The organism is Flavobacterium psychrophilum (assembly GCA_001708385.1).
Lineage (GTDB): Bacteria > Bacteroidota > Bacteroidia > Flavobacteriales > Flavobacteriaceae > Flavobacterium > Flavobacterium psychrophilum_A.
Genome location: CP012388.1, coordinates 3,402,621 through 3,863,993 on the forward strand (window position 1 = coordinate 3,402,621; position 461,373 = coordinate 3,863,993).

At 39.9% G+C, this 461,373-nt stretch carries 396 protein-coding genes, 8 tRNA genes, 6 rRNA genes and 15 pseudogenes (2 of these 425 running past the window's edge); 213 read left to right on the plus strand and 212 right to left on the minus strand.

The genetic code is table 11. From position 1 onward, the window contains the following. A protein-coding gene (locus ALW18_15025) for an alpha-mannosidase (protein ID AOE53713.1) crosses the window boundary here: on the plus strand, positions 1 to 1,372 show its 3' portion. The gene continues 794 nt to the left of window position 1, outside the view; only the last 1,372 of its 2,166 coding nucleotides appear in the window; the start codon falls outside the window, past its left edge; the stop codon is at positions 1,370 to 1,372. A gap of 89 nt (positions 1,373 to 1,461) precedes the next feature. Then, positions 1,462 to 3,426 carry an alpha-glucosidase gene (locus ALW18_15030; protein ID AOE53714.1) on the plus strand — a complete coding sequence of 655 codons (1,965 nt, stop codon included), beginning with the start codon at positions 1,462 to 1,464 and terminating at the stop codon, positions 3,424 to 3,426. 77 nt (positions 3,427 to 3,503) lie between these two features. Here ALW18_15030 and ALW18_15035 read toward each other — a convergent pair whose 3' ends face one another. From ALW18_15035 to ALW18_15055, 5 genes are all read right to left on the minus strand, one after another. Further along, positions 3,504 to 4,058: an ACP phosphodiesterase gene (locus ALW18_15035; protein AOE53715.1), complete on the minus strand. Its 555-nt coding sequence runs from the start codon at positions 4,056 to 4,058 to the stop codon at positions 3,504 to 3,506. A gap of 87 nt (positions 4,059 to 4,145) precedes the next feature. After that, entirely contained in the window at positions 4,146 to 5,051 is a 906-nt protein-coding gene (locus tag ALW18_15040) for a phytanoyl-CoA dioxygenase (protein AOE53716.1), read from the minus strand. Positions 5,052 to 5,131: 80 nt separating this feature from the next. Beyond that, positions 5,132 to 5,563 carry an acetyltransferase gene (locus ALW18_15045; GenBank protein AOE53717.1) on the minus strand — a complete coding sequence of 144 codons (432 nt, stop codon included), beginning with the start codon at positions 5,561 to 5,563 and terminating at the stop codon, positions 5,132 to 5,134. A 399-nt stretch (positions 5,564 to 5,962) separates the two neighbouring features. Further along, positions 5,963 to 6,580: a hypothetical protein gene (locus ALW18_15050; GenBank protein AOE53718.1), complete on the minus strand. Its 618-nt coding sequence runs from the start codon at positions 6,578 to 6,580 to the stop codon at positions 5,963 to 5,965. A gap of 97 nt (positions 6,581 to 6,677) precedes the next feature. Continuing rightward, positions 6,678 to 7,781: a hypothetical protein gene (locus ALW18_15055; GenBank protein AOE53719.1), complete on the minus strand. Its 1,104-nt coding sequence runs from the start codon at positions 7,779 to 7,781 to the stop codon at positions 6,678 to 6,680. Positions 7,782 to 8,143: 362 nt separating this feature from the next. On the opposite strand from ALW18_15055, the gene ALW18_15060 reads away from it, so the two are divergent. After that, positions 8,144 to 8,692 carry a hypothetical protein gene (locus tag ALW18_15060; GenBank protein AOE53720.1) on the plus strand — a complete coding sequence of 183 codons (549 nt, stop codon included), beginning with the start codon at positions 8,144 to 8,146 and terminating at the stop codon, positions 8,690 to 8,692. Positions 8,693 to 8,774: 82 nt separating this feature from the next. Here ALW18_15060 and ALW18_15065 read toward each other — a convergent pair whose 3' ends face one another. Further along, positions 8,775 to 9,338 (minus strand): hypothetical protein, encoded by a 564-nt coding sequence (locus tag ALW18_15065; protein ID AOE53721.1) that lies wholly within the window; start codon positions 9,336 to 9,338, stop codon positions 8,775 to 8,777. Between the two features lie 169 nt (positions 9,339 to 9,507). Here ALW18_15065 and ALW18_15070 point away from each other — a divergent pair, with 169 nt between their 5' ends. Together ALW18_15070 and ALW18_15075 are read left to right on the plus strand one after the other, a co-directional pair. Next, positions 9,508 to 10,368, plus strand: a complete 861-nt coding sequence (locus ALW18_15070; protein ID AOE53722.1) for a short-chain dehydrogenase — start codon at positions 9,508 to 9,510, stop codon at positions 10,366 to 10,368. 64 nt (positions 10,369 to 10,432) lie between these two features. Beyond that, the gene (locus ALW18_15075) at positions 10,433 to 11,350 is read left to right on the plus strand and encodes an AraC family transcriptional regulator (GenBank protein ID AOE53723.1); all 918 of its coding nucleotides are present in this window, start codon (positions 10,433 to 10,435) and stop codon (positions 11,348 to 11,350) included. A gap of 2 nt (positions 11,351 to 11,352) precedes the next feature. Here the strand turns inward: ALW18_15075 and ALW18_15080 are convergent, their stop codons facing one another. Further along, positions 11,353 to 12,663, minus strand: coding sequence for a hypothetical protein (locus tag ALW18_15080; GenBank protein AOE53724.1), 1,311 nt, complete (start codon positions 12,661 to 12,663; stop codon positions 11,353 to 11,355). Between the two features lie 92 nt (positions 12,664 to 12,755). Then, on the minus strand, positions 12,756 to 13,478 hold the full coding sequence (locus tag ALW18_15085; protein ID AOE53725.1) for a hypothetical protein: 723 nt from the start codon (positions 13,476 to 13,478) through the stop codon (positions 12,756 to 12,758). Between the two features lie 187 nt (positions 13,479 to 13,665). On the opposite strand from ALW18_15085, the gene ALW18_15090 reads away from it, so the two are divergent. The 3 genes from ALW18_15090 to ALW18_15100 all read left to right on the plus strand — a co-directional run bounded on the left by ALW18_15090 (position 13,666) and on the right by ALW18_15100 (position 16,184). Further along, complete coding sequence (locus ALW18_15090; protein ID AOE53726.1) at positions 13,666 to 15,060, plus strand: DNA polymerase III subunit epsilon; 1,395 nt, start codon at positions 13,666 to 13,668, stop codon at positions 15,058 to 15,060. After that, positions 15,057 to 15,782: a hypothetical protein gene (locus tag ALW18_15095; protein AOE53727.1), complete on the plus strand. Its 726-nt coding sequence runs from the start codon at positions 15,057 to 15,059 to the stop codon at positions 15,780 to 15,782. The genes ALW18_15090 and ALW18_15095 overlap by 4 nt, the downstream gene beginning before the upstream one ends. Before the next feature lie 108 nt (positions 15,783 to 15,890). After that, entirely contained in the window at positions 15,891 to 16,184 is a 294-nt protein-coding gene (locus ALW18_15100) for a ketosteroid isomerase (GenBank protein AOE53728.1), read from the plus strand. A gap of 90 nt (positions 16,185 to 16,274) precedes the next feature. Here the strand turns inward: ALW18_15100 and ALW18_15105 are convergent, their stop codons facing one another. After that, entirely contained in the window at positions 16,275 to 16,628 is a 354-nt protein-coding gene (locus ALW18_15105; GenBank protein AOE53729.1) for an HxlR family transcriptional regulator, read from the minus strand. 103 nt (positions 16,629 to 16,731) lie between these two features. Here ALW18_15105 and ALW18_15110 point away from each other — a divergent pair, with 103 nt between their 5' ends. After that, entirely contained in the window at positions 16,732 to 17,475 is a 744-nt protein-coding gene (locus ALW18_15110) for a short-chain dehydrogenase (protein AOE53730.1), read from the plus strand. Between the two features lie 561 nt (positions 17,476 to 18,036). Here the strand turns inward: ALW18_15110 and ALW18_15115 are convergent. The 14 genes and pseudogenes from ALW18_15115 to ALW18_15180 all read right to left on the minus strand — a co-directional run bounded on the left by ALW18_15115 (position 18,037) and on the right by ALW18_15180 (position 44,017). Then, positions 18,037 to 18,498 carry a hypothetical protein gene (locus ALW18_15115; protein AOE53731.1) on the minus strand — a complete coding sequence of 154 codons (462 nt, stop codon included), beginning with the start codon at positions 18,496 to 18,498 and terminating at the stop codon, positions 18,037 to 18,039. A 55-nt stretch (positions 18,499 to 18,553) separates the two neighbouring features. Then, positions 18,554 to 25,336 (minus strand): hypothetical protein, encoded by a 6,783-nt coding sequence (locus ALW18_15120; GenBank protein ID AOE53732.1) that lies wholly within the window; start codon positions 25,334 to 25,336, stop codon positions 18,554 to 18,556. A 155-nt stretch (positions 25,337 to 25,491) separates the two neighbouring features. Beyond that, positions 25,492 to 31,407, minus strand: a complete 5,916-nt coding sequence (locus ALW18_15125) for a hypothetical protein (protein AOE53733.1) — start codon at positions 31,405 to 31,407, stop codon at positions 25,492 to 25,494. Positions 31,408 to 31,582: 175 nt separating this feature from the next. Continuing rightward, complete coding sequence (locus ALW18_15130) at positions 31,583 to 32,287, minus strand: hypothetical protein (GenBank protein AOE53734.1); 705 nt, start codon at positions 32,285 to 32,287, stop codon at positions 31,583 to 31,585. Next, positions 32,280 to 34,370 carry a hypothetical protein gene (locus tag ALW18_15135; protein ID AOE53735.1) on the minus strand — a complete coding sequence of 697 codons (2,091 nt, stop codon included), beginning with the start codon at positions 34,368 to 34,370 and terminating at the stop codon, positions 32,280 to 32,282. Before ALW18_15135 ends, ALW18_15130 begins: the two co-directional genes overlap by 8 nt. A 231-nt stretch (positions 34,371 to 34,601) precedes the next feature. Then, positions 34,602 to 35,177 carry a hypothetical protein gene (locus tag ALW18_15140; GenBank protein ID AOE53736.1) on the minus strand — a complete coding sequence of 192 codons (576 nt, stop codon included), beginning with the start codon at positions 35,175 to 35,177 and terminating at the stop codon, positions 34,602 to 34,604. Then, positions 35,174 to 36,277: pseudogene (locus ALW18_15145) on the minus strand (hypothetical protein). The gene ALW18_15140 and the pseudogene ALW18_15145 overlap by 4 nt, the downstream one beginning before the upstream one ends. 2,197 nt (positions 36,278 to 38,474) lie before the next feature. Further along, positions 38,475 to 39,128: a hypothetical protein gene (locus ALW18_15150; protein ID AOE53737.1), complete on the minus strand. Its 654-nt coding sequence runs from the start codon at positions 39,126 to 39,128 to the stop codon at positions 38,475 to 38,477. Positions 39,129 to 39,731: 603 nt separating this feature from the next. Next, positions 39,732 to 40,736 carry a hypothetical protein gene (locus ALW18_15155; GenBank protein AOE53738.1) on the minus strand — a complete coding sequence of 335 codons (1,005 nt, stop codon included), beginning with the start codon at positions 40,734 to 40,736 and terminating at the stop codon, positions 39,732 to 39,734. A 5-nt stretch (positions 40,737 to 40,741) separates the two neighbouring features. Then, entirely contained in the window at positions 40,742 to 41,353 is a 612-nt protein-coding gene (locus ALW18_15160; GenBank protein AOE53739.1) for a hypothetical protein, read from the minus strand. Between the two features lie 258 nt (positions 41,354 to 41,611). Further along, positions 41,612 to 41,986 (minus strand): hypothetical protein, encoded by a 375-nt coding sequence (locus ALW18_15165; GenBank protein ID AOE53740.1) that lies wholly within the window; start codon positions 41,984 to 41,986, stop codon positions 41,612 to 41,614. 16 nt (positions 41,987 to 42,002) lie between these two features. Continuing rightward, entirely contained in the window at positions 42,003 to 42,485 is a 483-nt protein-coding gene (locus ALW18_15170; GenBank protein ID AOE54438.1) for a hypothetical protein, read from the minus strand. Positions 42,486 to 42,540: 55 nt separating this feature from the next. Next, the gene (locus ALW18_15175) at positions 42,541 to 43,584 is read right to left on the minus strand and encodes an alpha/beta hydrolase (GenBank protein AOE53741.1); all 1,044 of its coding nucleotides are present in this window, start codon (positions 43,582 to 43,584) and stop codon (positions 42,541 to 42,543) included. Positions 43,585 to 43,615: 31 nt separating this feature from the next. Further along, on the minus strand, positions 43,616 to 44,017 hold the full coding sequence (locus tag ALW18_15180) for a hypothetical protein (GenBank protein AOE53742.1): 402 nt from the start codon (positions 44,015 to 44,017) through the stop codon (positions 43,616 to 43,618). A 790-nt stretch (positions 44,018 to 44,807) separates the two neighbouring features. Between ALW18_15180 and ALW18_15185 the strand changes: the two are divergent. The 4 genes and pseudogenes from ALW18_15185 (at position 44,808) to ALW18_15200 (ending at position 50,291) form a co-directional block, all read left to right on the plus strand. Next, a pseudogene (locus ALW18_15185) lies at positions 44,808 to 45,113 on the plus strand (hypothetical protein). 391 nt (positions 45,114 to 45,504) lie between these two features. Then, complete coding sequence (locus ALW18_15190; protein AOE53743.1) at positions 45,505 to 48,168, plus strand: hypothetical protein; 2,664 nt, start codon at positions 45,505 to 45,507, stop codon at positions 48,166 to 48,168. 205 nt (positions 48,169 to 48,373) lie between these two features. Beyond that, on the plus strand, positions 48,374 to 49,228 hold the full coding sequence (locus tag ALW18_15195; GenBank protein AOE53744.1) for a metallo-beta-lactamase: 855 nt from the start codon (positions 48,374 to 48,376) through the stop codon (positions 49,226 to 49,228). A 7-nt stretch (positions 49,229 to 49,235) separates the two neighbouring features. Then, positions 49,236 to 50,291: pseudogene (locus ALW18_15200) on the plus strand (hypothetical protein). A 246-nt stretch (positions 50,292 to 50,537) separates the two neighbouring features. On the opposite strand, the gene ALW18_15205 reads toward ALW18_15200, so the two are convergent. The 3 genes from ALW18_15205 to ALW18_15215 are packed head-to-tail and all read right to left on the minus strand — an operon-like array spanning position 50,538 to position 54,201. Beyond that, positions 50,538 to 52,520, minus strand: coding sequence for a conjugal transfer protein TraG (locus ALW18_15205; protein ID AOE53745.1), 1,983 nt, complete (start codon positions 52,518 to 52,520; stop codon positions 50,538 to 50,540). A gap of 26 nt (positions 52,521 to 52,546) precedes the next feature. Then, complete coding sequence (locus ALW18_15210; protein ID AOE53746.1) at positions 52,547 to 53,815, minus strand: hypothetical protein; 1,269 nt, start codon at positions 53,813 to 53,815, stop codon at positions 52,547 to 52,549. Continuing rightward, positions 53,800 to 54,201: a hypothetical protein gene (locus ALW18_15215; GenBank protein AOE54439.1), complete on the minus strand. Its 402-nt coding sequence runs from the start codon at positions 54,199 to 54,201 to the stop codon at positions 53,800 to 53,802. Before ALW18_15215 ends, ALW18_15210 begins: the two co-directional genes overlap by 16 nt. Before the next feature lie 454 nt (positions 54,202 to 54,655). On the opposite strand from ALW18_15215, the gene ALW18_15220 reads away from it, so the two are divergent. The 3 genes from ALW18_15220 to ALW18_15230 all read left to right on the plus strand — a co-directional run bounded on the left by ALW18_15220 (position 54,656) and on the right by ALW18_15230 (position 57,617). After that, complete coding sequence (locus tag ALW18_15220) at positions 54,656 to 54,940, plus strand: hypothetical protein (GenBank protein AOE53747.1); 285 nt, start codon at positions 54,656 to 54,658, stop codon at positions 54,938 to 54,940. A gap of 81 nt (positions 54,941 to 55,021) precedes the next feature. Further along, positions 55,022 to 56,023 (plus strand): hypothetical protein, encoded by a 1,002-nt coding sequence (locus tag ALW18_15225; protein ID AOE53748.1) that lies wholly within the window; start codon positions 55,022 to 55,024, stop codon positions 56,021 to 56,023. Positions 56,024 to 56,114: 91 nt separating this feature from the next. Then, entirely contained in the window at positions 56,115 to 57,617 is a 1,503-nt protein-coding gene (locus ALW18_15230; protein ID AOE53749.1) for a hypothetical protein, read from the plus strand. Positions 57,618 to 57,986: 369 nt separating this feature from the next. Here ALW18_15230 and ALW18_15235 read toward each other — a convergent pair whose 3' ends face one another. From ALW18_15235 to ALW18_15245, 3 genes are read right to left on the minus strand one after another with little or no spacing between them, the layout of a single operon-like run. After that, positions 57,987 to 60,509, minus strand: coding sequence for a hypothetical protein (locus tag ALW18_15235; protein AOE53750.1), 2,523 nt, complete (start codon positions 60,507 to 60,509; stop codon positions 57,987 to 57,989). Position 60,510: 1 nt separating this feature from the next. Beyond that, positions 60,511 to 61,890, minus strand: coding sequence for a hypothetical protein (locus tag ALW18_15240; GenBank protein AOE53751.1), 1,380 nt, complete (start codon positions 61,888 to 61,890; stop codon positions 60,511 to 60,513). A gap of 11 nt (positions 61,891 to 61,901) precedes the next feature. Next, positions 61,902 to 64,922, minus strand: coding sequence for a TonB-dependent receptor (locus ALW18_15245; GenBank protein AOE53752.1), 3,021 nt, complete (start codon positions 64,920 to 64,922; stop codon positions 61,902 to 61,904). Positions 64,923 to 65,520: 598 nt separating this feature from the next. On the opposite strand from ALW18_15245, the gene ALW18_15250 reads away from it, so the two are divergent. Further along, the gene (locus tag ALW18_15250; GenBank protein ID AOE54440.1) at positions 65,521 to 65,745 is read left to right on the plus strand and encodes a hypothetical protein; all 225 of its coding nucleotides are present in this window, start codon (positions 65,521 to 65,523) and stop codon (positions 65,743 to 65,745) included. 92 nt (positions 65,746 to 65,837) lie between these two features. Here ALW18_15250 and ALW18_15255 read toward each other — a convergent pair whose 3' ends face one another. From ALW18_15255 to ALW18_15280, 6 genes and pseudogenes are all read right to left on the minus strand, one after another. Then, positions 65,838 to 67,121 (minus strand): hypothetical protein, encoded by a 1,284-nt coding sequence (locus tag ALW18_15255; GenBank protein ID AOE53753.1) that lies wholly within the window; start codon positions 67,119 to 67,121, stop codon positions 65,838 to 65,840. After that, positions 67,118 to 68,566 carry a DNA methyltransferase gene (locus ALW18_15260; GenBank protein ID AOE53754.1) on the minus strand — a complete coding sequence of 483 codons (1,449 nt, stop codon included), beginning with the start codon at positions 68,564 to 68,566 and terminating at the stop codon, positions 67,118 to 67,120. Before ALW18_15260 ends, ALW18_15255 begins: the two co-directional genes overlap by 4 nt. Before the next feature lie 4 nt (positions 68,567 to 68,570). Beyond that, entirely contained in the window at positions 68,571 to 69,470 is a 900-nt protein-coding gene (locus ALW18_15265; GenBank protein ID AOE53755.1) for a hypothetical protein, read from the minus strand. A gap of 487 nt (positions 69,471 to 69,957) precedes the next feature. Beyond that, positions 69,958 to 71,097: pseudogene (locus tag ALW18_15270) on the minus strand (hypothetical protein). A gap of 920 nt (positions 71,098 to 72,017) precedes the next feature. Then, positions 72,018 to 72,650 (minus strand): annotated as a pseudogene (locus tag ALW18_15275) (hypothetical protein). A gap of 370 nt (positions 72,651 to 73,020) precedes the next feature. Further along, positions 73,021 to 74,082, minus strand: a complete 1,062-nt coding sequence (locus ALW18_15280; protein AOE53756.1) for a hypothetical protein — start codon at positions 74,080 to 74,082, stop codon at positions 73,021 to 73,023. Between the two features lie 299 nt (positions 74,083 to 74,381). Between ALW18_15280 and ALW18_15285 the strand changes: the two genes are divergently transcribed. The 3 genes from ALW18_15285 (at position 74,382) to ALW18_15295 (ending at position 81,893) form a co-directional block, all read left to right on the plus strand. Further along, positions 74,382 to 76,922, plus strand: a complete 2,541-nt coding sequence (locus tag ALW18_15285) for a hypothetical protein (protein AOE53757.1) — start codon at positions 74,382 to 74,384, stop codon at positions 76,920 to 76,922. 94 nt (positions 76,923 to 77,016) lie between these two features. Continuing rightward, positions 77,017 to 80,871: a hypothetical protein gene (locus ALW18_15290; protein ID AOE53758.1), complete on the plus strand. Its 3,855-nt coding sequence runs from the start codon at positions 77,017 to 77,019 to the stop codon at positions 80,869 to 80,871. 5 nt (positions 80,872 to 80,876) lie between these two features. Then, positions 80,877 to 81,893, plus strand: a complete 1,017-nt coding sequence (locus ALW18_15295; protein AOE53759.1) for a hypothetical protein — start codon at positions 80,877 to 80,879, stop codon at positions 81,891 to 81,893. Between the two features lie 116 nt (positions 81,894 to 82,009). Here the strand turns inward: ALW18_15295 and ALW18_15300 are convergent, their stop codons facing one another. Then, positions 82,010 to 82,228 carry a hypothetical protein gene (locus ALW18_15300; GenBank protein ID AOE53760.1) on the minus strand — a complete coding sequence of 73 codons (219 nt, stop codon included), beginning with the start codon at positions 82,226 to 82,228 and terminating at the stop codon, positions 82,010 to 82,012. A gap of 137 nt (positions 82,229 to 82,365) precedes the next feature. Between ALW18_15300 and ALW18_15305 the strand changes: the two genes are divergently transcribed. Continuing rightward, the gene (locus tag ALW18_15305) at positions 82,366 to 86,142 is read left to right on the plus strand and encodes a hypothetical protein (GenBank protein AOE53761.1); all 3,777 of its coding nucleotides are present in this window, start codon (positions 82,366 to 82,368) and stop codon (positions 86,140 to 86,142) included. 29 nt (positions 86,143 to 86,171) lie between these two features. Here ALW18_15305 and ALW18_15310 read toward each other — a convergent pair whose 3' ends face one another. Further along, positions 86,172 to 86,396 carry a hypothetical protein gene (locus ALW18_15310; GenBank protein ID AOE53762.1) on the minus strand — a complete coding sequence of 75 codons (225 nt, stop codon included), beginning with the start codon at positions 86,394 to 86,396 and terminating at the stop codon, positions 86,172 to 86,174. A gap of 62 nt (positions 86,397 to 86,458) precedes the next feature. Then, the gene (locus tag ALW18_15315) at positions 86,459 to 86,632 is read right to left on the minus strand and encodes a histone H1 (protein AOE53763.1); all 174 of its coding nucleotides are present in this window, start codon (positions 86,630 to 86,632) and stop codon (positions 86,459 to 86,461) included. A gap of 116 nt (positions 86,633 to 86,748) precedes the next feature. Here ALW18_15315 and ALW18_15320 point away from each other — a divergent pair, with 116 nt between their 5' ends. Together ALW18_15320 and ALW18_15325 are read left to right on the plus strand one after the other, a co-directional pair. Next, positions 86,749 to 86,931, plus strand: coding sequence for a hypothetical protein (locus ALW18_15320; GenBank protein AOE53764.1), 183 nt, complete (start codon positions 86,749 to 86,751; stop codon positions 86,929 to 86,931). Positions 86,932 to 87,017: 86 nt separating this feature from the next. Continuing rightward, on the plus strand, positions 87,018 to 87,371 hold the full coding sequence (locus ALW18_15325; GenBank protein AOE53765.1) for a hypothetical protein: 354 nt from the start codon (positions 87,018 to 87,020) through the stop codon (positions 87,369 to 87,371). A 2-nt stretch (positions 87,372 to 87,373) separates the two neighbouring features. Here ALW18_15325 and ALW18_15330 read toward each other — a convergent pair whose 3' ends face one another. Both ALW18_15330 and ALW18_15335 read right to left on the minus strand, forming a co-directional pair. Further along, positions 87,374 to 87,802 carry a calpastatin gene (locus ALW18_15330; GenBank protein AOE53766.1) on the minus strand — a complete coding sequence of 143 codons (429 nt, stop codon included), beginning with the start codon at positions 87,800 to 87,802 and terminating at the stop codon, positions 87,374 to 87,376. A 3-nt stretch (positions 87,803 to 87,805) separates the two neighbouring features. Next, positions 87,806 to 90,481: a DNA ligase gene (locus ALW18_15335; protein AOE53767.1), complete on the minus strand. Its 2,676-nt coding sequence runs from the start codon at positions 90,479 to 90,481 to the stop codon at positions 87,806 to 87,808. A 90-nt stretch (positions 90,482 to 90,571) separates the two neighbouring features. Between ALW18_15335 and ALW18_15340 the strand changes: the two genes are divergently transcribed. Beyond that, complete coding sequence (locus ALW18_15340; GenBank protein AOE53768.1) at positions 90,572 to 91,051, plus strand: cytoplasmic protein; 480 nt, start codon at positions 90,572 to 90,574, stop codon at positions 91,049 to 91,051. Positions 91,052 to 91,080: 29 nt separating this feature from the next. On the opposite strand, the gene ALW18_15345 is transcribed toward ALW18_15340, so the two are convergent. The 5 genes from ALW18_15345 to ALW18_15365 all read right to left on the minus strand — a co-directional run bounded on the left by ALW18_15345 (position 91,081) and on the right by ALW18_15365 (position 97,840). Beyond that, positions 91,081 to 91,500, minus strand: a complete 420-nt coding sequence (locus ALW18_15345) for a hypothetical protein (protein ID AOE53769.1) — start codon at positions 91,498 to 91,500, stop codon at positions 91,081 to 91,083. A 100-nt stretch (positions 91,501 to 91,600) separates the two neighbouring features. Further along, on the minus strand, positions 91,601 to 92,218 hold the full coding sequence (locus ALW18_15350; protein ID AOE53770.1) for a 2OG-Fe(II) oxygenase: 618 nt from the start codon (positions 92,216 to 92,218) through the stop codon (positions 91,601 to 91,603). Continuing rightward, positions 92,205 to 93,611, minus strand: a complete 1,407-nt coding sequence (locus ALW18_15355; GenBank protein ID AOE53771.1) for a DNA polymerase III subunit epsilon — start codon at positions 93,609 to 93,611, stop codon at positions 92,205 to 92,207. The genes ALW18_15350 and ALW18_15355 overlap by 14 nt, the downstream gene beginning before the upstream one ends. Then, the gene (locus ALW18_15360; protein AOE53772.1) at positions 93,608 to 96,685 is read right to left on the minus strand and encodes a DNA polymerase III subunit alpha; all 3,078 of its coding nucleotides are present in this window, start codon (positions 96,683 to 96,685) and stop codon (positions 93,608 to 93,610) included. Before ALW18_15360 ends, ALW18_15355 begins: the two co-directional genes overlap by 4 nt. Beyond that, the gene (locus tag ALW18_15365) at positions 96,686 to 97,840 is read right to left on the minus strand and encodes a DNA polymerase IV (GenBank protein AOE54441.1); all 1,155 of its coding nucleotides are present in this window, start codon (positions 97,838 to 97,840) and stop codon (positions 96,686 to 96,688) included. An 87-nt stretch (positions 97,841 to 97,927) separates the two neighbouring features. Here ALW18_15365 and ALW18_15370 point away from each other — a divergent pair, with 87 nt between their 5' ends. Next, a complete protein-coding gene (locus tag ALW18_15370; GenBank protein ID AOE53773.1) occupies positions 97,928 to 98,689 on the plus strand; it encodes an XRE family transcriptional regulator in 762 nt (253 codons plus the stop codon). 195 nt (positions 98,690 to 98,884) lie between these two features. Here ALW18_15370 and ALW18_15375 read toward each other — a convergent pair whose 3' ends face one another. Then, on the minus strand, positions 98,885 to 100,567 hold the full coding sequence (locus ALW18_15375; protein ID AOE53774.1) for a hypothetical protein: 1,683 nt from the start codon (positions 100,565 to 100,567) through the stop codon (positions 98,885 to 98,887). Positions 100,568 to 100,855: 288 nt separating this feature from the next. Between ALW18_15375 and ALW18_15380 the strand changes: the two genes are divergently transcribed. The 20 genes from ALW18_15380 (at position 100,856) to ALW18_15475 (ending at position 121,103) form a co-directional block, all read left to right on the plus strand. Then, complete coding sequence (locus ALW18_15380) at positions 100,856 to 101,551, plus strand: hypothetical protein (GenBank protein ID AOE53775.1); 696 nt, start codon at positions 100,856 to 100,858, stop codon at positions 101,549 to 101,551. 78 nt (positions 101,552 to 101,629) lie between these two features. Then, complete coding sequence (locus ALW18_15385) at positions 101,630 to 102,808, plus strand: hypothetical protein (protein AOE53776.1); 1,179 nt, start codon at positions 101,630 to 101,632, stop codon at positions 102,806 to 102,808. A gap of 151 nt (positions 102,809 to 102,959) precedes the next feature. Further along, on the plus strand, positions 102,960 to 103,424 hold the full coding sequence (locus ALW18_15390; GenBank protein AOE53777.1) for a hypothetical protein: 465 nt from the start codon (positions 102,960 to 102,962) through the stop codon (positions 103,422 to 103,424). Between the two features lie 131 nt (positions 103,425 to 103,555). Continuing rightward, complete coding sequence (locus tag ALW18_15395) at positions 103,556 to 103,882, plus strand: carbamoyl phosphate synthetase (protein AOE53778.1); 327 nt, start codon at positions 103,556 to 103,558, stop codon at positions 103,880 to 103,882. A gap of 139 nt (positions 103,883 to 104,021) precedes the next feature. Continuing rightward, the gene (locus tag ALW18_15400; GenBank protein AOE53779.1) at positions 104,022 to 104,336 is read left to right on the plus strand and encodes a hypothetical protein; all 315 of its coding nucleotides are present in this window, start codon (positions 104,022 to 104,024) and stop codon (positions 104,334 to 104,336) included. 11 nt (positions 104,337 to 104,347) lie between these two features. Then, complete coding sequence (locus tag ALW18_15405) at positions 104,348 to 109,867, plus strand: DNA methylase (protein ID AOE53780.1); 5,520 nt, start codon at positions 104,348 to 104,350, stop codon at positions 109,865 to 109,867. 3 nt (positions 109,868 to 109,870) lie between these two features. Beyond that, positions 109,871 to 110,194, plus strand: a complete 324-nt coding sequence (locus ALW18_15410; protein ID AOE53781.1) for a hypothetical protein — start codon at positions 109,871 to 109,873, stop codon at positions 110,192 to 110,194. A 1-nt stretch (position 110,195) separates the two neighbouring features. Then, positions 110,196 to 112,661 carry a conjugal transfer protein TraG gene (locus ALW18_15415; GenBank protein AOE53782.1) on the plus strand — a complete coding sequence of 822 codons (2,466 nt, stop codon included), beginning with the start codon at positions 110,196 to 110,198 and terminating at the stop codon, positions 112,659 to 112,661. 67 nt (positions 112,662 to 112,728) lie between these two features. Then, positions 112,729 to 113,388: a conjugal transfer protein TraI gene (locus ALW18_15420; GenBank protein AOE54442.1), complete on the plus strand. Its 660-nt coding sequence runs from the start codon at positions 112,729 to 112,731 to the stop codon at positions 113,386 to 113,388. A gap of 12 nt (positions 113,389 to 113,400) precedes the next feature. Beyond that, positions 113,401 to 114,015 carry a hypothetical protein gene (locus ALW18_15425; protein ID AOE53783.1) on the plus strand — a complete coding sequence of 205 codons (615 nt, stop codon included), beginning with the start codon at positions 113,401 to 113,403 and terminating at the stop codon, positions 114,013 to 114,015. A gap of 11 nt (positions 114,016 to 114,026) precedes the next feature. Continuing rightward, on the plus strand, positions 114,027 to 114,656 hold the full coding sequence (locus ALW18_15430; GenBank protein ID AOE54443.1) for a hypothetical protein: 630 nt from the start codon (positions 114,027 to 114,029) through the stop codon (positions 114,654 to 114,656). Positions 114,657 to 114,666: 10 nt separating this feature from the next. After that, the gene (locus tag ALW18_15435; protein ID AOE53784.1) at positions 114,667 to 115,851 is read left to right on the plus strand and encodes a conjugal transfer protein TraJ; all 1,185 of its coding nucleotides are present in this window, start codon (positions 114,667 to 114,669) and stop codon (positions 115,849 to 115,851) included. 11 nt (positions 115,852 to 115,862) lie between these two features. Further along, positions 115,863 to 116,483, plus strand: coding sequence for a conjugal transfer protein (locus ALW18_15440; protein ID AOE53785.1), 621 nt, complete (start codon positions 115,863 to 115,865; stop codon positions 116,481 to 116,483). A gap of 6 nt (positions 116,484 to 116,489) precedes the next feature. Beyond that, positions 116,490 to 116,945: a hypothetical protein gene (locus ALW18_15445; GenBank protein ID AOE53786.1), complete on the plus strand. Its 456-nt coding sequence runs from the start codon at positions 116,490 to 116,492 to the stop codon at positions 116,943 to 116,945. A gap of 10 nt (positions 116,946 to 116,955) precedes the next feature. Beyond that, positions 116,956 to 118,233 (plus strand): hypothetical protein, encoded by a 1,278-nt coding sequence (locus tag ALW18_15450; GenBank protein AOE53787.1) that lies wholly within the window; start codon positions 116,956 to 116,958, stop codon positions 118,231 to 118,233. Between the two features lie 6 nt (positions 118,234 to 118,239). Further along, positions 118,240 to 119,055 carry a hypothetical protein gene (locus tag ALW18_15455; protein AOE53788.1) on the plus strand — a complete coding sequence of 272 codons (816 nt, stop codon included), beginning with the start codon at positions 118,240 to 118,242 and terminating at the stop codon, positions 119,053 to 119,055. 364 nt (positions 119,056 to 119,419) lie between these two features. Then, positions 119,420 to 120,199 carry a hypothetical protein gene (locus ALW18_15460; protein AOE54444.1) on the plus strand — a complete coding sequence of 260 codons (780 nt, stop codon included), beginning with the start codon at positions 119,420 to 119,422 and terminating at the stop codon, positions 120,197 to 120,199. A 6-nt stretch (positions 120,200 to 120,205) separates the two neighbouring features. Further along, positions 120,206 to 120,523 carry a hypothetical protein gene (locus ALW18_15465; GenBank protein AOE53789.1) on the plus strand — a complete coding sequence of 106 codons (318 nt, stop codon included), beginning with the start codon at positions 120,206 to 120,208 and terminating at the stop codon, positions 120,521 to 120,523. 12 nt (positions 120,524 to 120,535) lie between these two features. Then, complete coding sequence (locus ALW18_15470) at positions 120,536 to 120,823, plus strand: hypothetical protein (protein AOE53790.1); 288 nt, start codon at positions 120,536 to 120,538, stop codon at positions 120,821 to 120,823. Then, positions 120,810 to 121,103, plus strand: coding sequence for a hypothetical protein (locus ALW18_15475; protein AOE53791.1), 294 nt, complete (start codon positions 120,810 to 120,812; stop codon positions 121,101 to 121,103). Before ALW18_15470 ends, ALW18_15475 begins: the two co-directional genes overlap by 14 nt. A 417-nt stretch (positions 121,104 to 121,520) precedes the next feature. Here the strand turns inward: ALW18_15475 and ALW18_15480 are convergent, their stop codons facing one another. The 4 genes from ALW18_15480 to ALW18_15495 form a co-directional block, all read right to left on the minus strand. Next, positions 121,521 to 122,828 carry a recombinase gene (locus tag ALW18_15480; GenBank protein ID AOE53792.1) on the minus strand — a complete coding sequence of 436 codons (1,308 nt, stop codon included), beginning with the start codon at positions 122,826 to 122,828 and terminating at the stop codon, positions 121,521 to 121,523. 272 nt (positions 122,829 to 123,100) lie between these two features. After that, positions 123,101 to 123,182: transfer RNA gene (locus tag ALW18_15485), tRNA-Leu, on the minus strand. Positions 123,183 to 123,226: 44 nt separating this feature from the next. Then, positions 123,227 to 123,302 (minus strand) — tRNA-Lys (locus ALW18_15490). A 31-nt stretch (positions 123,303 to 123,333) separates the two neighbouring features. After that, positions 123,334 to 123,409: transfer RNA gene (locus ALW18_15495), tRNA-Lys, on the minus strand. A gap of 229 nt (positions 123,410 to 123,638) precedes the next feature. On the opposite strand from ALW18_15495, the gene ALW18_15500 reads away from it, so the two are divergent. Next, positions 123,639 to 124,154, plus strand: coding sequence for a shikimate kinase (locus tag ALW18_15500; protein ID AOE53793.1), 516 nt, complete (start codon positions 123,639 to 123,641; stop codon positions 124,152 to 124,154). Here the strand turns inward: ALW18_15500 and ALW18_15505 are convergent. Then, a complete protein-coding gene (locus ALW18_15505; GenBank protein ID AOE53794.1) occupies positions 124,151 to 124,651 on the minus strand; it encodes a phosphoribosyltransferase in 501 nt (166 codons plus the stop codon). The two genes, ALW18_15500 and ALW18_15505, sit on opposite strands and share 4 nt — an antisense overlap. Before the next feature lie 55 nt (positions 124,652 to 124,706). Continuing rightward, positions 124,707 to 125,090 (minus strand): RNA-binding protein, encoded by a 384-nt coding sequence (locus ALW18_15510; GenBank protein ID AOE53795.1) that lies wholly within the window; start codon positions 125,088 to 125,090, stop codon positions 124,707 to 124,709. 78 nt (positions 125,091 to 125,168) lie between these two features. On the opposite strand from ALW18_15510, the pseudogene ALW18_15515 reads away from it, so the two are divergent. Beyond that, positions 125,169 to 125,987, plus strand: a pseudogene (locus ALW18_15515) (hypothetical protein). Positions 125,988 to 126,155: 168 nt separating this feature from the next. Here ALW18_15515 and ALW18_15520 read toward each other — a convergent pair. From ALW18_15520 to ALW18_15540, 5 genes are all read right to left on the minus strand, one after another. Then, positions 126,156 to 126,611, minus strand: a complete 456-nt coding sequence (locus tag ALW18_15520; GenBank protein AOE53796.1) for a hypothetical protein — start codon at positions 126,609 to 126,611, stop codon at positions 126,156 to 126,158. A 429-nt stretch (positions 126,612 to 127,040) separates the two neighbouring features. Next, the gene (locus ALW18_15525; GenBank protein AOE53797.1) at positions 127,041 to 127,661 is read right to left on the minus strand and encodes a hypothetical protein; all 621 of its coding nucleotides are present in this window, start codon (positions 127,659 to 127,661) and stop codon (positions 127,041 to 127,043) included. 84 nt (positions 127,662 to 127,745) lie between these two features. After that, a complete protein-coding gene (locus tag ALW18_15530) occupies positions 127,746 to 128,705 on the minus strand; it encodes a transketolase (protein AOE53798.1) in 960 nt (319 codons plus the stop codon). An 85-nt stretch (positions 128,706 to 128,790) separates the two neighbouring features. Continuing rightward, on the minus strand, positions 128,791 to 129,639 hold the full coding sequence (locus ALW18_15535; GenBank protein AOE53799.1) for a transketolase: 849 nt from the start codon (positions 129,637 to 129,639) through the stop codon (positions 128,791 to 128,793). A 116-nt stretch (positions 129,640 to 129,755) separates the two neighbouring features. Then, positions 129,756 to 131,081, minus strand: coding sequence for a peptidase (locus ALW18_15540; GenBank protein AOE53800.1), 1,326 nt, complete (start codon positions 131,079 to 131,081; stop codon positions 129,756 to 129,758). A gap of 455 nt (positions 131,082 to 131,536) precedes the next feature. Here ALW18_15540 and tgt point away from each other — a divergent pair, with 455 nt between their 5' ends. From tgt to ALW18_15565, 5 genes are all read left to right on the plus strand, one after another. After that, positions 131,537 to 132,667, plus strand: a complete 1,131-nt coding sequence (tgt, locus tag ALW18_15545) for a queuine tRNA-ribosyltransferase (GenBank protein ID AOE53801.1) — start codon at positions 131,537 to 131,539, stop codon at positions 132,665 to 132,667. 27 nt (positions 132,668 to 132,694) lie between these two features. After that, on the plus strand, positions 132,695 to 133,771 hold the full coding sequence (locus ALW18_15550; protein AOE53802.1) for a hypothetical protein: 1,077 nt from the start codon (positions 132,695 to 132,697) through the stop codon (positions 133,769 to 133,771). Continuing rightward, a complete protein-coding gene (locus ALW18_15555) occupies positions 133,758 to 134,732 on the plus strand; it encodes a permease (GenBank protein AOE53803.1) in 975 nt (324 codons plus the stop codon). Before ALW18_15550 ends, ALW18_15555 begins: the two co-directional genes overlap by 14 nt. Positions 134,733 to 134,809: 77 nt before the next feature. After that, positions 134,810 to 135,763 carry an acetyl-CoA carboxyl transferase gene (locus ALW18_15560; protein ID AOE53804.1) on the plus strand — a complete coding sequence of 318 codons (954 nt, stop codon included), beginning with the start codon at positions 134,810 to 134,812 and terminating at the stop codon, positions 135,761 to 135,763. 153 nt (positions 135,764 to 135,916) lie between these two features. Next, positions 135,917 to 137,458, plus strand: coding sequence for a DNA helicase (locus ALW18_15565; protein AOE53805.1), 1,542 nt, complete (start codon positions 135,917 to 135,919; stop codon positions 137,456 to 137,458). A gap of 381 nt (positions 137,459 to 137,839) precedes the next feature. Here ALW18_15565 and ALW18_15570 read toward each other — a convergent pair whose 3' ends face one another. After that, the gene (locus ALW18_15570) at positions 137,840 to 138,016 is read right to left on the minus strand and encodes a histone H1 (protein ID AOE53806.1); all 177 of its coding nucleotides are present in this window, start codon (positions 138,014 to 138,016) and stop codon (positions 137,840 to 137,842) included. 202 nt (positions 138,017 to 138,218) lie between these two features. On the opposite strand from ALW18_15570, the gene ALW18_15575 reads away from it, so the two are divergent. Further along, positions 138,219 to 139,481 carry an asparagine synthetase B gene (locus ALW18_15575; protein ID AOE53807.1) on the plus strand — a complete coding sequence of 421 codons (1,263 nt, stop codon included), beginning with the start codon at positions 138,219 to 138,221 and terminating at the stop codon, positions 139,479 to 139,481. Positions 139,482 to 139,566: 85 nt separating this feature from the next. Here ALW18_15575 and ALW18_15580 read toward each other — a convergent pair whose 3' ends face one another. Then, positions 139,567 to 142,194, minus strand: coding sequence for a cyanophycin synthetase (locus tag ALW18_15580; protein ID AOE53808.1), 2,628 nt, complete (start codon positions 142,192 to 142,194; stop codon positions 139,567 to 139,569). 212 nt (positions 142,195 to 142,406) lie between these two features. Between ALW18_15580 and ALW18_15585 the strand changes: the two genes are divergently transcribed. The 3 genes from ALW18_15585 to ALW18_15595 all read left to right on the plus strand — a co-directional run bounded on the left by ALW18_15585 (position 142,407) and on the right by ALW18_15595 (position 144,738). After that, positions 142,407 to 143,345: a cyanophycinase gene (locus ALW18_15585; protein AOE53809.1), complete on the plus strand. Its 939-nt coding sequence runs from the start codon at positions 142,407 to 142,409 to the stop codon at positions 143,343 to 143,345. 69 nt (positions 143,346 to 143,414) lie between these two features. Then, entirely contained in the window at positions 143,415 to 144,257 is an 843-nt protein-coding gene (locus tag ALW18_15590; GenBank protein ID AOE54445.1) for an asparaginase, read from the plus strand. A gap of 235 nt (positions 144,258 to 144,492) precedes the next feature. Next, positions 144,493 to 144,738: a hypothetical protein gene (locus ALW18_15595; GenBank protein ID AOE53810.1), complete on the plus strand. Its 246-nt coding sequence runs from the start codon at positions 144,493 to 144,495 to the stop codon at positions 144,736 to 144,738. 133 nt (positions 144,739 to 144,871) lie between these two features. On the opposite strand, the gene ALW18_15600 is transcribed toward ALW18_15595, so the two are convergent. The 5 genes from ALW18_15600 to ALW18_15620 all read right to left on the minus strand — a co-directional run bounded on the left by ALW18_15600 (position 144,872) and on the right by ALW18_15620 (position 149,026). Then, positions 144,872 to 145,630, minus strand: coding sequence for a hypothetical protein (locus ALW18_15600; GenBank protein ID AOE53811.1), 759 nt, complete (start codon positions 145,628 to 145,630; stop codon positions 144,872 to 144,874). 104 nt (positions 145,631 to 145,734) lie between these two features. Then, positions 145,735 to 146,079: a 50S ribosomal protein L20 gene (locus ALW18_15605; GenBank protein AOE53812.1), complete on the minus strand. Its 345-nt coding sequence runs from the start codon at positions 146,077 to 146,079 to the stop codon at positions 145,735 to 145,737. 97 nt (positions 146,080 to 146,176) lie between these two features. Continuing rightward, positions 146,177 to 146,374: a 50S ribosomal protein L35 gene (locus tag ALW18_15610; protein ID AOE53813.1), complete on the minus strand. Its 198-nt coding sequence runs from the start codon at positions 146,372 to 146,374 to the stop codon at positions 146,177 to 146,179. A gap of 128 nt (positions 146,375 to 146,502) precedes the next feature. Beyond that, complete coding sequence (locus tag ALW18_15615) at positions 146,503 to 146,910, minus strand: translation initiation factor IF-3 (GenBank protein ID AOE53814.1); 408 nt, start codon at positions 146,908 to 146,910, stop codon at positions 146,503 to 146,505. A 169-nt stretch (positions 146,911 to 147,079) separates the two neighbouring features. Beyond that, on the minus strand, positions 147,080 to 149,026 hold the full coding sequence (locus tag ALW18_15620; GenBank protein ID AOE53815.1) for a threonyl-tRNA synthetase: 1,947 nt from the start codon (positions 149,024 to 149,026) through the stop codon (positions 147,080 to 147,082). Positions 149,027 to 149,281: 255 nt separating this feature from the next. Here ALW18_15620 and ALW18_15625 point away from each other — a divergent pair, with 255 nt between their 5' ends. The 9 genes and pseudogenes from ALW18_15625 (at position 149,282) to ALW18_15665 (ending at position 162,047) form a co-directional block, all read left to right on the plus strand. Continuing rightward, positions 149,282 to 150,061: a hypothetical protein gene (locus tag ALW18_15625; GenBank protein ID AOE53816.1), complete on the plus strand. Its 780-nt coding sequence runs from the start codon at positions 149,282 to 149,284 to the stop codon at positions 150,059 to 150,061. A gap of 281 nt (positions 150,062 to 150,342) precedes the next feature. Then, positions 150,343 to 150,654, plus strand: a complete 312-nt coding sequence (locus ALW18_15630; GenBank protein AOE53817.1) for a hypothetical protein — start codon at positions 150,343 to 150,345, stop codon at positions 150,652 to 150,654. 286 nt (positions 150,655 to 150,940) lie between these two features. Beyond that, a pseudogene (locus ALW18_15635) lies at positions 150,941 to 151,255 on the plus strand (hypothetical protein). 1,560 nt (positions 151,256 to 152,815) lie between these two features. Further along, a 16S ribosomal RNA gene (locus ALW18_15640) occupies positions 152,816 to 154,341 on the plus strand. An 89-nt stretch (positions 154,342 to 154,430) separates the two neighbouring features. Continuing rightward, positions 154,431 to 154,507: transfer RNA gene (locus ALW18_15645), tRNA-Ile, on the plus strand. Positions 154,508 to 154,616: 109 nt separating this feature from the next. Then, positions 154,617 to 154,693: transfer RNA gene (locus ALW18_15650), tRNA-Ala, on the plus strand. Positions 154,694 to 154,819: 126 nt separating this feature from the next. After that, a 23S ribosomal RNA gene (locus ALW18_15655) occupies positions 154,820 to 157,708 on the plus strand. Positions 157,709 to 157,875: 167 nt separating this feature from the next. After that, positions 157,876 to 157,984 (plus strand): 5S ribosomal RNA (locus ALW18_15660). Together the 16S, 23S and 5S rRNA genes with 2 tRNA genes alongside form the textbook arrangement of a ribosomal RNA operon. Before the next feature lie 781 nt (positions 157,985 to 158,765). Next, positions 158,766 to 162,047, plus strand: a complete 3,282-nt coding sequence (locus ALW18_15665; protein ID AOE53818.1) for a hypothetical protein — start codon at positions 158,766 to 158,768, stop codon at positions 162,045 to 162,047. A gap of 55 nt (positions 162,048 to 162,102) precedes the next feature. On the opposite strand, the gene ALW18_15670 is transcribed toward ALW18_15665, so the two are convergent. Then, a complete protein-coding gene (locus ALW18_15670) occupies positions 162,103 to 162,549 on the minus strand; it encodes a hypothetical protein (protein AOE53819.1) in 447 nt (148 codons plus the stop codon). A 64-nt stretch (positions 162,550 to 162,613) separates the two neighbouring features. On the opposite strand from ALW18_15670, the gene ALW18_15675 reads away from it, so the two are divergent. Further along, positions 162,614 to 163,252 (plus strand): NUDIX hydrolase, encoded by a 639-nt coding sequence (locus ALW18_15675; protein AOE53820.1) that lies wholly within the window; start codon positions 162,614 to 162,616, stop codon positions 163,250 to 163,252. A gap of 42 nt (positions 163,253 to 163,294) precedes the next feature. Beyond that, on the plus strand, positions 163,295 to 164,098 hold the full coding sequence (locus ALW18_15680) for a glycerol acyltransferase (GenBank protein AOE53821.1): 804 nt from the start codon (positions 163,295 to 163,297) through the stop codon (positions 164,096 to 164,098). 59 nt (positions 164,099 to 164,157) lie between these two features. Here ALW18_15680 and ALW18_15685 read toward each other — a convergent pair whose 3' ends face one another. The 5 genes from ALW18_15685 to ALW18_15705 form a co-directional block, all read right to left on the minus strand. Beyond that, positions 164,158 to 166,230: a TonB-dependent receptor gene (locus ALW18_15685; GenBank protein ID AOE54446.1), complete on the minus strand. Its 2,073-nt coding sequence runs from the start codon at positions 166,228 to 166,230 to the stop codon at positions 164,158 to 164,160. A 157-nt stretch (positions 166,231 to 166,387) separates the two neighbouring features. Then, positions 166,388 to 167,242: a hypothetical protein gene (locus ALW18_15690; protein ID AOE53822.1), complete on the minus strand. Its 855-nt coding sequence runs from the start codon at positions 167,240 to 167,242 to the stop codon at positions 166,388 to 166,390. 2 nt (positions 167,243 to 167,244) lie between these two features. Further along, entirely contained in the window at positions 167,245 to 167,886 is a 642-nt protein-coding gene (locus tag ALW18_15695) for a hypothetical protein (GenBank protein AOE53823.1), read from the minus strand. 7 nt (positions 167,887 to 167,893) lie between these two features. Then, positions 167,894 to 168,388 (minus strand): RNA polymerase subunit sigma-70, encoded by a 495-nt coding sequence (locus ALW18_15700; protein AOE53824.1) that lies wholly within the window; start codon positions 168,386 to 168,388, stop codon positions 167,894 to 167,896. A 43-nt stretch (positions 168,389 to 168,431) separates the two neighbouring features. Beyond that, on the minus strand, positions 168,432 to 169,493 hold the full coding sequence (locus ALW18_15705) for an amino acid permease (GenBank protein AOE53825.1): 1,062 nt from the start codon (positions 169,491 to 169,493) through the stop codon (positions 168,432 to 168,434). Positions 169,494 to 169,565: 72 nt separating this feature from the next. On the opposite strand from ALW18_15705, the gene ALW18_15710 reads away from it, so the two are divergent. The 5 genes from ALW18_15710 to ALW18_15730 all read left to right on the plus strand — a co-directional run bounded on the left by ALW18_15710 (position 169,566) and on the right by ALW18_15730 (position 173,608). Then, a complete protein-coding gene (locus ALW18_15710) occupies positions 169,566 to 169,823 on the plus strand; it encodes a hypothetical protein (GenBank protein AOE53826.1) in 258 nt (85 codons plus the stop codon). Continuing rightward, complete coding sequence (locus ALW18_15715) at positions 169,824 to 170,717, plus strand: transcriptional regulator (protein ID AOE53827.1); 894 nt, start codon at positions 169,824 to 169,826, stop codon at positions 170,715 to 170,717. It begins immediately after the preceding gene. Between the two features lie 69 nt (positions 170,718 to 170,786). Beyond that, positions 170,787 to 171,734: a hypothetical protein gene (locus tag ALW18_15720; GenBank protein AOE53828.1), complete on the plus strand. Its 948-nt coding sequence runs from the start codon at positions 170,787 to 170,789 to the stop codon at positions 171,732 to 171,734. 70 nt (positions 171,735 to 171,804) lie between these two features. Then, positions 171,805 to 173,268 carry an aminoacyl-histidine dipeptidase gene (locus ALW18_15725; protein AOE53829.1) on the plus strand — a complete coding sequence of 488 codons (1,464 nt, stop codon included), beginning with the start codon at positions 171,805 to 171,807 and terminating at the stop codon, positions 173,266 to 173,268. Positions 173,269 to 173,311: 43 nt separating this feature from the next. Beyond that, positions 173,312 to 173,608, plus strand: a complete 297-nt coding sequence (locus ALW18_15730) for a hypothetical protein (GenBank protein AOE53830.1) — start codon at positions 173,312 to 173,314, stop codon at positions 173,606 to 173,608. Between the two features lie 86 nt (positions 173,609 to 173,694). Here ALW18_15730 and ALW18_15735 read toward each other — a convergent pair whose 3' ends face one another. The 5 genes from ALW18_15735 to ALW18_15755 all read right to left on the minus strand — a co-directional run bounded on the left by ALW18_15735 (position 173,695) and on the right by ALW18_15755 (position 176,876). Further along, entirely contained in the window at positions 173,695 to 174,261 is a 567-nt protein-coding gene (locus ALW18_15735; GenBank protein AOE53831.1) for a hypothetical protein, read from the minus strand. Positions 174,262 to 174,266: 5 nt separating this feature from the next. After that, on the minus strand, positions 174,267 to 174,803 hold the full coding sequence (locus ALW18_15740) for a hypothetical protein (GenBank protein AOE53832.1): 537 nt from the start codon (positions 174,801 to 174,803) through the stop codon (positions 174,267 to 174,269). Between the two features lie 65 nt (positions 174,804 to 174,868). After that, on the minus strand, positions 174,869 to 175,381 hold the full coding sequence (locus ALW18_15745) for a hypothetical protein (protein AOE53833.1): 513 nt from the start codon (positions 175,379 to 175,381) through the stop codon (positions 174,869 to 174,871). A gap of 64 nt (positions 175,382 to 175,445) precedes the next feature. Then, positions 175,446 to 175,871, minus strand: coding sequence for a hypothetical protein (locus ALW18_15750; protein ID AOE53834.1), 426 nt, complete (start codon positions 175,869 to 175,871; stop codon positions 175,446 to 175,448). 102 nt (positions 175,872 to 175,973) lie between these two features. Further along, positions 175,974 to 176,876, minus strand: a complete 903-nt coding sequence (locus ALW18_15755) for a pyridine nucleotide-disulfide oxidoreductase (GenBank protein ID AOE54447.1) — start codon at positions 176,874 to 176,876, stop codon at positions 175,974 to 175,976. Between the two features lie 175 nt (positions 176,877 to 177,051). Between ALW18_15755 and ALW18_15760 the strand changes: the two genes are divergently transcribed. From ALW18_15760 to ALW18_15775, 4 genes are all read left to right on the plus strand, one after another. Next, entirely contained in the window at positions 177,052 to 177,426 is a 375-nt protein-coding gene (locus tag ALW18_15760) for a transcriptional regulator (GenBank protein ID AOE53835.1), read from the plus strand. An 88-nt stretch (positions 177,427 to 177,514) separates the two neighbouring features. Then, positions 177,515 to 178,585, plus strand: coding sequence for a peptide chain release factor 1 (locus ALW18_15765; protein ID AOE53836.1), 1,071 nt, complete (start codon positions 177,515 to 177,517; stop codon positions 178,583 to 178,585). A 221-nt stretch (positions 178,586 to 178,806) separates the two neighbouring features. Further along, complete coding sequence (locus ALW18_15770) at positions 178,807 to 179,619, plus strand: orotidine 5'-phosphate decarboxylase (GenBank protein AOE53837.1); 813 nt, start codon at positions 178,807 to 178,809, stop codon at positions 179,617 to 179,619. A 104-nt stretch (positions 179,620 to 179,723) separates the two neighbouring features. Then, complete coding sequence (locus ALW18_15775) at positions 179,724 to 180,557, plus strand: iron ABC transporter (protein ID AOE53838.1); 834 nt, start codon at positions 179,724 to 179,726, stop codon at positions 180,555 to 180,557. 4 nt (positions 180,558 to 180,561) lie between these two features. Here the strand turns inward: ALW18_15775 and ALW18_15780 are convergent, their stop codons facing one another. From ALW18_15780 to ALW18_15795, 4 genes and pseudogenes are all read right to left on the minus strand, one after another. Continuing rightward, positions 180,562 to 180,972 (minus strand): thiol-disulfide isomerase, encoded by a 411-nt coding sequence (locus ALW18_15780; GenBank protein AOE54448.1) that lies wholly within the window; start codon positions 180,970 to 180,972, stop codon positions 180,562 to 180,564. Positions 180,973 to 181,144: 172 nt separating this feature from the next. Then, a pseudogene (locus ALW18_15785) lies at positions 181,145 to 181,387 on the minus strand (hypothetical protein). A gap of 428 nt (positions 181,388 to 181,815) precedes the next feature. After that, on the minus strand, positions 181,816 to 182,532 hold the full coding sequence (locus tag ALW18_15790) for a hypothetical protein (protein AOE53839.1): 717 nt from the start codon (positions 182,530 to 182,532) through the stop codon (positions 181,816 to 181,818). 16 nt (positions 182,533 to 182,548) lie between these two features. Then, entirely contained in the window at positions 182,549 to 183,286 is a 738-nt protein-coding gene (locus ALW18_15795) for a hypothetical protein (protein AOE53840.1), read from the minus strand. A 256-nt stretch (positions 183,287 to 183,542) separates the two neighbouring features. On the opposite strand from ALW18_15795, the gene ALW18_15800 reads away from it, so the two are divergent. Further along, the gene (locus ALW18_15800; GenBank protein AOE53841.1) at positions 183,543 to 185,027 is read left to right on the plus strand and encodes a catalase; all 1,485 of its coding nucleotides are present in this window, start codon (positions 183,543 to 183,545) and stop codon (positions 185,025 to 185,027) included. A gap of 246 nt (positions 185,028 to 185,273) precedes the next feature. Here the strand turns inward: ALW18_15800 and ALW18_15805 are convergent, their stop codons facing one another. Further along, a complete protein-coding gene (locus tag ALW18_15805; protein ID AOE53842.1) occupies positions 185,274 to 186,167 on the minus strand; it encodes a permease in 894 nt (297 codons plus the stop codon). 239 nt (positions 186,168 to 186,406) lie between these two features. Between ALW18_15805 and ALW18_15810 the strand changes: the two genes are divergently transcribed. The 6 genes and pseudogenes from ALW18_15810 (at position 186,407) to ALW18_15835 (ending at position 195,546) form a co-directional block, all read left to right on the plus strand. After that, positions 186,407 to 187,054 (plus strand): hypothetical protein, encoded by a 648-nt coding sequence (locus ALW18_15810; GenBank protein AOE53843.1) that lies wholly within the window; start codon positions 186,407 to 186,409, stop codon positions 187,052 to 187,054. 99 nt (positions 187,055 to 187,153) lie between these two features. Beyond that, positions 187,154 to 190,585: a methylmalonyl-CoA mutase gene (locus ALW18_15815; protein AOE53844.1), complete on the plus strand. Its 3,432-nt coding sequence runs from the start codon at positions 187,154 to 187,156 to the stop codon at positions 190,583 to 190,585. A gap of 145 nt (positions 190,586 to 190,730) precedes the next feature. Then, positions 190,731 to 190,937 (plus strand): annotated as a pseudogene (locus ALW18_15820) (hypothetical protein). A 554-nt stretch (positions 190,938 to 191,491) separates the two neighbouring features. Then, on the plus strand, positions 191,492 to 192,418 hold the full coding sequence (locus tag ALW18_15825) for a hypothetical protein (protein ID AOE53845.1): 927 nt from the start codon (positions 191,492 to 191,494) through the stop codon (positions 192,416 to 192,418). Positions 192,419 to 192,503: 85 nt separating this feature from the next. Further along, on the plus strand, positions 192,504 to 193,505 hold the full coding sequence (locus ALW18_15830; protein ID AOE53846.1) for a hypothetical protein: 1,002 nt from the start codon (positions 192,504 to 192,506) through the stop codon (positions 193,503 to 193,505). 268 nt (positions 193,506 to 193,773) lie between these two features. Beyond that, complete coding sequence (locus tag ALW18_15835) at positions 193,774 to 195,546, plus strand: hypothetical protein (GenBank protein ID AOE53847.1); 1,773 nt, start codon at positions 193,774 to 193,776, stop codon at positions 195,544 to 195,546. Here ALW18_15835 and ALW18_15840 read toward each other — a convergent pair. Further along, positions 195,526 to 196,086, minus strand: coding sequence for a hypothetical protein (locus tag ALW18_15840; GenBank protein ID AOE53848.1), 561 nt, complete (start codon positions 196,084 to 196,086; stop codon positions 195,526 to 195,528). The genes ALW18_15835 and ALW18_15840 overlap by 21 nt on opposite strands. Positions 196,087 to 196,204: 118 nt before the next feature. On the opposite strand from ALW18_15840, the gene ALW18_15845 reads away from it, so the two are divergent. Continuing rightward, entirely contained in the window at positions 196,205 to 196,720 is a 516-nt protein-coding gene (locus tag ALW18_15845) for a hypothetical protein (GenBank protein AOE53849.1), read from the plus strand. A 184-nt stretch (positions 196,721 to 196,904) separates the two neighbouring features. On the opposite strand, the gene ALW18_15850 is transcribed toward ALW18_15845, so the two are convergent. Together ALW18_15850 and ALW18_15855 are read right to left on the minus strand one after the other, a co-directional pair. Continuing rightward, positions 196,905 to 199,271, minus strand: coding sequence for a mannosyltransferase (locus ALW18_15850; protein ID AOE53850.1), 2,367 nt, complete (start codon positions 199,269 to 199,271; stop codon positions 196,905 to 196,907). A 135-nt stretch (positions 199,272 to 199,406) separates the two neighbouring features. Then, a complete protein-coding gene (locus ALW18_15855; GenBank protein AOE53851.1) occupies positions 199,407 to 199,604 on the minus strand; it encodes a hypothetical protein in 198 nt (65 codons plus the stop codon). Positions 199,605 to 199,952: 348 nt separating this feature from the next. Here ALW18_15855 and ALW18_15860 point away from each other — a divergent pair, with 348 nt between their 5' ends. The 7 genes and pseudogenes from ALW18_15860 to ALW18_15890 all read left to right on the plus strand — a co-directional run bounded on the left by ALW18_15860 (position 199,953) and on the right by ALW18_15890 (position 206,102). Continuing rightward, positions 199,953 to 202,142 carry a glutamine synthetase gene (locus ALW18_15860; protein AOE53852.1) on the plus strand — a complete coding sequence of 730 codons (2,190 nt, stop codon included), beginning with the start codon at positions 199,953 to 199,955 and terminating at the stop codon, positions 202,140 to 202,142. 239 nt (positions 202,143 to 202,381) lie between these two features. After that, positions 202,382 to 202,780 (plus strand): hypothetical protein, encoded by a 399-nt coding sequence (locus ALW18_15865; protein AOE53853.1) that lies wholly within the window; start codon positions 202,382 to 202,384, stop codon positions 202,778 to 202,780. Then, positions 202,777 to 203,139 carry a hypothetical protein gene (locus ALW18_15870; protein ID AOE53854.1) on the plus strand — a complete coding sequence of 121 codons (363 nt, stop codon included), beginning with the start codon at positions 202,777 to 202,779 and terminating at the stop codon, positions 203,137 to 203,139. The genes ALW18_15865 and ALW18_15870 overlap by 4 nt, the downstream gene beginning before the upstream one ends. 455 nt (positions 203,140 to 203,594) lie before the next feature. Beyond that, positions 203,595 to 203,981: pseudogene (locus tag ALW18_15875) on the plus strand (hypothetical protein). A gap of 62 nt (positions 203,982 to 204,043) precedes the next feature. After that, entirely contained in the window at positions 204,044 to 204,244 is a 201-nt protein-coding gene (locus ALW18_15880) for a hypothetical protein (GenBank protein AOE53855.1), read from the plus strand. A gap of 370 nt (positions 204,245 to 204,614) precedes the next feature. Next, positions 204,615 to 204,977, plus strand: a pseudogene (locus tag ALW18_15885) (hypothetical protein). A gap of 231 nt (positions 204,978 to 205,208) precedes the next feature. Beyond that, positions 205,209 to 206,102 carry a cell envelope biogenesis protein OmpA gene (locus tag ALW18_15890; protein AOE53856.1) on the plus strand — a complete coding sequence of 298 codons (894 nt, stop codon included), beginning with the start codon at positions 205,209 to 205,211 and terminating at the stop codon, positions 206,100 to 206,102. Between the two features lie 73 nt (positions 206,103 to 206,175). Here ALW18_15890 and ALW18_15895 read toward each other — a convergent pair whose 3' ends face one another. Further along, positions 206,176 to 206,856, minus strand: a complete 681-nt coding sequence (locus tag ALW18_15895) for a hypothetical protein (GenBank protein ID AOE53857.1) — start codon at positions 206,854 to 206,856, stop codon at positions 206,176 to 206,178. A 167-nt stretch (positions 206,857 to 207,023) separates the two neighbouring features. Between ALW18_15895 and ALW18_15900 the strand changes: the two genes are divergently transcribed. After that, positions 207,024 to 208,172, plus strand: coding sequence for an L-fucose dehydrogenase (locus tag ALW18_15900; GenBank protein ID AOE54449.1), 1,149 nt, complete (start codon positions 207,024 to 207,026; stop codon positions 208,170 to 208,172). Positions 208,173 to 208,374: 202 nt separating this feature from the next. Here ALW18_15900 and ALW18_15905 read toward each other — a convergent pair whose 3' ends face one another. Further along, entirely contained in the window at positions 208,375 to 209,463 is a 1,089-nt protein-coding gene (locus tag ALW18_15905) for a hypothetical protein (GenBank protein ID AOE53858.1), read from the minus strand. A 328-nt stretch (positions 209,464 to 209,791) separates the two neighbouring features. Between ALW18_15905 and ALW18_15910 the strand changes: the two genes are divergently transcribed. Together ALW18_15910 and ALW18_15915 are read left to right on the plus strand one after the other, a co-directional pair. Further along, positions 209,792 to 210,970 (plus strand): phosphoribosylformylglycinamidine cyclo-ligase, encoded by a 1,179-nt coding sequence (locus ALW18_15910; GenBank protein ID AOE53859.1) that lies wholly within the window; start codon positions 209,792 to 209,794, stop codon positions 210,968 to 210,970. Between the two features lie 263 nt (positions 210,971 to 211,233). Continuing rightward, entirely contained in the window at positions 211,234 to 211,980 is a 747-nt protein-coding gene (locus ALW18_15915; protein AOE53860.1) for a hypothetical protein, read from the plus strand. 141 nt (positions 211,981 to 212,121) lie between these two features. Here ALW18_15915 and ALW18_15920 read toward each other — a convergent pair. Further along, positions 212,122 to 214,872 (minus strand): annotated as a pseudogene (locus tag ALW18_15920) (hypothetical protein). A 524-nt stretch (positions 214,873 to 215,396) separates the two neighbouring features. Between ALW18_15920 and ALW18_15925 the strand changes: the two are divergent. After that, positions 215,397 to 215,828, plus strand: a complete 432-nt coding sequence (locus tag ALW18_15925; GenBank protein ID AOE53861.1) for a hypothetical protein — start codon at positions 215,397 to 215,399, stop codon at positions 215,826 to 215,828. A gap of 52 nt (positions 215,829 to 215,880) precedes the next feature. On the opposite strand, the gene ALW18_15930 is transcribed toward ALW18_15925, so the two are convergent. After that, on the minus strand, positions 215,881 to 216,516 hold the full coding sequence (locus ALW18_15930) for a transcriptional regulator (protein ID AOE53862.1): 636 nt from the start codon (positions 216,514 to 216,516) through the stop codon (positions 215,881 to 215,883). A 71-nt stretch (positions 216,517 to 216,587) separates the two neighbouring features. Between ALW18_15930 and ALW18_15935 the strand changes: the two genes are divergently transcribed. Together ALW18_15935 and ALW18_15940 are read left to right on the plus strand one after the other, a co-directional pair. After that, positions 216,588 to 217,199 carry a superoxide dismutase gene (locus ALW18_15935; GenBank protein ID AOE53863.1) on the plus strand — a complete coding sequence of 204 codons (612 nt, stop codon included), beginning with the start codon at positions 216,588 to 216,590 and terminating at the stop codon, positions 217,197 to 217,199. 11 nt (positions 217,200 to 217,210) lie between these two features. After that, positions 217,211 to 217,735 carry an NADPH-dependent FMN reductase gene (locus ALW18_15940; GenBank protein ID AOE53864.1) on the plus strand — a complete coding sequence of 175 codons (525 nt, stop codon included), beginning with the start codon at positions 217,211 to 217,213 and terminating at the stop codon, positions 217,733 to 217,735. Between the two features lie 70 nt (positions 217,736 to 217,805). On the opposite strand, the gene ALW18_15945 is transcribed toward ALW18_15940, so the two are convergent. The 6 genes from ALW18_15945 to ALW18_15970 form a co-directional block, all read right to left on the minus strand. Next, positions 217,806 to 218,912 carry a peptidylprolyl isomerase gene (locus ALW18_15945; protein AOE53865.1) on the minus strand — a complete coding sequence of 369 codons (1,107 nt, stop codon included), beginning with the start codon at positions 218,910 to 218,912 and terminating at the stop codon, positions 217,806 to 217,808. A gap of 19 nt (positions 218,913 to 218,931) precedes the next feature. Then, complete coding sequence (locus ALW18_15950; GenBank protein AOE53866.1) at positions 218,932 to 219,492, minus strand: gliding motility protein GldI; 561 nt, start codon at positions 219,490 to 219,492, stop codon at positions 218,932 to 218,934. Between the two features lie 4 nt (positions 219,493 to 219,496). Then, a complete protein-coding gene (locus tag ALW18_15955; protein ID AOE53867.1) occupies positions 219,497 to 220,510 on the minus strand; it encodes an exopolyphosphatase in 1,014 nt (337 codons plus the stop codon). A 43-nt stretch (positions 220,511 to 220,553) separates the two neighbouring features. Continuing rightward, the gene (locus tag ALW18_15960) at positions 220,554 to 221,228 is read right to left on the minus strand and encodes a hypothetical protein (GenBank protein AOE53868.1); all 675 of its coding nucleotides are present in this window, start codon (positions 221,226 to 221,228) and stop codon (positions 220,554 to 220,556) included. Between the two features lie 66 nt (positions 221,229 to 221,294). After that, complete coding sequence (locus ALW18_15965) at positions 221,295 to 222,074, minus strand: hypothetical protein (protein ID AOE53869.1); 780 nt, start codon at positions 222,072 to 222,074, stop codon at positions 221,295 to 221,297. Further along, positions 222,071 to 222,256, minus strand: coding sequence for a hypothetical protein (locus tag ALW18_15970; protein AOE53870.1), 186 nt, complete (start codon positions 222,254 to 222,256; stop codon positions 222,071 to 222,073). The genes ALW18_15965 and ALW18_15970 overlap by 4 nt, the downstream gene beginning before the upstream one ends. 88 nt (positions 222,257 to 222,344) lie before the next feature. Here ALW18_15970 and guaA point away from each other — a divergent pair, with 88 nt between their 5' ends. The 12 genes from guaA to ALW18_16030 all read left to right on the plus strand — a co-directional run bounded on the left by guaA (position 222,345) and on the right by ALW18_16030 (position 235,811). Next, positions 222,345 to 223,874, plus strand: a complete 1,530-nt coding sequence (gene guaA, locus ALW18_15975) for a GMP synthase (protein AOE53871.1) — start codon at positions 222,345 to 222,347, stop codon at positions 223,872 to 223,874. Between the two features lie 286 nt (positions 223,875 to 224,160). Further along, the gene (locus tag ALW18_15980) at positions 224,161 to 224,553 is read left to right on the plus strand and encodes a hypothetical protein (GenBank protein ID AOE53872.1); all 393 of its coding nucleotides are present in this window, start codon (positions 224,161 to 224,163) and stop codon (positions 224,551 to 224,553) included. Between the two features lie 143 nt (positions 224,554 to 224,696). Further along, on the plus strand, positions 224,697 to 226,643 hold the full coding sequence (locus ALW18_15985; protein AOE53873.1) for a hypothetical protein: 1,947 nt from the start codon (positions 224,697 to 224,699) through the stop codon (positions 226,641 to 226,643). 69 nt (positions 226,644 to 226,712) lie between these two features. Beyond that, positions 226,713 to 226,943 (plus strand): hypothetical protein, encoded by a 231-nt coding sequence (locus tag ALW18_15990; protein AOE53874.1) that lies wholly within the window; start codon positions 226,713 to 226,715, stop codon positions 226,941 to 226,943. Between the two features lie 282 nt (positions 226,944 to 227,225). Further along, positions 227,226 to 228,842, plus strand: a complete 1,617-nt coding sequence (locus ALW18_15995; GenBank protein ID AOE53875.1) for a CTP synthetase — start codon at positions 227,226 to 227,228, stop codon at positions 228,840 to 228,842. A 49-nt stretch (positions 228,843 to 228,891) separates the two neighbouring features. Further along, on the plus strand, positions 228,892 to 230,790 hold the full coding sequence (locus ALW18_16000; protein AOE53876.1) for a hypothetical protein: 1,899 nt from the start codon (positions 228,892 to 228,894) through the stop codon (positions 230,788 to 230,790). A 100-nt stretch (positions 230,791 to 230,890) separates the two neighbouring features. Then, positions 230,891 to 231,598, plus strand: a complete 708-nt coding sequence (locus tag ALW18_16005) for a hypothetical protein (GenBank protein ID AOE53877.1) — start codon at positions 230,891 to 230,893, stop codon at positions 231,596 to 231,598. A 44-nt stretch (positions 231,599 to 231,642) separates the two neighbouring features. Continuing rightward, positions 231,643 to 232,830, plus strand: a complete 1,188-nt coding sequence (locus ALW18_16010; protein ID AOE53878.1) for a thiouridylase — start codon at positions 231,643 to 231,645, stop codon at positions 232,828 to 232,830. A gap of 107 nt (positions 232,831 to 232,937) precedes the next feature. After that, a complete protein-coding gene (locus tag ALW18_16015) occupies positions 232,938 to 233,723 on the plus strand; it encodes a hypothetical protein (GenBank protein ID AOE53879.1) in 786 nt (261 codons plus the stop codon). A 129-nt stretch (positions 233,724 to 233,852) separates the two neighbouring features. Further along, positions 233,853 to 234,458 (plus strand): hypothetical protein, encoded by a 606-nt coding sequence (locus tag ALW18_16020; GenBank protein ID AOE53880.1) that lies wholly within the window; start codon positions 233,853 to 233,855, stop codon positions 234,456 to 234,458. Beyond that, positions 234,458 to 235,102, plus strand: a complete 645-nt coding sequence (locus ALW18_16025) for a hydrolase TatD (protein AOE53881.1) — start codon at positions 234,458 to 234,460, stop codon at positions 235,100 to 235,102. The genes ALW18_16020 and ALW18_16025 overlap by 1 nt, the downstream gene beginning before the upstream one ends. Beyond that, the gene (locus ALW18_16030; GenBank protein ID AOE53882.1) at positions 235,095 to 235,811 is read left to right on the plus strand and encodes a thiamine biosynthesis protein ThiF; all 717 of its coding nucleotides are present in this window, start codon (positions 235,095 to 235,097) and stop codon (positions 235,809 to 235,811) included. Before ALW18_16025 ends, ALW18_16030 begins: the two co-directional genes overlap by 8 nt. A gap of 316 nt (positions 235,812 to 236,127) precedes the next feature. Here ALW18_16030 and ALW18_16035 read toward each other — a convergent pair. From ALW18_16035 to ALW18_16070, 8 genes and pseudogenes are all read right to left on the minus strand, one after another. After that, positions 236,128 to 237,156: pseudogene (locus ALW18_16035) on the minus strand (hypothetical protein). A 115-nt stretch (positions 237,157 to 237,271) separates the two neighbouring features. Continuing rightward, a complete protein-coding gene (locus tag ALW18_16040; GenBank protein ID AOE53883.1) occupies positions 237,272 to 237,604 on the minus strand; it encodes a hypothetical protein in 333 nt (110 codons plus the stop codon). A 251-nt stretch (positions 237,605 to 237,855) separates the two neighbouring features. Further along, positions 237,856 to 239,190, minus strand: a pseudogene (locus ALW18_16045) (hypothetical protein). 15 nt (positions 239,191 to 239,205) lie between these two features. Then, positions 239,206 to 239,796, minus strand: a complete 591-nt coding sequence (locus ALW18_16050) for a hypothetical protein (protein ID AOE53884.1) — start codon at positions 239,794 to 239,796, stop codon at positions 239,206 to 239,208. A gap of 449 nt (positions 239,797 to 240,245) precedes the next feature. Next, positions 240,246 to 240,860, minus strand: coding sequence for a chemotaxis protein CheY (locus ALW18_16055; protein ID AOE53885.1), 615 nt, complete (start codon positions 240,858 to 240,860; stop codon positions 240,246 to 240,248). Next, positions 240,853 to 242,646, minus strand: a complete 1,794-nt coding sequence (locus ALW18_16060) for a hypothetical protein (protein AOE53886.1) — start codon at positions 242,644 to 242,646, stop codon at positions 240,853 to 240,855. Before ALW18_16060 ends, ALW18_16055 begins: the two co-directional genes overlap by 8 nt. 1 nt (position 242,647) lies before the next feature. Continuing rightward, positions 242,648 to 243,175, minus strand: a complete 528-nt coding sequence (locus ALW18_16065) for a hypothetical protein (GenBank protein AOE53887.1) — start codon at positions 243,173 to 243,175, stop codon at positions 242,648 to 242,650. Between the two features lie 99 nt (positions 243,176 to 243,274). After that, a complete protein-coding gene (locus tag ALW18_16070; protein ID AOE53888.1) occupies positions 243,275 to 243,463 on the minus strand; it encodes a hypothetical protein in 189 nt (62 codons plus the stop codon). A 74-nt stretch (positions 243,464 to 243,537) separates the two neighbouring features. On the opposite strand from ALW18_16070, the gene ALW18_16075 reads away from it, so the two are divergent. Continuing rightward, entirely contained in the window at positions 243,538 to 243,921 is a 384-nt protein-coding gene (locus ALW18_16075; protein AOE53889.1) for a hypothetical protein, read from the plus strand. A gap of 108 nt (positions 243,922 to 244,029) precedes the next feature. Here the strand turns inward: ALW18_16075 and ALW18_16080 are convergent, their stop codons facing one another. Continuing rightward, positions 244,030 to 245,097: a branched-chain amino acid aminotransferase gene (locus ALW18_16080; GenBank protein AOE53890.1), complete on the minus strand. Its 1,068-nt coding sequence runs from the start codon at positions 245,095 to 245,097 to the stop codon at positions 244,030 to 244,032. Positions 245,098 to 245,495: 398 nt separating this feature from the next. Between ALW18_16080 and ALW18_16085 the strand changes: the two genes are divergently transcribed. From ALW18_16085 to ALW18_16100, 4 genes are all read left to right on the plus strand, one after another. Next, positions 245,496 to 245,963 carry a branched-chain amino acid aminotransferase gene (locus ALW18_16085; protein ID AOE54450.1) on the plus strand — a complete coding sequence of 156 codons (468 nt, stop codon included), beginning with the start codon at positions 245,496 to 245,498 and terminating at the stop codon, positions 245,961 to 245,963. Between the two features lie 14 nt (positions 245,964 to 245,977). Beyond that, a complete protein-coding gene (locus ALW18_16090; protein AOE54451.1) occupies positions 245,978 to 246,412 on the plus strand; it encodes a hypothetical protein in 435 nt (144 codons plus the stop codon). After that, the gene (locus ALW18_16095) at positions 246,413 to 247,075 is read left to right on the plus strand and encodes an SAM-dependent methyltransferase (protein ID AOE53891.1); all 663 of its coding nucleotides are present in this window, start codon (positions 246,413 to 246,415) and stop codon (positions 247,073 to 247,075) included. Between the two features lie 138 nt (positions 247,076 to 247,213). Then, positions 247,214 to 247,411, plus strand: coding sequence for a hypothetical protein (locus tag ALW18_16100; GenBank protein ID AOE53892.1), 198 nt, complete (start codon positions 247,214 to 247,216; stop codon positions 247,409 to 247,411). A gap of 51 nt (positions 247,412 to 247,462) precedes the next feature. On the opposite strand, the gene ALW18_16105 is transcribed toward ALW18_16100, so the two are convergent. Next, on the minus strand, positions 247,463 to 248,410 hold the full coding sequence (locus ALW18_16105) for a transcriptional regulator (protein AOE53893.1): 948 nt from the start codon (positions 248,408 to 248,410) through the stop codon (positions 247,463 to 247,465). 119 nt (positions 248,411 to 248,529) lie between these two features. Here ALW18_16105 and ALW18_16110 point away from each other — a divergent pair, with 119 nt between their 5' ends. The 4 genes from ALW18_16110 to ALW18_16125 all read left to right on the plus strand — a co-directional run bounded on the left by ALW18_16110 (position 248,530) and on the right by ALW18_16125 (position 251,785). After that, positions 248,530 to 249,030: a DNA-binding protein gene (locus ALW18_16110; GenBank protein AOE53894.1), complete on the plus strand. Its 501-nt coding sequence runs from the start codon at positions 248,530 to 248,532 to the stop codon at positions 249,028 to 249,030. A 58-nt stretch (positions 249,031 to 249,088) separates the two neighbouring features. After that, complete coding sequence (locus ALW18_16115) at positions 249,089 to 249,373, plus strand: hypothetical protein (GenBank protein AOE53895.1); 285 nt, start codon at positions 249,089 to 249,091, stop codon at positions 249,371 to 249,373. Between the two features lie 80 nt (positions 249,374 to 249,453). Continuing rightward, complete coding sequence (locus ALW18_16120) at positions 249,454 to 251,103, plus strand: hypothetical protein (GenBank protein ID AOE53896.1); 1,650 nt, start codon at positions 249,454 to 249,456, stop codon at positions 251,101 to 251,103. A gap of 7 nt (positions 251,104 to 251,110) precedes the next feature. Further along, the gene (locus tag ALW18_16125) at positions 251,111 to 251,785 is read left to right on the plus strand and encodes a carbonate dehydratase (protein AOE54452.1); all 675 of its coding nucleotides are present in this window, start codon (positions 251,111 to 251,113) and stop codon (positions 251,783 to 251,785) included. A gap of 120 nt (positions 251,786 to 251,905) precedes the next feature. Here the strand turns inward: ALW18_16125 and ALW18_16130 are convergent, their stop codons facing one another. Further along, positions 251,906 to 253,102, minus strand: a complete 1,197-nt coding sequence (locus ALW18_16130; GenBank protein AOE53897.1) for a hypothetical protein — start codon at positions 253,100 to 253,102, stop codon at positions 251,906 to 251,908. A 442-nt stretch (positions 253,103 to 253,544) separates the two neighbouring features. On the opposite strand from ALW18_16130, the gene ALW18_16135 reads away from it, so the two are divergent. Further along, the gene (locus tag ALW18_16135; protein ID AOE53898.1) at positions 253,545 to 254,147 is read left to right on the plus strand and encodes a hypothetical protein; all 603 of its coding nucleotides are present in this window, start codon (positions 253,545 to 253,547) and stop codon (positions 254,145 to 254,147) included. A 442-nt stretch (positions 254,148 to 254,589) separates the two neighbouring features. Here ALW18_16135 and ALW18_16140 read toward each other — a convergent pair whose 3' ends face one another. From ALW18_16140 to ALW18_16205, 14 genes are all read right to left on the minus strand, one after another. Beyond that, positions 254,590 to 256,389 (minus strand): acyl-CoA dehydrogenase, encoded by a 1,800-nt coding sequence (locus ALW18_16140; protein ID AOE53899.1) that lies wholly within the window; start codon positions 256,387 to 256,389, stop codon positions 254,590 to 254,592. Between the two features lie 38 nt (positions 256,390 to 256,427). Continuing rightward, on the minus strand, positions 256,428 to 257,615 hold the full coding sequence (locus ALW18_16145) for an acetyl-CoA acetyltransferase (protein AOE53900.1): 1,188 nt from the start codon (positions 257,613 to 257,615) through the stop codon (positions 256,428 to 256,430). 23 nt (positions 257,616 to 257,638) lie between these two features. Beyond that, positions 257,639 to 258,499, minus strand: a complete 861-nt coding sequence (locus ALW18_16150) for a hypothetical protein (GenBank protein ID AOE53901.1) — start codon at positions 258,497 to 258,499, stop codon at positions 257,639 to 257,641. A 5-nt stretch (positions 258,500 to 258,504) separates the two neighbouring features. After that, positions 258,505 to 260,895 (minus strand): 3-hydroxyacyl-CoA dehydrogenase, encoded by a 2,391-nt coding sequence (locus ALW18_16155; protein ID AOE53902.1) that lies wholly within the window; start codon positions 260,893 to 260,895, stop codon positions 258,505 to 258,507. A gap of 64 nt (positions 260,896 to 260,959) precedes the next feature. Further along, a complete protein-coding gene (locus tag ALW18_16160; protein AOE53903.1) occupies positions 260,960 to 261,418 on the minus strand; it encodes a MarR family transcriptional regulator in 459 nt (152 codons plus the stop codon). Between the two features lie 205 nt (positions 261,419 to 261,623). Continuing rightward, on the minus strand, positions 261,624 to 262,586 hold the full coding sequence (locus ALW18_16165) for a hypothetical protein (GenBank protein ID AOE53904.1): 963 nt from the start codon (positions 262,584 to 262,586) through the stop codon (positions 261,624 to 261,626). A gap of 81 nt (positions 262,587 to 262,667) precedes the next feature. Continuing rightward, positions 262,668 to 263,219, minus strand: coding sequence for an RNA 2'-phosphotransferase (locus ALW18_16170; protein AOE54453.1), 552 nt, complete (start codon positions 263,217 to 263,219; stop codon positions 262,668 to 262,670). A 4-nt stretch (positions 263,220 to 263,223) separates the two neighbouring features. After that, positions 263,224 to 263,607, minus strand: coding sequence for a hypothetical protein (locus ALW18_16175; GenBank protein AOE53905.1), 384 nt, complete (start codon positions 263,605 to 263,607; stop codon positions 263,224 to 263,226). Between the two features lies 1 nt (position 263,608). Then, positions 263,609 to 264,778: a hypothetical protein gene (locus ALW18_16180; protein ID AOE53906.1), complete on the minus strand. Its 1,170-nt coding sequence runs from the start codon at positions 264,776 to 264,778 to the stop codon at positions 263,609 to 263,611. A gap of 59 nt (positions 264,779 to 264,837) precedes the next feature. Then, complete coding sequence (locus ALW18_16185; GenBank protein ID AOE53907.1) at positions 264,838 to 266,631, minus strand: AMP-dependent synthetase; 1,794 nt, start codon at positions 266,629 to 266,631, stop codon at positions 264,838 to 264,840. Between the two features lie 216 nt (positions 266,632 to 266,847). Next, a complete protein-coding gene (locus tag ALW18_16190) occupies positions 266,848 to 267,936 on the minus strand; it encodes a hypothetical protein (GenBank protein ID AOE53908.1) in 1,089 nt (362 codons plus the stop codon). 359 nt (positions 267,937 to 268,295) lie between these two features. Next, positions 268,296 to 271,955 carry a phosphoribosylformylglycinamidine synthase gene (locus ALW18_16195; protein AOE53909.1) on the minus strand — a complete coding sequence of 1,220 codons (3,660 nt, stop codon included), beginning with the start codon at positions 271,953 to 271,955 and terminating at the stop codon, positions 268,296 to 268,298. A 447-nt stretch (positions 271,956 to 272,402) separates the two neighbouring features. Beyond that, positions 272,403 to 273,044 carry a hypothetical protein gene (locus ALW18_16200; GenBank protein ID AOE53910.1) on the minus strand — a complete coding sequence of 214 codons (642 nt, stop codon included), beginning with the start codon at positions 273,042 to 273,044 and terminating at the stop codon, positions 272,403 to 272,405. A 59-nt stretch (positions 273,045 to 273,103) separates the two neighbouring features. Beyond that, positions 273,104 to 274,666, minus strand: a complete 1,563-nt coding sequence (locus tag ALW18_16205) for a hypothetical protein (GenBank protein AOE53911.1) — start codon at positions 274,664 to 274,666, stop codon at positions 273,104 to 273,106. A 236-nt stretch (positions 274,667 to 274,902) separates the two neighbouring features. On the opposite strand from ALW18_16205, the gene ALW18_16210 reads away from it, so the two are divergent. From ALW18_16210 to ALW18_16240, 7 genes are all read left to right on the plus strand, one after another. Then, the gene (locus ALW18_16210) at positions 274,903 to 275,328 is read left to right on the plus strand and encodes a thioesterase (GenBank protein ID AOE53912.1); all 426 of its coding nucleotides are present in this window, start codon (positions 274,903 to 274,905) and stop codon (positions 275,326 to 275,328) included. A 77-nt stretch (positions 275,329 to 275,405) separates the two neighbouring features. Next, on the plus strand, positions 275,406 to 276,464 hold the full coding sequence (locus ALW18_16215; protein AOE53913.1) for an isochorismate synthase: 1,059 nt from the start codon (positions 275,406 to 275,408) through the stop codon (positions 276,462 to 276,464). 100 nt (positions 276,465 to 276,564) lie between these two features. Beyond that, complete coding sequence (locus ALW18_16220) at positions 276,565 to 277,281, plus strand: GlcNAc-PI de-N-acetylase (protein ID AOE53914.1); 717 nt, start codon at positions 276,565 to 276,567, stop codon at positions 277,279 to 277,281. A gap of 75 nt (positions 277,282 to 277,356) precedes the next feature. Further along, a tRNA-His gene (locus ALW18_16225) sits at positions 277,357 to 277,432 on the plus strand. 216 nt (positions 277,433 to 277,648) lie between these two features. After that, on the plus strand, positions 277,649 to 278,707 hold the full coding sequence (locus ALW18_16230; GenBank protein AOE54454.1) for a hypothetical protein: 1,059 nt from the start codon (positions 277,649 to 277,651) through the stop codon (positions 278,705 to 278,707). Between the two features lie 174 nt (positions 278,708 to 278,881). Beyond that, positions 278,882 to 279,346, plus strand: a complete 465-nt coding sequence (locus tag ALW18_16235) for a hypothetical protein (GenBank protein ID AOE53915.1) — start codon at positions 278,882 to 278,884, stop codon at positions 279,344 to 279,346. Further along, complete coding sequence (locus ALW18_16240) at positions 279,346 to 279,798, plus strand: hypothetical protein (protein ID AOE53916.1); 453 nt, start codon at positions 279,346 to 279,348, stop codon at positions 279,796 to 279,798. Before ALW18_16235 ends, ALW18_16240 begins: the two co-directional genes overlap by 1 nt. Before the next feature lie 216 nt (positions 279,799 to 280,014). Here ALW18_16240 and ALW18_16245 read toward each other — a convergent pair whose 3' ends face one another. The 22 genes from ALW18_16245 to ALW18_16350 all read right to left on the minus strand — a co-directional run bounded on the left by ALW18_16245 (position 280,015) and on the right by ALW18_16350 (position 297,173). Further along, entirely contained in the window at positions 280,015 to 280,272 is a 258-nt protein-coding gene (locus ALW18_16245; GenBank protein ID AOE53917.1) for a hypothetical protein, read from the minus strand. Between the two features lie 2 nt (positions 280,273 to 280,274). After that, on the minus strand, positions 280,275 to 280,631 hold the full coding sequence (locus tag ALW18_16250; GenBank protein AOE53918.1) for a hypothetical protein: 357 nt from the start codon (positions 280,629 to 280,631) through the stop codon (positions 280,275 to 280,277). Further along, entirely contained in the window at positions 280,628 to 283,249 is a 2,622-nt protein-coding gene (locus tag ALW18_16255; protein ID AOE53919.1) for a hypothetical protein, read from the minus strand. Before ALW18_16255 ends, ALW18_16250 begins: the two co-directional genes overlap by 4 nt. 1 nt (position 283,250) lies before the next feature. Next, complete coding sequence (locus tag ALW18_16260) at positions 283,251 to 283,727, minus strand: hypothetical protein (protein AOE53920.1); 477 nt, start codon at positions 283,725 to 283,727, stop codon at positions 283,251 to 283,253. A gap of 3 nt (positions 283,728 to 283,730) precedes the next feature. After that, complete coding sequence (locus ALW18_16265; GenBank protein ID AOE53921.1) at positions 283,731 to 284,315, minus strand: hypothetical protein; 585 nt, start codon at positions 284,313 to 284,315, stop codon at positions 283,731 to 283,733. A gap of 1 nt (position 284,316) precedes the next feature. Further along, positions 284,317 to 284,967, minus strand: coding sequence for a hypothetical protein (locus ALW18_16270; GenBank protein ID AOE53922.1), 651 nt, complete (start codon positions 284,965 to 284,967; stop codon positions 284,317 to 284,319). Continuing rightward, complete coding sequence (locus ALW18_16275) at positions 284,940 to 285,518, minus strand: hypothetical protein (GenBank protein ID AOE53923.1); 579 nt, start codon at positions 285,516 to 285,518, stop codon at positions 284,940 to 284,942. The genes ALW18_16270 and ALW18_16275 overlap by 28 nt, the downstream gene beginning before the upstream one ends. Before the next feature lie 5 nt (positions 285,519 to 285,523). Next, the gene (locus tag ALW18_16280) at positions 285,524 to 285,871 is read right to left on the minus strand and encodes a hypothetical protein (protein ID AOE53924.1); all 348 of its coding nucleotides are present in this window, start codon (positions 285,869 to 285,871) and stop codon (positions 285,524 to 285,526) included. After that, positions 285,871 to 286,722, minus strand: coding sequence for a hypothetical protein (locus ALW18_16285; GenBank protein ID AOE53925.1), 852 nt, complete (start codon positions 286,720 to 286,722; stop codon positions 285,871 to 285,873). The genes ALW18_16280 and ALW18_16285 overlap by 1 nt, the downstream gene beginning before the upstream one ends. After that, positions 286,715 to 289,696 (minus strand): hypothetical protein, encoded by a 2,982-nt coding sequence (locus tag ALW18_16290; protein ID AOE53926.1) that lies wholly within the window; start codon positions 289,694 to 289,696, stop codon positions 286,715 to 286,717. Before ALW18_16290 ends, ALW18_16285 begins: the two co-directional genes overlap by 8 nt. Before the next feature lie 73 nt (positions 289,697 to 289,769). Then, positions 289,770 to 290,234, minus strand: a complete 465-nt coding sequence (locus tag ALW18_16295) for a hypothetical protein (protein ID AOE53927.1) — start codon at positions 290,232 to 290,234, stop codon at positions 289,770 to 289,772. Further along, on the minus strand, positions 290,234 to 290,662 hold the full coding sequence (locus tag ALW18_16300) for a hypothetical protein (GenBank protein ID AOE53928.1): 429 nt from the start codon (positions 290,660 to 290,662) through the stop codon (positions 290,234 to 290,236). Before ALW18_16300 ends, ALW18_16295 begins: the two co-directional genes overlap by 1 nt. A gap of 11 nt (positions 290,663 to 290,673) precedes the next feature. Beyond that, on the minus strand, positions 290,674 to 291,111 hold the full coding sequence (locus tag ALW18_16305) for a hypothetical protein (GenBank protein ID AOE53929.1): 438 nt from the start codon (positions 291,109 to 291,111) through the stop codon (positions 290,674 to 290,676). 11 nt (positions 291,112 to 291,122) lie between these two features. Further along, positions 291,123 to 291,629 (minus strand): hypothetical protein, encoded by a 507-nt coding sequence (locus ALW18_16310; protein AOE53930.1) that lies wholly within the window; start codon positions 291,627 to 291,629, stop codon positions 291,123 to 291,125. Positions 291,630 to 291,633: 4 nt separating this feature from the next. After that, entirely contained in the window at positions 291,634 to 291,825 is a 192-nt protein-coding gene (locus ALW18_16315) for a hypothetical protein (protein ID AOE53931.1), read from the minus strand. Then, positions 291,825 to 292,625 (minus strand): hypothetical protein, encoded by an 801-nt coding sequence (locus ALW18_16320; GenBank protein AOE53932.1) that lies wholly within the window; start codon positions 292,623 to 292,625, stop codon positions 291,825 to 291,827. The genes ALW18_16315 and ALW18_16320 overlap by 1 nt, the downstream gene beginning before the upstream one ends. Before the next feature lie 4 nt (positions 292,626 to 292,629). Continuing rightward, on the minus strand, positions 292,630 to 292,917 hold the full coding sequence (locus ALW18_16325) for a hypothetical protein (protein AOE53933.1): 288 nt from the start codon (positions 292,915 to 292,917) through the stop codon (positions 292,630 to 292,632). Position 292,918: 1 nt separating this feature from the next. Then, on the minus strand, positions 292,919 to 293,287 hold the full coding sequence (locus ALW18_16330) for a hypothetical protein (protein AOE53934.1): 369 nt from the start codon (positions 293,285 to 293,287) through the stop codon (positions 292,919 to 292,921). Between the two features lie 86 nt (positions 293,288 to 293,373). After that, positions 293,374 to 293,940: a hypothetical protein gene (locus ALW18_16335; GenBank protein ID AOE53935.1), complete on the minus strand. Its 567-nt coding sequence runs from the start codon at positions 293,938 to 293,940 to the stop codon at positions 293,374 to 293,376. A gap of 72 nt (positions 293,941 to 294,012) precedes the next feature. Further along, a complete protein-coding gene (locus ALW18_16340; protein AOE53936.1) occupies positions 294,013 to 294,570 on the minus strand; it encodes a hypothetical protein in 558 nt (185 codons plus the stop codon). A gap of 22 nt (positions 294,571 to 294,592) precedes the next feature. Further along, positions 294,593 to 295,702, minus strand: coding sequence for a hypothetical protein (locus ALW18_16345; GenBank protein AOE53937.1), 1,110 nt, complete (start codon positions 295,700 to 295,702; stop codon positions 294,593 to 294,595). A 1-nt stretch (position 295,703) separates the two neighbouring features. Further along, on the minus strand, positions 295,704 to 297,173 hold the full coding sequence (locus ALW18_16350) for a hypothetical protein (protein ID AOE53938.1): 1,470 nt from the start codon (positions 297,171 to 297,173) through the stop codon (positions 295,704 to 295,706). Positions 297,174 to 297,503: 330 nt separating this feature from the next. Between ALW18_16350 and ALW18_16355 the strand changes: the two genes are divergently transcribed. The 3 genes from ALW18_16355 to ALW18_16365 all read left to right on the plus strand — a co-directional run bounded on the left by ALW18_16355 (position 297,504) and on the right by ALW18_16365 (position 299,963). After that, entirely contained in the window at positions 297,504 to 297,950 is a 447-nt protein-coding gene (locus ALW18_16355) for a hypothetical protein (protein AOE53939.1), read from the plus strand. Positions 297,951 to 297,961: 11 nt separating this feature from the next. Further along, positions 297,962 to 299,227, plus strand: coding sequence for a hypothetical protein (locus ALW18_16360; GenBank protein ID AOE54455.1), 1,266 nt, complete (start codon positions 297,962 to 297,964; stop codon positions 299,225 to 299,227). Positions 299,228 to 299,297: 70 nt separating this feature from the next. Next, on the plus strand, positions 299,298 to 299,963 hold the full coding sequence (locus tag ALW18_16365) for a hypothetical protein (protein AOE53940.1): 666 nt from the start codon (positions 299,298 to 299,300) through the stop codon (positions 299,961 to 299,963). On the opposite strand, the gene ALW18_16370 is transcribed toward ALW18_16365, so the two are convergent. Next, positions 299,960 to 300,379 (minus strand): hypothetical protein, encoded by a 420-nt coding sequence (locus ALW18_16370; GenBank protein ID AOE53941.1) that lies wholly within the window; start codon positions 300,377 to 300,379, stop codon positions 299,960 to 299,962. The two genes, ALW18_16365 and ALW18_16370, sit on opposite strands and share 4 nt — an antisense overlap. A 4-nt stretch (positions 300,380 to 300,383) precedes the next feature. Next, entirely contained in the window at positions 300,384 to 301,268 is an 885-nt protein-coding gene (locus ALW18_16375; GenBank protein AOE53942.1) for a hypothetical protein, read from the minus strand. A 173-nt stretch (positions 301,269 to 301,441) separates the two neighbouring features. Here ALW18_16375 and ALW18_16380 point away from each other — a divergent pair, with 173 nt between their 5' ends. The 3 genes from ALW18_16380 (at position 301,442) to ALW18_16390 (ending at position 303,161) form a co-directional block, all read left to right on the plus strand. Further along, entirely contained in the window at positions 301,442 to 301,675 is a 234-nt protein-coding gene (locus ALW18_16380) for a hypothetical protein (GenBank protein ID AOE53943.1), read from the plus strand. 255 nt (positions 301,676 to 301,930) lie between these two features. Next, positions 301,931 to 302,188, plus strand: coding sequence for a hypothetical protein (locus tag ALW18_16385; GenBank protein ID AOE53944.1), 258 nt, complete (start codon positions 301,931 to 301,933; stop codon positions 302,186 to 302,188). A 148-nt stretch (positions 302,189 to 302,336) separates the two neighbouring features. Continuing rightward, complete coding sequence (locus ALW18_16390; GenBank protein AOE53945.1) at positions 302,337 to 303,161, plus strand: hypothetical protein; 825 nt, start codon at positions 302,337 to 302,339, stop codon at positions 303,159 to 303,161. A gap of 520 nt (positions 303,162 to 303,681) precedes the next feature. Here the strand turns inward: ALW18_16390 and ALW18_16395 are convergent. The 10 genes from ALW18_16395 to ALW18_16440 form a co-directional block, all read right to left on the minus strand. Beyond that, complete coding sequence (locus ALW18_16395) at positions 303,682 to 304,068, minus strand: hypothetical protein (protein AOE53946.1); 387 nt, start codon at positions 304,066 to 304,068, stop codon at positions 303,682 to 303,684. A 21-nt stretch (positions 304,069 to 304,089) separates the two neighbouring features. After that, positions 304,090 to 304,362: a hypothetical protein gene (locus ALW18_16400; protein AOE53947.1), complete on the minus strand. Its 273-nt coding sequence runs from the start codon at positions 304,360 to 304,362 to the stop codon at positions 304,090 to 304,092. Positions 304,363 to 304,627: 265 nt separating this feature from the next. Continuing rightward, a complete protein-coding gene (locus ALW18_16405; protein AOE53948.1) occupies positions 304,628 to 304,864 on the minus strand; it encodes a hypothetical protein in 237 nt (78 codons plus the stop codon). 32 nt (positions 304,865 to 304,896) lie between these two features. Continuing rightward, complete coding sequence (locus tag ALW18_16410) at positions 304,897 to 305,241, minus strand: hypothetical protein (GenBank protein ID AOE53949.1); 345 nt, start codon at positions 305,239 to 305,241, stop codon at positions 304,897 to 304,899. Next, entirely contained in the window at positions 305,238 to 305,480 is a 243-nt protein-coding gene (locus tag ALW18_16415; GenBank protein ID AOE53950.1) for a hypothetical protein, read from the minus strand. Before ALW18_16415 ends, ALW18_16410 begins: the two co-directional genes overlap by 4 nt. Before the next feature lie 2 nt (positions 305,481 to 305,482). Then, positions 305,483 to 307,186, minus strand: a complete 1,704-nt coding sequence (locus ALW18_16420) for a hypothetical protein (protein AOE53951.1) — start codon at positions 307,184 to 307,186, stop codon at positions 305,483 to 305,485. Next, entirely contained in the window at positions 307,183 to 307,464 is a 282-nt protein-coding gene (locus ALW18_16425) for a hypothetical protein (GenBank protein ID AOE53952.1), read from the minus strand. The genes ALW18_16420 and ALW18_16425 overlap by 4 nt, the downstream gene beginning before the upstream one ends. Positions 307,465 to 307,544: 80 nt before the next feature. Further along, positions 307,545 to 307,814: a hypothetical protein gene (locus tag ALW18_16430; protein ID AOE53953.1), complete on the minus strand. Its 270-nt coding sequence runs from the start codon at positions 307,812 to 307,814 to the stop codon at positions 307,545 to 307,547. A 216-nt stretch (positions 307,815 to 308,030) separates the two neighbouring features. Beyond that, positions 308,031 to 308,255 (minus strand): hypothetical protein, encoded by a 225-nt coding sequence (locus tag ALW18_16435; GenBank protein ID AOE53954.1) that lies wholly within the window; start codon positions 308,253 to 308,255, stop codon positions 308,031 to 308,033. 23 nt (positions 308,256 to 308,278) lie between these two features. Then, complete coding sequence (locus ALW18_16440) at positions 308,279 to 308,530, minus strand: hypothetical protein (GenBank protein AOE53955.1); 252 nt, start codon at positions 308,528 to 308,530, stop codon at positions 308,279 to 308,281. A 146-nt stretch (positions 308,531 to 308,676) separates the two neighbouring features. Between ALW18_16440 and ALW18_16445 the strand changes: the two genes are divergently transcribed. The 11 genes from ALW18_16445 to ALW18_16495 all read left to right on the plus strand — a co-directional run bounded on the left by ALW18_16445 (position 308,677) and on the right by ALW18_16495 (position 317,504). Beyond that, the gene (locus ALW18_16445; protein ID AOE53956.1) at positions 308,677 to 309,090 is read left to right on the plus strand and encodes a hypothetical protein; all 414 of its coding nucleotides are present in this window, start codon (positions 308,677 to 308,679) and stop codon (positions 309,088 to 309,090) included. Between the two features lie 59 nt (positions 309,091 to 309,149). Beyond that, positions 309,150 to 309,476, plus strand: coding sequence for a hypothetical protein (locus ALW18_16450; GenBank protein ID AOE53957.1), 327 nt, complete (start codon positions 309,150 to 309,152; stop codon positions 309,474 to 309,476). A gap of 189 nt (positions 309,477 to 309,665) precedes the next feature. Next, positions 309,666 to 310,163, plus strand: a complete 498-nt coding sequence (locus tag ALW18_16455) for a hypothetical protein (protein ID AOE54456.1) — start codon at positions 309,666 to 309,668, stop codon at positions 310,161 to 310,163. A gap of 265 nt (positions 310,164 to 310,428) precedes the next feature. Then, complete coding sequence (locus tag ALW18_16460; GenBank protein AOE53958.1) at positions 310,429 to 310,713, plus strand: hypothetical protein; 285 nt, start codon at positions 310,429 to 310,431, stop codon at positions 310,711 to 310,713. Between the two features lie 168 nt (positions 310,714 to 310,881). After that, on the plus strand, positions 310,882 to 311,160 hold the full coding sequence (locus tag ALW18_16465) for a hypothetical protein (GenBank protein ID AOE53959.1): 279 nt from the start codon (positions 310,882 to 310,884) through the stop codon (positions 311,158 to 311,160). A gap of 748 nt (positions 311,161 to 311,908) precedes the next feature. Further along, positions 311,909 to 313,434 (plus strand): 16S ribosomal RNA (locus tag ALW18_16470). An 89-nt stretch (positions 313,435 to 313,523) separates the two neighbouring features. Beyond that, positions 313,524 to 313,600 (plus strand) — tRNA-Ile (locus ALW18_16475). A 109-nt stretch (positions 313,601 to 313,709) separates the two neighbouring features. Further along, positions 313,710 to 313,786, plus strand: a tRNA-Ala gene (locus ALW18_16480). A 126-nt stretch (positions 313,787 to 313,912) separates the two neighbouring features. Next, positions 313,913 to 316,801: ribosomal RNA gene (locus tag ALW18_16485) — 23S ribosomal RNA — on the plus strand. Positions 316,802 to 316,968: 167 nt separating this feature from the next. After that, positions 316,969 to 317,077, plus strand: a 5S ribosomal RNA gene (locus tag ALW18_16490). Between the two features lie 133 nt (positions 317,078 to 317,210). Next, positions 317,211 to 317,504, plus strand: a complete 294-nt coding sequence (locus ALW18_16495) for a hypothetical protein (protein AOE53960.1) — start codon at positions 317,211 to 317,213, stop codon at positions 317,502 to 317,504. 107 nt (positions 317,505 to 317,611) lie between these two features. Here ALW18_16495 and ALW18_16500 read toward each other — a convergent pair whose 3' ends face one another. From ALW18_16500 to ALW18_16515, 4 genes are all read right to left on the minus strand, one after another. Then, entirely contained in the window at positions 317,612 to 318,256 is a 645-nt protein-coding gene (locus ALW18_16500) for a DNA lyase (GenBank protein ID AOE53961.1), read from the minus strand. Next, a complete protein-coding gene (locus tag ALW18_16505) occupies positions 318,256 to 318,651 on the minus strand; it encodes a methionine sulfoxide reductase B (protein AOE53962.1) in 396 nt (131 codons plus the stop codon). The genes ALW18_16500 and ALW18_16505 overlap by 1 nt, the downstream gene beginning before the upstream one ends. Positions 318,652 to 318,752: 101 nt before the next feature. Beyond that, positions 318,753 to 319,148 carry a hypothetical protein gene (locus tag ALW18_16510; protein ID AOE54457.1) on the minus strand — a complete coding sequence of 132 codons (396 nt, stop codon included), beginning with the start codon at positions 319,146 to 319,148 and terminating at the stop codon, positions 318,753 to 318,755. Positions 319,149 to 319,258: 110 nt separating this feature from the next. After that, on the minus strand, positions 319,259 to 320,122 hold the full coding sequence (locus ALW18_16515) for an alpha/beta hydrolase (protein ID AOE53963.1): 864 nt from the start codon (positions 320,120 to 320,122) through the stop codon (positions 319,259 to 319,261). A 198-nt stretch (positions 320,123 to 320,320) separates the two neighbouring features. On the opposite strand from ALW18_16515, the gene ALW18_16520 reads away from it, so the two are divergent. The 5 genes from ALW18_16520 (at position 320,321) to ALW18_16540 (ending at position 327,247) form a co-directional block, all read left to right on the plus strand. Next, positions 320,321 to 321,136: a peptidase M48 gene (locus ALW18_16520; GenBank protein ID AOE53964.1), complete on the plus strand. Its 816-nt coding sequence runs from the start codon at positions 320,321 to 320,323 to the stop codon at positions 321,134 to 321,136. Positions 321,137 to 321,293: 157 nt separating this feature from the next. Next, the gene (locus tag ALW18_16525) at positions 321,294 to 322,586 is read left to right on the plus strand and encodes an MFS transporter permease (GenBank protein ID AOE53965.1); all 1,293 of its coding nucleotides are present in this window, start codon (positions 321,294 to 321,296) and stop codon (positions 322,584 to 322,586) included. A gap of 48 nt (positions 322,587 to 322,634) precedes the next feature. After that, entirely contained in the window at positions 322,635 to 323,567 is a 933-nt protein-coding gene (locus tag ALW18_16530) for a hypothetical protein (protein AOE53966.1), read from the plus strand. A gap of 142 nt (positions 323,568 to 323,709) precedes the next feature. After that, the gene (locus ALW18_16535; protein ID AOE53967.1) at positions 323,710 to 324,609 is read left to right on the plus strand and encodes a hypothetical protein; all 900 of its coding nucleotides are present in this window, start codon (positions 323,710 to 323,712) and stop codon (positions 324,607 to 324,609) included. Positions 324,610 to 324,796: 187 nt separating this feature from the next. Beyond that, entirely contained in the window at positions 324,797 to 327,247 is a 2,451-nt protein-coding gene (locus ALW18_16540) for a Lon protease (GenBank protein ID AOE53968.1), read from the plus strand. Positions 327,248 to 327,360: 113 nt separating this feature from the next. Here ALW18_16540 and ALW18_16545 read toward each other — a convergent pair whose 3' ends face one another. Continuing rightward, entirely contained in the window at positions 327,361 to 329,619 is a 2,259-nt protein-coding gene (locus ALW18_16545) for a hypothetical protein (GenBank protein AOE53969.1), read from the minus strand. A 219-nt stretch (positions 329,620 to 329,838) separates the two neighbouring features. Further along, positions 329,839 to 332,172: a hypothetical protein gene (locus ALW18_16550; protein ID AOE53970.1), complete on the minus strand. Its 2,334-nt coding sequence runs from the start codon at positions 332,170 to 332,172 to the stop codon at positions 329,839 to 329,841. A gap of 283 nt (positions 332,173 to 332,455) precedes the next feature. Here ALW18_16550 and ALW18_16555 point away from each other — a divergent pair, with 283 nt between their 5' ends. The 11 genes and pseudogenes from ALW18_16555 (at position 332,456) to ALW18_16605 (ending at position 342,796) form a co-directional block, all read left to right on the plus strand. Next, positions 332,456 to 333,475, plus strand: a complete 1,020-nt coding sequence (locus ALW18_16555; GenBank protein AOE53971.1) for a penicillin-binding protein — start codon at positions 332,456 to 332,458, stop codon at positions 333,473 to 333,475. A gap of 2 nt (positions 333,476 to 333,477) precedes the next feature. Beyond that, positions 333,478 to 334,167, plus strand: coding sequence for a cytidylate kinase (locus ALW18_16560; protein ID AOE53972.1), 690 nt, complete (start codon positions 333,478 to 333,480; stop codon positions 334,165 to 334,167). Positions 334,168 to 334,196: 29 nt separating this feature from the next. Then, the gene (locus ALW18_16565; GenBank protein ID AOE53973.1) at positions 334,197 to 334,379 is read left to right on the plus strand and encodes a hypothetical protein; all 183 of its coding nucleotides are present in this window, start codon (positions 334,197 to 334,199) and stop codon (positions 334,377 to 334,379) included. Between the two features lie 61 nt (positions 334,380 to 334,440). Continuing rightward, positions 334,441 to 335,676 carry a nucleoside permease gene (locus ALW18_16570; GenBank protein AOE53974.1) on the plus strand — a complete coding sequence of 412 codons (1,236 nt, stop codon included), beginning with the start codon at positions 334,441 to 334,443 and terminating at the stop codon, positions 335,674 to 335,676. Between the two features lie 240 nt (positions 335,677 to 335,916). Beyond that, positions 335,917 to 337,698: a 30S ribosomal protein S1 gene (locus ALW18_16575; GenBank protein ID AOE53975.1), complete on the plus strand. Its 1,782-nt coding sequence runs from the start codon at positions 335,917 to 335,919 to the stop codon at positions 337,696 to 337,698. 607 nt (positions 337,699 to 338,305) lie between these two features. Continuing rightward, positions 338,306 to 338,626, plus strand: a complete 321-nt coding sequence (locus ALW18_16580; protein ID AOE53976.1) for a hypothetical protein — start codon at positions 338,306 to 338,308, stop codon at positions 338,624 to 338,626. Between the two features lie 2 nt (positions 338,627 to 338,628). Then, positions 338,629 to 338,988 carry a hypothetical protein gene (locus ALW18_16585; GenBank protein AOE53977.1) on the plus strand — a complete coding sequence of 120 codons (360 nt, stop codon included), beginning with the start codon at positions 338,629 to 338,631 and terminating at the stop codon, positions 338,986 to 338,988. A 783-nt stretch (positions 338,989 to 339,771) separates the two neighbouring features. Continuing rightward, positions 339,772 to 339,999, plus strand: a pseudogene (locus ALW18_16590) (hypothetical protein). A gap of 605 nt (positions 340,000 to 340,604) precedes the next feature. Next, positions 340,605 to 340,940 carry a hypothetical protein gene (locus ALW18_16595; protein ID AOE53978.1) on the plus strand — a complete coding sequence of 112 codons (336 nt, stop codon included), beginning with the start codon at positions 340,605 to 340,607 and terminating at the stop codon, positions 340,938 to 340,940. A 579-nt stretch (positions 340,941 to 341,519) separates the two neighbouring features. After that, a complete protein-coding gene (locus ALW18_16600) occupies positions 341,520 to 341,819 on the plus strand; it encodes a hypothetical protein (protein ID AOE53979.1) in 300 nt (99 codons plus the stop codon). A 413-nt stretch (positions 341,820 to 342,232) separates the two neighbouring features. Then, positions 342,233 to 342,796 (plus strand): hypothetical protein, encoded by a 564-nt coding sequence (locus tag ALW18_16605; protein ID AOE53980.1) that lies wholly within the window; start codon positions 342,233 to 342,235, stop codon positions 342,794 to 342,796. A gap of 107 nt (positions 342,797 to 342,903) precedes the next feature. Here the strand turns inward: ALW18_16605 and ALW18_16610 are convergent, their stop codons facing one another. Together ALW18_16610 and ALW18_16615 are read right to left on the minus strand one after the other, a co-directional pair. Then, positions 342,904 to 343,677, minus strand: a complete 774-nt coding sequence (locus ALW18_16610; protein ID AOE53981.1) for a hypothetical protein — start codon at positions 343,675 to 343,677, stop codon at positions 342,904 to 342,906. Between the two features lie 9 nt (positions 343,678 to 343,686). Continuing rightward, positions 343,687 to 344,439 (minus strand): hypothetical protein, encoded by a 753-nt coding sequence (locus ALW18_16615; GenBank protein AOE53982.1) that lies wholly within the window; start codon positions 344,437 to 344,439, stop codon positions 343,687 to 343,689. Positions 344,440 to 344,620: 181 nt separating this feature from the next. On the opposite strand from ALW18_16615, the gene ALW18_16620 reads away from it, so the two are divergent. Next, positions 344,621 to 345,178, plus strand: coding sequence for a fasciclin (locus ALW18_16620; protein AOE53983.1), 558 nt, complete (start codon positions 344,621 to 344,623; stop codon positions 345,176 to 345,178). A gap of 149 nt (positions 345,179 to 345,327) precedes the next feature. Here ALW18_16620 and ALW18_16625 read toward each other — a convergent pair whose 3' ends face one another. The 3 genes from ALW18_16625 to ALW18_16635 all read right to left on the minus strand — a co-directional run bounded on the left by ALW18_16625 (position 345,328) and on the right by ALW18_16635 (position 349,501). Then, positions 345,328 to 346,401 carry a glutamine cyclotransferase gene (locus ALW18_16625; GenBank protein ID AOE53984.1) on the minus strand — a complete coding sequence of 358 codons (1,074 nt, stop codon included), beginning with the start codon at positions 346,399 to 346,401 and terminating at the stop codon, positions 345,328 to 345,330. 445 nt (positions 346,402 to 346,846) lie between these two features. After that, positions 346,847 to 347,749 carry a 1,4-beta-xylanase gene (locus tag ALW18_16630; GenBank protein AOE53985.1) on the minus strand — a complete coding sequence of 301 codons (903 nt, stop codon included), beginning with the start codon at positions 347,747 to 347,749 and terminating at the stop codon, positions 346,847 to 346,849. A 27-nt stretch (positions 347,750 to 347,776) separates the two neighbouring features. Beyond that, positions 347,777 to 349,501: a carbohydrate-binding protein gene (locus ALW18_16635; GenBank protein AOE53986.1), complete on the minus strand. Its 1,725-nt coding sequence runs from the start codon at positions 349,499 to 349,501 to the stop codon at positions 347,777 to 347,779. 246 nt (positions 349,502 to 349,747) lie between these two features. Between ALW18_16635 and ALW18_16640 the strand changes: the two genes are divergently transcribed. The 3 genes from ALW18_16640 to ALW18_16650 all read left to right on the plus strand — a co-directional run bounded on the left by ALW18_16640 (position 349,748) and on the right by ALW18_16650 (position 352,079). Beyond that, the gene (locus tag ALW18_16640; protein AOE53987.1) at positions 349,748 to 350,551 is read left to right on the plus strand and encodes a short-chain dehydrogenase; all 804 of its coding nucleotides are present in this window, start codon (positions 349,748 to 349,750) and stop codon (positions 350,549 to 350,551) included. A 139-nt stretch (positions 350,552 to 350,690) separates the two neighbouring features. Further along, the gene (locus tag ALW18_16645; GenBank protein AOE53988.1) at positions 350,691 to 351,392 is read left to right on the plus strand and encodes a hypothetical protein; all 702 of its coding nucleotides are present in this window, start codon (positions 350,691 to 350,693) and stop codon (positions 351,390 to 351,392) included. A 30-nt stretch (positions 351,393 to 351,422) separates the two neighbouring features. Next, positions 351,423 to 352,079: a transaldolase gene (locus ALW18_16650; GenBank protein AOE53989.1), complete on the plus strand. Its 657-nt coding sequence runs from the start codon at positions 351,423 to 351,425 to the stop codon at positions 352,077 to 352,079. Between the two features lie 228 nt (positions 352,080 to 352,307). On the opposite strand, the gene ALW18_16655 is transcribed toward ALW18_16650, so the two are convergent. The 4 genes from ALW18_16655 to ALW18_16670 all read right to left on the minus strand — a co-directional run bounded on the left by ALW18_16655 (position 352,308) and on the right by ALW18_16670 (position 356,085). Then, positions 352,308 to 353,216: a pyridine nucleotide-disulfide oxidoreductase gene (locus ALW18_16655; protein ID AOE53990.1), complete on the minus strand. Its 909-nt coding sequence runs from the start codon at positions 353,214 to 353,216 to the stop codon at positions 352,308 to 352,310. 71 nt (positions 353,217 to 353,287) lie between these two features. Continuing rightward, on the minus strand, positions 353,288 to 355,105 hold the full coding sequence (locus tag ALW18_16660) for a transporter (GenBank protein AOE53991.1): 1,818 nt from the start codon (positions 355,103 to 355,105) through the stop codon (positions 353,288 to 353,290). A 192-nt stretch (positions 355,106 to 355,297) separates the two neighbouring features. Continuing rightward, complete coding sequence (locus ALW18_16665; protein AOE53992.1) at positions 355,298 to 355,489, minus strand: hypothetical protein; 192 nt, start codon at positions 355,487 to 355,489, stop codon at positions 355,298 to 355,300. Beyond that, a complete protein-coding gene (locus ALW18_16670; GenBank protein ID AOE53993.1) occupies positions 355,489 to 356,085 on the minus strand; it encodes an ACP phosphodiesterase in 597 nt (198 codons plus the stop codon). Before ALW18_16670 ends, ALW18_16665 begins: the two co-directional genes overlap by 1 nt. Before the next feature lie 150 nt (positions 356,086 to 356,235). Here ALW18_16670 and ALW18_16675 point away from each other — a divergent pair, with 150 nt between their 5' ends. The 3 genes from ALW18_16675 to ALW18_16685 all read left to right on the plus strand — a co-directional run bounded on the left by ALW18_16675 (position 356,236) and on the right by ALW18_16685 (position 359,123). Continuing rightward, entirely contained in the window at positions 356,236 to 357,624 is a 1,389-nt protein-coding gene (locus ALW18_16675) for a phosphoglucosamine mutase (protein AOE53994.1), read from the plus strand. A gap of 35 nt (positions 357,625 to 357,659) precedes the next feature. Continuing rightward, positions 357,660 to 358,277, plus strand: a complete 618-nt coding sequence (locus ALW18_16680) for a peptide deformylase (GenBank protein ID AOE54458.1) — start codon at positions 357,660 to 357,662, stop codon at positions 358,275 to 358,277. Between the two features lie 240 nt (positions 358,278 to 358,517). Further along, entirely contained in the window at positions 358,518 to 359,123 is a 606-nt protein-coding gene (locus tag ALW18_16685) for a hypothetical protein (protein AOE53995.1), read from the plus strand. Between the two features lie 84 nt (positions 359,124 to 359,207). Here ALW18_16685 and ALW18_16690 read toward each other — a convergent pair whose 3' ends face one another. Beyond that, on the minus strand, positions 359,208 to 361,010 hold the full coding sequence (locus ALW18_16690; GenBank protein AOE54459.1) for a hypothetical protein: 1,803 nt from the start codon (positions 361,008 to 361,010) through the stop codon (positions 359,208 to 359,210). A 2,393-nt stretch (positions 361,011 to 363,403) separates the two neighbouring features. On the opposite strand from ALW18_16690, the gene ALW18_16695 reads away from it, so the two are divergent. Next, on the plus strand, positions 363,404 to 363,988 hold the full coding sequence (locus ALW18_16695; protein AOE53996.1) for a hypothetical protein: 585 nt from the start codon (positions 363,404 to 363,406) through the stop codon (positions 363,986 to 363,988). 38 nt (positions 363,989 to 364,026) lie between these two features. On the opposite strand, the gene ALW18_16700 is transcribed toward ALW18_16695, so the two are convergent. Continuing rightward, on the minus strand, positions 364,027 to 364,362 hold the full coding sequence (locus tag ALW18_16700; protein AOE53997.1) for an HxlR family transcriptional regulator: 336 nt from the start codon (positions 364,360 to 364,362) through the stop codon (positions 364,027 to 364,029). Positions 364,363 to 364,495: 133 nt separating this feature from the next. Here ALW18_16700 and ALW18_16705 point away from each other — a divergent pair, with 133 nt between their 5' ends. Beyond that, positions 364,496 to 364,873 carry a hypothetical protein gene (locus ALW18_16705; GenBank protein AOE54460.1) on the plus strand — a complete coding sequence of 126 codons (378 nt, stop codon included), beginning with the start codon at positions 364,496 to 364,498 and terminating at the stop codon, positions 364,871 to 364,873. A gap of 186 nt (positions 364,874 to 365,059) precedes the next feature. Then, a complete protein-coding gene (locus ALW18_16710; protein AOE53998.1) occupies positions 365,060 to 365,650 on the plus strand; it encodes a scramblase in 591 nt (196 codons plus the stop codon). 82 nt (positions 365,651 to 365,732) lie between these two features. Here the strand turns inward: ALW18_16710 and ALW18_16715 are convergent, their stop codons facing one another. The 5 genes from ALW18_16715 to ALW18_16735 form a co-directional block, all read right to left on the minus strand. After that, complete coding sequence (locus ALW18_16715) at positions 365,733 to 366,485, minus strand: triosephosphate isomerase (protein AOE53999.1); 753 nt, start codon at positions 366,483 to 366,485, stop codon at positions 365,733 to 365,735. Beyond that, a complete protein-coding gene (locus ALW18_16720; GenBank protein ID AOE54000.1) occupies positions 366,485 to 366,985 on the minus strand; it encodes a hypothetical protein in 501 nt (166 codons plus the stop codon). The genes ALW18_16715 and ALW18_16720 overlap by 1 nt, the downstream gene beginning before the upstream one ends. A 110-nt stretch (positions 366,986 to 367,095) precedes the next feature. Further along, positions 367,096 to 368,172 carry an ABC transporter permease gene (locus ALW18_16725; protein ID AOE54001.1) on the minus strand — a complete coding sequence of 359 codons (1,077 nt, stop codon included), beginning with the start codon at positions 368,170 to 368,172 and terminating at the stop codon, positions 367,096 to 367,098. 76 nt (positions 368,173 to 368,248) lie between these two features. Beyond that, the gene (locus ALW18_16730; protein AOE54002.1) at positions 368,249 to 369,358 is read right to left on the minus strand and encodes a protein tlpB; all 1,110 of its coding nucleotides are present in this window, start codon (positions 369,356 to 369,358) and stop codon (positions 368,249 to 368,251) included. Between the two features lie 58 nt (positions 369,359 to 369,416). Further along, on the minus strand, positions 369,417 to 369,959 hold the full coding sequence (locus ALW18_16735) for a hypothetical protein (GenBank protein AOE54003.1): 543 nt from the start codon (positions 369,957 to 369,959) through the stop codon (positions 369,417 to 369,419). Positions 369,960 to 370,043: 84 nt separating this feature from the next. On the opposite strand from ALW18_16735, the gene ALW18_16740 reads away from it, so the two are divergent. Together ALW18_16740 and ALW18_16745 are read left to right on the plus strand one after the other, a co-directional pair. Next, positions 370,044 to 370,874 (plus strand): dihydropteroate synthase, encoded by an 831-nt coding sequence (locus tag ALW18_16740; GenBank protein AOE54004.1) that lies wholly within the window; start codon positions 370,044 to 370,046, stop codon positions 370,872 to 370,874. Between the two features lie 5 nt (positions 370,875 to 370,879). Continuing rightward, the gene (locus ALW18_16745) at positions 370,880 to 371,182 is read left to right on the plus strand and encodes a hypothetical protein (protein ID AOE54005.1); all 303 of its coding nucleotides are present in this window, start codon (positions 370,880 to 370,882) and stop codon (positions 371,180 to 371,182) included. A 53-nt stretch (positions 371,183 to 371,235) separates the two neighbouring features. Here the strand turns inward: ALW18_16745 and ALW18_16750 are convergent, their stop codons facing one another. The 6 genes from ALW18_16750 to ALW18_16775 all read right to left on the minus strand — a co-directional run bounded on the left by ALW18_16750 (position 371,236) and on the right by ALW18_16775 (position 377,503). Further along, the gene (locus ALW18_16750) at positions 371,236 to 371,709 is read right to left on the minus strand and encodes a 50S rRNA methyltransferase (GenBank protein ID AOE54006.1); all 474 of its coding nucleotides are present in this window, start codon (positions 371,707 to 371,709) and stop codon (positions 371,236 to 371,238) included. A 38-nt stretch (positions 371,710 to 371,747) separates the two neighbouring features. Next, positions 371,748 to 372,755: a hypothetical protein gene (locus ALW18_16755; GenBank protein AOE54007.1), complete on the minus strand. Its 1,008-nt coding sequence runs from the start codon at positions 372,753 to 372,755 to the stop codon at positions 371,748 to 371,750. A gap of 2 nt (positions 372,756 to 372,757) precedes the next feature. Further along, positions 372,758 to 374,206 (minus strand): acyltransferase, encoded by a 1,449-nt coding sequence (locus ALW18_16760; GenBank protein ID AOE54008.1) that lies wholly within the window; start codon positions 374,204 to 374,206, stop codon positions 372,758 to 372,760. Positions 374,207 to 374,225: 19 nt separating this feature from the next. Next, entirely contained in the window at positions 374,226 to 374,705 is a 480-nt protein-coding gene (locus ALW18_16765) for a hypothetical protein (GenBank protein ID AOE54461.1), read from the minus strand. Positions 374,706 to 374,734: 29 nt separating this feature from the next. Continuing rightward, positions 374,735 to 376,735 carry a DNA ligase gene (locus tag ALW18_16770; GenBank protein ID AOE54009.1) on the minus strand — a complete coding sequence of 667 codons (2,001 nt, stop codon included), beginning with the start codon at positions 376,733 to 376,735 and terminating at the stop codon, positions 374,735 to 374,737. Between the two features lie 300 nt (positions 376,736 to 377,035). Beyond that, positions 377,036 to 377,503: a histidyl-tRNA synthetase gene (locus ALW18_16775; GenBank protein ID AOE54010.1), complete on the minus strand. Its 468-nt coding sequence runs from the start codon at positions 377,501 to 377,503 to the stop codon at positions 377,036 to 377,038. Between the two features lie 132 nt (positions 377,504 to 377,635). On the opposite strand from ALW18_16775, the gene ALW18_16780 reads away from it, so the two are divergent. Further along, entirely contained in the window at positions 377,636 to 378,244 is a 609-nt protein-coding gene (locus ALW18_16780; protein AOE54011.1) for a hypothetical protein, read from the plus strand. Between the two features lie 54 nt (positions 378,245 to 378,298). Here ALW18_16780 and ALW18_16785 read toward each other — a convergent pair whose 3' ends face one another. The 3 genes from ALW18_16785 to ALW18_16795 are packed head-to-tail and all read right to left on the minus strand — an operon-like array spanning position 378,299 to position 379,404. Then, positions 378,299 to 378,745 (minus strand): 50S ribosomal protein L9, encoded by a 447-nt coding sequence (locus tag ALW18_16785; protein AOE54012.1) that lies wholly within the window; start codon positions 378,743 to 378,745, stop codon positions 378,299 to 378,301. A 15-nt stretch (positions 378,746 to 378,760) separates the two neighbouring features. Next, entirely contained in the window at positions 378,761 to 379,057 is a 297-nt protein-coding gene (locus tag ALW18_16790; protein ID AOE54013.1) for a 30S ribosomal protein S18, read from the minus strand. Positions 379,058 to 379,059: 2 nt separating this feature from the next. Next, on the minus strand, positions 379,060 to 379,404 hold the full coding sequence (locus ALW18_16795; protein ID AOE54014.1) for a 30S ribosomal protein S6: 345 nt from the start codon (positions 379,402 to 379,404) through the stop codon (positions 379,060 to 379,062). A 176-nt stretch (positions 379,405 to 379,580) separates the two neighbouring features. On the opposite strand from ALW18_16795, the gene ALW18_16800 reads away from it, so the two are divergent. Next, the gene (locus ALW18_16800; protein ID AOE54015.1) at positions 379,581 to 380,273 is read left to right on the plus strand and encodes a transcriptional regulator; all 693 of its coding nucleotides are present in this window, start codon (positions 379,581 to 379,583) and stop codon (positions 380,271 to 380,273) included. Between the two features lie 7 nt (positions 380,274 to 380,280). Here the strand turns inward: ALW18_16800 and ALW18_16805 are convergent, their stop codons facing one another. From ALW18_16805 to ALW18_16820, 4 genes are all read right to left on the minus strand, one after another. Beyond that, positions 380,281 to 382,728, minus strand: coding sequence for a primosomal protein N' (locus tag ALW18_16805; protein ID AOE54016.1), 2,448 nt, complete (start codon positions 382,726 to 382,728; stop codon positions 380,281 to 380,283). 281 nt (positions 382,729 to 383,009) lie between these two features. Further along, a complete protein-coding gene (locus tag ALW18_16810; GenBank protein AOE54017.1) occupies positions 383,010 to 383,441 on the minus strand; it encodes a hypothetical protein in 432 nt (143 codons plus the stop codon). A gap of 21 nt (positions 383,442 to 383,462) precedes the next feature. Continuing rightward, positions 383,463 to 384,389 (minus strand): ribonuclease BN, encoded by a 927-nt coding sequence (locus ALW18_16815; GenBank protein ID AOE54018.1) that lies wholly within the window; start codon positions 384,387 to 384,389, stop codon positions 383,463 to 383,465. Continuing rightward, positions 384,389 to 385,246, minus strand: coding sequence for a nicotinate-nucleotide pyrophosphorylase (locus ALW18_16820; protein AOE54019.1), 858 nt, complete (start codon positions 385,244 to 385,246; stop codon positions 384,389 to 384,391). Before ALW18_16820 ends, ALW18_16815 begins: the two co-directional genes overlap by 1 nt. A gap of 471 nt (positions 385,247 to 385,717) precedes the next feature. On the opposite strand from ALW18_16820, the gene ALW18_16825 reads away from it, so the two are divergent. The 4 genes from ALW18_16825 (at position 385,718) to ALW18_16840 (ending at position 388,593) form a co-directional block, all read left to right on the plus strand. Further along, the gene (locus ALW18_16825) at positions 385,718 to 386,011 is read left to right on the plus strand and encodes a hypothetical protein (GenBank protein AOE54020.1); all 294 of its coding nucleotides are present in this window, start codon (positions 385,718 to 385,720) and stop codon (positions 386,009 to 386,011) included. Positions 386,012 to 386,142: 131 nt separating this feature from the next. Continuing rightward, positions 386,143 to 387,636, plus strand: coding sequence for a hypothetical protein (locus tag ALW18_16830; protein AOE54021.1), 1,494 nt, complete (start codon positions 386,143 to 386,145; stop codon positions 387,634 to 387,636). A 292-nt stretch (positions 387,637 to 387,928) separates the two neighbouring features. Then, the gene (locus ALW18_16835; protein AOE54022.1) at positions 387,929 to 388,381 is read left to right on the plus strand and encodes a hypothetical protein; all 453 of its coding nucleotides are present in this window, start codon (positions 387,929 to 387,931) and stop codon (positions 388,379 to 388,381) included. A gap of 23 nt (positions 388,382 to 388,404) precedes the next feature. Next, positions 388,405 to 388,593 carry a hypothetical protein gene (locus ALW18_16840; protein AOE54023.1) on the plus strand — a complete coding sequence of 63 codons (189 nt, stop codon included), beginning with the start codon at positions 388,405 to 388,407 and terminating at the stop codon, positions 388,591 to 388,593. 281 nt (positions 388,594 to 388,874) lie between these two features. On the opposite strand, the gene ALW18_16845 is transcribed toward ALW18_16840, so the two are convergent. Then, positions 388,875 to 389,783, minus strand: coding sequence for a 5'-nucleotidase (locus ALW18_16845; GenBank protein ID AOE54024.1), 909 nt, complete (start codon positions 389,781 to 389,783; stop codon positions 388,875 to 388,877). Between the two features lies 1 nt (position 389,784). Then, positions 389,785 to 390,564, minus strand: a complete 780-nt coding sequence (locus tag ALW18_16850) for a 5'-nucleotidase (GenBank protein ID AOE54025.1) — start codon at positions 390,562 to 390,564, stop codon at positions 389,785 to 389,787. A gap of 50 nt (positions 390,565 to 390,614) precedes the next feature. On the opposite strand from ALW18_16850, the gene ALW18_16855 reads away from it, so the two are divergent. From ALW18_16855 to ALW18_16920, 14 genes are all read left to right on the plus strand, one after another. Further along, positions 390,615 to 391,133 (plus strand): hypothetical protein, encoded by a 519-nt coding sequence (locus ALW18_16855; GenBank protein AOE54026.1) that lies wholly within the window; start codon positions 390,615 to 390,617, stop codon positions 391,131 to 391,133. Position 391,134: 1 nt separating this feature from the next. Further along, the gene (locus ALW18_16860; GenBank protein ID AOE54027.1) at positions 391,135 to 392,013 is read left to right on the plus strand and encodes a dihydrodipicolinate synthase; all 879 of its coding nucleotides are present in this window, start codon (positions 391,135 to 391,137) and stop codon (positions 392,011 to 392,013) included. A gap of 31 nt (positions 392,014 to 392,044) precedes the next feature. Then, complete coding sequence (locus ALW18_16865) at positions 392,045 to 392,557, plus strand: ferritin (protein ID AOE54028.1); 513 nt, start codon at positions 392,045 to 392,047, stop codon at positions 392,555 to 392,557. 152 nt (positions 392,558 to 392,709) lie between these two features. After that, the gene (locus tag ALW18_16870) at positions 392,710 to 393,516 is read left to right on the plus strand and encodes a hypothetical protein (protein ID AOE54029.1); all 807 of its coding nucleotides are present in this window, start codon (positions 392,710 to 392,712) and stop codon (positions 393,514 to 393,516) included. Between the two features lie 7 nt (positions 393,517 to 393,523). Beyond that, positions 393,524 to 393,841: a hypothetical protein gene (locus ALW18_16875; GenBank protein ID AOE54030.1), complete on the plus strand. Its 318-nt coding sequence runs from the start codon at positions 393,524 to 393,526 to the stop codon at positions 393,839 to 393,841. Positions 393,842 to 393,850: 9 nt separating this feature from the next. Further along, on the plus strand, positions 393,851 to 395,062 hold the full coding sequence (locus tag ALW18_16880; GenBank protein ID AOE54031.1) for a phosphopantothenoylcysteine decarboxylase: 1,212 nt from the start codon (positions 393,851 to 393,853) through the stop codon (positions 395,060 to 395,062). Then, positions 395,055 to 395,939 carry a hypothetical protein gene (locus tag ALW18_16885; protein AOE54032.1) on the plus strand — a complete coding sequence of 295 codons (885 nt, stop codon included), beginning with the start codon at positions 395,055 to 395,057 and terminating at the stop codon, positions 395,937 to 395,939. Before ALW18_16880 ends, ALW18_16885 begins: the two co-directional genes overlap by 8 nt. A gap of 161 nt (positions 395,940 to 396,100) precedes the next feature. Then, complete coding sequence (locus ALW18_16890; GenBank protein ID AOE54033.1) at positions 396,101 to 397,753, plus strand: DNA recombination protein RecN; 1,653 nt, start codon at positions 396,101 to 396,103, stop codon at positions 397,751 to 397,753. Between the two features lie 63 nt (positions 397,754 to 397,816). After that, positions 397,817 to 399,010: a trans-2-enoyl-CoA reductase gene (locus ALW18_16895; protein ID AOE54034.1), complete on the plus strand. Its 1,194-nt coding sequence runs from the start codon at positions 397,817 to 397,819 to the stop codon at positions 399,008 to 399,010. A 272-nt stretch (positions 399,011 to 399,282) separates the two neighbouring features. Further along, positions 399,283 to 405,003, plus strand: a complete 5,721-nt coding sequence (locus ALW18_16900; protein ID AOE54035.1) for a hypothetical protein — start codon at positions 399,283 to 399,285, stop codon at positions 405,001 to 405,003. A gap of 101 nt (positions 405,004 to 405,104) precedes the next feature. Next, the gene (locus ALW18_16905; GenBank protein AOE54036.1) at positions 405,105 to 406,100 is read left to right on the plus strand and encodes a glycosyl transferase family 2; all 996 of its coding nucleotides are present in this window, start codon (positions 405,105 to 405,107) and stop codon (positions 406,098 to 406,100) included. Then, entirely contained in the window at positions 406,100 to 406,690 is a 591-nt protein-coding gene (locus ALW18_16910; GenBank protein AOE54037.1) for a dephospho-CoA kinase, read from the plus strand. Before ALW18_16905 ends, ALW18_16910 begins: the two co-directional genes overlap by 1 nt. Positions 406,691 to 406,755: 65 nt before the next feature. Further along, a complete protein-coding gene (locus ALW18_16915; protein AOE54038.1) occupies positions 406,756 to 408,258 on the plus strand; it encodes a histidine kinase in 1,503 nt (500 codons plus the stop codon). Between the two features lie 7 nt (positions 408,259 to 408,265). Continuing rightward, positions 408,266 to 408,988, plus strand: a complete 723-nt coding sequence (locus tag ALW18_16920; protein AOE54039.1) for a transcriptional regulator — start codon at positions 408,266 to 408,268, stop codon at positions 408,986 to 408,988. Between the two features lie 33 nt (positions 408,989 to 409,021). On the opposite strand, the gene ALW18_16925 is transcribed toward ALW18_16920, so the two are convergent. The 8 genes from ALW18_16925 to ALW18_16960 all read right to left on the minus strand — a co-directional run bounded on the left by ALW18_16925 (position 409,022) and on the right by ALW18_16960 (position 416,993). Beyond that, a complete protein-coding gene (locus tag ALW18_16925) occupies positions 409,022 to 409,762 on the minus strand; it encodes an acyl-ACP thioesterase (GenBank protein ID AOE54040.1) in 741 nt (246 codons plus the stop codon). Next, positions 409,749 to 410,678, minus strand: coding sequence for a tRNA delta(2)-isopentenylpyrophosphate transferase (locus ALW18_16930; GenBank protein ID AOE54041.1), 930 nt, complete (start codon positions 410,676 to 410,678; stop codon positions 409,749 to 409,751). Before ALW18_16930 ends, ALW18_16925 begins: the two co-directional genes overlap by 14 nt. Further along, positions 410,675 to 411,502: an ion transporter gene (locus ALW18_16935; protein ID AOE54042.1), complete on the minus strand. Its 828-nt coding sequence runs from the start codon at positions 411,500 to 411,502 to the stop codon at positions 410,675 to 410,677. Before ALW18_16935 ends, ALW18_16930 begins: the two co-directional genes overlap by 4 nt. A gap of 38 nt (positions 411,503 to 411,540) precedes the next feature. Continuing rightward, positions 411,541 to 412,905: an exonuclease gene (locus ALW18_16940; protein ID AOE54043.1), complete on the minus strand. Its 1,365-nt coding sequence runs from the start codon at positions 412,903 to 412,905 to the stop codon at positions 411,541 to 411,543. Between the two features lie 94 nt (positions 412,906 to 412,999). Then, positions 413,000 to 413,659, minus strand: a complete 660-nt coding sequence (locus ALW18_16945) for an alanine racemase (protein ID AOE54044.1) — start codon at positions 413,657 to 413,659, stop codon at positions 413,000 to 413,002. Positions 413,660 to 413,762: 103 nt separating this feature from the next. Next, on the minus strand, positions 413,763 to 414,977 hold the full coding sequence (locus ALW18_16950; GenBank protein ID AOE54045.1) for a hypothetical protein: 1,215 nt from the start codon (positions 414,975 to 414,977) through the stop codon (positions 413,763 to 413,765). A gap of 116 nt (positions 414,978 to 415,093) precedes the next feature. After that, on the minus strand, positions 415,094 to 415,984 hold the full coding sequence (locus tag ALW18_16955) for a 3-hydroxybutyryl-CoA dehydrogenase (GenBank protein ID AOE54046.1): 891 nt from the start codon (positions 415,982 to 415,984) through the stop codon (positions 415,094 to 415,096). Between the two features lie 43 nt (positions 415,985 to 416,027). Further along, positions 416,028 to 416,993, minus strand: coding sequence for an oxidoreductase (locus ALW18_16960; GenBank protein ID AOE54047.1), 966 nt, complete (start codon positions 416,991 to 416,993; stop codon positions 416,028 to 416,030). Between the two features lie 172 nt (positions 416,994 to 417,165). Here ALW18_16960 and ALW18_16965 point away from each other — a divergent pair, with 172 nt between their 5' ends. Then, on the plus strand, positions 417,166 to 417,807 hold the full coding sequence (locus ALW18_16965; GenBank protein AOE54048.1) for a protein-L-isoaspartate O-methyltransferase: 642 nt from the start codon (positions 417,166 to 417,168) through the stop codon (positions 417,805 to 417,807). A 28-nt stretch (positions 417,808 to 417,835) separates the two neighbouring features. On the opposite strand, the gene ALW18_16970 is transcribed toward ALW18_16965, so the two are convergent. Together ALW18_16970 and ALW18_16975 are read right to left on the minus strand one after the other, a co-directional pair. Next, entirely contained in the window at positions 417,836 to 418,291 is a 456-nt protein-coding gene (locus ALW18_16970) for a single-stranded DNA-binding protein (GenBank protein ID AOE54049.1), read from the minus strand. 60 nt (positions 418,292 to 418,351) lie between these two features. After that, positions 418,352 to 418,831, minus strand: coding sequence for a hypothetical protein (locus ALW18_16975; protein ID AOE54462.1), 480 nt, complete (start codon positions 418,829 to 418,831; stop codon positions 418,352 to 418,354). A 59-nt stretch (positions 418,832 to 418,890) separates the two neighbouring features. Between ALW18_16975 and ALW18_16980 the strand changes: the two genes are divergently transcribed. Then, positions 418,891 to 419,127 carry a transporter gene (locus ALW18_16980; protein ID AOE54050.1) on the plus strand — a complete coding sequence of 79 codons (237 nt, stop codon included), beginning with the start codon at positions 418,891 to 418,893 and terminating at the stop codon, positions 419,125 to 419,127. 12 nt (positions 419,128 to 419,139) lie between these two features. Here the strand turns inward: ALW18_16980 and ALW18_16985 are convergent, their stop codons facing one another. The 5 genes from ALW18_16985 to ALW18_17005 form a co-directional block, all read right to left on the minus strand. Beyond that, entirely contained in the window at positions 419,140 to 419,652 is a 513-nt protein-coding gene (locus ALW18_16985) for a hypothetical protein (GenBank protein ID AOE54051.1), read from the minus strand. Continuing rightward, positions 419,621 to 420,472: an aldose epimerase gene (locus ALW18_16990; GenBank protein ID AOE54052.1), complete on the minus strand. Its 852-nt coding sequence runs from the start codon at positions 420,470 to 420,472 to the stop codon at positions 419,621 to 419,623. Before ALW18_16990 ends, ALW18_16985 begins: the two co-directional genes overlap by 32 nt. Positions 420,473 to 420,483: 11 nt before the next feature. Further along, positions 420,484 to 420,921, minus strand: a complete 438-nt coding sequence (locus ALW18_16995; protein ID AOE54053.1) for a hypothetical protein — start codon at positions 420,919 to 420,921, stop codon at positions 420,484 to 420,486. A gap of 91 nt (positions 420,922 to 421,012) precedes the next feature. Beyond that, positions 421,013 to 421,207: a hypothetical protein gene (locus tag ALW18_17000; GenBank protein AOE54054.1), complete on the minus strand. Its 195-nt coding sequence runs from the start codon at positions 421,205 to 421,207 to the stop codon at positions 421,013 to 421,015. A gap of 620 nt (positions 421,208 to 421,827) precedes the next feature. Continuing rightward, entirely contained in the window at positions 421,828 to 424,434 is a 2,607-nt protein-coding gene (locus tag ALW18_17005) for a Clp protease ClpB (GenBank protein ID AOE54055.1), read from the minus strand. A gap of 127 nt (positions 424,435 to 424,561) precedes the next feature. Between ALW18_17005 and ALW18_17010 the strand changes: the two genes are divergently transcribed. Then, positions 424,562 to 424,954 carry a general stress protein gene (locus ALW18_17010; protein AOE54056.1) on the plus strand — a complete coding sequence of 131 codons (393 nt, stop codon included), beginning with the start codon at positions 424,562 to 424,564 and terminating at the stop codon, positions 424,952 to 424,954. Here ALW18_17010 and ALW18_17015 read toward each other — a convergent pair. Beyond that, on the minus strand, positions 424,944 to 426,182 hold the full coding sequence (locus tag ALW18_17015; protein ID AOE54057.1) for a hypothetical protein: 1,239 nt from the start codon (positions 426,180 to 426,182) through the stop codon (positions 424,944 to 424,946). The genes ALW18_17010 and ALW18_17015 overlap by 11 nt on opposite strands. A gap of 233 nt (positions 426,183 to 426,415) precedes the next feature. On the opposite strand from ALW18_17015, the gene ALW18_17020 reads away from it, so the two are divergent. Next, positions 426,416 to 426,796, plus strand: a complete 381-nt coding sequence (locus ALW18_17020; GenBank protein AOE54058.1) for a hypothetical protein — start codon at positions 426,416 to 426,418, stop codon at positions 426,794 to 426,796. Positions 426,797 to 426,887: 91 nt separating this feature from the next. Here ALW18_17020 and ALW18_17025 read toward each other — a convergent pair whose 3' ends face one another. Next, positions 426,888 to 428,174, minus strand: coding sequence for a fumarylacetoacetase (locus ALW18_17025; GenBank protein ID AOE54059.1), 1,287 nt, complete (start codon positions 428,172 to 428,174; stop codon positions 426,888 to 426,890). Positions 428,175 to 428,282: 108 nt separating this feature from the next. Between ALW18_17025 and glyA the strand changes: the two genes are divergently transcribed. Both glyA and ALW18_17035 read left to right on the plus strand, forming a co-directional pair. Next, on the plus strand, positions 428,283 to 429,557 hold the full coding sequence (gene glyA, locus ALW18_17030) for a serine hydroxymethyltransferase (GenBank protein ID AOE54060.1): 1,275 nt from the start codon (positions 428,283 to 428,285) through the stop codon (positions 429,555 to 429,557). Between the two features lie 121 nt (positions 429,558 to 429,678). After that, positions 429,679 to 430,122: a hypothetical protein gene (locus tag ALW18_17035; GenBank protein AOE54061.1), complete on the plus strand. Its 444-nt coding sequence runs from the start codon at positions 429,679 to 429,681 to the stop codon at positions 430,120 to 430,122. A 156-nt stretch (positions 430,123 to 430,278) separates the two neighbouring features. On the opposite strand, the gene ALW18_17040 is transcribed toward ALW18_17035, so the two are convergent. After that, complete coding sequence (locus ALW18_17040) at positions 430,279 to 430,851, minus strand: hypothetical protein (protein AOE54062.1); 573 nt, start codon at positions 430,849 to 430,851, stop codon at positions 430,279 to 430,281. 436 nt (positions 430,852 to 431,287) lie between these two features. Between ALW18_17040 and ALW18_17045 the strand changes: the two genes are divergently transcribed. From ALW18_17045 to ALW18_17055, 3 genes are all read left to right on the plus strand, one after another. Further along, the gene (locus ALW18_17045) at positions 431,288 to 435,961 is read left to right on the plus strand and encodes a hypothetical protein (GenBank protein AOE54063.1); all 4,674 of its coding nucleotides are present in this window, start codon (positions 431,288 to 431,290) and stop codon (positions 435,959 to 435,961) included. A gap of 61 nt (positions 435,962 to 436,022) precedes the next feature. Next, entirely contained in the window at positions 436,023 to 438,092 is a 2,070-nt protein-coding gene (locus ALW18_17050) for a hypothetical protein (protein AOE54064.1), read from the plus strand. A gap of 549 nt (positions 438,093 to 438,641) precedes the next feature. Then, positions 438,642 to 440,066, plus strand: a complete 1,425-nt coding sequence (locus ALW18_17055) for an epimerase (GenBank protein ID AOE54065.1) — start codon at positions 438,642 to 438,644, stop codon at positions 440,064 to 440,066. 327 nt (positions 440,067 to 440,393) lie between these two features. Here ALW18_17055 and ALW18_17060 read toward each other — a convergent pair whose 3' ends face one another. After that, positions 440,394 to 442,517, minus strand: coding sequence for a sodium:proton antiporter (locus ALW18_17060; protein AOE54066.1), 2,124 nt, complete (start codon positions 442,515 to 442,517; stop codon positions 440,394 to 440,396). Next, positions 442,518 to 443,102: a hypothetical protein gene (locus ALW18_17065; protein AOE54067.1), complete on the minus strand. Its 585-nt coding sequence runs from the start codon at positions 443,100 to 443,102 to the stop codon at positions 442,518 to 442,520. A gap of 224 nt (positions 443,103 to 443,326) precedes the next feature. Here ALW18_17065 and ALW18_17070 point away from each other — a divergent pair, with 224 nt between their 5' ends. From ALW18_17070 to ALW18_17080, 3 genes are all read left to right on the plus strand, one after another. After that, positions 443,327 to 443,698 (plus strand): hypothetical protein, encoded by a 372-nt coding sequence (locus tag ALW18_17070; GenBank protein ID AOE54068.1) that lies wholly within the window; start codon positions 443,327 to 443,329, stop codon positions 443,696 to 443,698. 225 nt (positions 443,699 to 443,923) lie between these two features. Beyond that, entirely contained in the window at positions 443,924 to 444,676 is a 753-nt protein-coding gene (locus ALW18_17075; protein ID AOE54069.1) for a transcriptional regulator, read from the plus strand. Between the two features lie 28 nt (positions 444,677 to 444,704). Beyond that, positions 444,705 to 445,865 (plus strand): 2-polyprenyl-6-methoxyphenol hydroxylase, encoded by a 1,161-nt coding sequence (locus ALW18_17080; GenBank protein AOE54070.1) that lies wholly within the window; start codon positions 444,705 to 444,707, stop codon positions 445,863 to 445,865. 164 nt (positions 445,866 to 446,029) lie between these two features. Here ALW18_17080 and ALW18_17085 read toward each other — a convergent pair whose 3' ends face one another. Next, positions 446,030 to 448,726, minus strand: coding sequence for a hypothetical protein (locus tag ALW18_17085; protein AOE54071.1), 2,697 nt, complete (start codon positions 448,724 to 448,726; stop codon positions 446,030 to 446,032). 835 nt (positions 448,727 to 449,561) lie between these two features. After that, on the minus strand, positions 449,562 to 449,918 hold the full coding sequence (locus ALW18_17090; GenBank protein ID AOE54072.1) for an HxlR family transcriptional regulator: 357 nt from the start codon (positions 449,916 to 449,918) through the stop codon (positions 449,562 to 449,564). Positions 449,919 to 450,054: 136 nt separating this feature from the next. Between ALW18_17090 and ALW18_17095 the strand changes: the two genes are divergently transcribed. The 7 genes from ALW18_17095 to ALW18_17125 all read left to right on the plus strand — a co-directional run bounded on the left by ALW18_17095 (position 450,055) and on the right by ALW18_17125 (position 455,753). Then, complete coding sequence (locus ALW18_17095; GenBank protein ID AOE54073.1) at positions 450,055 to 450,837, plus strand: short-chain dehydrogenase; 783 nt, start codon at positions 450,055 to 450,057, stop codon at positions 450,835 to 450,837. A gap of 21 nt (positions 450,838 to 450,858) precedes the next feature. Continuing rightward, positions 450,859 to 451,182 carry a hypothetical protein gene (locus tag ALW18_17100; GenBank protein ID AOE54074.1) on the plus strand — a complete coding sequence of 108 codons (324 nt, stop codon included), beginning with the start codon at positions 450,859 to 450,861 and terminating at the stop codon, positions 451,180 to 451,182. Between the two features lie 344 nt (positions 451,183 to 451,526). Beyond that, positions 451,527 to 451,892 (plus strand): CoA-binding protein, encoded by a 366-nt coding sequence (locus ALW18_17105; protein ID AOE54075.1) that lies wholly within the window; start codon positions 451,527 to 451,529, stop codon positions 451,890 to 451,892. Between the two features lie 394 nt (positions 451,893 to 452,286). Further along, positions 452,287 to 453,522 (plus strand): condensation protein, encoded by a 1,236-nt coding sequence (locus tag ALW18_17110; GenBank protein AOE54076.1) that lies wholly within the window; start codon positions 452,287 to 452,289, stop codon positions 453,520 to 453,522. A 236-nt stretch (positions 453,523 to 453,758) separates the two neighbouring features. After that, complete coding sequence (locus ALW18_17115; GenBank protein ID AOE54077.1) at positions 453,759 to 454,322, plus strand: TetR family transcriptional regulator; 564 nt, start codon at positions 453,759 to 453,761, stop codon at positions 454,320 to 454,322. Between the two features lie 40 nt (positions 454,323 to 454,362). Continuing rightward, positions 454,363 to 454,773 carry a histidine kinase gene (locus tag ALW18_17120; GenBank protein AOE54078.1) on the plus strand — a complete coding sequence of 137 codons (411 nt, stop codon included), beginning with the start codon at positions 454,363 to 454,365 and terminating at the stop codon, positions 454,771 to 454,773. 107 nt (positions 454,774 to 454,880) lie between these two features. After that, positions 454,881 to 455,753, plus strand: coding sequence for a hydrolase (locus ALW18_17125; GenBank protein ID AOE54463.1), 873 nt, complete (start codon positions 454,881 to 454,883; stop codon positions 455,751 to 455,753). Between the two features lie 334 nt (positions 455,754 to 456,087). Here ALW18_17125 and ALW18_17130 read toward each other — a convergent pair whose 3' ends face one another. After that, positions 456,088 to 458,025, minus strand: a complete 1,938-nt coding sequence (locus ALW18_17130; GenBank protein AOE54079.1) for a Fis family transcriptional regulator — start codon at positions 458,023 to 458,025, stop codon at positions 456,088 to 456,090. Positions 458,026 to 458,561: 536 nt separating this feature from the next. Here ALW18_17130 and ALW18_17135 point away from each other — a divergent pair. From ALW18_17135 to ALW18_17145, 3 genes are all read left to right on the plus strand, one after another. After that, on the plus strand, positions 458,562 to 459,476 hold the full coding sequence (locus ALW18_17135; protein ID AOE54080.1) for a hypothetical protein: 915 nt from the start codon (positions 458,562 to 458,564) through the stop codon (positions 459,474 to 459,476). A 184-nt stretch (positions 459,477 to 459,660) separates the two neighbouring features. Continuing rightward, the gene (locus ALW18_17140) at positions 459,661 to 460,569 is read left to right on the plus strand and encodes an alpha/beta hydrolase (GenBank protein AOE54081.1); all 909 of its coding nucleotides are present in this window, start codon (positions 459,661 to 459,663) and stop codon (positions 460,567 to 460,569) included. 90 nt (positions 460,570 to 460,659) lie between these two features. Further along, positions 460,660 to 461,373, plus strand: the 5' portion of a protein-coding gene (locus ALW18_17145) for an AraC family transcriptional regulator (protein AOE54082.1). Its footprint extends 168 nt past the window's final position; only the first 714 of its 882 coding nucleotides appear in the window; the start codon lies at positions 460,660 to 460,662; the stop codon falls past the right edge of the window.

The following is a 461,373-nucleotide window of genomic DNA, read 5'->3' on the forward strand; positions in this document are numbered from 1 at the left end:
TAAGGCAGAAGCTGCTGATAAAACTTTTGCAAAGATTCAGGAAGAAGGTAACACTACATGGGAAACTTTACTTTCTAAAATTCAGGTGAAAGGCGGTACAGACAAACAGGACAAAATGTTTTACAGTATGCTGTACAGGTCATTCCTTTGGCCTGCGCTAAGAAGTGATGCAAACGGACAGTTTACAGATGAAGCAGGTAAAGTAAGAAAAGAGAATTATCATTATTACACACTGCCTTCTTTTTGGGACGATTACCGCAACAAGCTGGTATTGTTAAGCATTGTTTCACCAGATGTTACCAGAGATGTAATAAACTCTGTTATTAACGAAGGGGAGATAAAAGGCTTTATGCCAACCTTCTTCCACGGAGATCATGCGGCATCTTTTATCGCGGGATCTTACATGAGAGGTATCAGGGATTATGATGTGAAAAAAGCATATCAGTTATTACTGAACAATGCCTACAAAGAAGGCGGAACAAGGCCATATATTTCTGAATATATAGCTAAAGGTTTTATCTCTGAACCGGATATTAAAGATCCGCAGGTAGAAACAAAAGCACATGCAGGTGTTACAAAAACACTTGAGTACGCTTACGATGATCACGCACTGTCATTACTGGCAAAAGAACTCAACGATACCGAACATTATAACGACCTTGTAAAGCGTTCTAAAAATTATGCTAATGTGTTTGACAAGCAGACTACCTTTATGAGGGGTCGACTTGAAAACGGCGATTGGATTACTCCATTTAACCCTGAGTTTCCGTATTACGAGTACATGTACCGTGAAGCAAATGCATGGCAGTTATCTTTTTATGCACCGCATGATATGCCGGGTCTTGTTAAGCTGTACGGAGGTGCAAAACCTTTTGAAGCAAAACTTGATGAACTGTTTACAAAACCGTGGAATCCTAATTACATTGCTTGGAACATATCAGGATTTATCGGTCAGTATTGTCACGGTAACCAGCCCGATCATGAGGCACCGTTCTCCTATTACTTTGTAAATAAGCCTGAGAAGTCGCAGCAGCGTATCGACGAAATTCTGGATACAATGTACGGCATCGGTCCTGAAGGACTTGCTATGTGCGGTATGGACGATGCAGGCGAAATGTCATCATGGTATGTGTTTGGTGCATTAGGATTATACCCGCTTTCACCGGCAGATCCTGAGTACATTGTTACGGTTCCTGTATTTAAAGAAGTACAGTGGAATTTAACTTCAGGTAAAAAACTAACCATTACTAACCCTAACGGTGGGCGTAACCTTAAAGATATTAAGGTAGACGGTAAAAAAATAAACGGTTATTATATCCCTCACAACCTTTTTGTTAAAGGTGGTAAGGTTGAGGTTGATACCAAAAAATAATACTTCCTAAAGCATTAATCTTTCAGAAGATATAAGAGTATGTTCGTCCCGCCCAGCGGGACGTTCTGCGATATAAAAACCAGAAACCAATGAAAACAACCAATACATTATTAACCTGTCTTATCCTGTTTTTGGGGCTATCAATTGTGGTATCTGCCCAAAAAAATAAGTTCGACCTGCTTTCGCCGAATGGCGGTATTAAAGTATCGGTCAGCTTAGAAGATAAAATCTATTATACCCTTTCGGCAGACGGGAAGGAACTGGCTGCTAAAAATCATCTGGCAATTAGCCTGAGAAATGAAGTGCTGGGAGATAAACCTAAACTTTCAGGATCAAAAACCGGAAAGATAAGGGAGGTTATTAAACCTGCTATCGCTTTAAAATATGCTGAGGTTAAAAACGAATACAATTATCTGTTACTGAATTTTAAAGACGGTTATTCGGTTGAGTTCCGTGCTTTTAATGATGGAATAGCCTACCGTTTTATCACCGCTAAAAATGGCACTGTTGAGGTTTTGAGTGAAGATTTTGCGCTGAATTTTCCCAACGATTACCTGCTGCATTTACAGCAACCTGGTGGATTTAAAACTGCTTATGAAGAAGCGTATACACATGTTGAATCGCAAAAATTGTCTGCTACCGATAAGATGGCTACACTACCATTATTGGTAGATACCAAAAAGCAGTACAAAATATTAGTAAGCGAATCGGATCTGTCGGATTATCCATGTATGTTTCTTAAAGGTACCGGCAACGGTGTGCAGGCAACGTTTCCTAAAGTGCCTATGCAATTTGGACCCGATGGCGACCGTAGCCTGAAAATTGAAAAAGAAGCCGACTATATTGCGAAGACCAGTGGTACAAGAAATTTTCCGTGGCGTTATTTTGTCATTACTAAAGATGACAAAGAGCTTATAGAAAATACTATGACGCTTAAATTAGCGCACAAAAGCGAACTTGCAGACACCTCATGGATAAAACCCGGACAGGCAAGCTGGGAGTGGTGGAACGATGCATCGCCGTATGGCGAAGATGTAAATTTTGTTTCGGGATATAATCTTGAAACCTATAAATACTACATTGACTTTGCTTCTAAATATGGTATTAAATACATTATTATGGATGAAGGCTGGGCAATGAGTACAACCGATCCCTATACGCCAAACCCAAAGGTAGATGTGCATGAGCTTATCCGTTATGGTAAAGAGAAAAATGTTGATATAGTACTTTGGCTTACATGGCTTACGGTAGATAAGAACATGGATTTATTTAAAACCTTTAAGCAATGGGGCATAAAAGGAGTCAAGATCGACTTTATGGATCGTAGCGACCAGGTTATGGTAAACTACTACGAGAGGGTTGCAAAAGAGGCTGCCAAACATCAGCTGTTTGTTGATTTTCATGGCTCGTTTAAGCCGGCAGGATTAGAGTATAAATATCCAAACCTTATTTCTTACGAAGGTGTTAGGGGTATGGAACAAATGGGTGGATGCACGCCCGATAACAGCCTGTATTTTCCGTTTATGAGAAATGCGGTTGGCCCTATGGATTACACTCCGGGGGCGATGATAAGCATGCAGCCCGAAGTATACAGATCGGAGAGACCTAACTCTGCAAGCATAGGCACAAGGGCGTATCAAATGGCACTGTTCGTAGTTTTTGAAAGTGGTATACAAATGCTTGCCGACAATCCAACGATGTACTATAGAAATGCCGAATGCACCGAATTTATTACCGGCATACCTACAACCTGGGATGATACCAAAGCACTAGTCGCTAAAGCCGGTGAAGTTGCTGTTGTTGCCAAGCGTAAAGGCGATAAGTGGTTTGTAGGGTGCATTACTAATAATAGCGAAAGGGAAATAGCAGTAAAGTTTGATTTTCTTGAAAAAGGCAAAACATACATTATGACCTATTTTGAAGATGGTATTAATGCCAACCGCCAGGCGATGGATTACAGAAAGAAGACTGCAAGCATAAAAGCGGGTGATACCATAACTATTAAAATGGCACGCAACGGCGGATGGGCAGCAATGCTGACAAAGATCAATTAGATAATAATTTAGTTTGTAATAGGTGAAAAGGGCTGCCAGAATTTCTGACAGCCCTTTTCTATTATAACAGGTATTTTTTATTTTGTATTGGCATCTACCCAGTTGGCAAAGGCATCGGCGAACTTTTTAAGAAAATCTGCGGTTGATGATTTTACAAGCTTGCCTTTTTCGTCAAACAATTCATTAGCCATGCCAATATAGGCTTCCGGCTGCTGCATTGCAGGAACATTTAAAAACACTAGTGACTGCCTTAAGTGGTGATTGGCTCCAAAAGCGCCTATAGCACTGGGGCTAACACTCACAATAGCACCTGGTTTTCCGTCCCATACGCTACTGCCATAAGGGCGTGAGCCTACATCAATAGCATTTTTAAGCACAGAAGGGACAGATCGGTTATATTCCGGGGTAAAGAATAATGCTCCATCAAAGGTTTTCATTTCATCCCTAAAGCGTTTCCATTCTGCCGGAGCATCTTTGTCAAGGTCTTCATTGTACATTGGAAGGTCGCTAATATCAACAATGTCCAGTTGTAAGGTATCTGGGGCAAGTTCAATTAGAGCTTCCGCCATTTTTTTGTTAAGCGATTCTTTTCGTAAGCTTCCAACCAAAACAGCAATTTTATATGTCTTCATATCGTTAAATAGTTATATAAACATAAAGTTAGGGGTTCATTATCTGTAGCCCGAATAAATTAACAGAACTTTAGTCTGAGATAAAACTTATATAAATTCAGAAGCGGCTTTATAACCTTCGGGGAGGTAACTAAGGTATTGCACCATTCTAGGCGCTTTTCCACGGTTTGGTGTGGCACAATGTGGTAGTGTGTTATTCCAGATAATAAAATCACCTGCGTTGGCAGCTATAGGTATTGGTGTTAATGTTTGAAGTGCCTTATCTCTGGGACTTTCATGTGGTCGTACATTAGCAAGCCAATTCTCAATTGTTTTATGAAATCCCGGTACGCAATGAAATGCACCATCATCAGGACCGCAATCTGTTAGGTATAATAATCCCTGAAGCGCAAAGGGTATGGGCGTTTTTAAGCTTACATCCCAATGCAGCGCACTACCTAAATATGTAAAGTGATTGTTTTCGGGTGGGTTAAAGCTAACCTTATCTATTGTCCTATAAACTTTTTGGGTTTTGTAAAGCTGTTGGTATGCTTTTTTTATCCGTGCAGAAAACCTGTTCTTGTTGAGCGTTTCATGGTCAAAGAAACTAACCATTAATCCTCGTTGCTCTTCATGCCTTACATACCATGAAGTCTTATCATCGGGACTCATCCGTAAAAAGTCCCATATTGCTTTTTGGGTAGCTTCGCAATCGGGTTTACAAATAGCTTTGCGTACAATTACATAGCCGTTGGTGTTATAGAAGTCGAGGTCTTCGGGAGTAAGTACATCTTCACGCAGGTCGTCCGGTTCTACAGTATCTTTCCTGTTAGCATCTACCCAGTTTTTAAAGTTTTCGTGGGTTGGTTTTTCACTGTATAAATAACGCATTGTATCTTCCATGCTTATCCCCAAACGATAGAGGGTTTCCATCTCGACCTCCCATGAATCTGCATTTTCTGACTCAGGTGATACTGAACGCTGCCATAAAGTTTCAAGGATAGTATGCGGCATAATTTCGTTTAATGATAATTTGAGTATCAAAAATAAGAAAGTGAACCGCTTTTATTACAGGTGTTTTTACCTGATTGTGGTTACGGATTTAATGTTTTTGAGAGATAAATACGCCTGTGTCCGTTTGGAAAGTTGTTTAACTCGCCAAAAGGGGTATAGCCATTCTTAAGGTAAAAGCCTTCTGCCTGAAAATCGAAAGTATCTAAAATCGAAATTGTTGCGCCTTTTGCTGTCGCAAAGTCTTCGGCATGCTGTAAAAGCTGTTTGCCTATGCCTTTACTGCGGTAATCATCGGCTACCCATAGGATTTGTATTTCAAGCCCGTTCCAATATCCAATACCGCCCAATATGCCGCCAATAACCTCTCCCACTTCATTTTTTGCGACAAATTCAACTGGTGTCCATACATCTGCCAACGCAGCAGCTTTACTTAAATTATAGCTGTTTATACCGTTTATTACTGTTTTTCTTTCTTCGTTCTGTAGTATTTCAATAGTTAGATTATGCGGCATAGTAATAGCATTGCTTGGTTATTTTTTGGTTTTTAAAACTCTGTACAAAGTAAACGATTGTTGCTTATTTCCGTCCTGATAAATAGCTTTAATCTTTTTTGGAAGCGTTTTCACGTTGGTAGTCAGATCGGTTAAGACAAAATGAGATGCATTGAGGGCCGATTCAAAAAGTAAGGTGCCATTCTTTTCTCCGGGCAGGAATACAGAAACCTTTCCCGTTGCCGTGTCTGTTGTTTTAATTTCACTTCCTAAATATAGCCGTCGGCTAAGGTGAGTACAACCTTCACTTTTGGCAGTTTACCATTGTATACAATAGTTTCATATGCTTTTTGTGCACTAGCCGAAGATGAAAATAGCACAAGTAAAAATAGAATACAGAACTGTTTCATAAAGGTTTAATTACGTAGCTATCCTTCTCCTGATGAGTTGTAGCACTTCTTCTGTATGATGTTTATTATCGCCAAGATAGGGCAGGTAAAATCCTCCGGTATTGGTATAAATGTAAATAGAGTCGCCATACATAGCATTGGGTATTACTACAATATCTGTAATATTGGTAAATGGAAGATATTTTACAGGCTTCTTAAAGAACAAGCCAAACACATTGCGACTTTTAGAAGGTGTCCAGTCTACGTCAACATAATAAAGTCCTTGTGCATCCATCTTTAGCTGAACTATAGTATTCCTGCGCAGGAAAACATATAGCCCAAAAATTGCCATACCAATGCCGATTAGTCCAAAAATAATTGAAATATAGGTATATGATTCGGAAAAATCGGGAGGGATCTGAAAACCCGAAAATAAGAGGTAACAAAACATTAGACCAATAAACATGAAAGCAATGCCAACTAATGTTGGCCGGATTGGCGAAATTTGTATGTTCTGAACTTTTGAGGAAAATCCGTCGGTACCAATAGCCGTTTTATTTTTATTAAATAGCATTACGGCATAAACGCTTACAATAGTAAGACTAAATACTGCAAGAAAAATGAAGATAATAATGTAGCTGCTAAACATAACGGGCTTTTGTTTAAAGATACAAAAGCCCGTTATTAATTTATGCTATTTTGGCAATCTGTTAATAATCATATTAGTGCCTGTCAAAAAGGCGATACTATTGTATGGTCTTTTCGTCCAGGTACTGTTTCCATTTATGGCTTTCAAATTTGTCAACCAGCTTGTTGTTTTTGTCTATAATGTAGCATGTTCGTGAACAGTATTCACCTCTGTAACTATCATATAGTTCCTTATTTTCTTTGACGGAAACATTAATCTGAAGCCCATCAAGATCTTTCCTTATGTCTGAATCTAAACGAAGCAGGTTGATTTTATCGCCGTATTTTTCTCTAATTTCATAATAGGCTTCGGTCGATTCTTTGTCGCCGCCACATTCGCAGGAATTCAGGATAATAGTGATTTTGTTATGCAGGTCGGCAGAATTTACAATAGCACCGGCAATAGTTACACCTTTAAATCCGGGAGCATTCATACCAATTTGCAATCCTGTTTTTTTGTCGAAATCCTTGTCTTTTATTAAGGTGATATACTCTCCGTTATTGCTAATGTTTTCAAAGCGGTAAAATGTATTGTTAAGCCGAATATATTCGCCCATCTTTAAATTATCTTTTAAGACTACTACATCTTTTAGTTTGCCGTTATCATTTAAAAGGGCAATTTCAGTTATATTCGAATAGGAAAAGACTGCAGGGCTACGCGGATCTGCAATTCCAATTTTGTATTGTTTTTTACCGAGAGTGATATCTGCAGTAAGATGCTCATTTTTTCTAAAAAATAATGTGTTGTCATAAACACCCAGTTCTACCCAGGCAGAATCGCGTACTATTTTATGTCCGTTAGATATTAAGAAAGTAGTCTTGGCAAGATGATCAGAGCGGTCCCATATCAGTTCTTTTATAGGATGTATAGCATCGTCTGTAAAATCATGATTATTATTCTTATCTACAATAAACACTTCTTCATTATCCTTTGTTCCTTTTAGAATGTCAATATAATTTTTGTTTTCGTGTACGAATTCTGTTAATAATTGAAGGCGTGTGATATTTTCTATCTGAGTTGAAAAGGTAACCGGATATGTAAATGATTTGTCTGCCGGATCTTTAAAATCCGGATTCACAGCTCCTATCATAAACAAGCCCTGACCCTTTTGCTTTTGTGTGCGTATAACGAGTGTGTCATTAGTAGCTGAAAAACTATTCATCTCTTTGGTAAGACTACTGCATCCGGACAGCATACAAATAAGAACTAGGGCTATTAGTAAATATTTCAAGATATATAGGTTTGGTTGATTAAGAATTGCCTCACAATAAAATAACGAAACTATTTTTAATTGATTATTCGTTAGGAGAAAAATAATAGTTTTTATTTAGGAAGGAAAGTATTTTTTAAAGCTCTATTACTACTTATTTGTCAATGGTTTTGATTTGACGTATTTTCAACTTCAACAGTAATTACAGGCCTTTTACGGATAGGTTATTTTTTATTTTACAATAGTCTTCAACGTTATTTACTGTTTTTGTTTGAAATATCTTTGCGTTTATCAGCAATAAGAAAGTAAATACTATGTCATTTCATACCATTATAGAAAAACAGCATTTTGACGTAATGCACCAAAAAGAATTTTTTAATACAGAATTTAAGAACTGTACGTTTTCATCTATTTCGCTTACCGATTTTTCCGACTGTAAATTTACAGCGTGCGACCTTAGTAATTGCCAGGTGATGGGCACCGGACTGCAGGATGTTACGTTTACCGATTGTAAGCTTATGGGGATTACTTTCTATGAAGCAAATGATTTTGGTTTTGCAGTGCACTGCATTAACTGCGTGCTGGATTATTGCAGCTTCGACAATAAAAAAATGAACAATAGCAGTTTTAACGATTGCAGGATTCACGGAGCAAGCTTCAGAGAGGCCGATCTTAGCAGGGTTAAGCTTAAAAATTGCGATTTTCTGCACGCTATCTTTGTCGGTACAAATCTTTTTGGGGTCAACTTTACTACAAGTACAAACATAAGTATGGATCTTTCGCTTAATAAAGTAAAGAAGACAAAATTTAGTGCAGCAAGCCTTGGCGGGCTGTTAGGGCATTTTGATATTATTATAGAATAATATTACTAAACTTACCTAGTGTTAATAAATGCCGGATACTATTCCGGCATTTATTATTTATTAAGTTGACTTAAATGCTCTATCAAACTCTCAATACCCCACGGAATCCCCTCGCAGCATAATAAGAATCTGCACCGTTATGGTATAAAAACACTTTGTTGTAGCGTCGGTCGCAGAAAACAGCACCGCCAAGTTTTCGAATTTCGTCAGGCGTTTTAATCCACGTTGAGGTTTTGATATCAAAAGTACCAAGCTGTTGTAGCTCGCTGTATTGTACTTCGTCTAAAATATCAATACCCATTTCGTGAGCCATATTTACAGCACTGTTTTTGGGTTTATTTTCTTTTCTGGCTTCAAGCGCTTTATGATCATAGCAAATACTCCTGCGACCCTTAGGGCTTTCGGCTGCGCAATCATAGAAAACATATTCGCCTGTCTTTTCATCAAAGCCAACAACATCGGGTTCGCCCTCGGTTTCTTCCATGAGGTCAAGCGACCAGAGCTTTTCAGGATTGGCTTCAAGTTTTACCTGTACTTTATTCCATTCGATGCCTTTGTGGCGGTCGGGGTTTTTCTCGAAACGGGTTTTTAAAATATCAAGAAGTGCTTCACGCTGTTCTGCTGACAATTCTTTTTTAGTACTCATATCTTGGTTGATTGGATTGGAATACTAAGATAACATAATCGCTTAAAAATTAATATACGTAATAAAAATATCTGTTTTTTGGTTTGGCTACACAAAACCGCAATTACACTACATCCCAAAAGTACTATCGAACGAACTTTGATCTATCATTAAATCAAAATAAAAAATTATGGCACATCAAAATGAAACATTAGCCAATAAGTCTGAGAAAGTATGGTTTATTACGGGGTCTTCACGTGGTTTTGGGCGTGTATGGACAGAAGCAGCATTAGAACGTGGCGATAAGGTAGCTGCTACAGCGCGTAATCTGGACAGCATTGCAGAACTAAAAGAGAAATACGGCAGCAATGTACTGACGTTGGAACTTGATGTCACTAATACGGAACAGGTAAAGAAAACTGTAGAAGAGGCGTATAACTACTTCGGCAGGCTGGATATTGTTCTTAATAATGCGGGTTATTCTCTTGTAGCTACAATTGAAGAAGCCAATGCAGATGATGTTAAAGTACTATACGAAACCAATATTTTTGGGCCGCTTTCTGTTATTAAAGCTGCTATGCCATTACTAAGGAAACAGGGCTTCGGACACATTATTGGTACTTCTAGCAACCTTGGGCATGTGACACTCCCTGTTATTGGGTATTACTGCTCTTCGAAATGGGCTTTTGAAGCCATACATGAAAGCCTTGCAACAGAAGTGAAGCCATTCGGAATTAAAGTTACTATAGTTGAGCCGGGTGCTTATGCTACCGAATTCGGAAGCCAGGAGTCGATACGATTTTCGGGTGGGCTTGACGTATACAACGATTTTAAAACTGAATTTGTAAATAGCCTGAGAGATTTTGAAAGAGGCGACCCTGAAGCCACACCGCAGGCTCTTTTTCAAGTAGTTGATTCAGAAAATCCGCCGTTGCGATTTTTCCTTGGCAACCAGAATTTACCCTGGGTTAAAAAGGCGTACGAAGAAAGACTTGCTACGTGGGAAGAATGGGAATCTGTTTCTAACTCGGCGCAGGGCAATTCAAAATAACAGGTTTTTAAATTACAACCGGTATAGGCACATTGCCGGTTGTAATTTGATTAGATTTACAACTATGAAAAAGGAAGAAAACAAGTACCACAGATTCGAATCTTTATCCGATGCACATCGTGCGCTTGGACTGCCTAAGCCCTTGCATCCGTTAATGAGTATTATTGATAACAGAAATAATACTGTTGACCTGAGTAAGATGCCGGAATCTCATGTTCTTTCGTTTTATAAAATATCGTACGAAGGGAAAATGGACGGGAAACTAAAGTACGGACAGGGTTACTATGATTTTGATGAAGGAGGATTATTGTTTGCAGCCCCTAATCAACTCATAAGCAGTAGTGGGCAGGATAGAAAGCACTCCGGTTACGGTATATTCATACATCCCGATTTTTTTCTGGGTTATCCTCTTGCTAAAAAGATAAAACAATATGGTTTCTTTTCGTATTCTGCCAACGAAGCACTACACCTTTCTGAAAAAGAAAAAGAAACCGTCTTGGCCATTTTTAAATTTATTGAGGATGAACTTAGCAGCAGGATAGACGATTTGAGTCAGGATGTTATTATCTCCCAGATAGAATTACTTCTCACGTATTCTGAACGTTTTTACAAGCGTCAGTTTATAACCCGGAAAGCAGTCAATAATGATCTGCTGGGAAAACTGGAAAATCTTTTAGACGATTATTTTGCTAACGAAAAAACGGTAGAGCAGGGGTTGCCATCTGTACAGTATCTATCGGAACAGTTAAATATTTCACCGAGTTATTTAAGTGATATGCTACGTTCTTTAACCGGGCAAAATGCACAACAGCACATACACAATAAGCTTATTGAAAAAGCAAAAGAGCAGCTCTCATCTACAAATTTAACGGTGAGCGAAGTTGCTTATACGTTGGGGTTTGAACATTCGCAGTCGTTCAGCAAATTTTTTAAAACCAAGACCAATCTTACGCCGGTACAATTCAGGCAGTCGTTCAACTAGTTTTAACCTTTCAAGATCATTTCTGCTGCATCTTTACCGCTAGTTAATGCGGCCTCAACAGTGCCCATTGCCGGACCATCGTACAGGTATTCGCCTGCAAAGTAAATGGTATTGCTTACAGGTTGTTGTAAAAGTTTGCGGGCTTCATGGCTTTCTACAGTATCATAAGCGTAAGATCCACGCGTAAAAGGTTCTGCTGTCCAGTTGGCAACATGCCAGGCAATAAGTTTACCTTTAAGTTTTTCAGATTCAATTTTAAATATGTTGCTAAGCGAGGCAAGGGTAAGCTGTAGAATTTCCTCATCAGGCATATCTTTTTTCTCGTAGGCAGGAATACCTCCGAGCCAGCCTGTTAGCAATGGGCTGTGCGCAGGAGCCTGTGTCCAGAAAGTAGGCACTGCTTCCTCTTCACAGAATAAAAATCCCATGGTAGAGAGGTCTGCTTTTGTTAGTTGAGTGATAGCATCGTTCTCCCAAAATATTTCATCAAATTCAAGTAATATCTTTATTACAGATCCGAATCCCATATTTTTTATTGCTTCGGTCTGCTTTTGGATGGCGGGGTAAAACTGTATCGCTCCTTCTGAAGTATCAGATGCCTGAAGTACACCTAAGGGCAAAGCAACAATTATCTTTTCGGCGCTGTAAATGCTACCAGTAGAAGTAATTACTTTTACAATATTTTCGTCCCATCTTATTTCTTTTGCAATAGTGTTTAGCAGAATTTCATTTCCACCGTCGCGGCATACACTAGAAAGGTAATCTGCAAGCGCACCATACCCGCCGTTTACGCGGTGCTGTGCATCTTCGTCTTCATGGTTCCATTCGTTGCGAAGGGCAAAGGTACTGGCATCCTTAGTATCGGCAGTATCATACCCGCCTACATAGTTTTCAACCTGACTGCGCATTTTTGCAAAGCTACTGTCTGTAAAATTTTGTTCGAGAAAATCATCCAATGGCGTGTCGTGTTTTAACTCGTTAACTTTTTCAAGAAAGTTGTCCCAGCCTTCTACAAATTCTTCACTCTGCGTAAATGTATCGTCATGGTATTGCCACATCTCAAAGCGAACATCAGAATTTTCAATTCCGGCCTCTTCAAGCAGGTGAAGTGTAATGGGCAGATCGCCATGAATAAATTCAGCCCCTAATTCGGTAGGGTAGGAGAAAGCATCATTATTTATTGTATGTATACGCCCACCGATACGGTTACGCGCTTCGAAAACGGTTACAGATTTACCTGCCTTTGTTAAGGTATATGCTGCCATTAGTCCGGCGGCTCCGGCACCAATTATTATAACATCAGTACTTTTCATTTTTTTACGATAGATACAGTTAAGATACTAATTTTTACCTATCGGTGATAATAAGCCAAATGGGTTAGATATAGTGTGGTAAGTTTTACTGTCTAATGCTTTATAGCGTCAATCAAAAAGCCCAGGAGTACTGTAGCGATCAAAAATGTAATTATTCCTAACAGATAGGCCGCTAACCCCTTTAAATAACTTGATACTTTTCTTTTATCAAAGAAATTTCCAATTGCCCAAATGCAATATACTATACTTGAAATACCTGAAACGGAGAACAGATCTATTTTTGTTACTCCCTGTATAAGTGCGAAGATTGCTAAAATCAGCATCCCGGTTCCCATTACAAAACACAGTAGAATTAATATTTCGAAAAAGTTATAATCGTGTTTCCTAAAAAATAGCTTTAACCAAAGAGAGATGAATACGCCCATTATCATATTAGCGTAACCATAATGGCCTTGTATCCATTTAAAAATAGAGGTTGTTGCAGAACTTTCGTTACCCTGATAACTGATATATTGCTCTTCAAGATGAAAGAAATGATTTATTACCGTATAGATCAGGGAGGTAACTATTATAAATATAACAGGCTTTACCAGTCTGCTTCTGTTGTCGGTAATAAACTCTTTAATATTTTTACCGGGCCTTATAAGTAACTCTTTTACAGTATACAAAATGCCTTTTTCAAAATGTAAAACATGTTCAATTTCATGTATTACATAATGACGGTCAACTCTTTTAAGCTGTACTGCCTGTCCGCAGTGGCCACAAAATTTAGTATCTACTGTAGTATTGCAGTTTCTGCAATTTAATGCCTCCATTTTTTTTGAATTACGGAATAGTAGTACATAATTACATTTTTTATCTGATAAAAATATTTTTCAGCATAAATATTTTCAATTAAGAGTTGAAATAAATATTTTTATAGCACGTATTATGCTGTTTACCAAAGTAACTAATACAATAACTAAGCGCAAGAATAAGTGCTGATTTACGTTTATATCTAAGATGATGAAGAAGGAGTATGCTATAGTAGATATTGAGACCACAGGCGGTAATGCAGGTGGTAGCCGGATTACAGAGATTGCAATTATTATTCATGACGGTATAAGTATTGTAGACCGTTGGGAAACACTCGTAAACCCGCAAAAGGAAATCCCTATTCCCATTTTTGCGTTGACGGGTATCAATAATGAAATGGTGCGTGATGCTCCCATATTCGACGATATCGCGCAGAAAGTTTTCGAGATGCTTACCGACCGTGTTTTTGTGGCCCACAACGTAAATTTTGATTACTCGTTTGTACGCCATCAGCTGGAAGAGTCCGGCTTTAAGTGGACGGCAAGAAAGCTGTGCACAGTGCGCGCTTCAAGAAAAATAAAACCAGGGTTAGGTTCCTATAGCCTGGGGAATCTTTGCAGGTCTTTAGAGATACCTGTAGAGTACAGGCATCGCGCAGGCGGTGATGCGGATGCAACCGTAATTCTGTTTTCAAGATTATTGGAATGGGATAGCGAAGGGGAAATCGACAAGATGGTTAAGAAGACAGCACAAGACCAACGCCTTCCACCCAACCTTCCGCCGGAAGACTTTGAACAATTGCCTGAAAAACCAGGTGTATACTATTTTTATAACCAGGCCAAAAAAGTAGTGTATGTAGGTAAGGCTGTCAACTTGAAAAAGCGTGTGGCTTCGCACTTTAGCGGACATAAAATTACGCCGCAGCGACAACATTTCTTACGGGATATACATGCTATATCTTTTGAAGTCTGCGCTACAGAGTTAATGGCATTTCTGCTGGAGTGTACCGAAATTAAAAAGCTATGGCCTATTCACAATAAAGCATTAAAACGCTTTGAAACAAAATACGGACTCTATGAGTACGAAGCTCGAAGCGGGTACAGGTATCTTGCGGTTGGTAAAGTCAATAAATTTCAGGCGTGTATACAGGTTTTTAATAATTTACAGGGCGGAATTAATTTGCTTCGCAATCTTGCAGAACAGTTTGACATAGATTATAGGTTTTGCAAGTACTGTACGGAAAGTGAAAAAGAAGTCTTTCAACAACCGGATCTTTCCCATTTACCTAATGTTATAGATCATAACGAGCAAATAGAAAATGCTATTGATTTCGTTTTACAGAACAGGCCAAGCTTTGGTATTATAGACAAAGGCAGGTCTAAAGATGAGCGCAGTTGTATTTGGGTAGAAAACGGTCACTTTTATGGGATGGGATATATCACTACCGATGTTGCCATTACTGAACCATCTGAGATAAAAGAGTATGTTACACCTTACAAAAGCAATAATTATATTATGCAGTTAATTTATACCTACGCGCAAAAATATCCCGGTAGGGTGATTGTGAAAAATAAAACTTCTACCGATTATATACCGATATGAAAGCAGTAGGAATTGACGGGTGTAAACATGGTTGGGTTGCTGCGTGTTATGATGAAGAAAAGGTTTTGTTATTTAAAAATATCGATGATGTTGTTGCCTATTATGGCAATGATACCAAATATCTGATAGACATCCCCATTGGGCTCGCGAGTAAAAAAATGCCTGTGCGCACTTGCGAAAAACAGGCAAGGACAGTGCTTCCGGTAAAAAGAAAATCGAGCGTATTTGCGGTTCCTTCCAGAGAGACTTTATCTGCTGTTGATTATCCCAAGGCAAACGAGATTAACAGAGCTATATTAGGGTGTGGTATATCGAAGCAATCATGGTTTATACTCCCTAAAATTGAAGAGGTTGACGACTTACTAATCGATAAGCCCGAAATTCGGTCGATAATAAAGGAATCACATCCTGAAATAGCTTTTCAGTTTTTAAATGGAGGATATTATCTGATGCATACAAAAAAAACGCAAGAAGGTAGAGCCGAAAGGTTGGCGATATTAAATAAGCACAATGCCAAATCAGGACAACTTTTTGAAGAGGCACTTAGAAGCTATAAAAGAAAGGAAGTAGCAGAGGATGATATACTTGATGCGCTGTGTTTATCTTTAACGCAAAGTTTGATAATCTCACAGCCGGCAAGTCGTAGAACTATTCCGATGCATCCTGAATTCGATGATCGAGGAATTGGAATGGGTATTTATTATGCTGTTATCGCACCCTGACTATTTCTAATTGAAAGTTTTGTATATTCGAATCTATCTAATCAACACAATTCAACATTATATGGCGACACAATTTGAAGATGTAATACAGAAAGCGTATACGGAGACATTGACAAGGCATTATCTACAATGCAGCCAGACGTGCAATGGTCAAAAGCCTGGGAGGGCGGTTACATAAGCGGTCACGATGAAATAAAGCAATATTGGACAAGGCAGTGGAGCGAGATAAATCCGAATGTCGAACCGGTTGGTTTTACCGAAAGGGAGAATGGAAGTTTAGAAGTTGAGGTTCTTCAAAAAGTAGAGGACTTACAGGGAAAATCAATATTTAACGGCACAGTGAAGCATGTTTATGTGTTTGAAGAGGGTTTAATCAAAACAATGGATATAGAATTGGTATAGAAATCATCTTACCCATTTTGAGATAAGAAGCCCAACCCCTGCAATTGAGGTTTGGGCTTCTTTATGTTTAGGGAAAATCTAATTCCTAAATTATTTTCCAGTAATTTTTTTGCGGTGTTCAATGCCCCAATCCGTAAGGTTATTAATTATGGTTTTTAGTGTTAGACCGTGCGCTGTAAGTTCATATTTTACAGTTATTGGCTGGGTATCTAAAACCGTTCGTTTTACCAATTGATTTACTTCCAGCTCTTTTAACTCCTTACTTAGCATTTTGTTAGAAATACCAACTACATCATTCAGGATGTCAGAAAATCTCCTTTGGTTGTAATAGCAAATAGAAGAAATAATAGCAATTTTCCATTTTCCGCTCAGCACATCCATTGAGTCCTGAACAGCCATCATTTCTTTTTTATGTTCTTTTTTGAAATCTTTAATGCACTCCATATGTTACTTTGTTACCTCGAGGTTACTGTTACTTTTCGTTACAAAGTTACAAAAGTATATTTAAGTGTTATAGCTTTGTGTCATAATAATTAAAAATTTCAAAATGAATTTCACAAATAAAAATGTTGTTATAACCGGCGGAAGCACAGGTATCGGACTGGCGACTGCAAAAGCATTTATCAACGCAGGAGCAAACGTTTGGATTACCGGTAGAAATGCCGAAAATCTGCAAAAAGCAAGCGAAGGGATAAACAATCCAAAATTGAAAACCATCGTTTCTGATACTTCAAATCTGGCAGATATTACGATTTTAGAAAAAGCAATCGCAGACAGCGGAAGCAAACTGGATGTTCTTTTTCTTAATGCAGGGATAGCAGTATTTGCAGCGATAGATCAGGTTACAGAAGCAGATTTTGATGCACAGTTTAATGTGAATGTAAAAGGGCATTTCTTTACATTACAAAAATTGCTTCCGCATCTGGCAGACGGAGCTTCAATATTATTTACTTCCTCAACGGTTGCTACGGCAACAAATTCAGGAACAAGTGTTTATTCAGCAACTAAAGGAGCATTAAATAAAATCGCTCAGATTGCAGCAAACGAACTTGCAGAAAGAAAGATTCGTGTGAATATTGTTAGTCCGGGGCCTGTACAAACTCCTGGATTAGAAAATGCCATACCTGAAGAAGCAAAAGGACATTTGGCTGCCGCAACAGCTTTGCAGCGACTTGGCCATCCTGATGAGATTGCTAAAACGGTTTTATTCCTCGCTTCCGAATCAGCGAGTTTCATCACCGGAACTGAGATAGTAGCTGATGGAGGTTACCTTAACTATGCTTTAAGATAAATTTTAAAAAGCCTTTAGAATTGTTAATCCTAAAGGCTTTTTTTATTCGGAATAATTGTCCTCAGTCCTATTAAATGCTTAAACAAGTTAATAATACTAACGCTTCAATATAAAATGATTTGTATTGAATGCCTTTGATATTTGTTTTCTTTATGATGAAGTGGACTTTATAGTAAAGGCATAAAAAAACCTATTTCCTCATGAAATAGGTTTTTTTATTTGTGACCACAATGGGATTCGAACTTATTTCTGAAAGCGCAGTAAAACCTGGCTATTCCAACTTCAATTTTAAAAGTGCCACGAAAGGCGAACAATTGGCAATTAACTTATTTCCAAACCACTAAAACTCATCAGTAACGTTTAGAAATAACAGTCTTAACAATTTGCCTGCGTAATACTCAATACTATAATCACTTGACAAATATAGCGATTCTAATTCGACTACATGCTTTTTTGTCAATTTTAAACTCTAACAAAATTAGAAGATAGATGAAGGGAAAATAAAGGAACAGAGAGCTTCAACTATTTAGAATCTCTCTGTCCATGCTTATATTCAAACATTTATCGATAAGCTCTGAAAGACCCATTAGTAATATTAAATGAGTTGCCATCGCTATCGTTTCCAGTAAAATTGAAAGTACCTTCAATATAATCCTCATTTAAAGCAGTAATGGTGAGGGTGCCATTGGTGCCATCGATAGTTACATCTCCTTGCGAATAGCTCGCTTCATACGCTTCCAAATTAGACGGTGCATCCGTGATGGTGTGCGCACCAATTGAATATTCCACTGGCATTACCAGTGTTATATCACGATATGTACTATCAAGTCCCTGATCTGCAGAAACCCTAAACTTAAGAGAGGTTGACGATGCAGGCTCCATGGTGTAGGTGGTGCCGTTAGCCTTAAACGTAATAAAAATTTCGTCGCTACCATTACCTCCATTGTTCGCATTCGAATTATCGTCGTCGCTACAGGCGAACACTACAGCTGCAGCGATAAAGATCAATAGTAATTTTTTCATAATATGGATTTTAATTGATTTTCTATATATCAAAAACATTGCCGAAATCGTTGTCTTAGATCTCGATCCAAGAATTCGGATCAAATATGGTTAAAATGTTCTCTTCTAAACTTTGCATAGCAGCGGTATTTTCGCTAACTACTTTAAAGTGATGATACATTGGGTTGCCATTGCCATCAACCAGCTGCAAACTATCATCCTGCAAATCGGTGTCTTCCAGCGGCAGGACAATATTTTCATCATTAGTTTGGAATAAGTAAATCTCATCCCAATTGCCCTGACCGTTCATCTTGTAAACATGATATTTTGCATTATACGTGGTTTTTGTCCAAAGCAGGCTGACAGAGGAGATAATTCCATTTATTGGAGCTAAAGACTGGAATTGAAGTTGCGGCGCAGTAGGTGGCTCAATTTCTACTATTAAACTTGCCACTACTTTGGAAGGCTGCGAAGGCGCATATTCAGTTGTAGTTTCTCCAGTGCTGTTAGCATATCGGACTTCCCTAGCCACCGTTATTCGGTAAAATAGTCCATCTCCATATGGTACTTCCGTCAGATCTGGAAAGTCGTCAAATACAGTCCACACACGATCATATAGGATTCCACTTTCCTCAAGGTCAATAATCTTAACCATCTGCATACTTAGAACCGATTGTGCCTGAAGCCAAGAAGTGCTTCTGTAGATAGCAACCCTTCTTATGTTTTGGGCCGGTGAGAATGCATTTATTTCCAACTGAATTTTAGGTGTTGTATCTAAGTTATTACCTAGAATTGGTGTAACTCGGGTAATTTCGGGTGTTTCCGGTGCGTTGGTATTAACGAGCTTTATCGGCCCAAGGAACGGGCTGAAATCACTCATTTTCATCTGAGTGCTTAACTCTTTGACACCGTAGAAGTATAAGTTATTTGAGGTGCCGTCCAATTTAAAGTCAGTGAACAAGGTTTGATGTGGAGATGTTCCTGAAACTTTCATCATCGGAGCCATTGAGAAGCCATCACTCCCCGGAGATAGTATACTTCCGTTACGATCCTTGATAACCTGCGGTAAATCGAGTGGCTGGTATGTTCCTCCGTTAATATATTGATAAATAACAGGCATTTCTGTCAGTGCGACAAAAGCATTATAAATCGCCCCTTTGACAAAATTTATAATTTTTGGGCTACCTACTTTCAATGTTCCCGGTTGTTCAGTAATCAGGGGCTGGCCAAGATCTTCCAGGATTTTATTGGCCCAGTCGAAGAACGCCTGCTTATCTGGATTTGGGAATTTGTAACCGTCAGGCGACACATCTGCCGGCGGATATAATTTAAAGTCACCCTCTGAAGCTAATTGTGAAAAGTTTAAAAAATTATCCCATCTATTGGTGAGGTATTCTTCATTATTTCCACCCAGGCCTGCTAGCTGTTCCCTGATCTCTTTAATGGTTTGACGTTCATACAGCGCATCCAATAACGCTTGGTCGTTCGAGCGGTAAAACAATACACCATGAGGCTTATGCTGGTACTTTGTCGTTAATGTGTATGTTGACCTGCCGAAGAAATCGGGACGTGTTGCATACAATGCACCCTCTGGCTTTTCAGGTGTTAATGCTTCCACAAGCTCTTGTGCATACATCATACATGGCGTGCTGATTTTAGAAAGGCATGCTCCTGTACTAGGATCACAACCACCATTTAAATCACGGCTCCTAAATCCAAATATGCTGTAACGCAACCCTTCTCCCGCACTGGGAAGAATACTTGGTTCATCAATATGGTAGGTACTATTTTTATATAAATATATCTTATATCCCGGATAGAAATTCACAAGGATATTACTGCCGGTCTGTATATAATCGTAGCCACTTTGCGCTGGGTCATATTCAGGATCCTGTACATAAAGGATCACATTACTTGATGTGCCTATATTTTCAATTTTAATGACCGGAAGAATTTTTCGGGTTTGGTTATGAACCGTCCCGGTACCGGCACTTTGCGTATAAATCCGAACAATTCCCTGATACCACTCAACAGAGTTTGCCGCGCCGCTGTTGTATTGCGCGTGTTGGGGCAGCGTCAGATTATTAAAGCTTATTTTATAAGTTCCTTGCTGGATACCTGCCGGATCCGCTGTAACCTGTGCCGCTCCCCAGAAACCTCTGGTTTTCTCAACCATCCTTTGCACCTGCCCATCATCAACACGCTCAATGATCTCCCGCTTAATCGTCCAGGCTGGATTACCTACCTTAACTTTGAAGGCTAAGGGATTGGGCGTTCCCCAACTTCCGGAATTCTGCATGTTTTCAATTGCCATAAATATTCCATCCGGGGCAAGCACCGGTGCCAGTAATTCGGCTGCCGGATCGCCTGACGGAAGTTCGTCTGAAACGATAGAATCACTGACCTGTTTTTTATAGACTTTAAAAGTAGGTCCGCTAGCCCCCTGTGCGACAGAATAAATGATATACTGCTGATCTGCACAAATGAATATACCACCAATGTAATTTGCCTCTGTACCGGCTGTAATTGTCGGGATCAGTGTTTCTCCTGTACTTACCACTGTATAGCTTCCTGTGGTAATAACGGACAAGGTAACATCAGCACTGTCGTTGGTAACACTGAGTGCCTTGCCCTGAATACTGTTCGGAATATGGTTCCTAAAGAAAATATCGACCTCATCAGCAAAAATTTCCTGGTTGTCGGGAAATAAAACAAGTGGGTCATTCGCATAAGCAGGATTAATAAGATCGGCATTGGAATAAGGGGAATCCAGCGGGATATTATAATTCTTTAGTTCCTGGAAAGAATGGTAATCATAGGTTAGCCTGATCAACGTCTTGTCACCGGTAATGCCGTTCAACCTGTTTTGCTCGTATTGAGAGGTCAGCAAGAGCGGGCTTTCCTGCCTGATCAGCAGTGCGTTTGTATTTGATGGTGGAAGTAACGGATTCTTTTGACGAATCGCAGTTACGATGCTCATCTCCGTATCACTGACCTTTGCGCGCGAAAACCAGTTTATTCCATAAGGCTTGTACGTATGCTGCCCTGAAGTAGTTTGCCTGTGGACGAAGTAAGCATCCTGTGGCTCCGGTATAAGTATATAACGCGTCTCAAAAAATTCAGGGCCTGAAGGGACTAGATTGTAGTACCTGTTGTCATTTGACAATTCAGGTTTTCGCCATCCGCCATTATCAAGTTTATACTTTAATCCTCCATATACAGGGATTGTCCTGATACTCGAATTGAGTTCTTCATTGCTGATGAAGAACGGTATATCATAAGATTCCTCCTGCAATTCTTTCGTGTAAATGCTAAGATAGCGGGACATTCCGTCATAAGAATATCCATCCGCATCCGATAACGCAGCGGCTTCACCATTTTCACCATCTATAAAAACACCTGGGGTGATGTGGTCCAAATCCACTGGCTGTGGAAGCCTGAAATCGGCGTTGGATGTAGGAAGGCTCATATATAAATGCTGTACCTCCCTGGTCCCTTCTCCGTCGTGCAAATCCGCTCTGGTAAAGTATTCGGCAACATAAAGCCACCTGATGGCCCCATCACCTTCTAAATCAAGAGTGCCAAGTCCCAGCATACGTGCTATGTGGTAATCATTCCCCGAAAAATTCAACATATCCAGGTTCGATATCTGCAGATAGTCAGAGGGATCAGAAGGATTGTTCTCCAAAGGAATTTCCTCCTCGGCAAAAGGATTGTTTATATCATCGCTAAGGCTGATGTATTTATCAACTACTGCGGCAATATTGCGATCACCTGGCTCTGGGACGGCATCCCATTTCTCCTGATAATTGCGAACCTTAACATATGCCTCCGCATCAAAGCGGTGCCACACACCGTTGACATCCCCGTCGGACGGCTCAAGCCTCTTGTAGGCAATCTGCTGGTCCTTGGTTAAAGCATATTCACCAAGGTCTTCCCAACCGGTGGTATCATTTACTTTTCTGATGGTTTCGGTATAGAACTCAAAATCAAGCGCTGCGACCTGGGCGTTGGAAATTCTCCAACGCGTTGCGCGGCCATTTTCCATCAGAAATGCTACCGGATTATTGAGTTGCGTACCTGAAACAGTTTTTCTGTTGGTTACATATTTGTTTGTCAACAATATATTTGCGTCAACCGAAAGCGTTTCGCTTCGTAGTTGCGAGCTGCCTGAGACCCCAGTAAGCTGATATTCAACATTGAAAAATAAATCCTTTATATTTTCTACCTCAATTAGTTCAGCACCGTAGCTGGCCATGAACTGACTGGGATCGGAAAATGGGTCTATGGATTGTTTTACCTGGTCGTATTTTGACGCGTTTCCAAAACGCACGTAAAATTCCTTGTCGCTAAACCTATAAATCCAGAGCCTGTTCGCATTATCAACAACTTCCGGCGTCTCGGCAAAGAAATCCAGCCTGAAAACATTTCTGGTATACGGTGCCTTGTATACGCGAACGTAGTCATGCTCTTTATTAAAGTTCACGTAATTGCTTGCATAGTCCCCTTTCGGTAAGTGCCTTTCGCCTAAATAACCTTTAAGTGCCCAGCGCAGGTGGCGGCCTTTGGTGCTGTCATACCCATCTGACCCTGCTGCCTGCAAATAAAGATAGGGTGATTGAAAAGATGTAATATCAGACAATTTTATAACCAAGCCCGGCCTGGTAAATTCTACATTTGCGGTATTAGGGCTCGTGCCTATACCCGTGACTAAAAAAGAAACAGTAGCGTTGGCAGGTGTAGTCGATGATTTTAGTGTCCTGTTATAAATTCCATTACCACTGGTGCTTACCCCTGTTGCCCAGGATCCTGCAGTAGTATTAATCTGAACACCATAATTACTTGGATTGATGATGTTGCCCTGCGCATCTTTCAGGGTAACAGTAATGAGCGAAGTGGAACTTCCATCAGCCTGTATTGACACCGGGGTAGCAATGATGGTACTAAGGCTGAGGTTGGGCACGCCGATAAACTGTACTGAAGCGGTATTAGGACTTGTTCCTATACCGGTAACCGTAAAGGTAAGGGTTGCCGTTTGTTGGGCGGTTGAGGATTTTAGCGTCCTCGTATATACGCCGTTTCCATTGCTAATAACATTACCCGTCCACGTACCGGCATTTGTGTTGATAGTAACCGTATAAGTATTACTAGGGTTAATCACATTTCCCTGTGCATCTTTAAGGGTTACGGTGATAACCGATGTAGCAGTCCCATTTGCTTGTATTGATACGGGATTCGCTATAATGGTACTAAGGCTGAGGTTGGGCACTCCGATAAACTGCACCGATGCAGTATTGGGACTTGTTCCTATCCCTGTCACTGAAAAAGAAAGGGTTGCTGTTTGCTGGGAGGTTGAAGATTTCAGCGTCCGCGTATATACGCCGTTCCCACTGCTAACGACATTCCCCGACCACGTACCGGCATTAGTGTTGATAGTAACCGTATATGTACTGGGGTTAATAACGTTTCCCTGTGCGTCCTTGAGGGTTACGGTGATGACCGATGTAGAAGTCCCGTTGGCCTGTATTGATACCGGACTGGCTACAATAGTACTTTTGCTCAGGTCAGGCTGTGGCTGCGGTGCCGAACATAATTTGGTGTCGGCGGTCTGCGTCATTGAAACCAACGTAAAGGTTGGGTCGGTATATTGCTTGGGTGTATAGGCGATAAGTGCTATAGTAATTGCATTTATCGTAAATTGTGTATTGGCCAAGGTTAAGGAAGCAGCAACATTTTCAGTACGGCAGGTTGCATAATCCAAAACTGCTGAAGCCGTTGCAAATTTACCGGAGGTTGTTTGGTCAGAATAGGCGTCAAAAGTATTACCTAAGCTCTTATTAACGAGAAGCGCCCTGTTTAATTCCTGCACCCACACCCTCTTGGTCCAGGAAGAGGCGGTTAGACCACTGTTTAATTTGTAGAGTTCCGTACTGATGCTAAGAGCAAGGCCGTCGCTGTTTCTATGCATTGTCTGGTAAGTAGCCGTGAAATTTCTGTCGGTGATTTTCGCAGAAATGACGTTTTTGTTATCAGCGCTAACCTCACTTAGAAAGAATCGGGTATATTGATCTGCGGCTGCAGCGGCGGAGATACTTTTACTGGTTTCTTTAGCTCCGGGATCAATCATCGTTTCAACCGTTGTCCAGGGATTGCTGTCATCCCTGTCGTTCACTATAAAGTCAAGTCCATCGTCTTTAGCCAGCGCTGATATTTCAGTTCTGGCAGCCGAGGCATTGGGATTGTAATGGTAAAATGAACCCAACACTGCATAATTCCCATTGTATAGCGGACTGGCTGCATAGATGTGAACATAGTTGTATCCTGCTAACGAACCGCTGTATGTAAGGCCTACCGATTGGGTTATGGTTAGGGAAGTATTTATCTTAATAATGGCTGCCTTTCCGTCATAGTAGCCAAACATAAACAATTCCTGGGAGCGGACCTCGTAATCGCGAATGATCAATATCGGGTTTTCCGATTGTATCTGCTTGGTTGCGATAACCGCCCCATTCGAGGGATTAATAGTATAGAATACATGATTGATTCTTTTAACTCCCCCGTTTTGCGACTGTACCTCCTCAATTTTTAACAGTAACGTTGTGCTATTTAGTGTAAATAGACGTGCAGTGGTACTAAGCCCCGTCCATACAATAGGAGTATTAGTCTTATCGTAATATTTTTTTTTCCAAATGACATTCCCCTGGCTATCGAGCCTGACAATCAAAAAATTGCCAAAGTCGGATACCAGGCCGATAAGATCGCCATTTGAAGCTTCCCATAAATCAGTAAAGTGAGCTTTATACCAGACCCATCCCCCCGATGAGGTACCGGTAAAATTGTATTTCCTTTGCCATATCATAGTGCCATTGGCATCCAGCTTGATTAAATATGGACTGCCACCTGTTCCGGAAACGAAGCCCAGGACATATGTATAAGATCCGAGTCGGACCGATTTAAGCAAGTACAGATTGGAGGCGGGATTATATAGATTAACGTAAGCCATTTGTGTCGTTGTTATTGGTTAATGTTTATGCTTTCAACCAGAATGTTATCTGTTTCCTGATAGCTGCTGCCGTTCCATGTGTAGTATATGAACCTGAAATTAAGGCTAGGCGCTGTAATTTTTTTTGCTGTATTCATAATTAACGCCTGCGAATAATCTTTACTGAATAAAGCCTTGTAAGCAGGGTCTGTACTACCAGAGCCTGTTGCGACCCCTATCATTGCCCCAAGGTTGCCTAAAGGAATCTTAGGATTGTTAAACGGTTCAGGATTCTTAATCAGTACTGCAACAATGTCTCCGGTAGCTTTGCTTACAAGCTTATGGAATTCTGTCCTGGCAGGAGGGTCACCAGGGAGCATTTCAAATACTCCTTCAATGACCCTGTCAAACAAATGCTGGTACTGCACCCCTAAAGGATCTGATGACTGCGCAGCAGGGTCTGAGATTATGCTCCAGGCTTTGTTAACTGCAGCGGCATTCAGGTCAATATCGATTTGGTAGACTGCTTGTGTTTCTGCTTCAGCTTGCTCATCCGTTATAATATAGCTGTTGACCTGCGCATTAAAATTCTCGTAGCGTGAGGTTTGGAACACAAATTCATGTACCGGTTCACTAACAATGTTGTTATTAGTAACTTCAAAAGCATTGTACAGCAATGCCGTATACAGTTTTAAAGGCCGCAGATTGGTCAAAGTTACGCTGTAGAACGAACTGGCAGGTATAAGTGGATCGCCAAGGTCGATCTGGCACGGCAGTTGGGCGTGCTCGATTATGTTGTTAAGCATTTGTATATGTGGCGGCAATAATGGATCGTTGTCGTCGTGCCATACATCCGAGCCGTCAGGTATCGGAACCGTAGCTTCATGATATCCGACGGGCAATGGATAAGGCACAATTACATCTGTCACAGGATCTTTTACTGCGATATGAAGATTCCCGTCAAGTTCTGGCATATTATTATAGCTGTGCCATAGCTGGAACATGTGGTAGGTCGAAGGTTTATCAAAATAAATACTGATCTTACATTGTTGATGTCCATAAAACAGCGGCTTAGCTTTCAGAAGGTTGCCATCTGCATTGGGATAGGAACGCTCATAGTCAATATATGACCTTAGGGATGTTAATGGATATTCGTCAGCCTTGGCGCCGGGTGGAAGGTACCCCGAGGCAGGGTTTTTGTGGTAATGTCCAACAGGTCCAACCGTTTTGAAACCGTAATAATAATCAAATATCCCAGGGTTACTTTCTCCGTTGTCAACCTCATCCTTAAGCCTGAAGCGAATATAATACGATGTGTTGGGCCTCCAAACGGGCTGTGCTACCTGCTCAACAGCGGCTGTCATATCCTGGAAATCTTCAGCGATGGCATTGGCTCCGGGTATTGAAAGGTTGTACTGGTGATTTTCCAGCGTCAGCCAGCATATTTGCTGTAGCGAGGTGGTGCATCTTGTTTTAGGATTATCGTCACAATCGCAGTTGCCAAGTTTTTTAATATGTTCCAGAACCGCAATCGTATAGTCACGGAACTGGTAGTAAAGAGTGATAATCTCCCTATCACTACCACTTTCGGGATAACGGTCAAGGTACTGGTTTAGTTTCTCTAGAGACTTCACCCATGTCTCATACAGCTCCTGCATCGACAGAATGAGTCTGTATTGCGGATTTTCCTTATCGAAGACTTGAAGCTGTTTTAGGAAATCATTAAAACATTGCTGCTCCCGCAAGAGTTCATCAACTTTATTGACAGGGTAAATGAAGCAGTCATTAAATATACCTACCATGTGCTCATAGAACGCGCAGAGCTTATCATCTTTTTTACAGTCTCCCTTAACTTTTGCGCACCCCTTGTTTTCCAGTTCCTGCTTTTTGCGAATTAGCTCCTGATATTTCTTAATATCACTAGGTTCAGTGATATTTACTTCACCTCTTGCCTTATCGTACGTATATTCAAATAATACCGCTATTTGCTCGTCTATCTGCTGTATTGCCAGTAAATCGGAGCCGTCGGGTTTTATAATGATTTTTGTAATTGCCTTATCATCGTTAAAATATTCGATAACACTGCCGAGCTCTGCGGTGGTTTTATATTCCTCATACACAATTTCGTACTGGACGATACTCGTAGTATCCTCAATAATAGACCTATAGTAGGTGATAGTGACACCCTGCGCATCTGTGCTAAGGCGAAGTTTGACAGTAACGGATGCTGCAGGAAGTATGATAACCAGCCCGTTGTCGTTTTTAAAAGTCAGTGACTTCGCAAAGCCGTGCGCATTTGTTGCATTAGTGACTTCGGAATATTGGCTTTGATCAAGTGATACCTCCGCGCCGGTTACTTCGTAAACAGGAACATACAGTAAGGTGAAGTATGCGCCATTGATGTAATTTCCAATATATTGAACAGGTGGGTAGTATATTGTACCTAGCGCTTTATTGAGCACATTAGCGCAGTCTTCAGTACGTAACGGTTCCTGGCAATATAGTGTTGAGGGTGTAATGCCATACATTTCAGGGATATGCCACCCGGGCTCGCCCGCCTCCAGATATGTAAATGGGGTGGTAGCAAGGATACGGATTGTGTCGTATTGTTTTTCCTTTATCTGCCAATATCCTACTCGTAACCCTGCAACACTTGGCCGCTCGTTTGCCGCAACCACTGCCTCAAACGGGTGGTACGGCTGCCATGAGCTGCCATTATGCGCTTTAATTTCGATATCTTCAATGGAATACCGATGTTTAACCTGCCTCAACTCGCGACCACCACGAACCACTTTCTGTGGCGGGATAAGGTCAACATTGTTTCCCGGAGCAAATGTATAACCACCTATTTTTCCTGAAATAGGGCCAGGTAATAATCCTTTTACAGTTTTGAATTCGATAAATGTGTCAAGAGGAATAACCTTAGTGATCTGGCTTACCGCCGGAGGTCCGCCCATTCCCAGATAATTTAGATCAAACGCTTCGTTAGTCAGCATGTGTATGCCCTTCACAAGTTCATTTGTCCTGTTAACCGAACCTTGCGAAGTAGAAAATGGCAGTGGAGCGACAGGCTGGCGATCCACTGTGGTATCTTTTTCCCACTTGAGTTTAACAGTAAACGACTTGCAAACCCGTACAAATCCTAGTTTGACGCAGGCTCTGAAGCTAACTTCTGCATATAATAGGAACGGCTTAGCAGCTTCTGCGGAAAACAGTGCTGAAAGTTTGATGCTGATACCGATAATCCAAATATCGATATCTATTCCTCCACCGGCGGCTATGTAACCGCCAAGCTGAGGCCGCTCAAAACTTACAAAGCCTCCTATTTCAAGATAAGCATAAAGGTGTACTTTGGCAGGGCCAAAACGCTTATTAATGTCAAATTGCACCCTTGCACCGGCCTGTATGCCCTGAGCGGATAGCATCAGATAGGTCTGGGCAGTGACAATAGTCAGGACATCCGCACTGATGGGATTTTGCTTCGTGCCAAAATTGACATACCACGCGGATGGAGAATTGAAGAAGAAACCTGCCTGAACCTCAGCATATATCTTCAATATCCAGCCGTTGCTCGAAGGTAGTTTGAAATTGGCGCCCATACCCATTTCGATGGAATTGTCGCCCCAAGCTACAAACGCAAAGAATGGAGGTTCCCTGTTATCGTCGAGTCCCAGGCGGGCACTAAGGATACTGGCCTTTCCTTCAACCATAAATAGTGTAGGCAGCGATAGTAACAGCATAGCCCGCACCGATATAACCGTACCACTGTCAAAGCTGGTACCGAGAACTGCTCCTGCTCCCAGAGAAAACGGTGCGGTATAATTAGAAGTTCGTTCTGGTCCGCTAAATTTAGAGACATGGATTCCTTTTGGCGGATAAACATAATAATCGTACCAGGTATTAACGCCCGACACAAGGCCTACAGCCTCCTTTTCGGCTACGTAGCGGAATCCAAGCAGCCCCCTAAAACCATATATTCCCAGAGGTCCGATTGGTATTGGTGCTGGAAGGTCTATAAATGCATCAACCACAAAGGCAGGATATCTAGGTGCCAGTTTCATGGCGGCACCTCCGGCAATTTTTGCCTTTGGAAGTTTTAATGAAATCTCTCCAATATATTCCGGAGATTCCCCAGGGTCAGGGAGTGCGAGCATGCCGTGAATTATTGCAATCGCGGTTGAAGGGCTCGCAGTACCAGGAATAACAAGGTCTATCTCTAGGGTCTTTATATGTATAAAACTATCACCGGAACCTCCATACTCATCATTATCAACGGTAAAATAGTATTTAATGCCATTACCTCGGACATCCACGCCCAGAGGGTCTATACTGATAGCCCCGTCGAATCCCCAGTAATTATATTTACGCATTTGTCCATTATAGTTAAGCTGGGTAGAGCCGAAATGCACGCCGGTGACAGCCATATCGATTGGACCTAGGCTTAGGGAGATATTTAGTGGAATAAAACCATTTCCACCAATAATTTCCATCGTGCCGTTATCATATATACGAAGTTGCGGGATCTCAATAATCTGGTCACCAATTAGTTTTGCCATGATCTGGTTGTCAAACCATATTTGACAAGATGTACCGATATAAAAGTGGTCATCTTCCCGGCCCAGCTCAAGGGTTAAGAAGTTGATCGTAACGAAATTAAAGAGGTTTAGTGGAATCCCTTCTGGCTCTGAGGCCGTCAAATTGAAGTCACCAGCTTCATTAAAATGGCCGCTTAGGTACACAAGTGCATCATTGCCCTGCGAATCTTTAAGTTTTGGTATTTTTAGGCGACCGGTTACAGTTGATTGCGTAATGACATTTTGCTTGAAGGTCAGGTCGAAATAATTAAAACCAACTTCCCAATTCCCAATTTTCAGATTCAGATAAGCATTGCCATCGTTGGGCTGACCGGACAATGTTTCAAGTGAAATTGTCCCCGAGACACCACCGCTGCCAATTAATAAATTCCTTCCTGCAATCCGAAGGGTGGACACCTCTACATTATTAAACCATTTTTTCGGTAGCGTAATTGCAACAAGATCCGCGTAAATGCCCTGAAAATTAACAGGACGACCGTCGGCAGTAGCTTCGGGAATATTTTTATCGGTGCGGAGGTCGAACTTCAGATTGTTGATCTGCAGTAATAATCCGGTATTACCAATTTGAGAAGGGGTCAAGTCAAAGCTGTCCGCGGCAGCAAATTCAAACCCATATTCCGAGTGATATGTTAAACTGCCAACATGGTAGGTCAACATTGATTTAACGCTCTCGTCCTCAATAACATTCCCTTGAGCATCAACCGGTTTCAACCACGTTCTGGGAAATGTTAAAGCAAGGTTCAAAGCCTGTATTGACACAGAAACTTTTGGAATAAAAAGGTTAATAAAATTTGCTTGGCTAAAATTGCCCAACCACCTATCAAATAAAACCGGCATGTTGTCAAATGCGTTAGACAAGTTATCCTGCTGAACGTAATTTTCGAGAATGTATATACTGGAGTCAATGCTCCTATCCTTTAACTGTGCAAGCAAATTAAGCACATCGGTGTAGTATTCACCTGTGCTAGGAATAACTAAAGGAGGATAGGTGCTATAGTTAGGGTTCTGATTAAAGCCATCGACAAACGTTTGGACAGGGTTCTCATCATCTCCTAGAAATACCTTTATTGCTTCAAAGAACAGCTCTTCTGGAGAAATGCCGAACATTTCGGTTGTTGCAAAGAAATAATCCTGCACGGTTCCCAGATTTCCCGCCTGTATATTACGGACATATTTTAGGATAGGCAGGTTGTAGTAAATTGTTAACGGAATCTCCGTGGTTTGGGGCACTGTACCAGGATTGAATAACAGCTGGAAGCCATCCTCCCCGTCAAATAGGTCCAATCCCACCTGACCGTTTAGAACAATAATTATGTGGTGGTAGGCAGCTGATCCGTCAACGCTGTTCTCCACATAATAAGATTTGTAAAATACTTTGTTCAAAACATTCCCTAGGGCACCCTTAATGGCTTGGGGCAGACGTTCTAAACTAATTAGATTTGTTAAGGCGGGATAAAATTGAGGTGTTGGCATCTTATTTATTCTTTAAGGCTTGCTCCGAAGGGTCAGAGAATAAACCTGTTAATCTTTACTTCAAATCCGATATAGCTAATTTTTTAGAAGGCAATAGTAAAATTTCCTGAGTCCACTTGTTGTTCATCCATTCGTAAGCTGTTTCAATATATATAATCGAACCATTTTCAGCTGTGTGCGCTGTAGCGACACACTGGACTGCATAATCGGTCTGCTCATTAGGGATTCGGAAGTGGTCATAGAGAACCCACTTGTTGTTACTTTTTTTTAGAAATGATATACGAAGTCCGTACGTGAGAGAATCATTGTCCTTTTCGACCAGAACCTTTAAATTTTGCTTGTTATCCAAGTAGGTATAATCCTCGCCTTGGCAGGAAATCTTTTTTTTAGTGCTTTCAAATTGGCTGGAGTCACCAAGTGAACGAATACTATTTCTGACTTTATGAACCCTTATAATTGATTCTAAATCTTTTGATTGAAAATATGCACTTTGATCTTCGGAAGAGAAGTCGGTGTAATGAGTATAACTAATACTGCCAGTGATGCTATCGTAATAAAATCCCGGAGGCTCCTTAGCTGTGACAGTCCATAGTTTTTCCTGCAATTTGGCCGATACTTCTTCAGGAAATTGATCGAGCGATCGGTATAAGGATGTTTCTGAGTACTGAAGAAGTTTAACTTCCCGATATAATGGTGCTTCCTGTTGGGTACAGGACAACAGGCTTAATATAAGCAATATTGATGTAAAGGAATTATACATTTTTATATAGATATGGAGTTGCTAAATCAATAAATGATCTTATAAGGCTTGCTCTGTTTGCACCTCCCCAGCTTATTTTGTTCACTACCTCTTTAAGAAGTTTAGGATTATGGGAATTAATTGCAAGTCTTATCTCTTTCTTACGTTCAGATGGTATGCTTCCCGTATTATAGACAATACTGGCAATTACGTATTTTTCCGCCTCATTAAGTTTAACTTCAATACCATTCTTTATAGCATTGTACGCAACATCATAATAATGAGTTTTGTAAAAATAATTGTAAAGAGCTCTTAGATGATAAACGTAAAATTCATGCGTTCCAAACTTGAATTTCCTAAGGAGGCCGAAATTGTTTCTAAAATGTACCCAGGACATTGGTCCACGCACCCCAACTAAAGATTTAATTAGGTTCTGTAAGGTTTGCTGTTCAGTGGTGTTCGTTATTCCGGCCTGGACGTAACACTGCATGTTGCTATCGATTTGCTGGTAGGTAAAGTTGGTAACAGAGATATTAAAAGACCTTAGAAAAATTGTTTTAAGTGTTTGCCAATTCTCTTGAAAACTGGCTCTTTCCGGATTTGAAGACGTTATGTTGGTAAAAGTCACGCCTGAGGTTGGAGAATAAAACAGATTTGGTAAAATATAGCGTATTGAACAATTGATGTTGATGGTATATTTATGATCATTAACCTTTGCGACTGTTACCAAGCTTGCGGCATTGTCTGCGCTTTCACACATTCGTTTAAAAGTATACTCCTCAAGAAAAGACTGTAAAACTTGACGTATGGCACCTTGCAGTGCAGACGTCATATTAGTAGAGTAAGCTATTTCATTAGATCTTTTGTCACCCAGCCCTATTCTAAAGTTGGAGACAGTATTTGCGAGATTAAATTCAAAACTTGTTTTTCTTTGGTATGCTTTCGTGAAGGCTGCCCCGCTGTCAATACCAGCGCCAAAGGTTAAGCCGGATCCCTCTCTAAGAATATAATTCTGTATCAGGTATCGTCGTTCATCAACATCGCGGTTCATAGTCATAGCAATTCCGTTATCCCCATTTGGATCGGGCTTACGCGCGATAATTTTAAAAGTGCCGGTGTATGTTGTACCAGGTATAATTTCAGATGCGGTAGCGCCTTTATAAAATAAAACCTCACAACCCACAAGATTAAAGAATTTATCACTGGTGTCTTTTAATGCAAAGCGATAGTGAAAATTACCATCAGTGACTGCATAGACGTTAGGATTAGAAGATTCGAGGTAAATATATTCGCGATACAATCTGGTAAAGTCGTCTTTTGTAATTGGTGTACCATTGCCGTTAATAATACGCTGGCCGGTAATTTCCCTTTCGTAATATCTTCTGGGTGCATCTTTGTCTTTTAGCTGATCGTTAGCCATAGCACTGGTGGGCCAATGCGGGCGATAATATTGCCTTGTTTTCCAATACACTTTATAGTTGTTCTCATCCTGTGCGATTTTGAAAAAACTAACAGGAAGCTTATTATAACTAGTTGTTCCGTCGAAAAGCGTTGTCTCGTACTCTTCATGACCATCGGTATTTGTAAGGGCACCTACTGCTTCATAACCCGGCTTAGTGGTAAAGAAATCTGCAGCCAGGTCAAAATTAACTCCTTCTGATCTCAGCTTTTTAAGTCCAGCCCCAGAAAGTGTCCTGATGTAATTTGCGTATTTACCCCATGTTGTTGGGTTGCTTGCTATGCTACTGCTTGTTTCTCCCTCAGCAATATCTTCGTATGTCAAACCCGTTCCGGTATGGGGTAGACGGAATATTACATAAAACGTAAGCTTATCGATGGACACATTGCTTGAGCTAAAGGATATTACACCTGCCGCATTAACTGAAAAGCCACTGTAAGTAGCTATGGCAGTTTTAGCCGTACTATTCACATTCGAGTTACTTAGGATGCTATTTAGCAGTGCCTTGACATTTGTCGTGATTGTGGCATTTATGATGGCACTTGTGGGAATGTTGTTAACATGCGTTGTGGTAAGTCCAATATTTGTTCCAGGCGCAATATATTCTACATCCGGATATGCCGAGGTATCGGTTAATGCAATCATATACTTATTTATTAAATCTTGGTCAATAGTTTAAATTTATTTTTACAGTCTCTGCTGTATACAGATCTTCTAAAACTGTTGCCTGCTTCAGATTTAGAAACAGGCTAAATATTCCAGCTTAAAAGAGAATATTAAATTATTAGTTTCTGCGGTTCCCAAATCTGCTTGTTATCCCAACGTTTAACTATTGTTTATTTAGAAGCAATTTTAAATCAATTATGTTTTGCTATGTTAATGGATATTTTTTTCTTCAATAATTTCTCCCTTCTGATTGTATTTCAGTATTTTATATACTTTTCGATTTCTAAATAATTCTTTCATTTGGAGAACCTTTTCGGGAGAATAGCTTTCCCGCCATGTGATGTTTCCTTTGTCCATATACGTTATACGTCTTACGTTTCCATCTTTGGAGTAGTCGATTATATTACCATTTATCGTATCGCGGACGTAGGGGATTACTCGTTTGCCCCCCTTTTCATCATGCTCAGCCCAGATACTGTCTTTCAACCCGTTTCGAAAGAAAGCCTCTTTTACAAGAATTTCATTGACATAGATATCATATTTTCCATCAGGTAAATGGTCCTTCAGTTTAAAATTTACATGAAGGATAAGGCCGAAATCGCCCGAATAGTCAAAGTCAATGTATATCGAATCTTTTGGATTCTTCAATAGATAATCTAACTCCAGGGTTTTATCCATTACATTCCTCTTTTCCAGAAATATTTTAGTATCTTGAGAGAAAGCCTTGTTATGACCTACGATTGTAGTGATCAGTATAAGATACATGTATACGGTATTCATCTTCATAATCCTGTTACTGCATTATTAATACCTGTTTTTACTTTATTAATTAGTGTTTGTGTTTGTGTACCGCTGAAATCCTGACCAGCTGCTTGAATCTTAGCGATATGGAAGTGGCCTGTAGGCAATTGTGGTCTAAGGGTTACCCGAAGTTTTGCTACACGGAAGAAAATCTCATTGGATAAATAATTGCCTCCTGGTCCTTCGTTCATTCGTTCACCTACTGTTGGAGGATCATCACCGTTGGTGTTGGGATGTGATATGCCCTCACTATCAAGATATTCCCAGTTGTATACGATGCCATTGCCAATAAATGTTTGAGGCAGGCTGGTTTCAATCCATTCGAGATCCGGATTATCAATTTCAATGGATCGGCTTAATGCTTCTCTGGACTCATTAAGATTATCCGTTATATCGCCGCGGGACACCGTTGCGTACCTATCAATATTATACTGATTGGGAAGCGCCTGACTAATTGTAATAATCATGTCAACCTGATTCAGCCAAGGCTGTATGTACTCTTCGATTATACCCTGACCCGGCCCCCCTTCGGGAGTTACGCTGCTATCAAAATCCCTGAACCTGACAGGGGCAATCATTGTTTGTATATAGCCTATATTGTTAGATGTAAGCGTATCGTAAATTGATAATGCAACACAGCCGGAAGGATTACTTTGAAATATATTAGTGGAAAGTTGAAACGGATCAAAACCGGTGACAAGTATTTTTTTTGCAGTTGAAGGAGCGCCTGAAAAGTCAATTCCTGTATAATTTCGGCTTTTCTCTTCAAAGAGTTTGATGGTGTCTTCCAGCTGTGTATCTTGAATTATAGCAAATTCTGAGCTAATGTCACCAATGAAATATGGATGCTGTTTCAAAGCGACGCTCATTTTTATCCTAGCCCAATAAAAGGGCCTGTCGTCAGCGTCGGAAGGGTTAGCCTGCACTGTTTGCGTGGCCGTTTGCCATAGCTGTGCTCCACTTGTACTGACTAAAGACCTGATCGCGGAGTATATTTCAGCGCTTGATGAGTCGAGATTATTTAATTTAGAGATAAAATCGTTGACAATCTCGCCCAGTTCAGGCTGCAGGCTAATGAAGTAATCTTCATTTGGTCGGTCTTCGATATCATATTCGGCTCCAATATTCTCCTCAAAATTTCTTGCGTAGGCAGCCCCTATTATTTTTTTGTCTGTATATAAGGTTATGGGTGTTTCCGGGGAGGCTAGATGTGATATAATATTGCCATCCCCGTCATCTTTAAGTCCAACGAGGGCACAGTCAAAACTCGTATATGGGTCCTCATTGTCATCTGTATTGCTGACAACATACTCGAGTTTCATATAGATGCGGTAATCGTCCGTAAATTCTTGCTGACGCAAAGTTTCTAACTGTTGCATTTGGGCGTGAGAAAGAGATATAATTGCAACATCATCAAAAGTATAATTTTCGATCTTCAGCTCACTGGGTAACTCATCCTGAATAAACTTTAGGTAATCGCGCTGTTGGCCTGCAATGACCAAAGAACTTTGGACGAGCTTCACCGACGGTATTTTCTTATCAAGTTCAGTAAGGAAAAGGCTGTCAACCTGGCCTTCCATTCCGCTCAGCGGTATTTTGTCGTCAATGTTATTCCTGAAATTTAAATTATACTTTGCAGGGAATGCCAGAAATGTGACTGCGGCATTGTCTTTCGCAATAGCAATATTTGCCGTAAAATTTGAGCCGTTAATAAGAGTTTTATCCGCGAAGTTTTCATCGTAATAAACTTTTAGGTAACTTTTATTTGTACTATCCTCAAAAGGTATCTGCATGTCAAAAATCGGAAAAAGCATATCTAAATAGTTTTCCCGGACAGGTGCTATACTTTCAGCAGGTGCAGTGAGGTCCGATTTTAGTAGTTTGATAATTCTAAGCTGGTAATAAGTAGAAACCAAGCGGTCTGTAGTTTTAGGAACTATTAAGTCCTCAAAGGAAATAAGATCCTCCGCTATAACAGGTTGAAGATATAGGTCGTTCCCTTTGGGCAATTCAAGGCCAAGGATTTTTTTATAGGCTCGTTTATAATATAAGAGGGGACTTTGGTTGTCTCCGGATGGAATTGCGAATTTGATAACCTTATCTGTATTTCCGGGGTCAAATTCACTAGTACCCGCACTATCGTCAATAACAAGCAAGGGCCAACCATAATCCCTGTAATAGTCTACCTCTGTAAGGGTATCTGTATTGGCAAGGTTCCACCGAATAGTATTACTATAATTTTGATAATAGTTAATAGAATTGCAATATTCGTCAGCGATGTTGATGTACAACTTGTTTTTATTAAGATATTTACTGATGACCTGTGTATACAAGTCATCTCCTTGGCGCATTTCAAAGCTGGTGCCGGTAAAAACCTCAATGCCAATTGTGTAGAAGGAGCCAAATAGAGCGGCGGCATCTATGAAGCACTGTATTTTTTCCTTCTGGTTTTTATACTTAAATCTTTCAGCGGAAGTAGGATCTGCTGGCAGGGGATCAACCGTTAAAACCGAGTCTAATTCCCTTGCTAATTTGAATGTAGCTTGAAAGCCACTTCTTTCAAAAACTATCAAAATCCCGAAATCATCCGACATATCGAAATCCCCAATATGGTTTCCCTTGAATACAAATGGGAGCGTAACGGGATTATTCGAGTAAAAAGCTTCATCCAAACTATCTGTGTTTAGTAATTTATAGCTTTGGTCTGTCGCGGCTGCGCTGTAAGCTAGTCCCAGCGATGTTTCTGCAAGCGGTTCTGTGCTGGGCATTGGGATACCTTCATTTTCATACCACAGCTGGGCACTTTTATGGATACTCTTGGTTAAATCATTTTTGTTTTCGTTTGCTACCTTATTACCCTCGATTAAACTGTCCTTCTTAATACCCTTATAAATTATATAATCAATTTTGGGCATATTTAAGTCAGGCTGAACGGATGGCTTGAAAACGACATTATACTTATCAGCACCATCTATTTTCTGTACTAGGACTAAGCCGTCTGTAACAGCAAAAGCTTTGGGCGCTTCACTGGCGCTTGAGGTAAACAGACTATTTAGCCGGAAAGAATTTTCGTCAATAGCTCCAAATTCCTGTCCAGGAGATTGAACGTTTAGTTTGAGTGGCTCAGTAAAGAAATACATATTTGATGGATTTAGAGGAAGTGATGCTATTTAATAGTTTTCTAAAATAACAAAACTTTACTGATAAAAATTGTATTTAAGTTATTATATTTTAGATATTTAACACACTTGGAAGTAAAACTTCCAAATGTGTTAAAATCGCTTATATAAAGCCGCGTCTCGTTAGTTCGAGGACAAGTCCACTTTCGGCAGATATCCCTAAATTTTTTTTTATATTAATAATCCGTTTCTGGATGGTGCTTTGCGAAAGGTCTACTACTGATTCAAGATCCTTGACCTTGTAACCTTTTGCAAGATGAAAAATGATTTTCCGGTTGTCATCATCAATCATTATTTCATCACGCCATATTTTTGAAGAGCAAGCCTTTACCATTTTACTTTGATAACAATTCCCTTGCATTACAGTTTCAATGATTGTGTGAAAAATTTCGCTATCAATCTCGTTCTTGATTGCTAGAGCTTCAGGATGTACCTTCTTTATAATATCGTAGATAATAAGTACTTCGGTTTGCGCAGTAATAAAAACAATTTTACAATTTGGATTTATTTTCCGAACAAGATTCGCTATATCACAACCATTTAAAATTTTTATTTCAGTGTAAGCGGGCAGCCGGTAGTCAAGGATCGCAAGTTCAAACTTACGTTCATCAGTATCTGAGGTAATAGTCTTATAGGCTTGTTCACAGTTGAAAGCTTTTACTGTATGCACATCAGCACGTTGCAAGAAAGACTCCTGCAACATGCTTTCGTAAAATCTTGCAACCATAGGGTGGTCGTCAACAATTAGGATATTCATTGGTGTGGTTTATTAAAGGCATAATGTATGAAGATTTGAAATTATAAATCCACGTAGAAATACTTGTTTTTAAAAATCGAGTAAAAACCCTAGTTGTCGATACATAAGATTAGTACTTGACGAAAAAGAATTATTAATTATGAGATAGGCAAAAATTGTTCCGCTTTATTAGGTATAAAGCTGGCGGCACTTTATACTTGATGAAAACCAGGTCATCTATGTGTTGGAAGTATCATTAGTTAATTTTATATATCGCCTTTGTTTTAGAAGAGTTTAAAGGTGAAACCAAATCGGCTTTCAGGTAAGACGGCCTCTTTATATACCGTTAAAGGTGATAAGCTCATTGAAGATGCAATCCCATTTTAAGCCATGAATTGATCCAAATATTTACAAATTTTCACCAGGCGGGAGTGTTCAATACCTCTTTTTTTTAATTGATTTCAAAAAATATTTAGAATTGTTTAAAAGAGGTGCGGGTGATAGGTTCAGGTCAGCAGGTCCAGCCTTACAGCGTAAAGCTATTTGCATTGGAGGTATAAATGCTCGTCTGAAATTTTATATGCAATAGTATTATGGTAGATATTTAAATATTGCGTACTAAATTTATGCTTCCAGGTCCCAGTCCAGGGCATTTATCTGAGCCCTAAAATTAATTATGTTTTGTACCAAGTCCTCAAAGGAATGGCTTTTGCCGAATATCATTTCCTGCTGCATTACGGTATAATCTTTTTTCCATTCGGCGATGATGGCCTCTGGAGGTATGCAGTTAATGAATTCCGGTTTATGCCTGTCGTAATCTATTCCCCGTATTGCGGTAATTGAGCGCCTGTGGGCCACAATCTCCTGATACAAAGCCTTATTTTCAAGTATGTGAGATCCATATGCAACAATTAGCCTGTCAACATCATAGAGATGCCTGCTAAGGCGTTCTACACGGATGTTCTGTGTTGGTTTTTGAAATTCCTCATGCAGCAGGAAGATTTTCTCCAGAAGTGTCCTTTCCGGGTTTACGGTGGCGATCTGAAAAGGGGTGTCAGCAAATGGTAGTTCCGGGAAATGTTTACCCACAAGGCTTACTATGCTGCGGTGGCTGAAAGGCTCACGCAGGGAACGGCTGCCGATTTCGACGAGCACCCGGGGCTCAATATATTCGTTATATTCAAAGATGTGGGGATAATATATTTCTATAATTAGCGGATCCTGGTCGCTGTCTTTGCTTTCCCTTAGTTTTATATCAACAGGGATACCGTTTTGCTCAAAAATTGTTGCCAATTCAGGAAAGAATACTTCAGATATATATTTATAGGAAGCCTTACGCAGTTTTTTCACCTGTGTTGGGGTCATAGCTCCTTCAAAGCCGAGGTATTTGCGATCAAGAGCCAGGTCAATATCTTCTGAAAAGCGTTCGATCAGATTCCAGGCCTTACTCAGGGAAGTTCCGCCCTTGAAGACAAGATGCTCAGCAGGGGTACTTGAGAACACAAGGTTAAGGGTGATGGTAACCCACCAGTCTTTTTCCACGGCTTGCGGCCTCATACCGGTGCGTGCTGCAATTTCGTTGTATACTTCTGCTTTTTCTTTGTTTGAGAGCTGTAGCCAGTGCTGCATAATGGTTAAGGTTTTGTGGGAAGTGCTTTTCTCATGATCTGTCGTATCCATTCCGGTGCTAATGCGATGTCACGCTCCAGGACTTCAGGTTTTTCTTTTTTAAGGAATTCGATAATTTTTGCCTCCTGTTCAGGTGTTACCTTATCTTTCTCCAGTACGCGCAGTGCCTGTATGGCAAGCCCGGTGAGTTCCCCTTCCACAGCGAGGTTTTTCGGGGTGGTTTTTTTAAAGAGGATACTGCGTTTACCCAGTTGTATTTTTCGGGCCGCACCATCGGTCAGGTAGACCACGTTCATCGGAACCTGGGTTGATAGCCCGAGCATATTTAGGGCATAGGTACCTGTAGGCAGGATGCGTGCCCTGTCCCTTTTAGCAATGGCCTTAGCGATAACCTCCGTTGAGGGGGTCAATGGCTGGCCCAGAAGTTTGCTCATTTCCGGACGGGTATAGATGCCCCTTGCAATCCGGGTAAGCTCTCCTTTGGCTGCCAGTCGTTCCAGTGTCTTGTTAACGGTCTTGGCTACGGCTACGGCAATGAAGTCTTCGACAAAAAAAATTCGGCCTCTTCGGTTTTTTTTTATCTTTGCTAATATCTTATTTTCAATACTTTCAGTCATATTATTAGCGTTAGTCTTGTCGCAAATTTAGTAAATATTTGCGACAAAAAAATACAATTACGTTCTTCTTTTTACTACTTGCTTTTTTAATTAAAAAACCATACCTTGGTGCTCAAGCGAGGCGGCGCTTGAGGGGTTATGATACTATGCCGTCGGGCATCCCTTTAAAAAGGGATGCCCGACGGCTTAAGATGTAAGTAAGGGGCATACCGAAAACTTAGTTTTCGGTATGCCCCTTACTGTAATGTATGGTGTTTATTAATTAAACAGCAATTCTATTACCAAAAATAATTCGCGGTTTTCAAGCCTTTTTGTTTTGGCATATCCGGTAATGCAGTGCACGGTAAAAATGGCTTGGTAGCCATCAAAGAGCTGGTCGGCAAAAAGCCTTTTGTTAGTAGCCAACTTTTTTTGGTATTTGATAATTATGGTGTCTGCATTTCGGGCAAGCTGCAGCCAGAAGTCGAAATTCAGCAAGCCTAATGTCCATGTTTCTCGTTCCTGTTGCTCATTTTTTATGATGCTCTCACTCATGCCTTGTATGGCATCTACTATCGGTGCTATTTCTTCGGGAAACCAGCTGTGTAGGATGCCCGCTTTTTCCACGTTTGTCAATTGCCTTAGCGTTTTCATACTACATCATTTTGGGTTAAACTTTGTCCTTTTGCTGTATCCTGCGCTCGAGCAGGGTTTCCAGTATATCACAATCGTACTCATATTCCTGCCCCTCGAAATGGTAAATACCGGTATCAAAGTCCAGTTCATACGTATCAAAATCTTCAGGCTCTAAGTAAATATCAACCAATTCCCCCTGGCTGTATGTTGTCCTGCCGAATACCAGGTTACCCAGTTCCTCATAGTCCAGTACAAAACCTATGTTGTGGTGGTCTGCGATTATTTTGAGTATTTCGGTATTGGGTGCCCATCGGGTTTCATACTGGATTATACCTATATCCCCTTCTTCACAATACAGGTCAAGAAAATACCCGTCTTCACGCTCTATAAAATCCGGCAGTTGCCCTTTTCCTGTCTGTTCTTCCTTTTGTCGCATCCCCTCAAAGAGTGCCTGTATGTGTTGGATTGCCGTTTTACTTCCTTCAAAGGCAACCCTGTTACTGCAAAAATTTGCCATAGTACCAGTATTTTTTAAAGCGGTTGCCTTTGTGTAAGGCAACCGCCTGTAATGATTAATTAAATTTGAAGATGTCTGCACCCGCATCAGCGAACCCCCTGCACAGGTCAAAGGCTGCCTGTGCTTTACTTCGTGCTGTCCCGCCCATAACAAGCGATTGCAGTTTTGCCTCTTCGTCCTTATAGTTGCGCACGTTTTGGTAATAGCCTGTTACGGCGTTGTATGCCCCGAACAATGTACCTTTTGTGGTTTCCATTTGCTGGGTGTCGCTTATCATCGCATAAGCAAAGGCATCCTGCACCGTATTTTTAAATACGGTAGAGAGTTCATCCTGCGCCCCTTTTTTTAGCAGGTCAAAGGTTTCTTTGTTTGGGCAAAGGGCAAGCTCGATGAGCTTTTTCATTTCGTTATCTGCTACCTTCACCGAAGCCCAGTTGTTGAATATACCTTCGAGTTCGACGCTCAGCCTGTCGGCTAAGCCCATCACTTTATGGGCATCCTCGAGACGTTGTTTAGCCCCTGAGGTATGCTTGATGCGTACTACATTTGACATCCCTTTCAGGGCAGCATTGAGTGTGTTTTGGCATACGATGCGAATAGGTGTAAAAGCTGCGGTAATACTGCCGGAGCCATCGTGCGCCGTGGTCAGGAAAATGTATTTTTCGGTAACGTCCTCGCCATTGCCCACCCTGATATAACCCGGCAGTTTGGCGGTTATGAAAATGCGTTCCCCTTGCCCCAATGCCCCGGCTGTCTCGTATAGGATACCCTCGCTACCGCCTACAATAGCATCAAAAAAAGCGAAGGCTTCACGGTTCTGTACGATATGATAGTCTTTGCCAACACTTGCCCCAAGTACCGTGTCGTTGTCGGTGCGGTAGGTAAAGAAGCTGCTTTTTGATTGTATGCTCTTACCGCTGGGTAATATGTGTGTGTTGGGTTCTTTAGCGATTTGGTAATCCAGCCCTGCGTATTGAATTGCCTCCGCGCTTGTGGGATAGTCGCTTACGATTTGCCCAAGGTTGTGCCATGCTTTTTCCTGTACGCTAAAAAATGAGTATTTCCCTGTGTGCTCATTGAAATTAAGATTGTGTCCCATGATTTCTTGATTTAAAAATTCTACATTGATTTTAAAATGGCAGGTCGTCGTGTTCCTGTTCTGCGTATTGCCCGCCCGCCTGCACTATTTCCGCCTTGTATACTACCGTATCTTTCACAGGGTCTTTTGCTGCGCCTCCGTGAAATTTGATGCGGTTTACATTTATATTGAGTGAGGCTTTGGGCTTTCCTTCATTGTCGGTATATGCCCGTGCGCTTACCCATCCTGTCACTTCCACAACACCCCCTCTAACCATATATGGGGCAACCTTTGTTGTAAGGTTGTACCAACAGTTAAAGAATTCTGTTTTTACTGTGCGTTTGCCTTCTTTGTTTTTGTAGCTTTCGTTTACAGCCAGTGCAAACTGGACTACATCCCTTCCATTGTAATTACGCACCTGCGCATCCCTTGTAAGCCTTCCTGTAATTTCCATAATGAAGATTTTAAATTATACATCAGTGTCTTTCCTAAATCCCACATAAGTTTTTTCCAAAAGAAAAAAGGGAAAAAAAGAAAGCAAGTGTAATGCGGGAGACCAGCGCGGGCGGAGTGCTATAAGTCCCAAGGGGTGGCACCTACAGGTGCCATTATGCGCATGCAGCCAAGTGGCCCCGCTAGCTTAGCTGCCCTTTTTAGCCCTTTTCTGGAGGAAATATTTTTTACTTAAAATAGTTAATCGGTTAAATTTTCAACGTTCCCGTAATATCCTACATGCTACCAAGTGAAAGCGTGGGATTAATGGGAGCAAGACATAATAGAAATTTGAAATAATTTTATGGTATTACCCATCTGAAGTGAAATATAACAGCTTTAACTTTTGGCTTGAAAATTGTTAGGAAATTCATAATATTATTATATTTAACATAATTAACAACCAATACAATAATGGCATCTCTAATTCACAGTTGCCATTACTCTCTTCAATAATTTAACTTATGGCAACGCAAATCTCATGGGAGCATAAAATCCAGATCGACCCTTTGTGGGTAGACCGCCAACTGGATCATCATTTCCACGAACAGCAATTAAAAATTACGGTCAGGGGATACACGCCAAAAATATCTGGAACTAGTTTTTCATGCGACGACCTAGTTACAGAACTGGGATTTATGGTTACAGATTACGTATTAAGCGAGGATAAAAAAACGCAGGTAAAGCAGGATCTTGAGCATAAATACGGCTCAGCGTTTGCGCAAAAGAACGCGGAGCGCCATTTTCAGAAAATCGCGCAACGTTTCTTCGGCAGGAAAGATCCCGAGAAGGACGGTAAATTTGGGGAACTTTTACTTTTTGCTATTGTAGAGAGTATTTTAGGTAGTAAAATGGTAGCCCATAAAATTGTTAACCTGACCAATTATAAAGATCAGAGTAAAGGTGGGGACGGTGTATTTCTTGGAGATTACAATGTTAACGCAACACAGGCAGTACCAGCAATATTTATTGGTGAATCCAAGATCATGCAGGATTTCAGTACAGCTTTGGAAGATGCTTTAGATTCACTGAACAGATTCCATGCGCCAGATGTACGTGCAGAATTCAATGCTACGGAGTTTATAGTGGCCCGAGATACTATGATGAACGACGAAGACTATCAGGAGATGTATGAGAGGCTTTCACCGGGGAGTGATCGTTATAGATCGCAGGTGATGGTACATCCCGTGCTCCTTATGTTTAATACTGCCCGCATCAACACTTTTGAAACAAAAAGCCTTACGCCTAAAGATCTTGAGGAAGCACTTAAGGCTTATATGCAAAAATACAAAAAACATTTTCTCGATGCTGTAGCGAAGAAGGTTGCGTCATATCCTGAAGTAGGTAAAGTATTTGTCGATTTCTTTATTTTTCCGTTTAATGATATTAGCAAATTCCGTAATGCTATGTATTATAATATACATGGGGTCTCATATCAAAAAGTAACAGATGAGGAATAATTTTGAAGCGGTTTATAGTGATGTCGTCCTTAATTCAGTGATCAATAATTTGTTGATTAATCTCTTTACACAAAATGTTGACAATGTAAAGCGCATAGCTATTGAAGATACTTCCCTGCGCAAAGCGGTATGGACGGCATCAATACTGGGTAACAGTACTAGTTTTATTCACAAGCAAAAAGTGCAGCAGCTTGCTTCTCTTTTACACCTTAACTATCCTGAGCGTTTAGAAATAGCGAAAATATGCTATATCCTTTTTTCACGAGTAGGGAACCTTACGGCAACTCGGTTTTTGAATGCACTTTTTGCTGAACATTCCTTAAATCCTGAGGAGCAGGTTTCGCATTTCTCTGAAGATGTGCTTTTGGAGCAGGAACTGACTAGGAAAAGGCAACAAAATATGCTGTACATTGAAGGAAAATCTTATTTAACGACAGATTTTCAACGAGAGTTATGGGAAAGCTTGGTTCATGAGGATAGCATCTCTGTTTCTGCTCCCACATCATCAGGAAAATCGTTTATCCTCAAGAAGTATATTGAACACCAATTTAGCGTCTATGATAAATATACCGTACTTTATATTGTACCTTCCCGTGCCCTTATAAACCAGGTTAGTGAAGAGTTCCGTGTTGATCTTAATGATGTTGAAATTAGGACCGCATTCATTTCAGACATCGAAAGGTTAAATAATAAGATTATCTATGTACTCACTCCGGAGAGGGCTATAAAGATTGTGAACCTTAATGAACGGATTATAGAGCCTAATATTATTTTTATTGATGAAATTCAAGGTGTGGAGGACGAGCAAGGGAGAGGAAACTTATTCGAATATGTATACAGTGAACTTGCTAAGCAATTTCCAGCAAGTAAAATCATCACAGCAGGCCCTAACATCCGTAATCCGGATAACCTTTTCAAAGAACTTTTTAATAAACATGGAGAAGTGTCACAGAGTGAGCTCTCCCCGGTGTTTCAGTTAAAAACAGTTGTAAACCTTACTGACAGCAACATTGATTTTAGAATTTACGGAAGTAATCATACGTATAATACTATCACAAAACAGCCTGAGTACGCTAAAAATCTGAAAAAGTTGTACGAAGATAACAGGGGCGTCGGACTTTCAGTATTAATTAAAGAGGTCATCAACAACCCGGAAGAGAACAATATTGTTTATTCTTCCCGCAGTGACTATGCAGAAGGCTGGGCTCTCAAATATGCCCAATCATTGCCTATTATTGAGCTACCGCAGGAAATTAAAGATTTGATAGAATATTTGAAGGAAGATGTGCATCCACGTTACCTTTTGATTCAGTGTCTTGAAAAAAGGGTTGCTTTTCACCATGGTAAACTTTCTGAACTCGCCCGAAAAGAAATTGAAGTCCTATTCCAAAACGGACATATAAAAACGATTTTTTGTACTTCAACCTTACTGGAGGGAGTGAATATGCCAGCAAATAACCTTTTTATATTAAAGCCAGAGAAAAACAGGCTAAGTCTTTCAAGTTTTGAATTTGGGAACTTAATTGGACGTGCGGGACGAATAAAAGATTCGCTCTATGGAACTATTTTCTGTATCACTGTAGATAATGAAAGGTGGGCCGAAGAATATTACCTTAGTGATTATTCAAAGGAAGTAGAAACCAGTAGTACGAAAACCTTACGTGAGGTTAGTGTTAGCGATTTTAGCAAACCATTACATGAGATTGAAGATAGTCGTACCCGTAACCTATTAATAAGCCTTCGACATAAATATCTGAAAGGTGAGCTAAGCCTGGAAGAATTTCTTAAGAAAAAAGGTTTCAGTGAAGATGCTATACTGGGTATAGAGCAGGAAGTCATTGCAGGACTCAATACAATATCTATACCTTATGAAGTGGTAAAACTTAACCCTACGATAGACCCAGTCCTTCAAAATGAACTCTATGAGCGAATTAAAAATGATGGCACATCAGCGTGGGTTATACATAACAGCAGTCGTTTTTTTGATGGCTACAGGCGGGATGTTGCGGCCAATTTACCTTACGAGCAGAATAGCTTTTACTGGCAGCTGGACTCACTTATACATAGACTTAATGAAATCTTTAAAATCACCGATGAACTTTATGCAAGAGATAGATTCCGGATAAGCGAATCAACAATGTGCCAAAATAGCGTAAACTGGATCAATGGAAGAAGTATGGGTGAGCTTATTAATAACAGGATTAATTTTCTTGCTTATGATGATCGGGTTAAAGAAGAATACCGCATTGATCCAAATAAGGATAGCGCAATCAATAAAGTAATCCGTGAAGTCATTAATATAAATTCAAAAGCTATTACATATTCGCTATTGAAATATATCAAATTACTAGTAGACATCCTAGATTCAATGATGACTGAGGAACAGAAGAATAACTATAAGTCAACTTTTGCGTTACCCACCCATCTTGAAATGGGAACTAAAGACCCTGTAGTTATACAATTAATTACCAGTGGTATGCCTCGGAGTATAGCGCTGAAAGTTTTTGATAGTTTCAGTAAGACGGATGCATTCAAAGTGCACAAAATGGACGTTATCCTATGGCTTTCGACAAAAGACTCTATTGAAGGATTACGGCCTATCTACAACAAATATTTATGGCGGCAAAAGTATTTAAGAGTTAATAAACAGTGAATTAAGACCAACTCATAGTATTTTAGTGTTATAGATTTTATTTTAATTGAACTGAACAAGTAGTTAAATACCTATAGTTAGGTATTTTAGGTTAAATGTAGAAATAATAGATTTGTTAAATTTTTTAAAAAAATCGTTTACAGTTGCAGTCTTCTATAGCATGACTATCAACAAGAATTATTTTATAATCACCTAATTATACTATATAATGACAAATGTAAAAATGCGCGTTTGGGACGTTAAACACGGTAACGCTATTTATCTTCGAACCCCGAACAACAAACATCTTGTATATGACCTCGGCCGTGGCGACTATTCTGAGAACAGTGATGATAGAAGTCCCCTAGAGACATTGTATGACCATTATGGAGTAAGGACGATTAATTACCTAATGATTACGCATCCCCATCGTGATCATATCGATGATATTTTAAACCTAGACAAGTTTAAGGTGATCAGTATGCATAAACCTTCACTTACTAAAGATGAAGTAGTGCTTAATTATCGAAAGGGAGACAATCCAAAATATGATAAGTATTTTGAGTTAGATGATCTTTTCTCGGTTCCATCTGGACCAAGTACAACTATTTCCAATCCTGAAAACTTTGGGGGTTTAAATGTTAAGGTGTTTTCTACCCCCAGCCTGATAGGTAATCTCAATAATAAAAGTTTGTTGAGTGTAATCGAATATGAAAGTATTAAAGTGATCATCCCTGGAGATAATGAGTTTGATTCACTGGATTTACTGATGAAGAGGAATGAATTTAAAGCAGCAATAGAAGATTGTGATATCCTCATAGCACCGCATCATGGTCGTGAATCAGCCTATCACAAAGATTTTGTAAAGCTTGCAAATCCATTATTAACAATTGTCTCCGACGGATCCCTATGTGATACCAGCGCTAATCACAGGTATTCTTCGGTATCGAGAGGCTGGACCGTTCATAAAAATGGTGTTAAAACCGAGCGTAAGATGTTAACAACAAATTCAGATGGGGAGGTTTACATTGACTTCGGTCGCAATGAGGAAGGCTTATTTTTACAGGTAGTAATTAAATAAATTTAAAGTGGTCAGAGATAAACGATTTGGGGTAGCTCTGTCCGGTGGGGGCTACCGGGCTGCGGGTTTTCACATTGGAACCTTAAAAAAGTTAAATGACTTGGGGCTATTAAACAAGATTGATGTTTTATCCACTATTTCGGGAGGGTCAATTACAGGCGCGGCTTATTGTTTACACAACGGAACCTTTGAAGAATTTGAAAAGAAGATGTTAGATAGTCTAAGCCAAAAAAGTGTTGTTGGCTACGTATTGAAATCAAGGCGGTTTTTAGCAGGTGCGATACCATTAGCTCTTTTATTAATTGCACCTTTTATACTGGCTTTTACATCGTGGTCCGCTTATGCGTTACTTCCTTTAATACTGCTCATATTTATGATTGTACGATACCAATTTAAGTTCCTGCCGCTGAGTAAGATTATCGAAAAAGCGTATGATGCTTTTTTTTTCAAAAATGCGACTCTCACGCAATTATGTAATACCCCTGAAATTGCTATAAACGCTACCAACACAGAAACAGTGAGACACTTTACTTTTTCAGCGCGAAAAATGGAAGATACTGCATATGCATATTATAATCCGCCTGTTCTATTTTTTCATAATGATTTTCCAGTAAGCCGCGCAGTAATGGCATCCACTTGTGTACCATTTGCTTTTACACCAATATCTATTGAGAAAAAGTACTATAAAGATAAAAGTTTATATGGAACTGTAGATCCTAAGTTGATTGATGGAGGTGTTTACGATAATCAAGGTATACATAAGTTAACGCAAGGCAACAGCTCCTATGCCTGCCAGATTGTGTTGGTTAGTGATGCGGGAAACAAATTACCTTTCCAAAAAGCGTATAATAACACATTTACTTTACTGTTACGGACTGTAGAGGCTTTTATGCATCGGATTAAAAACTTCCAGATGATGCAGAGTATTTTCAGCACGAACCATGGCAGGGAGATAGCCTATTTATCTTTAGGGTGGGATATCGACCAGTGCGTTAATAGCTTTTTTAGTAATTTGGTTGCTGGTAATGTACAAAAGGAAACTATCGCTGCCCATGACTTAAATAGTGAATGGATTGACAACCCTAAAAATTATAAAAGTAAGATAATAGAGCACCTCAATGAGCGCGTTAGGGCTAAATTTATTGAAGAAGGCTGCGTTAATGGTAAAAGACTAGAGGACATACGTAAAATTGGTACAAATCTTACGCCGATCAAGTTGTCTTTATTGGAAGATATGATATTGCATTCCTCTGCTATGACTGAATTACAATTGCGTCTTTATTGCCCTTCATTATTCAAGTAAATAATATTATTTCCTTACAATAAGATAATTAAGTGATGGATCATCCAAAAGCCGTTGCATTTCACTGTTTATAATCTCGCGTATATCTTGCTTGATCTGCAGGTAATTCTGTTGTATTTGCTCTTGCGATATCTTGCGTACCGCTTCAATCTGTTTATAATTTTCTTCTTCAGCTTTTAGCGCTTCATGGTCATTTTGTATCCTGCAATGAAAAGCCTTTAGTTCAATTGGCGAGGCAGGTTCATCGGCTACGATACCAACAAATTCTCCTGAACTTAAGGTGGCAATTCGCGAAGGTGGCAGCGCCGAGTCCAACTGCCTGGAGTGACTGACTGATGTATCGTTACTATTGATGGAAAGACTTCGTCGTTTTTGCATTATTTTACCAAAGCGTTCCGATAACTGTTTTGCGGAATCGCCGTTTACCTGTCCCGATATTATATTACCGGTAATGTTTACAATAACATCTGCCTGCTCACGGCCATAATCTTTACGGAGCTGGCTAAAGTCTTGTATCCCCAGACAGGTAGCTACTTTATTGGAGCGTGCTGTGGCAATTAAGCTATCCATATTGTTAAGGTAAAGTGTTGGGAATTCATCAAAGACCAGGCTGCTTTTCAGGCGGTCTTTTTTGTTGACTAGTTTTACCAGACGGGTCACATATAGGGACAATACAGCGCCATATATTTGTATTTTCTGAGGGTTGTTTCCCATACACACTACTTTGGGCTCTTCAGGGTTGTTTATATCAAGGGTAAAGTCATTGCCTGAAAGCACATAATACAATTGTGGTGAGGACAGCCGCGCCATGGCGACTTTTGCAGAGGCAATTTGTCCCTCTAATTGCTCCATAACATCGTTCAAGTAGGCGTTAACGAAGGGGTTGATAAGTACCTCGATTTCCTTTTCGGTGCGCAGCAGCGTAAAGAGGTCATTATAATCCGCCTGCATGAGTTCGATAACATGCGGCAGGGTGCAAAATTCACCATCCCTGTATTTCTTTAAATACCAAATGATAGCCGTTACAAAGTTGATGGGCGATTCCACAAAGAAATCCCCCTGTTTTTTAATCCATTCGCGATTGAGCCCCATGAGAATGGTGCGGGCTGATTCCGAGGCATCGGTAATGTCAGTCATTGCGGAAGGTTCCAACGGATTGCAACGGTGTGTACTGGTGAGGTCGTCAAAGTTTATAAGGTAAAATTTGCATTCCGCCTTATAGCGATGGCGGTTTTTTAGCCAGGCATTATAGGCGATGCGTGAGAGGTCGTCAAACTTAAAGTCGTATACGAACATAGTGAATCCTTTAGCAAGGTGCTGTGTGATGACATGGCGGATCACAAAATAGCTTTTACCGGCACCAGGGGTTCCGGGTACCAATATGCCACGAAAGGGATTGATAATATTTATGTAGGATTGCTTTGTTTTCTTTCCCAGTTGGTACTCTGCCGGAAGGTTGACGGAATATTCGTTTTCGAGCAGCCGTTCCTCCTGTGGAAATGTTTCATTTTCACGATTGAACACATCACGGTCATCCAAGCCGTCTTTTATTATTCTGCTAAGCCATACCCCCCCGGTAACCATGAGAAGATATCCGGTGCTTGTGATCCCGATATAAAAGATAGCCAGAACGTTCAAGCTGTTAATAATGCCAAATAAAAAGTAACCTGAAAAGAATAACAGTAGCCCCGCAAATATATACTTAAGCGCACGGGGGTAGCGCATCTTTTGATTCTTTCGCCCCTTTACACCCAATAGGGAAATCGCAAGGAAAACTAGGCTGGCTATTTTGGCATATATAAAATGCCTGAAGAGACCAGTTTCCGCTATGTGTCCCAAAATTCGGTCCGAAAAGCTGCTATAGATGTTTAGTTTGTAAAAAAACAAGTAACAGCTGTGGTAATAGTGCAGCGCCAGCAGTGTGATGCTTATTAGCCTTGAGAGGTCTGCTATTTTTCGCAGTGCCTGCTCGTTTTCTCCTGTTCCCATATCAAAAAATTTAAGTTCGTAATTTATTATTGGCCTCCTTTTCTTTTCTTCTTTTTCTTTTTTTTCCCCACTGGTTTTCCTTGGTGATCGGTGGTGTATTCAGTAGTCAAAAGTGCCTCCAATGGGCTGGTCTGATCTGTTAAGCCATTTGTAGTATTTGCCGGTGCATCTGCGCTAGTGTGATGCTTCGGTATAATAGATGCCGAGGGTTGCTGACCCGGGGCAGTTTCCCGCAGGCTTTTCGTAAGGCGTTCTGATAAACCTTTTGCACTGTATGGCTTTCCTAAGGTGCTACCATTAATACTGCAACGCTCCCGGTGATCTACGAAGGTCAGCCCATATACCTGTCCGGTGGTGGCCTTCCGCATCACAAGGTCAATGCCGGATTGTTTCAGTATAGCTTGCAAGGCAGTAAGCGACTGTGGTTTATGCATTACGATCGCTTTGTCAACAGCCAGGCGTATAACGGCACTGGACTTAGCCTGGGAAATTTTATTGGCGGTAAAGTGTTTTTCGAGTGCTTTTAATGTCGCAGGAAAGGAAAAATCACTGGCCTTAATCGGTATCCCTACTGGCATTGCCTGAGCGTTTATTGCCCGATATAAAAGTCCTTCGCCAATAAAGGTGCGTGAGGTCACCTTGCCCCGGTCAGCGGTAATGTTGTACAATTCCAGGATTGCATTGAGCTCACCAAGTGTAGTATAGCTGTATTTAGATATCGCAAATTGCAATACATTCGACATTGCTTTCTTGGCCGGTGCTTTGCCGTAGCTTACTCTACCAATTGCAACGGCCTCTGGTTCGTACTGCTTAACCTGGCTTTGCTTTTCAGCCGGGGTAAGTCCAAAGGTTTTCTCTATATTTTTTCGTGCCGCTTCTGATTGGTTTTTACCCATATTATGCATGTCAATGCGGCTACCATCAGTACGTATCTTAAGGCTTACGATATGTATGTGTGGATGCCCGGCATCCATATGACGGTATGCCATCCACGGCTGGCTCCCAAAACCTATCTCCTGCATATAGGCTGCGGCAATGTCCAGAAGGCGTGCGTCGGATAGCTTGTCCTCAGTCGGTGGGAAATTTAGTGAGATATGTACGCCGGGGTGTGCTACACGGGGATTAAGGCTTGCCATGCGTTGAAGGTAATTTAGCTTGGACATAAGCCCAACTTTATTGGCAGGGAAGGGACAATTTTTTTCGCCAATTACACGCGCTGCGCCCAGCGTTATTTTTTGCTCATTATAGCGTAAAATACGGCTTATCGAATGTGAAGCTTTTATGACTGCAACCATGAGACAGAGAGTTGTGTTATAAGGGTATGGATATCTTCCAGCTTGACAGCAAGCTCGCTACGTACCGACAGGAAGCTGGCCTGCCAATGCCTGCTATCCGCATCCGGTGGATTTGCATTAATTTGGCGGGTAAGCTGGTTGAGGTTATTGCCAATTGCCTTAAGCTCTTCGCGTACTGAGGCTAGGGCTTCCAGGCCCATGTCAAGGGTTGTGTTTCGCTGAATAATAGCAACAGGCTTATCAAACAATTTCTGGCGGGCATATTCGCTTAGTTTGCGATAGGTAGAGGCTTTCCATTTTCTTACAAGTTTTTCGTGCTCCTCGGCATGCAGTCTAAGGTGAAGCCAGTGGCTGCGGGAGGGTTTGGAATCTGGTTCTTTCATCATCTTCATTTTTTAATCATTACAACATCATTGAAAACATCTTAAGCGGCCCCTGCCCACGAGTTCCGAGTAAGGGCAGCCAGATCCGGTTGTATCACAACCGTACATCTGGCCGATTGCGAAAAGACACTGCAATCCCAAGAAGCAGCAGAGGCAGCAGGCATCTTTTAAGTCATAATAATAGCCTGTGATTAATAAGCTCTTATTACTAAATAAGACTGGCACCAAATTGATGTTCTCTTAACCACTTTCGCTTTTTTAAAACCTGTTGACAGCTTACAACTGTCAGTGGTATTTCGTGCTTTGCATTCCTACATACAGTACCTGTGAAAACAAGAGCGTATCGCAAAGTTACTACCTAGGGAAAGGGATTTGCAATCCCCGCTGAATTTCGATGAGGATCGTTTATCTGGTGCTTCGTACCTTTGTGAGAGAATATTAACTTAAATTAATCGTTATGAATGCAGAAGAAGTAAGCCGCGTATACGACACGCTTTTAAGTGCACCGGGAATGGAAGACGAAGTAAGGGTTGACATAAGGATTGCCAGGAAGCACCTGTTGCTATTGAACCACATTCTGGGGCTGCCGGGACTGACCACGGCCTCAGAGCTTTTAAAGCACATTGATGCTACATTTTTTGAAAACATGAAAGAACTCGGCGAACGTTTCTTAGATAAGGCTTCCCTTACGGCTTTCAATGCAAAATTCATCAGTGTAAACAACCCTGGCCCTAAATCCTGATTTTCCCTCTTTTTCTCCGTAATCGCCTGCTATGTCAATCACCTTATCTATACCCTTGCGGATTGTTTAATCCCTTGCTGTTTGGGTCGAGGGCGCAACATCGGTGGTGCTATTTACTATAATACACTATCCGGCCGCGCTGCCCTTATACCCGGGCTGCAACTTAATGCTAACGGTATGAAAGCGGAAAGAAGAGACGAGAACGAATTGTTATTCAAATTCCTTTTGGAATTGGTGTTGGGTCAATGGAATGCTGTTGTACCTGAACAGAAAAGTTCCAATACAAACGTGATGGAAAACACTTCCGCCCCCATCCGTGAACTTACCCAATTGCTTTCGGAAGAGCTACGTACCTTGTTACTGCATAAGGCGCTGGTACACCCTCGGAAAAGATTTGGAATTATCCAGCATGGAATAGTTGTATTGGATGCTGACTTTATAATCCAGGCAATGGGAAGTACGACGGCTTCATATTTCGGGTACTCTGAGGTATCCATGTACCGAAGCGATTTCAATTCCTATCTGGTGCCCTCCTCGCAGGTTGATTTTATAAAGGCTGTGAATGCCATGCAACAAGACAAAAAAAGCCATCCAAAATTACTGAAGTTGACCTTTGAGACACCTGACAAAACGCAACTTAGCGCAGAATGCTTCATTGATCTGCTTCGCTATGGCAAATATGATTATATAGTCAGTCTCTTCAGCCTAAAGCCTGTAGTGCCAGGGCAAATGCTGGATAAGGGGGAACCTGTTGTAAAAAGCATAACAGCCGCACAGCAGGTATATGATTTTATTTTGGCACACCAAGAGGGATTGCTGCCAACGGCGCATGAATTCGCCAGGCGATTTGGCACCAATGAATTCGAATTAAAAAAGGAATTCAAAAAGCGCTTCGGCACCAGCATTTACCAACACTATTCGCAGGTACGCCTTGAAAGGGCGATCTTGCTTCTGAAGCAGACAGCAATACCGCTATCAGAGATAGTACACCTATGCGGATTCGAAGATTATTCCGGTTTTGCCAAGGCTTTTAGAAAGCGGTATGGTATCAGCCCTGCCAAGGCTCGGGAGACAAACGATTAGAATAATTCCTGATTGACCCTTTTTTATTCCTGAATGTCAGTTCGATAGGTCGTAATATTTGCCAATTTCACAATACTAAAACTGACATGCCATGAGCCGTATACCCGCGCTACGGGAAGCTGCCTTAAAAACAGTATCCTTTCTATACATCCTCCTTTTTGTTTACGCTGCCGTATCGAAGCTACTGGATTTTGAGAATTTTAGGACACAGCTAGGACAATCGCCGCTACTAAGCGCTTTCGCGGATTGGCTGGCGGTACTGGTGCCGGGAACGGAATTACTTGTTGCGCTGCTCCTTAGTTTTAGGCGGACCCGGATAACAGCACTTAGTGTAGGCTTTGGAATTATGGTCATGTTTAGTACTTACATTTATTTCATACTGACCTATAGCCCTTATGTCCCTTGTTCGTGTGGTGGCGTCCTGGAAGGAATGGGATGGAACGAGCATCTTATATTTAATTTAGCCTTCGTAGCAGTTGGCGCAGTAGCATTGCTACTGGAAGCCAGTGTAAAAAATATCATGCTTCGCATTTGCGCACCGGCCATTACCGGAACATTTATAGTTATTGGCGGCTACATATTGTCCGGTGAACTTATTGCCAAGGAAAATCCCTTTGTCAGGCGTTTTATACCCTTGTCGATAGCAGAAGGCCGTGAAGCATTGTTACCAAATCCCAACTTTTATTTTTCGGGCTTTGGCAATGGTGAGGTGTATTTGGGTAATCTTGATTCTCCCCTTTATTTTCTCTCTTACAATAATGCATTACAACGGCAGGATTTTAAAGTTTCCATTGAAGATGCCAGACATACGTTTAAGTCCCTGAGCTTAAATGTTGCCCCACCATATTTCTATCTTTTTGATGGCAGTGTCCCAACAATCTACAAAGGCGATCTGAAAGATGGCCTTACCACGGAGGTATATAAAGGACCACGAAGGTTTACTAAAGCTGCTGCATTAAGGGACAATACCTTCGCAATTCGGGGGCAGCTGCCAGGTTCAGGAGAGCACCAATTACTTTTGTTAAACAACAAAAGTGGCGAGGAAATTATCCCGAAGGATGCTTTTTTAGAAAAGCAAATTGATGGAGTCTTTGATACCGAAGGGATGCTGCTTTACAGCCGACCATTGGACCGGTTTGTCTACACCTACTATTACCGCAACCAATTCCTGGTGGCTGATGGCGATTTGAACCTGCTCTACAGAGGCAAAACCATAGATACAGTCAGCAAAGCCCAACTTAAGATTGTAAAGATTAAAAGTACGGGCGATGTAAAACTGGCGCGCCCCCCTCTTACGGTAAATAAAACTACAGCTGTCTACGGTAACCTGCTTTTTGTACGGTCGGGTCTAAGGGGCCGTTATGAGCCCCCTGAGGTATGGCAGCAAGCATCTGTGATAGACCTCTATGATATTGTTAAAAATGAATATGTTTCCAGTTTCTATGTATATAACAAAGATGGTAAACCTTTCCAGTATTTTATAGCAGACCAGAATGGCCTGTATACGATAACCGGGAACAAGTTGCATTTTTACCCCTGGGGTAAGCCCATCAAGAAAGTGATCAATATTAAACCAAAAACTATCGGCCGATAGCAGGGGAATGATCGAAAACCTGTAAAAGAGTAGATCTCAACTAAATTTTTATTATTATGAAAACTTTTTTAAAACCAGCGCTGCTTTCAGCAGCAGCATTTGTCCTGGCCAGTGCCGGGGCAGTAGCGACAAATAACAATAAGAGTGATGCTGAAGAAGTGCAAACTACTTATTATATACACAAACCATTGGCCTCAAGCTGCCAGGCGGTGAATGTGAATTGCACCACCACGCCGGGGCAACCGTGCATGTTTAATGATGGAACGACCAACTGGCAGGTCTACAACAGGCCTGCATCGGCGACAGATTGTAGTATACTCCTATATCGTCCATAAAAAAGACAGGCAGCTCAATGCTGCCTGTTTTATTTTACATTTTCTTATCTGTAATCCAATCCGCCGGTTCATTTTTCAGATGGTAGCCAAACCATGAAAGGACGCGATCTGATAGGTCGGTTTGGTTTTTATCATCGACCAAAGCGTGCGATTCCCCGGCATAGGCTAACATCACTGCCTGCCGTTTTAACCTTCGTAGTGCCAAATAGAGCGATAAGCTTTGTGTCCAAGGCACTACGGGATCATCTTTTCCACACCATAGCAGTAACGGGGTAGTAATTTTATCGGCATGGTGCAACGGCGAGTTCAACAGATAGTTATCCCTGTCATTGAAGTAGGATTTTCCCATGCGGAATATTTGTGTTTCGTAGCGCCAAAGCTCCGGCAGTAAAATCTGCTGGCCAACTGAAAAATAGGATGCTGTCAGGTCGCTTATCATAGACCCGCTAACAGCGGCTGCAAACATGTTTGTCCCAGAGATTATGTATGCTGTCTCATACCCTCCAAAGGAAGTTCCTATTAGGCCGAGTCGTCCAGGATCAGCAACACCCATATCAATTACTTTTTGGGCTGCGGCAGTGACGCATTCAAGAGCTGAAATTCCGGGAGCACCCGTCCGGTAATAAATGTCGGGTAGCAATACTATGTATCCGTTTAAGGTAAAGCGTGCTATATTTATCCCTATCCCATTTTCATCCCACGGGACTTCATAGTGATGTAAGCGGTCGGACATATTTTGATATACAAATGTGACCATTGGATACTTGCTTCCGGGTGTATACCCGGCAGGATAAAATAGCGCCGCTTTCATGATCTGCCCGCTTGTATTTTCGTATGTGATTAGTTCTGATTTTCCCCATAGGAATTGATCCTGTACCTTGTTGGACTTAAAAATAGTTTGGGCAGTACTATGCCCATTTCCCATTTTGATGCACGGTGGCGTATCGAACCGCTCATAGATATACACAATACCTGAGCGGGAACATATGGGTTGCCGCACATGTCCTTTCTGCGAATCAATAATTTTCAGTTTACCGGATGGCAAAAGCATATAGTACGATTCGCTGTTATCCTTTTCTGAGGTACCCACAACATATAACACCTTTTTAGGGTCAAAACTATTTACTGATCCCTGAGAAATCAATCTGTATACAATCCCTTTGCTATGCCCCTGGGTTAGCCTCTTGCATTTTCCCTGAGCGGTTGCCAGGTAAATATCGTATTCATCGTAAAGGTAGACACCCTTGCCATCGGCTGTCCATCCTGCAAGCCCAAAGGGGTGTGCCGGTGGCAGTGCGTTGGTTCCGTTGGTATCCCACTTGGTTGTCATCTGGCCGGTCAGGTTAAGGAGCGCGCCGGATTCAGGGTTGTACAACTGCCAGTTGCCCATAGTATAGAATGCTATGTTATTATTTAATGGGCATACTGAGAGAAAACCAGGATCAGTAGAAAGGCTTTTCACCAGTACCTTTTTCTTCGCTGACAGGACATCAGCAATATAGAAGTCGGTAATGGGATACAGCAGCGAATCCGCAGCATTAAAACCGGTGTTTCGCAACAGCACATAATCCTGCTTACCGGTATATTGGTAGATGGGCAAGACCTCAGAATTTATCCTCATTATGCCACTACCCGGGATCCAGGATAACAGTTCTTTTTTAGAATAGTCTCCCATACTGTTTTGTAACGTAACAAGCATGCTGTCACCTGCGTGCCATACTTCAGGCTGCGACCGTTTACTGGTATTGCCTTGCGGTGTAGTTGTAAACAGTAGCGTGCCCTGCGGATTGACAGTTACACTTTCCACGGAACTTAATTGTGTACCGTACTGTGCGGGGTTTATTGAATAAAGTCTTTGCTGTCCCAGGTTATAAAGATGAACTTCTCCTGTACCGTCTGTCGCCTTTGATGCAAACCCAAGGTGTCTGCCGTCCTGCTGCCAGGAAAGTAATGAGACTTTTCCGCTGGTACTATACACGGTTTGTTCCGCATTCCCATTAAGGTTTAGTAGCTTCAGCGACTGGGCATTGCCCATGGAGCATACGTAAGCCAGTTTTCCAGTCCTTTCGTTGTACTTAAAGTCCAACACACCTTTGAGCGTTGTCTGGATATGACCATTTTTTGTATTAATAAGATGCAGGCAGTTACTGTTATCTGCTTCGCTTTCAAGGGCAATAATCACGGTGCGACCCGGTATAAGGTGATAAGAGATAATGTGCTCCCGTGTGAACGTTTTCCCTGATTTAAGATTAATAATCCGTAAATTGTTTTCAGGTAACTGTACTACGAATGTTTCTGCATCGAGAAAGGACGGCTGTCTGCCACCGGGCAAGGCATACAGGGTTTTGCCTGGGGATGACTTTAAAAATAATGTGTCGGCATCTTTATACGCCAGGTGGTAGCTTACCCAGTCGCCTTCGGGAGCGACCGCTGAGAGGGAAAGACGGCTAAATCGCCCGTAATCCTCCGGTGTTGCATGGGATTTTACCTGCTGCGCTTGCCCAGTAAAGGGGAAGCTGCATAAAACAGGTAATAGGATGTTTCTAAGGGTAAGCATTTTAATATCCGGGATTTTGGGGACTTAGGTTTGGATTTAATGAGAGTTCATCTGCCGGTATTGGGAAGAGCGCATCTGTGGTGTTCCAACCGGGTTTAAGCCCCTGAAGGGCACTATCCAGCTGTCCGGTTCTTTTCAAATCAAAAAATCGGTGCCCGAATTCGGTGAAGAGTTCCACGCGCCGTTCCCTAATTATCTTGGCTACGAGTTCTTGTTGATCCTGCGTGATTGTTGCGGGCAGACCTGCTGTTGTACGAATTTTATTTAGGTCTTCAAGTCCGCCGGCCACATCCCCAAGCTTTGTCCGAGCTTCGGCCCGGATAAGGAATTGTTCGGAGAGCCTAAGGACAATGGAATATTCTAATTGGGAGCCGGACCCGCTACGCAGCTTGTATTTGTAGGGATGGTACCAAAGCGATGTTCCGTCGGTTATTTCACGGATCCACACCTCCCTGCGCTGGTCGCCACTTTCAAAAGCGGCAATCAGTGATGGTGTGAGTGCCATGGTTGGCGGCGGACCGGATTCGAAGATGAACAGGTCGGCCTCAAGGGTGTTGAAAGCTGATGTTGCGGGGCTAAACTGCCATATTGTTGCAGGACTATCCTTTAGGAATAAAAGGCTTAAGTCGTCAACCCACTGCATGGCCGGATCATCAATAACTGCGGTAGCATATAAGGAAGCTTCCTCCCACAATCCTGCATACAAGCTGGCGCGTGCTAGTAGGGCCATTGCCGCCGTTTTTCCGGGCCTTGTACGCTCTGAGGGCATCCCATTGCCTTCCAGTAGCGCAATCGCATTAATAAGGTCTTCACGGACCTTTGCCAATGCCTCTTCATAACTAAGCCTGCTGAGGGAGCGGTTGACAGTATAATCAGTTGTTTTCACATACGGTACGCCTCCATACATTTCATTGAGGTAAAAATGTACAAATGCCCTTATAAATAAAGCTTCACCCAACATCCTGTTGCGCTCGGCAGTGGTAAGTGCCTGAGCATTTGTAACGCCCTGGATGACCGCATTGGCTGAGAATATAAAGCTATATCCCTGATTCCAATAGAATTTGGCATCGCTTTGTGAGGAAAACAATGCATTTTGATACAGGTAGTTAATATCCTGCCTGTAAAAATCTAGTTCGTCTGCATAGAGGCCCATATTGTTGCTCAAACCACCGAGGTTACCGCTGAAAAGGCCCGCATCACGCATTCCCGCATATATGGAGCTAATCGCTGCATTTGCTGTGGTGGGGTCTTCAAAGACCGTTTGGCTGGTTAGTTGTGACGGGGGAAGATCTACCTCGACAAAATCGCTGCATGAAACAAGCAACATCACACAGAAAGATGCATATGTAATTACTACTGTTCTAAAATTTATTTTTTTCATAAGTATTTTTTTTAAAATGAGATATCTATACCTGCGCTATATACTTTCAGTGGGGGTAGAAAACCCGCGGTCCTGAATTCGGGATCCGCCCCTTTGTATGGCGTAAAGGTCAACACGTTCTGCCCTTGGGCGTAAAGCCTGCAGGAAATTCCGGGAATAAATTCTGATGGAAGCCTGTAGCTCAGGGAGATATTCTTAAGCCGTATATATGAGGCGTCTACTATCATCGCATTACTTGAGCTGTAATTATAGTACGACTGTATAGCGTCACCGTTGGCCCCCGAAGTAAGGACCTGGTGCTGGCCTACACCTGTGGATGGGTTGTAGGCATTGTCGGCATCATTACGCTGGTTGTACATCTGTCCTGCCGGAACACCGGCGTCGAAATCAAAGTTTTTCTGTTTGGTAAATTGCAGCAGAAAATCAAGGCTCCATGATTTATAGCGTAGCTGGTTCTGAAATCCCCCAAAGAATTCCGGTGTAAGGTCGGCAGCAACTGAGCGGTCTTTGTCGTAACTGATCACCCCGTCACCGTTAACGTCTGAAAAGGTGTACAGCCCGGTGGAAGGATTCACCCCGGTATAGTTGTAAAGCCTTGATATGGTTATAGGCTTGCCTATTATGTAGGTATTGGCATAAGATGATCCGGCAAGGCCGGGAAAGGAAAGCAACTTATTCCGTGCCAGTGATACATTAAAGCTTGATGTCCACTCTAAGGACGGCGATTTTATGTTTTCTGTACGCAGGGTGAACTCAAAACCTTTATTCAGTACGGTAGCATCCAGGTTGGCATTAATGGATGTGAAGCCTGTCGTCCCGGGCAAAGGTATGCCCACCAATTGATTGGAGGAACGGTTGCGGTAGTAGGCGGCCGTTAGGAAAATGCGGTCGTTAAGAAAACCAGCCTCCAGGGCAAACTCAAGTTTTTTATTGATTTCCCATCCAAAATCAGGATTGTAGAGCCTTGTCGGTGTAAGACCGATTGTCCCCTGATAAGGGACACCAGTGGAAGCATAAGTATCGACGAATTGATAGTCGCCAATCTGATCGTTGCCCGTGGTGCCATAACTGGCCCTGAGCTTGCCGAAACTTACAACCTTATTATCCGGTCCAATGAAATTCTCACGGGAAAATATCCATGCAGCTCCAACAGCACCAAAGTTTGCAAACTGACTGCCGGGGCCAAAACGGCTGGAGCCGTCACGCCTTCCGGTTACATTCAGAATGTATTTATCAGCCCAGCTATAATTGAGCCTGCCAAATACTGCGGCATATTTATAGATACTCTGGTTGCTTCCCAATACCAAGGTCTGGTTGGCAGAGGCCAGGTCTTTAATAAGACTGTTACTGGTAAAGCCATAACCACGTTGGTAGAGGGCATTACTGTTTAGCTGTTGGAACGTTGCCCCGGCAAGGGCGGTTAACTCACCTCCTAAAATTTCCATATGATAATTCAATTGCGGTTCCACAATCCACGAGCGGCGATTGGTCAGGTTTGACATCAGCATTGAATCACCGCTACCTACGCCGTAGGCGGGGTCATACATTGTAGAGGGCAGCGTACGGAGTTCGGTAGTCTGCAGGTTGGTGAGCCCCATACTGACCTTCGCCTCAAGCCCTTTTAGAAGGTTATAGGAGATCAGCCCGTTGGTTACTACGTCATAAGTCCTTGTAAAGACCTGGCTGCGCAATGCGGCTAAAGGATTGTTGAAGGTTCCGCCCTCCCAGTTCAGCTCACCGTCAGCATCGTATAACGCAGGAGCGTTTGGTGCAATACTGCGCGATATACTGGTGAGATCGGTTGAGGGCAGGTGATTATTCTGCGCGATATAACTCCCGGTTAGGCTGGCTTTGAGCTTACCGTTTTGTGAAGTATGGTTCAGGTTATAGTGCAGGCTTCCTTTTTGGTAGCCAAAACTGCCCGGAAAAACTGTGGACTCTTTGTAATAGGTACCGCTGATTAGAAACTGGGTCGATTCCGAGCCGCCGGAAAGCGCCACCTGAGTGCTGTTTATTCGCGCTGTCCCGCCTATGAGCTCCTCCTGCCAGTCGGTGTAGCGGTTGGGATCCCATGTACCGTTGACATCGTATGCGGTGGCGGGATAGCTGCTTATGCCGTCATTGGCATAGGCCTGCCTTCTCATCGCCAGGTATTGCCCGGTTTTCATAAGGTCAACGAAGTTAACTACTGAACCAGCGCCTGTATAGGAGTTCACACTTACCGTTGTCTTGCCTGCTTTGCCTTTTTTAGTTGTAATCAATACTACGCCATTAGCACCCCTGGAACCGTAAATGGCCGTTGCATCTGCATCCTTAAGCACTTCTATGCTTTGTATATCGGATGGGTTTATACTGTTGAGGGGGCTGGTAACACTTGGAGTGGCGGATGAAGTTTGACTGTATCCGATAGGGTCTGAAGCATAGGGAATCCCGTCAATGATATATAGAGGGTTATTACCATCGGGGCGTAAGCTGTTCTGGCCCCTGATCCTTATTTGAAATGCCCCACCGGGCATCCCGCTTTCCTGGGTAACCTGTACACCGGGCATCCGGCCCTGTAGTGTGGCCAGCATGTTAGTAACGGGCTGCTTTTCGATATCTTTTGCCGTTATTTTGGCAATGCTGCCGGTACTTTTCTGCTGTGATACCGAATAGTACCCTGCATTTATTGTTACCTCTTCAAGGCTGGTTGCCTCTTCAGTTAGCAATATAGCACCAAGATTGTTGCCGGTTACAGCTACTTCAAGGCTTTTATATCCCAGGTATTCAAAAACCAGCGTGTTACCCGTTTGTGCCTGTATCGAAAAATGACCTTGCAGGTCGGTCACTGTTGCGGTGTGGGTGCCTTTCAGTATGACACTTACCCCGGGCATTGGCCCGGTAATATCTGATACCGTCCCTGTGACGGCCTGTTGCTGGAAAACCGCAATAGATACGGGTTTTAAAGTTGCTGTGGCTTTAAGGGGGAGGCAAATCACTATCAAAAAAAAGAAAATGAAAGTCCCGCCTTTGCCCAATACGGAAATTTTCATAATATTGGTAAAGGTTAATAAAACATAATTTGTTAATCGCTCAGGCCTTCTGTGATTCGACCGCCAAGTGGAAATCAGAAGGCTTTTCTTGTTAAATAGTCTAGTAAGTCGGTAGGTTATCCTTCCCCATATTTTCTCAGGTATTTATTATACAATCATCTAAAACATCCTGCACCTTTCCCTCCAAGGTTACTAAACCAATTGTGAATTCGAACGGGTCGGGCGCAGGACTATGCCAATCAACACAGTGACTAATCTTATAAATGGATTGCGAAACTTTAAAAGCGGTTGCTTAGAATCAAAGATGAAGTTATTTCCCTTAAAAAAAGAGGCGTGGGTTTAAACTCACCTACTGCCTTCAAGGTACTGGTATACCGGCGCGCAATAAGTGAGCCCACGCCATATTTGGCGTGAGCATTTACACTTATCTTTCCGCGCGCTAAAAAGTACCAGTTTTTGAAGGCGGATATCAAAGCGAATGCTTCATATGTCGAAATTGAAGTATCGCAAATATATTATAAACGCAAACATAATGAAAATTTTTATAACGCGGATTTCTATCCGCAAATATTTCTTATTAAGGCTGTTAATTTGTTATATGGTCAATATCCACCAGCAAATAAATAAATTTATCGCCTCCAAATGGATCGAGGGCGCTAAATCAATACGTAGCTTTGCAGTGGATCATGGTATTGACGAAAAAACTGCACGTCGAATAGCCGACTCAAAAGACAATTATAAAATTGGGATAGAAACATTGAACAAAATTTGTGAAGCAAGGGAAATAAAGCTTTCAGATTTTTTTAAAGAAATAGGTCTTTAAAGGAACATATTACACTAAGTAATTTTCTAAATGTTTTTGATTTCTTTTATCAAGGAAACTTATGTGGGACAGAGTGTATCACCTATATGATTTTAGAAAGGTTTGTGGCGCATCATTTTATATAAGGGCATAAGTAATTTAAAAACTGTTAAAACCTCAGTTGGCAAATTACTATCAGACATCTCCAAGTTTGTAATTTCATAATCCCTCCCTATAATGAAATACTTTTCAATGTTATCTTGCTTACAAAAAGCATGTAGGTCTTCTTGAGATACAAATGATTTACAAAGACGTTTATTATCATTTACTAAAATCCAGTATTCAGGAGGAAGACAAGTCAATTTGTTGAAGAAAGAGTTTCTATAAGTTAGATCATTCATATTATTCTTAAAGTAATCCCTGTCAAAAAGGCTTCCCTTATTTTCTTTTCCAAATAATAGCCAAATTCCTATAGTTGTAAGTTCTATTCGAATTTGTAATCTTGAATGATGAATAAATGTTTGAAGATCACGCTGCTCTTTGTCGCTAAAATAATTTTGATATTTCTTTATTTCAGGTTGAGATTTACCGTAACTTAACCACATTGCATTCAATCTCCTCGGAGATAATTCATTTATCTGATGATGTCTGGAAACAATATTTCCATCAGTGTTTGAGTGTAAAATTTCCAATCCATTCTTTTTAAAAGCATGATAAATCATGTTATGTAGTTCCAATAAACGCCCCTCTACACCCTTCCTTTCTTTATTGGCAGAAAGTGAATTGTCTAACCATATTTCCTTTCTAAATGCCCAGTGATGTTCAAATTTGAAAAATCTATTTGAAAAATCTATATTTTCTAAGGGATTTGACTTCTTCTTTTTAAATTTAAACTTGATATTATGAGTCAGCGGATAGGAATTTCTATTATCTTTTTTATATTCATTTATGTTATATTCATCAATTGGAAAAGACTCATTAAAAATATTGTTAAACCATGTAATCAAATCTTTACAATGGTCAACGTCATTAACTAAATAGTTCAATTCGATGTTATTACTAAAGCCACCATCAGTTAGATTTGAGGATCCAATAAATGCAGACCAACTATTTCTATTTTTTGCTAAATATAGCTTAGGATGAAATGTTCTAACTTCATTATGGTAGAGTACTGCCTGTAATTTTTTATTTACAAGCATATTAGCTTTCAATAGTTCTAATACTTCTGCGGTAGTAGGTAAATCTATACCGACAATAATTTTAATTTTAGAATTCTCAGGGATTTCATTTAATAGTTTATTGAGTGTGGATTCTTTTAGAAGAGCTACAGCAATATATATTTCTTGGGCTTCATTAAGAAGATTCTTTAGGGGAGCCTCCAGTTTATCAACGATCATTTAGCGTTAAGTGATAGAATTATAGATTTAAAACTGTCCAAACTTGCCTCTAAATTTTCTATGATATCTAAGGCAAGTAATTCTGGAGACGGTGCGTCTTCGAGATCATCAAAACTATTATCTTGTAACCAAACAATATCTAAGGAAGTTTTATCTAAAGATATTATTTCATCATATTCATATTTTCTCCATCGTCCATTAAGGTTATCTTCATTCCATGTTTCCTTACGGTTAGTAATGTCCGTTGGGTTAAAGCATTTTCTAAATTCTTCTAAATCCTTTAATTTTAATGGGTTTTGTTTTAATGTATGATGAATATTAGTTCTGTAATCATAGAACCATATCCTTTCAGTCGCTGGAGTTTTCGATAATTCTTTTTTAGTAAAAAATAAGACATTAGCTTTTACTCCATGGGCATAAAAGATGCCGGTTGGTAAACGCAATATAGTATGTAAATTAGCTTGAGATAGCAGTTTTTTGCGGATTTTTTCTCCAGCCCCACCTTCAAATAATACGTTGTCAGGTAAGACTACAGCAGCCCTACCATTTTCTTCAAGCATACTATAGATATGTTGTAAAAAAGAAAGTTGTTTATTGCTTGTGGTAGTCCAGAAATCACTTCTATATATGTAACCCTCTTTTTTTGATAATTCTTTATCATTGGTTGGAACGTCGCTACTGCTTTTTCCAAAAGGAGGATTTGCTAAAACAATTTTAACTTTTTTTGCATCCGTTTCTTTTAGGCTGTCTGTTACTTGTATATCAGGAGTGTTCTTTAAATCCCCGATACCATGCAGATATAGATTCATTAAGCATAATCGAGCAGTTGATCGCTCAATTTCCCAACCATGAAATGTATCAAATTTAAGAAAATCATCTTCAGCAGAACTTGGCGTAGTATTATTTATGTACTGTAATGCGCCAAGAAAGAATCCCCCAGTCCCGCAAGATGGATCGGCGATTGTCTCCCCCAGCTGAGGATCGATGCATTCTATTATTGTTTGAATTACGGCACGAGGAGTAAAGTATTGTCCCGCACCACTATTTTCAGCATTTTTTTGAAGTAAGCCTTCGTATATTTCGCCTTTAACGTCCACTTCAGTTGAAGACCAATTGTCTTCATTTATGAGAAGTATTAATTTTCGAAGTTTTGAGGAATCGCTAATCTTATTTTGAGCACCGATAAAAATTTTTTCAAGCATGCCGCCAGATGCTGATAATGTTTTTAATATCTGTTCGTATTGAAATAACAAGTCACCTTCGTCGTTTTTAACAAGAAGTTGCCAATTGCAAATTTCAGGTAAATCATATTTAGATTTATTTTCATCTGCCATTTTTAAAAAGAGCAGATATGTCAGTTGTTCCAAATAATCATTATAACCTAAACCATCATCACGAAGCGTGTTGCAAAAATTCCATATTTTTTGTACAATTGTGTTTGTCATAATTCTATCTTGATATTACTTCTAATAAGTCTTCAAGCCAAGTATATTCTTTTTTTTTGTGTCGAACGTAAGAATGTACAACTGAAGAATATGGTTTATCGCCTCTTGACATTAAAAAAATTCGTTCATAACATTGATCTATATATATCTCTCTCTGCTTTTGCGGAATGTGGGTGTTTTTCCAGTAATTGTGTGCTAATTCGATTTCGTTTTTACAAGTTTCCCATATTTGTCTTCTTGCAATTACCACTGGCTTGTGGTTAAGCCCGTAAAAATATATAGAAAGTTTCGCTCTTTTGAAATTAAACGAATCTTCTAATTCATTAGCATTTTCAATAGCGTCACCATTTGAGTCAAAACCTATATATTTTGTGTCGCGAGGATTGATAGGATCGAGCAAATATGTTGTTTCGCATCCACAATGATCATCATACGGGGATGCAACAACGCAACCGTCAGCGGTTAGATCTATTGGGAAAAAATTACCCTTTCCATATGGCTTTCCATCAATTTGAAATCTATCACGTCTTATTTTATTAACTAACGTTCCTGCTAATCGGAAATTTTTCCAATGATATGATAACCACCAATATCCGTCAGTTCTAAGTATGTCTCCATTTTCTGCTTTTGATTTTAATTTTGGGCGGTAATGTTCTATTTCCCATTCACTCGAATTTGCTGGAGATTCAGAATACCAACATTTTCCGTGAGATAATTTTGAAAGTGCAGGATAAAGTTTTGACCAGTGATTATTTCTGTTTAAGTAAGTTTTTCGTGCAGAATGACTCATTGCTTTTAGCTTTGCCAAATGCTTTTCTGCTTCCTTTTCCCAGTTTTCAAAAGCTCCTTTACCTTTAATTTCATCAAAAGATATGGCTAAATCTTTAATATTAATTGGTCTCATCAGAAAAATGTTGCTTGGTTAATTTTTCAATTATAGCCTTACTCAAAATCTTTAATTCTTCCTCTTCTTGATCTGTAAATTCAACTTTTTGAAATAAAGGATTTTCGGATATTGCTTCTAAGTATTTATCATACCATGGATCAAAAGTTGTATCGTTAAAGCCTGATTCTTCTATTTCACTTTCAATCTTTTTATACTCCTGATATTCTACATCCGAATTTTCATTATTGTCAATTTTAAATTGTAAATACCTTTTCCGGTTAAGTTTTAACTGCATGTATTTACTTAAGACTGATGGTAATCCGAAAAGTTCACTTCTCAGGATTCCTGTTACATCTAATGCTCTTGGATCAATATGTGGAATTTCTACTTCTAATTTTCCAGCATGATTGGTTCGGAAAATCCTAACTTCTTCCTTGCGCAAACTTCCAATTACTAATGGATCGTGGGTGTTAATAATTATTTGAGTTGATTGATGTTTATCAACGACCTTATCTAAAAATTCTAAATATCTCCATTTCCAAATTGGATTTAGATGGGTGTCAGGTTCATCTAATAGGATAAGGGAGTTCTCGGCTTTCGTAAATTTCAAAAGTCCTAAAACCGTCAGTAATTGTTGCTCTCCTTCACTTAGTTCTTTGAAGACAATTTTACCAGCATTTCTTTTCCTAACTTTAACACGAACTTCTTCTATAAGATCTGAAATATAAAGGCTTTCTAAAGCTTTGAAGAAATCAGTATTGTCCTTATAATGTTTAGCAAGTGCTTTTAAAGATGATTTATCCTTTATAAAAAGATATAATCTTTGCTGAGTTTTACCATCTGTTCTAAAATTATCTTTAATTCGTGGTGAATCATATATTGGGGCTATAGCTAAATCCCATACTTTATCTAAAAAATTTTTAACCAATCCATCGGAACCAAAGAATCGATTATCTCCTTTGCCTTTCCACAAAGGCTTCTTGAGGACAAATAAGACGGATTCCAAATCTTCAATACCCAAAATTTCATTTAGAAACTCAACCGAAGATTTTTCTTCATCTTCAAAGGAAAAATAAGCAAGAAGCACAAAATATGAGTGAACTAATTGGACATAAAATAGTTTGCGTAAATCATCTAATTCATTTTCGCGAAAATTTTTCTTAATGATTTTTTCATAAAATGCTTTTTGATGATCCCAGAATATCTGTTCAAGTTTGTTGCTTAATCCTGAGTAATAAGCAAATACATACTTTGGCTGATATAAATGTTTTGTGTTTTGAGCAAAGAATGCCGAAAAAGGCTTCGTTTCGCCATTAACTGAGATAGAATAGTCTCTCTTTTTAATATTACTATCTATTTGTTTAAAATCTTCGCTTTCTTCGCTTTCTTCGACTTCGCCTACTGTAATGTTAATTTTATGTTCATCAATCGTATAATCAATTATATAATTGAAATCGGTTAGCTTTCTATCATTAGATTTACTAAGGTCGAGGTGTTTAAATATAAGAATGAGTGCTTCCATAAAGTTGGACTTTCCTGTAGCATTTTGTCCCATTAGAACTGTTTTCATTTCCCTGCAATCAAGGTCGATATGAAAGTCCCTTAAGTTCTTATAATTCTCTATATAGACTTTATTTATTCTCATTCTTTATCTACCAACTTTAAAAATGACTCCTTTCCATCCCTTTTTGTTTCAATGACCACTCCTGATTCAATGTTTGTTTTGAGTGCGTCATAAAATTTATCAATACTGTCTTTGTAGATGGATGACTGCCAGACAAGGTTAGATGCTACCGGCTCTTTACTGTCTTTAAGAATCTCAATTATGTCTTTTAAATTTTCTTCCATATCCAAGGTATTAGGTGTAGATATTCTAGTAACTATTTCAAATTTATTACGGATAGACGGGAAAAGGAAGCGCTGGGTCTTAACCTTTTCAAGGAGTATCGTTGCGGGCTCGTCATTGCTTGTTTGGGGGACTAATTTTCCCTTCAAAGCATCTTGTAAAAGATGTTGCTTTAGAACATCAGATTGCAATAGCCCGAAATTAACTGACTTTTCAATCGCAGATATATTTGAGAACTGTCTATCTAATTCTTCTGCAATTGAAACTTGTTCATCATATGACGAAGGGATAGGAATGGGTATTTTATTTAGGTTTAATTGAGATAGTTTAGGCTGTGCACTTCCGGTAACATATTTAGAAATGTCTAATGAATTAAAATAATAGTATAGATAGTCTAAATGATAACCGCTTTTTGCCTGTACAATATGAGCATGATTGTTAACCCAAAATTTTCCATCAACTATAAATGCTAATTCTTTAGATTTAGTTAAAAGGTTAGCTCCATCTTCACCTATCAAAAGATATCGACCCTCAAAAATGTAATCATCAATATGATCAATTACACCCGTTGCTCCATAATATCTAAACTTACCTTTTCTCTTAGATCGCACAGATTTGCTGAGTGGTACCCTCTTTGAATCGTAGTTTAATATACATTCTTCAAATCTAATAATTTTCCATCCTTTTGGTAATTCCCCGAATTTTACTTCGGGGTCAATGAGTTTACCACTAAATGCATAATGTAAAATTGTAGTCTTGTACTTTTTTAGTTGAGCCAAAGCTATTTCTAATTGCTTATTACCTTTTTCTAATTCACTGAACAACTCGTCCAGTTTCGAAGCTATCCTGTCTTGCTCAGATCGAGGAGGAAGTGGGATAAAAATATCTCTAACAATTGTTAAGTTAACCCTTGATCGGGTAGTACCCTTTGTAATCCTTTTAAATTGATCCTGAATATATTTACTGTTTATTGCATAGACTAAATAATCAGTATTTACGATTTGATTATCAGGTCTTATTCTCATAAGGTCAGCGACAATTATTCCTTCAGGGTATTTCGCCGGAACTTTGCAGCAAAGACCTAAAGGCTCTCCTAATTTAGTAATAATTATATCTCCTAATTGAAACGAATGGCGTTTCAACTCCTCTGCCTTTCGTTCAGTAATATATTGAATATTTTTATCCAGAAAATAGCCAGCTTTAATGTTTTGGATCCTAAAAACGGGTATGCCTGCTGACTTATATTCATTTGCTTTTAGATTTGAACCAAAAGGTCCGTCAACAAAGTCGCTTTTTGGATTGCTGACCATATCACTTAATTTAGCATTTATCCAATTCTCTGGTAAGCTCATATTGTTGTCAGTGTTATCTATATTCTTGGTACACATGTTATTTAGTAACCGCTATAAAAGCCATTTCTATTTATAATACAGTGAATCAAGTGTGTAGTATTTGTACTCTTGAGTATGTAAGGAATATTTTCTAACCGACCTGAGATTATCTTTGTTTTTAATGTATGGGTAGTCTTCCTAATCAAATATAGGGTTTTCTAATAAATTAGCAAGTATGTAACTTGAAATTGACCACTTTTCGGCACAAAAACAAAAAACCCTTGAGAATCTATTGATTTTTAAGGGTTTTAATTTGTTTCTTGTGGTACCCCCAGTACTACAATGAAAAATATATAATAGTCCAATATCTATTTTTTTTGAGGTCCAGACGCTAGTCCATTGTTTTAAACCCATTATTACCTGCTATTGTATGCAGGGGCAAAATCACGCTCTGATAGGTTTCAGTAGTAATCCCTGTATTTTCAAGAAGGGGGAAAACAGTCCAATATTCTTCCAAGAACTTATTTTTAGGAAAGGTAGAAGTTACGATCTCATACGCGTGTTTGTGCAAACGGACAAACGGTTCTAAATATTTCTCTATAGATGGCAACCGATTTGATTTAGTGCTATTGAATTGTTTATCAATTGGCGCGAGGTTCCAAATCAGGTCATGCGATACGAAGGCATGGGGTATAAAATGGTCTACCGCATAATTGGTTATGTCCATTTTGGTATTGGTATATATGCAATCAATTGTTCCTATTTCCTTAAAGACAATATCCCAGTATTGTTTGCGTTGCATCGATAGCGAACCCCTAAATGGTGGCTTTACAAGCTTACCTGCAATATCTGGTACGCTTGGATTGCGCAACTGAAGAAATTCCGCAAGGTTCCATAAGCAAAAATCTTTTAGTATGCGCGAATGTATTTTCAGGTAATCCACCCACTTCGGATTAACAATAACCTGTCGACCATTGAGCGCGTATAAACATTCCTGCTCAAAAGTTGTTGATGCATCATAAATGTATCGTTTGTAACTACTATCACTGGTAGTGCCGGATTTGTTAAACCAAGGTGTCAAAAACCAATGTGGTACATTTTTATCGAAATGCCACAATGTTTTTATTGTAAGGAGATTTTTTGAAGCAGTCAACCGGGTTACAATTTCCTCCTGACGCAGGTTTACCGGTATGCCTTCTGTTTGTTTAATCATTTGTACTGCCTGCTGTAAAAGATCCTGTTTGCCAAACGATACATGAAAGTAGTTTACGGTGTACCATGCCCCCGCAACCATACGGGCAAACAGTTCCTGTTTATTTATAATTGTATTTCCCTTTTCGACGGCTTCAATTAATGCTAAAAACCAGTAGAATTTGTACGTTGCCGAGGTGCTTGAGAAAAGCCCGGAAAGCTTCTGGATGGGCAGGTTATTATCGTGAGGAAATTGGGGCATACGTTGGTTTTGCTATGTTTGTTTATTTCATTGATCGAGTAATGAATAGACCAAATATAGACTCTTCTCATTAAAAAACAAAGTATGGCTCAAGCCCTGCCTGCGCCGTGATTGCAGCGGCATCCTTTTCAGAGAAAAAGATACAGCGGAAAGCGCGACGAGGCGCCTTCTTACAAATGCGTTGTGGTATATTCTATAAAGAAGTTTCAAATTTAATGCCTGTAAACAAAAAATATTATCTATTTGTTTAGAATCCAATTTTTTACGTAATTGGCATCAAATAAACCTTACAACCTCATATGCCCCGCCGACAGCAAACATCTGCTATATCTATACTAAGTATTGTAATGCTTTGCATTTCAATTATTGGCATTTATTATTTGTATAAGAAATACGTAATTGAGAAAAAGCAACGACAGCAGCTACTCTCTTTAAAAGAGCAAATAAATGAAGCCAATAGTTACGGTGCCCGTTTAGTTGATTTTAGCAGCTATTTTGCGTATTACGACGAGCAGCAGTACCGCAAGAACTTTCAAGCCTTGCGAAAATCAATAGTTCCCAACTACGGGCGTTTGGGACTGGATCTGCCCCTTGAGGACGCAATCCGGACTTTTATAGCAACGTATGATTCCATAACTACAATCAGGAAAGACTACAATGATGCCTTTGTCAAAAAAGAATCAGAGGCCTACCGCTACCTTTTTGATTCCCTTGAAGAATACCCTTTATCTGATGACCAGATTGAGGCAGTTATCCGGGATGAGGACAACAACCTGATCATTGCCGGGGCGGGTACGGGAAAGACTACCACAATATCTGCCAAGACGGCCTATATCCTGGAAAAAGGACTGGCAAAGCCCGAGGAGCTGTTGATCATTTCCTTTACCAAAAATGCGGTTAAAGAGATGAAGGAGCGTTGTGTAAAGTTCTGTAAAGACATCCCTGGCGTGGAAAACCTGGATGTAAGGACATTTAACAGCTATGGCTACCTGGTCAAGCGCCACTGCTCAAAAGACGAGCTGCACCTGGCCTTTGGTGGGGATGAAGAGGCTGCCAAGTCCTGCCTACAGGAAATATTTGATGAATTGTTTTTGAACGATAGCACCTTCCAGCGTAAGGCGGTGAATTTCCTCGCTTTTTTCAACAGGCCGGAGCGCGACGAGTTCAAGTTTAAAACCAAGGATGAATATTTAAAGTATGAGCAGAGCTTTAAAAACGTAACGCTTGATGGCAAAACAGTGAGCAGCAAGGAAGAAATGCAGATCGGCAATTTCTTCTGTTTGTTTGGTATCAACTACGAGTACGAAAAGCACTTCCCGCTGGCACCTGAGGACCGTAATGCAGACTTTGGCAGCTACCACCCTGATTTTTTCCTGACCGATTATGAGATCTGGCATGAGCATTTTGGGATTGACCGCGAGGGTAATGTCCCAGACTGGTTTACCAATAAACATCCCTATCCGAATGCCACAGCATATTATACGGCAGGAATGCAATGGAAGCGCTACATACACTATAAAACAGGTTCGAAGCTGATTGAGACCTATTCGTATGAAAATAAGGAAGGGAGCCTTATCAACAACCTTAAAAAACGATTATTGGAACTTGGCGTGGCACTAAACCCCCAAAAGCCCGAAGATATCCTTCCGATGGTAAAGCAATCGGCCTATTACGAAGATTTCATCAACCTTATGCACACATTTTTAGGCCTTATGAAATCCAATGCCAAGTCGCCGGAGGCCATAATAGCAAAAATGGGCGACCGCCGCCTTTCTGTCTTCCTTGATGTTTTCAAACCAGTGTACCGACGTTATCAGGAACGTTTAAAAAGCGCTTCAGAGGTTGACTTTAATGATATGGTCAACCAGGCAGCCCAGCATATAGGCCGGGGCGATTTTACAAGGCCTTATAAATATATACTTGTCGACGAGTTCCAGGATATGTCCCTTGGCCGTTATGAACTTCTGAAGAGCCTGAAAAAACAAAATCCAGGTGTCAAGTTGTATGCTGTAGGTGATGACTGGCAATCGATTTTCAGATTTACGGGTAGCGACATCTCAATTATCACCGAATTTGAGAAACACTTCGGTTTTACATGTATGACTCCAATTTTGCGCACCTACCGCTTCAACGACGAGATACTTCAGGTCTCAAGCAACTACATCCAGAAAAACCCTGCCCAAATCCGTAAAACCCTGTTTTCAGACCGAGTGGCGGATGCTAAAAGCTTTGCCTTTATCGGATCAGAAGTTGCCGGTGGCCGTGAAGCCCACCAAGAGGCGAAGGAGCTGGGGATCCGTTTGGTTTTGGAGGAGGTGAAAAGCCTCAATGCAAAAGCCAAAGTATTTTTAATCGGCCGCTACCACCATAATATACCACATTCCTTCAAGACCTTGCAAAAGGAGTATCCTGGCCTGACGGTAGAATACTACACGGCTCACCGGTGTAAGGGTATGACCTGCGATTACGCTATCCTTTTGGATGTTAATTCCGGTACGCTGGGTTTCCCCTCAGAGATGGCTGACGATCCACTACTGAACTATTTATTACATGAGGGTGACGGTTATGAGAATGCAGAGGAGCGCCGTGTATTCTATGTGGCAATCACTAGGGCCAGGCATAAGAATTTCCTGTTGTATAATAAACTAAACCCCAGTAAATTCCTAAGTGAGATTATGGATGAGCCGGACGCAGCTGAATCACTGGCATCAAAATGCCCGGAATGTAGCGGGCGGCTTGTCGAGCGCAAAGGCCCTTACAGCACTTTTATCGGATGTTCCAACTATCCGCATTGTGATTACAAAAAAAGTAAGAGCCTTACCGCTACCACAACCGTTTAAACTTACAGTGATACCCGGCAGAAAAGTAGTTGCCTCTTTTTCCGATTATAAAACTTATTTTCCTTATCACCAACCTTTAGAATATCCTTGCTTTATGAGCGTTACCAAAAATGCCCCTGATGGTTATGACTATCAGTATCTTGCTAGTCTCTACGCCTTTCTTTTACTGGGAAAGTCAAGAAAAATTGCAGAAGCCTATATTGACAGGGAAGGCTTTGGCGACTTAACTTTAATCTTTACGGATCACAGAGATGAACCTTACGAGTTTGAATTTAAAAATCGCAAGCCGGGTTTTGATGAAAAATATTTTGTGGAATGTATTTCGAAGTTTAGTGCCCATAGTGATTCCGAGTACATACTGTCCAAGTTGTCTACGGGAAAAATCAAGCGTTTTTACCTGATAACATCAACACGGGTGGAACAGTTTGCAGCCGATTTCTTTGTAATAACTACTAAATCAGACTGGAGCAAACCTTTACCGCAGTACAAAAAAAAGATTTTTGAAGCGTTTCGCGCAGCAGTGCTAAAGTATAACCAGAAAGACGAGCCCCGTGATAAATATGTAGCATCGCATATAGGTTCTGCAACAGATCTTGATTTGAAAAATCTGCTTGAGGGCATCTACCTTGTGGATCAGTTGGATGAAGACCAGATTCGTGCCAGAATCCACGATCTTTTGTCGGACTTAACGATAGCATTGTCGCATCAGGGTAGCTTGATTAACAAACTTATTGATGTCATTAAAAATAGTAAGACTTCGGGCTTAAATATCGCGGATACTATATATAACGAGCTACATTCATTACAATCATGGTCGCTTCCGGTGGATGAACATTATCTCTTAATGGGAGACGAAGCCAGCCTTTTGGATGAACTCAGCTCGCGAAAAATAGTTTTGCTCACCGGGAGTACCCTATGCGGCAAGACCCAACGGGCTTACTACATTGCTCAGCAGCTCCTCAAAAATTATCCTTCGGCTAAGTTTCTTCCGGTAGGTGAGGTTCATATGGCAGAACAATTCTTACTGAATTATGACGCTGAGACAAAGATTTGCTATCTTGAAGATCCTTTGGGGCAATACCGTGACGATGTAGGTATGGTCGCATACAAACAATTGGAGGGGCTATTGAGGCGTATGCCAAAATACATGGAGCGTTATCTTATTGTAACGGCAACCACCGAAATTACTACAGCCATTAGTAAAAGCGGCTATATGAGCGAATTTACCTGGCATGACCTTACTGTGCGTGAGGCCCCGATAGCATGCAAGATATGGAATGCATTATCTTCCGGATCGGGTTTTGACCACCTTATTCAAAAAATGGTAGTCGAAACGATAGAGACCGCAGATCAGGATGCTATTCTCCAGCCCGGACAATTAAAGCAGCTCGTCGGCTCATTACAGGCCAATCGTCCAGGGAGCCTTGAACAAGTAAGGCATTTAGCCAGCGCCAAAGCGCAGGACATTACAAATGTAATTACCTCAAGGGGGGAATCAGTTACTAATGCAATGATTATACTGGGGCTTGGTGCTACGATTCAAAAAGGTCTCTATGACATTGACCTGTCCTATCTTGAGCATTCAGAGCCGGACTATCTCCCCGGTATTAATGATGATGAAACCGGGGTCACAGGAACATCGATTAGCGCCTTGGAAACAGTATACATGATCCCTGAATACAAAAGTTTTACTGCGAGCGTGTCACTGCGTGGTGTCATTTCACAGCTGATCGATTATGGGTACATTCGTGCGTTTGGGGATGGCAGTTATGTTTTTGCCCACCCTGTATATCAGGAGGCAGCCAGACGGCTTTTAGACGGCAATAACCCAATGCGATTTGAGGCCGCCCTAAGACACTGTCGCAAATTGTTGGGTTGCCTGAATCCATCTTTGGCATTGCAAAGTGCAAAGAATCTTTACTTGCTTTATACCAATGCGTTAAACCAGACACAGCGGCAAATTGTTTTTGACCTTGCAACATTGGCGATACGATCAACATTTGTAGTGGTACGGGAAGAAGCCCTTCTATTTTTAGTTGCCCATCGTAATGCTTTAAATGAAATGATTACAGGAAATGTAAAAGATGCTTTTCAACATAGGAATGATTTTGGTACAGGAAATTACTGTTGGCAGGGGCAAATCCTTTTTATACCCGATGCCAAGCATCTGGAGACATGCAGAAGCCGGAATTATAGAAGCAAAAGGCAGTGCCTTGATAACTGGGAAGCCTACCTGTCAAGGCCCGTATCCTTGGAGCCAGCTCAGGCTTTCGAATTAATGGATGGGCTTTTGCTGGTAACTAAGTCAGAAAAAAGACAGCTAAGTTTTGATTATATTGTGCTAAAGGCATTCCTTCGTTATAGAGAGGGTGTTATCAGGGAGCGTGCTGCCTATCTTATCGCCGCAAGTATCACCGAGGAAACTTTTGCTGACCTTACTACGCTGTATTATGAAAATGATCCTTTTGTAAAATTCCAGCTTATTCGTGGGCTTTTTCGTTCCTGGCCTTACATGACGGACAAGAATAAGAAAAGTGAAGTCTTGGCGTTCATGCAGGCTACCTTTGATGAACCTTTCGTTATTCTCGGTGCCATCGGCTTATTTACAGAATTTGCGGCGGGGTATGCACGGAGTAGCTTTGACTGGATGTATGAAATACAAGCTTCTATCAAGAAGCACATGTGGTTCCTTTGGGGAGAACTGATGGTAGTTCTTTTTCGCCACCTTCCGACGGATGTACATGTTAATCATGGCCGGTTCAGTGCGACCTTAGCAGAGGCTCAAATCAGTAAGGAGGCAAGAGTAAAAATTATTTTTGCTTATCTTGACTGGCTTCCGGCATATTTTAAAGACTCTGGCCGTTACTGGGATATGTCTGAAATCTTTATTTTTTTCCTGAGAGAAAACTTTCTAATGATTCCTAAAGTGAGGCGTATTGGCTTGATAAAAAAAATGTTACTTCTGGAAGATACGGAGTTTGTTGCATCAATGGCTAATTTGCTCATTTCAAATTGGGGAAATTTAAATGATAAGGAAAAGAAAGTTATCCTCTCTGCCTTGCCAAGCTTAGGCAGAAAGGGGCAGTTGGCTGCATTTAGTTGTCCAGAAGCCACAGTGGACGTACAGCTTGCTGCCACTGGAGTTAGCATCCTGGGCTTAAGCACCACCACGATTGCCAATACCCTCACGGAGGACTTTATCAAGGAATTATTATCGGCAGTATATCTTGATTATTCACGATGGGGTGTTGCCAATTTAAATAAGGTTGTCTTTGACCCTTTGCTCTATTATTATATTGATAAAACTGATAAAAAACCATTTGCAGTAGCAGTGCGTGTTTTCCTTGATGATTTTCTTTTCAACAGTAGTAGAAATGGACTTTGGAAAAAACCTAAATCACTGATAGATGGTATAGTATCCGGCGGCAACGCTCATGCATTTTTGCTTACAACAACCATACTGCTTCATGACCTTATCGTCAATCGCGGCAGCCGAGCCGGTATTTTACTTGATGTGCTGTACAAAGACGCTACACAGGATAATCTGGCAACACTGAGTGTGAAAATAATAAATAACTTAGAGGGGATATCCTACAGTGAAAACCTTAAAAGCGTCAAGAATTACATTTCAGAGTATTACCAAGACAATTTTATCCTTGAGAAGAGTATTTCAATGTTACTTGATATGCCGTCTGATAACGATGACCATACAATTGTAAAAAAGGGATTTGCAAAAATAATATTGTTTGGCCTTGAACAAAAAAAGTTACGCTTGCATCATTACCTATTATACTTCCGTGACTGGGCTGATAAGAATACACATTTAATGGAAGAGCAATACAAACCTATAATTAATGATTACTTCAGCTATTTGCATGGAATTTCTCGAGAGCAGGCAGAGGCCATGGAACAGGAAATAGTTAATTCATCCTCCTATTTAAATAATTAACAGCTATGACAGCGCCAGTTTATAATATCTTCGAAGTGTTAGAAAAAGGAGATAAGGAATTAATACATTCAGCTTTTATAAAGTTTTTAATGCAGGACCGGCCCGACTTTTATTTTCAGTTTTTGAAACTTGAGGGGGATTACAACCCTCCTCAACTTGAGAAAACTTATGGTAAAGGGAAGCAGAAAAGTCGTTTTGATATAGAGGTCCAGAGCATTGATGGCAATGCGGTCATAACTGTGGAAAATAAGTTCAAGTCCTTTCCGGATTTTGCTCAGCTTCAAGCCTACGAGGCGAGTTTAAAAAAGTACCACAAGAAAAAAAAGCACCATAAATTTTTGATTTGCTTTGACAAGGAGGTTGTTTCACACGTGGAGGGTTGGATTGTAAAGGATTATAAAGACCTCGCGGTTTATGTCAGGGAACATTATGATCTTGCAGGGAGTGATGACACCAGCGTTTTTGTAAGACACTACTATTTTTTACTTGAAGGATACTACAGTAGATATGAGACCTTAAACTCTGACTTACGCCCCCTTTTTTGCATACCTGTGGCGGAGAGTAATAATTTTTGGCTCAAACTTTTTTATCATGCGCTAAAATGCAGGCTTGACATCTTTTTTGCTGAAAAAAATCTCTTGGTAGAGGTGTATGTCAACAAGGGCAATACCCTGACTCCGCTGATGAATATTGTTCCTTTGCACTGGGACAACGGCCATAAGCGACTATTGATTCAATTCCAGGGCAATGACTTAAAGTTTTATCTGAACAATGATAGTAAGGAGCTACTTTTAAGGCTTATTGATTTTGCAAATGAATGTTTTCAACAGGGCAGGTATTCGTTAAAGAAACTTACCAACAGGGAGTCTAAAACCTGTTTTATACTTAAAACCACTATCACAAAGGAGCATCCAGAAGCACCCATGACTATAAATACGGTATTTGATTTGGTTATTGCGTTTTATAAAATGTTGGATGAGCATATAATTTTTAAATATCTTAATTGGGAAAGCAAAATGTAAGGCTCTAAAAGATTTCTACACTTTTTTGATTAGTTTATCATGTCGCGCCCGTGACCGCAGCGGCATCCTTTTCTGAAAGAAAAGATACAGCATAGGGCGCGTGAAGGTGCCCCTCACTATTGTTGCTGTTTTGCCTTATCGAGCATATCCTGATAGAATTCTTTCAGCCTCCACCAGGCTGGGCAGTTTTCAATGTTGCCCTTAAAGTTGCTGATGGTTATATAACAGTTGTCCAGGAATTTTTGGGTATCGGTAATCTTTGCCCATGGCTTCCACTGAAGTTCCACAGGCGGTGGATTTTTTTCAAAATAGCGTTTGATTTCTTCTAGGTTCATGTGTTAAAGGTATAAAAGAAGGAGCTGCAAAGCAATACCGTTCTCGCTCTTCATACCCATTAATAAGGTGGTGTAAACAGCTTGTAAATCAATCTCCTTTTGTCTATTTTTATGCCTAACTAACATAACCTCATGTAATGAAAATCATAGACAGGACCGACATTGAATCGTGGGCAAAACGTTATGAAGCCAAGAGCGATTTTCCCTATTTAATTTCAAGGCTAGTGAGGGCCACCGGGCTGCCGAGCTTACAGGTCAACATACTTTCAGGGAGTGCTGCCTACTTAGGTGGCTGGGACGGAATTGTTTTTTCGGAGGATGACCGCAGCTACTACCCTAAAGGCATTTCACTATGGGAGTTCGGTACGGAATCCAATGTAAAGAAAAAAGCTGAAGAGGATTATAAGAAACGGACTGCCGATCCTTTGGGGTATAATAAAAGTGAATGTACGTATATTTTTATTACACCCTATCTGTATACGAAGAAGGGAGCATGGGTGAAGGAGAAAAAGGCGGAGGGGGTATGGAAAGATGTACGGTTTTACGACGCTGTCGATCTTGTACAGTGGCTTGACCATTGTACGCCCGTAGAAATCTGGTTTGCCACATTAACAGGTAAACTGCCCTACGACGGAATTTATGGGGCTGACCAATTTTGGGAAGAATGGTCGGTTGGCCCACAGTATACCTTTACTCCCGAAAGTATAACCTCAGGCAGGGAACGTGCAATGGAAGCCTTAAAGGAATTTTTATCCGGAGCGCCCGGCATAAAGGCTTTCAGGGCGTCCACCAAAAATGAAGCGATAGCTTTTGTTGTAGCCAGCGCAAAGCAGTTTTTACCTGAAGAACAGAACCGTTTTTTCGCAAAAACTTTATTGGTTGAACATGAAAGTTCTTATAGACCCCTACACAAGAATACCAAAGTTGCTCTTAATATCATTCCTAAATTTGAGAACAAACAGTCGGTATATGCCGCGGTCTCCAGTGGACACCATGTTATTGTACCCCTGGGAGGAGATGATGAATTTAGCAAAGACTTTACAGTAGGATTACCCATACTTGGTAAGGAAGGGCTTGTGAATTCCTTGGTGGCAATGGGGTTTTCACGTGAAGATGCAGAGCGTTACTCCAGGGAAGCGGCGCGGGACATTACAATACTCCGCCGTATGCTGCATTTTCAGCATAATGCTCCGATATGGAGTAAAAGTGCCCAGGTACCGGAATTACTGCCCGCCCTGATTGTGGGCCGGTGGAATGATAAAAGCGAAGCGGATCAGGAACTATTAGTTAAGTTGGCGGGTAAGCCCTATGACCAATTTGTAGCCGAAATGGCGCAATGGCTCCGAAAGCAGGAAGCGCCCCTGTTATTTATTGGTGATATGTGGCGGTTAACATCACCTTTAGATTTATGGTCGACCATAGCCTCACATTTAAAAAGCAGCGACCTTCAGTACTTAAGCGATGCATTGCAATTAGTGTACGGTGATTTTACTGAAGAGGCTCCAGGGGATGAATCTAAATATTTCACTAAACCTACAAAATATTCAAAGTGGATTAAAGAAGGCCTTACACAATCTATTGTGCTCATTGCGGTCTATGGCTATGGGTTAAATATTCCCGGAGTAAGTAACCCACAGCTTTGGGTTAATGGGATAGTATCGAGCTTGATAGGAGCAGCTACTGGCCCACAATGGAAAAGCTTTGACCAGCAATTGCCACTTTTGTCAGAGGCATCCCCGGAAGTTTTTATCGAGGCTGTATACAGCAGTCTAGAACATCCTGACAAACCTATTATGGAAATGTTTAATACTTCACAGGGACTTCTTGGGGATACCCCGCACCACACAGGCTTGTTGTGGGCATTGGAAGGCCTCGCCTGGTTACCGGAGTATCTGTATGATATTACAATACTGTTGCTTAAGTTATCGGACTTAGACCCAGGTGGAAACCTTGTAAACAGACCTGACAACTCCCTTGTTGAAATTTATTTACCATGGCACCATCAAACCCTGGCTCCGTATAAGGAGCGCATGGAAATATTGGAGGCGGCAGTCATGCGCGAACCGGAACAGGGCTGGCATTTATTGCTTAGGCTTTTACCTAAGAATTTTGGTTATGCAAGCCCCACACATAAAATGAGATGGAGGCTTTTTAGCCAGGACACGAACCTTACATATACCTATGAAGAGACTTACGAGACCTATAGCCATGTTATCAGGCTGCTCTTAAAGCTGTATGATAAGAGTGAAGTACGTATGGCACAATTGGTGGAACAATCCGATGAGTTAGCAAACATTGCTGATCTTGAGGTGGTATTGTCTTTTATTGAGGATGCGTTGCCAGAAATGCCTCCTTCGGAAGTCATCCGGGAAAAACTCCGCAGTATATTGTCACGCCACAGGGCTCACCCTGATGCGCAATGGGCGCTTCCACAAGAATTTTTAGTGCGTTACCAAAAGCTTTATGATCTTATGATACCGGATGACCTTTTGCAAAAAAACAAATGGTTGTTCGAGGGCCATTATATTGAGTTTCCCGATGGTGACCCTGACTGGGATTCAACTGACGAAAAACACCTCGCACACAGTAACCGTATAAAAAGTGAACGTCTTTCTGCTCTACAAGACATATATCAGTCTAACGGTGTTTCAGGAGTTATAGAGTTAGCAAGTATTGCGGGCTTTCCGACGGGTGTTGGTGAGACGCTTTCGGAAATTGAACTTTCAGACCCTGAAATAATAGAGGTTACGAAAGTGCTTTTTTCAAATGATGCGCCTTTAGAATTCCTGCATAGCTTTATAAGAGGCATGGTGCAACGACATGGGCTTGACTGGGCCATTAAACTATATGATACATTTTCATCAAAAGATTATGCTCAGGAAGGGCTTGTCAATGTTTTTACACACTTAAACCACAATACACCGCTTTGGGATTTTGTTGACAAACAAGATGAAAAGTTCCGTGAGTTATTCTGGTCGAAAACATGGGTTAATTTTTATCATGTCACACCAGAAGAAAAACTTAGGGGCATCAAGTACCTACTTAAATACAAGCGGTTTTATTCCGCCGTCGAAGAAACTTATATGGGTAAGGAAAAAATTAACCCTGAATTTATATACGAGGTTCTTGATACCACAGCAAAAAACAAGTCTGCAGAAGAGCGGCCACTTAGGGAGTATGTAATTTCCACCTTATTTGAAAGGCTTGATAAAAGTGACCTTCCCGATGAAAAAAAGGCATCGTTGGAACTTCACTATCTCAGTATCATTGGAAATTCCCCAAGCCGCTACAAACCAAAGTATCTTAATAAAGAATTGGCTGAAAATCCAAAATCTTTTGTTGAGGTTTTAAAATGGGTGTACATGCCTAAAAGTGAAGATCGCAGAAAAGAGGAGTTTGAGAATATATCGAGGGAAGCCCGGGAAGGTTTGGCCAGGCAGGGCTATAGGTTACTGGATAATTTCAAGGATATACCGGGGATGGATGCTGATGGAACTGTTGATGCTGTCGTACTTAATTCCTGGGTAGCCGAAGTACGCGAATTGGCTGCATTGGAGGACCGGCTTGAAATTGCAGATATGCAAATTGGAAAGTTGCTGGCTCAATATCCCGAGAAAAATAAGGAATATTGGCCTGCGGATGCTATAAGTGACGTTTTGGAACTTGTCAATACGGAAAGCATTAAAAATAATTTTTCTATTGCGATTACTAATAAACGTGGTTTTACGTCAAGAGCCGCCTTTGAGGGTGGTGCTATTGAAAGAAGAAATGCCGCATATTTCCAAACACTCTCTGACGCACAAAGGTTGAAGCACCCCATGGTTTCAAAAATACTCGGACAAATAGCACAACGTTATCTTAATGACGCACAGCGGGAAGATGATGAGGCTAAGAGGGACAGTTTAGAATATTAATTACTTACAGCTATATGCAATTTTAAGTTTTACCGGAATAAGTACTTGTCCAGCTCATGGCCGTGCTTAAACTGGTTTTTACCCAATATCTTGTTTGATAGCTGACAGTACTCGATTTCGACGAAGAAATCATTAATGCTGTAGAGCTGGTAATGGATGTTATCTACAATAATATCATCTACATGCTTACCCTGTTCCCAGACGGCCTGGTACTGGTTATTATCATCAAGAGCGAGAAAATCATATAGTTTCATAAACGAAGGCGGCGTGAGGATGAATAAAACAAAGCCCCCGGAAAAACGGGAGCTTCGCAACATTATTTCTTAGACTCTTCAATGGTAACTTTCCTGTAGTCTTTAAAGAGTTTTGTAAGCTCCAGTGTTGATTTTCGAGCACGCCCGCCTGCGGCTTTATTGCCCTCGGCATTAGCTTGGGATTCTTTTTGAAAGGTTGCGATTTCAGCGCTGATCTGTTCCAGTAGTTCGTTCATGGTAGTTTATTTAAAGGAAAGCAAAAATAGAAAGGTTTGGGCATAAGGTTACGTTAAATGGGGCGGCTACCACGTAAACTATTGGTAATTTAGTAATTACTAAAAAAATAAAGATTATGAGCGATAACACAAAAAACACAGGAAGCCCAGACCGTGACCGTATCAGTACCTCTGAAGATTATGAGCTACAGTACTGGTCAGATAAATTCGGGGTAAGTAAAGAAGAGCTGATCAGTGCTGTAAAAGCATCTGGCAGCAGTAGCCCGGACAAGGTTGAAGCCTACATTAAAGGTAAGTAAAGGACTGTATAACAGTCCTTTTTTGTAAATATTCATCAGATCGATTTTTTGTATCTTAGCACACTATAACCTTTAATTGTGCAACCATGGCAATCCTTAAAACAGTGGAATACACCGACAAAGTTGGTGCTGAAGAAATTCGCGTAAAGCTTTCGGTACGCTCTATCCCCGAAGATTTAGAGATCGCTAACCTTGATATGGATGAATACCGTGAATTCACCTTTTTAATTCGGGTAACGACCGATCCCCTATTAGATGAAGCGAAGGAACTACCCGAACAGCTGGTGTACATTATTGAAAACGGCGGGGAACACAGGATGGGCACTCTGGTCAATGATAATTTTGAAGAAATTGAAGAGACGCGTTTTTTACAGGGCATCTCAGTCCATGCATTGCAGGTTTTGCTTTTGGCTGGCGACGCCGGCCATTTCAAGAGCTAACGCTATAAATTTCGATTTGAATTTTCAAGGATACGTAGCGTTTTCTTATCGGGTACACCGCCAAAGTACTTAGCAAGGACTTTTTCGAAAACCGGGTCTGTGTTTGTAAGGGCAGCGAAAAGGGTCATGGAAGACATGAGTTTCAGGTCATCAGGAGAACCAAAAATCTGTGTTGCGGATTTGCCCTTTACTTCTAATAAAGCATTGGCAATTTGTATCAGTCTTTGCCCAAGCAATGGATCTTTTAAATAGGCGATAGCCTCTTGCTTATCTTTAATACCGTAATGTTCGGCCATACTGCTGCTCCCCAATCCTTTGAGTTGGGGGAATATGAACCACATCCAATGGGTATGTTTGCTGCCTTGCTGAATTTCCTTTAGCGCATGGGGATATATTTCCTGCTGTGCCAATACGAACCTATCCAAATCCATGATTTACTTTTTATAGAGTACATTCTGCGCATTTAGTAATGCTTTTTCCATATCAATTCCACCCTCAAGCGTTCCCTTAAACAGATCCCCTTCACTTTTAACTCTCCCGAGTGCATTTTTAATGGTAAAGTCTTTCATCTTTAACCCCTTTTTTACCTCATCCCAGTGCAGGGGCATAGAGACTGTTGCACCCGGCTTGGGGCGCAGCGAATAGGCACAGGCAATCGTTGCGCCGGGACGGTTTTGCAGAAAGTCCAGGTACATTTTTCCGGCGCGGTCTTTTATTTTCCGCTCCAGTGAGGTAAATTCCGGAAGCCGCTCGTGCACTATTGATACCAGGAGCCTGGCAAACATCTGTGACTGGTCGTAACTATATTTACCCCCCAATGGTATATAAATATGGATGCCGGTTGATCCTGAGGTTTTTACATAGCTTACCACATCAATAGCATCCAGCACTTTTTTTACCTCTCGGGCTGCCTGTATGACCTGCTCAAAAGTTGTTTTTTCGGCCGGGTCAAGATCAATCACGCAATAATCGGGATTATCCGGGTGTTGTATGCGGCTAAACCACGGATTCATCTCAATGCAACCAAGAGATGCCATCCAGAGTAATGTGGCCTCATCATCACCGACTAAAAATTCCTTATCCTCCCCATCGCTGGTGGTATAGGGATATGTGGTTGCCCATTCGGGTGCCTTGCCCTTTACATCCTTCTGGTAAAAGCTCTTTCCATGAATACCACTCGGGAAACGGTTTAGCGACAGGGGCCGATCTTTGAGATGCGGAAGGATATAGTCAGCAACCTGGTAATAGTAGTTGAACATATCGCGCTTGGTATACCCTTCTTCGGGCCAGTACACTTTGCTTAGGTTGGTAAATTTCAGGTTATGCCCATTGACCTTTTTAACCTGGGATTCTTCTTTTGGGTTGAGCAGCGTTTTTACCGCCCCTCGCTTTGGGGCTGAGACAAGCTTATCCTGTTTGGCAGGGGATGTAACGGTTTTGGTTTCGGCAGCCCTCTCCCGTACAACATCCTTAGCTTTTTTATCCGTGCGCATCCCTTCAAACGAAGGGTGTCGGAAGACCCCATCGCCGGTCACCTCGATAAAGCTTACCTCGCACACCAGTTCAGGTTTTAGCCATGTAGCGGTGGCCTTGGGCGGGTTCGGTCTGAATCTTGAAGGCTTGTTGACATCCGGTTTGGTGTCAAAAGGGATTTTATCAGTAATAAGCGGCTTGAAAAGCGCCATCATTTCTTTCTGTTTCTTGTCGCTGAAACCGGTGCCGACTTTACCGACATACTCAAATTTACCCTTTTCATATACGCCAAGTAAAAGCGAACTAAACTGCTTGGCCGTGCCTTCGTTTCGGGTAAAGCCGCCAATGACCACTTCCTGGCGTTGGTTGACTTTAATTTTTAGCCAGTCTTTGGAACGGGCGTCGATGGCATAGATACTGTCTGCTTTTTTTGCCATGATCCCTTCAAGCCCCATTTTCTGTGCTGCTTCAAAAAAGTCAATCCCGTTGGTGTCAAATACCTGGCTCAGGCGCACATGGTCGTCATTTGTGGGCAATATTTCTTTCAGTATCGCTTGGCGTTCTGATAGCGGCAGCCCGGTAATGTCTTTCCCTTCATACCATAAAAGGTCAAAGGCATAGTACACCAGGTCGCCATCGGCTTCGCTGCGCCAATTCTGCAGGGCACTGAAGTTGGCTTTACCGTCCTTGCCGATTACCAGTATTTCCCCATCCAATACCGCATTGATGCTCCAGGAATCCATGACTGCTGCGATGGGGTAGTATTTCTCGGTAAACGATTTGAGGTTTCGGGATAAAAGGTCTGACTTGCCTTTGTTGATGTAGGCCAGGGCGCGGTAGCCGTCCCATTTTACCTCATAGATCCACCCTGGGGTATCAAAAGGCTCGCTCACCAGCGTGGCCAGCATGGGCTTTACCTCGGTAAGCAGTTTGCTTCTTTTCCCTTTTTTCAACAATGCATCGGCCTGTAATGCCTTTGGCTTTTCTTTAGTAGTTTCAACTTTCTTTTCCAATGTTTCCTGCTCTGATTCGGCAGGTTTCTTTCCGTAAATGTTCGTGCTGGTTTTGGCAACCTGTTCGAGCGTCTTTCCCGATACCACGGACTTATCTTTTTTTGTTACGTCAGTGGCAGTGGCATATTTGTCCTCCAGCTTCATCAGCAGCCAGCCGTTCTCGCCCCGCCCATGGGCTTTAATCAAGGCGAATGCGCCTTTAAGTTTTTTACCTTTTAATACAAACTTGATCTTGCCGCTGTGCAGCCCGGCGCGCAGTTCCTTATCCTGATCCTTTTTCGTCGTGGCCTGAGATTCAAACGGCTCATAAAAACCTTCGTCCCAGACTATGACAGTGCCCCCGCCATATTCTCCCTGAGGAATGATACCTTCGAAATTGCGGTAATCGTAGGGATGGTCCTCTACCATCATGGCAAGGCGTTTTACTTCAGGGTCCGCCGATGGACCCTTGGGTACCGCCCAGCTTTTGAGTACGCCTTCCATTTCAAGGCGAAAATCGTAATGCAGGTGGGATGCCGCATGTTTCTGAATTACGAAGCGCAATTTATCATCGTTGCTTTTCCCGCCGAAAGGCTCTGGGGTCTTAGAGGCGTCACGCTTTTGTCTGTATTTTTCTAAAGCCATAATAAAAACACTTTAACTTACTTAAAGTTAGCTTAATAAAAGCAATTGCAAATCTGCTTTATCATAACTTTAGCTTAGCAAGTGAGCATTATGGAGAAGCCAAGCTATTTAAATTTCAACATAGAAGACTATCCGTGGAAAGCGGATATTGATTACCGTAAGCATCCAGAGCTGTATAGGGTTGGTAAGGGAGAGCAGGGCGTGTTGATTTGCGAGCCTTATAAGAGTGAGATTGGGCAGCACTGGAGGTTTAAAAATGCTGATGTTGCATGTGAGAGCAGTGAGAAGATTACCGCACAGTTCCTTAACTATCTTGCGGATGGTGATTTTGTCGGAGCTGATATGGCGCGGAAATACCTTCAGATGGGTTTCACCCGTGCCCGGCGTTATGCTAACTATAAAGGCGGCAGAAAATACGATAAAGAAAAAAATTACCAGCAGATTGAGAAAGGTACCGGAACACCTGAAAAAGCGGAAGCTGCAGCCGTATTCTATAAAAGCTGGAAGGGGGCGGAAGCAAACACACAATATACGGACCTTAAGAAAAAATGGAAAGAAAAATATGGATAGCGCAGAAAACCGTATCTTCAATTTCTTTCCTACACGGCAGGTGTCAGGCTGTTATTCCAATAATCTAATATTTGCTGGACTGTTTTTTTCAGGTCATTATATTGCGAAGGCTTTTGAAAATAACCTTGTGCAGCGAGCTCATAGGCTTTATCGACTACAGTTTCGTCAGCCGAGGTGGATAAAAAAATATAAGGTGAGCATTTTTTGGTCAGTTCACTATTTTCCAATATGATTTTCCGCAGTTCCAGGCCATTCATCATAGGCATATTAATATCGGATATCACAATAAATGGTTTATTATTATGCTCCCTGATGTAATCCAGGGCATCGTGAGCATTGGCAGCATACTTCCTATTATTGGGCACGCCTAATTCAGCAAATACCTCTTCGAGATAATCCCTGTCATCTGCGTCATCTTCAATAATTAATATGTCACCCTTTTTTATCATAAGAAATTTTCATTAAAGATACGGTAAAGTTCCCGGTTTGTGATGATTCAGCGGGATTTAACAATAATTTGTTGTTGGGTGATTAACCCTATTGGTAGTTTTATGTTTTTTTTATTTGCCTGAAAGTGAGGTTAATCCTTGGAAGCAGTGGCTTTGCTGATTTAGGAATGTGGTGTTCCCAATAGGTATTGGTAGTTCCCGATATCAAAAGTAGTGTGCCGTGGTGCAAGGGTATTTCCACCTGAGCAACCTCTTTATTGGTCTTGTGCCGGAAGCGGAAAGGACGGGTCTGCCCAAACGTTACTGAGGCTATATTAGGGTTTCGCCCAATTTTATGCTCCTTATCAGAATGCCAGGCCACACTGTCATTCCCGTCACGGTATAGGTTCAGCAGCACTGCATTGAACCTTAGCCCGGTTTCCTGTTCCACTTTTTGACGAAGCTCTAAAAGTTCTGGTGTCCAGGATTGTGTTGCCTCACCGGACTCTTCCTGCTCCCCGTACCATGCAATCATGCGTGGTGCTGTTACCATCTTATCGTACATAGGCATTTGGTATTGACGCCAGGGAGTATCACGCAGCAAGGTTACATAATAACAATCTGCCTCCTCTTTAGGGATGAAGCCATCATATTGCATCAGTTCCATATCCGGTAGGTCAAAATATTTCTTTGGGCTTGAGCCAACCACAAAAAGGTCGGTATCATTAAAAAGTGTCATAATTTGCAGGTGTCAATGTTAAACTTGATTGCGGCTTAAAAACTTTTCCGGGATGCTTCGCTGCATAGGTATTAATCAGTTGCATGATATAGCCATTGCTGGCGTAGGGGGTCACATAGTCCCTGATGGCTGAAACTTCTGTAATGCCAATATCGGCAGATAAATACCCCATACCATAAAAATGCCCTTTCTCTATCCATATGCAGCTAAGCTCATCGCGGCATCGGCCTTTATCCACTATGGCATAAGTCGGACGGGAGCCTTCCAGAAAATCAAGTGCTTTATTTACACAATCGTTGTGATGCCCCTTATCGGGTAATGACGTGAGGTCGCGGATTGTCAAACCTTCTTCTGTCGACCCGCCATAATATAAGAACCTGCTATCTATAGTAAATTGCGCTGCAAGCTTTAAAATCAGGTTGACCCCATCGTGCAGTGAATGGAACATTTCGATGTAGGATTGCTGCTTTGCGAGTTTACCTACAGCGAGGTATTTGTATCCGTTGCGCGCTTCATATTCGTACAGTCCAAACTTTGGGTCAAACTTTTTTAGCGCCCTGTTATGAATGGGCCATAGCTTTTTAATCTCGCAGCATTCGAGCAGCAACGCCATGAATTCCGAAGCACATACCTCAAAGGAGATGCTGTATATGTCCCGCAGAAAGTTTTGGCGTTGTGGTGTAATTTTGTGGCCGCTGAAATGCTGGGCCACGCGTTTTTTTAAATTCTTTGCCTTGCCAACATACACCACCTTCTTTTCCCTGGTATAGAAATAATACACGCCGGGTTTTTCAGGTAACGCTTCAAAATCTTCGGGCGGCAGGTTGGGTGGTAGCCGCTGATCCTGTGCGTTCTTTTTAACCATCTTATCAATAACCGATTCACTGTCCCATTGCAAAAGCATGGAAAGCAAGATGGCCGTTGCGTCAGCATCGCCTCCTGCGCGGTGGGCACGAAGAAGAGGTATGTCCAAGGAACGGCATAAATTGCCCAAGCTGTAAGACGGAAGTCCGGGCTTTATCTTACGGGCAGCACGTACGGTACACAGCTTGTTTTTAGCGGTCCATTTCAGCCCGGCCCTGCTTAACTCATGACGGACAAACGAGTGGTCGAAGTTGACATTGTGCGCTACAAAGATCCGTCCTTCCAGCATCTCCAAAACTTTCTCAGCCACATCGTCAAATATAGGAGCATGTGCTACCATTTCATTATTAATGCCGGTAAGTGCAAAAATGGGGAGCGGTATTTCTTTTTGCGGGTTGACCAGTGTTTCGAAACGGTCAATAATATCGGTACCATCATGGATAATGACAGCGATTTCGGTGATGCGGCTGCCACTGGCATTACCACCTGTGGTTTCAATATCTACTATTGCATATTCTGTGTTTGTCATACTACGTTCTTTTGCTGTGGCGTATTCATTTTGTGTCTGGGCAGGTTGATTTCCTGTTCCTGAGGGTATGGAGCGCGTTGGGTCATGGACACATCCTCACGCAGCTTTTCCTGGGTACGCATGCTTTCAGCATCGCTTTCCCTATAACGCGGGTCAGCAATGAACGGCATCTTTTCCATTTTGGATATGGTAATAGTCGGAAAATGGTAATCCACTTCAACAGTACCCAGTAGCAGGTAGCAGCCGCCCCCTTTAAAAGGATATTCCTTAAGGCTCCCTGTGAAATGCGCCGTATCAAAAAAATCCCCGTTGGCATCGATCCAGGTACCAAAATACATGGCTCCCATTTTTGTAGGGACATGCTTGCGGGAAACCAGATAGGCCAGCATTTTCACCTGTTTCTTGTGGTGATGTACCAAATCGCATGCCATTACATCCCCCCGGTAGCTGGTCTTCAAAAGATTGAAGGGTGTTACGGAAACCGGAAAGCCCAGTAGCTCGATCTCATCGAAAGCGTCCTCAAAAGGTGAACGCTTTAGCTCTGGTAATTTGTATTCCCGGACCGGTTCGGGGAGCAACTGCGGCTGGCGATGTTCCGGCTTAAAGTTCATCATGATGCGTCTTGCTGTCACCAGCAGTTCGTTCTTATTTTTACCCGTTGAGCGGAATGCCCCAATGTAAATCAAAAGCTGGAGCCCTTCAATGCCTATAGGCACGCGATTGATAAAATCCTCCAGCGAACTATAAGCTCCATTAGCCAGGCGCTCTGATACGATTGACTGTGCAATTTCACCCTGCAGTCCCTGCAAATGCATATACCCCAAATAAATATCTTTACCATAAAGTGTGGTTTCCACCTCGCTTTTGTTGACGCATGGATTATGGATGGCAGCGCCCGACATCCGGGCCTCGTGTACATATACTTCAGTTCGGTAAAAGCCGCCCTGGTTGTTGATTACTGCCACCATGAATTCAATAGGATAATGCACCTTCAGGTACAGGCTCTGGTAACTTTCCACGGCATACGATGCCGAGTGTGCCTTACAGAAGGAATATCCTGCGAAGGATTCTATCTGCCTGTAAATTTCAGTACTTAACTGCTCCGGATGCCCCTTGGTGGCACAGGAAGCAAAGAAGTTATCCTTTACTTTTTGTAATGCAGCGAGTGAGCGGCCTTTGCCGCTCATCGCACGGCGCAGTATGTCACCATCCTCGGGGGCAACCCCGCCGTAATGCAGTGCAATCTTAATCACGTCCTCCTGATAGACCATTATACCATAGGTCTCGCCTAATTGCTCCTCAAATACAGGATGGAAATACTCGAACTTATTGGGATAATTGTGACGGAATATATATTCCTTCATCATGCCGCTTTGGGCTACACCAGGACGTATAATTGACGAAGCAGCCACCAGTACCTTATAGTTGTTGCACTTCAGGCGGCGGAGCAATCCCCTCATGGCGGGGCTTTCAATGTAAAAGCAGCCAATGGTTTTTCCTTTGCCAAGGTATTCATTGCAGGCTGCTTCATCTTTGGAAATGGACGTATCCCTAATATCCACAGTAATCCCCTGGTTCCTTTTGATAAGCTTTACCGTGTCATCGATGTGCCCGATACCCCTTTGGGAAAGTATGTCAAATTTATCAAAACCAATTTCTTCGGCTACATGCATATCGAACTGCACTATTGGAAATCCTTTTGGAGGCATTTCCAGCGCGGTAAAATCAGTGATAGGGTCTTCTGAAATCAGGATCCCACAGGAGTGCATGGAGCGTTGGTTTGGGTATTTTTCCATCATCATCCCGTAGCGGTGTACCAGCTTGACTACTTCATTTTTATCATGCTGGTCCATAGCGGTACCGGATAAGGCATCCAGCTCTTCTTTGGGGAGGCCAAAGACTTTGCCGACCTCACGGAATATGGATTTGTACTTGAATTCGACATTGGTGCCGCAGAATGCCACGTGGTCCGCACCATACCTACGAAAGATATAGTCCAGTATCACATCGCGCTCTTTCCACGACCAGTCAATATCAAAATCCGGCGGACTCTTTCGGTTCAGGTTCAGGAAGCGTTCGAAATACAGGTCCAATTCCAAAGGGCAGATATCTGTGATCCCTAAACAATACGCAATGATACTGTTAGCCCCGCTGCCACGACCGATATGGAGAAAACCCATCGAATTGCTGTAGCGTATAATATCCCACGTAATCAGGAAGTACCCGCTGAACTCCAACTGATGGATGACTGCCAATTCTTTTTCTACTCTTTCCTTCGCAGCATTATTATCTTTTCCATACCTGCGCAGCAGCCCCTGTTGTGCCAGACTGGTGAGTAATTCTAAATCCATTTCACGGTTAGCGGTGTAGTTCTTTTTGTTGCGGGGCAAACCAAACTCGTATTCAAAATGGCACTTGTTGATAAGCTTAAAGGTATTCTCGATAATCTGTGGATATTGGCTATAGCGCACCATGATCTCCTCAGGGGCATCCATCATCTCGTTAGGGCAGCAGTAATCCTCGTGAGTCAACTTGCTTCCCAGGGTATTTAAATCGATGGCGCGGAGTATACGATGCAGATTATGTTCTATTTTGTTGCGAAAGGTGACGGGCTGCAGCACCACCATCTTATCAAGCCTGTTTCTCCATTCAGGCCGGATCAGCAATGAGAGGTTTTCAGGCCTGATACCTATGTATTCAAAGTCCCTTAAAATGTCAGGTACATTCTGAACAGGATATATTACAAAAACCCCTTTAAAATCAGGTGCCTGTTCAGGTACAGGCAAGCCTTCAAGATTGTGTTTGGTGCGATGGCGGTTGATCTCTCCAATCCCTGAACGGTTTTTTGCAAGGGTAATATATAAAAGCCTGTTGTTCTCCCGGAATTCCATCCCTACCAGCGGCTTAATCCCAGCCTCATTACATGTTTTATAAAATTCATAGATACCTGTAATGGTATTGATGTCCGTCAATGCCATAGTAGCAGCGCCAAGACTTTTGCCTTGGGCTACCAATTCGCTAACCGGTATTGTACCGTAGCGCAGGCTGTGGAAAGAATGGCAATTCAAATACATTTACAATACTTTAGATTGGTAGAGACCACTACCGCGCATTACGGCATTGGAGCCGAAACGATTCTTAATTTTGTCCATCGTCTGGTACAGCGACATCATCTCCTGGGTGTCCTCGAAGAGATTGATCTGGTAGGAACCCCGCACCAGCTTACTGAAGCGCACCCCTACAAGCCTTAGGCTCATCCGGCGCTGGTAGAGCTTGTCAAAGGCTTCCAATACTGCTTTGGTAAGGGTATGGTCAGAAGCAGTGTAGGATAAGGTCACCTGCCGTGTTTCAGTATCAAAATTGGAATACCGGATCTTTACCGTCACATTGGAGGTAAGCCATCCCTCAGTCCGTAACTGATAGGCTAATTTTTCAACCATCGTGCAAAGCACAGAACGCAGAAAAACCAAATCTGTAGTGTCCTGATGGAAAGTGTCTTCTGTAGATAGGGACTTGCGTTCGCGGTAAGGCTCCACCGGGTTGTTATCAATACCGTTAGCTTTTTTCCACAATTCAATGCCGTTCTTGCCGATCATTTCCTGCAGGACATTTACCGGCATCTCGGCCAGTGTCTGAATGTTGCGGATTGCAATCCGTGATAGCAGCTTAAAAGTAGCATCCCCTACCATTGGAATTTTGCGGATGGATAGCGGGTTGAGGAACTGCTGTACCATCGGTTGGGGGATTTCCAGGTTTCCCTTGGGCTTTCCCTCACCGGTAGCGATTTTGGAGACGGTCTTATTCACTGATAAGGCAAAACTGATCGGCAGTCCTGTCTCATGTGTTACCAGAGAAGAAAGTTCATTCGTCCATTTATAGGAACCATGGAACTTATCCATTCCGGTTATATCCAGATAAAATTCATCGATGGAAGCCTTTTCCATAACAGGTGCACGCTCTTCGATTATCTGTGACACGGTATTGGAATAACGGGAAAATAATTCCATATCGCCCTTTACAATACGCGCATCGGGACACAGCCTGAGTGCCATTTTAATGGGCATAGCAGCATGGACCCCAAACTTACGGGCTTCATAGGAACAGGATGCAACAACGCCCCGGTCGCCCCCTCCTACAATTAACGGAACACCCTCTAATGCGCTGTTTTGCAGCCTCACACACGACACAAAAAAAGTATCCAAATCCATATGCACAATTGAGCGCTCCATAATCATTCTTATTTGTACAAGGCAAAATTAGGACAGATATTCCCAAAATTATTTATATTTGTCGGGATAAATAATCCCAAAACACATATGTCTTTATTTTCCGACAACATCAGACATCTAAGGTTAAAAAAAGATGTTTCCCAGGAAATCATCGCTGAGAAACTCGCTATAAGCCGTGACAGCCTTTCAAAATATGAACAGGGAAAGTCACAGCCGCCCCATGAAATTTTAATAAAAATTTCCAGGTACTATCATGTGAGCATCGACCTGCTTTTGACGGTAGACATCCGAAAGGTTGACATGGAAGGGCTAATAAAACTGGATGATAACCGTATTGTGCTCCCCATAACTGTAGATTATGAAGGCAGGAGCATTATCGAAATTGTCCCCCACAAAGCCAAGGCAGGGTACCTGGCAGGGTATGGTGATCCGGAATTTATAGAAGGCCTGCAACATATGTCACTACCTTTTTTGGGAGAAGGCACGTTCAGGGCTATTGCTATTGACGGTGATTCCATGCCGCCTTATCGGGATAGTTCCCTGATTGTGGGAAAATATTTGGAGGACCGCAAAAGCATCAAGACGGGAAATACTTATATTTTTCTAACTAAAAATGAGGGGATAGTATATAAGAGAGTTGCCGCCGTATTGGAGGACAGCCTGATATTAAATTCAGACAATTCTTTTTACGCGCCCTACAAGGTTTATCTGGTTGATATCCTTGAAATTTGGGAGTTTGTTTTAAGCATGGACACAAAGGCTTTCAGGCCTGAGGATATTTCATCTGAAGGTATTCGAGATTTGCTCCTTGAGATTCGTAGTGATGTAAAAAAACTCCATTACAAGTAGATTTTATGTCTGAACGCATTGTATTTGACACAAAAAGGGAATTACAGCCTCAGCAGCAACAGGAGCTTTTACGGTTTAGGGGGATTCTAATACAAAAAGGGTATACTGATATCATTCACTTCGCTGATAAGCATCCCGATTTGCATACTCATTATTTTGATGTATCAAAGGACCAGGCAGCCATTGTTATAGCCTTCATGAGGCAGTACCTGGATGAGCGTTGCTGGAATTGGTGTGTATTTGCTGATAACCGATAATAGGATCTTCCTGATGTAAGGCGTCCATATATTCCGTAAAGGAAACCCCCATTCGGTTAAAAAAAGCTTTATGCAGACTGATAGTAGTGCTGTAGCCGATATCGCCGGCCAGTGCTTTGTGGGTATAATTACGTGCTTTTTTATCTGTTGCAAGCACATGCACCAAATGGTCAATTTTGAGGTCGTTAAGGTAATCTGGTGTTTTCTTGCCACGGTATTCATGGATCAATATTGATACATATTTGGTGTTGGTGTCCAGTAGCTTTGCCATACGCGCAAGGTTCATATCTTTTCCCAGATATTTTTTTTCGGATTCAAATTTGGTAAGGCGTTCCAATAATATTACAACAACTTCTTCTTTTATGGAGGGTGGTGTGTTTTTAATCATTTCGGGTCTCTGTTCCTCATCCTTCGATTTTGTTTTTCTTCGCTTAAATATCAGCCATCCCATATAAAAGCCAATTCCAAGGGTAAATGCAAGGGGTAAGATCCAGAATGTTTTGCTATTTCCACTATCGGCTAAGGCTTTCTCAAGCCTCGCCTTTTCCCTTCGGAGCTCCTTCGAATCGAATTCATTTGAAAGCCTGCCAGACAGATATTTGTAGTCGGCGTGCAAAGTGCTGTCTGCATAAAGTAGTGTATTTGTATACCGTAGCTGCTCTTTGAGGTTTCCCCTCTTTTTGCTGTCGGCAATGAGCTGGTGAAAAGCTGGTAAAAGATCCGGTCGCAGATAGTGTGTATGATCAAAAATCTTTGCTACTTCCTGATAAGATTCCAATGCTTCATCTTCTTGGCCCATAACCATCCTTATCCTGCCAATATAGTAGTGGGCTACAGCTATATTGTACTGGTCGTTCATTGACTCTAGAAAACTAAAGGTGCTTTGGAGGTGCTTGATTGCAGTGACATAGTTTTTTTTAAAATAAAGGTTTACCCCTTCACTGTGCAAAAAATAGGGCAGCATTTCTGACTCTTCCTGTTTGGCAGCCTCAGCAATTCCCTGCCGGTTTATGGTGGTACATCTCTCATATTCCCCAAGGCGATTGTAACACAGGCCTAAAAGGTGTAGCGTATTGAGGTAACCCCGTGGTACATTTTTTTTAAATTTTACAAGTTGAGGTTTAAGTAAGCTTACTGCCTGACTGTAATAACCCAAATAATACTTTACCTGGGCAATGCAATATATGGTTTTTAAATAAAGAGGGTCGTCAATCTCATTTGAAAGCAGGTTTTCTGCCTGCAGATAGCAGTCCAAAGCAGGAACATGCTTCCGAGCGCTATAATATACTGCACCCTTGGTTAGCAAAGCTGAAGCAAGGTCTTTTTTACCGAGGGTGCTAGTAGCCTGTACTATACTGTCAGCATATTGTAATCGTACAGGATAAGCTTTCTCCAAGTGCAGTTTATTTTTATATCCTTGCGCAAGGTACTTAGCATTGTTGAGTTTTTTTGCTTTTTGAATTATGGCATTATTGTAGGCAAAGGCAGTAGTTTCAATTCCCGCATCATCAAGCTTTTCTTGTAAATAATCGAATGATAAATGGGTTAATGTATCTTTTGCGCTATGGTTTTCGGACTGGCTAAAAACAAAAAGCGGAAATAAAAAGCAATACAAAGGCATTATAACTCGTAACATAAGTAGTATTTTTCATCGCATGTATATCATTTACGGCTTATAATCAGGGGCGTGCAAATTAAAAGTGTTGTTTCTACATTTCGCATAATGATACGTAAAAGGCTCAGATTTCACTATTAAATTCCGGAATTTAACACTCATATATTCTGGAATTTGGCAATAATAGGCTTGCATAGCTCTTGCGCTTCGAGTTGTTTTGCCCTGAATTCGAACAGTCCAACCATCTGTCGCCACCCGGGAGCATCAGATACTTTAATCCAAAAGTTACTAACAATGAAAAAAAATCCATTAGTTGCAATAGCGTTGCTATTGCTTATATCGTGTGCCCCGGATACAACCACAGACTCAGGACCATTAACTACTTATAAAGCAAAATCCGGATCCATATCTGATGCAGCCAACCCTGATAATCCTTATGATGAGGTGGGTGCGTTGCGTAACACAATACTGGATGGCGTAATGAACAGCGTATCCAAAGGTATCTCACATGAGGAGCTTCTTAAAACGGTCAACGATGTTGCAAAAGGCTATAATGGGTTTGCTGCCTTTAAGACCGCTGACTTTCATACCATGACTACAGCGGAGCTCGATGAACTATTGCAAAGCACCCCGACGCTAGATGCTGTTGTCATAGGCTTACCACTCTCAATAGAAAATAAAGTTCAGGTGAAGTCTTTCCTTGAAGGATTACTGGATTCAGATGATACTGATTTTGAAGCTGTTTATAATTACATTGTGAATTTTGAAAACCACGTTGTCGGTTCTTCAGCATTTTCCAACAGCGAAAAGCAATTCATTTTGACTTTGACTTCCCTTCAGCGCTATAGTGCCTACTACCGTAAAAAGCCCAAAGACAAAGATTGGGATTTGCTGATAACCGGAATATTGGCTGAGACGCAGGGGGCTGGTTATGATATTGCCTCTTCGATTCTGTATTCCGTGAGTTTTGAAGCAGCCACACACTTGTAAGATCTATGCCAAAATGAGCCAGCCTGCCACAAAAGCAGGCTGGCTCATTTGGTCTGCATATAAATAAATGTAGGTAATATGGCACAGGGCTACTTACTCTATGATATTGAGCGCCTTGTAGCAAGGCTTGGCTCAAATGATATTGCCATTAGCAGTGCAGTATCGAATTTCGAAAATATAATTGGCCAGATACAGCAGGAGTCGGATACCTTTAAAGTGAGTTTGTCAAATGCAGTCTTCAGGCTTAGGAAAGAAAAGCAGGTATGCCTTCTTATCGAAAAATACCATCGGGCAACGGTGTTACTCATTGATGAATTTCTTGAACGACAGGAAGAGTTATCCCAACCGGTGATCATGTTAAGGATTCATCAGATACTTAACGATATGCTGCTGTTTATAGAAAAACGCTTCTCTGCTTACCTCAACCCGGAATCTGAACTTCCCAGCCACTATGTTTCACTTTCTCAAAAGGAATGGAAGTCCAGGCTTAAGGAAATGGAAAGCAGCTACAGGGAGGCTGGCGCGGAAGGGCTATTTGAATTTGTAAGTGAAAATATTATGCGGTTTATCCATGCGAAACGGCACCGTCATTTGCCTTTGCGTACACTCCTTTATCGTAAAGAACTTATCACGGAAATGGAAGGTTTATCACAGTCGGTAAAGATGGGACAAATGCCAAAGGCGTTGCATGAATTACTTATATACATGAATTATAATAGCCTGGGATACCTTGAATATTATACACGCGAACTTACCGGCATCACTGGTACACTGCGAACTTCGGAGGAACAGGCTGCTTTCCTTAAGAAGCGATATAAGAAATTCAAGCACTTGTATTGCAATACCTACATCGCATTACATCTCGGAAAAGACAATATAAAAGGTTTGATTAGCGGATGGTTTGAAAGCCAGCTTTCACTTCTTTCACAGGGAAAACTCAGTACGGCGGTACCCTATGGAAAAGCCTATAAGGGGCTGGCACCACCGCCCCCGCTTAAAGTTATGCCGAAAATCATTTGTACCTTCTCAGCTACTCAATTAGCTATCCTGCTTCGGGTGGCCGACCAGGCACAACTGATAAAGGCACCGTCTCTTTCGGCAGTCTTTAAAGCTGTAGTTCCGCATCTTTCTACTTTACATACAGGGGATTTATCACCCGATTCTATTCGTAGCAAGTCCTATCTCTTTGATGAAAAAGACAGGGAAAGTACGATAGATCTGTTGCAGCAGCTGATAAAAAAAATTAAGGATTTGTAAATAATTGGGGTACAACTTTAAGGTTGTACCCTAATTTGTACTTGATACGCTTTTATTTCATTCGTTACTTTGTCCTGTAAATGTTACCCGACATAAGGGACATCACCTTACTATATTACAAACGTGATGTTGAACGAAAAAATGAAAAGGTATGTTTACAACTATTTCCTGGGGCAATTACCTCATCGCAGTTGCCCTCTTATCTGGAGCATGGTACATTTATGTTGGCTTGAGGTATTATAAAAATGAACTTCTCGCATTTTTTCATAGCAAAAATAAAACAGGCTATGGCAATAAGTCTCCCGAGGGGACTGCGCAGGAGAATATCTTTATCGATCAGCCAACAACTCCCCCAATAGCCATAAATGAACTTGAAGACGATACTTTTCAAGAGGTTGATCACCTTATAGGTCGTCTCAAAAAGTTATTTTCAGAAGTACAGAGTACAACGGCAAAGGAAGAATTCACAAATTATCTTGGGCTTTTACTGGCTGAATATCCCTTACTGGCACAGTCGGTATTCAAAAGCCAGGTCAACGAATTTATCCTCTCTGAAATGGCTCGGGGCAATTTGTCTTTTCAATTTACACATCAGCAGTTACAGCAACTTTGGTAATAGCTAAAAAACAGGCGGAGGTGTTTCGCCTGCCCATCCCTGTGCGATAGGCAGATACGTGACAAATTATTGGGAACGAGGCAATCGTAATCCCTCCGCTTTCTTATTGTATAATCTAAAAGGAATGTAGTATGAAAAAGAACAGGAAACTTTTGACCAGCGGCCGCATCATTTGTGCCTTTACGGTAGCAATCTTGCTGACGGCACAACAAGTAAATGCACAGGATGGCCTTGCCGGTATTAATGAGGCCAATGACCAGGTGCGCAGTTATTTCGATGCGGGGTGCAACCTGATGTACGCGATTGGGGCAGTGCTTGGGCTTATAGGGGCTGTAAAGGTGTACCAGAAATGGAATGCCGGTGACCAGGATACAAGCAAGGTAGCAGCGGCGTGGTTTGGCAGCTGTATATTTCTTGTGGTGGTGGCAACAGTAATCCAGTCGTTCTTCGGCGTATAAGCTATGCCTTATGGAATCGCTGCTCAAAGAGGCGTTGTGGGACTACATTGTAACCCACAACCCGGAACTGATGTAAGACCTGCAGGAGGCCTATGCTGTGAGTGACTATCTTGATAAAAAGGTGCGCAGTATCCAGCCGATGGCCATCCAGATGTTACAAGATGACTTCCCAAAATATCTTATTGAGGCGCGTTGCCTTGAGGTCCTTACCGGGGAGCTCAGGCCATCACGCTATCTGTACCTGAAAAGCATCTTTGAAGAAGAATTTGCCGATGAGGCTGCGCTGTATAGCGATTCGGGTATACTGGTATGTGAGATAATAGGGATGCTGGAGTACTGTAGGGAGCTGATGGATGAGATGGGTTTTTCAGTCCAGAACGAAGGGAATCCGGATATACGGAATGCAGTAATAGGCCATTTGTATGGCTATCTCTATGCGGAGCATAAATTGTGAAAGGTTGAGCTATGGCGTACAATGTAAAGGAAAAATTGCAAGGCAACATCGCGGCTATTGAGGCGGCTATCGCCTGGGACAATGGCACAGTATTGACCGATGCAATGCAGCAAGACTTAAATAACTATTCAGGCTTTGGAGGCATCAAAACCATACTGTACCCAAAAGGCAATGAAGCCGACTGGCTTGCTAACGGCGCTACCCAAGCAGACCTGAAACTACACCCTGAGATGATGCGCCTGCATGGAATCCTTGAAGATGCTTTTGGAGAAGAGGGCTACCAGGAAGTGATAAACTCATTGCGCAACAGTGTGCTGACTGCCTTTTATACCCCGGAAGTGGTACCCAGGGTCTTGTACGAAACTTTAAAAGAAGCTGGGTTATCGCCCCAAAGGTTATACGAGCCATCGGCCGGTGCAGGAGTTTTTATTCGGGAAGCAGAAAAGGTCTTTGACTCATTCGGACAGGTTACAGCTGTTGAAAAAGATAGGCTCAGTGCTTTGGTGCTAGCCGCCCGAAACAGCGTGAACGCTTCCACAACTACTACTTTCCAAAGCCCACTGGAAGAAGCCCCGACTGATGACAACGGTACGTATGACCTTGTGGTTAGCAACATCCCCTTTGGAAATTTCAGCGTGTACGATGCAGCATTTCCTGAAAAGGCATTATCAGGGAGGATACACAATTACTTCTTTGCCAAGGGGCTGGACAAATTGGCCGAAGGCGGTGTGATGGCCTACCTCACCACCAATGCTTTTTTAGACAGCCCATCCAACCATGCAGCACGGGAGCACCTATTTGTACATGCTGATTTCGTAAGTGTGAGCGTCATGCCGGATAACTTAATGAGCGATACGGGCAACACCCAGGCACCGAGCCACCTATTGATTGTACAAAAGAACTCAGTAAAGCAAACTTTATCCGTCGAGGAAAAGCTCCTCGTACAGTCCGTAAAAGCAGAAAACAGTTTAGGGGCTTATGATGTCAACCGTTATCTGCTAGAACATCCCGAGCTCATTGTCGGTAACGAGCTTAAGGCAGGTACCGACCAGTACGGCAAACCCCACCAGGTAGTGTGGCAAACCGGAAACCTTGATGATATTTCGGAAAAATTGGCAGGAACCATACGGGAAGGTTTGCAGGAAAGGCTCAGCCGCCAGAGGTTTGTAAAGGCATTACAGGATTATATCCCGGGACGGGCTGAAAAGCCGAAGCTTACCTATACCGCGATGCCGGAGCGCCAGGAAATGGAAGCGCCGATACAGTTAGGTCTTTTTGATGCCCTGCCTGCGGAAAGCCTGGGTCGGGCAGCGGACTACATCAATGAAATGGATGCTACGGTAGTCGATAAGAAGTCAGGGCGTATCCTGAGCACCATACGTACACAGGACAACCCAGAACATGAAAGTGTGGTGCTTTTGGCGGCCCGGATGCTTAAATCCAAGCAATATGTGTACAAGCTGTATGCGAATGTACAGGAATTGCAGCCAATGCCTGCCAACTGGATGACGGCAGGCCTTTTAACCCATGAGATTGCTTCAGTATCCAACCAGTTGCAAAAATTCGGTCACGGGTACCGGTATGAAGGTGATACTCTTTTGGAAAAGGCATTCCGGCTGAAGGAAGAGAAACCGCTGGAACTGGAACTGAAACCATTTTATGCAGAGGGGACTTTGGTGGTACTGGAGGGTGCTGTAGGAACGCTTCGCAACATTAGGCATGATACAAAGGAAGCGGACTTTTATCCCTTAGCCAGCCGGGGAAGCGTAGCACTGCTCAGCCACTATATACAGCTTAGGGATATGTATCAGGTACTTTTTGTACGCGAACAATCCGGGTATCCGGATGAAGAGCTTCGTAAAAAGCTCAATGAAGGATATGAGGGTTTTACACAGCAGTACGGGCCGCTAAACCATCCTGCAAATGCACGGCTCATCATGGAGGATACGGCTTTTGGGATCACGATGCTGTCCTCGCTGGAGCGCAAGGACGATGGGCAGTATGTCAAGGCAGATATACTAACGGCTTCCCTTATACAAAGGGAAGAAAGGTACTATACCGATGATGTGGTTGAAGCGCTCGCGAGGGGGCTTAATGAGACCGGAAAGGTGGATTTGGATTTTATTACGGCTGCCACCAGCCTGTCTGAAGAAGAAGCCATACAACAGCTGGGCAACCATATTTTCATAAACCCTGTTAATAGTGGTTGGGAAACCCAGGATGAATACCTCAGTGGTAATGTTGTGGATAAACTCATGCAGGCAAAGTCCGCACTGGAATTAGAGCCAGATAATGTGCAGTTCCACAAAAGTGTCGAAGCTCTTGAAAAAGTCCAGCCGGAGCGGATTGGTTTTGAGCTGCTGGATTTCAACCTTGGTGAGCGGTGGATACCGGAACAGTATTACGAGCGGTTTGCTTCAGAGTTCTTTGAAACGGATGTACAGGTCAACTACTTTGAATCGCTGGATGCCTTCAAGGCTACTATGGGGCATAATACCAAGGTCGACAATGAATATGCGGTAACCCCTAAAAGCGGCAGGACCACCTATGGCTATACCATGCTGGAGCATGCCCTTGAGAACACGGCTCCTTTTTTTACCTATGAGGTAAAAGGTATCGACGGAAAGCCTATCCGGCTACCCGACAATGAGGCCATACAGCTGGCGCACCAAAAAATTGAGGCCATACGCAGTGGTTTTATACAATGGCTGGATAATCTGCCGCAAAGCGATAAAAAGGAACTGGAGCAAAAGTACAACGATACATTCAACTGTTACCGCCTGCGGGAATACGACGGCAGCCACTTGACCTTTCCGGGATTGGATCGCAAGGCACTCGGCATAGATGATTTGTACAGCTCACAGAAAAATGCGGTATGGCGCATCATACAAAACAGGGGCGCGCTTGTTGACCATGAGGTAGGCTTGGGTAAAACCCTGACCATGGTAGTTGCCGCCCATGAGATGAAGCGGCTGGGTATCTCACCCAAGCCGATGATACTGGCACTGAAATCCAACGTGAGCCAGATTGCCAAGACCTACAGACAGGCCTATCCTGGCTCGCGGATATTGTTTCCGGGCGAGAATGATTTTACGCCTGCTAGAAGAACACGGCTGTTTCATGAGATCAAGAACAACAACTGGGACTGTATCATATTGACCCACGACCAATTCGGCAAAGTGCCGCAGTCACCCGATATCCAGAAAACCATCTTCAAGCAGGAACTCATCAGTGTTGAGAAAGACCTTGATACAGTAAAAGAACTTGGTGGCGAAATCTCCAAGAAAATGCGTAAAGGGCTTGAGGTACGTATGAACAACCTGGATGTAAAGCTCAAAACCCTTGAGAAAGAAATGGAAGAGAAAAAGGATAAAGGGATTGATTTTGACCAAATGAATGTCAGCCATTTGTTTGTTGACGAATCTCATAAATTCAAGAACCTGACCTTTACCACAAGGCACAACCGGGTAGCGGGGCTCGGCAATATGCAGGGCAGCCAGAAGGCGCTCAACATGCTCTTTGCGGTGCGCACACTCCAGAACAGGTATGAGAGTGATTTATGTGCAACCTTCTTATCGGGTACCCCGATATCGAACAGCCTTACCGAGATGTATCTTATTTTCAAATATATGAGGCCTAACGAAATGGAGCGACAGCGTATTTCAAACTTTGATGGCTGGGCGGCGGTTTATGCGCGTAAGACAACGGACTTTGAATTCAATGTAACCAATGAAATTGTTGCCAAGGAACGCTTCAGGCATTTTATCAAGGTACCGGAACTGGCACTCTTTTATAATGAGATTACCGATTATAAAACGGCCAAACACATCAGCCTGGACCGCCCAGAGATTGCGGAAACACTGGTTAATATAAAACCCAGCCCTGAGCAGGAAGACTTCATCCACAGGTTGATGCAGTTCGCTAAATCAGGTGATGCACGGCTTATCGGAAGGGACCCGCTTACCCGTGAAGAAGATATGGGTAGGATGCTGATTGCAACGAATTATGCCAAAAAGATGGCGGCCGATATGCGCCTGATTGATGAAAGTTACAGCGACCACCCGGATAACAAGCTCAATACCTGTGCACGTAAGGTGGCAGAAATCTATCAGGACAGTACCCTACACAAAGGAACACAAATAGTGTTCTGCGATATAGGTACCCCTAAGCCCGATACCTTTAATCTGTACGATGCACTGCGCGATAAGTTGGTCAGTGATTTAGGGTTGCCATCTAATGAGGTAACTTTTATACACGACTGGAGTGATAAACAAAAGCCTGACCTCTTCCGCAAGATGAATGCCGGTGAGATACGGGTATTGGTAGGCAGTACCGATAAGGCTGGAACCGGTCTGAATGTGCAGCAGCGTGTAGTAGCGATGCACCATCTGGACATCCCCTGGAAGCCCTCGGAGTTTGAGCAGCGCAACGGGCGTGGCGGCAGGCAGGGCAACTGGGTAGCAAAGGAACACTATGGTAACAAAGTGCAAAATTTTATCTATGCCACCGAGCAGTCACTGGATAACTACAAATTCAACCTGCTCAAGAACAAGCAGACCTTTATTAGCCAGATGAAGAACTGCGAGCTGAATGTCCGCACGATTGACGAGGGGGCAATGGATGAGCAAAGCGGTATGAACTTCTCGGAGTACATCGCCATCCTTTCCGGTGATACCTCGCTGTTGGAAAAGTCCAAGTTGGAAAAGAAGGTGGCGGTTTTAGAAGGGGTACGCCTGGCACATTACAAGGAACTGGCAGGTAATAAAAACCAACTGGAATATTTGAACAATGAGAAAGTATCGAAAACTGGCACATTACAGAAACTGGAGGCTGATGCACTTTTTTATAAAGACAGGATGATCCATGATGCGGATGGCACAAAAGCCAATCCGATACTGCTGGAAGGCCGCCACATCGCAGATCCGGAAGATTTAGGTAAGCGTATCATACAGCTTTACCGTGAATGGATACCGCAGCCTGGTGAGGCAGAAGGCAAACGTATCGGCTCGTTGTACGGGTTCGGCCTGTACATCCGCCATGAGCGGGAGATGGTTAGGGAAAAGGACAATTACCGATTTTATTATTCCAATTCATTTTATGCCCAACGGGAAGAAAATGGCATAAAGTACACTTACAACAAAGGGGCTCCAAACGTTGATAACCCCAAACTGGCGGCTCGGCATTTCCTGAATGCCATTGACCGGGCGGAATCTCTTAGTGAAAAGTATGCTAAGGAACTGCAAAGTATTAGCGACCAAATCCCTAAGCTGGAAAAACTCTGCCAAAAGCCTTTTGAGAAGGAAGCGGAGTTGCAGGTGATGAAGTCGCAACTGGCAACCCTTGAAAGGGATATTGCCCTTAAGATACAGGAAAAGCAGCTGCAGTCTGAAAAAGAGGTTACCGGGCATCAAGAGAATGTGCCGGAAAACAAACAAGCTGTTACTGTAAAAGGGGATGAAACCCCGAAGAAAGATAAAATGCAGGGCCTTATGTATGCCCAAATGCGGAAAAATAACCGGATGAAATTTTAAGGTATGGCAAGTGTATATCAGGTAAATAAAGGGATTAACCAGAGCATTGAATTCAAAGGGCTGAAAGCCCATTACATCTGGTATTTGGGTGGCGCAGTGGTCGCCCTGATGGTGGTGTTTGCCATCATGTATATCGTCGGTTTACCCTCGTTGGTTTGTATAGGGGTAATCGGTGTAATGGGCACATTAACAGTGATGCACATCTACCGCCTCAGCCACAAGTACGGCGAGTACGGACTGATGAAAGCGCTGGCCAAAAAACAACTACCGAAGGTGCTCAAATTGAAAAACCGATCCGTGTTTTTCTTAAACCAAAAAAGCAAGTAATATGGAAAAGCAAATAGAACAGATACTGCCCATCATGGCTGTAGAACACGATTGTATCTTATCAAAGCAAGGTGATGTCACCATAGTGTTTAGGGCAGAACTGCCGGAACTCTTTACCCTTTCAGATCAGGAGTATGAGGCATTCCATCAGATATGGCTTAAAGCCCTGAAGTTGCTGCCCAAGCATACAGTGTTCCATAAGCAGGACTGGTTTCTGGAAAGTAGATATGCCGCAGATTTTTCAGGGGAAGATAACAGTTTTCTCTCCCAGAGCAGTGAGCGGTTTTTTAACGAGCGGCCCTTTTTAGACCATAGCTGCTACATTATGCTGACCAAGAAGCCCGATGGGCGTAAAAATGTAAGCTCTGTATTTTCGAGCCTGCTCAAGCGCAGCATTGTTCCGGAGGAAACCCTGAGCCCACAGTTGTTACAGGATTTTTTAGATAACGTAGGCCAGTTTAGGCGTATATTGGAAGATAGTGGTTTTGTAACCCTTACCAGGCTTACCGGCAAGGAACTCTCCAGTAGTGAAAGCAACATGGGTTTCATCGAGCAGTACTGTCTTTTAGCAGAGCGCCCACATCCTTTTGTATTCGGGGATATCGCCCTTGAGGATGGTTTGCGTGTAAATGATAAGTACTGTCAGCTCTACGCTCTTGCCGATGCGGCAGACCTTCCCGGGCTGTGCGGTTCACGTATCAACTACGATAAGTATTCCACCGACCGCACCAAATTCAGTATTGGCTTTGCTTCAACCTTAGGGCAGCTTCTGTCCTGCAACCATATTTATAACCAGTACCTTTTTTTAGATGACCCTCAAAAGACCATCCAGAAAATGGAGTCCAAGAGGTTACGTTTGCAGTCTCTATCAGGCTACAGCAGGGAAAACAGTATTGCCAGGGATGCCACCAATGATTTTTTAAATGAGGCCATTAGCCAGCAACGTCTACCGGTCAAAGCACACTTTAATGTATTGGCATGGACCGATACCAGGGAAAAGCTGAAAGATATTAAGAACATGGTATCCTCAGCCTTAGCGCAGATGGATGCCGTGGCGCGTCAGGAAACAGTGGGTGCGCCCCAGATCTGGTGGGCTGGCCTGCCGGGTAACGCGGCGGATTTCCCAATGAATGACACCTTCGACACTTTTGCTGAACAAGCTACCTGTTTCTTTAACCTTGAAACCGGATATCGCTCGTCGCTCAGCCCGATGGGCATACGCCTCGGAGAGCGCCTTAACGGCAAGCCTGTGCATGTAGATATAAGCGATGAGCCCGTAAAGATGGGTATCTGTACCAACCGTAATAAATTCATACTTGGCCCTTCGGGAAGTGGCAAGTCGTTTTTTACCAACCACATGGTACGCAGTTATTATGAGCAGGGAACCCATATTGTGTTGGTGGACGTGGGGCACAGCTATAAAGGGCTATGTGATATGGTTAACGGATACTATTTTACGTACACTGAACAAAATCCAATCCGGTTCAATCCCTTCTATATAGGGGACGGCGATACGCTTGACACCGAAAAAAAGGAAAGCATCAAGACGCTGCTTTTGGCGCTTTGGAAAAAAGACGATGAAGCCTTTAAGCGTAGTGAGTATGTTGCCCTCTCCAATGCCATTGGCGGATACTACAATTACATGAATAAAAACAGGGATGTTTTCCCAAGCTTCGACACCTTCTATGAGTTTTTGAGAGACCATTATGTAGCGGTTTTGGAGGAAGACAAGGTTAAGGAGAAAGATTTTGATGTGGATAATTTCCTGTATGTGCTAAGGCCCTATTATAAGGGTGGTGAGTTCGATTACCTGCTCAATGCTACGGAGAACCTGAACCTATTGCAGGAACGCTTTATTGTATTTGAACTGGACAACATCAAGGATCACCCCATACTGTTTCCGGTCGTGACCATTATTATCATGGAAGTATTTATCAATAAGATGCGCAAAATGAAAGGCGTCCGCAAAATGATACTGATTGAAGAGGCCTGGAAAGCACTAATGAAAGAAGGGTTTGCCGAGTACATTAAATACCTGTTTAAGACCGTGCGTAAATTCTTTGGGGAAGCCATTGTGGTGACCCAGGAGGTCGAGGATATTATTTCTTCGCCGATTGTAAAGCAGGCGATCATCAACAACAGTGACTGTAAGATACTACTCGATCAAAGCAAGTACCAGAATAAGTTCGACCAGATACAGGAACTGCTCGGGCTTACCGAAAAAGAGAAGGCACTCGTTTTGTCGGTTAACAAAGCCAACGACCCGGCGCGGAAGTACAAGGAAGTCTTTATATCTCTCGGAGGTATTCTTTCTAAAGTCTACCGTACCGAGGTTTCGCTGGAGGAATATTTGGCCTATACCACGGAAGAAACGGAAAAAGTTAAGGTACAGGCCTACGCCCAAAAATTTGGAGGGGACATTAAAAAGGGCATTGCTGCCCTGGCTAATGAAATGCGAAACACATAATACAACAGCTATGGTACTAAAAAAGTTTACACTCGGCATACTCAGTTTTATGTTGGCATTTGCACCTGTGAGGTCAGTGGCAGCAGCTCCCATCACAATAGCAGAGACCAGTAGTGCGGCAGTCTTGCCGCTACTGACCATCATAAAAGAAGCATTAAAGAAAATCATCAAGGCTATTGACTTGCATATCCAACGCCTTCAGAATAAGACGATATGGCTACAGAATGCACAAAAGCAAATTGAAAATGCGCTGTCTAAGTTGAAACTGGATGAAATATCCGAGTGGACAGAGAAACAAAAGGAACTCTATAAAGGCTACTATGAAGAGCTTATGAAAGTAAAGGCAATGGTTTCGTATTACCAGCGTATCCGTGATATTGTGGATAAGCAGCAGCGATTAGTCAGCGAATACCAAAATGCATGGGGGCTTTTGCAGCAGGATGACCATTTTACCAGTGATGAAATTGCCTATATGGAAAAAGTATACAACGGTATACTGGGGGAAAGCATTGAGAATATTGACGTGATTTTTATGGTAGTCGAATCCTTTACCACTTCCATGAGCGATGCGGAGCGTCTTGAAATGATTAACGAAGCGGCAGACCGTATTGAAGCGAATTATGACGACCTCAAACTGTTTAACAAACAGAATATGCTGTTGAGCCTACAACGGGCACGCAGTAAAGCAGATATAGATTTAATTAAGAGAATGTACGGCTTACCTTAATATCAAAACGTTATGAAAAAGATGATGATGACAATGCTGCTTTTCGGATGTATTGCTAGCCCGGTACAAGCGCAGAACAAAACGGTGAAAACGATGATGGAACAGATTGTTGCGCTACAGGTCTATATTGGTTATGCCCAAAAGGGCTACTCCGTTGTAAAAACAGGGCTTGATATAATTGGGAATCTAAAAAGGGGGGAATTCGACCTACACACCGATTATTTCAATTCTTTGGCGCATGTTAACCCAGAAGTGCAGGGTTATGTAAGTATTGGCAAGACGCTGCTCTTACAGGGACAGATATTGGAACTTTGTGATGGTGCAAGGGATTTCCTGCAAGGAAACCCATATATGCGTACTGATGAACTGGATTACCTGGAACGGGTTTTTGCACAGCTGCTTGAGGACTGCCACACCATACTGGAAGAAATGGAAGCAGTTGCGACCGACAACCAGCTGACCATGAAAGACAGCGAACGCATACAGCGTATTGACGGGCTCTATGAAAGGATGCTGGATGCCTACAATTTTAGCCAGCAGTTTACCGGTGAGGCCAAACTTCTGGTACAGTCCCGCAAAAAGGAAGATGTTGATGCAGAAATGGCCAGAAGATTACAAGGGCTTTAAAAAACATGCTTATGAAAAAGTTAGTTATACTACTATTCGTGCTCTTTTTACCTTTTTGCAAGGTAAGCGCACAGGCACAGGAACTACAGCAATTGGCGCTCAATATTGAGAAGCTCGCACAGTTCCGGCAAATCCTTAAGGACATGAAAAAGGGTTATGAAATCCTGACCAAGGGGTATAATACGGTCAAGGACCTTACCCAAGGGAACTTTAGCCTGCATGAAGCTTTTCTGGATGCGCTGCTTGAAGTAAGCCCAACGGTCAGAAATTATAAGCGTATAGCAGAAATTATTGAAATGCAAATCAAGCTCATACAGGAACAGGGCAATGCTTTTGGTCGATTTCAGGGTAGCGGTAACTTTAACGGCGATGAACTTTCTTATATCGGAAGGGTCTATGACAACCTGGTGGAAAAAAGCCTGCGTAACCTTGATGAACTTTTGGTTGTAATCACTGCCGGACAGGCGCGTATGAGCGATAACGAACGCCTGGAGGCTATTGACCGTATCTATGAAGACATGCAGGACAAGCTTTTATTCCTGAGGGACTTTAGCAACAATACAACAGTGCTTTCCGTGCAGCGTGCTAAAGAACATCAAGATGTACAAAAGATGGAAGATCTGCATGAAGTAACCCCTTAATTATTGGCTTATGAAACGATTTAAAAAGGTTGCTTTTTTAGCAACCCTGGGATTACTATTCCCATATGTAGCGTCAGCGCAAGGCATGGCCGATGAGATGCAGAGCCTACATGGAGTGCTTGAGGAATTGTATGATGAGATGATGCCCCTGTGTAGTAATCTTATGGGAGTTGGGCAAGGTATCGCGGGTTTTGCTGCGTTGTGGTACATTGCCTCAAGGGTGTGGAAACACTTGGCAGCAGCAGAGCCGATTGACTTTTATCCGTTGTTCCGCCCGTTTGTACTGGGCTTCTGTATTACCATATTTCCGTCAGTGCTAGCGATGATTAACGGGGTAATGAAACCTACGGTTACTGCTACTGCGGCTATGGTTGAGAATTCCAACCAGGCCATTGAAGTATTATTGGAAAGGAAAGAAGAAGCTATTATGAATAGCGATGTCTGGCAGATGTATGTAGGGGAAGACGGTAGTGGCGACCGGGATCGCTGGTATAAGTACACCCATGATGATGCTGACCCCGATGACGAAGGTTTTTTCGAGGGTATCGGCAACGATATAAAGTTTGCTGCAGCCAAGATGTCCTATAATTTCCGGAATTCGGTAAAGGAATGGATGAGCGAGGTACTTCGTATACTCTTTGAAGCGGCTGCGCTCTGTATTAATACCCTGCGGACCTTCCAACTTATTGTCTTGTCAATATTAGGACCCTTGGTATTTGGCTTGGCTGTTTTTGACGGTTTGCACAATACCCTTAGCGCATGGCTGGCACGCTATCTGAATATATTCCTCTGGCTGCCGGTAGCTAATATATTCGGGGGAATTATCGGGAAGATACAGGAAAAGATGCTCCAAATCGACATTGACCAGATCGGGAACTATGGTGATACCTTTTTCAGCAGGACGGACATGGCCTATATGGTATTTATGATAATCGGTATCATAGGTTACTTTACAGTACCCTCAGTTGCCAATTACATCGTACACGCTGCCGGAGGCAGTGCCCTTACCCAAAAAACAACCAGTATTTTGAGCGCAAGCTATAGTACTGTTGCCAGCACGTCTACAACTGCCGGACAGTATACTACAGGTATGGCCGCCGATGGAGCAAAGCTTGTAGTAGATGGAGCGAAAGCGACAGGGCAAGGAGCGGCAGTAGCTGGCGGGTATATGGCAGATAAACTAAAAGGAAACTAAAAACGAAAGCTATGTTCACAAAAATGAAAAACATCGACAGCGCATTCCGTTATGTACGGCTCTTTACCCTTGTAGTAATTATATGTAGCCTCGCTGTCGCTGCCCTCAGCCTGTATAAAAGCTTTAGCTTGGTGTCGCAGATGCAGGGTAAAATTTACATACTTGCTAATGGTAAAGCTATAGAAGCCTTCGCTGCAGACCGAAAGGACAATATACCGGTAGAAGCCCGCGATCATGTAAAGGCCTTCCATAAGTTCTTCTTTACACTTGATCCTGATGAAAAAGTAATACGTACCAATATCAACAAGGCCTTAAACCTTGCAGATGGTACTGCAAAAAGAGTGTATGACGACCTCAAGGAGAAGGGGTATTATGCCGGGATAATTTCGGGGAATATCAGCCAGGGTATTGAGGTAGACAGCGTACAGGTAGATATAAAAGGCTATCCGTACCATTTCAGGTGCTACGCTACCCAACAGATCACAAGGGCTACAACAACGGTTATCCGCAGCCTGATTACCGAAGGGGCTCTCAGGAATGTGTCCCGCAGCGACAACAACCCGCACGGCTTTTTGATAGAACATTGGGCGACCATAGAGAACCGCGATATTGCTACAGAAAACCGAAAATAAGGCAGTATGGGATTTTGGAAGAAAAAGAAACAGGAAACGGCGCCGGGACCAGTAGCGTTTTGGTTAATGGAGAAAAAAAGGAATGTAAAAGAATGGTGGGTAAAGCAGATGGTAAATCTAAGTTCTAAACTCTCGATCAGCCAGCAAAAAATACTATTTATTGTGATATGTATTTTTTGCTGTGGGTACAGCAGTTTTTTGATCCTACAAGGATTTAGTGTTATCAATGATACGAAAGCAATTCCCATTAATTCGATTGCAAGGCCTGATTCGCGAAAGCCTATTATTAAAAAAGAAGATCATAAGAGCGGCGAAATAGCACGTATAAGATATTTGCTTTCAATTATGGACAGCCTTAAAGATAACCCAAGTGGGAAACCACAGTATGACAGTATCGTCAGGTACCGACCGGGACTTTTAGATACTTTGAAAAAGTTAGAAGAATATTATGTAACCGAATAAAGTCAATAGCATGAAAAATAAAGTGTTAACCCCGAAAGATTTAAGGCAGCGCAAACTGTTTTTAGCGCTGCCCCTCATGGCCTTGCCATTCCTTACCCTTTTCTTCTGGGCGCTGGGTGGAGGCTCAACTACGGCCATTGCGGCTACATCGCCTGTTGAAAAAGGTTATAATGTCAACCTGCCAAATCCAAATTTTAAAGACGATAAGGCATTGGATAAACTAAGCTATTATGATAGGGCCAGCGAAGATTCATTAAAAGGGAAGGCTAAAAATGAACGTAGCGCTTCCTATATAGGGTCAAATAAAGCATTTCAGGAAGAAGTAAATGTTATCCCGGAGCGTGCACAGACGAGGCCTTCAGCAAGGGGGGTAAATAGTCTAGCCTACCGCAGCCCGGCTGAGGAAAAGGTACAAAAGCGCCTTGAAGCCCTTCAAAAGGCCATAAAAAATCCCTCAATAAAGCAACCGGTAAAGGGCAAAACATCTGCCAATGCACTACAGGAAAATACTAATCCCGAAATCGACCGCCTTGAATCGATGATGGCTTCTATGAATGGCCCGGGGGAGGCAGACCCGGAATTACAGCAGCTGGGCTCCATGTTGGAAAGGATAGTGGATATTCAGCATCCGGAGCGCGTGCAGCAACGGTTAGAGGAACAATCCGAGCAGAAGCGAGGGCAGGTCTTTGCGGTATCGGCCTCTGGTAAGCCGGAAAATGTATCGGTACTGGAAAATGGCATTCGAAATTTTGGTCAAGTAAGTAGTTACCAAAGTCATGGGTTTTATTCCCTTGATGATGAGCCCACTGATAGCAATGTCGGTAAAGCCATAACAGCGGTCATCCATGAAACACAAACATTGGTTAATGGTGCTGTAATCAAACTAAGGCTGACTACTGACATTATGATAAACGGTATTGCAATTCCCAAAGACCACTTTATTTTCGGTACAGTTTCATTAAAAGGCGAACGCCTTACAGTAAACATTGAGAGCCTGCAATACGATACTTCAATTTTTCAGGTTGATCTCACGGTCTACGATATGGATGGCATGGAAGGAATCTATATTCCCGGAGCCATTGCCCGCGATGTAGCGAAGAGCTCTGCTGACCGTTCGGTGCAATCTCTGGGAGTAAGTACTATTGATGATTCGTGGTCCTCCCAGGCTATGGGTGCAGGTATCGAGGCAGGTAAAACACTGTTCAGCAAAAAGGCAAAACTTGTAAAAGTTATGGTTAAGGCCGGTTACCAGGTACTATTGTATGATGAAAAAGCTAACAAAAAATAAATTTATATGAAAAAGCTAATTGTATTGATGTTGGTAATGCTGTCTGCCTTACCCATCTATAGCCAGGACAGTCCAGTCTCAGAATATGTTCAGATCACTCCCGAGTCTCTAACTATAGCTGTAGGTAAAACAACCAATCTTATTTATCCATTTGCTATCGCAAGTGTAGACCGTGGGAGTAGGGATATACTGGTTCAGAAAGCAAAGGGGCTTGATAATATTCTCCAGGTAAAAGCCGCGAGGGAATGTTTTGAGACTACAAATCTCACCGTAATTACTTCAGAAGGGAAATTATATTCATACAATGTTGCTCATGATGAGACAACCAGCCAGCTTAACCTTGACTACACAAATGGCAGGTTAAGTGCTACAGAAAAGTACAATCAATCCCAAGCGAAAGAGTTAAGTGCAATTGCGGCATCATTGAGGCCAAATATCTACGGCTTAAAAGATAAGAATGATGGGGTAAAATTAGCAATAGAGGGAGTTTATATACATGAGAACCTGTTTTTCTTCAAAGTCAGGATAGACAACAATACGAATATCAATTACGATATCGGCCAGCTACGGCTATTTATAAAAGATCAAAAAAAGTCAAAGAGGACCGCCTCACAGGAAAATGAAATTACACAATTGTTTGTACAGAACCCTGTCAAGGTAATAAAAGGTTTAGAAGAACAAATTATGGTGATTGTTGTATCAAAGTTCACTATTCCAGATAAAAAGGAAATGGTTTTTCAGGTTATGGAAAAAGATGGGGGGCGACACCTTGAGATGCGCGTAAAGAATAAAACAATAATCAAGGCGGAGGTTATACTGTAAAAATTAGGATATGAAAATTCATAATTATGAATATGATGCAATCCTGGATTATCTACTTAAACAAAGCTGGAGTGGAAATACTGTGGTTGCATTCCTTGATGATTCGGCACCTGTAAGCACGGAGGAACTTATCTGCTTTCAAACACCTTACGAGGCAAAAGAATATTGCTATGAAATGTCTACCGACCTGGATTTTTACAAGTTCAACGGCCTTAAAACCATGTATAGGGCTATGAGTGAGGCACGCCAGGACAAGAGCTTACTCATTATAGATTCGGGATTGGTGGATGTATCAGCTATGATTACGGCCAGAGAACAAAAGTTAGAGAGTGAACAAATTTTTAATAGTCAAAATGATAAAGTTATGAACGAGAACAATTTCAATTACCTGAAGGATCAGGTAAAATATACAGGTTTCGGAGATAGCCTGGAATATGAGCTAAGGCAGAAAATTAATCAGCAATTACCGGAGTTTAAATTAGCCTACAAAAATGAATACGGTAAAGATAAAGTTGAGGTCACACTTAATTTTAAAAAATCCGAGCAGGGCGATATGTATTTTTTTAATTCCTACAACGTAAAACTTCAAAAGGAAAATGCTGAGACCCTGCAGCAAAACATATATGTTAACAGCAAGGGTACCATTACAATGAAGGAAGCTTATAACCTGTTAAGTGGAAGATCTGTCAATAAAGATATGCAGACGAAAGAGGGGCAGGATTATAATGTTTGGATCAAATATGACTTCAAAAACACCGATGATCGTGGAAATTACAAACAACTCCAATATGGTAAAAATTATGGTTATGATATTGAAGCACAGCTTGCCAAGCATCCCGTAAAAGAACTCCTTAATGATCAATATAAGGCAGAATTAATTGACTCACTCAAGAAGGGAAATTTACAAGCGGCTACTTTCGTAAAAGAAGGGCAGGAAGTTAAACAGTTCATTGAGGCAAACCCACAATATAAAAACATTAATATTTACGATAGTAATTTGCAGCGCGTTGACAATAAGCGTTCCGTCAGTCAGGAACAAAATGAAGGTAAACAGCAATCGGCAAAAAGTGCAAAATCTAAAAAAGACGAGCATGATATGGAGCCTGAACAAAAACAGAATAAGAGAAAGCAGCAACGCATATAATGCTTTATGAAGACAATGGATATACTTTTTAGTTTTTGGGAGGGGATATTAAAAGATCCTCGCATAACGATGCGGCATGTAGGTTTATATGCCGCTCTGTTGTGTATATGGAAAAAAATGGGTAGTAGAGATCCGCTTTGCCTGTACAGCCATCAGGTAATGGAATTAGCAAAAATCATTACCCAATGTACATATCACCAATATATTAGGCAATTGGCTGAATACGGCTATATAAGGTATGAACCCTCATTTAAGAAAAATCAGCCCAGCAAAATTTTTCTTCTCGCTAACCTCGATGTAAAGAAAGAGAACATAGATATTTAATAAGATGTAATTATGAGTGAAGTGGTAACAAAAGAAGATCTGAGGCAATTTGGTTTGCTTATGATCAATAGTTTTCGAGAGGCTATCACGGAGGTGATACCAAAAGATAAAACCGAATTTAGCCTTGAATGGGTTAAAAGTAAGGTTGTGAGAAAGTTGCTTGATATGTCCCCCGCATCATTGCAGAACCTTCGGGTTATGGGAAAAATTCGCTTTAAAAAGGTCTTGGGATCCTATTATTACAATAAGAATGATATTGAAAAATTATTTAATGATGATCAACGAAATGGAAACAAGTGATTTGGTAAAAATTCATAGGCTGCTTGAAGTAGACCAAAGGCTGAATGCCTGGCATATTTCAATGTTGTATGCTATAATTGTTTTGGCTTTAAAACAGAAGAAAAAGACTGCCATTAGAGTGAGTAGGAGTAAAATTATGGCGTTATCCCATATAAGTACAATTCCTACTTATCATAAATATTTTAAGGATCTTCAGGCATTGGGTTATATAATTTATAGACCATCCTATCATCCTATACAACATAGTGAATTAGATTTAGCAGGCAATCTAAATAATTAGATTGCCTGTTTTGTTGTTTAAAGTGGTAAATGTGGATCTTAATAAAGAATTTTGGAATAGCGCATTGTTAACAGGGAAGTACGGGATATGTTGTGGCACTTTCTCTGAACCTTGACGGTGCCACAGAAATTATACTTAATAAATGTTTTCCACAAAATTGAAGCGTATTTAGCAAGGTTATTTAAATAATTAGGTGCTTTGTTTTCACATTCAATACAATTTTAAAAGGGAGTGTTACCGTCAATTTTGCAGATAACTTGCTGTGAATCTGGTTGTAATTTAAAAAGTGTGGCACTTTTTTATAATCTTATAGATGCCACAAAAAATCTACATCGAAGGTATTTTTGAATATTAAAAAAAGCCTACATGTATGCAGGCTTTACTATCTGTTATATAAAAAGCAAAACAACTTTCAGGCTATTGGATTGCAAGCTTTAATTTAAGCTCTGCAATTTCCTTTTTTAGTTCAAGAATAACTTCATCATTATTTGACAAATGTCTTTCGTTAGGATCAGCCAATCTTTCTTTTAGTACTTCCATTTCTCTCCCTATTGCCATTTGTTCAGTAATTGCATACTCTTCAGTTTGTTTAACGGAACTATGCCCAAGCATCTCCTTTACCACATGGATAGGGACACCATTGGCGAGAGTAACGGTACTTCCAAATGTTCTTCTGGCTTTATGGGTATTGAGACTACATGTAAGCCCGCATAATGCCGCAATTTCTTTTAGATACTCATTCATTTTCTGATTTGAAGCCACAGGAAGAATTGTTCCCCTTATCAGACAGACGGGATCTTCCTTATAACGATCCATAATCTTAATTGCCTGCGGAAGTAACGGTACATGGAAAGGGCTTGCTGTCTTTTGACGTGTTTTAATGATCCATAACTTTCCATCAATACCATTTTTAATATCACTATGTTTTAGATTAAATACATCTACATAGGCCAGCCCGGTATAGCACTGAAAAATGAATACATCCCTTATTACACTTAATCTTCTGGTTGCAAAGGTGTAGTCTTCTATTGCCGTAAGTTCTTCGAGGCTTAAGGGACTTTTAAGAACTTTTGTCCTTTTCCCCTTAAAACTGGCAAATGGGTCTTTTTGAATGATGTCCCTGTGCAAGGCTCTGATTACCATCTTTCTTACATAGGTAATATGTTTTAGCGTAGTATTACTGTTGCAGTGCTTTACCGTCTTGAGATAAAACTCGTAGTCTTTTATAAATTCATATTTCAAATCCCTAAATTCAATATCTTCGATTCGGTATTTAAATTCAATGAATTCTTTAACATGGTTTTTTGCTACTACAAACCTCTTGTGTGTCCCAATTGCATATTCTCCAGTACCTACAAGAGCTTTTAATTCATCGTTGTGTTGCTGGAACTCCTCCAGCAACTTCGCCCTTGAGACATCTCTTCCCAGTACGTAATCAATAATACGCTGCGAAGTTATCGTGTGGGAATTCAATATTAATTCTGCTTTAAATTGAACGATTTTATTGGTGAGCGTATCAAGATAGAAGTTAATTGCCTTTGCATCCTCCTTATTCCCCGTCGCTCTGCAGGATTGCTGATCCCAACGTTTAATGTCCCATTTTTGTTTGGTTGATGTCTCTTTTGCTATTCCATCAACTGTGATCCTTAAATAAATTAATCTCTGGCTTGTCACCTTCTTTGGTGACTTTAAAAAAAATGTAAGCCTAAAACTGTTCTCTAACATAATTCAACAATTTAATTAAACATAAAGGTCGAACTATAGTATCTTAAAATCAAGTCGTTAAACAGCTTAACAGGTTGTTTTGTAGTTATTTAGCTAAATGGTCGTGGCACTTTTTTTCAAAACTCCGAGTGCCACATTACTGCCACCATATTTAGGAGCTTTTTTAAAAATAATGCGATATGCTTAAAACTAAAAAAAGCCTACAAACTGTTGATTTGCAGGCTTTTTGAGCTTTTTTGAAATAAATTCGCTATTTTAAAAACAGCTAAAAGTGACCACGATGGGATTCGAACCCATACGCCTTGCGGCACCACCCCCTCAAGATGGCAAGTCTACCAATTTCTCCACGTGGCCAAAAAAGTATGGGCAAAAAAAAAGTTAAGCGTTAGCTTAACTTTTTGTGACCCGGCTGGGATTCGAACCCAGGACCCCATCATTAAAAGTGATGTGCTCTACCAGCTGAGCTACCGAGTCTTGCTTTCAGGAAATAAAATCAGGTCTTAAATAGTGACCCGGCTGGGATTCGAACCCAGGACCCCATCATTAAAAGTGATGTGCTCTACCAGCTGAGCTACCGAGTCTGTTATTTCAATCCCTGAATGCGGGTGCAAATATACGCATCTATTATTCATAATTCAAAGCGTTTTCAGGAGAAATTTGTCTTTTTTCTGAATATTTTTTTTAACACCTTTATTTTAAGGGGCTTATTGAAAAAAGAAAATTTAATGTCAATTTAATGTTAGCTTTCAAATTGAGATATTTTTTCATCGCGACGTATCATCTGACAAAAAAAGTGAGTAAAATTGCAGTATGGAAAAAATAATATTGTGCGGATATATGGCTTCGGGCAAAACTACAACGGCACATTTGCTGGCAAAAGCGTCGGGTTTACCCTATATAGATCTTGATGAGGTACTGGAACAGAAATCTGGCAAGACTATATCGGAGCTGTTTGAGGAGGTAGGGGAGGTTAAATTTCGTAAAATGGAACATGAGGCTCTTAATAGTATAGTAAGTCGCTCAGAGGGCTTTGTTTTAAGCCTGGGTGGTGGTACGCCTTGTTACGCCAATAATCATTTAGTAATGGAAAGGGAAGATGTGGTTTCTGTATACTTAAAAGTATCTATACCCGAGTTGGGCAGGCGTATACGCCAACAGGAAGGAAAACGCCCGCTCGTAAAAAAGCTGGGCGATGAAGAACTGGATGAGTTTATTGCTAAACATCTTTTTGAACGCAGTTATTTTTACCATAAGGCAAAACACGTCCTTTCTGCCGATGGCAAGACCCCGGAAGATATGGTAAACGAAATAATGAGCCTGTATTAATCTTCCAAATAGGCGTGCTGGTCGTTTTCATCTAAAACCACCTGAACGTTTTCACGCAGGGAGGTAGAAAGCGACAGCCCTTTAAAATCGGCCTTAACGGGATATTGTTTGTGGTTCCTGTCTACAAGTACGGCAGTTTTAAACTTTTTAAGGGGTACTTCAAGAAAATGCTTTACGCCATAAATAAGGGTAGTGCCGCTGTTAAGTACGTCGTCTACCAATACAAGGCTTTTGTTAGCATAGGCTTCGGAAGGTAAAGATGTTTTTACCGGCTCCAACGGCTGCTGTTTGTTTATCGTTACTTCACACAGGGTTACCTTAATGTCAGATATTTTTTCAAGTTCTGTACCAAGCTTTTGGGCAAACAGGTAGCCGTTCTTAGCTATCCCTGCCAATACCACTTCGGTGTCTTCAGGAAAAGTTTCATATATCTGATATGCAATACGTTTAGTTTTGTGGTCTATTTCCTGTTGTGTAAGGATAATATTTTTCATTATAGTGGTTGTGTAATTTTAGTCAAAGATAGAAAAATGGTTGTTTTGGTGGCTGATTTTATTCGTCGTCGTCATCAATATCCAGTCCGTATTCATCGAGGTCACGCCTGTCTTTTTTGGTAGGCCTTCCGGTACCGGCAGCGCGATAGTGGGCTTTAGAGAGCTTAAGAAGCTCCAGGTGCTCGAATGATTCGGGTGGTGTTTCGTCTTTGCGGTACATATCTACCAGTTTTGGACCCACACGATTGGCAGGAACATCCAGTATACTTAATATATAGTTTATCTGGTCACGTCGAACGGTTACTTTATCACCCGCAAAAACATCGCGCGATGGTTTGGCCTGTTGCCCGTTAACCGTAACATGGCCTTTTAATATAGCCTGTGTTGCAATGCTGCGGGTTTTATAATAGCGTACGCACCATAAATATTTGTCTATCCTCATACTATTTGTCAAAAATCGTTGTTATAGCAATACAAAAATAAATGAAAATTGTATCTTGCGCCATTAAAAAAAATTAAAATGAATAGAATTTTAAAGGCCTTAAGCCTTCTTTCTCTAATAGTTCTTTTTTCAGCCTGTAAAAGCGATGATGATAAGGTAGTGCCTCCAAGAGATTATGGTGTGCAATATGCTACAGAGAAAGTTTTAATAGAAGAATATCTTAAGTCACATTATGTTACCGTAAATGCAGAAACTTTTGATGCTACATTTACATCTATACCAACAGGGGGTACGCAGACATCTATATGGGATCAGCAGGAGTATCCGCTGAAAAGCTTAGAGGTAACAAGAAACGATGTTTTATATACCGTATATTACCTTTCTTTCCGTGAAGGAACAGGTAAGCAGCCTACATTGGCAGATAATGTAACAGTAACGTATAGAGGTACTAATTTTGAAAATAAGCAGTTTGATTACCAGCCTGTAAGCAGTACGCCACTTGTTATGCCGCAGCTTATAAAAGGTTGGTGGAGTGTACTTCCGTTATTTAAAGGCGGTGAGTATATAGATGTTCCGGGTGAGCCTGCAGAATTTACAAACTACGGTGCTGGAGCAATGTTCCTGCCGTCCGGCCTTGCATATTTTAATTCATCTCCTAACAACCTTGTATCGGCGTATTCGCCTTTAGTGTTTACTTTCCAGTTGATGGATGTTACCTATACCGACCTTGACGGCGATGGCATACTTAACAGATATGAAGTTAAAGAGGGCCTGGACGCCAACGGAAAACCATATACGTTAGAAACAACAGATACGGATGGCGATGAAATACCTGATTATCTTGATGTTGATGATGATGGTGATGGTACTCTTACCAGAGATGAAATAAGGATACCGGGTACTACAAACCAGTTTTATGAATTTGAGAATATCCCTTCATGTACACCGGATAATCCATCTAATACACTTAAAAAACATTTAGATCCTTCTTGTAGATAGGTTCTTATGTAAGCAATAAAAAATCCCAATCGAAAGATTGGGATTTTTGTTTTTACATTGGTACTGTTATGGTGTGTAATTACTCCATGGTGTTTGCGTAGTACAGTTAGGGATTAATCCGCTAACACTAACTTTGTATCCCTTAAGTACAATTCTCCAGCTAAAGCAGGTGCCTGAAAGCTGATGTATAGCATATGCATTTGTATTGAACAGGTCAACAGAATAGGTGTCAACTATATCAGATACCTCAACTGTGTTACAATTACCGTTACGTATCTGTAGTTCGGCTTCATAAAATAATGACGGATTCTGTTCCAAATCATTGTTCCAGGTAACAAACAGCCTTCTTGAAATACCTAACACCTGTGCGTTTATACCTGTTTCGCCCGATAAAGGTACGCAGATTGCTTTAGGGGTTATTTCTCTGTTTGCTGCATTTGTTGTAACTGCATTTTCTTCATCCGTGGAACAGCTTACAATTAGCGCTGGTAAAAACAACGCTGATAATAATAGTTTACGCATAATATAAATATTTAAAGGTTGGTAGCCCAAAATAGTTATTTAATTAAACATAAGCTTTTTAAATCGATCAAACACAAGCTTTAATCCATAAAATATAATAAAATTATTATAATTAAGATTTTTTTAAGCCTTGAAAAAATCGGTAATCATAAGAATAAGGATGAGAGCAGGGAAGTAGTTTTTAAGCGTCGTTTTCATTCGGTTGGGGGTGTTTGAATATTGATTATTTCTTTTTGGTTTCGTAAATAAATAAAAAATATTTGTCAGAATAAAGCTAAAACAGAATGTTACGATGTGTGGTAAAATTATTCGTTAAGATGCAATTTGGAGATTAAATTGTTGGTAAAATTGTTGGATTGGGTTGTAGTGCTACGAACCAGTAGGGGAATATAATTCAAGGTTTCGATTATATGTAATTAATCAAGCTTGTTACCTACTCTTCATTTGGTTGCCGTAAGAAATCATTTTAGGAAGTAAAAGAAGTAATGGCAATAAATTCTGTTTTTGAAAACCATTTACGATCGTTAAGATTATTATAAGACTAAAGGCAATGCCAATCAGGACTGTGTTAATTTTATTTGCTATGTTCAGATAGCCTTTTTCCTGCCATTCATCCCAGATATCAATTATTCTAATGTTGTTCTTAATCGCTATTTTATTTAAATCATCAATTAGTCTGTTAGCATCTTTGACTTTTATTTTACTTGTGTTGATTTTTATAGTAGTCGTATCTGTTACTATTTTTCTCAAAAACTGCTTATCTATTACAAAGTATTCGATATTTTCTATGGCTACATTTTCTATGGCTTTATAGTTGAAAAAAAGCTTTCGTTGCCATTTAAACCTGAATGAATTATCTGAAATGGTAATTTGCAAATAACCGATAGCGAAATAATACCATAAGTATAAAGAGGCAGCTATTAACGCAAATGCAGCTATAGTACTTTTTGTTGAAGTTAAAAGTGATAAAATTATTGCTATTGGAAAAATAAGGATGCCCGGTAGTATTCTGGACTGACGGAAAATTGTAAGTTGATATGTTGTTGACAAATGATTGGCTGTTGTTTTTGATGAAAACAAATAAACAAAAAAATCCCGCTCATTGAGCGGGATTTTCTATATGTGTACAAAAAATTATTTCTTTCTGTTTACTACTTTTTCAACAGCTTCTACGATAGCCTGGTTGTTCAGTTTGTACTTGTCCATTAGTTGGGCAGGTGTTCCTGATTCACCAAAACTGTCGTTAACCGCTACGAATTCCTGTGGAGCAGGATTGTTAAGCGCAAGCACACGTGCAACGCTTTCACCAAGACCACCAAGAATATTGTGTTCTTCAGCAGTTACAATACATCCTGTTTTACCAACCGATTTAAGGATAGCTTCCTCATCAAGTGGTTTAATAGTGTGGATGTTGATAACCTCTGCAGAGATGCCTTTAGCTTCAAGAGCTTCAGCAGCGATAAGCGCTTCCCAAACAAGGTGTCCTGTAGCTACAATAGTAACGTCTGTACCTTCGTTAAGAAGAACCGCTTTACCAATTACGAAATCTTCTCCTGTTTCAGAAGTAAAATTCGCAACAGACGGACGGCCGAAACGTAAGTAAACAGGCCCGTGGTGCTCAGCGATAGCAATAGTAGCTGCTTTAGTCTGGTTGTAATCGCAAGTATTGATTACAGTCATGCCCGGAAGCATTTTCATCAAACCGATATCTTCAAGTATTTGGTGTGTTGCACCGTCTTCACCTAATGTTAAACCGGCGTGAGAAGCACATATTTTTACGTTTTTGTCTGAGTAAGCCACAGACTGACGGATCTGGTCATACACCCTTCCTGTAGAAAAGTTAGCGAAAGTTCCTGTAAAAGGAATTTTTCCACCGATGGTTAAACCTGCAGCCATACCGATCATGTTAGCTTCAGCAATACCTACCTGAAAGAAACGCTCAGGGTGGTTAGCTTTAAAATCGTCCATTTTAAGCGACCCGATAAGGTCAGCACAAAGTGCAACAACATTTTCGTTTGTCTTGCCAAGTTCGGTTAATCCCGCACCAAAACCAGAACGGGTATCTTTATTGCCTGTATTTGTATATTTTTTCATTTGTTTTTCATTTAAGATTTAAAGATTAAAAATTTAAAAATTGCCGAAGGCTTAAATCTTTAAATCATTGAATTTTTAAATCTTATTAATAGTCACCTAGAGTTGCAGCGTTCTGATTGAAAGCAAGCTGAAGCTGCTCATCGTTTGGCGCTTTACCGTGCCAAGCGTGTGTATGCATCATAAAGTCTACACCGTTACCCATTTCGGTATGAAGCAGTACACAAACCGGTCTTCCCTGGCCTGTTTTCGCTTTAGCTTCTGTCATACCTGCAATGATAGCTTCGATGTTATTACCTTGCTGAATTTCTACAACATCCCATCCGAAAGCAACGAATTTAGCACTAATGCTACCCATGTTAAGTACTTCGTCTGTAGGACCATCAATTTGTTTACCGTTAACGTCTACTGTAGCAATGTAGTTATCTACTTTATAAGCAGAGGCATACATCATTGCTTCCCAGTTCTGGCCTTCCTGTAGCTCTCCATCTCCATGAAGGCTATATACAAGGTGTTTGTCTCCGTTAAGTTTTTTAGCTTGTGCAGCACCAATTGCTACGCTCATTCCCTGACCAAGAGAACCAGAGGCCATGCGTACTCCCGGAAGCCCTTCGTGAGTGGTAGGGTGGCCCTGAAGCCTTGAGTTAAGAAGGCGGAATGTAGCTAGCTCTTCTACAGGGAAATATCCGCTGCGGGCAAGTACACTGTAAAATACAGGAGAGATGTGACCGTTAGAAAGGAAGAATACATCTTCGTTAAGGCCGTCCATGTCAAAACCTTCTTTGCGATCCATTAAAACCTGGTAAAGGGCTACTAAAAATTCTGTACAGCCAAGCGATCCTCCAGGGTGACCTGAATTTACCGCATGAACCATACGAAGGATATCCCTTCTTACCTGAGTTGTTAAGTCATTTAGTTGTTGTGTGTTAGGCTTCATTTTTTCTATTAAAGTTAAACTGGTGCAAAAGTAATTTTAATTTTCAGGACTGGCAAAAATATTTTAGCCTCAATCTGCGACGATTGAGGCTAATAGTTTATTGGAGAAAAACCGGGTTACTTGGCTTTGGTAAAGGTAAATACGCCGCCGCCCTGTTTTAGTATCATCTGGTTTTGAGCCGGGTTAAACTCCATTGTTAACCCCGCCTGGCTGAATTTGAAAACGTTTTCTTCTGCGGGCGATAGCGGAAATGGACCCTGGCCTGTAGCCTGTGCTATTAACGATGTACCTTCTTTGGTAACCATTATGCTTATAGGTATTTCGGTAGTTGTGTAGTTGCCTGTATACTTATCAAGCTGTTCTGTGGTATAAGTTGTGGTTTTAAATTCGGGAATTTCAAACGGTTGATTAAATGCCCACCTTAAAGCCACTTCGCTAAGTTCTTTATTGCTGTAATCGTTATGTCCGTTAGACACGATAGCTATAGTGGTTTTTTCTTCCGGAAAATAGGTTAGCATTGAGGTGAAACCGTCTATACTGCCGTCGTGTCCGTATGCTTTTTTACCATCCAGGTTAGTAGCAAATATTCCCATGCCATAACCGTCTTTAAGAGTTTTCATTTCTTCAAGGCTTGCCGCCGATATTATTTTCCCTAAAAATAATCCTTCAATAAAAAGTGAAAGGTCGGTTGGTGTAGAAACTATAGCGCCTGCACCCATTGGTATAGACATATCTGTTTCAGGTTGTTTAGTCCATTTACCGGTAAAAGAGTAGGAGTAGGCTTCGTTGTTTGCACTGTTGGTTTTGCTTCCGTAAGCAGTGTTTTTAAGGCCAAGCGGCTTTATTATTTTCTCCTCAAGAATGGTATTGTACGGTTTGTTATATGCTTTTTCAAGGATGAAACTTAACAATACATAGTTAGAATTGCTGTAAGCGCCTTTGCTGTCGGGTTCAAATTCGCTTGTGGCTTTAGAAATAATGGCTACCAATTCTGCCTGCGTTTTTGGCTGCGTCATGTAAACCATATAATCAGGGTCGCTCGTAAAACTGTGAATACCGCTGTGGTGGTTCAGCAAATTGGCAACAGTAATTTTAGAAGCATTTGGCACCGTAGGAAAGTATTTGTCTAGTTTATCGGTCAGCTTTAGCTTGTTTTCTTCAGCTGCTTTAAAGGTAAGAACCGCAGTAAAAGTTTTGGATATAGATCCTATCCTGAATTTTGTAGTTTCGTTAGATTTAAGATTTTTATCCTGATCACTAAAACCAACAGAACGCGTGTAAATTGTTTTTCCGTTTTGTGACAGGGCAATGCTTCCGCTGAATTTGTTGTTTGTTTGCAGAGCATCGAAGTACTTGTCTAGCGACGCTTTGTTTGGAGTTTGCGCCAAGGCTGCGGTAATGCAAAAAAGGCAGGCAAGAGCAAGTGTAATTTTGTTTTTCATTGATTGATGATTTAAGTTTGCCTATAAGACGATAATATACCCCGCTTTGTTACAGCGAAAGCCAATAAATTTGTGCTTTTAGGTATTGTTTTTTAATCAAGCAAATTTTAATTCTTTCTTGAGCATTTGCTTTGACTTTTGCTTAATCAAAAAAGGGGGAGTTCTTATTAAAATTCACCAATCGATTTTCTACGATGGTTTAAGAATTGATTTTTATTCCGATTTTTAATATGCTACTATCGCGTTGCATTATTCTCCGGGCGCAAAGTGCAATATTGTTTGTTTCACAGTTTCAGAGTTCAGAGTGTGTAGCTCCCAAATAACCAAATTCACAAATAACCAAATCTACTTTTCGCTGCTCAATAACCAAATCCACAAATAACCAAATCCACCTTAGAAACAAATAACCAAATAAACTATAAATGGTTTATCTTTGCACGCTGTAAAAGAGAGCCATGAAATTTGATTTAATCACTAAAGACCCGCAAAGTAAAGCCAGAGCGGGCAGCTTAACTACCGATCACGGAGTTATAGAAACGCCAATCTTTATGCCTGTAGGTACCGTTGGTACTGTTAAAGGAGTGCACCAGCGCGAACTTAAAAATGATATTAACCCCGATATTATATTGGGAAATACGTACCATTTATACCTTCGCCCTGGAACTGAAATACTTGAAAAAGCAGGCGGATTACACAAATTCATGAACTGGGATCGCCCAATTCTTACCGATAGCGGCGGCTACCAGGTATACTCGCTTTCGGCTAACCGAAAAATTAAAGAAGAAGGTGTAAAGTTTAAATCGCACATTGACGGTTCGTACCATTTCTTTTCGCCGGAAAGCGTAATGGAAATTCAACGTACCATTGGCGCCGATATTATTATGGCCTTCGACGAATGCACACCTTACCCATGCGATTACCGTTATGCAAAACGCTCTATGCACATGACGCACCGCTGGTTAGACCGATGCATTACGCATCTTGACAAGCTTCCGTACAAATATGGCTATAGCCAGGCATTCTTTCCAATCGTTCAGGGTAGTACCTATACCGACCTGAGAGCCCAATCGGCAGAATACATTGCCAATGCCGGAGCAGTAGGTAATGCTATCGGCGGACTTTCTGTTGGAGAACCTGCCGAAGAAATGTATGCAATGACCGATGTAGTATGCAGCATTCTTCCGGAAGATAAGCCACGTTACCTTATGGGAGTTGGTACTCCGATAAACATCCTTGAAAATATAGCACTTGGTGTAGATATGTTCGACTGTGTTATGCCTACGCGTAACGCACGTAACGGAATGTTGTTCACAGCAAACGGGTCTATCAATATTAAAAACAAGAAGTGGGAAGCCGACTTTTCGCCGATAGACGAAATGGGCATTACTTTTGTTGATACCGAATATACCATAGCATACTTAAGGCATCTTTTCTCGGCTAACGAATTCCTTGGCAAGCAAATTGCTACCATACACAATCTTGGCTTTTATATGTGGTTGGTTCGTGAAGCCAGAAAGCATATCTTAGCAGGAGATTTCCGTGAATGGAAAGATATGATGGTTAGAAATATGAGCAATAGGCTGTAAGTATAAATCTGTAAACGAAAATTATACGTGAAAATAATAGACTGGTACATTTTAAAACGCTACCTGGCAACATTTTTTGTGATGCTCATAATGTTTATACCAATCGGTATTGTTATAGACGTGTCCGAAAAAATTAATAAGATCCTGGCCAACAAAGTGCCGTTTCTTCAGGTTGCGAAATACTATGGCGATTTTACCATCTATTTTGCCAACATGCTTTTTCCTATATTCCTATTCCTTTCTGTAATATGGTTTACCTCTAAACTGGCAAACAATACCGAGATCGTAGCGATATTAGGTTCGGGTATCTCCTACATGCGCTTTTTAAGGCCATATATTGTAGGTGCTTCGTTTATATCGTTGCTGGCATTGCTTATGGGGTTCTTTTTTGTGCCAAGTGCCAGTAAAGGCTTTAATGATTTTAGGTACAAGTATCTGAAAAACAACTCGGAGACCCGACAGAGCAGCGACGTATACAAACAGATAAACGACAACGAGCAGATTTACGTTAGTAACTTTGATTACAGCAATAAAACCGGCTACAACTTTACTTTAGAGCATTTTAAGGACAATAAGCTGGAATATAAAATGAATGCCAGCACCATTCGCTGGAACGAAAAAGACAGTACCTATACCCTTAATTCTTATACCAAACGTACTGTTGGGCCTATGGGCGATAAGCTGGAATCGGCAACCGAAAAGAAATTCAAGTTCAGCTTTGAGCCTGATGACCTTACGCCTACAATTTACGCTGCTGAAACCATGACGCTCGGAGAGCTTAATAAATTTATTGACAAAGAAAAACAACGCGGATCGGGCAATTTAAATGCGTATTATGTAGTGTTGTATAAAAAATACAGTATCCCCGTTTCGGCATTTGTACTTACGGTAATTGCCGTAGCAGTATCGTCTATGAAACGCAGGGGAGGTATGGGGGTTAACCTTGCCATGGGTATTGGCCTTGCCTTTACCTTTATATTTTTCGATAAGGTATTTGGTACACTTGCCGAAAAATCTACCATGTCGCCATTAATCGCAGTATGGTTCCCTAACTTCGTTTTCGGGATCTTAGCAATTTATCTTTTACGAAATGCAAGGCGATAACCTTAAAAATTACATTCATCTTCATTTTATAGTATTTGTTTGGGGGTTTACTGCGGTATTGGGGAAGCTTATTTCTATAAGCGCCTTTTCGTTGGTATGGTACAGAATGAGTATAGCTGTTGTGCTTATGCTCGTTTATGCCCTCATTACCAAAGCACCTTTTAAAGTGTCACGCAGAGCCCTGATAAGTTTTGTTATCGCCGGACTTGTAATAGCGTTGCACTGGTTTACTTTTTTTGAAGCTATAAAAGTCTCCAATATATCTATAACCCTTGCGTGCCTTAGTACGGGTGCTTTTTTTGCTTCGTTACTGGAATCGGCATTTTATGGTAAGCGTGTAGTGTGGTACGAGCTGCTTATGGGTTTTATTATGATCATCGCACTGAGTGTTATCATCTATGGCGATTTCCTTTTGAGCCTTGTAAACGAACTTCAGCAAGGAAGCTATACAGCAGTTAGGGCAGGAGAACTATTTGATGCCATGCAGCTAGGCAAAGGCGACCTTTTTGGAGGAGTGGTTATAGCACTAATATCGGCGTGTCTTTCAGCTACGTTTGCGATCATCAATGGAAGGTTTGCCAAAGAACATAATGCCACTACCATATCATTTTACGAACTGCTGGGCGGTATTTTCTTCTTTTCGGTGTACCTGTTGTTTACAGGGCAGTTTACAAGGGGATTTTTTGTGCTTTCGCAGAATGACTGGATATGGCTTTTCGTGCTGGGTTCTATATGTACGGGTTATGCCCAGATAGGTGCCGTAAAAGTAATGAAGACCATAACAGCGTATACTATGATGCTTACCATTAACCTGGAGCCGGTATATGGGATAATTCTCGCATTAATTGTTTTTAAGGATAGCGAAAAAATGAGCAGTACATTTTACATAGGTGCTGCGATTATATTAATTACCGTGATTATCAACGGTATACTTAAAAACCGAACGAAAAAAATAAACTAAATGCATCGTGGCTGTTTCGCATCCCGCTTAAAGTTTTATCTTTGCATTTCGCAATAAAAATAAAAATCTGCCATACTATGGAATATTTAGATTTTGAACTTCCTATTAAGGAGCTTGAAGACCAACTGGATAAGTGTACTGTTATAGGCCAGGAGTCTGATGTTGATGTATCTAATACATGCAAACAGATAGAAATAAAACTGGAAGAAACGAAAAAGAAAATATACAAAAACCTTACTGCATGGCAAAGGGTTCAGCTGTCAAGGCACCCAAGCCGTCCATACACTATGGATCACGTTCGCGCCCTAACAGGTGATACGTTCCTGGAGCTGTTTGGCGACCGTGGCTTTAAAGATGATAAAGCTATGATTGGCGGATTAGGTAAAATAGGCGGGCAATCGTTTATGATTATCGGCCAGCAAAAAGGTTTCAATACAAAAACAAGGCAGTTCCGTAATTTCGGTATGGCCAACCCTGAGGGATACCGTAAAGCACTTCGCCTAATGAAAATGGCAGAGAAATTTGGTGTTCCTGTAATTACTTTAGTAGATACTCCGGGTGCTTACCCAGGACTTGAAGCTGAAGAACGCGGACAGGGAGAAGCTATCGCAAGAAATATTTTTGAGATGGTACGCCTTAAAACACCGATCATTACCGTTATAGTAGGAGAAGGTGCATCTGGTGGAGCTTTAGGTATAGGTGTTGGAGATAAAGTATACATGATGGAAAACACATGGTACTCTGTAATTTCTCCCGAATCATGTTCATCTATCCTTTGGAGAAGCTGGGAATACAAAGAGCAGGCAGCCGAAGCATTGAAGCTGACTTCTTTTGACATGAAAAAAAATGGACTTATTGACGATATTATTCCGGAACCTCTAGGTGGTGCTCACTACGACAGGGAGACAGCATTTAAAGCAGTAGAAGAATATATATTGAAAGGATATAACGAGCTTAAAGACTTATCAACAGAAGAGCTTATTGCTCAAAGGATGGATAAGTACAGCAAAATGGGTGAATTCAAGGAATAATTAGCCATTAACGCATAATTAGTCCGAAGCCCTACGGTTTCGGACTTTTTTTATGGTTATTAACAACAAAGTGCTATTTATCAACACGATATCAACAGGTGGTACTTAACAATTCCTTAACCTGTTCGCCCTAAAATTAATTACATTCGTACTATGGAAAATATCAGGAACATAAACCCCGTAAAAGTTGATAAGACTGCTATTATCAGCCTCGAGAAAGGTAAGCTGCCCCCGCAGGCACGCGACCTTGAGGAAGCCGTACTAGGCGCTATGATGATAGACAAGAAGGGGGTTGATGATGTTATTGATATCCTTCAGCCCGATGCTTTTTATGTAGATGGGCACAAGCATATTTATGAGGCTATTGTTGAACTTTTTAACGATACACAGCCAATTGACTTATTAACAGTATCGGCGCAGCTAAAAAAGACAGGGAAACTGGAACTTGCAGGCGGCGATTTTTACCTGATACAGTTAACGCAGAAGATATCGTCATCTGCACACATTGAGTTTCACTCAAGGATCATCCTTCAGAAATTCATTCAGCGAAGCCTTATAAAAATTTCAAGTGAGATCATAGAAGATGCTTACGACGAAACCACCGACGTATTCGATTTGCTGGATAAAGCAGAGTCTAAACTATATGAAGTAACGCAGGGTAACATTAAACGAAGCTCTGAAACAGCTCAGAGTTTGGTGCTCCAAGCAAAAAAACGTATTGAAGAAATTGCGAACCAGGAGGGTATGAGTGGTGTGGCAACAGGTTTCCACGATCTGGATAAGCTTACCTCAGGATGGCAGCCAAGTGACCTTATCATTATCGCGGCGCGTCCGGGTATGGGTAAGACCGCGTTTGTACTATCAATGGCGCGTAATATCGCTATTGATGCAGGGCATGGTGTGGCTTTGTTCTCTCTGGAGATGTCCTCTGTACAGCTTATTACCCGTTTGATTTCGAGTGAAACCGGACTTTCATCTGAAAAGCTTCGTACGGGTAAACTTGAAAAGCACGAGTGGGAACAGCTGAGTATTAAAGTAAAAGACCTTGAAAAAGCACCGCTTTATATAGATGATACGCCATCGCTTTCTATCTTTGACCTTAGGGCGAAGGCAAGAAGACTGGTGTCGCAATACGGAATCAGGATGATCATTATCGATTACCTTCAGTTAATGACTGCCGGTGGAAATAGTAAGGGCGGCGGTAACCGTGAGCAGGAGATATCAACGATCTCGAGAACGCTTAAGGCACTTGCAAAAGAACTTAACGTGCCGGTTATTGCGCTATCGCAGTTATCTCGTGCCGTTGAGACCCGTGGATCGAGCAAGCGTCCGTTGCTATCGGATCTAAGGGAGTCGGGTGCGATTGAGCAAGATGCGGATATCGTATCGTTCATCTACCGACCTGAATACTATAAAATTGATGAGTGGGATGATGAGGAGCGTTCTCCTACACAGGGTCAGGCCGAGTTTATCGTAGCAAAACACCGTAACGGTGGATTGGATAACATCAGGCTTAAGTTCATCGGAAGCCTTGGTAAGTTTGATAATCTTGATGATTTTAGCTCTCCGTTTGACGAATTGCCTTCGAGCATGAACAGCAACAATGAGTTCATCAAAAACCTGCCATCTGCAAATGATGCTTTTGGAAGTAATATGAACAGCCCAAGCGCTAACGACGACGATGTTCCATTCTAAAAAATAAGATAATCACAAACCTGAATACCTATGGGAATAACTAATACTGAAGACTTCGCACTAACCGAAGCAATACGACAAATGGATGTTAACGGTGCCGAACACATCACTGTACAAGATTAAGACGGCATTATCCACTACTAAACAATAAACTATAAATGCACCGGGGAAGCGGTGCATTTTTTTATACTTCTATTTTAGAATCAATTAAGTGAGTGTATGGACAAGAAATTTTTAGTTGTAATAAAAGATGAGTTTGAAGAAACTTTGATTAAGATTGAAAAAGTTGAGATGGAGTTTATGTCACTTGAAGATTTTAAAAATACCATTTTAAAATTATGATCATAAAAAAACCGCCTTTTTGCAAAGGCGGTTAATTCATTATTTTTTAGACTCTTCAACAGAAACTTTTCTGAAGTCTTTTAGAAACTTGCTTAGCTCTAAAGCTGATTTACGAGCTCTTGTTCCTGCAGCTTTGTTACTTTTTTCAATGTGCAGTTCTGCTTCTGCTTTGAATTTTTCAATTTCGGCGTTGATTTGAGAGAATAGATCTTTCATGATTATATTGCTTATATTAAATTAAGGTGCAAAAATAGCTTTTTGCGGCATTTAAAGCGAGTTTTAGACAAATTTCTCTTACTGTTTTTTTACAAATTTTGTTATTATATTACAGCGGTGGCACTGTTTTGGCTTGTCAGCAGATAATACGCTTCAATATCTATCGTTAGTTTAGTATCTTTGATTAAATCTTATTATATAAATGTCATTTAAAAATATCTATATTGTCCTGCTGTTGGTTATGGGCTTTTCTGCAAAAGCATCCATGATATTGCTGCCTATGGACGAAACCACTCAGCAAAACCACCTAAAGGCTTACGGTATTACCTACTGGGCTTTAGATAAGAGTTACAAAGCGAACTGGCTGCTAAACTACAGGGGAGGATCTTTCCTTTTACCGGACGCAGACCAAATACGACGCGAATGCCAGATTCGCGGTGTAAGCTTTGAAGTGCTTAGCGATGGCGAGGCAAATGCTATACTGGATGAGATAAGCAGCCCGTCGGTAAACATGGAAAACGTTGTGCTGGAAAAAGCTCCTAAAATCGCCGTGTACACTCCACCCGGAAAACAACCGTGGGATGATGCGGTAACAATGGTTTTAACCTATGCCGAAATTCCGTTTACTGCTATTTACGATGAAGAAGTTTTGGGTGATGCACTTTTGTTATATGACTGGCTTCACCTGCACCATGAGGACTTTTCCGGTCAGTATGGTAAGTTTTTCGGAGCCTACAAAAATGCGCCTTGGTACATTGAACAGAAAAAAGCAGCCGAAGCTTTGGCATCGAAGCTGGGTTATAGTAAGGTGTCTCAGGAAAAACTTGCTGTTGCAAATAAGATAAAGCACTTTGTAATTGGTGGCGGATTTATGTTTGCCATGTGTTCTGCAACCGATAGTTTTGATATTGCACTTTCTGCTGAAGGTGTCGATATTTGCGAACCAATGTTCGACGGTGATGCAAGCGAACCTAATTACCAGTCTAAAATTGACTATAATAATACATTTGCCTTTAAAGATTTTATACTGGAGCGCAATCCGGCTCAATATGAATTTTCGGATATCGATACCACAAATGGTCGCTTGGTTCCAATGGATAACGATTATTTTACACTGATGGATTATTCGGCAAAGTGGGATCCAATTCCATCTATGCTTTGCCAGAACCATACACAATTGGTAAAAGGCTTTATGGGACAGACCACAGCTTTTAAATCTGACAGGGTAAAATCGGGCGTATTGGTTATGGGCGAATACAAACAAACCGGAGAGGCGCGATATATTCACGGTACTAAAGGTAAAGGTATGTTCACGTATTACGGAGGCCATGACCCTGAGGATTACCAGCACAGGGTTGGAGATGCTCCAACTGTGTTAGACCTTCATCCTAATTCACCGGGGTATAGACTTATATTAAATAATGTATTGTTCCCGGCAGCTAGAAAAAAGAAACTTAAAACATAAGGAGTGACATAGTTCCAAAGTAGCAAAGTCAAATATTGCTGATATAAAACAAAAATCCCACTTTAACAGTGGGATTTTTTTGCTTTTAGTCACCTATGATCTCTTCGTTTTCTTTGTCGAGATATTGCTGAACCACATCAATGGCGTTGGCTACAACATCGCTTAGAGCTGTAATATAGCCGCCTTCTTTTACGCTGTTCATAGCGTGTTTCAGGGCGTCGGTTTCTTTCGGTATAAGTTCGTGGGTTACATCCCTTCCCGAGTTTCTAATTCCTTCCCATATTAGTTGGTTGATGTTTTCGTCGGTGCGGCCGCGAAGGTGTTTTTCCTGCCTTATGATAATATGGTCGAACATACGGGCAGCAATTTCGGCACATTCACGAATATCTTCATCGCGCCTGTCGCCAACACCGGCAATAATTCCTATTTTTTGGGTGGCTTCTACATTACTGAGAAAATCTTCAACAGCACGGTAGCCTGCCGGATTGTGAGCAAAGTCAATTAGTACTTTAAATTTTCTGAAATCGAAAATATTCATACGTCCCGGTGTTTGTGCGGCACCAGGTATAAATGTCTGTAATGAAAGGCTGATATCTTCGGTCTTAAAACCCCAAAGGTAGGAGGCAAGCGTAGCTGCAAGCACATTGGCGATCATAAATTTCGCTTTTCCGCCCATAGTTAATGGCACGTGCGATGCTTTTTCGATACGTATTTTCCATTCCCCTTTTTTAATGGTTATAAATCCATCCTCGTAAACTGCAGTAATGCGTCCTTCTTTTGCAAGCTGTTTTATAAACGGATTGCTTTCGTCCATACTAAAGTAAGCGACATTGCAATCGAGTTCTTTTGCAATCTTAATACATTCCGGGTCATCACCGTTTAGCACTGCCCATCCGTCTTTTTTCACGCTTCGAACTACAACACGTTTTACTTTAGACAGATCATCAAGCGTATGGATATCGTTTAGCCCAAGATGGTCTTCCTGTATGTTAGTAATAATACCAATGTCGCATCGGCTAAAACCTAACCCTGATCGTAAAATACCTCCACGTGCAGTTTCCAGTACAGCAAACTCAACAGTAGGGTCTTTCAGGATATATTCGGTACTTAAAGGGCCGGTGGTATCGCCTTTTTCGAGCATATGATTCTGAATATAAATACCATCAGACGTTGTAAAGCCAACTTTAAAGCCGGTATTTTTAACGATATGTGCAAGTAGGCGGGTAGTTGTTGTCTTTCCGTTTGTACCTGTAACAGCAAAAATCGGAATGCGGCTTGGTTTTCCCGGAGGGTAAAGCATATCCAGAACGGGAGAAGCTACATTGCGTGGTAAGCCTTCGGACGGTGCAAGGTGCATCCTGAAGCCGGGTGCTGCATTCACTTCCAGTATTACGCCGCCATTTTCTTTTAAAGGCTGCGTAAGATTTTCTGCCATAATATCAATTCCGCAAACATCAAGCCCAATAACGCGGGCAATCCTTTCAGAAATAAAGATATTTTCGGGATGCATCATATCGGTTACATCAACGGATGTTCCGCCTGTGCTAAGGTTAGCGGTAGATTTTAGATCAACAATTTCATCCTGCTGCGGAACGGTTTCCAGTGTATACTCCATCTTAGCTAAAAGATCGGTGGTATCACGGTCAACCGTAATTTCGGTCAGTACATTTTCATGTCCGTAACCTCTACGCGGATCAAGATTTTCAGTATCTATAAGTTCCTGAATAGTATTTTTTCCATTTCCTTTAACGTGGGCAGGTACCCTTTGGGCAGCGGCAACAACTTTATTATCAATTACCAATACGCGGAAGTCGAAACCGGTAATAAATTTTTCAACGATAACCCTGCGTCCGTATTTTTGCGCAAATTCAAGTCCGGCCTTAGCGTCTTCAAAATTCGTAACATTTATAGATGCGCCCTTTCCGTGATTACCATCAAGGGGTTTTAATACTATGGGATAGCCGATTTTTGCGATTATCTCTTCCAGTTCAGTTTCATCGGTACAAATGCCACCGCCTGCAACGGGAATAGATGCTGCTTCGAGCATGCGTTTTGTAGCCTCTTTGTTGCAGGCAATATCTACTGCTATATGGCTTGTTTTGTTAGTAATAGTTGCCTGAAAGCGCATTTGGTTAACACCATAACCTAACTGTACAAGAGAGTTACTCCCCAAACGAATCCACGGAATATCGCGTGCAACAGCTTCTTCCACGATACTTCCGGTACTTGGGCCCAGCCTGTCGCGTTCGCGGATTTTACGCATGGTTTGCAGGTCGTTATCAAGGTCATAGTCAATTCCGCTCATAAGGGCTTCGGCAATACGCACAGAAGCTTCCGCTGCGTATAAGCCTACATTTTCTTCGAGGTAGCTAAATACAACATTATAGGTTCCGGGTGTTTTTGTTTCGCGTGTACGACCAAACCCGGTGTCCATTCCGGCAAGTGTCTGAATTTCTAAAGCAATATGTTCAATTACATGCCCCATCCAGGTGCCTCTTTCGATACGCTCAAAAAAACCGCCTTTATGTCCTTCAGAACAACGATGTTCTATAAGTGAAGGCAACAGGGCTTCGATGCGTTCGCGGAAACCATCAATTTTATTGGTAGGAAACTGTTCTGTTTCTTCCAGGTCTAAACGCATCTGAATTAGTTTTTTTCGATAAACGCTCCAAATGTTTGGTCCGCGAAGGGCCTGAATTTTAAGTATCTTCATAAAGTAGACAGAGGATGTGTGTTAAATGTGTATTTTAGAATTTGGTGTTTTTTAATGAATAACCACTATACTATAACAAGCGTTTGTTCATCGATAGTAATTTACTTAAAAAAATATTTAAATACATTATTTACACGTTTTTTTAAGGAAATCTTTTGGCTCATTATTTGTTATGTAAATAAGGGTTTTAATTTTTTAACTATTTTTGCAGAATGGAAAATGTACAGGGAAAATTAATAATCATAGGAGGAGCCGTAGATAAAGGCAGTTTTACAGAAGTTTCTTATGATGTGAACGTGGCCAATAACCTTAACTTTTTTGAAAGTGGTATTTTAAGGCGCGTTATTAAAGAATCCAAACGCGGAGAAGATTCAAGAATAGAAGTGGTGACTACGGCATCGGTAATACCGCGCGAAGTAGGACCTCAATATGTGAAAGCTTTTGAATACCTGAAAGCAAAAAATGTAGGCATACTTCATATCGAAAGACGTGAGCAGACTAACGATCCTGAAATCCTTAAAAGGGTGCAGGAAGCAGATGTAGTAATGTTTACGGGAGGCGATCAGTTACGACTTACGTCTATATTAGGAGGCACAAAGTTTCATGACATCTTACTTGATAAATACAAAAACGAAGAGTTTATTTATGCGGGAACGTCTGCCGGGGCAGCGGCCGCATCTAATAATATGATCTACCAGGGAAGCAGCCATGAGGCATTGCTTAAGGGGGAGGTTAAAATTACCAGCGGGCTTAGCCTTATACAGAATGTGATTATAGATACGCACTTTGTACAGCGCGGACGTATCGGCAGGTTATTTCAGGCAGTAGTTGGCAATCCACGCGTATTGGGTATCGGACTTGGTGAAGATACCGGGCTGCTGATAACCAACAACGGCAAAATGGAAGCGATAGGTTCTGGCCTTGTAATTTTGGTAGACGGACGTCAGATCATGGATACTAACCTTACGCAGGTAGAGCTTGGACGACCAATATCTATCAATAATCTTGTAGTCCATGTAATGAGTATGTATGATACCTATGATTTACAGACACACACGTTAGAAATTCATAATTCGCAATATTCTTCGGCACTTGCTATTCCTGTAGAAACAGATGATGAAGCAAATACACCGGGCATAGAACTTGAATAATATTATATAGTTATGGCGGGCAGCGAAAGTTGCCCGTTATTTTTTTATACACAAACCAACAGCATATTTATGAAGCTTATTATACACGGTGGTTTTTTTAGTGAATCGACAACAGATGCACAGACAAAAGCCGACAAACAAAATGCTTTAAAATCTATTATTGCAAAATCATACGATTATCTTAAAGAGCATTCAGCATTAGAAACGGCTGCGTATGCGGTTTCGCTTCTGGAAGATGATGTTTTGTTTAACGCAGGAACCGGATCGCAGATACAAAGTGACGGAAAAATAAGAATGAGTGCCGCCCTTATGGATGGTGTTACCCAAAAAATGAGCGGTGTTATTAATATTGAAGATGTTAAGAATCCAATTGAAGTTGCAGTAAAGCTGATGAAATATGATGACAGGATCTTAGGCGGGAAAGGGGCAATTCAGTTTGCGCGTGAACATGGTTTTGATGTGTTTTCGACTGAAATTCCGCAAAGGCGTAAAGAATATGAAGCGAAGCTCGAAGCAAAAGGACTCGGAACTGTAGGCTGTGTAGTTTTAGATAGTGAAGGGCGTTTAGCTGTAGCGACGTCTACCGGGGGGAAAGGTTTTGAGATGGTAGGAAGAATATCAGATTCGGCTACCGTTGCCGGAAATTATACAAATGAGTTTTGCGGTGTAAGCTGTACCGGGGTAGGAGAAGATATCGTCAGTAATGCTACTGCTACAAAAATTGTAACACGTGTTACAGATGGCATGCCTATTAAAGATGCTTTCGCTAAAACTTTTTCCGAACTAGAACCGTATGATGGTTTTGCCGGTGCTATTGGTATCGACAAGAATGGAAATATATTTCACCAGGATTCGCACCCGTCAATGGTTTTTGCCAGTTATGACGGGCAGGATATTGAAGTGTTTGGGTAGTTTTTTTCAAAGTTTCAAAGTAGGATTTTATATGAACGCTCTGTCATTTCGACCGAAGCACAGCGTAATGGAGAAATCCCTATCGTAATTAAGAAGGGCCTGACACTCTTGCAAACAGAAAATATGATTGAAAAAACGGCTGATTGAGCCTTTTCTGTGTCTTAACGAATGCATAATCTCTTAGTTTCTAAATACTGATTAGGCTACATTTGATCAGGATATATAAAATGTCATTATGAAAAAGATAATGATTTTAAGTGTGGCTTTATTAGCGTTAGCCTGTTCAGAGAAAAATAAAGATACTAATACTACGGCTGAGAAATCAGTGAATTCGGATAGTGTAAATTCAATAGATAAAGTAACGGCTACAACTTCTACTGATGAAGTTCTTAACGGAAGTGTTACCAACAACTCGGGTATTACGCTGAAGCGATCTTATAATAAAACCAGGCACACTGCAGTGTTTGAAGTGAATGGTTAAATTATTATGGCTAAACAGGATTCTGTAGCTTCAGGAATACAATATAGCAACGAACATTACCTGTATAAAGAACACAAGGGTGATATATCGCTACACAAAGATGGCGTGTTGGTATGGGATAATATCAGGTAACTTACAATTCAACTCTTATCATCTCCGGGTATTTTTTAATATAAGCTACACTCTGATTGAAATATTTTAGCATTGTAGGATTCAACATTTCTTTCCATACCGGTTCCTCTGTTTTGTAATTACACAGCCATGCAATGGTATAGGCGATAATTTGTTCAGGGAGATAGCCACTACTAGACATTTCCCAACCACTCATTTTAATATCCCGTGTTGCCGAAAAACGGAATCTGGTATTCCCCATCATTATTCCGAATCCATAAATAATAGCCATTAAGTCGGTCAGATATTCATCATTTTCTTCAATTCTTTTCTCGCCTAGAAGTATATAGTGGGAGAGTTCATGTGCTATGGTTGCTATCAGAGCCTGGGGATTTGTGAGAAGTTTACGTTCAATAGAGATAAATATGGTTTCATCATTGACATGATATTTGCCTGCTGCACTTTGCCAACTACCATTGCGATCTGCCGGAGTTGATAGTATTGTACCGTCAGCCATCGTTACCGGTTGGTCTGAAAAGAATTGCAACTTTATATTGTCATGTTCGATCGCCATGTAAATTTTCGTTTGTTCCAATACAAAGTGGGCATCTTCTTCGGTTGCGAAAAAAGTATTATTATAAAATTCTTTTGTTGGCAAAATGGTTTCAAGGCTTAGAAAATGTTCTTCGACAAGATTATCTTTGAGATGAAGTAGGTATTCTTCCACCCAATCCTTGTCTTCTGTTGTAACGGGAAGTTTAGGGCTTTTATTCCAGAACATGTATCGCTTATAAGGTTTAGATAACTAGTATAAATAAAAAACCCGCACATTGCTGAGCGGGTCTTTATTAAATAAGTAAGATAAATATATTGTTTATAAACGTTTTATTTAACTTGGTTTACGATAGCTGTAAACGCTTCAGGGTGGTTAGCAGCAAGGTCTGCAAGAACTTTACGGTTCAATTCGATACCTGCACCTTTAACTTTACCCATGAATTGAGAATAGCTCATTCCGTGAAGACGTGCACCAGCGTTGATACGCATGATCCATAGAGCACGGAAGTTTCTTTTCTTTTGTTTTCTGTCACGGTAAGCATAAACCATTGCTTTTTCTACCGCGTTTTTAGCTACTGTCCAAACGTTTTTACGTCTTCCAAAGAAACCTTTGGCTTGCTTCAATACTCTTTTTCTACGAGCTCTTGATGCTACTGAATTTACTGATCTTGGCATAATTTTACTTGTTTTTGTAGCAGGCGTTCCGATATAATTAGCGGAAACTTAATGAGCCATGCTCCAGGGTTATTTAATTTGTTTTAACCGACAGCTATTAGATAATTCTTAATTGCTGTTTTACGCTTCTCTCATCTGTCTTGTGAACAAGTGCAGAGTGAGTTAAAGCTAGCTTACGCTTTTTAGATTTTTTAGTCAGGATGTGACTTTTAAAAGCGTGCTTTCTCTTGATCTTTCCTGAGCCAGTAACTTTGAATCGTTTTTTGGCAGAGGATTTGGTTTTCATTTTAGGCATTTTCTTCCTGTATTTGAATTTATCTTACTTACTTATTTTTTTGTATAGTCCAAAGTCTGAAGTCGAAAGTCGTAAAGCAAAATCCAAACGGACTTAAACTTTAAGACTTTCGACTTTATCACTGAGTATTATTTTTTCTTTTTAGGAGCGATGAACATAATCATCCTCTTACCTTCAAGAACCGGCATAGCTTCTACTTTTCCCCACTCTTCAAGATCTGTTGCAAGCTTTAATAAAAGGATTTGCCCCTGCTCTTTATAAATGATAGAACGTCCTTTAAAGAATACGAATGCTTTTAGTTTAGAACCTTCTTTAAGGAACTTCTCTGCATTCTTCTTTTTGAACTCGTAATCATGCTCGTCCGTTTGAGGGCCGAAACGTATTTCCTTTACTACAATCTGCGTAGACTTAGCCTTAAGCATCTTGTCGCGTTTCTTTTGTTCGTAAAGAAACTTTTTATAGTCCATGATCTTACATACGGGCGGTTCGGCATTAGGAGAGATCTCAACAAGATCTACTTCCTGGTCTTCTGCCATTTGAAGCGCTACCGATGTTTTGTAAAGACCCGGCTCTACATTGTCCCCAACAAGCCTTACTTCAGGGACACGGATTGCAGCATTAGTTCTATGTGCATCTTTTTTTTCTACTCGAGGCTGGTAGCCTCTGTTGTTTCTTATTGCTATGGCTTTTAAATTTAAGTTAAACTTAGAATGTTTTTAGTGTTCTATCTATTTCTTCCTGTACTAAGGAAGCAAATTCTTCAATTGTCATACTTTGGTTAGACTTACCTGCATCGCCATGACGACGTACAGAAATCGTACCGTTTTTCTCTTCTTCCTCACCAACGATAAGCATATACGGCATTTTCTGAACCTCCGCTTCGCGTATTTTTTTACCTATAGTCTCGTTTCGGTTATCTATGAGGGCGCGAATTTCGTGATTTTCCAGCAATTCTAAAACTTTTTTAGCATAATTTTCATATTTCTCACTAAGAGACAGTATGATAGCTTGCTCAGGCATTAACCAAAGCGGGAAGTTTCCGGCTGTGTTTTCAAGCAAAATTGCAATGAAACGCTCCATAGATCCAAACGGTGCACGGTGAATCATAACAGGGCGGTGCAGTTCGTTATCAGAACCTTTGTACGTCAGGTCAAAACGTTCAGGAAGGTTGTAATCTACCTGTATCGTTCCAAGCTGCCATTGTCTGCCAAGTGCATCTTTCACCATAAAGTCAAGCTTAGGGCCATAAAAAGCCGCCTCGCCATATTCTACTACAGTATTAAGACCTTTATCTTTAGCAGCGTTGATAATAGCATTTTCAGCTTTCTCCCAGTTCTCGTCTGTACCAATATATTTCTCTCTGTTCTCCTGGTCGCGAAGCGATATCTGCGCGCTGAAGTTATCAAAACCTAACGAGCTGAATACATAAAGTACCAGGTCGATTACTTTTTTGAACTCTTCATCAAGCTGATCCGGAGTACAGAAGATGTGTGCATCATCCTGAGTAAATCCACGAACACGTGTCAGTCCGTGAAGCTCACCACTCTGCTCATAACGGTAAACAGTACCAAATTCAGCATAACGCTTAGGCAGGTCTTTATACGACCACGGTTTGGTATTGTAGATCTCGCAGTGGTGCGGGCAATTCATCGGCTTCAGCAAAAACTCCTCACCTTCATGTGGTGTGTGTATCGGCTGGAAGCTGTCTGCACCATATTTAGCATAGTGGCCGGATGTAACGTATAATTCTTTTTGCCCGATGTGTGGTGTAACCACCTGCTCGTATCCGGCTTTCTTTTGTGCTTTTTTAAGAAACTGCTCTAAACGGTCGCGAAGTGCAGCACCTTTTGGAAGCCATAAAGGTAATCCCTGACCCACTTTGCTTGAAAAAGCAAACAGTTCAAGTTCTTTACCAAGCTTACGGTGGTCACGTCTTTTTGCCTCTTCAAGAAGCTCAAGATATTCGGTAAGGTCTTTCTGTTTCGGGAAAGAGATGCCGTACACACGTGTGAGCTGTTTGTTCTTCTCGTCACCTCTCCAGTAAGCACCGGCAACGCTCATAATTTTAAATGCCTTGATTATACCTGTGTTCGGAATGTGTCCGCCACGGCATAAGTCGGTAAACGTAGCATGGTCGCAAAACGTAATAGTACCGTCTTCAAGGTTTTCTATAAGTTCCGTTTTATACGGATTGTTCTCGTTCTTGTAAAACTCAAGAGCCTCAGCTTTAGTAGCCGAACGCATAGTGAATTCATGTTTCTCCCTTGCAATGGCAAGCACTTTATCTTCAATAGCTTTAAAGTCTTTGTCGGTAACGGTGTTATCGCCAAAATCTACATCATAATAAAAACCATTGTCAATAGCAGGGCCAATTGTAAGCTTAATGCCCGGGTAAAGTTCCTGTAGGGCCTGCGCCATAACGTGAGAAGTAGAGTGCCAGAAAGCTTTCTTACCTTCTTTATCGTTCCAGGTGTATAATATTAAAGAGCCGTCCGTCGTCAGTGGGGTTTTCGTTTCAACAGTTGTACCATTAAAGGATGCAGAAATCACGTTTCTTGCTAAACCCTCACTAATGCTCATGGCAACGTCCAGGGGAGATACCCCTGCGTCAAACTTTTTAACCGAACCGTCCGGCAGTGTAATATTTATCATTTAGAAAAAATTTATAAAGCGCAAATATAAACTAATAGCAATTCACTTACAATATATATGCAAATCATTTAGCCGTAAAATCAGTTCTTTTTCGAGGGAGTTGGCAAACCGAAAATTGCGGATGTAGTCATCATTCAAAATTCCTATTGCTGTTAAATGAAGCATAAATAACTTTCAGCACCATTAAAGCATGCGTAACTTTATAGTATTGTTTGTATATACAAATATAATCTATTGAATTAAAAGCTTACTATAATGAAAAATCGATTTGAAGGCAAAGTTGCCATTGTTACCGGAGGTGCTTCCGGAATAGGAAAAGCTACAGTAAAGATTTTAGTTGAAGAAGGAGCCAAAGTTACCGTGGCAGATATGAACCAGGAAGCACTGGATGCCGTAAAAAAGGAATATGCCGATGCGGTACTGACTTTAAAAGTAGATGTTAGTAAAGAACAAGAAGTGAAGAATATGGTTTCCGAAACGGTTAAAGCATTTGGGAAGCTTGATATACTGCATAATAATGCAGGGATTGGCGGATTTAACCTTATCCCGGATACCACCCTTGAAGAATGGCGCAAAGTATTTGCAATAGACGTTGACGGTGTGTTTTTGGGATGTAAATATGCCATTCCGGAGTTTATTAAAGGCGGTGGAGGCGTTATTGTAAATACGGCATCGATTAGTGGTTTGGGGGCAGACTACGCGATGGCATCTTACAATGCAGCCAAAGCTGCCGTAATAAACCTGACAAAAATTGTGGCGAACGACCACGGTGGCGATAACATCCGCTGTAATGCAGTATGCCCCGGGCCTATTGAAACTCCATTGCTTAAGGATGCGCTAAACGATGATGTGCTGCAACAGTATCACGATGCTATACCATCAGGGCGTATAGGGCAGCCCGAAGAAATCGCAACAGTGGTTACCTTTCTTGCATCAGACGATGCGTCTTTTGTAAACGGAACCACGATTGTTGCTGATGGCGGACTGATGTCGAAAACAGGTCAGCCACCTATTGCTAAGGCATTCCTGAAATAAAATATTGGTTGGTTGGTTAAAGTGCGTAGCGTCAGGTGATGTTACGCACTTTTTTTTGGGTTTTGTTAATTAGATTTATCCGTAAATAATATCTGAATAGTAACGTAAGATCCTATATGTTAATTATTTTATAACTCGATTTATTTAAAATATTGATAATTAAGTGTTTAACTTTTGATTAACAAATATTAACCTAATTATAATCTAAGTTTGACATCGACATTGCGCAACCGTCAGGAAATAGTTTCCGAAACCAAAACCAATCTTTTAATTTTATTATTATGAAAAAATTATTATTTCTATTCCTGTTTACATTAGGGACGATTACTTCGGTTAATGCTCAGACAAAATTTGTTGTAGATTTAGAAGGTCAAAAGACCGAACTGGATGTATCTGGAACATACAAACCAGAAGAAGTTGAGGTAACTCTTAAAACAAATAGTTACAATGGCGTAAATGCAAGATATGTTCCTGTTTATGTATATACCTGGGATGGTAGTGGTCTTCATTACGATGGCATGTACCAGTTCGGGATCTACCCTTGGGACACAATGGACACTATTATTGATAGGCTGATAAAAATGTTCTTTTAACTAGTTAATGTAACCACGTGGCGTACCACATGGTTATTTTTTTTACAGTAGATATTAATATTCTATGAAAGAAAAGTGGACAATTGTTTTTTGTTTTATTATAAGTACTGTGTTTGCTCAAAACGATTCAGTGAGACAGGGTGTTATAACTTATAAGAATAAATTTACTCAGATAGATAAATCGGAAGATTATTATGTGAGTAAACTTTTTTTTAATGTAACCGAATCGCTAAGCCTTTCCCATAAGTACGGCATGGACGAAGATAACGGTAACCGTATGGATTATGAAAGCGGAAATGTGCGGGTGGTACAGAGTGCGTATGATGAAAAGGGGACAATGTATTATCGTAATAATGATACCAAACAGTTTCTGTTCCGTTTTAAGGCGAATAAACCGTTTCCGGCTTATTTAGTGACTGATACATGGATTGATATAGACTGGCAATTGAAAGAAGAATATAAAACTATATTAAATCACAAGGTACAAAAAGCAATTGGTGAGTTTAGAGGCAGAACGTGGACTGTTTGGTTTTCTCGAGATATTCCGATGTCTTTCGGTCCGCTAAAATTGCATGGCCTTCCCGGTGTAATTTTAGAAGCTAAAGACAGTAAGTTTTGTATTACTGCAACAAATATTTGTTATCCTTGTAAAACAGAAGCTATTGAAGTGCCCGATGAAGAACTAAAATGGTCAATAAAAGAGTATGCCCATATATGGGATAATTACGCTACATATACTGTACTGGAAAATAATAAACTCGGATTATATGGTTTGTTTTTGTCTGAAGTGCCTACCGAAACTTCCATAAGGGAAAAAAGAAAAAACCGTATGGATCTTCAATACGAGTGGGAAGATAAAAATACGAAACGGGCTATTTATGATAAAAAAATTATCAATCAGGTTCTGGTTCCAAAAGAATCCAGGACGGCAAAGAATCCGCCTCGTCCATCAATAAAGTTTTAGTACTCTTCCTTTATGCTTATAATCTTCACGGGGTACGCTTTCGCGGCTCTATTAAAATCTTCGTAAACAGAAAAGTCAGGCTCCTTCAATGCGAAAAAGCCTTTTTTAAACTGAATTCACTATAATACATTTACCGTCCTTTCTAGACATAACAAATTTTTCCGGCGCAAGTTCCGTGCAGTAGTTACAGCCAATGCAGTTGGCTTGTTGCAGGATGATAGTGCATCAGTTGGCAAATTAGGTTTTACCAGTTATGTAATTTATCGCTAGGGCGAATCCTAATCAAGGGTTAAGGTAATTGTATCGCCTTTTGTAGTTTTTTAATAATGCAATCTGCTGTCAGCATTGTAGTTACTGTAGTTTCTTTTTCGACAAGATTCCCTGAAGGCCCCATATGTTTTCCTTTTTAATTCGAGTCGTTATTTTCTTAAATTGGTTAAGACTTAGCTCACGGTTCAATACAATAGTGTCGGCACAGGTGTCAGGTTTTAATAAATACCTATATATAAGAGTAGTTTTTCAGGAGCCATTTCCCGCTATCGCCTTAATCTCTCCGCTTTGCTTCGAGGATACCGGCTCTATCGGGGCTAGGGTGTTTGCGGTATACTATAATATATATAAGGAGTAGTGTAAATGCTTTTTTATGAAACTTCATGTTTCCTTTATGTGTCTTAAACAAATAGCAAAAAAACTTTTGTTGTCAAAAACCGCGTAACCAATGAGTTAAGGATAGGTGTTAAAAAAAGATTAAAAAAAGGTGATTTAAAGTTTGGATAGGGTTTAAATAATGGTACTTTTGCACCCGCATTAGAGAAGTACATTGACAGACTGATACGCAAGAGGGATACTAATTAAAGTGTTTCATAGTGGATAAAAAAAAGTTTTAAAAAGGCTTGTTTTGTAAAGGAAAAAGATGTTATCTTTGCCCTCCCAAACCGTGAGGAGTGGGGTTCATTGCAAGACTGGGATTGATTTTTATCTGTTAGAATTTTGAGAAAATTTTTTTTCAAAAAAGCTTGCGGGATTAAAAAGAAGTTGTACTTTTGCAGCCGCTTTGAGAACGAAAGTTTGTTAAGCGGAAATAAATAAGAAGAACACGTTCATAGACATATTGGATTGACAGCATAAGAGAGAGTAAGATCTTGATTATCATAAGAAAAAAACCTAGCATATAAGGTCGTAAAAATATTAAAAATATACGATGAAGAGTTTGATCCTGGCTCAGGATGAACGCTAGCGGCAGGCTTAACACATGCAAGTCGAGGGGTAGAGGCTTTCGGGCCTTGAGACCGGCGCACGGGTGCGTAACGCGTATGCAATCTGCCTTGTACAAAGGGATAGCCCAGAGAAATTTGGATTAATACCTTATAGTATGTTGAGGGGACATCCCTTTATCATTAAAGATTTATCGGTACAAGATGAGCATGCGTCCCATTAGCTAGTTGGTGTGGTAACGGCATACCAAGGCTATGATGGGTAGGGGTCCTGAGAGGGAGATCCCCCACACTGGTACTGAGACACGGACCAGACTCCTACGGGAGGCAGCAGTGAGGAATATTGGACAATGGGCGCAAGCCTGATCCAGCCATGCCGCGTGCAGGATGAAGCATCTATGGTGTGTAAACTGCTTTTATACAGGAAGAAACCCTGGCTCGTGAGCCAGATTGACGGTACTGTAGGAATAAGGATCGGCTAACTCCGTGCCAGCAGCCGCGGTAATACGGAGGATCCAAGCGTTATCCGGAATCATTGGGTTTAAAGGGTCCGTAGGCGGTTTTATAAGTCAGTGGTGAAATCCGGTAGCTCAACTATCGAACTGCCATTGATACTGTAGAACTTGAATTATTGTGAAGTAACTAGAATATGTAGTGTAGCGGTGAAATGCTTAGATATTACATGGAATACCAATTGCGAAGGCAGGTTACTAACAATACATTGACGCTGATGGACGAAAGCGTGGGGAGCGAACAGGATTAGATACCCTGGTAGTCCACGCCGTAAACGATGGATACTAGCTGTTTGGTAGCAATACTGAGTGGCTAAGCGAAAGTGATAAGTATCCCACCTGGGGAGTACGAACGCAAGTTTGAAACTCAAAGGAATTGACGGGGGCCCGCACAAGCGGTGGAGCATGTGGTTTAATTCGATGATACGCGAGGAACCTTACCAGGGCTTAAATGTAGGTTGACAGGCTTGGAAACAGGTTTTTCTTCGGACAACTTACAAGGTGCTGCATGGTTGTCGTCAGCTCGTGCCGTGAGGTGTCAGGTTAAGTCCTATAACGAGCGCAACCCCTGTTGTTAGTTGCCAGCGAGTCATGTCGGGAACTCTAACAAGACTGCCGGTGCAAACCGTGAGGAAGGTGGGGATGACGTCAAATCATCACGGCCCTTACGTCCTGGGCTACACACGTGCTACAATGGCCGGTACAGAGAGCAGCCACTGGGCGACCAGGAGCGAATCTATAAAACCGGTCACAGTTCGGATTGGAGTCTGCAACCCGACTCCATGAAGCTGGAATCGCTAGTAATCGGATATCAGCCATGATCCGGTGAATACGTTCCCGGGCCTTGTACACACCGCCCGTCAAGCCATGGAAGCTGGGGGTACCTGAAGTCGGTGACCGCAAGGAGCTGCCTAGGGTAAAACTGGTAACTGGGGCTAAGTCGTAACAAGGTAGCCGTACCGGAAGGTGCGGCTGGAACACCTCCTTTCTAGAGACACGACCGCTTGGTTAATAATTATGAGAAAAATAGGTTTTATTCTCGCTGTTAGTTCAAAAATTTAAAGTAAAGAGAGCTGAAAAATAAATAGTCTCGTAGCTCAGCTGGTTAGAGTACTACACTGATAATGTAGGGGTCGGCAGTTCGAGTCTGCCCGGGACTACTATAAGCTTCGCTCATTTACTTAGAAGGAAATTTTAGAAGATGAGTTGCACTATTTAGTGACGAACCGTATAGGACTGTTAACTAAAGACTGTTAACTGTCAGCTAAATACGGGGGATTAGCTCAGCTGGCTAGAGCGCCTGCCTTGCACGCAGGAGGTCATCGGTTCGACTCCGATATTCTCCACCAGGCAAAGTCTGACACTGGAATTAATTGCCAGTGGCGGCGCGCCACAGTTCATTGACATATTGAGATAAATACAAAGTAGAAAAATATAGAAAGCACATTTGTGTTGCTATATGTAACACAAAAAAAGTACAATAAGCAAAATAAGGGCGCATGGGGGATGCCTGTGGCTCTCAGAGGCGAAGAAGGACGTGATAAGCTGCGAAAAGCTACGGGGATTGGCACACACGAATTGATCCGTAGATATCCGAATGGGGCAACCCACTATGTTGAAGACATAGTACTCCGATAGGAGGGCAAACCCGCTGAACTGAAACATCTAAGTAGGCGGAGGAGAAGAAAACAAAAGTGATTCCGTAAGTAGTGGCGAGCGAACGCGGAACAGCCCAAACCAATGTTGTTACGGCAATATTGGGGTTGTAGGACCACGATATTTTATGCATGAGGAACTGGAATAACCTGGAAAGGTTAATCATAGAGGGTGATAATCCCGTACAGGTAACAAATGTAATAGATAGTGGTATCCTGAGTAGGGCGGGGCACGTGAAACCCTGTCTGAAACTGGCGGGACCATCCGCTAAGGCTAAATACTCCTGAGAGACCGATAGTGAACCAGTACCGTGAGGGAAAGGTGAAAAGAACCGTGAATAACGGAGTGAAATAGATCCTGAAACCATGCGCCTACAAGCGGTCGGAGCAGACTTGTTCTGTGACGGCGTGCCTTTTGCATAATGAGCCTACGAGTTACCGTTGCTGGCAAGGATAAGTAATTAAGTTATGGATCCGTAGCGAAAGCGAGTCTTAATAGGGCGCTTTAGTCAGTAATGGTAGACGCGAAACCGTGTGATCTACCCATGGGCAGGATGAAGCTGTGGTAACACATAGTGGAGGTCCGAACCGGTTGACGTTGAAAAGTCTTCGGATGACCTGTGGGTAGGGGTGAAAGGCCAATCAAACTCGGAAATAGCTCGTACTCCCCGAAATGCATTTAGGTGCAGCGCTGGACACTAGTTATATAGAGGTAGAGCTACTGATTGGATGCGGGGGCTTCACCGCCTACCAATTCCTGACAAACTCCGAATGCTATATAATGATAACCAGCAGTGAGGGCATGGGTGCTAAGGTCCATGTCCGAGAGGGAAAGAACCCAGACCATCAGCTAAGGTCCCCAAATCTATACTAAGTTGAAAAAACGAGGTTTGTCTGCCCAGACAGCTAGGATGTTGGCTTGGAAGCAGCCATTCATTTAAAGAGTGCGTAACAGCTCACTAGTCGAGCGGACGAGCATGGATAATAATCGGGCATAAGTATAGTACCGAAGCTATGGATTTGCAGTTTACTGCAAGTGGTAGGGGAGCATTCTAAGGGGGTTGAAGGTGATATGTGAGTATTGCTGGACCGCTTAGAAAAGAAAATGTAGGCATAAGTAACGATAATGCGGGCGAGAAACCCGCACACCGAAAGACTAAGGTTTCCTCAGCTATGCTAATCAGCTGAGGGTTAGTCGGGACCTAAGGCGAACCCGAAAGGGACAGTCGATGGCCAACGGGTTAATATTCCCGTACTTCTTATAGTTGTGATGGAGTGACGGAGTGATGAAAGCGCCGCGAACTGACGGAATAGTTCGTTAAAGTACCTAGCTATAGGCCCCGTAGTTAAATGCGCGGGGACTGGTGAAATACGATAGTACACGGAGTCTTCGGACAAAGTGATAGTGCGCCTAAGGGCTTCCAAGAAAAGCTTCTAAACTTAGATTATAAGAACCCGTACCGTAAACCGACACAGGTAGTCGAGGAGAGAATCCTAAGGTGCTCGAGAGATTCATGGCTAAGGAATTAGGCAAAATAGACCTGTAACTTCGGGAGAAAGGTCGCCAGCAGCAATGCTGGCCGCAGTGAAAAGGTCCAGGCGACTGTTTATCAAAAACACAGGGCTCTGCAAAATCGTAAGATGAAGTATAGGGCCTGACACCTGCCCGGTGCTGGAAGGTTAAGAGGAGATGTTATCTTCGGAGAAGCATTGAATTGAAGCCCCAGTAAACGGCGGCCGTAACTATAACGGTCCTAAGGTAGCGAAATTCCTTGTCGGGTAAGTTCCGACCTGCACGAATGGTGTAACGATCTGGACACTGTCTCAGCCATGAGCTCGGTGAAATTGTAGTATCGGTGAAGATGCCGATTACCCGCAGTGGGACGAAAAGACCCTGTGCACCTTTACTATAGCTTAGTATTGACCTTGGATAAGTGATGTGTAGGATAGGTGGGAGACTTTGAAGCGGCGTCGCCAGGCGTTGTGGAGTCATTGTTGAAATACCACCCTTTGCTTATCTGAGGCCTAACCCCGCTATGTGGGGGACATTGCTTGGTGGGTAGTTTGACTGGGGTGGTCGCCTCCAAAAGAGTAACGGAGGCTTCTAAAGGTTCCCTCAGCACGCTTGGTAACCGTGCGTAGAGTGCAATGGCATAAGGGAGCTTGACTGAGAGACATACAGGTCGATCAGGTACGAAAGTAGAGCATAGTGATCCGGTGGTTCCGCATGGAAGGGCCATCGCTCAAAGGATAAAAGGTACGCCGGGGATAACAGGCTGATCTCCCCCAAGAGCTCATATCGACGGGGGGGTTTGGCACCTCGATGTCGGCTCGTCACATCCTGGGGCTGGAGAAGGTCCCAAGGGTTGGGCTGTTCGCCCATTAAAGTGGCACGCGAGCTGGGTTCAGAACGTCGTGAGACAGTTCGGTCTCTATCTACTGTGGGCGTTAGAAATTTGAGTGGATCTGATTCTAGTACGAGAGGACCGAGTCGGACAAACCTCTGGTGTATCTGTTGTTCCGCCAGGAGCACCGCAGAGTAGCTACGTTTGGAAGGGATAAGCGCTGAAAGCATATAAGCGCGAAACCCACCACAAGATGAGATTTCTTTTAAAGGTCGTGGAAGATGACCACGTTGATAGGCTATAGATGTAAAGGCAGTAATGTCATAGTCGAGTAGTACTAATAACCTGTAAGCTTATGTACGCCTCTTTTCCCCGCCCTTGGGCGGGGAGAGAACTTTCTAAACAAGTATACTTATTTTTATCTCAGTATGTTAAGATATTATCCATTAGTTCCCAGGCATAAGCCAAAAGACCTATGGACCGCGCAAGAGAGCAGATGCCTTATGGCTGATGCCTATTGCCTTAAAAACTTAAGGTGGTTATTGCGGCGGGGCTCACCTCTTCCCATCCCGAACAGAGAAGTTAAGCCCGCCTGCGCAGATGGTACTGCAGTTTGTGGGAGAGTATGTCATCGCCTTTCTTTTGAAAACCCTTCATCTTTACGATGAAGGGTTTTTTGTTTTGTAATAAAGCCAGATTTACTGACCAAATACTTATTGGGTAAAATCTCTTCAAATAGAATAACAAAAATGTTATTTTAATCAAGGTCAATATTTGTAATTGAATTTAATACACTACTACATTTTTTAATTTTAGGGTAACTCTCAATTTGTACTGTAATGCGTTTCTTTCTTATTACGGTGTATAGTACTTATCTAATTAACATTGTGACTATGTGCAACTTTAAGTATTGAAGTGATCATAAATTAAGACTATTCTTATAGATAAATATTACGGAATTTCCATCCATTTGCTTTTCAGCCTGTTATAAATTACTTCAATTAACATCTATTAATATATTTTAAGATTTTTTTAGTTTTTATTGAAAGAATTTTCATATTTTATATTTAAGCTACAAAGTTAATCTTTTGTGAACTTATTAAAATTTGTGTCAACATGTTGCTTTATGTTTATAATTTTGACTAAATTTAGTATCGAAAGGTGTTAAAATCAATTATTTTTTGTTAGTTAAGAAAGAGATATAAATATCTTAAAATAATCATAAATATCTGTAAATCAATTAGTTTATGTTATTAATGATTATTTAAAATATGAATAATGCACTAATCATCGATAAACCGTAAAGTTAACTAATTAAAAATCAAATAGTTATGTAGAAAAATTATTTATTATTGCAGTAGAAATGAATAGAGATAATCTGTTTGGCTGCGGGGGGGGAGAAAAGACAGGTTTAAATGTTAATGGAACTTACTACTACTATGAAAAAAACATTAATTCTGCTGTTTACAATTTTATTTACATCTGCTGTGCAGGCTCAGCTAAAAGATTTTAGCTTAATGATAAATAAAACTGACGAGACATGCCTAGGAAATGGCACACTAAAATTTACTGTAACTAACAAGACACAAAATTCAACTATTCTTTACAAAGTATATGTCCTGCCGGATGTTACTAATCCTATCACTGTTTTAACTACCAATAATATTGGTAGTCTTTCTGCTGCTACTTATAAGATTGAGGCTATTCAATCTTTGGGTGATCAGAGTAACAGGCAAGAGAAAACAGTTACAATCGAAAATAAAATCGTACCGTTTGCTATAGACATTTCAACTTCTACGCAGCATTGTGCAGAAGTGGGTGATATTATTGTAAATGCTACATCGGGAACGGGAGACAAATATGAAATAATTTCAGGTCCTGTTAAGAGGCCATTGCAACGTTCTAATATATTTAAAGACCTTCCAACAGGTACATACAATATAAGGGCTTACGACAAATGTGGTGACGCTAAAGTAAAGACCTACACGCTTAATGTGGTATCAACTGTATTAGCAATATCTGATACTTCTTATCCTGATAATGTAAATGTTATCTGTGACTCAATCAAGGTAATGAATGTTATTACTCCAATCGGTGGTGGTATAGGATATCCACTTACTGTGCAAAGTACACTAACGCCGCTTAGTATAGGTGGTAATCCAATTGTTGTAAACAAAACATACCAAACTGGCAGTCCGACATCTCTTGAAGTATCTATGGTTGTACCGCGTTACATGACGGAATCGTATACTTATGACATGAGGGTTACCGATCATTGTGAAAATCTTACTGAGAAAAAGGATAATGTTGTTACACCGGAGATCCTTCTTTCATTAAGTACCGGTAAAGTGCCATGTGCTAAAAAATACCTTAAGATCAGTGCTTCACGATACACAACTTCTTATAAAGTTAAATTTTTAAAAGCTCCGGATGATTTTAATGTATCGACTTATAACGCGACACCAAATGGTCCGTTTACCACACCGAATGTTAATTACGGAAATGAAGATACCCCAGTTCCATTTGGAGATTACATAATTGAAATCACGGACTTGTGTGGAAGAAAAGCTATCGATTCAATCAAAGTTGAATTTAAAAAGCCTGAGCCAACATTATATGGTGTTAACAATGGTTGTTTTTCATTATTTGGATATATCAGGGCAAGTATGCCTGAATCTAAACTTGTAACGGCAATAATCACTGCTGCTCCCGAAAAGTATTTAAAAGCACAAAAATTAATATTACCTCAGGATGTTTCAAACAGGATTACGGGAGATGGTATCCTTGCTATGAACGATCTTCCTTTGGGAGAGTATACAATTACAATTACCGATGAGTGTAACTTTACCTATGAAGTAAAAATTTTAGTACCCGAATATAAAGAGAGGGAGTTTTCTATAAGTACCCTACCATCATGTGATTCCGGTTTTGGAACTGTAAGTGCAAGTAGTGGCAATGGTAAACTTACCGAAGTGAAAATTATAGAATGGCCGTCCGGATTTAAAGGTTCTAAAGATGTAACGTCTAAAATAGCTGATAATGGTATCTTCTATATGGCAGAACTTCCTGAAGGCGACTACACATTCAGGGCTACTGATATTTGTGGCGTAGTTAAAGATCTTGAAATAAAAATAGAAGGTTATTCTAAACCTGTTGATGCGTTTACATTTACACCTAATTGTGGTACGTTCTCAGTATCTCTTAATGACACAAGTAATGGAATTGATGGCAGTGCTTACTGGCTACAGTACTACAATGAAGCTACAAAAACATGGATACACCCTGTTTTTGGAGTAGATTATGTTGAAGGCACGGTTCCTACAGCTTCAACGGGTATTGGTTTGAGCAATAAAGAAACACGTCATAACTTTAATTACAATGGAACAATGAGGGTAGTTAAAAAGTTCACTACCTATGGAGATGGTACTCCGGAAAAAACAATATGTCTTAGCGTTCTTGGTGAATTTAAATATACTGAAAAACTTGAAATCACTGCGGCATATACATTAGCGTGCGCAGGGCAGCCTAACGATGTTGTACTCGAAATTCTTGGATATCCTGTGACGTATAAGATCACCGCGAAAAACGGAGAGCCTTTTGTAGTTGATAATGGCGCAAGTAACATATTTACAAACCTTGACGCAGCTGAATATAAATTTGAGATTGAAGATGCATGTGGAAACAAAAACACAAAGGGATTTAATGTGTTAAACCTTCCGTCTATCACAGACGCTACTGAACCGAGCGATATGATTGTTTGTGCCGAACCGGGTACAGTTGATGAGTACGAATATCACCTTACAGATCAGGATGCGGCTGTACTTGGTCCACTTCACAGCTCTATGTACACAATTACGTATCACCTTACCCAGGCAGATGCAGATAGTAATGAGCGTCCATTGCCGGAATTCTATCACAATACATCAAACGGACAGACTATTTATGTAAGGCTTGTTCATAAAGAAATAAAAATTTGCCACGGAACAACTTCTTTTAAATTATTTATTGGAGAAAAGCCACTACCGCAAATTACAACAAGAGGTACTATTTGTAATGAAGGCAAGGTTGCTATTACAGCAGAAGCAGGATTTATAAATTACGTTTGGTCTGATGGCCAGAAAGGAAGAACTATTTATGTTGATAAATCTGGTACATATACTGTAACTGTAGATAAAGTATACGGAGACAGAGTTTGTACAGGCGATAACAGCGTAGAAATAAAACAATCTGTAACCCCAACTATCGTTAAGATAGATACATCAGACTGGACTCTGGATGAAAACACCATTACGGTACATGCCGAAGGTTCCGGCAACTTTGAATATTCTCTGGATGGTTTCAACTATCAGGCAGAGGATACTTTCACAGGGCTAAAAACAGGCGTGTACCAGGTTTTCGTCCGCGATGGCAATGGCTGCGGCGAGGTAAATGAAGAAGTAGTATTGCTTCACTATCCAAATTTCTTTACTCCTAACGGAGATGGATACCATGACAAATGGAGGATAGAATACGCGGTAAAAGAGCCGCACATGAAGATTCATATCTTTGACCGTTATGGCAAGCCCATTACATCTTTCGGCGCAATGAGCGATGGATGGGATGGTAAACTTAATGGTATAGAACTTCCTTCAACCGATTACTGGTTTGTAGTAACCAGAGAAGATGGAAGAGAACTTAAAGGGCATTTCTCTATGCTCCGTTAATTTTAGTTAGTTATAAAAGCAAAAATGCCCTTTCAGATATGAAAGGGCATTTTATTTATGTATTTACATCTAAATCTTTTATGTAGTCCTGGTACTCGTAAAAGAACCTTTCAAACATATCCATGTTCTCATTAAAGAAATCGAAGATCTCATTCCATGTGGCTTTATTATAAAGACTGATGCCACCCGTTTTCTCTACCCAGATACGGCTGATAACTTTTCCTGTTTCCAAATGAAAGTTTCTTTCTAAAACAGCTTCCGGTAAAAAGTCTTCGTGAAGTATGTTTTTTAGCGACTCTACCTTTTCATAGTAAATTTTACGCTTTTCTTCATCCTTGGGTTCAATATCCATAAGCACCTGTGCTTTTTTATTGTCTACATAAAACTTAAAAGAAACATCTTTAATCTTTGTGTCATACAATAGCCATTTGCGCGGATAGGCTTCGGCGAATGCCGTCCAGAATTCTTTTTTTATTATTTGGGATTCAGCTTTGCTAAACATACAGGTTGTTTTTTGTGGTGCTTTTTATTTAAAGTATCTTTATGGTAATTAAGATTTATCTCAAATGCTTTTTACCGAATTTATAAAATACATACCAAAGATAGTAAATCAGCAGCTTCCGGCGCTTACTGCACATGCAAAAATGGCTCCTTTAGAGCGGCTGCCTACATTAGATCCCGAATACTATAAAGCCAATAACCCAAGACGATCGGCAGTGATGATGCTTTTTTATCCTAAAAATGAGCAGGCTCACCTTATACTTATTAAGCGTAATGCTTATCCGGGCATACATTCGTCCCAGATTTCCTTTCCGGGGGGTAAAGCCGAACCTGAAGACGGCAGTCTGGCCGAAACAGCTGTTCGCGAGACGTTTGAAGAAGTCGGTGTCGCACCCGATGATATAGATGTGGTTATGCCTTTTACGGAAATTTACATACCACCAAGCAATTTTTTAGTAGCACCTTTTTTAGGGCTTTCCCTAAACGAACCGGTATTTAAACCTAATCCTGATGAAGTTGTTGAGATTATTCAGCTTTCGCTGGATGTTTTCCTGGATGATTCTATAGTAATTGAAACCGATATGCAGACTTCTTATTCACAGATGATTAAAGTTCCGGCCTTTAAAGTAGATGAACATATTGTCTGGGGGGCTACCGCAATGATTCTTAGCGAGCTTAAAGAAACTATAAAAAGCGTACTATAGTGGTGCGGTTTTTGTAAGTTTGTGGTTTATTTTGCACTAATTATGGGTTTATTTAAAAGAAATCCCTTCGGACATATATTATTCCTCAAAAAATGGTTAATCCGTGTTTTTGGGATACTTACGCACAGGCGCTACCGTGGTTTTAATGAACTGTTTGTTGATGGTTCTGAGATCATACGGGCGTTGCCTGACAGGAATGTTTTGTTTATATCTAATCACCAGACGTACTTTGCCGATGTAGTAGCTATGTTTCATGTGTTTAACGCAAGCCTTAAAGGCCGTGAAGACAATATTAAGAATGTTGGATACATTTGGTATCCTAAGCTTAATATTTACTACGTGGCTGCTAAAGAAACCATGAAAGAAGGTTTGTTACCGCGTATACTGTCGTATGCAGGCGCTATTACTGTAGAAAGGACATGGAGGGCCAAAGGACAGGAAGTACAACGGGAGGTGAATCCTAACGATACAGAGAATATAAGGATTGCATTGGAAGATGGATGGGTAATTACGTTTCCGCAGGGAACGACCAAGCCGTTTAAGCCTATCCGTAAGGGGACGGCACACATAATAAAGCAACACAAGCCTATTGTTGTGCCGATTGTAATTGATGGCTTTCGTCGTTCGTTTGACAAAAAAGGGCTGAGGCTGAAAAAGAAAGGTATCCTGCAGTCATTTATCGTTAAGGAACCTTTAGATATTGATTATGATAATGAAACGGTGGAACAGATCGTTGAAAAAATAGAATATGCTATTGAACAGCATCCGTCATTCCTTAAGGTAATACCGCCGGAAGTGATAGAAGTTCAGGAAGAACTGAACAAGCAAAGGCAATGGAATTATTAAAAACAAAAGAGAGGCAATTGCCTCTCTTTTGTTTTATCTCAATAGTTAGTGAAAAGATACTAATTACCGATGGTACTATTGTTTTCCTGTATTTTGTCGTTATTAAGGATGTTGTTTTCTTTTGCAAGCTTATTTCTAGTTGGGATTTTATAGTTTAGCGAGAAGCCGATTCTTCTTGAGTCATAACGGCTTTTATAATTGAGGTCGGTTCCTACAATACCGTATTCCTGCCTGTTCGTGTTGAGTACATCATTTAGGTATACAGAAACCGATAGATTATCTGACAGGAACTTTTTTGCAAAAGTAATATCTGCCTGGTTGTTAAACGGTTTTTCTATTGTGTAGTAATTGAAATTTCCACCGGTTGTAGAGGTCATGTAGTTTACAGTAAACTTAATTTTTTTTGGAAGCAGGATCTGAGACATTACATTAAAGTTCCAAAAACTTTTTGTGTCAAGCCCCGGAATATCCTGCTTTTGGTTGCCTGCATAAATGTACATAAAGTTAATTTCGTCAGGGTTAAAGTCCATTTTTAGGGTTTCTGTAAGGCCTTTAGTAAACAGCATATAAGGCAATGGAATTCCAAAATTGAAATTACGTACTGTTAGACTTTTGAGATTTTCTGTAACGCTGGCAATACCATTTGGCGTGGTAATTATCCTGTTGATTATAGCATTGTTAGCATCTGACACTGAGTATCCGATTGTAAAATATTCGAAAGCGCTAAGCTGTACTTCATAATTATCGTATATGGTAGGTTCAAGGTACGGATTGCCGTAAAAGCCTACATTTGGATTTTGATAAGTAGTATTAGGGTTTAATGAAGCGGTATTGGGGAGACGAATTTTTTTGTTATAGTTAATGTTTGCGTACACCTGAGGTATTAGGTTGTACTGTATCGTTGCATTAGGAAAAAAACGAGTCTGTTTAAACGGAATAAGATCGTCAGATCCTGCAGTGCCGCTTATATCATACGACTCCAGTCTTCCTCCAAAAATAAAATCGAATTTTTGGTTTTTAGCCTGTCCTTCACCATAGGCTGACAGAGTAGTCCTGGTATAATCTAAATTTTTCAACCCAAAGCTGTAAGCTTCAAAGTCAAGTTGTTCTGCCAACACTCCTGCGCTGATTTTTGTATTATCAAGAAACTCTATCTCCTGCGAATAATCTGTTTTAAAAAGGTAATAATCCTGATTGCTGCTGTTTCCAATAACAGGGTTGCCGTTTGTCCTTGAGTCGAGGTTCATGTCGCCATCGTTGTTGTTATAATTAAATCTGAAATCAAGTTTTTTAAGCGGGTCGTCAAACCGTTTTTGATAGGTAGCCATTACATCATGATAGAAACGTTTTGACGTATTTCTGTCATTTGTTGCAAAACCTAAACCGCTGGCAATTATATCTGAGTTACTATTGTTTGAATTAATGTCATAATTAAGTAGTAAGCGGTCTTTCTTAAAATCAAATTTCAGTCCTGTCTTTAAATAGTAGAAACGGTTAGAAGCATCAGAATAGTTATCTGAAATTACCGTACTTCCATTTGTGAAATGCGTTTTTTGGTAGGTGTCGCTATAACTTTGCCCACCCTGAATTTGCCATCCAAATAAGTTGTTAGCAGCGCTAATCATAATGCTGTTATTAAAGCGATGTCTTGAGTCGGTATATTTGGTGTAGCTGTAACCATTGGAGTAGGTGGCACTCAGGTATTTTTTTGCGTTTTTCGACGTAATTATGTTGATGATAGCTCCACCTGACGTAGCGGGAAACTCTGCACCCGGGTTCGTAATTACCTCTACCTTTTCAATAGCGTTTGCGGGCATGCCCTCCAGATAGGCATTTAGTTCGTTGGAAAAGATATTAAGCGGTCGGCCATCCAGATACACTTCAAGTGCTTTGCCCTGATACATCATTCCGGCAATATCAGAAATTATAAGTCCGGGAAGCTTTTTTAAGCCTTCCATCAGCGAGCCAGAGTTTAGATACGATTGTTCCGAAAAATCAAAAATCGTTCTGTCGGCTTTACGTTCCACAGCTTTTTTCTTTTTCTCTACAATTACTTCTTTTAGTTCGGTCTCCATTTCCGCTATCGTATCTTTTTTTGTATCCTGAGAAAAAGCTGAAACAGAAAGTGCCAGTAAGGCAATAGTAAAGATATACTTCATAGGTGTGTTGGTTAATATGGCATATGGTCTATTGATTGGTGATTGGCTTAATTCAAATGTAAGAAAATTAACTAGAAACAAGCTAAACAAAAAGAGAGGCAGTCGCCTCTCTTATACTATGTCCATGATGTTATTTTACTGCTTCTACTTTGTATCCTTGTTTACGCAATAGTGTTATAACGCCATTGTCGCCGGCAAGGTGGGCAGCCCCAACACCAAAAAAGGTTGGTTTTTCTTTAGCTGTTTTTTCAATTTTAGGAATCCAGTTTTTGTTACGGTCATTAAGCAACACATCATTGTGTTCAGAATACATCGGGTTGTTGACATCGTTCATGAATGCCATTAGTCCGTTAAGGTCTTTAGCAGTATACATATCCATCATTTTTTTGAATTCCGCTTTCTCTTTATCAAGGCCCGATTTAGCAGATCGTACAAGATCTTTCATCTGGCTTTCATACGGAATATCATCAAAAACTGTCATTTGCTCCTGAACGGTTTCAAGGCCATATATTTCTTCGTTCTGAGCTTTAGATACTTTCATAAGTTCAGCTTCAATAGACTGAACAGGACAGTCTATCATTTTTGTGTACAGCATTGCAGTTATCATGAAAGGCTTATAGGTGTCTACCATACTTAAGGATACACCAAGATTAGTTTTAAAAAAGGCATCAGCTATTTTAAAATCTTCGGGACTTGCAAGCGTGCTCATTTTTTTACCGTCTTTCATTGCCATACCACCCGTCATTTCGGTCATCATATTAGGGTCGTCCATATCAAGTTCCAGATACAGTTGTGTTGTTTCGTCCAATGCTTTTAATACATTTTTATCCAGGGTTGCATCGCAGGTAATGTGAATGGTTCCAAATAAATAAGAAGGCTTTGCAAGGCCGTTGCCCGAAATTTTCCATAACAGGCTATTGTCCAGTTTTTGTGCATTTGCAAATAAACTGCAAAGTATAAAGGCGGCTAATACTATTTTTTTCATGACTACAGGTTTATTTTTTTAAGTTCATTATAATTCTTATTAAGGCGTTTCAGCAGCATGCCGTAAATTAACCTGTAAAGCAGCCATAATAGTGTTGCAAAGATGGCAATGCCTAAAATAACAAGAGCAAAGTATACTATATTAACAATGGCCGTTCTGCCCTGTTGTTCTGCAACAAGTCGTGTATGTAACATTTCGGGTTCATTATTAAAATATATTATAAATATATATATGAGTAATATGACTGTAAACGTGATCTTTACAAAAATATAATTGGAAACAGTTTTTCGGGTTTTAATTATGCTTGACATAAGGTTTTTAACCCTGTCTGTGGTAGTGATTTTTTTATAGTTGATATAAAACTGGCAAAAGAAGTATACCATTATAGCATAGTCTATTGCATTGATTGTAATAATCATTGTGTTGCCTATGTAGCTCTCAATTTCCTTAGTGCCTGTGTTACCGTTTAACAGTAGTGTAAGCGCAAGGAAAAAAGCAAACTCAAATACGCTTATTACGAATATCCATTTCACCACAGAGGTAGAATTTTTATGCAGCATGGCATAAATTTCCTGCTCAGATACCCTGGGAAATTTATTTTCGTTTTTCTTCCAATCCTTTTTTAACAGATCTAATTCTTCCATTGTGTCCTTACGGATTTAATATGTTTTTAAGCTTGCCTTTAATCCTGTTCATTTTAACGCGGGCGTTAACCTCGCTAATACCCAGTGTTTCGGCAATCTCGCTATAATCTTTATCTTCAAGGTACATAAATACCAGTGCTTTTTCAATATCATTAAGCTGCTGTACGGCCTGGTACAGTAGTTTAATATGCTCTTCTTCTTCGTAATTGTATTCGTCTTGGTCTATCTTATGAAATTTGCTGTCAAATTCAATAGTATTAATGGACTTCGTTTTTTTACGGTATAAGGTAATGGCGGTATTAAGCCCTACACGGTAAGCCCATGTAGTAAATTTAGAGTCGCCCCTAAATTGAGGAAAGGCTTTCCAGAGTTGTATTGTAATTTCCTGAAACAGGTCTTTGTGGGCATCTTCACTATCTGTGTAGAGCCTGCATATTTTGTGAATCAGGTTTTGATTTTCCTGAAGCTGTGTCACAAAAGATTTTTCCAGATCTGGATTCATACTGAATAAGTAGGTAAAAGATGTAAATTGTTACAAAGAATAATTATAATTCTTTATCCCTGTAATAATTTACCAAAAGCCCTACAAATTTACTGTAGCCTTCAAGCCCGTCTTCCTGCTTGTTTGCTTTTAAGAAATTATCGTAAAAATATTCAAATATCGTTTCTACAAACGATTCATATTTTTTGTTGAAAGCTTCGCTTTCCTTAAAGTTGGCAACCACCCCGGGAAGTATTGTAGGCATTAATTCTTTGGCCTGTTTTTCGTCCAGTTTGTTGATATTACGAAGGCAGTATTTAAGGGCAAGGGTATAACCAGAATATTTAAAATACAGGTCTTTATTATAAGTTGCTGCCATGTATCCGATAAAGTTGGCTTCGCTTTCGCTGGCATAACCGATCTGGTGCGACATTTCGTGGCAGGCAGTGGCAGGCAGTCCGTAAAGGGGAAGTTTGCTGTTTACCTGTGCCTCATTGGTAAACGGATTAAGATAACCGCCAAATCCCATATAGGATAAAGGTGTGCTTATAAGTGACGATTTAATACTCTCGTGCTTAAACTCGAAATAGGGGAATTGTTTTTCCAGATCGGTGTAGCCTACTATAGAAAGATGGTAAATTTCTTCAACCGTGTAAGGACTAACAATTTTAAGGCTGTCGTTTTTTTCGATCTGCCTGTGCATTTCATTGGTTTTGGCGATCATCTTTTTGGTAAAGCCAATAAGTTCTTCGGTGGTGTATTTTTTATCGAACCCCATTTTCTCGTTCAGTGGAACACGATGGTAATTCAGCGCCCAAAGCAAATGGAATAAAAAGTAGAAGACAGAAAATCCGCCTACGATCTTTAGTAGGTTATCTCTATAGTTCCGTTTCCATGTCTTCCGGGTTTTCCATAGCCATCTGATAATAAAAATAATGGCAACACCATAGATGATATCACCAACAGGAAAGCCAAAAAGGCCAAAAAAGATGCGCGATGCCCTACTCAGGTAGGGGAAGAGTCCGTTACTATAATAACGTTCTACAAATTCAGGAAAAAATGACAGTACGTTTATAAGGATAATCTGCACAAGCAGAAGCAGCGGCAGTATAAATTTTTTCTTCATGAGGTTGACTAAAAATCAATAGGATTGTAAATATAAGTAGTATTTTTGTATAGATAAATTAAATTTAGCCCGATGAAAAAGTTAGATGCACCGGAAAAGGTTATTTTTATTTGTGATGGAAAAAAATGCGGGCATTACAGCAAAGAGCTGCGCAAAGGCTTTAGGATAGAACTTAAAGAATGCGGACTCAAAAAAGGAGTAGACGTTGTGCGTATGACGTGTACCGACAATTGCAAGCATGCCCCTGTAATTTCTATTCAACCCAAAAATGCATGGATAGGCGAGGTTGCCGAAAAAGATATTCCCCGAATCGTAAAAGACTTTTTTTAAATGTTTGATTTCAGGCTCAAGGTTTTTCATACTGCTGCCAAGCGCTTAAGTTTTACTAAAGCCGCCGAAGAGCTATTTATAACCCAACCTGCGGTTACCAAACACATCCATGAAACCGAACGCCATTTCAACGTAAAGCTTTTTGATCGTAACGGCACAAAAATAAAACTTACCGAAGCCGGAGTCCTGTTGCTGCACCATACCGAAAAACTTTTTGAAGTATACCGCGACCTTGAGTTCAGCATAAACGAACTTTCCGGGCATCATGGCGGTATTTTACGTATTGGTGCAAGTACCACTGCAGCACAATATATACTGCCACCCATATTGGCGGCTTTTCATAAAAGATATGCCGATGTAAAAGTTGTGCTTACCGCCTATAATACAGAATTAGTAGAACAGGCTTTGGAAAGAAACGAAATAGACCTTGGTATTATTGAAGGCGATTCTAAAAACGCTTCTTTTAAATATGATCCATTTGTGAAAGATGAGCTTGTGGCAGTAGTAAAGAAAACGCATCCACTGTTAAAAAAGGCATCAATAACCAAAGATGACTTGCTTAAAACTCCGGTGGTGCTTCGTGAAAGCGGGTCGGGTACGCTTGAAGTTGTTGCCAATGTGTTGAAGAAGATAAATATTTCGCTGCCTCAGCTAACGGTTGAAATGCAATTGGGGAGTTCTGAAAGTATGAAGCTGTACCTGCAAAATTCTGAAACCGTGGCATTTCTTTCGGTATATGCAATTGCTCAGGAATTAAAGCAGAATCAGCTGGCGGTTCTGGATGTAGAAGGCCTTTCTATAAAACGCTATTTTTATTTTATTCGCAGGCATGGACAGCCGGGACAATTACCCAATGTTTTCATTGATTTTGCACTGTCTTATAACTTTAAGTAATAACGTATTACTTTTTACCATTTCTTTACTATTTATTAGCTTCCGAAGTTTGTGTATAAAAAATTCGCTATGGAAGTTACACCTGCAAACCCAAATACCACCCGAAACAAAATACTTTTTTTTGCTGCGGCACTGTTTTGTTTAACACCGTGGGCATCGGCACCACTGGCATTGGCTTTAGGTATTGCCTTAGCATGGTTTGCACAGCATCCGTATAAAAAGTACAATAAAAAAACCACACAATGGCTTCTTAAAGGAGCAGTAATAGGACTCGGATTCGGTATGAACGCCGTAACCGCACTTAAAGCAGGTAAGGAAGGCATCATCTTTACTATTGTTTCTATTGTCGTAACATTACTTTTAGGATTTGTAGTAGGCAGGCTGCTGAAAGTAGAATCTAAAACATCATATCTTGTCTCTTCCGGTACGGCTATCTGCGGAGGCAGTGCAATCGCAGCAATATCGCCCGTAATTAAAGCGGAAGAAAAACAGGTATCTGTTGCTCTTGGTGTGGTATTTATACTGAACTCTGTAGCCCTGATGGTTTTTCCAATAATCGGGCACGCTTTACATATGACACAGCAGGAATTCGGACTGTGGAGTGCTATTGCTATTCACGATACCAGTTCGGTAGTCGGGGCAGCTAGCCGTTACGGTAACGAAGCGCTTCAGGTGGCAACCACTGTAAAGCTTGCAAGAGCACTGTGGATAATTCCGTTTGCATTTATATCGTCGTTCGTGTTTAAAAATGCCGATAAGAAAATAAGTATCCCGTACTTTATTGGATTCTTTTTACTGGCAATGTTAGCTAATACTTATATTCCGGGTATAGAAATAATCAGTCCGTACATTGTAATCGTTGCCAAAGCAGGTTTAACACTAACACTGTTTTTAATAGGCTGCGGATTGTCGCGCGAAGTATTAAAATCGGTAGGATTTAGGCCATTCTTTCAGGGCGTAGCAGTGTGGGTATTTATATCGGTACTATCATTAGTGGTTATATTAAGTGTTTCGTAAAGTTTAGTACGGCAGGTTTTGTCACTTTATAACATACTCTTACCTTTGCACAAACAACAAACACAAATAAATGAGCCAGGAAATAAGGAACCTTGAGCCTAAAGCGCTCTGGAACAAATTTGCCGATCTAAATGCGGTACCGCGCCCTTCTAAAAAAGAAGAAAGGGTAATTGCTTTCATGAAAGACTTTGGTAAGCAATTAGGCCTTGAAACCATTGAGGACGAAGTTGGTAACGTTATCATTAAAAAGCCTGCCACCAAAGGCATGGAAAACCGTAAGACTATTGTTATGCAGAGCCACCTTGATATGGTGCACCAAAAAAATGCAGCTACGGTATTTGATTTTGATACTCAGGGTATAGATATGTATATGGATGGCGACTGGGTACGTGCTAAAGGCACAACGCTTGGTGCCGATAACGGTCTTGGTGTTGCCACTATTATGGCGATACTTGAAAGCACTGATATTCCGCATCCTGCTATAGAGGCTCTATTTACTATAGATGAAGAAACAGGTATGACAGGTGCAATGGGCCTTAAAGGCGGATTGCTGGACGGAGAGATCCTTCTTAACCTGGATACTGAAGAAGATGATGAAATTGATATTGGCTGTGCCGGTGGTGTAGATGTTACTGCTACACGCGATTATCACGAAGAGGATGTTCCTGAAAATTCTGTTGGGTATACTATCACTGTAAACGGACTTAACGGAGGGCACTCGGGTATGGATATCGATAAGGGTTTAGGTAATGCCAACAAAATAATGAACCGCCTGTTGTTTGACAGCTTCGAGAACTTCGGACTTCAGATTGCTGAAATTAATGGTGGAAGCCTTCGTAATGCTATTCCTAGGGAGAGTGTTGCAACGGTTATTATCTCTGAAATTTTTGATGAAGCTTTTGTATTCGACATGCTGGAGGTTATTAACGATATAAAAGCCGAATACAAAACTACTGAACCTAATCTGGCTATTACCATAGAAAAAGGTGAACTGCCTGCTAAGGTTATGGAACTGGGGGTTCAGGAGGGGCTTATTCGTGCGATGTATGCTGCTCTTAACGGCGTGTACCGTATGAGTGCAGATATGGCTGACCTTGTTGAAACGTCTAACAACATTGCAAGGGTTATTGTTAAAGACGGTACTATCCATGTAGGTTGTTTAACACGTTCGTCAGTTGAAAGTTCTAAGTTTGACCTTGCCAATTCGCTTCGCTCTACATTTGAGCTTATTGGCTGCGAGGTTACTTTCGGAGGTTCGTACCCCGGATGGACACCAAACGTTAACTCTCCGATACTTGAAGTATTAAAAGAGATCTACGAAAAACAAAACGGAACTAAACCTGCTGTTGTCGCCTGCCATGCCGGACTTGAGTGTGGTATATTAGGTACTAATTACCCTGATATGGATATGATATCTTTTGGTCCTACGATCAAAGGGGCTCACTCTCCGGACGAAAGAGCAAGTATTAAATCGGCTCAGAAATACTGGAAATTTGTTCTGGAAATTTTAGAGAATATTCCGGTTAAGGCATAAATATAAAAGTAGTTAAAGCTTTATATAATGAGAACCCTTCGCTATGCGAGGGGTTTCTTTTTTCATAATGAAACTCATTCTAACTACCCTTGCTAAAGAGACTATGGCAATTGAGGACATTAAAAATTCAATAAACTGTTTAAGTCCCAGGATAAATTGGATATCGGTAAACATTGTCTGCCCCGGTTGGACAAAGACTGACTTCACCAATCATCAGGGTACGAGTACTGTGGAAGAAGCCGGAAAGCGTATTGTGAAGTATGCGTTGATAGGAAACGATGGGCCAACAGGACAGTATTTTAGAGAAGAGTATTTTCCCGCGCCTGCAAATTTCCCCTAATAGAAAATTTAGCTACTTTGTGATTCTGACGAAGGTAGATTACCTTATCATTCCGAGATTCTTCTTTCGTCAAAACGACACTTATCTTAATTGATATCGATACCATATTTATTAAGCAGTCCGGGTAATCCCTGTAAGGAGAATTTTGCCTTTTTAATACGGTTAGCTTCAGGATCTATATTATAATTTACTGCCGATCGTAAATCTGCTTTTTCTAAAACAGTATTCTCAAAAATTGCACCTCTAAGGTCGCAATCGGTAAATGCCGCTCCCGAAAAATCTGCTTGTACTAAATCTGCTTCATGAAGGGTACATTTAGTAAAACGGATATTCTTTAGCTTCAGATTATAAAATGAGGCAAGGTTAAGCTGGCATCCGGTAAAATTCATCGCCAGTAAAAAAGGATCGCATATGCTAAAGTTTATGCCTGTCATTTTGCAGTTTGCAAACTCCACATCTTTAAAGGCGGTACCTTTGGTATTTGCCATGCTGAAGTTACAGTCGGTAAAGGTGCATTCGGTGAAAACGATGCCTGTCAGATCTGCCGAAGCAAAATTACATCCGTTAAAAGTACAGTTCTCGTATTCACTCATTTGTAACGCATCTATGGTGTAATCCTGTCTTTCAAAAACGATATCCTGAATAAGCTGCATTTGTATTAGCGTAAGTTTATGTATGGTCCAACGTACTGACCTGTAATCAGTTTTCCATCCATACGCCTAAATGAATAGGTGATGTCTATCTGAGAAGGTGTCACGTAGTTAATAGTCACATTTTTTTCAATAGCAGTAAGGTTAAGATTACTGCTGTATTGCCATAATAAAGTAATAGCATCCATAGGCACACCTGCATTACTATAAGCGTCAATGCCAACATAGTAATTAAATAGCGACACATTTGGCTGTTGCGCCAGGTTGGTCATGTCTAATTTTAGCATTACATAATCAAGCGGGTCAATAGTAACCGGAGAGTTAAGGTAGCTGTCGCTTGCCAGTATTATGGTTATAGCATCTTCTGTAGTGCCGTTTGGATTTTGCTCAAAGTCTAAGGCGTCAATATATACAGTATTGGTCGGATAGAAAAGTCCGTCTACGGAAAATCCATTAGTATTCAGGTCTTCGGTAGTGCTTGATGAGCATGAAGCAAAAATGAATGTAAGTACTATAAGAACACTTCTAAGTAATTGTTTTTTCATGGGGTCGATTTTTAAAGGTGCAAGTATATAATTATTTAACCATTAAATACCTATCAAATAAAAAGCTACTCCAATTTTTTCATGGCGAATTTTTCGGTAGCAGGTTTGCCGTTTTTATGTCCGAAAATTTCAGCGACAAGCGAATCGTTGCCAATCTTATTGTAGACTATTTTATTAGGAAAATCGTGTTCCGGATTTTTAAAAATAATTTGGTTACCGGTAATTGAAGTAGCTTCAAAGCTAACAGGCTGCTCATCGTTCTGATTAGGAACGGTAACAGTGTACGTTAGTTTACCTTTGGTTTCTTCCAGTTCAACGGTTTCCGAAAAGACAGTATCCTTACCTGCAATTACGTAGTATGACTCGCCGTGATATACCGAGTCGTTTACTTTTTTCCAGCGTTCTGTAAGTTCACCTTCGGCAGATGTATTAGCCCACTCACCAATAAACCAGTCGGCATTTTTAATTTGGGAATAGCTTTTTGGAGTTGAGGTATCGGCAGGTTTCTCGTTAGTATTTTTACAGGATACAATTACGCTCGCTGCTATCAGTAGTAAGTATAAAATTCTATGATCCATAGTGATAGATGTTTATAAGTCAGACATAAAAAAGGCAGGTTATAACACCTGCCTTAATAATTATTTACTGTTTTTCGTATACTTCAAGATATGAGTTGTCATCACTATATGTAATAAACATTTTTGTTTTACCTTCAAATGTAATTATCAGCTGTTGAGACTCTATCTGATTATCTTCATTTGTGGCAGAAACGGTGTAGATGTTTGCTGCCGACTCTTTTTTCCATGAAAAAGTAATAGTTCCGCTGTCGCCTTCACAATCCTGTGCTACAATTGTACCTGAATTGTTTTTGTTAAATGTTGTAAGCTCTTTGTAGCATGTTGTGTCTTCTGCTTCAAATTGCTGCGTTGCAACTTCAAGGTCTCCAGTGTAAAGCCACGTTCCAACAATAATGTCGGTAGATTTGTTGTCGTCATCACTACAGCCAATAAGTAATGCAAGAGCTACTAATGGTAAAATACGCGTAAGTAAGATTGTGATTTTTTTCATGATAAATAATTAGATATATTGATTTGTTTATGGCGCAAAGATGCTAAAAATTTATCATGAAACTATACCCATTGTTAGTGATTTTTAAATGATTACAATTCTTTAGAAGCTGGCAATGCACATTTCGTTGTTTATAACAGTTGCAGCTTTCATTCCACCTTCTATTGCCATAGCCACAGCACGCATCATGGTCGTGCAATCACCCGATGCAAAAACGCCGTCAACAGTAGTTCTTTTAAAATCGTCAACAGTTATATATCCCTGCTCGTTTATTTCACAGCCAAGGTCTTCCGGAATAAAAGTATGCTGAACAGCCGGTATCTTAGCATACATAACTTTAATTTCGTGAACCTCTCCGGTTTTAAGCGTTATGCTTTCCATATAACCTTTATTGTGCTGAAGGCTTTCAATTTCTGTTTGTATAACTTCTATTTTGTGTTGCTTTAATTTGATAAGAAATTCGTCGCTTAAAATTGCTTTGCCGTTCGTAAAGAGCGTAAGGTCTTTTGTCCATTGTAAAAGTACGGGGAGAAAATGCTCGGCCATAGGGCCATTTGCCATAAGTGCCGTTTTTTGTGCTTTAACTTCGTACCCGTGGCAATACGGACAGTGAATTACAGATATCCCCCAGCATTCGGCAAACCCTTCAATATCCGGCATAACATCTTTTACACCGGTAGCAATAAGCAATTTGATGCCTGAAAAATTTTTGCCATCTTCTGTGGCTACGCCAAAACCGTTTTTGGTTTTAATTGCTTTAATTGCCTTTCCTTCAACAAAAGTTACAGTAGGGTAGGCCAATACCTGTTCTCTGGCCTTTGTCGAAATAGCGGCAGGTGTTTCACCATCCTGTGTTAAGAAATTGTGGGAATGGGGCGTCTGCCTGTTGCAGGGTTCGCCGCTGTCTATTATCAATACATTTCGTGATGCACGGCCAAGTGCCATTGCTGCGGCGAGGCCGGAATAGCTTCCGCCAATTATTATTACGTCGTGTTGTGTCTGCATAAAATTTAGGTTTAATAAATGAACAGGAAAACCAAGTGCAGCAGCTGCTAAACTGCTAGTTTGTATGAACTTCCTTCGGGATACCGTTGCGCTTTCCATTTGGCAAATCTAAATAAATTTCGTATTATTGCAATGAGATTGCATTAAATAATTGCAACTAAATTGCATTAGAGAGATGAAGAGAAGGAACACCCCTGCAAAGACGGCTATTTTAACGATGTTGAAAGATGCTAATGCCGCGCTTAGCCAGGATATGATAGAATCTAATATTAAAGGCGAAATGGATCGTGTAACCATTTACCGCGTACTGAATAGTTTTTGCGAAGATGGCATTACACATAAAATACTTGCCGACGACGGTAAATACTATTTTGCGCTTTGCCAAACCTGTGGCGAACACAAACACAATCACGACCATTTTCATTTTAAGTGTATGGGCTGCCAAAAGGTAGAGTGCCTTGAAGAAAATGTAATTGTAAGCCTACCTGCAGGTTATGTTCAAAAAAGCATTACAAGCTGGGTGAGCGGGTACTGCAAAAACTGTTCTTAAAAGGGAATGGTTTTTGTATAGATGTACTGTATTGAGAATCAAAAAAAATACGTAATTTTGCACCTCCAATTAAAGGAACAAAAAGAATATGTTAGACAGGTTACAGATAATAAAACAGCGTTTTGATGAGGTTTCTGATCTTATCATCCAGCCGGATGTAATTTCCGACCAGAAACGCTATGTGCAGCTTAACAAAGAATATAAAGATCTTAAGGCACTTGCCGAAAAGCGTGAGGAATATCTTAAGCTTATGGGTAACATGAAAGAAGCTAACGAAATCATCTCTGATGGCAGCGATGCCGAGATGGTTGAAATGGCGAAGATGGAGCTTGATGAGGCGAAAGAAAGACTTCCGCAGCTTGAAGAGGAAATTAAATTCCTATTGATACCTAAAGATCCTGAAGATGCTAAAAACGTAATGGTTGAGATACGTGCCGGTACCGGTGGCGATGAAGCCAGTATTTTTGCAGGCGATCTTTTCAGGATGTATACAAAATATTGCGAAGACAAAGGTTGGAGAACTAGTGTTGTAGATATGAACGAAGGTACTTCGGGTGGTTTTAAAGAGGTTATCTTTGAAGTTACCGGAGACGATGTTTACGGAACCCTTAAGTTTGAAGCAGGTGTACACCGTGTACAACGTGTACCTCAAACGGAGACACAAGGGCGTGTTCACACTTCTGCTGCAACAGTAATGGTACTTCCGGAAGCTGAAGAATTTGACGTACAGATTGATATGAACGATGTTCGTATTGACTTCTTCTGTTCATCAGGTCCCGGTGGGCAGTCGGTAAATACGACGAAATCTGCCGTTCGTATGACGCACGTTCCTACAGGACTTGTGGCTCAGTGTCAGGATGAAAAATCCCAGCACAAGAATAAGGACAAAGCACTTCAGGTACTACGCTCACGTTTATACGAGATGGAACTTGCCAAAAAACAGGAAATTGATGCTGCAAAGCGTACTTCTCAGGTAAGTAGTGGTGACCGTTCGGCTAAGATCCGTACGTACAACTACTCTCAGGGACGTATTACAGATCACAGGATTGGATTAAGTATGTTCGACCTTGATGGTTTCATGAACGGAAACATTCACAAAATGATCGATGAACTTCAGTTAGTCAACAATACAGAAAAGCTGAAAGAAAGCGAATATTAAAAAAGCATCCCGCCAATTGGCGGGATTTTTTATGGTCTTTTGCTGGCGCGAACGTCAGGTTCGGATCATTTGTTGTTAATGTTTGGCACGAGCGCGATGCTCGCGCAGCGGAGGCAACGGAGTTGAGAAATCTCAAAAATTCTTAATCCGGATTTTACTTTTCGGCGATATGCCATTCCAAAAAATCGTACTTTTGCAACCGAAACAAAAACCAGATTTTCATGACAGCAGAACAGCTTTACGGACAAATTCAGAAAAAGAAGTCTTTTTTATGCATAGGGTTAGATGTAGATTTAAATAAAATCCCGCAACACCTGTTGGCAACCGAAGACCCGATATTCGAATTCAATAAAGCTATTATAGATGCCACACACGACCTTGCCGTTTCATATAAACCAAATACTGCTTTTTATGAAGCTTACGGTTTAAAAGGCTGGATGTCATTAGAAAAAACCATAAAATACCTAAACGAGAAACACCCTGAAGTATTTACTATTGCAGATGCAAAACGTGGCGATATAGGTAACACCTCTACAATGTATGCCAAGGCTTTTCTTGAAGATCTTAATTTTAACTCGGTTACTGTTGCGCCTTATATGGGTAAAGACAGTGTTGAGCCTTTCCTGGCTTTTAAAGATAAATTCACCATACTACTTGCATTAACGTCAAACGAAGGTGCTTTTGATTTCCAGACTAAAATTGCAGGCGATGAAGAACTGTACAAAACAGTGCTTAAAACCTCTAAAACATGGAAAAACAGCGAAAACCTTATGTACGTGGTTGGTGCTACCAAAGCCGAATATTTTACAGGTATCCGCCAGATAGTTCCGGATAATTTTCTTCTTGTACCTGGCGTTGGCGCACAGGGTGGAAGCCTTCAGGAAGTTTGCAAATACGGCATGAACGATCAGGTAGGGTTGCTTATCAATTCGTCGAGGGGAATTATCTATGCATCTAACGGAACTGATTTTGCTGAAAAAGCAAGAGAAGAAGCTCTAAAGATGCAGCAGGAAATGGAAGCATTGCTTAAATAGAAAACGTCTCTGTCATTCTAATTTTACGGCGTGAGTTATCGAATCTCTTCGAATTTCTCCACTTCGCTATGCTTGGTTCGAGTTGACAATATATCATAAACACAATGAAACAATTTACTGACCAGATTGGTAACACCATAACAATAACCGAAACGCCAAAGCGTATCGTATCACTTGTTCCGTCACAAACCGAATTGCTGTTTGATCTGGGATTGGAAGATAAAATTGTAGGTATTACCAAGTTTTGCGTGCATCCGTATCATTTAAAATCGACCAAAACGATTATTGGCGGTACTAAAAAAGTGCATATCGATAAGATAAGGGCATTGCAGCCTGATATAATCATTGCCAACAAAGAGGAAAATACGTTGGAGATAGTAGAGTCGCTTAAAGATATTGCCCCTGTTTGGGTTACCAATGTAATTACAATTCAGGACAGCCTGGACATGATAGAAGAGCTTGGTAAGTTGTTTTCGGTACGTACACAGGCACGCCAGTGGATTGATAAAATAAACTTTGGCTTAGCCGATTTTAAAGAGTACATAAAAGATAAACAGGTTAAAAGAACGGCCTATTTTATATGGAAGAATCCATATATGGTTGCCGGAGACAATACGTTTATCAATGAGCTGATGAAGCTTAACAAACTGCAAAATATCTACGAAAAGAACGAAGGCCGTTATCCTGAAGTGGTTGTACAGAAAATGCGTATTCAGGGCGATCCTCAGGCTATATTCTTATCGTCTGAACCGTATCCGTTTAAAGACGAAGATGCATTTGAATTGGGCCGACATACGCATCATGCGCAGACGGTTTTTGTAGACGGTGAGATGTTTTCATGGCACGGTACCAGGCTGGTAAAGGCTTTTCCGTACTTTAAGCAGGTAAGGGAACGTTTAGGTGATCACGATGACCACGATCACGGACACCATCATTAATGGTTTAATGCGACATACTTTTAAAAAGGAAAACATACTCGGCAGGATGGTCAAATTCTTCATAGCCTGACTTTTTAATTATTTTTCCGTTCCTATCGAGCATAACAAAGAAGGGGAAAAAGCCATCGCGGTTGTATTTCTCCGCTAGTATCATTTTCATGTCGTTTACATTTACAGGTTCGGGATTTCCTTTCTTTTGAAGGAAATCTGCACGAAGCAACACCCAGTTTTTATCGGCAGCAGTTTTAAATTCCTCGCTGGGCCATAGTATTTTATCCAGGTACATACATGGCATACACCAGTCTGATCCTGAAAACACTAATAAAATTGTTTTATTTTCGGCAGCAGCTTTTCTTTTGGCAATTGCCAGGTCGGTATTCCAATCCTGTGCCAGGACCGCAACGCTAACCAACATAAGGCATAATGTAACTACGCTCTTTTTCACTTCTCCTGTTTTTGGCAAAAATAACAAAGTAATAATTGCAACGCGTGGCATTTACGATATTTTTAAGGGTTATTTTTTTGAAATGTAAACCCATAACAAAACCGCTGTCGGGAGCCAGCGGTTTTATTTATTTTTAATAGTGTTATCGTTTAAAGATGAGCACTTTCCAGTCTTTATAATGATATAGAAATATAAGTATTGCTGAACCTAACGGGATACCTGTTTCTACCAGTTCGTGCGGCCTGTTGTCTATTAGCAGGTGAAAAAGAAAGATGGTTGTAATAACAGGAAGTAATATAATAGCGCCTATAAGTCTTGTCTTAGGAAATATTAGCAGTATGCCAGCCAGTACTTCAAAAAAGCCAACCACTTTTGTAAAGCCTGAGTCGCAAAGCGTACTCATTAAATTTATATATTCCTGTGGTAAAGTGCTGTCCGGGCCATATACCTTACAGGAAGATAAAAAGTGCTTATCTACGCCCTTGTAAATAAAAAATACACCCAATGCGGCACCGAGCAATGCCGTGAGTATGGGTAATAGTGTTTTCATAATTTCTTGGTGTTTTGGATTTTATGCCACCAAAAATATTTAAAAAAAATGTTAAAATTGAAATTTATCCGGAATAGTTCTATTCTGTAGCGTAAATATTTTCCTTATAAAATAAAAATGCCGATAGTTGTCTACCGGCATTCTTTTAACTAACCCTAACCAAATGTGAGAAAACCATTTATTATAATGCAAATTACTTAAAAAATTTTCGAGTCAATGTTAAGGATATGTTATATGTATATCTTTGATACTTAAAAAATTAGCTATTTCTTGTCTTGTGCTGAAAACACTTTTTTAAGCAGGGCAGAAGTACGTGCGTTTAAATTATTACGTATGTCTTTTTCTTCAACAGCGATCATTTTATATACGCCATCCAGCGCTTCGTTGGTAACGTAGTCGGTAAGATCGGGATTAACCTTTTGTACCAGCGGAACTGTATTGTACTTAGATATAATATTACTCCATACTTTATCGGCGCCCACTTTACTAAAAGATGATTTTATAACCGGGTTAAACTTGGCGTATAATTGTGATGTTGTACTTTTTCTTAAGTAAGAAGTAGCAGCTTCATCATTACCCATTAAAATATTCTTAGCATCTGTAAACGTAATGTTCTTTACCGCAGATACAAAGATAGGCGTAGCCTCTTTAACGGCATCTTCGGCAGCACGATTCATCATTTTTAAACCTTCATCGGCAAGGCTCGAAAGGCCAATGTCACGAAGGGTTTTATCTACTTTTTGCAGTTCGGGCGGAAGGAGGATCTTTACCAGCTGGTTTTTATAGAAACCGTCTACAGCAGTAAGTTTTCTAACCTGTTTGTCTATACCGTTATCCAGTGCTTCGCGAAGTCCGGCTGAAATATCGGCAGTAGATAGTATACCACCTGCCTGAGGAAGCTGTGATGCGACCTGTTGCAATTCGGCACAGCCTGAAAGCGTAAGGCACAGGGCAATAAGCGGAATGAATGCTTTTTTCATAAATAGATGCTTTAGGTTATTTTTTGTCTTGTAAAGCAAATACTTTTTTAAGTAAATCGGAAGTTCGTGACGATAAATTTGTCCTAATATTTTTCTCTTCAACCGATATCATTTTAAACACACCTTCAAGGGCTTTATCTGTAACATAATCGGTAAGGTCGGGGTTAACTTTGGTAACAAGGGGAAGGCTGTTGTATTTAGTAATAATACCCTGCCAAACTTTATCGGCGCCTACATTGCTAAGCGATGTATTAACCACGGGGCTAAATTTAGAATACAGCGGTTTTGTAGTACTGGTTTCAAGGTAAGTAGTGGCAGAATTATCAGCACCCATCAATATATTTTTTGCATCGGTAATAGTCATGCCGGTAATGGCATTCACGAAGATAGGAGTAGCCTCTTTAACAGCATTTTCGGCAGCGCGGTTAAGTACTTTAATTCCTTCATCTGCCATCTTAGACATACCAAGCTGGCGTAGTTTTTTATCAACAACCTGGAGTTCGGCAGGCAAAAGAATTTTCACCGCTTCGTTTTTATAAAATCCGTCTTCGGCAGTAAGTTTGGTAACCTGCTTGCTAACGCCTTCTTTTAGAGCTTCTTTAAGTCCGTTTCCTATATCGGCATTGCTAAGGCTTCCTTTTCCGGTAACGCCTTCCACTTTGCTTTTGGCTTTGTCCATTAAACCTTTTAATTGCGCGTTCGCTCCTGCAGGAACAAGGGCCGCTATAAGCAAGGAGAATAGTAGTTTTTTCATTTGTGTAAGAGAGTTTATCAAAAGTAAACAAAAACTGTTCCCTTTTGTAAAGTAACGCTGCACGCCATATAAAATTACGGGATATCGTTAAAGAAAAAATAAATTACTATCTTTAGTAGGTTGATTCTGTTTAAATTGTAAATCAGGCACTTTTTTAGCATGTCTATCTTAATATAAATAAAATCAATTAACTCATGTAAAAATGCGTTTTATTGAACCCTAAATTTGTAAAAAAGAATCAGTAAAATCACAATATATGTCAGACAACAAACTAACTACAGCATCCGGCCGCCCTTATGCGGAGAATGAAAATACGCAAACCGTTGGCCCGAGAGGTCCTGTTTTATTACAGGATTTTATCCTTCACGAAAAAATGGCTCACTTTAACCGTGAGCGTATACCAGAGCGTGTAGTGCACGCAAAAGGTTCTGCAGCGTTTGGTACATTTACAGTTACCCACGATATAACGAAATACACAAAAGCAAAGATATTTTCAGAAGTCGGTAAGCAAACCGATATGGTTATCCGCTTTTCTACTGTTGGTGGCGAGAAAGGTTCGGCAGATACCGAAAGAGACCCGCGTGGTTTTGCCCTTAAGTTTTATACCGAAGACGGAAACTGGGATCTTGTAGGTAATAACACTCCGGTATTCTTTATTAAAGATGCAAAAAAGTTTGGCGACTTTATCCATACACAGAAGCGTGACCCGCAAACCAACCTTAAATCGCCTACCATGATGTGGGATTTCTGGTCACTAAACCCGGAAAGCCTTCACCAGGTGCTTATTTTAATGAGTGATAGGGGTACGCCCTACGGATACCGTCATATGCACGGTTTTGGTAGCCATACGTTTTCATTCATTAATGCACAGAATGAACGTTTCTATGTGAAGTTCCACTTTATCACGCAGCAGGGTATTAAGAACTTTACCGATAGTGAAGCTGCCGAAATGAAATCTAAAGATCTTGACTTTGCACAACGTGACCTTTTCGAAAATATTAAAGAAGGCAATTTCCCGAAATGGGATATGAAAATTCAGATAATGACCGAAGAGGAATCGCGTAATTACCATATTAACCCGTTTGACCTTACTAAGGTTTGGCCGCACGCCGATTATCCGCTTATTGATGTTGGTTTCTTTGAACTGAACCGCAACCCGGATAATTATTTTGCTCAGGTAGAGCAGGCAGCGTTTGCTCCGGCGCACGTGGTAGATGGTATTGGTTACAGCCCGGATAAAATGCTTCAGGGGCGATTATTATCCTATCCCGATGCACACCGTTACCGCCTTGGTGCAAATTATGAGCAGATTCCGGTAAACCGTTGTCCGTTTATGGTGAACAACTACCAACGCGATGGACAAATGCGTGTTGATGGCAACGGAGGAAGCAACCCGAATTACTTCCCTAACAGTTTTGACAATATCGTAGCCGATCAAAGCTACAAAGAGCCGGCCTGGGATCTTGACAACAACCGCGCCGACTGGTATGACCGTAATGCAGAAGGTGAGAATGATCATTATACACAGCCGGGCAATTTATTCCGACTGATGGATGATGAGGCTAAGAAAAATACCATAAGTAATATTGTTGGTGCTATGAGCGGTATCGAAGGCCCTTTACGTGATAAGATCGTAAACCTTCAACTATGCCACTGGTTCAGGGCAGATATTACTCTTGGTATGGGCATCGCTCAGGGACTTGGTGTTAACATAGACCCATCAATGTTCAATAACCATTAATATCCCCATATCATTATATTTATGCCCTTCCGGATTTGTTTTCGGGAGGGTTTTTGTTTTGGTGATGTGTTGATTTGGTTATTTGATTGCCGTTATCGGCAAAAAAGTATTGTTTTTAAATTTTAATGTATTACATATTTGCCGATACCTGTCTTACTGCTTAGGATAGCTATAAAACAATTCTCCACTATTTTAAAATTGCATCTGAATAAGGTTTGTATTAATAGAAGATGAACAAAATAGAAACTATCCGATTCTCCTCATCTTCAAATAACTCCCAATATTAAATATCACGATGGATACTACTATAAGTGAATACGAAAGTATCTGCTCTAATGATATACTTTCTTTATAAAAGAATATCGCGAGTGCAAAAGCAAAAAGAGGATTCAGGTAGATCAATATACCAATAGTAGATGAGTTAATGCCTTTCATAGCGAACAGGTTGAGAAACATTGGGATAATGGTAAATACCACTGCTATTAGCAGTATGTAAAGGTAAAAGCTGGTTGCTACAGGTGGCGCTGCGCTATAGGCAGGGTAGAATGGAAACAGCAGTAATGCTACAAAGGCAATCTGTATGCTGAGCAATATAAACCTGTCCGGCATAGTGATGCGCTTTTGCAGCACAAGATATAGCGCGTAGGTAGCTGCTACTAAAATACTGAACATAGCATCGTGCAGGCTATTATATGCCAGTATAACACAGCTCGTAATGCTGAGTAAAACCGCAAACCATTGCAGTTTGATTAATCTTTCCTTTAATATTAAAAATGCCAGTACTGTTGTTAGGATAGGGCACACAAGGTAGGCAAACGATGCCGCCTTTACGCTTATGTGGTTCATTACGAAAATAAACAGTCCCCAATTGGCTGTCAGCAATACGGAGCTTCCCGCAATAAGCAGCCATTGGTTACGTCTTTCGACAGGTGTAAGACTTTTTAGGTAGGTGCGTGTTTCCTTGATTTTTTCCCTTCGAATGGCAAGATTAATAACAACCATTAAAATTATACAGGTAAAAACGCGGTAAAAAAGAATATCAAGCGATGGATAACTTTGTAGCGGTTTTAACCCGAAACTGAAAAAGCCCCAAATAACAAAGGCGGTTACTGCAGCGAGGTAATATTTAGGGAATTTCATCGGTTAAAAATTAGCTGTAAAAGTAATGAATTTGTAAAGGTATTTGGCGCAGGTTTTGATTCATTTATTAGAGATGATCTTACTTCTGTATTACGAAAAAATAATCACGATAATTTTTATGCTTTTGGTAAAGTTACTGCGCATAAATTACGAATGTATTATTTATGATTTTATTACGGTTTTATTTACATAGGCACGGATTATTTATCACTAAATTAGCAATTTGCACCATACTACAAATGAATATCATTGAGCTTGAATTACTGAGTGACGACCTCACTGCCACCGAGAAATTTTATAAAAAAGTTTTGGGGTTAAATGCATCTTTCGTTGAGAAGGAAGCACTCTTTTTTCAGGTAGGCTACACCAAACTAATATTTAGGAAATCGGAGGATATGAAACCCAGGTATCATTTTGCGATAGACCTGCCCAATAACCGTTTTTTTGATGCACACCATCATGTAAAACAACATACCGATGTTATTAAAGTTGAAGGTGATGATATTGCCAACTTTGTAAACTGGGATGCCAAGTCGTTTTATTTTTACGATAACAATGGCAACATTGTAGAGTATATAACACGCTATCCGCTTCGTCCGTATGACGAAGAGCCATTCAGTGGAAAATCGTATGTGTCAGTCAGTGAAATTGGTTTTGTAACCAATAGCGTAGTTGAACTTACCGATACTCTTGTACGCGAAGAAGGAATTCCTTTGTTTAAACGTCAGCCGAGAACCGATACCTTTAGTGTTTGCGGTGATGACGAAGGCCTATTTATTATAGCGCTCAAAGGCCGCGACTGGTATCCTACCAACATAAAAGCACAATCATTTCGTACCCGTGTAATATTTATGCAAAACGGAGAACTTGAACATATTGTAAGATAGTTCCCTAAAATTCACTATAACGTTTTTTCTACGCTGTTTTTTCTTTTAAATCTTCAATAATTACGTAAATTGCCACCTTAAAATTGAAGATAATTCATAATGGAACAAGCACAACCTTATATTCCTAAAAATAAAGTTAGAATTGTAACTGCCGCATCGCTTTTTGACGGACATGATGCAGCTATTAATATAATGCGCCGTATCATTCAGGCTACGGGTGTTGAGGTAATTCACCTTGGGCATGACCGTAGTGTGGAAGAAGTAGTAAATACTGCCATTCAGGAAGATGCCAATGCTATTGCAATGACATCATACCAGGGTGGGCACAACGAATATTTTAAATATATGTACGACCTGCTTAAAGAAAAAGGGGCAGGGCACATTAAAATTTTCGGCGGAGGCGGAGGGGTTATCCTTCCGGAGGAAATAAAGGATTTGCATGATTACGGCATTACCCGTATTTACGCTCCCGACGATGGCCGAGAACTTGGGCTTCAGGGGATGATTAATGACCTTGTTGAGAAGTCGGATTATGCTATTGGCGATGTACTTAACGGAGAGATAAATCATCTTGAAGAAAAGAATCCTACTGCTATTGCAAGGGTTATCTCTTCTGCGGAAAACTTCCCGGAGATAGCTAAAGAAACGCTGGACAAGATTCACGAGCAGAATAAAACAACCAACATTCCGGTATTGGGTATAACCGGTACGGGTGGCGCGGGTAAATCATCTTTGGTAGATGAGCTTGTTCGCCGATTCCTTATCGATTTCCCGGAGAAAACTATCGGTCTTATTTCTGTAGACCCTTCAAAACGTAAAACAGGCGGTGCACTTTTAGGCGACCGTATCCGTATGAATGCCATTAATAACCCAAGGGTTTATATGCGTTCATTGGCTACAAGGCAGTCTAACCTTGCACTTTCTAAATATGTTGCAGAAGCGATTCAGGTTATAAAGGCAGCAAAATACGATCTTATTATTCTTGAAACTTCGGGTATCGGGCAGTCCGATACTGAGATCATGGAACACTCAGATGTTTCGCTTTATGTAATGACACCAGAGTTTGGAGCTGCAACCCAGCTGGAGAAAATCGACATGCTTGATTTTGCCGATCTGGTAGCCATTAATAAATTTGACAAACGCGGATCGCTGGATGCGCTTCGTGATGTTAAGAAACAATACCAGCGCAACCACAACCTGTGGGATGCCAACCCCGACGACCTTCCTGTATTTGGTACAATTGCTTCCCAGTTTAACGACCCGGGCATGAATACCCTTTACAAAAAGATAATGGACAGGGTAGAGGAGAAAACCGGTTCAGGCCTTAAATCTACTTTTGAGATTACCCGCGAAATGAGCGAAAAGATATTTGTTATCCCGCCGCACAGAACGCGTTACCTTTCTGAAATTGCAGAAAATAACCGTCAGTATGATGAGGTGGCACTTAGCCAGCAAGAGGTTGCTCAAAAACTATACGGAATATTCAAGACCATAGAATCGGTGGCAGGCGTAAAACTGACGCCTTCTAAATTTGGTATCGAAGAAGAACTGGTTAAAAAAGGAGAAACATCCGAAAATGCAGATTTCTTACGATTGCTTGTGGCTGAGTTCGACCGTGTAAAAATGAACCTTGACCCATATAACTGGGAAATTATCCTAACATGGGACGATAAGGTAAACAAATATAAAAATCCGGTTTATTCATTTAAGGTAAGGGATAAGGAAATAAAAATACAAACACATACCGAATCGTTATCTCATTCGCAGATACCAAAGGTTGCCCTGCCTAAATACCAGGCGTGGGGTGATATTCTTAGATGGTGCCTTCAGGAGAATGTTCCGGGAGAATTTCCATTTACATCGGGATTGTATCCATTTAAGCGTGAAGGCGAAGATCCATCAAGGATGTTTGCAGGAGAGGGCGGACCTGAGCGCACCAACAAACGTTTCCACTATGTAAGCGACGGACTGCCTGCAAAACGTCTTTCTACAGCATTTGACAGTGTTACGCTTTACGGTAACGACCCGGACCTGCGTCCGGATATTTACGGAAAAATTGGTAACGCAGGGGTATCTATCTGCTGCCTTGATGATGCAAAGAAACTTTACTCGGGCTTTAACCTAGCCCATCCGTTAACATCGGTAAGTATGACCATAAACGGACCTGCACCTATGCTGCTTGGTTTCTTTATGAATGCAGCTATAGATCAGCAATGTGAGATTTACATCAGAGAAAACGGACTTGAAAAAGAAGTCGACAAAAAGATAAACGACATATACAAAGCAAAAGGTATAGAGCGTCCGCGTTACAACGGCGATCTTCCAAAAGGCAACGATGGCCTTGGACTTATGCTTCTTGGTGTAACCGGGGATCAGGTGCTTGATGCTGATGTATATCAGGATATAAAAGTACGTACGCTTTCACAGGTACGTGGTACAGTTCAGGCAGACATTCTTAAAGAAGACCAGGCACAAAATACCTGTATTTTCTCTACGGAATTTGCGCTTAGGTTAATGGGAGACGTTCAGGAATATTTTATTACCCGAAACGTAAGGAACTTCTATTCGGTTTCAATTTCAGGTTACCACATTGCCGAAGCAGGTGCCAACCCAATTACACAGTTGGCATTTACACTGGCAAATGGTTTCACTTACGTGGAATATTACCTGAGCCGAGGCATGAATATTAACGACTTTGGTCCTAACTTGTCGTTCTTCTTCAGTAATGGTATCGATCCTGAATATGCGGTTATTGGCCGTGTGGCTCGTAAAATATGGGCTAAAGCACTTAAAAATAAATATGGCGCAAACGAGCGTGCACAGATGCTGAAATACCACATTCAGACATCAGGTCGTTCGCTACATGCACAGGAAATTGACTTTAACGATATTCGTACTACGCTTCAGGCACTTTATGCTATTTACGATAACTGTAACTCACTGCACACTAATGCTTATGACGAGGCTATTACAACACCTACCGAAGAAAGTGTACGCCGTGCAATGGCTATTCAGCTGATTATAAACAAAGAGCTTGGACTGGCGAAAAACGAAAACCCAATTCAGGGGTCGTTTATCATCGAAGAGCTTACTGATCTTGTAGAAGAAGCTGTGCTTACAGAATTTGACCGTATTACAGAGCGTGGCGGTGTACTTGGTGCTATGGAGACTATGTACCAGCGTTCTAAAATCCAGGAAGAGAGCCTTTATTACGAAACGCTTAAGCATACGGGAGAGTTTCCTATAATTGGGGTTAATACATTCTTAAGTTCTAAAGGCTCACCAACGGTTGTTCCGGCTGAGGTTATACGTGCTACCGAAGAAGAGAAGCAATTCCAGATTAAAACACTTGAAACGCTTCAGAGCGCGAATGCTGAGAAAGTAGCGGAAACACTTGCTGTAATTCAGGAAGCGGCTATAACCAACAAAAACATATTCGAAGAGCTTATGGAAGCATCTAAAGTATGTTCATTGGGTCAGATTACCGCAGCCCTGTTTGAAGTGGGCGGTCAGTACAGAAGGAATATGTAAAATAATCAAATGATTTAAAATTGAAATATTCAAGGAGCCTCCACATTGTGGAGGCTTTTTGTTTTTACAACCGAGACATCATGTGCACTAAAATATTTTGCCTGTCAGATAGTATTGCGTACATTAGAATACAAATAACTTACCCATGAAAACAATCGATGTTTCGGTAAATGGCAAAAATGTGTATACGGCGGTTTATAATGACGCTCTCATAGGAAGGATAGAGTATCCTAAGTGGTACTCCATGAATAAAGCAATTATAACATTAGCTGACGATAGTGTTTTTAACCTTGAACCCAAAGGTTTTTGGCAGTCTAAACAGCAGCTATCTAAAGGCAATGCCGTATTGCTGGATGTCAAAAATACTTGGAAAGGCTATAGCCTAACTAAACCGATTGATCCTGAAAGGGCATTTAGGTTTCAGCATCAGGGTGTGTTTAAAAGTGGTTATGCACTACTAAACTACAAAGAAGAGTTAGTGCTGAAAATTGAACCTAACTTCAGTTGGAAGAAATTCAATATGAGCTATACCATAACCTGCGAAGACACTTTTGGCAATGATGAGTTCGAACAGCTTTTAGTACTGCTCTCGGTTCATTACCTAAGGGTCATGCAGGCATCGGCATCGGGTTCAGCTTAATGCTAAAATAGATGACCTAATATATAATATAGTATTACAAAAGCGATAATGGTACCGAAGCAGCCAAAGCCAAGTTTTTTTGCGCCCCAGCCGGCAAGTATTGTTTTAAAAAATCCGTTCATGATGTTTGTTTTTAGTGTTTACTTAAAGGTATATACATTATTTTCCGGACGAAAAGCATTTAACTTTTGCTAAAGAATTTTATAAAGCTTTTACTATGTGTAAGAATATTTGTTAATTTAGTTTTAAAATTAACCGCACTAGCTATGAAAACTAAATTATTAATTGCCTTATTTGCATTTACTTTAATGTCATGTTCTGATGACGAAAGATATCCTGAAACAACTGTGACTATTCCTTCTGATCCCGATAACGGTAATCCTACTGATCCGGTTGTTGTGGAAAAGAAGCTGGAAAAGATACTATACATCAACTATAGAGAGGATGGTACTATATCTTCAACAGGTAAATTTGAATTCGATGATGCTGAAAAGATGGTGCTGGTTGATGGATTCAGTGCTACCGGTGTACCTCTTAGAAAGCGTGAGTTTACTTATAATGAAAAGGGTTTGTTGATTAATACAAATTTTCATGAAAGTGGATCTAGTAATACAACATTTTACGAATATGACGCCTTAGGAAGAATAGTAAAAACTAGTAATGCTTATGCGATATACGAAGCTGTTTTTACAAACCGATTGTTTACTTATGAAGATGATGGTAGTATAACAGTAGACGAAAAAGTATACGAAGACAGCCTTGAAGAAGGTGGCGGCGAAATTATATTATCGCAGGGTCAATACAAATATTACAAAGACGCTGCGGGAAACATTTACAAGAAAACTGCTGCTAATGGAAATGTTATTACTGAGGCTGTATATGGTAATGGGAATATTGTTAGTTATACATCGGGAAGCAGCTCAATTTCTTTTGGCTTTAATACTACAAACCTTCCTAAAGGGCAGTACCATAACATTAGTAAAAATGCTTACGGAGGTTTACAGAACGCAATATTAATAGAAGGTTTTGCCGCAGTAGGTTTGGGTATAAGTAATTATGTTACAGAACAGAATGCAGTTGACAAAACAACATATGCTTACGAGTTTGATAAAGACGGTTATCCGGTAAAAATCAGTTTCTTTAAAAACGATAGCGATAAGCCTTTTCAAATTAGAGAGATATCATACAAATAATTTTAAAGCCATCGCAAGATGGCTTTTTTGTTGGAGTAATGCTAAAGTTTTTGAGGGGCGCAGTTATTGTGCTAACTTGCACACCATGAAAATACAGGATATTATAGTTCTACATTTATTTTTATTGATCGGTGGGTTTATGCAGGCTCAGGTAAAAGGCTGTACCGATCCGTTAAGTAAAAACTATAACCCTGCGGCTACTGTAAATAATGGTAGCTGTGAGTACAGGTCAGAATCGGTTCGTCCTGTTGCCACGGTAAAGCTTTCTGCCGAGGTAGAAGAAACGTCGGGACTTATCAAATGGAACGGCGCATTATATACACATAACGACAATGCCGACCTAAATCTGTATGCGTTTGACAGCGTGAGTGGTTCAGTGCTTGAAGCTATTCCGCTTAAAGGATATAAAAATCAGGATTGGGAAGAAATAGCGCAGGATAACGATTACATTTACATTGGCGATTTTGGTAATAATGTTACAGGAAACAGGAAAAATCTCAACATATTGAAAGTCAGCAAAACTTCTATTTCACAAGGAGATCCGCAACTAGAGCAGATTAACTTTAGTTATGCTAACCAGACCGATTTTACTGCTTTAAAAAGTAATGTTACCGATTTTGATTGCGAGGCAATGGTAGTGTCTAAAGACAGTATTTATCTTTTTACCAAGCAATGGTCTTCTAAGAAAACAAGCGTATATACTTTGCCTAAAGATGCGGGTAGCTATGTCGCCAAATTAAAGTCAACTATAGATGTTAACGGACTGATAACAGGAGCGACGTATCTTGAAGATAAAAGGCTCATCGTATTAAGTGGATACAATGGAATCGTACAGCCCTTCTTCTATTTATTATATGATTTTCAGGGTGATAATTTCTTCTCGGGAAATAAACGCAAAATAAACATGGGCGGTTTATCTTTTCATCAGGTTGAGGGGATTGCTACTTCAAACGGAATCGATTATTATGTTACCAATGAACACCTTGCGCAGAAGCCGTTTTTAAATGTTGTTCAAAAGTTACACCGCTTTAACCTTGCCCCATATCTGGAAGATTATCTTAAAAATACTATAGTCGTCGAAAACTAATTGCATACATAGCTGGATTTTCGGTAATTAAATATTGAATTACATACAATTCTTTTTGTAATTTCTTCTACGTAAAAACACCTGATTTTACAGCCATCAAACATTATATTTTTTTGATGATTTTTCAATAAAGTCTTATAAATCATGCTGCTGATCTTCTAAAATTGTCAGATTAGCGATAATAAAATAAAAATTAATCCTCAATTAACATTTTATTCACAAACTAGTTAATTTTTTGTAGTTTTGTTATCCCCCTAAATGACAATTAATGAAAAAAAACTTACTTTTTTTCGTGCTGTTTCTCTGTTTTTCCTCTTACGGCCAGGAAAAATCAGCAAACGCCCTTCTAACCGAAGCGGCAAAAGAAATTACTGCCAATAATCAGGACTATGCAATTGGGCTTCTAAAAGAAAGTGCTGCTCTGGCCCGTGAAGCAGGAGATAACAGAACACTTTCCAAATCCTTAATGGCTCTTGGCGAAGCTTATGCTAAAAATGGCAACGAAGCTGATGCTGTTAGAAACTACCTGAATGCCCTTTCTGAACTTAGAAAGCTAAAAGACAATCTTGAGGTTGTAAAAGTGTCTATAGAATTAGGCAAGCTGTACCTTCTTCAGAATAAACCCGATTTTTCTCTTAAATATTATAACGAAGGCGCTGTATTAGCAAAGCAGTTAAACAATGAAATTCTTAATGCAGACTGCCTTAGTGGTGCAGGTACTGCATATGAAGAATTGCACAAAATAGACAAGGCTCTCGAAGTGTACAGCCAGGCACTTGCCATCTACAGGGCAAGGGGTATGGAGGTTGTAGCCGGCGAAACTCTTAGCAACATGGGTAACGCTTACAAAAAGCAGGGCGATTATCCGCAATCGGTATTAAATTATAAAGAGGCACTTGGCTATTTTCATAGCGCGAATGACAGTAAAAAAGTAGCCGACGTGCTTTGCAGCCTTGGTGGTGTACTGGCACTCATGGAAGACCATAACGAATCGCTGCGTTTGTTTGAGCAGGCTTATCTTGACGCTGTTGCTATTCAGTATGATGAGGTTGTTATAGCCGCAAGCCTTGGTATGGCTACGGCATACGAGAATTTAAGGCAGTATCCTGAATCTGTGCGTTACCATAAGATATACGAGCAGAAAAAAGAAATTTACGACAGTAAAAAACGCACCGAAGAACTTGCCCTGCTAAAAGAAAAATACGCAAAGCAAAACGGAGGAAACGATATTGCCACTCAGGAAAATACAGAAAGTGCGTCTTCTGTTTCGCAATCTGGTGTAGACTATGCATTGTTGGCAAGTATTGGTGCCGGAATTATTGTTTTTCTTTTGGTTACGGGCTTTTTATGGAGGCGAAAAGTACTTAAAAAGAAAAGCGAAGATACTATGTTTAGCGATGCAGAAGGACAGGAACGCCTGAGGCTTGTGCAAAACATTCACCATGACCTCGATTCTAAACTTACAGAGATCAATTCGCTTAGTGAATCTATCATAGGGACTACCGGTATGCCTATTATCAGGAGCCAGGGAGAGGCTATGCAGGAAACGACTAAAAAAATTGAAGAAAATATACGCGACCTTGTCTGGCTGCTTACGCCAAAGAGTACAACACTTACCAATTACGTGGGTAGTATTAAGGAGTATGTGCAGGAATATTTTAGCGATGCATCGGTGGAACTAATGGTTTCTGAACCCGAAGGCATCTCGAACACTGTTATTAATAAAGAAAGCCAGTTGGCGCTATTATCTGTGATTAAAGAAACGCTTGTTTTTGTAAAAGAAGACAGCCATGTTTCCAAGGTCTTTTTCGGAATTACCTATACCGGTACGAGGCTAATGGTTTCTGTTAAGGATAACGGCAAAGGCGTTGATATTAGCGATGCCGATAAAAAACGCCTTGACGGTCATCTTCATCCAACAGGGGGTATAATGAGAATGGATTGCGACCCGGGATGGGGCACAACCGTTAAGATCATTATTCCGGTTGAGAAAACAACTAAAGGCAAGAAAGCTGCAATACTAAACTTTTACAATTTTTAAATAGCCAATATGCAGTTCGTCCTGGACTGTGCTGTCGGTTTTTACAATGTTTACGCTGTATTGCTCTTTTAGGTGGGGAGCAAGCACATCTTCTACCTTGTGAAGGTCGTCTACATCCAGTGCATACTTTTCGTCAATGTGCGATTCTGCTCCTTTAAAACCGAATTCTTTATAGAACGCCGTTTTTTTAGATGCCTTTATCGCCAAACCCATACTTTTGGCAACTGCTAAAGTTTTAAAGTGGTATTCTTCCAACTCCCCGGGGCGGTAACCGCCAAGGTTAAGCAGGAAAAGCTTCTCTTCGCCGGGTGTAGCTTCGCCTTTAGGTACAATGCTAATCTGGTAACCGTCTACATGCGTAACCTCACGCCATGAGTCCACATGCAGTGGGCCTCCATCGGGCCAGAAGGTGTACATGTCTCTTACCAGGCTTTGTACCGATGTGCCTATTCCAAAAAATATATCATGCTGTTCCGTAAGTCGGCCTTTGGGCGTACAGCCCAGCAAAACCATATATAATTTTAACGTGTTGCTATCCATAACACAAAGATATTCAAATCTTTTTTTAGTATTTTTTTATCAATTTATATTTTTGGTTCAGTTTTTGGAATAGTACCTTTAACAATTAAATTTTAATCAAACTAACACATTTAAAACCATGAAAAAGATATTTTTACTTTTAAGCATTGTGAGTGTATTTGGACTGACAGGCTGTAGTAACGATGATAATGTAGATTACGTGGATTATGATACATATCCGGAGGTTTTTGAGACAGACCCGGTAAATTTTATTCGTGATGCTGATGGACTGTATGCTGTTACAGTTCCGTTAAATCCAAAAATCTTAGCAAGTGATGTCGTTTTAGTATACAGATTAGCTGGAACTAATAATCTTGGTAATGATATCTGGGAGCCAATCCCTACAGATTATGATTTGGATCAGGGAACTTTAAAATATTATTTCGATTTTTCACAGGATGAGGTTGTAATTTACTTAGTGTCTTCATTTGATCCGGTTTTAAGAACTGATTTTTCACGTAATCAATATTTTAGAATAGTTCTTGTTCCGGGTTATGTAGCCCAAAACGTTGACACAAACAACTACGATGCTGTAATGAGCGCAATTAAAGAAGCAAACAACGGATCGGTACAAATTAAGACTATCAAACAATAGTCTTCGGTCAATTGCTTTGCTATATATAAGTTTAAGGCTTCCCACATGGGAAGCCTTTTTTATTTGTAAGCAGAAAAAGCAGATGTAGATACTATCTATTTACTATTGCAATATCATACAAACCAAAAAGCTCCCTGCAATAGCAGAGAGCTTTTCTATCTTGGGGACACCAATAAGGTGTGGCTTAAAAATTCAGTGTGCGTAGTGCAGATATTTTAGCTGCTTTCTGGTGCCTGCGGAAATAAACCATATCGGCATTACCAAAGTATTTTGTAATGGTTAGCCTGGCCATAAGGTAGCTGACAGTACTTTCGGCACCCTGGTTAAGGTTTACATTATACTCTTCAAGTCCGTCAAAGCAACCTCCTGTACATGGGTTGTAAATAATCTGCTGAAGGTGGTTGTTGCCAAGGAACCAGTTAAATGCCATTTCCATTTTGTTAAGGTATTCTTCTTCCTTAAATATATCGTGGAATTTACGCAGTGCAAGTATGGTGTAAGCAACGTCTATAGGCTGTTCGCCGTAACGCTCTCTTTTTCCACCTTTTTGTAACCAGCTTCTGTTAGAGATAATAGTAATAGCTTCGTTATTGAATGTCTGAGACAATAAAAAGTCAAACGATTCTTTAGCTACAGTTTTATAGGTTTCGTCTTCTGTAATGGCGTAACACAATAACAATGCTTCCGGTAGTACGCTGTTGGCGTAAGTTAGGTAGCCTTCAAACCATTTCCAATCGGCATCTGCTTCGTGGCGGTACATTTGTACTAACCTGTCGGCAAACATTTTAATGTAGATAAGGGTATCTGCATCTTTAACCCTACGGTTAAAGTAATATAATCCTTTAATTACAAAAGCCATTGCTCTTGTAGAGTAGATATGTTTGGTAAGCGAAAGCGACCTTTGGAAAATGCCTGCTGCCTTAGCCGAAATTTCAAGTGGTAATATGTTGCTTAACGATACAATGTATCCTAAAGCCCACATAGCACGTCCTGAACTGTCTTCAAGGTTTTCGTTATTGTTTTGGGCAGTAAATTTCTTGTTTACATCTACATAGTTCATGAATCTTCCATCTGCCGACTGGCAAAACTCAATGTAGTCAAGATATATTTTTATGTATTTTAATACCGACTGGTCTTTGTAGCGTTTGTAGTGCTGACCCATAGCTATCATAGCCCTGGCATTATCGTCTATAGTATAACCCGATTCAAAATCCGGCCTGTTAAGCTTGCTGAACTGAAGCATACCAAAATCGGTAGTCATTTCTTTAATGTGGTTCAGGTTCACTTCAGGATTACGGTATTGTAATTTAATACCTCCCGCAGTTTTAGCTAAAAGTTTAGCATGGTTAACTGCTGAGTTCTCCCATGTGGTGTGTATGATTTTATGAAGGCCGTTAAGTACCATTGTATTCCTTAGTTCCGGATCAAATAATAAGGTGTTGATAGCAGCAGAAAGCTCTTCAGAATTTCCGAAGTCAAAAGTAATACCTGTTTCACCTGCCAGTACCTCTTTAGCGTGAGGGATGGGGGTAGAGATGATAGGGCAGCCACAGCTAAGTGCGTATGAGAACGTACCGCTTACAGCCTGGTTAGGATCTTTTGAAGTAAACAGGTAGATGTCTGTTAACTGAAGGTACTCCAGCAATTCTTTAAGATCTACATATTTATTGATGAATTTTACATTCTCTTCAAGTCCAAGTTCTGCAATTTTAGCAATAAGTGAATCGCGGTAAACCTCACCTTCGTTAAGTGCAACGGTAGGGTGAGTCTTACCAATTATAAGGAAAAGAACGTTAGGAGTTTTGTCAACTACTGTAGGCAGCGCTTCAAGCGTAGTCTCGATGCTTTTACCTGCACTAAGAAGTCCGAAGGTAGAAAGTATAGTCCTGCCTTCAAATCCGTATTTCTTTTTAAGTTCGTCTTTATCGGTATGTGCCACAAGGTGGGTACCGTGAGGTATAACTGTAATTTTTTCGCGGTCAACAATATAGTCGCGTACCAGGATGTCTGATGCATTGTTGGTCATTACAATTAGAGAGTCGGCACGGTTAAGGATGTGCTGAACGTTTGCACGAAGCTCATCGTTAGGGCCGGGAAGTACAGTATGGAAAACCACCGATAGCGGTTTTTGTACATTATCTATAAAAGAGTTAAAGTTAGCTACACTTTCGTGAACCAAACCAAACTCATGCTGTATAAGTACTATCTTAAGATTTTCATCTTCGTTGATAGCCTGTGCAAGGTTAGTGTACGATTGCGGATCTGATACATCAAGAACGTATTTTACAGCAGGGTCGGTATAAGTATGTTTTTCATTATTGTTTTCTAAAGCACATATTTTAATAGAGAAAGAATCTACATAATGATCGTTAAGCGCCTTGATTAAATCCTGCGAATAGGTTGCAATACCACATTGTCTTGGAGGAAATGTAGTTATTACCAGTATTTCCGGCAAAATAGTAGTTTCAAAATTTTGTGCTTGTACTCCAAGCTGTTCGATCAGGCTGTTATAGGGCTGGAATTTTTTTCCTGCATTTTTTCTGGTTTTCATGGCGCATTCCGGGTATTAAGTAATTTTTAGTCCTTCATTAAAATCAGTCTCATGTTAAACATTGAAAAAACCGGCCATAAGAAAGAGAACCGGTTTTTTAAAAATCTGTAGTGCGTGTATGCCTTATAGATAAAATTAGGCAGTAGCCTTATTTTTAAATTCTTTTTCAGCTTTGCGTTGCAGTTCGTTTAATTTTCCTTTAAAGTGGTCTTTAGCTTCCTGAACGTCTGCTGCATATTTTTTTCCTGCTCTTTTACGTGCAATAACTACTGCTGCTCCTGCTAAGACTGCTGCTCCTGCAGCGATACCTAGTATAAGTTTCTTATTTCTCATTATGGTGTAATTTAGGTTGTTGAATAAATCTTTGACTAAATTATATAATCCTTATTATGGAGGCAATCTGCTTAGTAAATATTTAACTCAATTAACAAAGCTTTGAGAATTTTAAATATTTATTAACGGATGTAGGAATATTTTTGAAAATAATGTAATCCTGAGAAATGGTATTATGTAAATGTAATTAAAAATAGTCTTTGTTGTTAAATTAGGGGTGTTATTGCGGATTTGGTAAAAAAATAAAATTTTAACCCCCTAAAAAAATAGGGGTGTTTAAAATTTGAAACATTTTTTTGTACATTTGCGCAGAATTTAATTCATAATTAACATTAAAAAATAAGTTTCATGTCAACATTTCGTTTTCAGGCACTACAACAAACCGCAAACAGAAAGACGGTTAAAGTAGAAGAACTAGACAAAAAGTCGATCATTTTTGGTAGTAATGTGTTTAACGACAAAGCAATGCGTCAGTTTTTGACGTCTGAAGCTTACCAGGCTGTGAAAAACGCAGTGCAGCACGGAACTAAAATAGACCGTAAACTGGCAGATTATATTGCTATGGGTATGAAAGAGTGGGCACTTTCTAAAGGTGTTACTCATTATACACACTGGTTTCAGCCACTTACAGGTACAACGGCAGAAAAACACGATGCTTTCTTTGAAACGTCTTATGATGGCAGCGACCCGGTTGAAAAATTCGGTGGTAGCCAGTTAGTACAACAAGAGCCGGATGCATCAAGTTTCCCTAACGGTGGAATCAGGAATACATTCGAAGCTCGTGGATATACAGCTTGGGACCCTACATCGCCTGCATTTATTTATGGTACTACACTTTGCATACCTACAGTATTTATATCATACACAGGTGAGGCACTGGATTATAAAACGCCTCTATTAAGAGCACTTAACGCTATTGACGAAGCTGCAACAGATGTTTGCCGTTATTTCGACAAAAACGTTAAGAAAGTAACTGCAACCCTTGGATGGGAGCAGGAATACTTCCTTGTAGATTCAGCACTTGCTAACTCAAGACCTGACATCACACTAACAGGGCGTACACTACTTGGACACACATCGGCTAAAGGCCAACAGTTAGAAGACCACTATTTTGGTTCTATACCAACACGTGCTCTTAACTATATGAGAGATCTTGAAAACGAATGTATGCTTCTTGGTATACCGGTAAAAACCCGTCACAACGAGGTTGCACCTAACCAGTTTGAGCTTGCACCAATTTTTGAGGAAACTAACCTTGCGGTAGACCACAACTCTTTACTAATGGACATTATGCAAAAAGTTGCAGAACGCCATGACTTTAAAGTACTTTTCCACGAAAAGCCATTTAAAGGAGTAAACGGTTCTGGTAAGCATAACAACTGGTCGCTTGCTACAGATACAGGAGTTAACCTTCTTGGACCTGGTAAGACACCAATGAGCAACCTGCAGTTCCTTACGTTCTTCATTAACACTATTAAAGCAGTGTATACTAACGAAGAGCTAATGAGAGCTTCTATTGCTACAGCAACAAACGATCACAGGCTGGGTGCTAACGAGGCTCCTCCTGCAATTATATCGGTATTCATCGGACAGCAGCTTACTAAAGTTCTTGAAGAGCTTGAAGGCGTTTCTAAAGGAAAACTTTCTCCTGAAGAGAAAACAGACCTTAAGCTTAACGTAGTTGGTAAACTTCCGGATGTATTACTTGATAACACAGACAGAAACAGAACTTCTCCGTTTGCCTTTACAGGAAACAAATTTGAGTTCCGTGCTGTAGGTTCAAGTGCAAACTGTGCTAACGCAATGACTATTGTTAACTCAATCGTTGCTAAGCAACTTAAAGACTTCAAAAAAGCAGTTGATGCGCTTATAGAAGAAAAAGAAATGAAAAAAGACGATGCTATCTTTAACGTACTTAGAGAGTACATTAAAGAAACTAAAGCAATTCTTTTTGAAGGTGACGGTTATAGCGATGCATGGGAGCAGGAAGCTGCAAAACGTGGATTAAGTAACTTTAAAACTACACCATCTGCGCTTAAAGCTAAAGTATCTGCACAATCACTTTCATTATTCGAAGAACTTGGAGTAATGAACCACGTTGAGGCAGAAGCACGTTACGAAATTGAACTTGAAGAGTACACTAAAAAAATACAGATAGAAGGCCGTGTGCTGGGTGATATCGCAAGAAACCACGTAGTTCCAACTGCTATCCGTTACCAGAATATACTTATTGAGAACGTAAAAGGTCTTAAAGAAATTTTTGGCAGTGAGTTTGAAACTGTAGGTAGAGAGCAAATTATACTTATCAAGGAAATTTCAGGACACATTGCAGCGATCAACTCTCAGGTTGAAGAAATGACAGAAGCACGTAAAAAAGCTAACGCACTTACAACTGCAGAAGAGCAGGCACATGCTTACTGTGATACAGTGAAACCATATTTTGACACGATCAGGGAACATGCTGATAAGCTTGAGCTTCTTGTAGACGATGAGATCTGGACACTTACTAAATACAGGGAATTATTATTTACACGATAATCTTTTCATAGCAATTATTTTGAGTAAGCCCCATACGAAAGTGTGGGGCTTTTTCTTTTTCCTCTCCAATCATCACTTTTTAAAGGGGAGGGCGGGTGAATACTTTCGCAAAAGTTTGAGTGGCATTCTGGATGATTCCTCTCTCCTTTGGAGAGGGGTTAGGGGTGAGGCCTGAAAAGTGTTAGATTTGAGTACAAAATAAATTAGTAGATTTATCCGTTATACTAAAAACCTTACAGATGAAGTTACTACTACCTGCTATACTTTTATTATGCCTCCCGGCAAATGCACAGCAACAATTTACAGTGTATTTTGATTTCAACCAGGCAATAACAAACCGCGATGTATCGCAATGGATGGCAGCAAACCCAAATGCGCGCATACAAAAAATTTACGGCTATACCGATAAGAGTGGTAGTGAAAGCTATAATCAGGAATTGTCCGAAAGACGTGCCGGTTACATTTATGAGCGCTTAAAAGGCGCAGGTATTGTTTTGGATGATGTTGAGCAGAAAGGTTTCGGCGAAAGCCAAAGCACTAAAAATCGTAATGCTAATGACCGCAAGGTGGTAGTGTATTATACATCGCCTCAAATATCCGAACCAATGGTACTGCGTACTGATTTGGCAATAAGATGATAACCGCTAACAAGGGAGATAAGGTTGTGCTTAAAGGTGTTCATTTTAGAGGTGGTACCGCTTACATCTTGAAAGAATCAGGTTCAGCATTAAATGAACTGTATTTAATAATGCGGGACAATCCTGAATTAAAGATAGATATACAAGGGCATATTTGTTGCGAACCCGATGATATAGATAACCTTTCAGAGAAAAGGGCTGTAGAGATTTTCCTGTACCTAAAAAATAATGGTATTAAAGAAGACCGTATGGGAGTGAAGGGTTTTGGCAGCACCCGGCCGGTATACAAGTTACCTGAAAAGAACCAAAATGAGATGCAGGCTAACCGAAGGGTGGAAATTGAGATTGTAGAGAAGTAATGTAACGTTTGTGTAATTGTTAATGTTCGGTAGTGCACTTAGATAATAAATTAGTGTAATTAGTGACTAAAAAATATGCTATGAAACAAACTGTATTATTTCTTTTACTATGCCTTTCGGCGAATGCCCAGCAAAAATTCACTGTGTATTTTGATTTTGATATTGCTGAAACCAACACAACTTCAGGTCAAAACCTATCGCAATGGATTGTCGATAATCCTGATGCGCAAATACAAAAGATATATGGCTATACAGATAAAACGGGTTATGCCATTTACAATCAGGATCTTTCTGAAAGGCGAGCATCCTATGTGTATGGTCAGTTGAAAGCTGCCGGCTTAGATCAGGATAATATCGAGGAAAAAGGTTTCGGTGAAAGCCAGTCAACGGCAAATTATAATGCAAAAGACCGTAAAGTGGTTGTGTATTATACAAAGGTCATCCCGGTAGTTCCGGTGGAATCTGATCTTGGCAAAAAGATAACCGATTCGAACATTGGTGACAAGATAAAGCTTAAGGATATGAACTTCTATAATAATATGGATGTTATGCTGCCAACGTCGAGGCCTGTATTAGAAGACCTGTTGGGTATACTAAAACGCAGGCCTACACTTAAAATACAAATTCAGGGGCACGTATGTTGCCAGAAAGAAGAACCAACAAGAATATCAGAGAAGCGAGCTGTAGCAGTATACAACTATCTTATCAGAAACGGAATTGATGCCACAAGGCTGTCGTATACCTCCTTTGGTGCTAGCAACCCTATTTATCCGTTACCTGAGAAATCAGAGGCAGAAAAGGTGGCCAACCGCAGAGTAGAGATAGAAATTATTGCGAAGTAATCTATAGTTAGATATATTATATGAAAAATTACATATTTGTTTTATTATTATCGTGTTTTACAATGTATGCTCAGGGCGATGCAGAAATAGATACAATAGAACAACGTTACGACCTTGATGAACTTACTATTAGCGGTAAAGCAAAATTGAAATCAGGCGATAAGATAGTTCTTAATAATCTTAATTTTAAAGGGGGGTACAACAACCTTGCTTACAGAGTTGGAACCTGTTTTGCAGGATCTGCTGAAGATTATGCAGGATAACCTTAAACTAAAAATACAGGTGCAGGGGCATATTTGCTGTCAGGAGGATGAAGAACACGAGATATCGTGAGCAAGGGCGCGTTTGGTGTGGCGTTACCTTAAGAAGAACGGAATTGCAAAGGATAGGATATCTCATAAAGATTTTGGAGGTACTTGTCCGCTTTATGCCATGCCTGAAGCTACGGATGAAGAGCGTGAGCTGAACAGACGTGTAGAAATAGAAATCATTAAAAGTTAACCAATCATGAGGAGATGTATTTTGTTTATCGCTTTGTTGTCCTGCTTTATGGGTTTTGCTCAGGACGATGCCAAAATGGATGCTATAGCCCAGCGTTATAATCTCGATGAGCTTACTATTAGTGGAAAAGTGAAACTTAAGAAAGGTGACAAGATCAGGCTGGATAACCTTAACTTTTTTGGAGGCACGGCAAATCTGCTTCCCGGGTCGGAGCCCGTACTAAAGGAACTACTGAAAATTATGGGTGATAATCCTAATCTTATGATCCAGATCCAGGGGCACATATGCTGCTATGATGAGGGGTGGAATCAGGTGTCCAGCTCCCGCGCTCAGTTTGTATGGGATTACCTGAAACGAAATGGCATTAATAAAAAACGTATTTCGTACAAAGATATGGGAGGGAAGAATCCTATTTACCCCATTCCTGAAGCAACCGAAGCCCAACGCGAATATAATCGCCGCGTAGAATTTGAAGTTATTTCTAACGGCGATTAATGTAACTGTATAGTGTGTCATGCTTACGAAGGAAGAATCAAATACAGTTTCGTAGATTGTTTTGTAATCTTATGTCATTGCGAGCGTAGTGAAACGGAAACAGGCAATCTCAGTCAAAAGCTTCTTTAAAGTATGATGTAACATAGTAATTGCTACGTTAGTAAATTATCCTATTGTTATACTGAGAAAAATAATAAATACTTATTTTCGTTCTATAAACAAACCATAACCATGAAAAACCTGTTTCCTATTATTTTGTTCTCTTTGCTTTGTAGTATTTCTATGAAGGCGCAGGAGCAATTCTCTTTATATTTTGACACCAATAAATTCGAACTTAAAAAAGGTGAACCCCAAAGGCTGGAAAGCTGGTTGGCTGCTAATAAAAACTCAAAGATTTTAGCTATTAACGGCTATACCGACGAAGACGGAAGCATTGGCATGAACGACACGCTTGCCCAGCGCAGGGTAAGCCATGTATTCGGACTTATAAAAAACAGGGTTAGGATCCGTGACGATTTCAAGACAAGGAGTTTTGGGAAACTGCACAAGCATTCGCCGAATAAGGCGGAAAACCGTAAGGTAACTATCTATTATCTTTTAGAGAAAAACCTTGAGAAAGAGAACGAGATATTAGGTATTACTGAAAGTGCGCCTAAGCCTGTAGTGAAAGAAGGGCCCCTAGTTTATCCGTCATCTGTTAGAGTTATGGGGCCAAAAGGTGAAGAAGAACTAAAGCTTAATGTTGCTTTTATGGAGAAACTAGGAACAGCAAAACCAGGCGAAAAACTAAGAATAGACAACCTGAATTTCTTTGAAAATAGCTACGGCATAATGCCTGATTCCAGGCCTAAATTATTTGAGTTGCTGGAAACAATGCGACTGCATCCATCACTTAAAATTAAGCTTCAGGGACATGTATGCTGCATGAAAGCAGACCGTCAGGATCTGTCTACGCAAAGGGCTAAGGCAGTTATGCTTTTCCTTAACAAACAGGGTATCGATAAAAGCCGCCTTTCATTTGAAGGTTTCGGTGTAAGCCAGCCAGTTTATGCTATTCCTGAAAAAACAGCCGAGGAACGCGAAGCCAACCGTAGGGTAGAAGTGCTTATTGTAGCGAATAATTAATTTGTTGTACAATAGTAACAAAACAGCCCTGATCCTCTTTTAAGATCAGGGCTGTTTTGCTTTGATATATAAATCAATTGATTTCGGTATGCACGGTAACATAAACCGTATAGTTAATTAGTTGCCCACTGGAACGCACGCCACGTACTTCAAGTCCTTTATTGAAGGTTTGGAGTCCGAAAGCATCTTCGGTATTCCCTCCCGGTTCAGAAGGGCTGCTGTTGGTTTCTATATAAATGATCTTACCAGATTTTGTTCCTGCTGCTTTCGCAAGGCGTTTGGTGGTTTCTACAGCATCGGCAACCGCAATTTCCTGCGCCTGTTTTATAAATGACGCGCCTTCGGTATGAAAATAAGACACTTTCTGGATTTCGTATATCTTGGTTTTCATAATATCTTCGGTAAAATTCTGCATAACATTCAGATCGGTCAGCGTGAAGATAACCGTCTGAGCCGACTCAAACCCTACAAACACATCCTTCTTTGCCTGATTGCTCCAACGCATTGTTTTGTCGGTAGACAGTAAACTGGTTTTAATGCCTGTGGTATCGGCCGCATATTTTTTTACAACGGCCAGTACTTCTTTGGTTACCCTCTGGTTTTCGTTAATGGCTTCTTTAAGCGTTGGCTTAACGAATTTCAGCGCAAGCGTAATTTGCGCCGCATTAGGAAAAGCAGTTACATTGCCTACTCCCATAACGCTGATTTTTGGATCTGACTTCTGTGCGAAAACCGATACGCATGCCAATAGCATGACCGATAGTAAAGTGATTTTTAGTTTCATGATTTTGATTGTTGGTTTAAGCGAAAGTACAATGTATTAAAATTCTGATAGTATTGTATTAACTTAATTTTAAGACAGCTACTTTGCTTAAGGCTTTGGTAATGGTTAAATTTGGGTTATATACAAAAAACACTATTATGAATACAACACGACGGGGGTTTCTTGCTACGGCAACTAAAGGAGTTGCAGCGGCTTCGGTAGCACCATTGCTGTTCTCATCGCTTGGTGAGCCTCTGTATGCAGGAAATACCGAACCCACAACATCTTCAACGATACCAGATATGCAGCCTGAAAATTTAGAAGCTAATAAAGATCATTATCGTATTCCTCATAAAATAGGGATGGGCGGCGTTGCTCTGGGCAATGCCTTTTTTGAAACGACCGACCAACAGGCGTACGATACAATGAAGGCTGCCTGGGATGCAGGAATCCGTTATTTTGATACCTCTCCGTGGTATGGGCTTGGACTTAGCGAAAGGCGTATAGGACATTTTTTACGCGATAAAGACAAGAAGGACTATGTTATTTCAACAAAGGTCGGTCGGCTTACGTATCCTGATGCTTCCTTTAAACACGATATGTGGAAAGGCAGGCTGAACTTTAATTATAAATACGACTATACTGCCGATGGCGTTCGCCGAAGTGTAGAAGACAGCCTTCAGCGTTTGGGAATCCCTGCATTAGATGTTGTTTTTATACACGATCTCTCGCCCGATAATAAAGACCTTGGTGACAAATGGGAAGATTACTTTAAGATTGCCCAGAACGGTGCTATGAAAGAGCTGACCAAAATGCGTGAGGAAGGTTTGATCAAGGGTTGGGGACTTGGAGTAAATACTATTGCTCCTGCGCTTAAAACCCTTGAAGTTGCCGATCCCGATGTTTTCCTTTCGGCTACAAAATACTCGCTTATATACCATAAAGACGCGTTGAACCAGTTATTTCCTGCATGTGAAAAACGTGGGGTATCAATCGTTTCAGGTGCGCCGTTAAATGCAGGTTTCCTGGCAGGAGTAGATCGTTACCATTATGATGGCAAACTTCCGAAGGAACATGTTGCCAAAAGAGAAAAACTAAGAAACTTAGCCAAAGACCATAAAGTCGACCTTCGTACTGCTGCACTTCAGTTTACGGTTGCGCCAAAGGTCATGGCTTCTACCATTCCCGGAGCACGTTCGCCAAAACAGGTGCAGGAAAACGCCGAATCTATGAAAGTAAAAATCCCTGCCGATTTCTGGAAAGAACTTAAAAAGGAAAAACTGATCGAGGAAAATGCGCCGGTCTAATTAGTTATTACAATTAGCCCATTGGTCGCACAGCGTTCGCGATGCCCCCCGGGTGTGCCTTCGTAGATATTGGCTGTTAACTTCTAATTAGAATAGAAAAAGAGAAATAAATGTATCGTCCTGTAATAAGTCAACTTTTCTATCGACTTATTACAGGACGATACAGACTTTTACTTACAAAAGTCTAATTCAATTAACATTTTTATTGGCAAAAACGGTTGAACGTCTGCCAGTATTTATCCTTGTAAATGGTGTAGCTAAGATCCCATACTCCCTGATATTGTTTTATAAGCGCATCAATCACCTTAGATGGTTTCCTGAATTCGTTGCAGGCAAAATATATCGTTCTGGTGTTGTCACCGGTTTCGCGGCCTACACTCAGGTAGCCATCGGAATCCTTTAGTTGCTCCAGCAAGGTGTCTTCAAAATTATTCAGTGCACTAAAATCATTCTGATGCGGCAGGCCTCCGCTTTCGTTTCCATCATAGCCAATTTCGATACGGGCAATCCATGGGTGGGAAGCTATACTGTCCCAATTGAGCAGCGTCGTATTGATAACCGCAACAACAGTATTGCCATTTTCTAACCGGCCTTCAAAAGTACTGTAGCCGTCATCTTCGGTATTGTGCCTGATGCCCTCGTATTTTTCAACAAATTCCTTCTCACGCCATATAAGATAGGCTTTCAGTTTTTCAATGGGAATCAGTTCTTTCTTAGCATGCCTTGTTGCGATAACCGATATGGCATCGATAGTCGTGGCAAAATTGATCTCTCCCAGGTAGTTATCCAAGAAGATATGGGTACCTAATATAATTGAGTCCTTATTGTCTTCGGTAAGGTTGTTGTGAACAACAGTAATATCAATTTCGTCAGGATGGTTTTCATCTTCATTAGGGTAGAAGGAAATAGTGTCACTTGAAAAATCGAAACCATCCATCTTTATACCGTGTGTGTGGATATCCATTGCAGGTTTAAGCGCGGTAAAACGCCACCTTTTAATAACGGGAGCAGCGGCAACAAGGTCTTCCGTAAAGGCAAAGTTCTTAATGTGGCCATCTGCTGTAATAACCAGTTCAGCAATATCATCGGTATACATGCCCGATAAGAAATAATAACCTTCGCGCAGTTCATTCAGCTTTGGAGACAGCTTATCATGAAAGTCATGGATGTTTTCTCCCGACTGTGTTATCTTATGAAACGCTTTTTCGTGCTGCTGAAACCAGTCCCAGAAATCGGCGTTAGTAGTTATTGGTGTTTCTTTTTTATTGAAGAGGTTATTGAAAAATCCCATTTAAAAGGTTTTGTGTGTGATTGGAATTTACAAATATATTATAATAGTGAATATTCTCCCGTTTGAGAACTTTTTTTGTGATTGAATATTGCCAGTGCTGTCTGTATCCTGCCCAAGGGAAGGCATCACTCAAATGTCTTAGGATGTGAATTTCATATTGTATTGATGCACTGATGTCGGGTTTTGGAGCGGAGAGGGGTTAGGATTTGTTATTGGCGGCATTCATAATCAAACACAATAAAAACCCACCAAATAATTGATACATTGTTACATTGTATAATTGCTGCATTAAACCTATCTTTGCCGTTCAAATTACAAACCCATATTTATGAGTTCTGATACCAGCAAACGTTACAGCCAAAGGGGAGTTTCTGCCTCTAAGGAAGACGTGCACAATGCCATTAAAAACATAGATAAAGGCTTATTCCCTAAGGCATTCTGCAAAATTGTGCCGGATTATCTTACAGGTGATAACGATTACTGCCTTATAATGCATGCCGACGGCGCAGGGACAAAATCATCCCTTGCCTACATGTACTGGAAGGAAACAGGCGATATTTCGGTATGGAAAGGTATCGCACAGGATGCGCTTATCATGAATATTGACGACCTGCTTTGTGTGGGTGCTGCCGATAATATTATGCTTTCGTCTACTATTGGGCGTAATAAAAGTGTTATTCCGGGCGAAGTGCTTTCGGCTATCATCAACGGTACCGAAGAGCTTATCGAAGAACTGAAATCGTTTGGTGTTACTATCCATTCTACGGGTGGTGAAACTGCTGATGTGGGCGACCTTGTTCGTACAATAATTGTAGATTCTACCGTAACAGCGCGAATGAAACGTGCCGATGTTATTGATAACGCTAACATTCAGCCGGGCGATGTTATCGTTGGGCTTGCTTCTTTCGGGGAGGCGTCTTACGAAAAAGGATACAACGGTGGTATGGGCAGTAACGGACTTACCTCTGCACGCCACGATGTGTTTGATAACTACCTTGCTAAATCATATCCTGAAAGTTATGATGCTTCGGTTCCTGCCGATCTGGTGTACTCAGGAAAAACAAAACTGACAGATGCTGTTGAAGGCAGCCCTATCGATGCGGGTAAACTTGTGCTTTCGCCAACACGTACGTATGCGCCTATCATCAAGAAAATACTTGAGAAATATACTCCTAAAGACATACACGGAATGGTACACTGCAGTGGTGGTGCTCAAACTAAAGTGCTTCACTTTGTAGATAACGTTCATGTAATTAAGGATAATCTTTTCCCTGTGCCTCCGCTATTTAAGCTAATTCAGGAGAATTCGGGTACCGATTGGAAAGAAATGTACCAGGTATTTAACTGTGGCCACCGTATGGAGGTTTACGTTCCTGAGAACATTGCACAGGATATTATTGCTATCTCTAAGTCGTTCAATGTTGATGCACAGATAGTAGGAAGGGTAGAAGCATCTGATAAAAAAGAATTGACCATTACCAGCGAATACGGTACTTTTAATTACTAATTCTCTACTTTATAGAATATACTAATCATCCGCCATTTGGCGGATTTTTTTATATATCACATTTATAGAGTTACACCCCTGTTTATTATATGTAAGCCTTTTAGGTTCGTGTGGTCCAAGAATAGAAGATTTTGAGTCTTCCCCTACTTTGGTGGGGTGTCCGCAGGGCGGGATGGTTAACTTAAGAAAGTGAACAGTTTAATTTGTGTTAATTAGTGTAATTCGCGGCTAAAACCTTAAATCATTCTTTGTAACTTTAAAACATGCAGCAATCTATCCCAATTAAAAAAAGAACCTTTCTTGATGCCCAGTGGCGCAAGCTGGTCATGATAAATTATGCGGTTGACCCTCAACTGCTAAAACCCTACATCCCGTTTGAAACCGAACTTGACCTTTGGAACGATACATGCTATGTAAGCCTTATTGGATTTATGTTTGTAGATACTAAAATGATGAGGTTACGGATTCCGTTTCATGTTAATTTCGAGGAGATTAACCTTCGTTTTTATGTGAAATACAAAGAGACCGAAGAATACAAAAGGGGAGTGGTGTTTATTAAGGAGATCGTCCACAAGCCATCGCTTACACTGGTTGCCAACCTGCTATACAATGAGAATTACGAAACCCTGAAAACGCGTCACTCATGGATTGAAGGCCATGACGACTTAACCGTAGAATATGGCTGGAAGAAAAAAGGGCAATGGCACACAATTAAGACTGTTACAGATAAAATTCCTGTTGATATTAAACCTGATAGTGAAGAAGAATTTATTACCGAACACTTCTGGGGCTATACAAAAATAACCGATTCTGTTACATCTGAATATGAAGTTGCACATCCGAGATGGCAAATCTATCCGGTTAGGGGTTACGAAGTGAATGTCGATTTTCAAACCACATACGGGTCCGATTTTGCTTTTTTGCAGGACGCGAAACCGGTATCGGTTTACCTGGCTGAAGGATCTGATATTATAGTGAAACAGGGAAGGAAAATTAAGGTGAAGAAGTAGGATTAATACAGATTGTGAATACTGCTTGTTTTGTGAGATTGCCACGCTCCGTTGCACTTCGCTCGCAATGACAGAAAAAAAGGCTCCCATTGCAATGGGAGCCTTTCTCAACTAAATAAGGAACTATAAATCGTTATTTATTTATTTATTTATGATCAGCTTGTGGATTTCTGAAGCGTTATCAGAAACGATCTGCATTACATAAGTACCTCCGGCAAAGCCGTTCATACCTATTTCTACATTCATTGTGCTGGTTGTCATTTGTTTTACCAGTTTACCAGTTGCAATTTCATAGATAGAAATGTTAGTATTGGCGTTATGGTTATTTGCAAGGTCTAACATAAACACTCCGTTAGAAGGGTTAGGATATACCATGCTTTTTGCAATTGCAAAATCTCCAGTGCTTGCTGTGCTACATACTTCCTGAGCTTCAAAAGCACCAATATCTCTTCTACCGTTAAATACAGCCATACCGTTTTGGTCATTGAAGTTATCATCAGGAGAACCCATATCTGCCGCAATGCTTGGGCAGCCTAACGTATGTACCGGAGTACCGTCTTCAACCTCTGCTAATGCATTTAATGAAACGAGGATAGGGGCTAGAGTGCTTCCTATAATATCATCATCTGTAGCTACAAACACATCGGCATCTACAAATGCAACAAGGTTAAAGCCGTTTGACGTAAATGAACCGTCTGCACCTAAAAGGTTAGCACCTGAGAGCGCGGTATTACTCGAAATAAGTGTGTTTTTCAGGTTAACTGTGTTAGTGCCTTCGTTAGAGATACCACCACCATTAATTGCTGAAGTATTTAATGCAATTGTATTTGCATTGATTGTAAGTGTGCTGTTGTTATAGATACCACCACCGTTGGTCAGCGAAGAGTTACCTGAAACCGTACTTGTAAGCATAGTAGTTGTCCCTCCGTTAAGGTGAAGTCCTCCACCGCGGCCTAATAGGCCTGATGCAGTATTTAATGATAGGGTAGAAGCCGCTACGTTTAATGTACCGCCTGTATTATAGATACCTCCACCACCGTCTGTCGCAGCAAGTCCTGTAGCTGTATTAGCTGCAATATGTACCCTTTCGATATCCATGATACCTGTACCAATCCATAGTCCGCCACCTTGTACAGCGGTGTTTCCGCTTACAATACTGTTGGTAATATTTACATTACCATTAGCAGTCATGTGTACCGCACCACCATAACCCGGAGTGTTACCTGCATTGTTACCTGTAAATGTTACATTGTCTATAGTTACAAATCCGGTATCACGGCCGTTGTCTTCAATAGCACCACCTGCACGAACCGAAGTATTTGCTGTGAACGTAGTATTCTCAATAGTTACTTTACCGCCAACATCATTTAATAAGCCGCCACCGCTTCCGGCAGCTCCTGTAGCTGTATTACCCGATATAACAACATCACCCGAAAGGTTAAGTGTTCCGCTAAGGTTGTAGATTCCTCCACCTCCCTGGTCTGCACCTGCGCCTGCCGCAGTATTATCTGCAATAACAGTTCCGCTGATTGTCATAGTACCTGATCCGTTCCATAAACCACCACCTTCAGCTCCGGCTTCGTTATCGCTAACTGTACCACCTGTAATAGTTACCATACCTGCACCTGTTACGTGAAGGCCGCCCCCATTACCTGGAGAAGTATTTGTTGTATTTCCATCAAGAGTAACATCTGTAAGCTTTACAAAACCATTAGCACCACCATTATCTTCGATGCCACCACCTGCACGGTTTGAGACATTTGCTGTAATCGATGCACCGTTGATAGTTACTTTGCCACCCACATCGTTAAGGATACCTCCACCGCTGCCTGCAGCGCCATCTGCAGTATTGCCTGTAATTTCTGTTTCGGCATCAATAGTAACAGTTCCGCTAAGATTGTAGATTCCTCCACCGCCCTGATCGGCAAGGTCGCCGCTTGCGGTATTGTTTGCAATTGCGGTACCTTCGATAGTCATAGTCCCGGAACCATTCCATAAACCGCCACCTTCTGCACCTGCTTCGTTACCGCTAACAGTACCTCCGGTAATTTCCACTACACCTGCGCCGGTAACGTGAAGTCCGCCGCCGTTACCCGGGTTTGTGTTCGTAGTATTTTCGTCGAGAGTAACATTAATAAGCGTTACAAAACCTGTAGCACCAGCGTTATCTTCTATACCACCACCTGCACGATTCGATATATTGCCTCTAATAAGAGCTCCATTAACTGTAAGTTTTCCACCTACATCGTTAAGGATACCGCCACCGCTACCTGAAGTTCCTGTAGCGTTATTATTTGTAATAGTAGTTTCAGCAAGTACATTTAATGTTCCGCTTTGGTTATAAATACCTCCACCACCTTGGTCTGCAGCTGCGCCACTCGCTGTATTTTCTGTAATAAGTGTACCTGTAATGGCCATAGTACCTGACCCATTCCATAAACCGCCGCCTTCAGAAGCTGCCGTGTTATTGCGGACAATACCACCATTAATAGTAGCATTGCTTGCGCCTGTAATATGAAGTCCACCACCATTACCAGGTGCAGCACCTGTAGTATTGCCTTCAAGTGTAGTTCCTTCAATTGTTACAGTTACAGCAGTAGCTGCATTCACCTCGATACCGCCACCTGCTCTTGTTGCAGAGTTTTCGGAAATTGTAGATCCGTTTACGTTTAATGTACCGCCCGTACTAACATGGATACCGCCGCCGCTGCCCGCTGCGCCATTAGCAGTGTTATTGCTAACTGTAGATACATTTAGCGTAAGCGTACCGTTAGCAAGGAAAATACCTCCACCGCCATTTGTAGCCGCAATACCAGTTGCAGTATTGTTGGAAATGGTAGAATTGTTAATCATTACAGTAGCACCTGATGCAGAAATGGCTCCGCCATTATCCAATGCAAAGCCATTTCTAAGTGTTACGCCATTAATAGTAACATCGCCGCTTGTAATGTTGAAAATCCTTGTCGTGCCGCCGCCACTAAAAGTAGTGTTAGCTGCGCCATTACCATTAATAATAATGTTTTTGTTAATGGTAACCTCGCTTAAAAGCGTAATCGTCGTTCCGTCCAGCGACGCATCAAAAAGAATAGCGCCATCGGCCGCAACGTCCAGCACGGCCTGCCTGAATGACCCTGCCCCGGCGTCGTTTGAGTTTGTTACAGTAACTTGTGCATTCGCCGAAAAGGCAAACAAAAACAATCCCGCAACCATCAATAGATAAGTAAATGTTTTTTTCATAGTAAAAAAATTGGTGTTAATTGTACATATCTAAGCTACGATGAAAAACTCTTAAAGGTTTTTTAATACATTAGTTAAATAAATCTTAATAAAATTATTTTTTAACGCGATCGCCTGTGGTTATTAGCATAATACAAAAAGACGTATCTTTGCTTTAACAAAAATTTATACTACTCTCTATGAAAATAAATTTAAAATTTGGTGTTGGCGAACTGCTTTTCGGCATGGCGGAGAAAGATGTGAAAGCAATTTTAGGCGAGCCAAGCAGGCAGTTTCAGGATGACGATAAAAATGTTATCTATGTTTATAACGATAAAAAGTTACGCCTTACCTTTTACCAAGATGAAGATTTCAGGTTGGGATATCTAATTATATCTAATCCTGCTTCTGAGCTTTTCGGATCTAAAGTTATTGGCGAAAGCTGGCCGGTTATAGAGGCTGCTGCCAAAGCAAACGGACTTAAAGATTTTGAAAAAGAAACATTTGATACGATAGATAACCAGTTCAACGAAAGTAACTGGATTATTTTTCAGACAGAATTTAATGAGGTTATCAAAATCGAGATGGGAGCTATCATTAATAAAGATGATGAGTTCGACTGGAAATTCTAATCTTAGTAGGTTATAAATAAAAAGAGGCTAATTGCCTCTTTTTGTTTTTATTCTATTTGATTTTGGGAGTGATTTTATAAGCGCATCTTCGGGCACCTGCCAGAATATGATCTATCCTTTCAATTACAGTATCTTCGCCAAGCACAGCCTGAAATGTGTTTAATTCTGCCTTGCAAAATCCAACGCAGGCCGCAGCAGCTGCACAGATGGGGCAGTGGTTCTCTAAAAGCATAAAGCCTTCTTCTTCTATAGCATAGTCTGCCATATAGCCTTCGCTGTCGCGTATAGCTACCAATATTTTTATCTTTTCTTCAATATTTGTAATTCCGGCTACAGCTGCTAGATATTTATTTTTAGCATCTATTCCGTTCGCTTCAATAACAGCATTCAGTGCATCTTCTCCTAAAAACTCACGTGTTTTTTCAATAAGTTTTACGGTAAGGTCGGCATGGGTATCGGGAAAGCGGGAGTTACCTAATGGTGTCAGCGCCCATACCTGCTGTGGACGGCCACGTCCTTTAGATACTGTAGTTGCTACAACCAAACCTTCTCCTGCAAGTTTTAGTAACTGAAAACGGGCACCTTCTGTAGTAACATTCATCGCAGCAGCAAGAGATATCAGGGTAGAAGGCCCCTTGGTTTTTAGTATCAGGATAGCGCGTTCATTATCGGGAAATTTTATTTGCATAATAAACAAAGTAAATATTTGGTTTATTATGCAAATGTAGTAATTTTGACCTGACATAAAAAAATAATATTATGATATATACTTTGCCAAAACTGCAGTATGCTTACGATGCGCTTGAGCCTTACATAGATGCAAAAACAATGGAGATTCATCACTCTAAACATCATCAGGCGTATGTAGATAACCTGAACAAGGCTATTGCTGAATTAGATATAGAAGACACAACACTGGAATATTTATTTAAACAGGCATCGGCCCTGCCGCCGGTAATACGAAATAATGGAGGCGGGCATTACAATCACAGCCTTTTCTGGAAGCTTATTACTCCGGGCGGAAATACCAATCCTGTTGGAAATCTTGCCAGTGCTATAAACGAAACTTTCGGATCGTTTACTAACTTTACCGAACAATTCACTGCGGCTTCAATGGGTAGGTTTGGTTCTGGTTGGGTTTGGCTATACCTGAATGAAGAAGGCGAGCTGGCAATTGGCACGACACCAAATCAGGATAATCCGCTAATGCTGCATACAACTATTAAAGGGCGCCCGGTATTGGCTCTCGATGTTTGGGAGCATGCTTATTACATTACGTATCAAAACAGGCGCGCTGACTATGTAAGCCAGTTTTGGAATATTATAAACTGGGATGTGGCTGAAGAGCTTTATAACGCTGCAAAGCAATAAATAAAATAGAGATGAAAGTATTACTATTTAACGGGGCAGGAGGAAGTGCTACTAGTACTGCTGGTACACTTACGGCTTTTCTAAGTGAAAAGATAGCTTCGCTTGGCGGGGAAGCTGTTGTATATTCTATTGATGATAATGATGTACCCTTGTTTAGTCCTTCTAAACAGCCGTCGGCGGCTTGTTACGAAATGGTAGATATCTTTACTCAGGCTGATGCACATATCTGGCTTACACCTTTATATCATGGAGGTATGACGGGTGCCATGAAAAATTGCCTGGACTGGCTGGAGCTGAGTGCTAAAAGTGAGAAACCCTATTTAACCGATAAAAAAGTCGGACTTGTTTGCTGGGCGGCTGGTGCCCAGGCAATGCAGGGTATTAATAATATGGATGCTGTTGCAAAGGCTTTACGAGGATGGACATTACCTTACAGCCTTCCTGTTATGCATAGTTCTTTGTTTACGCAGGAGAGAAAAGTATCGGAGGAGTATCAGCATAAATTTGACCTGTTGCTGAGTATGCTTTTAAAGTAGAATTAATTCTCATCATAAAAAAAGGGATTCCAAATTTTTGGAATCCCTTTTTGATTACTATATTTTCAGATTATTTTCCTGCCGGGGCAGTATCTGTCATTTCAAGTTCGAATATCAGGTTTGCGTTTGGCCCGATACCTGCACGTGGTGCGCCTCTTTCTCCGTAACCAAGGTGGCCAGGGATAAAGATAATAGCTTTGTCACCAAGGCCCATTTGCTCAATACCTTCAATAAAGCCCGGTATCATGCCTGTTTTTGTCCCTGCTGTAAAAGGAATCGGCGTGTAAAAACCAGCGGCATCTTTTTGAGGAATATAGTTGCCAAAAGCTTTTGCTACCGACACAATGCTTGAGTCAAACATTGTAGCAGTTCCGTTGTCAAGGAAACCAGAGTAATCAAGGAAAACTTTAGTACCTGCAACCGGTTTTTTACCAGAGCCTTTTTTAACGATAAAATATTGTAATCCGCTTGAAGTTTTAGGTGCATTCTTTTTAATATCTGCAAAGTAAGCTACTTTTTCAGCTTTGGTTTTAGCCAGTGCTTCGTTTGCCAGTTTTTGTTCGGCAGCAGCTTTTTGGTTGTGCTCTTTAAAAATTTTAGGCGCATCAAACTTTTTAGCGTCTTTACCTATACGTATAATTTTGATTGATTTAATCTCGTCGTTCTGCTCAATTGAGTTTACAACATCAATACCTTCTACAGTGTGTCCAAACACAGTGTGCATACCGTCAAGGTGCGGCGTCGGTACGTGTGTAATAAAGAACTGACTTCCGTTAGTACCTTTTCCTGCATTAGCCATAGAAAGGATACCCGGTTTGTCATGTTTAAGTTCAGGATCAAACTCATCGGCAAATTTGTAGCCCGGTCCGCCGGATCCATCGCCTTTAGGGTCTCCGCCCTGAATCATGAAATCTTTAATAACACGGTGCCATTTAAGTCCGTCATAAAAAGGTTTCCCTTTGTACTCCGGGCTAACCAGTTCGTTTTTGCCTTCGGCAAGCGAAATAAAGTTAGCTACAGTTAGCGGTGTTTTCTGGTACTCAAGTTGTACCACGATTTTACCTTTATTGGTTTCGATTTCTGCATAAATTCCATCGCCCAGTTTTACCGGTGGTGCAGTAGGGGTTGTGTTACATGAATAAAACAAAGCCACAAGGCTAAGGAAAAAACTTGTCATTGGTTTCATTTATATTTAATTAATTCTCTTTTATCTGGCTTTCCGGTTTAATATCGGTAAGCGTAACGGTGCATATAAGCGGCTGGTTAGTGCCAATTCTCTTGTTGTCGCCATGATAGCCAAAGCCCATGTGCGACGGGAACAGGAATGTTACCTTTTCGCCTTCATTCATAAGTTTGATGCCATCGCGAAGACCCATCATAATATTTTCTTTGTCAACGTGGTATACTTGTGGGCGAAGTTCTGTTTCGCTGTAGATAAGGTTACCTTTTATATCTTTGACCTCATAGTCAAAATAAGCAACATCGCCACGCTTCGGCCTGATACTATCAGTGGCGTTTTCTATCTCGTAGTGATACCAGTATCCTTTGTCAGATGCTATGTATTTAATATGAGGATTGCTCTTGATGATAGAGTCTATCTGCGATTCTTCGTTAGCTACAAGCTTTTTATTCCTCTTGATGGACTCTTTCATAAAAGTACCCGAACTGTGGGATAAAGGCCTTCTTGCCTGCTGTTGCGAGCAGGAGGTAAGCAGTATCCCTAAAAGGAAAATCGTTAGTACATATACCTTCTTCATTGTATCAGTCAATTTTTGTGTGCGCTAAAGTAGCAATAAATTTTTGTATGGTAGCTTCTAAACTTAAAGTAGAACGTCCACCGGCAGCATTTATGTGTCCACCGCCGCTAAAATGCTCACGGGCATACTGGTTAACATCAAAATCGCCTTTAGAGCGGAATGATATTTTTATAATGCCTTCGTCTTTATTTTCTGTAAAGAAAGCAGTGAAAACAATATCTTTCATGCCAAGCCCGTAATTTACAATACCCTCTGTGTCGCCTTTGCTATGCCCAAAGCTGTTTAGTTCTTCCTGGCTTAGCGTGGTGTATGAGGTTTTGTAGGCAGGCAATACTTTCATGTTCTGCAAAGCCCTTGCCAAAATTAAAATCCTGTTGTGCGAATGGTTATCAAACAGCAGGCTGTGTATAGTAGTATTGTCTATTCCTTTGTCTATAAACTCCGCAACAACCCTGTGTGTAGTACCTGTGGTTGATGGGTAACGAAAAGACCCTGAGTCGGTCACGATGCCTGTATAAAGACAAGTAGCGATAGTTTTATCAATAAGGTTGCCTTCGCCTAATCCGTTAATAAAATGATATATCATTTCGCAGGTAGAACCATACGAAGTGTCTGAAAATGTATAAATAGCATAGTCACCCGGTTTTTGGTGATGGTCTATCATTATAAAAGGTGCGGTAAGTTCCTTCAGTACGGCTTCCATCTGGTCGCCGGTACGGCTAAGTACATTAAAGTCAAGTGTAAAAATAAGCTCGGCATCCTTAAGTATTTTCGTAACGTGGTCTACTTCCTTTTCAAAAACCTTTACCGTTTCAGAAGACGGTAGCCAGGCAAGAAAATCGGGAAACTCGTTAGGAACAATAACTACAGGCTCATGGCCTTTAAGTTTAAGGTAATGGTATAGCCCCAGAGTAGATCCCATAGCATCGCCATCTGGGTTTCGGTGGGGTATTATAGCAATTCTTTTTGGAGAGGCCAGCAACTGCTTTACGCCATCAATATCTTCAGGTTTCATCATTTTGCGAATTTACATCTTTTTATTGTATAGCCAATTATAGTTTTTAGAGCTTAAAACTCTCAAATAAACGGCTCACATCAAAGTAGAATCCTTTAATGTCGTATGAGTTTTCGGCAAGGCTAAGGTAGTCATAACGATGTTCTATAAGTTCCTGTTCGCCGCCAAAACGGTAGCCCATTATGTCGAGGATCTCATATTCGTTTGTGGTAGAAATAACATAAAAGCTGTTTTCTTTGGTAGTGCCGTCTCCGGTGCTAAGTATAGCATCAATAATTATGGAGGCCTGTGTTTCTTCGGCACGGGCTTCGGCAAGTTTGCCAAGCTGCTTAAATGCAAAAATGCGAAACTCTTTTATGCGTATGCTAAACGGATAGTCTTTAAGCACCTTGGTAGAAACCTTAAGCAGTTTCTCCATAGTCTTACCATCTGTTTTTTGGCTCTGAAGGATCTCATTAAGATCTCCCTGAGAATCGGACATACTATAAGGAGCATAATTTTTCTGAAAAGAATAACCGTAATACAAATGCCTTTTTTCTTCAATGGTCATTGTGCTGTCGGCTTTGTTGTAGCGGTTTAAAAGGGTAGTAAAATAATAAGGGGACTTTTTATCCCCAACATTTTTTTCGATCTGTTTGTAATCCGGTTTAGAAAAATCTTCTGCCTGGCAAAAAGCCCCTGCGGAGCATAGCAGGAACAGAAGTGAAAAAAAATGCTTCATTAAATATTGAATTAGGAAACATAAAGGTATATAAAAAACCTAATTCTAAAACTTCGTGGTGTTAAATTAATCGCCGCAGCCACCACCACAACCACTACATCCGCTACCACTGCATCCGCTGTCGCTATGATTGGATGAACATCCGCTGTCCCACCAGTTGCTTGTATTTGCCGACAAGAATGCCGCGACGCGATCAGCAAGTTGTTGGGTGCCTTCATTTTTTTTCTTGTTGTTTGTTGAAATTGCACGTGAAAGGATGAGTAGTGCGATAACGATGCCCAGAAAGATAATACTTGTAATTCCGGTGCTAATAGAGATGGCCGGGATGGTTATGGCTATTATTATCATCGATACCGTCTGGACACTTACTTTAGGTACAACCCAATTGTCGTTTAGATTAATTCGTTGGAAATTAATATCGGAAAACCGTTTTTTGTTATCGTGCCAAATGTCGGCGGGTGGCGCAGTACCGAATTTTTCAAGGTAAATTTCCTGAAGGCCAGTATACAGATTGTTGAATTTTTCCTGCTCTTCTTTGCCGCCTTTGGTGGGGTTGTGGTGGATTTCCTTTTCGAGGGTGTTTTTGCAAAGGTCGTTCCAGTACGAGTTGGTGTAAGTAAGATGCAGGTGCCACGCCTGGTCTACCGGATCGCTTGGTGTTATGGGAGTAGGAGAAGTACAGCATAAAAAGAGGAATTTTTTATACTCTTCTATAACCCGTAAAGTGTAGTTGATTGTCCAGCCGTTTTCGCGGGCAAGCCTTTTTGAAAATGTTAGCTGGTCGTCTTTTTGGTCAAGTTCAAAGCTGTTAAGCCTGCTTCGGAGTAATGTTTCATTCTGTGTCATTTTTGTTTTAAAGTTACTACAGACATCCCCGAAACAGGTAGTTTTTTATTCCATTTAAAACCCTGTTTGTTACAGATTTTTTTTGAAATATTTTCTCTGTTTATCATACTGAAGAAAATATTTTGGATTATCAGGATAAAGATTTTTATAAATATTCTATTGTTTGCGTTTGAAAATAACATTTTTAAAAAGCAATATGCTAAAAATCAAACAATCTAAAAATCTGTAAATCCTGTTTTTAAATTTCAATTATAAGCATTACTTTTGCGCATGCAACACAACGTACTTATTCTAGATTTCGGTTCGCAATACACTCAGCTTATTGCGAGAAGGGTTCGCGAGTTAAATATCTTCTGCGAAATTTTCCCTTACAACAACCCTCCGGTTGATTTATCATCTTATAAAGCGGTAATATTATCAGGAAGCCCATTTTCTGTAAGGGCCGAAGATGCTCCGCATCCAGACCTTTCGCAAATTCGTGGCAAGCTGCCTTTACTGGCTGTTTGTTATGGTGCACAGTACCTCGCGCATTTCCACGGAGGTGAGGTAGCGCCATCTAACATCCGTGAATACGGGCGTGCTAACCTTTCTTACATTAAAGAAGGCGAAGCTTTTCTTGAAGGTGTTTCGGCTAACAGCCAGGTATGGATGAGCCATAGTGATACCATCAAAAAACTGCCTACAGGCGGTGTAGTGCTTGCAAGTACTAAAGATGTGGAAAATGCAGCTTACAAAATTGAAGGTGAAACTACATATGCTATACAGTACCACCCTGAAGTTTACCACTCTACAGATGGTAAGCAAATGCTTGAGAACTTCCTTGTGAAAATTGCAGAAGTGCCTCAAAGCTTTACGCCAAACTCTTTCGTAGAGGATATCGTAGCAGAGCTTAAAGCAAAAATCGGAACTGACAAAGTAGTCCTTGGCCTTTCAGGAGGTGTTGATTCTACCGTAGCAGCGGTGCTTTTAAATAAAGCTATCGGTGAAAATCTTTACTGTATTTTTGTTAACAACGGATTACTTAGAAAGAACGAATTTGAAAGCGTTCTTCACCAATATAAAGATATGGGACTAAACGTTAAAGGTGTTGATGCATCTGACCGTTTCCTTTCTCAACTTGCAGGTATCGATGATCCTGAAACAAAACGTAAAACAATCGGACGTGTATTCATTGAAGTATTTGATGATGAGGCACACCTTTTAACAGATGTAAAATGGCTTGCTCAGGGTACAATTTACCCGGATGTAATTGAATCGGTTTCTGTAAAAGGGCCATCGGCTACAATTAAATCACACCACAATGTGGGTGGTCTTCCTGACTTTATGAAACTTCAGGTAGTAGAGCCGCTAAGAATGTTGTTTAAAGATGAAGTTAGAAGAGTAGGTGCGACTTTAGGTATCGACCCTGAGCTTCTTGGCCGTCACCCCTTCCCGGGTCCCGGACTTTCTATCAGGATTCTTGGAGATATTACTCCCGAGAAAGTGCGTATACTTCAGGAAGTTGATGCAGTTTTCATTAACGGACTTAAAGAACACGGACTTTACGATAAAGTTTGGCAGGCAGGAGCAATCCTTCTTCCGGTAAACAGTGTAGGTGTTATGGGTGATGAGCGTACTTACGAAAAAGTTGTTGCGCTTAGAGCTGTAGAATCTACAGATGGTATGACCGCAGATTGGGTTCACCTTCCTTACGAGTTCCTTATGAAGGTTTCTAATGAAATTATCAATAAAGTAAAAGGCGTTAACCGCGTGGTATACGATATTAGTTCTAAACCGCCGGCCACTATTGAGTGGGAATAGTCTTTATGCAATTTATATACAAATCCCTGCACTTCTTGTGCGGGGATTTTTGTTTTTAAGTATCACTTTGTACAGACGTTGCATTGCAACGTTTAACGTAATTTATCGACTGCTTCGCTGCTGAGAAGTTACTATGTGAAGTTTCTAGATTGTAATATTGTTTGAATTTAGGAGTGTATGGTATAAGTCTACGATATTACTGCGTATATTGTTTTTAACACTGATGGTTTCTTGGTTTAAATGTAAAATCACTATTTTTAGCATTCCAATTTAAGCCATTCAAACTATGAAGAAATTACTACTATTGCTTTTCGCACTGATTTTTTTCCAAAACGTTTCTGCGCAGGATGATAGCCCGGCAACCAATGCCGACGGTGAACCGATAGATCTTGATACTTATTTTATAGACCATAAAACATTAATGGGCGAACGGATTATTAATCTCTCAAAAAAATATATGGTAGACCCCGACGAGATCTATAAATATAATGAGGTTAAAACGGATAAATACGGTATAGCTCCCGGCCAGGTACTAAAGATTCCGTTGCATGAATCACATAAAAAAGACCTTGATAAATTTAAAGAAGAACTTATAAAGAAAAATGGTGGTAATCCTATTCAGGTGCCCGCTGTGCCACCTTTAAAGAAAAAACCGGCAGATGAAGAAGAAGAGGAGTAATCCTCTTTTTTTATTATTTAAAGGCGTAAAGTGCTTTTGGTATGCGTTTTGTATTTTTAACTGAAATTTATAAGATATTACTATAGTATAGTTATAGTAAAAGCTAAATTTGCATTTGTTAAATTGTTCTAAAAACCCTTACCATGAAGTATCTCGTAATTTTGTTTTTCTCATTGGCTATGCTATCAACACCTGCTTATGCTCAGGATTATAAGAAGCACAAGGTGGAAAAAGGTGAAACTGTAGCCAGTATTGCAAAGAAATATAAAATTACCCCGTACGATATTTACCGCCTTAATCCGGATGCTAAAAACGGTATTAAGGAAAACACAACATTACTTATTCCGGGAGCTTCTAAAGCACCACAAACCACACCGGTAAAAGAACAGCCTACTAAAATAGCAAACACGATCCACAAAGCGGAGCCGAAAGAAACGCTTTACAGCCTTGCAAAACAGTATAATGTTTCTGTAGATGATATTAAAAAAGCTAACGGCACCGCGCTTGATAATGGACTGCAAATTGGACAGGAAGTCATAATTCCTGTAAAAGGCAACAGCGGGGTAGCGGCTCAGGTAAAAGTGGTTAAAGAGGAAGAGAAAAAGAAAAACGCGCCATCGTATATGTTTCACGTTGTGGAAGCAGGCGAAACCAAATATTCTATCGCGAAACGTTACGGTATGTCGCTTCAGCTTTTGGAAGAACTTAACCCGGAAGTAAAAGATACGCTTCCGTTAGGCTACAAACTTAAGCTTGATAAAAATGCTATTGTTGAGAAAGAGGAAGCTGCTCCGGTAGCGCCGGTTTCTCAAAAAGGATATGTAGATTATACCGTAAAACCTAAGGAAACAATATATAGCATAACTAAAGAAAATAACCTTACCGAGGCTGAATTTTACGCTCTGAACCCTCAGGCAAAAGACGGACTTAAAGAAAATATGATTATAAAACTTCCTGGAGATGGTGGAATTGCCGTGCCTGCAACTGTATCAGGGATAACAAACAGACAGGTTTCAGGGCTTGCGTCTACGCTGAAAAAAGCGGGACAAAAAGAGCTGGCACTGGTGCTGCCTTTTAATATGTCGAGGATAGAATCGGATACTGTGAGGTCTAAGCTGTTGCGTAATGACAAATTCCTGAACATGACACTGGACTTTTATGCAGGTGCCTTAATGGCAATAGATTCTGCCAAAGTGCTGGGTCTTCCTTTAAAAGTTAAAATAGTAGATGCTAAAGAAACAAAATCATCATCAGATGTAAATGCAATTTCGGGCAGCCTTGTTGGAATGGATGCGGTTATCGGTCCGTTTTTCCCTAACAACGTAGAAGCACTGGCTTCGTTGCTTGCTTCTAAAGGTGTTCCGGTAATATCGCCACTATCTAAAGAAGAAAGTAAGCCATATACTAACCTGTTTCAGTCGGTTCCAACTACAGAGACCGTAAGAATGGCAATGCTTAATTACCTTAAAGCAAAGGGCGGTAATAATATTGCAGTTGTAGATGCTAAAAAGGCAAGTTCTAAACAATTTATAAAAGATAATTTAGCCGATGTGAAGTTTGCGCCGCTAAGTGCAGATGGTACAATTTCGGTAGAAGGGCTTAAGGCACTTTTAGTGAAAGGCAGGGTAAACTACGTTATACTTGAAGCTGAGAGAATAGGTATGGTGCTGGGTACTACAAGAACGCTTGTGGATATGCTTGGTGAATACCAGATACAGCTAGTGGTGCTTGAACGCTATGATACCTTTGACAGCGATGAGCTTCCGTTGAACAGGCTTACAAACCTTAAAATGTTATATCCGTCAGTAACTAATGACGCTGACAGGCCTCAGGTAGCCACTTTTGGAAGGTTATTTAAAGAGAAGAACGGCGCTATGCCAAACCAATATGCTATACGTGGTTTTGACCTTACTTTTGATACTATCCTTCGTCTTTTCCAGGAAGATGAACTAAAAGAAGTCATGGCGGAAAAAGCATCAGAACAGATAGAAAATAAATTTGCCTACACGGTGCAGGGCAATGGTAATTACAATACGGGAGTGTATATATTATACTACGACCAGGATTTAAGTACAAAACAAGCGCAGTAATCTGCTATTAATGATAAATATAAATCCTTCGCTATGGCGGAGGATTTTTTTTAAATACTATAATTTACTTTGGATCAGCAACAGGAATTTCTAATAAAACTGGCACATACTAAAATGCCCTTTGGTAAGTACGAAGGCAGGTACCTTATAGAACTGCCTGAGCATTATGTAGTGTGGTATCATAACAAAGGTTTTCCGGCAGGTCAACTTGGGCAGATGCTTCAGTTGGTTTATGAACTTAAACTAAATGGACTTGAAAATCTTATAAGGAATATTCAAAGGCAGTATCCTAAGAAATGATTTTAAATTGGCAACTTATTAATACGCCAATTTTAAGTTCTTGTATAGTAATTTTTGTATCGATCAATCGCTATAAAATGCAGACAGTTTGGCAGACTTGTTAATTATAGCATAATTATTGACTCTTAACAGAAAATGTATTCTGATATATCAGTGTAAGTAATTGTTATATTGAATAATTGATACATTAGTACATTGAGGTGCCGGGACATTGAACAATCAATTAATTTTTGTACTTTTGCCACGTTTTTTACTACAGCAACACAACAACATATTTTAAAAATGAATCAGACAAAGTATATTTTTGTTACAGGCGGTGTGTCTTCTTCTTTAGGAAAAGGAATTATAGCAGCATCACTGGCAAAACTATTGCAGGCAAGAGGTTACAGGACAACAATCCAGAAATTTGATCCCTACATTAACGTAGACCCGGGTACATTAAACCCATACGAGCACGGGGAGTGCTATGTCACTGACGATGGTGCCGAAACAGACCTTGACCTTGGCCACTATGAAAGATTCTTAAACGTACCTACTTCTCAGTCCAATAACGTTACTACAGGAAGGGTTTACCTATCTGTTATCGAGAAAGAGAGAAGAGGGGAGTTTTTAGGTAAAACTGTTCAGGTTGTGCCTCACATAACAAACGAAATTAAAGAACGCATGCAACACCTTGGTAACACAGGTGAGTATGATATTGTTATTACCGAAATTGGTGGTACTGTGGGCGATATTGAATCGTTACCATACATCGAGTCGGTAAGGCAATTGGTATGGGAGCTTGGTGAAAATAACGGTATCGTTATTCACCTTACACTTATTCCTTTCCTTGCAGCAGCGGGAGAGCTTAAAACCAAACCGACACAACACTCGGTTAAAACATTGATGGAAAGCGGAATTAAAGCTGATATCCTTGTTTGCCGTACAGAGCACGAACTATCGTCTGACCTTCGCCAGAAGCTTGCATTATTCTGTAATGTTAAGAGAGAAGCGGTTATTCAGTCTATAGATGCTTCTACAATTTACGAAGTACCTAACCTTATGCTGGAGGAGGGACTTGACAGAGTTACACTTAAAAAACTTGACTTACCGGAAAAAAACACACCGGATCTTAAGCAGTGGAACCAATTCCTATTCAGACTTAAAAACCCTAAGCATACTGTAAATATTGGTCTTGTTGGTAAATATGTAGAGCTTCAGGATTCTTATAAGTCAATCATCGAGGCGTTTATCCATGCAGGTTCGGCTAACGAAACCAAAGTAAACGTAATCAGTATTCATTCAGAATATATTGATGATGATAACTCTTCTGAAAAACTAAGCGGATTAGACGGTATCCTTGTTGCACCTGGTTTTGGTGGAAGGGGTATTGAAGGCAAAATTGAAACTGTGCGTTATGCAAGGGAGAACAATATACCATTCTTTGGTATTTGTCTTGGTATGCAAATGGCAGTTATTGAATATTCAAGAAACGTACTGGGCTGGAAAGATGCAAACTCAACAGAAATGAACGAGCACACACCACACCCGGTTATCAATATCATGGAAGAGCAGAAAACCATTACCGATAAAGGCGGAACAATGCGTCTTGGTGCATGGAAATGTTCTCTTACAGAAGGGTCGCTTGCAAGCAATATCTACAACGGTACTAAAGAAATTCAGGAGCGTCACCGCCACCGTTATGAGTTTAACAGTGCATACACTAAAGAACTTACAGGGGCAGGACTTAAAACAACAGGTGTTAACCCGGATACAGGCCTTGTCGAAATTATAGAGCTTGAAAACCACCCATTCTTTATCGGGGTACAGTACCACCCGGAATATAAAAGTACGGTAGCTAACCCTCACCCGCTTTTTGTAAGCTTTGTTCAGGCAGCGGTTAAGAAAAAAAGCGAGTAACAAAACAACACTTTGGGCAACTGAAGCATACGTGAAATAAATTTTTATAATGGAAGAAAAAAAGTTAGACTTAAAAACGCTGATAGGATTCGGTTTAATAACGCTGCTGTTATTATGGATGATCTTTAACCAGACTTCTGAGCGTGAAAATGCCGCTAGTGAAAAAGCGAAAAAAGAACAGATAGAAAAAGCGCAGCAAAAACAGATACCGGAACAAAATACGGCTGCTATAGCGCAGGATTCTACTGTTAACGACTCTATCAAAATTGCAAAACTTAACGGTTCGTTAGGTGCATTTGCTTACAGCGCAACACTTCCTTCTGCTAAAAATAATGTTACAGAGCTTAAAAGTAACCTGCTTACGCTTAGGATTTCTAACAAAGGCGGTTATATAGAAGAAGCTAACCTTAATGGCTTTGAGCAGTTTGCTAAAAATTCAAACAAGAGGGTAGAGCTTATTAAAAATAATAATGCAAGCCTTAACCTGCAGTTTAAAACTCAGGATAACCGTACGCTTAATACTAAAGATCTATATTTTGAACCGGTAAGAACTACAGAAGGTAAAAATGAAGTGCTTACAATGCGTCTTAAAGCGGGTGAAAATCAGTTTTTAGAGTACCGTTATGTACTTAAGCCCGAAGATTTCATGCTTGATTTCTCAATCCGTTCTCAGGGTCTTGCTCAGGTAGTAGACACTTCTAAACCAATGGATTTAGAGTGGATAATGAAAACCTACAGAAATGAGAAAAGTGTTTCTTACGAAAACAGGTATACTAAAGTAGTTTACGAACATGATGGTGGTAAAGACAGCAACCTTAGCGAAGGGTCTGACGATACAGAAACTGCAGAAAATGTAACTTACGTTGCATTCAAACAGCATTTCTTTACATCTATCCTTTTAACAGATACTCCGTTTAAAACGGCCGATTTTAAATCTGAAAACCTTGTAAAAGACGATAAGACCGATACGATCTTCACTAAAAAATTCACGGCAAAAATGCCTCTTGAATTTAAAGGCGGAGAGTTAAGCTATAACATGAACATGTATTATGGCCCGGCTGATTATAAAATACTAAATGATTACGACAAAAACCTTGACGAAATCATCCCGTTAGGATGGGGTATATTCGGATGGATTAACCGTTTTATATTTATTCCGGTATTTACATTCTTAAGTTCATTCCTTCCTTACGGTATTTCGATCATCATTTTTACGATATTAGTAAGGCTGGCTATGTCTCCGGTAACGTACAAATCATACCTGTCTCAGGCTAAAATGAAAGTACTTCGCCCTGAAATCCAGGAGCTGAACGAGAAGTTCAAAAAAGACCCAATGAAGAAACAGCAGGAAACAATGAAGCTGTACAATAGTGCGGGTGTAAACCCAATGGCGGGATGTCTTCCGGCACTAATGCAGATTCCGGTGTTCTATGCGCTATTCCAGTTCTTCCCGTCGTTCTTCGACTTAAGACAGAAAAGTTTCCTTTGGGCAGATGACCTTTCGTCATATGATGCTGTAATTCACCTTCCGTTCTACGTTCCGTTCTATGGTAACCACGTGAGCTTATTCCCAATCCTTGCTTCGGTAGCGATCTTCTTCTACATGAAGATGACAACAGGCGACCAGGCTATGTCTGCACCACCGCAGGAAGGTATGCCGGATATGAGCAAACTGATGAAAATCATGATTTACATCTCTCCGTTAATGATGCTTATATTCTTTAATAACTATGCATCAGGTTTGAGTTTGTATTACTTCATCTCTAACGTTATTACAATTGGTATCATGCTTGTAATTAAAAATTACATTGTGAAAGAAGACAGGATACATGCTAAGATCCAGGAGAATAAATCCAAACCTAAAAAACAAGGCCGTTTCCAACGCAAAATGCAGGAAATGATGGAGCAGGCTCAGGAACAGCAGAAGATTCAAAAAGGTAAAAAATAAGACTAAAGCATCTGCCCCGGCAGGTGCTTTTTTTAATTGGCTCAATTTTAGATATACTAAAAACAGTATATTTTCGATTAATAGAAAACAACTTTAATATATGAAAAACAGGTTTACAGCTTTCATGCTACTTTTCCTTATCAGTATAAATTCTTTTGCACAGGACATAAATAAAATGGATGCTGCCGGTAAACGCCACGGCATCTGGAAGGGAACTTATGAAAAATCGAAAAGGCCGCGCTATGAAGGTACTTTTGATCATGGGAAAGAAACCGGCACCTTTACCTTTTTTGAAGATGATAAAACATCTACGCTTGCTGCTAAAAGAACATTCGCAGCAGACGGCTCGTGCATAACTGTTTTTTTTGATGCTAAAGGCAAAAAAATAAGTGAAGGGAAAGAAGTAAACAAGCTTCGTGAAGGTGAGTGGAAGTTTTATAACGAAGGAACCGAGAAGTTAATTTCTACTGAAACGTATGCAAATGGTAAGATCAACGGAGTTAAGAAAGTATATTTTCCGGGAGGCAAGGTTGCCGAAGAGGTAACGTACGTTAACGGAATTATGGAAGGGCCTTATAAGCAGTACAACGAAAAAGGAACTGTACTTGAAGAGTCTGTTTATAAAAATGATAAGCTAAACGGACCTGTAACGTACAGAGATGCGCGTGGAGAAGTTGCCAGTAAAGGTCAGTTTGTCGATAATAAGAAAACCGGTAAATGGCAGTTTTTTGAAAAAGGTAAGGTGGTGAAAGAAGAAGATATGACCAATAAAAAGGTAGAGCTTGCCCGCAAAGAACGCAAGAACTAATTTTTGTCGTACTTTTGCAGTAAATTTTTAAGAAAGGATTTAAAATGAAACGTGTAGTAGTAGGGCTATCCGGTGGTGTAGATTCGAGCGTTGCAGCCTACCTGCTTCAGGAGCAGGGATACGAAGTTATAGGCCTGTTCATGAAGAACTGGCACGATGAAGCTGTTACAATATCTAACGAATGCCCATGGCTGGAAGACAGCAATGATGCATTACTGGTAGCTGAAAAATTAGGCATACCGTTCCAGACGGTTGACTTAAGCGAAGAATATAAAGAACGTATAGTAGACTATATGTTCAATGAATATGAAAAGGGAAGGACGCCAAATCCTGATGTGCTTTGTAACCGCGAAATTAAGTTTGACGTTTTTATGAAGATCGCCCTTAGCCTTGGTGCAGATTATGTGGCTACAGGCCACTACTGCCGTAAAGGAATACTTGAACAGGATGGCAAAGAAACGTACCAACTTTTAGCGGGTGTGGATGGTAACAAAGACCAGTCCTACTTTTTATGCCAGTTGTCTCAGGAGCAGTTGGCGAAATCGCTATTTCCTATTGGGGAGCTTACAAAACCACAGGTACGCGAGATCGCTGCTAAAATGGAATTGGTAACAGCTGAGAAAAAAGACTCGCAGGGACTTTGTTTTATTGGTAAAGTACGTCTTCCGGAATTTCTTCAGCAGCAGCTTCAGCCAAAAGAAGGTGTTATTTATGAAGTGAATGCCGAGTTTGATAGGTATAACGAATCAGCACCACAATTCGGTTCGGTGAAAGAGCAATTGGCTTATGAAGCTAAAAATATAGATTACAAACCGGAGATGGGTAAAGCAGTTGGCAAACACCAGGGTGCGCACTACTTTACAATTGGGCAGCGCAAGGGGCTTAATGTTGGTGGTACGAAAGAAGCACTGTTCATTATTGCCACCAATGTCGAAACCAATGCCATTTATACGGGCCAGGGGCAAAACCACCCGGGGCTTTTCCGTAAGGCATTGTTTATCCAGGAGAGTGAAATCCACTGGGTGCGTGAAGATCTTAAACTGAACGAAAATGAAACAATGGATGTAATGGTACGTATACGCTACCGCCAGCCATTGCAAAAAGCAACCCTGCATAAGTTTGATAACGGCATGTATATTTCGTTTGAAGAGCCACAGTCGGCTATTACAGAAGGACAATTCGCCGCATGGCACATAGGCGATGAGCTTATTGGTAGCGGAGTGATTTCGTAACGGTTGTTATTGCGAGGAGGAACGGCGAAGGAATCTGAATAAATATAAAAAATGCCCTATACGAAAAATGTGTAGGGCATTTTTTATATTTGCCTAAATCCTAATATATGACAAAGAGTTTTTATCTATTGCTTTCGGCGGCTGCCATAGTCGGTTGCGTAAAGGAAAAAAAAGTAGAAGAGCCAGTAAAAGAAGTTCAGGAAAATGCCTCTCAATTTAAACCAGCCGCCGCATTGTTTGAAAGCGAAGCCGGAAAAGGTAAAGTTTTGCTGTTATCTGACAACCTCCCCGTCTATAACAATTCCGGAATCGAAACCGGTAGCGCGAATGCAGTATATGGTCTAACCTTTCCGGTAGACAGCATTTCTACGTCACGTATTAATATCAATAAAAATAAGGATAATTGTGATGAATTCAATTTTGTAAAAGTTGGCAATACCAGGATAAATGGCTGGTTGTACAATAAAGATGTTTTTGGTTATGGTAACAATAAAAGAGACACATTGCTTGATGCTGCCAGAATAAAATTTAAAATTTACCACGCCCAAAATTTTGGTGTCGGCGCATCTGATGATGATGGGCTTACCGGCTGTACCGCTATCACACCGATTGTATTGCACAATTCAAAGTATAACGTAGAGGCATTTGTTCCGTTAAAAGATGAAACAGGAAAATATCCCGGAAAGTTTTTTGTTTTAGATGAGAATGATGGCTGGTACGATAAAATCAAGGAAACTTCTCTTGAAAACGGTAAACTAAAACTTATTGTATATAGGGAATATCAGGAGGGCAGTGCCTATTTTACGATATTGATAAGCTTATCAGGTAAAGGATATTCGGCTGTTGTTAACGATGTGGTATTTGATGAGGAGAAATATATGGAGGAGAATTAAGAGGACATTGAATATAATACTTTATTATCCGAAAACGTATAATGTTAATAAAAGACATCTATCAATCACCCTGTCTTTATTATTAAATTACAATCCCATTCTGATTTTTTAAGGTGATTAGCTTTCTGTATGAAATATAACAAAGAACAATATTATAGAAATATAAAAGAGCAATTGATAGGCGCCACTATTGCGGAAGTTTATTATGAGATTGTGTATCTTGATGAAGAGGCATCCGAAGAAGCAATCGGGGTTTCCACAGCATTTTCTGAATGGTGGGAACTTTCCCGAAATATTCATTCGATAGACATGAATATTATATTTAAACTTGATAATGGAAGGTTGGTGCAGATATTGTGGGATTACAATTTTGACTACTATGGTTTAGGGATTGAAGTTAGGGAGGAATTAAATTACCAGAAAGCCTATAAATTGATTAATGTTACTGATAATGATAATGTATCGAAAATAATAGGAAATAAGATTAAAGATATACTGGTTAGCTGGGATCCAGGGCCGACACCATTAGGAATAGGAGAAGCTGATATCCCACTGGTTTGGCAAATAGTATTTGAAGAGCCTTTTGATATGTGGATTGCTGCATTTGAATTAAGGGACGACAATCATCCACTTTATTATATGGATCATTTAACTGTTTTCTTTGATAGAAACGATCTTGAGAGGTATAAATTTAATTGTGAAAATATAGTTTCTATAAATACTATAACTAAATAATGCTCTACAATCTCCATACTCATAAATCATCAAATGATCCAGGCGTTTTTGATATCGTGAACCGATATCCATACGAGGAAATAGATGTGCCGTATTTTTCTACGGGCATTCATCCTTGGTATATCAATGAAGAAAAGCTTGATGAGCATCTTTTTATTATTGAGGAACGTTTATCATTACCCGACTGCCTTGCCATTGGCGAATGCGGATTAGACAAACGTATTGAAAAACCAATGGATTTACAGCTAGAAGTGTTCGAAAAACATTTGTTATTAGCGAAGAAATACCAAAAACCCGTAATTTTGCATCTTGTCGCTGCGTTTCAGGAACTGATAGCGGTAAAGAACAAAATTGAGCCCGGGGTTCCAATGATAGTTCACGGATTCTCTAAGAATATACAGGTGGCACAACAATTGCTTGATAATGGTTTTTACCTGTCGTTTGGTAAATATCTTTTACGTAATCCGGAGCTTTCAGCTGTTTTTGCACAAGTACCGCGAGACAGGTTTTTCCTGGAAACAGACAGCATTGAAGAAAGTATTATTGAAGTGTACGACAAGGCGTCGGTAGCACGAAACATAGAGATCGAAGATCTAAAAAATATTGTAAGCACTAATTTTAAAACCGTTTTTAAGAATGGCTGAATGGACAGAGCGTGCCGAGCTTTTATTTAAGAAGCAAGGCCTTGAGAATTTAAAGAACTCACACGTAATGGTTGTAGGTCTTGGTGGAGTTGGCTCTTTTGCGGCTGAATTCCTTGCAAGGGCAGGAGTAGGGACTATGACAATTGTTGATGGCGACGTTGTAGATATTACCAATATAAACAGGCAATTACCGGCATTGCATTCTACCGTAGGGCAGCCTAAAGTAACGATAGTAGGAGACAGGCTTATGGATATCAATCCCGAACTTAAGCTGATAAGGGTACAGGAGTTCCTTTCTCCTGAACGCGCTTACGAACTGGTTACCCCGCAATACGATTACGTGCTTGACTGCATAGACAGCATTACGCCTAAGCTAAACTTACTTATGTCGGCAAGACGACAAAAGGTTAAGATAATTAGTAATATGGGCGCAGGTGGCAAATATGAGGCTTCTAAGGTGAAGGTAGCCGATATTAGCAAGACAGAATACTGCCCACTGGCTAAAACCGTTAGAAAGCGTCTTAAGAAAGAAGGTATCACCAAAGGTGTAAAAGTGGTTTTCTCTACGGAAGAACCGGATCAGACCAGCCTTAAAATGACAGATGGTACAAACTTTAAGAAATCATTCTTTGGTACCAACAGCTGGATGCCCGCTTTATTCGGACTCCATTCTGCTGAAACCGTTGTAAAATATCTTATCAAAAAATAAAAAAATCCCCGACTGGGGATTTTTTTTTGACTATTATGTGATTGTAAATTTATCGGTTTGTTGCCGGTGTAACCGGTTTAGGTGTGGGCGTCGCCGCTGGCTTTGTTGTTACCGGTTTCGGTGTTACTGTGGCAGGTTTACCTGTTGTGGCTGGTTTAGGCACAGCCGGTGATGTCGTTGCTGATTTAGCTGTTCCGGTTGTATTTGTTGCTGCGGGTCTTGTGGTCGTAGCCGCAGGACGTATGCCCTGAGTAGTCGCTGCAGGTCTTGGAGTTGCAGGAGCAGTGCCGGGTAGCAATATAGAATCGTCTACTAGTGGCAATATTGTTGGCTGTCCTACTGGAATGTAAATATCCGTAATCCATTCTGAAGGGCGTTTTGTTTTCTGAACGCCTTTAGTATACATCTCAACGTATTGCCCTGTTGTATTCTCCTGAATACCTTTTTCTACCAAATAGTTCTGTGCTTTATCCCAAGCTTCACGAAGGTGAGAGTAATCTCCTTTAAGCGTTGTTTTAACTGCCTGGAATTCAATAAGCTTACCGCCTTCATATTCACTGCCTGTCATAGTGTGTATCTCTTCTTTAATTGGGATACATACCAGGTAAGACGCTTTGTCTTCTGCTTTATTAATAGTTCTGTACAATATAAATGGAGAACCATTCTTAACGATCTTGTTGTCTTTTATAAAGTTCAATAGTTTAGGGAAAGTCTCAGCAGCATTTTTATTGATGTCTGAAATTTTAGATGTAACGGCATGCCCTAAGTAAAAGGCAGCAGTTTTAGTAATGCGCCCTTTTACCTCTATGTTGTAAACCGCTAGTTCTTTTACAAGGAAGTTGTCAAGGTTGTTCAGTGCTTTCTCAAGTACCGATTCCATTTTGTCGTTAACACCGCCTTTTAAAAGTGCATTGGCTTTTTCGCTAAAGCTTAATTCACCTTTAAAGCTAACGGTAACTTTCGTGCTGTTAAGTGTATCCTTAAATGCCCATTTAATTTCAGAATCAAGGTCGTCAATAACCGCATTCTGAATAATAGAATCGTTTTCGGCAGTTCTTATCGTTTTAACTTCGCCGTCATTGTCTTCCTGTTTCCAGCTCATCGCAGCACCGGGACCCGATGTGCTCGGTGCATATGTGAATACCGCAGTAGTATCGCTACCGGTAAATATACCAACGTTTTCCCAGTTCTTATATTCGTTTATATAGTTGTAAAGCACCGCTTTAGGCACTTTTATTACACGCTCTTTTTTGATATCATACTTCCCTTCCTGAGTAGCTATAAATACGGTAACCGCTATAACAGCCAGAACCAGTAACAGAAATACATATTTTACAATTTTCATAAATTGAAAACTTTTAGTTTGTCGTAAAATTATAAATATTTCCTTTAACAAACCAAATTACTTTCAAAGAGTATGAATTTACGACCAAATACAAAAAAAGGCCTTCGAAAGGCCTTTATTTATCGCATTCTACGAAATCTTCAGGGTAGGGAGATAAACTCACTTTGTCTACAATGAGAAAGATGTCGTCTTCTTTTGTAAAAAGTTCTACTTCATCACTAAGCTGCGTTGCGGCAAGTGTTTTGCGGTGTGTAGTAATATTGTATTGCTCAATCTTGTCTGTTACGGTATAATTGAACGATATAAGCTCCGGATATTCGCTTCTAAACTGAACTTTCCAACGGTATTGGCTGCCATTTTTTGGCAATGCTTTTAACCGGAACGAAATTTTAGAATAACAGCTTGTTTTTTGCCAGTCATCCCAGCCATCGTTGACCTGTGCAGCCATTGCAAAAAAGGCAAGGAGAAAGAAAGATAGTAGTAACTTTTTCATAAACCTATATTTTAATTTTTTGGTTTTGCGATAGTGCTCTCCTGGCTCAGCGTTGCAGCAGCAGGAGGTGCCTGAAGTGTAAGCGGTACAACCTGTGTTCGGCCCAGATCGAAATAATTTATCAGTTGTAATCCCTTTTTGTACGGAATTGTAAGTTTGTCCGTATCGATGATATTATTCGGCCCGTACTTTTTAATTTCAAATGTATTGCTACCTTCTTTAAGGGGAACACGGGTATAACTTATGGTTGCGGGAAGCGACTGCCAGTTACGGGTGTCAGCTTTTTCGGTAGCGGCTCCGGCGATATCGCCAGCGACTTTAAATATATCACCGCCGTCTTTGCCAAACATTTCTTTACCCAGAGCAGATAGTCCTGCGCTTCCGGCTTTCTTAGCCGCAAAACGCGTTACAAGTTCTACTACTTCGCGAAGCATCCTGTCTTTAAGGCATTGTTTTGCAATAGAGTTAAAATCCTGTCCTAACTGAAAAGGTAGTTCTTGCCCGTTTGATACAACAACAGCCCTGTTGTAGAAACTTTGCCTAGTCCTGTATTTAGGTATGGCTAATGCATTAACAGTACCTACATTAAATCCAAGGGGCACCGGCAAAAATATATCAATTACTTTACCGTCTTCCATATAGGTTGCGTAAAACCAATGGTCTACTGCCGAAAAGCTAAGTACTATCTGATCTTTAGCAGGTGCAAGGCCATTTTCCCAAAAGATAACAGCTTCTCCCGCTGGTACAGGAAGCGTTGGCTGAACCGGGACACCGTTTTTACCTGTCACTACGGGCTGGTACGGTGCAACGTTATACTTTTTAAGATAAAGGTTGTATTCGTTTTCAAAACCCATAAGCTTAGCTGTCCTAACCAGGTCATGCTTAAGCTGATCGGGCATTGGAACACCAAAGAATTTACCGCCATCGGCGTCATAAATTTCGGCAGCATTACGGTAAGCAATAAAAGCGTTGTTTATGTCGCCGGTACTCTCGTAAATAATACCCTGAAGTATCTGAGAAAACGCATCGCGGCTGTATTTGTTTTTATTTTCAGGATATTTCTGGTTTAATTCCAGAAGTTTAATGTCTATCCTTTTGGCTTCTACAAGGGCTTCGGCAGGTTTTCCAAGGTGGAAATAATTTAGCGCCATGTAGTAGTGAATAGTTACTTTTTCAAAATCTTCACCTTTATACGGCAGGGCCATTGGGTTTGTTAGCTTACTCGCCACGGCCTGCCCTACATTGGTTCTTATCTTGTCCTCAATCATAATGTAAGCTTGCTCCAATAGGGCATTGCTTTCGGTATAATTGCCTTGTAAATGTTCAATTTTACCCTTTTCCATAAGGTATAAAAGCCTGTTCCTGTCTTTATTCAGAAATCTATTCTTATCTATGCCTTCAATAGCTTTTTTAAAGTTGCCATTATAAAGGTCGGCCTCAATTGTGGTTTTCATGTTATAGGTGCCACAAGAGTATACGCCGGCCAGCAATAGCATAGCTGCCATTTTAGCAAAAGCGGAAACAGTATTTTTAAATACCATACAGTTAATCAGGAATTACTTGATGTATTTTTTGATCTTTTTGTCGCCAATCCAAACCTTTTCATTCGTTTGAATGTTGGTAAGCTCAAGATCTATCTGGTAGTAAACTGTTTTTTCTTTTTTATTAGCATCAACAATAGAATTTATAGTTCCCTGAACCATAAAGTCTGCACCATTTTCAAGTCCGAATTTTTTCATGGTAGACTGAGATGCAAAGTTTTGCTGATCTGCTCTTTCTGCTCTTATCTCTTCACGTTTGTTACCGGCCTGAACCAGTTTTATCCTGCCTGAGTTGATAATTGCTTTCTCGATATCTTTAGAGAACGTTTCTGCCTCAATATGCTCGTGCGATTTATTTGTGATAAGTCCAACAATAAGAACCGGTTTTTTACCTGCGTTTTCAGATGCAAAAGTGCTGTACCATGAATGATCAAGAAGTTCTCCGGTAATTTCTTCTGCAGTAAGCCTTGAATCGGTTTCATTCCATCTTCCGCTAAGATCGGTTACGGTTGTTTCGCTTACGCGCGATACTTTTGGACTGCCGCAGTTTGATAAAGTAAGACCTAATGCTGCCGCTAAAATAAATTTGTAGGTACTTGTTCTCATGTTATAGTTTATTGATTAATGATTCAAATATATTAAAATTATGCTTGTTAATTTATTCTTAAACAAAGAATGTGCCAATGAATGGGTTACTGCCATATTTAACCAGAAAACACTCTTTTAAAGAGTGTTCACTGATTGGTTTTTGATTGATAACCGGTTGGTTTTTGACTTTATGTATTTCTAAGTGGCGGATATTCAAGTATAGATAACTGCAATTACCGACAACTAAAAAATATTGTAGTCGCCTCTCAGGTATCGCCTTTGTTTGGCAAAAGCACTTTTTCTTTTGCCCGGAAGTATTGAGACGATAAATTTTTTAATTAACAAGGATAATTTGGTTAATGTAGTCATGGTTGTTTGTATTGGTATTGCAAATATGGAATATGATATAAAACAAAAAAATACCCATAAGTGGGTATTTTTTATACGTTTTGTAATCCTAAACGGTTTTAGAAATCGTATTTTTTTTCCATGGAATAGCGTAAGAGCTCGCTTTTACCCTGAAGGCTTAATTTTTTAAGTATGTTTTTTCGATGGGTGTCTACCGTGGTCTTACCTATGAATAATATCTCTGCAATTTCCTGAGAAGTTTTGCCTTCGCCGATAAGTTTCACTATTTCCAGTTCACGTTTGCTAAGCGGTACATCGTTATCACTCTTTTTTGCGCTGGTATTTTTAAGGCTGGAATCAAAGAAAGTTTCCCCATTCATAACAGATCGTATTGCCGCCAATACAATTTTAAGCGATGAGTTTTTCATAATATAACCCGATGCTCCTGCATCCTGCATCTGTGTAATAGCCTCATCCTGTTCGAACATGCTAAATGCGATAACCTTTGTGTTGGGAAATTTTTTTTTTAAATGCCTTGTAGCGGTAATACCATCCATTTTCGGCATGCGTATATCGGTAAGTACGACATCGGGTTGTTTGAGCCTTACGATTTCTAAAAGCCTTTCGCCGTCATTAGCTTCGCCAACAACTTTTATGTCATCTTCATATTCCAGGAATATTTTTATTCCGTCAATAAGCGATTGGTGATCTTCTGCAATAACAATATTAATCATTTATCGGTATATCTATAATTATAGTTGTGCCTCTGCCCGGAGTACTGTCTATTTCCAGCGTACCGCCAAGCTGTGCTATCTTTTTCTTTATATTTTGTAATCCCATTCCGTCGGCTGTATCTGCTTTGCTACTGTCAAAGCCAACGCCGTTATCTTCAATAATTATATTGATATTTTCGTCATGGTTAGTAAGGTGAATAGTCGCCTCATTAGCCTGAGAGTGTTTTATAATGTTGGTAGATAACTCCTGTACTGCCCTAAAGATAGTAATTTCCAGAGTGTTTTCCAGCCTTTCGTTAAAGCCGAAAGCAACAACCTGGATTTGGAGTTTTCCGGGAATTGATATTTTATCTGCCAATTTTTTAATAGCTGGGATAAGTCCTTCGCTGGCAAAAACCCCGGCATTTTTAGCGTGTGCAATACGCCTAACCTTTTGGTACGCTTCTTCAATAAGCTCGTCGGTACGTTCGTACAGTTTATTTTCTTCTTCCCTTAGTTCGTTTTTTCGTAGTTTAAGGTTTTCAAAATTAAGCTTAAGGGTTGCAAGCATGCTGCCCAGGTTGTCATGAAGATCGTTCGCAATGCGCTGGCGTTCTTTTTCCTGGCCTTCAAGCATAATATCTATGCTATGCAGTTCATATTCTTTTAAAGTTTTCTCAAATTTCTGCTGTTCTATTAGTTTTTCCTGTTTGGATATTTTTTCCCTTCTTCTGGCATTTTTAATTATCAGGAATCCTATTACCAAAACGGCAATAAAAGCGATTATACCCGAATAAATTAATATCCAACTCGTTTTTACTTTACTTTTTAAAAGGTTGTTTTCCAGTTCTTTTTCTTTAGTCTGGTACTTAACCTGAATATCATTGATAGCAATATTTTGTTCAGCATTTTTTATACTGTCCGCATACATTTTTGATATTTTAAGGTACTTATACGCATTGGCATAGTCACCTAACGAATCATAATTTATATAAATAGTTTCATTAATGTATTCATTAATAGTGCCACGGTATTTTTTTAACGGCAGATTGTCAGCCATTTTTAGAAATTCAATGGCTTTATTATATTTTTTTAAATAGTGATAAGCAGCCGCCTGGTTTACATAATTAAAATGCAGATCTTCAACATCACCAAAGCTTTTAATATCCTTTAATTGTCTTTCAAGGTAGTAGAGTGCAGAATCAGGTTTGTGTATGTGTTCTGTGTAGACAACAGCAATGTGAGTATTTAGCCATGAAGCTGATTTTTTGTCGCCCAGATCAGTATACAGCTGCATTGCTTTGCGATAATACATGATACTTTTTTTCGGCTCAGTTTCCATGTATTCCTCAGCCAATGCAGTATATGCTTTTGATAAATGTAGTGGTTTACGAGTTTTATTGGCGTAAGCTACATACTCATCCAGATAAGGTTTGTAAGATGTTGGGCTGTTTTCCTGTGAGGAGATAAGATTGTAAAGCAAACGGCTGGTTTCCATGGCCATGTCTGTACTATCTGCCTCTGTATAAAGCTTTTTCGCTAATTTAAAATGAGTAAAAGCTTTACTAAATTCATCGTCGTAATCGTACAATCTTGCGAATAACAGATTATATAAAGCCTTATCAGGTTTTGAGAGTTTCGACTCATTTATTTTTTTTAGCTTGGTCGCAGTGTTTTTATATTCTTCTAAATCAATTTCTTTTCTAATAGAAATAAGATTTTCAGAATAACGCGATTGGCAAAAAGCCCTGCTTATAAACAAATTTATAAGCAGGAAAAAAAATACTTTACTGAAAGGCTTTATCATATTAAATTTTTGGAATACGGCTTACTCCTGTTTTTCTTGGTTTATTTGCGGTTAACTCCATAGTTTGTTGAAAGTTGCCGTTTAGTATAAGGTTGTTATAAATTGCGGGAACCTCGTCAAATGCTTTTTCTGCGTCTGATCTTCTTTCCAATTCGTCATCAGAAGTATCATGGTATATAATTACGAAAGACTCTATATCTTCGTCTAATTTGTCAAAAGAAGAATATGTAGCTAAGTTATCAAGGCAAGTACATTGATTAAACATAAACGGATAGCTGTGTATCGTCGCATCATTATCGTAACTACTTAGATCCTCGCCATTATCATCCGTTTTCTTCATGCATACAAAAAGAGCATTATACTTCTGTCCGTTTACTATCTGAGAAAGATCATAAATAGTAAATAAGTAAGGGTTTTCAGGATCTTCCGTAGGTAGTAACAGGTTTAGTAAGCCTTTTTTTACGCCGTAATTGCTCGTGTCCGAGCTTAAAGTATACGTTTTGTCTGAAGTGTCGATTGAGTCTGGCATAATGTGTATTGTATTTAATGGTTAATGTTTGCAAATTTCAAAAAGTAAGTATAAAAAAAAATCCCCATTAGTGGGGATTTTTAGTATAATTAATTAAGGTTATTCTTTCATGTAAGCTTTTAGTACGAATAGCAATGCTATAAAGGTTAGAAATGCTATAAGGATTTTATAGGTACCTTTATAATGCTTTTTATGCAGTTTAAGGTCTTTACGATAAACGTATATCATTGCAATAACAAAAACTACAATGAAAAATATGGCGAAGTAAATTTGTCCCGATGTGAACATGTTGAAATCTTTTTGCAAATGTACAATATCAGGCTCTTATTTATAACTATTTTTAGTTCACAAATTTTTATAAAATGAAAAAACAATTAGACGCTGTAAAAGAATTTCATACTTCTTTTGGAGTTGGCGTAAGCGAAATACCAAAAGCGACCCTAGGCGATGCAGTAAACCTGCTTCGTTATAACCTGATGAAAGAAGAAAATGAAGAGTACTACGAAGCGGTTCAGAATAACGACATTGTAGAAATTGCCGATGCCCTTGGCGATATGCTTTACATATTATGCGGTACTATTATAAGCCACGGGCTACAGTACAAGATAGAAGAAGTGTTTGATGAAATTCAGAGAAGCAATATGAGTAAATTGGGTGCCGATGGTAAGCCTATTTACCGCGAAGATGGTAAGGTAATGAAGGGGCCAAACTATTTCAGGCCAAATTTCGAAGAGATACTTAAATAGTTATTGGTTGTCCGCCTCCGGTAACAATCTTTTTAAACATAAAAAACCGGGATTAACCCGGTTTTTATGTGGTTTTCAGTTAACTGCAACCTTAAGTTCGAAAAACAATTAAACTTTAACCGTCCACCCAAAGGTGTCTTCTGCCAGTTTATATTGAATGTTGTTTAGTTTATCTTTAAGCTCAAGTGCTATAGAGTTTTCAATTTTAGGAAGCTCATAATATTTATCCTGATAGCTAAAGCCTACAATAGGGTTGACTACAGCAGCAGTACCTGCTCCGAAAATCTCTTTAAGCGAACCGTTGCCTGCTGCTTCTAAAAGCTCAGATACAAGTACAGATCGTACTTCTACATTGATATTTTCGCGTTTAGCAAGGTCGATAAGGCTTTTGCGTGTCACACCGTCAAGAATTCTTTCGCTGGTTGGAGCGGTATAAAGAGTATCGTTAATCCTGAAGAACACATTCATAGTACCGGCTTCTTCAAGTTTAGTGTGTGTAGCATCGTCTGTCCAGATTATTTGCTGGAAACCTGCTTCGTTAGCTAGTTTAGTAGGGTAAAACTGCCCCGAATAATTACCTGCTGCTTTAGCAGCACCTATACCACCATTGGCAGCACGGCTGTAATGCTCTGCGATAATAACCTTCACCTCGCCGGAGTAGTAAGACTTAGCGGGTGAAAGAATAATCATAAAGCGGTATTGTGTAGATGGAGCCGCTATAACTCCAGATCCTATAGCAATTAAGAAAGGACGGATATATAGTGAGTTACCTTTACCTTTTTTTACCCATTCTTTTTCAATTTCTAAAAGCTTTTTAAGTCCGCCCATGAAAATTTCTTCGGGAACTTCTGGCATTGCAAGACGTATAGCAGATTTGTTGAAACGCTCATAATTCTGGTCCGGTCTGAAAAGCCACACGTCATCGTGTTCGTCTTTATAGGCTTTCATACCTTCAAAGATGGCCTGTCCGTAATGGAATACTTTTGCAGACGGGTCTATAAGAAATGGCTCGTAAGGTTTAATTACAGGTGTTTCCCATTCTCCGTTCCTGAAGTCACAAAGTAGCATATGGTCTGTAAAGGTGTTACCAAAAGGCAGGTTTTCAAAATCTACAGTTCCAATTTTTGTAGTATCTACTTTGTTGATGATAATGCCATCAGTAGCGTTGTTACTCATTAAATTTTGTTTTCGGATTAGTCAATATGTTTAGGTCGTGTTATTGCAAATTTACTAAAAAATCATCTTATAGAGGCTTTTAACGCTAATTTTGAATGTCTAAAAATAAATTTGATATAGGAAAGTGCAATAAAACGACGAAATAACCCCCTGACATTTGCGTGGTTAAAGAATCTGTATAAATTTGTAACATAAAATCTAATTTTCGTTAAATAATGAAAAAATCAATCGTAATGGCAATCGCAATAGTTGTTCTCGCTGCTTGTCAAAAAAATAAAGAAACAGAAGTAGTTACAGAAGAAAGTACTGTAATTGAGACTCCTGCTACAGACAGTATTGCTGTTGTATCGGATACTGTTGCTATTCAAGAATCGGTATCAGAAACTAATGAAACGGAAATTGTAAAAAACGTTGAAAAAGAAATTGAGGTTAAAGGAGTGAAGCCTGTTGAAGAAATAAAAGTAGACTATGCTTCTTTTGGCGATAAGATACTGGCTGACAAAGCTATCTCAAAAGACGACATGATCAAAAAATACAAATCGCTTAAAGTGGGTGATACGCTTAACGTAAAATTCAAATCTAAAATAAAGGAGGTGTGCAAGAAAAAAGGCTGCTGGATGGCCATGGAGCTGCCCGGAGGAAAAGAGTCTTTCGTGAAGTTTAAAGACTACGCTTTTTTTGTTCCGCTAAATGCAGATAACCAAGAAGCTATTGTTAGCGGTAAAGCATTTGTTAGCGAGACTTCGGTAGCGCAACTCAGGCATTATGCTAAAGATGGCGGAAAATCAGAAGCTGAGATAGCTAAGATCACCGAGCCTGAATTTGAATATAAATTTTTGGCAGACGGAGTACTAATACGTAAATAATGAAGAGATTTTTATTGCTGCCCGTCGTTGTTGTGCTTATCTTTACGGCATGCGAAAGGAAAGCCGAAGCTGTTAAAGCTGAGCCGGAAAAAAAGACTCCTGCCGAAAAGGAGTTTAAGATGTACGAGATGTCTGAAATGGCTACCCTTATGGAGCAGATGTATGTAGACAACATGAGGCTTAAAGAGCGAATAGCAAAAGGCGATACTATTGGTAACTTTCCGCAGCATTTTTTAAGGATACATGCTTCGGCAATGACAGATGAAAGCGAGAATGATGCTTTTTTTAAGCTTCAGGCTGCTAACTTCCTCGAAGCCCAGGAGCTTATCTATAATGATTCGCTTAATGCAAAAAAACATTTTAACGACGCAGTTTCTGCCTGTGTTAAATGCCACGAGCAAAAATGTGAAGGTCCTATACCGCGCATTAAAAAACTTTACATAAAATAATTGAAAAGGGAAATTATTACAACGAAAGACGGATCGGTTACAATACTGCTTCCGGAGATGCAGGAAACCTACCATTCTAAGTTTGGCGCTATTCAGGAAGCATACCATGTGTTCATACAAAATGGTCTGGCTCTTACAGAGGGGCAGTCCATTGCTATTTTAGAGATTGGTTTTGGTACTGGCCTTAACGCTTACATAACATTTCTTGAGACCGAGAAATCGGGACAGGTCATCAATTATACGGGAGTAGAGGCTTATCCGGTAACTCAGGATGAAGCACCGCTTCTTAACTATGTTGGCCAGCTTAAAGCTGAAGAATATGCCGGTGTATTCAAGCAAATGCATGATGCGGAGTGGGGAAGAACTACACAACTATCCGATAATTTCAGTCTAACCAAACGTAAGCAATTTTTTCAGGAAATAGATGATAAAGAGGTATTTGACCTTATTTATTTTGATGCTTTTGGATATTCGGTGCAACCGGAATTATGGAGCGAGGACATATTTAAACGAATGTACGCAGCGTTGAAAAAAGACAGCATATTGGTAACCTATGCATGCAGAACAGTTATTAAGAAGGCTATGATTGAAGCGGGTTTCCAAACCAAAAAAGTTCCAGGCCCACCGGGAAAGAGAGAAATGCTAATCGCATTTAAATCTTAATAAATTGTTAATATATTATTGTATTCCGAATTTTAACTAATAATTATTATTAACTATTTCGTTTTAGAAGAATATTTTTATGTACATTTACTTATTCGTTCTTATCACCTGCAACTTTAAAAAACAATCGGAACCATCATGACTAGACCTATGTTTAGCTATACTCAAAAAATTTTAGAAAGCGTAAGCTTCGACCCTATACTGTTTTGTAAGGAAGTGGAGAAAGCAATTAAAATACTTTTACCTTACGAAATTGAACAACTTGTAGAGTGGCTTAATAATTTTACTACAGGGAAACCTGAATTGAAAGCCTGCCTTATTCACGTTGAAGAATAAAAAATAAAAGGAGCCTAAAAAGGGCTCCTAATTTTTTGCTTTAATTTTAAATTACTTCCTGTTAAGCGGACTTGTAATTTCTACATTCTGGAAAGTTATAGCACCTTTAACCACACCTGCTATAGTTGTACGTAGTGCGTCTATTATATGTAACTTAAGTTCTTTCTTAGAGTAAATAAGGCTTACCTCGCGCGATGGTTTTGGTTCTTTAAATTGTCGAAGCTTATCTTTGTGTTTGCCTTCCATATCTAAAGTATGCAGGTAAGGCAGTAATGTCATCCCCAAACCTTCATCTGCAAGTTTTACCATTGTTTCAAAGCTTCCGCTTTCAATCTGAAAATGGTTCTCGCTAATTAGTGATGTGGCTTTACAAATGTTCAATACATTGTTACGGAAACAGTGTCCGTCTTGTAACAGCAATATGTTATTAAGGTTAGCTTCCAGATCTTCTACCTCAAATTCTTTTTTTGCATATGCCGGATTATTCTCCGGTACATAAGCCACGAAAGGCTCATAGTAAAGAACGATCTCCTTTAAAGATTCTTCGTCAAGCGGGGTAGCGGCGATAGCAGCATCCAGTTGTCCGTTTTTTAATTGTTTGATAATTTCTTCAGTAGGGCGTTCTTCTATAATAAGGTTAACCTTCGGGTATTTGTTTATAAAATTAGCCATGAACATTGGTAATAGAGTAGGCATAACTGTCGGTATGATTCCCACCCTAAAGTCGCCACCAATAAAACCTTTCTGCTGGTCTACGATATCTTTTATCCGGCCTGACTCGTTTACAATGTTCTTAGCCTGCTGCACTATTTTCTGTCCAACGTCAGTAAGTTGAATTGGTTTTTTGCTACGGTCAAAAATTTGTACATCAAGCTCTTCTTCCAGTTTTTGTATCTGCATACTCAGTGTTGGCTGGGTTACAAAGCATTTTTCGGCGGCAAGGGTAAAATTTTTATGTTCGGCAACAGCTAAAACATAGTGTAACTGAGTAATAGTCATTATATAGATTTTTATGATAAAATTATAAAAACTATTGATATTTCCTATTCTTTAAATTATTAATTTTAGGGTAGATTTATCCTAATAAAAATATATCCATACAAACAAAATAAAGTACAATGAAAACTAAAAAACAAGACGACGCCACAAACATATTGGGCTTACCGGTAAAAGAAACTGAAGTTATTGCAGCAGAACTTAATATATTGCTTTCAAACTTTCAGATATACTACCAAAACCTACGCGGTATTCACTGGAACATCCGCGGAAAGCGATTTTTTGACCTTCATGTAAAATTTGAAGAATTATACAACGATGCACAATTAAAAATTGATATGATTGCCGAACGTGTACTTACATTAGGTGCTACGCCACTGCATACTTTTGAAGATTATATTGCCAATAACAGGCTTGAAGTTGGTAAGAATGTTTCTAAAGATACAGAAGCGGTTCACCTTATCATTTCTTCTATCGCCGACCTTCTTAAAATCGAAAGGGTTATTCTTGACGAGACAGACAAGATCAACGACGAAGGTACTAACTCTATGATGAGTGATTTCATTAAAGAACAGGAGAAAACCATGTGGATGATGAAGGCCTGGAGTGAGGAAGAAATTTAATACAAAAGTTACACTTTGGCGTAAATTTTGATACGATTAAATCCGTATATTCGCCATCATGAAGTTTTTTGCAAACATAGTATTATTTCTGTTCCTGACTTTTTTGGCAGCTCCAACCATTGTGAGCCTGCTACAGGATGACGCAGACATGTCTATGGTTTACAGCCTTACAGAAGAAGAAATCCAGAAAGAAATAAAAGAAGTTAAAGCCGCACCCTCTACAGAGTTGCGGCTTGCTTTATTTATGCCCGCAAAGAAAACGGCTATAATATTTTCTGCAAACCGCGGAAAACATGATTCTATTTCCGGTGAAATATGCTCACCGCCTCCCGAACAGGTATAATTCAATTTGCGTGCCCTTACAGGCAGCTGCTTAAGCGCACAGGCGTTTAGGGGCGTAATTGTATTTTACACTTTTCGGATATGACAAAAAAAACAAAACTTTTTGGCAGCCTTAAGGCCGATTTTCCATCGGGCTTAGTGGTATTTTTAGTGGCACTGCCATTATGCCTGGGCATTGCACTGGCTTCAAATGCGCCGCCACTTTCGGGTATCATAGCTGGGGTTATAGGAGGTATCGTAATTGGTAGCCTTAGTAATTCTAATGTTAGTGTTTCCGGTCCCGCTGCGGGTTTGATAGCCATTGTGCTTACCGCGGTAACCGCACTGGGTTCTTTCCAGACTTTTTTGCTTGCCGTTGTACTGGCAGGTATATTTCAGCTTGTGCTTGGTTTTATTAAAGCAGGAAGCATATCTAATTATTTTCCGTCTAATGTTATAGAGGGCATGCTTGCCGGTATTGGTGTTATCATCATTATTAACCAACTTGAGCATGCGGTAGGTTACGACAAGACCAACGAAGGCGACGAGTCGCTTTTAAGGCTTGACGGCGGCAACCCTTTTTCGGATATTCCGGATATTATAAGCCGTTTTGAAGGTGGTGCTGTGATCATAGCATTGGTTTCTTTGGCGATACTTATATCGTGGGACAGAATTCCAGCCTTAAAACGCCTTAAACTGCTTCCTGGAGCACTTGTTGCTGTAGCAGCCGGTATTGTTATCAACGAAATATTTATACGCACCGGTAGCGATTTTCAATTAACAAAGACACATCTTGTGACATTACCAATACCCGAGTCGTTTGCTGATATTAAAGGATTTGTTGTGCTTCCTGATTTTAGTGCTATAGGAAATACCAAGGTATGGATTACTGCCGGTACCATTATGGTGGTTGCATCCATCGAAACTCTTTTGTGTATTGAAGCATCGGACAGGATGGATGTTCAAAAGCGTTATACCGACACTAACAGGGAACTTAAAGCCCAGGGGATTGGTAATATTTTAAGCGGGCTTATCGGTGGATTACCTATCACTTCGGTAGTGGTGCGTTCTTCGGCGAATGCCAATTCAGGTGCTAAAACGAAGATGTCAGCAATTATACATGGCGTACTGTTGCTTATCTGTGTGCTTGCTATACCATTTTTATTGAACAAAATACCGTTAGCTACGTTGGCAGCCGTACTTATACTTGTAGGTTACAAGCTTGCGAAGCCGGCCACAGTGCTGCATTTTTGGCATAAAGGTAAATATCAGTTTGTGCCATTTGCTGCTACATTACTGGCGGTAGTATTTACAGATTTGCTTAAAGGTGTTGCTTTAGGTATGGTGATAAGTATCATATTCGTACTCAGGGGTAACCTAAAAAGGGCATACAATTTCAGGAAAGAAGAATATGCAGAAGGCGATATTATTCACATTGATCTTGCGCAGGAGGTGTCTTTCCTTAATAAAGCAGCTATTAAGTCTACGTTGAATGACATACCTGAGAATTCTAAAGTAGTTATAGATGCTTCAGATACGGTTTATATTGCCCATGACGTACTGGATCTTATAGAGGAGTTCAGGGATATCAAATCAATAGAAATGAATGTGAAAGTAAAACTGGTTGGCTTTAAAAAGGCATACGAACTTGAAAATTCTGAAACAAACAGACACAATGTGTTTGTAGAGCACAAAGAGAAAAAAAGTAAAAAAAATAAAGAAAACACTTCTGCAGATGCAGAAACATTATAATAATATTATGGCACATAAACACAATAATACACACGAAAGCGCTGAAGAATTTTATAAAAAAATATTAGACAATAATAAAATATGGTCTGAAACTAAACTTAGCTCGGACCCTGAATATTTCGCTAAGTTGGCAAAAGGCCAGTCGCCACCTTTATTATGGATTGGATGTTCTGACAGCCGTGTTCCGGCAAATGAGGTTATTGGTGCGCAACCGGGTGAAGTGTTTGTGCACAGAAATATAGCCAATATGGTAATTCACTCTGATATGAACATGCTAAGCGTACTTGACTATGCCGTTAATGTACTCAAGGTGCAACATGTTATTGTTTGCGGACACTATGGCTGTGGGGGTATAAAAGCTGCAATGGGCAACGATTCCATCGGTCTGATCGACAACTGGATCAGACACATCAAAGACATTTACAGGCATCATCACGCAGAATTGAATGGGATTGAAGATGAACAAAAAAGATTTGACAGGTTTGTGGAGCTTAACGTAAAGGAACAGGTTAGTGACCTGGCAAAAACGTCTATCGTACAAAACGCATGGAAGCAAGGGCAGGAACTTTGTCTTCATGGCTGGGTATACGGCCTGGATAGTGGCATAGTAAAAGACCTCGAAGTAAACTATTGCGACAATGGCGACCTTAGCCTGGTAGACCAACTAATATTTAAACTGTAGGTAATTGAATAAAGAAAACCGCCTGTAAAGGCGGTTTTTTATTCAAAAAAGCAGGTTAGAATTTCAAATATAAAAACAATAATATTTACAAAGTCTGGTTCGCTGTCATTTTTTTTGCATTTACTCATTGTCAAGGTTTTCGTTAAAAACAGTAGGCAACAATTGCGGAATAAATTTTATTAATAGCGGTAGCAAAAGGCTTCCGCCGGGTAATAAGAAGATAGTAAGAGATGGAACTGTTTTACAAATTTCAAGCAGCTGTTTCTTTATTTTTTTCTTCTCTTTCTCGTCTAGTGTCCTGTGGGTGGAGTGGGTTAGGAGTAGCATAAGCTCACCGTTATTGGATAGCTCTTTTATAAGTCGGTTTTTATTTCGGTTAATAAGCAGCATTACGTTTTGCGATGCATGATCGTAAAAATGCTTCACAGGATTGCTGTATCTGAAAAACGGAAGCTCTTTACGATTCAATTTTATGAAAACATCAAACGAGGCAATGCTTTCGGCGGCAATATCATCGTGTATTTCCATTTGTTCCGATAGCTTGTACAGAAATTCTATTTCGGTTTTCTGTGCTTTGCCATCACTCCATATTGCCATACCAGCCATATCCAGCAGATAATTTTTTTCCGGCTTAGAGCCGAAATAATCCAACTCCAGTTTTTCCAGGCCGTCGGTGTCGATTTTTGAGAACTTGGTATAGCGTACTGATGATTCAAACAGCTTGATAAGCAGTTCGTCATAAGTTGACCTTTGTTCTTTAGTCTTTAAAGCTAACGATACTATGCTCATAACCGTTTCTTCGAGCTTCTTAAGGTACTTTTGCGGAATCTCGTCGTTAAGCAGGTACTGGCGGTAGGCAAGTACATCCATAAACAAAAGGGCATTTGTAAGTATGTGCGAGAAGCTTCGGCTTATAATGTTGTCATTCGTTTGAATACGCTCATCCAGAATTTCTTCCAGCTGATGGCTTTTAGATGATGCGGGCAAAACTTTTTTAAAGAAAGTAAAACCTTCGGGTGTCATCTCTTTATAAAAGGCAATCAGGCTTGCAATAAAATCGGTATGGTTGTCTTCTTTGTTCACCAGGCGGTATACATCATATAATGTATTCAGCAGGGCAACCTTTGTAATTTCCTCCGTTGTCCATCCTTTGGTTTCTTTCGCATCTATGTTACTGAAAGACACCACATGGCCGTATATAAAACCGCTATCCCGTACCGATCTGTAAAAGTCGTGGGAGTTGGCATGCACGGGAAGCTTGTTTTTTAGCTGTGCAAAAAACTTGTCGATCCAGCCGCTGGCAGATGGGTTTATCATTTCAGGGATTTATACTGCAAAACTATGCATTTTTTCTGCGTTAGAACAACAGTTAAATAAAACCTATATTTTATTTCCTGCTAAATCACTCACAATGAAATGGCATAAATTTGTTAGACAAGCTAAATCGTACGACATTAAAAGCAGGATACCCCTTTTGGCTCATTAAAGATCGGCTTCCTTGTAGGTTTCCAAAACTAGATCAAGACATAGAAAATAAAGTCAGTTATCTTAAAGTCCGATGAAATTAAAGAGGAATTTAATATTAACGCCTTTATTGCTATACTATCCAGAACAGGGTGCACCTTGAATTGTTCTCTTTTGACCGACAATGTATGTTTTAGTATTTCGCTAACACTTATTGTGATAACCCTAACAACGGCGTGCTATTTTATGTGTTAATTTCGTATAGAACAAACAATAACAAAAAAATATACCTATTATGAAAAGGACATCACTATTCAGTAAAGCGCTTTTAGGAGCAGCTATTGTAACTTTATCTTTCGGAATGCAATCTTGTAAGCAAGAGCCAAAACAGGAAGACCCAAAGGAAGTTGCAGAAGATGAAAATGAAGCAAAATTTGACGACGTTAACGACGACAAAGAAAAAGACTCTGATTATCTCGTTGCTGCTGCAGAAGTAGATATGAAAGAAATTGAGTTGGGTAAACTGGCTCAGACAAAAAGCACTAATGCAGATGTAAAAGCATTAGCAAAAATGATGATCGACGCACACACAAAATCACTTGCCGATCTAAAAGCAACTGCTGCTAAGAAAAACATAAGCCTTCCTGAATCGTTTACAGAAAAAGGACAGGATGCTTACAAAGATCTTAACGATAAATCAGGTCATGATTTTGACAAAGCATACGCTGACAAAATGGTAGACGGTCACGAAAAAATGATTGACAAAATGGAGAAAGCTTCTGAAAAAGCTACCGATGCTGATATCAGAATGTGGGCTGCGAACATGCTTCCTGAGCTAAGAAAACACTTAGAGCATGCTAAAATGACAAAAGAAAAAGTAGACGCTGTTAAAGCGTAATGCACCTAAAAAAATTGCTATGAGAAATTTATTATATATAGTTGCTGTTATACTGGTTGTCCTTTGGGCGCTGGGCAGCTTTGCCTATCACGTTGGCAGTGCATTTATACACCTGCTGCTTGTTGTAGCGATCGTAATGATTGCACTGAATTTACTAAGACGAAGAAACCCTCCCCTGGACTAATTTCCAAAATAGCAATTATTATAAAACCCCGTAATGCATCGCATTACGGGGTTTTAGTTTAGTACAAGATTATTGACGAGAGAAATTAAAGTACAAACGTCTGTTTATAAGAGTTCTCACCCCAGCTCTCTGCAAAAGGTAGATAGCTACTTCGCTTATTCATCGATAAGCCGTAAAACAAAACCCCCACCGTGAGGCAGGGGTCAAAAAAACAAACTAAAAATAGAAATTATTAATTGGCATTAGCCTTTTAATATCTTAGTACGGATAACCGTTTTCTTCAATAATTTTTGCTGCAATGGTTTCTCTTAAAGCAACCACATTTGGCATGTTGTTGTATTTTGTATAACGGCGTAGGCCCATCATCATCATGCGTTGCTCATCGCCTTCGGCAAACGAGGCAATACCTTCTTTACCTTTTATGTTTACAATGTCTACTGCTTTGTATAAGTAAAGCTGCGCCATTGCAATTTGCTCTTTTACGTTATCAGCGCCTTTTTTGTTAGCAAGCTTCTCAGTACGAAGGATAACCGACTCTGCCATGTATATCTCAATCAAGATATCAGAAGCAGCCATTAGCAATTGCTGGTGCTCGTCTAAGGCTGGTCCGTATTTTTGTACTGCCGATCCTGCTACCATTAAGAAAGCTTTTTTAAGCTTGGCTACCATTTCCTTCTCTTCAGCGAAAAGCTCAGAGTAATCGGGCGTGTCAAAAGATGGTATTCCCATTAGTTCCTCAGCAACTTTCATTGCAGGTCCTAAAAGGTCTACGTGACCCTTCATGGCTTTCTTTACTAACATACCTACCGATAGCATACGGTTAATCTCGTTTGTACCTTCATAGATACGTGCAATCCTCGCATCTCTCCAGGCACTCTCCATTGGTGTGTCTTCAGAGAAGCCCATACCACCGAAGATCTGGATACCTTCGTCAGAACAGTTCTGAACATCTTCCGATACTGCAACTTTAAGGATAGAGCATTCGATAGCGAATTCCTCAACACCTTTAAGTTCTGCATCCTGATGTGATTCGCCATTGGCAACACGCGCATTAATACGGTCTTCGATGTTTTTAGCCGCTCTGTAGCTTGCACTTTCTCCGGCGTAGCAGTTAGTAGCCATTTCAGCAAGTTTAGCACGTATAGCACCAAAATTTGCAATAGGTGTGTTGAACTGTATACGCTCGTTAGCGTACTTAGCAGAACCTGATGTTACTCTTCTTTGAGCATCAAGACATGCAGCTGCCAGTTTAATACGGCCAACGTTAAGTGCGTTCATAGCTATCTTAAAGCCATTACCTCTTTCAGAAAGCATGTTTTCTACCGGTACTTTGGTTTCATTAAAGAAAACCTGACGCGTAGAGGAGGCACGGATACCTAGTTTATGTTCTTCTTCACCAAGAGAAATACCGTTAGACGGATCGTTCTCTACAATGAAGCCTGTAATGTTTTTGTCGTCTTCAATTCTTGCGAACACAATGAATACGCTGCAGAAACCTGCATTTGATATCCACATTTTCTGACCTGTAATTTTATAGTGCGTACCATCTTCAGAAAGTACAGCTTTTGTTTTACCTGAATTAGCATCAGATCCTGCGCCCGGCTCGGTAAGGCAATAGGCACCAAACCATTCGCCCGAAGCAAGTTTAGGTACATATTTTAGTTTTTGCTCTTCAGTTCCATAAAGGGTAATTGGCATAGTACCAATACCTGTATGTGCACCGAAAGCAGTAGAAAAAGAACCTGTAGCGCCCGAAATGTAATCGCAAACCAGCATGGTAGATACAAACCCCATACCTAATCCGCCATATTCTTCGGGAACTGCTACGCCAAGAAAACCAAGTTCTCCGGCTTTACGCATGCTCTCTTCAGTAAGCGCATAATCTTTTTTCTCAAAACGGTCTTTATTAGGCCATATCTCACGGTCAACAAATTCTTTAACCGCGTCACGCATCATAATCTGCTCTTCCGAAAAATCTTCAGGCGTAAAGATGTCCTCGCTCTTAGTTTCAGTAACTAAAAACTGACCTCCACGTGCTAAATTTGCTACTTCTGCCATTGTTTTAATTTTTATATGTTTGTTAGTTGGATGTAATGTTATAAAATCTCGTACACTCCCGCAGCACCCTGACCGGTTCCTACACACATGGTAACCACGCCATATTTACCTTCGTTGCCTCTGCGTTTCATTTCGTCGAATAACTGAACGGAAAGCTTAGCTCCGGTACATCCCAATGGGTGACCTAAAGCAATAGCGCCTCCGTTTACGTTAACTATATCCGGATTAATACCCAACTCGCGAACTACTGCAAGCGACTGCGATGCAAAAGCCTCGTTAAGTTCGAATAGTTCAATATCATTCAGTTGAAGACCTGCCATTTTAAGTGCTTTCGGAATAGCCTTAACGGGACCGATACCCATAATTCTTGGTTCTACACCAGCAGCTGCATAACTCACCATGCGGGCAATAGGCTCAAGCTTAAGTTCTTTTACCATCGCTTCACTCATTACCATTACAAAAGCAGCACCATCACTCATTTGCGATGAGGTACCCGCAGTGACACTTCCGTCAGCCGCAAAAACAGGACGTAATTTACCTAAAGCTTCTAACGATGTATCAGCCCTTGGGCCTTCATCTTTAGTAACTGTATAGCTTTTGGTGGCTTTTTTGCCGTTTTCGTCTACATACACCTGCTCAACAGTGATAGGCACTATCTGGCGGTCAAATTTGCCTTCAGCCTGGGCTTTAAGCGCTTTTTGATGCGAGTTGTAACCGAAAAGATCCTGATCTTCACGAGATACCTTGAACTGTTTTGCAACAGCCTCGGCAGTAAGGCCCATTCCCCAGTAATAATCTTCATGACCTTCTTTAGCGGCTTTATAATCAGGAACAGGTTTATAACCTCCCATAGGAATGAAACTCATGCTTTCGGCACCACCTGCAATAATACATTCGGCCATGCCTGATTGTATTTTAGCAGTAGCCATTGCAATAGTTTCCAGTCCCGATGCACAGTAGCGGTTTACGGTAACTCCCGGAACGTCGTCGACTTTAAGTCCCATAAGAGAAATAAGACGCGCAAAGTTTAACCCCTGCTCAGCTTCCGGCATAGCGTTACCTACCATTACGTCATCAATTCTTGTTTTGTCGAAATCAGGCAGCTCATTCATAATGAACTGTATGGTTTCAGCGGCCAGTTCGTCAGGCCTTTTAAAGCGAAACACACCTTTGGGTGCTTTACCCACAGCTGTTCTGTATGCTTTTACTATATATGCTGTTTTCATGTGTCAGATGTTAGATTTTAACATTAAATAGCTTCTGCTAATTTAATTACGGTTATATCTTCAATTAATTGATGGATCTGTATAAAACCTTCAATACTTAGAGAAATATGTTCTTTTAAAATATTTGAATATCCTTTTCTCTCAGTCATTACTTTCTCTATCTCAGATTTATCAGATAATATATTTTGACTTTCACCTTCATTATTCTCAAATTGTCCGAGATGTGCCCATTTAAATTCAATGTCAATTGATGTATAGTGAACTATGTTTTTTCTAATCTCATTTAAAGCTTTGTATTGATTTTCTTTAAAATTTAAAAGCCATTGATAAGAAAGTAAATGGTGATATTCGGAATATTTGTTTTTTATACAATCTATAATTCGATTAAAGTCAACAGCTACTTCTTTTAAATCATTTTGAAAATAGGTCGCCCAAAGTAAATCACCTAGCCTATCCCAATAGTTGTAAATTTTTTCAAATGCAACAGCTATAAACATGCTATACCTTTTAGATGCTAGATTAACAAAATTTGGATAATATGTTATCCATTCGCGTCGGGCATCATCATAATAAGTTTGAGCATCATCTATGGGGTTGCTTATCAGGTCTTTGTACAAAAAAGCATTTGCTGTAAAATACGCTATTTCATCAGAGTTAAAAAGTAAGTTGTCTAAATTTTTTTGAAATTGAAAATTGGTCGAATTCAGATCAATACCTTTATTTCTTTGATACTTATATACATTTGATATGACTTCTGAATTCCAGACTAAAACTTGTTTTCCATTTGGAAGTTTAAATTCCATATCCATACCACTCAGAACTGTTATATTTTCTGTCTTGTATATGTTTTTTATGGTATCTTGGATTTCTTCGATTATATGCATTACAATTAATTTCTAAACGGTTTTCCCTTGGTTAACATAAACTGAATTCTCTCAAGTGTCTTTCTCTCACCTGTAAGTGATAAAAAGGCTTCCCTTTCAAGGTCAAGAAGATATTGTTCAGTAACCAGTGTGGGTTCAGAAAGATCACCACCGGCCATTACGTAAGCGAGCTTGTTGGCAATTTTCTTGTCATGCTCAGAGATATAGTGTCCGGCTTCCATACTGTCAGTTCCTACTAAGAACATACCTAGTGCCTGTTTGCCCAGTACTTTTACATCTGTACGTTTTACAGGTTGTGTGTAACCGGCTTCGGCAAGAAGTTTTGCGTGTTTTTTAGCTTCGGCAATCTGCCTGTCTTTATTTACCACGATAACATCTTTTCCTTTCTGAAGAATACCAAGATCATACGCTTCGTAAGCAGAAGTAGATACTTTAGCCGTACCGATAGTCAGGAAGTATTCCTGTAGCACGTTAAGCTCAACATCATTTTTACGGAAGGTATCAGATGCACGGAGTGCCATCTCTTTAGAGCCACCACCGCCCGGGATTACTCCAACGCCGAATTCTACAAGGCCGATGTATGTTTCTGCGGCAGCAACCACCTTATCGGCGTGCATGCTCATTTCGCAGCCGCCACCAAGTGTCATACCATGAGGCGCAACAACTACCGGAATTGAAGAGTAGCGAACACGCATCATTGTATCCTGGAACATTTTAATAGCCATGTTAAGCTCATCATATTCCTGCTCAACGGCCATCATAAAGATCATACCAATATTAGCACCAACAGAAAAGTTAGCTGCCTGGTTGCCTACAACAAGTCCGTCGTATTCTTTTTCAGCAAGGTCAATGGCTTTGTTAAGGCCCTGAAGTACGCCACCGCCAATAGTATTCATTTTAGAGCGGAACTCCAGGTTGATTATACCGTCGCCCAGATCCTGGATGATAGAGTCGCTATTGCTCCATATTTTTTTCGTTTCGCGGATGTTATTCAGAATGATAAATGCATCCTGACCCGGAATTTTTGTCTGTGATTTCGACTGAAGGTCGTAGTAATACTTAGTGCCTTCTTTTAGTGTATAGAAACTTTTGCTTCCGCTGGCAAGCATTTCGCTAATCCATGGTGCAACTGTTAGTCCTTCTGCCTGAATAAGTTCAAGGCCTTTTTCTACACCTACAGCATCCCAAATTTCAAACGGGCCATTTTCCCAGCCAAAGCCGGCTTTCATGGCGTCGTCTATTTTGTATAGATCATCTGTAATTTCAGGAACGCGGTTAGATACGTATGAGAACATACCTGCAAAATTCTTGCGGTAAAATTCGCCTGCTTTATCAACGCCTTTAATAAGCACTTTGAAACGGTCGATAGGATTCTCTATAGTTTTTGTAAGCTCCAGTGTAGCGAATGATGCTTTTTTACCTGGACGGTATTCTAAAGTGTCAAGATCCAGCGTAAGGATGTCTTTATCTACTTTTTTGTAAAAGCCCTGTCCGGATTTACTACCCAGCCATTTGTTCTGCATCATAGTGTCTATAAAGCCAGGAAGCTTAAATAGCTCATGCACTTCATCGTTAGGACAGTTTTCATAAATACCATTGGCAACGTGTACAAGGGTATCAAGTCCAACTACGTCAACCGTACGGAAGGTAGCCGACTTAGGACGACCAATAACCGGTCCCGTAAGTTTGTCAACTTCTTCTACAGTAAGGCCCATTTCCTTAACCTGGTGGAAAAGGCTCATAATACCATATATACCAATACGGTTACCAATAAAGGCCGGTGTGTCTTTAGCAACAACAGATGTTTTGCCTAAGAATTTTTCACCGTAATTATTTAGGAATTCCAAAACTTCAGAAGAAGTCTTCGGGCCCGGAATTATTTCAAAAAGCTTTAAGTAGCGCGGAGGATTGAAGAAGTGCGTTCCGCAAAAATGTTTCTGGAAATCTTCGCTTCGGCCTTCACTCATAAAGTTTATAGGAATACCCGAAGTATTTGAAGTAATAAGTGTTCCCGGTTTACGGTATTTTTCAACCTGCTCGAAAACTTTTTGTTTAATATCAAGCCTTTCCACAACCACTTCAATAATCCAGTCTACGTTGGCAATTTTTGCCATGTCGTCTTCTGTGTTACCCGTTTTAATCCTTTCTGCAAACTTTTGGTGGTAAATAGGAGAGGGTTTAGATTTTAGGGAGTTAGCAAGGTGTTCGTTAACTATCCTGTTTCTTACAGCTTTGCTTTCAAGTGTAAGTCCTTTTTTTTGTTCAGCTTCGGTAAGTTCTTTTGGCGGAATATCCAGCAAAAGCACTTCAACACCTATATTGGCAAAATGACAGGCAATCGCCGAGCCCATTATGCCGGAGCCTATTACAGCTGCCTTCTTAATAGTGCGTTTCATTTATTTTGTTCTTTTTTAGTTTGACGGATGCCCGGCCAAGACCAAACCTCCGCGTTTTTGTTTGTTATTCAGTCGGTTCGTTGTTATCGTTGTTGAATATCAGTTTTTCTGATATCAGCTCATTTATAATTTCGGCAACTTCCATAAAGTTGTCCAGTTTATCCTGAGATACATGCTGGCGTATAACTTCATTAAACTTTAAAACCCTGTCGCGTGAAAGTTCTCTTTTCTCCTTGCCTAATTTAGTAAGGTGTATAAGTACGCCACGTCCATCTACCGGGTTTTTCTTGCGAACTATAAGGCCTTTATCTTCCATCGACTTAAGAGTACGTGTTAAGCTTGTTGGCTCCATACCCATTTGCGGCCCCAATGCTGTAGAGGGTATGCCGTTATCTTTATCGATGGAAAGCAATGCAAACCCTACCGACATGCTGGCGCCATATTTAGAGGCTTCTTCGTTGTACATTCTTGAAACTGCCTGCCATGTAGCCCTCAGTGCGTAGTCTATTGTTTTCTCTCTCATACGTTATAGTTTATCAAATATACAAATTATTTATTATGCATGCATATTAAATACGTAAAAAATTATCGTTAACAAAATACTCCCGGTGAAGGGATTTTTGGGGTGTAATTTGCTGATTCTAGTAAATATAAGAATTTATTTGAAGAATAATGCAATAAAAAACTCCCGTACTACGGGAGTTTTATGTTATTTTTAGGATGTTCAATTACTTCTCATCTATAAAGGTGGTTTTACCTCCATTAGCGGTAACACTTTCCACATTATACATGATCTTCTTTTTACCTCTAAAGTCCATATCCGGAAAAGCATCTGTAATTCTCGCTTTTAAAAGTTCAAATTCATCCTTAATACGCACGCTATCGCTAATGGGTATCGTTGTTCTATAGGTAATTAATGGAAGCAGTTCGTCTTTTGTAAAAACATACATTATACCGGTAATCTGTGGGCGCGTTTTGATATCTTCCATAGCTTTAGGAAGCTTGTATTTATCTTCTACTTTAGATAGAAGCTTATTTTTGTACAGTTTGATGCTTTTATCTTCATCGAACTTTAGCATGCTTTCAGACTCATCCAGTGATTTAACTGCCAGTAAAGAATAATTATAGGCATCAATAATTTTATTGTTTTCTTCGGCCTTTTTAGCCATGTCGTAATAATTTTTGGCTGTTTTTTTCAGGTGGCCAAACATACTTACTTCAATATCATTAATTTTCCATCCCTTATCTGTTTTATTATAAACCACTACGAAAAGGTAGTCGTTAGAATACAGGCTTGTCGTTAAAAGCGATACATACGTTTCTTTTTCCTCAGCCAGGTATTTAAACGTGTATTTTTTTTGGTCGGATGGAATCTCTACATATTTAAAGGCTTTAGGCAGCTTTACTTCGTATTCATCGTATATAGTGTAATCGTTATTAAGGTAACCTTCGCGGTATAACCATACCACATTACGTGTCTCTGCCTGAAGGTGCTTAATGAACTTTTCGGTACCTAGTGCTTTATATGTTTTTAAGTTGCTGGTTTGCATAGCTACCAGAAGGCTGTCATTTTTTGCCTTGATGGTTTGTCTTAATTTCTCGCTAATATCTTTGTTAGCTGTAACGGTTTCACTATTGCAGCTTTGTAATAAAGCAACAAAGCTTAATAAAAGTAATACTCTTATTCTCATGGTTTGGTTGATAATAAATTGGAAACGAAATTAGGGCTAAATTATGTAAAAGGCAAAACCGCTCTTATCTCAAATGGTTTATTACTCTAATAACGTTAGATATTTTGGAGGAAAGTTATCCGTAAGCCATACTTTGTTTTCGGAAACAATAAATGTGTAGCCATCGGTATGCATTCTTGCTGATGCTACTTCAAACACTATAGGTTTACCGTGACGGCTGCCTACATTTGTAGCGGTTGCAATATCACTGCTTAAATGTACGTGATGGCGCTCGCGCTTTTCAAGCCCATGCTGTAGTATACTTTCTATATTTGTTATTGCGGTGCCATGGTATAAAATTTCAAGGGGCTGTTGAGGTATATACCCCAAATCAATAGTTACCGAGTGCCCCTGACTAGCCCTGATAAGAGTTAGGTCTTCATTAAAAGCAAAACGCTTTTTTGCATTGGTGTCTACAATATATTTCAGTATTTCGATATCAATTTTAGTTCCGGCGATATGTATTTTTTCAAGAAGGGTATCTACAGAAACCCAGCCATTCTCATCAAGAGTTACACCTATCGTTTCCGGCTTATGGCGCAGCACAAGGCTCAGAAATTTACTTATGTGTGTTGTTTCTTTTTCGGTTAACATATTTTTATTCGTATTGCTCCAGTTCGTCATTAAGATCATTAATAAAGTCGTTCAATGTAACTATGTGACCAATCCTGCTGTTAACCGGAAATATATTAATCAGGTAGTTATTTTGACGTATTAGCGGAATAAGTACTTCTTCTAAAGCATCAAGGCTTAGTTTAAACGGAACGCAGTCTGCCCAGTCCGGCGTAAGGTTGCTTTCTATAAAGCCTTCAGCTGTCCATAATGAAATTACAGTGTTGTGTTCTACTTCGGCTAAGGTAAAATTACCATCGCTATCAATTATCGTCCATACCTCTTCAAAGTCGGCAATTTTGCGGATAAAATAGTCGTATCTATTTTTTGGTGATAGTGATGATACATTTTCAATTTCGTGGTGATTCATTTTACAAATTTAAGAAATCAAACTTAAGTTTAGCCTTCAGCATTTTTGCAGCTTTGGTATACCCGCCTTCCGAACCATCCACAAAATGAATATGTCCATCTTTAAGATCCCTTACGTAGCAGGACATTACAGATGCATTGCTGATGTGTAGCCCATAGATTATTTCATCTTCGGTTTCCATTTTATCCAGCAGTTCAACAAGTGCTTCACGTTGCGAAGCACTTCCTGTAATGACAGTATTTATACGTCCATCAATAACAAGTGTGTCGCTCATTTCTACAAGGCTATTTAAATATTCCTTTCCTTTTTTTGTGGTGAAATAAATACGCCCATATATGCTTAACACCCAGGTGCGTAAAAGTTCAAACCATTTTATCCTGCCCAGGCGCACACGCATTTCTGTACCCAAACGGCTAAAAGTAGTTTTAAGTTTTAATCGGGAGACCGATATTGGCTGCCTTACGTCAGGTGTGCCATAAAGCTCATCCATTTTTTGCAATACTTTTTTAAAGGCATTTGCCTGAAGCTCTACGTGCTGTGCTATAATAAGAAGGGTTACAATTTCATCTTTATCTTCCGGTGGTGGAATCTGGTCCCATCGACACTGCATGCCTGTAAGGTCAAGTTCTTCAAGTTGAGGTTTGTGTCCGGTAAGAAGGTAGTCTTCACCTTTAATAATTTTTTCGGCATAATCAAGTCCGCTCCCCAACACAACCGGAATTGAAAATGCTTCCGACCTACTGAATTTTGCTATGTGTATTTTATGCCCTTTTTTATAAATGTCTGCAACAGCAACAGTACCTGTTCGTAACTCTAAACCAAAATTACCCACTGTATTTTGACTATAAAGAATAAGCGCCTTCATAAGCCTGTCAATCAGGGAAGCCGGGACAATAAATGTTGCACCATCGCCGCCAAAGAAAAACGGAACCGTAATATTCATTGCAAACGCAATATTTAGTACAGTGACAATGCTTCCGGCTGCAATAAGGTTAACATCCTGATGGCGTCCTCCTAATACCGATTGCGTGCTGCCTTTTATATCGGTAATGATGACATGCCAGTCAGAAGGTATAGTTTTGAATAAACTTTCATCAGACAACAAAGTACTCAATGACACTTTACTTGAAGGTAAATCGGTATAGAATTGTTCGTAGTTATCGGGGTTCATAATTTCAGTGATATAGTGCTATAAAAGCTAAAACTCCCCGTAGTAACGGGGAGTTTATTTTATTTTTCTTTATCTGTCGCACCATCCCTGTATATTTTGTCGTACAGTTTCTGATACTTTTCTTTTACAGCTTTACGCTTCAGTTTAAGGGTAGGGGTCATTTCGCCGCCGTCTACACTCCAAATGTCGGGGGTAATTTCAAATTTTTTAACCTGTTCCCAGTGTCCGAATTTTTTATTGATCCCTTCAACTTCTTCCTGTATCCTTTCGTGAACCTCTTTACTATTGGCAATCTCCTCGTTGCTTCCAAGTGTAATGCCTTTGCGTGAAGCCCATTGTTTTACAAATTCAAAGTCAGGCTGAATAAAAGCCGCCGGCATTTTCTCGCCATCGCCAATAACCATTATCTGCTCAATAAAGCGTGATTGTTTCATTGCATTTTCAATAAGCTGAGGTGCAATATATTTACCGCCAGATGTTTTAAACATCTCTTTTTTCCTGTCTGTAATTTTAAGAAAACCTTCATCGTCAATAATACCTATATCACCGGTATGAAAATAACCGTCTTTAAGTACTTCATCGGTTTTTTCTTTATCATTAAGGTAACCCAGCATCACATTAGGGCCTTTGCATAAAATCTCGCCGTCTTCGGCAATTTTTACTTCGACGCCTTTAAGTGGTTTACCAACGGTACCAATTTTAAAGCCTCTGTTACGCTCGTCATTTACTGCAATAACGGGAGATGTTTCTGTAAGTCCGTAACCCTCCATAACCGGAATTCCCGCTGCAGCGAACACACGCGCAAGCCTCGGCTGTATTGCAGCACTACCAGATACCATAAGTTCCAGGTTCCCTCCAAGTCCTGCCTTCCATTTTGAGAAGATAAGCTTACGGGCAATCCATAATTTAAAACCATACCAAGGGCCATTAGCCCCGTTAGGTTCGTATTCGTGGCCTACGTCAACTGCCCAGAAGAACAATTTGCGTTTAATGCCTGTCAGGTCTGCACCTTTAGCGATAATCTTATCGTATACTTTTTCAAGAAGGCGGGGCACTGCAGTAATAACAAATGGCTGCGCTTCTTTAATATTATCGCTTACTTTTTCAATAGATTCAGCGAAATAGGTAGATACACCAAAATACTGGTATAAATACAAGATCATTCTTTCGTAAATATGGCAAATAGGGAGGAAGCTCAAAGACCTGCTGTTGCCGGCTTCAAACGGAACCCTTTCAGCACTCATTAAAACATCCGAAACGATGTTTTTATGTGAAAGCATAACGCCTTTCGGTCTGCCTGTGGTACCCGATGTATAGATAACCGTTGCCAGTTCATCTTCGGTAATGGCATCTTTAATGGCATCAACCTCGTTTTGGTTCGATGTATCTTTACCAAGCTCTAAGATCTCGTTCCAGTTCTTGCAACCGCTTACCTCGTTAAAAGAATATATCTCCTTAAGGTTAGGAATATTGTTTCTTACAGATGAGATCTTCTTAAACAGGTCTTCATCCGAAACAATACAATAAATAGATTCCGAGTGGTTTAATATATATTCAAAATCTTCTTCGCTAATGGTAGGGTATACTGGTACATTTTGTGCTCCGGTCTGTAGTATGCCTATATCGCAAATGTGCCACTCCGTCCTGTTGTTAGACGATATAACAGCAATACGGTCGTTTTTCTTAACGCCCATACGCAACAAACCACGTGAAAAAGCATTTGCCTTATCAATATATTCCTGTGTTGAGGTCTTAATCCACTCGTTGCCATATTTAGTAACCAGCGCATCAGACAGGTTATATTTCTCCAGCTGGTGGTACGGAAAATCAAAAAGACGTGTTATAGTTGTCATAGGCGTTTATATAGTTTGTTCCTGCAAATTATGAAAAAAATATATATGTAAACCTAAAGTTACAAATTATTAAAAAATAAATTGAAAAAATTGTAAAACTCTTATAACAGCCGGATTTTGATCTTTTTTGGGCGTTCCCTTCGTTGCATTACGGGCGGGCTTTCGTTTTATCCGTTCCCTTCTTCGGCGGGTAAGGGATATCAACGCAATCCATATTTACAAATTCGGGATACTTTTAATATTTACGCTAAGTAGTTTGTAGCCATCATCAGTTTTAATAAAATCAAAACTGTCCTGTACCAAATCATTGTCTTTTTTATGGTTAATGATAACACTCATCAGTGGATATTTCGTGGTGTTAATGTTACCGCAGTTGTCACGGTATTTATCAAACTCTTTTTCTATATCATCAGGAACAGGGGCGAAGCTGTTAGCCATTATCATATAATCGCTTCCGGGCTTTATCTGCTTAAGGCATTGCGCGATTGCACTGTAATGCTCTCTAATGAATTCGGCAGATGGCTGGTGCAACCATCCTTTGTTTTCATCCCAGTAGATTATTTTAGAGTAGGCAACTTTGTTTAATGTGCTTTGCGATATTTTGTTAAGTACATCGTTTTTTAAAAAATGCTCAAATAATGCCTTGTTATTTATAAAGGAGTAGTATTTTCCATTGAGTGACTTAAAGTTGGTACGGTAGCTTTCTTCGGCAGGCTCATTTGTTATTTCAAGTGAATAATAATCAAGGTCAGGGTTGTATGTAACATTCTCCGCTAGTATCTCATTTTTTATATTGATTATATAGCCTTTTCCTCCGGTCCAGTACCAGCCCGGGCTGCCTTCATAATTAGTTTTGTCTTTCTCTTTTACAGCACCCTTCACGCCGAAGGCAATACCGTTCTTAAATCGGGTAAGGCTATTATAGTCAGCAGGAATTACAGGTTTGCCCTCACTGTTAAACATACCAACTTTGTCTTTTGATGTGTAGCGAATAAACCCTTCGCTTTCACAGTCAAACGTTGCATCGTTTACATATAGGCTATCTCGTCCAAATTGTCTGCCGTTTTTAAGCAGGTAATAACTATCCCATTTTTTATTATTTTCCTCCATTACGGCTACCACGTCGTCAAACTTTTTAGCGTTGGTAGCACCCATGAATTTCGGGGATATCTTTTCTTTGCCCTTGGCATCTTTAAAGCCTATAAGATATTGGTCTTTGTCGTAAAAAGTAGTCCAGGTGTCCTTTTTTTTCTCGCACGAAACTAGGGTGAATATCACTAATGCAAACAGGTATATTGGTTTCATAAGTATTGGTTTGATTGGTAGTATAACAAATATACCCAGTACTTTATTTTACAGAAACTTATAAATGTTAAGGTTTTGTGAGAATTTTAAGATTTTAAAAAGTTGTCTTAATCAGTGGATATATTTTTAAAATCTATTTTGTTATCAGGATTTTATCGTTTATTTAAATTTCGTATATCTTGCTATTGTCTTTTAAGATGGTTGTAAATAACTGGTAAATGTGTGTAATCGTTTTTACGTTTCCTAATTTATATACTGGTATACTGGAGATAGTATTGTAAATATTTTTTCTGAAAATTTATAATGCAAAACGCCCCACATTGCTGCGGGGCGTTATATCTAAAAATCGAATGATCTGATTATCTTTTCTCAATCCACTGGCGTGCATTAACAAACGCTTCATGCCAAGGCGAAACCTCGTCGTTACGTCCTTCCGGGTAATAAGCCCAGTTCCACTGGAACATAGAGCGCTCAATGTGAGGCATCATAACCAGATGGCGGCCATCATTACTTGCCATCATTGCGATGTCAAAGTGAGATCCGTTAGGGTTTGCAGGGTAACCTGTGTAACCGTATTTAGCTACAATGTTATAACGGTCTTCGCTGTACGGAAGGTTAAATTTACCTTCACCGTGAGAGATCCATACACCTAGTGTGCTGCCTGCTAATGTAGATAGCATTACCGAGTTGTTCTCCTGTACAGTTACAGATGTAAATCCGCTTTCGTGTTTGTGGCTATCGTTGTGAAGCATTTTAGGTTTTACCTCATGGTCAGGATTGATAAGTTCAAGCTCTACAAACAGCTGACATCCGTTACAGATACCTACGGATAATGTATCTTCTCTTTTAAAGAAGTTGTCAAGTGCCGCTTTAGCTTTTTCATTGTAAAGGAAAGCACCTGCCCAGCCTTTAGCCGAACCAAGAACGTCTGAGTTAGAGAAACCACCCACAGCACCAATAAACTGAATGTCTTCCAGTGTTTCGCGGCCTGCAATAAGGTCGGTCATGTGAACGTCTTTTACATCAAAACCGGCAAGGTACATGGCGTTTGCCATCTCACGCTCAGAGTTTGAACCCTTCTCACGGATGATAGCTGCTTTTGGCCTTGGCTTGGATGCATCAATCGCTACTTTCTTACCGTCAAAATGAGCAGGGAAAGTATATTGTAGCGGTTGGTTTTTATAGTTGTCAAAACGCTCCTGCGCTTTTTGTTTACCACTTTGTTTCTGGTCAAGAAGGTAAGAAGTCCTAAACCAGGTATCTCTTGTTTCGGTAACATCAAAAGTAAGGTTGGCATCACTATTTTTTATAGTAATAACCGCACCTTCTTTAGGCTGACCTATAAGTGTGAATGTAACGTTGTTTTTAGTAAGCTCAGCCTCGATAGAAGCATCTGCCTGAATAACAATAGCGATGTTTTCGGCGAATAAAGCCTTAACCGTATCAGCCTCGTTAAGGCCTGTAAGGTCATATTCAGCACCAAGACTTACATTAGGGAAACTCATTTCAAGAAGGGTGGTAATAAGACCACCGCTGCCTATATCGTGACCCGCAGCAATCCTGCCTGCTTTAATAAGATCCTGTATAACGTTGAATGTATTTTTAAAAGAAGCAGCATCTGTAATAGTTGGCACTTCATCACCTATAGCATTTAGTACCTGAGCGAAAGAAGATCCGCCAAGTTTGTATGCATCACCCGAAAGGTTAATGTGGTAAATGTTTCCGCCGTTCTTCTTAAGAACAGGCTCAACAACTTTAGAAATGTCAGAACAGTTACCTGCAGCCGATATAATTACAGTACCCGGAGCAATAACATCGCCGCTTGGATATTTTTGTTTCATTGATAGTGAATCTTTACCTGTCGGGATGTTGATTCCTAACTGTATAGCAAAGTCAGAACAAGCTTCAACAGCTTCGTAAAGTCTTGCGTCTTCACCTTCGTTTTTACAAGCCCACATCCAGTTAGCAGAAAGCGACACACTTTTAAGCCCGTCTTTAAGCGGAGCCCAGATAATGTTACTTAATGATTCCGCTATAGCAGTACGGCTTCCTGCAGCAGGGTCAACAAGGGCAGCAACAGGCGAGTGGCCTATAGTTGTTGCGATACCTTCTTTACCAGCGTAGTCAAGTGCCATAACGCCAACGTTGTTTAACGGAAGCTGGATAGGCCCTGCAGTTTGCTGTTTGGCAACTTTACCACCAACACAACGGTCAACTTTATTGGTTAACCAGTCTTTACAAGCCACAGCTTCTAACTGAAGTACCTGATTAAGGTATGTATGTATTTTGTCCTGGGTATAGTCCGGATTAGCATAGTTTGCTTCAATAGTTTTGTCCGCCATGATTGTTTTTGGCGAAGAGCCAAACATATCTTCAAGAGCAAAATCCATTGGTTTAGCACCTGTAGTGGCCGATTCAAATGTAAACCTGTGATCACCTGTAACATCACCTACCTCATACATTGGTGAACGCTCACGGTCTGCAATACGTTTAAGGGTATCAATGTCTTTCTGTCCAATCACAAGTCCCATACGCTCCTGCGACTCGTTACCAATTATTTCTTTAGCCGAAAGGGTAGGGTCACCCACCGGCAATTTATCAAGGTCAATTTTACCTCCTGTTTCTTCTACAAGTTCAGAAAGACAGTTTAAGTGTCCACCCGCGCCGTGATCGTGAATAGAAACAATTGGGTTGTTTTCGCTTTCTACCAGTCCGCGAACGGCATTGGCAGCACGTTTTTGCATTTCAGGGTTTGAACGCTGAATTGCATTAAGCTCAATACCTGAGTTGAATGCTCCTGTATCGGCAGATGATACTGCTGCACCACCCATACCAATACGGTAGTTTTCACCACCAAGTATAACTACTTTATCGCCAACCTGTGGCTTTTGTTTTTTCGCCTGACTTTCCTTACCATAACCGATACCACCGGCAAGCATGATCACTTTGTCGAAACCAAGTTTGCGGGCATCCTCTTCGTGTTCGAAAGTAAGTACCGAACCGGTAATTAGCGGCTGTCCGAATTTATTACCAAAGTCAGATGCACCGTTAGATGCTTTTATTAAGATATCCATTGGGGTTTGGTAAAGCCATTTACGCTCATCCATACCTGCTTCCCACGGACGGTTTTCTTCAAGTCTTGAATACGATGTCATGTACACTGCTGTACCTGCCAACGGAAGTGAACCCTGACCACCTGCAAGCCTGTCACGAATTTCACCACCACTACCTGTTGCAGCACCGTTAAAAGGCTCTACTGTAGTAGGGAAGTTATGTGTTTCAGCTTTGATCGAGATAACCGAATCAAATTCAGTTACCTGGTAAAAGTCAGGTTTATCAGCTGTTTTAGGAGCAAACTGCTCTACACGAGGGCCTTTAATAAAAGCTACGTTGTCTTTATAAGCCGATACTATATCGTTAGGATTTTCCTGCGATGTTTTTTTAATAAGTTTGAATAGTGAAGATGGTTTTTCTTCACCATCAATTACAAACGTACCGTTGAATATTTTGTGACGGCAATGCTCAGAGTTAACCTGAGAAAAACCAAACACTTCAGAGTCGGTAAGTTTTCTGCCCAGTTTTGTAGCAAGGTTGTTAAGGTAGTCAACCTCTTCCGGGTTTAGTGCCAAACCTTCTTTTTCATTGTAAGCAGCAATATCGCTGATTTCAAGAATGGATTCAGGCTGAATGTTTATAGTGTAAATATCCTGGGTAAGTCCGTTATATTTCTGCGAAAGCATAGGGTCAAAATCCGTAGATCCTTCGCTTGATTTAACAAACTCCTCAATCCTGATGATACCGTCGACACCCATGTTTTGGGTAATCTCTACGGCGTTGGTACTCCAGGGAGTGATCATGGTGGCGCGTGGTCCAACAAAAAAATCCGTCAGGGCGGATTTTTCTATCTTATGTGCGTTCCCAAAAAGCCAGTTTAGTTTTGAAATGTCTTCTGCTGATAGCTCGTTTTGCGATTGTACTGCAAAAACCGTATTCGTCTGGTTTCCGAAGAAATGAATCATTACAATTGTAGTTACGTGTTGAGTGTGCAAAATTAATCTAATTTTCTAAGAAACACAAACTTTACATAGTGTATAATGTGATGTAAAAAAAGGTTAGAGGGAGGGAGCGAATTATACTTTGAAATTTACAAATATTGCTTTCTTTCATGCCTTATTTCTGTAAAGGTTCTACAGTCATTTCCGAAATCATCCCGATAGGCAGATAAACTTAAAATCTTCAACAGGCAAAAGAAGTAACGAGTAAAAATATTAAAATGTACGATAACCTAAGGCCTCCTCTAAGCTGAAGTAAGCTTATCCCAAATCAAATGCATCAGCTAGATAAAATAAAAGATATACTATAAAAAGAAAAAGTTCAAACATCTTTTAAATATCTGAACTTTTATCAAATTTGTGTAATCAAAAATAGTCAACATATTTTAAGATTAGTCAATCTAAAAAACGAAATTACTTTCTCTTCATTACTATTTCCATACTTTTGAATTCCTTACCATTTTTGGTGTCGAACATTTCCATTTTTCGGGTGTTGGCATCTACAATGGTATACATTTCGCGGTAAGCCGTTTTTTTTCCGTTCATAGGGTTTACCATATCACCTTTAAGCGCTATAGATTTGTTGGCTTCATTCCATGTTCCGGTGGCTACCATCATCCCCGTTCCCATGTTATCTATAAAGGTTGTAGTAAACTCTTTGCTTGCATTGTTGTAAGCCAGTGTGCTTTTACCTTCAAAAGGCTGACCCATCATTGTACCCTTGTAGTTTGCTTCCTGGTAACGCCCGCCAAGTATCATTTTAATATCGGCGGTTGATGTAGCTTTTTCCGGTTTTGCATCGGGGCCCATCCAGAACGTCATATCGCAATTCCATGTGCCTATTTCTTCGGCCATCATTTTGTGAGGCGTGCCGGGTGTGGCGTACTCTATCCATGCTTTTTGCTGCGCAGCAGAATCTAAAGGCTCTTCTGTAACAGGTTCTTCCGTTTTTACGGAGTCTGATGTAGTAGTAACGTCTGTTTCTACTTTAACTTCTTTTTTGCACGAGGCAAAGCACAATGCCATGACAGACATCGTAATAAATAATTTTTTCATAATCGTTGTTTTACAGTTTGTTACCAGTAAAGTTATGAAAAAAATGAATTACGTTTTTTCTATTCTTCAGGAAAAGCTTTGCTTTCATAAGCGCCCATATCGGGAGCGGAAGTATTTCGCAATGCGCCTGTTATGTCGTTTGGCACTGTCGCAGCAATTGTAGGATCCGCAGAGCCGTTAGGGCCTCCTGTTGCTTCTCCTAAATTAAGTTTACTATTGCGTGCGTCCTGAAAATCGGGCCTGTCTTCTACTGAAGATGCAGGTGTTAGGCAGTTATTGTATGCTACAAGCTCAGGGTTATTTGCGGCACGCGGATAAAGCGGATTGTTTCTAAGTTGGTTAGAAAAGTCTACCATCTTTATCAGGCAATTATTGAAGGCGCATTTAAACGCTGTATCGTTAGGGAATTTGTATTCAAGTGATACTCCAACATTTGATGATCCGTAAATAATACAGTTGTCAAAAGTTGCATTTACGTTACTTACGTTTATAGCATCTACCGTTTCGTAGTAGTCATTTATAAGAACAGGAACCTGGTTGAAACTTCCAAAATAGTTAGCGAAAGTACAGTGCTTAAAGTTATAATTACCGCCTCCGGTTAATGCTAAAGAAGCCTGTCCTGCATTATTAATTACAAGATTTTGTCCGTTAATGTTAGCTCTTCGCGCTAATATCCCGATGTTTCCGCAATTGTATATCTCAGTATTGTTCATTCTTAAAGCTTCAATAGTTCCGGTGCTGGCTTCCATCAAAATACCTACAACAGCATTTTTTATGATAAGGTTGTTAAGGTTATTTCCTGTACTTCCTTCCTGTATCCATACCGTAACCCATTGTCCGGGTGCGTCTGAGAATTCAGGCTCAAGCCTGTCGCCTTCAAAAATTACTTTGTTTTCAGGGGTCGGTGTATCACCTTCATTACCTATTTTTAGTGAAGCACCACGTCGTACTAAGAGTCCCGATCCATCATGAAAGTGCGCTTTCACTCCGGGATTAATTGTGAGCGTCTTACCCTGAGGAACGGTGGCCATACCATATATAACATAGGGTTTGGTGTTGGTCCAGTTTAATTCGGTATCGTCTAAATTAAATCCATATATAAGTTGTGGGTCGGTGTCGCTTGTGGGCACGGCCTCGTAATTACCCTGGTCATCCCGCTGAGGGTACAGGAACACAGCATCCTGAACCAGAGTAACCAATTCTACTTTCTGCTGGTTGGCACCGCTGTCAAATAAAATTTGGTCATTATACAAGAAGGTAGTTTCATTATTGGCATATTCTGTATAATCAATAGTAGTTTCAATAAAAACAAACATACTGTCTTTAGCAAGTAACTCTACGTTATTAAACACTTTTCCGGGCTTTCCATCTACCATTAAACGATATTTCGATTGCTCTCCCTCTCCAAGCGCTATGGTTGGTATTGTTATATCCTTATTACTACGGTTATATACTTTAAGGGTGTAGGTGCTCGATCCTATATTTGTAAACACAGTGTCAAGGTATACAGTATCTCTGGAAAATTCAAGACCTCCGGTGCTACGCTCAAACTCAAAGTCGTCACGGCAGGAAGTGAAACATAAAGAGAACCCGATAAAAAGTAATAGTAAATAATGGCGCATAGCGTTAAACAATTTTTGGTAAAAATAGCTATTAATTTGAAATATCGAAACGTAATATAGCTGTTAACGCACTATTGTAAGATTTAGTTTGTAGGAGGTAAAAAGGTCCGATGAAAACCTATTATATAATGTTAGTATAATACGATCTGGCTCGCTTGATTTAATTTCAGACAACAGACATACGGCTTCCATACTTCCGACTTCTTTTGTACTTTTACAATCCTTAAATTAATACTATGTCATTCGATAAAGAAAAGGCGCTGAAAATGTGCAACGACTTCGCAAAAAATACATTAATGGAAACTCTTGAAATTGTCTATACCGATGCAGGTGAAGGGTTTTTGGAAGCAAAAATGCCTGTTAACTCGAGGGTACACCAACCAATGGGGTTATTACATGGCGGAGCTACAGTTGCCCTTGCTGAAAGCGTAGGTAGTGCGGCATCTTTACTATTTGTAAATCCGGAGTTACAGGAAGTACGCGGAATTGAAATTTCGGCAAACCATTTAAGAAGTAAACGTGAGGGAGTTGTTACAGGAACTGCAAGAATAGTACACCAGGGCAGAAGTCTTCATCTTTGGGAGGTTAGAGTAACCGACGAAAACGGAAAGCTGATATCACTTTGCAAAATAACCAATATGGTGCTGCCAAGAAAGCGATAGTTTGATATTCGGTAATTTGGTTATTTGTGTGCAGTGTCTTCAAATAACCAGATCCACAACTCCCAAACCTACATTCAATGACTAATTTATTTCAAAAAATCGAACTACAGTTACAGCAGGGATTCCCCTTTGCTGTATTCGCTAAACCGGGAATTGACACCGTTACCGGTGTTTTTCAGAATACTTCAGAAGCGCATTTGCTGACGGATTTCAGCCAAAAAGGTTTTGCTTTTGCTCCGTTTGATGGTGAGGATGTTTGTTTTATTCCGGCGCATGCCGCAGATGTTTTGTCGGTGACAATATCAGCTAATGGTTTTTCGCCTTCAAAAGTAAAACAACCTGCTATAAATGAAGCTGCTAAAAAAACATTCGAAGATTTAGTCGCTAAAAGTGTATCGGTAATAAAAGAAGGACAATTCGAAAAACTGGTTTTATCCAGAAAAGAAAGTGTAGAAATAGGGGCGAGCGATATTTTGGGTATTTATCAGAAGTTATTGTATACTTATCCAATGGCATACCGCTATTGTTTTTATCATCCTAAAAGCGGATTATGGATGGGGGCAACCCCGGAACAATTGCTTAAAGTAGAAAATAAAACCCTGCATACCGTTGCTCTTGCAGGAACACAGCTTTATAAAGAAGGGGAAGAGGCAGTTTGGGAAAATAAAGAGAAAGAAGAACAGCGGTTTGTAACCGATTATATTATTGGTTCCTTAAAAGAATATACGGTTGATGTTAGGTATACCGAACCGTATACTTTTAGGGCGGGCAATATAGTTCATATTAAAACAGATATATCTGCGGAGCTATCAGCTTCAGATAGTTTAAAAGGAATCGTGCAAACGCTTCATCCCACACCTGCCGTGTGCGGACTCCCAAAACAAAAAGCTAAGGATTTTCTTTTAGCAAATGAAGGTTACGACCGCGAATATTATTCAGGTTTTTTGGGCGAGGTTAGTACCGATTTTGCAAGCGGACAGCCCAAAACCGATTTGTTTGTTAACCTTCGATGCGTGAAAATTGATGGTGATACAGCACATATATATATAGGATGTGGAATTACTAAAGACAGCAACCCCGAAAATGAATTTATTGAAACTGTAAATAAGTCTATTACAATGCGCAGAGTGCTTTAGTGCGGGTTTGGTAATTTGGTTATGCGGTTATTTGTAAACCATCAGGTGCTCTTCATACATTCTTCGTAACTTTGCTGCTTTGAAACCTGAAACAAAATAAATGAAATTAGATATACTAGTATTTGGTGCACATCCAGACGATATAGAGTTAAGTTGTGGTGCCACTGTTGCAAAAGAAATATCCCTGGGGAAAAAGATTGGGATAGTAGATTTAACACGTGGCGAGCTTGGAACTCGTGGTTCGGCAGAGCTGAGAGATGAGGAAGCGGCAAACGCTGCTAAAATTTTAGGTGTCGATATTCGGGAAAACCTTCGTTTTCGCGATGGATTTTTTTTAAATGACGAAACACATCAATTAGAGGTTATAAAGATGATACGTAAATACTGTCCGGATGTTGTTATTTGTAACGCGGTTGATGATCGTCATATCGATCACGGTAAAGGAAGTAAACTGGTATCAGATTCATGTTTTCTTTCCGGGCTAATGAAAATAGAAACGGAAATTGATGGAGTGTCGCAGGAGGCATGGAGGCCAAAGATTGTATATCATTATATACAGTGGAAAAATCTTGTTCCCGATTTCGTTGTCGATGTTACCGGATTTATGGATAAAAAAGTAGACTCGCTTATGGCGTATAAGTCGCAATTTTACGATCCAAATAGTACCGAACCGCTAACGCCAATTGCAACAAAAAACTTTAAAGAAAGCATTCTTTACCGTGCAGCCGACCTTGGCAGATTAATTAATACAGAATATGCCGAAGGTTTCACTGTTGAAAGGTATTTGGCAGTGAACAGTTTAGGAGATTTGATCTAAAAAAGTTTAAAAAAGTTACAAATTTATTTGTTCAAAACGAGCAACTGTACTATATTTGCACTCGCAAAACAGATGGTGATTGTAGCTCAGTTGGTTAGAGCGTCGGATTGTGGTTCCGAAGGTCGGGGGTTCGAGACCCCTCATTCACCCAAAGACGGAAACGTCGGTTATAAGCGGCTTAGAGAGATTTAAGCCGCTTTTTTTTATGCCTAGTTTACTCCGTTTAGTCAAAGATGTATACGAAAATGCATACGATTTGAAATCATATAAGAAGTTGTACAGTGGCCCTACTATTCAGGACTACAATGGGGATTTATCCCAACGCTGGTATGTTTATTATTCGTTCAGAAATCCCGATACAGGGAAGCTGGAACGCCAAACTCCTATTGATACCGGCATTAATCAGCATAAAAACGTTACAGACCGAAGGGCAGCAGCTGAAGTATTACGAAAAACTGTTAAGGGTATACTTGATGCTGGGTTTAATCCATTCTTAGAGAATGATTCGATAGACGATGAAGAGAACCTGGAAAAAATGAATGCCGGGGATGCTTTAGATTATGCGTTAACCATTGGAAAGAATTTATGGGCTGAAACATCCTACCCCGATCTTAAGAGCCGGGTAACCCAGTTTAAAATTTGGCTGAATGACAATGGTTATAAAAATCGTTACATAACAGCTGTTACAAAAAAGACAGTACAGCGATATCTGAACACCATATTAGCTAGATCCAGTGCTTCAAACAGGAATAATACAAAGAATACCCTTTCATCCGCATTTACGATCTTAGTTGACAATTATATTATTCCCTCAAATTTTATAAAGGAAATTAAACAACTAAATTCAAATCCTACCCGACATAGATCGTATTCGCAAAGCCTTGAAACGGAACTCTACAACTATATGTTGCATAATGATCGCCTATTGCTACTTTATATTAAATTTGTATGTTATAATTTTATGAGGCCTGTAGAGGTGAACAGGCTTCGCGTAAAGGATTTAGACATTAGGGATAAAACATTGATCTTTCAAGCAAAGAATAAGCCGTTACAGACTAAGTACATGCCTGCTATACTTTACAAGGAACTCTACGAGCTACCATTAGGTGAGCCTGAAGATTTTATATTTACACCTACCGGGATCGGGAAATGGGATGCAAACGAAAGATCACGAAGGGAACATTTTAGTAAGCGGTTCAAGCTGGTCAAAGATGTTTTCGGCCTCGGTGAAGACTATGGGATTTACAGCTTTAGGCACACCTTCATAACAAAGCTGTATAATGCATTGATTACTAAACGCACTCCTGATGATGCCATGAATCACATGCTAACAATAACCGGGCATGCTACTCAGTCAGCATTAAAAAAATATCTTCGAACAACAGACACCTTTAAACCTGAAGACTGGTCTGAATATTTGGAATAACATAGAGTTATGTACACATTATACTGTGTATAAACAACGTTGAATTGCATTTTGTCGTATTTTTGTGCAGTTAAACGGATTTAAGCAACATTTGGCAACTAGTTTAACATAATAAATATAATTTCATACGTAGAACATCGTTCTACTATCTATAAAAAAACAGCGGGGTAAAGCATGGAATGTAATATAACACATAACAAGATGAACAAATTGTCTACAGAGATGGGGAATTTCTCAAAACGTTATAAGCAGCCTAATCGAACTGATGTGAAGTTTGACGTTGATGATTTTTTAGATAAAATCGGTGAAACAAAAATAGCAATAAACACCGTAACATCTGAGCTAGTGTCATTATATGATGACTTGGAAGATTTAACTCATGGGCATCATTCAGCAGAAGAAATTGAAATGTTCAGAGATGTTATTTCTGACTGCAAAGATTATTTTCGTGAGGCTACAGATTTTTACAATAAAATTTCTAAATTTCGTGACGCTAAAATGTTTCTGGAAGAGATAGATGCATTCTTCGAAGCATTTGAGGATTTTCAAGAATTAGTTGAAGATGTCGATTCTACGTTTAATAGGTTAGTACTTAACGAAGATTTTGTAAAAATCACTAAACATCTCGAAGAATTGTAATGAACGTATATTGTCTCCCAGAATTTAAAACGGAATATGATAAACTTATGAAAAACAATTCTTATAAGTTTGTTGAGAAAGAAATTTCAAAAAACTATTTTGGTGTTTCTTTTGAGGAGGCTTTAAACGGCCGAGTTTTAAATAATTCGGATAAAGCACCATTTGTTAAAAAACGTTTAAAAGGAAGTGGTGGAGCTAGATTATATTTGTTGGCGATTGTAAAGGACGAGAATATTTTTTTAGCATTTGTACATCCGAAGTCTGGCTCACTCGGTTATGAAAATATTAGTGATGACAAAAAAGCCCAGATACAAAAAGATACTTATGAGAGCATACTATTGGATGAATATTATCAAGTGACATTACCAGCAAATAAATTGTTATTTGAGCATATTAAAGATGTAAAGGCTAAGATCTTGGTTAGTCAAAATGTTCAGCCTGCTACTGAATAAAAAAAACCGTTGGAAATCCAACGGTTTTTTTTTTACTTTCTAGTAGGTTTCGCTTTTACAACTCTTCCGCCGGTTACGTATTTGTAACCTTTCTTTAGCTGACCATTGCTTTTAACGCCCTCGCGTTTTATCACTTTGCTGCATAGTTTTTTAGCGGTTGTCGCTTTCTTTCTTTTGGCCGGAGCCTTCTTTTTTGTAGTTGCCATAACTTATTGATTAAAGATTATATTGTATTTTTAATTGTTGTATCCTAGCTAAATTATTAGCCATCTTCGTTGTGTAGAGTAAAGCCATCGGCACTCTTGCGATGTAACCGCCCCCGAAGAAGTAGCCAATTTTACCCCAAGTATTCTTTTGCTGCCTATTGGCCAAATAAAGTCCCGCGATAGATCCTACTATGCCTACTGCATTAGTTTTAACCAACATAGCGGCGTTCTCAGCTTCTAATTTCAAAATTTCGTCCTGTGGTGTCATAATTAGCTTTCTTTATCCCACGCAAAACCGTTGATGGTTATACGTGCATTACTGGTCATCATCATGTATTCTATAATCTCAGCAGGAAGTACTACTATTTCCTTTTGTCCATCCCTTACATATGCTTCATAGGAATCATATATAATTCGAGTGGGATATTTTACAGCTATCTTCTTTAATAGATAAAGATTTTCACTGTCGGGCGATTTCACAACTTTATCTATTAGGGACAAGGCAATTTCCATTGATTTTCTTGTCTTTATCATCGTCAATTCTGACTCGGTTAGCTTTAAAAGATTGTAGTAGTGATTACCTACGAGGTAAGTGCCTAAACCAATCATAATTTTACCTATTATCATACTACAGTAAATTTTAGTTTAGTTACACTTGATGCTATTGTTAACTCCGGTTCTGCATCAACTTCCGATTCTTCCGGATTATAGACTTCACCATTGGCGATATTGAAAAATATTGTTTCCAATGGCACTATGGTATACCTGTTTTTATCGAAATAGGCGTAGTTATCTGAAAATCTCGCTTCCTTAACCATCTTTATAATAATATCACCGTCAAATACAACCTCTGCGCCTCCTTTAGTACGCCCGGTTGTAGTTTGCTGGAAAATGATTACGAATACTTTTCCGTTAAACCTTTTACGGAGATCTTCATCAAGCCTTATTAAGCCAACCATGCGTTGCAGCTTTTGCCAGCTATCTATAAATATTACATCATAGTCAGCTATAAGATCGTACAATTGTTGGGTGTTATCGACCTCTGCAACTGTATCAATATTTTGTTGGGCTACGTGGGAAAGATATTTATTCACCTTGTCCATGGCCAGCGAACTTGCCGGATGCTCTTCAGCTGAGATAAACAAGCATCTATTGCCAGGCGTTGCGAATGCATGCATGAACTTGTACAACGTAGTAGTTTTTCCTGCCCCTTGTTGACCGTCCATAGTGATAACAACACTGTGCACTGGTTTACGTTCTACCCTTTGCAAAAACTTTCCTACCTCACCATCAACTGTGTAAAATTCACCCGTTTCTTGGTTTCCATTATAATTGATCGCCTGCACAAGTGGATTCTTTGGAGTGCGAGGCGTTGTTATGATGGAATCAACTGGCAATTCGTTTTCAACCTCATTTTTATTTTCTTCTATATAATTACTCGTATCAGGGTAGATCACTGGATCTTTTATTGCATTTTCTATGACAATAGGAACTTGTATAACAGCTGCATTCAAGCCCTCAGAGGTGTTATTAGTTCTTTGGCCGTTTAAATTGTCAAATAAGGCATACGACGTTTTTTGGTTTCTTAGACTTTCAAGTCTACCCCTGATAGCCAAAATTAGTTTAATACCTTTATCATATAGTGTAATGGTATCGTCACGTTCGTAGTACCATAACAATTCTTCCGGGATAACATTCAAAATGCTTTTCTGAAATGGCGAGGTACTTAACTGTATTTCTTCTGCGGTGAGATCTTCAATGCCTTTCAAAACGGTGAATAGCACATTGGCTTGCAGAGGTTTCACAGGATAATTACCCGTAGAAAGTACATTCGCGATTGCAGTTGCAACACTAATGCTTTTTGGTTTTTTTGAATACGAAACAGGGTGCAACGTTTGTTGTGTTTTGTTGCCGGGCTTTGATATCCTTTTTACAGTTTTCTTTTTTACCTTTTTCTTTTCAGGGCTAATCAAAGCTTTGATTTCTCCAAAATATGCTGGATCTCCCTTTTCGTCATACTGGAGTATAAAATCTGCTGCTTTCTGTGCTTGGGTAGCAGCACGCATCAAAAATCTGTTATCATCCTTCAGATGCGTAAGGGCGGCATTCCAGCCTTTTAAATAGGCAGCACTGTTTTTACTTGTATGAAATATTATGCCTGCTTCTGCACTTAGAAATGTTGCTGAAAACTCAGCGATCAATTCTTCAAATGCATACTCTTTACTGCCAAACCTATTTCTTAAATTTCTACTCAGCCTGGAATGATGACCGGTACTGTGCGCCAGTTCATGAAAAAATGTAGTATAGTATTCCTGTGCAGTATTAAAATCTGTCAGGTATGGCATCTTAAGAATATCTGAACCTGAATTATAAGAGGCACTATCACCACCGAATACATGCTTTGGTGATGGGTCGGGATAAATTTTTATAATTGCCTCGCAAACTGGCATTCTATGCTCATCATCGGCTGGACGCGGGTTATCAATTAAACCGTGCTTAAAATTAGCAAGGTCAAAATCAATCCCCTCAATATCTACACCATTAAAAACTTTATAATACTTCAGGATCGGTAATGCATGCTTTTCGATATTGTCTATTGGTAGGCCGAAAGAGGATAACATCCCCTTAAATTTATCCTTATCGTAGGTCGAAATATCAATCTTTTTCTTTGCGTCATGATAGATGTAAAGTTTTGTAAAATATACAACCTCAGTTCCTTTGCTTCCTTTTTTTAATTTTCCTTTCAGGTCGTTTATTTGTTTAAAAGTTAGAAAGAAGGGATTTTCAAGCGGCTTAAAACCCGTTAACAATATTCGGTTAATACCTCTGTACATTTTTTTAGTGACGAAATTAAACGGCATTGTATACCCTTTACCGTAATATTTCGACTCCCAAGGTTTTGACCAATCTTTCGCATTCGCCTCTTTGATAAGCTTTATCATCTTATCAGTCATCATCTGATAGATCTCATTAGGGCTAACAGCTTTCCCAAGGCCAACAATCTTATCGTCTAAATCATTCTCACAGTCTAAACAATGCAAAAAGCTTTCGGGAACTACCTCGATAGCAGGGCGGGTTATTTCAATGCGGAAGCATTTTTCCTTTGGATGTGCGTCAAGAATAGCCCCTAATCTTTTCGCGATTGAAGTTTGCTCATGCTCTAATGCATCAGAGATCAAAATTTTTACCTCTTTCCGTTTAAGGATTTGGTGATGCAAACGGTTAAATTTTCCAATTATCTCCATGTTAGCCCTCAATTAAATATTCAACCCCTAGAACTTCTACTGCTGCTTGTATGGTTAATCCTGTCATTAGGGATGCTACTGTAAAATCGCTAATAGTAGCCAGGTTATCCAGCACGTTCTGAATTGAGATTTTAAAAGGCAGGTTTTCAAGCTTTACTGTGGATTCGGCAGGGATATCAATTTCCTGTAAATTCACTTCCGCCAATCCAATAAACTTCCCATTACGGTATGCAGATACCCTTTTGATCTTTACAAGAGAGCCACCCGTTACAGAGAAATTCTGATTCGTAGGGTTTTGGATCATGAAGTCAAGACTAAAAGAGATCTCAGTAAGAGAGATCTTGAATTTACTAATGTTACTAGGCCATATTTTCATTTTGTCGAAAACGGCTTTCAAAACAATTACCTTATTAGCTGTAAAAGCTAGTATTCCGGCTATCGCTAGTCCTCCTACGATTAATAGTGTACTTCCTTTCATAACTTATATTTTTGCTACATCAGTGGCTTTAACCCAAACTTTTACAGTAAGGCCTAACCAATTTTTAGTATTTACTACGTAATAATTTTTGCTCGTTGAAATTGAAATTATGGTGCCAATTTCGACACCATAATTAAAAGTGCTGTAGACTTTGCCGGTATCATACATTCCACCATCTGCCTTTGTTTCCACTTCATTTACCTTAACACCGGATTTAATGTTGGCCATAACCCGTGTATTAAGCGGTAGGGCGTTAGCATTTACATTCGCCGTAGTGGGGTAGGTATTTAGGGTAATCTGTTTTACAGCTTTTCTAGCGACTAATGCAGCTTCGGTATTTACACCAAAGTCTCCATCTACGGTAACAGACAATAGCTTTTGAAGTTCCCGTACTTCATTGCCTTTACTGCCCTTTTTCAAAACGAGGTTTTTATTAAGGACAATGGTCGCAGGTGTAGGATTGGTAACGACAGGCAAGGTTGAAGGAATATCCGCGACGAACTCTGTATCACTTTCTTTTTTCTTTAGCAATAGTACCGCAGCTGAAGCAGCTGCAATTCCACCAAGTATGATATATTCCTTTTTCATGCTAGAAAGTTTTTAGAGTGATCTGTTTTACTCCTTTAGCCTTAACCAAAGCGTTTTCTGTTAGCTGGCCGAAATCTCCATCAGCTGTAACTTTTAGGCGTATTTGTAATTCCTGCACTTCAGGACTGTTATACAGGCCTTTTTTAAGCAACAGGTTTTGGTTCAGGGAAATTACCGGAATCATTGTTGTTGGATCTAAAAGTATTCCATTCTTATCATAGATCTCAAAATGAATATGGTTTACCATACTTGCGCCATGTTTAGCACTTATATTTTGAGCTGTCCCAATTTGCTGACCGGCTTTTACTTCTGTGCCAATAGTTACTGAAGCTGAGAGATAGAACATTTTAACCTTGTAGGAAGCATTAACGATTTCAATACCCGTATACCTTTTGTCGTCAGCATACGGAAAAGGATATCGTGTAATTTTTCCTGTAATGGGTGATAATATAGCTTCACCCGGTAAGGCCTTGTAGTCAATCCCGCTATGGGATCTAGTGCCTCGTGATGCACCAAAGTTGCCGCAGCCTAATGGATCACAGCCACGAACTATCGCGCTTTTTGTTGGAGCTGCTAACACTGTATTTGTTTTCATAAGAAGATAGATTAAAGCCGCGCCGGCAATTACGATTGCAATTTTGTTTTTGTCCATAATCTTATTTTATATAATGCGTAAGCAATAAATAGTAGCAGACTAGCCCAAGAGAAGTAAGCCGGATATTCATAGTACCAGGGCGTGTATTTAACAACTACAGGAATTTCTTTAGTGAACAACTTATCTTTATAAACGATACTGTCTTTTGTTGATTTGCTTAGCGTATTCACTGTTTCAGCTAGATTTGCATACATGGTCAACTGCTTTTTATATTTATCGTATAAGATGCCGTAACTGTTATCTCCTGATGTTTTGGCGTGATTTAGTTGCTGAAGCACGCGGCTCAGTTCCAGCTCGCACAGACTATCACAAACAGCAAGGCCGGTACGGATATCACCAATAACTATTTTTAAGCTATCGTTCACAGCTTTGTTCCTGTCTATTTCCGTTTTATCGGTATGGTTAACAGTAGTGTTGTTTGTTTCCTGGCTACTTTCTTTCGCTGGCGGCAAAGGCGGTTTTGCGCAGCCTATAACTAATGCTAATAGAGATAACAGGCACATTGCCACAAGGGTTAAAGCCCTCCAATTTTCTTTTGATAATTTCATGGTTGTTATTTTAAGTATTGGTTAAATTTTTCTTTCACACCGTCAAAAAGGGAATTTATAAGATCCTCCATTTTTGAATAGAAGGTTGAACTCATTGATCCGGCGGTACTGCAAAGGGCATAGGTAAATAACTTATTGAAATGCAGGAACTGATCAACTGTAGCATAAACTATCATCGCTATAAAAAAGGACATAAAAGCCTCTACAAGAAAGCGGGTAAGTGTTATCTTTACGCCATGTTCCTTCTGCCTGAACATTTTAAATATTGAGCCGCCTAAAACAAATCCGGAAAATGATAGAAGTTCAACTACTGGCTTAGGCAGGCTATTAATAATTTCAAGGGGATTTTTCATTATACGGGGGGAGTTATTAATGTGAATACTGGTTGACCGTCATTTGAAGGCGTTAAAATGTATTGGTTTCCGTTAGGGCTTGGGATTATAATTCCGGGCGCATATATGTAACCTGATTTTGTAACACCCGCCTTAGGCACGTTATCATCGCCTCTAAACTGAACGATATCTTTTGTTGCGCCAATTGAGTGTATTACGTGTCCAACTGCACCCGCAGTTGTCTTCTCGTACAGCGTTGGATTGTTATCATTCCAATACCATGTTCTTGCCGTTTTATCACCCTTAGTACCTACCGATACCGTTGCATCATCATCGCCACCTTTAGTTACTTTACCCTTGTTTAGATTATCAGCATATTGTTTTGAAGCTGCATGATTATCTTTAGAAGGTAGTAACGGAATATAAAAATGCCCACTTTTATCAATCCAAGATTTTATAGATCCTGAACTCAGAAATTCGATTATATTTCCTACGTTTTGCGGATGAATATTTTCTATCTGTAGTGTACCTACATTACCTTCCAAATTATTAGATATCCTTGAAGGCAATACTTGAGTGCCAATTGACAGGGTAAACCGGTCGCCTGTAGTATCATTAACAAGTGCCACTCCTTCTACAATTCCAACTGTCGTGGCAGTAAGCCTCATTTTTCGTGTGTTGGAAATTTCAAAATGCATATTAAAAGCGTCATTCGTGCCTATTGATAATGTAGTACCATCGCTATTCCCACCTTTTAGAACTACGGCATTTTGATTAGCTTTTAGAGACGTCAGCAAGTCCAAAGCTGCTTGTACCAAAGGAGATATGTGGTCTTTAATTTGACCAGATCTAATTTTGTTTGCACTATCCATTGTTCAATATAAATTCATTAAATAATAACTCTGCGTATAGTTCAACCCCAAATGCATTAGTTAGGTGGGTACTATCCGGGCTCCAGACATTTGTTGCATATTTTATAGTAATGTTTCCTGATGTGGGGGCATTCTGTTTAAACAACAATCGCGGTTTTTGATTTCTTTCCTGACCGGCGTAAACTGTCCCTGATGCAGGTTTGTTTAGAGCTGCTCCACCGAATGTCTTACTTAGGCCGAATGCAAATCCGTTCTCAATTATTGCATCTTTACCATATACTGATTGGCCATTCACAATAATATCTGGACTGATAGTAGTTAATCCCGTTGTCCCAAATTCTACTACTTTAAATCCTGTCACTGGATCGGTAGCTAAAGAAGATGCAGGAATTACGACGGACGTTTTCATTTGGCTGTCCTGCCATTTTTGAAAATATTTGCAGTTGACAACTTTAAAATTATGTTCATCTGCCATTTTAGAAAGCAACAGCGGGTAACCCCACAATTCACGGGTTTGAATATTTGGTAACGGGTTAGGTATCACACCTAGCTGCACGTTTGGAAGACTTTCCCTGACCTTTGCAATTAATCCCTGAAGTTTTGCCTTAAAGATTGAAAAATCTCTAATCCTCAATTCATTTCCGATCAAGCTTTGTAGGTTTGGATAAATATGTTCTTCTGGAGAAATGGGCTTACTAAAAGTTATAGTATTACCTGTAACGCCTGCAACCATACGAGTTAAACACTCGGTGTTATTTGCGTAATAATTTCCAATTAAAATGATATCACCAATTGCAATAGGTGATGAAAGTGTTCCGCTAAAAGTTACGCTGGTTTCTGTAATTTCCGTTATAACGCCGTTCCAGCGGCTTACACTATATATATTATCGGTCGATTGAAATGTCACTTCACGAAGCGGTAAAGTTCTAACACTACGGGCTTCAGCTAAGGACAAATTTCTTTGAGAAAATAACTTATGACCATTGACACGTACATCATCGTTAGGTGTGGTTTCATACAGCATAATGTCAGGATTAAATGCAACTACTCTTTGCCAACCACGCATGTATTCATCACTTAACTGTTTATCGAAATCCCAAAGATCCCAACCTCCAATACCTGCATTTTGAAAATGGAAATACCTATTGGTAGCAAAATTAAATATGAAGTAAGGACTTCCTGAAGCTGATCCATAGTTGCCTTTAATACGTAGCCTTATTTTTCTTTCCTTATTTTCGGTAAACCGGTAGGTTTTTACCACTCGTGCATCCGTTTGCCTCAAATCTAATCCTGTACTAATTGCAGCAGGATTTTGGGTGTCATATGTTACGTCACCATCTCCGTACGGACTTTCATTAATGCCAAAGTTATCCTGGCCAATTGTAGTTTTTTCATAGAATAGGCTTTCTCCATAGTTATATGTGCATTCAATAGTTCCACTATTTACAGGTGGCACCGCAAAATATAACCAGTGTGTGACACCTTTTGTGCCATCATTCCGTATACCCAACCGTCTGATCACAGCACATTCTATGCCCGCAGGCAATGTAAAACCAGTTGATTGGTTAAGATTCATTATTACATCCTGAGCAATACCATTAATAGTGACTACATGGTTGTAAGTAAACGCTCTACCAAGATCAAATAATAGGCTTACACCGTTTCCGATAAAGGTTTTAGTCGTATTACCGATTGGTTCGGGGTTATAATTATTGAAAGTATCATGTAGTACATTGTCAACATATACATCAATCTCAGAAGCCGCTGCGTTAGATCGATCAATCCCTTGAACAATACTAACTTCATTACCAGAGATCGTAAATTCTAATTCTGAACCCGCTCCCGATATTTTTTTCGCCTTCCCATCAAAATATTGTCTGTTTTGAACTAAAGTACCTGTGCTTATAAAATCAGCTGTCACTGCACTTGCTAATCGTGTCTGCATTTTTTTTATGACACTACCTACATAGTGGCTTTGTAGATATCCATCACCCCATGTCACAGAGCTTCCAGCAAAACTTATCCTTAAATTATTCGTTGGTAGAAGACTTCCACTTAATTCTTTTGAAACTATTAAAGCCTCGCCCTTAGTGGTCAGTTCAAATTCATCTGTTACTGTTAATGCCTCGTGATAAAAATCATAGTAGACAGTAGTGTTATTTAAAACCTTACTTGCGAGAGCAGTAGATACGTTGCTAAGCGCGTAGGGCGGATAGCCGTTCGCATTAGTAAATATTGAAGGTGCATTTGGAAATTTTCGATACACACCAAACTTACCTAAAGAGAACAATTCTAAATATAATCTGGCATTTTCTGTATTTCCAATTACACCAAAGTCAAACTCCAGTGTATAATTGCCAGTTACCGGCGTTGCAGGAAGATTTGAAGTTGCAGTTGCCATAACGACACCATTTTTGTCAACTTTTTTAATTCTCGCTAGAATTTGAGTTGCTAAAGGCGACTGTACTACATTTATATAAATTCTTAGCTTAATTTTTTTTAATTGTTGATATGCTCCGATTGGAAAACCCATACCGTAGTTTGAACCTGATTCGGGTCCTACAGCGTCAGGAAAAACAGGAACATACGTACTTTCAACTTCTCTCGATGAAAAAATTGCATTTACAAGTTTTGTAGATTTAGCAATTGGTATATTGCTAATTAGATTATCTGTTTCTGATTTTGAATATGATGATTTATCCACAACAGAATTAGTGTATAGAACCCATATTACATCCCCATCTTCTAACAGATCTAATATTATTAACGTCTGGTCAATTATTTTAAACTGAACCGGTGCAGGCAACACACTATTTAATGTTACACCATTTACTGACACCGACAATATGTTTGATGGAAGTGCATCAAGTATAAAATTCTGACTCCCACTATATATAAAAGATTGCCTTAAAACCGTAATTTCATTAGGTTTTCCGACTATCCAGTCAACGCTTGTTCCTATTGATCCGCTCATTTTGTTCTTAACTTATAAATTTTATAACCGGCGTAAATAAGGCCTCCTACGGCCGCAACTGTTACTACACTAACTACAGCACTTTTTTTTTAAGCTGCATGCCTAAAATCGCCATTGCTTCGTTGTAGTCGTTATCATTAATGTAGATGTTGAATGCATTGCCATTCTCAACACGTACCATCGCTTTGCATAGTGCGATAATTGTTTCCTGGCTCAAATCAATTACTGCAAGTGGTGAAAGGCCGATTGCAGCTGCTACCGTCTTAATGTATGACGCAGTATTGTTTTCGCTTGCTGGTGCGTATACTGATATCAGCTTTGTGATGGTATTGTCACCTCTTTTGATATCAGAAATGAGATCGAGCATCATGGCGCGCAATCCGTATCTTAACTCAATAAATTGTTCAAAACGCGTATCCGGATTTTGAGAATGTGGAACTTTACCAAGCCAATCAATTGCTGTCCTGACTAAGTTGCCGGGGTTGTTATTGCGTATGCCTCTCGGTAAAGCGGCATTGTTTAGGTAATTCTTAGCCATTATACTTTTACTGTAATTGGTTTAATTTGCTTCTTAGGCTTTCTCACTGGCTCTGCTTTCGTATTGCCATTTGTACTTACTCCGATTGCTACAGCAACCGCTATTCCAGCTAAAACCCAAGTAAGGGTATTGTCTTTCGGCACAGTTTTTTGGGTCGTATTACCTTCAATAATTAGAATAGGCTGAAGCTTCACCACTGAAGGGAAGCTGCTGGCTTTAAAACTTACCGGGGTGTAGCCGTGTGATTCGACCCTGATAGTGTTGTTTGGATCCAGTGCCAAAAAAGTAAAGCTTCCGGTTTCTTCATCTGTCCATACATTACCGCTTACTGTTTGGCCGGTTCCTGCCGGTATTTCCGATATCTGTGCAATTTGGTAAAGCGGGAGGCCGCTTTCGTCCAAAATCTTTCCTGTTATCTTTAATGGCATGATGTGATGGTTTAAAGTAGTGGTGCGTATTTAAGTGCCAGAATGTTGTATTGTTCGCTTGATAACTCATTTTCAAGCCATACCTGTAAAGGGTAAAGCGTTAACGGCTGCCATGGAATAACCCTTATTTGGTTTCCAAGGGTTTTGTTGTACGACTGTTTGCCAAATGCTTTTACAACTTGTGCAAATTGCGTTGGAGTAACGTACATAAGGGCATTTAAAATTTTGTCTTCATCGGTGCCCAGATCTTTCATAGCGTTGTACAACTTATCTGCGGTAGCGTTCGCATTGAATGTACCGCCTGGCGTTCCGACTGGAGTACTGCCATTGCCTGTAGGATCTTGCGCACTACCTGAATTATCTGTTTTAGGTACAACAAGCTTGAATAATACAATGGCGCCAAGTACACCGACACCAATTTTCACGTAATTTTTCTCTTTATCTGTCATAACTATTGTTGTTAGAATACACCCGGTAGTATTAGTTTTAATTCTAGTAGATCTGTTCCGCTAAACTGATCATTCAGCCATTCAGCCAAATTCATTTCCTTACTGAAGGGAATAACACCGGTTCGGTTTCCAAAGGCGTTATACACCTTCACCCATCCGTTGTAGTTTAACCCCTGTAAATTCATGGCTACGACATCCTTATTTGCGCCAATCCCTTTCATGGCCTCATACATAGCGTTTGCCCTTGCTGATGCTTGTCCGTCAGTAATATTTGCACCCGGATAGCTGGTATTTACACCCATTTTAATAAAACGATCAGTGTATAGTCGGTAAGCAACATAAATACCACCAACAATAATTGTTGTTTTAACAATAAAAGGTATCAGGGAAATACTTGTATCGGCCAGCTTTCGCGTGGTTTCGCTGGTATCTGAAATAACCTTCTGCCCGGCAGGAGATGAAGCAACAGCAAGAACTGCCGGATTGCGAAGGCCTTTTTTGTTAGTGGTAGTTTTCATAGTTTTATGTAAACATGGCCTTTAGAAAAAGCCACTTGTCTTTTAATGATTTCAGTGCTTTAGTGCTTCCGACCAATTGTCCGACCCTTTCGAGATCATCCATAGGAAGGTTTGCACATTGTACTATTATTTTTGCTTTAGCATTAAGTTCTATGCTGTTTGCAGCGGTTATCTCTATAGTTTTGGTTAGTGGCATTATTCAGTTGGTATAAGTTTGTGTTTTATTAAAAGTTCTTCTAAGTCAGTTCCGAACTCTGTTACTGTGTCTATACCTCTCAGTGTTACTAACAGGTAGCCTGTAACAGCATCGGTTGTAAGCCTTACACGTGATATCAGGTTTTGTTTCACTTCACTCGCTTCAGGTTCTGCGGGGCTGGCCAAACCGCCGGCGATTGCCGGTACTGCGCCGCCGCCTTTTAGTGAGCCTACAGCGGTTAAAAGTTCCGGAAGCATGCCAAATACACCGTTCAACATTTCTTTATTTCCTGCGGCCTTAGATTCGGAGAATTTATTCTCTAAAGCCTCTTCCTTCAGGGTGGCTATCTTTTCCTTAAGATTTTCATTCTCTACTTCGAGTTTTTCATTTCTTGAAAGCAGCCTATGGTAATCCATTTGCTGGTAAATAGCCTGGGCATTAAGTCCACCCATTAGCCCCGGCATAATTTCCGGGACAAGGGCGGGGGTTGGTAAAAGGGTAGGGGATGTGGGGGGTAGTGCTTGTGCTTGTGTGGGTTCATTAGGGGCAACAGTAATCTTTTGTACGTCACCTGATTTAAGCCATGATGAACCGTTTTTTAGCAAAGGTTGTATCATAACAGACTGTGTCCTTGAAAACACATCGTTAAAAAAGTCTGCTACAGAACCGTACTCATCAGCCATACTTTGCCCTGTTTTATTAATGCAGATCTTTGACAAAGTTTCTGCATCAATAATCCTTACGGCATAGCGTGGATCTGATTCAAGTTTTTTAATGATATTTTCGAGGTCTTGCTTCATCTCTCTAACAGTTCTTAATTAATTTTCTGTAATCTAAAATTGCTTTTCCGATACCGCCATCGAACTTTACTTCAATTTTAACTTTGCAAGCTGTGCCGTCACCCGGTAAATTAAATGAGCCGAACGGCACGCCAACCTCTGCATTAAATGCAGGTATGGTGCGCGCAACGTCATTTACAATTACTTTCATAGGAGTAGTGCCGTAGTTTGCTAGTGTAAGGCTTGTAATATCTTCAAGATATAATGGCATATCTGAATCTATCTGAATCGAAGTAAAACCAGTTTTAAGCATCTTAGCAATTTTTGGATTGTGTGTAATCATTCTCGTAGACTAGCACTAATTGTGCTTTCATTGCCGAGGTAAAAGGTTGATCGGAGGTAATTGTTACCATATAGGTTTTACCCCCTGTGTCAAATAGTAAGGGTTTTTTGCCTGCCAGATATCCGGCTTCCCTGTCACGATAATTATCTATATGTGTCAATGGGGAGATATCCTGATTGGCATCATCAGTAATTTTTGCAGAGACAAAGCCTGCATTTGTACCGCCAACTTTAAAAATGGCACATCCGATAATTAAACCTGGTGGAGGTGTAAATGTTACCGTTTTGCCATTTGTTCCTGAAGGGATATCTATGTTTACAGAGTATTCTAATTGTTTCATAACGTTTTAAAGATTAATGTTTTTAAAAAAAGCCTCCGGACAAAGCCGGAGGCTCTCAACTAACTAACCAAACTATTAACCTGAACTTATGCTTTGTTTGCAGCAGTGAATTCGATAGCATCGAATTCAATGCGGTATTTCTGATCGGCAGCAGCGTTGCCGGCAGGGATAAGCTGTATGTAGTACTCTACCTCTTCAGGAATCATGAAAGGCACTACTTGCTTAAATTCCTGTTCAACTGAAAGTGAAGATGAATATTTTGCAAATGGCCCAACTGGGTTTTCAATGATATCACCGGCAGCAGATGTGCCTACTTTGAAAGTACCGTTTTTGAATACCGCCGGGGCTTCGCTTTTCCATCCGGCTTCTTTAACTGGAGTAGCGGCAGTTGTATCAAATAAGATCCTAATTGCCGTTACAAGAATTTGGCGGCCTTTGTTCAGTTTGTTAGAACCGTCAAAGTTGGTTACACCATTTTCTTTTTTAGTAGCTTGGTCGATCAGCTCATTATTTTTTGCTGCCAGATCTGTACCAAGGCCTGCGATGTAAAAAACTTTAGTTTTTGCCTTTACACCACCGATTGTTGCAACCCCGTTGCCTGCTTCTACAAGTGGTAGGAATGCTGTTGCTTCCGAAAGTGATAATGATTTCATATTGATATGATTTTCTTATTAAGATTTAAAGTGTCGTAGTGAATTTTTCTTTTTTAGCTTTATTTAGACTTTTTAGGCTGTTAACTGCTGAAGGCTGCCCCAGCCTTGTAGACCAGTTTCCTCTGCAAGTTGTGACCAGCCGTTAAGTTGGCCAGTTGGCGCGTAATAGTCCATGTTGGAAAGGTCATACCTCGGTGCGAAATCAACCGGAGCATTTAGTGAGCCGGGTAATTGGTTGCATGCACAGCCTAAACCAACCGCACGTGCAACGGCTTTTTTCGCAGCACTTGATGCTGTAGCTTCAGATTCTACACCTGAGCGGTTCGCCAATACCTTTATAACCTCCAGTGCCTGGATAACTGCTACACCGGCAGAAGCACCTTTTACAGCGGTTGTTAAAGAATCATTTCCATTGATGAACATAGCACCGGCAACGCCAGCTGCTACAAGCACCCCGCGTTTAACAAGTTGCGTGTTTTCATCCTTTTTAAGGGAAGCGGCATCTGTCGCTGTAGTGGCTTCGTGCATGAAGCCGAATACAGCTTTTGAAAGCATGCTACCGCCTACAAGACCACCAGTCAATGCGATGGTGTCTTTCACTTGTACTTTTGATGGTTTTTTAAATTGCATCTTTTATATTAATTTGAATTGTTTACTTTTTAGTTTTGGAAGTCTTTTTGTCTTTTCCCTTTAAAGCAGCAGCTGCGGCAGCAAGCCCTAATAACCCTAAACCAATGTAAAGCCCGGTGTTACTCTTTTTCTCAGGCTCAGCATTGTTATTAGTGCTTGAATTCCCGCTACCTGTAGGAAGCGTTACAACAGGCGTTTCAACAGGCGTTGGTGTTGTTGCAACAGGCGTTGGAGTGGGCGTTGAAACAGGAGTTGTGGTCTGTGTTGGCACAGTTATTACCGGTGTTTTAACGGGAAGGGTAACAACCGGAGTTGCCGTTTGTACCGGTTTTACCGGATTAGTAGCCGGTGTGGGTGTAGATACCGGAGTACTAACGGGTGTTTTAACCTGCGATCCAATGCTAATTGTACCACCCCTAATTGGATTAAAGGGCTGACTGATAACTAACGATCCCTGAACTGGCCTTAAAATCGTGCTACTTTTGTAATTCTCTCCTTTAACCGTAGTTACAATAGACGAATAGAATAGCGGAGCAAAGTCGTACACATTAAGGTTGAACTCAACCGGTACTATATTCACTGCCATATTAGAATTGGCTACAGCCAATTGAACCGTCCTAATAACTGGATCTAATGACTGATAAACTACAACGCTTCTCTGCTCCCTGGCATTTTGAGAAAGCCCTACAACACCATCAACAAGGTAATGTGCGTTAACCGCGGCAACTTTGTTTAAAACAGCATTAAATGCTATTAACTTTGATGCGTTAGTGGGCAAGGTCATTGCTGAAGCAACCTCCTGTATCAGGCTTTCAACAAATGGAACAAACTCATAGTTTAACCAGTAGTCAAGAATGCTCTCTTCCTGTGCAGTTATTTCTCCGTCGTTCGCTGCGTTTAAGCCTGGCTTCGCATTTTCTAAAGTATTTGCCCAACTGTCAACCAGTTTGTAAATTCTTTCAGCTATATCATCGCCAAAAAGTGGTATAAAAGATCTTACCGCTCTTTCAACTATACCTCCGACAAAACGAATTGCTTTACCGGCCCATTTCTTTAGATTTATACCTAAAAAACCTAAGCCCTGTGGCTGGTAAACGGCTAACTCACTGCTATTTCTTTTAACTATATTCATGTTATTTCGCTTTAGCAGTTGTTTTTTTCTTAGATGTTGCGCTACCCGATGTCATGGCTTTAATTGCGATAACACAGCCTGCACCGATCAGTACAATTCCTGCGGTACTTAAACCTGTATCGTCAACTTTGTTCGTTAAACCTGAACTGTTTTTTGATGGTGTAAATGTTGCTAAATCGCCACTTACAGGGTATTTAATAAGATTACCTGTAGAAATTGGTGCTTTTACGGGATTCGTTGTTGTATTAGTAGGAGCAGGCGCATTAAAACTTGCAAGTGTGGTACCCAATCCGGAAATGAATTTCAGGATATCAAAAGAAGATTGGTTTGTTTTATCCTGTACATACGGAGTAATTTCAAACCTCTTAATATCTTTAGTTGTAGTCTTAAGCTTGATGCTTTGCAGTAATACCACTTCGATTGAGTTCTCGTTAAAATCCTGTTTTTTAAACGTTACTGGTATTTCAAACTCACCTCTTTTAACGCCAGCCTGCTTAGTGAATGTAACATCAAAATAAGTTTGCAGCCATTGAAGGAATGCTTTCATAATGATGTTGTTATACCATTCTCCTAGATCGCCATAGGCTTTGGTGGAATCTTTAGAACATTTTGAATTCCAATTGTGTTTTGACGTAAGTAATGAATGATCTTTAAACTGCTGCGTATTCTTTAGCAGCTTGTTGATCATTTCAAATACAGAAGTATTGTTACGTATACCGTCATTAATCATGTACAGCTGGTCGTCAAACCACGGTGCAACTGTAGCAAGTGTTTTATTAAATGTGGTGGCATCATAGGTGCCGCCGATACAACTCGGTGACCATCCGCCTGAAAACATCCCTTTTATATCTCCTAACGATATACCTAACCCCGTTTGTGCTGGCGTTGCGCCTCTAAGTGCTATGTGTTGTAGACTCATTTTTAAATCGCTTTTTTGGGTGTATAATGGTTCGTTCATGTTGGACACCGTGCCATCTATTGTGAAATGACCTTTTGAAAAACTTCCATTTTTCTGGTCAATTGGTACGACAACATATACATGTGTCCACATTTCAGGTGCAAAGCCGGGCTGACGTATCTGCCGTATGTAATGCGTTAGGCCAAGGTTACAAAGTATACTACTCGCAATGATGCTGTAACTTTTGCAGTCAATCCCATCATACCTAACATTCCATGAGCAGGAAGGGCTACGCAGATATTGTACAGCTGTATCGGCTTTGTACTGGAAATGGTTGTATATAAAGCCGTAAATAGCGGCACACGTTTCCTTTAATGAACTTTTTGAGAATAATGGGGCAATAGCTGCTGTGTCAACAAGGCTAATCTTTACCATTTCAGCCATTTCCTTTACAGAAAGGTCTGTCATGCCAATACCAACGTCCTTTGGGGTACAATTGCTTTTAGGGATAAGCGGATCATATCGCTTACCGGCCTGTACTTTTCTCCAAAGAAGTGCATTTATATCGCTCATTGTTTCTCGATCAGAGTACAAAGATTAAACAGCTGCAACGATGGATTTTAGGATTGATAAGGATTGCAAAGGATAGCGTAACTTCAGTTAAGATTACTAAACATTTGTTAAGATTGAGAAGGTTGTGTAAGGATTGGTGAAGATTACCGAAGATTGGTGAAGTTTGGCAATGTTGCGAAAGGTTTGCCCTACGCAAATACTGTTAACTGAATAAAGGATCTGATACTGCGCTATTAGTTTTTACTAATAAAACAAAGGGTTTTACCTGTTGATAATTTTTTGTGCCGGCATTTCAACAACAGTTGCAATTGTAATTTAATTTTGTTGTTGATGAAAAACCGTACTGAAACTATAGAATTTTATACAGCTGATACTTCAAATCCTGTGCATCTTCCATTTGTTGGAGACATATCACACGGATTTCCGTTGCCTAGTGATGATTATATGGATAAGTTCATCAGTTTAGATGAAGAACTAGTAAAACATAAGGACGCTACCATCTATGGAAAGGTTAAAGGTGATAGTATGAAAGATGCCGGATTAAAAGAAGGTGATATTCTTATAATAGACCGTGCTGTGAAAGTAGAAAATGGACAGATCGGCATTTTCCAGATTGACGGTGAATTTTTATGCAAACGCCTTTACATCTTTGACGATAGGGTAGAATTAAAAGCGGAAAACAAACGTTTTAAAACACTTGTTTATAACAAAGAAAATATGCCAACCGATTTTTTAGCAATCGGACGTGTAATGTACACCATAACAAAACCGGAATGAATTCAAATGAAATGTACGCCCTTGTGGACTGCAATAACTTCTTTGCGTCCTGTGAAATTGCCTACAACCCAAAGTTGTATGGTAAGCCCGTTGGTGTACTTTCCAATAATGATGGTAATATCATAGCTCGAAGTGCAGAACTTAAAGCTTTGGGTGTACCTATGGGTGCGCCACCTTTTCAAATTAAAGATATTTTATCTGCATACCAGGTAGATCTCCTTTCAAGCAATTACGAATTGTATGGCGATATAAGCCAACGTGTGTACAATATGCTTTGTGACTTTTCACCCGAAACTGAACGCTATAGTATCGACGAAGTTTTTCAAAAATATTTTGGATTTAAATACGCCAGCCTTAAAGAAACTGGAAAGGAAATACGGGAAACAGTAAAGCAGTACACAGGTATTCCTGTCTGTGTAGGTTTCGCACCGACTAAAGCACTTGCAAAAATCGCCAACAAAATTGCAAAGAAGTTTCCTGAACTTAACGGTGTGTGCGTTATTGACACTGAAGCAAAAAGGGATTGGGCGTTAAAGTGGACAAAAACAGAAGATATTTGGGGTATTGGCCGCCAGCATACTAAACGACTGGATGCGATGGGTATTCGCAATGCGTTTGACTTCGTAAATAGTGTGCCGCAGGGATGGGTACAGAAGCATATGACGATTGTTGGTATTAGATTGCAGCGAGACCTTTCGGGAGAACAATCACTTTTCTTTGAAGATATCAAACCAAAAAAACATATTATATCGTCTAAGTCATTCGCAAATAATACCAACGATATAAATTATCTAATCGAGCGCGCTTCAACGTATGCGGTGACAGCTGCCGAAAAACTACGTAAAGACAACAGCCATTGCAAAGAGGTTTTTGTCCAGGTGCAAACAAATTATTTCAGAACTGATAGGGAACAGGATTTTAGTAGTGTAGTTATCAAACTGGATTTCGCTACTGATAGCAGTATTCAAATTAGTAAGGCTGCAACTCAGGGTATACGAATGATCCATAAAGAAGGATATCTGTACAAAAAAGTAGTAGTTGGCCTAAGTAAGATCACCCCGGCAGGAAGCCCACAACTTGCATTATTCCGAAACGAAAAGCCGGGTGAAAGCCATTTGATGAAGGTAATGGATTCAATTAATAAACGTCAGGGGAGGCATACAGTGATGTTAGGAAGCCAAGACCCCAAAGAACCTATTAAAATGAAGCGTGGCAACCTATCAAAACGTGCTACAACAAAATTTGATGAGATTATTGAAATAAACTGTACCATGTAACCATTTAACAGTATGTTATACAACGGGTTTACATAAATACTTTAACTTTAAATATCCCAAATTTAAAGTTATGTGCTATAAAATTCAAGAACCTGAATTACCCTTCGCAGAAAAACAGTTTAATGCCCGTTTTGGCAGACCTGAAGCATTTAATCCAAAGAAATACCTATTCGGATTCGATCACCCAGAATGCGCAATTATTCTGGATGAAAACCCGAATGAGATCATTATGGGAACATGGGGTTTAGTACCGGCATGGGGTGCGCGTAAGGATCGGAAAGAATTTTATAAAACTGCCAATACTTTAAATGCGAAAGTTGAAGAAGCTCACCAAAAAGCGTCGTACAAAGATTCAGTAACTAAACACTGCCTCATTTTGGCTGAAAGTTTCATCGAGTATAAACATGTACCGATGATAGGGAAACAGGCAGTTGATAAGGTACCATACCGAATTACTGCGAAGGATGGAAAACCTTTTGCGATTGCAGGCCTTTATAATGTTGTTGGTAATGAGGTTACTTTTACACTGCTAACAACTTCAGCAAATACATTGATGGCAGAAATTCACAATAGTGCAAAGCGGATGCCGGTAGTGTTGCATAGGGATGAAGAACAGCAATGGCTGCGCAACGATATTTTAGAGCCGTACCACAGCCGTACAGAAATAGAACTGGATGCGAAAATATTTCACTTAAATAATGGCCCTGGGCAGATCGATCTTTTTAACGCCGGTTAACCTTTGTATCCTTCCTTTAAATTACCTTCAGCATCATACATATGACCATTGGACTTTACATTTTCAATATATGTCCCAAGTCGTAGTAGTTGGACTGTATACGTTTTTGCTAATAGTTCAATAGCGCCGACCTTAAGAGTTTCAAGATGTTTCCTGGCAAAACTTATATATTCATTTTGGTCTAGTTCCGGTGGAAAATGAACATGAATTATACCATATACATGAAAGCCTTTAGTTTGGTTAAGCTTTTCAATTACTTCATCCCAAGGTGACCTATCATGAATTTGAATCTCATTATCAGGATTAGTTAAAGTAATATTTACAGCAGTAACCAATTTATCAAAGGCTTCATACTGCCCCCAATCATACTTTATTTCCTTCCCTCCGGGAATTTTTATAATAATGTAAGTTGCCATATTGTTATAATTGTTGCGTTAAATCATCACTATCATCAAACTCAATAGATTGAAAGTCACAGTGCAGGTCGATACCTATAACTGTTTTTAGTAGCGGTGCTTCGCCACAGTAATATTTATGAGTGATCTCCGCATTGCAGTGGCTTAGCTGCCCGATAATATAATAATACACTGATTCAAGATCATGCAGGTCAACTGCAAACTCATTAACTAATAATCGTATTTCAAAATACGTAGCATTTTCATTGCTGCCATCCTGATCACTATGATTGTCAATTTCATCTGCGTGTGTGAGCTCGTACGTAACCAACGCTACAGTATCACCGCTTTGCATATGCATAGTGAGTTCTTTGATAATATGATCATCACTTGCATTTTGTTCAACTGCTTCGAGCTGTCCTTCATATTTTAACTGTACCAGGTAACGGCGGTTCCTATCACGATGGGAGAATGTTATAATAGTCTGGGAAATTGTATCAATATCTTCTACTTCTGTGTCTTCCAAAAGTTCTTCCTGCTCACCGGCAATAAGGTGTGCCTGCTCCAGGATCTCATCGCTTAATAATTCTTCATCTATACGCTCCAAAATAAGTTTCTGCTGCATAAGGTCGTCCGTAACTTTTTGCAGTAAAGCTTCAGTATCATTAGCTTCCTCATCCGTAAGTAATAGTTTAACTTCAACTATTGTCCAGGTTCGGGATCCGGTCGGATCATAATAGGAATGTTCTGTGCGTTCAGAAGGAAACAAATGATTAATGCTTAAAAATTCAAAGTCGCCCTGCTGCAGCATTGGTAATAATGTAATAGGCGCTTCAATTACCGCCTGCTCTTCATCTTCAGATAACGATAACAAGCCGTTATACTTAAAAGCAACTATATATTTTTCCATTGTAGTAGTATGTTTATAAAGATACTAAAGTTAGTATGTATAATATTGACAAACTATTGATTTAGAATATCCTTAACTACAATGCAACGTTAAAAAAATTATAAAAATCGCCATATAATTTTAACCCTATTTTTCTACTTTATAACTTTATGAGACCATAAATAAAACATCTTATGTCAGAAAACAGAAAAATTTATCATGTCCTGCCGGCTGAAGATGGCTGGGAAGGAAGACTGGAAGATGCGTTAAGGGCATCTGTTACCGGCAAAAATAAAGAAGAAGTACTTGAGAGAACAGTCGAGTTAGCGCAAAACAGAATGCCAAGCCAGGTGATTATTCATAAGGCGGATGGTACGATACAAACAGAGCATACTTATGGAGACGACCCTTACCCACCAAAAGGATAAAATAAAAAAATCCCGCCACAAAAATGGCGGGATTTTTAATACCAATAAATAAACACAATTTGGTTATCAACCCCAATTCGTTTTCTATTTCGCTAAGATAGACAAGCGCCGGGTTATCGATTTTATATAATTTTACGCAAAAATTACAACACTATCCTACATTAACTTTATTACAACACTTCTTAACGTATCCCTATAAAGTGTTTAACCTGTTGATTTGTAGCTTTGAAAGTATCAATAATAAAAACTATCATTATGGCTTTTAGAGACAACAACCAAACAGAAGGCAAAACTGCCAAAGCAATCGAAAAACAAACATCAAAAATCCCTTCAGACGTTTTCCTATGGAGCGCGTTGGGATCAATGGCTGTATCTGCAGGCCTTAAAATTGCAGGTAGAGATAAGACAGCATTATTTGTTGGCCAGTGGGCAGCTCCGTTCCTGCTACTAGGTTTATACAACAAGATTGTAAAAACTGAGGGACACGATAAAGAATCTAACCCTGAACAATAACATTTTTTTTGTTACTAGGTTTTGTAAACCCTGCCGGAAGGCGGGGTTTTTTATTTGGCAATGAAACTTTTTTAGTAGGATTATTATTAACTTCGTAATAGAAATTTAATATATGAGTATCTACCCAATAAATAAAATTTTTTCAAAAATGTGGTTACCAATACTATTAGCCGCGATGACAGCGGTTGTTACTATATATACAATTATTGAACAGGAGAACGATAAAATAAAAGCTGAAGAAGAAGCTACCCGTGAGAAAGAATCCGCAGATAGGTTTCAAGAAGATTTAAGGAAGGCTAATATTAGTTTGCTGTATGAAACTCAAAAGAATAGTGCAAAAACTGACTCATTAGCTGCAGCAAACCTTGAAAACTTTAAATTGAGCCAACAACTCAACGCTAAATCAGACGACATTATTAAATCGAATGGTGATGTTATAAAAGCTCAAATTGAAATGTTTAAGCACGTAACTGGTGATGGTACTCCTGAGATTAAGTTTGGCGGTTCGAAAACTGATAGCTATATGCTGGACTTAGAAAACATGTCAAATTACCCGATGTATGACATACAGATAGAACAGATTCACTTAAGTGAATTAGCTAAGGTTCCGACAGTAAATATCGATGGAGTGAATTTTATAGATGGTATAGCCCTTGAATCTTTGACAGATCCTTTAAGTAATTTTTTGCCCTTACCTTCAAAAAAAAGTCTCCCTCTTACGTTAAAGCTAAAAAAGAATAAAGACTACGATTTTGTCTTATATAAAATTACAACTCGTCATGGTACATTTATGCAATATTGCGCAATTAGAAACATTCCTGAGTATAATTTAATAGAATACAATTTTATATTATTTAGGTTAGTGGATGGGGAGCATGTCGAGATTAAAAGCAATTTAGACAGTGTACGTAGAAAATTTTTTACTGATAATTGCCCGTTCTATAAAACTTCGATGAAGATATGGCGAACTTAGTAAGGAGTATTCAATTTTACTAAGACAATATTTTACCGAATTCATTTAAAATTCACATGATGTATGGCGGGGTTTTTTAATATAGAAAGCCCCTAAAAAGGGGCTTTCTATACTTAACTTACTACAAATTACTCTTAACTTACTATTACTTGGAAATGGCAGCCACTACAAATTGCGCTATGAGTGACCGCCAAGCTTAAAGTTAGTTTTACCGACGCAAAATTATCTGTACAACCGTTAAAATATATTTATAGAATCCCTAATATTTTCATAAAATGTACACATATATGAAGTTAGCGTAAAGACCGGCCATACTGCGGAAATTAAAGTAACGGAACATACTACACGCCTATATTATATATAAAACTAAAGAACCCGCGAAGGGGGCGGGTTCTTAATTTTGGGGGCAGCAATTGATTGACATTTTTTTGGTATTTACGAAATTCAGCTATCCTTGGTTTTCAAATCTTTCAATTTTTTTTTGCTTACGCACTTCGTTTAAAACAAATCCATTCCTAGATCAGTAGATTAACTCCTTATTCCAGAACCAACCTGTAATAAATCCTCTTTGTGAAAAATATTTAACCTCTTGGCCTAATTCAGCGGAGTAGTAGAAATTCTGATCAACTGTTATAGACAACATTTCCCCATAGGAGTTGTTGATCGTTAGGACATAGTTAGGATCTGCTTGTTTTATATCTTTTGGGTGCTGGATCTGACGGCCTAAAGAAGGAGTAACTTCAGATTCATATTGCTTTTCGACAACATAGCCGGTTACTATCTCAGCTTTACCCGCAAGGCAATCAATTGAGAAGAATGCAACAACAATTGCAACGGTTGTTGTAATGGAGAGTATCACAGCCTTTTGCAGGCTGCTTTTATAAAATTCAGAGTTTGGTGTGTTCATATTTGCTAGTATTTTTGAAAGTTATTTTGAGTAAAAAACGATTTTAAGACGCTTTCTGATAAAAGTGGTATACTTGTCTACTCCGCTGTCTAAAACCTTATTAAAAAGCTTTATTTTAAGTTGTTCATCTGCGATGTATGCTGCAACTTCATTTGCGGAGTTGATGCCCTCGTAAGTGTAAGTGTTGACTTTTTTGCCATCAACAATTGCAACGCTATTAAACTCGTATACCGAAATGTTGAAATACTTGTTTATTTCGGCATGCAGTGGGTTATCCGACTTCTGCGCTGGCATTTTCCTGATCGGTCACGGATTCATAAATAACTTCAATGTCATAAGTGTCACGAGTGCCGCCGATATTAATGTGATTACTTTCCATTATACTTCAGTGTTTTTGAGATTCCACATTGCACAAATGGCAAAGCCAAGGGAGCAGCATACAAACGACCAAAAGGCCGCAGCTGATCCGTGCATTAAATAGCCTGCAATAATTAGCACTAATAGCACAGCTAACGTTACTACGATTTTCATAAATTTCATGGTTAAAAGGGTTTTATAGTTATAGTTTGAAACCGACCGGTACATCAAATTCTGCAACAAATATTGTAAGCTCTCTAGCCCTAATATTTTTTACATACTTAGCTTCACTCATGGGAAGGCCTCGCACATCAGAAATAATTTGATTAATTCCCTTGCGTATAGTATCGGCAGTATAATTGCTTGCTAAATACCAGTCCATTAATTCCGACTTTGTAGCGCATTGGGGTAATTTTTTTAAGGGGGATTGAGTTTCCATATAGTAAAGCTGATAACCGGTTGATATTCTTTTTATATGATGTTCATTAATTGTTCGGCCAACAGGCCTTTATATTTTTCTGCTACATTCTTTTCGTACTCGTTGCGCCCGTGTCGCTGCCATGTGCAGCATTTAAGTACTATTACCGCTTCAGATACTTTCAAGCTGAGATTGAAAAACTCTTTACTGCTTTCAATCCTGCCTCGCAGCGTAAACCAAAGTCGTAATGCGATATCCACAGTAAGAAGGGCGTTTAAAAAGTCGTTCGTACCCCAATGATTCAAACCTAACTCCTCAATTTTTGAATATTGTTCCAACTCATGTTGCAACACTTCAATTTCGGCGGGGTCTATCTGTGTTAGTTTTAGCTTTTTCATCCGTTAAACTCTCTTATTGCCTGATCTGTTTTATTGTCATAGAAAACGACCTTTTGAACTATTTCCATGTTGCAGAAGTCTTTAAGACGTCGCATCATTCCGTTAATAATTTTTTCATCACTGGCAAAAGTTGATGCTTTATCATACTTAGCAAGGCTATACCAACGAATGTTGTTGTAACCATTCTTAGTAAATGCGACCATCTTGATCCTGGCTTTCTCTTTATCAAATACTGGCATAGCTAAGCGTTTATAGTTGTTTGTAAACTTTCAAGTGTATATCTCAGGGATCGGTAAAATGATATTGGCAAATTGTTTTCGATATAGTCAGTAAGCCAATGGAAATCCTTTTTACCTTTCAGGAATAACCTTACCGCATCTTCATATTTCTTGGTGTGGTTGATCTGTTCTTTACGCTTTTCAGCATTTTTTTCAGTCCTACGTTTTTTAGCCGGTAGTTTTTCAAGTTCCTTAACGTGACGATCCCAACGTTTAGCGGTGTATTCAAAACCAACCTCTTTTTTTGTATTGCGGGTAAAATCAAAATAAGACGAAGGGTATAGAACAGAAACCTTTACATTAGGTTTTGCAAACCACTTTCGGGCATCCTCTAGCCTCCAACGAAGCTGTGTAATGTCTTCAAAAACAACTGATTTATTAAATTCAACGCCGTTGTAGGTTAAGAATTTGTAGTTCATGTACGAATTGATGGCGTTTTTCCAAGATCCGGCAAATGCTGTGCTGTAGCGGTACAATTTTGCAGCCGACTTAAAGAAATCCTGTATTACCAACTCGCGGAATTCCAATCGGGTGAGCGTTCCTGAATACGCTTCTTTGAACAACAGTCGTTTATCAATAGGGATGTAGTTATTAAAATGCCCGGCTGCAAGCTTTTCGGCCAGATCCTGTGGGTGCATGATGAGTTCACGTAGATTGTCGCTCAGAGTATTTGAAACTTTAACATTTTCGACGCGCCCCCCCAGTTTGCTTTTCTCAACTTGCATCCCAGTGTTTGGGTAGAAAATGTTCTGGTGGACAAAAGAGGTTGTTGCCTTTGGCAACTCCTTATAACCAAAATCAGGCGTAGCCGATTCACTTTTCTTATATTCCTCTAAAAATGTTCTGGTAGTCTCTTTGGAATTAGGTAACTCTTTCCCTTTGGAGAGGTTAAGAAGCTGATTTTCAGTAGAGGTAATTTCTTTAGTATGCATATCTAAAATCACCAAAATTTCGGGATTTATATGGCATTTAATGCCTCTTTTTGTACCGCAGAAGGTATAGTCTATTATTATGCCGGCCTCCTGTAAACGCGCCCTGTGATTACGTACCGTCTTGTTGCAGATGGGCAGCGAGATAACATCATTCTCCGGACGTTTGATAGTTGTAACCTGGTATGCGTTTATCTCCATGTACTGGATCGGTCTTTCATCGCGAATTGCAAAGCGCATATAATGCTCGTTACGCTTCATAAGCTGCTTATTATACAGATGCAACATATTCTGAAATACCTGTTCAGCAAAGGGCTTAATAGTTTGTATGCGGCGTTTCTCTAAGAACCGGCCGAATATTTCTCCCGCCTGATCAATTTCTTCATTATATTCCCATGCATTTAAATGAGCATTACGCAATAGAAAATTGACTAAAATATCTTTCTCATAGTCAGCAAGTTGTTTATCTTTTTTGTATATTTGAACAGCCGCATTATGCTTGTCTATCAGCGTGTTTGCATCCTTTACTTTGATGTTATATTCCGATACAAATTTGCGGTAGTTATCCATTGTCATTGCAAAAGATTTGTCTTTTATAGCCGGATAAACGGCTTTAACAACAGTGTCATTTTGCAATACTGATGCTTTTGCTTCAGGCAGCTGCTTTTCGGGTTGGTAGCCAAATAGTTTAGCAGCTGTCAGATGCCCGGCAATAGAATTGGGTTCTGTACTTCTCATATTTCTAATCGTGATGCTTTCGCGGTTATAGTTAGATCAAGGCAACTTTCGTTGCGCTTTACTTCCTGTACTTCTTTGATGTAATAATAAATCTCCCTTATGGTTCCGGAGTTCGGGCCAGTAGTAACCATCTTTATAGCGCAATAGATCCTGTCACCTTTTTCAATGGATTTCTCCACAGGCATACTAAATACTATAATGGGGTTAGTAGCCCAATCGGCAGGCGATTTCGGGAACGCTTGTAGCGATAGATCCTTTGTGTTTTTGAAAGTCTGCATAGTTTATCGTGTTAACCTTTCCGCAGTCCCGCACAATGGCGGGACAGCATCAAGGGAGTTAAAGCTTGCGCCCAGTATTTTTAGTTGATAAACTGTTTAGATTTCTTAACTGTGATCTTCATAAGCTTGGAATCACATAATTTTGAGAACCCGGTTAAGGTTAGTCCAGGTTGATCAAAGCACTTTAATACGCGCTTGTCATCCATTTGGAACTTTTCATCAAAAATGATAAGGAAAGAGGTCGAAAACCCCTGCTGCTTGCCGGAGATAACACCGGCAACGCAGGGAAGATTTTGTAGTAAGTTAACTGGTTTTTGTAAAAGGGTAGGTAGTAGGTCTAATACAGGCATACGGCCGGCATTAGGAACATAGGTTAGTAAATTCATAACTATATTGTTTTGTGGTTAAAAGGGTTGCAACATTCGTTGCAGATTTTTTGTTATAAATGTGTTAACAATTGGGAAACTAAATTTTAATCAGTATTTTTGTAGCTAATTTCAGAACTACCTGCGCTAACAGGTGTTTTGAGGTTAAAAGGGTAGGTGTGGGTGGTACCACACCTTTTTTTATTTAATCACTCTGAGTTTACTTCCATTAATACGCTGGTTCCTGCGTTGCTTCATTAGTGGTAAAACAACTTCTGTACATTCTTCAACCGTCCATACATTACTTTTTTTTGTTAATTTAACAGGTTTGGGTTTACGCTCCTTTTCCATCATAGCATACAGCCTTTCCTTTTCCCCATCAGGGAGAGCAAGGAAAATGTTATATGCAGTTTCAGCTAGAAGCATTATTACTTTTCTTATTAAATATGTTAAATTGGCATGGTTTTTAGTTCACCAGTTGTTGCAACGTTTGTTGGAACAGGTTGGGGAAGGGGAGAACATGAATAGCTGGGATCGAAAAGAATTTTCTTAACCGTATCTTCAGATATATTAAACATCTCTGCAACTATTGGCTGTGCATCTCTTGTAGTCATAGTTTGCTTTAAAGCATTGTATTGGGCTAAAACTCCCTTATTACGCTTCAGCTTCTTTTCCTGAGTGGTTTCTTTCAACTTTGCCATATCAATAATTTTAATGACTATATTTATACAGACAAACTTAGTATTATTATTCGGAATATTCAATTATTATTCGGAAAAAGTAATATTATTTTTCGGTGTATTTTATAATATACTGATTATCAGTGTTTTTGTTTCCGAATATTTTTATGAAAAATTTTATATCGCAAAATATTTCTTACCTTGTTAAACTGAAAAATCTCAGTCAGGATGTATATGGAGAAATATTTGACTTAAAAAAAGGAGTTATAAATCAGTATATTTTGGGTAAGAGTTTGCCTAAAATTGAGACAGTTCAGAAAATTTGTGCTTATCATAAAATCAAGATTGATGATTTTATAAATGTTGATTTGTCTGAAAGTGTTTATAACAAACAATCGGTGAATGATGGTATAGTTAGCGAAGCACCAAATTTGAACTATGGGGGTAGTGAAAATTTAGTTGCTGAACTTAAAAGTAAAGTTGCTATGCAAGTAGAACTTATTGAGACACAGAAGGATCTTATAGAAAGTCAAAAAGATATAATTTCAAATCTGAAAGGCCAGCTGTCTCAGGCATCGTAGCCAGCTGGATAATACATAGAAATTGAATAAACCACCCAATTATATAAACCAATTATCTTATGAGAAAAATTACATTACTGGCCGTGCTATCATTAGTGTTAGTTTCGGCTTATTCATTTAAAGAAATTTCAGATCTTAAAAGAAATGCTGCTGAAGTGGTAGAGCGTGACGGCATATTAATATTTGCAGATAGCAAACCGGTTGCAAAATATGAAGTTATAGGTGAGGTCAAGTTAGGATTTGGATCTAATTCCGATGGTACTTACAAACGCGCTATTAGCAGGCTTGTAGAAATTGCAAAGGATAAATACCCAACCGGTAAAGCATTAATATTGAAGACAGATGAAATTAAGTATTCTGCTGAAGTAATTGACTTTAGAGATTAGATAATGAAATATTACGATAATTTTAAAGGTGCACAAGTAGAGAAACCCCATGTTTGTCGCTATTGTCATGTTACTCAAATATCAACTATTTTAAATGTATTTGATAAATATGAGGGCGAACAGGGGACTTATTTAGTAATTAGTAGATGCCACAACAAAGGCTGTGATCGTGTGATAATCACTGAGAATATTTATAGATACCAGGACAATTGTTATAGTCTTTTAAGATATATTGATAGTAATCCATTGTTACCTGAATTTCCAAATGCAATAAGAACGTTAATGAGTGGCTTAGATCCCACCGTACCTAGCAAGTTTGAGAAAACGTATTTACAAAGTTTAAAAGCTGAAGAAGAAGGTTTGGATGAAATAGCCGGTATGGGGTACAGAAAGGCAATAGAGTATTTAGTCAAAGATCTTGCCGTATCGAAAAATCCAACGGATGTCGAACAAATTAAAGGAAAAACTTTAACAGCGATTGTAAAGGATTATTTTGAGGGTGATATTAAAAAAATTCTTGAGAGAGCTGTTTGGTTAGGTAATGATCAAACTCATTATTTCAAAATCTTTGAACAATTTGATTTACAAATGCTAAAAAATTTAATTGACTTCGTACTTTCCGATCTCGACAGAGAGTCTAAAAGAGAACATTATTTAAGTACTATAACTCCTTACAATAAATCTTAAGAATAAATAATGTATATAAATCTGCATACGATAAGGTAAAATCCTTGTGTGTAAAACATTGAAAATCATTTAACAATCTTATCGCTGTAGGCTTCCTTATAATTGTGGTTCCGAAGGTCGGGGGTTCGAGACCCCTCATTCACCCCTAAGCAGGAAGCCTCTCAGAAATGAGAGGCTTTTTTTATTTCAGTAAAATGATATGTAAATAGTGGTTTCGTAAATTTAAAATTATTGCATATCTTTAAATCACTAATTCAAATACGATATGGCGCTTAATTATGAAGATTTAGAAAAACGTTTTGACTGTGCCTGCGATGATGCGGTTTCAGATTTGACCCTACAGTATAAAAACACATACGAAGCAGGAGGTCCCGGAAAGCTTGCGGCTTTTTTGGAATTGATACAAATGCAGTTCGACCAGGTAGAGTCGGTTTTTATTCGCGACAACGAACTTCATGTAGATGTTGAGGCGCTACGACGTATAAAAGCAATTGCAAAAAATTATGCAAAAAAGTGTTTAGATACATATAGTAAAATAACTGTAGCGTAGTTGTGTCGCTTATATAGTGTTAAAGTCCGTAATCTACGGGCTTTTTTGTTTTTAGATTTTATAAGTATAATGTTATTAAATTTCAGTTAAATTTTATAACTGCCTTTAATCTGATCTGAAGTTATTTTGCCCAACAATTCACACAAAAAATAGTTAAGGGGATAAATAATGAATTCTAGATTCAAGGAGTTAAAGGAACAGTTGGAGACGGCATGCCGTGAAGTGCATAGAGATTTCTTAAATAAATTCAATAACGACACCTATATATCTGCCGGGGGTGCAAAGCTGGAGGCGTTTATAACCGAATTGCAAAAAGAATACGAAAATGTTGCAGCAAACTTCCTTAAAAAGCACGGAATGGAAAAAGATTCTGAGGCCAGGAAAAAAGCTTTGGCGATAACAAAGGTGTACGCTAAGCTATGTATAGAGGAGTTTAGTAAAATATAACCCGTATGTAGTGTAGTTTAATCCCGGCTGGTCCGGGATTTTTTATTACACCTATATATAGAGTGTTTTTTCAGGAGCCATTTCCCGCTATCGCCTTAATCTCTCCGCTTTGCTTCGAGGATACCGGCTCTATCGGGGCTAGGGTGTTTGCGGTATACTATAATATATATAAGGAGTAGTGTAAATGCTTTTTTATGAAACTCCATGTTTCCTTTGCGTGTTTACATATAACAGCGAAAAAACTTTCGTAGTCAAAAACCGCGTAACCAATGAGTTAAGGATAGGTGTTAAAAAAAGATTAAAAAAAGGTGATTTAAAGTTTGGATAGGGTTTAAATAATGGTACTTTTGCACCCGCATTAGAGAAGTACATTGACAGACTGATACGCAAGGGGGATACTAATTAAGGTGTTTCATAGCGGATAAAAAAAAGTTTTAAAAAGGCTTGTTTTGTAAAGGAAAAAGATATTATCTTTGCCCTCCCAAACCGCGAGGAATTGGGGTTCATTGCAAGACTGGGATTGATTTTTATCTGTTAGAATTTTGAGAAAATTTTTCTCAAAAAAGCTTGCGGGATTAAAAAGAAGTTGTACTTTTGCAGCCGCTTTGAGAACGAAAGTTTGTTAAGTGGAAATAAATAAGAAGAACACGTTCATAGACATATTGGATTGACAGCATAAGAGAGAGTAAGATCTTGATTATCATAAGAAAAAAACCTAGCATATAAGGTCGTAAAAATATTAAAAATATACGATGAAGAGTTTGATCCTGGCTCAGGATGAACGCTAGCGGCAGGCTTAACACATGCAAGTCGAGGGGTAGAGGCTTTCGGGCCTTGAGACCGGCGCACGGGTGCGTAACGCGTATGCAATCTGCCTTGTACAAAGGGATAGCCCAGAGAAATTTGGATTAATACCTTATAGTATGTTGAGGGGACATCCCTTTATCATTAAAGATTTATCGGTACAAGATGAGCATGCGTCCCATTAGCTAGTTGGTGTGGTAACGGCATACCAAGGCTATGATGGGTAGGGGTCCTGAGAGGGAGATCCCCCACACTGGTACTGAGACACGGACCAGACTCCTACGGGAGGCAGCAGTGAGGAATATTGGACAATGGGCGCAAGCCTGATCCAGCCATGCCGCGTGCAGGATGAAGCATCTATGGTGTGTAAACTGCTTTTATACAGGAAGAAACCCTGGCTCGTGAGCCAGATTGACGGTACTGTAGGAATAAGGATCGGCTAACTCCGTGCCAGCAGCCGCGGTAATACGGAGGATCCAAGCGTTATCCGGAATCATTGGGTTTAAAGGGTCCGTAGGCGGTTTTATAAGTCAGTGGTGAAATCCGGTAGCTCAACTATCGAACTGCCATTGATACTGTAGAACTTGAATTATTGTGAAGTAACTAGAATATGTAGTGTAGCGGTGAAATGCTTAGATATTACATGGAATACCAATTGCGAAGGCAGGTTACTAACAATACATTGACGCTGATGGACGAAAGCGTGGGGAGCGAACAGGATTAGATACCCTGGTAGTCCACGCCGTAAACGATGGATACTAGCTGTTTGGTAGCAATACTGAGTGGCTAAGCGAAAGTGATAAGTATCCCACCTGGGGAGTACGAACGCAAGTTTGAAACTCAAAGGAATTGACGGGGGCCCGCACAAGCGGTGGAGCATGTGGTTTAATTCGATGATACGCGAGGAACCTTACCAGGGCTTAAATGTAGGTTGACAGGCTTGGAAACAGGTTTTTCTTCGGACAACTTACAAGGTGCTGCATGGTTGTCGTCAGCTCGTGCCGTGAGGTGTCAGGTTAAGTCCTATAACGAGCGCAACCCCTGTTGTTAGTTGCCAGCGAGTCATGTCGGGAACTCTAACAAGACTGCCGGTGCAAACCGTGAGGAAGGTGGGGATGACGTCAAATCATCACGGCCCTTACGTCCTGGGCTACACACGTGCTACAATGGCCGGTACAGAGAGCAGCCACTGGGCGACCAGGAGCGAATCTATAAAACCGGTCACAGTTCGGATTGGAGTCTGCAACCCGACTCCATGAAGCTGGAATCGCTAGTAATCGGATATCAGCCATGATCCGGTGAATACGTTCCCGGGCCTTGTACACACCGCCCGTCAAGCCATGGAAGCTGGGGGTACCTGAAGTCGGTGACCGCAAGGAGCTGCCTAGGGTAAAACTGGTAACTGGGGCTAAGTCGTAACAAGGTAGCCGTACCGGAAGGTGCGGCTGGAACACCTCCTTTCTAGAGACACGACCGCTTGGTTAATAATTATGAGAAAAATAGGTTTTATTCTCGCTGTTAGTTCAAAAATTTAAAGTAAAGAGAGCTGAAAAATAAATAGTCTCGTAGCTCAGCTGGTTAGAGTACTACACTGATAATGTAGGGGTCGGCAGTTCGAGTCTGCCCGGGACTACTATAAGCTTCGCTCATTTACTTAGAAGGAAATTTTAGAAGATGAGTTGCACTATTTAGTGACGAACCGTATAGGACTGTTAACTAAAGACTGTTAACTGTCAGCTAAATACGGGGGATTAGCTCAGCTGGCTAGAGCGCCTGCCTTGCACGCAGGAGGTCATCGGTTCGACTCCGATATTCTCCACCAGGCAAAGTCTGACACTGGAATTAATTGCCAGTGGCGGCGCGCCACAGTTCATTGACATATTGAGATAAATACAAAGTAGAAAAATATAGAAAGCACATTTGTGTTGCTATATGTAACACAAAAAAAGTACAATAAGCAAAATAAGGGCGCATGGGGGATGCCTGTGGCTCTCAGAGGCGAAGAAGGACGTGATAAGCTGCGAAAAGCTACGGGGATTGGCACACACGAATTGATCCGTAGATATCCGAATGGGGCAACCCACTATGTTGAAGACATAGTACTCCGATAGGAGGGCAAACCCGCTGAACTGAAACATCTAAGTAGGCGGAGGAGAAGAAAACAAAAGTGATTCCGTAAGTAGTGGCGAGCGAACGCGGAACAGCCCAAACCAATGTTGTTACGGCAATATTGGGGTTGTAGGACCACGATATTTTATGCATGAGGAACTGGAATAACCTGGAAAGGTTAATCATAGAGGGTGATAATCCCGTACAGGTAACAAATGTAATAGATAGTGGTATCCTGAGTAGGGCGGGGCACGTGAAACCCTGTCTGAAACTGGCGGGACCATCCGCTAAGGCTAAATACTCCTGAGAGACCGATAGTGAACCAGTACCGTGAGGGAAAGGTGAAAAGAACCGTGAATAACGGAGTGAAATAGATCCTGAAACCATGCGCCTACAAGCGGTCGGAGCAGACTTGTTCTGTGACGGCGTGCCTTTTGCATAATGAGCCTACGAGTTACCGTTGCTGGCAAGGATAAGTAATTAAGTTATGGATCCGTAGCGAAAGCGAGTCTTAATAGGGCGCTTTAGTCAGTAATGGTAGACGCGAAACCGTGTGATCTACCCATGGGCAGGATGAAGCTGTGGTAACACATAGTGGAGGTCCGAACCGGTTGACGTTGAAAAGTCTTCGGATGACCTGTGGGTAGGGGTGAAAGGCCAATCAAACTCGGAAATAGCTCGTACTCCCCGAAATGCATTTAGGTGCAGCGCTGGACACTAGTTATATAGAGGTAGAGCTACTGATTGGATGCGGGGGCTTCACCGCCTACCAATTCCTGACAAACTCCGAATGCTATATAATGATAACCAGCAGTGAGGGCATGGGTGCTAAGGTCCATGTCCGAGAGGGAAAGAACCCAGACCATCAGCTAAGGTCCCCAAATCTATACTAAGTTGAAAAAACGAGGTTTGTCTGCCCAGACAGCTAGGATGTTGGCTTGGAAGCAGCCATTCATTTAAAGAGTGCGTAACAGCTCACTAGTCGAGCGGACGAGCATGGATAATAATCGGGCATAAGTATAGTACCGAAGCTATGGATTTGCAGTTTACTGCAAGTGGTAGGGGAGCATTCTAAGGGGGTTGAAGGTGATATGTGAGTATTGCTGGACCGCTTAGAAAAGAAAATGTAGGCATAAGTAACGATAATGCGGGCGAGAAACCCGCACACCGAAAGACTAAGGTTTCCTCAGCTATGCTAATCAGCTGAGGGTTAGTCGGGACCTAAGGCGAACCCGAAAGGGACAGTCGATGGCCAACGGGTTAATATTCCCGTACTTCTTATAGTTGTGATGGAGTGACGGAGTGATGAAAGCGCCGCGAACTGACGGAATAGTTCGTTAAAGTACCTAGCTATAGGCCCCGTAGTTAAATGCGCGGGGACTGGTGAAATACGATAGTACACGGAGTCTTCGGACAAAGTGATAGTGCGCCTAAGGGCTTCCAAGAAAAGCTTCTAAACTTAGATTATAAGAACCCGTACCGTAAACCGACACAGGTAGTCGAGGAGAGAATCCTAAGGTGCTCGAGAGATTCATGGCTAAGGAATTAGGCAAAATAGACCTGTAACTTCGGGAGAAAGGTCGCCAGCAGCAATGCTGGCCGCAGTGAAAAGGTCCAGGCGACTGTTTATCAAAAACACAGGGCTCTGCAAAATCGTAAGATGAAGTATAGGGCCTGACACCTGCCCGGTGCTGGAAGGTTAAGAGGAGATGTTATCTTCGGAGAAGCATTGAATTGAAGCCCCAGTAAACGGCGGCCGTAACTATAACGGTCCTAAGGTAGCGAAATTCCTTGTCGGGTAAGTTCCGACCTGCACGAATGGTGTAACGATCTGGACACTGTCTCAGCCATGAGCTCGGTGAAATTGTAGTATCGGTGAAGATGCCGATTACCCGCAGTGGGACGAAAAGACCCTGTGCACCTTTACTATAGCTTAGTATTGACCTTGGATAAGTGATGTGTAGGATAGGTGGGAGACTTTGAAGCGGCGTCGCCAGGCGTTGTGGAGTCATTGTTGAAATACCACCCTTTGCTTATCTGAGGCCTAACCCCGCTATGTGGGGGACATTGCTTGGTGGGTAGTTTGACTGGGGTGGTCGCCTCCAAAAGAGTAACGGAGGCTTCTAAAGGTTCCCTCAGCACGCTTGGTAACCGTGCGTAGAGTGCAATGGCATAAGGGAGCTTGACTGAGAGACATACAGGTCGATCAGGTACGAAAGTAGAGCATAGTGATCCGGTGGTTCCGCATGGAAGGGCCATCGCTCAAAGGATAAAAGGTACGCCGGGGATAACAGGCTGATCTCCCCCAAGAGCTCATATCGACGGGGGGGTTTGGCACCTCGATGTCGGCTCGTCACATCCTGGGGCTGGAGAAGGTCCCAAGGGTTGGGCTGTTCGCCCATTAAAGTGGCACGCGAGCTGGGTTCAGAACGTCGTGAGACAGTTCGGTCTCTATCTACTGTGGGCGTTAGAAATTTGAGTGGATCTGATTCTAGTACGAGAGGACCGAGTCGGACAAACCTCTGGTGTATCTGTTGTTCCGCCAGGAGCACCGCAGAGTAGCTACGTTTGGAAGGGATAAGCGCTGAAAGCATATAAGCGCGAAACCCACCACAAGATGAGATTTCTTTTAAAGGTCGTGGAAGATGACCACGTTGATAGGCTATAGATGTAAAGGCAGTAATGTCATAGTCGAGTAGTACTAATAACCTGTAAGCTTATGTACGCCTCTTTTCCCCGCCCTTGGGCGGGGAGAGAACTTTCTAAACAAGTATACTTATTTTTATCTCAGTATGTTAAGATATTATCCATTAGTTCCCAGGCATAAGCCAAAAGACCTATGGACCGCGCAAGAGAGCAGATGCCTTATGGCTGATGCCTATTGCCTTAAAAACTTAAGGTGGTTATTGCGGCGGGGCTCACCTCTTCCCATCCCGAACAGAGAAGTTAAGCCCGCCTGCGCAGATGGTACTGCAGTTTGTGGGAGAGTATGTCATCGCCTTTCTTTTGAAAACCCTTCATCTTTACGATGAAGGGTTTTTTGTTTTGTGAAAGTTTAGGATTATTTTAATAGTTTTTAAGTGGCTATCATAAGGTGTCTTTGTTAACTTTGAGAATATTACTAAATAAAACGCACCATGAAAAATTTATTTTTAGCCTTAGCTGTTATGGCGGGGGTATCTGCAACAGCTGCAGTTACTATAGAAAACAATGAAGTTGTTTCCGTATATCAGGAAAAACAATACAAAAAAATAGAAGTTTCGCAGGTTTCTAAAGAAGCGCTAGATAAGATTAAGAAAAGCTACGGCACTTATACCATAAAAGAGGCACACAAAGCCGATGATGGAGAGTACAAACTGGTACTGACAAAAGATGGTGTAGATACTACAGCAACTTTTACTGCTGCCGGAGACCTTATCAAGATATACTAAAAAAGAGAAGCTAATCAGCTTCTCTTTTTTGCGTTAGAGATAGTAGCTACAGTCCGCAACGGAGTGAGGACTACAACTGATATTCTGCCGCTTAAGCGGAACGAGAACTATGATTTATGTTTTTGGCAATATTCGCAAACATTGCTAAGTATACATTCGCTGTGTTTCGGGTTTGTTGGCCTGCAAATTTCACGTCCAAGGAATGAAAGTGCCATACCAACTTCTCCCCACATATCTTTCGGAAGTTTTTGCATCAATTGTTTTTCAATCTTTGTGGCGTCACCATCAGTAGTAATACCAAGGCGGGGTGCAACACGAAGTACATGAAGATCTACTAAAATGCCTTCTGCATTTACGCCCGCTTCCCGCATTATGACGTTGGCAGATTTTCTGCCTACACCTTTGAGGGCAACAAGCTCTTTCATTGTTTTAGGGATATTCTTATCTTCTTTAACAGTTTCTGCAATTTCCTGAAGCCAGGCAATTTTATTTCCGTTGAAACGTACTTTGGCGAGGTATTCATGCAATTCAGCACTATTGGCTTTCGATAAAGCTTTCATGTCAGGAAATTTTTTAAAGAAGTCAACCGTTACTTTATTTATATTGGCATCACTATCCTGTGCAGCCAAGACAACCATAACCAGTAATTGGTAGATGTTTTTGTAGTGCAATGGATGCTCCTTGCCCTTATATTCAGCAATCAGTGGTTTTAAAGCTTTTGGCCAGTCGGTGCCTTCGTTAAAGAGATCCATTACTCTTGCTTTAGGTCAACAGAAAGAGAATTTACACAGTAGCGTTGTCCCGTTTCGGTAGGGCCATCATCAAATACATGTCCTAAATGACTCCCGCAGTTAGCGCAAAGTATTTCTGTTCTCAGCATTCCATGGGTAGTGTCCTTTATATATTCTACCTTTCCTGGGATAGACTCATCAAAAGACGGCCATCCACAACTGGATTGAAACTTAGAATCACTTTCAAAAAGTGCTTCGCCGCAAGCACCGCAACAATAGGTACCTTTATCAAAAGCAAGGTTATATTTTCCTGAATGTGGAAATTCAGTTCCTTTTTCGCGTAATATCTTGTATCGTTCAAGGCCAAGTTCTTGTTTCCACTCAGCTTCGGATTTCTCTATATTATAATTTTTCATAGCTTGAAATGTTTGTTTGTATTTAACAAATTTACACAAAAGTTTGTCTGTCCTTCTTAATTAAAAAGAAAGGCACTGTTAATCTGCTCATAAACGTGGTACTATTTTTTAGCGGGGATAAACCTGATGGAAACCGAGTTGGTACAAAATCGTTTCCCTGTAGTTTCTTCGGGGCCATCATCAAAAACGTGACCCAGGTGACCGCAACAATTGGAGCACATCACTTCAACACGCTTCATTCCCAAAGTATTATCTTCCTTGTAGACTACACTTCCTTCAATAGCCTGATCGAAAGAAGGCCATCCACAGGATGAATCAAATTTTGCATCGGATTTGAATAGTGGGTTACCGCAAGCCGCACAAACGTATACCCCGTTTTCGAAATGTTTATAATACTCTCCTGTAAAAGGCCTTTCAGTTGCTTTTTCACGTAACACCTCGTACTGTTCCTGCGTTAAAACTTTTTTCCATTCTGCATCGGTACTGTAAGGAGTGATTTTTGCTTTTTTAACGGACTGTTGTGGTGTTTCCTTTTTTGTGGTTTGTTTCTTTTCCTGCCCCTGACAAGAAACAAGGGTAAACAGGAAAATAATGATAGCTATTTTTTTCATAATTCTAAAAATTGAATAATTTTTTTAATGACTTTACTGTCGCCTAAAATTTTACGGTGTCCTAATCCTTCAGTAATCATCAACTCGGCGTTCGCCAGATGTTCAGCGATATGGTGTGCCGCACTAGAAGGTACATCGCCGTCATCTTTATCATGAATAACCAGCACAGGTATAGTGACATCCTTTGCTGCTATATACGCCGAATAATTGTTAATGGTTTCATTGAATTTCTTTTCAAACAACCGTATCATCAGCTTACCGGTAGCAATATTCATTCCTAATTTTTCTGAAAAGTCATCCATAATATCTTTTACTATGTCACCGCTGCCAATAGTGACCGCCTTATGAACTTTTAGGCCTCTTTTAATAGCATTAAGTACAGCCATTGCGCCAAGCGAATGCCCGATTGCATATTCGAATGGACCGAATTGTTTTTCCAGTTCGAGGATACACGCGATAAACTCTGTCATGTCGCTTGTTTTACTACCGGATTTACCATGTGCAGGAGCATCAAAACTTACAGTAGAATATCCATTTTTAAGTAATCTGTCGGCAATACTTCTAAGCTGTGTTCCGCGGCCACTCCAACCATGTACAAGTAATACTTTACGGTTACTGTCTCCGTAATGGTATACCGTGATTGTTTTATCCAGAGCCGGGATATATACCTGTTCCTGTTTGCTATTGGCATCCATTTCTTCTTCCCGTTTAGGAAGCTTATATTTAATTGGAGTTGTAAATAATTTGATAGCAAATTTAGCAGCCAGTCGGGGAGAAGTAACTTCCAATATTTTTACAGTAATTAATATAGGCTTAGGTATTCTAAGCGATTGACGATGCTTTTTAGGTGTGTTTGACATGGTATTGAAATTACTATACCAAGTTACGTAATATCTTCGGCTTATTTTATCGAGACATAATTCTTATTGATCTGCCATCGAAAAATTTTAACGGTAATTTAAACATTCACAATACTTTAACTAAAATGTGATTTTTTTCGGAAATACTTATAAAATGAATTCACTAAATTTGGATAGAATTTATAAATTTTCGACCCCATGAAGAAAAGTGTTTTTGCACTGTCTGCTCTTTTGCTGGCTACGGTATTTGCCTGTAGCACAAACCCTTTTACAGGTAAAAAGGATCTGAACTTTGTGTCTAACGACCAAATATTTCCAACTGCGTTTCAGCAGTACGACCAATTTTTAAAAGAGAATAAAGTAATAAAGGGTACTGCCGACGCACAACGCGTGGTGACAGTAGGCCAAAAGATCAAGGCTGCTGCCGAAAAATACCTTAATGCTAATGGTTATCAGGGATATCTTAATGGTTACGAATGGGAATATAACCTGGTTCAGGACCCTGCAGTAAATGCATGGTGTATGCCGGGCGGTAAGATTGTAGTATACACAGGTATATTGCCAGTTACTAAAGATGATGCCGGGCTTGCTACTGTAATGGGGCACGAGGTTGCTCACGCATTGGTAAACCATGGTGCACAACGTATGAGTGCTTCCCAGCTTCAGGAAATTGGTGCTGCGGGTGTTCAGGCGGCGACAGCAGGTAAGAGTGCAGCAGCACAAAACATATACATGCAGGCCTATGGTATTACCAGCGAATATGGCGGAATGCTGCCATTTAGCCGTAAGCATGAAAACGAAGCCGATGAAATTGGCCTTACCCTTATGGCTATTGCAGGATACAATCCGGATAAAGCAGTTGAGTTTTGGCAGAGGATGGAAGCTAATGCCGGAGGTGCTGCACCACCGGAGTTTATGAGTACGCACCCGTCAGGTTCAACAAGGATTGCAAATATTAAAAGCCTTGCTCCAAATGCAAAAGCGCAAGCTGCCAAATTTGGTGTGAAGTTTTAATTTAAGTATGTAGAATAGATATATTAGATACTAGACTTACAAAAAGCTACCTTAGGGTGGCTTTTTTATATTATAGTGTAAACTTTACGACTTTATAACTTTGGACTTTACGACTTATCAAAAAATAAATTAGCTTTGGCTCACCAAACCAATATATATGGCACAATTAGAAAAAGGCAGCAAAAAGCTGCTTAATGCATGGGCTTTCTACGACTGGGCGAACTCAGTTTACAGTCTTGTTATCGCTTCGGCAATATTTCCCATTTTTTATGATCTCATTTTTGAACTTAAGGGAATAAAGCACATCGCTGTTTTTGGCACTTCTATGAAAAGCACCGCGCTTATAAGTTTTGTAACGGCATTTGCCTTTTTAGTTGTAGCTTTTATTTCCCCGCTTCTTTCAGGTATTGCAGATTATGTGGGAAATAAGAAAAGCTTTCTTAAACTATTTTGCTACATAGGTGCGATATCATGCATTGGTCTATACTGGTTTGATCTTGACAATATTTACTGGAGCCTTGTTTGCTACTTTTTTGGACTGATAGGATTTTGGGGTAGCCTTGTGTTTTACAACTCGTATCTGCCGGATATTGCATTTCCCGATCAGCAGGATGCGGTAAGCGCACGCGGATATTCAATGGGATATATTGGTAGTGTTATCTTGCTTATCATCAATCTTGCGATGGTAATGTCGGTAGAAGATTCGGAGAAAGAGCAGATGATGCGTTACTCATTTGTATCAGTAGGTATATGGTGGATCGTATTTAGCCAGTATACGTATTACTATCTGCCGAAAGGCACTAAAGAAGGCAAAAAAGTAACAGGAGATGTAATTTTTAACGGTTTTAGGGAGTTAAGAAAAGTCTGGGCACAGCTAAAGCAGAATATCACGCTTAAAAGATATCTTGGAGGTTTCTTTGTTTACAGTATGGCCGTACAGACAGTTATGCTTGTTGCAACCTATTTTGGTGCAGAAGAAATAGAGTGGGGTGAAGGCGGTGCGAAACAGATGGGGCTTATTGTGAGCATCCTTCTTATTCAGCTTATTGCCGTTGCCGGTGCTGTAATTACATCGAAACTTTCAGCGAAATATGGTAATATAAAAACGCTTATCGGAATTAACTGTATATGGGCCGTAATATGTATATGTGCCTTTTTTGTAACACAGCCGATAGAATTTTATGTTACAGCTGCTTTTGTAGGTCTGGTTATGGGAGGGATACAATCGCTATCGCGTTCTACCTATTCTAAGTTTTTGCCGGAGACTACAGATACAGCTTCGTTCTTTAGTTTTTATGATGTTACAGAAAAGATAGGTATTGTTATAGGTATGCTTTTATATGGTGCTATCGATCAGATATTTGGCAGCATGCGTTATTCTGTAGTATTTTTAACAATATTCTTTATAATGGGAATATTTTTACTGTTAAGAGTAGAGAAAAAGAGGTAGTTTATATCTAATTTCTATTATATTTGGACTGAAAAATATTTTAGAACCATGAAAAAGATTAAAGCCCTATTATCTGTATTTGCTGTAGTTTTTGCTGCGGTAAACTTTACTTCTTGTGATACCGAACCTGTAGACCCTGTTTTGTTAGACAATATTGGACAGCAACCTGGTACACCAGGTCCAGCAGTATTTAAAGCAGATTTTAGCGGGAATACATTTGTGGCAACAAGTTCTGCTGCTGTTATAAGTAATGCAAATGTGGCTATTACCGGTCTTAAAGGTACTAATGGTGAAGCTTTTTCTGTACTTATAAATGGCACTGCTGTTGGTAGTTATTCTGCTGACAAAGTTATCTTAGACTATAACCCGGGCACTTCTGAATATTCATATAGCAACGTTGATCTTACTACAGGTCAGGAATCAGGAAGTGTTTCTATTACAAGTATAGATACAGTAAACAAAACAATATCGGGTACTTTTAGCTTTGTAGGCTGGTGGACCGATGCTACTTTAAACCTGCCTTCTATTGCTTTTACGAATGGCGTGTTTACAAACGTTCCGTACACTGGTAACGCCGGTGGAGGTCCTGTAACAGGAACTGAAGAATTTTTTAAAGCAAGAGTTGACGGTCAGGATAATACATACGAAGATGCTGATCTGGGTGTAGCAGTTGGTGGTGGTAGCGGCGGAGTTGAAGTTATAACTATCAACGCATTTGCTCCAGATCATGAGTTAATTGTTTCAGCTCATTCCGATATAACTCCCGGTACGTACCAATTTGGCAACGGATCGGCAAGTGTAGCAAGCGCAACATTTGTGTCTGCTGCTGATGAAAGTTTTCCTGTAACAGGAGGAGCATTAACTATTACAAGTAATGTAAACGGATTTTTAAAAGGAACTTTTAGCTTTACGGTTACAAATACTGAGGGTGAAACGCATACCGTAACTAATGGTGATTTTAATATAGAATACGATTTCTAAGAGAATATAATTTAGAATATGAATCCGCCTTAGGGCGGATTTTTTTATGGGAATATATTAGTAAGAATTATTTAACGTATACGTAATCATTTTTGTGAAATTCTGCTATATTTGAAACTGTAAAAAATTAACCGACCTTATTATGAAAAAATTTATGAAGCTTTCGGCTTTATTCCTATTATCTGCAATTAGTTTTGTTTCATGCGATACAGAAGCTGTTGATCCTGTATTACTTGAGACTATCGGAGAACAGCCCGGTACCGTGGGGCCTGCTGTATTTAAGGTTGACTTTAGTAATGCAACACATACTGCAGTGGCTGCAACAGCAAACTACCAGGAAGGTGTGCTTAACATTGGCGCTGTTTTAAATGCAAATGGAGAGGCACTATCTATAAGTATTGATGATACTGCCGTTAAAACATATACAGAATCTTTTATAGGATATTTTCCGGGTAACAGTTCTGCAATAGGCTATCTGAATATTGATCCTACTACAGGTAATAACCAGGGAAGCGTTACTATTACAAAGTTTGATGCTGTGAACAAAACAATATCAGGAAGGTTTAATTTTACAGGATGGTATGGGGATGCAACGATGAACCTGCCCTCTATAGCATTTACAAACGGTATTTTTGAAAATATTCCTGTTATTGGTTTACCTGATAATCCGGGCACAAATCCGGTTAATGAAAAGTTTTTTAAAGCTAAAGTTAACGGAACGGCAAAAACGTTCGGCACTATCATGACCTTCGGAGAGGGAAATACATGGACGATTAGCGCAACTAATACTGCATCTCAGGAAAGTATGAGCATTACTATTCCGGAAACAATTACACCGGGTACTTACCCGCTTGAAGTGTTTACAAAATATTTTGCAAGCTACATTAGCTTAACAGGGGACGGTTTTTCATCAGACAGCGGTACGCTTACAATTACCTCTCATTCTAACGGATGGATAAAAGGAACGTTCTCTTTCAGCGGAGAAGATATTGACGGAAATTTAAAAACGGTAACTGAAGGACAATTCAGTCTGCAGGACTAAAAATATAGATTGAATTAAAAATCCGCCTTGTGCGGATTTTTTTATGGCACAAAGATTGTCATAATAGTATGCAGAGATACAATTATTTACTGCATCATATTGATACATAGAGCGAAAGACCGATTTTAAATACTCGTTAATTCTGCTTTATGTTTATGTTTAATGACAAAATGACTTTTATCCTACTATGGCTAATCAGAAAATATTAAATATTGACAGTTTGTCACTTCAGGAGCTTGACACTGATGCGGAACTTATTCCGCTAATGACTCCTGAAGATGAAGAAGAAATGAATAACGAATTACTACCTGAAATCCTGCCGATACTGCCTTTGCGTAATATGGTTTTGTTTCCGGGTGTTGTAATTCCCATCACTGCGGGCAGGGATAAGTCGATTAAGCTTATTAACGATGCTAACGCAGGCGGTAAAATTATCGGGGTAGTTGCCCAAAAAGATGAAAGTGTAGAAGAACCGGGTATTGAAGATATTAATACAGTTGGTACTGTGGCGCGCATTCTTCGTGTGCTAAAAATGCCGGATGGTAATACTACAGTGATACTTCAGGGTAAAAAACGCTTTGAGATCGATCAGGTAATTACCGATGAACCGTATTTACAGGCTACTGTAAAAGAAGTTCCTGAAGACAGGCCGGAAGATACTGAAGCCGAGTTTACCACTATCATAGAATCTATTAAGGAACTGGCGATACAAATTATTAAGGAGAGTCCAAATATTCCTACTGAGGCTACTTTTGCCATCAAGAATATCGAGAGCAACTCTTTCCTTGTAAATTTTGTGTCAAGTAACATGAACCTTACAGTTAAGGAAAAGCAGGATCTTCTTGCTACGAACGACCTTAAGGAGCGTGCACTGGAAACCCTTCGTTATATGAATTTAGAGCTTCAGAAACTGGAGCTTAAAAATGATATACAAAGCAAAGTTCGCTTTGACCTTGATCAGCAGCAGCGTGAATATTTCCTTCATCAGCAGATGAAAACCATTCAGGAAGAACTGGGCGGTGTTTCTCATGATCAGGAAATTGATGACCTGCGTCAAAAGGGTAAGGCTAAAAAATGGAACGATAAGGTTAAAACACAGTTTGATAAAGAAGTTGCCAAGCTGCAGCGTATGAATCCGCAGGCGGCAGAATACGGAACACAGCGTAACTATCTTGAACTGATGCTGGACCTGCCGTGGAATGAGTTTTCTAAAGATAACTTCGACCTTAAACGTGCAGAGAAAGTATTACACCGTGACCATTACGGGTTGGACGATGTTAAAAAACGTATTATAGAACACCTTGCGGTACTTAAGCTGCGTAAGGATATGAAATCGCCAATATTATGTCTTTACGGCCCTCCGGGAGTTGGTAAAACATCTATCGGTAAATCGGTTGCCGAAGCGCTGGGCAGGGAGTACATTCGTATTTCTCTGGGTGGTCTTCGTGACGAAGCAGAAATAAGAGGGCACAGGAAAACTTACATCGGCGCAATGCCGGGAAGGATATTACAGAGCCTTAAAAAAGCAGGTACATCGAACCCTGTTTTTGTACTTGACGAGATAGATAAACTTAGTGTTAGCAATACGGGAGATCCTTCTTCTGCTTTACTTGAAGTATTAGACCCGGAGCAAAACTCTGAGTTTTATGACAACTTCCTGGAACTAGGTTTCGACCTGTCTAAAGTTATGTTCATAGCTACATCAAATAACCTTTCTACGATTCAGCCAGCACTTCGTGACAGGATGGAGATTATTAACATGACAGGTTATACGATAGAAGAGAAAATAGAGATTGCTAAAAAGCACCTTGTTCCGAAACAAATTAAAGAACACGGACTTGAGGCCAAAGATATTGTTATAGGCAAAAAACAAATTGAGAAAATTGTTGTTGGCTATACACGCGAGTCGGGTGTAAGGGGACTTGAAAAACAAATTGCAAAAGTAGTTCGTAATGTCGCCAAATGCATTGCAATGGAAGAGGAATACAACGTGAAAATTACTGACGAGGATATTATAAAAATACTTGGCGCACCAAAAATGGAACGTGACAAGTATGAAAATAATGAAGTTGCCGGTGTTGTAACCGGACTTGCATGGACAAGCGTTGGCGGGGATATTCTTTTCATAGAATCTATCATTTCTAAAGGTAAAGGGCATATGACCATGACCGGTAACCTGGGTACAGTTATGAAAGAGTCGACCACCATTGCGTTAGAATATATCAAAGCAAATGCAGAGCTTTTAGGTATTAGTCCTGAGGTTATAAGTAATTATAACGTTCATATTCACGTGCCGGAAGGTGCAACGCCTAAAGACGGGCCAAGTGCAGGTGTTGCCATGCTAACATCGCTTGTTTCTACCTTTACACAAAAAAGGATAAGGAAACATCTTGCTATGACAGGTGAAATCACCCTTAGAGGGCGCGTATTGCCTGTGGGTGGTATTAAGGAAAAGATTCTGGCTGCCAAAAGAGCGAATATCAAGGAGATTATTTTGTGTTACGAAAACAAGCGTGATATAGACGAGATTAAACCGGAATACCTTGAAGGGCTTACATTCCATTATGTGAAAGAGATGAGCGAGGTAATAAAATATGCAATTACCGACCAGAAAGTAAAAAACGCAAAAACACTTTAATAATAAAGGTTAATTCAAATGAAACGGCTAAGGAATACCTTAGCCGTTTTTTATTAATAAAAAAACCGACTCCCTAGAGAGCCGGCCTACTACTAAAACTTAAAACTACTTTACTATTGTTTTATTAATTTTTGAGTGTAAGAACCACCGTTTGAAGTAGTGCTTTTCACAATGTATATTCCGTTGCTAAGGGCAGAAACATTAATGCTCGTTGCTGCTGTCTCTATCACTTTTTGTCCTGCAAGGGTGTATATAACTGTATTTTTAATTTCGCTGTTATCTGAAGCAGTTATGTTAAGAACAGATGATGCAGGATTAGGATAAATAGCGATATTGTTTTTTGGCAATTGAGGATTATCTGTACCTAATACATCATAGTCTACTACATAGCTCATTACGCCAAGATCGGCTGTTGCTATATATGCTGTAACGCTGGTGTCTCCGAAAATAAAGTCTACACCGGCAATAGAAACGTTATTAAGTTCCTCGGCAGTTATAGTTTTCCAGTTAACCCCATTGTCTGCACTAAATACAAGACCCGTAATGTTGTAGCTGGCTCCTGCAATAATTGCAGCGCTGTAAGGCGAATAGCTTACTTTTTGAACCTCTTGAGTTAGTTTCTGAGTCCAGCTGGTTCCGCCGTCTGTAGAAGTAAAAATGCCAACATTTGATGATAGTATCAGATTGTTAGTATTTACTTTACTTCTTGTAAGATCCCAGATACTATCTGCGCTGCCCAGAGTAAGACCGGTTGTTGTGGCAACTGCCCAGTTTTGGCCTGCATCTGTAGAGGTATATAAACCTGCTCCTTTTGCAATTGTAATTTTGCCAGTCTGGTCGATAAGGATGCCTGTTACAATCCCGTCTCCCGGAGTGATTATTTCTTCAGGATTAATTTCCTCCGGATTTGAGAGATCAATTTTATAAAGGCTGCTGCCTTCTCCCAATCGTATAGAAAGGTATACAATGTTATTGTTTGCAGGATCGACTGCTATTTGCTTAATCTCATCGCCAAACGGATTAAACAGTAATGTTGACGTAGCACCATAATCTGTACTGACACTTACAGATGATCCGAAATAATTATAAGAGTAAATAAATATCCTGCCCGCAACAATGGGGTCGGTGGTAATAAAACTGTAAGCGTCTGTATATTCTAACAGGCTTATTGCATTATGAATATCTTCTTCGTTAGTAGTAAGGTCTCTGTGAACGTAACCTCTCTGTATTCCATAATAAATATGGTCTGCGTCTCCGGTCTGGTCTGCTGCTACTGTGTATGAATCGTTGAATGGCGATTTAAGCTGAGTTAGGGTCGCCCCAAAATCTGTTGTGACCTGCGGATAATAATTTGTAGATATAATGACGCGGTTGTCATCAGAAGGATCAAATGACGCGTTTAGTCCGTTGGTGTAATCTACAGCATACTGATCATATACCTTATTGCTCCAGGACGCACCGCCATCTGTAGTTGATACGATTTCATTTTCTTCCAGGATAATGATATTGTCTGTGTTTTTCGGGTTGTAAACAATCTTTAACACATTATCATTTATAACATTGGTCCATGTGATATTTTGAGCTATCCAGGATTCTCCATTATCGGAAGATTTATATACATATTCAGGGTGTATTTCGAGGGAGACACCAGTAGCAACCATAATTTCCTGAGTATTTTCAGGATTGATTGCAATAGGGTCAAGCACTATTCCGGGTAATTTTTCTGTCCATGTAGTACCTGCGTCATTTGATATGAACAGGCCGCCGTATACATCAAGGTCGGGACCGAGGCCACGTGTAACAAATATTTTTTCAGGATTGCCCGGTGCTATGGCCACTTTATTTACAGGAACAAAATTATTATCGTCAGAATAATAAATTTCTTTCCATAGTACAGCGGCATTATTACTGTAAAATACCTTAGTAACATTTACAAGATCAAGTTTAATCCCGAGGTTCACAACAATGGTAGAGTTATCTGTACCGTATATGTCGTAGTCACTGATCCAGAAATCAGTAGCTCCCTCTACGTTAGGATCGGGAATCGGGAAAAATTTGGTTATAGAATTATCGGTAAGGCTAAGTACGTATACCCCTTCTTTGGCAGAAAATGCCAATGCTGTATTGTTATTAACTAGTTTTAGACTGTTAAGTTTACTGGTATGTGTATGTAGTAATTGCCAGTCTGCTCCCTGATTCGTAGAAACGACAATATGGTTTGACAGGGTTAATGCGTAAATTTTGTTTTGTACAGTGGCATCGTAGGTTACATCAAATAACCTTGTGTAGCCGGTGTTCGATTCATACTTAATTTGTGCGTTAGCAACTACGCAGCAAAACAGTAAGAGCATTAGTAAATTTTTTCTTTTCATAATAGCTTTATTTTAAAGTATAAATTTCACGAAAAATATAAGCGTAAGCTTTATGAATGCTTAGACAAAGTGTGACTGTAAAGTTAATTTTACCGAATTTGTAAAAGCCAATGTTGTCTTGTAATTTCCTGTGTCTTGTATTTTAGTGTGTTAAATAAAAAAAAGCGGCTCCCTACTACAGGAGCCGCCTTTGTCATAAAACCTAAAAAAACTACCTTATTATTGTTTTACTAATTTTTGAGAGTAAGAAGCGCCGCTTGAAGTAGTACTTTTTACAATGTATATTCCGTTGCTAAGGGCAGAAACATTAATGCTTGTTGCGGCTGTTTCTATCACTTTTTGTCCTGCAAGAGTATATATAACCGTGTTTTTAATTTCGCTGTTGTCTGAAACAGTAATATTAAGTACAGAAGAAGCAGGGTTAGGGTAAATAGCAATATTGTTTTTTGTTAATTGAGGATTGTCGTCTGTACCAAGTACATCGTAGTCTACTACATAGCTCATAACACCAAGATCTATCGTTGCTATGTAAGCCGTTAACGATTCTGCACCAAATGCAAAATCTACCGAACCTGTTGTCGCATATTCAATATCTGAAGGATTAATAACCGTCCAGCTAGTACCATTGTTTCTGGTAGCTAAAATTACGGCATCTATATTTTGTCCGCTATATACGGCAGCTGCAGCTACATTAGCATTGGTTGGCGAGTAGGTCACTTTACGTACATTGTAACCGGGTAGTGATGAAGCCCATGTTACACCACCATCTGTAGAAGTGAAAATACCAACGTTTGAAGAAAGTATGATATTGTTTTTCTCTACAGGGCTTTGTGCCATATCCCATATAATGTCTGTAGCAGGGTTAAGTGTAAGTCCTGTTGTTTCTACTTCTGTCCATGTTGCACCCCCATCTGTAGAATTATAGATCTCTGTAAATTTCGCTATAGTAATGTTATTACTGTTTTCTTTATCAACAATAAGTCCGGTAATAACACCTGTAGCTGGTGAAGGCTGCCCTTCTTCCGGCTCTTCAAAGATTTCACCAGGAGTGATAATTTGCTCGTTTGTTACATTTTCAAGATTTGTAAGGTCAAATTTGAATAATGAACTATTGTCATTGCTGCGTATAACAATGTAAACAATGTTAGCGTTGTTCGGGTCAACAGTGATTTGCTGAATCGCAGCACCAAAAGTATTCAGGATAGGTGTTGTAGTTGCAGCATAATCTGTACTAACACTTAATGTTGAACCAAAAAAGCCTCCTGCATCAAATAAAAACGACCTGCCTGTCACTACAGGGTCGGCAGTAATACTTCTTGAAGCTGATGTAAATACATCAGGGTTAAGGATTTCGTAGGCGTTTGCTGTTCCTGTAGCAAGGTCTTTAGTAATATAACCTCCCTGGCTGCCATAGTATAAGTGTGTAGCAGATTCTCCTGTCTGAGCTACAGACACAGAATTAGATGCGTTAAAAGGCGCTTTTATTTGTGTAAGCGTAGCACCATAGTCTGTAGTAACCTGAGGATAGAAATCGGTAGTGATTATAGCGCGATCTGTATCAAAAGGGTCAAAAGATGCATTAATGCCATAATAGTAGTCCATTGCTACACCAACTTCAAAAACCTGGCTTGTCCAGTTTTCGCCACCGTCTGTAGTACTGATTATTTCATTCTCTTCAAGAATAATAATTTTGTCAGTGTCAGCCGGATGATATGTAATCTGGGTAATGTTATCAAGGGTTACGTTATCGAATGTAATGTCCTGAATAACCCAGTTTGCACCATCGTCTACAGTCTTGTAAACGTTTTCAGGAAGCTGTCCGAAAGTAATTCCGGTACCAATAATAATTTCATTAGGAACGTTAGGCTTAAACGCGATAGCATCAAGTACTATACCCGCTAGCTGTTCGGTAAAAGTTTCTCCCGCATTAGTAGAAACTAATAAACCACCTGATACTCCATTTTTTCCGTTACCTCTTGTAAGGTATATTTTTTCAGGATTGTTTGGGGCAATGGCAACTCTCTGGATGAAGATATCGTTATTGTCTACAGTATAATAAATTTCGTTGTAGTCTTCTCCTCCGTTGTTAGAATAGAATGTTTTACCGAAGTTGTCAAAGCCAAGTCCGAAACCTATACCAATTACGGCTGTTGTATTGTCTGTACCATAAATGGAATAGTCAGTAACATATGGTGCGCCTGCGCCGGCAACACCTGTTGCAGGGATCTCGAATAATTTTACAACTTCATTAGTTGAAAGGCTTAGTATATTTACGCCTTCCGGGCTGGTAAATGCAATAGCCGTATTGTTGTTTACCAGTTTAAGGTGGTCTATACCCGACGGATGCGAGTAAAGCACCTGCCAGCTGGTTCCCTGGTTAGTTGATACAACAATATGGTTGTAAAGTGTACGTGCATAAATTTTGTTTTGTACAGTTGCATCGTACGTAATGTCATAAAGTTTGGCGTAATCGCCTGTCGACTCGTAATTTACCTGTGCCTGTGCAAGGACGCAGTTAAATACGAATAGCACTGATAGGATAATTTTTCTCATAAGAATTCATAGTTTTATTTGTGGTATAAAATTCATTAAATGAATGTGAAGTAACTGTTAATTGCAGCAGACAAAGTGTGACATTTATTTAGAATTTCGTGACACTAATTGTTTTACAGGGATTTACAGTAATAGCAATGCTTTTGGCTATGAGGTAGGTTATGCTATTAACTTTAGTGCAGATTTACGAAGCGTTTTTAAATCTTAAATCTAATTGTATAAAATGTCTTAAAAATAATATCTTCGCATCTGCGTTATATAATGCAGAAACCAAAAAGCAGCAATGTTCAAAAAAACGTTTATTTATCTTTTTCTGTTTTACACCGCTTTGTCTTTCAGTCAGATAGGAGGTAAATATACATATCAGTTCTTAAACCTGGTAACTTCGCCGCGTCAGGCTGCCCTGGGCGGAAAAGTTATTACATTGCATGATTATGATGTAAACCAGGGGATTTTTAACCCTGCTACCATCAATCCCGAGATGGACAACCATCTTTCTGCCAACTACGGTAACTATTATGGAGAAGTAGCTTATGGTACTGCTGCATATGCCTACACCTGGGACAGGCATGTGCAAACGTTTCATGTGGGTGTTAACTATGTAGACTATGGTAACTTTGAAGGCCGCGATGAAACCGGACTTTTAACCGGAGATTTTACGGGTAGCGAACTTGCCCTGTCTTTGGGATATGCCTACAATGTGCCTTATACCGATTTATACCTGGGCGTAAATGCTAAAATAATATCATCTACTCTTGAAACCTATAATTCATTAGGTGCCGCTGTAGACATCGGTGCGCTCTATAAAGATGAAGATAACGACATCAATTATGCGCTTGTAATTCGAAATGCAGGAACGCAGATTACCACCTATGCGGGTACTCAGGAAAAACTTCCATTAGAAATTATAGCCGGTATATCTCAGGAAATGGAAAATGTTCCGCTTCGCTGGCATCTAACTCTGGAAAACCTTCAGCAATGGAATATTGCTTTTTCTAACCCTAACCGTGCCGAACAGGGTATAGACGGTGGAAGTACAGAAGAAAAAGTATCGTTTTTTAATAATGCATTACGCCACGTAATTGTGGGGGCCGAATTTTTACCGGGCAAAAGCTTTAATCTTCGTGTAGGCTATAACTTTAGAAGGGCGGAAGAACTTCGTATTGTAGACAAAAGAAGTTTTTCGGGAATTTCGGCAGGTATAGGCATAAGATTTGGTAAATTGCGCTTTGATTATTCGTATTCAAGGTACACGCTCGCAGCAAATACAAGCCTGTTTGGCCTAATGCTTAATTTACAATAAGATTGGATAAAAAAATCACCATAGCTATAGACGGTTTCTCTTCAACAGGTAAAAGCACGCTGGCAAAACAGCTGGCACGACAACTTGGTTATGTATATGTAGATACAGGTGCGATGTATCGTGCCGTTACGTTATACGCCATGAGAAGTAATTTTATATCTGAAGGTAATTTTGATAAGCAGGCACTTATTGACAGCCTTGATAAAATTACACTCCGCTTTTTATACAATCCCGACCTTGAGTTTGCAGAAATGTATCTTAACGACGAAAACGTAGAGAAAGAAATTCGTACACTGGGCGTTTCTCAACTTGTGAGCCTTGTGGCAGAAGTGCCGCAGGTACGCGCCAAACTGGTTGAACAGCAAAAACACATGGGCGAAAGCAAAGGCGTTGTTATGGATGGCAGGGATATAGGTACTGTTGTTTTTCCGAACGCCGAGCTCAAAATATTCATGAATTCTGCACCGGGCGTTCGTGCCCAAAGGCGTTTTAAAGAATTGGTAGAGCTTGGGCAGGAAGTTACTTACGAAGATGTGTATAAAAATGTAATTGACCGTGATTATATTGATACGCACCGTGAAGATTCTCCTTTGGTTAAAGCGGATGATGCTATAGAGATGGATAACTCGTATATCAATAAGCGTGAGCAACTTGAAAAAGTATTGCTTCTTGCCAGGGAAATATTAAATTAATTTCAGCTTACTTTTTACAATGAATAAAAATGCAGAATAAAATACTGTTCATGCTTTTGGCAGTTGTTTTTATGCAGCTTATTTATTTTTTGGTAAAAAGCACAAAAGACCGCTATAAAAAAAATCCGTTATCTATTAGAGGGGCTGCATCTGTCAGGGCTTATATTGTTATGATTCTTTTGATACTGCTGTTTATTTTTATGCGATTATAAACAATCTGTTACTTTATTGTTTCGTTTTTACAACCATGAAAAATATTGCTATATTTACTTTATGGGTATAAAACTGCGCCTTATAGTCATGAATTTTTTCCAGTTTTATATCTGGGGTTCGTGGCTAATATCGTTAGGCAATTACATGGGAGGAAATTTAGGCTTTAGCGGCCTGCAAATTGGCAGTGTGTATACCACTATGGGTGTAGCCTCACTATTCATGCCCGGCCTTTTAGGTATAGTGGCAGACCGTTGGCTAAATGCCGAAAGGGTATTGGGTCTTTGCCATATAATAGGGGCGGTTTTTTTGCTCTATGCTTCTAAACTTACCAATTTTTCAGCCTTTTACCTGGCTATGCTTTTTCATTCATTTCTGTACATGCCAACTATTGCACTTAATAATGCGGTATCGTATGCTGTACTGGAAAAGAACGGCAAAAACATTGTTACCGACTTTCCGCCGATTCGCGTATGGGGTACGGTGGGTTTTGTGTTAGCGATGTGGACTGTTGATATACTTGGGTGGACACAGAGTCCGTTTCAATTGTACGTAAGTGCAGGCGCAGCATTGTTCTTAGGCTTGTATGCCTTTACAATGCCTGCAGTAAAACCTTCACCTGCGGGAGGTAAAAAGAGCTTGCCTTCGGCGCTGGGGCTGGATGCTTTTGTGCTTTTTAAGCAAAAGCGAATGGCTATATTTTTTGTCTTTGCTATGCTGTTAGGAGCGGCATTACAAATAACCAATGCTTTTGGAGGGCCTTTTCTGGACGATTTTAAAACAACCCATCCCGATTCATTTGCGGTAGAACATCCAAATTTACTGCTATCCATATCACAGATATCAGAAACCTTATTTATACTTTCTATACCTTTTTTTCTGAACCGTTTTGGTATAAGGCGCATAATGTTGTTTAGCATGATAGCCTGGGCACTGCGTTTCGGCTTTTTTGCCTTTGGAGATCCCGATAGCAGGTTGTGGCTTTTGATATTTTCTATGGTGATTTACGGTATGGCGTTCGATTTCTTCAATATATCGGGGTCGCTTTTTGTGGAGCGGGAAGCCAGCCCAGCCATACGTGCCAGCGCACAGGGATTGTTTATGATAATGTGCAACGGGGTAGGAGCCTTTATGGGCGGGTTTGCCAGTGGCTGGGTAGTAGACCATTTTACAGTAAATGGTGTTAAAGACTGGCAGGGTATCTGGCTTACTTTTGCTATATATGCGGTTGTACTGGCTGTTGTGTTTATGCTTGTTTTTAAGGAAGTTAAAAATAAAGTAGTCCCGGTTTCCGAGTAAATCCATATTATAGATGAATGTTTTAAGATATGTTCGGTTTTAATCGGGCCATCCTTGTTTAGTACCTTAAAAACCCGTGGTTTATAGTTTGCAGATATTAAAAAAAGTTGTACCTTTGCGCACCTTTTGGCGAATAGGGTTTCCATTAGGTGTTTAAAAGCAATTTTATGTAAAACGCTTCTGCTGTTTTGCATTGCATAAGAAACCCAGCAAAATGCAGGATACAAATTTTTTATCAGCATGTCTGAACAAATTAAAACAAACGAAGAATTTCTACAGGAGTTTAACTGGCATAACTTCGAAGAAGGTATTGATCCGGTAGATGAGCAAAACCTTAGGGAATTTGAAAGTCTGGTTGAAGAAACTTTTATTTCAACTGACAGCGATGAAGTAGTAGAAGGTACTGTAGTTAGAATTACTGACCGTGACGCAATCGTAGACATCAACGCAAAATCAGAAGGTGTAATTTCTCTTAATGAGTTCCGTTACAACCCGAACCTAAAAGTAGGTGATAAAGTTGAGGTTCTTATTGACGTTCGTGAAGATAAATCAGGACAATTAGTATTATCTCACAAAAAAGCGCGTACAATCAAGGCTTGGGATAGAGTTATCAATGCTAACGAAACAGGTGAAATCGTTAATGGTTTTGTTAAATGCAGAACTAAAGGTGGTATGATCGTTGACGTATTTGGTATTGAGGCATTCCTTCCGGGATCTCAGATTGACGTTAAGCCAATTAGAGATTACGATCAATATGTGAACAAAACTATGGAGTTCAAAGTTGTGAAAATCAACCATGAGTTCAAAAACGTAGTAGTATCTCACAAAGCTCTTATCGAGGCAGATATCGAAGTTCAGAAAAAAGAAATCATTGGGCAGCTTGAAAAAGGCCAGGTACTTGAAGGTGTTGTTAAAAACATTACTTCTTACGGTGTATTCATCGACCTTGGAGGTGTTGACGGACTTATCCACATCACAGACCTTTCTTGGAGCCGTATCAACCACCCAAGTGAAGTTCTTGAACTTGACCAAAAACTTAACGTTGTTATCCTTGATTTCGATGATGAGAAAACAAGAATTCAACTTGGTCTTAAACAATTACACGCTCACCCATGGGATGCACTTGATGCAAACCTTGCAGTAGGTGACAAAGTTAAAGGTAAAGTAGTAGTTATTGCTGACTACGGTGCGTTTATCGAAGTTGCTGAAGGTGTAGAAGGCCTAATCCACGTTTCTGAAATGTCTTGGTCTACGCACCTAAGATCTGCTCAGGATTTCGTTAAAGTTGGTGATGAAGTAGAAGCTGTTATCCTTACTCTTGACAGAGAAGACAGAAAAATGTCTCTAGGTATCAAACAATTATCTCAGGATCCATGGACTGATATCACTACTAAATATCCTGTAGGTTCTAAACACACAGGTATCGTTAGAAACTTTACAAACTTTGGTATATTCGTAGAGCTTGAAGAAGGTATCGACGGATTGATCTACATCTCTGACCTATCTTGGACTAAGAAGATCAAACACCCATCTGAATTTGTAAACGTTGGTGATAAACTAGACGTAGTAGTTCTTGAACTAGACGTTGATGGTCGTAAACTTTCTCTAGGTCACAAACAAACTCAGGCTAACCCTTGGGATAAATATGAAGATTCTTTCGCTGTAGGTACACTACATACAGGTGAGATTTCTGAAATCGTTGACAAAGGTGCTACAGTAGAATTCGGTGACGATATCGTTGCTTTCATTCCTACACGTCACCTTGAGAAAGAAGACGGAAAAAAACTTAAAAAAGGAGAATCTGCTGAATTCAAAGTAATTGAGTTCAACAAAGAATTCAAAAGAGTTGTAGCTTCTCACACTGCTACATTCCGTGACGAAGAAGAGAAAAATGTTAGAAACAATGATTCTAACAACAATAACAATTCTTCATCTAACAACAATGCAGAAAGAAGCACTCTAGGTGATCTTGATGTATTAGCTGAATTAAAAGAAAGAATGGAAAAAGGAGAAAACAAATAATCCTTATCCTCTTTAATTATAGAAGCCCTCTCAGTAATGAGAGGGCTTTTTTTGTATAATCAATTCTGTATATTTGTTTACGTTTCTTATAAACCTAAATTGGTAGTAAACCTAAATGCTAAAAGATTAAGTACCAAGGGCAAGAGCTCCAGGACGAACTGTGGCTTGGCTGGTAAGATTATAAAGCACATAACTATGATCCTGCAATAGGTAGATGGTTTAATATTGATCCACTGGCAGAGGTAAGTAGAAGGTGGTCGCCTTATACATATTGTTATAATAACCCTATGAGGTTTGTTGACCCCGATGGGATGATAGCTGATGATATTATTAAGCCTACATTTACAACGCTCCAGGAAGCACTGCAGGCTCAACGCAAAGTGCTTATATTAAAGAAGTAGAAAAAGGAACTGGAAACACTTTTCAAGTTACTATTGAAAAAAATGATGGTAACGTTGTTTTTACACAGGTCTCTGAAGGACCTGTTATTAAGGAACAACAAGCATTTATTAATGTTTATAGTCAAGCGGTCTATAGTTCCGCTACAGCAGATGTAGAGATAGTAAACAATGATGCAAATGTTACTGTTGCTTCTCTAAAAGATAATATGATAGATATTGGCGATATGCAAGAATTTGACAAAGCTGGTCATAGTGCTGGTCCTAGTGCTGGAGTTCTAGCGCATGAGACAAAAGAACAACAATTAAAAGCTGAATCTGGAGAGGTAAAAGGTGTTAATCCTGCTGGAGCAATTTATATGCATAAACAGGCAACATATGCTGACGATAGTGTTAATGGTAATTGCAGAATGCAAAATTATTTAAATGGTGACAATATATTTTATGCACGAGACGGAAGTAAAACATCGCAAACGGTAACACCAAACTCTTCTGGAGGCATAAATTTAACTAAAACCAAAATTCCATAATTATGAAAAAAATATTATTTATACTGATTCTCATCCAAATCTCATGTAAACCTTCTGACTTAGGTAGAAATAATTGTAATGAAAATCTAAAATTTAAAGAAGCTTTCTTTCATCATATCAGATATATTGACAACAATATTACTGTTTTGCAAGATTCAACATTTATAAAATCCGTGATTTTTATTTCTAATTATGCACCTGTATCGACTGATGAGCTTATGAACTATTCTAGAACTTATCCAACAGGTATATTTCAACAGGACCGTAAAAAATGGGTAGAATGGTACGACGAAAATAAGTGTAAAAATATTCAGTTCAAAGAAACATATGTCATTCCAGAAGCTTATATGAATCATAATTAGATTATGAAATTCGTTATAGATACTAAGTTAGTCGCATATGTTTTTATATTTCTAACGTACTAAAATAAAGAATAATTTTAATAAAAATTAAAATGGATGAGCAGCAATGTTCATCCTTTGTCTTTTATAACCGTTTCCATATCCAATGAACTACCGCCACAACAATAACCAGTAAGGCAACACTAATTTGCAACACGACACCTAAGTCCTAAGTCATTGCTTAATGATGTATATGCATTTCGTTTATGGTGGTTCTCTATGCCCGTCATAATTTGCTGGCTATACTCTCGCTACGTTTGCTTTACATAGTCATTATCTTCTGACCTAATGAAGTTAATTAATGTATTTTATTGCATGGCGGGATACGCCTTTAATTAATTATAGAAGCCCTCTCAGCAATGAGAGAGCTTTTTTTGTATAATCAATTCTGTATATTTGTTTACGTTTCGATTGGAGGTTTCTGTTTATTTAAAGGAGTGTCTGAATTATAAATGATCAAGATGTTATCTTAAATTAGTTTGCGCACGAGCAAGATACTCGCGCGAGCGGAGGGGTGTGAGCGGAGCAATACCAATAAAACATTAAAAAATGGAAAAATTTAAAATATCGTTATTTGAAGACGAATATAATAACGTATTTCCGTCTTATAGCACATTATCTGACGAGGAATGCAACAACTTAAGGCTTGAAATAACAAAGAAATATCTCAAAAAGCGAGAAAATATCGTTGAGGCAATTTTTTCACTCCAAGATTATTGTGCTGAAGAAGATGCTTCAGAAGACTTTGATTTATTAAATACCTTCGATAAACTTGGAATTGTCCCACAAGAAAATGTTTATATAGATTGGTATGATTTCAAAAAAATTGACTTAATGGCGATAAAAGATTTCAGCAAGTTTTTTTATGATGTGTGGTATCCTGTAGCAGATGACATAAATATATTTGATAAAAGCTTAGATTGGGTTATGTTTATTAGGCATGATGGAGCTATTTATTACTTAAAAAATTAAATACAATGAACGAGTATGTTTTAAAGTCAGTACTATAAATTTGATATTCTTACGTTCAAAAACGAACAAATTATAAAAGTGAAATTAAGAGGATAAACAATAATGTTCATCCTTTTTTTTTCCGTTTCCATATTCAAAGCAATACCACCCCAACAATAACCAGAAAGGCAACCATAATCTGTATCACGGCAGCAACCAGTCCTAAACTGTTACCAATTGAAACAGGTGCATTTCGTTTATGGTGGTCTCTATGCCAGTCATAAATTTGCGTTTATACTCTAGCTACGTATGCTTTACATAGCCATTCTCTTCGGTATAATGAAATTTTTTGTATTGCTATTTCAGGACAAGACATCCCTTTAATTATAAAGGCACTCTCAGCAATGAGATGGCTTTTTTTATACAATCGATTCTGTATATTTGTTAACGTTGATTCTGATTGGAGGTTTCTATATATTTACAGTAATGCCTGAATTATAAATGATGATCAAGATGTTATCTTAAATTAGTTTGCGCATGAGCAAGATGCTCGCGCGAGCGGGGGGAAGCTAAAACAGTAACATACGATATTGATAAGAATAACGTAAAAAAGTAACCCAATTAAAATGAAAACATTTATATATTTAATTTTTGTTTTTTTGTTAAGCTGTAGTGTATTGCAAGAAAATAAGAGAGCTTATAAAGAAGTTGAAGAAAAATTGGTATTTGTTGAATCCTATTTAAAAGGTAAACCAGACAAGCAATTAAAAATAATCAAGGTAATAAGTTATTTAGAAAAATTAACTGGAATTGAATCTGAAGCTGATGGTTCAGAAATAGGGAAATTAAATCCCACCCAACAAGATTATATTAAATGGAAAGAATGGTATATTAACAACAAAAAAAGATTGTATTACGATAATGGAACAAATTCTGTAATTGTTAAAAAAGGATTAGAGTAATCTGTTACTTTGACTAAATCTAAATTAAGCTCGGTAACTGAATGGTTTCGGGCTTTTTTATTCTCCTGTTTAAAAAGCCTTGAATAGGATTTAAACAATTTACTTTAAAATCATTTCCTCCGCTCGTGCGAGCATCCTTTTCGTGTACGAAACATTTTTCTCCACACTATCTACGCTTTATCAAATAGATATCGGCAAATGAAAACCGGCCGGAATATACTTCAAAGACAATATACAGAACTATTTGCAATTTAAGCGACTTACTGTAGTATTGCTAGGTTCGCTTTACATAGTTATTCCCTTCTGATATAATGAAGTTTTAATGTATCGGCATTTCAGGACGGGAATCCCTTTAATTATAGAGGCACTCTCAGTAATGAGAGGGCTTTTTTTATACAATCGATTCTGTATATTTGTTTACGTTGATTCCGATTGGAGATTTCTGTTTATTTACAGGAATACCTGAATTATAAATGAGGATCAAGATGTTATCTTAAATTAGTTTGCGCACGAGCAAGATGCTCGCGCGAGCGGGGGACATTTTAATACGAAGTACATGGAGAAATATTATTATGTAGTATGAGTAAAATTTATAAAATAATAATTACAGGGCAATTAATGATTAACATTATAGTTATTCTAATTATTTTTGGAGTAAGATTTGTCCTTATAAATTATTTCAATTTTAAAGGCTTAGATGCTGGAATAATTGGTGTGATATTAGGTTGGTTTTACTGGAGTGTCGCTATAAAAATATGGATAAGTTGGGCTTTTAAAAATGGTCTTTCTGTTGAAAAAGTTTTATCTGTTGGACGAAAGAATTTATTATTATGGAATAAATCCACTATTGATAACGCTCTGAACAGAAAGAGAAAGTAATTTCTATAAGTATCTATCGTGTAAGGCAGCTAGGATGAACAGAAATGTTCATCCTTTCTTATTATAACCGTTTCCATATCCAATGCAGTACCGCCCCAACAATTACCAATAAGGCAACAATAATCTGCAACACGGCACCAAACAAGTCTTAAGTCGTTACTCAATGATGTTGGTGCATTTCGTTTTTGATGGCACTCTACACCAGTCATAAATTTACTGGCTATACTCTCGCTACGTTCGCTTTACATAGTCATTCTCTTCTGACCTAATGAAGTTAATTTATGTATTATTATTATTACAGGACGGAATATGTCTTTAACTATAGCGGCCTCTCATTGCTGAGAGGGCTTTTTTTGTTATCGTAGTTTTTTTGTGGATGTTTTTTTTTAACTTTATCTGCGCCAATCAATTAAATGTATGAAAAATACGCTATGAAATTATTACTATTGATATTTGCTATAGTATTAGGTACAGCTGCCCAGGCACAGACCTATGCGCCGTATACAGGTAATAAAGCCAATGGAACTGCTGTTTCAAAACCCGGCTCTGATAAGAATAAAAAAACTAAGGTTACAGTTACCGAAAAAACGTCTTTAAAAGAGGATGAAAAGCCCAAAGGCGATTTTCAGGACCTCATGAATAAAGCTGTAGAACAGCTTCATCAAAAAGATTATCAAAAAGCAGAAGGCTTTTATACCCAGGCACTGGAGGTAAGCACACCAGAAACCGCATGGCGTGCTTTGATGTCTCGTGCTACATTGTATGCAATAATGGAGGATGACAAAAAAGCTATAGCAGACCTTACATCTGCTATTGAAAGTGGTGACACTCCTCAAAAGCAGTTAGCAATTATTTATATATCGAGAGCAAGGCTACTGGCTAATAATAAGAATATGGATCTTGCGTGCAAGGATGTTGCTAAAGCTAAAGCACTTGGTTTGCCGCAAGGGTTTACCATTGACATAAAATGTATGTAATAGTGTCTGATTATTTAATAGACTTTTTGCACCTTCACAAAAAAAATATTTTTTTGTTCCTTGCTCATGCGCGCAAAAATAGATCAAGGCAATAGATTTTCTCTACACTACTTACGCTTTATCATATAAATATCGCCAAATGAAAACCGACCGGAATATACTACAAAGGCAATATCCTGATCGGGTAGGGTGTAATAATACAATCCGTTATAGTAGTCGTTGTTTGATGCGAAGAATAGTGCACTGCTTTCACACCTTATCTTTACTTTAAAGGTGTCTTCTTTGAATTTTATAGCATAATAGCCTTGCCCCAGCCAGTAATATTTTTCCCCGCCACCTGTTGGATTGAATGTACTGAAAGGGTTTAATGCATCGGCATTAAATTCCTTCTTTGCGAAATGTTCCATATGTATTACTTGTGATGTGTCGGAGTAATTGTAGAAGGGTTCAATTTGGTTGTTTAGCAATTTTGCATTAAGTGGGATACTATCTACTTTCGTAATCGTACCACCGCCATCAATAGATAAATATTCGATTTTAGTGTAACCATCAGTATTTGGTTCACTGATATTCTGTTCTGTTTCTACAAAAACTTTTTTAAGCGTTGCGTCATAATACAGATGTCCTGAAACATCTTCTGTTTTTTCCTCTTCTATATCTGCGTCTGTAACAGCGGCGGCTGCCTCATTACCGGAGTGAAATACAGCTTTCCCGGCTACATTCAGTTTTGTAAAGATATAGTGCTGTGAACTTCCGCCGGAATTGGCATCGCTGTATTGTTTGTCGTACCGCGAACTATAGAGCTTATTTATCGCTAAAACCGCTAAAGGAAAACCAATTATAACGACGACTACTATAATTATCATTCTGAACTTATTCATGTTAGCAAGTTATTTGTGTTTAATCATGTAAATACTAGTTGGTTCCCGGTTTTTGTAATCTATGATAAAAGCAATGTCCTGATTGGGTAGGAGGTAGTAGTTTAGGCCTGTTTCATAATCATAATCGTTGGAGAAAAGAAAAGCCCTGCTTTTACACGGAAACTTAAGTTTTAAGACATCATTTTTAAATTTCAGATCGTAGTAGCCGGGTCCGTTCCAATAGTATCCGGGGCTGCCTCCAGTAGGGTTTCCCATGCCTCTTAGCGGGTTTAACGATGGCGGGTCAAAATCCTGTTTGGCAAAGTGACGCATGTATATAACCTGCGACTTATCATGCCATCGTTGGAAGGGTACAAGCTGGTTCTTAACCAATCGCGCTGTTTCGGGTATGCTGTCCAGTTTGCTAATGTTGCCCTGGTTATCTATAGCATAATAAAATTCTACTTCGTCGTTAAATCCACTATCATTGGCAATGTACTGTGTGGCAACGACCATTGTCTTATTTTGGGCTTTGTCGTAAAAAACATGGCTTGTAATGTCTTCCTCTCCGGGGAGCATAGTTCGCTGCGTGCTGAAGTGGAACGATATCCTTCCCGGGATGTCAAGTTTGGTTATGGTGTAATTTTTAGAAGACGCACCTTTGTCGGCGTCAGTGTATTCTTTGTCGTAGTAAATACTCGATAGTTTATTAACTACGATAACCAATACGGGGAAGCCAATGAGTATGGCTATTATAATGATCATTTTTCTGAATTTTTTCATGAACAAAAATTGCTATAAGTAATTTCTTTAAAAATAGATATTTACAATGAAAAACGGTCATTATAAATGCATCTGAATTTTTGTAAATAAGTTAAATATTTCTAAAAAAATTAAGCGTATAAAAACCATAACTGTAATTACGGCGTATCTGTCTCTATAAACTTTAAACAAAAAAACAACCATGAAAATTTCAAAAATCTTTTCGGCAGCGGTAATCGCACTTGCACTAATGACAGGAACAGCATCATTTGCTCAAAAAACTAAAATGGTAGGCGGTGCCGAGATGTACCCTACAAAAAACATAGTAGAGAACGCGGTAAACTCTAAAGACCATACAACACTTGTTGCTGCAGTTAAAGCAGCAGGGCTGGTAGAAACATTACAGGGTAAAGGTCCGTTTACTGTATTTGCGCCAACAAATGCTGCGTTTGATAAACTACCTAAAGGAACTGTAGAAACATTGCTTAAACCGGAAAATAAAAAGATGCTTCAAGGTGTGCTTACATACCATGTGGTATCAGGAAAATGGAGTGCTGCCGATGTAGCTGCGGCTATTAAAAAAGGCGGTGGTAAAGCTGAGGTTGCAACTGTACAGGGTGGTAAATTATGGTTCATGATGAACGGTAAGGACCTTTGGATACAGGATGAAAAAGGAGGCAAAGCTAAGGTTACCATTGCAGATGTTAACCAGTCTAACGGTGTTATCCACGTTATTGATACTGTGTTAATGCACAAATAAGAATTAAGTTCGTGTTAGATAAAAAATCCCCGATGTATTTATACACCGGGGATTTTTGGGTTTATGATATCAACTAAACTGGTACTTATAAAGTACTTGGATCGCGAAAGTAGCTAACGAATAACCAAATACGCAAATAATCAATTTGCCTACTCCTTAATACGTATCTCAAACATCTTGTCCCAGTTTTTACCGGTAACAAAGAAGGTCTTGGTTTTAGGGTTATAAGCAATACCGTTAAGCACATCAAGATCTTCGTGCTGTGTTACTTTGCTTTTTAGTGCAGAAAGGTCTAATATACCTTCTACAGCACCATTTTTAGGATCTATGATAGCGATGGCGCTTTTCTGGTATACGTTTCCGTAGATTTTACCATCTACCCATTCCAGTTCGTTTACATCGGTAATTTTAGAACCTTTAGTATATACATTCAGGTAATCGATTTCTTTAAATGTTTCCGGATCTACAATATAAATCTTTTCGGAACCATCTGTCATGTACAGATTCTTACCATCATTGGTAAGTCCCCAACCTTCGATTTGTTTAAAGTAGGGTAACGTCTTTATTTTAGCCAGTGTGTTGGCATCATATACATACGCTTCGTTACGTTTGTAGGTAAGCTGGTATATTTTGTTATTAAGCACCGTTGCGCCTTCACCAAAGTTTTCGGCATCAAGCTGTGTCCTTTTATAAACTTCGCCTGTTTTGGCATTCGATTTCCTTATATCAGATACCGCCCGTTTACCTGTACGGCCTGCGCCGCTACCTGTACTTTCTATAAGTGTATCGCGTAAAAACTCAAGTCCCTGTGTATAGGCAGTAATATCGTGAGGGTAGGTATTTACGATATCGTATTTCAGAATTTTAGGATCTACGTTGCTCATTAACTCTACGCGGCCTGTAGTTTCGGTATTCTCACCATTGTAATATACAAGGGCTTTAATGTTCTGGTAACCGAATTTTTGTGCATTAAGAGGAAAGTCAATCTTTTTGTTAGCGACAGAAGATGCTATTTTCTTATCGTTAATATAATATATAACCGAGTCAATTTCCTTGTTTTTGGCATTGGTAAGCTGTAAAGGAAGGGTTTCCTGCGGCTGATATTGCTGCTTTAGGTTGGTTGCATCTATGCTAAATAAATTTTTTTTATCTTCTTCGCTATCGCCGCACGATACTACAACGGCTCCCAATAAAATGAAAGCTAATAAGTTATGTTTTTTCATGGTCAAATAAATAATGAAGCCAATATACAATTGTATTTTATATCTGGCAATTGCCTTGCGAAAATACAAAAAGATTGTATATTTGCAGCGGCAAGTCCTACACGACCAGCTCCTACTGACTCCTCCAGGGTGGGAACACAGCAAAGGTACGTGGTTGAGCGGTGCGATGTAGGTCGCTTGCCATTTTTTCTTTTTTTAGTAGTCTCCTTTAGGGAGATTTTTTTTTGGCCTTATCTGAGGTAAATAGACTCTTCATTATAAACTGACCTTATCCCCAACCCCTCTCCGAAGGAGAGGGGGGCGAACCTCACTCGTAACTATTATGAGGTTGTCAATATTCCAATTTACACGTAACGGCTCCCTCTCTGAAGGATAGGGCTGTGGTGAGGTTATTTAGATTTCATGCTATTCCCTTTCGGATAGTGGCAGGGTAAGGCGACAATAGCTAAAGCCATTTCCCTGCAATAAGCCATTTCTTTAGGTCATCCATCCATTTATCGGTGGTAGTAGGATTGTTCATCCCGAAACCATGTTCGCCATGAAGGTAGGTAACCATTTCGCAGGCTACACCGTTTTTAATAAGTGCTTCTTTATATACCCTGCTGTTGCCGATAGGTACAGCGCTATCGTCGGCAGCGTGTACAAGGAATGTTGGTGGCGTGTTTTTGGTGACCTGCAATTCGTTTGAATATTGTCTGATCAATGCTTCAGATGGATTCCTGCCAATAAGGTTCTCACGGCTGCCCATGTGCTTCAGCTTGTCTGTAAAACTTATTACCGGGTAGATCAATACCGAAAAATCAGGACGCAATGAAGTATTTTTAGGATTGTCTATCACTTCTCTGTTAAATTGTGTCGACGCGGTTGCGGCTAAATGCCCTCCAGCCGAAAAGCCCATAACACCAAGTTTCTGCGTATTTATATTCCATTCTTTGGCGTGTTCGCGAACCAGCTTAAAAGCCTGCTGTAAATCCTGTAGCGGGGCAATGCTCTTATCTTTCATGATAGCATCGTTCGGCAGGCGGTATTTTAGTATAAAGGCAGTAACGCCCATATCATTCAAAGCCTTTGCCACATCTACACCTTCATGCCCCATAGCTAAAACGCCATAACCTCCGCCGGGACAAATAATAACAGCACTTTTTAAGGGTGACTGCTTAGCAGGTTTATACATTGCAAGGGTTGGTACAGATACATTGCTTACCGCATAAAAGCCGTTATTGGTAGTTACTTCTTTAATTTCTGAAGGTTTACTGTTGGGTACAGTTCCTTCATATAAAGGGATAATCTGTTGTGCGGAAACACCCAGTGATCCGGATAATAGAACTGTTAGGATAATTTTTTTCATGGTTGCTATTGTAAGCTGCTAATATACTTAGTCTACTTTAATAATTTCGGTTGCTTTGGTTATTCCGTTTTCGTTAAAACTCTCAATACTAAAATAATAGGTGCCCTTGTTTGAAAGGGAATTTATATCGATGCTGTTACTGCCATATACCTGGTAGTTAAGATACAGCTCATCGTGCTTCCTTCCGTAACGGATGTTGTATCCGGTGGCTTTATCATCTTTTTTCCATTGCAGTGTAACAGAACATCTGTCTGCGGTATTTCTTTTGATATTGATTTCCGAGACTATAGCCGGTTTTTCGCCATTGCCTTTACCAAATACCCTTAAATCTGATATTGCAAAAGTACCTGATGGCGTGTACAGGTTATTGACCCTTACATAGCGTGCAGTTACCGGTTTTTGTAGTACAATATAATCGTGCGGTGCATCGGCTTTATTTTTTGATTTATCCACCAGCTTTTTCCATGATTTTCCATCATCAGAATATTCTACGGTATATTGATAGTAAATCTTATCATTCCTGCCGAATACTTTAGTTTCATGCTCTGCGAAATTAAGCTGTAGTGCATTTACAGTATACTCTTTTTCAAGGTCTATCGATAGCCACTCGCCTTTATTACCTGTTTTAGCACTCCAGTAGGTTCTTATATCTTCATCGGAAGCCAAAGTTGTTTCATGACCTGCAATGGCGGAAGATGCAGTAGTAGGCTTTTTATATGACAACAACATTTGACCTGTTGAAAAATCCTGTTCGCTACTAAATTTCTTTTGCGGTAATACCATCGGATAATCACCATAGCCTGTATAGGTGTAGGCTTTCTGTTCATCATTTATAAATACAGGGAACAGGCTTAGCCTTCTTTCAAAATTGTGTTTTACAGAAATGGTACTTGTTGTAATATGCCAGTAGTTGCCATAGTTGTCCTGAAACGTACAGCTGTGCCCGGCTGCAGTAGCAAAACCTCCCGGTCGGTATGAAAACGGGTTGTTCTCCATAAGCCTGAATGGGCCAAGAGGCGACTGGGCAACATAAACTCCATCGCAATAACTTCTGTATTCGGTACCGGGTGTAGAATATTGCAGGTAATAATTTCCGTTAACCTTTGTCATCCACGCACCTTCAGTCCATGGTTTTTCTTTACTTTTATTGTCGTCACCGGGACGTTCCCATCCGTTATTTGCAGTATCTTCATTAAAGCACGCAACAGCTTCTCCTATCGGCATAAATGTCTTGCGGTTCAGTTCAATACCATATATGGGTTTGATGTTAGAACATCCGTGATACAGGTAAAGCCTTCCGTCATCATCCAGAAAAAGGTCGGGATCAGTAACCGGGAAAGGAAAAGCCTCGTTTACCACCTTCCATTTGCCCGATTTCGGGTTAGTGGATTTATACACTTTGCTATTGGGCGTATTTTGTGTTGATGCCATAAAATACACTGCATCGTCTATAACAACGACGGCAGGGGCATAATCTTCAAAAGGAAGATCGGGAGAAGTTATAAAATCCCAGTCAGCAAGATTGGTTGAATGCCAGTATCCGCCAGACTTAGAAGCAAATAGATAGTATTCTTTTTTAAAGTTTACGATAACAGGATCTGCTGCTTCGCGCCTTGAAGGTGCATCGAGGCAAAAACGGTAATTAAAGTTTAATGGGTTGCAGATAGTTAGTTCATTCGCTGTACCTGACTGGCAGAATGCCATTTGCATCCCCAACAGGAGTAGTCCTAAAGTGTAAAGTTTTTTAGTCATCAATCGTTGTAGTTGTAAGTTGCTAATATAGTCAATTTGACAACAAGGTGTAATGCCGTTCGAAAATTTGTAAATGTGTCCTCACTCCAACCCTTTCCGAAGGATAAGGAGTAGCCATACTTAAATCTATTATAAAACTATTTATCGTTTTAATTTTAAAGTATGATTCGTTATCTCTGCTGAATTATCCTTTGCGTTTGCTATTATCTTTGGTAAACATTAATTTCGCAATCCAAATAGTACATAATGAGCAAAGTTATATTTATAACCGGCGGTTCGTCGGGCATTGGCAAGTCGATAGGAGAGTTCCTTCATGCGAAAGGCTATACCGTATACGGCACCAGTAGAAACCCGGAGCGTGTGGTTGGGTCGGTTTTTCCATTGGTAGCGCTTGATGTTCGCAATGCACAAAGCATTAGTGAGGCAGTTGCCGAAGTAATTACCAAGGCCGGAACTATAGATGTCTTGATTAACAATGCGGGTGTAGGTATTACAGGGCCACTGGAAGAGATTCCCGCCGATGAAATTAAAAATAACTTTGAGACAAACCTGTTTGGACCCATTGAGGTAATGAAAGCCGTGCTTCCGCAGATGCGTGCCCAAAAAAGCGGACTCATAATTAATGTAACCTCGATAGCAGGCTATATGGGATTGCCATACAGAAGCGTGTATTCTGCAAGTAAAGGTGCGTTAGAGCTTATCAGTGAGGCATTACGTATGGAAGTGAAACAGTTTGGTATTACCATAACCACTGTTGCCCCGGGCGATTTTGCTACCAATATTGCCGCTGGACGTTACCATGCGCCGGTAGTAAAAGGTTCGGCATACGAAAATGTATACGGAGGCATACTGGCCACAATGAATGACCATGTTGATGCAGGCAGCGACCCTACGCAAATGGCGGAAGCTGTTTATGCTATTATGAAAACACCTAACCCCGAAGTACACTACAAAGTAGGGGTGTTTATGCAGAAATTCTCAATAGTCCTTAAGAGGATATTGCCGGGTAAAATGTATGAAAAGATGCTTATGAATCATTATAAGCTTTAAAATATAGTCACTCTATAATCAACAGCATAGCCTAAAAGTTATGCTGTTTTTTTATTCTCTAAAATAAACGAAAACCATTGCGTGGTATAGTTTAAATTGTAGATTTGCACCACAAATCAATCTAATTTTATACCAATAAATGAAACAATTATTTATTGCTGCTCTTTTTTTTATGACGGCAGCAACGACTGTACACGCACAGGATGACGCGGCAACAACTAAAGATCCTAAATTTATAGTAACAGGAAATCTTAACTACGCTTATAGGCTGGCTAAAATTGACAAAAGTTACACAGGAATTCAAAGAGAGTATCTTAAAAATCTAAAGTCCGGTGTAAGTTATGACATAAGTGCTTACTACATGATTAATAAGGAGCTTGGTTTTGGTTTAAAGTTTAATTCATTCAATTCGTCTGAAGGCCTTAACGGAGTTTACGTGTCAGCTCCAAATGGTGAAACAGGATATGGAAATATTTCTGATGAGATTACAATTTCATTTTTTGGTATTGGCGAAATTTATAAATTTGGTAGATCAGGAAGCAGGCACAGCGGACTTTTAGAAGCAGCATTAGGTTATATGCGTTATAAAAACGATGCTTTTGCTATTGATAACTATACACTTACGGGCGGTACATTTGGTTCTGCCATATCTGTTGCCTATCAGTACGAAGCTTTTAAAAACTTTTCAGTGGGACCTAAATTTGCACTGCTTGGTGGTTCAATACGCAAGTATGATATCGAAGGCCCTGATGGATTCAAGGATAAGCTGACACTTGGGCGTGATAATCAGGAAAGCCTGCTGAGAATGGATTTGGGTATAGTAGCCAGCTACAGGTTTTAATTAAATAGCAACAACATAATTATTATAACAATGAAATTTTTTATTGACACTGCAAATCTTGCACAAATTAAAGAAGCTCAGGAACTTGGCGTTCTTGATGGTGTAACTACAAACCCTTCGCTAATGGCAAAGGAAGGTATTACAGGTAAAGACAATATCCTTAAACATTATGTTGACATTTGTAATATTGTTGAAGGCGACGTAAGTGCTGAGGTAAATGCCCTTGATTTTGATGGCATGGTGAAAGAAGGTGAAGAACTTGCCGAACTTCATGAGCAGATCGTTGTAAAATTACCAATGACCAAAGATGGCGTAAAAGCTGCTAAATATTTCTCTGACAGGGGAATAAAAACAAATGTTACGCTTGTATTCTCTGCTGGCCAGGCGTTGCTTGCTGCTAAGGCAGGTGCTACATATGTGTCACCGTTTATTGGACGTTTGGATGATATTTCTACTGATGGCCTTGCGCTAATTGAAGAGATTCGTTTGATCTATGATAACTACGGATATGAGACTGAGATACTTGCTGCTTCAGTTCGCCATACTATGCACATTGTAAATTGCGCTAAGATTGGTGCCGATGTTATGACAGGCCCTCTTTCTGCAATTACAGGATTATTAAAACACCCTCTTACTGATATTGGCCTTGCACAATTTGTTGCCGATTTTGAAAAAGGAAACAAATAATATACCGATCAGTATATTATTTCAGGATAAATTCACAAAAAATAGCTGCCGGATTCCGGCAGCTATTTTTTTATTTCGGGTATCGAATTTGAAGCTCGATTTATGCCAAAAACAGAAAAACCAAAAGCGTAACATTGTTTTTGTTGGGTTTGATTACCAGTGTTTTACATGGACTAATATTACGCAGCAAAATCGCGTTTTACGAACATAAAGTGCAATATTACATGCTTAAAATTCTTCCTCAATAAGGCATTTATTGATGATGGCTCCGGCCTTATTTCCCTGAGCCACAGCATGTGCGATAGATCGGAATAGCGAAAGGCAGTCGCCTGCACCAAAAACACCATTAACTGTCGATTCCATACACTTATTTACGAAGATGAAGCCTTTTTCGGTTAAGTCGCAACCCAGTTTTTCAGGAATAGGGCATTGCTGGATAAAGGGTAATTGGGTGTATAAGGCAGCCATTTCCTCTGATGTAGTATCCTTAAAATGAAGCTGTTTTATCTGCCCGTTTTCATGTTCAATATAATCAATTTCATTTTCTACTACTTTGATATTGTGTTTGTTGAGTTTTAAAACTTCGTCGGGTGTGAGAGTGCTTGTGCCATTTGTATAGAGTGTAAGATCGTCTGTCCAGTGACTTATAACCTTTGCCAGCTCAAAACCCATATCGCCATTTCCTAAAACGCCTGTTTTCAGACTTTTAACTTCATAGCCATGACAGTAGGGGCAGTGCAGTACACTTATGCCCCAGCATTCGCTAAAGCCTTGTATATGAGGAAGTGTATCGGTTACTCCGGTAGCAAAAAGCAGCTTTTTAGAGGTGTATTTCTGTCCAATTTCGGTAATAACTTCAAAGCTGTTTTCCAAAGGAATAGCATCAACTGTTAGTCCGTTTATCAGTTCAACTGTTTTGTATTCAGCTATTTGTGTTTTAGATGTATTGCGTAATTCATGTGGGTTAATGCCATCATTTGTAAGGAAATTGTGCGCAAAAGGAGTTTGTTTGTTGCACGGATTGCCGCTGTCTATAACGAGTACTTTACGTAGCGACCTGCCCAGTGACATTGCTGCCGAAAGCCCGGCATAACTGCCTCCAATAATGATAACATCGTATAAATCAGTAGATTTCATAAGTATAACATATACTTATAAAGTTATAAAACGGCAAATGGAATCGTGGTAACTTTAACTAAACTTAACGGTTACTCAATAATCATTTCCCTAAGCTTAGCCCTGTAACACTCCAATATTTTAGCTTTAGAGATAAAGCCGTGATAGCGGTCTTCTTTTATAAGAGGCAGATAATCAGTGTTGGTAGCCTCAAATTTCTCCATGATCATCTCAATAGAATCTTCCATACAGGCGACTTCGGGAGGAGCGCTCATCATCTCGTTTAGCGGGGTATATTTTATCTGGAAAGTGTTGAATAATATATGCCTTAGCTTATCGAAATCAACAATGCCGAGTAGTCGTTTTTTCTCGTCAATAACCGCAAACACAGTCTGTTTGGTGGTAGCCATCAAGCCAACAACGTCTTCACCTTTTTGGTTAGGCGAAAGGGTCTGCACATCAGTATCTATCACGTCAAGAATATCAATTCCTGATAGTATATTTTTGTCTTTGTCGGTTGTAAATACCTGTCCTTTAGCAGCTAAGTGTTTTACATCCATAGAGTGTTTTTCAAACTGTTTTGATACCGCAAAGCTTATCGATGATACGATCATTAGCGGCACCATAAGGTTGTAACCGCCTGTAATTTCACCAATTAGGAAGATGGCTGTTAACGGTGCATGGAATAACCCGCTTAGTATTCCCGCCATTCCTACAATAGTAAAATTCCCTACCGGAATATTAGAGAAGCCTATCAGGGTAAAGAACTTAGCCACGAAAAAGCCCAGGTAAGAACCCACAAACAAGGAAGGAGCAAAGTTACCTCCATTACCTCCGCTAGCAAGCGTAAGTCCTGTGGCATAGGCTTTTAATAGTATTGTAATTCCGGTGAACAGCAGTAGTACCCACCCGTTATCTTTAAAGCGTTCTACGATGGTGTTGTCTAACAGTACTTCAGGGTTAGCGTTGCTAAGTATCCTTATTGTTTCATATCCCTCACCAAAAAGCGTAGGAACCATGAATATCAGTAATGCTAATGGTATAGCGCCATACAACGCTTTGCGGTAGCCTTTTATACGAAGTCTTGCAAAGTGTGCCTCCACCTTCTGGAAGGTCCTCGCATGGTACAATGATACGAATCCTGCAAGTAGTCCTATCAATACGTAGTACGGAATATTATGATAATCAAAGGCTTGTTCCTGCCTGAAGGATAACAATACTTCTTCATTAAGTACAATGGTAGATATAAGTGCACCTGTGGCTGCCGATATCATAATGGGGATAAAGGCAGTAATGGTAACATCGGTAAGTACCACCTCAATGGCAAAGAGCACCCCGGCGATTGGGGCGTTAAAAGCGGCGGCAATACCAGCTGCGACACCGCAGGCAAGTAGTAATATCCTGTCTTTCTGGGATAATTTATATTTCTGTGCAAAGTTAGACCCAAATGCGGCACCGGTAATGGTGATGGGTGACTCAAGTCCGGCTGACCCTCCCAAACCTACTGTAAGCGAGCTGGTTATTATCTGGGCGTACATTTGCTTTCTCGGCATGATACCGCCTTTTCGGGCAACGGCATACAAAATGCGTGAGCTTCCTTTTTCCACACGTCCGTCGAGTACGCGTTTCACAACGAATACGGTTAGTAAAATACCTACAACGGGTAGTATACTGTTAATATACGGCAGTTTAAGATAGCCATTTACATAATTAGCAAAGAGGAAAACGTTGTGTGCAAACGTTTTAAGTATAATTACCGCAAGGGCAGTAGATATAGCTACTACAACGCACGAAAGGTAAATGAAATGCCTTTCAGATAGCAGGCTTTTTAGTACGAAAAATAGGGTCTCAAGATGGCGGAGGTTATTCCTGAAAAATAATCTGACCTTTGAAACTTTACGATTTTGCATTTTTTGTGACTGAAAAATTTTGGGAAATGTAATAATACGCTAAGTTAAGCCATTTGTTAAAATTTTTCCGCGAAATTATGTAATTTTTAAGGATTTGTTGGCGGAGGTGGTGCCTGTCTCTCGGAAAGAATTTTATCAATGGCGTATTCTTCCTTGTCTGGGAGATGGTTGTTGTTCTTATATGTAATCAGGTCAGACGAGTTGGTTCCCCTGGTGTTTATGCAGGTACATTTCAATCTCCCGATCGGTATAGTTCAGGTCTTCAATAGCATCCATATCATTATCAATAGATTGCTGAATGTTTTTCCTGTTGCGATAAATCAGGAAGGCTACAATAGCAGCTACTATAATCAATACATAGGTTATAAGGTTGTAGGGAATCATCATGCTGCTTCGCCTTCAAGTTCAACCGTTTTCTCTTTTACGTAAGCACGCATTTCTTCGAAAAATGCAGTGAACTCAGCCTCATATTCATCATAAAATTCAAGCAGCTCATCTATAGAGGTTCGCATACCCGATTTTAATTTGGTACGGTGATCCATCTGTGTCAGGATCTTCCCTATGCCATCTGTGGTAGCATAGCTCACCAGCCAGTTGTGCTGTATCATATGCGGCATCATGCCCTTGGTGCGTTCGGTAAGAATGTCATAGTTGTTTTCCAGCGCTTTATAAAAAGCTGCTACGAAATCCTCCAGTGAATCACTATGGTATTTCGCCCAGTTCTTTGCCAGGAAGTGGTCGTAATAAATATCCATAATTACGCCGGCATAATGATGGTAGCGCGCATGCAGGCGTTTGGTGCCCTGCCTGAAAATAGGGTGCGCATCGGTATAAGTGTCAATGGCGCGGTGCAATAAAATTCCTTTCTGCACATCTGCAGGAAAATCGGTGGGTTTACCGTGAATGCCATCGGCCATGAAATTGCCTAATTTCACAAGGTCATTATCGCCCGAAAGGTATATGTGTGCTAGAAAGTTCATAGGTACAATTTACCGAAAAGTTTTGTATTTACAATGATAGTCACCCTTTAATGGCGGTTTTAAGAAACTGTTAACAAAATCGTCCCATTATCTAAATGTTAACTATGGTGTAAACTGTATATTTGTAGGACTAAAATTCACAAACCAAATATGACACTAATTAAATCGATATCAGGCATAAGGGGGACTATCGGGGGCAAAACCGGAGATAACCTAACCCCTGTAGATGCCGTAAAGTTTGCTTCTGCATACGGAACATGGCTTAAAGGCCATGCCGGCAAAGACAAACTAACTGTTGTAATAGGACGCGATGCCCGTATTTCGGGTGCAATGATACAAAACCTTGTGGTTAATACACTTGTAGGTTTAGGTATTGATGTTATCGACCTTGGGCTTTCTACAACGCCAACTGTCGAGGTTGCCGTACCGCTTGAAAAAGCCGACGGTGGTATTATACTTACTGCAAGCCATAACCCTAAACAGTGGAATGCGCTTAAATTACTAAACGAAAAAGGAGAATTCCTTAGTGGTGCCGATGGTGCTAAAATATTGGAGATCGCCGATAACGAAGCTTTTGATTTTGCCGATGTGGATAGCCTTGGCGAAGTTACCGTTAACGATGCCTACATGGATATCCATATTGATGAGGTACTTAACCTGCCATTGGTAGATGCCGAGGCGGTTAAAAAAGCAGGTTTTAAGGTAGTGGTAGACGGTGTTAACTCATCGGGCGGTATTATTATTCCTAAGCTTTTGAAGCTGATGGGCGTAGAGGTAGTAAAACTATACTGTGAGCCTAACGGGCATTTTCCTCACAACCCCGAACCGCTTAAGGAACACCTTGGCGACATCTGCGAACTTGTGGTTAAAGAGAAAGCCGACTTTGGTGTGGTTGTAGATCCTGATGTTGACCGTCTTGCATTCATCTCTGATGATGGCGAGATGTTTGGCGAGGAGTACACACTTGTGGCATGTGCCGATTATGTACTGAGCAAAACTCCGGGCAATACGGTATCTAACATGTCATCGTCGCGCGCGCTTCGCGACATTACCCAAAAACATGGCGGCAGCTACGAGGCTAGTGCTGTGGGCGAGGTTAATGTTGTAGAGATGATGAAAAAGAACAATGCTATTATAGGTGGTGAAGGTAATGGTGGTATCATTTACCCGGAACTTCATTACGGTCGTGACTCACTGGTGGGGGTAGCTTTGTTCCTTACCTATCTTGCAGAAAAGAAAATGAGTGTGGCTGCTTTAAGGGCATCTTATCCTCAATACTATATGAGTAAAAACAAGATTGAACTTACACCGCAGATTGATGTGGATGCTATTCTTGTAACTATGGCCGATAAATACAAAAGCGAGGATATATCTACTATTGATGGTGTAAAGATTGATTTTGCTGAAGAGTGGGTACATCTTAGAAAATCGAATACCGAACCTATTATCAGGATTTATACCGAAGCGCAAACGCAGGATAAAGCCGATGCTTTAGCCGTTAGGATTATTGATGAGATTAAAGCAGTAGCGGGAATCTAATCATGAAAAAAGCTATAATTACTTCGCTTTTTCTAATGCTGGCTTGTAGTGTTGAGGCTCAGAAATTAACAGAAGCTGAAAAGGCAATTGTTAACTCGGGTACACGCACAACAATGCTTCGCGTGTTGCAAATTACCAATGCAGATGATGCGAAAGTACTTAAGTCGGCATCGTTTGATGTAAGCCTTAAAGACGAATCGCTGCCTTTACTTTTAGACCGTATGCTGGCTACAGTAACCGATCCTGCTAACACAGGAGTAGGTATTGCTGCACCGCAAATTGGCATTAACCGTAATGTAATATTGGTTCAGCGTTTTGACAAGCCGGGAGAGCCGATTCAGGAATACCTGAACCCAAAGATAAAATGGAGTTCTGCACTGATGCGAAAAGGGGCAGAGGGATGCCTTTCTATACCCGACCTTCGCGAAGACGTGCTTCGTCACTACACCATTCAGATCACGTATTACGACCGTAATGGCAAGTACCATGATGAAATGGTAGAAGGTTTTACAGCGGTTATCTTCCAACATGAAATAGACCACCTGATGGGGATATTGTTTACCGACAGGCTGGAGCAGCAAAAAGCTATTGGCTATTCGCTTATTAATGGCGAAGTAAACCTTTACCTTGAACATAAGCTTAAGAGACAGTAATCGTTTCTGCTTTTTGTAAATATGAACCCTCTGCAATGCAGAGGGTTTTTGTTTGGTTTTTTATTACATCCTACGTCTGAAGCCTGGGGCAAAGCATCATAAATTGCTTTTACCCCATATTAAAAGTCGAGCTACGGAGGAAACTATGTCTTATTCTTTTCAGCCTGCCAGGTTTTGTAAACCTTGTAGGTTTTAATTTTCGGACAAGATTTTTTATATTTATCATAAAAATTTCAGCTAATGAAACCCAAAGTCAGGATTTTATTTATTGTCATATCTGCCTTGTTATTTCAGAATTCTTACTCTCAGGAATTAAAATGCGGCTGGTATGGCAAGAAAACAGTAGAGGAAAGGAATAAAATGTTCCCTTTTAACAAAGCGAAGAAAGCGGTGCTAATATCTTATCTTGGAGGAACCGATGGTCTTTTAAATCACGGAGATACCATAGGTTTTAATAGTGTAAACAAAATTATTAAGACCTGGAATATATTGATTAAGGAATTTAAAACTTCGTACAAGGTTAAAGAGGAAGCTATACTCGGTAAGGAACAGCTAAATGAGTTTAGCAATATACTGGTTAATTATACGGTTAGCGATAAATCGAAAAGACCGATGATAACAAGCGAATATGCATGTTATACTCCACGGAATTCTGTTTTGTTTCTAGATGAAAAAGGCCAGGTTATTTGCGTTTTTGAAATATGTTTTGAATGTTTTAAAACGAATATTTTTCCTCATTCAGACATTAATTCATATTCCCAGGTGGAAGAATGTTTTTCCCGATTTGAGGTATTAAAAGATTTCTTTAAAAAGAATGGAGTCAAATACGGAGTAGAGGATATGTAAATGGATTTTTTGCAAATGATAAAATCCTGCCTTTTGAGGGGCAGGACTTTCAATGAAAAAATTAAAAAACACGAATCTTTTGCTCTATTTAACGAGTAGTTGTTTCACGATACCTTCAGAAGTTTTAACCAGGTATATACCTGCTGCCATTCTCGATGTATCTATAGTAAGGGCCTGTTTGGCCGAATGTATCAGTTTACCGCTGTAGTCGTATACTTCAATGTCTGCAGCGCGGTTAAAGTAAGCCACACCGTTTACAGATGGGTTAGGGAATACAACGAATGTTTTAGGCTCAGCATCAAATCCTGGCGTACCAAGGTTTGCAGTGTTTACCTCGAATATTGTAAGTGTACCGCTTATTTCGTTTGCTACAATGATGTAGTCTTTACCCGTTGGGCTTTCAGCAGCTTTAATGTGGATGATGCCTTCCGGACCGTGATCGCCATCATATGCCGAAACACTTCTGTTGTTTTTATAGTCAACAAACTTAACATCGGCAGGGTTTGTTACATCATATACCATAACACCACCAATACGCTCAAGGCCAACAAAGGCAAATGTTTTACCCATAATCTCGGCAACAGTTACACCTTCTGCTTCCGGGCCTTTAGCACGGCTACGGTTTTTGAATGTGTTGCTCTCGTGGTCTGAGTTAAAGATCGGGTTGATAGAAGGAGCTGTAGCAGTATACATTTCGAAATCGTCACCACTATCGTATACTAATTCTTTAGTATCAGCATTAAAGATCGAGAACGAGCGTGACCCTAAGGCAAACATCTGGTTGTAAGCAGTACCATCCTGTGTTTTACCATCAAAAGCGGTAACCCTGAAACGGCCTGCATTGTGCGATTTTTTAAGCATTGCAGCCTGTGGGTACGCTGTAGTATCAAGGTTGTAGGTATCAGCGCCTACATTTGTTCTCTCAACAAAATTTGTATAATCTTTTTCGTCACCTTCGTTAGCTGTAACAATGTAGTTAACACCGTTTACGTTGTACGTAGCAGCACCATCGGGCTGGTAGTACGATTTTATTGGCCAGTTAGCAATAAGTATCTCACCGTTGTTGTCTGAGATATCAAAACCATTGCCCGGTTTGCTGTGATCTTTAGTACCAAGTGCCCATAGTGATGTAATCGTTTTATCAACAAGGTTAATCTCCGCGATAGCGTTGTTCTCCTGCAGGGTAACCCATGCTTTTTGAGAATCGGCAGCTGTAGTAATATATTCAGGTTCTAAATCTTCCGACAGGGTACTGCTTGACTTCAGTTTCCTCACACCAGAAGCCAATAGAGCAGATTCCTGTGCGTTAAATTCAGTAAAATATAATGTTATAACATTGTTTTGGGTCAGGTTGGCAGCACCACCGCTGATATCGATAATACTAACCGATCCTTCAGGGTCAATAGTGTAATCCGTTTTCGGCTGGCCTTCATTTGCAGTAAGCACTTTTGTTCCGTCGGGAGTAAAAGAGATATTATCAGGAAGCGCACCAACAGTCACCTGTTTGATAAGATTACCATTAACATCAAAGAATACAACCGATCCGTCAAGGTGTTCTAAAGTATTTGGAGAAGCAACAGCAACAAGTCCGTTTCTTACTGCAACACTGGTTACACCACCGTAAGGTTTCATATCGATAGATTTTTTCACTACAGGAGCTGTAGGATCAGAGAAATCAATAACGTCAAGGAAACCTGCAACTGCACTTGTAGTGAATAGCTTTTTACTAGGAGCATCGTACACTACGATTTCGCAAGTACTTGAATTTGTTCCTGACGGGTCAAAACTTCTAACGTACTCAAGTTCTATAGACTGGTTAGGCACCGGAGCAAGCCTGTCGTTATCTTTAATATAGATTGTAGCTAAAGATTCGCCAGCTATTGTAATGCTATTAGCGTTTTCAAGGCTAAGAACAAAGTATTCTGAGTGTTGCTCTTCATTAGTATCATCGATGATCGGAATAGTGATAGTCTGCGTAAGCGGGCTGTTTGCTGTAAACGTAAGCGTTTGTGTAGCAAAGGTAAAATCTTCACCTGCTGTCGCAGTGCTAAACGGCGCAGCTTTAAGTACAAGGTCTACCGATCCTGCCGCAGGGCTTTCAAGGTTTACAACAAAGTTAAGCGTAGCATGATCTTCGTTTACAACAACAAAATCTTTAGCAAAAGACACTTTAGTGCTGTAATCAAAAGTGAAGCTATAAGCACAAGCCATTTCAAGGCCTGTAGCATCTACCAGGTTATCTACAGTAAGCGTGTATTCGCCACCTTGTGCAAATGGAGTTGAAAAGGTAAGCGTTACTGTTTTATCGTTAAGTACAGCAGAAGTAAGTCCTGCGATACCTGTATAGTTATCTACATTGGTTGCAGATGCAGCCTGTAGCGCATTGTTAAAAGTAAGTACGATTGTTGTACCGTTTGATACTACAGCATTCTGAACTGTTGGCGCACCCGGGAAAGCCCATGCAGGCCATACCTGTGCAGCGCTGTCAGCAGGAACTGCAGTCCAGTTAGCAGGATTAAGGATTGAAGCCCTTAGGTTTGCTGTAGCTGCATTTTGAGTTCCGTTGTAAAAAGCGTTAGCTGTGTTTCCGCTAACGTTAGCAGGGTTGGTGCTAAGGTTTAGCGCATTTGTACCATCAGTAAGTCCGGCAGGTAGCATAGAAAGGCTTCCATTGCACGTTGTGTTGGCAGTAACCCATCCGTTAGATGTAAATGCTGTTATATAGTTTGGCGCAGTAGCAGTACCGGTATACACAATTACCTGGTCACCGTTAGAGCTAAGTCCGAAACCCGATCCTGTAACCGTACCTGTATTGGCAACAAGTGCCGAGGTTTGTATTGATATAACCGATCCTGCAGGAACACACTCTGTAGCTGTCCATACAATACCGTTAGCGCACTGTGGCGTAGCATTGGTAGTATATTTTGAATCGGTAAGGGTAATAAAAGTTCCCTGAGCAATGTTTACGAATGTAAGCAAGGCAATTTCGTCTTCTGTACTTGTAGCACTCATTCTGTATGCCGTAAATACCATATCGCCAGCTGCGATTGGCGACTGAACAGCGATAGTTGAAAATACAGCCGATTTTGTTTCTGCCAAAGCGTTGTTGCTAAGGTCTTGTATTGTGTTGCCAAGAAGCGCAACATAGTACTGTTGTCCGTTTAAAAGAGCAGTAGCAGGTACAATTGTAATAGTATTGTCAGCAAAAGTAGCATCAAACGGAACAACTGTTCCTGTTGCATTGTTAAGGCGAAGCTCAACAAGTGCATCTACGTTTGTGTTGTTTATTGCTGTATTATTTATAAGTCGTACAGGCTCGTTAAGCGTGATTGTCGGGTGAACATTCACTGCCTGGTTTGTTGCATTGTTAGCGGGTGTTATAAGAGCAACCGGAGCAGCAGTATCACCACCGCCAATTGTAGAACCTTCAACCGAAAGGTTATCAAAACGGTTGTTACCTTCTGACGCACCCGGGCCTGCGGTGAATTCTACCTTAAGTTTTAGGTTAGCATTATCGTCAGCTGCCGGTATAGCAGAAAGATCCAATGTTGCAAGTGTAGGGTCGCCATCTACAGGAGTTACAGTTGTTAGTACAGTGTATGTAGTTCCGTCTGTAGAATAAGACCATGTTTGTGTACCTGCACCCTGACCGGAACGGCGGGTTGCAAATTTCACAATTATATTTTCGTAGTTTGTTGATGGAACCGACAATACTATAGTTCCGCCAATAGGATTGTTGAAGCGAAGGTGAGCACCTGCCTCGTCTGTGCCCTGGGCATTCAGTGTGCCAAAGCCCTGGCCTGTTCCTGAAAACTGTGCAAGATTACCGTTAGGGCCTGCAGTCACTAAAATACTTCCGTTTCCATTATTAGGAGTAGTAAGTGTTTGCAGTGAGGCACTGTCGTTAAAGTTCCAGTAATGAAGTAAAGTCTGCGCACCAGAGTACTGTGCCGAAAGGCATAGTCCCGCAAGCAAAATTCCTTTTTTTAAGTAATTGTTTAGCATTGGTTAATTTTTTAAGCAGAGGTTAAATTCGATTGCTGCAAAAATCAACCATAAAGATTGTTTGAGGGTTAGAGAAGGAATACTATACTGTTAAGATATAAGGGTGCTGTGTTTTCAAAACGTAAAGTAATTGTCAAATTCTTAATCAAAAGGTTAAGCAGAGCTGACGATAACAAAATAATAACACTGTTTTTTTACGATAAATATCCAAAGAAAAGTTAAATGAAAATCAACCGTAACATATTGTATTTAAATTAGCTATAAAAAATAAAGCTATGCAAAAATTAATTACATACGTTAAGTCACTCGCAGGATTTTCTCCTGAACTGTGGGAAACGCTGCTTCCTGCACTTTCTAAAAAGACTTTTGCAAAAGGCGAGCTTCTGCTTGCTGCCGGAGAGGTTTGTAATTCACTTTTCTTTATAGAAGAAGGTTTTGTCAGGGCTTTTCATATTGCAGACGGAGCAGAGGTTAACACGTCACTTCATTTTGATGGTGAGATAGTAACTAATAACAGGAGTTACTCTACGGGTGAGAAGTCAGGATATAATATTGAGGCCTCCGAACCTGTAACTGCGATTGTTTTTGATAAGGCTAAATTGATTGAAGCCGGTGCCGAAATGCCTGAAATTGCGATTTTAGGTAAAAACTGCCTTAGCTATACTGCCGCAAGGATGGAAGAGTATGCCGATATCTTTAACCTGTACACACCTACCGAACGTTACGAACATATAGCCAGGACGAATCCGCATATATTGCAAAGGGTACCACTTACTGTTTTAGCATCCTATCTGGGCATGGGGCGCGAGAGCCTTAATCGTGTTAGAAGGAAGAGGCAGATTACAGACGTTAAAATTTAAATATATAGTAAAGCGGTACATTTTTTACCGCTTTTTTATTATCCTAAAACTTCCTTTCTGTGTTTTTGACCCCAATGGTATAAGGACCCCAGCACGATTTCTATAGATTTTCCATGCGCTGTAATTGAGTATTCTACCGTTGGAGGAAAGGTATCATATACCTCTCTCTTTATAAGTTTATTCCCTTCCAGAAGCTTTAGCTCTTTAGAGAGCATCTTGTCTGTAATACCTCCGACTTCTTTCGATATCTGCTTAAACCGCTTGTTTCCGTTAGATAGTGCGAGTAATATGAGTATTTTCCACCTTCCTTCAAGCGCTTCTAACGCATCTTTTATTGCTAGAACGCTCTCGGGGCAACTTTCTCTTGTAATCATACTATAGCCTTGTTTTCAGTTGTTTATTGCGATACTATCATTTTGTATAGCGCTATACTCCGGGATAGTACTATATATCAGATAGCAAATGTAAATACTTTTACGGCAATTAATAATGCTAAAAAATTTAAACATGGTTACAAAAACAAAAGGCATAGTGTCTGTAGTACTTATTTCATTAATTGGATTTATGCTAATACTGGGCGGTGTAATGAAGATAGCAAAAGCAGAGCCCGAAGAGATAATGAAGAATCTGGCCAAATATGGCTATACCGATTATTTGCCTTATATAGGGACGATTTCTTTACTGGCCGGGCTGCTGTTGGTTTATCCCAGAACATCCAAAATAGGTTTCCTTTTGGGGAGTTGTTATTTTGCCGGAGCAACAGCGTTAGAATTGTCGGGTAGACAACCGCTCATAGCACCTGTTTTTATAGTAATATTATGGATTGGAATGTTTTTGAAAGACAGGGCAATGTTTCTTCCTGCCGCCAATATGACAAGCAAATAACCTCCCTTACAATTAGTTTACATCAGTCTCCAAAAATAAAATGAAACGTTAAGATTTCTTTATAATTTGTAAAAGTTTATTTACCTAATTTCGCTTTCACTCAATCAATACAGTGGAAGCCAGAGCCCACTTTAATAAACGGGGCGTATACCCGAAAAGCCTTATGAGTAGGGATAAATTACAATTATGAGTTCTGATTTTTTTGAATCTAACAGTTATTTTATCGACGAGAAAGTAAACTTTTTAAAGTTTGAAAATATGTACCAGCTTTATGATGGTAAAGGCCAGCATATTGGTGCGATCAAACAAAAGCTTACCACCGGACAAAAATTTCTTAGACTACTATTAAACAAAGGAATGCTGCCTTTTCTATTAGAAATTACAAATATTGACGGCAGGGTGCAGGCATCTGTTTCTAGAGGATGGACATTCTGGATGTCTAAAATCGTAATCAGCGATGCTAACGGACAGGCATTAGGAACAATAGCACAAAAGTTTAAACTGTTTAAGCCATCATTCAAAATATACGATAATGCCGGAATTCTTGTAGGCAGTATAAGCGGTGACTGGGCAGCATGGAACTTTAAAATAAGTGACAGTAAAGAAAACCAGATTGGTACTATCTCTAAAAAGTGGGCTGGCGCTATGAAAGAAGTATTTACTACAGCAGATAAATACAACGTAGTGATCAATGAAGATTATGCTGATAAAAAGAATAAGCTAATTATATTAGCAGGCGCAATAACCATAGATATGGTGCTTAAAGAAGCGAAGTAATTCGTTATTAGTTTCCAAAATCCATATAACAAAAACGCGGTAATCTCTTACCGCGTTTTTTTATAGTATGTCGTATCGAAAATTAGATAGCGTTTACAATAGCAAGGAAGTCATCTGCTTTAAGAGCAGCACCACCAATAAGTCCACCGTCAACATCGGCTTTACCGAAAATTTCGCGTGCGTTGTCCGGCTTAACGCTTCCGCCGTAAAGGATCGACGTATTTTCAGCAACAGCTTCGCTTACGTTAGTCCTGATAAGGTTACGGATGAAAGCATGCATTTCCTGTGCCTGCTCCGGAGAAGCAGTTTCGCCTGTACCAATAGCCCAAACCGGCTCATAAGCAAGAACGATATTGCTCCAGTCGCTTTCGCTGATGTGGAAAAGACCTTGTGTAAGCTGCGATTCAACCAGGTTAAAATGAGTGCCCGACTGTCTGTCTGCAAGCTCTTCACCGAAACAGAAAATAACAGTAAGTCCGTGTTTAAGTGCTGTATCTACTTTTGCAGCCAGTAAAGCATTTGTTTCGCCAAAGTAGGCTCTTCTTTCAGAGTGTCCAAGGATAACTGTATTTACATTGATGCCTTTAAGCATGCCTACAGATATTTCGCCTGTAAAAGCGCCGCTCTCTGCCTGATGCATGTTTTGTGCAGCAACAATAATACCTGTACCGTTAGTTTGGTTTACAGCAGCCTGAAGGTTAACAAAAGTAGGAGCTACTACAACTTTAGCAAGTCCGCCGTTTTGTTTTTTCTCAATTAGTTCAGCCAAAAGCGCTTCAGTCTGAGCGCTGTCGTTGTTCATCTTCCAGTTTCCTGCAACGATTTGTTTTCTCATTATTTAAGTTTTTTTAGAATAGCTATAAGTTTTGCATCATCCGCCTCAATGGCTTTAAATAGTGCAATGTTTCCTTTTTTGTCTACCACCATATAACGCGGAATCCAGTCCAGTTTAATGTCTTTTGCAAAGTCGCCCTCTTTCATGCTTTTGCCTACGTGGTAGTTGTCTCCTTTAACCTCATATTTTTCAATTCCTTCTTTCCATTTGTCATCTACCCTGTCATACGACAGGAATACATAAGACGCATTTGGGAATTGTTTTTGAAGCGCATGCACTTTCGGCATACCTTTAATACAATCGGGGCACCATGATGCCCAAACATCTATTACAACAGTTTTGCCTTTGTATTTGGCAAGGATATCTTTAAAAGCAACTTCCTTTCCGTCAAGGGTTGTCATTTTAGAATCGAGTGCTGCTTTGGTAAAAGTAGTTTCCTGGGCTTGTGTGCAAGATATGACGCTAAGCAGGAGTATAGGTAACAGAAGTAATTTTTTCATTTTTCGAAATTATAAAGTAACAAATTTACGATAACCATAGCAACAAATACCTGACCAATATGAAATATTTGTGATGCAATTATCGTTAAAATCGATTACATCGTTTTCGTTTACGATAGTCGTATCCTCGGATCTAAGTAGGCATAAATAAGATCTACCAAAATGTTTATGATAACAAAGGTAGTAGCAATAACCAGTACCGATCCCATTATCACAGGAAGGTCGAGCGTGTTCAGTGCTTCAACAACTTCTTTACCAAGGCCGTTCCAGCCAAAGATGTATTCTACAAATACTGCTCCGGCAAGCATCGATGCAAACCACCCCGATATGGCAGTAACAACTGGGTTTAGTGAATTTTTTAGCGCATGCTTGCGGATTATGCGAATCTCGCTTAGTCCTTTTGCTCTTGCGGTGCGTATGTAGTCCTGACTTAAAACCTCAAGTAATGAGTTTCTCATAAGCTGTATTACCACTCCAAGCGGACGTATGCCCAGCACTATAGCGGGCAGTATAATGTTTTTCCATTTAATGTACGATCCTTCACCGAAGTCGTCTACTTCGTAAAGGCTGCCTGTCATATCGAGGTGTGTATATTTGTGCAATACAAATCCAAACAGCCATGCAAACAAGATAGCCGCAAAAAAGGAGGGAAGGCTCATTCCCAGTGTACTTACCAAGGCAATTGTTCTGTCTATCCAGGTGTCTTTATATAAGGCCGATATAACCCCGAATATAATACCAATAACTATGGCAATAATTATAGCAAAGAATGCCAGAACGATAGTATTTGGCAGTGTATCGCCTATAACATGAGTAACTTTTTTACCGCTTTTCTGGAAGCTTTCACGCAGGTAAGGTTTTTTAAGTACAATACTCGTTCCACCAACCGTAAACAGTTTGGCAGCGTTGTATTTTCCTTCAGCTAAATAAGTATAATCACCTTCTGTAGTGCTGTGAAAGGATATGGGAGATAAGTCGTTGAGGTAATACAGGTATTGTGTGGACACAGGCTGATCGAAACCATACTTTTTCTTGATAAGTGCCAGTTGCTCTGAGTTTTCATTCTGGTCGAGCATCATACGCGCAGGATCACCGGGTAGTACCGTAAACAAAAAGAATATGACAGTGATTACACCAAAAAGTGTAAGCAGCGCATATCCTGTTTTGTATAAAAAGTATTTTATCAAACTACTTGTACTATTTAATGATTGTTTAATTTTGAAAATTTGAAGATGAACCTGACAAATCTTCAAATCGAATTTATCACTTCTTCACTTCAGAATACGGCTTTTTGTAAAGTTTCATCAGTTCAGATCCAACAAATTTCTTTTCATTGATACCATCCCATTCTTTGATCTTGTTACCGTTCCATAGATAAACCACACCGGGAGTATCGTTGCTGTTACCAAGCACTTTCCAGAATGTAATAATATCAATCACCTTGTATGGATACTGTGTACCTGCAAACTTAAAGAAGTCAGGAATCAGGTCGGCTTCCTCATCCATAAAGATAATTTCAAGCTCAGGGAAATCTTTATTTTTAGCTTTCATTGCTGTAAGCTCTTTTGCTGTTTCACGGCAATGGTCGCAACCCGGAGCAAATAATCCTATAATTTTTTTGCCTTTATCGGCATTAGCGAAATATTGCGAGTAGATCGATTTTACAGCTTTAGGTTCATCTGCAGTTGGTTTTGCTTCTGTAGCCGGAGCAGCAGTTGCAGCAGCCTCTGTAGTTTGTGCTGGTACTTCAACAGCAGGAGCGGTCGCAGTAGAATCTGCAGTAACAGTATTGGTGAAATCTGTAGTTCCGGAAGGTATCGCTTCCGGTTCGGCAGCAACAGGTTCGTGTTGTCTTGGCTGAATAGGAGCTACCATATATACCATTAGTATAGATGCCAGTGTAACGGTAGTAACTACCCAGAAATTGTTTTTATCAGATCCGGCAGGCAGTAATCTGTATAGCCAAACCAATAATCCAACTGCAACTATATTTTTAATGATAGCTTCAACAGGAGTCATAGGTAAAAGGCTGCCGAAGCATCCGCAATTTCCTGCGTTACCGTTGGTTATAGTGTCAATCGTTAGGTGGATAATAAAAACAACTAAAAGCAGTATTGTTGCAGGAATTACAAAACGCCTTAAAAAATGACGCTGTAGTATAAGTAACCCAAGTGCAAACTCAATTCCGATAAGCGTTCTTGAAAAATAGGATGCCAGTCCTTCAGAGAATCCCATTGGGTAAAGTGACTTTACCTCAAAAGTAGAGATTGCAAAATAGGGCGACGGATACATTTTGGCTACCGCCGAAATAAGGAATAAAAAGGCAACAACAACCTGTATTGCTATTGGAATATATTTTTTAGAATTATTCATCTGGTAAAAGTTTTTCTCAAAAATAAAGCTTAAGCCGTCTCTATTTGTTAATGAGTTGTTATTGACCGAATTTACTTAAGATTAACGCAAACACAGCATAGTTTATCATATCCTGGTAATTGGCATCAATGCCTTCAGACACAAGTGTTTTACCTTTGTTATCTTCAATTTGCTTCACGCGAAGCAGTTTTTGTAATATCAGGTCCGTCAGTGAGCTTACACGCATATCCCTCCATGCCTCTCCATAATCGTGGTTTTTGGCTTCCATAAGGGTTTTAGTAAGGTGTAGCTTTTCATCATACAGGCGTGTAGCTTCCTCAACATCAAGGTCGGGCTGGTCGGCTACACCTTTTTCAAGCTGTATTAATGCCATTATAGAGTAGTTAATGATACCTATAAACTCACCGGTTTCATCTTCGTCGATCTTACGTACTTCATTTTCCTGAAGGCTGCGTATGCGCTGTGCCTTTATAAATATCTGGTCGGTAAGCGATGGTAGCCTGAGTATGCGCCATGCACTTCCGTAATCTTTCATTTTGTTGATGTAAAGCTGCCTGCAAATGGCAATGACGCCATCATATTCCTGAGAAGTATTACTCATTTAAGTAGTATCTTTGTGTGTGAAATTTTTTCAAATGTAATAAAAAAGCCCCCCAAAGGCAAGGGCGATTTAAAATTAGAGGTTATGTTCATCAACTGCAAAGGCACACTTGTAGATTTGTCGGTACCCAGAATAATGGGAATATTAAATTGCACCCCCGATTCTTTTTTTGACGGAGGCAGTTATAAAAACGAAAGCGATTTTTTAAAACAGGCCGAAAAGCTTCTTTCCGATGGTGCCGATTTTATAGATATCGGTGCGTATTCCTCTAAACCTAATGCTGATTTTGTTTCGGAAGAAGAAGAGGTTGCACGCATGGTGCCCGTGGTAGAACTGGTGCTGAAACACTTTCCGGATACCTTAATTTCGGTAGATACTTTTCGTGCTGCCATTGCCAAGGCAGCGGTAGAAAGCGGCGCAGCCATTGTAAATGATATTGCCGCAGGAATGCTGGACGATAAAATGCTGGAAACCGTAGGGAAGCTTAAAGTACCTTATATTATGATGCACATGCGCGGTACACCGCAAACCATGGTAAATCTGACGCAGTATGATGATATAGTTCAGGAGATGCTGCAATATTTTGGAGAGAGGATAGATGCAGCACGCCATTTTGCCATTGACGACATTATTGTAGATCCCGGATTTGGGTTTGCAAAAACCTTAGCTCAGAATTATGAGGTGCTTAATAAGATGGAATTGTTTCAGATGACTGGATTGCCAATACTGGCGGGAATGTCGCGAAAGTCTATGATCTATAAGCTGCTAGGAACAACACCTCAGGAAGCCCTTAACGGAACTACAGTTCTCAATACACTGGCATTGAGTAAAGGTGCTACATTACTAAGGGTGCATGATGTTAAGGAGGCAGTTGAAACCGTAAAGATTTATAATCAGTTAGGAATTACAAATTAGGAATTATGAAAGCTATAGCCGTTTTAATTATAGCCCTACTTTTTGCGGGTTGCCGGCAGTCAAATTCAGAAATTGCATCGGGCAGGCAGTGGAAAGCCGATACTAATAATTTGATTGGCGATTTTATAACTTTTTCGAAGGATAAGAATAAAGGACTATATGTAGAAAACGATACTATTTATTTTGATGGTAAGCCCAAAGCATTACTTATCTCAACTTCCTATTATGTTGATCATTATGTTATGATAGTGAATTCAATCGATCACAAAACATCTGCCCGATATGTAGATAAAGGACGGGCTAAATAGCGCTATATTATATGTACTAATGATCGAATAACAAAATCCACAAATAGCCAGACCTACTGATGATGGTACGGTTCATTCCTCAATATGGTGAATGCCCTGTATACCTGCTCTATAAAGAACAAACGCACCATTTGGTGGGAGAATGTCATTAACGACAAAGATATCTTGCCCTGTGCTTTGCTATACACTTCCTGGCTAAAGCCATAGGGACCGCCTATAACAAATACCAGTGTTTTAATACCCGAATTCATTTTCTTCTGCAATTCTTCCGAAAATCCTACGCTACTAAAATTCTTGCCGTTTTCATCCAGTAAGATTAACTGATCGGTAGGGGATAGCTTAGATAATATCAACTCGCCTTCTTTTTCCTTTTGCTGTGCCTCACTAAGGTTCTTTACGTTTTTGATGTCGGGAATAATCTCCAGGTCAAATTTTACGTAAAAAGACAGTCGCTTGGTATAATCGTCTATAAGCTGCTGAAGTGCTTTATTGTCGGTTTTGCCTATGGCAAGAAGTTTAATGTTCATGGAATTGGCTGTGAATATAAGCGCAAAAATAAGAAAACTTATTTACTATAAATTTCAGACATTATAGCTGTGGCGACATGCGGCCTGTAATGCGAATTTTCGTAATAGTTTCTGTAATCTTCCGTAATACTGTTTATGCCTGAGAAATCAAATACAGTTTCACTTCCAAATAGCTTCTTCAGGTAGGCGAGGTCGGCAACGTTTAGCTTTTGCTGATCGTAAAGAGGATTGATTATAATCTTATATTTTGTACCCTGCTTCTTAAATATCCTGGCAATTTCTGAAAGCATTTCTTTCTGGTTCTTCTTGATGACAACAGGCGAATATTTTTGTATAGCTTCCCTTTTATGGAAAACTTTCATAACATAGGGCGTATAGAAAGTGCCATCGGCAATTCTCTTTTCATCAGCTATGTGACGCATCTCATTGGTATATTTATCGTATTGATAAGTTATCGGACGCAATGCCGTTTCCGTCATATAAGGTTCAAGTTTCCCTGTTACTTTGTGTTCAATGTAGATTGGTAAAAACTCATATGAAAGCGTAGCCCTTAAGAATTGCAGGTGAAAGTTGGCGATGTTGTTGTAACCCGTAAGCTGTGGCGATATGGCAAAAAGATGCCCGTCGAGGCTTTTGTCCCTTTCCAGTATTAAATGATCTAATACCAGCAGCACATTGTTCATCTTTTCATTTTTACGGTCTATATACTGTACCTTTTTATAAATGCCGTACATGGTCTCTGCAGAAGCATCAAAATGATAGGGCTTACTATTGGCAGGCAGGTATTTCTTCCATATTGCTGTTTCATAAAAAATGGATCGCGAATTGCCAAAAATAAACGAGTCGTAATGCTCATCTTTATATCGGTTATCGTAGTTAGTTGTGCTTACGTAATCTTTATCTAACGGAGGGCTTAAGGTGCTGCTCTGTTCATAAAAATTATCGTAGTACCATATCACCTTAAATGGATCCACCCATGCATAGATCATCAACACCATAAGTAGTGGTGTAAAAAACTTAAGCAGAAGGATGAATAACTTTTTCATATCTAAAACTGGAAATAAATAAATTGCTGTTCTTTACCGGCATACATAACTATTGCAGCAATCAGGATATAATAAAATGCCCACCGTACAGGACGTTTCCATGTAAGCCCGAAACATTTTATAGCGTATTTTTCCTCACGCCCCAGCCATTCTATAAAAAGGAAAAGAAGCGTTACAGCTATTAAAACCAATCCCTTTTTCTTTTCTTCAAAATCGGGAGCATAAAACAGACTCCGTGAAAACAGTGTGCCTATATAGCTAAAAGCATGGGTTATGTTTTCTGACCTGAAAAATATACGTGAAAATGCCGTTAGCCCGAACGTAATTACTATACCTGTAACTTCCCTGAATGATGGGAGCAATTTTCCTTTGGCAACAATTTCAAGATTGTTACGGTGCCTGTTCGTTAATAACAATGGCAGGAAATAAATAGCATTTAAGGTACCCCATGCAATAAACGTCCAGTTGGCACCATGCCAGAACCCGCTAAGTATAAAGATGATGAATATATTCCTTATCTGTTTAAACTTCGTTGTCCTGCTCCCTCCAAGGGGTATGTAAACATAATCCCTGAACCAGCTGGAAAGCGAAATATGCCATCTGCGATAAAACTCTGCAATGTCTCTTGAAAAATAAGGGTAAGCAAAATTACGAAGCAGGTCAATACCGAAAAGCCTTGCGGTTCCCAGTGCAATGTCTGAATATCCTGAAAAGTCACCGTACATCTGGAAGGTGAAAAACAAAGCGCCAAAAACAAGGCTGCTTCCGTTGAGGTTTTCCGAATTATTGAATATCTCGTTGGCGTAATGTGCACACTGATCGGCAATAACAATTTTTTTAAATAGTCCCCACAATATCTGGCGCAGGCCATCTTTCATATTGTCAAGATTAAAAACGCGTTCACGTTTTACTTGCGGCAACAGGTGGGTGGCACGTTCTATAGGGCCAGCGACTAATAGCGGAAAGAAACTCACGAACAGGCCGTAATCAATAAAATTCTTCTCTGCCGATATCCGGTTCTTGTAGATATCGATAACATAAGATAAGCCGTGAAAAGTATAAAATGATATTCCTACCGGAAGGATAATGGCTAACGTTGTAGGATGCACTGTAAAACCAACTCCCGATAATGCCTGTGCAAAAGACTCGGCAAAGAAATTATAATATTTAAATACGCCAAGAAACCCCAAATTGGCAGTGATGCTTAACCAAAACCAGAATTTACGTGCCTTTTGGTTTTGGGTATTCTCCATTTTTAATCCGGTATAATAATCCAGAAGGGTAGAGAAGAGCAGTAAGAAAAGAAAACGCCAGTCCCAACACGCGTAAAAAAAATAGCTTGCCGCAAGCAGCAACACGTTTTGTGTACGTATGTTTTTTGGGCCTATCCACCAGTACAGTAAAAATACTATCGGAAGAAAAAAAGCAAACTGTATGGAGTTAAAAAGCATTTAATAGAATTGGCTATGGTTACTTAACCCTTTTTTGTTTGGCTAAGACAATATACTTTTTACCGCATTCGGTAAATACAGTGTAGCTATTCATAACGTTTCCACTATTCTGAATATGGATGGTATCATTTTTTACCATTATCGCAACACCTACTGGTAATTCCTGTTCTGTGTCGGTTGTTTCCTCATTGCTTATGTCACCTTCATATTCATCCCAGGTAATGCCTTCAAGAGTTAGTAATGCACCTTCTTCTTCCTGCTGAAAGCTCGCGTTGCCTTTTAAATCACGTTTATCGGTAATCAGTTCATAGCTGTAACCTGTAGCTTTTTGTTTCAGGATAATAGAAAAGTCACAGGTTTCTGTGGTTGTGCTATCGTTAAGAACATTATAGGTCCCCGAAAAATCATTTTGAGGAGTAAGCTGTAAAACTTCTTGTTTTACGGGAGGCTGCTCTCTCGATTTGTCAGAAACTTCCTGGCAGGACACGGCAAAAGCCATAACCGCAATAACTAAGATGGCTTTCATGATTACTGGTTTATAAGTTGTATAAAGTCGTCTTCGCTGATAATAACAACTCCCAGCTGATTCGCTTTTTCCAGTTTGGCAGGCCCCATATTATCACCGGCTACAACGTAATGTGTTTTAGATGATATAGAGCTGCCCACTTTACCGCCATTGTCTTCAATAGCTTTTTTAAGGTCGTCACGGGAGAATTTCTCAAACACGCCCGATACTACAAAGGTTTTGCCGGCAAGTTTTTCGCTTACGCTTGTATTGCTTTCTGCTGAGCTTTCCAGCTGAACACCATATGATTTTAGTCGATCAACTATTTTTCTGTTTTCCTCATTTTCAAAGAAACCGATAACGCTTTGTGCTATGCGTTCTCCAATCTCTTCCACAAGGATCAGGTCCATTAACGAGGCATTCGCCAGATTGTCAATGGTTTTATAGTGTTTTGCAAGTTTTTTAGCTACGGTTTCGCCAACGTATCGAATACCAAGGGCATACAGAACACGCTCAAACGGAACCTGTTTGGATTTCTCTATACCATTGATTAGGTTATCGGCCGATTTTTCAGCCATACGCTCCAGTGGTAAAACCTGTTCTTTTTTAAGTTCATACAGGTCGGCATAATTATGCACAAGGTCGGCATTATAAAGCAGGGCAACAGTTTCGCCTCCCAAACCTTCAATATCCATTGCTTTACGCGAAATATAGTGCTGCGTACGCCCAATGATCTGTGGCGGACAGCCGTAGAAATTCGGACAGTAATGTTGCGCTTCACCTTCCTTACGTTCCAGTTCGGTAAAGCATTCCGGGCATTTGTCAATATAAATTGTAGGCATAGAATCTGCCGGACGTTTTGTAAAGTCAACCGAAATAATCTTAGGGATAATCTCACCGCCTTTTTCAACAAATACTTCATCACCTACGCGAACATCCAGTTTTTCAATCTGGTCGGCATTGTGCAGGGAAGCACGTTTAACAATAGTTCCGGCAAGCTGTACCGGTTCAAGATTGGCAACCGGCGTTATTGCACCTGTTCTGCCCACCTGATAGGATATCGAATTTAAACGTGTCGCTATACGTTCTGCTTTAAATTTATAGGCAATAGCCCAGCGTGGCGATTTAGCCGTATAGCCTAATTCATCCTGCTGGTGAAGGTCGTTTACTTTTATAACTACACCGTCAGTTTCATATGGCAGGTCATGACGATGCAAATCCCAATGATCGATAAAAGCAAAAACCTCGTCCATATTTTTGGCGAGTTTAGATTGCTTCGGAACCTTAAAACCCCATTCACGTGCTTTTTCAAGGCCTTCAAACTGGGTTTTAAAATTCAGGTTGTTACCCACAATGAAATAAAGTAAACAATCTAACGGACGCTTGGCTACTTCGCCGCTGTTCTGAAGCTTAAGTGATCCTGAGGCTGTATTACGTGGATTAGAATATGGAGTTTCGCCAATTTCTATTAATTCCTGATTCATTTTGGCGAAGCCTTCGAATGGAAGGATGATCTCGCCGCGAATATCAAATTTTTCGGGATAATCGCCTTTAAGCTTTAACGGAACGGCGCGAATGGTTTTTATATTGGTAGTTACATCGTCACCCTGAAAACCATCTCCGCGGGTAACGGCTTTGGTAAGCTTTCCGTTTTCGTATGATATGCTGATGGAAGCACCATCATATTTAAGTTCGCAAACAAATTCAACATCGGCAGTACCCAAACCTTTATGTAAACGCTTTTCCCATTCTAAAAGTTCTTCTTTAGAATAGCCGTTGTCTAGTGAATACATACGCCTTTCATGCACAATCGTGTTGAAATTCTTAGTAATGGCTCCGCCTACACGCTGGGTGGGCGACTCTTCATCAAAATATTCAGGGTGTTTTGCTTCGAGTGCCTGCAATTCTTTCAGTTTGATGTCAAAATCAAAATCAGATATTGTAGGGTTGTCAAGTACATAGTAGCTGTAATTGTGCTGGTTAAGCTCTTCACGCAGTGCCTGAATAGTTTGAAGGGTGTCCATTGAATAGTTTTTGTTTGCACTGCTAATTTAACCAACTTTTAAAAATTGAGAAATGTTTTTTAGGAATAGTTACTGAGTAGCTTAGGTACTTAGCTGATGAGGATTTAAGATGATTAAGATTTTGTTACTCTCTAAAGATTGCGCGTAATAAAAATTAGATGATTTTTGATAGAGACGTTGCATTGCAACGACTTCAGAATAATGTATTGTAAATAAAAAGACGTTGCAATGCAACGTCTCTACAAATATTATGGAAGCAAAAAACTCATCTACTAAGCCAATAAGTAACTCAGTCACTTTCTAAAACATATCTTCGAGCTGCTGGTATAAAACACCATCACTCAATATAGCACCCTGTTCAATAAGGTTAAAAATTTCAAGGCTTCGGTCTTCGCCGAAATCTTTTTTGCCCCTCGTAAGGTGCACATCGTCAGAGAAAATATTCTCGTTAAGCCATTGCAGTCCGCCTTCCGTTAAAAAGTCGGCGTGCGAGTTGTGTGCGTGTATCACAATGCTTTCCATTCCGGTTTTGTCCAGTTTAAAAAGGAAAATATGATTTTTAGAGTAATGCTCCAGCCACTCGGCTTTTTCCAGTACGTTATCCCATATAAGGTCAGAGAACACATCAATTTCCTGTTCTGCGACTTCGGGTTTTTCCTCTTTCAGGGTATCCCATTCGGCTTTATCGATAGATTGCGATGCCAGGAAACGAACAAATTCCGGGTGTAGTTCTTCCAGTTGTTCTTTAGTTAGTCTTGCGTATTTCATGTTATTAGTTGCAAAGTTTCAAAGCTGCAAAGGTATTAAAAACTGTAGGTTCGTAATTTTTTTCCCGGCGCTATTTTTTATAGATTTTGCAATAGATTATTTTGTAATATAGGCGCAAAATTCAGTTTTATTATGAAACAGTTATCCGGCTTCATTATGTTATTCATGGTGTGCGCTACAAATGTGTTTAGTCAGAATATGCCGCCGGTCCTCACGGATGCAGATTGGGAAACATTATTCCCGTATCTCGAAAAAGAAGACTGGGGCGAAGTCGAAAAGATCACTTCGGGCTACCTTAAAAAGTTTACTAAAGAAAACGAGAATGGTAACGAAGCTGCAATTGTACGTTATATGTACTTGTCGGGGGTAGGAGGCCAGCTTGGTGATACAAATATCGATAAAGACCAGGCGATGAAAAAAGTAAAAGACCTGAAAGGGAAAAACATAATAACGCCGCCGCGAACATTCAGGATGGGTGGCATGTTTAATTTTTTCAGCTATAATGAGGATGAAAAAAAATGGAGTAAGTGTTTTTCGAACAGGGATAAAACCTCGATCTATTTTTTTGAATATTTTGATATGTCTGATCCTGCAGCAATTCAAGAAGATTTTATGAGTAAGATGGAAGGGAAAACACTTCAGCTTAAGGGAAAGATAAATGAAATAAAAGCAGAGGGATATGCTATGCCGCGTTTACGTATTGAGTATTCCGGGGTTGTGGTGTGGGATGTGGAAGATTAAGAAATGAAAAAAAGCCTTCCATTTGGAAGGCTTTTTTGTATATAATTCTGAGAATTATTTTTCTTGCTCAGCAACGATTTCGTACGGAAGCTCAACAATAACGTCACGGTGTAGCCTTACGTTAGCAGTGTACTTTCCAGTACGCTTAACGATTCCGCTAGTGATGAATTTTTTGTCGATAGCCTGTCCGTTTTTCTCTAAAACTTCAGCGATATCAGCATTGGTTACAGAACCAAATAGTTTTTCGCCACCTGCTTTAGCAGTAATTTTTATTTCGATAGCTTTAAGAGCTTCAGCAGTTGCTTTAGCATCGTTAACTACTTTTTGCTCTTTAAAAGCACGTTGTTTTAGGTTCTCAGCTAGTACTTTTTTAGCTGTTGGAGTTGCCATATGAGCAAATCCTTGTGGAATTAGGTAGTTACGGCCGTATCCTGCTTTTACAGTTACAACATCGTCTTTAAATCCTAAGTTCTGAACGTCTTGTTTAAGTATAAGTTCCATAATCTTGACTCCTTTTTATTTTAATAAATCAGCCACATATGGCATTAATGCTAAATGACGTGCCCTTTTTACAGCTACAGATACTTTTCTTTGGTATTTAAGTGATGTACCTGTTAAACGACGAGGAAGGATCTTACCTTGCTCGTTAACAAATTTCAATAAGAAATCAGGATCTTTGTAATCTACATATTTGATACCTGATTTTTTGAAACGGCAATACTTTTTAGTCTTGTTCGTCTCTATATTTAAAGGCGTAAGATATCTGATATCCCCGTCTTTTTTTCCTTTAGCTGACTGTTCTATTGTTGACATAATTAGTTTGCTTTAGCTGCTTTAAGTTTTTCTCTTCTTCTTTCTGCCCAAGATATTGCGTGTTTGTCAAGGCTTACAGTTAAGAAACGCATAACTCTTTCGTCACGACGGAATTCAGTTTCAAATCCGATTAATACCTCAGCCGGAGCTTCAAATTGGAAAAGCGTGTAAAATCCGCTTTTTTTGTTCTGGATCTCGTAAGCTAATTTTTTTAAGCCCCAATCCTCTTTTGCTACAAACTTGGCTCCTCTGGAAGTAAGAAAATCTTCAAACTTACTTACTGTTTCCTTTACCTGGGTTTCAGATAAAACGGGATTCAAGATGAAAACAGTTTCATAGTGATTCATAATAAATATATTTATATGTTATAAAATTGGGTGCAAAAATAGTGATTTATATTTAATGTGCAACACGTAAATTTGAATTTTAAACTGTTAAAAAACCGTTTTTTTATTTATATTTGTATTCATCCAACCGAATACTAAAAAGATTTTACTAAACATTATTAACTTAAGAGCTGCTGATGAAACTTAACTGTGTTGTTGTCGATGACAGCACAATACATAGAATAACCATTGCGAAACTGGTCAATGAGCACACAGATCTTACCCTTGTTGGTGATTTCTCCAATGCCTCTGAAACACGAAACTGCATCCTTAATAAGAATGTAGATTTATTGTTCCTTGATATTGAAATGCCTGTACAGAGTGGTTTCGACTTACTCGATGGGCTTAAAACCAGGCCGCAGATTATCTTTGTATCGTCTAAATCCGACTATGCCTTAAAGGCGTTTGACTATGCCGCCGTTGATTACCTGCACAAACCTATTAGTAAAGACCGTTTTAATAAGGCGGTTGAAAAAGCTATTGAATCAAGCCAACGAAAAAAGGAAGTTCCTGATGACGATGGCGAATTCATCTTTATTAAGAGTAACCTGAAAAACTTCAAGATTTTTATCTCTAAAATTAAGTGGGTTGAGGCGTTCGGCGATTATATCAAGATCAATACCGAAGATGAAACACATCTTGTATTGTCTACAATGAAATCTTTCGAAAACGAACTACCGGGAGATAAATTCCTAAGGGTTCATAAATCGTTTATCATTAATATCGATAAGGTAGAGCGCTTTAACAGTAAGTTTGCCGAGATTGGCAATACAAAGATTCCGCTTAGCCGAAACAAGAAAGAAGATCTGGCGAACGCCCTTAATAAATAATTTTTTATTAATACGGATCTACATTTGCTGTAACACGTATCGGCCTGTATTGCGGTACAGCATCAAAACTACTCAATATTTTCTCAATGGCTTTCTTGGTGCCCCCTAGAGCTACGCCAGTCGGAATTTTTATCATAATAGTACGTATGTACTCATTTCTTATCCTGTTTATTCCCGGTTCTTCGGGACCTAAAACAGGTATACCTAAATTTTGAGACAATACATTATATAACCATAACGAACCGTCTTTCAGTTTCTCGTAATCCTTGTGTTTTAATGTAATACGTATCAGCCTGTAAAAAGGAGGGTACTTAAAGTTGTGCCTCTCGTACAATTGCTCTTTATACATGCCTTCGTAATCATTCTCTGTTACCTGGCGGATAACATTATGCAGCGGATTATACGTTTGAATATATACTTTTCCCTGAATGTCTTTACGGCCTGCACGGCCCGCCACCTGAACCATCATCTGATAAGCACGTTCAAAGGCACGGAAATCGGGTTGATACAGCATGTTATCAGCATTAAGAATACCCACCATGCCTACATTGTCAAAATGGAGTCCTTTTGCCAGCATCTGTGTGCCTACAAGTATATCAATTTCCCTGTTTTTAAATGCATCGATTATTTTCTCATAACCATGTTTACCACGTGTGGTGTCCTGGTCCATTCGCCATGAATTCTTATCAGGGAAAAGCGATTTAAGTTCCAGTTCTATCTGTTCGGTCCCGAAGCCCTTAGTGTTAAGATCGGTAGAGTGACACTTATGGCAATGGGTTGGGTTAGCTATATTGTAACCGCAGTAATGACACCGAAGCGAGTTCTTATATTTATAATACGTAAGGCTTACATCGCACTGAGGACACTGCGGAACATGCCCACATGTCATACATTCAACCCAGGGCGAAAAGCCGCGGCGGTTTTGAAACAGTATAACCTGTTTGCCTTCCGATAAATTTTCTGCAATCGCATCGATCATCTCGTCACTAAAATGACCGGTCATGCGTTTGCGTTTGTATTTATCTTTAAGGTCTATCAGTATAATTTCGGGTGGTGTTACATTCCCAAAACGTTCCCGTAGCGACACATACCCATATTTACCATGGGTGGCATTGTAGTAGGTTTCAATTCCCGGGGTGGCAGATCCTAATAATACTTTTGCTTTATGGGTATTCGCCAGAACAATAGCGGCATCACGCGCATGGTAGCGTGGTGCAGGGTCCTGTTGTTTAAAGGTCTGCTCGTGTTCTTCGTCTATTATAATAAGGCCAAGATCCTGAAAAGGTAAAAACAGGGCAGAACGAGCGCCTATTACAACCTTTGCTTTTTCTGAACCTGCCAGTACGTGCTGCCAGGTTTCTATGCGTTCGTTATTGGAATACTTAGAATGGAATACCGCTACATCATTTCCGAAATAGGCAGTAAGCCTTACTACCAGCTGAGTGGTAAGTGCAATCTCGGGTAATAAGTATAATACCTGTTTCCCTGTCGCTATATATTCTTCAATTAACTTTATATAGATCTCAGTTTTACCGCTGGAAGTAATGCCGTGAAGCAATGTCACCTCTTTCTGGGTAAAGCTTGTTTTTATTTCTTCAAAGGCCTGTAGCTGTTTCGGACTCAGTCCAAATCCTGCGGAATCTGACCCTTCAAACTGAATGCGGTCTTCTTTAATATAATATTCCTCGAAGATATCTTTATCGATCAGCGATTTTATAACGGCTGCTGTGGCACCGGCCTCCATTAGTTTTTTTACGGTGACAGGTTTTTTATCAGTCGCCTGAAGCTGGAAAAATAACATCACAGCCTCACGCTGCTTTTGAGCGCGGGAGAGTACTTCCATCAATCCGCTTAGCTGTTCCTGCTGCGTAAACTCTGCCTGGAGGCGTATGTAACGAGTGGTTTTAGGCTTGTATTTTTCGTTTACTTCTTCCTGTAATGATATCGCATTTTTAGCAATAAGTTTATTGATAACCGGAAGTATTGTTTTTTTGTTCAGTATTGAAATTACTTCCTGAACTTTAAGTGCCGACTGTCTTTGTAACGCCTCATAAATAAGGTACTCATCATCAGAAAGGATTTCGTCTTGCGCATCAAAGCCGGGGCGGGAGGAAATAATCGTTTCGCTTTCCAGTAAAAATCCGCTTGGCATGGCCGATTTATACACCTCGCCAATATTGCACATATAGTAGCCGGCGATCCACTGCCAATGGTCAAGCTGAGCCTGGGTCACCAACGGAAAGTCATCTAATATCTGGTGAATGTCTTTTGCTTCGTAAAGCTGCGGTGGTGTCTGGTGTTTGCTGAGTACCAGTCCTGTGTATATTTTGTTACGACCAAAAGGAACTGCAACACGCATACCTGTTTGTAAAAAGGCAAATTCTGCCTCGTTAACAGCATAAGTAAAAGGTTTCGGCAGGGCTAATGGCAATACAACTTCTATGAAAAAAGGCATATACAGGATTTGAAATACAAATATAATGCATATAGTTTACAGTTCACAGTAGACAGTTCACAGTTTTAGCTCGCGGTTGTTGGTTGTCGGTAGGAGTGGAGTTCCCCTCTTGAGAGGAGTTAGGGGGCTGTTTGAAATTCTTACTTATGGATAATCCAAACCCCAGCCCTCTCCAAAGGATAGGGTTTGCGGTTGAGGCATAAAAAAACACCTCCCGTTATTGAGAGGTGTTTCGGTATATAGTTTGTTTGTTGTTCTTTTAGATTTTTAATCTGAAACTGTTATTTAACCCTGTGCCACGTTTGGCTACGGCCTAACATAGAGATACCAACGTATCCTCTAACGCTTAGTTTATCAGCGCCGTCAAGTTTAATGGTACAGCTGTATAGTTTACCTTTATTTGGATCAAGGATATCGCCATCAGTCCATTCTTTACCATCTTTTTTAAGCCCTTTAAGGATAACAAGTCCATCGATAGGCTTGTCTTTATCTGCGCCTTTGCATTTGGTGCATTTAGCATCTTTTTTGGCAGGGTTAAGAATCTCAACCACTTTACCATAAATTTTTCCGTTTTGCTCGTAAATCTCTACGATAGATTTAGGCTGACCTGTTTCGTCGTCAATGGTTTTCCATTTGCCTGTTACACTCTGCGCATTCGCAGAAAAAATGCCCGCCACGGCAACTAATAAAAATGTGAAAATTGCTTTTTTCATAAATAATGCTTTTAGGTTTGATTAAATATATAAATTTTTTCTCTTTAATTTATGAATAAGCGCATTTAATTCGAAACCGAGTAATAAAATAAAGCAGTTTATCCATATATATAGCATTAATACAAGTAGCGTGCCAATAGATCCGTAAAGCTGATTATACTTTGCAAACCTAACAACGTAAATACCAAATCCGTACGATGTTAAACCAAACAGTACTGTGCTTAAAATTGACCCGTAGCTAAAGAAAGCCGAAGCCTTTGTCTCTTTTGCGGCGAATTTGAACATAAGCGACGTTATGATAAGTACCATGGCTATAAGTACGGCATAGCGGCCTAATTTCAACAGGTACACATCATCGGTTAGGAAACCGCGGCTGGTTAGGCTATGAATGATAACCTCCAGTGTTACAATGGTTGCAACGGTAAATATAAGTACTGTTGTGAATACCAGCGAAAGCCCTATCGCCAAAGCATACTGCCGGAAATACGTGCGTTTTATTGTGATGTGCAAACTATTCTGGAAACCGCTCAGCAATGCGTTGATACCATTACTCATAAGGAGAATGGCCAAGAGGATACCAAAAGAAAGCAATCCGCCCTGGCTATTGCTCAGGATATCTTTCAGGATGCCTTCAATAGCACTGAACGTGTTTGGCGGAACGTTCTCCTCCACAAACTGCATAAAATCGTCCTGGAAACCCTCTAATGGGATAAACGGAATAAGGTTAAGCAGAAAAAGAGCAAAGGGAAAAAGAGACATAAAGAAACTGAATGCAATGGCTCCGGCACGGTACGACAAATCGCCTTTAATGATACCTGTAATGTACAGTTCCATAAGGTGATATAGGGTAAGCCCTTCCGAATACGGAAGCTTAATGCTTTTACCAAAACGCACCGCGTATTTTATAACAGGGATGCGCTCCAGTTTATGTTCCAGTTCTATAGACATTAAAATGCTTTTAGGCTAAGGTCCATGTTATAGATAGAATGCGTAAGCGCGCCCGACGAGATGTAATCTACACCGCACTCGGCATAATGGCGCATTGTCTCTTCGTTAATGCCGCCCGATGATTCCGTTTGGCAGTAGTCGCCAATAAGGGCAACAGCTTCGCGGGTTTGCTCGTAATCAAAATTATCAAGCAGTATGCGGTGAATACCCGGATTGGCAATTATTTCGCGAACCTCTTCCAGGTCACGGGCCTCAACGATTATCTTAAGGTCAAGGTTGTTGGCTTTAAGATATTCCTGCGTTTTTTGAATAGCAGGGGTAATGCCTCCTGCAAAGTCGATATGATTGTCTTTAAGCATAATCATATCGTATAATGCAAAACGGTGGTTTTCGCCGCCGCCAATCTTTACCGCCCATTTTTCAATAGCGCGTATTCCCGGAGTAGTCTTACGTGTGTCGAGTACTTTGGTGCCTGTGCCTTCCAGTAGTTTTACGTAGCTGGCAGTTTTGGTTGCAATAGCACTCATACGCTGCATGGCATTAAGTACCAGCCTTTCGGCTTTAAGGATGCTCTGCGAACTTCCCGAAACATGAAAAGCTACATCGCCATATTTAACGGGAGTACCATCTTGTATAAAAACTTCAATAGTAAGGTTTGGGTCAACATGGGCGAACACCTGTTGAGCGAAAGCAACACCTGCAAGTATGCCATTATCTTTTACAAGAAGCTTGGCGCGACCTGTTGCCGAAGTCGGTATGCAGGCCAGTGAACTGTAATCGCCTGCGCCTACATCTTCACGGATGGCATTCGCTATAATAAGTTGGAGTTCGTGCTGAAATTGGGTTTCAGATATCATTGCAATTATTTAGATACGCTAAAATAAGGTTTTTTTTGGAAATGGGATTTTGGGAAAGTTAATGTTTGCGGGAGGTTTGAAAAATACTTATTTATAAAACTGTGCCAAGGGATTGAAAGTCTAAAATTCATAGAGAGATTGGCGAAAAAATGCTGAATTGTAACCGTCACTACCATGAGGTTCTCCTATATTTTTATAAAGTCAAAGAAGATACGGCTAATTGTTTGATAGCAGATGGTGTGTATCAAAATAATAACTAATTTCGATATTGTGTTATAAACATATTTCACTTTACCCCATGCCAAACCTCATACACGAAGACGACTTTAAACAAATAAAGAAATTCAGTCCCTGGAAAAGCATTTTGTTGAGCTGTGTTATTGCAATTGTTCAGGTTTCGTCATTTGTTATATTTTTGACAAGTACTGAGGCATTTTCAACTAATGAATATGCGATTTATTTTTATAGGGTATGGACAATTTTAAATCTTCTATTTCCTTTGTTATTAGCTTTTTTATGGTTTTCTTTAACAAAAAAATGGTTGTTCTTCCATTAAAAACATTATTTTTAGCGTTATCCTGTTTGGGAGTTACCTACACGCTTGGTCTTTATTTAAGTATGGCAATTTATTCATATTATAAGGATTATCCGGTAACAGAATATGATGTATACATGCCATTGGCCTGTGGTTTTTCATATTTTGTGATATTTAGTAGTATAGTTTTGCCTATCGCCCGATATAAAGCAGGAAAAAGCAAACTGTAAATTTGTTACGTGTTGTCTATCAGTTAATAATGAATATGTTTAAATCGTCGCTTGTTAAAAACAGGTAAAAATACTCTTACACAGGTTGTTGGTGCAGTCTACTTTAGCCGTACCAACCAATCAAGAGTATTATGAAAAAAATTATGTATTCCCTTTTTGTGCTCCTTGTCCTTTTTACAGGATGCAAAAAAGAAAATGAAGAGACTCCGCTCGAGTCAACACAGGATGTTACCCACAGGTATGTCAGGAAGAATGCCCATTCGCCTGAAGCTAAAAAAGACCTTGAAGCCCTTGATAAGGCTATCGGTATCATGAAATCTAAAGGATGTGACGATCCGTTAAGCTGGTACTACCAGGGTGCTATACACTGGATTCCGGACAGCATTGCCGGTAAAAACAAACTTTGTGATTCCTATCAAACTTCAAAAAACCTAAAAACCGCGTGGGATAATTGTACGCACTTAGGTAAGGGCGAAGGTATTCACTTTCTGGTATGGCACAGAATGTACATTTACCACTTCGAAAAAATTGTACGTAAGCTTTCGGGAGATAATGAATTCGCGCTTCCGTACTGGGGGTATACTAACGAGCAGGATTCTATTAACCAGCGAACTTTGCCATCGCCTTTCAGGGATAAAAAATCGAACCTTTACCAGTTTGCACGTGTTGACAGCCTTTTAAACGGACTGCCAATCAGCGGTGATGCTGTACGTGGGCTAGACCTAAGTAAACTTAACGAGTATACAACGTATGCGTTGTATAATAAAAACATCAATGAGGCACCACACGGACTTATGCACGATTACATCGGCTTTGGTAATGATACTTTAGGGAAGCTAAAATATAATGAGATATGGCAGCAAAAAACAGATGGTATGATGGCGGAAGTGCCTACCGCTGCTTTCGACCCTATCTTTTGGCTGCACCACTCTAATATCGACAGGATCTGGCAACAGTGGACGAATTCAGCAAACGGACAGCAGGTTCTTATAGACGAGCTTAAAAAAGCACCGTGGGATTATACTTTTTTCGACGAGAATGGCAAAAAAGTGACCTACACTATAGAGCAGGTTGTGGCTATGCTTTATAAAATGGATTATGATTTTGATGATACAAAAGTGCAGCCGAAAAATCTTCCCCAAAATCAGAGGGTTGTGTTTAGTACACAGAATTATGAAAAAGGGGATACGCTTTCTGTTTCTTCGCAAAAAGTAGGGCTTAATAAGGATACCAAAATTTCGCTAGCTAATACCAAAGGCAAGAATGTTAAGCTTCTTGGTGCTAAGAATAAAACAGGAGAGATGCTGATACTGGATATAACCGTGTCATTCACCAAAGCGCCAAAAGGAAACTTTGAAGTGTATTTAAATCTACCTTCTAATGTAAAAGCTACTCCCGAGAGCAAGCATTTTGCAGGACGCATGAATTTCTTTGGTGCCAACCATACGCATGCAGGACATAAAGCAGCGAAAAAAATGACAAAAGACTTTAGCTTCGATATTACTAATGAAGCTCTTGATACAGATGCAATGGGCAAACCGGTGTTTAATATCTCGATACTAAAATTCAACGGGTCTAAAGCTGATGATATTAAGATCGAAAAAATAGCTGTGCTTAAACAATAAGTTTTAGTTGTTGATTCTAACACATCCTGCCTGCGCTTCATCAGTCAGGATGTGTTTATTTATATACTATTATGAAACACCTTGTTTTAATCCTGTCCCTGTTTTTCCTTGCAGCCTGTAAAGCCGATGAGGAAACCTTGTTGGTAACATCAAAAGTAGATTGCATTGTGCCCGATCCGGTTGCACCTGAAATACACTTTATTAACGAAGATTCAATCACAGTAACAACGATAGTTCAGTTGAGGTAAATCTTAAAATAAATACTATTTTCGCTATATCAATAGCCGAATTTATGAACGACCTCTTAAATGAAAAAGATTTTTCTGCAAGCCAGTATAACCCCTGGCCTTTGTTCAGGCGGTTTTATCTTTTTGCAATAGCACAGATTGCCGTAGTTCAGTTATGTGTGTCGTTTATACTATCTGTTAGTGGAATCCTTATGTTTTTAGTGTACCTGCTTCTTCCGGCTGTAACCGTTGTATGGATGTTTACATCGAATACTAAAAACTTTCTGTTAGAGAGAAGAATTAAGATAATCGCTATCGTCTGGCTAATGTTATCCTTTACGATAACCAACCTTATTGTAAACATAGCCAAGATAGCCTTTCGGCCTACAATGTATGTGTTCTTAGATTTATGGCAACAGTTGTTAGTTAGTATACTGTTTTTTATAATACAGCTTGGTGTGTGCTTTTTGGTTGTATCTGTTGTGTCGGGAGTAGTGAAAAATAAGCTTCAGAATTAAAAAAAAATATTTCAATAGCACTTATGGAGGACCTGATAAAAGAAGAAGAGTTTTTAGTTAAAAAGGAATACTATCCGTGGAAGAGGTTAGCCTTTTTTTACTTTGTGGGTTTGCTAGAGGCGGTAGGTATCTATATATTTAGTCTTGGTTATTCTGAATTTCCAGAGATATTTGACCCTGTAATGAATATTTTTTTCTTACTGCTTTTATAATGCCATTTGTAATGATATTTAGTAGCAGAAAAATATGGCTATTGCCCAGACTAAAAATCGTGGTTTCTTTAGCACTTTTAATGATGGTGTACTTTTTTGCATTTGTATTGTTTCATCCTGTTTTTGGAAGCCAGTTGTTTTCAAGTATTTCTGAATACAGTAGTTTGACGTATTTCGTGTTATTCTTTTCAGTAGTGTATATTTAATAGTTACGCTAATAATATTATATGTCATATCACTACTAAATCGTCGTAATACTAAAAAGCTATCTGTTTCTTAGTTTATACCACAATCGTCTTCCCTTTAGAAGACATTCTTCCCTGTTCAAAATAAAAATTGATCTGTCCCAGGTTAAGTCCGTAACAGCCTACCTGGTTTACGAGTACTTCTTTGCCTTCGGTATTTTTCTCGATGTAGGGTTTGTTTAAGAAAGTATGGGTGTGCCCGCCAATAATAAGGTCTATGTTCTTAGTGTTGCGTGCCAGTGTAAGGTCGCATATTTTAGAAGGATCATTAGTGTATAAAAAGCCGAGGTGAGAAAGGCATATCACCAAATCGCATTTCTCATTATGGCGAAGGGTGCGTGCCATATCCTGTGCTACCGCAAGCGGATCGTTATAAACGGTTTCCAGGTAGTTTTTCTGTTCTACAAGTCCATGCAATTCTATTCCCAATCCAAATACGCCTATTTTAATGCCATCTTTTACAAAGATCTTGTAAGGCTTAACCAGTCCGTCGAGTATAGTATTCTTAAAATCGTAATTGGCTGAAACAAAATCGAAAGTTCCGTGAGGTAATTGCTTTTTGAAGCCCGCCAGTCCGTTATCGAAATCGTGGTTTCCTAAGGTGGCAAGGTCATACTGCATCATGCTCATTAGCTTAAACTCCAGTTCACCACCGTAATAATTAAAGTAGGGTGTACCCTGAAAGATATCCCCGGCATCCAGTAATAAAGTGTTAGGGTTCTGCTTGCGAAGTTCCTGTATTAATGTTGCCCTTCGTGCAGCCCCGCCCATATTAGGGTATTTAGGGTCGTCCACAGGAAAAGGGTCTATATGGCTGTGCACGTCGTTAGTATGCAGAATAGTTATTTTCTTTACCGTAGGTTCTGCAAAGCTGCTAAGTGACAGTCCGCCTAATACCAATGCCGATCCTGCAGCTGTTTTTTGTATAAAATCCCTTCTTTTCATATTATTCTGTTATAACGTGCTGAGTGGTTATTACCGGAAGTGTATCGGTTGCTTTAAAATAATCAATATATAAGTCGCGCAACTTGTAGTCAAGGTCATATACGCCTTCATTGGTAGCAAAAAATGTCATGTTGTCGCCGCCACCAATAAGGTAATCTATAGTGCTTATATAATAGGTATGGTCGTTTTCAACAGGTTTGCCCATAACGGTAATAGTTTTTACCATTCCGTTAGCATCAAGGGTTATGGTAATTCCGGCAATTGGATGCGGCTTTTTACCCTGGGCTATGTAATTGGCCATTTCGCGTATCTGAGTTCCTTTAAGCGCCACGACTTTCAGGCTGTTTTCAAATGGCATAACTTCAAAGGCAGTCCGTGTGGTAACCGGCCCTTTTGGGATTATAGATCGTATCCCGCCGTGGTTAAGCAGGCAGGCATCTACGTGAAGTTTGTTACTTAAAATAAAGCGTTTGTCAGTTATATCCAAAGTTGCGTTAGCAAGAAGGTTGCCTATAGTGGTATCCCACTTACCTTTGCTTTTATCGAAGGTTTCGGGAGCGTAGGAAATTACGGACTCCAGGTCTTTGTCAATTGAATCACGATAAGGGGCAATGTAATTTTCTAAAGCTGCTGTATGTAGTAGCGATGCGTCGATGGTTGTTTTTCTGGCTTCAATTTTGTTGTTATAAAATCCTGTTGTACCACACGCACTAAATTGAAGTATTGTTAAAAATAAAACAAACCGCCAGACGCTTGTGTTATACTTTTTTATTATTATCATTGCGAAGACCTTTATTTGAATTATTTTTGTAATCGACAAGTAAAAATACTATGTTTTTGAAGTTTATTAAAGATTTTGGCCTTAAAAAGATTATTAAGAAAAGTTTACCGGGATATAAACCGGTTGCTCAACCTGATGTCGTGGCAACTGTTGGTATCCTTATAGATGAGAGCTACTTTTTTGATAAAGAGCTGCTTATTAAAGATTTTGAGGCTAACGGAATTAAAAGGGAAAACATACAAACCCTTAGCTTTAAAGAAAAGATCAAATCTAAAGAGATAGTAGATTGCTGTCATTACACACGAAAAGATATATCGGCATCGGGTGAATTTACAAAAGAAGATGTAGCGGCCTTTATCAATACGCCATTTGATATGCTTATTAGCTACTATGACGTAGAAAAAGCACCGCTATTACTGGCTACGCTAAAATCTAAAGCAAAGTTTAAAGTTGGTTTTTCGAGCATAGATAACCGCTTTAATAGTTTTATGATAAGCAGCCAGGCAGAAAAGTATACTGAGTTTGCCTCAGAATTATTCAAGTATTTAAAAATCCTAAATAAAATTTAACATGCAGTCATTAACAGGTACGGGCGTTGCGCTCATTACCCCCTTTAAAAAAGACTTTTCGGTAGACGTTGAGGCGCTGGAAAGAATTGTAAAATACCAGATAGACGGCGGTATAGACTATCTTGTAGTATTAGGTACTACAGCAGAAGCCGCTACACTTACAAAGGATGAAAAGGAACTTGTTATAAAGACCGTGTTAAAGGCAAATGCAGGTAAGCTGCCGGTAGTACTTGGTGTTGGAGGCAACAATACAGCTGAGGTTGTAGAAGAGCTTAAAACACGCGATTTGTCTGCTTTTACAGCAATACTATCAGTATCGCCATATTACAATAAACCAACCCAGGAAGGAATTTACCAGCATTTTAAAGCGGTATCTGAAGCTTCTCCGGTTCCTGTAATTCTGTATAATGTACCGGGACGTACGGCAAGCAATATGCTTCCGGCAACGGTTATCCGCCTTGCTAACGATTTTACTAATGTTGTAGCTATTAAAGAAGCAGCAGGAGATATCGTTCAGGCTATGAAACTTATCCAGGGTACGCCTAAAGGATTTTTGGTAATATCAGGTGATGATATGGTTACGCTTCCAATGATACTTGCAGGCGGTGCGGGTGTAATCTCTGTAATAGGAGAGGGCTTCCCGAAAGAGTTTTCAGAAATGGTTCGCCTAGGTCTTGCTAAAAGGACAGACGAAGCTTACGAGCTTCATTACAAACTGGCAGATTCAATTGATATGATATTTGAGCAGGGTAACCCGGCAGGTATCAAATCGGTATTCAAACACTTAGGTCTTTGTGAAGATACAGTAAGACTTCCGTTAGTAACCGTTAACGAAGATTTATCAGGCAGATTGGGTGATTTTGTAAAAAAAATCAGTTAATTTGTATAGATAACGTTTAAAATAGTACACTATGCTATCGGATACAATGCAAAAAGCGCTTAACGAACAGATCAGGATGGAATCAGAGTCTTCTCAGATTTACCTTGCGATGGCTTCGTGGGCAGAAATAAAAGGATTTGAAGGTATTGCTGCATTTATGTTTAAGCAGTCTGACGAAGAAAGACAGCATATGCTGAAACTTTTAAAATATGTAAACCAACGTGGCGGTGAGGCTGTAATTTCAGCTTTAGATGAACCAAGGCTTGATTATACTTCATTCAGGACACTTTTCCGCCAGCTTTATGAGCATGAGGTAAAAGTATCGGCAAGTATTAATGAACTTGTAGATATTGCACTTACAGGAAAAGATTATGCTACGCATAATTTCCTGCAATGGTATGTTTCTGAACAAATTGAAGAAGAAGCTACCGCGAAAGTGATTCTTGATAAGATAGACCTTATCGGAGATGATAAAGGTGGTCTTTATATGTTTGATAATGATATGAAGAATTTTACTGCAAACGGACATAATATCGTGCAATAAATTCGACAGAAATAAGTTTTAAGGAAGATGTCTTTTAAAGGCATCTTTTTTTATGGCAAAGAGGCTGTAAAAAAAAGATTTTGTATTCTCTAATTATTAACTAAATTTGCAGTTGCTTAAAATAGCGGCTGCCGGGCAGCGTAACAACAGATATGGTAAGATACTTATATATACTTTTTATTGCTTTATTGCTTACATCGTGCAGTGAATACCAACAGGCACTGAAAAAAGACGATATTAAACTTAAATATGAAGTTGCTGAAAAGCTTTATGAAAAAGGCAAATATGGCAAAGCTATCAGGCTTTTTGAGCAGATAGCACCATCATACAGAGGTAAGCCACAGGCAGAAAAAATGTTTTATATGTATGCGCAGTCATTGTTCAAAAACAAACAGTACTATACTGCAGGCTACCAGTTTGATAGTTTTACAGCAGGTTACCCAAGGAGTGAAAAATCAGAAGAAGCACAGTTTTTAGGAGCTAAAAGTTACTATATGCTTTCTCCTCGTTATTCGCTTGACCAGGTAGATACATATAAAGCACTTGATAAACTTCAGTTGTTTATTGATAACTATCCTAACTCACAGTATATGGCAGAAGCCAATACGCTTGTAAAGGAGCTTAGGGAAAAACTGGAGAAAAAAGCATTTGAAATTGCAAAGCAATACAACCTGATCTCTGAATATAACGGAGACCATAATGCAGCTATAAAATCACTTGATAACTTTATGCTGGATTTTCCGGGTACAAAATACAAAGAAGACGCTTTATTCTATAAATTTGACTCTTCTTACAAGCTTGCTATAAACAGCGTACCGGCAAGAATGCAGGAACGTTTAAATGTTGCAAAAACAAACTATAATGCGCTGGTTAAGTTCAACGCAGAATCTAAATACAAAGACCAGGCAGATAAAATGCTTGCGAGGATAGATACTGAATTACAAAAATTTTCTAAATAAACTAGTCATGGATTTAAAGAAAACAACTGCTCCGGTTAACACCATTACCTACAACAAGAATGTGATAGAAGAGCCAACAGGTAATGTATACGAAGCAATTACTATTATCGCCAGGCGTGCAAACCAGATCAATACTGAAATTAAAAAAGAATTGATTGAGAAACTTGAGGAGTTTGCTACTTATAACGATAGCCTTGAGGAAATTTTTGAAAACAAAGAACAAATTGAAGTTTCTAAATTCTATGAGAAACTACCTAAGCCTCACGCTTTAGCAGTGCAGGAATGGTTAGATGATAAGATTTCTTATAGAAAAGAAAATAAATAATTACTAGGGATGTCTGTTTTAAGCGGTAAGAAAATTTTACTCGGCGTTTCCGGGGGGATAGCCGCATACAAAACAGCTTCGCTGGTTAGACTTTTTATTAAAGCAGGTGCACATGTACAGGTTATAATGACACCTGCTTCTAAAGATTTTGTTACTCCTCTTACTTTATCTACGCTTTCTAAGAACCCGGTTCATTCTTCTTTCTTTAATGATGAAGATGAAAATGCGGTTTGGAACAACCACGTAGACTTAGCCCTTTGGGCAGATCTTTTTGTAATTGCACCGGCCACGGCTAATACGTTATCTAAAATGGTTTCGGGCAATTCAGACAATCTTTTACTTGCAGCTTATCTATCAGCCAAATGTCCGGTTTATTTTGCTCCGGCGATGGATCTCGATATGTACAAGCACCCATCTACTTTATCCAGTTTTAAAGCCTTACAGTCTTACGGGAATACAATTATTCCTGCCGAGAGCGGTGAGCTTGCCAGTGGACTTTCCGGTGAGGGAAGGATGGCGGAACCGGAAAATATCATAGCATTTATTGAGGCTGATTTAGAAAGTAAATTACCCCTTCGTGGAAAAAAAATACTAGTTACAGCCGGACCCACATACGAACCTATAGACCCTGTGCGTTTTATAGGAAACCATTCGTCAGGTAAAATGGGCTTTGATATTGCCAAAGCAGCCGCTGATGAAGGCGCTGAAGTAATTTTAGTAAGTGGTCCGACGCATTTAAAGCTGAATCATCCGTTAGTAAAAGTGGTAAGCGTAACTTCCTCGGAAGAAATGTACCATGCATGCCATGAGTATTTTGGGGATGTAGATGCTGCTGTTGCCGCTGCTGCTGTTGCAGATTACAGGCCTAAAGATGTGGCGACGCAAAAGATTAAAAAAAATGAGAGTACACTTTCTTTAGAGCTTGAAAAAACAAAAGATATACTATCTTCTCTGGGAGCGATTAAGAAGGACCAGTTTCTTGTTGGATTTGCCCTGGAGACAGAAAATGAAATTGAGAACGCGAAGCTGAAAATAAAGAAAAAAAACTTAGATTTGATTGTTTTAAACTCGCTGAATGATGAAGGTGCCGGTTTTGGCAAGCCTACAAACAAGGTTACTTTTATTGATAAAGATTTTAACCTTGAACCGTTGGAACTTAAAACAAAAGAAGAAGTTGCACAAGATATTATAAACAAAATAAAATCCCGTTACAATGTATAAATGGTTAGGGCTGTTGCTGGTAATGATTACCTTTTCTGCAAGTGGGCAGGAACTTAATTGTAATGTAAAAATTAGTTTTGAGCGTATTACCGACGCTAATCCGCAGATATTTAAAACACTTGAAAGGTCTTTAAGTGATTTTGTAAACAATACCCGCTGGAGCACAAGGAATTTTGAGAGGAATGAAAAAATAGACTGTTCAATGTTTATTAATGTTTCTGCTTATAGTAATAACTCATTTACGGCTACATTTCAGGTACAGTCATCAAGGCCGGTTTATGGCTCTACTTATGCATCGCCTGTATTTAACTTTAACGATAAAGATTTTAACTTTAGGTATAATGAGGGTGAAAACCTGTATTATAACCCTAATAGTTTTGATTCTAACCTTGTTGCCACAGTAGCGTATTACGCCAATATTATTATTGGTATGGATGCCGACTCTTTTGAGAAATTAAGCGGTACAGAGTATTACCAAAATGCACAAAATGTCGCAAGCCTTGGTGCAAGTAGTGGTTACAAAGGATGGAGCCAGCAGGACGGTAACCAGAACAGGTATTTTCTTATTACAGATTTGCTTTCAAATACCTATACGCCATTTAGGGATGCCTTGTATGAATATCACCTGATAGGGCTTGATGCTATGTCTCAGGATCAGAAAGTGGGTAAAGAGAAAGTAATGGCTTCATTAAAAACGTTATCCAAGGTGCAGAGCGTGCGTCCTAATGCTTTTTTGACTAGGATATTTTTTGACGCAAAGTCAGATGAAATTGTAGCTATGTTTTCGGGTGGCCCGACTGTAAATACGGCAGAGCTTTTAGAGATGCTTAACAGGGTTTCTCCGCTTAACTCCGCAAAATGGAATAGAATTAAATAAAACTTTTATACAATATCTTTAACCTGTAGTGCTATGTGCTACAGGTTTTTTATTTTAAAGAGGTTTAATACTATTTAATTTGCCTTTTAGGTCTTTTTAAAAATTTCCTTAACCTTATTATTTCCTGCTAAATAGTATATTTGTATTGTATTAGGTAACTTATGCTACAAACACTACACATAAAAAACTTTGCTCTTATAGAGCACTTACATATCGATTTTTCAGACAGGCTATCTACCATAACGGGAGAAACAGGTGCCGGTAAATCTATTTTACTGGGTGCGCTTGGATTAGTAGTTGGTAATCGTGCCGATCTTACGTCGCTTAAAGATAAGGAGCAGAAATGTGTTGTTGAAGCACATTTTAATATTGCCGATTATCACCTCCAGGATTTTTTTGCTGAAAATGACCTGGACTATGAAGATGTAACTATTATCAGGAGGGAAATCTTGCCTTCGGGTAAATCGCGTGCTTTTGTAAACGACAGCCCAGTGAATTTACAGGAACTTCAGCAGCTGGGCACTTATCTTATAGATATTCATTCGCAGCAGCAAACCCGCGAACTTTCTGATGAGCAATACCAGATACAAATACTTGACGCTGTAGCCGGAAACAGGCAAGAAGTTGTGAATTATAAGAAGCAGCTATCGGGTTACAAAGGCATTGTATCACAGCTAAAAAAAATACAGGAACAGAAAGATACTCTTGCCAAAGAGCAGGATTACAATGCTTTTCTTTTACAGGAATTGCTATCGGCCAATTTGGTAGCCGGCGAGCAGGAAGAATTGGAAGGGGAACTTGAGAAACTTAGCAATGTTGAATTTATAAAGGAGTCTATCGGCAAAGCATTAGCTGTTGCTAACGAAGAGCAGATTGGTGTAATTCAGAATCTGAAGGAAATTAAAGCCTCTCTGCAAAAAATAAGCGGAATTTCTGCTGAATATGCAGGTTTCTCTGAAAGGGTGTCAAGCCTGCTTATAGAGTTTGATGATGTTACTGATGAACTTTCGGCAACCTTTGACAAGCTTAGCAACGATCCTGAAAGACTGGAGCTGATCAACCAGAAATTACAGCTTATTTATACGCTTCAGAAAAAACACCAAGTTAGCACTGTAGAAGAGCTTATCGCTATTCAGGAAGCTTTAGACAATAAAGTTTTAATGGCCGATGAGCTTGACGGTACTATAGAAAAATTAACTGCTGACGCCGAAAAGGCTAAAAATGAGATTGATGCAACGGCATTAAAAATTCATGATAAAAGAGCCAAAGCAATACCTGTTCTTACTGAAAAGATCACGATAATACTGGCGCAGTTAGGTATGCCTAATGCCAGGTTTAAATTTGAAATTACGCTTAGCGACAGCTATCATAATAATGGTAAAGACGATATGAGCCTGTTATTCTCTGCTAATAAGGGTACCGACTTTGGGTTGCTTAAAAAAGTAGCTTCAGGAGGGGAGATGTCGCGTATTATGCTGGCTGTAAAAGCAGTATTAGCAGAATATTCTAAACTACCTACAATTATATTTGACGAAATTGACACTGGGGTTTCCGGAGAGATAGCCCACAAAATGGGTGATATAATGAAAGTAATGAGCCGTGGTATGCAGGTTTGGGCTATTACCCACTTACCACAAATAGCAGCCAAAGGCGACCAGCATTATAAAGTACTTAAATTTACCCAGGGTGAAACTACGGTTTCTGAACTTAGGAAACTTTCTCACGAAGAAAGAGTTAGGGAAGTTGCCGAGATGCTTTCAGGCAAAGACATCTCAGAGTCTGCACTTAAGCATGCGGAGGCGCTTCTCAATTAAAAAATAGTATATTTGCCGCTAAATAAAACAAACACACTTATACAGTAATTCCATTATTTGATTATGATTATAGAACCAAGAATGAGAGGATTCATTTGCCTGACAGCCCACCCGGACGGAGCAGCGCAAAATGTAAAGCAACAAATAGAGTACGTTACATCTAAAGGAGCTATTAACGGTGCAAAAAAAGTACTGGTTATTGGTGCTTCTACCGGATTTGGACTTTCATCAAGAATAACAAGCGCTTTTGGAAGCAATGCTTCTACAATTGGGGTGTTTTTTGAAAAACCGCCTACGGAAGGTAAAACAGCTTCTCCGGGATGGTATAATTCTGCGGCTTTTGAAAAAGAAGCTCATGCAGCAGGACTTTATGCAAAAAGCGTTAATGGAGATGCTTTTTCTAAAGAAGTTAAAGAACAGGTAATAAACCTTATCAAAGAAGATCTTGGTCAGATTGACTTAATTATATACAGCCTTGCTTCTCCGGTGCGTATGCATCCTGAAACCGGTGTGCTGCACCGTTCTACACTAAAACCAATAGGTCAGACATTTTCTAACAAAACAGTAGATTTCCATACAGGAAAAGTATCTGAGGTATCTATTGCTCCGGCTGTAGAAGAAGATATTGAAAACACTGTTACCGTGATGGGCGGTGAAGACTGGGCAATGTGGATTGATGCTTTAAAAGATGCAGGAGTACTTGCAGAAGGGGCACTTACAGTTGCTTACTCTTATATAGGCCCATCATTAACTGAGGCTGTTTACAGAAAAGGTACTATTGGCCGTGCTAAAGATCATTTGGAGGCTACTGCTTTTGAAATTTCAGACAAGTTAAAAGATATTAATGGTAAAGCTTATGTTTCTGTAAACAAAGCATTAGTTACTCAGGCAAGTTCTGCTATACCGGTCATTCCTCTTTACATATCATTATTGTATAAAATAATGAAAGAAATGAATATCCATGAAGGTACTATCGAACAGATTCAGCGTCTGTACGCAGATAGGCTATATAGTGGAAATGAAGTGCCTTTAGATGAAAAAGGAAGGATAAGAATTGATGACTGGGAAATGCGCGAGGATGTTCAGGCTAAGGTAGCTGAACTATGGAAAGATGCAGATACGGATAACCTTTCTGAAATTGGAGATCTTGAAGGATACAGAAAAGATTTTTATAATTTATTTGGATTTGATTACCCTGGCGTAGACTATAAGGCAGAGAGTAACGAAATGGTTAACATTGAAAGTATAAAAGAGTAATCATCATAATTTATAGTTTTATAACATTAACAAAAAGCCCCTACAAGGGGCTTTTTGTTGTTAGATTTTTAATAATACCTTAAAACGGGATTTTATTAAAAAATTATTTATTCTCTAAATTGGCTTCACAAAATAAAAGTTTTTGTTCGATAGAAGCTGAAAAGATATAACAAATCAAAATTCTATATAAAAATGGTACTATTTAAAAGGGTGTTTTATAGCACTTATTTTAAATTTTATATTTTTATTAACTTTTAAATTATTAAGGATATATGAAAAAAATTACTTTACTAATTACTATGATGTTATTTTTCGTCACCGGAAGTTTCGCACAGGCTTCGCTCTATACCTTTGCGCAATCTGCCGGAACTTTTGTTCCTATTACAGGAGGAACACTTGTAACTTCTGCGACAGACTATACCCCTGTAATTGATGATTTCAGATCGACACTTTTAACATTTCCTACCCCCTTTGAATTTGGCGGTGTAAGCTATACAAATTTTTCAGTAACCAGTAATGGTCAGTTAGGCCTTGGTACTACTTTGGCATCAGCGGGAAATTACAGGGTTTTAAGTTCTAACACTGGTGGGAATGTTTTTTTTGCGCCTTTCTCTGTCGATCTTACTGCCGGTGCAAGCGGGCTTGCTGAGATCAGGTTTGAGCAGGTAGGTAACGAAATAGTTGTACAATGGCTTAATTTTAGGCGATATGATACATCAGAATCATTTAGCTTTCAGGTGAGATTAAACACAGTAACAAAAGAAATTAAATTTGTGTATGATGGCACGCCTCCTTTTAGTGCAGAGACTTCTGATTATCCGCAGATCGGTATAAAAACGAGTAACAACGCCGGTAATGCTATTGCACTTACGGTAGCTGCAGGTGGTTCATGGAATACGCCAACCGTTGTAAATACTACGGTAACCAATGGAAGTGTTGCGACATTAACAGATGCAACAGGTTTTACAAGTGGATTAACATACACATTTACTCCGCCCACAGGTTGTCCTCCGATTTTATCAGGTGGTGCTGCCAGCCCGGAAGCATTGTCGGCATGTTTAGGAAATGCTCCTGCGGCAATCAGCGTTTCGGGTAATGCTTATATTTATTCGGGAATTGCATACCAATGGCAACAATCAGCAATAACAACACCTGCAACATGGGTAAATGCTGTTGGGGGTGCAGGGGCTAACAGCCTATCTTACGTGCCACCTGTGTTTAACGGTACGGCGATACAATATAGATTAAAAATGACATGTGGAAATACAGAAGTATTTTCAACTCCTACAGTAGTAAGTACCCAATTAGCTCCAACTACGGCCGCATCGGCACTTACTTCATCCAATATATTTAATTACGGTTTTAGTACTTCATGGACTAATGGCAACGGAAATAGAAGGGTAGTTATAATAAGTCCAAATTCAATTACAGATCCGGCTGAAAGTGGACCTGCTTTTGAAGTAAACAATGTTTATGCCGGTTCAGGTCAGCAAATTGTATATGACGGAACAGGAAGTAGTGTTACCATTACAGGTTTAACCTGTGGTACCGCTTACAATGTTAAAGTATATGAATATTTTCGTTGTGGTAGTACAAGTCCGTACAATAATCTGTACGCACCTGCGGGTACTACAAATGCTATTACTGTATCTACAGCTAGTATAGTAACCGCTCCACTACCCGTAGCAAATAATTTTACAGGATTTACAGGTACAAATTTAGGTACAGCAGTACCGGGATGGTATGAGTCGGCTGTATCTACACCTAATGGAAGTACTCCCGTACTTGCAGCCCCAGTTACTTTAAATTCTGCATGGACTGGCAGCGTTGCTTTTGCTAATACAGTTTCTGCCAAGATAAACCTCTTTGCCAGCAATAAGAACGAATGGATTATTAGTCCTAAGATAAATATAACGGCTGCATCGGGAATAAAGTTTAAAGCGGCCATTACAGCGGCTAACGGATCTGGTGCGCATGCAACTAAAATGGATGGTACTGATGATAAGGTTTATGTAATGATTTCTACAGATGGATGTGGGAGAACCTGGACGCCCCTGCATATATTTAGTGCAGCAAACACGACAACACTTACAAATGTATTACAGGATTTTACAGTCGCCATTCCTGAAACCTACGCGGGCCAAACAGTGCAAATTGCATTTGTTGCGACAGACGGTACTGTTGACAATGATAATAACTATGATTTCCATATAGCAAACGTATTTATAGATGTAACGCCTCAGTGTGATACCCCTTCAGTTACTGCTGCAACAAATGTTACTAAAAATTCAGCAACTATAAACTGGACAGAACCTGCTACAGGGACACCTACAGGATATGAATATATAGTTTCTACAACTGATACTTTGCCTACAGGTGTAGGTACTCCAGTTACAGGAACTATTACCAGTGCTAGTATTACTGCCCTGGCAAATGCTACGACATATTATGTTTTTGTGAGAACAGTATGTAATACTGATTTTAGTGACTGGTCTGTGGTAGGAACATTTGAAACTTTCTGCGATTATCAAGATCTTGCAGGAACAACTCCGGGCGAAAGATGTGGCGCAGGTACAGTAGATTTATCGGCGAATTCGCCGGGAGCTCTTTATTGGTTTACAGCTCAAACCGGCGGGGATTTTCTAGGTACAGGTACTACACTTACAACGCCCATTATACAGGAGACAACTAATTTTTATGTGAGTAGTACTTCTCCGGTTACAGGGAAGAATTTCGCTGTAGGTGAAGGTTTAGCTACATCTAATACAAATGGAAATCCTTTTTATTCTAACTGGAGTAATATGCATACACAGCACCTAATATCTGCACAGGAGTTGATTGCAGCGGGTATTACAGCCGGACCTATCAATTCAATTGCTCTTGATATAACATCGGCAGGTACGCTGCCTATGATAGATCTATCAATTAAGATAGGTGCAAGTACAGCGACTTCAATGACTGAATTTACAGATAATACAGGTTTCGCGAATGCGTACGCCAGTGCGTCGTATATGCCTACGGTTGGCGTAAATACATTTACTTTTTCGACACCGTTTACATGGGACGGAACATCAAATATTGTAGTAGAGTTTTGTCATGGTAATCCTTCATCAGAATCTACCATGAGCAGGACAATTAAGATGGATCCTACAAGCTTTGTATCAACGGTAAAAGCTCACGTGGCTGATAATACAGCTGCTTCAGTTGTATGTGGAAACACATCAACTAGTCTGGCATCGCTTTCTTCAAGGCCGAAATTTATATTTAATGCAACCGGTGTATGTCTTTCACCACGCGTAGCTGTCGCTGCTGTTGTAAACACTCCACCTGCATTTACGCTTAGTGCAGATCCTGTAACTATTTGTGTAGGCGAGTCTACAGCACCTGTTACAGTCACAACAGGTGCTGCTGATTATACTGATTTCGTATGGACACCAAATACAGGTGTAAGCGGATCGGCTGATGCAGGATGGATATTTAACCCTTCCGTAACTACGACATATACTTTTCAGGCGTCTTCAGCTACTTGTAATGCTGTCCCGGTGTCAGTCGTTGTTAACGTAAGCGACTTACCTACAGCAATAACGTTAGCAGATGCAAGTTACTGTTCAGGTTCAGTTTCAGCTTCTGTAGGATTGACTCCTTTTGGAGGAACAAATACAACTGTTCTGCTTACAGAGAACTTTAACGCTGCTACTAATAACTGGACAACCGTAAATAATTCTATAGGCGGTACACCTGCAAATGCTGCATGGACATTACAGCCAAACGGGCATGTTTATTCAGGTAATGTTTTCCGTAGTAATGATAATTCTCAATTTTATATATCTAATAGTGATAAACAAGATGGTGGTGATACAGAAACAATCTTAACTTCGCCGGCATTCAGCACCGTTAATTATCAAGCGGTAACGGTTTCATTTTATCATGTTTTTTATGATCCATCTAGCGAAAGTGTCGGATCTGTTGAATTCTCGTCTAACGGGACAGATTGGGTAGAATCCAACGCCTTTACGGGATCGACAGGTAGTTTTACGTCATTTGCTTTAGGAACTGCTATTGTACCTGCAAATTTAATGAACGAGCCTGTTGTTTATGTCCGATTTAGATATGTAGCACCATATACTTATCAATGGGCTATAGATAATGTAACTATATCAGGTCAGAAAAGTTATGGTTACACATGGTCTCCTGCTACAGGGTTGTATACAGATGCTGCGGCTACAACACCGTATGTGGCAGGTACAGCAGCTGCAAAAGTATATGCTAAGCCTATAGTAGAAACAGAATATACTATTACTGCTACTAATCCTGCCGGATGTATAAGCACTGCTACCGCTACGGTTTCACCAACTAGTACAGCTGCACCAACGGTACAGGCTCCTGTACAAACGGTTTGTGACGCTGCTACGGTTGCTAATCTCGTTGCTACAGGTATAGGTATTAAATGGTATACGGAAGCAACTGGAGGCTTTTCTTTATCGCCATCAACATTGCTTACCAACGGTGCGGTTTATTACGGCACACAAACGGTAGAAGGGTGTGAAAGTTCAGAGAGGGTTGCTTTAACTGCGAATATCGTTGTGGCTTCCGCGCCTGTCGTAACAGCTCCAACACAGGCCATATGTACTTCGGGTACGGTTGCTGATTTGGAAGCTGAAGGTACTGGTATTAAATGGTATGCTGCCGCTACAGGCGGAACTGCTCTGGCTGAAGATATAGTTCTGGTAGATGGCACTATCTACTACGCGTCACAAACTTTAGATACATGTGAAAGTTTAACAAGGACAGCGCTTACAGTTAGCATAACGTTAAACAGCGCTCCGACAGTGGATGCTCCGTCTCAAATATTTTGTAATGAAGGTACTATAGCCGACTTGGTTGTTACGGGGACGCAAGTTCAATGGTATACAACTGAAACAGGGGGAACTGCGCTTGCAGAAGATGCAGCCCTTATTAACGGAACTACCTATTATGCTTCACAAACTATCAACGGATGCGAAAGTGTTACCAGAACTCCTAAAAGTGTAGTGTTTAATACTGTTACAGCTCCAACAGGCGATGAAGAACAGGAATTTTGTGCTTCTGCTACACTTGCACAGCTTACTGCTACAGGTACAGGCGTAAAATGGTATAGTGATGCTACAGCAACAACTGTTCTGGCACCGGATACAGCTCTTGTAAGCGGAACTACCTATTATGCTTCCCAAACAATAAATGATTGTGAGGGTGTTTCAAGATTAGGAGTACTTGTATTTATATATAATGTTGTTGCAGATGCTCCAGCAGACGTAGCCAGCTGTAATGAGTACGTTCTTCCTGAGCTGGAAAACGGAGGCTATTTTACACAACCAAATGGTGAAGGAACTGAAGTTGCTGCAGGTACTGTGGTTAGCGAGACTACAACATTCTACGTATATACTTCTGAAGGTAATAGTATCGTTTGTGATGATGAAAATTCATTTCAGGTTATTATAACATCTGTTCCGGCTCCCGGCGGAAATACTACGCAGACTATAAACGCTGCTACAGCTGATACTGCAACAATTGAGGATATTGAGATTATTCAGATTTTAGGTAGTACAGTAACATGGTATGCTTCTCAGGAAGATGCTGAATCAGGAACCGATCCGCTTCCGGCTGGCACGCTACTTGAAGAAGGCGTCACTTACTATGCAACACAAACGGTAGGCGAATGTACAAGTGCTGCAATATTAGCAGTAACGGTAGATATCGTTCTTGGTAGGGATAATTTTGATAGTAAAGCATTCACATATCATCCAAATCCGGTAACAGACATACTGAATATTTCTTACTCGTTTGAGATTACTTCGGTAACCGTTTACAATTTGTTAGGACAACAGGTTGTAAATAAAAAAACTAATGCTAATGAGGTTAAGATAGATATGTCGGGTCTTGCAGATGCTGCTTACATAGTAAATGTAGTCGCAGGCAACACGGCAAAAACAATTAAAGTCATTAAAAAGCAATAGTTGTATATAGCCCGTTAATAACCTTTCGGACTAAAATTAAAGCCACCATTTTTGGTGGCTTTTTTTATTATAAACAGTAACTTTGTTAAAAAATAAAACAAATGTTTTTTTCCCTTATAATACCTGTATTCAACAGGCCGGATGAAGTGCAGGAACTCCTGGAAAGCCTGACAGTTCAGACTTTTAAAGAAGATTATGAAATTGTAATTATTGAAGACGGGTCTTCTATACCATGCAAGGATGTGGTAGATGCATACAGCAGCAAATTACATATTTCGTATTATTTTAAGCCAAATAGCGGACCGGGCGATTCGAGAAATTACGGCATGCGTATAGCAAAAGGCGATTACTTTATAATTTTGGATTCAGACTGTATCATTCCGCTTGGGTATATGCAAAGCGTATCAGAAAACTTAAAGTCGTATTATGTTGACTGTTTTGGCGGGCCGGATGCTGCTCTCGACAGCTTTAGTGATGTGCAAAAGGCAATCAATTTTTCGATGACTTCTTTCCTCACTACGGGTGGAATTAGGGGTAAATCGGAAAAAATTGAAAAATTTCAACCAAGGAGTTTTAATATGGGCTTGTCTAAAAAGGCATTTGAAGCTTCCGGAGGCTTTGGGCATATACATCCTGGGGAAGACCCCGACCTTTCTATCCGTCTTTGGAAAATGGGTTTTGAAACACGTTTATTTGCTACCTCATTTGTATATCACAAACGTAGAATTGACTGGGAAAAGTTTCACCGTCAGGTGAATAAGTTTGGAAAGGCAAGGCCAATTCTCGACGCATGGCATCCGGAATATAAGAAAATAACCTTTTTATTTCCGTCTCTCTTTATGATAGGAATAGTAGTATCAATAATTTTATTGTTAATTAATGTACAATTCCCGATGTATCTATATATTTTGTACATAGTTTTACTCTTTGTTGTATCGTCTGTTCAAAATAAAAGCTTAAAGATTGGAGTACTATCGATTATTGCAACATTTATCCAGTTTTACGGATATGGCATTGGCTATTTAAAGTCGTTTGTACTGGTACAAATTTTGAGGAAAGAACCAAAGGCAGCATTTCCGGAATTATTTTTTAAGTAATGGCAAAAATCATAGGGCTTACAGGGGGTATCGGCAGTGGCAAAACTACCATTGCAAACTATTTTAAATCGTTAGGTATACCGCTTTATATCGCTGATGACGAGGCAAAAGCTATTCTGTATACGCCTGAGGCAGTTGAAGAAGTAAGGAAAGTTTTTACAGAGGATGTGTTTACAGATGGCCTGCCGGATAGGGCAAAGCTGGCTGCTGTAGTATTTAGCAATCCGGATAAGTTGAAAGTGCTTAATGGCATTATTCATCCGAAGGTTGCAAAACATTTTACAGCATGGAAAAAGCAGTATGAAAACGAGAAATTTATAATGCGCGAAGCCGCCATACTTTTTGAAAGCGGGAGTTATAAAGACTGCGATAGTGTAATACTGGTAACTGCGCCTGTCGAAATTAGGATGCAAAGAGTAATGCAACGTGACAAGGTAACAAGGGAAAAGGTGCTTGAGAGGATGAATAATCAATGGAGTGATGAAAAAAAGGCTGCCCTGAGTAATTATATAATAACTAACATTAAACTTGAAGAGGCTAAAGAACAAGCGGTTGAAATTCTTAAAATTCTAAATAAAATTGAAAATTAGGGGGTGCTGTTAATGTTTGGTTAATATTTTTTAGCTATAAATGTTAAAATGTTAATTTTGTAAGGATGAATAAAACTAGATTTCGTTTACTGGTATTTTTTATGAGCTTGTCCCTTATCGGGATCATACTGGTACAACTTTATTGGGTTAATATATCTTTCAAAAGCAGCGACCAGCAATTTCAATACAGGGTAGGGCATATTTCTGACAGGGTTGTTTACAGACTGGAAGATCAGGAACTACGTAAGTTCTTAGACGTATACGATAACTTTACAAAAACGTACGGTCATGAACCTTCAAGAAAAGAGCTTAAAAAGGTATACGAGCGCAATAACAGGAAAAGGCAGGGAAATATTATTTATGCCGATAATGTTACAGGAGGGGATTACTCCGAAAATTACGCCGATACCAATGCTGATAGTAAAAAAGAAAAGAAGTCTGCAAAATTACAGGCTAACAATATAGATTACGAGAAGAGAACGCTGTTGTATAATAATACCCTGTATCTGCAGGATTTCAGAGAATACAATACAATAGAAACATGGGTAACAAAAGATGTAGTATATGGAATGATTGCATCGGAACTGAAAAGTTATGATGTAAATACCGATTTTGAATTTGCCATTTATAAAGATGAGCTGGCAACAAAAATTAAGTCGGATAATTTCTCTTACATCGAAAACAACCTGTTTGAGTTTCCGGTCTTTGAAGATCCTGATGGTGCAACACGTTTTGCATTATTAATGAGCTTTCCGAAAAAAGAGACGTTTCTTATTAGTGAAATATTGGGAATAACGTCATTGTCTATAATATTTACGCTGATCATTATAATTGCTTATTTAAGCGCGATCAACCAGCTTATCAAGCAAAAGCAGATATCAGAGATTAAGACGGATTTTATCAACAATATGACGCATGAGTTCAAGACTCCTATTGCAACGATTAACCTTGCTTTAGATTCGATAAGGAACCCAAAGATATTTGGAGATGCAGAGAAGGTGCAGCGGTACCTGCAAATGATAAGGGATGAAAATAAACGAATGCATGCACAGGTAGAAAATGTGCTGCAGATATCAAGGCTGGACAAGAAAGAGCTTGATATAACGAAAGACCAGGCCGATATTCATGATGTTATTGAAGGAGCCATAGAACATGTTCATTTAATTGTTGAAGCAAGGCACGGAACCCTTACAAGGCACTTTGATGCTCAAAGGACTACTACCTTATTGAACGATGTGCATTTTACGAATGTTCTTGTTAATATATTAGATAATGCTATCAAATATTCTCCTGATGAACCCGTTATAGATATATACACGGAGAATGTTAAAGACTTTATCCTGATTAAAATAAAGGATAACGGACTGGGGATGTCAAAGGTTGTGCAGAAAAGGATTTTTGAGAAATTCTACAGGGAACATACCGGAGACCTGCATAATGTAAAAGGGCATGGCTTAGGTCTTGCATACGTAAAAAGAATAATAGACGACCATAATAGCCACATTTACGTGGAAAGTGAAAAAGGAAAAGGGAGCACCTTTATAATAAAAATGCCATTAATAAATTAAAAAAAATATGGAAGAAGCAAACAAAAAGATTCTGTTAGTTGAAGACGATCCGAACTTTGGAGCGGTACTTAAAGACTACTTGTTAATCAACGATTTTGATGTTACATTAGCTAAAAACGGAATGGAAGGCTTTGAGAAATTCAAGAAAGACAATTTTGATCTTTGTATTCTTGACGTAATGATGCCTTACAAAGACGGATATACACTTGCAAGAGAGATCAGGGAGAAAAATAAAGAAGTGCCTATTATTTTCCTTACTGCAAAATCTATGAAAGAAGATGTATTGAAAGGTTATAAAGTTGGTGCAGATGACTACCTTAACAAACCTTTTGACTCTGAGGTGCTTTTAATGAAAATTAAAGCTATCATCCAGAGAAAAGCATCTGAAACTAAAACAGACAATTCGAAATTTGAATTCCAGATTGGTAAATTCCACCTGAACTCAAAACTTCGTTTTCTTACGTTTGATAAAGATGAGCCGATAAAACTATCGCCAAAAGAAAATGAGTTGCTTAAAATGCTTGCATTGCATGAAAACGACCTGATGCCGAGAGAACTTGCGCTTACCAAAATATGGAGAGACGACAACTACTTTACATCAAGAAGTATGGACGTGTACATAGCTAAACTTAGAAAATACCTTAAACAGGATGAAGATGTAGAAATACTAAACATTCACGGTGAAGGATTCAGACTTGTTATTAAAAACAAGGTTACTGAAGAGAAGTAATAAAAAAGCCCGAAAGGGCTTTTTTATTTTTTGTTATTTCCAGTTCAGTTCCAATGCAAAACTTGGCTTGTCATCTTTGCTAACAGAAAAGAACGTTTGTTTATCCTCTGTTGCTGTATGTATTTGTATAGTATCGTTCATCATAAGTTCGCGCATATAGTTCATGTCGAAACTTTTTAGCTGCTGCCTTAATATCGGCTTGTAGTCTATGCTGTCAAGGCACCATTCAAGGTATTTTACGTTGTTGGCGTGAAATACAATGTCAAGGTCAGACAGTACTACTTTTTTCTCGGCTATCAAAAAGCTTTCGCGTTGCAGGTTTACTTTTTTAAACGATTCAACAGTAGCTTCCCTGTCAGGGTATTTTTCAAAGTGCTCGTGCGGCAGCGCAAGAGCCTCTGCTTTTCTAAGCTTTGTATTAAAAACAGCCCAATACGTAACAGACCCTACAATTTTTTTATCGCCAATATACATTTCCAGCGCACGTATAGAACGTGATCCCTGTAAATCGTATATCCAGGTCTTTACAGTTACTATATCCCGCCATTTAGGTAACTCTTCAATTTCTACACGCATGCGGCTTAAAACCCAGGCCTGGTTAAATTCCTGCATATCTGTAAAGCTTAGTCCTCCATGTTCGGCATGGTATCCGGCTGTAAGTTGCAGCAGGTTACATAACTCTGTATGCTTAAGCAATCCGTTGGGTGTGCATTGCAGGAAATTAATTTCCCAATCGTGTGAGTAAACCGACGTAAACTGATCAGATATTGGCATGTGTTTGTGTTTCTATGTAATTAATAATTTCACCGGCGGGCGTAGTAAAGTCAAACCATTTAGCAGCTTCGTTACGCTTAAACCAGGTCATTTGCCTTTTAGCAAAACGGCGGGTATTCTTCTTTATTTCCTCAAGGGCAAAGCCAAGGGTAAATTCTTCATCAAAGTGACTGAACAATTCACGGTACCCAACAGTTTGCAGGGCATTTAGTTTTTTGTGAGGATATAAATTTTTCGCTTCATCTAGCAGTCCGGCTTCAACCATTATATCAACTCTTTGGTTAATCCGGTTATACATCAATTCCCTGTCGGCTTCAAGCCCTATAACAATAGGAGTAAAGCTACGGCTGTTTTTCTTGATATTAAGGAAGGATGAGTATGGCTTTCCGCTGCCGATACAAACTTCAAGGGCACGCATTAGGCGCTGCGGATTCTCTTTTGCTACGTTTTCGTAATGTACAGGATCGAGCTTTTGCAATTCCTGTTGCAGGTATTCAATGCCCTGTTGCTCATAATTCGCAACAATTTCCTCCCTGACAGAAGGATCAACATCAGGAAAATCGTCAAACCCTTTTAATACAGCATCGATATACAATCCTGATCCTCCAACCATAACCGCAAAATCGTTAGTCTGATAAAGTTTATCAAGCTTATTTAAGGCATCGCGCTCAAAATCACCAACATTGTATTCGTCAAAGATGCTTATGTTTTGGATAAAATGGTGTTTAGCAGCTTCCAGTTCTTCATTTGAGGGTACAGCTGTACCAATAGCCATTTGTTTAAAAAACTGCCTGCTATCGGCTGAAATGATTTCGCATTTAAAATGCTTAGCAATTTCTATGGCCATAGCGGTTTTGCCAATCGCAGTTGGGCCAACAACAGTTATAAGGTATTTTGTGTGTAGAGAAGTATTCATTGTTCATTTAGGTGATGACCGCAGTTGTAGCAAAAATGTGCATCGTCGCGGTGTTTGTCGGCACTGCAATTAGGGCATACCTGAGTATTAAGGTTTACTTTTTTCTCACGCATTAATTCTGCTGTAACCAGTCCGGTCGGCACGGCTATAATTCCGTAACCCAGGATCATAACCAAAGCAGATATAAACTGACCAAAAGGAGTAGTAGGGGTGATGTCGCCAAAACCAACGGTGGTAAGTGTTACGACAGTCCAGTAAACACTAATGGGAATGCTGGTAAAACCATGTTCGGGGCCTTCTATCATGTACATTAAGGTACCAATAATGATGCACAGTACGAGTACACTAAACAGGAATACCGCAATTTTAGCCCTGCTGGTTTTTATAGCGCTAACCAATTGGTTTGATGCGCCTACAAAATGTGCCAGTTTCAATATCCTGAAAACACGTAAAAGTCGCACCGCCCTTATGGATAGTAAAAATCCTGATCCTGGGAAAAGCAACCCGACATATTTTGGTAACGTAGCCAGTAAGTCGATTATGCCATAAAAGCTAAAAATGTAATGCCAGGGTCTTTTAACGGCTACAATACGTGCAATATATTCAAGTGTAAAAACTACGGTTACGATCCATTCTATGATTGCGAGCGTTTTACCGTAGCGAATTTTTATGCTCGCAACACTCTCCAGCATTACAGCTATAATACTCACAACAATAACTGCCAGCAATATCAGGTCAAATAACTTGCCTGCTTTACTGTCGGCCTCATAAATTACAGTATGGAGCTTCTTCCGGAAATCGTCAGATATAATGCCGTTTTTCAATTGGGAGTGGATTTGCTATATCAAAAATAAGGAATCTCTTAAAAACGTACTATTTTTAAGCCTTTCTTTTTTCGCATGTAGCTCTGTATTATTTTTTTTGCATCCTTATTATTTTCCATTGGTATAAGAATGTTTTTAAGAATGTCTATGTTGTTTATCTGGTAGTTAAGATTGTAGAAAGCATAGCCTTTATAAACACCGTTCTCTATAAGTATGGCACTACGCTCATCAATAGCACGGCCCCTGTCTATAATGATCATGCTCTGGTTGTGAAAACTGTTGTTATTTATAAACTCCATAACACGTGCATTGTATTCTTCGGGTGCTTCATGTCCAAGGCATGCACCGTTACAGTTGCCCAACTCATGCGGAAAACAGTTTTCTTTATCGGAAGCTGTAATGTCGTTTATCTTCTGGCAAAGCTTGTATTTTTCAACAATAGCAAACAATGCATTTCTTCCTTCAACGATACCCGGAAATGAAACAATATCTTTTTTACGGTTATCTGTTTTCTGAAGTTTCAGGCAAATGTAGCCGTGTTCATCTTTTTCGGCATATAAAGACCATGGGAATTCCGTTTTCTTTAGCGCACGGTTTAAAGACGGCTTGTTTACTTTTATTTCCTGGCATTCTTTAAGCAAGGCGATAAGTTCGCTGCCGGTTTCTTCATACTGAACAGAAAACGCTTCACGTTGAAGCCTTTTCGATTTTCGCGATAAGCTTGTGAAATGTTGGTTGACCCTCTTTTTTATATTACGGCTTTTGCCGAGATAAATAAGTTCGCCGCTTTCTTTGTAGATATAATAAAGGCCTGTAACCGAAGGTATATTTTCAACAAGATCCAGAAGTTTAGGCGAAATACCTTTTTTCTGTTCTGTTTTTATAAGCCCGGTAAGGATTTCTTTTTCTGTGTCTTTAGCAAGCAATAGCTTAAAAAGCTGAACCGTTGCCATAGCATCGCCTGTAGCACGGTGCCTGTCGCTCATTGGTATGCCCAATGCGCGTACCAGTTTGCCAAGGCTGTGCGATTTTTGTTCGGGAAGTAATTTTTGGGAAAGCTCAACAGTACAAAGTGTTTGCTTTTCAAAGTCGTATCCCAGGTTTTTAAACTCTGTACGGAGCACGCGATAGTCAAACTGAGCGTTGTGAGCAACAATAATGCATCCTTCGGTGATCTCTATAATACGTTTTGCAACCTCATAAAACTTAGGTGCGCTACGCAGCATGGCATTATTAATGCCTGTTAACTTTACAACAAAAGGCTGTATGGTTTTTTCGGGGTTTACAAGGCTAATAAACTGGTCTACAACTTCGTGGCCATCAAACTTATAAATGGCAATCTCAGTAATCCCTTCTTCATTAAATTGTCCTCCGGTCGTTTCTATGTCAAGTATTGCGTACAAAAAAAGTGTAAAGTTTTATGTTGAGTTTATGGTTACAAAGTACGTAAATTTCAGCTATCCTGTATCTCCAAAAGTAAATTAACTGATATTGTCTTTACCTGCCGCCAAATATGCTGCTGCCAATACGTACCATAGTGCTTCCGCAGGCAATTGCAATTTTGTAATCGCCACTCATACCCATACTTAAAGTTGATAATTGGCAGTTATTCGTTACCTGTTTACAGGCGTTGTCGAAAGTAGATTTTAAGTGTGTGAATTCTTTTTTGATCTGGTTTTCATCTTCGGTAAATGTAGCCATACCCATAAGTCCGGTTACCTTGATATTTTCCATCTGCTTAAATTCTTCCGAAGCCAATAATTCCTCAAGCTCACTTTCGTCCATGCCGAATTTTGTTTCCTCTTCGGCAATATGCATTTGTAATAAACAGTTTATAGTGCGATTATTTTTCTTCGCCTGTTTGTTTATTTCTGCCAATAGTTTAAGGCTGTCCACGCCATGTACCAGGCTAACAAAAGGTGCCATATATTTTACCTTATTGGTCTGCACGTGGCCTATCATATGCCATTCAATATCCTTCGGCATCTCGTCATATTTGCCTGCCATCTCCTGAATCTTATTCTCGCCAAAAATGCGTTGCCCTGCGTTGTATGCTTCAAGAAGATCGGGTACAGGCTTGGTTTTAGATACCGCTACAAGCGTTATGTGCTCAGGAATTGTAGCTTTTATTTCGAGTAAGTTTGATTGTATTGACATATTGATACACTTGATTTTTGATTGTTCGAATTGGGAACCGATAAATTTACAGCTATTAAATAAGAAATGAATCTATCTTTCGGTACGCTAGGTAGCAGGATAATTAAAGTTCATAGACCACAAGTCCGCTCCTGAATTTAGGTTCGATATATGTACTCTTAGGTGGCATAATAAGATTATTATCGGCAAGGTCTTTTATCTCGCTGATGCTTGCCGGATATAACATAAAACCAACCTCATACTCATCTTCGTCTATCATCTGCTTTATAAGAGTGATAGGTTTGCTTCCGGGAATGTATTCAATCCTGCTGTCATTACGTAAATCGGTAATGCCTAAAAGAGGATGCAATACTTTTTCGTAAAGAATCTGTGCATCTAATGCTTCTAATGTTGAATCAAATGTTTTATCCTTTAGCTGTAAAGCATAAAACTCGCCATCAAGGTACATTCCGAAACTGAATTTAGCTTCGGGTTTCCATAGTTCCTGAGCTTTATTTTCTACCGAGAAGTTTTTTGATAATGCCGATAGAAACTGCTGCTTTGTTAAGCCGTTAAGGTCGTGAATTATGCGATTATATTCGTATATTTTTAAGTCGTTTTCAGAGATAAGAAAACTCATAAAGTAATTAAGGTTCTCGTTGCCTGAATCTTTGTCCTGCTCATATAACATTTCTGCCGATGCCGAACGGTGGTGGCCATCAGCAATGTATAGACTTTCGATGTTTGCAAACTGTTCCTGAATCCATCGTATTTCGGCTTCATCTTTAATTCGCCATAAAATATGCTTATCCCTGTTTAGGGAAGAGAAAAGGTACAACGGGCGTTTTTGCTTTTTGGTAACGATCCATTGTTCTATCTCAGGGTTTTCCGGATAGGTTATCAGTACAGGTTCCGTGTTGAAGCCTGTTTGGTGAAGGTAATCTTTAAAATATTCAACACGGTACAGAAGGGTGTCTTCGTGTTTTTTAATGACATTATTTTGGTAATCTTCAATAGAAGTCCCGGCAATGATTCCTGTATACACCCTGTTTTTACTCTGAATCTCGTAAAGAAAAAAAACGGGTGCCGCTTCCTGTTTTAATATATGTTCCTCTTTAAATTCTTTGTATTTGGTGCTGACCGATTTAAACCTGACTAAAGAAGCAGTTTTCTCCATGTTCTTGTAAGCCGGCTTAAGTACATGCAAAAATGAAAACGGATTATAATCCAACTGTGACGCCAGTTCTGCCGGGCTGTATTCATCATACGAACGCGATGTTACAAGGCTTACCTTATCGCGCGAAGGACGCACCGCTTTAAAAGGAACTATTTTTGCCAAAGCATTTATGTTTAAAGTTTCAGATTTCAGGTTAAAGTAAAGTTCAGTCCCAACAAAATGTGCGACTGAACTTTATATGTTTATCAGTACAGCGAACTGCGACTTAAAACTGCATACTATTTAGTAAACATTGCTGCTACTTTCTCTGCTTTTTTGCTCTCTTTGTAATCATAGAAACCTTCGCCCGATTTAACACCAAGCTTACCGGCCATTACCATGTTAACCAATAAAGGGCATGGAGCATATTTAGGATTTTTAAATCCGTCGTACATTACATTAAGTATAGAAAGGCATACATCAAGTCCTATAAAATCAGCAAGCTGAAGCGGGCCCATTGGGTGCGCCATCCCCAGTTTCATAACCGTGTCTATTTCGTAAACACCTGCAACACCGTTGTAAAGTGTCTCTATAGCTTCGTTGATCATGGGCATTAGAATGCGGTTTGCTACAAAACCAGGGTAGTCGTTAACCTCTACAGGTACTTTACCCAGTTTTTCAGAAAGCTCCATGATGCTTTTGGTAACCTCGTCGGACGTGTTATAGCCACGGATAATTTCTACTAGTTTCATAATGGGTACAGGGTTCATAAAGTGCATACCAATAACTTTATCCTGCCTGTTAGTTACCGCCGCAATCTGCGTGATAGATATTGAAGATGTATTGGTTGCAAGAATAGATTTCTCATCGCAAAAACTACTAAGGTCTTTAAATATGCGCAGTTTAAGCTCAACATTTTCAGTTGCTGCTTCTACTACAAGATCGGCGTTTACCACACCGTCTTTAATATCGGTATAAGTAATGATATTAGTTATTGTTCTGGCTTTATCTTCTTCGGTAATAGTGCCTTTAGCAACCATACGGTCAAGATTGGCAGCAATAGTTGCCATACCTTTGTCTAAAGATTTTTCCGAAATGTCAATTAGCTTAACGTTAAAGCCGCTTTGTGCAAAAGTATGGGCAATACCATTCCCCATAGTTCCTGCACCTATAACTGCAATATTTTTCATTCTGTTTGTTGTTTGTTATGTAGGGTTTGTTTGTTGTCTTTGATTACTTCTTAAAACAATCTATAATCCTGTAAGCTACACGTAATGCCTCTGTACCATCTTCAAGGGTTACAATAGGCGTAGTGCCATTGGTTATTGCGTCAGAAAAAGTTTCCAGTTCATCCAGTATAGCATTGTTTACCTCAATATCCGGATTTTCAAAATAAATCTGCTTTTTAATGCCTTCTGCGTTTTGAAGGATCATATCAAAATCGCCCGGAATTTCAGGAGCATCTTTCATTTTAACTACTTCACATACCTTATCTAAAAAGTCTACAGAGATATAAGCATCCTTTTGAAAGAAGCGCGACTTACGCATGTTCTTTAAGGAAATACGGCTGGAGGTAAGATTGGCAACACAACCGTTCTCAAACTCAATACGTGCGTTGGCAATATCGGGGGTATCACTAATAACCGATACACCGCTGGCATTAATTAGCTTTACTTTAGATTTTACTACACTTAAAATAACGTCAATGTCGTGAATCATTAAATCCAAAACTACAGGAACATCAGTACCACGCGGATTAAACTCTGCAAGGCGGTGTGTTTCAATAAACATCGGGTTTTCGATCTTGTCTTTAGTAGATATGAAAGCAGGGTTAAAACGCTCTACGTGTCCCACCTGCCCTTTTACGTTATGCTTTGTAGCAAGATTTATAAGCTCGTCGGCTTCTTCTACGGTATTTGCTATAGGCTTCTCTATAAATACATGCCTGCCTGCCTCAATAGCTTCTTTAGCACAGTCAAAGTGCGAAAGGGTAGGGGTTACAATATCTACAACATCTACGGCTGCTATCAGCTCGCTTATGGTATTAAATTTACGGTAGCCAAATTCGGCTGCCACTTTATCTGCATTATCACTGTTCGGGTCAAAAAAACCTACAAGATCATATTTTTCAGACTGGTTAAGCAGCCTCAGGTGTATTTTCCCAAGATGCCCTGCGCCCAATACGCCAACTTTAAGCATAAGAATATATTTTGAAAACAAAAATACTATTATTTGTCTTGATATTACAAAAAGGGGTAATCAAAAAAATGCCGCTGTAGTATTGCTTTTTTAAATAATGTTGTGAGGTAACAATAAGGTTTGACATTACCATATTGTTTGCTATTTTTACCAAAAAAATATTCGCTTACCATTGAAAGATACAGCAAAACATCAAGGACTTCGCAATCAGCTTGCAGCAGTTTTGGAGCAAAAGGGCATTACCGATAGAAATGTCCTGGAAGCGATAAAAAAAGTGCCGCGCCACCTTTTTCTTAATTCCAGTTTTGAAGATTACGCCTATCAGGACAAAGCATTCCCTATAGGTGCCGGTCAGACTATATCGCAACCTTACACTGTTGCCTTTCAATCGCAATTGCTTCAGGTAGAAAAAGGGCACCAGGTATTAGAAATAGGTACAGGTTCCGGGTATCAAACAGCAGTTTTATGCGCTATGGGAGCCAAGGTGTTCAGTGTAGAAAGACAAAACGAATTGTTCAAAACAACATCGCTTTTACTACCTAAATTAAATATCAGGCCAAAACATCTTTCTTTTGGAGATGGTTATAAAGGTCTTCCTAACTACGCACCTTTTGACAGCATTATCGTAACCGCAGGCGCACCGTTAATACCTAAGCCCCTAATGGCACAGTTAAAAATAGGTGGCAGGCTGGTTATACCTGTTGGCGAAGATCCGCAGATCATGACAATGCTTATCCGTAAAAATGAAACACAGTTTGAAAAGCATGAATTTGGAGAGTTCAGGTTTGTACCGCTCCTTGAAAATAAAAACTAAAAGAGGCCTCAATTTTTGAGGCCTCTTTCTATTTGAATTCTTTTTTAATCCTGTCTATATCGCGTTTGCTATCGCGCTCTTTCATTGTTTCCCGCTTGTCGTAGTTCTTTTTACCGCGTGCAAGTCCAATATCAAGTTTAGCGATACCTTTCTCGTTTGTAAATAACTTTAGCGGAATTATAGTAAGCCCTTTATTCTGTACGCTTTTTAAAAGGCTTTTAAGTTCTTTTTTATTTAGTAATAGCTTACGTTCGCTTTTTGGTGTATGGCTAAAGCTTCGGCTATATGCGTATTCTTCAATGTTTGTATTAATTGCAAACAACTCGTGCTCGTGAAATTCGCAAAAACTTTCGGCAATAGAAGCCTTGCCCAAACGAATGGATTTTATTTCAGAGCCGGCAAGCACAATACCTGCTGTAAAGGTTTCAATTATTTCATAATCAAACCTTGCTCTCTTGTTTAGTATGTTAACCGTTTTTTGCATAAGGATTGCAAAGGTAAGTACAATAGTTTAATGCCGCAACTGTAAGATTAGTTACAATTTTTATAAAATTTTTACGCTGTGCGTAACTATGTCTCCTTTTACAGTTACAATATATAACGTTCCGAATTCAGATTCATCAATTTCAGCATATTTATTTTCGTTCAGCAACTTATTTATGTGATTGGGAAGTGTGTTGCTATGACCAACAATTAGTACAGATTTGCCTCTGTGTATTTCTGCAACCGATTTTAAATTCAATTGCGACGGATTATACGAATTAATATTAAGGCCAAGCTTTTCGGCTAACGGTGTTGCGGTTGCTAAAGTACGTTTGTATGGAGTAGCATAAATGGCAGAAATATTTCTATCACTAAAAAAGGCTCCCCATTTTTTGGCACGCACTTTTCCGGCTTCAGATAATTCTGTGTCCTTAGTGGCGTCTGCTTTTTCAGCATGCCTTATAAGATATAGAGTGGTGGTTTCCTGAGCCTGTAAGGTAGTCATAAATAAAAGTATTGCTAGGGTGCAAAGATATTTCATAGTTACTTTCTTCATTTACAATATAAGTACCCTATTTCATTATTTGTTACATTTACACTATGGAAAACAAAGTTTCAAACGATCCGCTGCACGGCATCACGCTTAAAAAAATATTGGAAGACCTTGTTGGCTTTTACGGCTTCGATACATTAGGTGAACTCATTAAAATAAAATGCTTTAATGAAAATCCCAGTGTAAAATCAAGCCTTACCTTTTTACGTAAAACCGAATGGGCGCGCAAAAAAGTAGAAGAGCTTTACATAAGAACGCTTCCTAAACTAAAAAATCTTCCATAAGGAAGATTCTATTTATTCTGCGGTTACTGTAATAGTTTTTGATACAGGTATGGTACTTGCTGTAAGAAAGTTTAGTACGTATGTTCCGGGAGTAGAAGCTGTAAAAGTATAAGGCTGCGTTGCGGTTATATCTTTAAACCCACAATCACATCCTTCATAATCTACAAGTATTTTAATGTCTTTAGGAAAATTGGTAGTCTCGGTAAACTTGTTGAACTTGCCACATGAACCAAGAGGCGTATATTTTACTTCCAGCGTTATCGGTGTGTTTACGGTAGTTTCAGATGGGCCGCTTACACCCGTAGCTGCAGTATTTAAAGATCTGAAGCAGTAATCACTGTTGCTGTCATCACTAACAGTACAGGCAGCTCCTATACCCGATAATAGTACTAAAAAAGCAATAAGCTTAAATTGAATTGTTTTCATAACTTGTTTTTCTGTTTTTTCAAATAAGATGCAAATTCCGTAAATAGGTTGCGCAGACGCTATAAATTTAACGTAAAATCGCGATTGAAAAAGAAGCATTAAACTCTTCATCAGGTTGCAATGTGACAATGCCTTCTTTTTTTAAAAAATCCCCATCAGCATCATAACTGTCAGAGTAGCCCTGCCAGGGTTCTATGCATATAAAAGGTGCATCCTGTTTGGTCCATATTCCTAAGTGCGGAAAATCGCTAAAGGTAACTTTCAGGAAAGCCGTACCATCTTTTTTTATTTCAATAAAATCAGATTGAACCGATTTAAAGATAAGGGCATCGTCCTTAAACAGATAGTAAGATAATTTAACTTCGCCGTTGTTTGCGGCGATGCTAACTGTTGTATCAGATATAAGGTCGTTTTCAAGCTGGCTACTTACTAGTGGTTCTTCTTTTTCAAAATGCAGGCTATAGTCGTTAAAATTTCCTGACAGTGCAAAGGCAGGATGTGCACCTAATGAAAAAGGCATTTCGACATCGCCTGTATTTCTAACAGTATAGTCTAAAGTTAATTTTTTATCCTGAAGTGCATATTTCAATTCCAGTTCAAAATCAAAAGGAAAATGTTTTTTAGTTTCATCGTTTGGTGTTAACGAAAAGATTACACTCCTGCTGTCGTGTTCTTTTACTTTAAATCGGTTATCTCTTGCAAAACCGTGGCGGCTCATGCTATATTTCTTATCATTTAGGGTATAAGAATTGTTTTTCAGCGTCCCAACAATAGGAAATAAAATAGGGGAGTGCTTACCCCAAAAATCAGGGTTGCCCTCCCACATATATTCGTTACTACTGTCTCTTAAAGATATAAGTTCTGCGCCCTGCGGATTGATAACTGCAGTAAGTGCATCATTAGTAATAGTGATATTCAAAGCTATAATATTTAAAGTGCTATTTGTCTTTTTTCGGCAAGTGCTTTAATTTTTTGCGATGCCGTTTCGCCAAAGTTAACACTTTCACCATAATATTTATCACCTTCGGTTAGTATGGCAAAATCTCCAATTTCTATGCCCAGCCAGGTATGTCCGTCGTCATCAATAGATATGTTGTAAGTGTAGCCAATATTGTTATTGCTAATGTCTCCCCATGCAGGAATATTTAACGCATAATGCAGTCTTTTATTGATGTCAAAGTGGATAACACTTAACCTCGAAGTCCCCGGCCATTCTATAACTGTTGCCGGGTGTATTTCGTAATCGCCAAAATCTTCAGGAAGTGCATCCCATTGACGAATGTATTCCGGTTTTGTAAGTACCTCCCACACACGGGTTACCGGAGCATCAATTCTAATATTGTTTTTTACGATAAGTGACTTGCTCATAGCTTGTAATTTTTTTGATTGTTATCTCTAAATTACAAAATCGGTAAGCGTGCAAACAGGCCTTTAACGATACTTTATAACGGTGTTAATCTCACGATTCGTCTTTTGTAGTTCTTATCAGTCCTATTCCCGAAATAAAGAATATAAGGCCCAGTATACCATAAATTGCGGTTACTTTAATATTTTGTTCTCCTGTAGATGTGTTAGCAAATACATAAGCGGCATAAATTAGGCTGATAATACCTAAAATAGTTAAGATCGCTCCAAAAATTCTCTTTAGATTCATAATAGCAGGTTTTTAAATTCACTACAAATTTGGATTTTAATTGAAGATAATGTATCATGTTTAGTTAAATATTAACATGATACACTGAGATATGAATTTTTATTATGAGGTATCAATGTTTTTAGGACTTTGAAGAGTTTGAGTAGTAATAAGCTTACAAATTATATCTTAACCAAAAGTTATATAGTCATAAAGTTCTGGAAAGTAATATTTTAAATGTTGAAATTGCGGCATGATTTAACACCAAAGTCTATTTTAATACCTCACAACACATGAAGCCAATATACTATTTCATTTTGCTGATAGTCCTTTTCTTTGCTGGCTATCTTATCATAAACGATTTTAATTTTGATAACGTAAGTTTTAGCAACTACCTTATCAATACATTGTTTTTCCTGTTGTTATCGTGTCTTATTATAGCCGGTCTTGCTTATTTTATTGCAGTAAGACGCAAGCATCTAAACAAAGATGTAATGACAATACGACAATATTATGACTATAAAAGTGTCCGTTAAACACGCGGTAGCACTTTAAGAAACCCAGGCCTGTAAGCCTGGGTTTTTGTTTTAAGGCAAAAAACCACGCTCGAAGCGTGGTTTTTTTAATTTACAATTGCTGTATTATTTGCTTACAAGGTCGCTTTGGTTTCTAAATACCAGTTGACCGTCGAAGCTGTCCAATAGTATAATACTGTCGGTAGTTACTTTGCCCGAAAGTATCTGTTTAGACAGTTCATTCATTACTTCTTTCTGAATAACACGTTTTACAGGTCGTGCACCAAAATCCGGATCATATCCTTTTTTAGAAAGATACTCCATAGCTTCAGGTGTAGCATCCAGGGTAATGTTTTGCTGAGCAAGTAATTTGGTAACAGATTTTATCTGTAAACCAACGATCTCTTTAATGTTATCGGAACTCAGCGGTGTAAACATTACGATATCATCGATACGGTTAATGAATTCCGGTCTTACCGTTTGTTTCAATAATCCGAGTACTTCCGTTTTGGCAGCTTCAATAGCGGCCTCTACATTGCCCTTCAGGTTTTCGAATTTCTCCTGTATTATACTGCTACCCATGTTAGAGGTCATGATGATGATTGTATTCTTAAAGTCGGCTACTCGACCTTTATTGTCGGTAAGTCGGCCTTCATCCAACACCTGTAATAATATATTGAAAGTGTCAGGATGGGCTTTCTCAATCTCATCAAGCAATACAACAGAGTATGGTTTTCTTCTAACGGCTTCGGTAAGCTGTCCACCTTCATCATAACCAACGTATCCAGGAGGCGCACCCACCAGTCTGCTCACGCTGTGGCGTTCTTGGTACTCACTCATGTCTATACGTGTCATGGCATTCTCATCGTCAAACAAGTACGAAGCAAGTGCTTTTGCAAGCTCTGTTTTACCTACTCCGGTAGTACCCAGAAATAAGAATGAACCAATAGGTTTCTTCTGATCCTGTAATCCGGCGCGGCTTCTCCTTACAGCATCACTAACAGCTTCTATGGCTTCTTCCTGACCTACAACACGTTTGTGAAGTTCGTCTTCAAGCTGAAGCAGTTTTTCGCGTTCCCCCTGAAGCATTTTTGTTACAGGAATACCTGTCCACTTGGCAACAACTTCGGCAATATCTTCACGGGTCACCTCTTCTTTAATAAGTGTTTCGCCTTTTTGGGTTTCCTGAAGCTGCTGTTCCATTTGGGTTAGCTTTTCTTCAGAATCTTTGATCTTACCGTAACGAAGTTCGGCTACCTTTCCGTAGTTGCCTTCGCGTTCGGCGCGTTCGGCTTCCAGCTTAAAGTTTTCAATTTCAGTCTTCGCTGCCTGAATATTATCTACAATATCTTTCTCACTTTTCCAGCGGGCGTAAATCTCGTTGCGCTCTTCTTTCAGGTTGGCAAGGTCAAGCCCGAGCGATTTTAACTTACTTTCGTCGTTTTCACGTTTAATGGCTTCGATCTCAATTTCAAGCTGCATGATCTTTCTGTCCAGTACATCAAGTTCTTCAGGTTTAGAGTTAATTTCCATACGCAGTTTAGAAGCTGCCTCGTCCATTAAGTCGATTGCTTTATCCGGAAGGAAACGGTTGGTTATATAACGCTGCGATAATTCAACAGCGGCAATAATAGCCTCATCTTTAATTCGAACCTGGTGGTGGGTTTCATATTTCTCTTTAATACCACGAAGAATAGAGATAGCGCTTTCGGTATCCGGCTCATCTACCAGTACCTTCTGGAAACGACGCTCAAGTGCTTTATCTTTTTCAAAGTATTTCTGGTACTCGTCCAGGGTAGTTGCACCTATCGCGCGAAGTTCTCCACGGGCAAGGGCGGGCTTAAGTATGTTGGCAGCATCCATAGCGCCATCACCGCCTCCGGCACCTACAAGGGTGTGTATCTCGTCAATAAATAATACGATATCCCCCTCAGCGGAAGTTACCTCTTTTACAACCGATTTTAATCTTTCCTCAAACTCCCCTTTATATTTGGCGCCTGCAATAAGAGCACCCATATCTAAAGAGTAAACAACTTTATCTTTCAGGTTTTCAGGAACGTCGCCCTGAATAATACGGTGTGCAAGGCCTTCGGCAATTGCCGTTTTACCAACCCCGGGTTCACCTACAAGCATAGGGTTGTTTTTGGTACGCCTTGAAAGTATCTGTAGCACGCGGCGAATTTCCTCATCACGTCCAATTACAGGGTCAAGCTTACCCTCGTTTGCCAGCTGGTTAAGGTTTTTGGCATATTTGTTAAGCGAGTTATAGGTTTCTTCGGCACTTGCCGATGTTACCCTGTCGCCTTTACGCAATTCGTCAATTGCTGCTTTCAGAGCTTTTTCTGTAACACCCTGATCTTTTAATATCTGGGCTACCTTGCTTTTTGAAGCAAATATGGCAAGCAGTAAATGTTCGATAGAAACAAATTCATCGTTCATTTTACGTGCAATGTTAGAGGCTTCGGTAAGTGATGTCGATGCATCACGCGAGATGCTCATTTCACCACCGGTTACTTTTGGAAAGCTTTGTAATGTGCTGTCCAGTATTTGCTGAAATAGCGGAAGGTTAACGTTTAGTTTTTTTAGAAGAAACGGAGTAACATTTTCGTCTACTTCTAATATGGCTTTAACTATATGTTCGTTTTCAATTTGCTGGTGACCATAACTTTGGGCAATTTGCTGTGCCCTTTGTATGGCTTCCTGCGATTTTATAGTAAAATTGGCAAAGTTCATATCTTAATTTTTTTAAATTTGATAAGAGTATTTCAATTTGTATTCCAATACGTAAAATCTGACTAATTGTCTGTTTTTAGTTAGATTTGTAGAAAATTAACAGACAAAATGTCTTAAAAGTGTCAATATGAGTATATTCGGTAAATTATTTGGCGATTCAGATAGTAAAGATAGTTCATCTTCCAGTATCGACTGGAATGAATTAACAGATTTAAAACAATTAGATGAGGTGGTAGCGGAGTCGGCAGATGTTCCAGTGATTATCTTTAAACACAGCACGCGCTGCAGTATCAGCCGTATGGCACTTAAAAATTTTGAAAGGGAATACGGTATCGATGCCGATAAGGCAAAGCCCTACTTTCTGGATCTTTTGGAGCACAGGAATATTTCTAACGAAATAGCGTCACGATTTGGTGTACAACACCAGTCGCCACAATTAATACTTATTAAAAATGGCGCAGCGGTTTACAATACCTCTCATAGTGATATTGATGCTGAAGCGTTAAAGACTAAGGTTTAGTTCTTTTTGTTTTCGTTCCGGTCTCTTTAATTAAAAGGCCCGTTATTATAGCTATAGCAATGCAGACAATCCAGAAAAGCCCCGCCGAGCGGAAATGCATTTCGTTGTCTGCATTGGTGTATAAAGAACTTCCGTACATGTGTGCGAATAAGGGTCCCAATAAGGAAGTTACACCAAAAGTAAAAAAGTTAATTATTCCGGTTGCCGTACCTTTTACATGGTCGGGATTGGACTCCTTTATAATAGAATACGGAATCATTGCTGCTCCCGAGGCTATTCCTAAAAGCAATGTGCTTGCATAAGGCGAAACCAATTGCGGTAGATACAATAACTGAAGCAGGCTTACTATCATTACCAATGCGCCGCCAATAATTACAGGCTTTCTGTACCCTAATCTGTCTGCAGCCCATCCTAATAATGGACATCCGATAGCCCATCCCAGCGGAACGAGCGCACACGCTAATGTTGCAGTGCTAAAAGTTAAGCCGCGGTCTTCCTGAAAGAATGCCACACCCCAGGTCATAGCAAATATTGTTGTAGGGGCAAACAGTAAACCCGAAATTAATCCTGACATATAACTCTGCGGATTAGAGAATACGATTTTATAAGGACTAAGCAGTTTTTGTTTTGGTGCGGCTTCGCCAACTACTTTATTTTCTAACGGGATAAAATACAATATAAGCAGGCTTATAAGTAATGACGTTACGCCTAATGCTATCCAAAAGGCGGTAAGGCTCATTACGTTGTTTATAATAGGTGCAGCTAAAAACTGTCCTGCCGATCCTCCGAGCATCCCTAAACATTGCGTTACGCCAATAGCCGTTGCCAGTTTATTGGGTGCAAATGCCCTTGCTGCGATGTACACACAGGCGGGAAAAGCCATTGCCGACCCCATGCCTTGCAGCAACCTGCCAATGTATGCGGGAAAAAAATTTGATATAACAAACAGGAAACATCCTAGTGCTAAAATAACTGTCCCGGTAAATAAGGGGTATTTTGCGCCAAGCCTGTCAAAAGCCAGTCCCGCTGCCAGGCTTGTTACAGAATAGGTGATATAATAGGCGCCTATTATCGTGCCGACATCGTTAACAGATACCGAAAATAAATTGGTAAGTTCCGGTATCATTATGCTTGGCGTAGAGCGTACTGCATATTCCAGGAAGTAAAAAAACAGACCCAGCATCCATGCTGTTATGAATGGATTCCATTGCCTTTTAGATGAATTCATGTGCGTAGTAATAGTATAGTGACTATAAATTTACAAACTAAATTTTTACAATATTGCTTCTAAAGTAAACAATAAGAGTTTTGTTGGTAATATGGTAATAAAATGGTTTTAAAAATACTGTATTAATATAAATACTCTAAATAAAACAGTGCTGTTCTTGCTCGTTTAACGAATGCTTTCAACTAAATCTTTATATTTGAAACTTATATTTAAATAGAACCAGAGTTTTAAAAATGAGTATAAAAAGCAAATTCGGTACAGTAGAAGATTTGATATCTACAGTCCAGTGGACAGACACAACAGATGTCTCACAATTGGACGCACTAGAAGCAGAATCACAATCCATTCCGGTTGTAGTTTTTAAATACAGTACACGCTGCAACCTTAGCACATTTACGCTTAAAAAGTTTGAAAAGAAATTTGACTTTGAGGCAGGAGAGGTAAAGCCTTATTTTTTAGACCTGAGGGCTTTCAGGGATATTTCAGATGAAATGGCAATGCGGTATGGTATTGCTCATGAATCACCACAAATTATTTTAATTAAGCAGGGTAGGGCTGTGTATTATGCCAACCATGAACATATTAAATTCGAAAATCTAAAGGAGAGGGTTTAGGTATGATTACTACAACTCGCTAATTTGCATTTGCAATCGCTAACCAGACATAAAAAAAACGCTCCGTTGTAGCGGAGCGTTTTAGAGTATATTATTTCTTAGTAAAGGGTGGCAGCAGTTTGCTGCATACCTCACCAAATCCAATTCTAACATCATTATTCTGGCAGAAACCTCTCATGATAACCGTGTCGTTATCATTGATAAATTTACGTTCGCTTCCGTCATTCATTTTTACAGGGTTTTTGCCGCCCCAGCTTAACTCAAGCATCGATCCGAAACTATCTGGCGTGGGGCCCGATATTGTTCCGCTGCCCATAAGGTCACCGCTGTTTACACGGCATCCGTTAACAGTGTGGTGTGCCAGCTGCTGTGCCATGCTCCAGTACATATATTTAAAGTTGGAGTTAGAAACTACAGTTTCAACTTCTCCTTCCGGTTCAATAGCTACCTGAAGTTTAATATCAAACGCGTGTGCGCCTTCCTGCCTAAGGTACTCTAAAGGCTGAGGTTCGTTTTGCGAAGGACCCTCTGTACGGAAAGGCTCAAGCGCATCAAGCGTAACAATCCACGGAGATACAGACGATGCAAAGTTTTTAGCAAGGAATGGCCCTAGTGGCACATACTCCCATTTTTGGATATCGCGTGCGCTCCAGTCGTTAAATAATACCATACCAAAAATGTGCTCTTCTGCCTCTTCAACAGAGATAGATTCACCCATTACGTTAGCATCAGTAGTAATAAATGCCATTTCAAGCTCAAAGTCAACCAGTTTAGACGGGCCGAATACAGGCTGGGTCTCGCCGTTAGGCAGAGTTTGTCCCATTGGGCGGTGAACAGGAATTCCTGACGGCACAATTGTAGACGATCTTCCGTGGTAACCCACAGGCAGGTGCAGCCAGTTAGGCAGCAATGCATTTTCCGGGTCACGGAACATTACACCAACATTGGTAGCGTGCTCACGGCTTGAATAGAAATCGGTATAATCTCCAATAAGTACAGGAAGCTGCATTTCTACATCTTCTATATTAAAGATAACTACAGCTTTGTGATCTTCGTTGTCTTTAAGTGTAGTGTTTTTAACATCAAATAGTTCTGCGATGCGGTTACGTACTAAACGCCATGTTTTTTTACCATCAGATATAAAGTCATTCAGTGTGTCCTGCATGAACATATCGTCGGTTAGCTCTATACCTTCAAAGTAGTTTAATTGCTGAAGTGCACCGAGGTCAATAGCATAATCGCCAATTCGTGTACCAATGGTAACCACGTCGTCTTTAGTTATAAAAACGCCAAATGGTATGTTTTGTATAGGGAAATCACTGTCTTTCGGTACGTTAAGCCAAGATTTTCTTGAAGGATCATTTGCTGTAAGAGGCATATTTCGTTTTTGTTATTTTGTTTTATTGAATCATCAAATATAGTTTGGTCATTCGTTTTACCAAACGTTTTTCGTACTTTTGACGGCAAATTAACGAAAAATTATAAAATGCAACGCGACGAACAAATTTTCGACCTTATTCTTGAGGAACAGGACAGGCAAATTCACGGTTTGGAACTTATTGCATCAGAAAACTTTGTAAGCGACCAGGTTATGGAAGCTGCAGGTTCTGTGCTTACTAACAAATATGCTGAGGGGTATCCGGGCAGAAGATATTACGGAGGCTGCGAAGTAGTAGACGTAATTGAGCAGATTGCCATAGACAGGGCTAAAGCGCTTTTTGGTGCTGAATATGCTAACGTACAGCCACACTCAGGCTCTCAGGCTAACGTTTCTGTTTTCCATGCTTTCCTTAAGCCGGGCGACAAAATTTTAGGTTTTGACCTTTCTCACGGTGGTCACCTTACACATGGTTCTCCTGTAAACTTTTCAGGAAGGCTTTATGTACCGGTATTTTACGGTGTAGAAAAAGAAACAGGTCGTTTAGATTATGATAAGATCCAGGAGATAGCTACTAAAGAGCAGCCAAAATTAATCATTGCAGGTGCTTCGGCATACTCTCGTGATATGGATTTTGAGCGTTTCAGAAAAATTGCTGACAGCGTTGGTGCTTTCCTTTTTGCTGATATCTCTCACCCTGCAGGCTTAATCGCTAAAGGGCTTATGAATGACCCAATTCCTCATTGTCACGTTGTTACTACAACTACACACAAAACCCTTCGTGGGCCAAGAGGTGGTCTTATACTTATGGGTAAAGATTTTGAAAACCCATTCGGACTTAAAACTCCAAAAGGCGAAACAAGAATGATGTCTTCTCTTCTTGACGGTGCTGTATTCCCGGGTAACCAGGGTGGGCCTTTAGAGCACATCATTGCTGCTAAAGCTGTTGCTTTTGGCGAGGCTTTATCTGATGAGTTCTTTACTTACGCTATGCAGATACGTAAAAATGCACAGGCTATGGCTGCTGCATTCGTTAAACGTGGTTATGATATCATATCTGGTGGTACAGATAATCACATGATGCTTATCGACCTTAGAAATAAAAATATTTCAGGTAAAGAAGCTGAGAATGCACTTGTAAAAGCTGAGATCACTGTAAATAAAAACATGGTTCCGTTTGATGATAAGTCACCGTTTGTAACATCTGGTATCCGTGTGGGTACTGCTGCCATTACTACACGTGGACTTGTTGAAGCTGACATGGAAACTATCGTTGACTTTATTGACCGTGTTATTACTAACCATACTAATGATGAGGTTATTGAACAGGTTGCTGAAGAAGTAAACAACATGATGAGCGAAAGACCGATATTCGTATTCTAATATCTGCTTCTCTTATATCAAAATCCCATTCGTTCAGGCGAATGGGATTTTTTGTTTTGTTAAAATGCTTTTAACAGAAAACAGCTTTTCATAAATTTAAGAAACTTCAAACCAAACAATTATGAAAAGTATATACACAGCAGCTTTATTATTTATAGGAATGATTTGTAACGCCCAAACCTTTGGAGCTACAGCTCTTGATGTAAAAGGTACGTATGATGCTTCAAAATCGGTAATAGGTCAATGGCTAAGGCAGGGGAAATCAGGTAATGTCACTATGATTTTTCCGCAAACGCCTAATGGTGTAAACGAAGCTACAACATTAGTGCAGGGGATGCTTACCGAAAATGGCTTGTCTTTTGAAAGCCCTGATATCTACAAAAATATAGATGGTAAGGATATTTCAAACAATAATAACAACCGAAATCCTGATACACTAAACGCGTCGATACAAAAAGGGAATTCAAGGGTTAACCTTCTATGGAACGCCCCCGATGGATCTATGTTGCAATTACTTTTAGGTAAAAATGCTTATGAGGTTACGGTAATGCAGGCTTATAAGTAAAATTGTGGTAATAAGAACAAGAGTTGAACTATATAAAATAAAAAAGACCCGTGAGTGGAAGCCCCTGGGTCTTTAAACTACTAACCGTTGTAACATGGTTAATAGTGAGCTGCAAATGTACGTCGCATATTTTTTATAGCCTAATAAATGGTGGTTTTATTTTACAATTAAATCATATTTATCTAACAAACCCTTAAGTCCTTCTGTTGAAAAGATGGCTCTTTTAAGCTTATTTCGTTCAGGGTCAATAGAAAAGTTATAGCTTGTGGTGAAATCTGCTTTGTTTGCAATTGCATCAATAAATACCGCCTTGTGCAGGTTACAGTTGTCAAAAGTAACACCTGTCAAATCAGTTTTCATAAAGTCAACGGCAATCATACTACAATTACTAAAAATTGTTGCACTAATTTTTAGCGTATAGAACTTTGCATAATCAAGCATGCAATCTTTAAATTCTATTTCAAACAACAGCGGATCTACCATTGAAAAGTTTACACCATTAAAATCGCAATCGGTAAAAACAGCTCCCCTAAAGGCTACATAGTTAATCTTAGCTTCATAAAAATTGCATGAAATAAATATGCAGTCTATGAAGGCAACTCCTGTAAAATTACAGGCAGAGAAATCGCAATTTGTAAAGGTGCATCGCTCGAAATCTTTATACATGATATCCTGCTCACTATAGGTGATATCTGTAAAATCCTGAATAATAATATAATTTGATACCATTTTGTAGCTTCATTAAGGTAGGACAAGATAGCCAAATTGGTGAGTATATTAACTAACTAATATGTTTTAGGAAAAATATAGATTTAGTGCTTTTCAAGTATAATAGTTGTTGATTATTAATTTTTTTTCTTGCTAAATGCTTTTAGTGAGGTTAAATCGGTCATTCTGCATACATACATTGATGTTTATAAGGCTACAAATGAGTTTATTGTGGTGCTATTTAATAATTAACTAAAAAAATCTTATAATTTTTAGTAGGGTATTGTGATAAAAACCTGTTATATCTACAACTTTGATTGAAACCATTAGTGTTGAAGTGTTTTTTGATATTTTTCTATATTGTTAAAGTTTTCTAAACATTTTTTTAATAAAATGTTTTAGATTTGAGTTTTAAATAAAATTATTCGCCTAATATTTATACAATTACCCAATTTTTATGAAAGAAAGTAAATTTTCTGGACGTAAAGCCAAACTGCTCTTTGTTTTTATTTTCGTGCATTGCTTCTTTTTGAGTGGCTTTGCCCAGAATAATAATTGTGCAAATGCAATAACAATTAACCCCAGCCCAACTACACAATGTGGAACGATGGGGCTGGCGTCGTTTGCAGGAGCAACAGCTTCTCCCGAGTCAGATATTTGTACTACTGTTGCAAGGCCGGACGTTTGGTTCCAGTTCACGGCAACGGCTACTGCACATGATATATCATTGTTAAACTTTCCGCCGACCTTAAATCAGGCTGTTGTGATAGGTTTATATGAAGGGAATGTATGTAGTTCTTTAATAAGGAGATTTTGTAGTTCTAATAATTATCTAACTGCAACAGGATTGGTTGTTGGTACTGTATATAAAATTAGGCTTTCACTTGACGCGGCGGCTACAGATCCGTCACTTACATTTTCAGTTTGTATCACAACACCTACACCGCCAGTTTCAGGAGATCCTCTTGAATGTTTAATAAAAACTATTAACCCTGGTTTTGAGCAACCCGTTGTTAGCGGTATGGATTTTGTTAATGATTATACGATGCAGGGCTGGAGGACCACAGCTACAGATCATAAAATTGAAGTTTGGACTAACGGCTATGTAGATGCCGGAGGAACTAATTTGGGCGTTCCTGCATATGAAGGGAATCAGTTTGTCGAGCTTAACGCTAACCAGACCTCGGGTCTATATCAGGATTATGCAACACCGCAGCAAACCGCTTTTACATATAGTTTTGCCCACAGGGGAAGACGTGGAGTAGATACTATGCAATTATTTGCGGGTCCCCCCGGAGGCAACTATTTGCCCGTTGGACCTCAGATCGCTACAGGTAATACAGCTTGGGCAGTCTATACAGGTACATATACTGTTCCTGCTGGTCAGCCGGTAACAAGGTTTATCTTTCAAGCTGTAAATGGTTCAACAGGAGATAATTCTATAGGTAACTTTCTCGATGCAATTTCATTTGTAGCTAATAATGGTATTATAACATCATCGCCTCATTATTTAAATTGTGGTGCTACATCTACACCAATTTCTGCAACAGGTGCCGGGGGCATATGGTCTGCACATACCGACAACCCCGGCCCTGTAACAATTGCAGATGTAAATTCTGAAAACACTACCGTTTCTGATTTTGTGGAAACGGGAACATATCGCTTTGAGTGGTCAAATTCGTATTGTTCGAGTACCCTTGAAGTGATATATTATGGTAGTTCGCCACCACCACCGGTAATTCAGGATATAACATATTGTGTTGGGCAAACCCCGGCACCACTTTCAGATCAGGTTCAGATATTGCCTGGTTTTAATATAGTTTGGGGAACTTTAGATGGATCAATGCCTACTCCTTCAACAAGCTCGACAGGAACAACAATATACTATGTTACCCAAAGTTCTCCATCAGGCTGTGAAAGCTTTTTTGTAGAGCTAAATGTTATAGTAAGAGCGCCGGATTCTCAGGTGGCCGATTTTACAATTCCTCCATCTGTTTGTAGCACATCAGCAGATGTTCTTCCAACCCTTGCAACTGATTTCGCTACAGGTGGACAATTTACAGGTTCTAATGGCCTGGTGATTGACCCTGCTACTGGTGAGATAAATGTTACAGCGAGTGGACCGGGCACCTATGCCGTGACATATACTGTAGACGCAGATTTAGAAGGCTGTCTTTCTGCAGCTACTAATACAGAAAATATAACAATTACAAATTTTGCAGAATCAATAGATGTTACTTTTCAGCAACCTACCTGCAATACTTCTACCGGAACCATTACTATAAACTCTCCAACCGGAGCAGGTTTTACGTATAGTATTAATGGTGTTGACTTTCAGCCAGGTACTACGTTTGCTGGGTTAGCTTCAGATACATATACCATAACTGTTAACAATCCTTCAGGATGTATTTCAGCATTTCCAGGTTATGTTATAAATCCGCAACCGTCTACTCCTGCAGTTGCTACTGTTACTTCAGTACAGCCAACATGTCCTGCACCTACAGGTTCTATTACTGTGACTGCTCCCGTAGGAACAGGCTTAACATATAGTATAAACGGAGTAGACTTTGAAACAACAACTACATTTGATAATCTTACTCCGGGAACATATAATGTAACGGTTGTAAATGCTGACGGATGTAGTTCTGTGTTAACTGGCGTTGTAATAAGCCCGGTACCGGGAGCTCCTGCTGTACCGGTTCTAACAATTGTTCAGCCATCTTGTACAAGTACTACAGGTACTATTACAGTAAATTCACCAACAGGAAATACTCTTACGTATAGTATTAACGGAGTAGATTTTCAGTCAACAACTACTTTTGCAAATGTAGTTGCGGGTACGTATAATGTAACAGTCAGAACTACCACTGGATGTGAGTCTGTTTTAAACAATGTAGTAGTAAACACACCGCCATCACCTGTACCTCCAATTCCTCAACCAGCTCCATTAGAAGTTTGTGATGACAATAATGATGGGTATGGAGTATTTAACTTATTACCAAGATTACAGGAAATTGAGGCTGCTATGGCAGACGTAACTGCAACAGCCTACGAGACGCTAAGTGACGCTAATCAAAAAGTAAATGCTATAGGCATGCCTGGAGATTATTCTAATATCAATCCTAATACGCAAACTATATTTATTGGTGTACAGTCTAACACTACAGGTTGTTCTAATACTACGACACTTCAGCTGATTGTGAACGGACGTCCAGTTATCCCTGTTGTTTCCGGACTAACTTTATGCGAGACCAGCCCTATACCTGATGGCATAGAAGAATTTGACTTAACCTTAAACGATGATGCCGCCCGTGGTGGTGATGCGAGCCTTACGGTTCAGTATTACTTAACGCAGGTTGATGCACAAAATAACCTAACGCCTATTACAGGCCCGGAAGCATATAATAACATTAATCCCAACCAGCAGACTATTTGGGTCGCAGTATCCAACGGTTTTGGCTGCCGCAGTGTATCATCATTTACCATTATCGTAAACCCGTTACCGGTATTAAGCACCGACCCTGCAGACTTCATTGCCACCGAGTGTGAAGAACTGCCTGGCGAGGCTGATTTTGACCTTGACCAGATTGCAACAGCGGTAACGGCAGGCTCCGCGAGCTATGTAGTGTATTTCTACCAGACCCAGGCCCAGGCACTGGCTGGGGGTGCTGATTTTGAACCGGGCCCAACCTACCTTTCGGGCGATGCCGATATCTGGGCCAGGGTAATTAACCCTACCACGAACTGCGTAAGGGTAGCCCGTGTGGAACTAAACGTAATCCCTGCCCCTATTGCCACCACCCCTGCACCTATTGCAGAATGTGATGACAACAACGACGGCTTTGCAAGGTTTAACCTTACACCAGCCATGCAGGCTATTGAGGCCGCTATCCCCGATGTAACGGTAAGCGCCTTTGAGACCCAGAGCGATGCTGACCTAAATGTAAATGTAATACCGTCACCCGAGGCCTATGACAATATCGTAGCAGGTACCCAGACCCTGTACCTAAGGGTACAGTCGGACCTTACGGACTGCTATGATACGGTAACCCTTGTGCTGATTGTAAACCCAAGGCCTGATGCCCACAGCCCGGCGCAGCCTTATGCGCTGTGTGATGACGGTACCAGCGATACTGATGGCATAGCCCATTTTAACCTGAACAGCCAGAGTGCTGAGATACTTGCAGGCTTAGACCCTGCGCAGTACACAGTAGACTATTACACCGACGCTGCAGCTACACCTGCCAGCCTTATCGGTACACCGGGCAACTACCCATCGGCAACAGCTACGGTGTATGCCAAAGTAACCAATACAGCCACAGGCTGTTTCTATATCGTAGCGGTACGCCTTGTGGTGAATGCCCTTCCGGTGCTTATTACCAATGAGTACAGCTACTCGCTGTGTGATACCACACTGCCGGCCAACAAAGAGACCTTTGACCTTACCACTACCATCGATAAATTCATCACCGATGAAAACCTAAACGGTGTAGCGGTAACCTTCCATACCACCCTTGCCGATGCGCAAGGGGGCACCAATGCCCTTACCGACGCCCAGGCACAGGCGTATGAGAACACTTCACAGGTACAGAGCCTTTATGTGCGCTTTACGGTAACCACTACAGGCTGCTTCAGGCTTGGCTACCTTGATATCAGGGTAGAGCCGCAGCCGGTACTTACCCTTCCCTCACAGGATGAGCTAACGGTATGTGATACCGATGGCAACGGTATCGGTGAGTTTAACCTTGAAGCCTTAAAAGAAACCCTTGCCAATGGTGATACAAGCCTTGTGATCACCTTCCACCTAACGGCGGAGGAAGCACTATCGGGGGCCAACCCGATCGGTAATACGACCGACTACAGGAATGACCACCCGGGCACACAAACCCTTTGGGTAAGGGCAGTGAGCAGTACTACAGGCTGCTTTAACACCACGCCATTCCCGGTTACCCTTATAGTAACCCCTGCACCGCAGGCACCAAAGCTACAGGATATCACCCTTTGTGATGATACCGACAACAATGGGCAGGACGGGGCGCTAAGGACAGACCTTACAGTATATGAAACACAGATAAAAGAAGCAGTAGCCCCTGTGGAAGTAACAATCACCTATTACCTTTCACAAGGCTGATGCTGATGCGGGTAGTAACGGTATTGCCAGCCCTGCAAGGCACATTGCCAGGGATGGGCAGGTGATCTGGGTAAGGGTAGAGAATACCGCAGGCTGCTATAGCCTTACGAGCTTTACCATCCATATCAACAAGCCACACCAGTTGGTAACCCCAACACCCCTTGCCGTATGTAACGAGGCACTGCCAAATGACGGTATTGCGGAGTTTAACCTTACACAAAAAGACGATGAGATACTGGGCCCTGATGGGGTAGGCATGGACTACGTTGTAGACTACTTTACCACCGACCCAAAAACAGACAGCACCGCCGTGGCAATCGCCACCCCGGATGCCTATGTAAATACAGACAGCAATGGAGCAGCCCAAAACCCAAGGACGATCTGGGTAAGGGTAACCACCACCCAGGGGTGTGTTAGCTATACCACCCTGACCATAAGGGTGCTTCCGCTACCTGTACCCAACTTTAACCCAGCCCCACTTGAGGTATGCGACCAGGATACTACAGTAGTAGGCAGTGAGCCCTTTGACCTTACCCTTGCACAGGATGATATCCGCAACAACGGTACTAACTACCTGTTCAGCTATTATACCACAGAAGAGGATGCCCAGGCAGGCACCAATGCGATACCTGACCCAACCAGCCACAACAGTGCCAGTGGCAGTGTATGGGTAAGGGTTGAGGCCAATACTAATAACCCATCTGATTTGAGGTGCTTCCAGATAGTGGAGCTTGAACTAATAGTGAACCCACTGCCACCGATAGCCGACCTTGCCGACTATGGTATCTGTAACGACACCCCTGCATCCCCGACAGCCTTTAACCTGAAGGAGTATGTAGAGACAGCCCTTGGCGGTAATACAGGTACCATTTACACTATAGGCTACTTTAGCGATGCAGCCCTTACCACACGTGCCACGCCAATAACAGGGTATGTCGTAACAGGCAGTGCAACGGTATACATAGAAGTAGTTAACAACGACACAGGTTGCAGGATCGTAAAAGAGCTTAAGCTTATCGTAGAGCAGCAGGCAGTAGCCAACCCTGTGGCAGACCCTGCGGCGGTATGTGATACCGATGCAGATAACGACGGCAGGGCCTCAGGATGGGATTTAACCCTACTTGCACCTGAAGTACTTGGCGCTCAGGACCCGGCTGTATTCCTTGTAAGCTATTACGATATTGACCCATCTACAGTCCCTGCGCCACAGCCTATACAAGACCCTGAAAACTATACCAACCAAACCCCGGAGAGCCAGGTGATCTGGATCGTAGTGACCAACAGCGATACCGTGCAGGATACCCCATGCAGTGCCACCACTACGGTAACCCTAAGGGTAGAGCGCAGGGCAGAGCCTGTTATCACAACAGCAGATGGCAGCGATACGGTATGTATCGAATTTGGAGAGAGCGAAGGCGAGTTGGAACTTAACAGCGGTGTAGTACCAAACGGCCACACCTACCTTTGGTACAAAGACGGGGTACTGCTAACCGATAGTGACGACTCAGGAAGCTATATCGCCAAAACAGGCGGCGTATACACTGTAGTAGTAACGGGCCCTGCGCCACTGGAATGTGTCTCTGATGAATCGGCAGGCTTTACAGTTATCGAATCAGGGCAGGCATCAGCCATAGGCCAGGGGTACTATGTAACCAACTACTTTAGCGATAACCAGACCATAACGGTAACAGTAGAAGGAAACGGGGAGTACACCTACCAGCTGGATAACGGCCCAAGGCAGGAATCTCCGGTATTCACTAATGTATCCCCGGGCTACCACAGTGTTACGGTATGGGATGAGAAAACAGATTTTCCATGCCAGGAGCTGGTCTTAAATGGGGTAAGCATTGTAGACTACCCGAACTTCTTTACCCCTAACGGTGATGGTTTCCATGACACGTGGAACATCATAGGCTTAAGCGGTACAGGATCGGTGATCTATATCTTTGACCGCTATGGCAAGCTTATCAAACAGATAAGCCCGGACCTTGAGAGCAGCGGATGGGACGGAACGCTAAACGGTACCCCGGTACCTGCAACGGACTACTGGTTCACGGTGACCTACCCTGAGTTTGACGGCACCACAACGGTAACCAAAGAATTTAAATCGCATTTCTCACTGAAGAGATAAACAAAGGGAAACCACAATAATCAAGAACCCCGGACAGCGAAAGCTGCCAGGGGTTTGTTTTGTAAGGCAAAAGTTAAAAAGGCAGATGGGAAAAGAAAAGTTTAAAGAAAGCGCTAACGTTTATGCCTAGCCCTGATAGAGGCGGCATCCTGCCCGGCAAAGCCAAAGGGCAGATACAGCCGATAGCAGGAAATAGCTTTAAATAAATACGCTGATAAAACGCATAATATTTTCACAATTATCTTTTTCGCAACATTAAACCAGTCATTTAAGTAATAACTTTATATAAAATGCTTGGCAGATATCCCTCGAAAAACTTGACGAAAGTATGAATAGTAGATGCTTTAAAGTTGTCAAGAATTGCCGACAATTACATTTAAAGGTTATTAAAAATTCGGGAATTACTAATTGATCCATCTACAATATATAGGTCGCTATTTAGGCGGTTAATATTTCACTATTCAGGGTTGGATTTGAAAAATGACTGACAATGTGTTGGCGTGAGCACTTGCAATGATTCCAAAATTAAACTGATAATGCAGTAACACTATGAAAATTTTACTTACAGGTGCTACAGGATATATAGCCCAAAGGCTACTCCCAGTTCTTTTAGAACAGGGCCACAATGTAGTGTGTTGCGTACGTGATAAATCGCGTTTTAATGTAAAAAAATATTGTAAAGAAAATATACCTGAAGTAATCGAGGTCGATTTTTTAGATAAAACCAGTCTTGAAGCATTTCCGATAGATATCGATGTTGCCTATTATTTAGTACATTCTATGAGTACTTCCGGCGATTTTGGAAGCAAGGAAGAGGCTTCGGCACGGAACTTCGTAGAAGCTGTAGGTAAAACTGCTGCAAGGCAGATAATTTACCTCAGCGGGATTGTTAATGATTCTAAACTCTCCAAGCATCTGGCATCACGTAAGCAAGTTGAGCAGATACTGAATTCAGGAAGCAAGCCTGTCACAACTCTAAGGGCTGGCATTATCGTAGGTTCAGGCAGTGCCTCTTTTGAAATCATACGCGACCTTGTTGAGAAACTTCCAGTTATGGTGGCACCTAAATGGGTCAAGACCAAATGCCAGCCCATTTCAATCAGGAATGTGATCGAATTTTTATCTGGGGTACTGAATCAAGCCTTCACTTTCGGAAAGCACTATGATATTTATGGGCCGGATATTTTAACCTATAAAGAAATGCTGTTGGAGTTTGCCGCTGAGCGGGGATTAAAACGCCATATAATCACGGTACCCGTAATGACGCCTAAGCTATCATCGTACTGGCTTTATTTTGTTACCTCAACATCCTATGCGTTGGCAAAAAATCTGGTTGACAGTATGAGCGTGGATGTTGTCGCTGAGCCAAATGATCTCAAGGAAAAGCTCGGGATTACCCCTATATCCTATAGGGAAGCGATAAAAATTGCCTTTGATAAAATTGAACAGAATCTTGTACTTTCAAGCTGGAAAGATGCCATGGGTGGGACCTATTCAAAGCAGATGGTTCAGAAGCAGTTAAAGGTTCCGCAGTTTGGAGTGTTCACAGATAAGAAAAAACGAGTGGCAATTGATCCTATCAAAGCACAGGAGCGAATTTTCGCTATTGGTGGCGCATCAGGCTGGTATTATGCTAATTGGCTTTGGGGGTTTCGTGGCTTTTTGGATAAGCTTTTTGGGGGCGTTGGCCTTAACCGCGGTCGAAGGGATGCCACTTTGGTAAGCAGAGGCGATACTCTTGATTTTTGGAGAGTCATTTATGCGAGTCCGGAAGAGAAGCGCCTGCTGCTCTATGCCGAAATGAGGCTCCCTGGTGAGGCTTGGCTTGAGTTTAGGATAAAGGGCGATACTGTTTACCAAACCGCCACTTTTAGGCCTTTGGGCATAGCAGGCAGATTGTACTGGTATGCTGTGTTGCCATTTCACTATTTTATTTTCAATGGGATGATCAATAAAATTGTTGCGAAGGAATAATTAACCCTATAAAACAATGGACATTTAGCCTAAGAAATAAGCGAGAAAGCAGTTGCCAGGATTTTGCTTTATAGTAAGAAATGCAGAGGCAGAAAAGATAGACAGAAATTTAAAAGCTTACAGTCTGATTCTCCTATATTATTAATTGGATCTCACGCCGCTTGTGAATTTTTGTAAATGTAAGATTAAGAAAATTACTAGTAAAGCCAGAGGAAACCGCTTTCAGAACTTGATTTTTTTTTTGACTAAACACACAATGATTGCAGCGATACGATAGTCTGATTAATAATATGATAAAGATTCTTGAATATGAAACACTACCATTTTCTATCTAAAAATTTTTCCAATAATCTGGCCAATCTCTGCGAAGTCATCATGGTTGCTTACAGCCCTTTTCTCAGCAACATTCTGATAGGTTTTAGAGAAAGGATAAATAAGCATATAATTATTGTTTCTTAATTTATCATTTAAAATTTCTGGTACATTGCGCATTCGAGGGAAGTAAGATTGCATACCACTATCGGCCATCATTACAATCAAACCTTGATTTTCTTCAAGTTCCAAAGCAGCAAGCTCTGCATCTCTCCAAGAATTTACTATGTTAAATTTAGCCTCAATATTAGCTTTAGCAATAATGCGCTTGAGAACTTTTACGGTTTCATCGCCAGCGTAAAACTGTATTGTGGCGCCTGAATTCCGTGCAATATTCCATATTCTTAAAAGCGAATGAAAAAAGCCGGCTTCGCGCTCTGCATTTGAGGGGATAAGTACTATATATTTTTTGACTGTTGCCACTGGCTGTACCGCATGGTAGATCATTATGTTAATATGTTTATTGCGCAAGTAGCCATTATGCATGTTGTACACAAATGATGTTGAGAAACCTTTACCGCCCTCGAGGCCTATGATAAGATCTGTGACATTTTGCTCCTTAATTACATTGTTAATTCCAATAACTACATCGTTATCATGCCGTGTAATAGGTTTTAACTTTACATCTGCTGCTGCTGCCATGTTTACGGCAGTACCCAATATTTTTTGTGCATTTTTAGCGGAAGATTCATTCATGTCGTCATTAATCACGTTCACCGCGAACAGTCTGTCTTTATTGGAATGCGTTTTTACAAGCAGCCCCAGGTTAACTAACTTTTCTACAGTCTGTTCATGGTTCACCGCAAGCAATATTTTTTCCAGTTCCTCACTATTTCCGGATACTGTTTCGTCTTTGTCTACATCGGCAATCCTTTGGGCGCTTGCCATAGAGACGAAAGACGAAACTGTACAGGAAATTAGTATTAACAATATGCTGCCGTTAAGGACGTGCTCGTTTAGTAACCTTACTGGTTCGCCGGCTGCATTTTCAGATATTATGATATTGTATCCAACCATCACCGAGGCTAGTGTCGCTGCTGCAGATGCAGCACTAAGCCCAAAGATCAACTGCCCCTCATCATTTGTTAAACGGAAGGTCTTTTTAGTCAAGAGTGCAGCAACATATTTTCCACCTATAGAGGCAACAATCATTATTGATGCTACTCCCAAGGTCTCCCAGCTTTTTATAAAGGCAGAGAAATCAATCAGCATCCCTACACTTATCAAAAAGAAGGGGATAAAAATGGCGTTGCCCACAAAATCCACACGGTTCATTAGTGAGGAGGTATGGGGTATCAACCTATTTAGTGCCAACCCTGCAAAGAATGCTCCAATAATTGCTTCGATGCCTGCCAATTCAGCCAGCAAGGCAGCTAGGTATATCATTACGATAACAAAAATATATTGTGATATTTTGTCTTCCACTGTCTTAAAAAACCATCGGGCAATGATAGGAAAGAGTAGCAAGACAACTAGTGCAAATACAGTCATGGATATCGAGAGCTTAAGCCAGAACTCAGTTCCGACTTCTCCCTGTGACATACCAACAACTACAGCTAGTACTAATAGCGAGAGTACATCGGTAATCATCGTACCCCCAACGGTTATATTTACTGAGAGGTTTTTGGCTATGCCGAGCTTACTCACCATAGGATACACGATAAGGGTGTGGGACGAAAAAAGGCTGGCGAACAATACTGAGGTAAGGAGCGAAAATTGCAGGATAAAGTAGCCCCCAATAAGACCCAGTAAAAAGGGGACAATAAAAGTGTAGATAGAAAAGGTGATGCTTTTCCATTTATTCTTTTTAAAATCACCCATGTCAATTTCAAGTCCCGCAAGAAACATAATGTACAATAGACCGGTAGTTCCTGTCACAACAACGCTGCTATCTCGCGAAAGCACATTGAAGCCATTAGGGCCTATAACGGCACCTGCTATAATTAGGCCCAGTAAGTGCGGCACTTTTATTTTGTTCAGTAGCAATGGTATGCAAAGGATAATAATAAGCTCGATAAGAAATTTTAAAAGCGGGTCCTCGATCGGGAGGCTTACATGGTGTATGCTTAATAACATAATTTATTTTTTTGGGGAGGGAGTCAATTCTACTGAAAATTTCGCTGTGCAGTTATCCTTGCCCGTAATGGTTTGCATGCCCTTGATCACTTTTTTCCTGACATCATCAAGCACAACATTCATTTTTACCTTATTTTTTGCTGTACTGTCGGTAGCAAAATCCAGTATTATTTTATTGTCAGTAAATTTAGTCCTGTAAACACGCACAAGTTTATCGTTGTTAAGTACATTGGCAAATACTCCGAGTGAATCTGAAGCAAATTGCCACACTTCGTTACGCTGGTCCCCAATGACGTAATTACTGCAATTGGATTCCCGGCAAACCATTTTGCTGCTCCATTGTACACCAAGGCTGTCCGGCCAGGTTTTAGCAATAAGTGTATCGGTCTGTACCTCTATATCTTTCAAAGCAAATACGCTGTCCCGCATTTTTAAAAGCTGTTTATAGTCCGCTTCCTTTGTTTCAAATTCCTGCTCACGAACTGTAAGTGCCCTTTCGCGTTCGGCAAGCCCTTCTTCCTTTTTATGGTCGCAGGAAATAATTAAAAGTAGTACGGTAAAAAGCAGTGGTAATTTTTTAAAAGCCATAGTAGTGATTTTGAAGAATTACAATTTAATCAAAGTGTGACTTTAAAGGCTTTAAAAAAATCATAAAACATAAAAAAAAACTGTACTTCTTGATTTTATGTCAAAATAATAAAGCAGCTAAATGTCCTTAAAATCTTATTTGATTTTTCAGAGCCATAAGATTGATTGAACGGTCATGGTCACTAACTTCCATTTTAACCTACCTGTTGAATGCCCGTATAGCGATGGAACAATCAAGCCAGAGAAAAGTGTTTTTGCAACTTACCACAACTGATTTCAAATTTTTTGCAGATACCTTGGCTACAACTTTCAGAGAGGTTTTGGAAAAAGATTCCCGGATTTTTCAAACGCAGCTGATACACCCGCTGATCAGTACATGCTTTTACAAGCTGGCCCCACTATCAGGCAAGGGTATAAATTTTGCGATGACTGATCCTTATATATTAGCAGGTGAATTTGCTAAGCACGATAATCACAGCCGTGCTTTTAAGCAATATGAAAATAAAATGCGCCCCTATGTGGCATTTTGCCAAAACTGCCCCTTGGTGTACCGCGTATTGTTTATCCAACCTCAGTTTTGGATGTTACGTTGTTAAATAATATTTTGTAAATTATTGAAATTAAGATAGTTAATTCAATAATGGCATTTCTTGTAAACAAAGAAAAGAAAAGAAAAAGTGACATTGAACTGCCTAATTACAATAAATTTTCTGCCTGAAAAAATAATTATTTTACAAGTTGAACTTCTTGTCTTTACCGCTTTCAGCTAATCTGGATTTTCCATATATTTAGATGGTTAAGATTTAACAAGCTATATTCTCATGGACGACTTACAGTATACATTCATTAAGCCGGATAAGGAGCTTGCAGACTTTGTGGAAAGCTTTGGAGTATTTTACATGGGGCTTGGGCAGCCTAAAGAAGTGATTATAATACCTGATGGGAAAATAGATTTGTTCTTTACACAATCGGGACAAGGAGCTTTTAATGTAGTGCTTACAGGATTAGAAACCCTGCCCAAGCAAAGGAGCATAGCGCCCGGGACACTTTTTTTTGATATTAATTTTAAACCGCTGGGTGTAGAATATATTTTGCGTACCCCAATTGCCAATATAGTAAACAGCGCAAAATACCTTCCGGATGATTTTTGGAATTTCGACGCTGCTACTTTAAAAGATTTTAATGCATTCCATAAAAAAGCAACACAAAAAATCAAAGAGCTCCTGCCTATTGAAATTGATGAACGTAAACGAAGGCTTTTTGAGTTGATTTACGCTTCAAACGGGGAGATGAGTATAAAGGAACTCTCAATTAAATTGAACTGGAGCGGTAGGCAAATGAACCGTTATTTTAATAGCCGCTTTGGGATGCCGTTAAAAGCATATTGCAATATATTACGCTTTAGGGTATCCTTAGAACATATAGCGCAAGGTGAAATTTCTCCCAAGCTCAACTTTACCGATCAAAACCATTTTATAAAAGAAATAAAAAAATTTTCAGGAGTAGTACCCAAAGAATTATTTAAAAATAAAAACGACCGATTTGTACTATTATCCGTGTTGAAACAGCAATAGTTTTGCCTGTAAATTAATTATTCAAAAGATGATATTACAGGATAAATCGGTGGCTATTATAGGCGGGGGGCCTGGAGGCCTTACACTAGCCAGGCTTTTGCAACTAAAAGGGGCAAAAGTTAAAGTATACGAGAGAGATGCAGATGAAAATGCCCGTGTACAGGGATCGCCCCTTGATCTGCATGCAGAATCGGGACTGGCTGCATTAGACGAAGCGAAACTTATAGACGCTTTTAAAGAAAATTTTCTCCCCGGGGCCGATAAAATGATCATAACAAATGAACTAGCAGAAGTATTTTATAGTGATCATGCCACTAAAGAACCTGAAAATTTTGAGCATGCGCATTTCAGGCCTGAAATAGACCGTGGTACTCTACGAAAAATACTATTAGATTCCCTAGATCCCGGAGTGGTAGAATGGGCAAGCCAATTTGTTTCTATGGAACAGCAGGGGGAAGGATGGCTGTTGCACTTTAAAAACAGGCTGCCCCTTTATGCAGATGTCGTTATTGCTGCAGACGGTGCCAATTCCAAAATCCGTCCTTATGTAACCAGCATAAAACCTTTTTACTCGGGTATAACAATGCTTGAAGGTGTTACAGCTGCTCCCAAGGAATTATTGCCAAATATCGATGCGCTGCTAAAGGGTGGAAAAATTATGGCTTTCGGAAATGGGGAAAACCTGATAATTGGGCAGAAAGGAAATGGCGAGATAGGCTTTTATGCCAGTTTTAGAGCAAATGAGGACTGGACTACTAACATTGGTTTAGACTTTACAGATAATGCAGAGGTATTGAGGTGGTTTAAAGAAACCTACACCGGATGGAACAGCATTTGGGAAGAACTATTTGTCAACGCATCACAGCCCTATATTCCGCGCCCCATCTATTGTGTACCTATCAATCAATCCTGGCAATCTCTGCCTAATGTGACACTACTTGGTGATGCCGCGCATGTAATGCCGCCATTTGCCGGTGAAGGGGTAAACATGGCGATGCTTGATGCCCTTGAGCTAAGCCGATGCCTTACGTCAAAAGATTTAAATTCGCTAGAACAGGCTATAACTTCTTACGAAATGAACATGCGCAAAAGGGCAGCCCAGGCAGCCCAGGAATCACTTGATAACGGCGTACTTATGCATTCAGAGGAGGCACTAGCTGCAATTATTAACATATTTGATACACATTAAATATAACAAGCCCAATATTAGATTTTAGTAAGAAGATCATATATAGAGATATTTATATAAAATTATTGTGCCGTCGACGACGGCACAATTTGTATCAATGAAAATTTCAATAGGACTAATTTTTTATTTTTCTATTTGACTTCTTAAAATGATATTCCAGTCAATTATTTAACAATCAATTTTTTAGCTGTATTATGAGAAGTGGAACTTATTGTAACTGTATATATCCCCGCAGCTAAATTGTGATTTATTGGTGTTGTTCCTTTATGTGTACTTACCAAAACCTCTCTGCCGTTCATATCATTAATTCTCACTGTAGCCATTTCACCTGCCGGCAATTCAGGCATTACAATATAAAATTCATTGTTTGTAGACGGGTTTGGATAAATTACTGTTAGTGAATCATCTTCCGCTTTAACTTCTCCTTCATAGTTTACATTATTTTTTGCCACGACAGTTGTCTGAAATAACCATTGCGCACTTTCCCAACTATTTTGAGCTCCGGAGTATTGAGCAGTACCGTTAAGATTTTCAATATGGATCATATTACCCGTTTGCCATCTGTTCCTGATTCTTACCCAGGTACCATCAACATTTTCGTTGGACCATTGTGCGCTCCACCATGTAGATAATCCGGCCGTACATTGTACTGATCCCGTTAAGTTTTCAATATGCAGTATATCTCCTGTGCCGACATTTTTTAATACAAAATACGTGGCATCCACGGCTACTTTTTGCCATTTGTAATTATTGTTCGCTACCGTTGCGCCATACCCTGCGTTGGCACCGGCATCATATAAGTAATTATTGGTCCACCTGTTTTTAATGGTAATATAGTCGCCTGTGGTGCTACTGTTGTTAACGGTAACGGTGCAGGTATTTGTTTTGTTGCCATTTACAGTCGTTACGGTTATTGTCGCCGTTCCGCTTGAAATTGCAGTAACCAAACCTGAAGAATTGACTGTTGCAACACCGGTATTACTTGAAGCATAAGTAACAGATTTATTCGTTGCATTAGAAGGTAGTACCGTTGGTGTTAATTGTAAAGTAGCGCCGATGTTCAGCGTAGCTGTTGAAGGCGATAGCGTTACCGCAGTAACAGCAACAGCTGAGCCTGAACAGTTAGCATTTGGCATCCATGAAAACGCCCCCATCCCGCTGGTGTTCTCATTGGTAGTTGCATTACCACCCCTGTTGGCGTAATTCATGTTGCAATACGTTGCATTACCATTTGGTGAACCTGCTATAAGTACAAAATAACCTCTTCCCCAATCCCTGTTTAGTGCATTATTGTTTGGAAATTCTTTACCCGTTCCATTAACTGAAATATTATTAAAGGTAAGATTGTAGATACCGTCACCGGATCTTTTATTTATAGAAATAGCATCGTTTCTGGAATCTACAATATCAATATTATAAAGCTGAACATTCTTAACCTGAGTTCCGGCGTTACTGGCACTAAAAATATCCACTGCCGCTACAGGATTGTTGTACGTATCATTAAATGTTCCGCAGGTGGTTATCGTGATGTCATGTATTTCATGGCTGCCATTATTATTAAATGGAGCTCCGTCAAAATTATTACTTATTCGTACACCGGCCTCCAGGTTGTCTTTTATAATTAAGTTATAGGCTTTATTATCTTTTCCTCCATAAATCGCTAAACCGGAAGCACGCCAACAGTTTTCTGAAGTATTGTATCTAAAAGTATTGTTAATACATTCCTGCCCATTTGCAGACCATATTGCCTGATCATCATCCCCATTATTTCTAAAATTACAATATTCCACAATAGCATTTGAGGTTCCTTTGCAAAGATTAATCCCATCGGCATAATTATTTCTAAAGCGACAATGAGACAATGTAAATCCATCGGCGATTGCCGGGCCGCCAACATTGTATTGCGCAATCCATGCACCGCATTCAAAGTGTTCTGCCCAAATATTCTTTATTGTAGAGGCAGTTGTAAAAACGCCATTTATCGCCTTATAAGAATTACTTCTGGAAGTTGAATTTGTGGTTAGATAAAGGTCACCAAATGAGATGTTAGTTGCATTTGCTCTTAATCCACCGTTACCGGTACTGGCGTTCGTAAAATTAATTTGAGTATACCACATTCCCGCGCCTAGTAACGATGTATTGGAAGCACCAAAATACAATTCGCGGTTAACATTGAAAACACCGCTGGGAATAAATATTTTTTTGCCACCGTTTTGATCAATAAAAGTTTGAAGGTCATTTCCATTTCCGGTGTAAGTTACCGAACCGGCTGGGGCAGTAATACTGGCAGGAACCGGTTCCATCTCAGCATAATCCAAATGGATATTACCTGTTTCCCTTATCAGTTTTAATGTTCCGGATACAGCGATTTTAGCCGGAAGTTTGTATCGTACTTCGTCAAAGCGCATACGTGGATTTTGATTTGTAATTCCATTATTATTTGGATTCCCGTTGTTCCATAAATATTCCCATGACCAGTTTGAGGTGAGTGTCAGGGTTGTAATCTTCGTGTTACCATTATAAAGTCCTAGTGTGGCTGTTTGTCCATCATGAATGCTGTAACGAATCACAAGTCCATCGGCAGCTTCTGTTAATGTCCACTGTACTGTAGCGTTTGCAGCTGACATGTTTACGCATTGCTGGTTTGATGCTTCAGACTGTATATCAGCTTGCGAATATGATTTTGAAGTAACTGTAGCACCATTAGACAGTTGGCCTGAGTTTGCTTCATATCGTTTATATGGAGCATTGTAATAGCCACGCTGCGCATATAAATTAGAGGTAAGTAAAAACAGTAAGACAAATATTGCAAAGCAATATTTTAATCTTTTAAAATTAACATCGTGTAGTTGGTTGATCATAATCTTGGTTTTTAGTTGGTTTGTAATTTTAATTTTTGACTAAGCTATTCCATCAAAGAAAAAAATAAAAAAGATGTACAAAAAATCAAGATAACTATAACGTTGTAGTGTGTTTAAGTTTTTGATTGTCAATGTTTTTGTTGTCGTGTAAAAATTCAAAGATCAAGAAAAAGTAAAGTTGAAAAATATTAAATATTTGCTCCGCATGCTACTTGTCAAAGCCGATACCATGATCTGAAGCCTCAATTTTATAATATTTTTTATTGGGAGATCCTTACATGAGTTTCGTATATCGCAATTCTTTAGTTTGGAAGATGAAATCTTTGTTACAGGAGCTATATTTCCGTGGAGTATATTAATGAGTTCGATATCAAATTACTAAAAAGTTTGAGCCTTCAGGAGTTTTGAATTCGCTATGCGAACATTGAGTGGAATTGAAGTTACACATATGTTGAGGAAAATCAGACTACTAATCCTGTAATAAATTTGCCAAAATCATTCTATAAATTGTCTTCATAGAGTTTGCTAAACGCTCTTAGATTTTAAAGAGCAAATGAAACAGAACCCTTGCTAATTACTTTATTAATAATAATCGTTTTTACGAAAAAGGCTATTGACAGATCAATAATCTTTAATTATAGGTCGTCAGGTAATGTAATGGAACACTTAATAGTAATTTTGATATTTTTAGAGGCTTAAAGTTATTAGCAGGTTAAGATTTTTCGGCAAATTTAAACCTTCAAAGATTGTTGAAGTAAATAGTTGTAATTCTGTACAGATCGAAAAAGTTAACTGATGTTAAATCAAAAAGAGTATCAATTTTCTACATCTTAAGTTAATTTAAACGTTTTAAAATGACCGCACGTAAACGTTCTTCATGCTCATCTCCCCAATTCCCGATAGTTGAAATTACAGGAATCAATGTTTTTCCAAAATCTGTCAGGCTATATTCGACTTTAGGAGGCAAAACAGGGTAAATAATTTTTGAAACAAGTTCATGTTCCTCTAACTCCTTCAGCTGAATATTTAAAACCCGGCGCGAAGCATCAGGTATTTTACGCTGCAATTCACTTGGCCTTTTATGGCCCTCATTAATAAACCAAAGCAAACGTATCTTCCATTTACCGTACAGTACTTCACCAATTAGGTCAAGCCCGCAGTTTAAGTTAGGTATTGTTTTTCTTTCATACATATTACAAAAGTAATCCTATGTTCTTATATGTACAATAGGGGAATAATTTATCCCTATATGAATCGTAACTCCTTACTTGTGAGTAAGTAACATACTTGCGAGATTTGTACAATAGAAATTTAAAATACAACGCGATATGGATTATCAAAACGAATTATCAGGGAAGATTGCCTTAGTAACAGGAGGCACGAAAGGAGCTGGAAGAGCAATTGCAGAAAGGCTGCTACAAGCTGGAGCAACTGTTATTATCACTGCAAGAAACGCTCCGGAAAAAGAAAACAGCAAGCTGCATTTCATTCCATCAGACTTAAGTAAAGCAGAAGGAACACAAAAAGTTGTCAGCGATGTGCTGTCTGCTTACGGAAAGCTTGACATTTTGGTGAACAATCTTGGTTCTTCAACAACACCGGCGGGTGGCTTTAGTGCATTATCTGACGAAGATTGGGAATCAACCTTACAGGCTAATTTGCTTGCTCCGGTTCGACTGGACAGAGGATTTTTACCTCAAATGATAGATCGAAAAAACGGAGTTATTATTCATATAGCTTCTATCCAGGGAATACTGCCACTGTATGACTCTACTTTGCCTTATGCGGCTGCAAAAGCAGGATTAAGAAACTATAGTAAAAGTTTATCGAATGAAGTTTCGCCTAAAGGCGTTCGGGTGCTGACTGTTTCTCCCGGATGGATCAATACAGGAGCATCGAAAGCTTGGTTGGCTGAGATTGCAAGAAACGCCAATAGCACTGTAGAGAAAGCGCAGCAAGGAGTAATGGAAGCATTGGGTGGAATACCATATGGCAGACCTGCTGAGCCGGAAGAAGTTGCTGAATTGGTTGGTTTTCTTGTTTCTCCGAGAGCCAATTATTTATCAGGAACTGAATATGTTATCGACGGCGGTACAGTACCAACAATTTAATAATCCTTAAAAACAATTATAATGAACTTACCAAAAGTATTGACAGACTTGATTAAAGCACAGAACGAATTTGAGGCCGTGACTTACGCCAATTTGTTTTCAGAAACTGCAGTAGTTTTTGACGAAGGAAAAATGCATAGAGGAAGACTTGAAATAGAGCGTTGGATTGATCACTCAAACGAGCACTACCACGCAGTAATGAAACCATTGGAATATACCGAAGACGGTACAACAAGCATCTTAACCGCAGAATGTTCAGGAACATTTCCGGGAAGCCCTATCACACTAAAATTTAACTTTGATATTATTGATGGTCAGATTCAGCATTTAAAAGTAACAGATTAAAATTTAAAAGAGTGTAATTGTTTACTATAAGTTATTTAAATGATAAGGCCATTGGACTCAGTGGCTTTGTTTTTATTTTGCGAAGTGTCAGGTATCACAGTCTAAGACATTGTATGTTCAATTAAAACGTTATTAAGGTATAAAAAAAACATCTTACAATCAGCATAAGGCTATATTGCAAAAAGCCTGCAGTAATAATAATAGCAACTTTCATTACAAACAAATTCGAGGAAATATGCACAATAGATATATCCCTTTGTACATTTCTATACACTGGTTTTTAATCAACTTTGTACGCTACTACTTGAGGCTGATAAAGTAAATAAAATTCAAAATATTTAACTATGATTAAAAGAAAAACATTAATACTGGGTGCCACAACAGATTCCACCCGTTATTCATATTTAGCTGCTGTGCGTCTATCCAATTCCGGGCATACTATTATAAACGTAGGTTTAAAGACAGGAAATGTTGCCGGTGTTGACATTGAAATACCAGGAGAAATATATACAGATATTGACACGATCACTGTGTATATTGGCCCGTCAAAACAGCAACCGTTATACGATTATATTATTAAAACAAATCCTCAACGTATCATTTTTAATCCAGGTACAGAAAATGAAGAACTTAAAAAGTTGGCAAAAGCTCACGGCATAACAACAGAATATGCCTGCACTTTAGTCTTGCTATCATTGGGTCAATATTAATTAAAATTGGCATCGCCAGCATCTAATCGGATGTACTGGAGGTACTCCTATCGGCTTTAAGATTTAGATACAACATCAAAAGCAGCACTTCATTTTAATGGAAGTGCTATTTTTTTTTATAGCTTTTCGCTGATGTTTAATTTTCAATAATTAATTGTCCCCCCTCTTCTTGATAGCCATGAATATAATTATTTTCAGATGCCCGCATTTGCAAGTTGCTGTAAAAGTAAATCTTAAAGGAAAAATGTGCTACAGTAACCGCCTTATATCCATTTTTAAGGGTTTGATGTTTTCTGAACTTTGCATCGTGAGATGAAGTTCTGTAATGTGTTGAACATTTCAACAGCGGTACCGGATTTCGCCTAAGCTTAGTACAAATTAAAAATCATTAAAAATGACAAAGAAACAAAACCGCACCCTGGGTGCATTTGAAAAAACGTTTTGGTTACTGGATCAAATCGATTCTAAAGACTTTGCCCTCGCTGCAGAGGTAGAGGGTAAAGAACCTGTTGCTGCATGGCAATCAGCCATTAGGCAGGTGCAGCAAAGGCATCCTAACCTCGCGGTAAGGATTGTTATGGACGAGTTTAAACGGCCTGTTATACAGCACGTCGACTCATTAGAAATTCCGCTGAGAGTACTGGATGTAGACAGCGAATTTAAATGGGAAGAAGAGGCTGAAAAAGAACTATCAATACGATTTGACACCAGTAATGGTCCGTTGTTAAGAGTAGTTATACTTCAAAAACCTCAGGATACGGTAGTGCTACTGGTAGCAAACCATACATTGGCAGATGGTTCGTCGCTCAATTACCTTTTCAGAGACATTTTAAATGCAGTAACGGGCCAAAAACTGGAAATACTGGCTCCGCAAAAATCTAACGATGAAACTTTAGGTTTGCCTGATGATGTAGCCATTACCGAAACCAAAAGTGAAAGTTATGTGTTTAAAAAGATTGACTCAGTTTATCCGAAGGTAGAAAGTATACGATTTTCTGGCGATAGCACTTTACGAATACTGAAAAAATCCAGATTAGAACAAACAACCGTGCACGGTGCAATTTGTGCGGCTGCAGTAATTGCGAGTAGAAAGCTGCGCAGTGAGTGGGCGAACAAAAAACTTGAGCTGATTTCTCCTATCTGTACCAGGAGGGCACTTGAATTAGATGATAACTTCGGGTTAAACATAACAACGCATCCGGTTTACTTTGAGCCTGAACTTAGCCCTTATTTTTGGGATGTCGCCAGGCTGGCAAAATCAGGCCTCGCGGGAACTGATACCGTAGCGCATGTACAAAATTATATCAACTTTTTCAGGGGACTAACCTTTAACAGTGTTGATATACAACAGATGATTGACGTATTAAAACAAGCTTTTAACCATGATATTATGGTTACTAATCTGGTAAGTGTAAAATACCCTACGGATTTTGGAAAACTGAAGCTAAAATCGGTTTATGGCCCGATGGTGCGTTCAGGCAAAGGTAAAGAGCAAACAATAGGTGCAATAAGCAGCAATGGACAGCTTTGCCTTACCAATACGAGTGACAACCCGATACCGGGTATATTAAAGGAAATGGAAAACATACTTTTAAAAGCTTGCAACGAAAGCACAGAAAGTATTGCCTAATTAACTATAAAACACCATTCAATGCACAGAAACGGTGTATTGTATGGTGTTTTTAAATTTGGATAAATTTAAAAATAAATATAGGAGATCTATTAATAACATGCCCAACGTTAGTTTTATAAAGTTACCGTCTTATATAATTTTGTTATTGATTCTACCAGTAGTCAACTGTCTAATTAAAATAAAGTATTTTACCAAACGTTAGGTAATTAATAATTTTTATTTACATTTGCATCATGAGACCACAGAAAATTTTAGATGCAGATATGATAGCGGGACTTACTAAAGTTTTTAGAGATAAGGGCTACGAAGGAACGAGTTTAAATGATTTAGCAGAAGTAACTGGATTAAAAAAAGCAAGTCTATATCATCGATTTCCAAATGGAAAGCAAGAGATGGCAGAATCTGTATTAAGCGATATAGATCAGTGGGTTGATGATAATATTTTCTTTCCGTTATTGGACGAAAATAAATCTACAAAATTGAGATTAAAAGATGCTTTAAAAAATATTGAAATTCTTTATGATAGCGGAAAAGAAACGTGTGTTTTGAGAGCCTTTTCTATGCATAGCGGATTATCGTTGTTTGAGCAACAGGTAAAATCTGGTATGGATAAATGGATTACCGCTTTTAATACATTGGGTATTGCCTTAAAATTATCTTCCTCGCAATCTCAACAAAACGCTATTCAAACCCTAATAGAATTGCAAGGCAGTCTAATTGTATCAAAAGGATTAGCTGATACAAGTATTTTTAAAAATACCTTAAAAAATATCGAAAAGCGATACTCAATTGAGTAAAAAAATTTGAATTAGTAAATTAACAAACGTTCGGTAAATTATGACACAATTACATCCACTACCACCTTTTAACGAAGAAACAGCGATACAAAAAATTCAAAAGGCAGAAGATGCTTGGAACAGCAAAGACCCTGTTCAGATTTCAAAAGCATATACAATTGATACAGAATGGCGTAATAGAGATCAATTCATTAACGGAAGAAAAGAAGTGCAGGATTTTCTTGCTGACAAATGGAAAAATGAATTGGATTATAAACTTAAAAAACAGCTTTGGACATTTAACGACAATCGTATTGCTGTGAGATTTGAGTACGAATATCGAGATAAAAATGGTCAATGGTTTAGAGCTTACGGAAACGAGAATTGGGAATTTGATGAAAATGGATTAATGAAAAAAAGGTTCGCAAGCATAAATGATTTAAAAATTAAAGAAACAGAAAGAAGGTTATAAACAAATAGAATATGAAAAAAATAATCGTATTACAACTAATCATCCTATGCGCAATATTTGGATGTAAAAGCGAAACATGTAGTAAAACTAGCAATAAATCGAAAAGTATGACGCACAAACACCCCACATTATTTAAAACCATCGAAATTAATGGAATTAAAATTGCTTACAGAGAAGCAGGAAACCCCAAAAATCCTACAATAGTGCTATTACATGGCTTTCCTTCATCTTCACATCAATATCGAAAAGTTTTATCACAGTTATCTGATGACTTTCATTTAATTGCACCAGATTACCCCTCGTTTGGAAATAGCGATTTTCCATTGGCAAGTGAATATGAATACACTTTTGATAATATTGCAAAAACAATAGACGCCTTTTTAGAAAAGAAAAAAATTGACTCTTATGCATTAATGATACAGGATTATGGAGCACCTATTGGTTTTAGAATAGCTACAGCTCACCCAGAGAAGGTTACGGCGATAATAAATCAAAACGGGAATGCATATTTAGAAGGGTTGGGCGATGCTTGGACTGGAATTAAAGCACTTTGGAAAGACCGAAACCCTGAAACTGAAAAAGCAATACTGCCAGCCTTTTCGCTAGATGGTTTGAAATGGCAATATACACATGGAACAAGAAATCTTGAAACAATAAATCCTGACACTTGGCATTTAGATTATTTAAGACTTTCAAGACCAAATGCACATAAAGTAAATATGGATTTATTTTACGATTATCAAAACAATTTAAAACTATATCCAAAATGGCAAAAATATTTAAGAGATAATCAGCCACCTTTATTAATAGTTTGGGGAAAAAATGATGAGTTTTTCCCTGAAAGCGGAGCAGTTGCTTTCAAAAAAGATGTTAAGGAGATCGACTATAATATTTATGATACTGGGCATTTTGCATTAGAAGAAGATGGAGAAGAAATAATAGAAAAAATTAGAATATTTATGGCAAAAGTTGGTCATTAATTGCTAGTTGCTAACAGCCTGTAGCCGCAATCGCGGAGATTTCGGTTGAAACGTTCTGTTTCACGAAGAAAGTTTTATCTTGGCAGAGAGACTCAATTTGCTTTAATCCGCGAAAGGCGACTTGCAGGCGATGCGTAATATACATATTACCTTATATGTTCAGCCATTACTTGTGCTGAAAAAATACAGGAACATTTGTGTAAAATAAATAAACCTGCAACTTGCTTTGATCTTACTAGATGCTGGTTAACTAAATGCGGGAATGTTACTCTACTATTCTAGTAGGTGTTTTTTCTACTTTTTAAGATATCTATCGCTCTGTGCGAGACAGATGCTATTTAAAATCACGCTTGATGCCAAGCTTTTTAATTTTTGAATTTAGCGTGGACGGCGGAAGATTTAAAAGTTCGGCTGCACCTCCCGCTCCCCATACCTTTCCCTTGCATTTTTTGAGCGCGATTAAAATATGATCGCGCTCATTTTGTTCGATAGACTTGAAGCCGTCAGAACTTGAGTCAACCGTAACTGTTTCAGTGCTGCCTGACGCAAGAATGTCAAGTCTTTTTATATTATTTCCCTGCGAAACAAGTACAGCTCTTTCAACCAGGTTCTCAAGTTCCCTTATATTTCCAGGCCAGTCATACTCCATTGCATCCTGTATCCCACGAGAAGAAATACCAATAATATTCTTTCCTAAACTGACATTAAAATAAGATATAAAATGATTTATCAATAGCGGAATATCGTCTTTTCTTTCTCTTAGGGGAGGGAGTGTAATAGGAAAAACGTTTAGCCTATAATATAAATCAAGCCTAAAGCGACCAGCTGCAACCTCTTTCTCTAGATTGCGGTTAGTTGCGACAATTACCCTAACATCAATCTTAACCGGGGCGTTACCTGCTAATCGTTCAATTTCTTTTTCCTGTAAAACCCTTAGTAGTTTGGCCTGCAGATCATAAGACATATCACCAATTTCATCAAGAAAGATAGTTCCCTTATGGGCACGCTCAAATTTTCCGATATGTTTGTTTATAGCTCCTGTAAAAGCCCCTTTTTCGTGTCCGAAAAGTTCTGACTCTATAAGACTTGCCGGGAGGGCAGCACAGTTAATTTTAACAAAGGGTCCTTCCTTACGTTCGGAAATCTCGTGTATGCTGTGAGCTATACTTTCCTTTCCGGTACCACTTTCACCTAATATAAGTACGGATGTATTTGCGGGAGCTACCTGCATAATATTGTCAAATACATTTAGCAGTAAATGACTTTTGCCAACTATACCTTTAAAAACCATTGCCAAATTCTTGTTCTTGCCGATAAGCTTTCTGTTACTTGCAACAGCGTCCGGTGTGCGCTGTGTGTCAAATCCCAGTATTTGGCAAATAGCGAAAGAAATACTTGAATCTAATCTTTCCAGTAACGCAATATGCCCGGAGTTATAGGTATCTGCACGACGGCTATAGAAATGCAACTGGATATTTTTGTATCCACTACAGCTCAAAGGATATGTTAAAAGTGAATTGACCGCAAATGTATTGGCAACCTGCTTACTTAACTCAAATTTGCTCAGCATCTTTTTAAAATCATTGCGAATAAAAATAGATCGCTCTTTGCCTGATTCGTCATATTGTAGTTTATGTAACTCATTAAAATTACTCTTCGTAATAATTTTAAATTCCTCTGCTCCAATAAATTGATATTCTTCAAAGCCGGTACGCAAATAACTCATCAGGTTGCTCGTTCCAATATTACTACTCAGGCAAATAGCAAAATAGTCGAAGGGAAGAATTGCCTGCATGGTTTTAGAAATTTGATACATCTTATCTGTATCAGTTGCTTCCATCTTAACAATATCCTGTAGTAACATCCTAAATTTCTCTTCTTTTCTTAGAGCAGTTTCAAGGCTATTCTCATACCTGTATTGCGCTATTTCAAGCGTTACCATCAAATCCCTTTCTCTAAACGGCTTTACTATAAATCCGTAAGGCTGTGTAGCTTTTGCCTGCATAAGGGTATCGTGATCAGAATTGGCTGAAACATAAATAAAGGGTATATTCCTCTCCTTTAATGTCACTGCCAAATCTATACCCGACAATTCTCCTTTAAGCTGAATATCTACGAGTGCGAGGTCAGGAATTTTTCGGTCAATCATATTCATCGCTTCCTGAACAGATTTTGCAGTGCCGCACACTATATAGCCTGCCTCTTCAAGCATAATCTCTAGATTATTGGCCTCTATAAACTGATCTTCGACTATTAGAATTTTCAATGCCATTAAAATGCTTTTACGGTTTTAATACAATACTGGGCAGGTTACCTGAAGTTATAATTGTGCTGACGCAAATATAAAAGCAATATCGTTTGTTACTACGGATTTTGTTACAATCATTTATCGCTACGGTAATTACCAACATTTATGCAATTTCGCTGTTTTATTAGCGATATATAACAAAAATCGAAAATGAAAAATATTAAATCATTGATTTATAGGTAATTATTTAATAGGCTTGATAGTTGCTAAGCATTGAATATCTTAAGACGCTGAAGAGATTAAGAAATCTTGCCATATTAAATTGCACGATATTAAAAATTGAATCATGACCAAATTTACTAAAGACGGTACAGAAATTTTAAGGTTTATAGGGACTTGAGGTATGAAATACTGCAAACAGCGTTAATTAATAATAACTGAAATTAAAAAATGATGGACTTACCACAAGTAATAAAGGAATTTGTAAAAGCGCAAAACAATGCAGAAGTAGATGAGTAAATGTAAGTGTTTGTGTCTTAATTTGTAATATATAAACAATTATGAAAAATAATTATGTGTATGTAATGCTTTGCCTGTTTCTAGCAACTATAGGCGTAAAGGCGCAACACGTGGATAGTTTACTTATTAAAGCATTAGCTGATCGCATCCAGTCTGCCCCGCAAGGTGTCTTTATAAAATTTCGCGAGGCTGGCATGGAGCCTGTTAACCACGTACTGACAGCAAATGAAAAAGAAAAGGTAGGCAAGGCATTTTCCATCCTCCCGCCTTTACACCAAAAGGTTTTAAAAGAACATTTACACAGTATTAGTTTTATGGATAATATGCCCAATACGGCACTTACTTCGCCGGTAGAAACTTCCGGCCCTAAAAAAATGTTTAATATAACCTTTAGGGCTGAGATATTAAAAGAAACCATTTCGCAATGGGCAACGTGGAAGGAGAACACCTGTTATGTCGAATCTGAAGGCAACGAATTCCAGGTAATTATTGATGCCGGTAACCTAAATGCTGTTGTTTATATTATGCTTCATGAAGCTACCCATGTTGTAGATGCTGTTTTGAACATAACGCCGCACACTAGTGATGTTGACGCGTTAGTAGCGCACACTCCTTTTACAGCGGATATTTGGATTGAAATCAACAAACCAAAAGAAAAAGCTACCAATGCGCTATTAGAAACTACTCGTTTTAGAAGTGGTAATCCTATAGCGATTTCATCTGCTACAGAAGTTTATGAAGCGCTTAATCAAACTCCGTTCGTGTCTTTATACAGTATGGCATCGTGGTATGAAGACCTGGCAGAAATACTAACCATTTACCATTTGACCCAAAATATGAAGCAACCTTTTAAAATATTGGTAAAGAAAAAAGGGGTAATAGTTTGCACCTATGAGCCTTTTACTAATAAACAGGTCGTGAAAAGGCAAAGTACGCTGGCGATGTTTTATGATTAATTAGGGTAATATAACATCTGGGAAATTTACCTGGTAGTTTGGGGTCAAGAAGCGGATTAAAAGTTAGGCTTAGGGAAAAATATACAATTAACTTGTCTAATCGTCCATTTCTGCGCGCGTTGGTTCTGCTCATCTTTGCAGTGTAAATAAATCATATCAATATTAACAATAATTAGAAAACAAAATGAAAACACTTATTTCAACATTGAGCCTTTTATGTATACTTATAATAAACCAAGCAGCATTCGCACAGTCAAAGAGAACTGCTGCATCTGCTGGAAGAATAGAGTATATTGAGGTTGAACCCAACGTTAAACTTCATGTTACTGATCTTGGTGAAGGCCAACCTATTGTACTTATACACGGATGGCCTTTAAATGATGCCATGTATGAATATCAATATCAGTATTTTGTACAAAAGGGCTTCCGGGTAATAGGTATATCACTAAGAGGATTTGGAAAATCTGACAGGCCATACGGTAAATATGATTTTGATGTCTTCTCGGACGATATAAAGGTTGTATTGGAAAAATTAAAAATTAATAACGCTGTACTCGGCGGCTTTTCTATGGGTGGAGCAGTTGTAATACATTACATGGCAAAATATAATGGTGCACACGTAAGTAAACTTGCGCTTTTTGGAGCTGCTGCACCATCATGGAAGCAGCGTGAAGATTTTCCTTACGGCGCTACGGATGAGGCTTCAGCTGGATTAATTCAAACTACAAGAACCAACAGACAACAGCTAATCGAAGATTTTGGCAAAGCTTTTGGAGCTTCAGAAAATTCAATTTCACCGGCAATGACACAGTGGTTAGCAAGTATAAACGCTGATGCTTCTCCTTATGCAACTACACAAGCCATAATTGCCTTAAGAGATCTTGATCTTCGTCCGGCATTATCAAAAATTAAGGTGCCTGTAGCTATCTTCCACGGAACAAAAGATAAATTATGTGATTTTGTATTCGCAGAACAGCTTCAAAAAGGAATTAAAAACTCCTATATCGTGAAGTTTGAAAAAAGTGGACATGCTTTATTTATAGAAGAAATGGAAAAATTCAATACTGAACTTGAAAAGTTTGCAAAAAGCTAAATTACTTTTTCGGCACCCTATCAGTTTAATCTAAACACTACATTACATAACCGGTCTTTTATAAAGGCCGGTTTTAATACAACAGTTACAATGAAACAACATATTTTTGATGTAAGCCTAAAAAAAATAGGTATGGTGCAGGTAGATAGGGAAAGCGTGGAGGTTATAAACTCTGATTCTTACAAATCATATATAAAAGTGTTGTATCTCGCTAAAGACTGTAAGGTTAAAGTTGATTTTAAAATGTATGTTACAGTCTGCTCTTCACTTTTTTTTATAAGCCCAAATCAGGTGCTGAATATTGAGGAGTTATCTGATGAACCCGGGCACCTTTTATTTTATAACCAGGATTTTTATTGTATACAGATTCATGATGATGAGGTAGCATGTGACGGACTGCTGTATAACAATATTCATAATATGCCAATGACCACAGTGCCTCAACTGGAGGCTGCATTTATTGATAATTTATTTATTCAGATCGAAAACGAATTTAGCCAGAAAGATTGCTCTCAAGAAGAAATGCTTCGTACCTATCTTAAACAAATTTTTATTAAATCTACAAGGTTATGGAAATTACAGCACTTTGATAGCGTTATGGCTCAGCAAAATAAAGATATTGAGTTTTTCAGACGTTTTACGCAGTTGGTTGAAGCAAATTATAAGGAAAAGCACAACGTTGCAGACTATGCAGATATTTTAGCTATCGCTCCAAAGACTTTAACTCACAAATTTAAGCGGATGAACCTACCTCAGCCTAACGAGATCATTAAGAGACGCATTATATTGGAGGCTAAGAGGCTT

Excerpts from the sequence above, each read along its gene's own strand:
- ALW18_16015 (AOE53879.1), top strand. The coding sequence starts at position 232,938 with ATGACAAAGAGTTTTTATCTATTGCTTTCGGCGGCTGCCATAGTCGGT.
- ALW18_15140 (AOE53736.1), bottom strand. The coding sequence starts at position 35,177 with ATGAAGATGAATACCGTATACATGTATCTTATACTGATCACTACAATC.
- ALW18_15540 (AOE53800.1), bottom strand. The coding sequence starts at position 131,081 with ATGAAAAACAAAATTACACTTGCTCTTGCCTGCCTTTTTTGCATTACC.
- ALW18_15950 (AOE53866.1), bottom strand. The coding sequence starts at position 219,492 with ATGAAGAAGGTATATGTACTAACGATTTTCCTTTTAGGGATACTGCTT.
- ALW18_15765 (AOE53836.1), top strand. The coding sequence starts at position 177,515 with ATGTTAGACAGGTTACAGATAATAAAACAGCGTTTTGATGAGGTTTCT.
- ALW18_15900 (AOE54449.1), top strand. The coding sequence starts at position 207,024 with ATGAATACAACACGACGGGGGTTTCTTGCTACGGCAACTAAAGGAGTT.
- ALW18_16980 (AOE54050.1), top strand. The coding sequence starts at position 418,891 with ATGGAAAACAAAGTTTCAAACGATCCGCTGCACGGCATCACGCTTAAA.
- ALW18_15960 (AOE53868.1), bottom strand. The coding sequence starts at position 221,228 with ATGAAGCATTTTTTTTCACTTCTGTTCCTGCTATGCTCCGCAGGGGCT.
- ALW18_15190 (AOE53743.1), top strand. The coding sequence starts at position 45,505 with ATGAGGAATAATTTTGAAGCGGTTTATAGTGATGTCGTCCTTAATTCA.
- ALW18_16140 (AOE53899.1), bottom strand. The coding sequence starts at position 256,389 with ATGGCAGAAGTAGCAAATTTAGCACGTGGAGGTCAGTTTTTAGTTACT.
- ALW18_15170 (AOE54438.1), bottom strand. The coding sequence starts at position 42,485 with ATGGCAAATTTTTGCAGTAACAGGGTTGCCTTTGAAGGAAGTAAAACG.
- ALW18_15315 (AOE53763.1), bottom strand. The coding sequence starts at position 86,632 with ATGAACGAACTACTGGAACAGATCAGCGCTGAAATCGCAACCTTTCAA.
- ALW18_16685 (AOE53995.1), top strand. The coding sequence starts at position 358,518 with ATGAAACCCAAAGTCAGGATTTTATTTATTGTCATATCTGCCTTGTTA.
- ALW18_16340 (AOE53936.1), bottom strand. The coding sequence starts at position 294,570 with ATGCAATTTAAAAAACCATCAAAAGTACAAGTGAAAGACACCATCGCA.
- ALW18_15815 (AOE53844.1), top strand. The coding sequence starts at position 187,154 with ATGGAACAAGCACAACCTTATATTCCTAAAAATAAAGTTAGAATTGTA.
- ALW18_16355 (AOE53939.1), top strand. The coding sequence starts at position 297,504 with ATGAAAAACCGTACTGAAACTATAGAATTTTATACAGCTGATACTTCA.
- ALW18_15530 (AOE53798.1), bottom strand. The coding sequence starts at position 128,705 with ATGAAAAAATATACAAATACAGGCAATAAAGATACCCGTTCTGGTTTT.
- ALW18_15475 (AOE53791.1), top strand. The coding sequence starts at position 120,810 with ATGGAAACAAGTGATTTGGTAAAAATTCATAGGCTGCTTGAAGTAGAC.
- ALW18_15115 (AOE53731.1), bottom strand. The coding sequence starts at position 18,498 with ATGAAAAAATTACTATTGATCTTTATCGCTGCAGCTGTAGTGTTCGCC.
- ALW18_15375 (AOE53774.1), bottom strand. The coding sequence starts at position 100,567 with ATGCCTTTGTATTGCTTTTTATTTCCGCTTTTTGTTTTTAGCCAGTCC.
- ALW18_15055 (AOE53719.1), bottom strand. The coding sequence starts at position 7,781 with ATGAATAGTTTTTCAGCTACTAATGACACACTCGTTATACGCACACAA.
- ALW18_16530 (AOE53966.1), top strand. The coding sequence starts at position 322,635 with ATGAAAAAGATTAAAGCCCTATTATCTGTATTTGCTGTAGTTTTTGCT.
- ALW18_15985 (AOE53873.1), top strand. The coding sequence starts at position 224,697 with ATGAAGTATCTCGTAATTTTGTTTTTCTCATTGGCTATGCTATCAACA.
- guaA (AOE53871.1), top strand. The coding sequence starts at position 222,345 with ATGCAACACAACGTACTTATTCTAGATTTCGGTTCGCAATACACTCAG.
- ALW18_16985 (AOE54051.1), bottom strand. The coding sequence starts at position 419,652 with ATGCTTCTTTTTCAATCGCGATTTTACGTTAAATTTATAGCGTCTGCG.
- ALW18_15915 (AOE53860.1), top strand. The coding sequence starts at position 211,234 with ATGCAGCAATCTATCCCAATTAAAAAAAGAACCTTTCTTGATGCCCAG.
- ALW18_17000 (AOE54054.1), bottom strand. The coding sequence starts at position 421,207 with ATGAATCTAAAGAGAATTTTTGGAGCGATCTTAACTATTTTAGGTATT.
- ALW18_16240 (AOE53916.1), top strand. The coding sequence starts at position 279,346 with ATGAACGTATATTGTCTCCCAGAATTTAAAACGGAATATGATAAACTT.
- ALW18_16595 (AOE53978.1), top strand. The coding sequence starts at position 340,605 with ATGAAAACATTTATATATTTAATTTTTGTTTTTTTGTTAAGCTGTAGT.
- ALW18_15255 (AOE53753.1), bottom strand. The coding sequence starts at position 67,121 with ATGATCGTTGATAAACTGGAGGCTCCCCTAAAGAATCTTCTTAATGAA.
- ALW18_16310 (AOE53930.1), bottom strand. The coding sequence starts at position 291,629 with ATGAAAACTACCACTAACAAAAAAGGCCTTCGCAATCCGGCAGTTCTT.
- ALW18_15605 (AOE53812.1), bottom strand. The coding sequence starts at position 146,079 with ATGCCAAGATCAGTAAATTCAGTAGCATCAAGAGCTCGTAGAAAAAGA.
- ALW18_16020 (AOE53880.1), top strand. The coding sequence starts at position 233,853 with ATGAAATATAACAAAGAACAATATTATAGAAATATAAAAGAGCAATTG.
- ALW18_16550 (AOE53970.1), bottom strand. The coding sequence starts at position 332,172 with ATGAGAAAAATTATCCTATCAGTGCTATTCGTATTTAACTGCGTCCTT.
- ALW18_16970 (AOE54049.1), bottom strand. The coding sequence starts at position 418,291 with ATGCAAAAAACGGTTAACATACTAAACAAGAGAGCAAGGTTTGATTAT.
- ALW18_15855 (AOE53851.1), bottom strand. The coding sequence starts at position 199,604 with ATGAGAAATAAGAAACTTATACTAGGTATCGCTGCAGGAGCAGCAGTC.
- ALW18_15360 (AOE53772.1), bottom strand. The coding sequence starts at position 96,685 with ATGTATTTGAATTGCCATTCTTTCCACAGCCTGCGCTACGGTACAATA.
- ALW18_16165 (AOE53904.1), bottom strand. The coding sequence starts at position 262,586 with ATGAGAATAAGAGTATTACTTTTATTAAGCTTTGTTGCTTTATTACAA.
- ALW18_16855 (AOE54026.1), top strand. The coding sequence starts at position 390,615 with ATGTTTTTGAAGTTTATTAAAGATTTTGGCCTTAAAAAGATTATTAAG.
- ALW18_16915 (AOE54038.1), top strand. The coding sequence starts at position 406,756 with ATGAATAAAACTAGATTTCGTTTACTGGTATTTTTTATGAGCTTGTCC.
- ALW18_15720 (AOE53828.1), top strand. The coding sequence starts at position 170,787 with ATGGAAGTTACACCTGCAAACCCAAATACCACCCGAAACAAAATACTT.
- ALW18_15440 (AOE53785.1), top strand. The coding sequence starts at position 115,863 with ATGTTCACAAAAATGAAAAACATCGACAGCGCATTCCGTTATGTACGG.
- ALW18_16640 (AOE53987.1), top strand. The coding sequence starts at position 349,748 with ATGAGCAAAGTTATATTTATAACCGGCGGTTCGTCGGGCATTGGCAAG.
- ALW18_16895 (AOE54034.1), top strand. The coding sequence starts at position 397,817 with ATGATTATAGAACCAAGAATGAGAGGATTCATTTGCCTGACAGCCCAC.
- ALW18_15165 (AOE53740.1), bottom strand. The coding sequence starts at position 41,986 with ATGAAAACGCTAAGGCAATTGACAAACGTGGAAAAAGCGGGCATCCTA.
- ALW18_16670 (AOE53993.1), bottom strand. The coding sequence starts at position 356,085 with ATGAACTTTCTAGCACACATATACCTTTCGGGCGATAATGACCTTGTG.
- ALW18_16515 (AOE53963.1), bottom strand. The coding sequence starts at position 320,122 with ATGTCAAACACACCTAAAAAGCATCGTCAATCGCTTAGAATACCTAAG.
- ALW18_17045 (AOE54063.1), top strand. The coding sequence starts at position 431,288 with ATGAAAGAAAGTAAATTTTCTGGACGTAAAGCCAAACTGCTCTTTGTT.
- ALW18_16815 (AOE54018.1), bottom strand. The coding sequence starts at position 384,389 with ATGTCTATAGAACTGGAACATAAACTGGAGCGCATCCCTGTTATAAAA.
- ALW18_17035 (AOE54061.1), top strand. The coding sequence starts at position 429,679 with ATGAAAAGTATATACACAGCAGCTTTATTATTTATAGGAATGATTTGT.
- ALW18_15460 (AOE54444.1), top strand. The coding sequence starts at position 119,420 with ATGAACGAGAACAATTTCAATTACCTGAAGGATCAGGTAAAATATACA.
- ALW18_16850 (AOE54025.1), bottom strand. The coding sequence starts at position 390,564 with ATGATAATAATAAAAAAGTATAACACAAGCGTCTGGCGGTTTGTTTTA.
- ALW18_16545 (AOE53969.1), bottom strand. The coding sequence starts at position 329,619 with ATGAAAAGAAAAAATTTACTAATGCTCTTACTGTTTTGCTGCGTAGTT.
- ALW18_16445 (AOE53956.1), top strand. The coding sequence starts at position 308,677 with ATGAAAAATTTTATATCGCAAAATATTTCTTACCTTGTTAAACTGAAA.
- ALW18_16145 (AOE53900.1), bottom strand. The coding sequence starts at position 257,615 with ATGAAAACAGCATATATAGTAAAAGCATACAGAACAGCTGTGGGTAAA.
- ALW18_17105 (AOE54075.1), top strand. The coding sequence starts at position 451,527 with ATGATTAAAAGAAAAACATTAATACTGGGTGCCACAACAGATTCCACC.
- ALW18_16570 (AOE53974.1), top strand. The coding sequence starts at position 334,441 with ATGGGTATAAAACTGCGCCTTATAGTCATGAATTTTTTCCAGTTTTAT.
- ALW18_15910 (AOE53859.1), top strand. The coding sequence starts at position 209,792 with ATGAGTTCTGATACCAGCAAACGTTACAGCCAAAGGGGAGTTTCTGCC.
- ALW18_15355 (AOE53771.1), bottom strand. The coding sequence starts at position 93,611 with ATGACAAACACAGAATATGCAATAGTAGATATTGAAACCACAGGTGGT.
- ALW18_16960 (AOE54047.1), bottom strand. The coding sequence starts at position 416,993 with ATGCTTAAAGTTGGCGTATTGGGCGCAGGGCATCTTGGGAAAATACAC.
- ALW18_16195 (AOE53909.1), bottom strand. The coding sequence starts at position 271,955 with ATGATTCATTTCTTCGGAAACCAGACGAATACGGTTTTTGCAGTACAA.
- ALW18_16710 (AOE53998.1), top strand. The coding sequence starts at position 365,060 with ATGAGTTCTGATTTTTTTGAATCTAACAGTTATTTTATCGACGAGAAA.
- ALW18_17020 (AOE54058.1), top strand. The coding sequence starts at position 426,416 with ATGAGTATAAAAAGCAAATTCGGTACAGTAGAAGATTTGATATCTACA.
- ALW18_16500 (AOE53961.1), bottom strand. The coding sequence starts at position 318,256 with ATGGATCTCTTTAACGAAGGCACCGACTGGCCAAAAGCTTTAAAACCA.
- ALW18_15935 (AOE53863.1), top strand. The coding sequence starts at position 216,588 with ATGATATATACTTTGCCAAAACTGCAGTATGCTTACGATGCGCTTGAG.
- ALW18_16405 (AOE53948.1), bottom strand. The coding sequence starts at position 304,864 with ATGGAAACTCAATCCCCCTTAAAAAAATTACCCCAATGCGCTACAAAG.
- ALW18_16005 (AOE53877.1), top strand. The coding sequence starts at position 230,891 with ATGAAAAACAGGTTTACAGCTTTCATGCTACTTTTCCTTATCAGTATA.
- ALW18_15795 (AOE53840.1), bottom strand. The coding sequence starts at position 183,286 with ATGAAAAAACTACTATTCTCCTTGCTTATAGCGGCCCTTGTTCCTGCA.
- ALW18_15245 (AOE53752.1), bottom strand. The coding sequence starts at position 64,922 with ATGAAAATTTCCGTATTGGGCAAAGGCGGGACTTTCATTTTCTTTTTT.
- ALW18_16135 (AOE53898.1), top strand. The coding sequence starts at position 253,545 with ATGAAAAGGACATCACTATTCAGTAAAGCGCTTTTAGGAGCAGCTATT.
- ALW18_15175 (AOE53741.1), bottom strand. The coding sequence starts at position 43,584 with ATGGGACACAATCTTAATTTCAATGAGCACACAGGGAAATACTCATTT.
- ALW18_15680 (AOE53821.1), top strand. The coding sequence starts at position 163,295 with ATGGGTTTATTTAAAAGAAATCCCTTCGGACATATATTATTCCTCAAA.
- ALW18_16945 (AOE54044.1), bottom strand. The coding sequence starts at position 413,659 with ATGTCAATACAATCAAACTTACTCGAAATAAAAGCTACAATTCCTGAG.
- ALW18_15130 (AOE53734.1), bottom strand. The coding sequence starts at position 32,287 with ATGTATAATTCCTTTACATCAATATTGCTTATATTAAGCCTGTTGTCC.
- ALW18_16365 (AOE53940.1), top strand. The coding sequence starts at position 299,298 with ATGTGCTATAAAATTCAAGAACCTGAATTACCCTTCGCAGAAAAACAG.
- ALW18_16430 (AOE53953.1), bottom strand. The coding sequence starts at position 307,814 with ATGCCTGTATTAGACCTACTACCTACCCTTTTACAAAAACCAGTTAAC.
- ALW18_15035 (AOE53715.1), bottom strand. The coding sequence starts at position 4,058 with ATGAAGACATATAAAATTGCTGTTTTGGTTGGAAGCTTACGAAAAGAA.
- ALW18_16115 (AOE53895.1), top strand. The coding sequence starts at position 249,089 with ATGAAGTTTTTTGCAAACATAGTATTATTTCTGTTCCTGACTTTTTTG.
- ALW18_16345 (AOE53937.1), bottom strand. The coding sequence starts at position 295,702 with ATGAATATAGTTAAAAGAAATAGCAGTGAGTTAGCCGTTTACCAGCCA.
- ALW18_16330 (AOE53934.1), bottom strand. The coding sequence starts at position 293,287 with ATGAAACAATTAGAATACTCTGTAAACATAGATATCCCTTCAGGAACA.
- ALW18_15810 (AOE53843.1), top strand. The coding sequence starts at position 186,407 with ATGAATATCATTGAGCTTGAATTACTGAGTGACGACCTCACTGCCACC.
- ALW18_16050 (AOE53884.1), bottom strand. The coding sequence starts at position 239,796 with ATGAGAACAAGTACCTACAAATTTATTTTAGCGGCAGCATTAGGTCTT.
- ALW18_15835 (AOE53847.1), top strand. The coding sequence starts at position 193,774 with ATGAAAAAAAACTTACTTTTTTTCGTGCTGTTTCTCTGTTTTTCCTCT.
- ALW18_15615 (AOE53814.1), bottom strand. The coding sequence starts at position 146,910 with ATGGCAGAAGACCAGGAAGTAGATCTTGTTGAGATCTCTCCTAATGCC.
- ALW18_15080 (AOE53724.1), bottom strand. The coding sequence starts at position 12,663 with ATGAAAAGTACTGATGTTATAATAATTGGTGCCGGAGCCGCCGGACTA.
- ALW18_16505 (AOE53962.1), bottom strand. The coding sequence starts at position 318,651 with ATGAAAAATTATAATATAGAGAAATCCGAAGCTGAGTGGAAACAAGAA.
- ALW18_16395 (AOE53946.1), bottom strand. The coding sequence starts at position 304,068 with ATGAACACACCAAACTCTGAATTTTATAAAAGCAGCCTGCAAAAGGCT.
- ALW18_15180 (AOE53742.1), bottom strand. The coding sequence starts at position 44,017 with ATGGAAATTACAGGAAGGCTTACAAGGGATGCGCAGGTGCGTAATTAC.
- ALW18_15825 (AOE53845.1), top strand. The coding sequence starts at position 191,492 with ATGAAAACTAAATTATTAATTGCCTTATTTGCATTTACTTTAATGTCA.
- ALW18_16765 (AOE54461.1), bottom strand. The coding sequence starts at position 374,705 with ATGGCTTTTGCCGTGTCCTGCCAGGAAGTTTCTGACAAATCGAGAGAG.
- ALW18_16040 (AOE53883.1), bottom strand. The coding sequence starts at position 237,604 with ATGGCTGCACAGGTCAACGATGGCTGGGATGACTGGCAAAAAACAAGC.
- ALW18_15480 (AOE53792.1), bottom strand. The coding sequence starts at position 122,828 with ATGTTAGAGAACAGTTTTAGGCTTACATTTTTTTTAAAGTCACCAAAG.
- ALW18_15585 (AOE53809.1), top strand. The coding sequence starts at position 142,407 with ATGGAAAATGTACAGGGAAAATTAATAATCATAGGAGGAGCCGTAGAT.
- ALW18_16435 (AOE53954.1), bottom strand. The coding sequence starts at position 308,255 with ATGCTTCTAGCTGAAACTGCATATAACATTTTCCTTGCTCTCCCTGAT.
- ALW18_15555 (AOE53803.1), top strand. The coding sequence starts at position 133,758 with ATGCAAGGCGATAACCTTAAAAATTACATTCATCTTCATTTTATAGTA.
- ALW18_16620 (AOE53983.1), top strand. The coding sequence starts at position 344,621 with ATGAAAATTTCAAAAATCTTTTCGGCAGCGGTAATCGCACTTGCACTA.
- ALW18_15280 (AOE53756.1), bottom strand. The coding sequence starts at position 74,082 with ATGCCCCAATTTCCTCACGATAATAACCTGCCCATCCAGAAGCTTTCC.
- ALW18_16460 (AOE53958.1), top strand. The coding sequence starts at position 310,429 with ATGGCGCTTAATTATGAAGATTTAGAAAAACGTTTTGACTGTGCCTGC.
- ALW18_17085 (AOE54071.1), bottom strand. The coding sequence starts at position 448,726 with ATGATCAACCAACTACACGATGTTAATTTTAAAAGATTAAAATATTGC.
- ALW18_15320 (AOE53764.1), top strand. The coding sequence starts at position 86,749 with ATGAGCGATAACACAAAAAACACAGGAAGCCCAGACCGTGACCGTATC.
- ALW18_17100 (AOE54074.1), top strand. The coding sequence starts at position 450,859 with ATGAACTTACCAAAAGTATTGACAGACTTGATTAAAGCACAGAACGAA.
- ALW18_17040 (AOE54062.1), bottom strand. The coding sequence starts at position 430,851 with ATGGTATCAAATTATATTATTATTCAGGATTTTACAGATATCACCTAT.
- ALW18_16360 (AOE54455.1), top strand. The coding sequence starts at position 297,962 with ATGTACGCCCTTGTGGACTGCAATAACTTCTTTGCGTCCTGTGAAATT.
- ALW18_15790 (AOE53839.1), bottom strand. The coding sequence starts at position 182,532 with ATGAAAAAAGCATTCATTCCGCTTATTGCCCTGTGCCTTACGCTTTCA.
- ALW18_16830 (AOE54021.1), top strand. The coding sequence starts at position 386,143 with ATGAAAAAAATTATGTATTCCCTTTTTGTGCTCCTTGTCCTTTTTACA.
- ALW18_16760 (AOE54008.1), bottom strand. The coding sequence starts at position 374,206 with ATGCTTTTTAACTCCATACAGTTTGCTTTTTTTCTTCCGATAGTATTT.
- ALW18_17125 (AOE54463.1), top strand. The coding sequence starts at position 454,881 with ATGACGCACAAACACCCCACATTATTTAAAACCATCGAAATTAATGGA.
- ALW18_15780 (AOE54448.1), bottom strand. The coding sequence starts at position 180,972 with ATGTTGGTTAGCGTTGCGGTCCTGGCACAGGATTGGAATACCGACCTG.
- ALW18_16350 (AOE53938.1), bottom strand. The coding sequence starts at position 297,173 with ATGAGCGATATAAATGCACTTCTTTGGAGAAAAGTACAGGCCGGTAAG.
- ALW18_15905 (AOE53858.1), bottom strand. The coding sequence starts at position 209,463 with ATGGGATTTTTCAATAACCTCTTCAATAAAAAAGAAACACCAATAACT.
- ALW18_15600 (AOE53811.1), bottom strand. The coding sequence starts at position 145,630 with ATGTTCTGGAATAAAAGCCCTAAACTTCCCGTTACAACAGAAGACAAG.
- ALW18_16160 (AOE53903.1), bottom strand. The coding sequence starts at position 261,418 with ATGAGAGAGAAAACAATAGACTACGCACTGAGGGCTACATGGCAGGCA.
- ALW18_17095 (AOE54073.1), top strand. The coding sequence starts at position 450,055 with ATGGATTATCAAAACGAATTATCAGGGAAGATTGCCTTAGTAACAGGA.
- ALW18_16730 (AOE54002.1), bottom strand. The coding sequence starts at position 369,358 with ATGAATAATTCTAAAAAATATATTCCAATAGCAATACAGGTTGTTGTT.
- ALW18_16910 (AOE54037.1), top strand. The coding sequence starts at position 406,100 with ATGGCAAAAATCATAGGGCTTACAGGGGGTATCGGCAGTGGCAAAACT.
- ALW18_16440 (AOE53955.1), bottom strand. The coding sequence starts at position 308,530 with ATGGCAAAGTTGAAAGAAACCACTCAGGAAAAGAAGCTGAAGCGTAAT.
- ALW18_15890 (AOE53856.1), top strand. The coding sequence starts at position 205,209 with ATGAAAAACCTGTTTCCTATTATTTTGTTCTCTTTGCTTTGTAGTATT.
- ALW18_15500 (AOE53793.1), top strand. The coding sequence starts at position 123,639 with ATGGAAAAAATAATATTGTGCGGATATATGGCTTCGGGCAAAACTACA.
- ALW18_17025 (AOE54059.1), bottom strand. The coding sequence starts at position 428,174 with ATGCCTCTTACAGCAAATGATCCTTCAAGAAAATCTTGGCTTAACGTA.
- ALW18_16775 (AOE54010.1), bottom strand. The coding sequence starts at position 377,503 with ATGAAATACGCAAGACTAACTAAAGAACAACTGGAAGAACTACACCCG.
- ALW18_15840 (AOE53848.1), bottom strand. The coding sequence starts at position 196,086 with ATGGATAGCAACACGTTAAAATTATATATGGTTTTGCTGGGCTGTACG.
- ALW18_16665 (AOE53992.1), bottom strand. The coding sequence starts at position 355,489 with ATGATTCCCTACAACCTTATAACCTATGTATTGATTATAGTAGCTGCT.
- ALW18_16320 (AOE53932.1), bottom strand. The coding sequence starts at position 292,625 with ATGAAGCAAGACCTCGAAAATATCATTAAAAAACTTGAATCAGATCCA.
- ALW18_16715 (AOE53999.1), bottom strand. The coding sequence starts at position 366,485 with ATGAGAAAACAAATCGTTGCAGGAAACTGGAAGATGAACAACGACAGC.
- ALW18_17130 (AOE54079.1), bottom strand. The coding sequence starts at position 458,025 with ATGGCATTGAAAATTCTAATAGTCGAAGATCAGTTTATAGAGGCCAAT.
- ALW18_15230 (AOE53749.1), top strand. The coding sequence starts at position 56,115 with ATGAGCCGTATACCCGCGCTACGGGAAGCTGCCTTAAAAACAGTATCC.
- ALW18_16675 (AOE53994.1), top strand. The coding sequence starts at position 356,236 with ATGACACTAATTAAATCGATATCAGGCATAAGGGGGACTATCGGGGGC.
- ALW18_15290 (AOE53758.1), top strand. The coding sequence starts at position 77,017 with ATGAGCGTTACCAAAAATGCCCCTGATGGTTATGACTATCAGTATCTT.
- ALW18_16575 (AOE53975.1), top strand. The coding sequence starts at position 335,917 with ATGTCTGAACAAATTAAAACAAACGAAGAATTTCTACAGGAGTTTAAC.
- ALW18_17070 (AOE54068.1), top strand. The coding sequence starts at position 443,327 with ATGGAACAATCAAGCCAGAGAAAAGTGTTTTTGCAACTTACCACAACT.
- ALW18_15535 (AOE53799.1), bottom strand. The coding sequence starts at position 129,639 with ATGAAGCCTAACACACAACAACTAAATGACTTAACAACTCAGGTAAGA.
- ALW18_16065 (AOE53887.1), bottom strand. The coding sequence starts at position 243,175 with ATGCCAGACTCAATCGACACTTCAGACAAAACGTATACTTTAAGCTCG.
- ALW18_16285 (AOE53925.1), bottom strand. The coding sequence starts at position 286,722 with ATGGATAGTGCAAACAAAATTAGATCTGGTCAAATTAAAGACCACATA.
- ALW18_16190 (AOE53908.1), bottom strand. The coding sequence starts at position 267,936 with ATGAAACCAATATACCTGTTTGCATTAGTGATATTCACCCTAGTTTCG.
- ALW18_16995 (AOE54053.1), bottom strand. The coding sequence starts at position 420,921 with ATGAGCAAGTCACTTATCGTAAAAAACAATATTAGAATTGATGCTCCG.
- ALW18_15395 (AOE53778.1), top strand. The coding sequence starts at position 103,556 with ATGAAAAAGAACAGGAAACTTTTGACCAGCGGCCGCATCATTTGTGCC.
- ALW18_16800 (AOE54015.1), top strand. The coding sequence starts at position 379,581 with ATGAAACTTAACTGTGTTGTTGTCGATGACAGCACAATACATAGAATA.
- ALW18_16130 (AOE53897.1), bottom strand. The coding sequence starts at position 253,102 with ATGATAAACCCATCTGCCAGCGGCTGGATCGACAAGTTTTTTGCACAG.
- ALW18_16105 (AOE53893.1), bottom strand. The coding sequence starts at position 248,410 with ATGACTATTACTCAGTTACACTATGTTTTAGCTGTTGCCGAACATAAA.
- ALW18_15300 (AOE53760.1), bottom strand. The coding sequence starts at position 82,228 with ATGAACCTAGAAGAAATCAAACGCTATTTTGAAAAAAATCCACCGCCT.
- ALW18_15450 (AOE53787.1), top strand. The coding sequence starts at position 116,956 with ATGAAAAATAAAGTGTTAACCCCGAAAGATTTAAGGCAGCGCAAACTG.
- ALW18_16890 (AOE54033.1), top strand. The coding sequence starts at position 396,101 with ATGCTACAAACACTACACATAAAAAACTTTGCTCTTATAGAGCACTTA.
- ALW18_15305 (AOE53761.1), top strand. The coding sequence starts at position 82,366 with ATGAAAATCATAGACAGGACCGACATTGAATCGTGGGCAAAACGTTAT.
- ALW18_16615 (AOE53982.1), bottom strand. The coding sequence starts at position 344,439 with ATGAAAAAATTCAGAAAAATGATCATTATAATAGCCATACTCATTGGC.
- ALW18_15970 (AOE53870.1), bottom strand. The coding sequence starts at position 222,256 with ATGTTATTTTCAAACGCAAACAATAGAATATTTATAAAAATCTTTATC.
- ALW18_15350 (AOE53770.1), bottom strand. The coding sequence starts at position 92,218 with ATGACACTTTTTAATGATACCGACCTTTTTGTGGTTGGCTCAAGCCCA.
- ALW18_16605 (AOE53980.1), top strand. The coding sequence starts at position 342,233 with ATGTATGAAAAATACGCTATGAAATTATTACTATTGATATTTGCTATA.
- ALW18_17010 (AOE54056.1), top strand. The coding sequence starts at position 424,562 with ATGAGTATATTCGGTAAATTATTTGGCGATTCAGATAGTAAAGATAGT.
- ALW18_17055 (AOE54065.1), top strand. The coding sequence starts at position 438,642 with ATGAAAATTTTACTTACAGGTGCTACAGGATATATAGCCCAAAGGCTA.
- ALW18_16380 (AOE53943.1), top strand. The coding sequence starts at position 301,442 with ATGTCAGAAAACAGAAAAATTTATCATGTCCTGCCGGCTGAAGATGGC.
- ALW18_16180 (AOE53906.1), bottom strand. The coding sequence starts at position 264,778 with ATGAACCCCGATAACTACGAACAATTCTATACCGATTTACCTTCAAGT.
- ALW18_16645 (AOE53988.1), top strand. The coding sequence starts at position 350,691 with ATGAAACAATTATTTATTGCTGCTCTTTTTTTTATGACGGCAGCAACG.
- ALW18_16215 (AOE53913.1), top strand. The coding sequence starts at position 275,406 with ATGACTAATTTATTTCAAAAAATCGAACTACAGTTACAGCAGGGATTC.
- ALW18_16655 (AOE53990.1), bottom strand. The coding sequence starts at position 353,216 with ATGAAATCTACTGATTTATACGATGTTATCATTATTGGAGGCAGTTAT.
- ALW18_16695 (AOE53996.1), top strand. The coding sequence starts at position 363,404 with ATGCAAAAATTAATTACATACGTTAAGTCACTCGCAGGATTTTCTCCT.
- ALW18_16610 (AOE53981.1), bottom strand. The coding sequence starts at position 343,677 with ATGAATAAGTTCAGAATGATAATTATAGTAGTCGTCGTTATAATTGGT.
- ALW18_16290 (AOE53926.1), bottom strand. The coding sequence starts at position 289,696 with ATGAGCGGATCAATAGGAACAAGCGTTGACTGGATAGTCGGAAAACCT.
- ALW18_16030 (AOE53882.1), top strand. The coding sequence starts at position 235,095 with ATGGCTGAATGGACAGAGCGTGCCGAGCTTTTATTTAAGAAGCAAGGC.
- ALW18_15390 (AOE53777.1), top strand. The coding sequence starts at position 102,960 with ATGTTTACAACTATTTCCTGGGGCAATTACCTCATCGCAGTTGCCCTC.
- ALW18_16075 (AOE53889.1), top strand. The coding sequence starts at position 243,538 with ATGAAAAAACAATTAGACGCTGTAAAAGAATTTCATACTTCTTTTGGA.
- ALW18_15260 (AOE53754.1), bottom strand. The coding sequence starts at position 68,566 with ATGACAAACACAATTGTACAAAAAATATGGAATTTTTGCAACACGCTT.
- ALW18_16630 (AOE53985.1), bottom strand. The coding sequence starts at position 347,749 with ATGAAAAAAATTATCCTAACAGTTCTATTATCCGGATCACTGGGTGTT.
- ALW18_16100 (AOE53892.1), top strand. The coding sequence starts at position 247,214 with ATGACTAGACCTATGTTTAGCTATACTCAAAAAATTTTAGAAAGCGTA.
- ALW18_16210 (AOE53912.1), top strand. The coding sequence starts at position 274,903 with ATGTCATTCGATAAAGAAAAGGCGCTGAAAATGTGCAACGACTTCGCA.
- ALW18_15380 (AOE53775.1), top strand. The coding sequence starts at position 100,856 with ATGAAAAAAAATCCATTAGTTGCAATAGCGTTGCTATTGCTTATATCG.
- ALW18_15700 (AOE53824.1), bottom strand. The coding sequence starts at position 168,388 with ATGAATCCAGATCTGGAAAAATCTTTTGTGACACAGCTTCAGGAAAAT.
- ALW18_15560 (AOE53804.1), top strand. The coding sequence starts at position 134,810 with ATGGAATATTTAGATTTTGAACTTCCTATTAAGGAGCTTGAAGACCAA.
- ALW18_15670 (AOE53819.1), bottom strand. The coding sequence starts at position 162,549 with ATGTTTAGCAAAGCTGAATCCCAAATAATAAAAAAAGAATTCTGGACG.
- ALW18_15695 (AOE53823.1), bottom strand. The coding sequence starts at position 167,886 with ATGGAAGAATTAGATCTGTTAAAAAAGGATTGGAAGAAAAACGAAAAT.
- ALW18_15610 (AOE53813.1), bottom strand. The coding sequence starts at position 146,374 with ATGCCTAAAATGAAAACCAAATCCTCTGCCAAAAAACGATTCAAAGTT.
- ALW18_16930 (AOE54041.1), bottom strand. The coding sequence starts at position 410,678 with ATGAATACTTCTCTACACACAAAATACCTTATAACTGTTGTTGGCCCA.
- ALW18_15110 (AOE53730.1), top strand. The coding sequence starts at position 16,732 with ATGAATTTCACAAATAAAAATGTTGTTATAACCGGCGGAAGCACAGGT.
- ALW18_16000 (AOE53876.1), top strand. The coding sequence starts at position 228,892 with ATGGAAGAAAAAAAGTTAGACTTAAAAACGCTGATAGGATTCGGTTTA.
- ALW18_16315 (AOE53931.1), bottom strand. The coding sequence starts at position 291,825 with ATGCCACTAACCAAAACTATAGAGATAACCGCTGCAAACAGCATAGAA.
- ALW18_15730 (AOE53830.1), top strand. The coding sequence starts at position 173,312 with ATGCGAGGGGTTTCTTTTTTCATAATGAAACTCATTCTAACTACCCTT.
- ALW18_15805 (AOE53842.1), bottom strand. The coding sequence starts at position 186,167 with ATGAAATTCCCTAAATATTACCTCGCTGCAGTAACCGCCTTTGTTATT.
- ALW18_16025 (AOE53881.1), top strand. The coding sequence starts at position 234,458 with ATGCTCTACAATCTCCATACTCATAAATCATCAAATGATCCAGGCGTT.
- ALW18_16880 (AOE54031.1), top strand. The coding sequence starts at position 393,851 with ATGTCTGTTTTAAGCGGTAAGAAAATTTTACTCGGCGTTTCCGGGGGG.
- ALW18_16975 (AOE54462.1), bottom strand. The coding sequence starts at position 418,831 with ATGAAATATCTTTGCACCCTAGCAATACTTTTATTTATGACTACCTTA.
- ALW18_15880 (AOE53855.1), top strand. The coding sequence starts at position 204,044 with ATGTATGCTCAGGGCGATGCAGAAATAGATACAATAGAACAACGTTAC.
- ALW18_16375 (AOE53942.1), bottom strand. The coding sequence starts at position 301,268 with ATGGAAAAATATATAGTTGCTTTTAAGTATAACGGCTTGTTATCGTTA.
- ALW18_15870 (AOE53854.1), top strand. The coding sequence starts at position 202,777 with ATGATAACCGCTAACAAGGGAGATAAGGTTGTGCTTAAAGGTGTTCAT.
- ALW18_15250 (AOE54440.1), top strand. The coding sequence starts at position 65,521 with ATGGTCAATATCCACCAGCAAATAAATAAATTTATCGCCTCCAAATGG.
- ALW18_15205 (AOE53745.1), bottom strand. The coding sequence starts at position 52,520 with ATGGGAACAGGAGAAAACGAGCAGGCACTGCGAAAAATAGCAGACCTC.
- ALW18_15310 (AOE53762.1), bottom strand. The coding sequence starts at position 86,396 with ATGAAACTATATGATTTTCTCGCTCTTGATGATAATAACCAGTACCAG.
- ALW18_15365 (AOE54441.1), bottom strand. The coding sequence starts at position 97,840 with ATGGAGCGCTCAATTGTGCATATGGATTTGGATACTTTTTTTGTGTCG.
- ALW18_16220 (AOE53914.1), top strand. The coding sequence starts at position 276,565 with ATGAAATTAGATATACTAGTATTTGGTGCACATCCAGACGATATAGAG.
- ALW18_16565 (AOE53973.1), top strand. The coding sequence starts at position 334,197 with ATGCAGAATAAAATACTGTTCATGCTTTTGGCAGTTGTTTTTATGCAG.
- ALW18_16125 (AOE54452.1), top strand. The coding sequence starts at position 251,111 with ATGGCACATAAACACAATAATACACACGAAAGCGCTGAAGAATTTTAT.
- ALW18_15595 (AOE53810.1), top strand. The coding sequence starts at position 144,493 with ATGAAAAAGATAATGATTTTAAGTGTGGCTTTATTAGCGTTAGCCTGT.
- ALW18_15760 (AOE53835.1), top strand. The coding sequence starts at position 177,052 with ATGAAGAGAAGGAACACCCCTGCAAAGACGGCTATTTTAACGATGTTG.
- ALW18_17115 (AOE54077.1), top strand. The coding sequence starts at position 453,759 with ATGAGACCACAGAAAATTTTAGATGCAGATATGATAGCGGGACTTACT.
- ALW18_15075 (AOE53723.1), top strand. The coding sequence starts at position 10,433 with ATGAAAAAGGAAGAAAACAAGTACCACAGATTCGAATCTTTATCCGAT.
- ALW18_16905 (AOE54036.1), top strand. The coding sequence starts at position 405,105 with ATGTTTTTTTCCCTTATAATACCTGTATTCAACAGGCCGGATGAAGTG.
- glyA (AOE54060.1), top strand. The coding sequence starts at position 428,283 with ATGCAACGCGACGAACAAATTTTCGACCTTATTCTTGAGGAACAGGAC.
- ALW18_15065 (AOE53721.1), bottom strand. The coding sequence starts at position 9,338 with ATGAGTACTAAAAAAGAATTGTCAGCAGAACAGCGTGAAGCACTTCTT.
- ALW18_15955 (AOE53867.1), bottom strand. The coding sequence starts at position 220,510 with ATGATGAAACCTGAAGATATTGATGGCGTAAAGCAGTTGCTGGCCTCT.
- ALW18_16720 (AOE54000.1), bottom strand. The coding sequence starts at position 366,985 with ATGAAAAAATTACTTCTGTTACCTATACTCCTGCTTAGCGTCATATCT.
- tgt (AOE53801.1), top strand. The coding sequence starts at position 131,537 with ATGAAATTTGATTTAATCACTAAAGACCCGCAAAGTAAAGCCAGAGCG.
- ALW18_16900 (AOE54035.1), top strand. The coding sequence starts at position 399,283 with ATGAAAAAAATTACTTTACTAATTACTATGATGTTATTTTTCGTCACC.
- ALW18_16265 (AOE53921.1), bottom strand. The coding sequence starts at position 284,315 with ATGAAAAAGGAATATATCATACTTGGTGGAATTGCAGCTGCTTCAGCT.
- ALW18_15105 (AOE53729.1), bottom strand. The coding sequence starts at position 16,628 with ATGGAGTGCATTAAAGATTTCAAAAAAGAACATAAAAAAGAAATGATG.
- ALW18_16060 (AOE53886.1), bottom strand. The coding sequence starts at position 242,646 with ATGATAAAGCCTTTCAGTAAAGTATTTTTTTTCCTGCTTATAAATTTG.
- ALW18_17140 (AOE54081.1), top strand. The coding sequence starts at position 459,661 with ATGAAAACACTTATTTCAACATTGAGCCTTTTATGTATACTTATAATA.
- ALW18_15930 (AOE53862.1), bottom strand. The coding sequence starts at position 216,516 with ATGCAAATAAAATTTCCCGATAATGAACGCGCTATCCTGATACTAAAA.
- ALW18_15370 (AOE53773.1), top strand. The coding sequence starts at position 97,928 with ATGTCTTTATTTTCCGACAACATCAGACATCTAAGGTTAAAAAAAGAT.
- ALW18_15575 (AOE53807.1), top strand. The coding sequence starts at position 138,219 with ATGTCATTTAAAAATATCTATATTGTCCTGCTGTTGGTTATGGGCTTT.
- ALW18_16175 (AOE53905.1), bottom strand. The coding sequence starts at position 263,607 with ATGAATCACCACGAAATTGAAAATGTATCATCACTATCACCAAAAAAT.
- ALW18_16425 (AOE53952.1), bottom strand. The coding sequence starts at position 307,464 with ATGCAGACTTTCAAAAACACAAAGGATCTATCGCTACAAGCGTTCCCG.
- ALW18_16635 (AOE53986.1), bottom strand. The coding sequence starts at position 349,501 with ATGACTAAAAAACTTTACACTTTAGGACTACTCCTGTTGGGGATGCAA.
- ALW18_15565 (AOE53805.1), top strand. The coding sequence starts at position 135,917 with ATGGAAAATATCAGGAACATAAACCCCGTAAAAGTTGATAAGACTGCT.
- ALW18_17075 (AOE54069.1), top strand. The coding sequence starts at position 443,924 with ATGGACGACTTACAGTATACATTCATTAAGCCGGATAAGGAGCTTGCA.
- ALW18_16810 (AOE54017.1), bottom strand. The coding sequence starts at position 383,441 with ATGAAAAAAGCAATTTTCACATTTTTATTAGTTGCCGTGGCGGGCATT.
- ALW18_16450 (AOE53957.1), top strand. The coding sequence starts at position 309,150 with ATGAGAAAAATTACATTACTGGCCGTGCTATCATTAGTGTTAGTTTCG.
- ALW18_16600 (AOE53979.1), top strand. The coding sequence starts at position 341,520 with ATGAGTAAAATTTATAAAATAATAATTACAGGGCAATTAATGATTAAC.
- ALW18_15325 (AOE53765.1), top strand. The coding sequence starts at position 87,018 with ATGGCAATCCTTAAAACAGTGGAATACACCGACAAAGTTGGTGCTGAA.
- ALW18_15745 (AOE53833.1), bottom strand. The coding sequence starts at position 175,381 with ATGGATCATAGAATTTTATACTTACTACTGATAGCAGCGAGCGTAATT.
- ALW18_15295 (AOE53759.1), top strand. The coding sequence starts at position 80,877 with ATGACAGCGCCAGTTTATAATATCTTCGAAGTGTTAGAAAAAGGAGAT.
- ALW18_15090 (AOE53726.1), top strand. The coding sequence starts at position 13,666 with ATGATGAAGAAGGAGTATGCTATAGTAGATATTGAGACCACAGGCGGT.
- ALW18_16155 (AOE53902.1), bottom strand. The coding sequence starts at position 260,895 with ATGAAACGCACTATTAAGAAGGCAGCTGTAATAGGCTCCGGCATAATG.
- ALW18_15580 (AOE53808.1), bottom strand. The coding sequence starts at position 142,194 with ATGAAGATACTTAAAATTCAGGCCCTTCGCGGACCAAACATTTGGAGC.
- ALW18_16250 (AOE53918.1), bottom strand. The coding sequence starts at position 280,631 with ATGATAATAGGTAAAATTATGATTGGTTTAGGCACTTACCTCGTAGGT.
- ALW18_15830 (AOE53846.1), top strand. The coding sequence starts at position 192,504 with ATGAAAATACAGGATATTATAGTTCTACATTTATTTTTATTGATCGGT.
- ALW18_15335 (AOE53767.1), bottom strand. The coding sequence starts at position 90,481 with ATGGCTTTAGAAAAATACAGACAAAAGCGTGACGCCTCTAAGACCCCA.
- ALW18_16585 (AOE53977.1), top strand. The coding sequence starts at position 338,629 with ATGAAAAAAATATTATTTATACTGATTCTCATCCAAATCTCATGTAAA.
- ALW18_15520 (AOE53796.1), bottom strand. The coding sequence starts at position 126,611 with ATGCGTAAACTATTATTATCAGCGTTGTTTTTACCAGCGCTAATTGTA.
- ALW18_16370 (AOE53941.1), bottom strand. The coding sequence starts at position 300,379 with ATGGCAACTTACATTATTATAAAAATTCCCGGAGGGAAGGAAATAAAG.
- ALW18_15240 (AOE53751.1), bottom strand. The coding sequence starts at position 61,890 with ATGAAAAAAATAAATTTTAGAACAGTAGTAATTACATATGCATCTTTC.
- ALW18_15155 (AOE53738.1), bottom strand. The coding sequence starts at position 40,736 with ATGCAGCACTGGCTACAGCTCTCAAACAAAGAAAAAGCAGAAGTATAC.
- ALW18_15675 (AOE53820.1), top strand. The coding sequence starts at position 162,614 with ATGCTTTTTACCGAATTTATAAAATACATACCAAAGATAGTAAATCAG.
- ALW18_16680 (AOE54458.1), top strand. The coding sequence starts at position 357,660 with ATGCTGGCTTGTAGTGTTGAGGCTCAGAAATTAACAGAAGCTGAAAAG.
- ALW18_15625 (AOE53816.1), top strand. The coding sequence starts at position 149,282 with ATGAAAAATCGATTTGAAGGCAAAGTTGCCATTGTTACCGGAGGTGCT.
- ALW18_15865 (AOE53853.1), top strand. The coding sequence starts at position 202,382 with ATGAAGTTACTACTACCTGCTATACTTTTATTATGCCTCCCGGCAAAT.
- ALW18_16270 (AOE53922.1), bottom strand. The coding sequence starts at position 284,967 with ATGGACAAAAACAAAATTGCAATCGTAATTGCCGGCGCGGCTTTAATC.
- ALW18_15465 (AOE53789.1), top strand. The coding sequence starts at position 120,206 with ATGAAGACAATGGATATACTTTTTAGTTTTTGGGAGGGGATATTAAAA.
- ALW18_15060 (AOE53720.1), top strand. The coding sequence starts at position 8,144 with ATGTCATTTCATACCATTATAGAAAAACAGCATTTTGACGTAATGCAC.
- ALW18_16875 (AOE54030.1), top strand. The coding sequence starts at position 393,524 with ATGGATTTAAAGAAAACAACTGCTCCGGTTAACACCATTACCTACAAC.
- ALW18_15715 (AOE53827.1), top strand. The coding sequence starts at position 169,824 with ATGTTTGATTTCAGGCTCAAGGTTTTTCATACTGCTGCCAAGCGCTTA.
- ALW18_16295 (AOE53927.1), bottom strand. The coding sequence starts at position 290,234 with ATGGCTAAGAATTACCTAAACAATGCCGCTTTACCGAGAGGCATACGC.
- ALW18_16555 (AOE53971.1), top strand. The coding sequence starts at position 332,456 with ATGTTCAAAAAAACGTTTATTTATCTTTTTCTGTTTTACACCGCTTTG.
- ALW18_16110 (AOE53894.1), top strand. The coding sequence starts at position 248,530 with ATGAAAACTAAAAAACAAGACGACGCCACAAACATATTGGGCTTACCG.
- ALW18_15265 (AOE53755.1), bottom strand. The coding sequence starts at position 69,470 with ATGAGACCAATTAATATTAAAGATTTAGCCATATCTTTTGATGAAATT.
- ALW18_15705 (AOE53825.1), bottom strand. The coding sequence starts at position 169,493 with ATGAAGAAAAAATTTATACTGCCGCTGCTTCTGCTTGTGCAGATTATC.
- ALW18_15570 (AOE53806.1), bottom strand. The coding sequence starts at position 138,016 with ATGAAAGATCTATTCTCTCAAATCAACGCCGAAATTGAAAAATTCAAA.
- ALW18_15235 (AOE53750.1), bottom strand. The coding sequence starts at position 60,509 with ATGCTTACCCTTAGAAACATCCTATTACCTGTTTTATGCAGCTTCCCC.
- ALW18_16540 (AOE53968.1), top strand. The coding sequence starts at position 324,797 with ATGGCTAATCAGAAAATATTAAATATTGACAGTTTGTCACTTCAGGAG.
- ALW18_15415 (AOE53782.1), top strand. The coding sequence starts at position 110,196 with ATGGAAAAGCAAATAGAACAGATACTGCCCATCATGGCTGTAGAACAC.
- ALW18_16625 (AOE53984.1), bottom strand. The coding sequence starts at position 346,401 with ATGAAAAAACATAACTTATTAGCTTTCATTTTATTGGGAGCCGTTGTA.
- ALW18_16495 (AOE53960.1), top strand. The coding sequence starts at position 317,211 with ATGAAAAATTTATTTTTAGCCTTAGCTGTTATGGCGGGGGTATCTGCA.
- ALW18_16735 (AOE54003.1), bottom strand. The coding sequence starts at position 369,959 with ATGAGTAATACTTCTCAGGAATATGATGGCGTCATTGCCATTTGCAGG.
- ALW18_16525 (AOE53965.1), top strand. The coding sequence starts at position 321,294 with ATGGCACAATTAGAAAAAGGCAGCAAAAAGCTGCTTAATGCATGGGCT.
- ALW18_15445 (AOE53786.1), top strand. The coding sequence starts at position 116,490 with ATGGGATTTTGGAAGAAAAAGAAACAGGAAACGGCGCCGGGACCAGTA.
- ALW18_17135 (AOE54080.1), top strand. The coding sequence starts at position 458,562 with ATGAAAAATAATTATGTGTATGTAATGCTTTGCCTGTTTCTAGCAACT.
- ALW18_16170 (AOE54453.1), bottom strand. The coding sequence starts at position 263,219 with ATGTTAACCGAAAAAGAAACAACACACATAAGTAAATTTCTGAGCCTT.
- ALW18_16755 (AOE54007.1), bottom strand. The coding sequence starts at position 372,755 with ATGAAAAAGTTATTCATCCTTCTGCTTAAGTTTTTTACACCACTACTT.
- ALW18_15750 (AOE53834.1), bottom strand. The coding sequence starts at position 175,871 with ATGAAAAAAATCACAATCTTACTTACGCGTATTTTACCATTAGTAGCT.
- ALW18_16860 (AOE54027.1), top strand. The coding sequence starts at position 391,135 with ATGCAGTCATTAACAGGTACGGGCGTTGCGCTCATTACCCCCTTTAAA.
- ALW18_16200 (AOE53910.1), bottom strand. The coding sequence starts at position 273,044 with ATGAAAAAATTATTTATTACGATGTCTGTCATGGCATTGTGCTTTGCC.
- ALW18_16825 (AOE54020.1), top strand. The coding sequence starts at position 385,718 with ATGGACAATTTTAAATCTTCTATTTCCTTTGTTATTAGCTTTTTTATG.
- ALW18_15755 (AOE54447.1), bottom strand. The coding sequence starts at position 176,876 with ATGCAGACACAACACGACGTAATAATAATTGGCGGAAGCTATTCCGGC.
- ALW18_16520 (AOE53964.1), top strand. The coding sequence starts at position 320,321 with ATGAAGAAAAGTGTTTTTGCACTGTCTGCTCTTTTGCTGGCTACGGTA.
- ALW18_16465 (AOE53959.1), top strand. The coding sequence starts at position 310,882 with ATGAATTCTAGATTCAAGGAGTTAAAGGAACAGTTGGAGACGGCATGC.
- ALW18_15665 (AOE53818.1), top strand. The coding sequence starts at position 158,766 with ATGGAACTTACTACTACTATGAAAAAAACATTAATTCTGCTGTTTACA.
- ALW18_17005 (AOE54055.1), bottom strand. The coding sequence starts at position 424,434 with ATGAACTTTGCCAATTTTACTATAAAATCGCAGGAAGCCATACAAAGG.
- ALW18_17015 (AOE54057.1), bottom strand. The coding sequence starts at position 426,182 with ATGAATTCATCTAAAAGGCAATGGAATCCATTCATAACAGCATGGATG.
- ALW18_16120 (AOE53896.1), top strand. The coding sequence starts at position 249,454 with ATGACAAAAAAAACAAAACTTTTTGGCAGCCTTAAGGCCGATTTTCCA.
- ALW18_15400 (AOE53779.1), top strand. The coding sequence starts at position 104,022 with ATGGCCATCCAGATGTTACAAGATGACTTCCCAAAATATCTTATTGAG.
- ALW18_15455 (AOE53788.1), top strand. The coding sequence starts at position 118,240 with ATGAAAAAGCTAATTGTATTGATGTTGGTAATGCTGTCTGCCTTACCC.
- ALW18_16390 (AOE53945.1), top strand. The coding sequence starts at position 302,337 with ATGTGGTTACCAATACTATTAGCCGCGATGACAGCGGTTGTTACTATA.
- ALW18_15860 (AOE53852.1), top strand. The coding sequence starts at position 199,953 with ATGTCAACATTTCGTTTTCAGGCACTACAACAAACCGCAAACAGAAAG.
- ALW18_16055 (AOE53885.1), bottom strand. The coding sequence starts at position 240,860 with ATGATTAATATTGTTATTGCAGAAGATCACCAATCGCTTATTGACGGA.
- ALW18_16790 (AOE54013.1), bottom strand. The coding sequence starts at position 379,057 with ATGTCAACAATAGAACAGTCAGCTAAAGGAAAAAAAGACGGGGATATC.
- ALW18_16700 (AOE53997.1), bottom strand. The coding sequence starts at position 364,362 with ATGATTACAAGAGAAAGTTGCCCCGAGAGCGTTCTAGCAATAAAAGAT.
- ALW18_15850 (AOE53850.1), bottom strand. The coding sequence starts at position 199,271 with ATGAAAACCAGAAAAAATGCAGGAAAAAAATTCCAGCCCTATAACAGC.
- ALW18_16740 (AOE54004.1), top strand. The coding sequence starts at position 370,044 with ATGTTCATCAACTGCAAAGGCACACTTGTAGATTTGTCGGTACCCAGA.
- ALW18_15925 (AOE53861.1), top strand. The coding sequence starts at position 215,397 with ATGAAAATAAATTTAAAATTTGGTGTTGGCGAACTGCTTTTCGGCATG.
- ALW18_15405 (AOE53780.1), top strand. The coding sequence starts at position 104,348 with ATGGCGTACAATGTAAAGGAAAAATTGCAAGGCAACATCGCGGCTATT.
- ALW18_16885 (AOE54032.1), top strand. The coding sequence starts at position 395,055 with ATGTATAAATGGTTAGGGCTGTTGCTGGTAATGATTACCTTTTCTGCA.
- ALW18_15470 (AOE53790.1), top strand. The coding sequence starts at position 120,536 with ATGAGTGAAGTGGTAACAAAAGAAGATCTGAGGCAATTTGGTTTGCTT.
- ALW18_15425 (AOE53783.1), top strand. The coding sequence starts at position 113,401 with ATGAAAAAGATGATGATGACAATGCTGCTTTTCGGATGTATTGCTAGC.
- ALW18_16805 (AOE54016.1), bottom strand. The coding sequence starts at position 382,728 with ATGCCTTTTTTCATAGAAGTTGTATTGCCATTAGCCCTGCCGAAACCT.
- ALW18_16845 (AOE54024.1), bottom strand. The coding sequence starts at position 389,783 with ATGAAAAGAAGGGATTTTATACAAAAAACAGCTGCAGGATCGGCATTG.
- ALW18_16010 (AOE53878.1), top strand. The coding sequence starts at position 231,643 with ATGAAACGTGTAGTAGTAGGGCTATCCGGTGGTGTAGATTCGAGCGTT.
- ALW18_16235 (AOE53915.1), top strand. The coding sequence starts at position 278,882 with ATGGAATGTAATATAACACATAACAAGATGAACAAATTGTCTACAGAG.
- ALW18_16920 (AOE54039.1), top strand. The coding sequence starts at position 408,266 with ATGGAAGAAGCAAACAAAAAGATTCTGTTAGTTGAAGACGATCCGAAC.
- ALW18_16150 (AOE53901.1), bottom strand. The coding sequence starts at position 258,499 with ATGCATATAATCGAAGAAATCCAAGATACCATAAAAAACATATACAAG.
- ALW18_15220 (AOE53747.1), top strand. The coding sequence starts at position 54,656 with ATGAATGCAGAAGAAGTAAGCCGCGTATACGACACGCTTTTAAGTGCA.
- ALW18_15285 (AOE53757.1), top strand. The coding sequence starts at position 74,382 with ATGCCCCGCCGACAGCAAACATCTGCTATATCTATACTAAGTATTGTA.
- ALW18_15735 (AOE53831.1), bottom strand. The coding sequence starts at position 174,261 with ATGCAGCTTATTCAGGATATCGTTTTTGAAAGACAGGATTACACCATA.
- ALW18_15710 (AOE53826.1), top strand. The coding sequence starts at position 169,566 with ATGAAAAAGTTAGATGCACCGGAAAAGGTTATTTTTATTTGTGATGGA.
- ALW18_16185 (AOE53907.1), bottom strand. The coding sequence starts at position 266,631 with ATGACAACTATAACACGTCTTTTTGATTTTCCGTACCACCAGCTGGAG.
- ALW18_16835 (AOE54022.1), top strand. The coding sequence starts at position 387,929 with ATGAACGACCTCTTAAATGAAAAAGATTTTTCTGCAAGCCAGTATAAC.
- ALW18_16305 (AOE53929.1), bottom strand. The coding sequence starts at position 291,111 with ATGACAGATAAAGAGAAAAATTACGTGAAAATTGGTGTCGGTGTACTT.
- ALW18_15630 (AOE53817.1), top strand. The coding sequence starts at position 150,343 with ATGAAAAAATTATTATTTCTATTCCTGTTTACATTAGGGACGATTACT.
- ALW18_16325 (AOE53933.1), bottom strand. The coding sequence starts at position 292,917 with ATGCTTAAAACTGGTTTTACTTCGATTCAGATAGATTCAGATATGCCA.
- ALW18_16955 (AOE54046.1), bottom strand. The coding sequence starts at position 415,984 with ATGAAAAATATTGCAGTTATAGGTGCAGGAACTATGGGGAATGGTATT.
- ALW18_17110 (AOE54076.1), top strand. The coding sequence starts at position 452,287 with ATGACAAAGAAACAAAACCGCACCCTGGGTGCATTTGAAAAAACGTTT.
- ALW18_15045 (AOE53717.1), bottom strand. The coding sequence starts at position 5,563 with ATGCCGCATAATCTAACTATTGAAATACTACAGAACGAAGAAAGAAAA.
- ALW18_16750 (AOE54006.1), bottom strand. The coding sequence starts at position 371,709 with ATGAACATTAAACTTCTTGCCATAGGCAAAACCGACAATAAAGCACTT.
- ALW18_16335 (AOE53935.1), bottom strand. The coding sequence starts at position 293,940 with ATGAAATCATTATCACTTTCGGAAGCAACAGCATTCCTACCACTTGTA.
- ALW18_17090 (AOE54072.1), bottom strand. The coding sequence starts at position 449,918 with ATGTATGAAAGAAAAACAATACCTAACTTAAACTGCGGGCTTGACCTA.
- ALW18_15040 (AOE53716.1), bottom strand. The coding sequence starts at position 5,051 with ATGCCGCATACTATCCTTGAAACTTTATGGCAGCGTTCAGTATCACCT.
- ALW18_16255 (AOE53919.1), bottom strand. The coding sequence starts at position 283,249 with ATGGAGATAATTGGAAAATTTAACCGTTTGCATCACCAAATCCTTAAA.
- ALW18_15050 (AOE53718.1), bottom strand. The coding sequence starts at position 6,580 with ATGTTTAGCAGCTACATTATTATCTTCATTTTTCTTGCAGTATTTAGT.
- ALW18_16650 (AOE53989.1), top strand. The coding sequence starts at position 351,423 with ATGAAATTTTTTATTGACACTGCAAATCTTGCACAAATTAAAGAAGCT.
- ALW18_16420 (AOE53951.1), bottom strand. The coding sequence starts at position 307,186 with ATGAGAAGTACAGAACCCAATTCTATTGCCGGGCATCTGACAGCTGCT.
- ALW18_15725 (AOE53829.1), top strand. The coding sequence starts at position 171,805 with ATGAGCCAGGAAATAAGGAACCTTGAGCCTAAAGCGCTCTGGAACAAA.
- ALW18_16070 (AOE53888.1), bottom strand. The coding sequence starts at position 243,463 with ATGTTCACATCGGGACAAATTTACTTCGCCATATTTTTCATTGTAGTT.
- ALW18_15775 (AOE53838.1), top strand. The coding sequence starts at position 179,724 with ATGAAACAATTTACTGACCAGATTGGTAACACCATAACAATAACCGAA.
- ALW18_16820 (AOE54019.1), bottom strand. The coding sequence starts at position 385,246 with ATGATATCTGAAACCCAATTTCAGCACGAACTCCAACTTATTATAGCG.
- ALW18_15410 (AOE53781.1), top strand. The coding sequence starts at position 109,871 with ATGGCAAGTGTATATCAGGTAAATAAAGGGATTAACCAGAGCATTGAA.
- ALW18_15160 (AOE53739.1), bottom strand. The coding sequence starts at position 41,353 with ATGACTGAAAGTATTGAAAATAAGATATTAGCAAAGATAAAAAAAAAC.
- ALW18_15770 (AOE53837.1), top strand. The coding sequence starts at position 178,807 with ATGACAGCAGAACAGCTTTACGGACAAATTCAGAAAAAGAAGTCTTTT.
- ALW18_15085 (AOE53725.1), bottom strand. The coding sequence starts at position 13,478 with ATGGAGGCATTAAATTGCAGAAACTGCAATACTACAGTAGATACTAAA.
- ALW18_15345 (AOE53769.1), bottom strand. The coding sequence starts at position 91,500 with ATGATAAAAAAGGGTGACATATTAATTATTGAAGATGACGCAGATGAC.
- ALW18_15135 (AOE53735.1), bottom strand. The coding sequence starts at position 34,370 with ATGATTGCATTAACCGATACCTCGGCATATCCGGATGTAGAATATATT.
- ALW18_15030 (AOE53714.1), top strand. The coding sequence starts at position 1,462 with ATGAAAACAACCAATACATTATTAACCTGTCTTATCCTGTTTTTGGGG.
- ALW18_15330 (AOE53766.1), bottom strand. The coding sequence starts at position 87,802 with ATGGATTTGGATAGGTTCGTATTGGCACAGCAGGAAATATATCCCCAT.
- ALW18_15070 (AOE53722.1), top strand. The coding sequence starts at position 9,508 with ATGGCACATCAAAATGAAACATTAGCCAATAAGTCTGAGAAAGTATGG.
- ALW18_15945 (AOE53865.1), bottom strand. The coding sequence starts at position 218,912 with ATGACAAGTTTTTTCCTTAGCCTTGTGGCTTTGTTTTATTCATGTAAC.
- ALW18_16705 (AOE54460.1), top strand. The coding sequence starts at position 364,496 with ATGGTTACAAAAACAAAAGGCATAGTGTCTGTAGTACTTATTTCATTA.
- ALW18_15210 (AOE53746.1), bottom strand. The coding sequence starts at position 53,815 with ATGGTTGCAGTCATAAAAGCTTCACATTCGATAAGCCGTATTTTACGC.
- ALW18_15940 (AOE53864.1), top strand. The coding sequence starts at position 217,211 with ATGAAAGTATTACTATTTAACGGGGCAGGAGGAAGTGCTACTAGTACT.
- ALW18_15150 (AOE53737.1), bottom strand. The coding sequence starts at position 39,128 with ATGAATATCCTAATTGTTGACGACCACCCTATGGTTGCAAGATTTTAC.
- ALW18_16785 (AOE54012.1), bottom strand. The coding sequence starts at position 378,745 with ATGGAACTTATACTTAAACAAGACGTTCAGAACTTAGGATTTAAAGAC.
- ALW18_16080 (AOE53890.1), bottom strand. The coding sequence starts at position 245,097 with ATGAGTAACAACGCTACTGATGGCATTATCATCAACAAAGTAGATACT.
- ALW18_15435 (AOE53784.1), top strand. The coding sequence starts at position 114,667 with ATGAAACGATTTAAAAAGGTTGCTTTTTTAGCAACCCTGGGATTACTA.
- ALW18_16410 (AOE53949.1), bottom strand. The coding sequence starts at position 305,241 with ATGAAAAAGCTAAAACTAACACAGATAGACCCCGCCGAAATTGAAGTG.
- ALW18_15800 (AOE53841.1), top strand. The coding sequence starts at position 183,543 with ATGTCAGACAACAAACTAACTACAGCATCCGGCCGCCCTTATGCGGAG.
- ALW18_16245 (AOE53917.1), bottom strand. The coding sequence starts at position 280,272 with ATGACACCACAGGACGAAATTTTGAAATTAGAAGCTGAGAACGCCGCT.
- ALW18_17065 (AOE54067.1), bottom strand. The coding sequence starts at position 443,102 with ATGGCTTTTAAAAAATTACCACTGCTTTTTACCGTACTACTTTTAATT.
- ALW18_15895 (AOE53857.1), bottom strand. The coding sequence starts at position 206,856 with ATGCTATTGGCATGCGTATCGGTTTTCGCACAGAAGTCAGATCCAAAA.
- ALW18_16535 (AOE53967.1), top strand. The coding sequence starts at position 323,710 with ATGAAAAAATTTATGAAGCTTTCGGCTTTATTCCTATTATCTGCAATT.
- ALW18_15965 (AOE53869.1), bottom strand. The coding sequence starts at position 222,074 with ATGACACAGAATGAAACATTACTCCGAAGCAGGCTTAACAGCTTTGAA.
- ALW18_16770 (AOE54009.1), bottom strand. The coding sequence starts at position 376,735 with ATGGACACCCTTCAAACTATTCAGGCACTGCGTGAAGAGCTTAACCAG.
- ALW18_16205 (AOE53911.1), bottom strand. The coding sequence starts at position 274,666 with ATGCGCCATTATTTACTATTACTTTTTATCGGGTTCTCTTTATGTTTC.
- ALW18_17120 (AOE54078.1), top strand. The coding sequence starts at position 454,363 with ATGACACAATTACATCCACTACCACCTTTTAACGAAGAAACAGCGATA.
- ALW18_16280 (AOE53924.1), bottom strand. The coding sequence starts at position 285,871 with ATGAAAAATCCCCTTGAAATTATTAATAGCCTGCCTAAGCCAGTAGTT.
- ALW18_16870 (AOE54029.1), top strand. The coding sequence starts at position 392,710 with ATGGTAAGATACTTATATATACTTTTTATTGCTTTATTGCTTACATCG.
- ALW18_15510 (AOE53795.1), bottom strand. The coding sequence starts at position 125,090 with ATGAGGATAGACAAATATTTATGGTGCGTACGCTATTATAAAACCCGC.
- ALW18_15590 (AOE54445.1), top strand. The coding sequence starts at position 143,415 with ATGAAGCTTATTATACACGGTGGTTTTTTTAGTGAATCGACAACAGAT.
- ALW18_15215 (AOE54439.1), bottom strand. The coding sequence starts at position 54,201 with ATGATGAAAGAACCAGATTCCAAACCCTCCCGCAGCCACTGGCTTCAC.
- ALW18_15845 (AOE53849.1), top strand. The coding sequence starts at position 196,205 with ATGAAAAAGATATTTTTACTTTTAAGCATTGTGAGTGTATTTGGACTG.
- ALW18_15995 (AOE53875.1), top strand. The coding sequence starts at position 227,226 with ATGAATCAGACAAAGTATATTTTTGTTACAGGCGGTGTGTCTTCTTCT.
- ALW18_16780 (AOE54011.1), top strand. The coding sequence starts at position 377,636 with ATGAAACAGTTATCCGGCTTCATTATGTTATTCATGGTGTGCGCTACA.
- ALW18_15430 (AOE54443.1), top strand. The coding sequence starts at position 114,027 with ATGAAAAAGTTAGTTATACTACTATTCGTGCTCTTTTTACCTTTTTGC.
- ALW18_17080 (AOE54070.1), top strand. The coding sequence starts at position 444,705 with ATGATATTACAGGATAAATCGGTGGCTATTATAGGCGGGGGGCCTGGA.
- ALW18_16385 (AOE53944.1), top strand. The coding sequence starts at position 301,931 with ATGGCTTTTAGAGACAACAACCAAACAGAAGGCAAAACTGCCAAAGCA.
- ALW18_16415 (AOE53950.1), bottom strand. The coding sequence starts at position 305,480 with ATGCCAGTATTTGATAAAGAGAAAGCCAGGATCAAGATGGTCGCATTT.
- ALW18_16580 (AOE53976.1), top strand. The coding sequence starts at position 338,306 with ATGATAGATATTGGCGATATGCAAGAATTTGACAAAGCTGGTCATAGT.
- ALW18_15980 (AOE53872.1), top strand. The coding sequence starts at position 224,161 with ATGAAGAAATTACTACTATTGCTTTTCGCACTGATTTTTTTCCAAAAC.
- ALW18_16925 (AOE54040.1), bottom strand. The coding sequence starts at position 409,762 with ATGCCAATATCTGATCAGTTTACGTCGGTTTACTCACACGATTGGGAA.
- ALW18_15620 (AOE53815.1), bottom strand. The coding sequence starts at position 149,026 with ATGATAAATATTACACTGCCGGACGGTTCGGTTAAAAAGTTTGACGCA.
- ALW18_16400 (AOE53947.1), bottom strand. The coding sequence starts at position 304,362 with ATGCCAGCGCAGAAGTCGGATAACCCACTGCATGCCGAAATAAACAAG.
- ALW18_16795 (AOE54014.1), bottom strand. The coding sequence starts at position 379,404 with ATGAATCACTATGAAACTGTTTTCATCTTGAATCCCGTTTTATCTGAA.
- ALW18_16865 (AOE54028.1), top strand. The coding sequence starts at position 392,045 with ATGCTATCGGATACAATGCAAAAAGCGCTTAACGAACAGATCAGGATG.
- ALW18_15690 (AOE53822.1), bottom strand. The coding sequence starts at position 167,242 with ATGAAAAAAATAGTATTAGCCGCCTTTATACTTTGCAGTTTATTTGCA.
- ALW18_16745 (AOE54005.1), top strand. The coding sequence starts at position 370,880 with ATGAAAGCTATAGCCGTTTTAATTATAGCCCTACTTTTTGCGGGTTGC.
- ALW18_15740 (AOE53832.1), bottom strand. The coding sequence starts at position 174,803 with ATGAAAAAACAATTACTTAGAAGTGTTCTTATAGTACTTACATTCATT.
- ALW18_16840 (AOE54023.1), top strand. The coding sequence starts at position 388,405 with ATGGAGGACCTGATAAAAGAAGAAGAGTTTTTAGTTAAAAAGGAATAC.
- ALW18_15385 (AOE53776.1), top strand. The coding sequence starts at position 101,630 with ATGGCACAGGGCTACTTACTCTATGATATTGAGCGCCTTGTAGCAAGG.
- ALW18_15340 (AOE53768.1), top strand. The coding sequence starts at position 90,572 with ATGGAGAAGCCAAGCTATTTAAATTTCAACATAGAAGACTATCCGTGG.
- ALW18_15120 (AOE53732.1), bottom strand. The coding sequence starts at position 25,336 with ATGATATGGCAAAGGAAATACAATTTTACCGGTACCTCATCGGGGGGA.
- ALW18_16660 (AOE53991.1), bottom strand. The coding sequence starts at position 355,105 with ATGCAAAATCGTAAAGTTTCAAAGGTCAGATTATTTTTCAGGAATAAC.
- ALW18_16300 (AOE53928.1), bottom strand. The coding sequence starts at position 290,662 with ATGCCATTAAAGATAACAGGAAAGATTTTGGACGAAAGCGGCCTCCCG.
- ALW18_16260 (AOE53920.1), bottom strand. The coding sequence starts at position 283,727 with ATGAAAGGAAGTACACTATTAATCGTAGGAGGACTAGCGATAGCCGGA.
- ALW18_16275 (AOE53923.1), bottom strand. The coding sequence starts at position 285,518 with ATGAAATTATCAAAAGAAAATTGGAGGGCTTTAACCCTTGTGGCAATG.
- ALW18_15095 (AOE53727.1), top strand. The coding sequence starts at position 15,057 with ATGAAAGCAGTAGGAATTGACGGGTGTAAACATGGTTGGGTTGCTGCG.